The following is a 461373-nucleotide window of genomic DNA, read 5'->3' on the forward strand; positions in this document are numbered from 1 at the left end:
CACTGACCATCAACGGTATTGAGCGTAGCGAGCTTGATTTAGCAAGCTGGCGCAAACAGATCAGTTGGGTTGGACAAAACCCGCTGCTGCTGCACGGCTCGATTCGCGACAACATCACGCTCGGCAAAGAGCGAGTAAGCGAAACCGAGCTGCGCTGCGCGCTGGAACAATCGTTCTCAGCCGAGTTTGTTGATCAGCACGGGTTGGATTACCTCATCACCGACCGCTCCGGTGGTCTTTCTGTCGGGCAAGCACAACGATTGGCACTGGCTCGAGCGATGGTGCAAAACGGCACTTTCTGGCTTTTAGACGAACCAACAGCCAGCTTAGATGCACGCAGTGAACGGCTAGTGATGCAAGGTCTTGCCAGCCAAACTCAAGGAAAAACCACCTTGATGGTGACACACCAGTTGACGCCGTTACAGCACGTCGAGCAGATCTTGGTGATGCAAAACGGCCAACTGGTTCAATCCGGTGGTTATCAGGAGCTCGCAGAGCAAGCGGGCTTGTTCCAACAGATGCTTAACGCCAATCAAGCACTTCATCAAACCAACAAGGGGAATCTTGATGCGTGATTTAGTTCCCTACCTAAAACTGTATAAAAAACATTGGTTCGGTCTCTCACTCGGGATGTTGCTGGCCTTTTTGACCCTGTGCGCTTCCATCGGCCTGTTAACGCTCTCTGGTTGGTTTCTCTCCGCCGCAGGCATTGCTGGGCTGACCATCGCACGGGAAACCTTCAACTACATGTTGCCCGGTGCGTTTGTACGCGGCTTTGCCATGGGTCGCACCGCTGGGCGCTGGGGCGAGCGCGTTGTTAGCCACAATGCTACCTTTAAGCTTTTGACTGACTTGAGAATTTTCTTTTTCTCCAAGCTGGCACCGCTTATCCCCGGCCGCGTATCTAACCTGCGTGATGCTGATCTGCTCAACCGCTTGGTGGCCGATATCGATTCGATGGATCACGTCTATCTGCGCCTTATCAGCCCTATGGTGGTTGGTACGCTGGGCATTGCTGGTCTCACTGCAGTGCTGTGCTGGTTTGACATGACACTCGGCCTCACGCTAGGGGCCATTTTGCTGGCGCTACTGCTTTGCTGGCCAGTGCTGTTTTACAAGCTGGGCAAACGCAACGGCGCAGAACTTACCCAACATCGTGCGCAATTGCGCATCGCCGCGCTCGACTGGTTACAAGGTTACAGCGAACTGACGCTGTTTGGCGCAGAGGCACGTTATCGCACCGCCATTGGCGAGGCGCAGCAACGCTTGATGCGCAATCAGTACTTCAACGCCCATTTTTCAGGCTTAGCTCAAGCGCTTTTGATGCTGGCCAATGGCTGGACGCTGGTTCTGATGCTTTGGTTAGCCGCCGATGGCGTTGGTGGCAATCCACCCGATCCAATGATCGCTCTCGTGGCGTTTGCCACCATGGCAAGCGTGGAGCTGTTAATGCCGATTGCGGGCGCGTTTCAACACCTTGGTCAGACGCTTTCATCCGCGCGCAGACTCAACGAAGTGATCTTGTTGGAACCGGAAGTGCGCTTCCCTACCGAACCAGTAGCGCACAGCGGCGAGTTCTCGATTGCCTACAACAATGTCTCATTCCGCTATCCAGACAGTGAAAAAATGGCGCTGCAAAACGTCAATCTGTCTATCCCAGCAGGTTCAAGAATCGCGATTGTTGGGCAAACGGGTTCGGGCAAGTCGACGCTCCTTCAGCTTCTCAATCGCTATTGGGATGTGCAGAGCGGTTCGATTGAAATCGCCGGTCAACCGTTAACGCAATGGAATGAAAGCCAGCTTCGTCAAACCTTGAGCGTGGTGAGTCAGCGGGTTGACATTTTAAATGGCAGCTTGCGTGATAACCTTTTGATGGCCTCTCCGCAGGCCAGTGACGAAACCATCAGCCAAGTACTAAACGAAGTGGGACTTGGTAACCTCCTCGACCACGACGGCTTAAATGCGTGGCTCGGTGATGGTGGCCGCCAGCTTTCCGGTGGCGAGAAGCGCCGTATTGGCATCGCTCGCGCCTTGCTGCACGATGCGCCGATCTTACTGCTCGACGAACCAACAGAAGGCTTGGATAAGCAAACCGAACAGCAGATCATGCAGTTGTTCGCCAGCCACTTTGCTGGCAAGACCGTCGTTTTCATTACGCACCGTTTGGTCAACTTAGACCAGATGGACAGCATCTGTTTGATTGAACAGGGTGAAGTGGTCGAACACGGCAGCCATAGTGAGTTGCTGGCCAAGCAAGGCCGCTACTATCAACTGGCACAATCTCTTTAAAGCTCAACAAATAACCCGGGCGAGCCCGGGTTATTTTTATACGCAATTCTCTATCTCTATTAGCGCAGACGATTAATGCTCATTAGCAACAAGAAATAACTGCCACCCAAAATCGCGACTAACGTGCCTGCGGCAATCTGGTTGGGATAGAGCGCGATCTGCCCCAGCCAGTCTGCCCAAATCATCAACGCCGCGCCAATCACACCGCCCAGCACCATTTGCTGCTTGCTCCCTCTCGCCCCCAGCATCATTGCCATATGCGGCGCAATCAAACCGACAAACGCCACCGGCCCCATGGTTGCCGTGCTGAGCGCACACAATAGCGCCACTAAGCTGAGTAAGATAACCTGCGCGTGCATCGGTTTCAGGCCGCGCGCTGCTGCGAAATCTCGGCCAATCGACATTAAGGTGAGCCAGCGAGAAAGGGCTAAGGCCAGTGACGACAACAGCGCCACACCCAAGATTAATGCGCTTGCCTGCGCCGCACTGACGCGATAGGTCGACCCAGCAAGCCACAATAAAATCTTGTAGCTGTCACCACTGCCCTTTGCCAGCGCAAATTGCACCAGCGCTTGCAAAAGTGCCGTCAAAGCGATGCCAATCAAAATGATGCTTGGGGGTGAGAACTGGTGGCGTTTACCGAGTAGCAACAAAATAAGCAGCACAGCTGCGCTGCCAGCAAACGCGACTTGCCAATCGGCGATGAGCAGCGTCGAGCCAAAAAACAGCGATAACACCACCAGCGCAAAAGTTGCCCCGGCGGAAACCCCTAAAATATCCGGACTAGCGAGCGGGTTATGAATCACTCGTTGCAGTAACGTCCCTGCTATCGCCAGAGCGACGCCGACACACAGCGCCGTCGCCATTCTTGGCCAGCGCAGTTGCCACTGATACTCCCCAGGTAATCCCCAACTTAGCGAACCTTGTTGATATGAGAGCAAGCTGTAAACCGCAATCCCCAATAGCAAGATTACGGCACTGAGCAGCTTAGTCGCGGGAGTGAGCCGGCGGCGTTGACTGGTAAAAGAGAGCGGCATTTGATCTTGCGCGCTCAATTTTCGGCGGCTAAACCACAACAGAGCCGGCGCACCGATCGCCGCGGCGGTCACCCCGCTTGGAATCACTTGCTCGCTCCACACCGCCAGCAACATCGACAGTGAGTCGGTCAAAAGAAGCAGTATTGCTCCAAGCAGTAGGCTGCAATAAAGCTCTTGCTTCGCGGTGCGTGCTCCGAGGTAACGGGCAATGTTGGGCGTAAGCAAACCAATAAAACTGATCATCCCGACAGCAGTGATCGACGCTGACACCAGCCAGATCCCGACAACAAGCAGCAAGAAGAAACTCGGTAGCACAGATAAACCTCGCGCGGCTGCGCCTTCATGGCCAAGTCGCATCAGAGTCAGTATCCGCGGTGCCAACAACAGTAGCAACAGCGCGGGTAGCAATCTCGGCCACAGCCATTGCACCCAATCCCAACCATATTGCGCTAAATCACCCGCGCCCCACATAAACACATTTTGCGCAAACTGGGCGTTAAGAATAATCAACGCGGTCGCTAGCGAACCAAGCAATATGTTGATCACCATGCCAGAGATGACCAACGGCAATCCGGTTAAGTTACGCATTCCAGCAATGATGATAATCAAGGCGAAAGCGACCAGAGCACCGACCATAGCGGCTAAAGCGCTGTAATCCGCCACCCAATCGACAAACCAAATGTTGATCACCACCAGCGCCAGCCATGCGCCGGATGAAGTGCCCATGGTCAGCGGTGACGTCAGAGGATTTTGCGTGAGTTGCTGCATTAAGCTGCCTACCAACCCAAGTGTGGCCCCCACCAATAAGCTCATCACCAAGCGGGGCAATTGTGCGTAAACAAAAAACACATCGGCAAAGGCGTGCGCCTTTTGTGGTTGCCACAAGAGTTGCCATTGGCTGCTGAGCGAAAGCGACGTATCGATTTGCACACTCCTTAGGGCGCTTAACAGCAGCAAAAAGCAAAGTAGCGACCATGCGGGTATTTTGCTCATTTGGGTTCCTTCGCTAGCTCAAGAAGACTCTCAGTGATCGCCTCGGCGGTCGATTGCAGCGACAGTACGCCGCCATAACTCCACACCGAGCGCACCCCGTTGACTCGCCCCTGCTGAGCCGCTGGTAAGGCATTCCACAGAACAGCATCCCGCAGGTTTTTCTCTTGCGGAAATGGGCGTATGTAAAGCACGTAAGCCGAAGTGAGCTGTTGTAAAACATTGATACGCTTTTGGCTCACTCCCCAAGGCTGCGCGGGGAGCGCGAGCGGGTTAATCAGCCCCAATCGCCGCAACACGTATTGATTGATCGAGTTTTCGCTTGAAAGCAGTAGCGTATTGAGGTTGGAAAAGCGCATCACCACAACTTCTGGGGGCTCAGCAAACGCATTGCGCAGTTGCGCGGAGAGCTGCGCAAACCGCACGTCTAACGCGTCGAGTCTCTGCTGCGCCCGCTCACTTTTACCGAACAATGCTCCTAAGATTTTTAACTGTTCGATGACGACCTCAGCGGCACTGTCCTGTTTGGCGAAATTGGGCAGATAGACTACAGGCGCGATGGAGGCCAACACGGGCAAGAGATCGCGCTGCTGCGCACTGGCAAGGATCACATCCGGTTTAAGCGCCGCGATTGTTTCCAGATTTGGCTCGGCGCGCGTACCGAGATCTTGCATCGAGTCTGGTGCTGGCGGGTTCGCGACCCACTGCTGATAGCCGGCAATATTTGGCGCGGCCAGTGGCAGCACGTCGAGTGCCAACACTTGTTCCAGCAGATCCCAATCCAGTACCACCACTCGCTCTGGCACCCGGGCAAACTTTTTGTCTCCTTGCCCATCACGAATTTGTATTGCCGCTTGGCTCGTGGTTGAAAAAAGCAGCCATGCCAACAGCGCTATCGAAACAAAATAAGCAGAGCGGGGGTTCAAGCGCATACCACCGCCACCTTACGCGCAGAGCCCGTTTGCGTCTCATCAGGATGGTCGATCAAACGAATACGAGTTTGATATAAATCGGACAATCGCTGCTCGTCGAGCAACAAATTTGCGGGGCCTTCAAAGGCAATCTGTCCTTTTTTCAGCGCCACAATGTGAGTGGCATAGCGCAAGGCGAGGTTGAGATCGTGCAAGATGACAATCACGCCCACACCCTGAGTGTGATTTAACTCAGCCAGCAGAGACATCAGTTGGTATTGATGATGGATATCCAGCGCCGAGGTCGGTTCATCGAGGATCAGCAGTGGCGATTGCTGAGCCAGCAACATCGCCACCCAAGCACGTTGACGCTCGCCGCCCGAGAGATCGTCTGCCAACGTATCAGCGAACGGTATCACCCCGGTTTTTTCCATCGCTTGGTTAACCACCATTTCGTCTTGCGCTTGCCAACGGCCAAGCGCGCCACGCCATGGAAATCGCCCTAACTTGACCAGCTCTTTCACCGTCAAGCCAGCCGAGACGGGCAACTTTTGTGGCAAAAACGCTACCTGTTTGGCAAAGTCCTTCGCACTAAAACGGCTCACTTCTTGTTGGTGCAATTGCACCGAGCCTGTGTCCGGTTTTTGTTGGCCAGCCAGCAGGCTCACTAAGGTGGACTTACCTGAGCCGTTATGCCCCAACACCACGGTCAAAGCTTGGCTGGGAATATTTAAGGAATCTAAAGCAAGAATGGTTCGCCCACCGCGAACCATAGAGATATCTGAAAGAGCGTACATACAAACTCATCTTTGTTAATAACTCACCCTCCATGCAGAGGGTGAGCTAGACATTACCAGCGGTAGTTGGCGCTGAGAACCACAGAGCGTGACTGGCCAAAGTAGCAGTAGTAGTCACAACCTGAGATGTACTCTTTATCCAGCAAGTTGTTGATATTCAATTGCGCTTGCCAATTGGCCGAGAGATCGTAGCTAGCCGCCAAGTCTATCAAGGTCGCACTCGGCACGGTTAAGTTACTACTAACAGGGTTATCTTTACTTTCACCGATATAGCGAACGCCGCTACCGATGTTCAGTCCATTAATACCGACAAAAGCCGCGTTGTAATCCACCCACAGCGATGCCGAATGTTTAGGGATGAGCGCCACTTGCTGGTGTCCTTTGCCGCCAGTTTCGTCTGTCTTCGCTTCGGTATAGGTATACGCTGCTGAGACTTTAGTGCTGCCACTTACCTGCGCCACCAGCTCAACTTCAACCCCTTCAGAGGTAATTTTCCCGGTTTGGGTTTTCCCCGAAGCGGCTGGATTGGTCACGAGCGCGTTTTTCTGCTCAATATCAAACCACGCCACATTGAGATAACCATCAACAAAGCTTGGTGTGTACTTTACCCCCAACTCGACTTGCTCGCCTTCCAAAGGTTTGTAAAGCTGTAAGGTCGCTTTATCAATGGTGCTGAGCACTTCAAACGATTGCGAGTAGCTGGCATAAGGCGACAAACCCAAATCCGACAGGTACATTACTCCGGCATTAAGCGACAATTGACTGTCGTTACGAGCATCCTCTTCCTTGCCTTTTTTGCTTTGGTTCTCAGTCGAAACCCAATCCTGACGAGCACCAAGCAAGCCTATCCAACGCTGCTCCCATTTCATCTGATACTGGGAGTAGAGGCTTAGCTGTGATTTCTCGATGCGACGGTCAATATTCTTGGTCGCGTCCAGTGGCGTGTAATTGCCGTAGACTGGGTTCCATGGATTGATGCTACTAAAGCTGTAGTTCTCTTGCTCTTCACCTCTGTTTTTGTGGTATTGCAATTCAACACCAGCGAGTAAGGTTTGCTCGCTACGTGCACCAAACCAATTGGCCAGCGCTTTGTTGTCGAGAGAGAAGCTTTGGTTGTCGCCATCGCGAAACACCACACCACGACCAAGCTCGGTTGCACTCGGATCGGCATTGGGGAATGCATAGGTGCTACGCAAAAACAGTTCGTTGTAGCCGTAGTTAAAGTTCTGCGACAACGTCCAGAGATCATTCAGCTCATGCTCAAGCAAATAACCAACGGAAATTTGCGTGCGTTGGTATTGATCGTAATCAGGCTCGCCAAGATTGGTTGATGGATCAATGCTACCCAGATCGGCGTTTTTTAACGTTCCTGCAACGGGAAAGAAACCATTGGTTGGCACACCGTCGTCATGCAGATAGGTCGCCATTAGAGTCAGCATAGTGCTGTCAGAAAGATCAATTTCCAAGCTCGGCGCCAAATAGAAACGCTCATTCTCACTGCCGTTCAGTTCACCATCGCTGTTTTTGAACAAGCCGACCAAACGGTAACGCATGTTGCCTTGTTGATTGGCGACATCGGAAAGATCAAAAGCAATCGAATGATGGCTGTTGTTCCCCACTTCTAGACGCACTTCACCTTGAGGCGAGTAAGTTGGCTTCTTCTGTATCGCGTTAACCACGCCGCCTGGAGGCGCGTCACCAAACAAGATGGCCGAAGGCCCTTTCACCACTTCCACTTGTTGCAAGCCGTATGGTTCAAGCAACCAAGTGTAGTAACCATCGCGAAACAGTCGGCTACCATCGAGGTAGCTCGCGGCATCAAAACCACGCACTTTAAACCAGTCGGTATCATTGTCAGAGCCGTACGGCTGCGCGGTGACACCCGCGGTGTAGCGCAAGGCTTCATCCAGCTTTTGCGGCGCGCGGGCTTTCAGCGTGTCTTCGTCGATGATCGAAACCGCTTTAGGCGTCTCTTGTGCTGGCGTTTCTATCTTGAGCGCCTGAGCGGTGACCACGATGGTCTCCATCTGCTGTACATCTTGGGCAACCGCACTACAGGTAAACAGTGCAGGGATGGTCGCATAAGACAAGGCGCGACCAATAACTCGGGCAAGCGGGGTTAAGCAATTTTTTTCCATGGGAAAACCTTAACAGAATAACAATTGAGAAGTATTAGCATTAGCTTTATTATGCTTTCGCATTCTAATGATAATTTTCATAATTAATAGTGCAAATGCGACTTTTTCTCATTTTAATTTGTCTTAGGTCAAGTAATTCATGTTTCGCTGGTTTGAAAAACTCACTACTCCGTTCCCCATGCAGGAACCCACCCAACCGCCCAAAAGTTTGTTCGCTTTTTGCCGCCACTACACCAAAGGATTTGAAAAACCTTTAGTTATTATGTCGTTACTTAGCGCTTGCGTGGCCATCGCCGAAGTCACTTTGATCCGCTACATGGGGCAGTTGGTCGATATTCTCGGCAGTCAGTCCAGAGAAACCTTCTGGACAGATCAAACTGAAACGCTGTGGACCATGGCGTTACTGGTTTGTGTGGTGATGCCTTGCCTCGCCTTTTTTCATTCGATGATCATGCACCAGACGCTACTGGGGAACTATCCGATGTCCATTCGCTGGCTGGTTCACCGCTACTTACTCAAGCAGAGCGTGGCCTTTTTTCAGCGTGATTTCGCTGGCCGCGTTGCGACCAAAGTGATGCAAAGCTCTCTGGCGGTGCGAGAAACCGTGATGAAGTTAGTGGACGTAATGGTTTACATCAGCGTCTATTTTGTCTCCATGGTCTGGATGATGGGCGAGTCCGATCAGGTTCTAATGCTACCCATCCTGATTTGGCTTTTGGTCTACATTGCGATTCAGTTCTATTACATTCCGCGCATGAAACAAGTGGCGACCGATCAAGCCGATGCCCGTTCGCAAATGACGGGACGTATTGTCGACAGCTACACCAACATCACCACCGTCAAACTGTTCTCCCACTCCGAGCGTGAGCTTGCGTATGCAGAAAACAGCATGCAGCAGTTTTTGCAAACCGTGTATCGTCAAATGCGAATGGTGACTTGCCTGCTGTTTAGCGTCGATGCGATCAACTACTTGCTGCTGTTTTCGATTGCCGCTCTATCGATTAACCTCTGGCTTGAAGAGGCGGTCACGGTCGGGGTGATTGCGATAGCAATCAGCATCGCGCTGCGTATTCAGGGAATGTCGAAATGGATCATGTGGGAACTCAGTGCCTTGTTTGAAAACATAGGTACGGTGGTCGACGGCATGAATACCATCTCAAACGAAGTGGAAATTAAAGACACTCCTCGCGCCACGCCACTGCAGGTGAGTCGCGGTGCCATCGCGTTTAACGCCGTCGACTTTCGCTATAGCGACGAAGTTCGCGTATTTAATCAGCTCAACTTGCAACTTAAGCCCGGAGAAAAGGTCGGCATCGTGGGTCGTTCTGGCGCAGGGAAATCGAGCTTGGTCAATTTGCTGCTGCGTTTTTACGATGTCAATGCAGGGAACATCACCATCGACGATCAAGATATCGCCTTGGTTACCCAAGAGTCATTGCGCCATCAAATCGGCATGATCACACAAGACACCTCCTTGCTGCATCGCACCATCCGAGAAAACGTCTTGTACGGCGCACCCGATTCCAGCGAAGAAGCGATGATTGAAGCGGCAAAACAAGCGCACGCTCATGACTTCATTGTAAGCTTGCGAGATGAGCAAGGCCGAGCAGGTTACGATGTGGAAGTGGGTGAACGCGGGGTGAAATTGTCTGGTGGCCAACGTCAGCGCATCGCCATTGCGCGTGTGCTGCTGAAAAATGCCCCGATCCTGATCATGGATGAAGCGACCTCGGCATTGGACTCAGAGGTGGAATCTGCTATTCAGGAAAACTTAGAAGTGCTGATGCAAGGCAAAACCGTGATTGCGATTGCCCATCGACTGTCGACGATTGCCGCCATGGACCGCCTAATTGTGATGGACAAAGGCGAGATAGTCGAACAAGGCTCCCATCACGAGCTGCTCGCCAAACAAGGCATTTATGCTCAGCTCTGGGCGCACCAAACGGGTGGGTTCCTCGGCGAGAAATAGCGTCTATGCCGTTTTTAAACCACGCGTCGTGTTTTAAATACCGAGCATAAAAAAGCGCCTTTCGGCGCTTTTTCTTTCAAATCAAGCAATAGAGAAAACAGGTTAAGCGTTTTCTTGTTCGAATTTGCGCATAAAATCCACCAGCGCTTGCACGCCTTCAAGTGGCATAGCATTGTAAATAGAAGCGCGCATACCACCCGCAACACGGTGACCTTTAAGCGATTTAAGGCCAACGGCATCGGCTTGCTTGAGGAACAAGGCGTCTAGCTCTGGCTTCACCATCTGGAACGGCACGTTCATCAACGAGCGGTTTTGCGGATGAATGTTGTTGATGTAGAAGTCCGATTGATCGATGTAGTTATACAGCAGTGCCGCTTTTTCACGGTTGATCTGCTCAATCGCTTTCACGCCACCTTGCGCTTTAAGCCACTTAAACACCAAACCAGACAAGTACCATGCAAAGGTCGGCGGTGTATTGAACATCGAATCCTGCTCTGCCAGCGTTTTGTAATCCAAAATGCTTGGCAAGACCTGTTTCGCCAGACCGAGTAGATCATCACGGACGATAGCAATCGCGATACCAGATGGGCCGATATTTTTCTGCGCACCAGCGTAGATCACCCCATATTGGGAAACATCAATTTCACGAGACAAAATGGTGGAAGACATGTCCGCCACAATCGGCTTATCGGTAACAGGCAGATCATTGATTTCGATGCCATCGATGGTTTCATTCGGGCAAAAATGCACATAAGCAGCATCTGGATGAATTTTCCACTGCGAAGCCGGCAATACCGCGACTTTGCCATCGATGCTGGTTTTAGCATCGAACACATCCGGCTCACAATATTTCTTCGCTTCTTCTACGGCACTCTGTGCCCAGTAGCCAGCGTCGATATAAGTGGCGGTTTGCGCGTCACCCAGCAAATTGAGTGGTACCGCGGCAAATTGTGCTCGCGCGCCACCCTGACAGAAAAGCACTTTGTAGTTATCTGGGATGTTGAGCAAATCGCGAAGATCTCGCTCGGACTGTTCCGCCACCGCGACAAATTCTTTACTGCGATGACTGATTTCCATCACCGACGTGCCTAGCCCTTGCCAATCAAGTAGTTCCTGTTGCGCTTGCTGCATAACTGGTTTTGGTAGTGCTGCGGGACCAGCACTAAAATTAAATACGATGTCCGTATTTTGTTCCATGACGCTCTTTGCTCCTGCTCGATGATATAAAGAAAAACTGCTCAAGTAATAGCATGTTTTTCTTTGACGAAAAACAACAAAAGAGGTCTTACGACCTCTTTTTTTCTTTAACGCAGATTAATTGACAATTACTGCATCATCGCGGGCATCAACAAAGAGAACAACGGGAACGCCTGACCATTTTCAAACACCAGTTTGCCCTCTTTAATATCGGCCTTTAATTGGTAACCACCTTCAGTTTGTTCAAGAAGCTCCATCACCAATAATTCGTCGACACCCTCTTGGATGAATGGGTATTGCGTAACAAGTTCATTGGAGAAATAGGTGTGCACATCCCCTTGCATCGCTGTGATAATCTTCATCGGATCTTGCGTTACTTTATCGGTACCCTGAGGAATTTGCAGATGCCACTGATTCTCAAACTTGCCCTCTCCCAATGTCATGGCGAGGTTATCGATCGCAATCGCAAAGCCTTTGTCAAACAAGGTATCGATGTGCGGCAAGATTTTGCCAAGATCTTCTTCTGTGAGTACTGGAGAATTTTGATAAATCGCCATCACTTGATCAAAAGCTTGACGATCAAGGTTTTTCAATGAGAAATCAAGATTCAGATTTTGCGCTTCATTCCCGTCAGACATCAGCAATTTGTTGGTTTTGAAGCTGAGCTGACTTTCTAATCGCTCACCTTTGGCATCTAACTGAGTGTTGCCAAGGTAGCGACTTTGATACAAGCCAAATATCGGTTGTGCATCCACATCACTGAGTTGCAGCTCACCCATTTGGATGTCCTGTTTACCCAACCAGTAGCCGTTCTGTTGCTTTCCTTGCCCTGTTCCTTTGAGATGAGATAAATGCAACTCTTCACCTGATTCAAAATCCACCTGAATCGACGGCACATCAAACTCGAAATTGAGATCGCCAAGTACTGTTGCTCTGCCATTGACACGCATCGGCGCGGTGGAAATGGAAACGCCCTCAACCTCGCTTTGCAGGTTCCAACTGTCCATCGCGATGGTAAAATCGGTATTGCCGTTAAGCTGAGTCGTAGAAGAGATTGTCAACGGAAGCGTTTCTACACCCAATAACGCAGATTGTGCATCCAGCGAGGTCAAGCCATGGGTAAGGTCAGAGCGCATCTCAAACTCTACCGGTAAACCGTCGGCTTCAAACTGCTCCGCAATCACCGGATCGATAATGGTATAGCGAGTAGTGACCACGGATGAGAGATAACCGCGTTCATAGCTGATAATTTCCGCTTTCAGCGATTGACTGTCGAGCTTGGCAATGCCGTCTTCAATGATCGATTGTCCAATTTGACCAACCGCTAGCGGCCAGCACACCGCCAGAGAGACGGCGCCACCAATAGCAGCCCATTTTTTTAACGTGTTCATAAAGTCACTTTGAGTGAGAAATTTGCCACAGTCTAACCTATCTGAGTATGGGATAAAACATTGAGATATATCAGGCTATTGCCACTTACCAGCTTAAGTCTGATAAAACTCAAACTCAGCTCTCAAACCGCTTGTTCACTTCCTGTTAACGTAACGTGGTGTGATTTGTGCCAATCAACGAGGTCAAGGTGAACCGTTACGCCATACTCTGTTTAGATAATAATCCGATCAGTACCGAGCAGTTTCGTCAGGAATTGGCGACGTTTTCTCATAAGTTTGACGTATTCACTACCGATTCGCTCGAAGAAGCTCACCATGCCATTGAATATTTGGAACAAAGCCAGCAGGAAATGGCGCTGGTCATCGCCAGCCACCACGCGGAACTCAATGGCGTCGATTTCTTGATTGGTCTCGATAAGAATCCGCGCACCGAAAGCGCACGCAAAATCTTGATCAGTGGTTCAAGCGATATCGGGGCGATTTTGACCGCCGTTAACGAAGGTAGGCTAGACCATTGCCTCACCAAACCGCTCCCTGACAACGTCTTGCAGAACACCGTTCAAAAGGAACTGACGCAATTTATTCTAAAATTTGATAAAGAAGAGTTACTCAGTTATAGCAGCGTTTTGGATCAAAATCGCTTGCTGCGTGCGCACATTGATAATCAGATGCGCAGCTATCAGGCCGGATTTATTCATGATTACCACACCCTCTCTGACGTTGAACTCACTGAACGTTTTATTGGCGCGCTGCAAGCCTTCTTCCGCGAAAAGGACGAGACTCGCGCTTGCCGCACTTATTCGGCGGAGCATCTGCTGACCATTGAAGGCGAAGCTAACAAGTTCCTCTGGTTTATTACTTCAGGCGAGGTAGCGCTCTATAAACGTGACGATATGGGCATGCAGCGGGAAGTAGTCCGTCACGGCAAAGGAAATCTGGTCGGCGGCATGTCCTTCGTGACCGGAGAGAAATCCTTCTCAACCGCACTAACCTTGTGCAAAACCGAAGTGATCAAGCTGGACCGTAGTGTGTTCTCGCAAGTGATGCAATCCGATTCCAACCTGCTGCCACTATTTACTAATCTGTTACTACGTCATTTCAACCGCCGCTTACAGCGCAGCATCAACACTAAGCTGCAACTACAAAAAACGCTAGAGTCATTGGAGTCTGCCCATCAGCAACTGATCGAAAAAGAGAAAATGGCGATGTTGGGTCAACTTGTGGCCGGGGTGGCTCACGAGTTGAATAATCCCATCGCTGCGATTTTGCGTGGCATCGAAAACCTTACTCAGAGCCTGGGATCGGTGCTGCAAAGCCGCCATTGCGAGGCACTGCAATCGAAAGGGATCAAAGTACTCGATAACGCCAAGCTGAGTAAACCGCTCTCCACCGCGACCTTAAGAGAAAAAGCCAATCAGCTTAATTTAGACAACCGTAATCTCGCGCGCAAAATTGTCACTCTTGGCCTAGAGCAAGACAGCGAGTTGATAGGCCGAGTAAAACGCTCAGAAACCGGAGTCAAAGAGGTGGAGGTGTTAGAGAACTATTTCCAAGTTGGTAACGCGCTGCGTTCTATTGATGTCTGCGCAGCACGCATTGCCGATATGGTGAAAAGCCTCAAAGGCTACGCCCGCACCGACGATGAAAGAGTGCATAAAGTCGACATCCACGAAGGGATTGAAGATACCTTAGTGATCTTTGAAAACCGCTTAAAACGACATAAAGTCATCACAGATTATTGCCAGTTGGAACCGATCTACTGCCAACCGATCGCTTTGCAACAGGTTTGGACCAATATGATCTCTAACGCGTTGGACGCGATGCCAGATCAAGGTGCGTTAACCATTACCACCGAGTTGAAAACACGCGACGGGAAAAATTATGTCACGGTCGCCTTTTTAGATAATGGCTGTGGTATTCCCACCCAGCAAAAAGAGGCCATTTTTGAACTGAACTATACGACGAAAAAGGAAGGCAATTTTGGACTCGGCATTGGTTTGTCGATCTGTTTACAAATCATTCACGCGCACGGAGGATGGATAGACGTAGACTCCGTCGTGGATCAATACACCTGCATGACCATCTGGTTACCGCTCGAAGCAGAAGGAACACACCATGAATAAATATCTGATCTTATGCGTTGATGATGAACGAGAAGTGTTGGATAGCGTGCTGCAAGATCTTGCCCCTTTTGAAGATCATTTTGTCCTCGAAGGTGCTGAATCTGTCTCCGAAGCGCGCGCTGTGATTGAAGAGTACCAAGATGACGATATCGCTCTGGCTTTGATTCTGTGTGACCACATCATGCCCGAACAAACCGGCATCAGTTTTTTGATCGAATTGAGCGACGATGAGCACACCCGCAAAGCCAGAAAAGTGCTTCTCACCGGTCAAGCAGGATTGGAAGATACCGTCGAGGCGGTGAATCATGCCAGCTTAGATTTTTACATTTCAAAACCTTGGTATGGTGAGGAGCTTCGAGCCGCCATCAAGAAACAGTTAACTCAATTTGTCATTAAACACGACGATAATCTGCTTAATTGGGTTTCTATCTTGGATGCCGAAGCGATTCTTAACGCGATGGCGGAAAGACGAAGCAGCTTCGGAGAATAAATTCTCTTCTTTCGCTCGTTCGTCCCGGCCTGAATGTAAGGCAGCTGTTAAAAATGGTACTGTTTTTGCTTAAATATTGGCTACACGACAAAACTATGGCATTTTTTTATTGGTCACTTGCATGCAAGTTGATTAAGATGTCGCGAATCGATTATTGGTGAAACTCGTTCGAGTTCCATCAGGAAACAATTCATTTAAAAAGGTTTACCGAAATATGCGTAAAACAATTCTAGCCGCAGCTCTGCTGATTGCATCTGGTCAGGTTTTGGCAAAGGAAGATTCTAATCGTCCAGAAACCATGAGCAATTTTAGCTACGACTATTTCGAAGCTCGTATTGGCGCTAGCCCAATGACCTTCGGTGCTGGTTTCAGCAAATCTGTTCATCCAAACGCTCATTTACTCGCTCGCGTTGATTCGGAATTTGAAGGGGATTTCGATGCCGCCGCTGGCTTTGGCTTCCATGCTCCAATCAATAACTGGGCAGACATGACGGGCGCTATGCTGCTACGTGTGGTTGAACCAGAAGATGCCAGCAGTGCCGACATGGGTATGGAGCTAAACCTTGGTATTCGCCAATGGCTTGGCCCACAACTGGAAGTTGGCGGTAAAGTGGGTTATGTGTCGATTGATGATAACGATGACTGGATTGGTTCAGCTTACGCACGCTTCCACTCCACTGAGCTTTTCTCTCTTGGTCTTGAAGCACGCATCAACGATTTCTACGATGATCAGTTGATGTTCTCGGCTCGCTTTAAGTTCTAAGCCGAAGATAAAAAAAACCGAGACATTGTTGTCTCGGTTTTTTATTTCAAGCTAGATGAATTACTGACAAGCAGAGAGCAGTTGGCGGCGACGAGGCTCTTGCAGCAGTTTCCAATGGATGCCCTCTACCGCACCGGCAAATTTCCACAGCAGTTTGACATCAACATCATTGCCGTACGCTTGCCGTACTCGATTAAATACTTCCACGGCACCAAGTTCGATAAACGTCTCGACATCGTCTATACCCGCTTTCTTCACCATCCGCTCCAATGTTAACTGCATATTCGGCAAATCTCTGAGCCGGCGGCTGGCGGATGATTTTTGGAAACTACGATGATGAACGGAACACTCAATTGACTTTCTGACCAGACTATCCAGATCTGCATGCTGTGTTTCTAACAACGCACTAATGTCGTAATAGTTCACCGTTGCAGTCGTCTGCTTTTTTATATGACGATACTTTTCGCACCCTAGTTCTGTCAGTTGTTCATCCAAGCCGTTACTCCCACGAAGGTAGCAGCAATCGCTGCTGATCAAAGCGAACATCGCATCATCAGCAAATAAACCGATACCACCAAACATGGAACGTTTTTGGAAATCACCAAACTGACTAACATAGTTAAAAAAAGTTTGCTCTGTCATATCCATTGACTCCTAATTCAAAGATTAACCCCGATTAGTTATGTCACCAGATAGCAGCATTGTATTTTTAGCGAATAAAATTTATAAATTGGCTTAATTAGATTGTAGTAACGAAGCGCCAATGCCCTAAATCATACTTAACGATAAAAAATAAGTCGGGATTCGTGTCACAAATAAAGTTTCACGTCTCACAACTGCGTGACTAAATTCACATCTTAGAAATGTTTCGTGCTGTTTTTTTGACGTCAAGTTTTTGTAAGGTCGAAAAAACATCAAACAAACTGCAGCGTTAGGTGCATTTGATTGCGCTTTCTGCACTGGTAGGAGTACACTGTATGAAAGCTCACGTGTTCAGATTACCTATGGAACATCTATCATTTTTTTGGCTGCCCAACAATAAGGATATGCTGGTGCAGGCACTGGAGTCAGAGTTTGCTCAACTTGTAGAGCAATCACTCTCCACGGGCAAAATTGCCCTGCCGCCTATCCCTGATGTTGTCCTTAAAATTCAACAACTGTGTACACAAGAATCGACAGGTATTGTCGACGTTGCGGATTGCTTGCTCGAAGACCCTGGCTTAGCGGCTATTGTCATACGCGTAGCAAACTCGGTCATTTTCAATCGACGTAACATCACCTGTACTGATTTGACCACAGCGGTTTCACGTCTAGGGATACTGCGTGTCAGAGACATAGTTACCGCTCAAGCCATCGAACAGCTTAAACATTCGGTCAACCTCAACAAAGAGTGTAATGCGGTGTTAATCAACAGCGCTGCGGTTTCACGCGAGTTGGGCGCGACCATGGTTCTGGTGGTGAATGCTTTTAGAAAGCTTGGGGCAGATAAATATGCTCACCTCGAGGCGGAAAAAGCGCTTTTGGTGGGTTTACTGGCGGATATTGGTCTCTTTTGCCTAGTCAATGAGTACCACCTGTATCTTGATAAAGGTAACTATCTTGATCACCAGATCGCACTACAAATCTTCCAGACACGATGCTCCGCGACCAGTAAACTGGTATTAGAAAACTGGGGATTTGACCGCGATTTTATTGAAGTGGCATCCAACCACTCTTTTTCTCAAACTCGCCCTGAGGTCAGCTACCTAGATATCGCCAGAATCGCGAATCACTTGCTCATGTTCCGTAGCCAAGATGAGCGCATTGAAGATCATGAAGTGGAGTTCAACTTAACAGGTGCTGAAGTGCTGTTTGAGCTAAGCAACCTCAACGACAATGAGTTCCAATCGAAGATTAACGACGTGCTAAACGCTAGTGGTTTATAAAATTATCGCCCCTTCGCTCAAGCCCATAAATTCCGAGCCACAAATGAGTAACTGACTGTGATAAACCACCAGTTTCTGGTGGTTTATCACGGGTTTGTTCTGTATTCTATGCAAACGTTCACCTAGCGATGTAGGTTGAGCGTTTGCAAACACATGCTCTACTCATTAACGTGCGTCCTCAGACAAATCGTATACTGCACACGCTTTGTTAATCGCCATTGTTCCAATGGTTTCGAACACAGACACTGTTTGTCAGACTAATTACGTTGCGTGAAAAAGCTAATTTAGACCAACGCTCTACATCGAAAAGCTATCGAAGGAATCAGGAGTTTTCATGTTGTCAGGGATGCTATTTATTTTTGCTCCGCTTGTTTTCGGCTATTTCATTTCCATTTCGCGTGAAGCAACCTTAGTGACAATTAACAAGGTCACTTCTCAGCTTATTTACGTGATCCTTTCTCTCATGGGACTTAGCCTAGCCGCTTTGGATAACCTAAGCAGTAACTTACAAACGATTCTCCTCTATACCGCCACATTTTTCTTTTGCTTGGGCATCTGCAATTTGGCGGGCTTACCCTTGATAGACCGACTCCTGCCCGTTGTTACAGACAAGACACAAAAAAAGCTGCCACTTTCCGCCATGGCGTTGGAATCGGCCAAACTGATCCTAGTGGTCGGTGGAGGACTTCTTGTTGGTTTGTTGCTGCCCTTTGAGTTGCATTGGGTAGATACCGCTAGCGAGTGGATATTGTTTATCTTGCTGTTTTTTATTGGTATTCAACTACGTAACAGTGGCCTGACGCTCAAACAAATACTACTCAATAAACATGGCATGTTGATAGCATTGGTCATTATCGTCACATCAATGCTTGGCGGTCTACTCGCCGGACACCTTTTAGGCTTGCCCATCTATCAAGCCTTAGCGATGGCTTCTGGATTTGGTTGGTACTCGCTAGCAGGCATACTCATGGGGGACGCTTTTGGTCCCGTCTTTGGCGGAACGTCATTTATGATCGAGTTGCTGCGAGAATTAGTGGCACTAGTGGTTATCCCGCTATTAATTAGGAGCTACCCTTGTACCTCAATCGGTTATGCCGGCGCGACGGCCATGGATTTCACCCTTCCTGTGATTCAGACAACCGGCGGAGTGCGCTGCGTACCCATAGCGATTGTCAGCGGCTTTATACTCAGCCTACTTGTTCCTGTATTAATGTTATTCTTTGTGTCACTTGCTAGCTAGATCGCAGGATGATACGCCCACATTCGTTACAATACGCGCTAAAAATTAAAACATGTATCAAAAGGAAGAACTATGAAACGTTTCGTTGTCGCTCTTATGCTAGCTTCAACTTCATCTGTTGCACTGGCTGCCGACAGCCAATGTTTAGCCCAAAAATACGACGCTTACATCGATGCTTCTCTAAATTGGTACTCAGATCTTGCTCAACTGACCACGCAACAATACCCAGATTTGCAAGATGTGAGTGGCTGGTTTCTTGAAGGCCGTCAGCACCATTTCGAGCTCAATCGGGCTGCCGTGCATTACTACCTCAAACATGATGCGAGCCGAGTCGCTACCGACAAATCGATTGAAAATTGGTTGCAACTGGAGCAAAGCGACATTAAACAGCTCGCGAGTCGCAGTGATGAATTGGGTGAAATCGCTAAACGAACCTTTGAAGATCGCCAAGCGGCAAACCATGAGAAAAATTACGAGCTACGCTCCGCGTTTGCCGATCTCCTCAGCCATCCGAAAAAGATCGACGCTGCGCTGAATCGTTACAACGATGCCATCGCTGGTGTCAGCCAGGTTAAGTGTAACTAATTCGCAAACCGAACCATTTTATTCCTAGGGCGTGTTTCTTTTCTGCCATTCAATCAGTGGCAAAAGAGAAACACGCCTCAGTGATCGTTGAATAAAAACGGGACTTTGCCGCCATTTTGGTTTAGATTGTCCCGCTCGAACTACTAGTATAATTAAGTCGATTTGTTTATATGGCAATGGAACAAAAAATCGCTGACGTCAGCTTCGAAAGTCTATTAAAAATCTTTACCATCCCGGAAGGTCCAGATTCCACTTTGACGCAAATCGAAGCAAAGCTCTCACAAAACCTCAATAAATTCCTCGGTGAACACATCGTGGCAGAAGAAAAGCCTTTACGTGAAATCGAGAAAGACTTTTCTTCTGCTAGGATTCCGGAGCAACCCGAATTTGTCTCTGACCATACAGAACATTTGTTGGACACTCTGGTTTCTCATTCGGTGCATACTTCGTCACCCAGTTTTATCGGTCACATGACTTCGGCATTGCCCTATTTTCTGATGCCATTGTCGAAGATCATGATCGCTCTGAATCAAAACTTAGTGAAGATAGAGACATCAAAAGCCTTTACGCCTTTAGAACGTCAAGTACTCGGTATGCTGCATCGTTTGATCTACGGACAAGACGACGCTTTCTATTCGCAGTGGATGCATAGCGCTGAGCACTCACTGGGGGCTTTCTGCTCCGGCGGCACCATCGCCAACATCACCGCCTTGTGGGTAGCAAGAAATAATGCTCTACGAGCCGAAGGAGCTTTTCAAGGCGTTGAAAAAGAAGGCTTATTCAAAGCGATGAAACACTACGGATATGAAGGTCTTGCCGTACTTGTTTCAGAGCGAGGACACTATTCGCTGAAAAAAGCTGCCGATGTACTTGGTATCGGCCAAGCTGGCCTTGTCGCTATCAAGACCGATGAAAACAACCGCATCTGCCCACAGGCGCTAGAAGCGAAAATTCAAGAGCTCAAATCGCAGCGTATTAAACCGTTCGCGGTCATCGGCGTCGCGGGCACCACAGAAACGGGCAGCGTCGATCCACTGCGCGCAATCGCTGAAGTGTGTCAACGACATGCTTGCCATTTTCATGTTGATGCCGCCTGGGGCGGTGCCACTTTGATGTCCAACAAATATCGTCATCTGCTTGATGGCGTAGAGCTTGCCGATTCGGTCACCATTGATGCCCACAAGCAGCTTTATGTGCCCATGGGCGCGGGCATGGTTCTCTTTAAAGATCCCAATGCGATGAGTTCGATTGAACACCATGCACAGTACATCCTGCGTAAGGGCTCGAAGGATCTTGGTAGTCATACGCTCGAAGGGTCACGCTCTGGTATGGCGATGTTAGTTTACGCCAGCATGCACATTATTAGCCGTCCAGGCTATGAACTGCTGATCAATCAAAGTATTGAAAAAGCAAAATATTTTGCTACGTTGATTAAACAGCAAGAAGACTTTGAGTTGATCTCAGAGCCAGAACTTTGCCTGCTTACCTACCGCTACATTCCTGCTAAAGTGAAACAGGCTTTGGCGCTGGCCAATGATAAAGAACGTGTTGAGCTTAACGAGTTACTCAACGAACTCACCAAATTTGTACAAAAGCGCCAGCGCGAAACGGGTAAGTCCTTCGTGTCGAGAACCCGATTAAACCCGGCTCAGTGGTCACGAATGGACACGATCGTCTTTCGAGTGGTACTTGCAAACCCACTAACTAGCAACGATATCCTCGCTTGTGTTTTGCAACAACAGCGGCAAATTGTTCAGCAACAAGCCCCCAATTTGATGGCAGAAATTGGACGGTTAAGCGAACAGATACTGAGCAAGTCTCACTGACACTTCTCCTAGCGAGTTACAGCAAAATGAAATTTTCTTTCTCTTTTGCTGTAACTCCAAAGTCAATATTCCGTAGAAATTGCCGAAATGGCGTGCGACAACATTCAGTTTTGTAGTTTTAACAAACTTTTGTTTGAGGCCTGTCAAATTCTCACTAAATAGTACGGCTATTTGTTTTAGTCGTATCGCGTATTAGGTTTATACTCTCGCTATGGCGCTGATTGCAGGTTGCCGTCCTAAATATACGTTTTTCCCAAGAATAGTATCATTTGGACTGGCATTGTCGGCGAGTTGTTCTCTATACCCTCGTGAACACTATGAATACATTAGAAAAAATTCAAAAAAACCTTGAGAACTTTAGCAAATCGGAACGCAAAGTCGCTGAAGTGATTATGGCGTCACCGCAAACGGCTATCCACTCAAGTATCGCAACACTGGCAAAAATGGCAGACGTCAGTGAGCCAACGGTCAACCGCTTCTGTCGCAGATTGGATACGAAAGGCTTCCCCGACTTCAAACTCCATTTAGCGCAAAGTTTGGCGAACGGAACGCCTTATGTTAACCGTAATGTCGAGGAAGATGACGGCCCAGATGCCTACACGCACAAGATTTTCGAATCCACCATGGCGTGTCTTGATGTGGCCAAAAACAGTTTGGATGCGATGCAAGTCAACCGCGCAGTGGACCTGCTCACTCAAGCCAAGCGTATCTCCTTCTTTGGCTTAGGCGCATCATCTGCGGTAGCAAAAGACGCGCAAAACAAGTTCATTCGTTTCAATATCCCCATTACTTGTTTTGAAGATGTGGTGATGCAACGCATGAGCTGCATCAATTGCAGCGATAACGATGTGTTTGTGCTGATCTCCCACACAGGGCGCACTAAGAGTTTGGTAGAGATTGCCAACCTTGCACGTGAAAATGGCGCAACCGTCATCGCTATCACGGCAAAAGACTCGCCGTTGGAAAAAGCGGCCTCGCTGGCAATTTCTTTGGACGTTCCAGAAGATACTGACGTTTACATGCCGATGGCGAGCCGTGTGGTGCAGATGACCGTGATCGATGTTTTAGCCACTGGTTTCACACTCCGTCGCGGCTCGGGCTTTCGTGAAAACCTCAAGCGCGTAAAAGAAGCGCTTAAAGACAGCCGATACGACAAGCTGTCTCACTTCTAAACATTCTTTTTCAACGGAGCCTTCTGGCTCCGTTTTGATTAGTTTTCTACATTATCACGACTTGGTAAGCTTCGCTGGTTTCCTCCCAGCACCTCTATCGCGGCAGCACTGATTGGCTGCGCATCTTGTTCTTCACCCAAGCGGCAACTGCACACCTGATTAAGAATGTAGATGAGACGATCTTTGGTTAACGGTAACGGGTTTCCCTTTATCGCAACGGACTTCAAGGCATCTTCCGCGACCTGAGTAAAAGAAGTGGCACAGACGCCAAACTGGCTGAGCTGTGGCAACGACAGCTTATCTAAAAGTTCCGTCACCCACTCAATACCCTCTTCTTCAATCGCCTCTGATCTTCCCGTTACGATACGTGCGATAGAACGGTAGCGATACAGCAAGTCACTGCGACCCGCGGTACGTGCGGCCATAATATTTTCCCGCATCACATGAGGAGCTAAGCGTCCTGTAATTACACTGTGTGGCGCATCCAGCTTACCACCTAATGCCGAAGCTAATCCATGCGCAGCGCCCAACTTAGCATTGGTGATCGCCATACCACCGAGTAAAGCGGCAAAGGCAATGTCAGAGCGCGCTTTGTGATCATCTTGTAAACAAGCGGGTAAAATGGAATTCGTCAATCGCCGCAACCCTTCTTCACATATCATGTCCGTTAGGGGGTTCGGTTCTCCACAAACATATGCTTCCATTAAGTGAGTAAAAGCATCCATGGCTCCACGCCCCGAAGTATAAGGATCGGTTCCGTAAGTCAGTGTTGGATCAATAATCGCGACGTCCGCCAACATGTCTGGGCTGCGCAAGCTCACCTTGACCCTATCTTGGCCTGATTTTAATACCGCGTTGCGGGTCACTTCAGAGCCTGTACTTGCTGTTGTCGGTATCGCGATAAAGTGCAATGGATGCGTCTTGAGAGGGACGTTTCGCCCTACCACTTCAACGTAGTCATAGACATTGCCTTGATTGGGAATGATGGCCGCAAGCGCTTTACCCATATCAATCACACTACCGCCACCAACAGCAACTACCATATCGGGTTTGAATTTTCGCCCAAGAATGGCCGTCTCTTCCACCATCGCGATGTAAGGTTCACCAGAGATAGCAACATGTTGGTAGCGCATATTTTGTGACTTCAGGTAACCAATAACCGGCTGAGCGCGAGAGAGATCCTGCCCTGTCACTAACAGCACGCTGTAACCAAACTGATTAAGCACAGACAATGAGGCTTGCAGGGCTCCCTCGCCAAAGATGATCCTTGTGGCCGTCATAAACTGAAACATAGCGTACATCCTCTTCCGGTTATCACTGTTTACAGCGCAAGTTAATGTTGCTCACTGTGCCTTGGTTTTTCACCACAATGTTTGATCAAGTGCAACTCACGCCAATTAACCTTGTATTTTGTAAGACTTTTTGCGGTACCTCACATCGCCTGATACGTAAACTGTCCAGCAAGTGTTCAATGTGTTTCGTCTATCAGAGCAAGAGGCATTTGCCACTTTATTTCCGCTATCGGATCGGGCATAGTTGCAGCTACCAAAATAAAGGAGAGAGTATATGTTCGTAGTTATCTTTGGTCGTCCGGCTTGTCCTTACTGTGTGCGTGCAAAAGAGCACGCGGAAACCCTGAAAGCCAAACGTGACGATTTCAACTATCGTTATGTAGATATTCAAGCAGAAGGTATTTCAAAGGCAGACCTAGAGAAAACTGTTGGTAAGCCGGTTGAAACCGTGCCACAAATTTTCATCGACCAGCAACATATCGGCGGTTGTGATGACTTCGAAGCTTATGCAAAAGAGCACCTAGGTCTATTTGACTAATTTCCGCTCCTTTTTCTTTAAACCCGCTATACAGCGGGTTTTTTTATAACGGTTTTTGTTGAAACAGCCAATACAAGTCAACTCTTGGCAAAACTGAAAAATTTCTCTTATCTTTTAGCTATATTTGGTTACAATTCCCATTCTAACCCTGTTCCCTGACCTAACTTTTTAGAGCGACAACGTGAATATAGACGTCGTACTTCTTCTTGAGCAAAATCCAGTTCTGCTCATCTTCGTGGTGTTGGCCATCGGCCTCTCTTTTGGCAAAATCCGCTTCGGCAATATGCAGCTTGGCAACTCAATTGGTGTTCTGATCACTTCCTTGATTATGGGCCACCTCGGTTTCTCGTTTAACGCTGAGGCACTCACCATTGGGTTTATGCTGTTTATTTATTGCGTTGGTATCGAAGCCGGACCCAACTTTTTCGGTATTTTCTTTCGAGATGGCAAACACTATTTGACACTGAGCCTAGTGGTGTTAGTCACGGCGTTAGCTATTGCCTACTTTGCCAGCCATTACATGGGACTGGATTTTGGTTTGGCCGCTGGCATGATGGCGGGGGCACTCACTGCGACGCCAGTATTGGTAGGGGCACAGGACGCACTCAATTCGGGACTAGCGTCCATTCCAAGAAACATGGACTTTTCATTGGTGCTGGAAAACCTTTCAGTCGGTTACGCCATGGCCTATCTCGTCGGTTTGGTTAGCATGATCATGTTTGCCAAGTTGCTGCCTAAGTTGCAAAAGCAAAATCTGTCTGACTCAGCGCAGCAAATTGCGCAAGAGCGCGGTTTGGGCGGTTCAGGGCGTAAAGTCTATTTGCCGATCATTCGCGCCTATCGAGTCGGCGCGGAACTTATTGACTGGACGGACGGTAAAAACCTGCGTGAACTGGGTATCTACCGCCAGACGGGCTGCTACATCGAACGTATTCGCCGCAACGGTATCCTCGCCCATCCCGATGGTGATGCGATTTTGCAAGAGGGTGATGAGATTGCCTTGGTCGGTTTCCCCGACAGCCACGCGCGCCTTGACCCGAGCTTTCGCAACGGCAAAGAGGTTTTCGACCGAAACCTGCTCGATTTGCGTATTGTAGAAGAAGAGATCGTGGTAAAAAGCGATGCGATTGCCGGCAAACGTCTTTCCGATCTTAATCTTTCGGAATATGGTTGTTTCCTGAACCGCGTAGTCCGCGCACAGATCGAAATGCCCATGGATCTCGATATCGTGCTAGCCAAAGGCGACGTATTACAAGTCAGTGGTGAAAAGAGCCGTGTTCATGGCCTAGCTGAGCGCATCGGTTTCATCTCGATCCACAGTCAAATGGCTGACCTGCTCGCTTTCTGCAGTTTCTTCATTCTCGGCATTATGTTCGGCTTAGTCACCATGACGTTCGGCCAAGTCTCTTTCAGTTTGGGCAACGCAGTAGGCTTATTACTCTCTGGGATCACGCTGGGCTTTTTACGAGCAAACCACCCTACTTTTGGCTACGTACCACAGGGGGCGCTGAACATGGTCAAAGACTTAGGGCTGATGATTTTTATGGTAGGGATCGGCCTTAGTGCAGGTGGCAAAATGTTCGACCATTTGACCCTAGTCGGACCGAAAATTATCGGCATCGCCTTCTTGGTGAGTGTCGTGCCCGTCGTTTTTGCCTACCTTGTTGGTGCTTACATCCTTAAGATGAACCGCGCTTTACTATTTGGTGCCATCATTGGTGCTCGTACCTGTGCGCCCGCGATGGACATAGTGAATGACTATGCCAAGTCAACCATTCCTGCCCTTGGTTATGCTGGCACATACGCTATCGCCAATATTTTGATGACGTTGGCGGGAACGATATTGATTATTCTTAGCTAGCACCAGCTACCACAAGTAAACAAAAGGCGCTCAATTGAGCGCCTTGTCTATGTGTTGTCTAGTAGCAGATTAGATAGTGATAAAATCCGTCGCGACTTGTGGATTCACTTCTGCATCGTAATCGACACCATCAATACCAAAGCCAAACAGCTTCAAGAACTCTTCTTTGTACTGCACATAGTCTGTCAATTCTTTCAGGTTCTCAGTGGTAATTTGAGGCCATAGATCACGGCAGTATTGCTGAATGTCGTCACGCAGTTCCCAATCATCCAGACGCAGACGATTCTTATCGTCCACTTCTGCCGCGCTGCCATCTTCTTTATAAAGACGTTGGCTAAACATGCGATAGATCTGCTCCATACACCCTTCGTGTACACCTTCTTGGCGCATTTTCTTAAACACCATCGCAATGTACAACGGCATTACTGGAATCGCAGAGCTCGCCTGAGTGACCACTGACTTCAACACTGCGACGTTCGCGCTACCACCAGTTGTGGCTAGCTTGTCGTTCAGCGCCGCGGCAGCGCGATCTAGATCCATCTTCGCTTTGCCTAGTGCACCATCCCAGTAGATTGGCCACGTCAGTTCAGTACCGATGTAGCTATAAGCGACCGTTTTACAACCGTCAGCCAATACGCCCGCTTCGGCCAACGCATTGATCCACAGCTCCCAATCTTCGCCACCCATAACCGTAATAGTATCTTGGATTTCTTGCTCAGTTGCAGGCTCTACGCTTGCTTCGATGATCACATCTTTGTTGGTATCAACCGCCGTAGACGTGTAAGTTTGACCGATTGGCTTGAGCGCAGAACGGATCAGTTCGCCCGTACTTGGAAGCTTACGGACTGGCGATGCCAAAGAGTAAACCACCATATCCACCTGGCCCAGATCGGCTTTGATGAGTTCGATGGCTTTCTCTTTCGCTTCATTGGAGAAAGCGTCGCCGTTGAGACTTTTCGCGTACAAACCTTCTTCACGCGCTAGCTTCTCAAATGCGGCCGCATTGTAAAAACCTGCTGTGCCTGGTTTCTTCTCTGTGCCTTCTTTTTCGAAGAAAACACCAATGGTTGCTGCGCCGCCACCGAATGCCGCTGCAATACGAGAAGATAACCCGTAGCCACTTGACGAACCAACAACAAGAACGCGTTTTGGTGCGTTTTTGATCGGGCCTTGCGCCTTAGTGTAAGCAATTTGTTCTTTTACGTTCGCTTCACAACCCACTGGATGCGTTGTGGTACAGATAAAACCACGAATTTTAGGTTTGATGATCATATTCAACTTCCTTTAAAAAACGCTGCTAGGATAAAAGTTTCGACCACAGTTCGCATCTAATTTCTGTAAAAATGCGGCGAAAATGCAAGTGGTTGGAGCACTCTGATAGATTTTTCTCCGTCAAAAATAGAAAAAGCACCTTAAATTAGGTGCTTTTTCGCTAATGCGCTGCGAACTAAGCAGCGCTAGTCAGCTTTGCTTTAATGGGAGCATCCGTCAAAGTTTCGGAAAAATCGAAGCTGAAATGGTCAACCTGAATCGCTTTATAGCGCAGTTTGTCCGCCGCGAGGATCTTATCGATCTCTTGCTCGCTTAAAACATCGGCCTCAAACGCTTGCTGTAAGCGGTCGTGCAATAGGCCTTTACGTGCCACTTTGCCCTCTTTGACCGCTTTCATCAGCTTGCGCTCTAGGGGTTTGATGTCATACATGGCTAAGAATGCCTGCTCCATCAAACCAACACTATCATCCGCTGATTTGCCGATGTAGCAGAGGCTCGTCATGCGATCGCGCTGTACGCCCGGAGTCATCATCGCTTCAGCAAGGCTAATGCAAAGATCATCACTCGGTTTTTTGAAATGATTGCCCAGTGGGAAAAGCAATGCTTTCAGTACACCGCCTACGTATTTCACTGGGAAATTGGCGTAAGCTTCGTTGAGTGATTTGGCCGCATGGTGCAAACAGTGCTGAACCGCATAGTGGACAAAGTTGAGATCGCCCTGCTGGCGTCCTTCATCTTCGTACTTCTTCAACGCTGCTGAGGCCATGTACAGATAGCTAAGTCCGTCGCCAAGACGCGCCGAGATCATCTCTTTGCGCTTAAGCTCACCACCGAGCGTTAACATCGCAAAATCGGCACTCACGGCGAGCGCTCGGCTCAAACGTGTCATATCTTTGTAGTAGCGCTGAGTCGGACCGCTCATGTGTGCTTTGACAAAGCGTGAACCTGTCAGTGCCGCCGCTAATGCGCCGAAGGTATTACCAGTGGCATGTTTGATGTGTTTAAACAACAGGTCATCAAATTGCTTGGCTCCCTCTTTCTCATCCGGGTTTGCCGCCGCTTCCATCTCTCTAAGCACGTAAGGGTGACAACGTGTTGCACCTTGACCAAAGATCATCAAGTTACGTGTCAGGATATTCGCACCTTCCACCGTAATCGCCACCGGAATGCCGAGGTAATGCGTCGCCAGATAGTTCATTGGCCCATCTTGAATCGCACGGCCTGAATGGATGTCCATGGAATCATTAAGAATGGTGCGCGCCATTTCGGTCATATGGTACTTGGCAATCGCCGTCACAATCCCTGGTTTTTCTTTCAGATCCAACGATGTAGTGGTCAACGTCCGTGTCGCTTCGAGCAGATAAGTTAAACCGCCAATGCGACCCATCGCCTCCGCAACACCTTCAAATTTACCAATCGACATACCAAACTGTTTACGCACGTAGGCATAAGCGCCGGTTGTACGTGTCGTCAGGTGACCAATCGCGGTGCCCAGTGCAGGCAGCGAAATACCGCGTCCGGCAGAGAGGCACTCAACCAGCATGCGCCAGCCTTTGCCCGCATAATCCGCGCCACCAATCAGCCAGTCCATCGGAATGAAAACATTCTGTCCACGAGTTGGCCCGTTCATAAAAGCCAAACCCAGCGGGTCGTGGCGTTCACCAATCTCTACCCCTTCGTGATCGGCTGGGATCAGAGCGCAGGTAATACCGATGTCTGTTTTATCGCCAAGCAGGTGATCAGGATCGCTCAGTTTGAACGCCAGTCCTAGTACGGTTGCGACCGGTGCTAGGGTGATATAGCGTTTATTCCAGCTCACACGGATGCCGAGGACTTCTTTGCCTTCGTGCATACCGTAGCAAACCACACCTTGGTCTGGAATGCCACCAGCATCCGAGCCAGCTTCAGGGCCAGTCAAGGCAAAACAAGGGATGTCGGTACCATCCGCTAAACGAGGTAGCCAGTAGTCTTTTTGCGCTTGAGTACCATAGTGCGATAAAAGTTCACCCGGGCCGAGTGAGTTTGGCACCATGACAGTCACAGCAGTACTGATGCTGCGTGTGGCAATTTTCGAAACGATGGTTGAATTCGCTAGCGCCGAGAACTGGCGACCGCCGTACTCTTTAGAAATGATCAACGAAAAGAAACGCTCTTTACGCAGATACTCCCAAACTTTCGCAGGCAGATCGCGATCTTCCTTAACCATTTTATGGTCATCAAGCATTTCAAGCAGCGTTTCCAGCTCGTTGTCCATGAAAGATTGTTCTTCTGCGGTAAGAACAGGTTTTGGATAGTGATGCAGTTTTTGAAAATCAGGCTTACCTGAAAACAGTTCTGCATCCCACCAGACGCTGCCGGCTTCCATTGCTTCCTTCTCTGTAATAGACAGAGGAGGCAACACCTTTTTGAATACTTTAAACGCCGGGTCGCTAACCCACTTCCTTCTTAGAGAGCTCATAGTTCAGATCCTTTTGTTCACTGGTGGAACCCGATCAGGTCCTGGTTATCTGTTATTTTAGTTACTCTGCTGACATTCCTGCCGCCATATAGGGGATCAAGAGGTCAACGACTGATTTTACATCGGTTGTTTTGCTGAAATTGCTTTCAGCTATTTCAGAAAGCGCCTGACTGGATGCCATCGTAAACACACAGGTTCCCAGTGTGAAATGCAAGCGCCAAAAAAGCGTTTCTTCGGTTAAGGTCGGATTGGCTTTCAGCACGGATTCAGTAAATAGCTTCAATACATCGTTATAACGTGTAGTGATAAACCATCTTAAATGCCCTTGTACGTCGGTATATCCGCGGCCAATCAACAACATGAACAGACTTGTGCCATTCGGGCGCACTTCGTTGAGCTCTTTAAGCGGTACGCGAAGCGATTCAAACACTTCGGCCATGGTGTACGACTCTTTGCTGTTCAGTTGTACTAACGAAATTTTCATTGCTGGCATTAACGCTTCGAGATAACGATCCAACACCGCTCGAACTAAGGTTTTCTTGTCACCAAAGTGATAGTTGACCGAAGCCAAGTTCACACCGGCTTTGCCAGTAATGGTACGAAGTGAAGTGTCATTGAACCCGTACTCGGCGAACAACCCTTCGGCGATGTCGAGAATTTTTTCTTTTGTACTGCTTCTTGGTGCCATTTCAATCACTCGTATCAAACAACTGTTTGAAATATACTTTTGACACCAATAATTAACAAGCAATTAACATCACATTTTTTAATATTGGTCGGACCAGAATGGAATTTCGCCCTTTCGCCAAGGGGTTAGCGAGAGAAAATTTTTTGAGATATTTTCGTTGATTTAGGGAACTGCCGCCGAATCCCTTGGTCTGAATAGGAGTAACAACAAGCGCATTGTTAAGTTTCACTGGCCGTCAAACTTGTTTCAGACTTTTGTTACGTTGCTGCTTTTTCATTATTAACTCCTGTGTTTGTATCTGCCCGAATCCACTTGGTTTGGGCTTTTTTTTTATCCTCCCCACCTTCTCTTGCCCTTTTTAAAGCAATAAAAAAACCTCCGAAATTCGGAGGTTTTTAGTTGAGCCTAAGTGAGTCTAGCGGCTAACGCTGGCACTCTTTGGCAAAGAAAGGTGCAGTAAGCAGTAACCTATCACAGCCGCTGTGGTTGACCCCATCAGGATCCCCAGTCGTGCATAGGTATCATATTCTGGACTTACCCCACCAAATGCCAGTGAAGAGATAAATATCGACATAGTAAAGCCGATGCCACACAGTACTGACACTGCAAAAATGTGACGGAAGGTGATACCCTCTGGCAATCTCGCAACGCCTGTTTTGACCGCCACCCAACTGAAGGTAAATATACCCAGAGGCTTACCAATCAACAAACCCAAAGCGATACCCAATGGAAGCATTGATGTTAAACCAGACATCGAAACGCCTTCCAGAGATATACCCGCATTCGCGAACGCAAATAGAGGCAAAATTGCAAACGCAACATAAGGATGCAGTGCATGTTCCATATGCTTCAGAGGAGAATGCTCACCCTTTTTACCATTGAGAGGGATAGCAAAACCAATAACCACGCCAGCTAACGTTGCATGTACGCCTGATTTCAGTACCGCAGCCCACAGGATAATGCCCACTACGATGTACCACGTCAGTTTTGTCACTTTTTTCGCATTCAGTAAGAACAGCACACCCGTCATGATGAAGCCGATTGTCAGCGCCAATGTGGACAAATCGCCGCTATAGAACAAAGCGATGATAACAACCACACCTAAGTCATCAATAATCGCCAGAGCAAGCAAGAATACTTTCAAACTCACTGGAACTCGCTTACCAAGTAAGGCCATGATTCCCAATGCGAATGCGATATCGGTGGCGGCAGGGATAGCCCAACCTTGCACCGCTTGCGGATCGCCACTGTTAAAAAGCACGTAAACCAGTGCAGGAGCCAACATACCACCAACGGCCGCAATCGCAGGAAAAATCGCCGTCTCTTTTGATTTCAACGCACCTTCCAATAATTCGCGTTTCACTTCCAAACCGATCAGCAGGAAGAAGATGGCCATTAAACCATCGTTAATCCAGTGCGATACCGACATGCCAAATAGATAGCTATGCAATACCGACTGATATGTATCGTTTAGCGAAGTGTTGGCAATCACCATAGCAATGGCTGCAGCAATCACCAGCAGGATGCCGCCTGCGGATTCCATTTTGAAAAAGTCACGGATAGCATCGTTCATGATTTCGCCCTTGTATTTATAATCGTGATAAATGAACAACTAACAATGTGTAGCAGTGTATAGTGAAGAATAATGTAGGAATAATCGCTTGTTTAGATGTTAAACATCGGTTTTTCCTACATTGAGATAAGTAATATTCCTTCAAAAGTACTCGTCGTCGTCCGGTAACTGACTGATAAGATTATAGTCAATGAGTGACATACTAGTGAACATAAGCATGACAACTACGCAACAAATTGTAAATACGTAGAAAAAAGTAAGGGCCCCATCGTCGGGACCCTTTTTACTTTCGAATGCGCTTTAATTGCTTCTTCCGTAGCCAGTTAACTGCATAAAACCCCAACCTTGATGGCTGCCCGCTACCTGTATAGGTCCTTCCCAGTAAGGCAGCAAAAAGGGTAACCACATTTCCTGATCCACTGCCGTGGCGGTAAGGCGGATTTGATACTTTGGCACTTCCACAGACCATCGCAGAGGTAAACGCGTACCATCGGCCAGCTCACTTTCCTCTAAGGGGGTGATCTTGATATCTTGCTCTTTGAGGGGGAAAACTTTACCCGACGGGGTAGAGAGTGTGCCAAACACATAAGGCAATCGGCTTTTATGTCGGTACTGATTGACGCTCAACGCCATACCGTTGTCGAGATTAAACACCAGCCAGTCCCAGCCCTGTTGATCTTGTCCTACCAGATCTGAGCCCCACTCTTTTTGCAGCCACGCAGAGCCACTCACTTTGATATTTTTGCCATCAAGATGCAAAACACCATCCGTTTGCAGAAACGGTGCGCTGACACTAAACGACGCTACGGACTCCAAATCATGCTTGAGCTGATAACCACTTTCGCCATTCAGGACAAAAGGGCCTAGGGTTTGCGTGACCAACTCTAGAGAAAATTCATCACTGGCCGCGATCAGATTCCCCGGAAAAGGCGTCACCCCTAAGGCTCGCCAAGTCCAATTGTCTATCCACATGCGAAACGGCTTATCGCTCGAGCCCGCCTGACCAATCCCTCCACGGGCAATGCGTTGGTCTTTCCACACTTTACCTTTAGCACTCACAACCACATTAGCAAGGTAAATCTGTGGGTTTTGCCAGCCATTGACGTCTCTTTCATCACCAGCCAGACGAAAAAAGCTCCACTGCACTGAGTATGGGGTACCCTGAGCATCTTGCAAGCTCGCAAAGTAGTGCCACCACTCATGTTGGTACTGGGAGTGAAAACGGAAATCGTTCGGCAAGCGGACTTTTTGCCCAGGTAGCACAGGCTCAAACACGGTCTGCGGTGATGCGGTAAACACACTGTTAAATTGATACTGTTGACGCGTTGTCGCGTTTTTGCCGTAAAAAAGCAGGTACCACGTGGCCAAGAAACTCACAACGACAATGGTAGAAACAAGCAGTGATATTAGGATAAATCGACCACGTATTCGCTTCATTACAAGGCATCCCTTAATGACTTAATCGGCGTATTTCTTACCATTCTGAGCACAGGCAACGCCCCCGCCAGCATAATCGCCAGCATTGCCCAAGCAAGAGTTTCACCGTATTCGGCGGGATTAATTTGCAGCTCCAGCGACCAGCCAAAAGATTGCTTAATTACGATGTCAACAATCAAGGTGGCCAGTGCCATACCAAGCGGCACAGCGATAATGGCGGAAATAAGGCCAAAAACAAACAGTTGCAACCCACCTAGCGCGATCAATTCTTTGCCCGACACGCCGAGACAGCGCAAAATCGATACGTGACGCTGACGCGAAACCTCTCCGGCTAAGGTCGCGAAGAACAGGCCAAACACCGCGATAACGAGGGTGATATTGCCTAAGGTATCGGCAATGGCAAAAGTATGGTCGAACACTCGCATTGCCTGCTTGTAAATATTGTTATTGTCGAGCACACGCTCTGGCGTCATGCGGAAAATCTTTTCTAAACGCCCTTTCAGCCCCTCAATATTCACCCCTTCGTGCGTGACCGCACCCAACGCGACATTCCCGTTACCGGCAAAGGCATACAGCCAGTTACGATGGGATAAAAGTACCTGATTATACGGATTACCGTAGTCGTAATAGACACCAACCACCAACCACTTGTCGCCTAAAGGCGCCGTCAGATTGATAAAATCTCCCGGACGAATACCCATTTTCAACGCCATCGATTCGCTGACCATCACGCTGCGGGTACTGTTGAGATAGTACCAATAATTGGGCACACCGAGCTTGACCGTCAATGCATCAAGTTCCCCTTCCGAAGCACCGGTACTGACCACTTGCAACTGCCCTGCGTCGGTTTGAATCTCTTTTTCCCAGCGCCACCAAACTTGGTCCACTTCAGGCTGTGCCATCAACCAACTGCTGATCCTAGCTGCCGAATTATTGGTTGGGTAGATATAAAGATCTGCGGCGAGACGCTGGGTTAACCATTTATCGGTCGTGTCTCTAAAACTGCCCACCATAGTCTCGACACCAATGTTCGCCGCCAACGCTAACATGAATGCCATCATCGCCACACCGCGATAACTCATGCTGGCCGCAGTGTCCGCAAAGAACCAACGCAATCTTACCCAGCGTAGCGTATAGGAAAAACTATTAAATACCGCCCACATCAAAAAGGGAGTAAACAAGGCAACGCTGATCAACATCAGAGCAATAATCGCAAAACCCGATTCCTGAGTTTTTGGGGCTTGGTAAACGGCAATGGCCGCTACACAGAATGCACACGCTGCGAGTGCCTGCCACGCAAATTCGCGTCCAGCAAAACGCACCAATGAGAGCTTGGCAGATAGACGGATCGGTTGAGATTTCAGCAAGCGAATCAAAGGCCAGAGACAGGAAATCAGGGCGCCGAGCGCCGCCATCAGCAAGCTGTACAAGCTCGATTGCCAACTCCAGCCAATCGAGAGCCCAACGTTGGCATCATATAGATCGCTCAAACTGGCAGAGACGGCCGGGATCAGCTCATTGGCTAGTAGCAACCCAAGCAGATTGCCACATAACCAAGCTACGACCACCAAAATGGTTAACTCAAGAATCAATGCTTTCGCCAGTAGCATGCCTGTGACACCCGTCTGACGCAAAATACCCACTAAAGGCTGGCGCTGGATAAATGAGAGCGACATCGCTTGATAGAAGATAAACAGACCGACCAAAAACGACAGCATACCCATAGCGGTAAGATTCAGGTGAAAGGCTTTGGTTAACGCATTGAGTTCATCTCGGCTATTACGCACCAAAGACAAACCATTGGGTAATGCTTGCTTTAACCCTTCCAGCTTTTCTGACGGCATTTCACCACAGGCAATCACCGAAAGACCCGAACTGCGCTTAAGCATACGTAATGTGGCAATATCAGCCACAATCCGCGTACCGTTAAGACGCTCTTCTCTATCGATTTTCAGCGGGCCAAGCAGACTCCCATCATCGAGCGGAATAGAATCGCCATCTCGCCAATCCATATGCTTGGCAAGCGCGTTGCTGACTAAAATCGGGTATGGCGGGTTCATCAACGCCAGTAGAGAGAGAGAGCCCATCGCATTAGGCTGCTCCAACGAGAGCATCGCAACAGGATCGATACCCACTAAGGTCAACCCAATCCCGTTGGCGGTGTCGATATGGTGCATGTCCATCGGAACACATTGCTGATAACCCGCTCGGCGCAGCTGAATGTAAAACCCTTGGGGGATCTTGTTTGCGTTGTGCTTTGGTCGAATGCGATAAGGAAGCGGATTGGAAAAGAGCCTTTCGCCATTTTGATAGCTCTGTTTCGCATGATGGTTGATCGCGGTAACGCCGACGAGCAGGGAAACACCGAGCGTTAGGCCAAGCCAGACCAAAATGATTTGCAGCGGATAGCGCCGATAATGACCGAGTAGTGCTTTAACTACGGGCCATAACATGCAGCTGTCCTCCTTGAAGTCGAATCCTTCCTTCCATATGCTGGGCGACCTTGTCACTATGCGTGACTAAAAGCAAGGTACAATCGAGTTGGCGAGTGAGTGAAGTCAGTAAGCGCATCACCGCTTCGGCGTTACGCTCGTCTAAACTGCCGGTCGGCTCGTCTGCAAGCAACAACTTGGGCTCCATATACAAAGCACGTGCAATTGCAGCACGTTGCTGCTGTCCGCCGGAAGCCTCTTCGGGATAGCGGCCCAGTAGCGGCATGAGATCGAGCGCAGAAAGGATTTGGCGCAACAGTCCTTTGTCTTCCGGTAAGCCTTTGAGTTGACGGCAGAAACGAATGTTATCGGCGATGTTAAGCGTAGGAAGCAAATTAAACTGCTGGAAAATATGTCCAATATTGTTACGGCGATAAGTTGTGCGCTGATATTCAGGAGCATCATGCATCGCGAAACCAGGGAAATTGATCGCACCCGAATCGGCCGTGTCTAGCCCTGCGATTAAATTGAGCAGCGTACTTTTGCCTGAGCCACTCTCACCCATTAGGGCTATTTGTTCGCCACGTTGCAACGTCAGTTCAGCCCCTTGCAATACCGGATGAAATTCTCCACCATCCACATAGCCTTTACATAGGTCTGACAGTTGTAACATTAACTTTGCCGCTTCGCTTTCAGAAATTGGAACCAGAATCTACACTAAAAAGCTGATTATCGAAAGTATTTTGATTGCTGGATCACATTAAACGAATGCAAACCAGCGCATATCTAATCTTCGATGAGATTTCGCATCCATTTGCGGCTGACGATGCGATATAAAACACCGACCCACTTAACCATTTCTTCCACCAAAAACAGCAGATATACCCACACAGGCGACACTTCAAGGTAGATAGCTGCAAACGCAGCCAATGGAATACCAATAACCCACTGAGCGAGTAGATCCTGATAGAGGCAGAATTTCACATCGCCGCCCGCACGCAACACACCAACAATCGCCATCATCGGCAGCGATCTCAGTACAACGGCGACGCAAAGCACCATCATGAACTGCTCTGCCAGTTGTCGAGTTTCTGGGGTTAAGGCGCTAAATGCGTTTAGAATCGACTGGTGAAATAGATACAGCAGCGCTGCGACCACAACCCCAATGATGACGTTCATCAGCACCGTCGCCCATGCTTGATAATAAACGGGCTCAAAATTTTTCGCCCCCAGTTGATTACCCACCAACACAGCGGCCGCATTGGACAGACCAATCATCATCGCCAGCGAAATTGACTCCACTGGCGTCATCACCGACAAAGCAGCAAGCCCTTGCACTCCCGCTTGCCCCATAATGGCATGATAGGCAAAGAGTCCACCTGCCCAAGCCAAGAAGTTAAAGGTTGTGGGTAATGAGAGTTTGAGAAAACGAACAATTTTTTTCCAAACAAGGATCGCGCGAACATCCGTACGGCCAAAAGCCAGTAAGTGTTGTTTCGCGTAAAGGTAACCATATAACGTTGCCACTTCGATCGCCCCGCTGAGCAAGGTCGCGATTGCTGCACCTTGAATCCCCATTGCTGGCAATCCCCAATGGCCAAAAATCAATAGCCAATTCAAAAATACGTTGGAGAGAATACCGATACCACTAAAGAAAGTGCTGATACCCGGTTTGTGCATCGCCCTGAGCCCAACCGCCATACTCGCCACACAAGCGACACTGAGCATGGTCAACGAGGTGATAACCAAGTATTCGCTGCCGAGTTGATTCACTTGTGACGAATCGGTGGTTAGCGCCATGATCTGCTGAGGAAAAAGCAGAAAAAGCAGCGCGGTTAGCAAGGCAAACGCCATCGACACCAACCAAGTCAACGCCGTACTTTGTCTAACGCCGTCTTTATCTCCAGCTCCCCAATATTGCGCGGTCAGCAGAGCGCCACCGGTGGTGACACCGACCAGCATAATGGTAGTCACAAAGGTCGCTCTGGCCGCAACGCCAACCGCGGCGATCTCCGCCTCGCCGAGCTGTCCTAGCATCAATACGTCCACCAAACCACGACTGGAAAACATCATACTTTGCAGCGCGATTGGCAATGCGATCAGCAGCAGACGACGCAAAAACGCCGCATCGGCATGCTTTGCCACCTGAGCAAGAAAGGACATAGGCACCTCAGATACAACTTATTGAAGAAGCGGAGAAAATAGCCGATGATTATAACCAATTGGGTGAATAAACCACCAGCTATTTATCCGTTAGTTAAGGGAGAGCGCAGTGCAAAAAGTATTAGTGTTGGGCGCATCAGGTTACGTTGGGTCGCAATTAGTACCACTTCTTTTGGCACAAGGTTATCAAGTGACGGCCGCCGCGAGACAAATCGACTATCTTAAAGCGCGGGTTAAACCTCATCCGCATCTCAACTTTGCTTACCTTGATCTTGCAGATCAAAGCGCGGCTCAAGCGCTCATCCCACACTTTGACCTGATCTATTTTCTGGTTCATGGCATGGCCCAAGGGCACGATTTTATTGATTATGAACTCTCCCTTGCTGACCATTTTTATCAAGCCCTGCTGGGAAGCCGCGTCAAACAGGTGATTTATCTAAGCGCACTTCAGCCGCAAAGTGGCAGCTCAGCCCATATTCAAGCGCGAAGAATGACCGGCGATGTGCTGCGCAAAGCAGGGATTCCGATTATTGAACTGCGTGCTGGGGTGATTATCGGTCCGGGATCCGCCGCCTTTGAAATCATGCGTGATTTTGTCTATCACTTGCCTCTATTGATCACCCCAAAATGGGTTGAATCGAAAGCTAATCCGATCGCACTGGAAAACCTTAACTACTATCTGGTGCGATTAGCCGAAGAAACCCACGCCACTCATGCAATCTACGAAGCGGGTGGACCAGATACACTGAGCTACCGCGAGCAATTTCGCCTCATTTGCCAAGCGACAAAGCGCCCTTTTCGCCTTTTTCCGACGGCGCTCCTGACTCCAAAGATGGCCTCATACTGGCTTGGGCTAATTACTTCGGTCCCTTCGAGCATTGGTAGCGCCCTTTTAGCTGGGCTAGAACATGACTATGTAGCAAACAGCGCAGAGTTGCGACAAAAGTACCCACAAGCCTTGCTCTCATACCAGCAGGCGGTTGAACAAGCAATTGAGCAAGAAGGCACCTTTGTTAGAAGTAATGTCTGGGGTTTTGAACCCGAGGCATTACAACGCTGGCAGCCGGGTTACGGCTATTACGCGAAAAAAGGAGGTGCCAGCATTCAAACCCAAGCCTCTGCCGAGGCACTTTGGCAATGGGTGGAAAAAATAGGCAGTCGGGAGCAAGGCTACTATTTTGCTACGTCACTGTGGCGAACACGTGAGTGGCTTGATGTGCTATTCGGCGGTAAAAGACCGATTCGCCGCGCCCCATCTGGACCGGAGCTTAAAGTCGGTGATTACATCGACTCTTGGAAAGTGATCCGCTGCGAGAAACCGAACTTTCTCTCACTGTTTTTTGGTATGAAAGGCCCCGGGCTCGGACGGCTGGAGTTCACTATCGACGATCACGGACACTACCGCCAACTCACGGTCACCGCTTGGTGGCATCCGCAAGGTTTTCGCGGACTGCTCTATTGGTTTGCCATGATGCCCGCCCACTTGTTTGTTTTTAATGGCATGGTCAAAGCCATCGCCAGAAAAGCACTCTCGTTTAACCGCGACAAAAAAGGCGCTTAATCACAGCGCCTTAAAAATAACAGTTAACATTGAAAACTAAGCGGAATTTCTGCCAGCTGATTGCCTAAATTGGCCGGAAAAATCAGGTACTCGCCATGGTATTTCACGTTCGACTTGTAATCCGTCACCTTGTGTACCATAAATCCCGCCTCAGTGGCTTTTGCGACAAACTCGGCGTGATTGCCCCGTACAAACCAACTCATCGGTTTCACTAAGGTGTCGCCATCGAAGCAGCTTTCACACTGCTGGGCGCAAAGCGCCAATGAGTGTTGACCTTCGGTAAAAATCTGCACTTTGCCACAGCCCACTAACGGCTCGGCGGTGGAAACTTCCCAGTCAGCTTGCTCCATCTGATCTAAAAACGCTTCTATCTGCTTATCGGTAATCACCGCAGGCTCTTTGTCTGCCGAGAAAAAAGAGGCATAAAACGCAGCAATACGCTTAAAGGTCGGCAAAAGTGCGGCATCGTTGCCTTTCGAGCGACCAGCTTTCTGCCAGCGAGTAAGATCATCGACGACGCAGCGGTGAAAACGCTGTGCTTTTAACGCCTTGGTCACCCAGCGCACGAGAAAGTGGTTGTTCGCGACTGGCGCGTCAGCCAGTTTACCTGCGCGATGCTCCGCTTCTAGCTCTTGCAGCGCGGTATTCACCAGTCGTTGAATTTCCGTTGTGTAGTTCGACATTATGCTTTTCTTCCGAATATCCAGTAAAAGAGGGCTGACAGCAACGAACAGGCTGACATCACCAAAATCATCGGCCACGCAACGGCGGATGGCAACGCAGCCACCAGCGCACCAACCAGCGAACCTGTGCCAAAACGCAGAGTGCCAGCCAGAGAAGAAGCCGTTCCGGCCATCTGCGGATACCCAGAAAGCAGCAGTGCCATGGAGTTACTGCCGATGGTGGAGAGTGTACCGATGTAAAGAACCACGAATGGTACCGTGCCCCACAAACCGAGGTCTAGTAGCCAGCTAACAAATAAACCTAATCCGGCGACTAATTGTACGCTAAGCCCCAAACGCAGCATAAAATGTGACCCGACTTTCTTTACCATGCGACCATTTAAACTGGTCATGATGATCATCGCGACAATATTAAGCCCAAACAGATAGCCAAATTGGTCTGGCGATACGCCATAAATATCGATGTAAACAAACGAACCTGCGGTCAAAAAGGCGAACATACCAGAAAAAGAAAAAGCCCCAGCCAGCATCAAACCTAATGCAGTGCTGTTGCTGCACAACTTGGCATAGTTACGTAAGGTGGTTTTAAAGCGCAGGGGTTGACGGTTCTCCGCTTTCAGCGTTTCAGGAATTTGCCACCACACCAGCGCAATCACCAAAACAGCAAACCCCGCCAGAACCCAGAAAATAGAGCGCCAGCCAAACCAAACCGCAAGGTGTCCGCCGATCATAGGTGCGACCAAAGGCGCAATGGTGATAACCAAGGTGACAAACGACATCGCCCGAGCGAAGTCTTCTCTGTCAAACATGTCGCGCACCACGGCCTGAATGATCACCGCTGCCGCTGCTCCGGCAAAACCTTGCGCGGCACGCACGTAGGTCAGCGAATCAATGCCGTTAGTGGTTGCACTGACAATCGCCGCTAGGCCGAAAAACAGCACGCCAAGGATCAGTACCGGGCGACGACCGAAGCTATCCGAGAGTGGGCCGTGAATCAACTGCCCCAATGCAAAGCCTGCGGTATAAGCCGTCAGAGTCAACTGCACCGCACCAGCATCCACACCAAGATCTTTGGCAATTGTCGGCATGGATGGCAAATACATATCAATCGCCAATGGCGTAAGCGCACCAATCGCGCCCAGAACGACAAAAAGGAAAAAACTGATGTGTGATTGTGCAGTCGGTTGTGATTTATCCGTCATTTATTCTCCCGAAAAATGGGTTAGGAATAAGCTTGACGCTGCAACGCCACCGATAAGGTTGACTCTCTATCGTCGTCAGAGCAGAGCTGAGCTGACACAGATTGGTAATCGAGGAACGCTAGGAATGTCGCATTGCAGCCAGAAAAGACTTGATTCTGAAAACTCCGCGCCATGAAAGAGCGGAAAAACTGCCCATATTGTGATACAGATCAAGCCTAAAAACTAGTTCCATTTAGGAACTAAATCATTTCCAAACCGAGTCTATTTCTTCCTGAGTCAGATAACGGTACTCGCCCGGTTCGAGATTTTCATCCAGCACGATCTCCCCCACTCGCTCACGGTGCAGCTGCTCGACTTTGTTACCCAGCGCGGCAAACATGCGTTTTACTTGATGATACTTGCCCTCGTGAATCGTCAGCAGTAGCTCATTCTCTGCTTGATTCACGACCGTCATCTGCGCAGGTAAGGTGAGCTCCTTTTCATTGCGCAGTTGAATACCTGCCGCCAGCTTTTCCTGATAGTCGCTGCCAATCGGGTCGGCGAGCCAAACGCGATACGTTTTGTCGCACTTATGCTTTGGAGACGTGATGCGATGAGACCACTTGCCATCATCGGTGATTAACACCAACCCTGTGGTATCCACGTCCAAGCGGCCAGCAAAGTGAAGCTCGTCCATTTTGATTTCGTCCAGCAGAACAAAAGCCGTATGGTTGAAACCATCTTCGTGAGAACACACAAACCCTTCCGGTTTATACAGCATGATGTAACGCGGCCCCTGCACGGCCAGCTCGCGACCTTGCCATTCAACCACACTTTGCTCAGAGACTTTGAACGCACCGCTTTTTTGTACCTGTTCATCGACAGTGACTTCACCGCTTTTCAGGATTTTTGTCGCCTCTTTTCGTGTCGCGCCCAGCGCATCACAAAGAAATTTATCTAAACGCATGAATACCTCAACTGGTTAAGGTCGGGTATTATAGCGACCCTGCAAAGAATAGTTGAGTGATTTCACCGTTTTCATGTACACCCTCAGACCCTATCAAGCCGACTCGGTCAAAGCCGTTATCCACTACTTTCGTCAGCACTCCACGCCAGCGGTGATCGTGCTGCCAACAGGGGCAGGCAAAAGTTTGGTGATTGCCGAACTGGCAAGGCTAGCGCGCGGCCGAGTTTTGGTGCTGGCACATGTCAAAGAGCTGGTGGAACAAAACCACGCCAAGTACGAAGGATACGGGCTCAAGGGCTCGGTATTCTCCGCTGGGCTAGGCCGCAAAGAGACGCAGCATCAAGTGGTTTTTGCCTCGGTGCAGTCGGTGGTACGCAACTTGGAATCTTTTCGCAACCAATTCTCTCTGCTGGTGATCGATGAGTGCCATCGTGTTCCGGAAGACAAAGAGAGCAGTTATCAGAAAGTGATCTCGCACCTAAAAGAGCTTAATCCGGGGATGAAAATACTCGGTCTGACCGCCACGCCTTATCGCCTCGGCGTCGGTTGGATTTATCAGTACCACACCCGCGGACAAGTGCGTAGCGAAGAGCCACGCTTTTTCCGCGATTGCATATTCGAATTGCCGATACGTTATTTGCTCGACGAAGGTTTTCTCACTCCAGCGCGAATGATGGATGCGCCTGTGCTCTCGTATGATTTCTCCCAGCTAAAACCCGCCAATACCGGGCGCTATAAAGAAGCTGAACTGGATATGGTGATCGATAACGCCAAACGCGCCACGCCGCAAATTGTTCAGCAAATCCTCCAACTTGCCCAGCAGCGGCAAGGGGTGATGATCTTCGCAGCCACCGTCAGACACGCGCAAGAAATTCATCACTTGTTGCCAGAAAATGACACCGCGCTTGTGATTGGCGATACACCAACACCAGAGCGAGACGCGATTATTCGCCAATTTAAAGCGCGTGAAATAAAGTTTCTCGTCAATGTTTCGGTACTGACCACCGGCTTTGACGCGCCGCACGTCGATCTCATCGCTATTTTGCGCCCAACCGAATCGATTAGTCTTTATCAACAAATTGTCGGTCGCGGTCTGCGGTTGGCCCCGGGCAAAGAAGAGTGCTTGGTACTTGACTACGCAGGCAATAATTACGATCTGTATCAGCCCGAGGTGGGTGACCCGAAACCCGACTCTGACAGCGAAATCATTACCATTCCCTGCCCCGCCTGCGGCTTTAACAATAATTTTTGGGGCAAGTTAGACAGCAACGGTTTTTTACTTGAGCACTTTGGCCGTCGCTGCCAAGGCTATTTCACCGACGAAGAGAACGGCGAACGCGAACATTGCGGCTACCGTTTTCGCGCTAAGTATTGCAACGAATGTGGTGCTGATAACGACATCGCAGCGCGAATATGTCACGAGTGCGATGCGACCTTGGTGGACCCTGACAAAAAGCTCAAAGAAGCCCTCAATCTAAAAGACGCTTTGGTGTTTGAATGCCTTGAGATGGTGCTCAGCGTTCATAAAACGGCGCAAGGAAAATCCCAGTTAAAGGTCAGCTATTTGGGCGAAAACCAAGCTCAGGTGCATGAATTTTGGTCCCTCACCACCCACAAGCAGAAGGCCATGTTCAAGAGTCAGTTTGTTCGTCCACACTTAGCGGACAAACATCGGCCCTTTGACGATGCCACGCCAAGCAAAGTGGTCGCTAATCAACACCGTTTTCGGCCACCACAGTTTGTGATCGCCCGTAAAAGCGGCCGTTTTTGGAAAATGCGCGACAAGATTTTTGAAGATGAACTACAAAACCGCCCGTAAACCCCATCCCGTGGGCAAGTTCACTTTCTATTCATCTAGCCAGTTTTATACTCGGGCAACTTTGTAATGTAGGGGCCGGATATGCGAAACCGAACACTGGCGCTTGCGCTGATACTCCCTTGTATGCTGACCATGCCAGCATTCGCCAGCAACGACACACAAAATGGGCACGAACTCATCCAAGATGCTTATAAAGAAGGCGCGCGCATCGAATTTGATGAGGATCAGGATGAAGTGTACGACGCGGTAAAAAAAGGGTTGATCAAACCTTTCTCTGAACTCTATACCACTGTGGACAAGCAGCTCAATGGACGTTTAATTAAAGTGGAGCTTGAAGAAGACGACAATGAGTGGGTGTATGAGCTTAAATTAGTGCATGAGAACAATGTCATTAAAGTCGAGTACAACGCGACCACTTTAGAATTGATGTCAATCAAAGGTCGCAATTTGCAAGATGTGATCAAAAAATAGAGTGTCTTATCGATGAAAATTTTAGTTGTTGAAGACGAGCCGCGTTTGGGTGAGCAAATTATTCAATCCCTTGAGCAAACAGGATGGGTACCAGAGTTATCGCAAGATGGCATTGACGCCCTCTACCGGGCCACGTCCGAAGAGTGGGATGCGATCGTGCTTGATTTGGGGCTGCCCAAATTAGATGGGCTTACTGTTCTTAAGGGCATACGTGACGAAAACATTAACACACCCGTCGTTATTTTAAGCGCACGTGACACCTTAACCCAGCGCGTCGAAGGGTTGAACGCGGGTGCCGACGATTATCTCACCAAGCCGTTTGAGATGCTCGAGCTGATCGCCCGTATTCGAGCGCAACTTCGCCGAGCCTCTGGTAACGCTTCACCTGTGATGCAAGTGGGCGATTTGAGCCTCGACACCCGCTCTTCCAAGGTGATGTGGCAAGGCCAGCCTGTCAGCTTAACCGCGCTTGAGTATAAGGTGGTCGCTTATTTTGTACACAACGCTGACAAAGTGATCTCCCGCACTGAATTAGTTGAGCACATTTATAAACAAGACTTTGACCGCGACTCCAATACAATCGAGGTGTTTATCGGTCGTATCCGCAAAAAAATCGCGCCAAACATTATCAAAACCGTACGCGGCTTAGGATACCAACTTGATGCCAGCTAAACTGGACTTACTAAAAAGCCTTAGCCTTAAGCGGCGCCTCTTTTTCGCTTCATTTCTCTGGGTTAGCTCAATGCTTCTTGCCGCAGGTGTGGGTATTCCCACGCTCGTCAAAGAGTATTTAGTCAATGATATTAAAGGCCAATTGCAGCTTGCCTTGGACGAAATCGCCGCTAACTTAGAAGCGAATGCTCAAGGCAATTTAGTGCTCCCTGTGCGTCTTTCTGATCCTCGTTTCAGCCAACCCTACAGTGGACTCTATTGGAACGCGATATCCGGTGAGCAAACTCTGCGCTCCCGCTCACTGTGGGACAGAAATATCCAAACCAAAGCAACACCGCTTGGTCAGCGGCTCACTGGTGCCAAAGGGGAAAACTTGATAGCGATAGAACAACGTATGTACCTACCTGAGTTTTCGACCCCAATTACCATTGTCATTGGCATGGATGAGACGCCCGTCAAAGAGACCCTACGCCAACTTACGAAACAGTTATGGATGATCCTTGGGCTGCTGCTCTTTGGTGTCATGAGCGTGATTGGTATACAGATTGCTTGGTCATTTCGCCCACTCAATAAACTGCAACAAGAACTCAAAGCATTAAAATCAGGCCAGCAAGATCAGTTGCAAGAGAGCTACCCCGCGGAAGTCTCACCGCTGATTAAAGATCTCAACGCCCTCTTGTTTCACTATCAGGAACTGTTGCAGCGCGCACGTCACCATGCCGGTAACCTGTCCCATTCCCTAAAAACGCCGCTTTCGGTGCTGAAAAATGAAATATCGCAACTCAACGAACAAGAACGACATCAACTCTCACTGCCGTTGCAACAGATCCAAAACCACATCGATTATCACTTGAGTCGGGCAAGAATGGCGGGAGCCATGAACATCCTCTCTGTCAAATCCAACCCAAGCCAACGTGTCGACGCCATCGCTATGGCGTTTGATAAAGTCTACGCCAAGCGAGAAATTGTACTGGTCAATGAACTGGATGATGAACTCGACGTTGCGGTTGAGCAAAGTGATTTGGACGAGATGATAGGTAACTTGCTGGAAAACAGTTACAAGTGGGCTAATAGTTTCATTCGCATCCAGGCAATCCGCCAACACAGCACCATCAACATTGTAATTGAAGACGATGGGCCAGGCATCGAAGCAAAGCACCTTGAACGGGTGATCCATCGCGGTGTCAGACTGGATGAGACCACCGCAGGTACAGGGCTTGGACTGAACATCGTCTCCGAAATGGCGCACAGTTATCGAGGTCAGCTAACACTAGAGAAAAGCCAGTTTGGCGGCTTAAAAGCCATTTTGTCCCTCAAATCGGCATAAACCTGCCGTTTCTGACAGAAAAAGCTGAAGCATGGGGGTATTCACAGCAATTTCAGTTGCTCATAGCGCAATTGAGTGCTAGTATCCGCGCTCGCTTTAATAGGAATCATGATTCCGCTTAAAGTTTTCCCATATATCTGTAAGGTCGCATTACAGAGTATGAAGTTAAAAATGTTTACTAATTTGAGAGTAAAACTATGAAATTTGAAGCAGTCGTACGTACTGAACTAGGTAAAGGTGCGAGCCGCCGCCTACGTAACACTGGTAATTTTCCTGCTGTTGTATACGGCGGAGAAGCAGCACCAGTTGCAATCGCTCTGAACCACGATGACGTTGTGAACCAAATGGACAAACCAGCATTCTACGAAGCAATCACTCTAGTGATCGCTGGTGAAGAAGTTCAGGTTAAGCCACAAGATGTTCAACGTCACGCGTTCAAGCCAAAAGTTGAGCACATGGACTTCATCCGTATCTAATTCCCTACCAAGGAATTAAATGGATAACTTCCAACCTTTTGCATAAATAAGATCTACGGCCTTACCAACCGGACAATCTAAAAATTCGAGACCCCAGAGACTTACCACCTCTGGGGTTTCACTTTTTATCAACATCAATTTTCTTTTCGGTTTTATCTTGATATTTTCCGAGTATATTGTTTGTCCACTGATCTATTTTGAAATAAACAAAGATCATCGAGAACAAGACGATTAATTAGCAACCACTAAATAACTTATGACAAAAATAATCGCGTACTGTGACGTTAAACAGAGGTACCTTTATCATCCCCATTCTGCTTTGACAAATTGAATCTTAATTAAATATTTCTTACTCGGTCACTGATTTCTACAGCGCGTCAAAAACCAGCTAATCTTGTTTACCAATTGTACAAACCTTGTTTTTTCTTACCTTTCTCCGCTCAATTTCAACGACCCAAATCACAAATTTATTTCAAATTAATAAAACACTAAAACCAAAACACTAAATTTGTGTATTTTTCGATAAAGGTTACAAGCTTATAAATTTCCGTTGCTAACAAAAGCACTAATAAGATTAGGATCACTAAAATTTAATATTAATTACGTATATTGCACGCCGTAACGATATAAAAATCACAAAGAAAGGATCCCTTATGAAGTTCTCCAAATCCCTGTTGGTGTTGTCCGTCGGTATTGCTCTGACGGGATGTGGCTCAGACAAAGACAAAGACGTCACCTGTGCCACCGCAACTTCTTGCACCAAATTTACGGTGCTGCACACCAATGACCATCACGGCCGTTTCTGGGAAAACAGCAACGGTGAATATGGTATGGCAGCGCGTAAGACCCTGATTGATTCGATCCGCGCAGAAGTATCGAGCAATGGTGGTACCTCAATTTTGCTCTCTGGTGGTGACATTAACACGGGTGTTCCAGAGTCCGACATGCAAGACGCAGAACCTGATTTTATCGGCATGAATCTACTCGGCTATGATGCCATGGCGGTCGGCAACCACGAGTTTGATAACGAACTTAGCGTGTTGGATAAGCAAGCAAAACTGGCTGACTTCCCAATGTTGGCGGCCAACATCTACAAAAAAGACGCCGATGGTAAAGTCACGAATGAGCGTTACTTCCAGCCGTATAAAGTATTTGATCTCAATGGCGTAAAAGTTGCAGTGGTTGGCCTAACCACGAAAGATACCGCGAAGCTGGTCAACCCAGACAACGTGGCGAGCATCCACTTTGCCGATCCGCAAACGGAAATCAAGAAAGTTCTCGCGGAAATCGAAGCTAACGAGAAAGTGGATCTTGTCTTTGCTACAACGCACATGGGCCACTATGCCAACGGAACACATGGTACTGAAGCACCTGGCGACGTAATGCTCGCGCGCTCGTTGGAATCCGGTCAACTGGATGCAATTATTGGTGGCCACTCACAAAACCCTGTCTGTATGGAACCGGGCACCAATCAATACGCCGACTTTAAGCCAGGCGATGCCTGTGCTCCAGATCAACAGAACGGCACTTACATCATGCAAGCACATGAGTGGGGCAAATACGTTGGTCGTGCTGACTTTGAATACTACGATGGCAAACTGCATTTAGCCAACTACGCCTTGATCCCGGTGAACCTGAAGAAGAAAGACACAGACGGCAATTATCAGTTTATTGCCGACGAAATCAAAGCTGACCCAACAGTAAAATCGCTCCTTTACCCTTATCAGAAACAAGGCCAAGCGCTACTGGATGAGAAAGTTTCAGAGACCGATGGCAAACTGATTGGTGATCGCGCTCTCGTCCGTTCACAGCAAACCAACTTAGGTCACTTGCTGGGTGAAGCTTATCGTACCTACAACTTAGTCGACGCGGATTTTGGTGTGATGAACTCTGGTGGTGTGCGCGCCTCTATCGAAGCGGGTGATATTACCTACCGCGACGTGCTGACGGTTCAGCCTTTTGGCAACTTTGTCACCAAAGCAACCATGACCGGACAAGAGGTCAAAGATTACTTGAATGTGGTGGCTACTCTAACCGCGGGTTCTGGTGGCTACGCGCAGCTCGACAACATCACCATGTCGGTAGATTGTGATGCCAAAGAAGTCACCATCACAGACATCAACAACAAGGGCTTTGATCTCAACGCGAGTTATAGCTTCTCTATCATCAGCTTCAGTGCCGCTGGCGGAGACAACTACCCTGTCATCAATGTTCAATCAACTCAAATGACCGATGCGTCGGTGCTACGTGAGTTTTTCGTTAAAAACCCATCGATCTCTGCATCTGACTATGAGAAAAATTTGAACAACGTTCAGTACTTCAGCAACGGCCAAGCGGTGAAAGGCTGTCCTGCACCAGCTAAACCGAGCGCATAAGCTTTCTACCTTTATCTCAAACCGGAGCACTGCGCTCCGGTTTTTTTTCTGCGGGTAATCTTATGAATTTGTTGTGTCTTTTCGTTAGCTGATAAAAAACCGTTTAAAGTACGATTGACGGCCGTTTCAGCGACTTCTATGTTTGATATTGTCTTTCAGTCAGCTGAATTGATTGACTCTGCGCCGTTCTATTCTTGCGCCAGAGCATGATAATTTCTGTAGAAAGAAGAGTTTGGCGTTAAAAATACTGCTCTCATACAATTTGTGTCTGTTTCAAGACCCCGAACCATGGGGACACCGCGATGTGTGCCTCGGTGAGCAGTGCGTAACGTCAGTGTGTTTGGACTGCTGCATCGAGTTCGGGAGGTCAAAAATGAAACGAATCAGCAATAGCTACAGACTACAACTTATTAAAGAAGTGGTCACTCGCAGAGAACAGCAAGCGTGTAGTGACCCTATGGCCAATTACATTCACCAACTATTAACGGAAAATCCCACCAACAAATCGGATGCCGAGACGAACCATCGTTTTTCTGGTTGCCATTTCGACGAAAATGCAGGCGGTTGGATAAGTGATCGTTGGGCAATGAAATAACCGTGGATGACAGGGAGCAATCGTGACAAATTCCCGGCTTACCAGAGAGCTTTGTCAATCTAGGCCGGGAATATAGCGTTGATGTGCTAAGTTGCGGTTAAAACAAAGGGGAGATTAAAACAGTTCTTGTTGCGGTGAAAAATCGAGATCGTCCAGCTGGGATGGTTTGACATTACCCGCCAAGCGTTTTCGCTGATAACGCTGACGACAAAGCTTGATGATATGCAGTTTCTGCGCCGAGGTGAACTTGAGCCAGTTAAAGCGCTCATCGCGATTACGCATACATCCTTTGCAATAGCCTTTATCATCCACAGTACACACGCCCACGCAGGGACTGGGTACATTGAAAAATTCGAGCTGTTCCATATACGTCCTATCTTTTGAGTTGCTTGTTCTACTCTAATCTCGACCTTCAACACCGAAGAAGTCCATTTTCCTCAAAATTTGACCTTCGCATGAACGTGCTCAAAAAAGTCGCTAGAATGATGACGTTAAACTGACAAATACACCGTGCGCTTAACTATACTTGCCCTGTTTTGCTTAGTAGGAATCACTATTATGAAGCTTAGTTCAAAAACCTTGCTCCCAGCAATCTCTCTCCCTTTGTTGCTGAGCGCTTGTGTTAGCCAAGGAAACTCCATGACCTCAATAAGCGCACAAGACCTGCAGCACCATCACTGGCAGTTAAGCCATATTGATGGAAAAGCGCTGGAGGAAAATGAAGCAACGCTCATTCCTCGCTTAGAAATTGGCGAAAATCTTACCGCCAACGGTTTTGCGGGTTGTAACCAATTTTTCGGCCAAGCCGAGCTAAAAGGAACGCAATTGCGTATCGAGAAAATGGGTATGACGATGAAAATGTGCCATGAAGAACAGATGCACATTGAACAGGTGGTATCCGGCACTCTCACTCATTGGAGTGAGGTCACTTTGACAAACAAAACCTTGACCTTAAAAAGTGCCCAGCATGAGCTAGTCTTTACTCAGCGTGACTGGGTAAACTAGCGTTCCGACTTCCTCAACAACGTCTTTTGTAAAGCAGCGTCGCGCTGCTTTTTTTGCGTTCGCTACTTTACACAAACCACTGACGCCAAACGAGGCCAAGTGTTGGCCGACGTATTAGAGGACGTAGGGCTGTCCCTAATTGTCGCCTGTCGAAATGGTCTCTGCGGATCGTGTAAATGTTAAGTTAGCCAAGGTTCGGTCATCTCCAGCAGTCAGAATTCTTAAGTGCACAAGAGATAGAGCCAGGCTTTGTATTAGCGTGTTCGTCACAAATAGAATCGGATCTTGAAGTGACACTGGGGGGACGTTAAACTTCCGCGGTTAAATATTGAGCAGCATGGTAAGGCGTTATAATTTATTTCACCAAAAATAAACGGTAACTCCATACCATGCCGAGGCTAATGCTAACGGATAAGCGGTGGCAAAAGCGACTTCAAGTAAGAGGGACAGACCTCAGTGTGGACCGCGGAGTAGTCACCTCAGTAGAAACTTTACAAATCTTCACCGTTACTGCTGATAACATTTTGATACCAGAAGAAACTCTTCTTACGGCTGCGCTTCATGGTGCCGGAACCATCATCGTGGCGATCAACATAGATGAAACCATAACGTTTACGATATTCACCTGTTCCGTACGACACACAGTCAATACAACCCCATGGTGTATAGCCCATCAAATCAACGCCATCGTGAGCAACTGCTTTCTTCATTTCCTCAATATGAGCTTTAAGATAATCAATGCGGTAGTCATCGTTGATATCACCGTTTTCTTCAACAACATCGATAGCCCCAAAACCGTTCTCTACAATAAACAAAGGCTTACTGTAACGTTCGTAAAGTTCGCACAGTGAGTAACGCAGGCCAACAGGATCAACTTGCCATCCCCAATCGGATGCTTTGACGTACGGGTTTTTCACACTACCTGTAAAGCCACTCATTGAACCTTCCGTCGACTCCTGAACATCGGCTTTTACTGCCACAGACATGTAGTAACTGAAACCGACGTAATCACAAACACCTTCTTTGAGAACCTCAAGATCACCCGGTTCCATCTTGATCTTATAGCCTTTACGCTCCCACTCTTTTAGTGTGTATCCTGGATATTCACCACGCATATGTACATCACTGAAGAAGAAACGGTTACGCATTGCTTCTTGTGCAAGCATTACGTCATCAGGGTTACATGAGTATGGATAGATTGGCACCCATGCAACCATACAACCGATTTGAAAATCAGGGTTGATTTCATGCCCCAACTTCACCACTTTGGCACTTGCCACGAACTCATGATGAACCACCTGGTACATGCACTCTTCAGGGTTCTCCTCAACGGTGTAATCTACGCCAGAGTTAGAATAGCCCCACAATGGTAAGTGAAGATCGCGCTGGTTATTGATTTCGTTAAACGTCATCCAATATTTCACTTTGTTCTTATAACGACGCATGACGGTTTCTGCGTAGTGAACAAAGAAATCAACCACTCTACGATCTTTAAAACCACCGTATTCTTTTGACAAGTGTAGCGGCATTTCAAAGTGAGACAGAGTAATCACTGGTTCAATACCGTACTTTAGAAGCTCATCAAACAGATCATCATAGTACTTCAGACCAGCTTCATTTGGCTCAACTTCATCACCCTTAGGGAAGATGCGAGGCCAATATATTGATGTACGGAAACACTTGAATCCCATCTCAGCCAATAACGCAGCATCACCCTTATAATGGTCATAAAACGCTGTCGCTTCGTGATTTGGATAATGGTATCCCTCTAGTACACCATCGGTAATTTTGCGCTGCGTGTTGACATCACCACCCGATAATACGTCAACAATACTAGGGCCTTTACCATCACGGTCCCATCCACCCTCAACTTGGTGTGCTGCTACAGCACCACCCCACAAAAAGTTTTCAGGAAAAACACTACTCATCTTACTTACCCTTAAGCCATTTGAATGACAGGCTGTCCAATTTCAATTTCTTGGTTATTGTGTTCTTGTTCAATCAGATTGAACTCATATTCATCACTGTTCATTACAATAAACGGTGTTGTTGTGTCGTAACCAGCGGCAGCGATACTTTCGAGGTCAAACTTGATTAACGGGTCACCCGTTTTTACTTGTTGGTCAACTTCAACCAGACACTCAAAAAATTTACCTTTGAGCTCAACCGTGTCTAAACCAACGTGAATCAATAGTTCTGCACCGTTTTTAGACGTCATACCCACAGCGTGTTTACTTGCGATAACCGATGAAATTACCGCATCACAAGGAGCACGGACAATACCCTCTGTTGGTTTAATCGCTACGCCATCACCCAGTAGTTTTTGAGAGAAACTTTCATCATTAACCGATTCCAGAGCGACAACCTTACCTTTCAACGGGCTAACTAATGTTGCTGCTTTTTTCATTACCGGAGAAAAATCTGCTTCAGATTGTGTGTCTGCTTTTGGTGCTTTGTCTTGTTCATTGATAGGGTCTTCAAAACCAATCACGTAAACCAATACTGTTGTCGCAACAATCGCAACACCCACACCAGCAAGCTCACCAACAAATGAAGATGGATTCGCAGGGCTGATTGCATTAACCACAGTTAACAGGCCTGGCAGACCAGCAAATGCGTAGTAGTAAGTACCAAACAGACTTGCAACAACCGCACCTAACGCGCCACCGATACAACCGCAAATGAATGGTTTTTTCAGACGTAGAGTAACACCGTATAGCGCAGGTTCTGTGATACCGAAGATAGCTGTAATACCTGCTGAGAAGCCCGTTGTTTTCATTAGGCGGTTACGAGATTTAAATGCAACAGCAAACGCAGCTGCCATTTGAGCGATTACAGCGATAGCCTGGAACGCTTGGAATGAATCGTAACCGTAATTCTCGTAGTTAGCGAACACCACAGGAGTGATGCCCCAGTGAACACCGAAAATTACGATAACCTGCCAGATACCACCGATCAATGCTGCAGCAAGCATAGGGGCTGTATCGTAAAGTGCGTTATAACCACCAGCGATAGAGCTCGCAACCAAGCTAGTTGCAGGACCAATAAGTACTAGTGTTGTTGGTACCATAATCAGCATACATGCTAATGGAGTAAACAGTTCACTAACCACAGCAGGGATAATGCGTTTTACAAATTTCTCCACATAGCTCAAAGCCCATACCATAAAGATAGGAGGTAGTACTGAAGAGGTGTATACCGTCTTAGCTAATGGAAGAGAAAGGAACGTCACCATTTCGCCGTCAGCAATTCTTGCAGCAATTGCACCCCATGATGGGTTGATCAGCGCACAGGCACATAGAACAGCGATGAACGGATTGCATTGAAAATGTTTAGAAGCTGTAATAGCGATGAACACTGGCAAGAAAGCAAATGGAGTCCATGACATAAAGTTCAGTACTTCAAATGTACCGGTACTTGAAACAGACGGGAAAAGGTAGTTTGCAAAAATAAGCGCCCCTTGCAAGATACCTGCAGCTGCAAGGATAAATACGATTGGGGCGAAAATCGCAGACATCGCAGCAATAATTGCATCTAACGTACGTACTTTTTGTTTGCCTTCTGAAAGCAAACTAGCATCAACTAGTGAAGACATTGCTTCATGTACATCGGATACGTGCGTGCCGATAACAACCTGAAATTGTCCACCACTTAATACAACTGTAATAACGCCCGGCATCTGTTTAACTTTGTCAGCAGCACCTTCCGGAGTCTCTTTTAAAACAAGGCGCAAACGCGTTGCACAACGTGAAAACTGATTGATGTTTTCCTGCCCACCAACTTCAGCAAGTATATCTTTTGCTAGTTGAGCATAATCTCTGACCGCAGCCATAAGCTTACCCTTCCATTTCCAATTAATTAATTTCACAGAAACTGAAACCGGTTTCTGTAACCGGTTTCAAAATATAGTTACCCAATAGCTTGATCAATAGATTTTCTGAATAATAGCGATTACTCTCACAAAAAGGAGGTGATATTTAACTCAAAACTGGTCATGGATCTCGTCTTAACTTCTGCTGCGGATGGTTTATTTTTGAAATCCTAGGGGTGAATAACACCCATAGAAAAATAAATTAATGTAACCGGTTACATTTTGACTAATTTCGTGTATGGTTTAAAAAGGCGTGTTGTTGATATGTTCTTTCATCATTTAAAGTTATATATATCAATGCATTAAACCATTTCAGAATAAGAAGGTGACTATGACTAACGCAGTTTTTCCAAAAGGCTTTTTGTGGGGAGGTGCAACGGCAGCAAACCAGCTTGAAGGTGCATGGAACGTAAATGGGAAAGGACCCAGTACCAGCGATATGCTTAGCGGCGGGACTCATGAAGTCGCACGCCGAATTACGCGCTCTATTGAAGAAGGTATCCACTATCCGTCTCATGAAGCGATCGATTTCTATCACCGCTTCAAAGAAGATATCGCACTGTTTGCTGAGATGGGTTTTAAAACCTTTCGCTTTTCAATTAACTGGACCCGTATTTTTCCGACAGGCATGGAATTGGAACCCAATGAAGCGGGCCTGAAATTCTATGAAAGCATCATCGATGAACTGAAGAAGTACGACATTGAACCATTAGTGACGATCTCTCACTATGAACTGCCTTTTGGTTTGACCCAAGAATACAACGGCTGGGCAGGACGTGAAGTTGTTGACTGTTACACACGCTATGCAGAAACCTTGTTCAAACGTTTTAACGGAAAAGTAAAATACTGGCTGACGTTTAATGAGATCAATATCGGTACTATGCCTATCGGTAACTTCCTTGGCCTTGGCATTCTGAATGAAGGAACGACAGATTTCGTTAACCAAGTAGATATTCCACAACTGCGCTTTCAGGCGCTACACCACCAATTTGTTGCGAGTGCAAAAACCGTCAAACTCGGCCATGAGATTAACCCAGATTTTCAAATTGGCTGCATGATTTGCTTCCTGACAACATATCCGTTTACCTGCCACCCAGCGGATGTGCAATTGGCACAAAAACACATGCAAATGCACAACTACTTCTGTGGTGATATTCAGGTTCGAGGTCAATACCCGTACTACGCGAAGCGCTACTTTGAAGAGAACGGCATCACGGTTCACATGGAAGACGACGATTTGGACATTCTGGCTCAAGGTACCGTCGACTACTACACGCTGAGTTACTATATGTCGAACTGTGTTTCTGCAAACCCTGATCAGGAAACCACTTCGGGTAACCTGATGGGTGGCATCAAAAATCCGTATGTAGAGGCGTCTGATTGGGGATGGCAAATTGACCCGGTTGGTCTGCGTTACACACTGAATGAAATCTATGCTCGCTATGAAATCCCATTAATGGTGGTTGAAAACGGCTTAGGTGCATTCGATAAAGTTGAGGAAAATGGTTCAATCAACGACACCTACCGCATTGATTACTTACGCTCTCACATTGAGCAGATGGGTGAAGCGGTTAAAGATGGAGTGGAACTATGGGGTTACACACCTTGGGGCTGTATCGACCTTGTTAGTGCTTCAACCGGTGAAATGGAAAAGCGTTATGGATTTATTTATGTCGACAAAGACAACAAGGGGCAAGGCACACTGGATCGCAAGAAAAAAGCATCGTTCGACTGGTATAAAAAAGTGATCACTTCGAATGGAGAAGAGCTGTAATACCATGAATCCAGCTACGGTTAATTAACCGTGGCCGATTAAGCAAAGTAAAACTTCAGAATGGAAAAAGCCCATCGAATCAATCCGATGGGCATTTCATTTTATCTAAAACGATTGTCGGCCAAGCACATCTTTTACTTGTGCAGAACCCACAAACTCTTCTAAAGAAGCCAGTTTGATATCAGCAATACCAAAGCGAGGATTATTTTCCTGTCCAGGCTCAGGAACACAAACCGCGGTCATTCTTGCCGCTTTCGCCGCAATCAAGCCATTAACGGAGTCTTCAATAGCCAGACAATGGTGCGGTTCTGTTGCCAATTTTTCCGCAGCGTCCAGATACACTTGTGGATGCGGCTTACCGTGGGTTAAATGCTCTGCTGATACATAAATGTCAAAGAACTTTTCTATATCAAATGCCTTAAGAACCGCTTCAATCAATCTTTGAGGTGATGAAGAAGCAAGACCAATTTTCAGGTCCGTCGTAGAAAGCCATTGTAATGAATCCAGAACGCCCGGAAGCAGTTCACCCTTAGAATTAATTTGCTCTATAACTTCATCCAAAATTGCATTTTGTAGATCAACACTACAGCTTTCATCTAAGCCACAGTAGCGAATCCAATAATTTGCAATTTCATCAATACGTAACCCCGTGCTCTGGTAGGCAAGCTGCTCCGTAATGGTCCCGCCAAATTTTGCCACGGCATTAACCTTCGCTCGGCGCCACAGCGGCTCCGAGTCAACAAGAACACCATCCATATCAAAAATGACTGTTTCAATCAAAATTTAATCCTTATACCTAAATCTAAAATTGTGAAGAGTATTGTAGGCTAGGTCATTGTCATCATTAAATAATTTCCTATCGCTCTCACTAAATACACCGAATTGTCTATTAAAACGCCTTAGACTCAACAGATGATGTTAATGATATATTCGCCCTCTTTTCGTAGCCGAATAGTAGCGTCAATACCAAAGCCATAGAGAAACTCACACTGATACCAGTCAAATACCATAAAGCAGAATTAAACACGGGAATGGTGAAGATATTCTGGAATACAAATGCCGTCATTTTTACCTGAAAATAGCCATTAATTGCACCACCGACCATACCGGCGAGTATCACAATAGGTATAGTCCGGCGGTAACGCATAATGAGTCCGTATATAATTGGTTCAGTAACACCGGCCAATAAACCGGTTAATGCAGCAGGGCCTGCAATCACTTTGTCTTCGGTTCTGCGAGCGGAAAAATAGATAGCGAACGCAATTCCCATCTGAGCAAATGTACTCGGAGCCCACATAGGAACGATAGAATCACCGGAAGCGGTTGCTGCGCTGGCAATCGCGACAGGAACAATCCCCCAGTGTAAGCCGACAACAACACACAACATCATTCCACCGCCAATAACAGCGCCGGTCAATACCGAGCTGAAAGCTTGCAAATTATCAATTGTCGCTGCAAGTAGGTGGCCTAAATACACACCTATCGGGCCGAATACCATAACAGTCAGCGGGACAATAACCATCAGACAGCTCATAGGAACCATGAATAATCGAATATTTTCAGGACATCGGTCACGAATTTGCTTTTCGAGCACGGAAAGTACGGAAACAGCAATGAAGACTGGAAAAACAGTGCATGAATAGTCAATAGCGGTAAATGGTAAACCTAAGAAATGTGAACCTTCAGCACCGATTAAACCAATAAAGCTCGGCTCAAGAAGCGTTGCCCCCACGGTTGCGCCTAGGTAACTATTTGATCCAAGACGGTGTGCTAAAGAACTTCCCAGCAATACAGGAAGAAAATAGAACACCGCATTGGAAGCTGCATATAAGGTGACATAAGTGCTGCTTTCTGTTGTCTGCCAATCCAATAAGATAAGTATGGCTAACAATGCCTTTAGCATGCCCGAACCAGCCATTACACCGATAAAGGGGACAAAGCTATCTGAAACAACATCAACCACTTTCGCCCCAACTGATAAACTCATTTTCTTTAATGTCAATTTCACCACCATTAAGCTTACGACTTATCCCGGTGTTCTGTTGTTAGCGAAATGGAATCAACAACCAGACTTTTGTAACCGGTATCATACTGAGTGATAATATATTGTAACCGGTTACATTTGATGTTATATCCATTGAACTTGTGATTGACTTAACAAATATACTTCATCAACTGGGTTAAGGCAGTTGCTAACTTCGAGCGAAAGTATCTTCCAATATATTGAACCCACCGTTTATATGTTGCTCAGTGGACCTAGCTGAAAATATGCTTTCAGTCATTGAGGTGGACGATGTAATGCTGAATAAAATGCGTGCAGCAAAGTCAATACGCCCTAAGCTAAAAAGACAAAAAGCGCCGAGGTGGCGCTTGTTGTTTTTGCGATGTGGCAGTTTTGGCGATGTGACGTTAGCTAAAGCGCAGCACTTTCAGCGCCGCTTCGCTGTCGATGTCCATGAACTCCGGCGGATTGAGCAAACGTTCGCGAAAAGTCAGTGATGGCGCTTCCTCTTGCATACCTTCAATCAAAAAATCGCTGCTCACGGAAGGCGAGTTAACACAAGCCAGCACTTCTCCCCCCTCGGCGAGTAAATCGGGTAAGCGGCGCAAGATCTTCTTGTAATCGGATGTCAGCGCAAAGCTGCCCTTTTGGAACGAAGGTGGGTCAATAATGATCAAATCGTATTGGCCTGCCTTTTTGATTTTGCCCCAAGATTTAAAAATATCATGGCCAAGGAAGAACACCTGATTGAGGTTGTGTCCATTGAGTTTATGGTTTTCACGCCCTTTGGAAAGGGAGGCTTTCGCCATATCAACGTTGACCACTTTGTCCGCCCCTCCGGCAATCGCCGCCAGCGAAAAGCCACAGGTATAGGCGAACAGGTTGAGCACATTCTTATGTTTTGCGTGCTCACGTACCCAATCACGACCAAAGCGCATGTCCAGAAACAGGCCAAAGTTTTGATTGCGTCCAATATCCAATTGATATTTCAGGCCACTTTCAACTACCACAGGACGCACATCCAGAACACCCAGCAGCACTTCTGACGGCGCGCCGTCTGCGTAACGATGTTGGATCAGCATGCATCGGCCTTGCTTCTCTCGCCAAAGGTCCGACTGTGCAAAGCGCAATAAACCCGCCCTTAGCTCAGTCAAAAAGTCTTGGTCAACTTGATGAAACAGATTGACGATCATCTGCCCTTGTAGCCAGTCACAAGTGATTTGTTCTAAGCCAACAAAACGGCGACCACGGCCGTGAAACAGACGCCGTATTTCATCAGGTACACTCGCCAATTGCGCTTCGATATGTTGAAAAAACTGCGTCAGTTGGGAAACTTGCATTGAATTCTCTTTTTTGATGGGTTGCTTGATTATTTGATGGTCGGCCACGACAACGCCCAAGGCGTCAGCCAGCTTTCAATGCCTTGTGAAACCACATCGCTATTCCATTTTTCACCTAACACAGGTTGGTGTCGCGGGTCGCAGACAAAGTGGAACGCTTCATCTTGGTAGGAAAAGCAGAGGCAAAATGCGTGTAAATAGCCTCTATCCGCCTCACTGCCTGCATTGTAAATAGCATCACCGACAATCGCGGAACCAACCGATTTGAGCGCAACGCGGATCTGGTGGGTTTTCCCCGTGTGTGGCTTACATAAAAACAGTCTTTCTCCCGGCTCTGCCGCCAGAGAGAAAAATTGAGTAATCGCAGGATTATGCTTGCTGCTGAGTAACTTCCACGCGGCGCGGCGCGACCGTTCCATATCGCCAATCACCAGCCCTTGCTTTTTCTTCGGTTTTTTAGCTCCAAGCGCTAGGTAAAATTTAGCCACATTCCGCTCAGCAAAAGCGCGTGAAAGCGCACTGGCCGCCTCTGCGTGTCGACCAAGCAATAAAATACCTGAGGTCATTTTATCGAGACGGTGGATAAGATAGAGCTGTGTGTCGCCACTTCGCTTCGCCACTTCATGCAATAACATGGTCTCACCATCATCTTTGTGTACGGAGACATTAGGATGCTTATTGATAATGAGAAAATCAGGGTGAGTAAACAGAATATCAAACATGGTAGTCAAGCAGCTTTCGGGTGGCAGCCATCATCATGGCTGGTTTCATTATGAGGGGCGAAGTATACCTTTTCTCACTCTGAATACCAGTAAGACGAGCCGCAAGAAGTAAAGCCCCTTACGGGGCTTAAAAGGTTATAAAATCGAGAAGAGGAACACAGCCATGATCGCTACCGGGCAGACGATGCGCACATACCAAGGCCAGATTTTCCAGAACAGGCCCTGAGCGATGTCTGGGTTGCCTTCTTTCAGCTCGTTGAGCAGGTTGTTGCGATTCCAGATCCAACCCACCACGATAGCCCATACCACACCGAGCAATGGCTGCATGTAAACGGTTGAAATATCAGCAACCAGACCAAACAGAGCGCCAAAGTTCAGTGAAATGACCATACTGACAATGAGGATCGCGCCACCAATGAGCCACGTCGCGGTGTTGCGCTCCATTTTCAGCTCATCTTGCGCGCAGGAGACAGGCACCTCCAGCAAAGAGATCGATGACGTTAACGCTGCAATCACCATCAGCACAAAGAAACCGATACCCAGAATTACGCCGATCCCGCCCATGGTATCAAACATTGCAGGCAGCACCGCGAACACCAAGTCACCAGAGCTCATCAACTGGCCTGCATCATTAAAAATTTGCACACCGTTGTTTTTGGCAACAAACATCGCCGGAAGAATCAGTAAGCCCGCCGCAAATGCCACGCCAGTATCAATTGCCGCGACTTGACCTGCAGTTTTGGGAATATTGACCTCTTTTTGCAGGTAAGAGCCGTACACCATCATCGAGCCCACGCCCAACGAGAGGGAGAAGAAGGCTTGCCCCATCGCATCGACCATCAAGCTTGGCGTGATATGGGAAATGTCTGGGATCAGATACATTTTTAGGCCTTCCATCGCTCCATCTTGAGTAAAGATGTACGCGATCATCACCGCGAAAAGGACGAACAGCATAGGCATTAAGCGAGTTGACCACTTTTCGATGCCATCGGCGACGCCTTTTTGCACCACAAGAATGGTTAACAGCGAGAATAGAACGGCTAAGACGACGTTACGCGCACCACCGAAGTTGACCAGCCAGTCGGCTGCGCTTTGTAAACCGACCACTTCCAATGCAGGCGCTGCGGCAAAACCCATCAACCAACCTGCCAAAATTGAGTAAAAACTGAGGATCATGGAAGCGGCGATCATGGCGATCAAACCAAACAAGCCTGCGGCTGCGCGATTTTTCGTCCAAATCGTCCGCAGTGAAGCAATCGGGTTTGATTGACCATGACGACCAATCGTCAATTCAGCCACCAGCATAGGAAATGCCAGTAGGAAAACCATCGCCAAATAGATCACTAAAAATGCTGCGCCGCCGTTGCTCGCCGCTTTGGTTGGGAACCCCCAAACATTACCCAGACCGACAGCTGAACCTGCCGCCGCCATAATAAAGCCAAGTCTCGATGAGAAATGGCCTCGATTGTTACTTGCCATAATTGTTACCGCTGTTGTGTTTGCTTTTTATCTTGTTTCGGCGTCAAACGTTGAGGTGTAATAATTTTTGTACACTCATCGAAAATATCGGCCACGTGATGAATGTGGCAAGTAAATCAGTTTGAGCATAAAATTGGAAGCCCGGCTGACATAATTTCCTACCACAACTGTAATAATCATCATTAATCGCTGATTATTTACCCACAATGCAACATTTACGACCTGCTGTTAACAATTTTTAAACATATTCATTCTGTTTGCGTGACACTGGTATCATTTGCTAGCTATTCCTAATTGGTGCGTTTGCGCTTACTATCGAAAACGAGAAAAAATGTTTAGAGATCATGATGGATAAGTTCTACCACTTTCTTACTCTGGCTAGCATCGGTTTATACTGGGTACTGGTTGCCGGGGTCACTTTGCGAGTTGTGTTGAAGCGACGAGCTGTGAGCGTCTCGCTGGCATGGCTGATGATAATCTACATCTTGCCTGTGTTGGGCATTGCCTGCTATTTCCTGTTTGGTGAGTTGAACTTAGGTCGTAAACGCGCCGAGCGAGCCAAAGAGATGTTTACTCCCTACGCCAAATGGTTCGCGCAGTTGAACGATTGCCAAGCGCACACACCAGAGGCGATGGGGCACCATATCTATCGGATAGATGAGCTGTGCAACAATCGACTTGGTTTGCCCGCTTTAGGTGGAAACTCGCTTTCGCTACAACGATCACCAGACGAGATCCTGCATTCTATTATTCGTGATATCGAAGCGGCACAAAACAGTATTCGTATGGTGTTTTACATCTGGCATCCCGGAGGTCTCGCGGATTCGGTCGCCTCTGCACTGATTCAAGCAGCCAAAAGAGGAGTGGATGTGAAACTGCTGCTCGATTCCGCAGGCAGCCCGCGCTTTTTCCGTAGCCCTTGGTACTCGATGATGAAAACCGCTGGTATTAACGTGGTTCAGGCATTGGAAGTGAGCCCTTGGCGGATATTCCTACGCCGACTCGATTTGCGCCAACATCGCAAGATCATCGTTATAGATGATGAGATTGCTTACACTGGTTCAATGAATCTGGTTGACCCTGCATTTTTCAAACAGAGCAGCGGTGTCGGACAGTGGATCGACATCATGGTGCGTATCACCGGACCAACGGTGAATGTGCTCTCAGCCATACATTGCTGGGACTGGGAGGTGGAAACTGGCTCTCGATTCCTGCCAAGCTTGCCTGAATGCCCGTTGGATGCAGAACTGCACAAGCACCCCATTCAAGTGGTTCCCTCTGGCCCGGGAATGCCTGAGTATCTTATCTATCAAGCGCTGACGCTGGCGATCAACCAAGCTAACCACTCAGTGACGATCACAACCCCTTATTTTGTACCGAGTGCCGATTTGCTCGAAACACTGAAAATGACCGCGCAAAGAGGGATTCGGGTTGAATTGATCATTCCGCACAAGAACGATTCAATGATGGTGCAATGGGCCTCGCGCGGTTTTTATACCGAGTTGATGGAAGCGGGTGTGAAAATCTATGAATTTTACGGCGGCTTACTACACACTAAATCGGTCGTCATCGATGAGCAATTCTGTCTGGTCGGTACGGTCAACCTTGATATGCGTAGTTTGTGGCTGAACTTCGAAGTCACTCTCGCGATTGAAGATCTGCAATTTACCTTGGAGATGCACCAGCTTCAGCAAGAATATAAAGCGCAGTCACACAAATTGCGACTACAGCAATGGAATGAACGCAGCCTCTATTCTCGCTTCCTTGAAAGGCTGTTCTATCTGTTTAATCCTTTGTTGTGAACGTTAGGCCAAACGCTTTTAAGAAATGCTTTTTTGTTTGGCTTGTCCCCCTTGCCAATCCCCTGCTGTCCATGTTTTAAATAGAGGATTCTTTTTTGGGACAGGGAACTGATATGTCGGAAGGCAAACAAACAAAATTCGTGACGGCGGGACGCAATAAAAAATGGACCAACGGAGTGGTAAACCCTCCAGTACAACGCGCTTCGACGGTCGTTTTTGAGAGTGTGGCGGAAAAGCATCATGCGATGGTCAATCGCGCCAACAAAACCTTGTTCTACGGACGTCGCGGTACGACAACGCACTTTGCCTTTCAAGAAGCGATGGTGGAAATTGAAGGTGGCGCGGGCTGTGCGCTTTACCCCTGTGGCACCGCAGCCATCAGTAACGCGATTCTTTCGTTCGTCGAGTCCGGCGACCATCTGTTGATGGTGGATACCTGCTATGAACCTACCCGCGACTTCTGTGACAAAATCCTTAAAAAATTCGGCGTTGAGACCACTTATTACGATCCGATGATCGGTGAAGAGATCCGTTCACTGATCAAACCGAACACCAAAGTGCTGTTTACCGAATCTCCGGGTTCTATCACCATGGAAGTACAGGACATTCCGACACTCGCGCGCATCGCTCACGAACACGGCATCATTGTCATGCTGGATAACACTTGGGCGGCAGGCGTGAATTTCTCGCCCTTTGAACATGGTGTCGATATTTCCATTCAAGCAGCAACTAAGTACATCGTTGGTCATTCTGATGTGATGTTAGGCACCGCGGTTGCCAGCGAGCAATACTGGGATCAACTGCGCGAGCAAAGCTACTTAATGGGCCAGTGCGTTTCGCCAGATGATGCTTACCTTGGCTTACGCGGGATTCGCACTTTGGATGTGCGTCTGCGCCAGCATGCGGAAAACAGCTTAAAAGTGGCCGAATGGCTAACAACGCGCCCAGAAGTCGACCATGTTCGCCACCCTGCTCTACCGAGCTGTCCGGGGCACGAATTTTTCAAGCGCGATTTCACTGGTGGTAACGGACTGTTTTCATTCGTGCTAAAAAGCAGTTGTCCAAAAGCGACCACCGCACTGTTGGATGGAATGCAACACTTTAGCATGGGCTACTCTTGGGGCGGGTTTGAAAGCTTGATCTTAGCCAATGAACCCAAGAGCTTTAACAGTCTACGCACCATCGCCAATCCCAATTTTACAGGCACGCTTATTCGCCTACATATTGGTCTGGAAGATATCAACGACCTGATTGCCGATCTACAAGCAGGGCTTGAACGCTACAACGCTGTGCTGTTAGAAAAAGAAGTTTCACTCAGTCAGTAGTCTAAAGGTAACTCGCCCTCCATTGTGGAGGGCGAGTTGTGTTAAAGGGTTTGTCTTACTCATACCGGAGTTAGTGTTGCGCTTTACAAGGACAGCCAACCACGTGATCATCGACCATGCCAACCGCCTGCATGAAGGCGTAACAAATCGTCTCTCCAACAAACTTAAAGCCACGTTTTTTCAGAAACTTGCTCATCGCTTTTGATTGTTCTGTGGAGGCAGGTACTTGCTGCATCGACGTCCACGGATTCACCACAGGTTTATGCTCGACAAACTGCCACAACGCGTTACTGAGTGAGCCAAACTCTTGTTGCAGCGCAATCGCCGCTTTTGCATTACTGAACACCGAAGCAATTTTTCCTTTGTGTCTCACCACATCAAACTGTTCAATAATTTCAGCGACACGCTCCTCGCCATACGTAGAGAGAAGCGATAAATCATAATCCTCAAATGCTTGACGATAACCTTCGCGCTTTTTTAGCACCGTAATCCAGCTCAACCCAGCTTGAGCCCCTTCTAAGGTAATAAATTCAAATAATTTTTTGTCATCATAGACAGGCTTGCCCCATTCAGCGTCATGATATTCACGCTCCAAGGGGTGGTTCATCGCCCATGCACAGGTATTCTGTTCCGTCATTCAATCATCCCTAAACAATGCGCTTTACGGTGACGATAATCTCCCCCAACAAAGCGCATCAAATCAATACTCTCCCATGCCTTATTTCGGCACGGCCACTTTATGGAACAGACGATACAACACAGGTACGACAATCAATGTCAGTACCGTCGCAAATCCAAGACCAAACATAATGGTCACTGCCATCGGTTTGAAGAAAATATCAGGCAGTAACGGCACCATGCCTAAAATGGTGGTTATTGCCGCCATACACACCGGACGCACACGACTGAGCGAGGCATCAACCACCGCAATATAAGGGTCTTTACCCGATTTCATTTCTATTTCGATCTGATCCAGTAGCACAATACCATTTTTCAGCAACATACCCGAGAGGCTTAAGAAACCAAGTAGCGCCATAAAGCCAAATGGGGTGCTGAGTGCGAGTAAACCCGTCGTCACACCAATCACCGCCAGTGGTACCGTTAACCAGACGATGAGAGGTTCCTTAACTGAATTGAACAGGAACACAGTGATAAGGAACATAAATAGGTACCCCATCGGCATGGTCTGAAACAGCGAGGCTTGCGCATCTCTTGATGACTCATATTCGCCGCCCCACTCTAACGAATAGCCAGGGGGCATCGGAATCGCTTCAATTGCTGGCATCAGTCGGGTTTGCAGCGTCGCAGCGGTCTCTTCACCTAAAATGTCTGGGTCGGCCATCACAGTGAGAATGCGCTTGCGGTTTTTCCGCACTATGATCGGATCTTCCCACTTGAGTTCATACCCCAAAGTGACCTGCTGCAAGGGAATGTACTCACCCAAAGCCGGGCTCCAGATCTTCATCCCCTCGATATTGCGAATGTCAACACGCTCAGCTTCGGGCAAACGCGCCACAATCGGCATCAAGGTTGTCCCATCACGATAGACCCCGATCGCTTTTCCCGAGAATGACATCGCGAGGAATTCATCCACATCCGATTTAGTGATGCCATAGCGGCGTGCTTGGCTTTCATTAAATTGCGGCTCAAGTACTTTAGTCCGTTCTCGCCAATTGTGACGGACATTTGTCGCGCCTGGATCTGCATACATCACATCCATCACCTGTGATGCGATGGAGCGCAGTACGGTCGGATCCGATCCCACAATACGCGTCTCGATTTTCGCGCCACCACCGGGGCCTAATTCAATCTGTTTTAACTTGTAGTTAATTTCCGGGAAGTGATTGCCGATATATTGGCGAAACTTCGCCATCAGCGGTGCCAGTGCTTCATAGTTCGTCACGCGGGTGGTGATTTCGCCATAGGCTGCGTAGCTTTTCTGCGGTGCGTAAGTGAGCATAAAACGCTGTAAACCTTTGCCTGCCGTTGTCGTGACGTGCTCCACACCATCTTGTTCAGCCAGCCAGTTTTGCAACACTTTGAGCTTGGTGTTGGTCGCGCGAATATCAGTGCCTTCAGGCAACCAGATGTCTGCTTGGAATATCGGTGTGGTAGACGATGGGAAAAACGCCTGTTTAACTAAAGTAAAGCCATACAAGCTGACGAACAAGCCGACTAATAGTACCCCCATTGTCAGCCACGCGCGCCGCATACAGAACTCGAGAAAGTTTTTATATATAACAAAAATCATCCCTTGATACGGGTCAACCTCATCTCCACTCTGCTGCGTATTCACCTTGTGACCTTTAAAAAAGAGATCGGCAAAAAATGGAGTTAAAGAGATAGCAGTGAACCAACTCAACATCAGGGAAATCAACAGAACAGTAAAGAGCGTGCCACAGTATTCACCCGTTGCATCTTGTGACAAACCAATCGGTGCGAAGGCCGTTACAGCGATCACCGTAGCACCGAGCAAAGGCCATTTGGTTTGCGTGACAATATCCGTCGCGGCTTGAAGACGTGTTCGTCCTTTTTGTGTGCCAATTAAGATACCTTCGACCACCACAATGGCGTTATCAACCAACATTCCCAGCGCAATAACCAAAGCCCCTAGGGAAATACGTTGCAGATCGATCTTAAAATACTGCATGAAGATGAAGGTACCGAGCACGGTAAGTAACAAGATCAAACCGATCAACAAGCCTGAACGCAACCCCATAAAAAAGAGTAGCACTATGATGACGATCGCTACCGCCTGCCCCAGACTTACGACAAACCCACTCACCGATTTATCCACTTCTTTCGGCTGACTGTAAATTTCTGCGATATCAATCCCAACGGGTTGTTGATATTTGAGTTCGGCCAAACGTCGGTCAAACAGCTTACCAACTTCTACCACGTTGACACCTTGAGCAAAGGAAACACCAATATTCAACGCCAATTTGCCGTTAAAGTTAATGATATTGCTCGGAACCTCAACATATCCGCGTTTGATCTCTGCTACATCACGCAGATAAATCAGCCCCTGCGCACCATTCTCTGTGATGATCAAATCGCCCAGTTGATCCACATTCTGGAACTCGCCAGTAGGATGTATACGAATGTACTCATCGCCAATGCGAATCGCTCCGGCATCCGATACCGCATTCTGGGTTGAAAGTAAGTTGAACACTGTGTTGGGAGAAAGACCAAGGCTACTCAAACGCTTCATCGAAACTTCAATAAACACTTGTTCTTGTTGCTGCCCAGACACCGATACCTTACTGACTCCGTCCACCAGCTCCAGCTCTCGACGTAAGTAATCAACGTAGTCCAGCAACTCTTTGTAACTGTAACCTTCCCCAGTTATCGCCAATAAAATGCCGTACACGTCACCAAAATCATCAATCACTTGCGGAGCATTAACACCCGGCGGTAACTGGCCTTTCAAGTCATTGACTTTGCGACGCAGCTCGTCCCAAATCTGCGGTAAGTCATTTGGCCCGTAGTTCTTTTTCATTGAGACGGTGATTTGTGACAAGCCACGGCTCGACAAGGAGTTCACTTCATCTACATACGGAAGCTGTTGAATGGCTTTCTCTAACGGGTAGGTCACTTCTTCTTCGACTTGCTGCGGTGTTGCTCCGGGATAGGAGGTCACCACCATGGCGTCTTTAATAGTAAAAGCAGGGTCTTCCAAACGTCCTAGACCAAAAAAAGCCGCCGTGCCGCCAATCAAGAAAATCAGCGAAATCATCCAACTGATTACACGATTACGAATAAAATAGGCCGCAATTCCCGCTATTTCTTGGTCGCCTTGAGGCGAGCGTTGTGTGTTGTCATTCATTGCCAGCCTCCTGAGCAATCACGTTTACCGCCATGCCATCCCGCAGTCTGGCAACTCCCGCGACCACGACTTGATCATCCTTGTTTAAGCCTTGATAGATCTGCACGCTCTCTTTCGAGGCTTTACCGACCACAACTTTGCGCTTACTTACCGTACTATCGGCATTCACGATCCAGACAAATTTATTGTCAGTATTGAGTGAGTCGCCATCAGCATTGAACAGCGCTTCGATTGGTACTCGGATCCCTCGATTGAGATCCAATCCCATTTGCTCGCCTCTCGCCGTCACTTCCACCGCCATGCCATCGAGAATAAACTCGTTTTTCGGCATAGGCATCGACAGGGTGACGGTAAATGTGCCCGTTGCGGGGTCGGGTTCTGTGGTGAACTCTTGAATGCTTGCCACATATTCATTGCCGCTGGGAACACGGACACTCGTTTGAATTTGCGATAATTTTTCTTGGGATGGCTGATTGGTATAGAGTTGATCTGGCAATTGAATTAGCACTTCTACCGCATCCAAGCTGTGAATATTGACCACTTGCTGGCCAACTTGTACGTTCTCAAACTTCTCAACATTAACGCGAGAGATAATGCCATCCATCGGCGCTTTCAGTTGAGTAAATGAGAGGCGTAATTTAGCCAGTTCTAATTCGGCTAGGGCAATTTCTCTTTGCGCCGCAATTTCGTCAAATTGCGATTTTGCCAATAGCCCTTTTTCAACCAAAGGCTTGGAGCGATTGAACTGGCTGTCCACCACGGAAAAGCGCGCTTGGGCATTTTCAACCTCTAATCGATAGTCGGTTGGGTCGAGTTCTGCGATCACTGCGCCTTTGAGGATCCTATCCCCTTCACGGACATGCAGATTAGTGACTTCACCAGCGACGCGAAAGCTCAATTGAGATCTCTGTGCGGCATGAGCCACCGCAGGAAAATAGAGACTGTCTGGTATTGCGTTGTCCACCTGATTGGCCACTTTCACGTTTGGTATCAGCGGCTTTTTTGTTTGCTGCGGCTCGCTACAACCACTCAACCCTACACTGGCCAAGATACAAAAATAGGTCCATTGCTTCACGTTACAGCCCTCGCTCTTTGATCCATTCACGCACTTTTATTCCTGCTTCTATACCACTGACACCAGAAATAATGATCCTGTCACCATCCTGAAGGCCGCTCAAGACTTCACGCTTAGGATTGAGTTCAATCGGTGCCGCCTCAACGACACCCTCTTTATCTACGCGCCAAACGTACTGCCGCTGATCGCGCATAAAAATCGCACTCTGTGGAATTTGTGTTGTCATGTTGGAAGAGGCCACAACCTGTACATTCCCAGCCATGCCCGGCAGCACTCCCAACTCCTGTGGGCGCTCCATGATCATAGTAACTTTGTAACTGCCTGTTTTAGCATCTGCTTCCGTATCAATTTCTTGAAAACGCAAAGGGAATTGATGAGACGGAAAAGCATCAAACTTCATGCTCGCCATCGGTTCTTTTTCTGAAGAAAAGCGGCCAAGCAGGTGGCCTGGCAGTTGAAAAATCACTTTTAACAATTGATTACTTTGAATGTTCATCACCGCCTGCTTCGCCCCGATATACTGATGTTTCTCCGCCACCACCAGTGACACGGTGCCATCATAAGGCGCAACCAGTTTGGTGTACCGCAAGTTAGCTTCCGCTTGCTCTAAAGTGGCACGCGCCGAATTATGATTAGCCTGAGCTTGGTCGAAGTCTTGTTCTGAAACCACTTTGTCGGTACGTAGTTTTCTAAAGCGTTCATACTGCACGTCAGCCAAGGTAAAATTCGCTTTGGCTTGTTTGCTAAGTAAGGCGTACTCATCGGGGTTTAACGAGGCCAGTATTTGCCCTTTGCTCACACGTTGCCCTGCGGTTACTTCGATGGTTTGCAACTGTCCGGGAACCCGAAAAGTCAACACGGCTTTGTCTCCAGCCTCCGAAATAGCGGGAAATGAGCGTTCAAACTGGGTATTGCCAACGGAAACAGTGAACAACTTAGCGGGCCTGGATTCTGGTTCAGGAATAGGCGGGAGTTCACGGCCACAGCCACTGACTGTCGCCGCAACCGCCAGAAAAACAAACGCTTTTCGCATGGTAATCATCCGGTTAGATTGAAGTAACTAAACCTTAGGCAGCGTACGCTTTTTGTTCCAGTGTAAAGCTTGAATTAAGTTGGAATCAGACAAAAAAAAGAGCAAGCTCAAAGCTTGCTCTCAGTTTTTCTTTTGATTTGAGTGGCACTTGGCTCGATTAAAGCTTGCTAAACTCGCGGTTTACTTTGAATGTATCCGACGTCACATACGCTTCCATATCACGAACCTTACCTTCAATTTGACTAAAATCTTTTTCTAACACAGACAGTAGCTCTTCCGCACTTTGCCCTGCCTGCCAAGGCTTTGCTTTAAGCTTATGCTCCTGTTTTGCCTTAAGATTTTCTTCATATCTCATCGGCTGCTTTTCCAGCATCAACGTCATCGCGACATAGGCCAAAATCACCAGAAAGCTGCCGCCGAGCAGCGCCGCTGAAATAACTAAGATACGAATCAGCCACACTTCCGCACCGAAAAAATTGGCAATACCCGCACACACGCCAGAAAGTTTGCCATTCACCGGGTCACGGTACAGTTCTCTATCACTCATATCTGCGCCTCCAATCGGGTGTTTCTGCATCGAGAATGCGTTCCAGAGTCTCGAGTCGGTTTTGTAACGATTCCGCTCGCTCCGATAGAGACTCTAGCCTTTGCAGATCGACATTCGATAGCCCGCTGCTGGCTTTGCGCTTACTACGGTAATGAAGGAACAGCCAAAGTGGTGCGACAAAAATCAGAAAGACAATTAATGGTCCAGCGATCACAAATGTCGTCATAGTGGCTCCTTGGATTATTTTTCTTGTGAGTTAACTTGCTCTTTTAGCTTTGCCAGCTCTTGTTCAATTTCGTCTTGCGCCTGAAGTTCGGCAAACTCTTGTTCAAGTGATTTGGACGCGCCGCTGTTGGCGTAGAGATCCGCTTCCGCTTCAAGCTCATCGACTTTACGCGCGTACTGTTCAAACTTTGCCATCGCTTCATGGGTGCGGCCAGAACTGAGATGACGTTGTACATCGCGACGATTTGACGCGGCTTGATTGCGAATGGTCAACGCTTGCTGCTTGGCTCGTGTTTCGGCAATTTTGGTTTCCAGTTTGCCGATCTCACCTGTCAACTTTTCGATGGTTTCTTCAACTAAGGTTTGCTCAGTATGCAGCCCTTTAATGATATCTTGCAATTTTTGTCTTTCAATTAGCGCGGCACGCGCCAGATCTTCACGCTGTTTACTCAACGCTAAGGTCGCTTTTTGTTGCCAATCGGCGATCTGTGCTTCCATCGCTTCAACTTTACGCGCCAGCTCTTTTTTATCTGCCAACGCTTTCGCCGAGTTGGTGCGCACCTCAACGAGTGTGTCTTCCATTTCCTGAATAATGAGACGAATCATTTTTTCCGGGTCTTCAGCCTTGTCGAGCAAGGCGCTGATGTTGGAATTGATAATGTCTGCAAAGCGAGAAAAAATGCCCATAATGAAACTCCTCTGTCACTCTCTGGACTCGTGCGCTGCGTTAGGGTGCACGACATAAAATACTTGGTTGCTAAAGATATAACAATAAGTGTGCCAACTTAAAATTTCTTTTTTTTCATGTAGATAGCAATTTCATTGTCTGAACGCCACACTATGCTATGATGATTATCACCAATTTTTGGCAAATTTTACCACCTCGCCTCTGCTGACCATGAGAAGGATGTTATGAAGCAAAACCTTATCGGTGAATCGCCGGCTTTTCTTGCTGTGCTAGACAAAGTATCGCAATTGGCGCCTATTGAACGCCCGGTTTTGATCATTGGCGAACGTGGCACAGGAAAAGAGTTGATAGCCCAGCGGCTTCACTATCTCTCAAAGCGTTGGGATAAACCACTACTGTCACTTAATTGCGCAACACTCAGCGAAGGTCTGATTGATTCCGAACTGTTTGGTCACGAATCTGGCTCGTTTACGGGGTCAAAAGGAAAGCACAAAGGTCGCTTCGAACGGGCTGAAGGTGGGACTTTATTTCTCGATGAACTGGCGACAGCACCACTTATGGTTCAGGAAAAGCTGCTGCGGGTGATTGAATATGGAGAATACGAGCGAGTTGGTGGCCAACAATCACTGACTGCCGATGTGCGGCTGGTTTGCGCGACTAACGCTGATCTACCACAAATGGCAGAAAGCGGGGTTTTTCGCGCCGACTTGTTAGACAGGCTGGCATTTGACGTCATTATGTTGCCGCCACTTCGAGAGCGTCGCGAAGATATCTTATTGTTGGCCGAACACTATGCAATCAAGATGTGTCGCGAGCTAAAACTCGATTACTTCGTCGGTTTTACGCAAAACGCCCAAAACCAGTTGAACGAATACCCATGGCCAGGCAATGTGCGTGAATTAAAAAACGTGGTCGAACGAGCTATCTACCGCCACGGGCTCGATCCTGAACCTATCGATGAACTGAGTTTTAACCCGTTTACTACCAATTGGGAGCAAAAAAACACCGTAGCAAGTCCGGTCGCTTCACCCGCTAAACCGCAAGCGAGCAACCTTACAGAAACGGCAGAGCATCCCATCACCCAGTTTAAGTTCCCATTGGATTATAAGCAGTGGCAAGAGAACCAAGATATTTTGCTGCTCACTCAAGTATTAGAAGAGAGTAAATACAACCAACGCCAAGCCGCTGACTTGCTCGGTTTGAGTTATCATCAGTTTCGCGGCATGGTGAGAAAATACGCATTAGTTGGGCAAAACTAGCACGAAAAAGCAGCGTGACAATGTTACACTTAACACAATCACGAGAGTCCGTTTGCTCGGGTTGACATGCTTCGGCTGATGAGAAAAATAGCCGTGATAACGCCTTGCTGAAAAACGAATTTGTGTTTGGAGCCCAGTGATAAAAATGGTAGATTAGTGCGCTATTTTGGCGCTGATTCTCAGCTCATCCATACGAAACGTTTCATTTTATGAAAACATTGATACAGCTTGCATTCGGATTGATTGGCATCGGCCTACTTACGGGATGTGGTAATGAAGTTGACCACACGGAAATCCGTAAGAGCGGTTTTGTATTCTGCGGCCAGAGTAATCTGAAAACTTTTAACCCGCAGCTCATTGATAGCGGCATTACCGCTGATGCATTGAGTCCGCAAATTTACGATACCCTGCTCACGTTAGATCCCACCACTCATCAACCGATCGCGAGTATTGCCCAAGATTGGCAGGTGAATAAATCGGGCACCGAATACATTTTAAATCTGCGAACTGATGTCGCGTTTCAAAACACAGCTTGGTTTACCCCAACTCGCAACCTTAACGCGCAAGATGTAGTGTTCAGTTTTCGTCGTATCATTGACCCAACACACCCTTACCATCTGGTCGGCGGTGGCAGTTATCCTTGGTTTACGGGAATCGATCTGGCGAACTTATTAACCGATGTGGTTGCCTTTTCCAATCATCAGGTAAAATTCATTCTCAGCCGTCCTAACTTTGCTTTTTTATCGAATCTCGCCACCAGCCACGCGGTGATCCTTTCCGCCGAATATGGCCATCAGTTGGCACAACAAGACAGCAAAGAGCGAATGGATCTCTATCCTGTGGGTAGTGGCCCTTTTGCACTCGATGAGTTTCAAATCAACGATCTGGTTCGTTTGCGCCGCCATGAGCACTACTGGCGAGGCCCCGTTAAGATGGAACAAGTCGTATTCGATATTTCTCAGCGTGGAACGGGAACGTTGGCTAAATTGCTACGTAACGAATGTGATGTGCTTAGTTCGCCGATCTCAAGCCAGATCCCCGTCATTGAAAAGCATCCCAACATGGTTCTAACGGCAACACCAGCGATGAACGTCGCATTTATTGCCATTAATACCAGCCACTTAGCCCTGCAAGATGTCCGCGTTAGACAGGCGCTCAACTTAGCCATAAATCGACAAAACATCCTCGATTCGGTCTACTATGGTACGGGGACACTCGCTTACACCTTGCTACCACCAAGTTCTTGGGCTTACCAAAAAGACAGCGTCAAAATCCGTTTTGACCGTAACTACGCCTTAGCACTGCTGCGTGAGGCTGGCTATGAGAGCGGATTAACACTATCTATGTGGGTTCCTTCTGAGCCGAGTGCTTACAATCCGAGCCCACGTAAAACCGCAGAACTGATTCAAGCTAATCTGGCGGATATTGGGATTCAACTCAATCTGCTTTATGAAGAGCGTTTCGAGCGAGTATTACCCGACGAAACACTCGCCGACCTGATTCTCACTGGCTGGGTCGCTGACACAGGTGATCCGGATAACTTTCTGCGCCCACTGCTGTCGTGTAATTCAGAGCTTGCTGGCATTAACGTGGCGATGTGGTGCAACAGTGATTTCGATTTTCTGCTCGATCTGGCGCTTGAAACCGAAAAAAATCGTTATCGTTTAAACTTATATCGCCAAGCACAGAACATCCTCAATGAAGAGTTTCCTGTCATTCCATTGGCACACGGCGTGCAATTTCGCGCCCATGACAAATCTCTGGTTGGTTTTAAATCCAGCCCGTTTAACTCACAACCTTTCGACAGTGTGGAGAGAACCTATTAATGTTTTGGTACACGGTTCGACGACTGAATCTGTTTGTCATTACGCTGACGATTCTGACCATCGCTGGCTTTTCCATTCTGCGCCTAGAGCCTGATTCCGTCTGGGCAAGAGCGGATTTTTGGCAAGGTTGGCAGCTTTATCTCAGCGAACTCACTCAGCTTAATTTTGGCGTGAGCAAGAATGGCAACCAAATCTTTGATGAGCTGGCAGTGGTGTTTCCCGCGACACTGGAGTTGTGTATTCTGGCCTTTCTACTGGCGCTATTTATCGGTATTCCGTTTGGCACGATTGCAGGTATGAAGCAAGGAAAATGGGTGGATACCACCATCTCATTTATCTCTATGTCGGGATACTCTGCGCCGCTTTTCTGGGTCGCACTTCTGATGTTGATGGTTTTTTCGTTGCACTTTGAACTCTTCCCCGTGTCGGGCCGCTATGACTTGCTCTACGAAATCCCACATGTCACCGGTTTCGCTATTGTTGATGCGTTTTTGGCTCAAGGACCTTACAAAGCGCACGCACTGCAAAGCGTCATCGAACATCTGGTGCTTCCTTGTCTAGTGCTGGCGCTCGCGCCAACGACGCAAGTGATTGGCTTGATGCGCGCTTCTGTGGCCGATGTCATGAGCCAAAACTACATTCGTGCTGCGCGAATCAAAGGTTTAACGACCCGGCAAATTGTCACTCAACACGTAATGCGCAATGCCATACCGCCGATTATTCCCAAAGTGGGCGTACAACTTTCAAGTATGCTGACGCTGGTGATCATCACCGAATCAATTTTTAACTGGCCCGGAGTGGGACGGTGGCTGCTGGATGCCCTCTCCAACCGAGATTATGTTTCGATTCAGGCAGGCGTTATGGTTGTGGCGACGCTGGTTTTGACAGCAAATATTCTGTCAGACTTGATTGGCGCGATGATAAACCCTCTGGTAAGGAAGGAATGGTATGCTAACCGATAGCGTCTACCAGGAAGAGCATATTCCAACACAGTTCGAGCGTTTCTGGCGGAGTTTCCGCAGTAACAACCTCGCGATGTTTGGTTTATGGTGTTTGGCGTTAATAACGCTCGTCACGCTGTTTGCGCCGCTGCTCGCGCCTTACGATCCACAAGCGCAAACCAGCCAGCTTTTGCATCCGCCGTCATGGAACCCGGCAGGCACAGTGGATTATTTTCTCGGTACCGATGACCTTGGCCGCGACATTCTGTCGCGTTTGATCATGGGCACTCAACCGACCTTCGGCGCTGCCGTCATCGTCACTGCCATCGCGGCGTTTTTGGGTTGCGTTATCGGTATTTTAGCTGGTATGACCAAGGGACTACTATCGAGTACTTTGAACCACTTACTCGACACCATTATGTCCATTCCTTCACTCCTTTTGGCGATCATCTTTGTGGCGTTTTTCGGCGTTGGCGAGATGACGGTATTGCTCGCAGTGTGTTTAGCACTTATCCCACGTTTTATTCGCTCGGTTTATATTGCAGTGCACACGGAAGTAGAGAAAGACTACATTCTGGCCGCGCGACTGGATGGAGCAAATGACTTCTACTTGCTGTGGAACTCAATTTTGCCGAATGTGTTGACGGTTGTCGCTGCCGAGTTGACTTTGGCGCTCTCGGTGGCAATTCTCGATATCACTGCACTCGGCTTCCTGGGCCTTGGCGCACAAGCGCCTAGCACCGAATGGGGCGCAATCATAGGTGATTCGGTTGAACTGATTTATTTAGCACCTTGGACGGTCACCCTGCCGGGTTTATCGATCATGTTTACCGTGGTGGTAATCAACTTAGTCGGCGAAGGTGTGCGCCGCGCGCTCAATGCGGGGATTGAATAATGCCGCTGTTAGACATTCGTCATTTGACGATAGAAATCGAAACGCCACAAGGCTTGGTCAAAGCGGTTGACCGAATGAGTTTAACCTTAAATGAAGGGGAAATTCGTGGCTTAGTGGGCGAATCAGGCTCGGGTAAAAGCTTAGTCGCGAAAGCGATTGTCGGGGTTTGCAAAGACAACTGGAAAATAACCGCAGACCGTATGCGACTCGGCAACATCGACTTGCTCCAGCTCACACCGAGCGAGCGGCGGCGTGTTATTGCTCGCGATATCGCGATGATCTTTCAAGAACCTTCGACCTGTTTGGATCCTTCTGAAGAGGTTGGCCATCAGCTGATTGAATCGATTCCATCGCGCACTTTCGATGGAAAATGGTGGGAGCGCTTTAAATGGCGCAAAAAACGCGCGATAGCCTTACTGCACAAAGTGGGGATCAAAGATCACGAACGCTTGATGAAAAGCTACCCCTATGAGCTAACTGATGGGGAATGTCAGAAAGTGATGATTGCGATGGCCATCGCCACCGCGCCAAAACTGCTTATCGCTGACGAACCGACTAATGACTTAGATCCCATCACACAAAATCAGATCTTGCGTCTGCTCAGTCGCATGAACCAGCTCAACAACACCACTATTTTGTTGATCGGCCACGATTTAACCAACATTACTCAGTGGGCTAGCCGCATCACTGTGATGTATTGTGGCCAATCGGTCGAATCGGCAGATACCGATAAAATATTGGAAGGACCTAAGCATCCATACACAGACGCACTGCTTAAGGCTATGCCCGATTTTAACCACTGGATCCCGCACAAGCAGAAATTGCAATCCTTGCCCGGATCGATTCCACCTTTGCAACATTTGCCTATAGGCTGTCGACTGGGCCCTCGTTGTCCATACGCACAGCGCCAATGTGTGGAAATCCCTTACGCAAGACGAATTAAAAATCACAAGTTCAGTTGTCATTTCCCTCTTAATACGGAGAAAGATTCATGAGTGCTCTGCTGGAAGTGGACAATCTGTGCAAAGATTTTGTCACTCGTTCAGGCTTGTTTAGACGCAAAGTTCAACATGCGGTCAAACCAGTGAGTTTTACCCTAGAAGCAGGGCAAACCATCGGTTTTATCGGTCAAAACGGCTCAGGAAAATCGACTCTGGCTCGCATGCTGGCAGGCATGGTTGAACCCACGTCAGGCGAGATCCGCGTCAATGGTGAAAGGCTGGAACATAAAGATTACGCCACGCGCTGTAAGCTTATCCGGATGATATTCCAAGACCCTAACACCTCGCTCAACCCGCGCATTCAGATTGGGCGAATTTTGGAAGGGCCGCTGAAGCGAAATACCAACATGCCACCAGAAGCGCGTCTCAAACGTGTCAAAGACACTTTACTGCGTGTTGGCTTGCTACCTGAACACGCCTACTTTTACCCACAGATGCTGGCTACCGGGCAAAAGCAGCGTGTTTGTTTGGCCAGAGCGCTGATTCTGCAACCCTCGATTATTGTCGCCGATGAAGCCCTTAACGGTTTGGATATGGCCATGCGTTCGCAGATCATCAACCTGTTTCTTGAACTTCAAGAGGAAATGGGCGTGTCGTTTGTCTATGTATCGCAACACATCGGTATCATCAAACACATTACGGACAAAGTGATGGTGATGCATGATGGCGATGTAGTCGAGTCTGGTGAGACACAACTGGTCCTTGGCGATCCTCAACACCCGATCACACAACGCTTGGTTGAAAACCATTTCTATAAAGCGCCCGTTCATTATTGAGCTTGGCAGCAAAGGCATTGCCCAATTGAGAAGATCAGGCATTGGAGTTACGAATGAAGATCACGGTTAAGTCTCTGTGGAAAGGTTTTCTTGTGCTGCTTTGCTCTCCCGCCCTGCACTCCGCTCCAAATATCGAAACCTGGCGTGACCCCACGTTTGTCGAAAATGCCTTTATTCAAGTGGCGTTGCGTGACGAATACAGCCCGGGGGAAAAGCCCATTCGCAAGTGGCAAGAGCCCATCTCTATTTTTGTTGAACATCAGGTTGGTGACCAAGCGCTGCACAATCAACTGCTACAAATGCACATCGCCCATTTAGCACAACTCACGGGATTGACGATTGAAGTCACCAGTAGCCGAAAAAAAGCCAACGTGGTTTGGGTGTTCACTCAAGAAGCAAACTATCAACAAGTGGTGAGTCAATGGATAGGCAAAGCGTCTGACGAAGAGCTCGCCAGTGCCATTTGTAAAGCAGGATTCAAGCAAAAAAATGGCGCGATCTATTCTGGCGCTGTGGTTATCCCGGTCGACAAGGCGCGAGAATACGGCAAACTGGTTGCCTGCGTGGTGGAAGAGATTACCCAAGTGCTTGGCTTACCGAATGATTCTGATGAGGCCTATCCTTCGATATTTAATGACCACTCACCGGAAGAGCTGCTGTCACCGTTGGATGTAGTATTGATTGCCCTGCTCTATCATCCAGAAATTAAAGCAGGCATGTCAGAAAGCGAAGTCAAGCCCGTCATTGAGCGGGTTTTACGCCAGTTCGAGCAAGATGGCACCTTGAAGAACGCGGTTAAAACGGCCAAGAGTGCGGAACTTTTTGCGCTAGTAGGTTACTGATTGGGCGACAAATATTACTTGAAATAAAAACGGCGCTCACCTGCGCCGTTTCTATACTTGTCACATTTCTGTCAGCCAACTTATTTGCGAGCGGCCTGCTTTTTCAGCTCAAAATCGAACTCGTCAGGGAACAGAATCACCCCTTCTTCGTTGATACTTGGAAAAACTGCGACCGACAGTTGGTCTTCTTCTAAACCTTGCGTCCAGCGGCTATGCCATTTATTGAGCGAAATAGACTCCGCCTGACACTCTTGCCAATCGCCCGTCGCCCACTCTTCGGCAAATTCTTTGTTTGGCCAGACTGGCACGCACTCGTCTTCGTCACTGTTGAGCATCACACAACCATGCTCATCGGTGAGGATCCACACTTGGCGCTGGGCAACAATCTCTTTAATGCAGTAACGCAGGCGCTGCTCTTGGTCGTAGCTGTTGATGGTTCGGATTTGATCTTGAGATAAAGGGGTCGTCATGGCGAATCTCCGCTCGTGCCGTTATGGGCCAAAATTGACCAGTAAAAACGCCCACCTGCGGTCGCAAATGGGCGTTTCCATTATGGGGTAATCCCCATGGTTCTACCAGCGCGAGTGCAAACACTCGGCGCTCATCTGCCGCTTAAGCCAACTCAACTTGCAGCCAAGGCCAGCCTTGCTTTTTACGGCTTAGGGTGTTTTCCATCATCAGCAAACCGTCTTTTTGGTGTTTTGCCAATTTCTCAGCCCATTCACCTTTGTAAATCAGACGTGTCTGCGCAGTTGTGATGTCGGTGAGCATCACGGCAGCAAACGCCAGCGCTTGCTCGTCACAACGACGTTGCAGATCCGCTTCAAGCGCATCAATCATGCCATCAACCTGCTCAAGCGTCGCCAATTCAACCTGACCAACCACCACATCACGGCCATTAAATGGGTAAGCTTTAAGATCTTTTTCCACCAACTGCGCCGCAGACAAGCCTTCAATGTCTGTTTTAGCAATCAGTAGATCTTTGATGAACTTATCAAGATCCGCAACGCCAGCCAATTCTGCCAACTCCATCACTGCCGCTTTGTCTTTTTCCGTGCAAGTTGGAGATGCGAAACCAACGGTATCGGAAAGAATGGCAGACATCATCAGTGTCGCCAGCTCACGTGTAATTGGCGCATTTTCCATTTTGAACAGGTTGAACAAAATGGTACAGGTACAGCCCACAGGCCAGATCCATGCTTCAAGTGGATTGACAGTCATCACGTCACCTAAACGGTGGTGGTCAACAATACCCAAGATTTCTGCTTCGTTGATGTCATCTGGCGCTTGAGCCAAGTCCGTGTAGTCAACCAGCCACACTTTCTCGCCTGCGACACTGGTGCGCAGTTCTGGCTGGTCAACGCCAGCGGTTTCAAGAATGTGTTGAGTTTCGCGGTTGATTTCGCCTTGGCGAATCGCTTTCGCTTCAAGGCCGCGAGCTTTCAAAAGCTCAGTTGCCACCAAAGCGCCACAAATGCTGTCACTGTCCGGGTTTTTATGACCTACAACTAGAATCATTGTCTTTCCTATCTCAATATTGTTATTCCCGCCACGCTGCCGCTCAGCGGGTATGCTCACAAAGCCGCATACTTTACCTGATTTTTTTAGAATGTCATTGGCCGAAAACAAGAAAAGCGCTGTTTCAAACAAAGGGCATGAAATCATTTGAGAATAATTGTCATTTACATATAATGAGAATAATTCCTATTTGTATGTTGTGAGGTGCCTATGGAGATGACGAAATCTGTACAACAATGGACAAATCCATTTTATCTCTCACAGTTTCACTTTGCGTACAAACGTCTGGTGTTACCTGTATTCCTGGTCGCTTTACTGGTGACGCCAAGCACTCAAGCCCTGACTGTTACCGCCTTGTCTGACTCATTTTGGGCTGTCTCTTGTTATGTGGCGCTCACCTTAGTGATTTATCATTACTTGGCGCGTGTGTTGAAAAAAGATAATGCCCTAACCCGTTTGTACCATTATTCTCGGAACTATCAGGTATTGTTTGCCGCCCTGTTAGGCGCGCTACCCGGCTGTGGCGGTGCGATTGTCGTCACCACTCAGTTTGTGAGCGGGCGAATTGGCTTTGGCGCTATTGTTGCCGTATTGACCGCCACTATGGGCGATGCGGCGTTTCTTTTGCTGGCCAGCGAGCCCATCACTGGGTTGGGTGTGGTTGCTCTTGAGGTGGTAGTAGGTACGCTTTCGGGCCTGACGGTGAACTACTTTCATGCCGATGATTTTCTGCGTCCAAACCAACCTGAAAAAGCGGTGTGTGATATCTCGTGCCAAAAAACGTCTGAAGATCTTACTCAGGTGCAGCAGCATGCGATTAATCTGCAAGGCACGTTCTGGCAATGGATGATTATACCAGGTGCTATCGTTGCCCTGCTTGGCTCATTTCAAGTCGATATCAATCAGTGGTTGGGTCTTGGTGAAGAGCGCATTGAATGGCTGGGTGCTCTGTTAGCCATAGTTTGTATGTTGCTTTGGGCGCTCACCAAAGAGTTACAGGATTACCAGTCGACGGTGGCTGAAGATGAAAAAAAGGCGGGCTCACACCCAATGCAAAAAGCAGCACAAGACACCAATTTCGTCAGCGCTTGGGTGATCATGGCTTTTCTCGCCTTTGAGCTGTTCAACCATTTTTCCGGCATCAACCTCACCGAATCGCTGGCAGGTTGGGGACTATGGATGCCGCTGGTTGGCTTAGCGGTTGGTATGCTGCCCGGATGCGGCCCGCAGATTTTAGTCACGGGCTTATACCTCTCTGGGGCGGTTCCTTTGTCTGCACAATTGGCAAATGCCATCTCTAATGACGGTGATGCGCTCTTCCCTGCGATAGCGATGGCGCCCAAAGCGGCCTTGATTGCGACGATTTACTCGTCTATCCCGGCGTTTTTGGTCGGTTATGGCTATCTGCTCTTATTTGAGTAAACCACTTTATCGGCCGTGCCCCCCTTTTCGCAAGGAGGGCTATCCGCTATTTTCCGCGCGTGAAAATCGCTTTGGCGTTTAGCCCTTTGCCCAGCGACAAAATAAACATCTGGCAGGGTTCTTCGCTTAACCGCTCTTGTGTCCAATAGTCATACCAATACACGGGAGTGTCGGCGATCAAGGTGATGGTTTTTTCCTCTTGCCCATGATAATTGAACAAGCAGTGCAGATCGTTGTGCTCTGTGAGTTTCAAAAAAGCGTGATTGAGACTGAGCGCGGTGAACTTCGCCGCTTCCTGATTGTGTTTCTGCCGCACCATCAATTTGCTCAGGCTGGACTTGGCAAAAGCGGAGAGCTCCGGCAGTGGATCGCCACTCAGTAGCAAACCACCACTGGCAAGTAGCACGGTGCGATGAAACTCATAGTCTGCGCGACTTGCGCCCTGATTGGCGAGCGAAGTAAACGTGGCGCAATCTGGATCGATTTGCCACAACTTACGATGCTGCCAACTGCGATAGAATGTCTCTTTGGCGATTTGCTCAAAACGTGCCGCATGCCGTTCAACATCATCGGACACACGCATCGCATCCACCAGACCAAGCGACGGCCACATTGGCGCATTGCAGCCTAGCAGCCACGCCTCTCCCGCACCTTTGGCGATGGCCTGCATACCAAGTCGATACGCTTCGACCGAGGTTATCCCTTGAATATAGCGATGACCTTTGAGCGCTCCCCAATAATTTGCATCCAGCTTAAACAGCTCCACACCCCACTCTTCGCGCATGGTTTTCACCACTTGGGTTAGGTGGTCTTGCACCTCAGGATGTGAGGTATCGAGCAGATACCATGGCGTACAGCGCCAGCCACCATAGGTGATCTCTTCCGCCTTAAGAAGATGCCCATCGGCATGACGTACAAACCAGTCGGGATGCTGACGAAACAGCTGCGATTCGGGCTGCGCAATAAAAGGGGCAAGCCAGATGGCGGGCTTTTTACCTGTGGCTCGGATATCGGTAATCACTTGTTTGATGCCTGAGGGGAATTTTTCCGAAGGCGTCAGCCAGTCGCCCATAAACGCCTGATAACCATCATCCAGCAGCACCCACTCGAGATCCGGCAAATAGTCCTCCATCTGCTGCAAATTAGCGTGAATGTCGTGCTCCGTCACGTCAGCATAATAGGCGTACCACGAACACCAGCCGATGGGCGCGGTTTGTGTCACTCCACGGCGCGCTGGGTGATGTTTACCAATCATCGCCGCGTATTCGGCATAGAGAGACGACAGTGACTCACCAGTGAGAATGGTCAGCGACTCAAGCACGTTACTGGTCCAATCGGTGACTTGAGTCTCTTCTCCGTCAAGACACGCCAACAACTGCCACGCGTGGTCGTTTTCGACCAATTCAAAATAGCCCGCAAAACGGTGACAAGAGGTAAAGCCAAACAAGGTGTAACCGTTCGGCTCTTCGACCACGAGAGTATTGTAGTAACGTTTGTTTGCGTGGGCGGGATAGAGGCGATACTGCTCGCTGTTGTCGGCACAGCGACCGATCTCAACAATATGCTGCCGTGTGCCACCCGTTTGCGCCAACATTTGAAACCCATCGCCATGCAATTGTGCATCAGCCGAAAAGTTAAACGGCGTTTGTAACAGCACCAAACGCGAATCTACCCTGCGGGCGTGAATGCCTTGATAGCGAAAATGGGCTTGGTTTTGCTCGATACAAACGGCGAGGTCGTCGTCGATAAGTTCGAACTCAATATGGTTGGCGAATAGGTGCGTCATAACTTTCTTCTTATTTTTCTTCTTAGGTTGATAGTTTTATTATCAAACAACACGCCTGCCACACTGTGTTAGCTGTCTCACGCTTTGTACTGACTGGACATATTTCAACCATGAGAAACCGCTAAAAAATACCAGCCCGAAGGCTGGTAGATAAGACGTCAATGGTTAAGCCACTTCTATTGGCCCACCAAATGAGGTCACAGGAGGGACTTTACCCGTGAATTTCTCGAAATCAACAATACAGGTGTTGGCCGAGGTCGCCTGAGCGAGCTCAGACGAGCCAATGTCTTGAGTGAGCGTATTTGGGTCGCCATAGGTATCCATCGCCCCCAATTTTTCACTCAGCGGACCGTACCATGCCCCTTCTTCAATACGAATCACACCGCGCGGATAACTGTCGCTCAAAACAGCCCCAGCCAGCAGTTGACCACGATCGTTAAACACGCGCACTAAATCGCCCTGTTTAATGCCTTTGGCTTTGGCATCCAACGGGTTGATGTAGACAGGCTCTCGACCTTGCACAGCATAAGTGGCACGAAACGCCTCGGATTCACACAGTTGCGAGTGCAGACGCTTGTCTGGGTGGCACGACTGCAACCAGAACGGATGTTTGTCCGAGCCCGGGCCACCGTGCGAGCGCTCCGATTTTTCAAACCACATTGGGTGCTCTTGGCAATGATCATAGCCGTAACGACCAATCTTACGCGAGGTGATTTCGATAAAGCCTGATGGTGTGCCAAGCGGGTTAATTTCCGGATCTTGACGGAAGTCGGCATGACGCACCCAAGGTTGGCCTTGACCAAAGTCCAGCACACTTTTTTCCCAGAATTCATCGAACTCTGGCATCTCAAACTTGCCTTGATTGGCTTTCTTACAGTCGTTGTAGAGGCTGCGAATCCAATCCATCTCACTCATACCGCGTGAATACTCTTCACTGCGACCAAAACGTTCCGTCAGCTCCTTCATGATTTGGAAGTCGGGCTTAGATTGGAACAGAGGATCAACCAAACGGTGCATCGCAATCAAGCCGCGGCTTGAGTAAGAGCCGTATACGTCGATGTCGTTGCGCTCCCACTGGGTACACGCGGGCAACACGATGTCGGAGAAGCGACACGTTGCCGTCCAAGCAAAGTCAATCGTCACGACGGTTTGTAGCTTCTGGAACGCTTGCTTCATACGGTTGCGATCTTGGTGGTGGTGCCATGGGTTGCAGCCGGAAATCACCATCATCTTGAAGTCTGGCAGCTTGACTTTACCACCGTTGTAGTTGATCTCTTTACCTGGCTCTAGCAGACAGTCGATCCAACGCGCAACAGGGATAGTACGGCTATAACCATTGAAGTCATTGTTGTCCCATTTTGGCTTCATGCCAGTATCGAGGTTACGCGGGAAACCGCCGGGGCCGGCAAAACCCGTCGACGGCACACCGATGCTTGAATAGTGGTGACCATAAGAGATGCCCCCGCCCGGCAGACCAATTTGACCAATCATCGCCGCCAAAACGGCTGCCGCCCAATAGGGCTGCTCACCGTGTTCCTGACGCTGGATACACCAGCCCATCAGGATCTGCGTACGCCCGCCAACCAACATGCGCGCGAACTCGCGGATTTTGTCTGCTTGCACGCCACAGATCGCTTCAGCCCATTCCGGTGTTTTCGCTACTTTGTCTTTGGTTTTACCCTGAACGTAATCGATAAACTCAGCAAAACCGAGACAGTAGGTTTCGATGAATTTCTTGTCATACAGATTCTCGTTGTACAACACGTGCGCAATCGCCAACATGAATGGGACGTCGGTCATCGGGTTCACGTACAAATGTTCGTTTTGCAGATAACGCTGGGTCTTGTTCTTCACCGGATCAACCGAGATCACCTTGATCTCACCTTTGGCTACTTTTTCTCTTAGCTGCTCAAGGTAGGCGAACGACTCATGAGTTTCACAGTTCCAACCCACTTGCAGGTTTTTCACCGGATCGTTCGCCCACAAAATGATGTTGTCGGCATTTTCTAGAATCTCAGACCAAGAGGTGCCTTGCGCGTACACTTCGGTGGAACCGAGTACATATGGCAAAATCGTTTGACCCGCACCGGTTGAGTAGTCGCCCACTTTGGTAATGTAGTTACCGTGCATGCCCACAGCGCGCTGCATGTGCGCCGTACAGTTGTTGAATGACCCCGTTTGGTTCCAACCTGTTTGGCCTGCGTGTAGCGCCCAAGGGCCGTACTCTTTTTGCACCCGCTCTAGCTCACGGTAGAACAGATCTAACGCTTCATCCCAAGTCACACGTACAAAACGGTTGTTGCCGCGGGTATCCGCACTGTACTTATGTTTTTTCAGCCAATCTAAGCGCACCATCGGATAGCGAACGCGCGATGGACTGTAGATAATGCCTTTAATACCGTTGAGCATTTCGGTCGGATTTTTGTCCAGCTCAAGCGGTTTGATCTCTTGCACTTTACCCGCATAGATGTGGGCGCGAAATGCGCCCCAGTGAGAGCCAGAGACCTTCCAAGTTCCAGTGGTTTCTACCGCGTGTGCCGAAGCCGATGCTAATAAGCTAGGACCAATAACTGAGGCTGCGCTTGTCGTTGCAACCCCTTTAAGGAAACTTCTTCGCGTAATCGCCATGTAAATTACTCCATCCAAGGCTTATTAGTGGTGACCTTCAGCATAATCTGAAGAGTGCTTCTGTAGATATTTGAGGATCAACGCTTCGCTGTCGGTATCGAGGTTGACAAACGCCAACATCCCATCGAACATGCCAGGCCAAGTGTTGGCATCAAAATGCGCTTCATCCGGCTGGGTATGACAGACCGAGCAGTTGGTTTTGTACGCTTCACTCGATTTTTCCCACACAGGGTTGATGTCATTGAGCATTGACTCTTTTTTGAGCCACACTTTCGCCGCCACTTTTTCCCATGGCAGACCAGTGAGCTCATCAACTTTTTCTTCGCCCGTGGTCACCACTTTGTCGTCCAGCGCCGCTTCTTTTAATAGCGAGGCCACTGCGATGTTTTTGCCGAAATCCTCTTGGACAACACGGCCAAAGCCTTTAGCTTTACGCCAGCCATCGATCTCAACCTCGACATAGTCGCCTTTCGCTTGCAAAACTTTAACCGTAGAGGCGGGGTTCAGCAGGCCCGCCTCGTTGGTACCCTGCGCATCAAAATAGATTGGCAGATGGCGCACGCTCACCAGCGCTTTTCCGACCGAGTAATCTGTATTGGAGGCCATCTGTTCTAAGTCGCCAACGATCCCGCCAATGCTGTCCATACCCGCAGGTAGCTTGTGCGCAATGCCTTTGTGACAATCGACGCAGCTCTGATCTTTCTCTGCCGCTTGCTTCATTTGAATGCGAGCAGTCGGCGACATCAGCGAGAAATCCATCGAGTCATAATCGTGACAATTTTTGCACTCAAGCGATTTGTTGGCCGAGAAGCGCTCCCACTCATGCTTAGCCAGTTCGATACGGCGCGCTTCAAATACACCGGGTTCATCGTAGTTACCAAAAACCTGTGCAAACACCTCTTTGGAGGCTTGCATTTTGCGTGCAATTTTATCCGTCCAGTTGTGCGGAACATGGCAATCTGGGCAAGTGGCACGAACGCCTGAGTGATTTTTCCAGTGCACCGTCTCTTGCAGTTCTTGATAAACGTTGTCGCGCATCGTATGGCAACTGATGCAAAACTCTTCTGTGTTGGTGGCTTCCAAGGCCGTGTTAAAACCACCCCAGAAGATTACCCCAGCGAGAAAGCCGCCCATGGTCAACACACCCAAGCTGATATGCATCGCCGGGCGCGACATAGTACGCCAAATTTTAATGATCATTGATTTCATGGTTTGTTCTCTAAAAACGTGTCGAAGATATGGACTGAGGTGAAGGATTAGCCGTGACCGCCAGGAGGACCGAAAAAGAACACTTGCAACATCCAGACAATAAATCCATACCCGCCGACAAAAGCGATACTTAACGCAGGAAAGAGAACGACCGTAATGAAGAGAAAGGATTGCCACTCTAAAGAGCGCTTTTCACCACTCTCAATTTTGTTAACATCACTCATACATTTGCCTACTTTGTATTGGTTTGTTTTGCTTACCTCAATCGAATGCGACGAGGTATTTAGCTTCATCTTTAGTAAAATGTTAGACCATACCATTTGTAGGGTTCAATCAAATCTCGGCTTGCAGCGCCTGTTATTCAACACTTTTTTGAGCTCATCCAGAGATGTGTCTGATTGATATTTCATGTATAAACTTATGAAAAAATGTGACAATTTACTGAGTTTACAAATCCGTTAAACCTAAAACATGTGCGCAACATTAACATGCAGAACGGAAGAGAATTTCATGGAAAAAGTAGGAAAATTTACCGTTAAGCAAAGTGAGAATGTAAAAAATTTGTAGTGTGAATGCTAAATTTCCATGCCTCCAAAAAGCGCTCTCGCTGCGAAATATACGTCGGGAATAGACCTGTTTTGCACCACAGATGTTTATTCTATCTCTGCTGATAAGTCCCCCCGTCAACGATTATTTACTTCAATCACTGTATCTTCAATAAGAGAACTGAAATGACGGATTTCAAGCCTTTCTACAAGATAAACGCGTCAGTGAAATTCCAAAGTACACTAAAAATAACTCTTTAATTTTAGATAGCTTAGCGAGGGAAAAGATACACACGCCCTTTACGATGAGTTATCCACAGAAAATGTGGATAACCTGAACTATTTGTCCAACGTAGCGGCGCTGAAAGAGGCTCGTTGCCGATTTACGTATCACACGTTTGCAATATCCAATCACTATAGTGTCACCAATGGCTTAGATAGGGACCGTTGGCAATGGAAAATTTTGGCTTGGCAAGCTTGCACAGACACGAAAATGAGTTAGAAGAAGGGGTTTTAGACTGGCTCAAACATGAACCCGAAGAGCTCGTGGAGTTCAAAGAATGGATTGAATTTCACCAATAGTCGATGAATGAATTAAGCGACACATAAAAGAAGGGCAGACTCGCGTCTGCCCTATTGTTTGTCAGTCTCTTAGGTAGATTAACCAATACCACATGCCGACAAACACACCGCCACCAATGATGTTCCCCAACGTCACTGGTAGTAAGTTATTGAGTAAGAAATTACTCATGGTCAAATCGGCGTAATCAGCGATATTGACACCCGTTACTTGCCAGAATTCTGCAGGCGCAAACAGTTTGATGCCAACCGCCATCGGAACCTGAAACATATTCGCAATACAGTGCTCAAAACCCGCCGAAACAAACATCGCTACTGGCAGAATCATCACCGTGATTTTATCCGTTAGCGTACGACCACTAAAGGTCATCCAAACGGCGATACAAACCAGCACATTACACATGATGCCAAGCGCAACAGCCTGAAAGAAACCGTGATGCAACTTGTGTTGGGAAATTGCCATGGCATTTAGACCGACTTGTCCGTGGTCAAACATGTACTGTTTGGTGGTCAGCATACAGGCCACCAGCAAAATGGCCCCAACCAAGTTGCCCACGTACACAACCATCCAGTTCTTAAACAGCACTCGCCATGAAATCTTTCCACTTGCTCTTGCAACCAAAGTGAGTACCGAGCTAGTAAAGAGTTCCCCGCCCGTCACCACAACTAAAATCAGGCCTAAACTAAAAGCCAAGCCCCCGACCAAACGCGTCATCCCCCAAGGAAGATCGCCAGCGCCGGTTGTGACTGTGGTATAGAAAACAAACGCGATGCCAATGTGAATCCCCGCAGAAATAGCGAGTAAAAAAGATTTCACTGGGTCTTTAGTTGCTTTGCCTTCACCGATCTCTGCCGCTCTTTCAGCAGCCTGGGGTGGCAGTAGCGAGTCAAACTGATTGAAGTTCATTGGTGGTTACAATTAGAAACAATTCCGAATGGCGCGGATAATCTCTCCTTTTCCAGACTTTTTCAAGGGGCATTTGGAATGTTTACAAAATTTGTTGCTTTCGTGACGATAAAAACCATCGTCCATCACACTCTGTCGATCCCTTTTGTTGTTAAAAAACAAGCTTCAGGAATACCAAATACAAAAACGCCCTGATATTGTTGCCAATATCAGGGCGAAAAACAGGGGTCAGTATTACTCAGTAGCGGTAGCAGGCGCCACTTCGGTTTCCACGACTTCCGCTTCGACTGTAGGTACTGATTCAACTGGTGCAGCATCTACCGCTTCGCTTTCCACCGGAGTGTCTGAAACTGCGCTTTCGTCTTTTACCGGTTGAGGTGCGATAGGCTGGCTGAGCACCAACTGCTGTTTCAGATTCGCAATCAGCTCTTCAAGGCTCTTGATGTGCGATGCTTCGCGATCAATTTGCGCTTGCAGGGAAGCTTCACGCTTGCTGGCTTTCTCTGCCGCTTTTTGTTGCTCGCTGTTTTTCGCATTCAGCTCAGACACTTTGCGTTTTAGCGCGGTCACTTCATCCGCCAAATCAGAGGTTTTATCTGCTGCGTGCATCTTTTCTACGCTTGCTAAGATTTTCTCTGTCTGTTCACGCAGCATGACGTTGCGATAATCAGAGCCATCAACGGCTTTTGAAATGGCCAGCAGTTTGTTTTCGATCTCTAGAACCGAGTTTTCAAACTTCTCATCTTCCACTGAAGCCAGTAGCTTCACTTGGTGAGTCACTTGCTTAACGTGCTCGATTTCAAACTTCGCATTGAACACCGCTTGTTCGATCGCCGTTTTGTCACGTGGGTTGGTCTGCGCAATATTGGCCGCAATATTCACCACGTTTTCCGCTGTCGCAAAACTCACTGGCGCAACTTCGTTAAAATCCTCTTTCTTCAACGTTTTCAGTTCTTGCTGTAGCGGAAGAATGTAGATTTTCTTAACGACTTTGATTTCAAGCTGTTTAGCGTTGTTGAGGAACTCCACTTGCTTCGCTTGAGCGTCTTCGAGCTCATCGACCACCACATAAGTGAAGAGTTTTTTGTACTGAACCACCAAGCGATCATAATCCGCTTTGTAGTAGCTCACCGCGTCGATCTCATCGAGATATTCCATCTGAGCAATCGAATCGGCCAGAATAACGTCTGCTTTTTGTTTTAAGGTTTCTAGAGCACGATAGTTTTGCTCAACAAGCTTAATCTGTTCATCGTACGCTTGCGCATAAGTGTCGCTCGAAAAGAGCGAGTAGCTTTTACCCGCAAGTGACGGCTCTTTCTCTATTTCCGCATAGATCTTGCCAGCTTCTTTCCAAGCATTGAGCAGATCACGGTAGTTTTCTGGCGCATAAACGTTAAGAGCACTCACCTCTGCCAAAGTCTCAACCCAGTACTTGTGAGACTTTTGCACACCCTTAAATGGCGCACTGGTATCTTGGCTTGCTTGGTTGGTTTCACTCGCCGTTGCGTTCTCTTCTGGGGTGGATTGGCAGCCAACAATCGTCAACAGCATCGACACTGCCAATGCCAACTTCATCTTTTTCATTGCTTTTTCCTTTTCTACGGCTCATCGGCTGCTTTTTTGTCTTCTGGCGAAAAAGAGTTACCACAAAAATGGGGTCTACAACCAAGACAAATACGCGTTGACGTTGCAACCAACACACCGCTCATTTCATAAACTTTCCTAAATATAATACAACTGATGGGCAAATAATACGTTGCATTGATTGGGCGAATAATAAAACAGCGTTTCTTGTGCAAAGGCTTTTTCAGTGCACAAAATGAAGCACAATCTTTCAGACACTTAACATTTATTGACCTTATTCATTGTCAGACGCGCTCAGTCGTACTAAGTTGAAACCACAATGATAATCGGAGTATGTCCATGAAATTTACCGAAGAGCACATCGCAGAACTGAACCTATTGCTTCAGTTCGATTTAAGTAGCGCAGCCACAGGTATTAAAGTTCACAAAGATGCCGCTCAATCGACGCAAAAAGCGGTAAAACGTCTTTTTGACAAAGGGTTATGCACACAAATTGATGGCGGCTATTTGACCGACGAAGGAATTGAAGTTGCCGAACATGCGGAGCGTACGCTCAGAGTACTCAGTTCTTAGTCGTATTGAATAGACGCTTAACGCGCTCAATAATGGCCTGCCTATCAACTTGAGCCAATCCTTGATTAAAAGTATCACGCCACTGAATTCCCAGTGGCGTGATACTTTTAAAGGCAATATGCAGCTGTTTTTCGACCAATAGCTTCTCATTCATTTTCACTCGCTGACGGAGAAAATCCGCTTGCAAGCGTTAACGTAATTCGGCTGGCATTTTTAGCAGAACACTGGTTAGATGCGCTTAATATTGCAATGAGTACTGTTTTGAGAAATTGATTTAAGGTTTAGTGATGAAAAACATTCTTATCATTGGAGCGGGTTGGCTCGGTTTTCCTCTAGCACAAACACTCACAACGCTTGGCCATACGGTGTTTATTACCCGTCGCTCACAAGAAACGCTTGAAAGCCTCGATTTTCCCCCCAGCAGAAAATGGCCGCTGGATCTCAATCATTCTGATGCAAACCAACAGCTCAGCCACTATCTCAATACAAGAAAATTTGACGTAGTCATTGGCTGTTTTCCTCCCGGCTTTCGTAAAGGCCAAGGTGATGAATATGCCCAACACTGGCAACTGATTGTCGATGCGCTTCGCAGCTCACCTGCAACTAAGATGATCATGATAAGCTCAACCACGGTTTACCCAAATCGAGCTGAGAAAATGGTCGAGAATGCCGCCAGTTTGGTGATAGCGCAAAATAATCACCAGTTTAGCGACAAAGCGCGCATCATGCTGCAAGCAGAGGACGCACTGATCCAATCTGGCCACCCTTTCACCATTTTGCGCTTGAGTGGCTTGATGGGGCCACAACGTCATCCGGCACGATTTGTCGCACACTTAAAACAAGTGAGCCGCCTTGCTCCTGCCAATATGTTACATCAGCAAGACGCAGTGAGCGCTGCGGTTTTTGCCGTCACTCATGCTGATAATCAGATCCTCAACGTGACAACGCCGCACACCATCGATAAGGCAACGTTTTATCAAAGCGCTTTAGAAGCGGCTGGGATGCCCGGGGGGTTACCTGAGATAGTCGATGTGGCAGATAAAGAGATCAGCGCCGAAAAGCTGCTCTCACTGGGGTTTGAGTTTCACTATCAATCCACTCTGGATGCCTTGTCACTGCCTAGCGAGGCAAAGGGGCAGTAAAAAGGTGAGACAACGGGCTGTCATAAAAAGCTAAGGCAGCCCTAAAATACGTTACTTACCAAGCGCTTCTTTGTAGTGCTGACGACAAACCGACACATAGCGATCATTGCCACCAATAGCGACCTGATCCCCTTCTGCAATAGCATTCCCATGCTCATCGGTACGAATGACCATGTTGGCTTTACGGCCACAGTGACAAATGGTTTTTAGCTCGACTAATTTATCGGCCCAAGAAAGCAGATACTTGCTACCTTCAAACAACTCACCGAGAAAATCCGTGCGCAGGCCATAACACAGCACTGGGATACCAAGCTTATCGACTACTTCAGTCAACTGATAGACCTGTTCTTTCGACAAAAACTGGCTTTCATCCACCAGTACACAGTGCCGTTTTTCTGCTTGGTCTAATCTGGCAATCTCATGATAAAGATCGCTTTCGCCAGTGAACAAATGCGCTTCTGCTTGCAAACCGATGCGAGAGCTCACCTTGCCGACACCATAACGATCGTCCAAGGCGGCGGTAAAAATAACCGGCGTCATGCCCCGCTCTTGATAGTTAAATGCCGATTGAAGAAGCGTTGTTGATTTACCCGCATTCATTGCTGAGTAGTAAAAATACATCTGAGCCACAGATTGCTACCTAAATGAAAAAGTGAAAGATTCAAAGAAAAGGGCTGAATAATCAGCCCTTTTTAAAAAGATATAATTATTTGCGACGCCAGCTCGTCCCTTCCGGACCATCTTCCAGAACAATGCCCATCTCGTTGAGTCTGTCGCGGGCCAAATCAGCGTTAGCCCAATCTTTCGCTGCGCGCGAGTCATTACGCAGCTTGATCAGTGCTTCGATTTCAGCCACTTCATCGTCATTACCGGCATCGCCTTTAAGAAACGCTTCTGGATCTTGATGCAAAATACCAATCACATCCGCCAGTTCACGCATCAGCGCACCGAGCGCGCTCGCTTTCTCAAGGCTTTCGGTTTTTAAGCGGTTAACTTCGCGAGCCATATCAAACAGCACTGAATACGCTTCTGGGGTATTGAAATCGTCGTTCATTGCGGTAGTAAAGCGCGTTACATACTCTTCACCACCGGCTGGCGCGGCGCTGAGATCCAAACCACGAAGGGCAGTGTACAAGCGCTCAAGCGATGCACGTGCTTGGTTTAAGTTCTCTTCGCTGTAGTTTAGTTGGCTGCGGTAATGACCTGACATTAAGAAGTAGCGAACCGTTTCTGCATCGTAGTGAGACAACACGTCACGAATAGTGAAGAAGTTACCGAGTGATTTCGACATTTTCTCTTTGTCGACCATCACCATGCCGCTGTGCATCCAAGTGTTAACGTACTTGGTGTCATGCGCGCAGCAAGATTGCGCGATTTCGTTTTCGTGGTGCGGGAATTGCAAGTCCGAGCCGCCGCCGTGAATATCAAAGTGGTTGCCAAGAATTGACGAGTTCATCGCAGAACATTCGATGTGCCAACCCGGACGACCCGGGCCCCATGGCGATTCCCACGTTGGTTCACCCGGTTTAGACATTTTCCACAGAACAAAATCCAGTGGGCAGCGTTTGGCCGTTTCCACATCAACTCGCGCACCCGCTTGCAGCTGATCCAGATCTTGCTTCGACAGCTTGCCATATTCGTCAAATTTATTGACTTCAAACATCACGTCGCCATTGTCGGCCACATAGGCAAAACCGCGCTCAATCAACTTCTCGACCAGCTCAATAATCTCTTGGATGTATTGAGTGGCACGCGGCTCCACATCTGGGCGCTTCATATTCAAAGCATCAAAATCGGCGTGCATTTCACCAATCAGACGCTCGGTCAGTGAGTCGCACGATTCACCATTTTCGGCTGCACGTTTAATAATCTTGTCGTCGATATCCGTGATGTTACGCACAAATGTCAGGTCATAGCCTAAGTAGCGCAGGTAACGAGAAACCACATCAAACGACACAAACGTGCGGCCATGCCCGATGTGACAAAGATCATAGATGGTCACCCCACAGACATACATGCCAACTTTACCGGCCGTAATTGGTTTGAATTCCTCTTTCTGTCTGGTGAGTGTGTTATATATCTTCAACATGATCTCTATCTAAGCTTGTGAATGAATTACAGGAGGGCGAGTATATCAACTCAATCTCTAATAGGTAATAGCAATTAACCGATAAAACGATAAACGGCTAAACTTCAGACACAAAACCTCGAAATGTTCGCACTGCGTTTGCATGCGACTGAACTTAGGCTAGAATTCTCATTTTGACAAAAACAGTAAAGGAACAGCGCATGATCACCCTGCACACAAATTTTGGTGACATTAAGATTCAATTGAACGAAGAAAAAGCACCGGAAACCAGTGCGAACTTCCTACAGTACTGCCGTGACGGTTTCTACGACAACACTCTGTTCCACCGTGTTATCGATGGTTTTATGATCCAAGGCGGTGGCATGGAATCAGGCCTGCGTGAAAAACAAACCCGTTCACCGATCAAAAATGAAGCAAATAACGGTTTGAGCAACAAAGTCGGTACTATCGCAATGGCGCGTACCATGGAGCCGCACTCAGCTAGCTCACAGTTCTTCATCAACGTAAACAACAATACCTTCCTGGATTTCCGCGCTGAAAGCCTAGATGGTTGGGGCTACTGCGTGTTTGGTGAAGTGGTTGAAGGCATGGATGTGGTGAACAAAATTAAAGGTGTGAGTACGGGTTCTCGTGGCATGCATCAAGATGTACCACTAGAAGAAGTGGTTATCACTGGTACCACTATTCACGCGTAATCGCTCGCGGTATTTTCAACACGAAGAGTTGATGGGGAGGCAATGCCTCCCCTTATTTCTATGACGACACTATTTATTTCAGACCTGCACCTTAGCCCCGCACGCAGCGACATTACCGAGTGTTTTGTCCGTTTTATGCGTGATGAAGCGCCTCACGCGGATGCCCTTTATGTCTTGGGCGACCTGTTTGAATTTTGGATTGGCGATGATGACCAAACGCCGTTTGCCAATCAAATTCGCATGGAGTTCAAAAAGTTAACCGACAGCGGCGTTGCGGTTTATTTCGTACAAGGGAACCGTGACTTTCTATTGGGTAAGCGCTTTTGCAAACAAACGGGCATAACGCTGCTGGCAGACGTCACTACCATAGAGCTATATGGACGAAAGGCGGTGATTTTACACGGTGATACTCTTTGCACCGATGATGTCAGCTATCAAAAATTTCGCCGTACCGTGCATCAACCTTGGTTGCAATGGCTGTTTAAACGCATTCCTTGGATGATCAAAAAGCGTATTGTTGCCCAAGTCCAGTCTGGTGTTCGCGACGACAAGAGCCATAAGTCACTTGAGATTATGGACGTCAATCAGGAAGAAGTCGAAAAGGTGATGGCGCAATATCAGGTGACACTGATGATTCATGGCCATACCCACAGACCTAACGTCCATCACTTCGAAAATGCACAAGGTCAGATGACACGTATTGTGCTTGGCGACTGGTATCAGCAAGGCTCGGTTTTACGTGTCACGGCAGAACAGTGTGAGCTGCAAACTCGACCATTTGCCTCTTAATAGACAACCAAAAGCAAAGAGATGACCGGGTTGGCAAACTGTTATATTGGACATAGATATTTTGTTAAAAGTCGCTATCATCAAGACAAACTCACATGCGTTGATCAGATTAAGTAAACCACTTGAAGTATTCATACGTTGCACGACAGCCCATTCTAAATCGGAATAAAAAGACGATTGGCTACGAGCTTCTGTTCAGAGATGGGCCGAAAAATACCTTTCCTGAAGTTGAGCCGGAGCTAGCAACCAGTCGTCTGCTGTCCGATCATTTTTTGTCTACCCATTACAGCACTCTTGGCGACAAACTGGGTTTTGTTAATTTTCCCTATCAAAGCTTGCTCAATCTCGTTCCCACCCTATTCCCCAAAGAAAGCTTAGTGGTGGAGATTTTAGAAGATTGCCCGCCGACGGATGAACTACTTGAGGCGATTAAAACGCTGCACCGCGCAGGCTATCGTATCGCTTTGGACGACTTTGTACCGAACCGTGCCTGGAAGCGTTTTCTGCCTTTTATCCACATAATTAAATTTGATATTCGTATCGTCCCGATCGACAAAGCAGCGGTCTACATCGGCTCACTCACTCGATTAAATATTGAATTCTTGGCAGAGAAGGTCGAAACCTATCAAGAGTACCAACAAGCGATCGAGGCAGGTTTTCATTATTTCCAAGGCTACTTTTTCAGTAAGCCAGAAATGATTCAGAAAAAGAAACTCAATCCTTCGTTTCTCACCGTGGTGCAACTTTGTAAAGAGATCGCCGACGAGCCGATAGATTTTAATGAAGTTGAGCGGCTGTTTTCCATCGACGTCACGCTCTCTTACAAGCTGATGACTTATGTCAACTCAGGTTACACCTTAGCAGCGAAAATTAAGTCGTTTCGTCAGGCTCTGATTTACCTTGGCGAAGATAGATTACGACGTTTTATCTCTTTGGTTGCAGTGGCATCGGTACAGGAAGATAAGCCGGATTCGCTCTACGCACTCGCAGTTCAGCGCGCTCGTGCTTGCGAGCTATTGCTTGAATACACCAAAGCACAATATGACCCCGGGCAAGCATTTCTCACTGGTCTATTCTCACTTTTAGATTCCCTGCTTGACCAACCGCTCAACGATATCATTAACGACATTCCGGTCGACGAAGAAGTCAAAGCAGCTCTTATCGAACGAGAAGGATTGCTTGGTTATTTGCTCTCGATGATCATCGCTTACGAACAAGCGGACTGGGAGTTGGCCAGTAAATATCAACAACAGCTAAATATCAGTGAAAATCAGTTGTGTAAAGCTTACAGCCAAGCGACCAGTTGGACACAAGAACTGCTTTCACAAACACCGTGATCGAGTATACTGCCGCAAGCCCTGGACGTTGGGGCTTTGTGTTTCTACTTTAGCCGGATGCCGTTATGTCTTTATGCCCTTGTGGTTCTCAACTCACTTATCAACACTGCTGTGAAAAAGCGCACCTTAACCATAATCATGCCACAACGCCGGAACAGTTGATGCGCTCGCGCTACACTGCTCATGTGTTAGGTTTGGTCGATTACGTGGTTTCAACCTATCATCCTGATTGCCAAGCAGAGCAACAACGTGAGGCGATAGCTGCGTCGGTTAACAGTGACTGGTGCAAGCTTGAGGTGATATCAACTGCGGCGGGCAGTAACGGGAACGAAGGTTTTGTCGAGTTCAAGGCCTACTTTAAGGAAGACGGAGAGCAATATTGCTTAAGTGAACGCTCGCGTTTCGTTAAAGAAGGCGGGCTTTGGTATTACATTGATGGCACGTTCCCAGAAGAAGCAGAGCGAGATCCGCGTCTGAGTCAATCGATTAGCAGCTTGAAAGTCGGGCGCAATGATCCATGTATTTGTGGCAGTGGCAAAAAGTTTAAGAAGTGTTGTGGGTGAAGGATAGGTTCTAGGTTCTAGGTTCTAGGTTCTAGGTTCTAGAGCCCGAGTGTACCAACTCTCGCTAATTTGTTGAACTGAGGCATTCCCGTATTCAGCACAGTAAGCCACTGATATCCGGCAGCAATCACTCACTTGAATGAAGTGCGCATGACTCCCCGCGCACCCCACCTAGGATCTAGGTTCTGTAACCTAGGACCTTTAATTTCCCTTACTTATGACGCTCTTTGAGCTTGTTGATTACATCACTCAGCGACAGGCCTTGATCTTGCAAAAGCACCAACAAGTGATAAATCAAGTCGGCGGATTCACACACTAATTCCGCCTTATCGCCCGACGTCGCCGCAAGCGCGACTTCAACGCCTTCTTCGCCCACTTTCTGCGAAATACGCTTGGTACCGCGAGCGTATAAACTGGCGGTATAGGAAGAGTCAGGATCGGCACTCTTGCGGGCAGCCAATAGCTGCTCAAGTTGATGAAGCCACACCATTTGTGACTCCGCTTGCGCATCGCCATCCCAACAGGTTGTCGTACCAGTGTGGCACGTCGGTCCAATCGGGTTCACTTTGACCAGCAAGGTATCACTGTCACAATCCAACGCAATGTTCACCAACTGCAAAACGTTGCCTGAGGTTTCCCCTTTGGTCCAAAGACGCTCTTTGCTGCGAGAGAAAAACGTCACTTGCCCTGTTTCACCTGTTTTTTCCAATGCTTCTTGATTCATGTAACCCATCATCAGCACTTGGCTCGATTGAAAATCTTGTACGATGGCTGGCACCAAACCGTCGACTTTCTGCCAATCAATCCGTCCCTGCAGGGCGTTCACGTCTGCTGTACTAAAACTCATACTCGTACCTCAATACCCTGTTGTTTTAAATACTGTTTCAGCTCACCGATATTAATGATCTGCTTGTGAAATACCGATGCCGCCAGCGCGCCGTCCACATTAGCTTTTTGGTACGCCTGTGCGAAGTGCTCCATCGCGCCCGCACCACCAGAAGCGATCAACGGCACCTTACACACTTCACGCACCATGTTGAGTTGCTCAATATCATAGCCATTGCGCACGCCGTCTTGGTTCATCATGTTCAAGACGATTTCTCCAGCGCCACGCTTTTGCACCTCTTGCACCCAGTCACGCGTTTCCCACTGAGTCGCCTTTGTACGCGCTTCATCACCCGTAAACTGATAAACCTGATATTGGCCAGTTTCTTTGTCGAAATAAGAATCGATGCCAACCACAATGCACTGCACGCCAAATTTATCGGCAAGATCAGTAATGAGCTGTGGATTGGCCAAGGCCGGCGAGTTGATCGACACTTTGTCAGCGCCAAATTCCAAAATGCGCGCTGCGTCTTCGGCGGATTTAATTCCACCAGCAACGCAGAACGGAATGTCGATCACTTCGGCCACTCGGGCCACCCAGCTTTTATCGACAACACGGCCATCGCTGGAGGCAGTAATATCGTAAAACACCAGCTCGTCAGCGCCTTCTTCTGCGTAACGTTTTGCCAGAGGAACAATGTCACCGATGATTTCATGGTTACGGAACTGAACGCCTTTCACCACTTGCCCATCACGAACGTCTAAGCACGGAATTATTCGCTTTGCCAACATGCAAATGCCTCCTCTGCGCTGAACTTGCCATCAAGGAGTGCGCGACCCACAATCACGCCCGCCACACCACTGCCTTTCAGTGCTTCAATATCCGCCAGTGAGCCGATGCCACCAGACGATTGAAACTGCACTTGTGGGTACTGTTTGCACAAATCCACATACAGTTCAACATTAGAGCCCGCCAAGGTGCCATCGCGAGAAATATCGGTACAAAGTACGTGCTTTAAGCCGACGGTAAGGTAATCATCAATCAGCGCTTCGATGGTCACGCCCGAGTCTTCCTGCCAACCAGAAATCGCCACTTTGCGCGTGCCGTCTTGGTCGATATTGATGTCTAGCGCCAGAACGATTTTCTCCGCGCCATATTTTTCCATCCAACCTTTTACTAACTCAGGCTGTTTTACTGCGGTCGAACCTACCACAACGCGCTGTGCGCCTGCTTCCAGCAGATCCACTACGTCTTGTTCTGTACGCACACCACCGCCGATTTGAATATGCGCTGGTGTACTCGCCAGCAGTTTGGCAATCAAATCAAGTTGGCGTGCCGAGGTGTCTTTCGCCCCCGTGAGATCCACCAAGTGCAGCCAGTTGGCGCCAGCTTGGTGGTACAAGTTAAACTGCTCTGCGGGGTCGACTTTGTATTCGGTGACTTGGCCGTAATCACCCTGATAGAGGCGAACGACCTGTCCTTCAATTAAATCAAGAGCTGGAATAATCACACTAAATCCCTTTTATAATTCTAAGAAGTTTTGTATCAGCTTGGCGCCCGCTTTTGAAGAACGCTCTGGGTGGAACTGCACGCCGTAGTAGTTACCACTTTGCACTGCGGCGGTGAACGGGTTGCCGTACTCACATTCAGCAATGGTGTAGCTACCGACTGGCATCGCAAAGCTGTGAACGAAGTAAAAATACTCCCCTTCCTCGATGCCTTTAAACAGAGGATGCCCTTTTTTTGCCGATACGGTATTCCACCCCATGTGAGGTAGCGGTAAATCGCCCGTTTCAAGCAGCTTCACTTCGCCATCACAAAGTCCAAGACACTCAACTAACTCGTCAGCTTTCTGCCCTTTCTCTTGAGAAACCTTACCCAAGAGTTGCATGCCCAAGCAGATACCGAGCAGCGGTTTTTCTACCTTCTTAACAAGATCAATCAGATCGCGCTCTGCGAGGTTTTTCATCGCTTCACTCGCGGTGCCTACGCCCGGAAGGAACAACTTGTCGGCAGAGAGAACCACTTGCGGATCTCTGGAAATCACCACATCGTAGCCGAGACGTTCAATGGCAAATTTTACCGAAGAGACGTTGGCACAGCCTGTATCAATAATGACCACTTTCTGTTGTGTCACGGTTTTCTCTCCTTTAAAGCACGCCTTTGCTGCTTGGCAATTCGGTTCCTTCCACTTTAATCGCTTGGCGTAAAGTGCGACCAAACGCTTTAAATAAACTTTCGATGATGTGGTGATCATTGTCACCCGAAGAAGAAAGATGCAGTGTGCAAGCTAAGGTATCAGTGAGCGAACGGAAGAAATGCACCACCATCTCGGTGGAGAGATCGCCGACCTGCTCGCGGCTAAATTTCGCGTCAAATTTCAGGTATGGTCGGCCAGAGAGATCCAAGGCGCACTGCGCCAAACATTCGTCCATTGGCAAGCTGAAACCAAAACGGCCAATACCACGCTTATCACCTAGCGCTTCTTTCAGTGCCTGACCAAGCGCCAGTGCGGTATCTTCGATAGTGTGATGATCATCGATATGCAGATCGCCCTGCACTTGACACACCATTTTGAATCCGCCGTGCGTGGCAATTTGATCGAGCATATGGTCGAAAAAACCAAGACCAGTAGAGATCTCATTACCACCTTGCTCATCAAGATTAACCACCACTTTGATGTCAGTTTCTTTGGTGGTGCGAACTACCTCAGCAACACGCGCTTTCAAGGTGAGATCTTTTAGGATCTGTTTCCAGCCCATGTTTTCTGGGTGGTATTGAATACCGCGAATGGCCATGTTCTCCGCCAGTTGGAGATCCGTTTGACGATCGCCAATCACGTAAGAATTCTGGAAATCCACTTTTCCGGCCTGTAAGTACGCTTTGACTAAACCAAGCTTAGGTTTACGACACGAACAGTTCTCACGCTCAAAATGGGGGCAGATCAATACATCGTCGAATTTCACACCCTGTGATTCGAAAATCTCCATCATCATATTGTGCGGTGCGTCGAAATCTTCCTGCGGATAACTGTCGGTCCCCAAACCGTCTTGGTTGGTCACCATCACCAAGCGGTAACCTGCCGCTTGCAGCGATAACAGACTTGGAATAACAAATGGCTCCAGTTTCAGCTTATCTAGACGGTCTACCTGAAAATCCACCGGTGGCTCGACAATCAAGGTGCCATCTCGGTCGATGAAAAGAATTTTTTGTTGCTTGCTCACACTCACTTCCTTATTTTTTACCCTACGTCAATGCTGGCTCAGGGCGCTGTATTCTGCTTTACGAGTAGTAATTGCGCATAAAACCGAGTGTCTTCTCACACTCTTCACGATTACCGACACTGATGCGCACACAATCCTCAATCGGTGAATTGCGCAGAATAATTCCCGTCTCCCAAGCGGCTTTAAATAGCGCATCGCCATCAGGGAATTTCACTAACAAGTAGTTACCCCAGCCTTCAAAGACCTGCAATCCTGGGATCATAGAAAGACCGACTTGTAAGTAGGCACGGTTGGCGTTCAAATCGAGGACTTGATATTTCGCGCGCGCTAAGCCCGCCTCAGATAGCGCTTGCATGGCAATTTCTGCCACTGGCACGGGCACCGGATACGGTGCAATCACTTTGAGCAATACGTTGATTAGCTCTTCGTTGGCCAAGGTAAACCCGCAGCGTAATCCTGCCAAGGCAAAGGCTTTGGAAAGGGTGCGCAAAATTGCTAAGTTCGAATATTCATTTAGCAAACTCACCGTTGAAGCTTCTGGACAAAAATCGATGTAGGCTTCGTCCATCACCACAATCGCACGATCTTTGGTCATCTCAAGCAGGGTAATAATGTCTTCGCGTTTGACGAGATTGCCAGTCGGGTTATTTGGACTACAGACAAACACCAGTTTGACCTTATCCAAATTAGCTTCAATCTCGTTGAGATTGAGTTGCCAATCTGCCGTCAGCGGCACCGTTTTGCGCTCTACACCAATCGTTTCTGCGCTGACCGAGTACATGCCGTAAGTCGGCGGACAATAGAGAATCGCATCTTGTCCCGGCTCGCAGAAGGCCCTGATAAGCAATTCGATGCCTTCATCAGCGCCGCGAGAAGTCAAGGTTTGCTCTGGCGCTACCCCAGCATACGCCGCATAAGCGGCAATTAGCCCTTTCGGCTGGCACTCACTATAACGATTCAAGCGGGTGAAATCGGTACGATATTCATTGTCAAAGGGCGATTCATTGGCGTTAAGCCACACGTCACCGCAGCCACCGATGCGACGCGCTGAGAGATAAGGGGTCAGTTGTTGCACACTTTTACGCGCTAATTTTTCCATTTTTTCTTCCTTATCAACGCGACTGTAATTTTTCAACACGGATGGTCACGGCACGTTTGTGCGCATCCAGCCCTTCGGCTTCGGCCATAGTGATGACGGTCGGCGCTAAGTTTTTCAGCCCCTCCGCAGAGAGCTCCTGAACCGTCATGCGTTTGGAGAAATCGGCCAACCCTAAGCTTGAGTAGGTTCGAGTGTAACCATAGGTTGGCAGCACATGGTTAGTGCCAGATGCGTAATCACCAGCCGATTCTGGCGACCAATCGCCAAGGAAGATGGAACCCGCATTGTCCAGTAGTGGCAAAAGTTCACGTGGCGCTTTGGTCTGCACAATCAGGTGCTCTGGCCCGTAATAGTTGGAGATAGAGACCGCTTGAGTGAGCGAATCAGCAATGATGATGAGGCTCGATGCCAACGCTTTTTGCGCAATCTCGGCTCGGCTGAGCTGTTTGAGCTGACGCTGAACCGCATCGGTCACTTTATCAGCAATCACCACCGAAGGAGTCACGAGCACCACCTGAGAATCAGGACCATGCTCTGCTTGGCTAAGCAAGTCGGCCGCAATAAACTCCGCATCTGCGGTATCGTCTGCAATCACCAACACTTCTGATGGGCCTGCTGGCATATCAATCGCAGCACCGCGAAAATCTTTGCTGACCTGACGTTTCGCTTCAGTGACGTAAGCATTACCGGGACCAAATATTTTATCGACTTTGCTAACCGTTTCCGTTCCGTAAGCCATCGCTGCGATCGCTTGTCCACCACCGAGGTTATAAACCTCGTCGATATTACACAGTTTGGCGACATAGAGTATTTCGTCAGCAATTGGCGGCGGAGAACAGAGCACCACTTTGCGACAACCGGCTATTTGCGCCGGCACACCCAGCATCAAAACGGTGGAAGGCAGTGGTGCGCTGCCGCCAGGAATGTACAAGCCCACTTTTTGAATAGGACGAGTCACTTGCTCGCACACCACACCAGGCTGAGTTTCTACTTTAATCGGTGTGGGTTTCTGTGCTTTGTGGAACTTAGAAATATTGTCATACGCTTGCTGCAGCGCTTGCTTCATCTTTTCCGAAAGGCGCTCTGCTGCTGCATCAATCTCAGCGGTACTGACACGAATCGATGCAGGTTTGACTCGGTCAAATTTTTCGGTCAGTTCCAACAGGGCCGCATCACCTTCTTGGCGCACTTTCTCAATCACCGCAGTTACTGCAGCGGTGATGTTCGCGCCTTCTGCCATTGCTGGTCTTTCGAGCAGTGAATCTTGCTGCGCTTCACTGAGTGACTGCCATACAACCGTTCTCATGCTGCTTACTCCATCATCTTCTCAATTGGCAGTACTAGGATAGAACTCGCACCGAGTTCTTTCAGCTGTTCCATCGTTTCCCAGAATAGGTTTTCTGTACTCACCAGATGTACCGCCACTCTTTGCTTTTCCGCAGACAGCGGCAGTACCGTTGGATCTTCCGCACCAGGAAGAAGTGCTTTTACCTGTTCCAGCTTATCCACAGGTGCGTGTAACATGATGTATTTAGACTCTTTTGCTTGCTGAACTCCTTGCATACGAGTCAGCAGTTTTTCAATCAGATTTTGTTTGTCTGCGTCAAACTGCCCTGCACGTTGGATCAGCGTCGCTTTCGATTGGAAGATGACCTCAACCTCTTTCAAACCGTTCGCCTCTAAAGTGGCTCCAGTGGAGACCAAATCGGCAATCGCGTCCGCCAAGCCGGCACGCGGAGCTACTTCAACCGAGCCAGTCAGCATACAGGTCGAAAATGGCACACCCTGCTCATCCATGTAAGCTTTTAGTAGCTGCGGATAGGTGGTCGCTATGCGTTTACCAGCTAAATCTTTAGGCCCGTTGTACACCGCGTCTTTATCTAAGGCAATCGATAGACGACAGCCGCCGAAATCTAAACGTCTTAGTGTTTCGAACTGACACGCAGTCCCGGTCGCTTTGCGCTCCAAGCGCACCTCTTCCAAGACGTTTTCACCGATAAAACCGAGATCCACCACGCCATCCATGATTAAACCTGGGATGTCGTCATCACGGACTAAGAGTAAATCGATAGGCATATTTTCAGAGTGAACCACGAGGCGCTCACCCATGATGTTGAACTTAACACCGCATTTTTTCAGCAGCAGTTGGCATTCTTGGCTCAAACGGCCTTTTTTCTGAATAGCGATTCTTAAACGTTGTGTTGGCATGACATAATCCCTGTGCTTCAATTTGAAATAGTTAAACCGTTGAAATTAAAAAACCCTCGGAAGATGTTGGTCTCCCGAGGGTTTAAAATCTGAATTCGACGATTTTCACCTCCGGAAGATTCCTGTCTCCCGGGTATGCGCTCATCTCCCGAAAGACTAGGCTGGGTGATGATGGTGATGAATGTTCATTACAAAACTGCGCATACTTATTTGCTCTTTACGTCGTTGACTTTGTTGCTAACCACACTAACCAAGCTGTGGAATTTTTGCAATAGTTTATTTTCAAAAATGACCAAATTGTATATGACAAATAAAATGGGAGGTCGACGCCTCCCATTTTACTTTTTATAAATCATTGAGTTAAGCTTTCTGCAAAGTCACTCTTTTGGATTTAGACATCCAAGAAAATACCGCGCACACGACGATGAAAGCGGCAGTCGCAGCGGCCAGAGAGAGCGTTACTGACGCCGTCATGCCAAGAGCCACAAAGCCGATACAAGAGACAAGTGCAACAGCAAGTGCATAAGGCAACTGAGTCGCCACATGGTCAATGTGATTACAACGCGCCCCGGTCGATGACAAAATCGTGGTATCTGAAATCGGCGAGCAGTGATCACCAAAGACCGAACCAGCCAAGACTGAACTCAACATTGGCAACATCAACGCGATGTCGGTCGCACCAGCCATATCACCTGCGATTGGCAACATAATGCCAAACGTGCCCCAAGAGGTGCCCGTTGAAAACGCCATCAAACCGGATAGTAGGAACAGAATCACAGGTAACCAATGGGAATCAATATTGCCTTGTGCCATCGTCGACAAGTACGATCCTGTCTTCATGTCGCCAATCACGGAACCGATCGTCCAGGCAAATACAAGAATCAAAATCGCGCCAAACATTGATTTCGCACCAATCCACAAGGTGCGAGCAATTTCGACCAATGCAAGGCCCTGTTTTAGCACGGTGAACAGCGCAACGGCTAGACCGACTAAACCACCGTAAATCAGCGAAGTGCCAACATTCGTATTTTCAAATGCTCCCAGAAGATTAAACACTTTTCCATCGGCAGCCAGCGCTTGTGCTCCGGTGTAAAGCATCGAAGCAACAGTGGCAATAATCAGAGCAACGATTGGCAAAACGAGATCGGATACTTTTCCTTTTTCGCTTTCTCGGATATCCAGCTCTTCGTCGATTTCATGGGCTTCTTTAAGATCGGTTTCCGAGTCATTGTCGAATCCACGTCCTTGCGAAGCGGCAATTTCATGCTCGCGCATTTTGCCAATATCAAGGCCAAACCAAGCCACAGCAAATACCATCAGCAGGGCAAAGATTGCGTAAAAATTCATTGGAACCAAACGCAGGTATGCCCCTAACGCTGAATATTCAGTGATGCCATGTGAAACCAAAATGCCGCCGATGATGGTCATGATGTACGCACCCCAGCTTGACGCTGGCATCACAACACACATCGGCGCAGCAGTAGAGTCGAGAATGTAAGCCAGCTTGGCGCGAGAAACGTAGAATCGATCGGTAACAGGGCGAGAAATTGCACCTACAGCTAGGCTGTTAAAATAGTCATCAACAAAAATGAATACGCCTAAAAATGCCGCAAGCAGTTTAGAACCGCGCTTACTTTTTACTCGCGATTGTGCCCATTCGGCAAACGCACGAGTACCGCCGGAAAGAGTAAGTAACGCGGTAGTCATACCGAGTAGCAAAAGAAAACCCACAATACTCATATTCCAAGTATTGAGGCCGCCATCTTCAACGAAAACAGCGGATACTTTTTCACCAACATAAGTGGCTGCGTTGATTACAGAGTAACTGTTGAGCAAAATAGCTCCGAGAATGATACCAACACCCAGAGAAACCAGCACCTTACGGGTCAATATCGCTAGAGTAAGCGCCACTATTGGCGGTAGTAGAGAAATCGGAGATGTAGAAAAATCTATTAAATTCATGATCTTCAAAAACCAGTTTTTGGTTAGAGATCTACTGCAGAACAAACCGTCAGAAATATTTCTGATGTTTTTGTTGAACTAAGCGACAGGGAAGTGAACACTTCACCCAACCCTACAGTAGCGCTCCATAGTTTATAGATAAAAGACTATGGCAGTGTTGTTCCTATTCGAATACAACACCAGCAAGCCGCTTTGATATGCAACTTACTTCGGCAACTTACACCTTTCACTATTATTCATTGGCATCACCCCAATAATAGTTACTCTTTGTCGTTGCGCCTCTACGGCGATAACTTATTTTTGACCATTTATTGTTTATAAAAACAACAAACCCACCAAGTTACCGCATCAGGTAGGCGTCATTGTACTCATCCTCATAGGCTTTGCAATACATCTGTCTAAAAACATCACCGAATAAAACAAAGAAAAATGGGCACGATATGTATCCAGTTGCGTCAGTATGTATAAACGGAGGTGTCATTTTTATCACGCTCAGATATGAATGATAGATGTGAATTACACTTAATGCATAACATTTGTCACAAAAACTTGCGCAGCTAGCAGGAGTCTATAGATAAGGCATCGAATATAAAGTTAGTAACGATTAAACAATAAAAAAAACGCTATAAATATTGCTTATATCGTGTTTAGCGTTAATATTAGCATCGTAAAGAATTTAATCTTATTCGTTTTATCTGAACCTCGATATTATTATTGCGATGTCGACTTACTTAACATAGGAAAGGTTATGTCGGAACTAACAAAGACTCTACTTAATATTCGCAGCCTACGTGCTTACGCAAGAGAACTCACTCTAGAGCAACTAGAAGAAGCATTGGACAAACTGTCAACCGTCGTTGCTGAGCGTCAAGAAGCAGAAGCGGAAGAGCGTGCGGCAAAAGCTGAACAAGAAGCAAGACTGGCTGCAATTGCAGAGCAGATTGCAAAAGACGGCATTGACGTTGATGCGCTAATCAGCGCGCTTTCTGGCGAAACCAAAAGCAAGAGCAAAGGTAAAAGTAAACGTGCTCCACGTCCTGCCAAATACAAATATGTTGATGTAAACGGCGAAGAAAAGACTTGGACAGGCCAAGGTCGTACTCCATCAGCAATTCAAGCGCAGCTAGATGCAGGTAAATCTCTAGAAGACTTCGAAATCTAGTCTTTGCATTATATAAAAAAGGCTCCTTACGGAGCCTTTTTATTTTCTATTTAACGTTCCCAATACGCCTCTTCTAAGCTATCTTCCCGTTCTGGTAAGCCACGGGACAAACGCGGTGAGTGCTGAGCAAGAACTTCGTAACTGGCGCGATTTGCATACTTACACACTTGAGAAAAAGATGAATAAGTGAGAAATTCGTGCACATGCTTGCTTGAGTTGGGCACATTCTCTTTATGATATTTATTCGCCGACATATCGTGCAACACCGCAGAAAGCGCCGCATCGCCCGCACCATTGGTATTTTTAATTTTCTCAGGGCCACCCATATATGGTGAAATATGTGAATAAACTTTAATGGGATTTTCACATGAGGCTTTTCGAGTCGGGCGACTAAATTCATAGCGATTAAATTCTGCAATGCAGCCTGGCAAAAGAGGCAATGATGTTTCACGCTTAGCGCTCTCTTCGGTGTAACCCGCCATAAATAATCCAAGTGGTCCAGCAGTACACAATACCAAGTCAGCCCAATCGAGAGTTTTATCTGAAGCAGCAAGCGGATCGCTTTCACCGGTTAATGCCTCAGCTTCATCTTCATTCATCGCAACGACCGTAACATGATCATGAATAAATGCTTGCCAAAACTGCGGATCGTCCTGAATAACAAACTTAGTACCAAGGGTTAGTACAACAGGCACATTATATTTTTTCGCGTACTCGATCGCTTTCATTGTGGCTTGCGGCATGGGATCGCCTTCTTTACAACGAATCAAATAAGCCGTCAAAACCAAAGCAGAGGCTTTTTTAAAAATCTTTTCAGGGATACTTTGCGGCTTCAATTGGTTCATTTGGCCTTCGCTGATCGCGAATGTTCGTTCACCATCTTCGGTAATTAGCGCAAAACAGCGGCCTATTGCTCCATCAACACCTTGCAAGTAATTGAGATCCATACGGCTGGATGTATTACATAAATAACGATAACCGTAGCTGCCAATTTTAATATCTTGGCTCATGACACCGAGTAGCGTTGAGCGATCATCGGCCAATACAGAGTAGTTGTGCAATGTATTTCCTATCGTCCCACCCGCATATTCGTTGGTAATCAAATTCTCTTGTTTTAATTGCTGATAAAGTGCTTCTGCTGTTTGGTCATCAATAACTAATGAGTGACCTTTACTCAGACCGTATTTCTCAATCACCTCTGACGTCACTTTCGCTTCAATATCCACCAAAGTTTGGTCAATACCGATAACATGTGTACGCGTCATTCGTTTGCTTTCCTGCGCTTGGCTCACCAGCGGATCGCGGGCATGTACAGGAAAATAATGCTTTGATTTGCGTTGTCCGGGAAATTTCATAGTGTTCGTCTGAGTAAGGGGTTAAAAAAGAGAGCGGATTCTAACCTGCTGCCTAACCAGCGGCAATAAAGGCAATTATAGCAAACGTTTGCCCCGCTCTTTTTCTTTTGCGTGCGATTATTCTCCTTCCATAAAGCCGAGGTCAGGTAGCTGATCAAGGTGCTCGGCGTAACGTTTGAGATTGAATTTTCCTTCATTTCGCATCACATCAAAAATCTCTATTGAAACAGCACATGCCATCATCGCAATGGCTTCCTCACGCGAATGACAAGTCATCATTAAACGCATCAAAGTTTCTTTCACTTTAATTGGATTGCCATCTTCAAGTTGATTTTCGATGACTTCAATCAATTCTGCTTCTTCTATAAACTGGTTTTCGTTACTCATAAACTTTGTTCCGATTTGAAATTTGGCCCACTATGCCACAGTTCGCTTTTCTCTACGCACTCTATTATCGATGGCACAACTATTTTGCGGAAAAATTCGGCAAAACGATTTGTGATTGCCGTCGCGGATCTGTTGCCGCTGTATGCTTTCTGTTAGAATCTGCGTCCAGTTAATTGAAGTGGTGTTAAGTAATGTCTGATAACAGCCAAAAGAAGGTCATCGTTGGCATGTCCGGCGGTGTAGATTCATCGGTTTCTGCCTATCTCCTCAAGCAACAAGGCTATCAAGTCGAAGGCCTGTTTATGAAGAACTGGGAAGAAGATGATAACTCTGAGTATTGTACCGCAGCCGAAGATTTAGCGGACGCTCAAGCTGTTTGCGATAAACTTGGCATTCACCTGCATACGATTAATTTTGCCGCAGAATATTGGGACAATGTGTTCGAATATTTCCTTGCCGAGTACAAAGCAGGTCGAACGCCAAACCCAGACATTCTTTGTAACAAAGAAATTAAGTTCAAAGCCTTCCTTGAGTTTGCCGATGAAGTTCTTGAGGCAGACTACATTGCGATGGGTCACTACGTTCGTCGTACCTTCCCCGCTAACGGTGAAAAGCCGCAAATGCTGCGTGGTTTGGATGGCAATAAAGACCAAAGCTACTTTCTGTATACTTTGAGCCACGACCAAGTGGCGCGTAGCCTTTTCCCTGTCGGTGAGCTGGAAAAACCCGAAGTACGCCGCATCGCTGAAGAACAAGGTTTGATCACCGCGAAGAAAAAAGACTCGACCGGTATCTGCTTTATCGGCGAACGCAAATTCACCGATTTTCTTAGCCGCTATTTGCCTGCTCAACCGGGCAACATTGAAACCCCAGAGGGTGAAATTGTTGGTCAGCACCAAGGTCTGATGTATCACACCTTAGGTCAACGTAAAGGCCTGCACATTGGTGGCCGCAAAGGCGGTGGCGGTAATGAAGAGCCTTGGTTTGTGGCCGAAAAAGATCTCAAACGCAATGTGCTCATCGCCGTACAGGGGCAAGAGCATCCGCTACTGAAATCTGAAGGCTTAGTCGCCTCTCAACTGCACTGGGTGGATCGTGAGCCAATTCGCGAAGTGATGAAATGCAGCGTAAAAACTCGTTATCGCCAGCAAGATATTGCTTGTACAATTATTCCTATTGATGACGACAACATTAAAGTGATCTTTGATGAGGCGCAAATTGCCGTCACTCCAGGGCAATCGGCGGTTTTCTATCAAGGCGACGTTTGCCTTGGTGGCGGTATCATCGAAAAACGCATTCCATACACTCAAGCTTAGGAGACGTTACGTGGCGAATACACTTTATGACCGCACTATCGCATTTGCTGGCATGTGCCAAGCTGTAGCACTGGTTCAAGAAGTGGCGAAAAACGGACATTGTGATCAAGATGCCTTTGAAACGTCGATAAAAGCCATCGTGAATACCAATCCAGCCAACACACTGGATGTATTCGGCCATGAGCAAAGCCTCAAATTGGGGTTGGAATGTCTGGTCAAAGGCATCGACAGTACCCCTTCTGGCAACGAGATTACTCGCTATCTGATCAGTCTGATGGCTTTGGAAAGAAAGCTGGTACGTCGTAACGATGCGATGGCTCAGCTCGGCGACAGAATTCAGATGTTGCAGCGTCAAACAGAGCACTATGATCTCCTTGAAGAGCAGATGATCAGCAATTTGGCGAGCGTTTATCTTGACGTAGTGAGTCCGATTGGCCCACGTATTCAGGTAAATGGCACACCTTCTGTGCTGCGTCAAACTGCCAATCAGCATAAGGTTCGGGCACTACTGCTCTCTGGTATTCGCTGCGCCGTATTGTGGCGTCAGGTTGGCGGTAAACGTCGCCACTTAATTTTCGGTCGTAAGAAGATGATCGAACAAGCCCAAATTCTCTTGGCCAGAATGTAACTGTTTAGCTCGCGATAAAACGCGAGCTAACTTTTTCGGGCTAAAATAAACTCCGCGCAAACGTTTGCGCAATATTCGTGACAATTGCCACAGTTATTGGTATAACGCTCACAAAATTTAGAAACCCAATTCAGGAGAACATCATGGAACTGTCAGCATTGACAGCTGTTTCACCAGTAGACGGCCGTTACGGAAGTAAGACGATTGCATTGCGCGAAATCTTCAGCGAATACGGTTTACTTAAGTACCGTACTATCGTTGAAATCCGTTGGTTACAAAAGCTTGCAGCAACCGATGCAATCAAAGAAGTCCCAGCGTTCAGTGCCCAAGCTAACCAATTCCTTGATGACATCGCGGCAAACTTTTCCGAGCAAGATGCGCTTCGCATTAAAGAGATCGAGCGTACCACCAACCACGACGTTAAAGCGGTTGAATATTTCTTAAAAGAAAAAGTGGCAGGCGAGCCTGAACTGCACGCAGTAAACGAATTTATCCACTTCGCTTGTACCTCAGAAGACATTAACAACACCTCTCACGCTCTGATGCTTAAAGAAGCACGTGAAAGCGTGATTCTGCCAGAAATCCGTAACCTGATTGACGCCATCAAAGCGTTGGCAGTGGAATATCGCGACATCCCTTTACTTTCTCGTACTCACGGCCAGCCAGCTTCTCCATCCACCATGGGTAAAGAGATGGCAAACGTGGCGTACCGTATGGAGCGTCAATACAAGCAGATCGAGAATGTTGAGATCCTAGCGAAAATCAACGGTGCGGTCGGTAACTACAACGCTCACCTTTCTGCTTATCCAGAGCTTGATTGGCACAAATTCTCAGAAGAGTTCATCACTGAGTCGCTTGGCGTAACTTGGAACCCATACACAACCCAGATCGAACCACACGATTACATCGCTGAGCTGTTTGATGCCGTGGCCCGTTTCAACACCATTCTGATTGACTTCGATCGTGATGTTTGGGGTTACATTGCCCTTGGCCACTTCAAACAAAAAACCATTGCTGGCGAAATCGGCTCTTCAACCATGCCGCACAAAGTGAACCCAATCGACTTTGAAAACTCGGAAGGTAACCTTGGTCTTGCCAATGCGGTGTTCGGTCACCTAGCGCAAAAGCTGCCTATCTCTCGTTGGCAACGTGACCTAACTGACTCAACGGTTCTACGTAACCTAGGCGTTGGTGTTGGTTATGCCATCATCGCCTACACATCGACGCTTAAAGGCATTAGCAAGCTGGAAGTCAACCGTGAGGCACTTTTGGCTGAACTGGACAAAAACTGGGAAGTGCTGGCTGAGCCAGTACAAACGGTGATGCGCCGTTACGGCATTGAAAAACCATACGAGAAGCTGAAAGAGCTCACTCGCGGTAAGCGCGTAGACGGTGAAGCGATGCGTCAATTCATCGACGGCCTTGCGCTTCCAGAGCACGAAAAAGCGCGTTTGAAAGAGATGACGCCAGCGAACTACATCGGTCAAGCGATTGAGCTGACTGATAAACTATAAGTCGCTCAGCGTTAAAAAAGGTTGATGTTTTTACATCAACCTTTTTTTTGTTCACCAAACTTTATTATTGCTTTTGGAAAAAGAGAGTAATCGTGCCTACCTCGATACCAAACTTCTTGATTTTGGTCAGGTTGAACACATGCTTGTCATCTTGACGATACAGCCAATCGTCAAACGTAACCGTCACCGTGCTGTCATCCATTTTCAGTTCAAAGTCGTACTGCCATTGCAGCGCATTGCCCTGCTCGGCGCCGTGAGCCACGCCAATAATATCGTCAGCCTCTCCTTGATACTGGCCATTATCTAGGCGGGTAATTGTCCAGATGCGCTGATCGACTTCGCCATCATCAAACACGAAGTCTTCCACCAGTGTAAGTTGGTTACCACTGACTTGGCCGACAATAGCGACCTCAAATCGCCGCGTCTGTAGGCCACTGTAGTCTTGCACCATACCCCATGCGTGTGTCTTTCCTGCAAAATAGCCAAAAAGGTCAAAAGTCGGCGAGGTTGCTTTGTACTGGGTGAGATCCGTTGAACACGCACTCAACAAAAAACACAAGCAGGTGATCAGCCAGCATTTGATCCCATTCACTGGGAATTTCAATGTCCATTTCATCGGCTTACCTGCCCTATCAGTTGTTGGCGAAGCTGTGGATAATTACTCTGCGGCGATAGCCAAATGGATAAAAAAGCGTCATTGAGCTCTTCATCAGCCACATAGCCAATCACTTCGTACTCACTTTGCGCCAAGCGTTTAAACATCAGTTGTCCAGTTTGGCCATCGGTTAAGTAGGTAAGGCTGTCACCCGCTTGAACATCCGGAAAAAGTTCACTGAGTACCGCTATCCAACGTTGTTGCGCCGCTTTCGCAAAGCCAAGTTTCTGCCACTGCTCCTGCGTTGCTTTGAGCAGATCTTTTTGGCTGATATCACGCAGATAATTGATCTCCAGTGCTAATGGATGAGGACTGACATCCGTCCCCTGTTCAAAACGCCCGGTTGAGGTCAAAAGGCGAGACTGGTAGATATCAAAAAACAGCCAGCTTAGCTGCGCCTCGCCAACGGTGCGCCATTGCCGCCAACTCTGGGTATCCGCACCGCTCAGTTGCGCTTTCACCGGAAACGCAGCACTCGCCACAACAAACATCGTTGCAACCAGAGTTTGCTTAACATGCGCTTTCACGAACGAAATTTTCATTGTCGTATACCTTGAGTATGCAAAACGTTATCAATATCCACTGCATCAACAAAATGAGGGTGGTCAGCCAAAAGCCGTAACCAAACTGCACCGCGCCCAACTGCTCACCCGCGATGTAACTCAACGCGCCTGCGATGCCGCCAATCGCGCAGACTTGCGCGCGGCGAAAGCGCCTGATAACAAAAATGAGCTGACTGGCATACCAAGCAAACAGCCACCACAAGCAGACCATCCACAGCGGTAACGCGTCGGAGACAAAATTGAGCAGCTCAACTTGCTGGTTTATGCTGTCCAACACTGTGCCACTGATGGCAACAATAGCGATACTTTTCAGCTGCCGAGGCTGGGCTTTCCAACTCCACAGCAAGGTGGCAATCACATAAGTGAACGCTGCCCACTGCCAAGTCTCTTTGCCCAGCACGCACAGAAACCAGCCAAGTTGGAACCAAGTCGAGACAAGCAACAATCGCATCATGCTGGCCGCTGAAAAGTCATGTGCACTGTGCTGATGGTACGTGCTAAAAAGCCCCCTTCACAGTAGCTCAGGTAGTAGCGCCACATGCGAATGAAGCGTTCGTCATAACCCAAAGCACGCACTTCAGTTTCGGCTTGGTTGAAGCGGCGGTGCCAATGAGCCAAAGTTTTGGCATAGTCGAGACCGATATCGTAAAGATCCCTCAGCAGCAAGTCGCTGTGTTGTGTGGTTGCCTGAGTCAACGAGGTCACGGAAGGCAAAAAGCCACCGGGGAAAATGTATTTCTGAATAAAATCGACGTTATCGCTATAGTACTCATAACGCTGATCGGCGATGGTAATGGCCTGAATCGCCATCAGACCACCGGGTTTCAGCAGTGATTGGCAGGTCTTGATGTAAGATGGCAAGTACTGCTTACCCACCGCTTCAATCATTTCAATCGAAACCAGCTTGTCAAATTGACCGCGCAGATCGCGATAATCTTGCTTGAGCAGGGTGATCTGCTCAGACAAGCCAAGCTTGTCGACCAACTGCTGAGTGTATTCATATTGCTCCTCAGAGATGGTGGTGGTGGTCACCTTACATCCGTAGTGTTTAGCTATGTAGACCGCCATCGCTCCCCAGCCTGTGCCGATTTCGATCACGTGGTCACTGGGCTTGAGTTTCAACTGTTGGCACAAACGATCCATCTTTTGGATTTGCGCTTGCTCTAAGCTGTCGGTCTCCTGCTGAAAAATCGCCGACGAGTAGAGCATATTTTCATCAAGAAAAGCACGATAGAGATCGTTACCAAGATCGTAGTGCGCATGAATGTTCTTTTTCGAGTTTTGCTGGGTATTGCGATTTGCCCAGTGGGCCATTTTATACACCAGCTTGCTCAGCCAGCTGCTTTGCTCTTCCAAACCGTCTAGGGCCGCTAAGTTGAGGGCCATCAACTTCATCAGAGCCGTCAGATCCGGGCTGTCCCACCAGCCGTCCATGTAGGCTTCTCCAGCAGCGATACTGCCACCGCGTAACACACGCGAGTAAAAGCCGGGATGTTTGACTTCGATCGTCGCAACGACATTTGTCCCAGAGAGATCGTTGCCCGTGGTACCAAAGCGCTCACTGCGTTCGCGACTCTCAGTATGAAAGCTTTCAATAACGGTCAGAGTGCCCGTTTCCATCTTCTGCAGACATTGGAAAATGATTCTGCGCGCCGCCTTTTGCGTGGTAGAGAGCTGACGAGGCATAACCATGGATGACGTATTTAGCATGCAGAATTCTCCTTGTGCTTTTTATTTTTTGTCTCTGTTGCTGACGTTTGCTTGTCTGGGTGCGAATCAGACTGGTATTTAGGATGGGAATAAAAGGGAGCCCCTTTTAGCCACAGCTTTAACGCATGCCAATAAATACCGAACACCACTTTTACTGTTTGGCTCGGCATTTTGATCAACTGCTTCACCAAGTTTTTGCTGTTAAATGGCAACGCTTTCATCGCCATAGTCGCATCGAAGTGTTTTTCGCCTTTGTGGCACTCAAGATGAACACTCAAGTGGTCACCAAGCGGTTTCAGTCGCCATTGATATTGTTGATCGAGCGGGTTAAACGGCGACACATGGAACGCTTTTTGTTGCGTCCAACCATATGTTTCATCGTCTTGATTGGCAGACACCGCATAGTAGTGGCGCTCATTCCACGGTGTGTTACTCACTTCCGCCAACATATAGCGCCAGTTCCCGTTCGCGTCATGCAAGTAATAAAAATTGACCGGACTGAAGTAGAGCCCGAGATAACGTAAATGACAGACTGCGATCACTTTCCCTTGGCAATCCACCCCAGTCAGTTGGCGCACTTTCTCTTGCACCGCCGTTTTCAGATCGCCGCTGCCTAGGTAGTCACTGCGTTTCCATCTCGCCCAATGCCACCAGCGCTGGCCGAAACCCCAAACGGACTGCTGCAATGTTTCCAGCTCATCGAGATCAATCGCCGGCATAAACAGTGGGTAATTCAACGCGTGTTGTACCGGCGTAAAGCGCCTATGACGCACAGTGCCGACGTACAACTGACTTTGGGCTGGGCTTGCCATATCATGCCGCTCCTTTGTGTTGCGCCTCAGATTGCGCTGCAGCAGAGATTGCTTTCACCACGTCGAGCGCACTGCGCACGCCATCTTCATGAAAACCGTTGTACCAATAGGCGCCGCAAAACCAAGCTTGATGTTGCCCTTGGATCTCTTCACGACGTGCCTGAGCGGCAATCGACTGAGTGGTAAAGACCGGATGGTGGTAGACAAAACGGCGCAGGATTTTGTCTGGTTGAATCACTTCGCTGCGATTTAGCGTGACGCAAAACGTGTGCTCTGATTGGATATGCTGCAAGATGTTCATGTTGTAAGTCAGTGAAGGCAGGCGCTGCGCTTCTTCGGCATGACCATCTAAAAAATAGTTCCATGAGGCCCAAGCGGCTTTGCGTTTGGGTAATAACGAGGTGTCAGTATGTAGAACCACCTCATTGGCTTGGTAGGCCATATGCGACAAAATCTCGGTTTCCGCTGTGCTGGCATCGTGCAACATGTGCAATGCTTGATCGCTGTGACAGGCGAAAATCACTTGATCGAACCACTCAGTTTGCCCATTGATATGCAGTACCACCTTGTCCGCTTGACGTACCACTTTACTGACCGGGCTATTTAAACGAATCTTATCGGAAAAACCTTGTGTTAGCGGAGGAATATACGCCTTGGAGCCCCCCTTAATCACGTACCACTGTGGGCGGTTGGTGATGTCCAACAAGCCGTGATTGAGGAAAAAACGCAAGAAGAAAGTCAGCGGAAATGCGCGCATGTCAGCCAAAGTCGAAGACCAGATTGCCGCGCCCATTGGCAGAATATAGTTATCACTAAAGTAGTCACTGAAGCGATGTAACAGCAAAAACTCGCCGAGTGTCTGCACTTGCGCTGCGGGATCCTTAGCCGCCTGCTTGGCCAGACGGTTGAAGCGTAAGATCTCGCCGATAAAGCGATAAAACTGTGGCTTAAACCAGTTGCGTTTTTGTGCAAACAGCGTGGTGGCGGTGTGTCCGTTGTACTCTAGACCATTGCTGTCGTTGCGCACACTGAAACTCATCTGCGTCGGCAAGCCTTGCACACCAATTTCGTCCATCATTTTCATGAAGTTGGGATAAGTGCGGTCGTTATAAACGATAAAACCAGTATCAATCGCGTAGTTCTGGCCATCTTTTTCTATCTCCACCGTGGCGGTGTGACCACCGATATAATCGTTGGCTTCGAACAAAGTGATATCGTGCTCTTTGTGCAGGTAATAACCGCAGGTAAGACCTGAAATTCCAGTGCCTATAATCGCAATCTTCATGCTTGATCCTTCTTATTAAATAGCAGTTTAGACGTTAGCCACCTTTGCCAGCGATAAGGCAAGCAAGCGATTAAACGTAGGATGGTGGTAAAGCCCGCGGGGAAATAGAGGGACTCTTTGCCCGCGCTCAGTTGCGCTCGAATGGCTTGTGAAGCTTCATCGACCGATATCATCATCGGCATAGCAAAGGTGTTTTTATCGGTCAAAGGCGTTTGTACAAAACCCGGAAAAACCACCGAGACGGTGATACCTTTAGGTTGCAAATCAAGAGCTAAACTTCTGGCAAAGTAGCTCACTGCCGCTTTCGACGCGCCATAAGCTTCCGCTCTTGGCAACGCGAGCTCTGAGGCAATGGAGCCGACAATCACTAGTCGATGCCCTGCTTGAAAGTGATGCTGGCAACCCTCAATGCAGTTCACCACGCCCATCACGTTCACATTCATCACTCGTGCCACCAGTTTGGCATCCACCACGCCATGGTCGAGGTATTCGCAGTCGCCAGCGTTGAAAATCCACATGCTTGGAGTAACAGGCAGAGCCGACAAAGCCTTTTTCGTCTGCTCATAGTCAGTGACATCAAATTGCAAGCAGGAAATACGGGGGCTGTGTGCCGCTAACTCATTCAATGCGGACTGGTTACGCCCACATGCAACCACATCAACGCCACTCGCCGCGTAATCTTGGGCAAGTTTTTTGCCAATGCCTGAGGTCGCTCCAGTGATTAAAACCGCTGTACTCATTGCCCTAGCCTCTTTTTAATCGCCTTAATCACACTACCGAGCAGCGGCAGATGTTCATAAAGCATTTCGCCAAGATCAAAGTAGTCGCGGTGATAAATCACCTTACCCTCAGAAAAACGTAGATAGGAAACGCCCTGCACTTCAATCGCACAGCCTTGTTTGAGCTTGGGGTGTTGCAGTGTCATGGTCCAAGTAATAAAACCTTTGTCTTCCACTTGGCAGCGCTCATGAATAGAGAAATCACAGCGAATCACATTGCGATACAAAGCCTGAAAGTAATCAGATAGATTAGAAAAGCCTTCGAGACGATGCGCGGCATCTTCAAACACCACGTCTTGGTGGTAGATCTGCTCAAGTAAAAACAGGTTATCCTTACTCAAGGTTTGATAACATTGCGCCACCCGTGATACATCCATTAACACCGCCTCCCAGATTAGTTGTACAACTTTTATCTACGTACAAGATAGAACAGCTCATCAAAGTTGTACAAGAATTATTTTGTATAAGTATCTTGTGCAGTTTGATACGCAAAAAAGAGAGGAAGCGATCACTGCATATGAAAAAGGCTTGGTTTTTCAACCAAGCCTTGACAGGAGGAGATGCGCTGAACTTAGAACTGTCCACCACGTAGAGCAGAGATTCGTTTATCCAGCGGCGGGTGGCTCATCAGCAGTTCAGTCAGCGACTGTTTACCATTGATACCAAACGCCATCATGGTGCCATCCAGTTTCGACTCTTGGCTGATCTTCAAGCGCTCCAGCGCCGCAATCATTTTCTCTTTACCCACTAAGCGAGCCGCGCCTGCATCAGCGTGGAACTCACGATGGCGGCTGTACCACATGGTGATAAAGCTAGCGAGGAAACCAAAGACCAACTCCAGAGCGATAGAGACACCAAAGTAGACCATCATATTGCTGCCTTCGCCCTCTTCATCGTCGTTTGAAGCCACCATGTTGGCAATAAAACGCGATAGGAAGATAACAAAGGTGTTCACCACGCCTTGCATTAACGTCATGGTCACCATATCGCCATTCGCAATATGGCTCACTTCATGGGCCAAGACCGCTTCAGCTTCATCACGGGTCATGTTGTGCAACAGACCGGTTGAAACGGCCACCAGTGAATCGTCACGTTTCGCCCCAGTGGCAAACGCGTTGATGTCTGGTGAATCGTAGATAGCCACCGTTGGCATACCAATGCCCGCTTGCTGCGCCTGACGGCTGACCGTTTGCAGCAGCCAATGCTCGGTTTCGTTACGTGGGCTTTCAATCACCATGCCGCCAACAGAGCGCAATGCCATGCTCTTTGACATCATCAGTGAGATGAACGCACCACCAAAACCAAACACCGCCGCCATAACCAGTAACCCGGATAGGCTGCCCGGTTTCATTCCGGTAACGGCGTAAACAATATTCAACACTAAGCTCAGTACCAATACGACAGCTAGGTTGGTGATTAAGAACAACATGACTCGCTTCATGACTTTTCTCCAGGGAAGCTTTTTACTTTAACGTCAGTGTGATCTGACTTCTTTGACTGATAGATATAGTCTAATTTTTTTAAAACAAGGTTAAGCGATAAATTGCAACATTTGTTTACTAATAGATGGGGCGCAATGATGTATAAAATAGGCAAAATAACGCATAGATATTTAAACAAAATCGTTAGACTTTGGTCTTATTGTGCTTCTTGTTGTTCATGATAGATTCTCTAGCAGACAAAACAACGTCGATGAATTCTCGAAGTACGGCTAGGTAGGGAATTGAGATTGACGTCATCCATCAAACTAAGGGAATGATTATGGTAGAGTCAAACAACTATCAAATGGCGATTGATCTATTGTGCTGCCATCTAGGAATCTCTGAAGAAGAGGCGAAGCAGCAACTCGGCATTTCGACAGAGCAACAGGTCGCCAAGCAAATCTCTGATACTCAGCAAGCTCTTATGGGGCTTGTTCAAGACAAGTAAATTTTGAATACGCAAGAAGGGCTGCCAATCGGCAGCCCTTCTTCATTTTATTTGGTCAATTATCTTGCTAGGTTATGCCCCAAGCAATGCTGTGACATCAATGTACTTAGCCAGATCTTTGCGCTTGGCCTTAGGAATATAAGGAATTTCTCCGAGCTTAGGCACCGCTAAACGCATTTCTAACATTTCAATGATGTCAGCATAGTGCTCAGTCCCCGGGTTCACTCGATTGGCCACCCAGCCAATCAGGTTCAAGCCATCGGATTTGATCACTTCTGCCGTTAACAGCGCGTGACTTAAGCAACCTAACTTGATACCGACCACCAAAATAACAGGGAGTTGCTCTTGTTGTACCCAAGTAGACAAACTTTCTTCATCTGAGATGGGCACACGCCAGCCGCCAGCGCCTTCGACTAACACCACATCGGCATTTTGCTTGTGCTGCGCCAATTTGTTACTTAGAACGGTGTAGTCTATTGCGACCTGTTCATGCTTCGCCGCAATGTGAGGAGACGCCGGCAGTTCGAGCGCATACGGGTTCACATCCTCGTAAGCAACGTCAACTGTTGCAGCGGCTTGCAAGTGCAGTGCATCGGAATTTCGCCAACCTTCGGCCGTTTTTTCACTGCCCGCAGCCACGGGCTTGTAACCGATTGTTTTTATCTCTCTCGCTGCCAACGCATGAAGAATGGCTTTTGAAGCCACGGTTTTGCCAACATCGGTATCCGTACCTGCAACAAAAAATGCCCTACTCATATCTCTATAACCCCTAAACAAACCTTATAACTGGCCGGTACATGCCCCAGATGGTTTTGAAATGTTTGATACTCGCGCTCAACCTGCGTCAATACTTTACGACTGGTTAAACCATGTGAACGACCACTTACGTGATTCGCCCCAATACCTTTGAGATCTCGCATCACGGCAAACGCTGATGGGTACCAAACTGTGATGTCGGTCAAGTCTAGATGATGGTTATGGCAATGAGATTGCGCTAACGCAATTTTTACCTGATTGGCGGAGATGAAATGGTTGACGTGTTGATATGCATCAATTTTTCGCCACGCGGTTTTCAGCTCCAGCAGTGAACCATCCAGCAATGTGGAGAAAAACGCCATGCCTTTTGGCTTGAGCACGCGTTTGATTTCTCTCAGCGGATAGGCCAAATCCTGACACCACTGCAAAGCCAGGCTGCTAAAAACGTAATCGAACTCAGCGGAAGGAAAAGGCAAAGCTTCGGCATCGGCAACCTGATAGGTGACGCGCCAATCGCCACAGCGTTTACGAGCCGTTGCTAACATCTGTGACGAGAGATCAGCGCACACCACCGAAGCACCCCTATCTCGCAGCAATTCTGAGAAATAGCCAGTACCGCAGCCAAGATCTAAAACACGCCGCCCTGTGAGATCTTCAGGCATTTTCTCTAGTAGCCGATGGCCAACATCACGCTGAAACGCCGCGTGTTGATCGTAAGTTTTCGCTGCTTTACCAAACGCCAAGGCAATCGCCTGTTTATCGCTACTGGCTGTGTCGGTTAATAATGCTTGCTTCACTTGCTCTTTCCCATCGCCTGCAACAAACTGCGACCCAGCACTTTAAGGTGCTCGACACTGTGGTTCGCAGTGAGGGTAATTCTCAAACGCGAAGTTCCTTGCAAAACGGTTGGCGGACGAATCGCCGTCAGCCATAAGCCTTTCTGGCGACAGTGCTCAGAGACCGCCATCGCGCGTTGTGCATCACCTATAATCCAAGGTTTTATTGGTGTCGAGGTATCAACATAACCCACCTCATTTTTCAACAATAGAGCATACGTTTGTTGCAGTTCATCTAACTTTTCTCTTCGCCAACGTTGCGTACGTATCATCTCTATCGCGTGGGTTAAAGCATACGCTTGAGCGGGTGGAATCGCCGTCGAATAGACATGATGACGGGCAAATTGGGCCAGATAGTCGCCAGTGGATTGGTCACATAAGATCGCCGCACCAGACAAGCCAAACGCTTTGCCAAAAGTGACCACCAAAATCTCTGGTTTGATCGCCGCCAGATCGCAGCTGCCCCGCCCTTCCTCACCAAGCACACCAACGCCGTGGGCATCATCGATCGCCAGCCAAGCGTTTTTTTGCTTGGCGACCTGAGTGATGTTTGCCAACGGAGCGAGATCACCATCCATACTGAACACGCCCTCAGTAACCACGAGGCTGCGCCCTTTTGCATCCAGTAAAGTATCGAGATGACGAGTGTCGTTATGCTTCCACCGTTTCATCGTCGCGGGCGAAAGGTGGCCAGCTTCCTGCAAAGAGGCATGATTGAGTTTATCTTGGTAAAGAAAATCGCCTTTTTCTAACAAACTGAACAGCATAGCTTGATTGGCCGCAAAGCCCGAGCCAAACAAGATGGCCCGTTCAAAGCTTAGCCAGTCACATAAGGCCGCTTCGAGGTTGCTGTGCGCAGGGGAAAACCCCGTCACCATCGGCGACGCACCACTGCCACAGCCGTATAAACTCAGTCCTTGTTGCCATGCGCGCACTAGAGACTGGTCGTTTGCTAAACCCAAATAATCATTGGCAGAGAAGTTGATATAACGTTTGCCATCACATTCGAGCTCGGTTTGGTTACCAGAGAAAATCACCTGAGTGCTCCGGCTCAAACCTTGCTGCGCTCTTTGCGAAAGCGCGCCTTCAATTCTGGACTTAAACGCTGGCGTCATAAAACAGGTCGTCTTTCGCCGGACGAGCAGCCACTCGTTCTACTACGCGATCAAGCAAGTCGTTTTCTTCAATTTCATCCGGTTTTTGCGACACTTGCTGGCGGTTAATCCCCAGCTTGTTAAACAGCAACATGTCTTTGTCTTCGGATGGATTGGGAGTAGTCAGAAGTTTGCAGCCGTAGAAAATAGAGTTGGCACCCGCCATAAAGCATAAGGTTTGCATCTGCTCATTCATATTTTCGCGGCCAGCAGAGAGGCGTACCGCAGATTGCGGCATCATGATGCGGGCGATGGCAATTAAGCGAATAAAGTCAAAAGGATCGACATCTTCTGCGCTTTCCAGAGGCGTCCCTTTGACTTTGACCAGCATATTGATCGGCACACTTTCCGGATGCACCGGCAAGTTGGCTAATTCCACCAGAAGTCCAGCGCGGTCATTGGCACTCTCACCCATGCCAATGATCCCGCCAGAACAGATTTTCATTCCCGCGTCACGCACGTGAGAAAGTGTATCTAGGCGATCTTGATAGGTGCGAGTGGTGATGATGTTGCCGTAAAACTCTGGCGAGGTATCAAGGTTATGGTTGTAATAATCGAGGCCCGCTTCGGCAAGCTGATTCGCTTGCTCAGGCGTGAGCATGCCCAGCGTCATACAGGTTTCTAGCCCCATCCCTTTAACGCCTTGGATCATCTCTTTGAGCAGCGGCATATCACGCTCTTTCGGATTTTTCCACGCCGCACCCATACAAAAACGCGTAGAACCTGCGTTTTTCGCTTTCTGCGCGGCGTCCAGCACCCGCTCGACTTCCATTAAGCGCTCTTTCTCAACGTCAGTTTGATAACGGGCACTCTGCGGACAATACTTGCAATCTTCAGGGCAAGCGCCAGTCTTAATCGACAGCAAAGTGCTGACTTGCACTTGGTTGGCGGGATGGTAATGACGGTGAACTTGCTGCGCTGAAAAAAGCAAATCCATAAAAGGCTTATCCATTAGCTCACGCACTTGCGCATGAGTCCAGTTGTGACGTACTTCCACGTGTATTCCTTGCGTAACTTTTTGTTAAGTCGTTTTCGTTTTGTTGACAGTCTACTGAGTCCCGATAAACTGTCAACGAAATCAAACACAACAGAGTTTACAATGGGTTATTTTTTAATCATTCAAATTATTGGAACAACACATGGATTTAGCCTTCGACCGCCGCCACATCTGGCATCCTTACACTTCAACCTTAACACCTCTGACCTGCTATCCGGTCAGTGCCGCGCAAGGTGTGACACTACAGTTGGAAGACGGTCGAACGCTGGTTGACGGTATGTCCTCATGGTGGTCAGCCATTCATGGCTATAACCATCCGCACCTTAACGCTGCGGCGCACGCTCAGATTGATCGAGTTTCCCATGTCATGTTTGGTGGCATCACACACCAACCCGCCATTAATCTGTGCAAGAAACTTCTATCACTCGCACCGAGCAACCTAGAGCACGTATTCTTAACCGATTCGGGATCGGTGGCTGTAGAAGTCAGTTTGAAAATGGCGTTGCAATATTGGCACGCCAAAGGCGAGTCTCGACCTAAATTCCTCACGTTACGCCACGGCTATCACGGTGATACGTTCGCCGCTATGTCAGTCACCGACCCTGACAACTCCATGCACTCTTTATACAAAGGCTTCTTACCGGAGCATATTTTCGCCAACTCGCCCACAGTCGGTTTTTGGGATGAGTGGAACCCAGACGATTTAGCCCATTTCGCCGAGCAAATCGACCAGCATCATACTCAGCTGGCGGCGGTGATCTTAGAGCCTATCGTCCAAGGCGCTGGCGGCATGCGCATCTATCATCCTGAGTTTTTAAAAGGTGTCCGAACGCTTTGTGACCAATATGGCCTGCTGCTGATTGCCGATGAAATCGCCACGGGTTTTGGCCGCACAGGCAAGCTCTTTGCTTGTGAACACGCTGATGTTCAACCGGATATTTTGTGCGTAGGAAAAGCGTTAACGGGCGGTTATATGACGCTGTCCGCTACCTTGACCAGCAAACAGGTCGCCGACACCGTGTGCAGCGGGGAAGCTGGCTGCTTTATGCATGGACCAACATTCATGGGCAACCCCCTCGCCTGTGCGGTTGCAACGGCGAGTTTAGAGTTAATCGAACAAGGAGATTGGCGCAAGCAAACGAGAGAGATTGAACGGCTGTTTTCTCAATTACTGCCATCACTGCAAGCCTACCCAATCGTCAAAGAGACGCGCTGGCTAGGCGCGATTGGCGTGGTTGAAACTCATCGTCCAGTCAATATGGAAGTGATCCAAGCTCTGTTTGTCGAGCTCGGCGTGTGGATTCGCCCATTTGGCAAACTGATCTATATCATGCCGCCCTTTATCAGTGAGCGAGAGCATATTGAACAACTGGTCAACGCAATTGAAACCGCGCTTCAGCGTGCAGAGTGTTTTGTTTAGCTACGAGATAACAAAAACCCAGCGCAGAGGCTGGGTTTGATATTGATTTGATGAGATTAACCGATGTGCGTTGCGCCGCCCATGTACTTCTGAAGTACGGTCGGAATGGCAATACGGCCGTCTGCTTCTTGGTTGTTTTCAAGAATGGCAACCATGGTACGGCCAACAGCCAAACCAGAACCGTTTAGAGTATGCACCAGCTCTGGTTTCTTCTCTGCTTTACGACGGAAGCGTGCTTGCATGCGACGAGCTTGGAAATCCCACATGTTTGAGCATGAAGAGATTTCACGGTAAGTATTTTGCGCCGGCACCCACACTTCTAAGTCGTAAGTCTTGTGAGAACCGAAACCCATGTCGCCAGTACAAAGTAGCACTTTACGGTAAGGTAGCTCGAGCAGTTGCAGTACTTTTTCTGCATGACCAGTCAGCTCTTCCAACGCGTTCATTGAGTCTTCAGGTTTGGTGATTTGAACCAGTTCCACTTTGTCGAATTGGTGCATACGGATCAAACCGCGCGTATCACGGCCATAAGAACCCGCTTCAGAGCGGAAACACGGCGTATGTGCCGTCATCTTGATTGGCAGATCCGCTTCATCCGTGATGGTATCACGCACTAAGTTAGTCACAGGAACTTCAGCCGTTGGAATAAGAGAAAGTTTGCGCGGCTCTTCATCACTGGCCTTTTCTGTCAACGGCTCAGTATGGAACAGATCCTTACCAAATTTAGGCAGTTGACCTGTACCGAATAGGCTGTCTGCGTTCACAAGGTAAGGCACATACATTTCTGTATAGCCGTGCTCTTCTGTGTGCAGATCCAGCATAAACTGAGCGATGGCACGGTGTAGACGAGCAAATTGACCTTTCATCACGATGAAACGTGCACCAGTGATCTTAACCGCGCTGGCGAAATCTAGACCGTCACCCATTTCGCCTAGGTCAACGTGATCTTTTAATTCGAAGTCGTAAGACTTTGGCTCACCCCAACGCGAAATCTCAAGATTATCGTTCTCGTCTTTACCATTTGGCACTTCATCCGCAGGAATGTTTGGAACAGAAAGGATGATGTCATCTAACTGCGCCATCAGTGCGTCAAGTTCGAGTTTTTTCGCATCTAAATCAGAGCCTAATGATCCGATTTGTTGCTTGATCTTTTCTGCACCTTCTTTGTCACCAGCCGACATCAGTTGACCGATTTGCTTGGAGATGGAGTTACGCGTGGATTGTAAATTTTCAACTTCTACTTGAATGGACTTACGTTGTTCTTCAAGTTTACCGATTGTCTCTACGTCTAGCTTAAAGCCACGACGTGCCAGTTTAGCAGCTGTTTCATGCAGCTCTGTACGAAGTAATTTAGAATCCAGCATTGTTAATCCTATGCTTTTTGTTGTGAAGGTACGCACCCAATCCTGTCGAGCACGTTGAAAAAATTAACCGAACAAATGTATCCAAAAACGCCTACTTTTCATAGCGCTTTTGTGGGCTATTTGCGTCTAAATTAGCCAGGTAATCTAACTTTTCCGCGATTTTGCCCTCTAAACCGCGGTTTGTTGGCTGATAGTACTTACGTGATGCCATTTCTAATGGAAGGTAGCGTTCTCCCGCAGCGTAAGCCCCGGGCTCATCGTGCGCGTAGCGATAGCCTTCACCGTAGCCGAGATCTTTCATCAGTCCGGTTGGCGCGTTGCGCAAATGGAATGGTACCTCATATTCAGGCAAATTGTGGGCATCGGCCAGCGCTTGTTTCCACGCGGTATACACGGCATTACTTTTCGGCGCGCAGGCTAAGTAGACGATCGCCTGTGCAATAGCGCGTTCACCTTCTGCCGGACCTACACGGGTGAAACAATCCCACGCGGCGAGTGCCACTTGCATCGCTCTGGGATCCGCGTTACCAACGTCTTCAGACGCGATCGCCAGCAGACGGCGGGCAATGTAGAGCGGAGCACAACCTGCGGCAATCATTCGCGCAGCCCAATACAAGGCCGCATCGGGATTCGATCCGCGAATCGACTTATGCACCGCGGAGATCAGGTCGTACCAAATATCGCCTTTGTTATCAAAGCGAGAGACTTTCTCTCCCGCCACTTCGGCCAACAGCGCCAAGGTGATCTGTTTTTCGCCTTGCGCATTCTCTTCGGCCATGTCGTAGAGCAGTTCCAGATAGTTGAGTGACATTCTCGCGTCACCATTCACCAATTCAGCAAGGCGACTTAGGACGTTGTCGGCAAAATGCGCAGAAATGTTACCCAATCCGCGCGACTTATCTTCTATGGCTTGACGCAGCGCAAGCAAGATTTCATCGCTACTAAGTGACGTGAGCTTGTACACTCGCGCTCGCGACAGTAATGCGTTGTTGAGTTCAAAAGAAGGGTTTTCCGTGGTCGCACCAATAAACGTCACCGTGCCATCTTCAATGTGGGGCAAAAAGGCATCCTGCTGAGATTTATTAAAGCGGTGCACCTCATCGACAAACAAAATGGTTCGTCGCCCAGCAAGTTTGTTTTCACGCGCTTTTTCAATCGCCGCACGGATCTCTTTGACCCCCGATGTCACCGCAGAAACACGCTCAACTTCCGCATTGGCGTAGTTTGCCGCCACTTCAGCCAAGGTGGTTTTACCCGTGCCAGGTGGTCCCCAAAGAATCATCGAGTGCAAATGGCCGGCTTCCAATGCTCGGCGCAGCGGCTTTCCCGGCCCGAGAATATGTTGCTGGCCGATATACTGCTCAACCGTTTCTGGCCTCATACGAGCAGCAAGGGGACGAAAATCCTCGTCCCCTGAAAAATCTAACGTGTAATTGGTCACGAGCGATTAATTCCTTTGATCATCCACTTCCACTCCCTCTGGAATGGCGAAGGTAAATCTGTCGGCATTCGGTTTGCCCAGCTTCACTTGGCTGAACTTGAACAGCCCTTTTTGGCCGTCTTGCTCAATCACATTAAAGCCATTGACTATGCCTTTGGCATCAATATCGATTTGAAACTGGCCTTGAGTCGAATCGACTGCTTTCGGACTTAAGGTAAAGACATTGCCTTGTTGCTCAACGCGATAATTCTGCCAATCACTGGCTCGATTGCGTGTTAGTAGTACAAAGGGGGTTTGCTCCGTCGCTTGCTCTTGCCAATAAATGCTGACCTGTTCAATAAAAGGGCTGTAGTACCAAAGCGTTTTGCCATCAGAAACTAACAGGTTTTCATCCGGAAAAGTGGTGTTCCAGCGAAACAGACTCGGACGAGCAATTTCAACGGTTCCTTCCCCTTCCATAATGGTTTCCCCTTCGGGGCTGAGGACCGTTTGGGAAAATTGGGCACTAAAGCCATCGTTGATCGCCAAGCGGTTGCTGAGCTCCTCCTGTGGGGAAGCCATTACCGACGCGCTTAGAAACATCAACGTAAACCATTTCTTCATTTTTCTACCTTTCTACAACTTGTGGCGAGAAAACTCGTGTTATTGGACGGCGATTCAATCCGTAAGTTCACTAATCTCTGGGTGGCGCGGGAGCTAGAACTTCGCGATTGCCGTTATGGCCCGGTGCGCTGACAATGCCCTGCGCTTCGAGTTGCTCTACGATCCGGGCGGCTCGGTTATAACCAATTTTAAAGCGACGCTGAACGCCAGACACAGAGCCACGGCGCGATTGAACCACATGCTCAACCACCTGATCGAACAGCGGGTCCAACTCATCATCGCTTTCCATCTGCTCTCCCGGTAACAGCGCATCAGGGCCTTGATCGCCGCTGACAATCTCTTCAATATAATTGGGTTTGCCACGCGCTTTCCAGTTATTTACCACGGCATGCACATCGTCATCGGAAGCAAACGCACCATGAACACGAATCGTGTGACTTGAACCGGGAGGCAGATAGAGCATATCGCCCATTCCCAGTAACGACTCCGCGCCACCTTGGTCCAAAATGGTTCGTGAATCCGTTTTGGTTGACACGGTAAACGCCACACGGGTTGGAATGTTGGCTTTGATTAGACCCGTGATCACATCGACCGAAGGACGCTGGGTCGCGAGGATCAAGTGGATGCCTGCCGCACGCGCTTTTTGCGCCAAGCGAGCAATCAGCTCTTCCACTTTTTTACCCACCACCATCATCAAGTCGGCAAACTCATCAACCACCACCACAATGTAAGGCAGTTTTTCCAGCAATGGCGGCTCCGTGTCCATACTATCGCCTTCTTTCCACAGCGGATCGTGTATCGGATGACCCGCTTCTGCGGCCATTTTCAGCTTTTCATTAAAGCCTTTAATGTTACGGACACCCATCACCGACATCAGTTTATAGCGACGCTCCATCTCACCCACACACCAGCGTAGCGCGTTAGAAGCATCCTTCATGTCGGTCACCACTTCGGCCAACAGATGTGGAATGCCTTCATAAATAGACAACTCAAGCATTTTCGGGTCGATCATGATAAAGCGCACCTCTTCCGGGCTAGCTTTATACAGCATGCTCAGGATCATCACGTTGACCCCAACAGATTTACCAGAACCTGTGGTACCCGCCACCAGCACATGCGGCATCTTAGACAAATCGGCAACCAGCGCTTCGCCCGCAATATCTTGCCCCAGCACCACAGTGGTCGGCGAGGTGGCTTGCTCAAACTGAGGGCTCGCAATCACATCAGAGAGATAGACGGTCTGGCGGCTCATGTTCGGCAGTTCGAGACCGACATACGGCTTGCCAGGGATCACCTCGACAACACGCACCGCCATAGCAGACAGCGAGCGCGCCAAGTCCATCGACAGACTGGAGATGCGGCTGACCTTCACCCCTGGCGCTAAATCCAACTCAAAACGCGTAATCACAGGGCCGGGAAAAATCCCCACAACGCGCGCTTTAATCTTGTAATCGGCCAGTTTTGATTCCACCAAACGCGCAATGTGCTCCAGCGCTTCTTTATCGATGAAATTTTCTCGCTTTTCTGGATGATAAAGCAGCTCTAACGTCGGCAACGGCTCTTGTGGTACAGGCAGGTTCTGCTCTTTTTTCATCAAGAACGGATTGTTTGCCCCTGCCATGTTTTGCTGAGCTTGGCTGACCATATTCTGAAAAGCGGTGACATCTTCATCAGCTTGATCAGCTTGAGGCTCTTCTTCACTCTCGTCATTTTCATAAAACGCAGATGTCTCTGTTTCTGACGAAGACCACGACTGCTGCTCAAGCGGAGTTTGCGCTTGATACTCTTCTGGCTCTTGCATCCAAGGCGGTAAATCGAGATCGTCTTCCAAGTTCGACATTACTGGTTCATGTCGATGCGGCTCAACCATTTCATCCCCGATTTTATCCAGCTCGGAGGCCGAAATGACAGGCTCAAACGATGGCTCATCTTGAGACCATGGCGGCTCTGCGTTCTCTGGCACTGATTCTACGGGTGACGCTGTCGGCTGCGAATAAACGGGCGATTCAGTTGGCATGTCATCGGCAAACATCGCCTCTTGCTCCAACTCCTCAATGGTCGCCGTCAGCTTTTGACTGCGCGTTTCTTGCGGCATTTCTGACGCAATGTCTGCGTGGTAATTGGCCTGAGAAGCCATATGAATGGGATAGTCAGTTTGCGACGCAGCGGCCACAGCGGGCTCTTCAAGATATTCTTCATCATGGTGCTGCGGCAAGTCTTGCGCCTTCTCGTTCACATTAGGCGTATCCAAAAGCTCACGTTCTAAGCGGATGTTTTGTAACTGAGGCTCCAATGTCTCACCCGCGTCACCACGCACTTTGTTGACTAGCCAAACAAACAACCCAATGGCCAGATTGCCGAGCGATTCAACAATCGCTAACCAAGAAATCCCAGTCAGCAAGGTAAAGCCCGCCCCCCATAAAAAGAGCAGCACTAACGTGGTGCCTAATAAATTGAGCACAGGCAAGGCTAAGTTAGTCAATACATCGCCAATCACGCCACCAGAAGAGAAATACCAGATATCATCGAAGTTGATGTCCGCCAAACCACAGCTGGTCAGGATCAGAATCACGAGACCAAGTAAACGCGTTCCCCACAGCATCAGGTCGATGTGTTCGTCTTCGTCTCGTTTGCGGAAAAACACCCACGCGGCGATGGTGAGTAACAAAGGAAGTGGATAGGCCAATAAGCCAAAAGCAAAAAAGAGGGTATCGGCGATCCAAGCGCCTAAAATACCGCCCGCATTGCTAATTCCCCCGCCCCAAGCCGTTTGCGACCAAGAAGGATCTGCAGGGCTGAAAGTGATGAGTGCTGCCGCCAGCAATACAGAACTGAGCACACCGAGGATCAGACCGCACTCTTTGAGACGTTGAAAACCGTTCAGACGGGAAGACTGAGGCTCTTCGCTTGTTTTTATAATCGTTTCGACTTTCTTCGCGTTCTCTTTGAACATAAATCAACTTGAATCATTATTAATCTGAAACACTCCGAGCGGCCAAAGCCGCTCGGATTAATAAGTTGATTTAACCACATCGAAAGGAAAAACCCAACGTCTCGTCTGCGAAAGCAGGCATATAACCTGCTTTCCTTACAAGAATTTAACGGGTTTTAATCACCAGTTGATTGCTTTGTTTCACTTCTTCCATAACAACGTAGGTTCGCGTGTCGTTCACACCCGGTAGGCGTAAAAGCGTGTCACCCAACAGTTTACGGTAAGCTCCCATGTCAGATACACGAGTTTTCAGCAAATAGTCGAAGTCACCAGAAACCAGATGACACTCTTGGATATCATCCAGCTTTTGCACTGCGGTGTTGAATTGCTCAAACACATCCGGTGCACCACGATTTAACGTGATCTCAACAAATACCAATAGAGAAGCGTCAAGATACTGGGGGTTTAACAACGCGGTATAACCCGTGATGTAACCTTGACGTTCGAGACGGCGCACACGCTCCAAACACGGCGTTGGTGAGAGGCCTACGCGTTTTGAGAGTTCTACGTTTGAAATTCGACCATCTTTCTGCAATTCATTCAAAATATTGCGATCGATTCGGTCTAGATCCTTGGACGGCTTTTTGTAGTTGTCTGCCATTTTTTATTCCACCTTATTACTTCCTTGCAAAAAAATATACTACAACTTTTTAATATTCAGTATCAAATTTTATTTAAACCCATCTATACTAGGCGTTAATTCGACAATACTACCCTACACATAGTCAATACAACCATAATAACTTAAGGAGTCAGGATGATTATTGGCGTTCCAAAGGAAATCAAGAACCATGAATACCGTGTTGGCATGATCCCAGCCAGCGTGAGAGAAGTGATCTCTCATGGTCACCAAGTGTTTGTTGAAACTAATGCCGGCGCAGGCATCGGTTTTTCAGACGATGACTATATTGCTGCAGGCGCATCCATTCTTCCTACTGCTGCTGACGTATTTGCGAAAGCAGAAATGATTGTAAAGGTTAAAGAACCTCAAGCTGTCGAACGTGCAATGCTTCGTGAAGGGCAAATTTTATTTACCTATTTACACTTAGCCCCAGATTTTCCACAAACTGAAGAGCTAATCAAGAGCAAAGCTGTCTGCATAGCCTATGAGACTGTAACAGATCATATGGGTCGCTTGCCACTACTCGCACCGATGTCTGAAGTTGCTGGTCGTATGTCTATCCAAGCTGGCGCCCAGACTCTTGAGAAGTCTCACGGCGGTTGTGGCCTTCTTCTGGGCGGCGTACCTGGCGTTGAACCAGCAAAAGTCGTTGTTATCGGCGGCGGCGTTGTGGGCGCGAACGCAGCGCGCATGGCAGTTGGTCTACGTGCGGATGTCACTATCCTTGACCGTAGCGTAGACACGCTTCGTAAACTGGACGAAGAATTCCAAGGCCGCGCTAAAGTGGTTTATTCTACAGAAGATGCTATAGAGAAGCACGTTCTAGAAGCGGATCTTGTTATCGGTGCCGTATTAATTCCGGGTGCAGCTGCGCCAAAATTGGTAACCAAAGAGCACATTGCGAAAATGAAACCAGGCTCGGCGGTAGTTGACGTGGCGATTGACCAAGGCGGCTGCTTTGAAACATCTCACGCGACCACTCACGCAGAACCGACTTACATCGTTGATGATGTGGTTCATTACTGCGTGGCCAACATGCCAGGTGCAGTTGCACGTACGTCCACTTTCGCATTGAACAATGCCACCCTCCCTTACATCGTGAAACTGGCTAATCTGGGTTACCAGCGCGCGCTGACCGACGACAAAGGCTTCTTAAAAGGCTTAAACGTCATTCACGGCAAAGTGACTTGCAAAGAAGTCGCAGACAACTTCAACCTTGAGTACATCGCACCAGCTGACGCTATTGCTATGTTCAACTAAGGTTGTCCTGCTCGTCGAGTACTCAGCTAGAAACACAAAAAGCTCGCTACTAACGCGAGCTTTTTTATTCTTTTAATTATATAACTTATGACAAAATAATCTATTGGGAAAATAATTTCAGCGCAATGTCACTTCACAAAAGCGACTTTCGAGCTTGGATCAGCAGATTCCTTGGTGTAACCCTGCGTTCGCAAAAGGTGAACAGATCGACACAATAGCCGTGCTGCTGCAAAAACAGCGCTCGGTCATAGACTAGCCACATTTCCAACGGACGCTGAAAAATTTGCTGCACTAGGCTCAACCGCTCCATACACCAGAAGCGCTCTTCACCCAATGTCTCAAAGCGGGCATAGTCGACCTTAGGTAAAAGTAACGACTTTTGCGTCGCGGCCCAGTGACAAAATGCTTCAAAACCGGCATTTAACTGCGATTTTTTAATACTGGGCACAGGTACATACTCTTGCAACTGCATCTGTTCTCGGCATAACAGATCAAAAGCCAGTCGATAGATCATTTCCTGCTCACGTTGACGTTTGACGCGCTCACCACCGGTAACGGTTTGTTGCAAAGGAATGCGTAGCTCTTTTTTACTCAGCTTCAGTTTGGATTGCTGCGCGGGTATCGATAACGCTTGATAAGCTTCATCCTGAATTAAATGATAACAACAGGGTGCAATGCTCATTGCGGCAACGTTAGCGCTCGTACCTTGCTGTATCAGGCGGACATGAAGATCACCACAAGCATGAAGTGCAACCGCATGTTGATTGGAATGAAAAAACCGCTTAGATTGCTCATCAAACGCGTCGCCTTGGACAAACGACATCTCTAAATTGAGCTCGTTTGCCGCTTTCTGGCCCTCTTCACACAAGGCATGCTGATATTCAAAACTGATAACAGGCTGCTGACTTTCGCCCGCCAACACGCGTCCAAGATACCCTTTCCCCGCACACCATTCTAACCATGAATCACCAGCGTGGTTGTCCAGACAAACGGCTCCCATCGCGGTAATTTGCTGCAATTTTCGACCTGGAATACCGTTGCTAATCACCGATGATAGGCTTATTTGCCTTTTGTTGAGCGAAGTAACATCCGCCATATCCTTGACAACAGATAAACTGGGGAAGAAAGGCTTTAACTGCTCCTCCAGTATTTCTGGCTGTGTTTTAAGTTGTGCGATTTGCTGATGGCTCAACAGAGACAGCCAGTTGCAGAGGTCAGGATGGGAAGCTTGCCAAGGCAGTGTGTTGGCTAAACTGCGATGAAAAGGTTCGAAGCGCCAGAAATCTTCGTTTTCCAGCAACCAGTCGTTTATGAAATGAAATTGAGCTTGCATACTTCCCCCAAAACAAGCAGATATTTTGGAGGAAGTCGATACGATTGGAAAGCGCTTAGCGTACTGGGAGGACGATATCTTTGAACATCTCTTCAATTTCCGCGTTCGATTTGAGCGAAATCGCCTGCTCAACCACTGGGCGAGTCAGGTGCGGTGCAAAACGTTCCATAAAATCGTACATATAAGAGCGCAAGAAAGTCCCACGACGAAAACCGATACTGGTGGTGCTAGCACCAAACAGATGGCTGGCATCAATCGAGACCAAATCTTTATCCTGCTCTTTATCGACTGCCATGCTGGCAATCACACCAACGCCAATGCCCATACGCACGTAGGTTTTGATCACATCGGCATCCGTCGCAGTAAAGACGACTTTCGGGGTGAGGCCGACACGATTAAACGCTGTATCTAGCTCAGAGCGCCCTGTGAACCCAAATACGTACGTCACCAATGGGTAAGTGGCTAAATCTTGAATAGTCACCTTCTCTTTACGCGCCAGCGGATGATCTTTTGGTACAACAATTGAACGATTCCAGTGGTAGCAAGGTAACATGACGGCATCTTGATAGAGGTGTAGTGCTTCAGTCGCAATGGCGAAATTAGCCGTGCCTTTGGCAATTGCCTCTGACATTTGGCTTGGCGTGCCTTGATGCATATGCAGAGAAACTTTCGGATAACGGGCAGTGAAGCCTTTAATCACATCCGGTAACGCATAACGGGCCTGAGTGTGAGTCGTTGAGATATTCAGCGTGCCCATTTCAGGATGGGTGTGCTCACCAGCCACAGCTTTGATGCTTTCTACTCGCGCGAGAATTTCTTGGGAAATCCGCACTATGTCCTCACCCGCTCGGGTTACTTGCGTAAGATGTTTTCCACTTCGCTCAAAGATTTGAATGCCCAGCTCATCTTCCAGCAATCGCACTTGCTTACTGATACCCGGCTGCGAGGTATACAGACTCTCTGCTGTCGCAGACACATTGAGATTGTGATTGACAACCTCAACGATGTATTTCAGTTGTTGCAGTTTCATAGTCGCCTCGTAGTCCGTTACTCATAACTAAACTTCATCCACATGAGTAAAAACCAAACATTTTAGGTTCTCAAATATAATAATAAGTTATAACGTGGATAACGTATAAAGAACAGCGAAATTGCAAAGTTTCTATCCCCTCACCGCTCAGGACGCGACCAGACGACTATTTTGTAATCCACGCCTCATTCTTTACTTAGATTCGTAAGTTTTGATTACTAATCCTTTTCAGAACAGCAATAATCACTAAGAATATGATTAATAGGTGCATGAACGCCTTGTGTTCGTGTATCCTTACTTGTTAGCCGTCAATAATAAAAGCAGACACACACAGATATGAATATTGGTTTAATTATCGCTTTGGTCGCCGTATTACTGGTTTTGGTTCTTGGTTACAACATCATGCTCCAGTACAAGGTCAAAGTGGAAACCGCGAAACGACAAGAATCCGCCCGCTATGTCGCTATCATTGATGCCACAGAAGAGCTGATAGGTCATGCGCACCATATTCCTTTTAGCAAGGAATTGCTTGTCTGCCTTAACAATCGCATCTTGGATGCGCTGGAAAACATGGCGGCGTTAGATCCTAAGAGCAAACAACTCGCACAGCGAGTTGAAGGCATGAAGCAGCAAATTGAACATCTGAAGAACAACTATCAAGGCGGCGAAAGCACTGCCTTTAAAGTGCCCACCAGCGACAAGCAAGCCATTGTGATGCTCAAATTGGTTAAGCGTTTGCGTGACACCATCCGAAATGAACACAACAAAGGCCGTTTTGAAACCCAAGCCTACGTAGAAGAAAACGCTCGTTTGGAAACCATGCAGATCCGCATTAACATTGAAAACGTGATTAAACGTGCCAATGACTCGATTGCTCGCGGGCAAGCTGGGACCGCGGTACAGCTGCTGCGTAAAGGCATTGACGTCCTTAGCACCAAAAACGACGCCTACTCCATCCAAGCCAAAGAGAAGCTTGATATGATGCTCAGTGAGCTCGATAAACGTCGTTCCGACAAACACGCTGAAGAGTTGCAGCAGATGGAAGATAAAGAGCGCAATAACGATATGGATGCACTCTTCGGTGACAAGAAAAAGTGGTAGAATCCGCTTACAGGTTTCCAATCAACAAGGTCGCCATTGGCGGCCTTTTTACTTTGTTAGAACAGAACTATGATCAGTCTCGATGCCTATCAGGAGCTACTCGCGCCTATCCACGCTTTTTTGCACTGTGAAACACCGGATGAATGGGTTGAGCAAGCCAAAAAGCCAGAAAATCTAGCCACTATTTTGCTCGATCACTTACTGTGTGAGTTAAAAGCAGGCCAATCTGCCATGTATCTTATCCGCAAATACGCGGTTGATAAAGAAAGCGCACACACACTGCTGGATTGGTTTAAACCCTATGAAGATTTTGCGTACCGGGGGATTGGCTCGATAGACACGCTCAAGGGAGAGAGCAATATTTCTAAAGCGATTATGGCCAAATCGAACTCACCCTACAGCCAAGATCTGATAGATAAGATGGTGTTGCTTATCAAAGAAGAGCTGCATCACTTTTATCAGGTACTGGAAATCATGCAAAGCCGTGGGATTGAATATCAAAGCATTCCGGCCAGTCGCTATGCAAAAGGTTTGCTCTCACACATGAAGACTCACGAACCTGAAACACTGATTGATAAGTTGATCATCGGTGGCTATATCGAGGCCCGCTCTTGTGAACGCTTCGCCAAACTGGCTCCGCACATGGATGATGAAATCGCGAAATTTTACATCTCTTTGCTGCGTTCAGAAGCAAGGCATTACCAAGATTATCTCTCGCTAGCCGAGCAAATCGCAGGAAAAGATATCAGCGCAAGAATCACCTATTTTGGCGAAATCGAAGCGCAGCTTATCTCCTCGCCAGACGATGACTTTAAGTTTCATAGTGGTGTGCCAGCCTTGCGTTAGTGCAACGTAGAACGGTCCTTTGTGCAAAGAAAAGGCCTGCAAATGTGCAGTAATGCCAGTCAGTTAAGCTGACTGGCATTTTTTCTATTTGTCGCGTACTTCTTGGGTTTCAACTTCACCCATCGAGGATAACTTCTATCTTCTCTTCGAGGTGGTAGGATAAACATGGATACATGCTCCAGTAATACTTCATAGTGTTTAGGGAGCTTTCCTGGGCTTGTTAAAGGCAACGCTGCAAAGTATTGCGTCACAGCCATAGCACTGCTCGTAAAGCTCAGTTGATTTGGCCAGACACTATCTAACCTACTTGCCGCTTTTGTCATAACCTGCCTGATAAGGTTATAGGCTAGTAGAATACCCCAGAGCTCCTGCTTAACCATATCTGGACGCTTGCTTCGCAATGTATACTCACTGTCAAGCAAGGTTTCCTTCATTTCCCGATAGCCTAATTCGATTTCCCAGCGATAACGATAGAGCTCTACAATTTCTTCGCCAGGAAAACGTAACCCGTCACGCATTGAGGTAAGTATCTGATACTCTTTACCGTTAATGATTTTCGAGACTAGCCTTGCTTCAACTACATCAGGAAGTTCACTAAACTTCTTTCTTGCCTGAGGAGTGGTTTTAATCGCAACGATTGCATCACTCTTGCTGTACCTATGAACGACTTCATACTGGAAGTCTTTTCTCACAGGAAGCATCCAATGCCTCTCTTGGCCGACTTTGTTCCAGCGGTTCAGCAGTCCCAGAGAGTAATATCCTTTGTCAAAAATAGTCAGAGAATGGTCTGGCGTTTGTTCTATGAGCTCTTCTGCAAGCCGCATTTCGTTGGTTCGATAGTCAGAGAATGCACTATCGATGAGCTGATGGCTTGTAAGCTCCATCAAGCAAACCATGCGTACCTTAGGGTAAATATTTTCAGATGACTGATTACGCTGTGCTTTAAACTCTTGATGATTTTCAGGTGTATCCGCTGTTCTCCAAACGACACCATCGACAGATAGGAGATTGAGTCCACACCAAGTTTCAAATTTAGAAGATTGATAACTCTGAGCCGCCATCGTCTTAAAGACTTGTTTAACACCTTCTTCGCCTAATCTCTGCCTAGCTTGGACAACAGCACTTGGCGCAACAAAACGCCGTTTGTCTGGTAGGACAATATCAAGTTGGTTAGCAATATCCCAAACAGATTGTTGCCGAAAAAGACTCATTCCAACAACGGACCAAAGTACTGCTTCCAAGGGTAAACGTCTTCTTCTAACTGTTGCTACGCCAGCTTTTTCAAAACCTTGCTGGATAAGCTCTGGACTAAGAATTTCAGAGTATTTGTCAAAGTGATGGAAGGTATTGCATGAGCGAAAAGTACTCGCAAGTTGGCTCTCTAAAGACATGAAAAATCCGATATTAGTTTCCTAATATCGGATTTTGAAGCCTTTTGAGGATCGGTCAAATGATCTCAAAAACTTTTCTTAACTGATCGGCATTACTGCAAATGTGCAGGCCTTGATTAATAATATTTACATTTAACTATTCGAAGTCGCTCGCATTTGGCAGTCTATCTAGTAGCTCATAATACTTACCAGCCACCGCACCAATATCGCCTTTTAGGTAAGCTTGGATTAAGTTTAGGTCTTTTGACCATAGATCTTTATCCGCCGATTCTGCCGCTGTATAACCTGCGTACACGTTATCGACAGCAAACATCATATCATCACCATATTCATTAAATATCAGAAGAAAAGCGTCGTAATATGCAGCGTAGACATCGTCAACACTGTGTGCTTTGCCTCCTTTATAGCTAAGTGTTGATGCGACATTATCATACACAATATCGCCAGCTGTTATATTGGCGGTAACAAAGCTATTAAATGAACTAGAAATAAGTTCTACATCTGCTGCGATATCTGCATCGATAGCAACTTTCATTGCGTTTACCATAGGTGCATCAAACAATAGAACCGCATCATGGTACGCAGGTTTAATATCCGTGCGGAATACTCCCCATGCCTTATCAATATTTGATGCAATTGTTGCTAAAACAGCAGCATCGTAACCGTCCAAGTATGTTTTCAAATCGTAACCATCTGAAGTAACGAGTTGGTTTGCATAACTGTAAGCCAGCTTATTAGATTTAGTTGCTACAAACTTCTTACCATCAATAACAAACTCAACTTTGTCACCAGCGATAATGCCATAGCGATCTTGCTGTTTAGTGAACGAATCAAACTGGGCTTTACCACGTGCTTTCACTTTAAAATCGTTCGATTGCATCTGACTTACACCCATATTGAGAATAACGTCAGCAATACGCTCTCGACTGCGATTAGATATTCCAAAGAACGTCCTAATACCGCGTGGCATTGGAGATAGTGACTCCATTTGTTCTGTCAGATGAATATTGACATTAACACCCTTCAGATTCGTATAGGCGTTACCTGCTTTATCCACAAGTTCTACTGGCTTATTCAATGACTTACCAGCCACAATATTCGCCATAATGTTTTCGTATTCCGCTTGAACACCAGGTATATCTAGCAACGAAGCGAAACTGACTTCATCGGTATAGCGATTTGAGTAGCGACGTGCCAAGAAGTAGCTTGCCAATGCTTTATCTGGCCAGTTGCCTAGCACAGAAACCGCGTTCGACCATGGATAATCTGGATCAATGGTACCAATTGACGTTAAGAAACGACCATCTTTCGTTTCTGCGACCGCTTTATATCCAGTGTCTGCATCCTCAATAAACTCCGCAGCTAACTTGTCAAAACAGTTTGCTGCCGCTAAATCGTAATCAGCAGGAATAAGATGTGAATTGTTGTCCAACAATTTGCCCAATGAAACTATTTTTTGCGTACCAGAAGCATTTTCGATCACACACTGATGCTCTGGTGTACGAAGTACATCAAGGAAGAATGCAGCCGCTTTTTGAGCACCATACGCATAATCACAGAACCAAGTATTCGTTGATCTGCCATCCACACAGTAAGTAGGATTTGAAGCTAAGCGTAGCAAGAAATCTCCTGGTTTATCAGTACTCGCGCTGTAACCTAGATTCGTGTAGATATTATCAATACGTTCTAGATCCTCCATTTTGTCTCTAATTGACGACATTTCTGAATAACGACGAACAATGTAGTTTGGATAGTCTGATGAAAATAATCCCCTCGTACTGTATACAGCCAAATTACGACGATCGTAACTATCTAAATAATTTTGCCACTCGTAAGAAACAATCTCATCTAACGTTGTTCCTTCGTCAAAGCGGTTACAATCACTGTTCAGAGAGACATTTTCGTCAGTACAGAAATCGTATTTTTTACGCTCAATCTCGTTTGCTTTATCTAAGTAATAAAGTACGCCATAGCGTGTTTTTGCGTATTCATCGACATTACCGCTCAACGCAGCAGCATCGAAGCGACTAAAGTCACAATTGTAAAGTGATTTACCGTCGTTTTCCCCAGATAGCTTTTCTACTTCTGAGCAGACCATCAGTGACTCATTTGCTGGATTGTTACCAAATTTATAAGCAAAGCTCTCTTCGTAGGCTTTCTTAGCAGCAAGGTAGGCACTATAAGCTGCTTTTTCTTCTTCAGAAGCGTTCGCACTAGGCTCGGCCAACGGTTCTGGTTTTGCAACAGAAGCAGCTTGAATAGTTTCTACTTTTCGACCATAACCAAACTTAAAGGCCGCAATGTCATATAACCCCCATGTTGGTGTCTCATCCAACATGCTTGGTGCGTAGTCCATTGTGGAACTATAGGCAGGAATATTTGTCAATCCTAACTTATGAGCTTGTTCCAAGGTATAATAGTTGGCCTTGTCATTTGACCCTTTGAAGTTATGGCGCAATCCCATATTGTGCCCAAGCTCATGAACCAAAGTATTACTGTATGTAGCGACCGTAATTGCATTCGCTACGATAGTCTGTAAATCTTTAGGTAGTGCTTTCCAACGCTTTAGTTGACGTGAAACCTCATTTCCTGAATCATCCATTTTAATGTCAAAATAGCGATCATCATCTAACTTCAAGTTATCGAGCATTGCTTTACTCGTAGAAGAGACCCACGTTGCCTCAACTGGATACACGTTATTTTCTGACCAAAAAGAGAGTCGGTTTTCTTCAGCAGCAACTACGTCTTCAAAAGCCATATCGTCGCTAAAGTTCTTAACCAGTGACGTTGGATTTTTCGTTGCTAGCCTACCCGGTAACAGTTCTTCTTTACTTATTCTAGGCACTTGACTGTTTTCATCGGCTTCAAGTTTTGCTATTGCCGCCATAGTCGCCAACGATGCCACACGAGATTCAATTTCTGTCTTGGCTTCCTTATCTTCGGTCGACAAGGGATCCAAACCGTTAGTATCCAACTGGTTGCGATTATAAAAACGAGCTAAATTGTCCCAGTTGTAAGGAACCGTCGTGCGTGAAACGCCCGCATACTGGTTGACATGAGCTTTTATGATTTCACCAGTCATCGGGTTTGATACCGAAGGGCCATATCCAAGAAGACCATTTGCTAGCGGTTCATCAACCAAATTGATCACGTTGTAACGTAAGTCACCAGGATGCACACCTGCGGGTTGAGACTTGTTGACAATCTCAATTTCCGGTTTCCCTGCATCTGAGCCAAACACGTTCAGAGCTTGGTTCATTTTTTCAATAGATTGCAGCGTCGCATCTAAGAAGATTTTGTTTTTCTCTTCAAAGAAATTGTCTGTCAGATAGTATTTGATTGATTCTTGGTTTGGATTGAAGCGATTAAGATAAACAACATCGCGATCATACTTGTTAGTAATAGGATTGAGTGCTTTGGTTGCGGTTGCAAAAAAACCGATATCATTTTCATCCCCTACTGGGTACAGAATGGGTTGATAACCTTCGGTAGCAATTGCACTCTCATGCACTAATGAATAGTAGAAACGCGATTTGAACGCGCCATCAACTAACGCATCTTCTGTACCAGCTTTGGTAGCAAAATCGATATAGTCGGTAAGTTTGTCCATATCGACACGGAACGTACGCTCCAATTCAAAGTTGAGAACACCTTTCTTTGGATCGAATTCCCAAGAAATAAGCCTTGGTGTGCCTTGCTCAGAAACACCATCTGTAAGGCCATAAAGATCTTCCATGTTAAACTCGGAGACTTCTAGATCCTCGGGTATAGGCGTAAAGTGTGTTTTCTTTCTATAACTTAAGCTTGCATCATCGTTGACTTCTTCTTCATTAGTACAGTCACCGTAGGAATCTTCTTGGCAACGATATGCAGCGAAATCACCTGGGATAGTCAAAACTTGAGCAAAGTTAACCGTGTCATCATCGGCTACAAACTTGTCATCACCACAATAATTATTTTCATCTTTTGGTAAATGCGCATTTGGATAGTTCTTATCATAGCTGCGTACTTCCAAGCCTTCCTTAGTAAAGCAAAGCTCTACGTAGCGAGGATCGCCTTGTAAGAAAGGGAACTGGTTTAAAGCGAAGCGAGGTGCTGCTCCGGTGGTTGGAACATAAAACCAACGACCATCTTTAAGATCTTTTACCGCGATTTCTTTCGCATCTCTTTCAACATGGTCATAGGCCTGATCATCTGCTCCACAGCCTGCTAATAATGCTGTAATTGCAGATGCAAGAGCTAATCTTTTAAACATCATTTAGAAATCCTTGTTATTTATTTTATTCCTAGAAGGAGAACGTTACTGTTGCTGTATATGAGGCATTCTCTTGATCGAGCAGATCTATATTTCCTATGGTGCCTCTTTCCGCATCTTGATAGAAACCAGAAGATGATGCGGTCAATGTCATCGACCAACTATCACTGAAGCTATAATCTGCATACAGTGAACCTTCGTAGTTCCAACTACTTCTCCGAGTCCCCTGATAACTAACTGTATTCCCTCCAAGTGCAGTTATACCGATAGAAAGAGAATCCCACGATTTTACAGCCGAAGTAGACAACGAATATGTCCACTCGGTAAGTGACTTACCGCCAGCTGTTTTATATTTATGAAAATTCTTTCTCAAACGAGGAGAAATACTAAAGTCAATGTCCCACGCTGTTAGCGTGACAGGAACCGAAAGACGAAACGCTGTTTGCAATTCGTCTTTTTCAGAGGATTCGGAGGTCGGAATAGTGAATTGTCCACTTGCGCCAACTTTTCCAGTCTCACCAAAATTGTAGAGATTCGAATAACTCAGACCTAGAACAGAATCCGTCGCGTAAGTGCCGGTTTCGTCCTCAAAGGCTCGATATCCACCAGTCGAAAAGTAAACTTTGGTGTTGCTAGATAGCTTATAGCTTAGATCACCACTCCAAGAGAGATTGCGAACAGAACGATGATCATCTTTGTTGTAAATGTTTGTATCGTAAGATAGAGAGACGGCTCCACTCACATTACAAACAAAACAAGATGCGCTCTCTTCAGTTTGGGTCGATTCTGCCCCGCTGTTGTCAACCGTATTATCCTCATCGGCCAAGGCTGAGGTTGAGAATAATGCGGCTAATATCACAGCAAGTGGCGTCACCTTCCACTTTGTTGTGTGCTGCATACTTTTTAACTTCCATGAAAATTAAGTTTATTAGAATAAACTTAAAGTTAAACAGTTTATCAATTTTAAAATGCACGTGTCCTTCGTGGCATAATAACCTCGATAAACCTCTTAACCGCAAAGCGTATCTTTGCGATTAAATCCTTATTCATTTTTTACTAATGTAACTAATGCTAAATCAATTGAAATAAATCTGTATTTTAAAAAAGTGCTTTGGCTTATATAGCTTCGCTAGGAAATTTTCCGAGGGAGTTCTCGCTTTTTCTTTCTATACTTTGGATGAGTAATTGGTATAGCAGAAAGCAATTTCTTTGTATATTCATTTTGTGGATTATCATACAGTTCAATCGATTTTCCGTATTCCACTATTTTTCCAAAGTACATGACGGCAACATTATCGGATACTTGTCTCACTACAGATAAATCATGAGAGATAAATATCATGGCCAGATTCATTTCTTGCTGTAGTCTTAAGAGTAAATTAATAATTTGTGCCTGTACGGAAACATCCAACGCCGATACAGATTCATCACAAATAAGTAATTTAGGTTTAAGCGCAATGGCTCGGGCAATACCAATACGTTGACGCTGCCCACCAGAAAACTCATGCGGATAACGGCTGACCGCATTCGCTGGTAGACCGACTTTTTCAAGTAGTTCAACTACCCACTGTTTACGCTCCGCCGCCGTGCCCACTTTATGGATAATAAACGGCTCTTCCAAAATCATGCCTATGGTATGGCGTTGATTGAGCGACTCGAGCGGATCTTGAAAAACAATCTGCATCTCTTTACGCAAAGGACGCATCTCTTTCGGGCTGAGTTGGGTAATATCCCGCCCTTCAAAATAGATTTTGCCTTCAGTGGGCTCGAACAGTTTTAAAATGGTTCGGCCCAAAGTGCTTTTACCACACCCTGATTCGCCCACGAGACCAAGCGTTTCACCACGTTTAACCGAAAGAGATACACCATCAACGGCTTTGACTGTGTACCCTTTGGCAAACAATTTTTTACCCGAAACAAAGTGTTGCTTGAGATTGTCGATTCTCAATATCTCTTCCATGATCACCCTCTGAATTCCGGAAATTTGCTGATATCGATGGGTTTAATCTCAATCAACTGTTTAGGGGCATGCTCTAGGCTCGGCATGAGTCCCATTAAGCGCTCTGTGTACGGGTGCTTGGGTGCATCAAACAGCTCAAAGACGTCCGCATACTCGACGATTTTTCCTGCATACATGACTGCAACATCGTCACAAATCTCCGCTACCACCCCGAGATCGTGAGTGATAAAAACGACGGCCATACCCGTTTCCTGTTGCAACTCATTGATCAGATCAAGAATTGATGCCTGTACAGTCACATCCAGCGCTGTAGTCGGCTCATCACAGATCAATATTTCAGGCTTGCAAGCCAACGCCATAGCGATCATGACACGTTGTCTCATGCCGCCAGAAAGGTTATGGGGATACTCATCCAAACGCTTCTCCGGCATCGGGATATGCACTTTTTTCAGCATCTCCAATGCATGACTGCGGCGCTCACTGCGGCTCAATTCTGGGCGGTGCAGTTTAAGCACTTCCATCAATTGTTTGCCGACCGTGTGCACTGGGTTCAGCGCCGTCATAGGGTCTTGGAAGATGATAGAAATGCGATCACCACGCATGGCGTACATTTCTTGTGCCGGTAGCGCAGCCAAGTTTTTCCCACGGTAAAGGATCTCGCCGCCGATGATCCGCCCATAAGGTTTCGGTAATAACCCCATGATGGACATCGAGGTGACACTTTTACCGCATCCTGACTCCCCCACTAGGCCCAGTGTGCGGCCTTTTTTGACATCAAAACTGACGCCATGCAGCACTTGCACAGGCCCGCTGTCTGTTAGAAATTCAGTCTCTAAGTTTCTGACACTTAGTACAGCTTCACTGTCCATCTTCCTGACCCTATATCCTTTAGTTACAGCTTAAATCTGTCGTCAACAACCGTGACTTCAGGGAACGTCTTGCCAGCTTTCATCGCTTTTTCTGTCTCTTTTTTCACCTCTTGATCGATCCAGAAGTTGCTGATTTCCATAGGATGGAAGAAATCTTCGGTTTTCTTCGTCATTGGATTTGCTGGCATTTTCAGCCAACGCCAGTGAATTGCTCGGGTATAGGGCACCATATATCCAGGAACAATAATGGCTGCGTCACTAACGTAGTCCTGAATTTGATGAGAGAGCTGGTAGCGTTTTTGCTCGTCAAACTCCGCATCATAAGCTTCGATCAGCTTATCCAATTCAGGACTGCTGAAGTTCGTGTGGGCGTTGGTTTGCGGTTTATTCGCGTTGTCCGAATGGAGGTATTCCCAATAAGCCGGAATTTCACCCGACCCCATATTGAGGAAAGCCAGTTGATGCTTTTTCTCCAAAATGTATTTAAATGCCGAAGAGCCATCGACCAGATTTAAGGTAAACTCCAAGCCTGCGAGTTTGGCTTGCTCTTTAAGATAAGCAATACGCGGCGTCCAGCTTTGGTAACCGTAGGTGATGGCAAAAGACAAGCGCTGACCTTTGTCATTCATGCGAATGCCATCAGGGCCAATCACGTTAAACCCCGCTTTTTCAAAATGTGCTATCGCTTTCTCAGCACTAAATTCTGGCGCTTTATTGTCTGCTTTGTCGTATTCACCATGTCCAAATCCTAGGCCGTGAGGTTTACGCGAATAATCACCACGCATGATGTTTTCGATCATGCCATCGTAGTCAGTGGCAAACATCAATCCTTTACGCACTTCTAAGTTATCAAGCAGCGGCATGGCGGTGTTGATCCACAAACCACCCGCGCCTTGGGAAGCTTGGTTGAATCCCCAGAATTTATGAATGTAACCGTTTTTAAAACCTTCAGAATCGGCTTTGCTGTGCCAATATTCAGGTAGCACCATATCGAAATAGTCTAGGTTGCCTTTCTCGAAATGTTTCAACGCGATGTCTTGGTCACGAATGATGCTGATACGCACCTTGTCAACATTGTAGCGATTTTGGTAGTAACGATTGTGGTAACCCCACCAGTTCTTTACATGCTTGAAAGTGACACGCTTACCTTTGTCTACATCATCCATGTAGTATGGCGCTGTGGTTGGCTCAGCTTTGAAGTTGTAAGCTCGTACGAAATCGTCTGGCATACCGTCGTTATTTTCGTCTTTAGCACCTTTGAAAAAGTGCTGTGGACGGGGCTGTAAGCCGTTACTTGGCATATTGATCAACACCATCAAAGCATCGGCGCTTTGTGCCGTTGACGTTTTGATCGCGATAGTGTGATCGTCAAACTTCACCACTTCTTTGATGCTGTTAGTGAAGAAGTCGTTGTACCAAGGATCAATAATGTCTTTTGATTGGTAGTATTTCATCATAAAGACATAGTCGTCGGCGGTTACTTTCTCACCGTCAGACCACTTAGCGTTTTTGTCCAGTTTGAAGTAAACCGTTTTATTGTCGGCATCAAACGCCCACGCTTCTGCTAATTGTGGTATCCACTTACCTGTGTTTGGATGACGCTGAGCCAATTTGGGCGCACCATCCATAAAGTAGTGACGCAGACCGGAGTTAGCATCCGGGCCAACGCTACGCAATGTTTGCGGAAAACTGGTCAAGTATGTACGCAGTGTCCCACCTTGTTTCGCTTCCGGTGAGGCGAATAGCGGTTCCTCGTTATTGCTGATCCAATTGATATCAGCAGGCAAGCTCTGTGCGTGAAGATTAAAACTGACTGCCGCTAACGCAGCAAAAACGGACAGCGCCACTCTATTATTTTTCATTTCTGTTTCTTCCTTGTTTTGGCGTTTCTATACGTATCTGGTGAATTTCTTAGGATCAAATGCCGCGCGGATCGCTTCGCCTATAAACGTCACCATGACGAGAATGGCAACGATGGAAGTGACCACGGACGAGACTATCCAAGGTGAATCCAGATTCGACTTTCCTTGTTGTAACAACTCACCCCAACTTGGCGTTGGTGGCATCAGACCTAACCCCAAATAATCCAGCGCAGTCAGCGCCGTGATATTCCCGGCAATGGTAAATGGAGCGAGCGTGACAATCATCACCATGGTATTTGGCAAGATGTGGTGCATTAAAATACGCCAAGTAGACGCCCCCAACGCTTTCGCAGCCAGAACATATTCTCGAGCCGACTCTTTATAGGTCATGGTACGCATGTACCACGTCATCCCCATCCAACCAAATAGTACGTTTATCGCCACAAAGAGGGCAAAAGTGGGTTGTGTAATGGAGACCAAAATCATGATGACATAGAGAAAAGGCACCATAGACCAAACTTCGATAAGCCGCTGAACAAAAAGGTCGAACTTACCCCCAAAGAAACCCATCGCGCAGCCGACAACGGTGCCTATGGCATAGGAGACCGCCATCGTCACCAGAGCGAACCCCATCGCAGTTCGAAAGCCATACACCAATCTGGCTAGAATATCGCGGCCAATTACGTCGGTGCCGAGGTAGTGTTTGGCTTGGGCATCTGGTGCAACAGGCGGGAAATCACCGCTAAAATCTTGCTCGTAAGGGTTCCATGGCACCAGTGGCATCAGCACGAAATTGGAGCCACCTTCTTGTGCAAATTGCTTTTTCAAGCTGCGGTAGTCCGTTTCGCTTGAATAGTCCAAGCCAAAATCGCTACCTGGGCGAACATCACTCACCACAGGGAAAAACCAATCGCCGTTATATTTCACCACCAGCGCTTTGCTGTTGACGAGAAATTCAGCAAACAGCGAAAGCACCAGCAAAGTGACCAAGATGATGAATGACCAGTAACCACGCTTAATCTCTTTAAATGCACGAATTTTCTTCTGTGTTAAAGGGCTTACATTGATCATCATGCGCCGAACCTCACTCGTGGATCCGTTAGCGCTACGCAGAGATCCGATAAAATATTTCCAACCATCAACATGACTGCATTAATTGCCACAATTCCCATCACAACGGGATAATCCCGTTCAATGATCGACTCATAACCGAGTAAACCAATTCCGTCGATATTAAAAATAACTTCAATTAAGAAGGAGCCCGTCATGAAGAACAACAATGAATTACCAAAGTGGCTGGCAATAGGAATTAAACTATTTTGCAGAGCATGCTTACGTACCGCTTTTTGAAATGGTAGGCCTTTAGCAATCGCGGTACGAATATAATCGGAAGACAGGTTCTCCATTAGGCTATTTTTCATCGTCATGGTTAAGGTGGCAAAATCACCAATTAAATAGCAGATGAGCGGCAATATTGCGTGCCACATAATATCTTTCACTTGTTCTAAAAATGTTTCGTAATCGGAAAAATCATCCCCGACAAATCCGCCCATTGGAAACCATTCAAGGTGGTATGCAAAGACAGTAATAAGAAAAACGCCCACTACATAGCCAGGCAAAGCATAACCCACGAAGATAAGAATGGAAGAGGTTGAATCAAATACAGAGCCGTGCTTGATCGCTTTAAAATAACCCAGAGGGATGGAGATGAAATAGCTGATAAAAAAGGTCATACCACCGTAAAATAGCGAAACAGGCAGACGTTCAGCGATCATGGTACCAACGGGTTCGTAATAGCGTGTCGATTCGCCGAAATCCAAAACCAATAATCGGCTAAGCCACTCTGCGTATGCTTCAAAGACGGGTTTATCTAAGCCGTAAAAGGCATTGAGTTCGGCCATTTGCTCTTCAGAAAGTGCCGAGTTATTTCCTGCAACATTGACTGTCGCGGTGTCATTGCCAGAATGCATGCTTGCTAACATACGCTCCACTGGCCCGCCAGGGACAAATCGCGTAATCGCAAAAATGAGAATAGTGATGCCGAGAAACGTAGGGACAATTAAGGCCATACGTCGGAGGATATACGATAACACCTACAACGAGCTCCATGCTGTGACAAATCAGTTCCAAAAGTTGCAACAATCCCGTTACAACAAAATCATGACCAAGCAGAAGGTACTCGATCACCTCAGCCGCCATGATTTGACAGCTAAGCATGCATTTAAAACAAAATACTGAACTGATATCAAATTCGAAACTGCTAATATGCCTGTCACATTAGCTTCACATCTTGAATAGATAATCACGGATCTTTGCTATCTTTCTCTTCTGTACTATTGAACTAGTCAATAGTTTCCCTTTTCATCAAGGTTTACCGAGCTATCTCCTCCTGAAAAAACAAAAAAAGCACAAATAAAATTCATTATTTGTGCTTTTTTATGCATTAAAAACTTTTTATAAATATACGCAAATAATGCGATCTATTTCACACTACACTCTCATAAGTATCACATGGCGAACCCATGAAACTAGAGAAGACTTGTATTTATAGACTCTAGTACATCTGCTGGGCTTGCTGCTTGAGTGATTGGTCTGCCAATCACTAAGTAATCGGATCCTGCGGCGATTGCTTCAACCGGAGTCATAATACGCCGTTGATCCCCTTGCTCTGAACCCTGAGGACGGATACCTGGAGTGACTAATTTAAACTCTTGTCCTAAGTTTTGTTTCAATAGCGTTGCTTCTTGTGCCGAGCAGACTACACCATCCAAACCTGCATTTTTTGTCAAAGAAGCCAAACGCATCACTTGCTGCTGAGGCTCAATATCTAAGCCAACACCTGCCAGATCGCTCTGTTCCATGCTGGTCAGCACAGTAACCCCAATTAAAAGCGGCCTTTCTTTTCCGTACGGCAGTAGAATCTCTCGAGCAGCACTCATCATACGTTCACCGCCACTGGCGTGAACGTTTACCATCCATACCCCTAACTCCGCGGCCGCCCTCACTGCTTTGGCACAGGTATTTGGGATATCGTGAAATTTCAAATCCAAAAAGACAGAGAAACCACGCTTGTGTAATTCACGAACGAAATCCGGACCAAATAGTGTAAACATCTCCTTGCCGACTTTCAGGCGACATGACATGGGATCAATTCTGTCCACAAAGGCTAACGCGTCAGCTTGATTGTCATAGTCTAAAGCCACGATAACTTTTTGGTCGATCATTTCATCTCCTAATATACTCATTGCTAAAAAAATGCAGCTGGTACTTTGATACCAACTGCATTAAAACTATTCACCGTCCAATCCTCGGATTGGCTTAATCGTCCCCCACCCCTTACAAGAGGGGCAATGCCAATACAGTGAGTGGGTGGAAAAGCCACATTTTCGACATCGATAGTGAGGTTTGACTTTCAGTTGTTCACCCACCATGGCTTGCAAGGTGGTCAAGCTCTCTTTTGCTCGTCCTTCTTCCGCTTCCGTGAGGTGGTAATCCATCAAACGGTAGAAGCCTTTCATAGTTGGGTTTTTAATCAGTTGTCTGGTGAGCAACTCTTGAGCCGCAGCAACGCTTTCGTGATGTGCGACAAGCTGAGCTAGCATCAATTCTGCCGATACGCCCGCTTTCTTATTGATACATTCACGAAGAAATTCCACCAGCTCATCTTCTTGCCCTAAGTGATGGTAGCATTCAGCCAATATAGGCAATGCTTCACTGACAAAGTCGGGATCTTGCTCAAGCACAGCGGTCAGGTGCTGGATGGTTTTGCGATACTCTTCAGTATCGAGATAGATACGTCCAAGTGAGATCGAAGCACGAACACATTTCGGATCTTCTGCTAAGGCTTTCTTAAAATGGCTAATCGCTTTGGTGCGATTGCCATCTGCCTGTTCCAACATCGCCAGCTCACACCAGTAATGCGCAATACTTTTACGTATCGACGTTTTGCCTGTTTTGAGTAACAAATGAGCATAGTGAATGGCTTTCTCCCACTCACGAGTCTGTTGATAGATGCTCACCAGCTGCTGCAAAGCCGCATCACGATGATCCGGTTCTTCGACAAGTTGCTCAAAAATCTTTTCAGCTCGATCTAAAAAACCCGAAGCCATGTAATCTTTCGCTAACTGTTGCAGAGCTAGGTTTTTTTGATCCAATGTCAGGCCGGAGCGAGAGATAAGGTTTTGGTGAATACGAATCGCACGATCAACCTCACCTCGAGAGCGAAACAGATTGCCCAAAGCTAGATGTGTATCAATCGTTTCATTATCGACCTGCAGTAGCTCAATGAAGTGATCCACCGCTTTATCTGATTGATCAGATAAGAGTAGATTAAGACCCGTCATGTATTGCTGGGAGATCTGATGAGAGTGTTTCCGCTTGTCATCCTGTGCGCTACGATGGCCCATATACCATCCGTAAGCTGCCGCTATCGGGAGTAACAAGAAGAGTAATTCAAGCATTCAGCTAACTTGTCCTTAGGCTTGCTTTTCCATTTGGGTATTCTGTTTTTTCAACTGCTTGTTCAATTTGCGTAACTTCAGTTGCATCTTAAATTGGATACTCGCAAAGATGGCCCAAGAGAGCGCAAATCCTGCAACAAAAACCACACCAAGCAACGTTGATAAATGGAAATCACCTTTTGCCAAAAGATAGTTAAATGTAACAACTTGCTGATTTTGCGAGCCTAAAGCCAGAGCTATAAGAAAGAGAGCTATAACAGCAATGATTTTTATAATTTTCATGTTTCATCACCCTTCGAGTGTTAGCCGATAGATTATGCAGGAAAACGATTCTCCAGACCACGGATAATAGCAATTATCTAATCATAAAAAAGCGGCATACGCTAAGTATGCCGCTTTTCGTCAATATTCTGTTCACTTAGCCAAGATTTACGCGCTCACGTAACTCTTTGCCCGGTTTAAAGTGTGGAACGTGCTTACCTTCCAATTCCACTTTGTCACCTGTTTTAGGATTTCGGCCAACTCTTGGCTCACGGTAATGAAGTGAGAAACTACCAAAACCACGAATCTCAATACGATCGCCACTTTCTAAAGTCGAAGCCATGTGCTCCAGAATATCTTTGACAGCATCTTCAATCTCTTTTGCTGACAGATGCGTCTGCTCAGCACAGAGTCTTTCAATCAACTCAGACTTAGTCATAGTTTCCCCTTCGAGTCATTTTACCACTCATTATAGTAAGTAATATCAATTCCAACAAACACTTGCTACAAAATGTAGTGAAAAATCCACCACCCAACTACCTCTTTTAAAGATAAGTGTAGATTTATCAGCAAAACTATCAAGACTCTGTGTAAATATCTTCTGAAATCAATACTATGATTTTGAATTTGTGTGACGCGCAGACAAAAAAAAGGAGCCTTGCGGCCCCTTTTCTAAGACGTAAATTATTCGCCTTTAGCTGCTTTGAAAGCGTCAGCCATTGCATTACCAAACGCAGCGTCGTCCGCTTTGTTGATAGTTGCCATTGCTTCTTGCTCTTCAGCTTCGTCTTTCGCTTTGATAGACAGGTTGATTACGCGGTTCTTACGGTCAACGCCAGTAAATTTCGCTTCAACTTTGTCACCAACGCTCAGGATCAGTGATGCATCTTCGATACGGTCACGTGATACTTCAGAAGCGCGGATGTAACCTTCAACGCCATCTTCTAGCTCGATGGTTGCGCCTTTAGCGTCAACTGCAGTTACAGTACCGTTTACTAGAACGCCTTTCTTGTTGTCAGCTACATAAGCATTGAATGGGTCATTTTCCATTTGCTTAACGCCTAGAGAAATACGCTCACGCTCAGCGTCTACAGCTAGAACTACTGCAGAGATTTCATCGCCTTTCTTGAATTCACGAACTGCTTCTTCTCCTGGTACGTTCCAAGAGATATCAGACAGGTGAACTAGACCGTCGATGCCGCCATCTAGACCGATGAAGATACCGAAGTCAGTGATAGACTTGATCTTACCAGTAACTTTGTCGCCTTTAGCTTGAGCTTCAGCGAATGACTGCCATGGGTTAGCTTTACACTGTTTCAGACCTAGAGAGATACGACGACGTTCTTCGTCGATTTCCAGAACCATAACCTCAACTTCGTCGCCAACATTAACAACTTTAGATGGGTGGATGTTCTTGTTAGTCCAATCCATTTCAGAAACGTGTACTAGACCTTCAACGCCTTCTTCGATTTCAACGAAACAGCCGTAGTCAGTTAGGTTAGTAACGCGACCAGACAGTTTGTGACCTTCTGGGTAACGCTTAGCGATTGCTACCCATAGATCTTCGCCTAGTTGCTTCAGACCTAGTGATACGCGAGTGCGATCACGATCGAACTTAAGAACTTTAACTAGGATCTCGTCACCAACGTTAACGATTTCAGATGGGTGCTTAACACGCTTCCACGCCATGTCAGTGATGTGTAGCAGGCCGTCAACGCCACCTAGATCTACGAACGCACCGTAGTCAGTTAGGTTCTTAACGATACCTTTAACTTCGCTGCCTTCTTGTAGAGTTTCTAGAAGTTCGTCACGCTCTACGCTGCTTTCAGATTCGATAACAGCACGACGAGAAACAACTACGTTGTTACGCTTTTGATCAAGTTTGATAACTTTGAACTCTAGCTCTTTGTTTTCTAGGTGAGCAGTGTCACGGATAGGACGTACGTCTACTAGAGAACCAGGAAGGAAAGCACGGATACCGTTTAGTTCAACAGTGAAACCGCCTTTAACTTTACCGTTGATGATACCAACAACAGTTTCAGCTTCTTCGTAAGCTTTCTCAAGAACGATCCAAGCTTCGTGACGCTTCGCTTTCTCACGAGAAAGTTGAGTTTCACCGAAACCGTCTTCTACAGCGTCCAGAGCAACGTCTACTTCAGAACCAACTTCAACTTCAAGTTCGCCAGCAGCGTTCTTGAACTGTTCAGCAGGGATTGCAGACTCAGACTTAAGACCAGCGTCAACAAGAACGTAGCCGTTTTCGATAGCAACTACAGTACCTTTAACGATAGTACCTTGTTGGAATTGGGTCTCGTTTAGAAACTCTTCAAAGAGTTGAGCAAAAGATTCAGTCATTTATTTAATCTTCAAAAAATTAAACTTCCATGGGTATCCTACCGCATGGGGTTATTAAATTCGCCAATCATCATCCTTGCGATCGACGCTCTTACCTGACTGAGCAGAATTACTCAGCCAGCTTCGATTCGATATATTGTAGTGCTTTTTCGACCACTTCGTCGATATTCATCGACGTAGAGTCGAGCACAAGCGCATCCTCTGCAGGGCGTAATGGCGCCACTGGGCGGTTACGATCGCGATCGTCACGCTCTTGGATCTCGCTCAAAAGGTCGTCAAATCTAACATCTAACCCTTTATCTTGCAACTGTTTAAGGCGTCGATGCGCACGCTCTTGCGCGCTGGCATCAAGGAAAATTTTCGCCTGTGCTTGTGGGAAAACAACGGTACCCATGTCACGGCCATCCGCCACCAAACCCGGAGCCGTTTCAAAGGCGCGCTGACGGCGTAATAGCGCTTCACGCACTCGTGGTAATGCTGCCACTTTTGACGCCGCCATGCCGGTTTCTTCTTTACGCAGCTCTTTAGAAACGTCTTCACCCTCAAGAATAACTTTGACCAAGTCGCCTTCAGCAATAAATTGTACGTCAAGATGTGTAGCTAGCGGGACAAGCGCATCTTCCGACTCGGTATCCACACCATGATGAATCGCGGCCAATGCTAAGACACGGTAAATTGCGCCAGAATCTAACAGTTGAAAGCCGAGCTTTTTCGACAGCAACATACAAAGAGTGCCTTTACCTGCACCACTTGGTCCATCTACGGTGATCACCGGAGTCTGAGAGGACATGTTCTTCTCCACTTTGTTTTCTTTCTTCGGGCGTATGCCCCATATCAGCGGCGCATATTATAGAGCGAAACCGCTTCTCGGGCGAGGACAAAAGCCGTGTAAAGCATTGCACATGGAAATACTTTCTCAACGCAGTGGCAAAAAAAGAAAAGCGGTGAAAGCTTTTACTCTCACCGCTAGAGTTGTTATAGGCTGATTTGCTCAAAGCTGTCGCTTTAACATGACTCTTTTACAAGATGGGTTTTTGCCCTCTTTCAACCAATTTCAGCAGTACGCCATCGGCCACTTTGCCAGCCACACCCGCTAATTTATCGGCTAGCTTTTTCTTTTGCGTATAGTGAATTGAAAGCACCGTTTTCTCTTTACAAGCGGCCACAATCAGATCATCTGAGGTAGCAATCTCATCGACTAAACCAAGCGTTTGTGCCTGAGTACCAAACCAATGTTCGCCAGTGGCTACTTTATCTAAATCTAATTCAGGGCGATGCTGACGAATGAAATCTTTAAAGAGTCCATGTGTTTCTTCCAGCTCTTGCTTGAATTTGTCTCTGGCTTTGTCGCTGTTCTCACCAAACATAGTGAGGGTGCGTTTGTATTCGCCAGCCGTTAGCTGCTCGAACTCGATATCGTGTTTTTTCAATAATTTATTGAAATTAGGCAACTGCGCAATCACACCGATCGAGCCGACGATCGCAAATGGCGCAGAGACAATCTTATCGGCGATACAAGCCATCATATAGCCGCCGCTGGCTGCCACTTTGTCAACCGAGATGGTCAAAGGCAACCCAGCCGCTTTAATGCGATCCAACTGCGAAGAGGCCAACCCATAGCCATGAACCATACCGCCACCGCTTTCCAAGCGGAGTAACACTTCATCTCCAGGTTTTGCGACCGCTAAAATCGCAGTCACTTCTTCTCTCAGCGAAGCCACTTCTTTGGCATCAATACTGCCATGAAAATCGATCACAAACAGATGCGACTCACGTTTGCTCTCTAGATGCCCCTCTTTGGCCGCTTTTTTGATCTCTTTATCGCGCGCTTTGTCTTTCTCTTTCTCTTCTTTTTTAGTCAATTTGTCGCGAGCTTTAAGAAAAGCCTCATCGTGCAGGTAATGTTCTAAATGCTCAACCGTATGCTTGTACTGCTCAGATAGATCCGTCACTTCCAGTTGGCCTTTTCTCGAAGATGATTTGCTACTGACTGATTTAACCAGCACCAGCAGCACTACCACCGCCACAATAAAGGTGACAACTTTGGCCAAAAACAGGCCATAGTCCAATAAAAATTCCAATGTGATACCCCCTAAAGTGTGAATTAGTGTATTGTAACCATCTTGTCACGATTACCAAGACTTTCCGTTGCATATCTGTTTGATTTTGCAACATAGGAACCATACAAAAAATCAAGAAGGATTGAGCACGGTGGACTATTCAACCTCTGCAGATGCCCTGAACAATAAAGTGATTCTGGTAACAGGTGCTGGTGCTGGCATTGGTCGCCAAGCAGCCCTAACCTACGCAAAACACGGCGCGACCGTTATCTTATTAGGCCGCAACGTCAAAAACCTTGAAAGTATTTACGATGAAATTGAAGCGGCGGGTTACCCTCAAGCGGCGATTATTCCGCTCGATCTCAAGGGTGCAAGCAAGCAAAATTATATCGATATGGCGGAGACCATTGAAGGCCAGTTTGGTCGCTTAGACGGCCTACTACATAATGCTGGTGTGCTCGCCACTTTAAGCCCGTTTGATCAGATCAGCGAAGAAGACTTTGACGATACGATGCAAATCAACGTCAAGGCGGAGTTTCTGATGACACAAGCGCTGCTGCCCTTATTGCGTAAAGCTGAAGCAGGGCGAATTATTTTTACTTCATCAACGGTGGGCCATGTGGGCCGCTCTTTCTGGGGCTCGTACTCTATTTCTAAGTTTGCCGTTGAAGGTATGATGCAGATCCTGGCCGACGAAATGAGCAATACGCCGATACGTGTGAACGCGATTAATCCGGGTGCTACCCGTACCCGCATGCGCGAGAAAGCTTACCCTGGCGAAGACGCAAATAGTTTGAAAACACCGGCAGACTTAATGCCGCTTTATCTACACTTGATGGATCCAGCCACAAAGGTCAATGGTCAGTGCATTGATGCTCAACCAAAGCGTTAATAATCGCCTCTCACCGTTTGAGTAATTCTTTACCTTTGGGCCGCAGTACTTTCGTATTGTGGCCCTTTTCATTTTTGTCGCTAAATTTTCTTGCCAGTTTCTCTCGCATCAATATACTGTATATATATACAGGTGTTATTCTATGCAAGATATCATTCAAACTTTAAAAAATCAGCACTTAATCTGGCAAGCCGATCAAACCTCGACTGAGCAGAGTGACATTGTCATAAGCTCAGGCTATACCGAGCTAGATCATCTACTTGGTGGCGGTTTTCCTTCTCACGGCGTGGTGGAGATAGAGTCTCAGTTGGCGATTGGCGAGCTGCGTTTGCTGACATCCTTGTTGCAACAACGCTTCCAAGAAGGCATGGTCGTTTTGCTGCAACCGCCAGCTCAGGTTAATGCCGCCTTTTTCGCTTACTTAGGCTATCCGTTAGCAGAAACGCTCGTTCTCCTGCCTGACTCAGCCAAAAAAGCATTGTGGGCGGCAGAACAATGTTTAAAAAGTGGCGCTTGTCGCTGCGTTTTGCTGTGGCAAAACGAGCTTGAAATCCATCAGGTGAAACGGCTCCAAGTTGCCAGTGAACAAGGCGCCAGTCTGATTTTCGTTTTTCGTTTACCGCAACCCATGCGTCTTTCATTACCTGTATCACTCAGCCTTACTCTACAGCCAAGACCATTTGGCCTCTGTGTGCAGGTGATAAAGCGCAAAGGCGGTTGGTCACGAGGTACCACTGAGATCGACTTTCGGCCACTCTTTACGTCGTTAACCTTACCGAGCGCGACGTTACCCGATAGCGTGCTTTCTTTTCCTGTGGTTCGAGAGGGCTAGTACGATGAATCTATGGCTCTATCTCCATTTTCCCGCTTTGCAATTAGACAGTCTTACTGAGGCAGAGAAGGACGTTGCAATTGCCATCGTCAATAAGCACTCTCACCAGGTCATGCAATGCAATGCGGCCGCTAAAGCAGCCGGAGTTCAGCCTAATATGGGCCTTGCAAGCGCTGCTGCGCTTTGTGCCCATTTGCAAGTCGTGCCTTATGATGCAGACATTGAGAACAATAGGCTTAAAGAGATCGCCCAATGGCTCTATCTGGTGACCGCCGATCTGGTGCTGATGCCTCCGCAAGGACTGTTGATCCGCGCTAGCCATATGTTGCAGTTGTACTCTGGCCTCGCAGGTTACTGGCAAGTTTTATCGGCTCATTTAAAACCGCTTTCACTGCGCTTCCATTATGCTTGTGCTTACTCTCCCCTTGCCGCCATGCTGCTTGCCAAAGCAGGCAATGATTTACTAAGTGATGATCGCGATGCCATTGCCCTGCGCTTAGGGCAGCACGATTTGCAATGCACTGAACTGTCCGTTGCAACGGTCGAGAAACTGCGCCGCGTCGGGATTAACACCTTAGCGGATTTATTGGCTTTGCCTCTTGCAGAGGTTGCACGGCGTTTTGATATCGATCTGGTCAACTATCTCGGTAGGCTGACCGGGCAATTTAAACATCCCGTCGATTTTTATCACCCGCCCGCCCATTTTCGCCAAGAACTTGAGCTACTGTATGAGATTGAAAATGTGCAGTGGTTAGAAAAGCCATTGAGCAAGTTATTAAAGCAGCTTGAAAACCACCTCCGATTACAAGATCAGGTTGCCTATGAATTAGCACTGACATTGCAACAACGCGAAGGACAGCGCAAGCGCGTTATTTTTACTTCAGCACAAGGAGATTACCTCTGGCACAAGTGGCAAACGCTTGCTTGCCTAACACTGGAATCTTTAACCTTAGACGCCCCCGTAACGCGTTTAACGCTTGAAGTGCAAAGGCAAGGTGAGCATGGGCTCAATAAAGCGGAGCTGTTTTCAAAATTGACTGGCGTTCTATCCGCTGCTGAGCTTTGCTCGCTGTTGCAGGCTAAACTGGGTAACGAGGCCGTTGTACAACCTTCCCTTAAGCAAGATCCACGGCCAGAAAAAGCCACCGACTATCGGCCCGTTTTGCAGTCGTCCCCACATCGCCTTCCTGATTGCCATGCATTGCGACCTAGCTTTCTTCTAACTACTCCTGAGGTTTTGCGCCAACAAGTCGATTTAATTCACGGGCCAGAAAGAGTGGTCAGCGGTTGGTGGGATGGCGATGATGTAATGCGCGACTACTTCATCGCCCGAACTCATGATGGTCAGTGGCTATGGATCTTTCGCGATCCACAGCAACGCTGGTTTGTTCACGGACTTTTCTGTTGATTGACGATGCTTTACGCCGAACTTTTTTGCCAAAGTAACTTTTCTTTCCTCACTGGCGCTTCGCATCCAGAAGAACTGGTTTTACAAGCGGATTTTCTCCGTTATCACGCCATTGCCATCACCGATGAGTGCTCACTAGCTGGGGTTGTGCGAGCTCATACCGCGATCAAAGAGCATCAACTCAACATCCGTCAGATCGTTGGCAGCATGTTATGGTTAAGCGGTGAGTGCCAATGCCTGTTGTTGTGTCCAGACCGCCTTGCGTATGCTGAGTTATGCCGGATTATTACTAACGCCAGAAGACGCTGCACTAAAGGAGAATACCAGTTATCGGAGTGGGACTTGATGTCTGCCAAGCACTGTTTGATCCTTTGGTTGCCTTGTGGGAAAAGCCGCGATCTGCATTGGGGAAGATGGTTGCAACGCCACCATACTTCCCGGCTCTGGATCGGGTTGCAAAGACATCTGCACCATGACGACCAAACGTACCGCGAGCATTGTCTATCTCTCGCCAAAGAGCTCAATCTACCCATCACGGCTTGTGGCGGCGTACTCATGCATCACAGCGAACGTTTGCCCTTGCAACATACCTTAACGGCCATTCGCCAAGGCTGTACTGTCGAAGAGCTGGGGACAGATAGATTAACCAATGCCGAGCGCAGTTTGCGCGATGCCGGGAAACTGCAAAAACTCTTCAAAGCCGAATGGCTAGCCGAAAGTGTGCAGATTGCTAAACGCTGTACCTTCAGCCTTGATGAGCTGAGATATCAATATCCAAGTGAACTGATCCCTGATGGCTTTACCCCCGACGGCTATTTACAACACCTCGTCCATGCGGGCAAATACCGCCGTTTTCCCCACGGTGTACCCGCTCATATCGAGGAGATCATTAGCAAAGAATTAGCATTAATCAAAGAACTTCAATACGCCTTTTTCTTCCTCACCATTCACGACATCGTGATGTTTGCCAAACGGCAGAACATTCTTTATCAAGGCCGGGGCTCAGCCGCGAATTCTGTCGTGTGCTATTGCTTGGAAATCACCTCGGTCGATCCTCGTCAAATCTCGGTTTTGTTCGAACGTTTTATTAGCAAAGAACGTAATGAACCGCCTGATATTGACGTGGATTTTGAACATGAACGCCGCGAAGAAGTTATCCAATACGTTTACCGCAAATACGGTCGAGAGCGAGCGGCGATAGCTGCAACCGTGATCACCTACCGCTTCAAAAGCGCACTGCGAGAAGTGGGTAAAGCGCTTGGGCTGGAAGAGACTCAGCTAGAGTTTTTTATTAAAAACATTAATCGCCGCGATCGCTCGCTCGGCTGGCAGGCACAAATTGTTGAGCTTGGACTCAAGCCTGATTCACTCAAAGGGCAGCATTTTATTCACTTGGTTAACGAGATTATTGGCTTTCCCAGACATCTCTCTCAGCATGTGGGCGGCTTTGTCATCTCCGCAGGCCCACTGTATGAGCTGGTACCGGTGGAAAACGCGGCTATGCCGGAAAGAACGATCATTCAATGGGATAAAGACGATCTTGAAAGCCTGCGGCTACTGAAGGTCGACATACTGGCACTAGGCACGCTAACGGCGATCCGACGCTGCTTTCAATCGATTCAACATCACCACCACCGTACGCTTTCCCTCGCCGAGATCACACGCTTGCAAGACGACCAACAGGTATACAAGATGATCCAACGTGCCGATACGATTGGTGTCTTCCAGATTGAATCACGTGCTCAAATGAGCATGCTGCCACGCTTAAAACCAGCCAATTATTATGACTTGGTGATCCAAATTGCGATTGTTCGCCCAGGACCAATCCAAGGGGATATGGTCCACCCATTTTTAAAACGGCGGCGCAAAGAAGAAGCCGTGACTTACCCATCCAAAGAGGTACAAGCGGTATTAGAACGCACTTTAGGTGTACCAATATTTCAAGAGCAAGTGATCAAACTGGCGATGGTCGCCGCAGGCTTTAGCGGCGGTGAAGCAGACCAGTTACGTCGTGCGATGGCCGCTTGGAAGAAAAATGGTAGCGTATTCAAATTTAAATCGAAGCTTATCAATGGCATGCAGGAGCGCGGCTATGAAGCGCAATTTGCCGAACGAATTTTTGAACAAATTTGCGGCTTTGGTGAGTATGGTTTTCCTGAAAGTCATTCTGCCTCTTTTGCGGTACTCGCCTACTGCTCCGCCTGGCTCAAACATTACTACCCTGCTGAATTTTATGCAGCTTTACTCAACAGCTTACCGATGGGTTTTTACAGTGCATCACAACTTATTCAAGATGCGCAGCGACATGGTATCGAGGTATTGCCTGTGTGCGTTAATGGCTCTGAAAAGCAGCACACTCTCGTACGTGTTGGGCAAAAGCCGCTTGCGATTCGCTTAGGGCTGAGTCTAGTCAAAGGGCTGAGCGAAGAAGGAATCCATCGGCTGATCCAGCACCGCCCGGCACAAGGTTACCAGACGATCAATGCGGTCAAGCAGACACTTAATCACCAGCGAGATATGGAAAGTTTAGCTTCAGCCAACGCACTGCACAGCATTTCTGGAAATCGTTATCAAACTCGCTGGCAAGTGATGGACTCACTGAGCGACTTACCCCTATTTTCCAGCATAGTAAATAGTGACCACTCGCTTCACTCCACGCCGAGTGACTACCAGAATTTGATTGAAGATTTTGCATCCACGGGCGTTTCTCTTGGCCAGCATCCCATCACTATGTTGTCACGGGCCGGAATGTTGCCCAAATTCGTACGTTGTCAGGAGCTAAGCCAGCTTTCCCACCGCTCTGCCGTAACCGTTGCAGGTTTGGTAACGGGTCGCCAAGCACCGGGAACCGCGACGGGCGTTACTTTTGTCACCCTAGAAGATGATACTGGCAATATTAACGTGGTCGTTTGGCAAGCCACCGCAAGAGCGCAAAAGCACGCTTATCTTTCTGCAAAGGCACTGATGGTGAAGGGCATTTTAGAAAGAGAGGGCGAGGTCGTTCATGTGATTGCAGGCAAGCTCATCGACCTGACACCATATCTGACAGAACTGAGTACTCACTCGCGTGACTTTCACTAATCCATATGCGCGGCGAAGACACTCTTTGTACCTAAAAAACATGCATCAAAAAAGGAAGCGCTCGCTTCCCTTTCTGGTGATGTGCAACAAATCTGAGCCACTTATAGAATTTCTCTTAAGCGGTCTTGCGCGACTTCCACCAGCAAATCTGGCTGGAACTTGGAGATGAAGCGGTCACAACCCACTTTCTTCACCATGGCTTCATTAAAACTGCCACTGAGTGATGTGTTTAAGGTGATGAAGAGTTTGGCCATTCTTGGATCGCTTCGCACTTCGTGTGTCAGCTTATAGCCATCCATTTCCGGCATTTCGGCGTCGGTAATCATCAACAATAGCTCTTTGGTCAAATCCTTGCCTTCATCACACCAAGATTTCAATAATCTCAGCGCTTCTAGGCCATCACGGCACTCAATAATATTTAGCCCGAGCTGCGAGAGTGTATCGCGGATCTGATTACGCGCGGTTGAAGAGTCATCCACAACCAACACATTGCGCCCGACCATGTTTTTGACCAGTTTCTCATCAAGAACTTCCTCGGAGATGGACACATCGTAGTCGACAATTTCCGCTAACACTTTTTCCACGTCGATGATTTCGACAATCTGCGTTTTATCACCTTCTTTCACTTGCGTAATGGCGGTGAGGTAATTGCTGCGTCCGGACGTTTTTGGTGGCGGCTGAATTTCGGTCCACGCGGTGTTAATAATGTTACGTACCTGTCCAACCAAGAAGCCTTGTACCGTACGGTTGTACTCCGTAATGATCAGGTTTTCTTCTTGACCAGCCATTTGCGAAGGTGGAAAACCGATAGAGCGCCTAAGATCAATCACTGGCACAGGCTCGCCACGCAGCGATGCGACACCGCGAATGTTGTAATGCGCGCCAGGCAGCTTGGTGAGAGGAGGCACTTTCATCACCTCTTTCACTTTAAACACGTTAATTGCAAATAACTGACGGCTATTCAAACTGAACAGCAAAAGCTCCAGACGGTTTTCGCCGACCAGATTGGTTCGCTGGTCTACAGTATTTAAAACTCCAGACATACAACATCCTAAATGGGTTAAAACTCTATTAAAAATAGCCTAAAAAATGCAAGCCATAGCAAAAGTACATGAATGAAAAATGGATAGCAATCAACTTACCTGATTTGGGATAAGCAGCTCACTAAACCTAGCGCAAGAACAATAGTGAGATACGAGAAAATAGAAATTTTATAGTAGAACCATTGGCCTGATGCTTGTTCAGGCCAGAATGGCACATTAACCTTCGACGACCTTCATTAACAGTAAACCATCGTATAACGCTTGTTTAATTAACGCCGCACCAGGCATAGTCGCTTGCTTATAGAAGCGTGATTCGACTAACTCAAGATCTTGGTGATAAACGGGCAGACTTTGCTCTTCAATACATTGGCGAATCGAGGGATACAGAACGTCTTTGGCTTGGTTAATGACTCCGCCAATAAGAATTTTTTCTGGGTTAAATAAGTTAATGACGATAGCAATCGCTGAGCCCAAATAGCGGCCGAGCTTTTCAATCACAGCCACACACAGCGGGTCGCCATTCGCCGCCGCTTCACAAACGCTCTCAATGGTAATCTCTTCCATTCCAGACAAAATGGACTCTTCTCCCTGAGCGATACGCTCAAACACCTCTTGGCGTATGGCTTGTGAACTGGCCACCGTCTCTAAACAGCCTCGGTTGCCACAATGGCATTGACGGCCGTTGGGGTCTATCTGAATATGACCCAACTCACCAATGTTGCCGTGTCGCCCTTGCAACACTCGACCGTCTAAGATGATCCCAGCGCCAAGACCGTGGTGAATCGAAATCAATACGGAGTTCTCATTTTCTTGCGAGTGACCAAACAACTTTTCGGCCAGAGCCCAAGCACGGGTGTCATTCGCAATAAAAACAGGTAATCCGGTGGCTTTATAGATTTCAGGGCCCAATGCGAGATTTTCAACATTGTAATGGGGCATTTGCAGCACAATACCTTGCTCAGAATTGACCAAGCCAGGTAGCGTAATCGCGATACTGGTAACGCGATCGAGCTGCTCTGCATACGTTTGAAAGAATTCTTCGATTTCGTGTAGAAGGCGGGCTAAAACATCCTCTTGATCGCGTTCATGAATATCGATTTTGGTATCAATAAGTACTTCGCCGCCCAACTCGTGGAGTGCAATTGTCAGATAGCCGCGGCCCAACCGCATCGAGAGAAACTGCCAACCGACGTTATTTACTTGAAGCCCTACCGCCGGACGTCCACGACTGGTCGCTTCCTGCACTGTTGTTTCATGCACAAGATGCGCTTCGATCAACTCGCGGGTGATTTTTGTGATGCTCGCTGGCGCCAATTGACTTTCTTTGGATAGGTCTATCCGGGAAATTGGCCCTTTGAGATCAATCAGTTTATATACACGACCAGCATTGATCTGTTTGATATGATCAATATGGCCCGGTTGAGCCATGTACATCTTGCACTCCAACATTCTATAACTGAGTAATTTTTTTACTTTGCGAAGTAATTGTGAAGTGAATTGATAGAACCCCGTGACAAGCGTCACGTATAAACATGAATCTTTGTGTATTCAATCAAATATCCACAAATTAATCGCTGATAGATTTATTCTCAGATAACTTATTTTTAAATGAAAAATTTCCTATAACGCTGGAAAGTCAGCCATAAACCGACCACGCTTCTCAATAGAAAGTGTCACACACATTCCTGGAGTCTCTATGACCAGCAAGCTTAGAAGAACAAAAATTGTCACTACATTAGGCCCTTCAACTGACAAAGGTAATAATTTGGAAGAGATAATTCGTGCAGGAGCCAACGTAGTGCGGATGAATTTCTCACACGGCAGTACAGAAGATCACAAACAACGTGCGGAAAAAGTGCGCACCATTGCGGCCAAATTAGGCAAGCAGGTAGCCATTTTGGGTGATTTGCAAGGCCCAAAAATTCGGGTATCGACGTTTAAAGAAGGCAAAATAAACCTCAATGTCGGCGACCGATTTACGTTAGACAGCGACCTACCCAAAGGTGAAGGGGATCAATACTCCGTCGGCCTCGATTATAAAGCCTTACCAAGAGATGTTGGGCCAAATGATATTCTGCTACTGGATGATGGCAGAGTGCAATTGCAAGTATTGAACGTCGAGGGCAATCGGGTTCATACCGAAGTGATTGTCGGCGGGCCGCTCTCCAACAACAAAGGCATCAACAAAAAAGGCGGCGGTTTATCGGCTGACGCACTCACCGAAAAAGATAAGCAAGACATCCTAACGGCCGCTGAAATCCAAGTGGATTACTTAGCCATCTCGTTTCCTCGCAATGGTGAAGACATGAATTACGCCAGACGCCTCGCTCGGGATGCCGGATTAGAGGCCAAGCTGGTGGCTAAAGTGGAACGGGCTGAAACGGTTAAGAATGACGAAAATATTGATGACATCATCATGGCTTCTGATGTGATCATGGTGGCTCGCGGCGATTTGGGGGTTGAAATTGGCGACCCCGAGCTGATCGGTGTGCAGAAAAAGCTGATCCGCCGTGCCAAAGAGCTCAATCGCGTGGTGATTACCGCGACACAAATGATGGAGTCCATGATCGAAAACCCTATGCCGACACGCGCAGAAGTCATGGACGTTGCTAACGCGGTTCTCGATGGAACCGATGCGGTGATGCTCTCTGGCGAAACCGCCGCGGGGAAATACCCGGTTGAGACCGTTCGTTCCATGGCGGAAGTGTGCATCGGCGCAGAGAAGATGATTGAAGCAGGTACGCAAAACTACCGAATTGACAAATCGTTCGCCACCGCTGAAGAAACCATTGCCATGTCGACCATTTATGCGGCCAACCATATGGAGGGAGTCAAAGCGATGGTCACTTTAACGGAATCTGGCCGCACCGCGTTGATGACATCTAGATTAAACTCTCTACTGCCCATATTTGCCCTATCGCCCAACGAACGGACTCTCAATCGCTGTTCGCTCTATCGCGGCGTCACCCCCGTGTTCTTTGATACCAAAGTGGAGACAGGCTTCGACGTTGCGCTTGCGGCACTCAATACGCTAAGAAAGAAAAAATTGTTGGAATTTGGCGACCTAGTGATTATCACCCAAGGTGACATTATGGATGTAGAAGGCTCGACCAACTGTATGCGCATCTTACCTGTGTTTGAGTAAGCTTTACTTAAGGGATGGGAAAGCCAGTGATTACTGGCTTTCATCTAAACGAAGCAAAGTTTCTTTCACTCGGGTCTGGCGCAGTGACTCATACTGAGCAATAAACCGATTTCCTGCTTGTACGCCTAGTTCATAATCCGCTAGTAGATCTTTTTTATCGCTAAGCAACGACGAAGAACGTAGCGGTCCATCCGGCGTTATTTGAATTACAAAGGTATCATCTGGCGGTTTGGCAAGAAAATCTCGCGTTAAGGTGTAAGTCTGATAGTGCACCATCAGCATATCCGCCAATCCTGAATCAAAGTTATCGCCAATAAGATGGCTAAGACGATAAATGTTATCGGCCCCAAACAACCAACGCCCACCGTTTAGCAAGCGAATTGGTTCACCTTTCTCACTTTGGGATGCTGCAATTTGCTGCTGGAAGAAGTGACTCCAATCGTCTTTCCATCGATTGAGCCGGCTCTGCCACTTACCTTGCACGCTGCCAAAAGAGCGGCGAAACCATTCCATTTCCTCTCTCTGCGCTGCGGCTGATTGCTTGACATCCACTTTTTCTGGCAACGTAAACGGCTCTGTTCGAATCACAATAATGGCTCTGGCGTTACGGCGCCAAGCTTCCTGAACAGGAATGGAGGCTGAGACACCGCCATCCACATACTCACGCCCACCAATCGTCACTGGCTTGGAATAGAGTTTAGGAATCGCACAAGTTGCCAGCATAGTTGGATACCAATTTCGCCCAAAGATCGGCAAATATTTATCAGTGAGCGTACTGGTGTCGGTTACAGAAGCAAAAGCTTGACGGCAGGCCAAGCTCGCTTCTCCTAGATCTAAGTCAAGCTTGTAGGGATAAGCACAGATCTTATCCAAGGCCCAATCCAACCCCAAGTACTGCTTGTTCCTGATATAGCTGAAAAGATTGAAAAATTCTTGAGACGTCGTCAACTCGGTAATGAATGCTTTACCGAGCCCATGCTGTCGACATAAATAAGAGCAAAGATTTAACGCCCCCGCAGACGTCCCAAAAAACTCATCAAATGGGTCGAAATTGGCAAGGATAAAAGCGTCCAACACACCCGCAGTGAAAATTCCTCTTTGCCCGCCACCTTGGGCGACCAATGCGGTTTTCCCATGCTGGTACTTAGCAAAACGCTCTGTATCTAGGTTGATGTAACCGTTCGTGACAATACCGCTGTTTATTGCCATCGCTGTTACCTAATTTTAAGCGGCAGCGATCGCAATAAAACCAAATGACAGTAGAACCGCAAACACAGTTGCTGTGATGATTAGGGCTGTTTTTAGATCGTGTTCCATAGGCACCTCCATGCTGTAACAAAGTAATAACAGCTGTAAGAATTATGTTCAAGAACTGTCTAATATGCCAGCGCGAATTTGAAGCTAGTATCACAATTAAACAATTGGAGACAAAGGGATTTAGTATGTTACATAGAAGTCTCGTTTTGGCCGTTATCAGCTTGCTGATCACCACGCAAGTTCAGGCACAAACATTGAATGTGATGATTACGCCGTTTCTCGGTTTCGTCGGAGGTGGTGCGGTAGAAGATGCCACGGGTAAAAGCTATGATCTCACCCCCTCAACAAGCTATGCCATTGCCTTAGAAACGCCACTTGAGAAAGGGCGTGTCGGCTTTTTCTATTCCTACCAAAGCTCCGATTTGCAAGGTGTCGAAAATCAATACGGCTTTCACTACTTACATTTCCAAAGCAGTATTTACTATCCATCCCAATCTGGGTTTACTGGTTATCTTGGACTCGGGCTAGGTAGTTCCTATGCCGATGTGGATTGGGCGGACAAAAAATTTGGCTTCTCAGCCAGCATATTCGGCGGTATCGAGTATAAAGTGAGTGACAATCTCGCACTCACAGCACAACTGCGCTGGTTAGGTACTGTGGTCGATAATGACACATCGGGCGTTTGTACTTCATCAGAGGCAGGACAGAACTGCGTTATTCGTTTCGAAACCGACTGGATGAATCAGTTGCAATCCAACTTGGGATTGACCTTCAAGTTTTAACAACAACACAACAATATCTGCTGCGAGGGTGTATGAAAACTAGCCATACACCCTAGTGGGCAAAAACAGTTTATCTTCCAAGACACTTGGTCAATTACAGAATAATAGTCTGTCACACCGCCAATGTTCAGCCACGATCGATCTGCTTTCTTCCATTGTTACAAGATATAAACCAGACAAACCGCCAAAATTAACAAATGTCATCTATTGCGCCACACCGGATAAATCGCTAGTCTTCTACTCAAGCGACAGCTGAATATTTCAGATTTCGCAAACACACATCCAGCAATTAAACATTTTATTCTAGATTTTTCTGCCGATAACGACATATACACTAAGAATTACGTTATCAATAGGTTAACTACTAAGTTGATTGTGAATTACCGTTATTCCTATCTCTAGTCAAAAACTTGAGCAGAAAAGCTTCATTCCTCAGGGAGTCGTATAGGAGTCTTATATGAAGCGAGAACAATGGGGATCCCGTGCGGGGTTCATCTTAGCCGCTGTAGGTTCAGCGATAGGTTTGGGAAACATCTGGCGTTTTCCGTATATGGCCTATGAAAATGGTGGTGGCGCATTTTTTATTCCTTACCTTTTTGCCATGATCACCGCGGGCATTCCATTCATGATCCTTGAGTTCAGTATGGGTCAAAAATACCGTGGCTCGGCGCCAAAAACACTCGCTAAAATCCATGCCAAATTTGAGTGGCTGGGTTGGTTCCAAGTCGGTGTTGCCGCCGTGATTGCGGTTTATTATGTGGCTGTAATTGGTTGGGCAATTTCTTACTTTGGTATGTCTTTCACCCAAAGTTGGGGAACAGATACGAACGCTTTCTTCTTCAGTGAGTATCTTGGTTTAGGTGATAACTCACCCACTAACTTAGGTAGTATTCAGTGGAAGATTGCGATTGCGATGTTGATTGCTTGGGCGATCACTTATGCAGCGATTGTGGGCGGGGTAAAATCCGGCATTGAACGAGCCTCCAAGATCATGATGCCTATTTTGTTCATCATGGTGCTGATTCTGATTGGACGCATGGTTTTCCTACCTGGTGCTTTAGATGGCGTGAACTATATGTTTGCTCCTGACTTTAGCAAAATTTGGGATGTCAAAGTTTGGGCAGCCGCTTACGGACAGATCTTCTTTACCCTAAGTATCGGCTTTGCCATTATGTTGGCTTACTCAAGTTATTTGCCAGAGAAATCAGACATCACAAATAACGCCTTTATGACGGTGTTAATTAACTGTGGTTTCTCTATCCTAGCAGGCATCATGATTTTCTCAGTGCTTGGTTACATGGCGCAAGAACAAGGCAAACCACTTACTGAAGTCGTCTCTGCGGGTGTGGGGCTGGCCTTTGTGACGCTTCCAGCGGCGATCAATCTACTGCCTGCACCTTATATCTTGGGCCCGCTGTTCTTCTTCGCTCTTGTCGTGGCTGGATTAAGCTCACACATCTCGATTATGGAAGCAGTTACGTCCGCTATCATCGACAAACTTAACTGGAGTCGTAAAAAAGCGGCAACCATCGTGGTGGGTGTGGGTGTGGTGGTTTCAATGGCCTTTGCAACCAATGGTGGCTTATTACTACTTGATTTGGTTGATCACTTTGCTAATAACGTCGGCATCATGTTCGGTGGTCTGGTGGAGATTGTGTTGATGGCATGGCTACTAAACAAAGTGGCAGACGTCCGTGGCTATGTAAATAATATCTCGGATTTCACCATTGGTACTTGGTTCGATGTTTGCTTGAAATTCATCACACCAGCGGTATTGGCGGTGATTCTGGCAACCAAGCTGCAGGCTCTGCTTACGGAAGGGTATGGTGGTTACGATCTGACACTGGGTTGGGCCGTTATCGGTGCCTTGTTTATCTTTGGCTTTGCCATCAACTTAACCAATCGGAAGGAGGCATAATTATGACCACGGGTGCGATCATCATGATGATTATTGGCCTAGGAATTACCTGGGGCGGCGCGGCAATTTGCATTAAGCGCGCAATGGATAAGTAAACGCTATCCTATCTATTTTCCAGCCGGCTCTTTTGAGCCGGCTTTTTTGCACCTACTATTTGATTGAGTTGAGTACTAGGGTCTGTTGACCTTTGGCGGTTAAATTTTGTTCGAGATAAAAGCGTTTTAATCGCGACGAGAGGTTTGTAGCCTAGTCATTCTAAGCAAAACACCTCTCAACAAAGAGTAAAACGCTTTTTGCGGGGGCGCCTAGCTCGAACCCTTCGGGCAGCGTTTGTGGCTCCTTTTTGCTGCGTTATCGGCTTATCATGTAGGCCCCTACAATTCAAAGCCTCTGCCTTGCACAAAGAACCCACAAACTGCTGCAAAAATCATCTCAAAAGGTCAACAGACCCTAATCACACTAACCTTTTATTTATCGCCTTCCGCGTTCCAAACATCGTGATAATCATCCTAATTTCAATCACCACCATTGCTCCTGTTTACAGTGCGACTCCATCAGTTCGAGACCTTCGACGACGCTTAAAGCAACAGAAACGAACGCAACAACTCGCTTTCAAACGGTCATTCTCGATAGTCTGGGAGCCAGCACAGATAGCATGTCATTAACGTCTGGATGATCAGATTCGACCTTGCAGCGAATCAATTGAGAGGAGATCTTTCTAGAAGGCCGAAAGCTTAGTCAGAGGAGGTTAGATATTTGAGAAAAGACGAATCCGTTTGCGACTATTGAAACTGTGCGCCTGATTTCTAGAAACCGGCATTCACTCAAGAGCTTTAGCCGAATGAATGTTGGAGAATAGCGCTGAATGCCACTTCACCCTAAACCGCTGGATAACTCTACTTCTCAGGTTACGCGAATAACTCAATTAAGAAGATCTGGGATGCAAAACTAATCTGATAGCGACAAAAGCCGCTCGCGTGAGCAGGTAAATAAACGCTGGGAGAGACAAACAAAAAGGAGGCCGAAGCCTCCTTTTCACATGAAGATGGAAGATTAACCGTGGTTACGGATCCACTCATCCATTTCAGTTTTCAGGTTGTCAGACTTAGTACCGAAGATAGCTTGTACGCCACCTGATACCACAACTACGCCTGCCGCACCTAGCTTTTTCAGTTTGTTTTGGTCAACGATTTCAGTATCAGCAACAGAAACACGTAGACGAGTGATACATGCATCTAGGTTAGTGATGTTCGATTTACCACCGAAGGCTGCAACCAGTTCACCTGCTAATTCAGTACCTGAAGTTGCAGTTGCGTCCGCAGTTTCATCTTCACGGCCTGGTGTTTTCAGATCCATTGCACGGATAACGAAAGTAAACACAACGTAGTACAGCACTGCGTAAGCAACACCCAAACCAACAAGCAGCAACATGTTTTCCGCACGTGGAGATTGAACTACGAAGTCGATGAAGCCGTTAGAGAAGGTGTGACCGTGTACAACACCCAGTGAGTTAGTTAGTACATAAGCCAGACCAGCAAGTACTGCGTGAATTGCGTACAATACTGGAGCGATGAACAAGAATGAGAACTCGATTGGCTCAGTAATACCGGTTAGGAATGAAGTCAGAGCTGCTGACGCCATGATACCCATTACTTTCGCACGGTTTTCTGGTTTCGCACAGTGAGCGATAGCAAATGCCGCAGCTGGCAAACCAAACATCTTGAACAGGTAGCCACCAGCTAGCTGACCGAAACCATTACCCGCTGCACGAGTTGCGTCATCTGCAGTTAGGAAACAAGTCATGATGCCGTGTACTGTTTCACCTGAACCGTTCACACAAGTACCCGCTTCGTAGAAGAATGGTACGTTCCAGATGTGGTGTAGACCGAATGGGATCAAAGAACGTTCAATAACACCGTAGATACCAAATGCGGTTACTGGGTTCTGATGCGCTGCCCAATCAGAGAATGTCGCAATTGCAGCACCCACTGGTGGCCAAATGAATGACAAAATCACACCAAGAATAATAGATAGGAAACCCGTAATAATCGGCACAGCACGCTTACCAGCGAAGAAACCTAGGTATTCTGGAAGTTGAATTTTGTAGAAACGGTTGAATGCCCAAGCAGCCACACCACCAGCAAGGATACCACCTAGGACACCCGTGTCGATTTTGTCTGCACCCATAACGGTTGCCATCACTTTTAGCGTTGCAACCATGATTCCGTAACCAACGATAGCCGATAGACCTGAAACGCCATCGTTATTGGTAAAGCCAAGTGCCACACCTACCGCAAATAGAAGTGCCATTTGACCAAATACTGAACCACCAGCTTGCTCCATTAGGTGAGAAACCACCTCTGGTAGCCAGCTGAAGTTGGCAGCACCTACGCCAAGCAAAATACCCGCAACTGGTAAAACTGATACTGGTAGCATCAGAGCTTTACCAACTTTTTGCAGGTTAGCAAAAAGGTTTTTAAACATGTTTATGCTCCTGATTAAGTTATTAGTATTTTGGGTTCTAACGGCACACCCCCGTAGCCTAAATGTTAGCACCCAATGAAAATGTAACCACATTTGTCATTATATTTTCCGCCTCTAAATATATCTTGATGCCACTCAAACTTTCTACAAAGTTACGAAATTTAGTTTCAAAACAAGCCTTAGATCACATACACCCACGTCTGTCAATAGGGAAAAATAACAGAATAACCCATTGTTTTTAAATGATTTATCAATTAACAAAATTAATTTTATAGCGTAAATAAAATTGACTGCAATGTTATTTTTAGTAACAAAATTACATTTAGGTGAATAGTCGCAAAATCAATCAACATATTTAGTTAACAAGCATCGTTGGATTATTTCGACACACATAACGAAAAAAAAGAGAGCAAATGCTCTCTTTTTGAACGTTTTTTATATTTTTATCGCAAAAAAAGATCCCGATAGTTTTGGCTCGTTTTTTGCGCAACCTCAGCTAATGAAGTGCCTTTGAGCTGGGCAATATATGCGGCAACCTCGACAACAAACGCAGGTTGGTTTTCCTTGCCTCGATGAGGAACTGGAGCCAAATAAGGGGAATCGGTCTCAATCAGCAAGCGGTCTAATGGTAGATTTTTGACCACGTCCTTCAATTCGGTTGCTTGTCGAAACGTAACGATCCCTGAAATCGAAATGTAAAAACCCAACTCCATCGCAGCTTGAGCAAAAGGCATATCCTCGGTGAAACAGTGAATAACGCCCCCACACCGCTCAGCACAACCACTTTTCAAAATCGAGAGCGTATCTTCTCTCGCCTGTCTCGTGTGGATGATCAGCGGCTTGTTAAGTTCTACAGCAAGCCCTACGTGCTGTTCAAAGCGAGTGCGCTGCAGCGCAGCTGTTTCAGGCTGGTAATGATAGTCAAGCCCCGTTTCCCCTACGGCAACAACCTTAGGATGACTGGCATACTCTTTTAATGTAGCCAAACAAAAATCGCTTTCGACATCCAACGGGTGGACACCACACGAGGCGCGAACATTATCAAAAGGCTCAATCATCTCAAGCATTTTAGGAAATGAATCCAAAGTCACACCAACAGAGAGAAGTTGGTCGACGTTGGCTTGCCTTGCTTTATTAATCACATCTGCAATGTCCAGATGCAGGTCGTCATAGTTCAGCTTGTCTAAATGACAATGAGAGTCTACAAACATAATGCCTCTCGGATTTCTATAATCCAGTTGGTAATAAGAAGTTCTTCATTCAAGCCAGGAAACGTACGCAATTGTTGCATTAGTTGCGTGAGCGATTCCATAGCTGAATGCAAACAGACAAGTGGACAGTGAGTCAATGTTTGACTGCCAGACAAGAGATCTTGACTGTCTAAACGAAATGCCGCTTTTTGCGCATCAGATAATAGATACCACAACCACGTCAGATTTCTTTGCGAAGACGTTTGTATAAACGAAGCCAATTCAGTGATGTCACTCAAAGGTTGGGTCAGCACACTGAGAAAAAGCGCCTCTAATTTTTGATACTCCGCAAGCCCTCCGGCTTGCGCCATCGCTTTTGCTTGCAATGGTGAATAATGGCTGAGTTTAAGTAAGTCTTTTGCAACGTCCTTCACGCCCTGCTGACGCAGCCATTCTACCGCGGTATTGAGATCTGGCGTCGTTACCGTCCATTGCTGACAGCGGCTGATAATCGTTGGCAACAAGCGCTTTTTATCCCGATTGACCAACAGAAAAAGGCACTGTTCACCTGACTCTTCCAGGGTTTTCAACAGTGCGTTGGAGGCGGACTCATTCATTACTTCGGCAGGTTCAATGATAAAAAGTCGGTAACCTCCCAACTGGGACGATTCCTGTGCTAAACGGTTACAATGACGGATCTGTTCGACGCCAATTGCTTTTCCTTCCTTTTCGGGGAGAATGCGATGGAGATCGGGATGATTGTTGGACTTCACCAAATCACAGCTATGGCAAAACCCGCAGGCTTGATCAGGGTAGGTTTTGCACAGCAAAGCGGCAGAAAACGCATCCACTAAACTTTCGACGCCTAAATCGGCATCACTTTGCAACAAAACCGCACCAGGTAAACGCTGCGCTGCCATTGACGCTTGCAACCCGCGCCACACATCTTCTAGCCATGGATACTCGTGTACCATCCTCAATCCTGTGTTTCCACTAACCATTTTTGCAGTACGGCGCGAATGTCCTGCGCAACCGCCTCGATCGCTTGTTCTGCATTGATAATCACAACCGATGGATCCGCTTGGGCAATCTGCAAGTAGCGTTGACGTGTGCGTTCGAAAAAGCTGATATCCATTTTCTCAATCCGATCAAGCTCTCCGCGCCCTCGAGCACGTTCCAGACCCACTTTCGGGTCGATATCCATGTAAATGGTAAAATCTGGTTTGAATTCACCAAGCGCGGTATCACGCAGATTTTTCATCAATAGCGGAGAGATCTGCCGCCCACCGCCTTGATACGCTTGTGAGGACATATCATGTCTATCCCCCACCACCCATTTCCCTTGAGCGAGAGCAGGTTTGATCACGTTTTCCACCAGTTGCACACGCGCAGCGTACAACAACAACAACTCGGTCATATCGTGTAGGTGTTCACCTGAATGCTCCTCTTTAACCAAAGCTCGCAGCTTTTCTGCTAACGGTGTCCCACCGGGTTCTCTAGTCTGCACGACATCTTGAATACCAGCCAGACTAAGCACATCCAGAACAGTACTGATCGCGGTACTTTTCCCCGCGCCTTCTAATCCTTCTACGACGATAAATTTTGTCTTGTTCATTATTTTTTTCTTAATTCTCGCAAATACGCACGTACTGCGCTGTTGTGTTCAGCCAAAGTTTTCGAGAAGACGTGTCCTCCTTTCCCACTGGCAACAAAGTATAAGTAGTGGCTATTTTTTTCTGGGTTTAATGCCGCTTGAATGGACGCCTCACCAGCCATCGCAATCGGCGTTGGTGGTAAACCATTGATAACATATGTATTGTATGGTGTCGGTGTTCGCAAATCTTTTTTGCGGATATTTCCGTCGTAGCGTTCCCCTAGCCCATAAATCACTGTCGGATCGGTTTGTAAACGCATACCTTTATTCAAACGATTGATAAATACGGAGGCAATTCGCTCGCGTTCATCGTCGATCGCCGTCTCTTTTTCAATGATAGAAGCCAAAATAAGCGCTTCATAAGCGGATTGCAGTGGCAACTTCTCCTGACGACTCTGCCAATGCTTGTCGAGTATTTTATTCAGTTTACTATGCGCTCGTTTTAACAGATCAATATCCGATGTTCCCATGGTGTAGTGGTAGGTTTCGGCTAAAAACAGTCCTTCTAGCTTGCTATAAGGCACATCTAACTGCTTGGCGATTGCCTCTTCACTTAATCCCTCAAGCTTGTGGATCAAGTACGGCTCATTGGCGATCTGTTCAATCCACTCTTTAAACTGGCTTCCTTCCACAAAAGTGATACTAAACTGATGCTCCTTGCCTTCGTTAAAGAGCACCAACACATCATAGAGCGACATCTCTGGTTGTATTTGATAGGTACCCGCTTTAATCTGCGTTAACTCAGGATAGAGTTTCGGTAACAGACGGGCAAAGGGTGTGTCACCTATCCATTGCTTCTCTTGAAGCAAGATCAGCGCACGGCTAAATCCACTGCCTGCTGGGACTGTGATAATTTGAGCTTGTTCGATGTTCACCGGCAGTTCAACATACTGCTTGATCTGCGATAAAACATACTGGCTACCCACCGCGATGACGATGGCAGCAACAATAATTACGGCTAATAACTTCTTAATCACGAACAGAAAATTCCTTGAAAGTATCGTGTCATCTCACCAATCGGCATATTGCGATCTTGTATGCGAGTCACCGGCGCTACACCGAGCAACGAGTTACAAACAAACACTTCATCTGCATCAAGTAACTGTGCTATCTGCGCATCAATCACATTGACTGGCATGCCGTCATGCTGTGCTTGAGAAAGGATCAAACGACGCATAATGCCTGCCACACCACTTTGCGACACATCACTGGTATACAAAACCGACTCTTTGAGCCAAAAAAGATTGGCCATTGTAGTTTCAATAACGTGATTTTGCACATTTAAGGTGACGCCATCTTGATAGCCTTGCTTTTCCATCTCCGCTTTACACAAAATCTGCTCCAAACGGTTGTTATGTTTGTGCCCTGCAAGTAATGGATTAATACCTAAACGGGTTTGACACACGCCCAGTTGCAAGCCTGTTTGTTGTAAAGTGGCATAATGCGGAGGATAGGAAGCACTTGAGATCGTCACGAGTGGCTGCGTTACCTCGGAAAAGCTGTACCCTCGCCCACCAAGCCCCCGACTAATATGCAGTTTAAGCACCGCTTTTTCATCGGCAAGTACCGCTAAGTCTAACCACTGTTTCACTTGTAACCAGTCGGGAATGGGAATATGCAATGTGCTTAAACACGCCTGCATACGTTCAATATGTAGAGGCCAGTGCTCAATGTGACCATGTCGACTCAACATAGTGGTGAAGCATCCGTCGCCATATTGAAATGAACGGTCGGTAAGCGAAACCATCTCACTTGGTACACCATTTACCCAAAACATTTCAGCATCCCTAAAAAACAAAAACGGCTCAATGCTAAGCATCAAGCCGTTTAAATACAAGTTTCTAAACTCTAAAGCACTTAGATTTTCTTAAAGATCAGAGAACCGTTAGTACCACCGAAGCCGAAAGAGTTACAGATGGCGTACTCCATCTCCACTTTTTGTGCAACATGCGGCACAAGGTCAATGTCTAATCCGTCTTCCGGGTTATCCAGGTTGATGGTTGGTGGAACAATCTGATCAACCAATGACATCACCGTGATGATAGCCTCAACAGACCCTGCAGCGCCTAAAAGGTGCCCGGTCATTGACTTAGTTGAAGAAACTTTAACTTGTTTCGCGCCTTCTTCACCAAGAGCACGCTTGACGCCCTTGATTTCCGCCACATCACCGGCCGGTGTTGATGTGCCGTGAGCATTCACGTAGCCAACTTGTGTGCCGACAATTCCAGCATCACGCATCGCCGCTTCCATCGCCAGTGCGCCGCCCGAACCATCTTCACTCGGAGAGGTCATGTGGTAAGCATCACCAGACATACCAAAGCCAACTAGCTCAGCGTAAATCTTCGCACCACGCGCTTTAGCGTGTTCATACTCTTCCAATACCATGATGCCGGCACCGTCACCCAGTACAAAACCGTCACGGTCTTTGTCCCAAGGGCGAGACGCTTTTTGTGGCTCATCATTGCGGGTCGATAACGCTTTCGCCGCGCCAAAACCTGCCATGCCAAGCGGTGTTGATGCTTTTTCGGCACCACCAGCAACCATAGCGTCGGCGTCACCGTAAGCGATCATGCGCGCAGCGTGACCAATATTGTGCAGGCCAGTTGTACACGCGGTAGAAATAGCGATATTCGGGCCACGCAAGCCTCGCATAATAGACAAGTTACCCGCAACCATGTTGACGATGGTTGAAGGAACAAAGAATGGACTCACTTTACGTGGGCCTTTCTCGACTAGAGCGGTATGGCCAGTTTCAATTAAATCAAGGCCACCGATGCCAGAACCAATTGCCACACCAACACGATGTGCATTCTGCTCGTTAACATCCAGACCTGAGTCATCTAGAGCTTGAATACCTGCTGCAATGCCGTACTGGATAAATAAATCCATTTTACGAGCATCTTTTTTAGACATGTACTCTTCGCAATTGAAGTCTTTCACCAGACCTGCAAAACGGGTAGAAAAGTTAGTTGTATCGAAATGTTCGATATTGACGATACCACTTTTGCCTTCCAGCAGGGCTTTCCATGAATCTGCTACAGTGTTGCCGACCGGTGACAACATACCCATGCCAGTGACAACTACACGACGCTTGGACACGATATAATTCTCCGGGAATTGAATTTCTATGGGAGGATAGAAGAAGTTGGAAAAAACACAGGCGGTCTAGGTGACCGCCTGGGAGAGACTATTACTCTGCGTTAGCAGTCACGTAGTCGATAGCAGCTTGAACAGTTGTGATCTTTTCAGCTTCTTCGTCTGGAATCTCAGTGTCGAATTCTTCTTCTAGTGCCATTACTAGCTCAACGGTGTCTAGAGAATCCGCGCCCAGGTCATCTACGAAAGAAGCTTCGTTTTTCACTTCAGCTTCATCAACACCTAGTTGTTCAACAATGATTTTCTTTACGCGTTCTTCGAGGTTGCTCATTTTTCTTTTCCTTTACAGAGTTCGCTTTATGCGATGTTTTCCGTAGTTTATTCAATCTATTAAAAGTTGCAAGGCTAACTTTTCTGGTCAAACCACAATTTACGCGATTTTAACCGATTTTCATTACATATTTGACCTAAATCATGCACAGATACTGCACAAGATCTAAACCATATACATGCCACCATTCACATGAAGTGTTTCGCCAGTGATGTAAGCCGCCGCTGGCGAAGCCAAAAATACCACAGCTTCAGCGATTTCACGAGGATCACCAAGACGACCTGCTGGTACATTCGCCAAAGTGACGGCACGTTGTTCATCATTGAGCGCACGAGTCATGTCGGTTTCGATAAAACCAGGGGCAACCGTGTTCACTGTCACACCACGCGATGCTACTTCACGTGCAAGAGACTTGGTAAAGCCGATCACACCTGCTTTAGCGGCTGCGTAGTTTGCCTGCCCTGCATTACCCATAGTGCCAACAACAGAGCCGACGTTGATAATGCGACCATCACGCTTTTTCATCATGCCACGCATAACCGCTTTTGACAGACGGAAGATAGACGTTAGGTTGGTGTCCATAATGTCACTCCATTCGTCATCTTTCATGCGCATTAACAGATTATCACGCGTGATGCCTGCATTATTGATCAAAATATCAATCGCGCCGAACTCATCGTTGATGGCCTTTAGTGTAGCCTCAATTGATTCAGCTTGGGTGACATTTAACGCAAAACCTTTGCCATTTTCGCCTAAATATTCAGAAATGGCGGCTGCGCCACTTTCTGATGTTGCAGTACCGATGACGGTTGCACCACGCTCAACTAAGGTTTCCGCAATCGCGCGGCCAATACCACGGCTTGCGCCTGTCACTAGGGCAACTTTGCCACTTAAACTCAATAAGTCTGTCATTGGTTTTCCTTATTATTTTACAGCGTCCAGCGAAGCCATATCGTTCACCGCTGCTGCTTCTAGAGACTTAACAATGCGTTTGGTCAAACCGGTTAATACTTTACCGGGACCCATTTCAAGTAATTTCTCCACACCCTGATTACTCATTAGTTCTACGCTCTCGGTCCAACGAACTGGGCTGTAAAGCTGACGAACAAGGGCATCCTTGATCTTCACAGGGTCGGTTTCTGCAACCACATCAACGTTATTAATAACAGGAAGTTGCGGAGCATTAAATTCGATAGATTCTAGAGCAATCGCCAGTTTGTCTGCCGCTGGCTTCATCAATGCACAGTGTGATGGTACTGAAACTGGCAGTGGAAGTGCACGTTTAGCACCGGCTTCTTTACACAGCACGCCCGCACGCTCTACGGCATCTTTGCTGCCAGCAATCACCACTTGACCCGGCGAGTTAAAGTTCACCGGAGAAACCACTTCGCCTTGCGCGGCGTCTTCACAGGCTTTTGCAATCGCTTCGTCATCGAGACCAATAATCGCATACATCGCGCCCGTCCCCGCAGGAACCGCTTCTTGCATCAATTGCCCACGCAGTTCAACCAGCTTGATCGCTTGTTTAAAGTCGATAACACCTGCACAAACCAACGCCGAATACTCACCTAAGCTGTGACCTGCCAAGTTTGCAGGTTGCGCAAGACCTAGTTGCTGCCATACGCGCCAGATCGCGACAGATGAGGCCAGTAAAGCAGGCTGAGTACGAAAAGTTTGATTGAGGTCTTCCACAGGGCCATTTTGCACTAAAGACCAAAGGTCGTAGCCAAGCGCTTCTGAGGCTTGTGCAAAAGTCTCTTTAACAATGTCATATTGTTCGCCAAGTTCAGCAAGCATACCTACAGCTTGTGAGCCCTGACCTGGGAATACAATAGCAAACTTGCTCATAGTAATTTTCCTTAACCAAAGCAAAATAAGGGAAAGTCGTTACAAATTAACGACTTTAATATGAAATTCTTAATTAAAAGCGTACTAGGGCCGAACCCCAAGTAAAACCACCACCAAAAGCCTCGAGCAATAAGGTCTGACCACGCTTAATGCGGCCATCACGCACCGCTTCGTCCAATGTCGTTGGAACCGTGGCGGCTGAGGTGTTGCCATGACGATCGAGGGTGATCACTACTTGATCGAGCGACATAGACAATTTTTTCGCCGTCGCTGAGATGATTCGGTAGTTCGCCTGATGCGGCACTAACCAATCCAACTCAGATTTATGCATGCCGTTCGCTTCTAGAGTATCTTTCACCAGTTTCGATAACTGTGTCACCGCTACTTTGAATACTTCATTACCCGCCATGTGTAACCATTTGTCGGCATCTTTGCCGCGCTCAGGTACTTCTAAGCTAAGAAGATCACCAAACTCACCATCCGCGTAGATGTGAGTAGATAGAATACCCGGCTCTTCGCTTGCACCAATGACAACCGCACCAGCGCCATCACCGAACAAGATAATCGTCGAACGATCGGTCGGGTCACACGTTTTCGACAGGGCATCTGAGCCAATCACTAGCACATTTTTACACATGCCTGATTTGATATGCTGATCCGCAATGGAAAGCGCATAAACAAAACCTGAACATGCCGCTGCCAAATCAAATGCAGGGCAACCTTTAATTGCAAGTTTTGCTTGAACTTGACAGGCTGATGATGGAAAAGTGTGACTGCCACTGGTTGTCGCAACGATGATCATATCGATATCGTTCTTATCAATGCCCGCCATCTCAATGGCGTTTTGAGCGGCGTAGAAACCCATATCTGCAACGGTCTCATTTTCTGCCGCAATACGACGTTCTTTTATACCAGTTCGGGCAACAATCCACTCATCACTTGTCTCTACCATTTTCTCGAGATCGGCATTGGTGCGGATCTGAGATGGCAAGTAGCTGCCAGTACCTAAAATTTTGCTATACATGAAGACTAATAATGCCTCTCGAGTAAAACCGCTTCCAAACGATCGCTTATCCGGCTTGGTACTTGTCGTTTGACCTCGTGTACTGCTTCGCCTATGGCGTTAACAACCGCAGATACATCAGCACTTCCATGACTTTTAATGACAATGCCGCGCAATCCTAGCAAACTTGCGCCGTTATACTGGTCGGGGTTCAGTGTTTTTAATTCATAAAATAGCCCAGAAAGCAGTTTTTTAGCTATCCAACCCTTTATAGACGAAGTCGCCATGCTATTTTTTATTTTTTCGATAAAGAGCTGAGCAGTCCCTTCACTCGCCTTAAGACAGACGTTACCGACAAAACCATCACAGACAATCACGTCGGCCACATTCTGTAGAATCTGGTTGCCCTCAATGAAGCCGACAAAATTAACCGCGTCGGTTTGGTTAAGTAATTCGGCACAACGTTTGACCACATCGTTACCTTTAATCTCCTCAACACCCACATTTAGTACCGCCACTTTGGGGACACGATTAAGGTGCTCTTCGGCCAGCGCAGCCCCCATCACCGCAAATTGAAATAAACTGTCAGCGTCACAAGAGACGTTCGCCCCTAAATCCAGCATCCAACTGCGGCCAGCGGACACGGTGGGTAACGCAGAGACCAATGCAGGTCTGTCTATGCCAGGCAGTAGTTTGAGAATAAAACGAGATAAGGCCATTAAAGCGCCAGTATTGCCACCACTGACACAGGCATCCGCTTTGCCATCAGAAACCAGTTCAATCGCCAAACGCATCGAACTGTCTTGGCTGTTGCGCAGTGCCAGAGAAGGTTTTTCCGAATTAGAGATTACACGACTGCAATGCTGGATAGTCAAGCGAGAGTCAGGTTTATAACCTAATCGGGAAAGTTGAGTTGTGATCAAGGGTTGATCACCTGTGAGAATCACTTTTAGCTCTGGGAAATGAGACAGTGCCTGCACGGCGGCAGGCACTGTGACGCGAGGACCAAAATCCCCGCCCATTGCATCAAGTGCAACGGTAATACTTTGCAAAGGTCAACCTTACTTGTTGATAACCTTTTTGCCACGGTAGTAACCTTCAGCGGTTACGTTGTGGCGTAGGTGCGTTTCACCAGAAGTCGCGTCTACAGATAGAGCTGCTGTAGTTAGCGCATCGTGTGAACGACGCATACCACGTCTTGAACGTGTTTTACGGTTTTGTTGTACGGCCATTGACCCTACTCCTATGTTATGGGTTCAGCGTAAAGCTTATTGCTTTAAGCTTTTTAAAACATCGAACGGATTTGGTTTACTTTCCTCAATTTCTTCAGGAATATCGCCAAATACCATGTTATTTGAATCAACGCTGCAATCCGCTTCATCGTGCATGGCAATTTGAGGTAATTCTAGAATGAACTCGTCTTCAACCAATTGAATGAGATCGACTTCTCCGTACTCGTTAAGATCTACCAAATCGTAACATTCTGGGGCATCTTGCTCACTTTTCTCGCTGTAATAGGGAGTGTAAGTGAACTCTACTTCACAGCGATGTGTGAATGACTCATTACAACGTTGACACTCTAAATCGACTTCGATGTTAGCTTTACCAGAGATAACAACCAGTCGCTGTTCATCTATCTCAAATGACAAATAGACTTCTGCGTCGCGTTTTACGCCTTCGGTCATTTCAGCAAGACGCTTAAACAGACTGGCTTGGATGATACCATCGTAATCCAATCTTTTTTGAGCAGCCTTCGCCGGATCCACCGTTCGCGGTATTTTTACCTTTTGCATAGGGCGCGAATATTATCTTCCAAATAGAAATTAGTCAAAGAAAAAGGCAAAAAAGTTGTACTTTTTTGCGCTTGCTATACAGAGCATTAGCAAGGGTCGCTTTTGATCCGTTATGCTAGGAAAAATGCTCTGCCAAATTGTAAATTAAAATGGAAAATTACCAACTAGTTTTAGCGTCTACCTCGCCATTTCGCCAGCAACTGCTTGAAAAACTCTCACTACCCTTTACGACCCAATCACCAATTTGTGATGAGACGCCTTTGCCAAGCGAATCTCCGCAAGACTTGGTTTTACGATTGGCACAAATCAAAGCGGAATCTTGTTCAGTGACCCAACCAAGCTTAGTCATTGGCAGCGATCAGGTCTGCGTGATTGGTGGAGAAATTGTTGGCAAGCCACTCTCTAGAGAGCAGGCTATACAGCAACTACTCTCACAAAGTGGTAAAAGCATTGATTTCTATACCGGTTTAGCCGTATTTAACAGCCAAACTGGACAAACGCTGAGCAAGCTAGATACCTTTCGTGTCCACTTTCGCCAACTTTCTCAAGCACAAATTGAATACTACGTCGATGTAGAACAACCTTTTTACTGCGCTGGCAGTTTCAAAAGTGAAGGATTAGGCATTGCGCTATTTGAACGATTAGAGGGCAAAGATCCCAACACTTTGATCGGGCTGCCTCTCATTGATCTGGTCGACATACTGGAAAAACACGGATGTAAAGTCCTGGGATAATCAGAATAAAGGGATGACCATCATCCCTTTTTCTCACTTCGAAGAGAGGCTAGCACCGCCTCTAGCTGTTCGCCCATTGGTGCGTTGATCTCCATAAACGCGTCGGTAGCTGGGTGAACAAAACGTATGTTGGCCGCATGCAAAAACAGACGATCTAAGCCATGTTGACCTGTGTAAGCGTCGAATCGACGATCACCATATCGATCGTCCCACGCAATAGGGTGACCGCTGTACTGTGTATGGACACGAATTTGATGCGTTCTACCGGTAATCGGACTCGCTTGCACTAACGTCGCTTGGGTAAACTTTTCCAGCACACTAAAGCGCGTTTCAGAAGGTTTGCCATTCGGATTAACGCGAACAATACTATTCACTTCGTTCTTCAACAGTGGAGCGTTAACCACTTTACAGCTGTTTTTCCACTCCCCCATCACCAGTGCGAAATAATACTTCCTAACCGTTTTTTCGCGAAACTGCGCTTGCAAATGACGCAATGCAGAGCGCTTTTTAGCCACGAGCAAGATTCCGGAGGTGTCACGGTCAATACGATGCACCAGCTCCAAAAAGCGCGCATCCGGCCTTAACGCTCGTAGCGCTTCAATCGCACCAAATTTTAAACCACTACCACCGTGCACCGCCGTGCCAGAAGGTTTATTAAGAATCAGCAGGTGATCGTCTTCGAAGATAATCTGCTGCTCAAGTTCCGCCACTCGGTTCAGTTTAGTGCTAGGTGCGACTTCTGGTGTTTTTTCTTCCACCGTTACAGGAGGAATACGTACCACATCGCCAGCTTGCAGCTTGTACTCAGCTTTAATACGCTTTTTGTTGACTCGCACTTCTCCCTTACGCACGATTCGATAAATCATGCTTTTAGGAACATCTTTTAATTGGTTACGCAAGAAATTATCAATGCGTTGACCAGCCATATCCTCATCGATTTCGACGGATTGGACTTTCGTTCTGATTTCGTTCATAACGCTATTGTAAACGTAAAAGAGCTTAAGTTCACAGAGTCTTTCTTTTCCCTTAACGACAAAATTTACCTATTCGCATCCTAATGTTCATTATCGCTTTGTTCTTCCACCAACAAAGTTACCCACAGGTTACTAATCAGTCATCTATTGTTTATAAAGCCAACAACGACAACAGGTAAAATTGAACTCAAGCTAAAAACTTGCAACGTTTGCGTCAAAGGCGATTGCTGATACTCCGCAGCACTGCTATAGTTCACGACTGCGAAGGTAGGTCCGGTTGATTACTTGTATATAACCGACCGTTTGTCCACAAGCACACCGAGTAGTTTGTTGACGTTTGAATGCTGCAACTGGCGTAAGACATCTCAACATCAACATAACTGTCACACTACTCATCGCACACTCATGTTGAGTAATTACCGATATTGATACGGCTCACAGGCAACGTATGTTGTTTGTGATGACTGACGTGCCCTAGAGCATCCCCCTCCAGCCGGGAGGCTGCAATCTGTAAACCACGGGATCAGGCACCATGAGATAGCGAACTTTGTGACAGAGACAAAAGACAACAAAAGATAAAGACAACGAGAAATTTTCAATGAAAAGAATGTTAATTAACGCAACTCAAAAAGAAGAGTTGCGTGTCGCTTTGGTTGATGGCCAAAGACTTTACGATTTGGATATCGAGAGTCCTGGACATGAATCGAAGAAAGCAAATATCTACAAAGGGCGTATCACACGCGTTGAACCAAGCTTGGAAGCTGCATTCGTCGATTACGGTGCCGAGCGACATGGTTTCCTTCCTCTCAAAGAAATCGCCAAAGAATACTTCCCTGATGGTTATACCTACCAAGGCCGCCCAAGCATTAAAGAAGTGCTAAAAGAAGGCCAGGAAGTGATCGTACAAATCGAAAAAGAAGAACGTGGTAGCAAAGGTGCAGCTTTAACCACGTTTATCTCATTGGCGGGCAGCTACTTAGTGCTTATGCCAAACAACCCTCGTGCAGGTGGTATTTCTCGCCGTATCGAAGGTGACGAGAGAACCGATCTCAAAACGGCCTTAAGCACACTCGAGCTACCACAAGGGATGGGCTTGATTGTCCGCACCGCAGGGGTAGGTAAAAGTGCAGAAGAGCTAGAGTGGGATTTAAATGTACTGCTCAATCATTGGGCGGCAATCAAAGACGCTTCTGAATCAAATCCAGCACCGTTTTTGATCCATCAAGAGAGTAACGTCATTGTTCGCGCAATTCGCGATTATCTACGTCGTGACATCGGTGAGATCTTAATCGATAGCAATACCATTTTTGAGCGCGCCAAAGAGCACATCCAGTTGGTTCGACCGGACTTTATCAGCCGAGTGAAGAAATACGATGGTGAAGTGCCACTTTTCAGTCACTATCAGATTGAGAGCCAGATCGAATCCGCTTTCCAGCGTGAAGTGCGCCTACCTTCTGGTGGCTCTATCGTTATTGATCCAACAGAAGCACTGACTTCAATTGATATCAACTCTGCCCGTGCAACCAAAGGCGGCGACATTGAAGAAACCGCTCTAAACACTAACTTAGAAGCAGCCGACGAAATTGCACGTCAGTTGCGCCTACGTGATTTAGGCGGCTTAGTTGTTATCGACTTTATCGATATGACGCCTGTACGCCACCAACGCGAAGTGGAAAACCGTTTGCGAGAAGCAGTACGTCTCGATCGCGCACGCGTACAAATCGGCCGTATTTCACGCTTTGGTCTGCTCGAAATGTCGCGTCAGCGCTTGAGCCCTTCTTTAGCAGAAGCAAGCCATCATATCTGTCCTCGTTGTAGCGGGACTGGTGTGGTTCGCGATAACGAATCTCTAGCGCTTTCTGTTTTACGTTTAATCGAAGAAGAAGCGTTGAAGGACAATACAGCGCAAGTGTTGGCTGTGGTACCAGTACCAATTGCCTCTTACCTGTTGAACGAAAAACGTCGCTCAGTAAACCACATTGAACGCATTCAAGAAGTGAAGATCACTGTGGTACCAAATTCAGACATGGAAACACCACATTTTGAGGTGATCCGTGTACGTGAAGGCGAAGAGGTGGATCTGCTTTCTTACTTGCTACCGCAGAAACTCGAAGCAATGAAAGAAGCGGAAGGTAAAGAAACTTCTGAAACAGAATTCAAGCCAAAACGCATTGAAGAGCCAGTACTGAAAGGTTTTGCTTCTCCAACGCAATCGGCGCCTGCACCAAAGCCAGCTCCACAAGTGAAAGAAGTGGAAGCTCAACCTCAGCCGCAACAACCCGGATTATTTAGCCGCTTCTTTAGCGCGCTGGGTAGCTTCCTCTTTGGCTCTGCGCAAGACAAATCTGAAGCAGAGAAGAAAGAGACTCCGAGCGAAGCTGAGAGAGACGACAAACGTCCAAGACGTGAGCGCAATGATCGTAACGATCGTCGTCGTAACAGTCGTGAGCCTCGTGATAACCGTGACCCTCGAGACAACAAACGCCGCCGTAAGCCACGCGACGAGAGTGCCACTGTAGATTCCGCTCAAGATGAAAACGCGAAACCGCGTCAACAGCAAAAGCGTAAACCGAAAGCGGCTCCTGTCAAAACAGAAGCTCCTGTAGAAAACAAAGCGAATCCTAAAGTCGCGGAAAAAGGTCTGCAGCTCGCTTCAGAAGCACAAGGAGCGCAGAAGCAGGATTCTGTTAAAGCTAATGTGAAGGCAGAGAAAGTTAAGGAACGTCGTCAGCGCCGTAAACTGAACAAATCTGTACGCGTAAAAGACCAAGTTCAAGACGAAACGGTGGAAGAAAACGTGCTGGCTGCGACGCCTGTGCTAGAGCAAAACGAAAGTTTCGTTGCTACGCCAGTTGAAACAGCGGTCCAACCCGTTGCAACCATTGAGACAGACAGCGTCGATGAACAAGACGAAGACAAAGAGGCGAAACCACGCCGCAATCGTCGTTCGCCACGTCATCTTCGTGCTAGCGGGCAACGTCGTCGTCGTGGTCGTGACCGTCGTCCAAACCCTTTCCGCCTACGTAAAGGTGGTGTTGCGTCACCAGAAATGGCAATGGGTAAGGTGATGCCGCGCTACATTCCAAAACCAGTTGCGAAGAAAGATCAAATCGCGAAAGAGCCTGTGACAGAAACCGTTGTCGAATCAGCAGTGGTTTTACAAGGTGGTGTTGCTTGCCCTGAGCTCGCTATGGGTAAAGTCATTGTTCGACGTGACAGCGATGAGCAGCACACGTCTGACACTGTCCAGAAGAACGATGCGGCGGTTGAAGTCATTGAGCAAGTGACAGTACCTGTCGATGTAAAAGAGACGGTCATTGAGGCAGAAGAAATTTTCGTCGCAGCAAATGAACCTGCATCACAAGAAGACGTGGAAGTCGTAAGCGAATCAGCTCAAGAAACGGCTGAACAGGTTTCGGTTGCCGTTGAAGAAACGGTTGATGAAACTAATGCTGAAGTGACGACTCAGGAAACGACTTCTTCTCAGGTAGAAAGCAAAGAGGACTCGGCGGAGAATCTGGTCAAAGTCGAAGCACTGGTACAGGCAACTCAACCCAAGCTGGAAAAGCGAGCGGTGAGTGCGCTATCTAAGCCACATGCCTTTGCGCCGATGACTAAAGCGCCTGGTCCACAGGAGTTGCGTGAGATTACCGTCGTGGCAGCCGCATTCCGCTCTGAACGTTACGTTCAACGCGGTGCTGGCAGTCAGGTGGCAACCAGCCAAGCTTCTGCTGAAATGGCAAAGCCGCAGTTGACAAACTAATCCAACCTCTCTAACTCAAAGGGCTACAGTTTAGTAGCCCTTTTGCTATTTGAGCTTCTAGTTCTTGCACTTTTCCAAGATGGCATCTGCCGCCTGTTCAATCAGATCCAGCACCTGCTCAAACCCTGCATCACCACCATAGTAGGGATCAGGGATCTCATCATGCTCGCAAGAGCAATGGCTCAAAAAGAGCGAAATCTTATGCTGGTACTGCGCAGGACAAATAGCCAAAAGATCGTTGAGATTTGCCTTATCTGCCGCAAAGACCAGATCAAAGTACGCAAAATCCTCTCCTCTCACTTGCCGCGCTCGAATTCCTTGAAACGAGTAGCCTCTTTTCTCTCCAGCGCGTCGAGAACGATGGTCTGGCTGCGATCCACTGTGATAGTCAATCGTCCCCGCTGAATCAATTTCTACCTCCATGCCCAGACGCATTGCTTTGGCGCGCAGTACCGCTTCAGCCGTCGGAGAGCGACAAATGTTTCCCATACACACAATCAATAGTTTTTTCATCGCTTAACCTTTATTTATCAACTTGTTTTCACACAACGACTCTAACAAGCAACCACATTTTTCTAAAGAGAATGCTTTTTAGTATTCGCCACTTCTCTTTAACCCTAATGATTACAAGTACTTTGTAGTTAGGTTTTCCGTTACTATGACGAGAAAGCAAATATTATTGGAGTTGATATGCACTCGGAAGAGAACAAAGAGAGTCGCCATAAAGAACGGCAACAGAAAATCAAACAGCAAGTCGATGCCAAAATCGCCGCCGCACAGGAAGAAAAAGGTTTATTGCTTGTGATCACAGGCAATGGCAAAGGCAAGTCCACGTCCGGCTTTGGCACCATTGCTCGTGCCGTCGGCCACGGCAAAAAATGCGCAGTGGCGCAATTTATTAAAGGGACCTGGGACAATGGCGAACGCAATTTACTGGAAAAACTAGGCGTTGAGTTTCAAGTCATGGCGACCGGTTTCACTTGGGAAACCCAGAACAAAGAGACGGACACCCAAGCCGCACAGCAAGTTTGGCAAGAGTGCAAGCGCATGCTCAAAGATGAATCACTAGATGTGCTTCTTTTTGACGAACTCACCTACATGGTCAGCTATGGTTATATTGATTTAGATGACGTGGTGGATGCGCTAGCGCAGCGTCCTCACATGCAATCGGTGGTGATCACCGGGCGCGGTGCACATCGCACTTTGATCGAAATGGCGGACACGGTTTCTGAAGTGAGAAACGTGAAACACGCTTTCGAATCCGGTATCAAAGCATTGAAAGGGGTCGATTGGTAACCTTTCCCTCGACACACATCGCTTGCAATAAGGGCGACCATCAAGCCGCCCTTATTGCATTTAGTTTACTTATTGCGTTTAGTTGAACAGTCCTTTTAACAATCCATCCACCGCTTGCTTGGTTTTTTCATCTTTGATTTTATCGGTCAACTTCTCGACTCCGCGGTCGATCTCTTTCTGCGCTTTCTGCTTGAGCACATTGTCAAACACTAGCTTGAATTTAGGGTCGGCCCATTTACCGGAAATATTGATGGGGATTGTGACATCGCGCAGCTCGTCGATATCCTTACCCCCCTGACCTTCTAAAGTACCAACGATTGAGGTGCTAACTGTGAAATCAACCGTCTGCTGCAAATAGTTCGCTACACCGTTGCCACGAATACGCAATAACGGCGACTGCATATGCAAATTGTCGGTCGACACATTGCCTTTATTGAGTTTTAACGTAGCGCTCATCGAACTGAAATCCGTTTTTTGCACCTCATCAGTAGCGTCTAACTTTTTACCTTTAATCTTGGCGTAGTTTTCACGAATCATTTGCGCGACGTTAATGCCGTTGACGGCACCATCAGCAAAATTGATTTCAACCGTACCGACAAGGTTTTTCTGAATACCGCTTGGCGTTAAGCTTGCTCCCTTCACATCAACATCGATATTGCCAGTACCTTCCAGCTTGTCATTTTGAGCCACGTCCACCAACAGCGGTTGCACCTGAACACCTTTGATGCGCTTTTTCACACTATAGGTGGCGGGTGATCGACGTGCATCCAATTTCGCGCTGGCATTGATAGAACCTTGATACAGATTGGCATCAAAGCGATCTAAGGTCGCGATACCACGGTTCACCGTGAACTTGGTGATGACATTTTGCAGCTTGGCATTATTGGCTTTGAACTTATCAATACTCACTTGGCCAATCACATCCAACGTTTTTAACGCGCTCAGATCAGGCTCAACTTCGTTGTTTGCCTCTGGAGTCGCGTTTTTGTCATTGCTGCTGTTTGTGCTTGCCGTATCTTGCGATGGCTTGGTTAGGCCGAGAAATTCATCGAGATCAATCTCTGGGCTGTGCAGTGAAAAACGCACTTTCGGAATCTCAGCTAACGTCACATCGACTTTACCGTCTAAAGCAATGGCGTTGGCGGTCAGTTTATTCAGCACAAGCGATAGATGGCTGCGCGGCACATCAAAGGTCACCTCTGAGCTCATTGCCACCTTCATTGGCGATTGAGGCAGTGATTCCCCATTTAGTTGCGACTCCAACTGGAATGCCTTTACCATCACGGTGCTGATTGCCGCATCTACATGCAACTGCGCCGAGCCATTAGCCGAAAGATCCATACCGGATGCTTGGCCTTTGATTACAAAGGTCAGTGCGTTGTCTTTATCAAACTCGAATGTGTCCAGCACCAGCTTGATGCTATCCATCTTCATGGCTGGATCGCTAAACTGGCTGTTCAGATCGATATTGCGCAAAGCATAAGAAGAGAAGTCTTGCGCCAACTGAAACTCAAGCTTACCGTTTGCGCTGAACTGTTGCTGGTTGTTTTTTCCTTTGGCTGAAAACTCCGCTTTGGTCCATTGCTCAAAGGCAAACTCTGAAAGTGAGAAATTCACATCATAGAGTTCAAGTGACGTACCCGCTTGTCTATCTTGATTAACGAGTTTGGCATTGCTCACCGTGATCCCTGCCAGCTCAATACGCCACTCTGCCGCCGCGCTAGCTTGCTGTGGCGCATCCGTGGCAGGCTCCGAGATCACCTCTTGCTGAGCCGTCTCTTGCTGCGTTTTCTGTTGCTGAGTCAACGCATCAATATTCTTTTGCCCATCTTTACGCGTCTCTAAATGAATTGCCGCACCATCAAGGCGAACATCACCAATCTGCAAGACTTTATCGAGCAGAGGCATCACCGAGATATCGATCCCAACCTTCTCAACTTTAAATAAGTTTTCTTGAGAAAAGCCCTGAGGATTCTTTAACTCCGTTTTGCCTAGAGAAAAACCAATCGAAGGAAAAAATTGCCATTCAATGTCGCCTTCAATCATCAACTCTAAGCCCGTTTGTTTGGCCACTTGTTCGGTGATCAACGGTTTAAATTGATTAGGGTTCACTAAGGTCACTAGCGCTATCACGGCGATCACGACAACCGCGATAGACGCAGCCAGAATAAGGAACAGTTTTTTCATATGCGTATTCCTTTGCATGCAAGAGTTGAGACAAGAACAGAGAAAACAGCTATTTTGCGCGGTTCTTGCTCCCAAAAAGAAAGTGGCACTTAAAGTGCCACTTTCTTAAATAAAAATAAAGCTCGCTGACAAGACAATGACTTAAGCTTTCAATAGTTTTGCAATATGCGCTTTCAGTACATCAATCGCAATGCGGTTTTTACCACCACGAGGAACAATAATGTCGGCGTACTGTTTTGAAGGCTCGATAAACTGCATAAACATTGGACGAACGGTTTTTTGATACTGTTTCAGAACCGACTCCATGGTGCGACCACGCTCTTCCACATCACGCTTCACACGGCGCAGCAGACAGATATCGAGTGGCGTATCCATAAAGACAGTTGCGTGCATTAAGTCACGTAAACGCGGATCGGTCAAAAGCAAGATGCCTTCTAGGATGATCACTTTTTTCGGCGTCATAGTAGTGGTATTGGCCGTGCGAGTATGGTCAGTATAGCTGTATTCAGGGACTTCAACCGCTTCACCTCGGGTGAGCTTTTCTAAGTGCTCACAAAGCAGGTCGTGGTCGAGCGCGCTCGGGTGGTCGTAGTTGGTTTTAACGCGTTCTTCCATGCTCAAATGGCTTTGGTCATTGTAGTAGCAATCTTCCGTAATCACACCGATTTGATGGTCGCCGACTTTGGCACGAAGTTCATTATAGATCGTGCTGGCAATCAGACTCTTTCCAGAAGCTGACGCACCCGCAATACCGACGATGACGCATTGATTATTCTCAGACATTAGTTGCACCCGATGATGATTTTGTAGCAGTAGGAATAGATAAACCGCCTGATTATAGGGAGTTCATCCTTTAGATACTAGTCGCTTTTCCTGCTTTAACGCCCTTTTCTCTAGCCGCAGAGAACAAAAGACCAAGCAAACGATTACTCGGTCTTTATCATCCTAAAAAAGTTTTTTTTTAATCAAGTCGAGTGTAGAGAATCGTCTCTGGTTTCACCTTCCCTTGCCAGTACAACGCACTGCATATACGTTCGGCTAACTGATAATAGCGCTGCGCGTGTTCACTCTCTGGTCGCCGGAAAACCGTCGGTACGCCAGCGTCAATGTCTTCGCGCATGTCAATATGCAGTGGGATCTGACTTAGCAGAGCAAGTCCATATTCTCTCGCCATGTCTTCACCACCACCATGGCCGAAAATCGCCTCTTGGGCACCGCAGTGGCGACAAATATGGTAGCTCATGTTCTCAACCACACCGAGCACCGGAACGCCTACTTTACGAAACATTGCCGCCCCTTTGCGCGCATCCGCTAACGCCAGATCTTGCGGCGTGGTGACGATCACGCTACCCGTCACGGGAACTTGCTGTGATAAGGTCAATTGAATGTCACCAGTACCGGGAGGCATGTCGATGACTAAATAGTCAAGATCCGGCCACTGAGTTTCATTAAGCAATTGCACCAGCGCTTTGGAAGCCATCGGCCCACGCCAAATAGCGGCTTCTGTTTGATCCACTAAGTAACCGATTGAGTTAGTGTAGATACCATGTGCCAGCACAGGTTGCATCCATTTTCCCTGTTCGACGTCTGGCTTTTTATCAAGTGTACCGAACATGAGTGGCAAAGACGGGCCATAAATATCGGCATCAAGCAATCCGACCTTTGCACCACTGGCCGCTATCGCCAGTGCCAAATTAACCGCCGTAGTAGATTTACCTACACCACCTTTGGCGGAGGTAACCGCGATGATGTTTTTTACTCCACTCACAGCGTGAGCAACTGGCGTTTCCATCGCTTTGACTCGCTGCTCAATGGTGAAAGCCAACTTAGCTGCCTCGCCGCTCGCTTGCTGCAGCTCTAGCCAACTCGCCAACGCTTCGATCAACGATTTGGCTGCAAAAGGCAGCGTGATGTGCAGCCCACCATCGCCTTTTACATTCACCACACCGTGCATATCGGCCCACTGCGGTATCAATGCCCAATGTTCGAACTGATTAAGCCAATTAGAGAAATCTTGTTTTGAAGTGAATTGACGCATATCGCCTCCTCTGTTGACTGCATCCTATCACCGAGTAAAGCACGACTGAACCCCAAAAAAACCAGGTGATTATCCTCTGTCACACCTTGGACTTACCGATTTACTGAGTTAGTATTATCAATCAAATTTTTATACCTATCGAGAAAAGCGAATATTAAGTATGGCAAACGATCCAAGAAACTTTCCCTCAAGGAAATTGCTGGTAACTTGTGCCCTTCCGTACGCTAACGGTTCGATCCACCTTGGTCATATGCTTGAGCATATCCAAGCGGACATTTGGGTTCGTTACCAACGCCTACGCGGCAACATTGTAAATTTCATCTGTGCTGACGATGCTCACGGCACGCCAATCATGCTTAAAGCTCAACAGATGGGTATGTCGCCAGAAGAGATGATCGCTGCGGTCAACGTGGAGCACCAGAAGGACTTTGCAGGCTTTGATATCAGCTTTGATAACTACCACAGCACGCATTCAGACGAGAACCGCGAGCTGGCTTCGCACATCTATCTACAACTGAAGAAAAATGGCTTTATCTCTAGCCGTACTATTTCTCAGTTGTTCGACCCTGAAAAAGAGATGTTCCTACCGGATCGTTTCGTTAAAGGGACGTGCCCGAAATGTAAATCAGAAGACCAATACGGCGACAACTGTGACGCTTGTGGCGAAACCTACAGCCCAACTGAACTGATCAATCCAAAATCAGCGGTATCAGGCGCGACGCCAGTAATGAAAGATTCAGAACACTTCTTCTTTGACCTGCCTCAGTTTGAAAGCATGCTCAAAGAGTGGACTCGCTCTGGTTCTCTACAAACTGAAACCGCCAACAAAATGCAGGAATGGTTTGAGTCGGGCCTGCAGCAGTGGGATATCTCCCGTGATGCGCCTTACTTCGGTTTTGAAATCCCGGGCGAAAAAGACAAATTCTTCTATGTTTGGCTAGATGCGCCGATCGGTTACATGGGTTCATTCAAAAACCTGTGTGATAAGCGTGACGATCTTGATTTCGATGAATACTGGAACAAAGACAGCAAAACAGAACTGTACCATTTCATCGGTAAAGACATCGTTTACTTCCACAGCCTATTTTGGCCAGCGATGCTAGACGGTTCTGGTTTCCGTAAGCCAAACAACGTTTTTGTTCACGGCTACGTAACCGTAAACGGTGCCAAGATGTCTAAATCTAAAGGGACATTCGTGAAAGCGAGTACTTACCTTGAGCATCTTGATCCTGAGTGCCTACGTTACTACTACGCAGCGAAGCTAAACAGCCGCATTGACGACCTAGACCTTAACCTTGAAGACTTTACTCAGCGCGTAAACGCTGACGTGGTGAACAAGATTGTCAACCTAGCATCGCGTAATGCGGGCTTCATTGCCAAGCGCTTTGAAGGCATGCTCGCTGAAAACTTCGTCGAGCCAGAGCTTTACAATGAATTTGTTGCTGCTGCAGAGCGTATCGCGGAACTTTACGAAACACGTGAGTTTGGTCGTGCAATCCGTGAAATCACCGCATTGGCGGACAAAGCCAACCAATACGTTGATGAAAAAGCGCCTTGGGTTGTGGCAAAACAAGAAGGCAAAGAACAGGAACTGCAGGAAATCTGTTCTGTTGGTATTAACCTGTTCCGCGTTCTAATGACTTACTTGAAGCCAGTGATGCCAGCGCTTGCTGCTCGTACTGAAGCCTTCTTGAATCAAGAGCTGACGTGGGAAGGGATTGCTCAGCCATTAACGGCACACGAAATTACCGCGTTTAAAGCGCTGTTCAATCGTATCGATCCGAAAAACATCGAAGCCATGATTGAAGCATCAAAAGATGATGCAGCGGCTGAAATGGCCGCAAAAGAGAAAGCTGAAGCCGCAAAAAATGGGCAAGAGAGTGAGTTGAGCAAAGATCCAATTGCCGATGAAATTGAGTTTGATGACTTCGCAAAAGTTGACCTTCGTATTGCCAAAATCGTGTCTTGTGAATCGGTGCCAAAAGCGGACAAGCTTTTGAAATTCCAATTGGATATCGGCGGCGAAATGCGTCAAGTTTTCTCTGGTATTAAAGCCGCTTACAACCCCGAGGATCTGGTTGGCAAATACACCGTTGTGGTTGCTAACCTCAAACCACGTAAGATGAAGTTTGGCATGTCGGAAGGCATGATCCTAGCGGCAGGCCCTGGTGGCAAAGAGCTCTGGATCCTTGAGCCGCATGAAGGCGCGCAGCCTGGCATGCGTGTGATGTAATCCGCCGCCAACCTTTTACTTCTCTCCAAGCCTCGCGATAAAAATGCGAGGCTTTTTTTGTGTTCTATTTCACACTTTTGGTGACATCTGCACCAAATTGGCACAGAGATTTTCACTAAAGAAATATAACCGTTTGAATTTAAACAATTAATATTCTGGCATTAAACCTGCTCACCTCCTTTGTGGCTAGGAACGCATACAAGGAGTAAGTTATGTTTGTTTTACTGTCATCGTTATTGTCTATCGCCGTTTTAGGTTCACTCTTCTACCTTTCACAAAAGCGTGAAAACCGTTACATGCAGAAGTATCAAATCCTTAGCACATTGAGAGAAGTGGTGCACTTAACACGACAACACCGCTCTGCGGCGCATTTGAGCTTGCTCTACAAACAGCCTCACAGTAGTGAGATTAAGCACATTCAGGAAGAAGTGTTGTTGCGTTGTCAGATGTTGATCGACCTCACTGCGATAGACAGCAAGCCGTTGTATCGCATCCTATTGAATCAATACACGTTTCTTTTTAACAATTGGCAGGAAAACAGCGTGGCAAAAAGTCAATTTCACCATGGTAAGTTGATCCGTCATACACTCTACCTAATCGATGAAGTGACTGTCAGTTGGTTGGCCGAGTCAGAACGTGATGAACTGAGTGATGAATACCACGGTCATTGGCAGATTGTGATTGAAAGTCTTGAAGCATTGACACAGCTGCGCATCTCAATCCAAGACATTCAAGATGAGCAAGGGCTAACGCGATTTCGTCATAATGCAGAGAGGATGGTCAGAAGACTGAATCAATTAGCGCTGATAAGTCCTTTGAGTATCGCCTCTCCGGCAGGGATGGAAATCACTCGTGCATTAGAGGCATACGCAGAATCGACAGAAAGGCACCCGATAAAGAGCGAGCTTTATGAGTTAACCAGTCAAATTTCGGCGGCCATTTTTACTAGCTATGACGCCATGTTAGATGAGATCATTGAGAGTGTTTACCTACCACTCCCTAGACTTTCCCTCGCCTAAAAGAAAACCGCCGATTGGCGGTTTTCTCTATTCGCTTCTAAGCATCGTCTTCCGTAAAATTGGTCGGCAACTGCTGTTTCATCTCGTTCCAAATCATCGCACTTTCAATGCCATATTGACGAATGAGCGCAGGCAACTGCTCACGCTGACCTGATTCGCAAATCTGTAGCAACTGGCGATAAAACTTCAGAGCAAGTGCTCGTGAAGTTGGGTTAGAAAAATAGAAGCTTCCAACACGATCATAGAGCTTTCTTAGACCATTAAAGATCAGGCCGTAAATTTGATTTCCGGAGTGGAAAGCCAAACGTTGGAACAACATGTAGTCGTAAAAATTGAATGTCTTCGCCACCAAAATTTCTTGGCGCTTAACTTCATCTTTCTCATTATCTTCTTTTACATTTTGCTGAATTTTTCCAGCATAAGGAGACGACGACAAAAATGCATCCCAAGATGGCGCTTCAAGCAACTGCTCACAGGAATCAATTACATTTCGGATGGTTCGCTCTGAGCTCTCTTTATTCACTTTGAATGCATAACGCATAAAAATAGGGCTGATGTTGGTACGCGCTGCCAGAAGATCTTCCACGATATTGGTTGCGTTATCGACATCAAGCGTCATCAAGGTGTCTAGAATATGCAGACCAGATGTTTCCATAAACTGGTTTACTTTGGTTGGTTTACCGTGCTGAATGGTCAACCAGCCATCGCGTGCCAAACGCTGCAATACTTCACGCAGTGTTGTTCTGGTTACTCCAATCAATTCAGAGAGCTCACGCTCGGCAGGTAAAATAGAACCGGGTGGAAAGCGACCATTCCAGATGCTTTCAATAATATATTTCTCTGCAAAGCCCGCAGGGCTCTTTGCCTTAATAACCATTATATTTTGTTATCCAGTTTTTGTTTTGGCGTCTTCAATGGCACTCATCATACCACTACTTATTCAATAGCGAAAATTTCCTAACGATAAATGAAATCAAACTGAAATATTGAATATTTACTCTAAATCAGAATGAGTACCAAAAGGCTAGGAAATGGATGAAGATTGGCAAAAATGACAATTTCTAACCATCGAGTCACGCACAAACCCAGAAGAAATAAAGGGTTATTCGTCACATTTTTAAGTTGAAAAACTGAAAATTAAATTTGAGAGAATCAGCCAAAGTGCCACCTTAATTTATCTTTTTTCTCCTTTGAACGTAAATTATGATGATAAGAGAACTTTTGCATATTTTTCGTGGTACACTTGTGCTACTTCGATCGCGTTTTATGAAACAAAGTCGCTATTTGTCAATCTGAAGGGGATTTCTTGTTGACTAAGTGTTACTTAATAGTAGAGTTGCGGGCGAAAAAGGAGCGGTGCTTAAGTTCAAGGGAAGTAACTTGGCAAAACTACATAAAAACAAGGATTTGTTGTTTTTCTAAGTTATTGTTTTTAAGATAGATATTTCGTCTTTGACACATAGGCTTAAGCACTATGTTGTAGTGTCTATTCATAACTCAGTTAAATAAGAGAATTATCATGCCGATATCGCTCGGAAACGCTTTTATCAAGAATTTTCTTGGTAAGGCACCTGATTGGTATAAACTTGCCATCATTTCTTTTCTAATCATTAACCCTATCGTTTTTTTCCTCGTCAATCCTTTCGTAGCGGGCTGGCTACTGGTGGTAGAGTTCATCTTTACGTTGGCGATGGCACTAAAATGTTACCCACTTCAACCCGGCGGTCTATTAGCGATTGAGGCAATTGCTATCGGGATGACCAGCCCAGAACAAGTCAAACATGAACTGGTTGCGAATATCGAAGTGCTATTGCTTCTGGTATTCATGGTAGCTGGCATCTACTTCATGAAGCACCTGCTTCTGTTTATCTTCACCAAGATTTTGCTCGGTATCCGCTCTAAAGCGATGCTTTCTTTAGCATTCTGCTTTGCAGCCGCATTTCTTTCGGCTTTTTTGGATGCCTTAACAGTAATTGCTGTGGTTATCAGCGTTGCTGTTGGTTTCTACTCCATCTACCACAAAGTCGCCTCTGGTAGCGGGGTGAGCTCAGACCACGATCATACCCAAGATGATCACCTTACTGAGCTAACTCGAGATGACCTTGAGAATTACCGCGCATTCCTACGTTCACTATTGATGCACGCCGGTGTGGGTACGGCATTAGGTGGCGTAACCACCATGGTTGGCGAACCGCAAAACCTGATCATTGCCGATCAAGCGGGCTGGCTGTTCGGTGAATTTTTGATTCGTATGGCTCCGATCACACTGCCTGTTTTTATCTGCGGTTTACTTACCTGTGTTGCGGTCGAGAAGTTTAAAGTCTTTGGCTATGGCGCTGAGTTACCAGACAACGTTCGTCATATTCTGGTCGATTTCGACAATGAAGAACGCAAAAATCGCACCAATCAAGACGTCGCAAAGCTATGGATTCAGGGCATGATTGCCGTGTGGCTTATTGTTGGTCTCGCACTGCATTTGGCAGCGGTCGGTTTGATTGGTCTGTCGGTCATCATTCTCGCTACTGCGTTCACTGGTGTAATTGAAGAGCATTCTCTGGGTAAAGCGTTTGAAGAAGCGCTGCCATTCACTGCACTACTCGCGGTGTTCTTCTCAATCGTCGCGGTGATCATCGACCAAGAACTGTTTAAACCCGTGATTGATGCGGTATTGGCGGTAGAGGATAAAGGCACTCAGCTCGCCATGTTCTATGTTGCAAATGGTTTACTGTCGATGGTTTCAGACAACGTCTTTGTCGGAACTGTCTACATCAACGAAGTGAAAACTGCCTTGCATGAAGGTTTAATTAACCGTGATCAGTTTGACTTGCTCGCAGTGGCTATCAACACCGGTACCAACTTACCTTCGGTCGCAACACCAAACGGGCAGGCGGCATTTTTGTTCCTATTAACTTCTGCCTTAGCACCTTTGATTCGCCTCTCTTATGGACGTATGGTGCTGATGGCACTGCCGTATACGGTCGTACTCGCCTTGGTGGGTCTATTTGGTATCGTGTTCTTACTCGATCCAATGACCGCTTGGTTTTATGACGCAGGCTGGATTTCTCATCATGTTGGTAGTGCAGCTCAAGCAGTTTCTGCTGGTCACTAAATATTTCCGTTGATTAAGAAACTTATCCGAGATAAAAAGCTCTGAGTATTCAGGGCTTTTTTATTTTCTTTACAAAAGGATTGCTTAAAGTGACTCTTTTTTCATCACTTAATCGGTTTTCTCGTAGTCGTGCCTCATGGCTACTTTTGTTGATTTTTGTTCTTTTCTTTGAAGGGGCTGCCCTCTTTTTCCAACATGTCATGCTACTTTCGCCCTGCGTGATGTGCATTTATGAGCGTGTGGCTATGTTTGGGATTGGTGGCGCGGCACTCGTAGGGCTGATAGCACCGAGCAACCCATTGATTCGTTGGCTTGGTTTTGCGGCTTGGGGAGCCAGTTCATACAAAGGCTTAACGCTGGCAATGCAACATGTGGACTACCAGTTTAATCCATCTCCTTTTGCAACCTGCGATCTGTTTGTCACTTTCCCTAACTGGGCACCACTAAACCAGTGGGCGCCTTGGCTGTTTGAGGCCTATGGAGATTGCAGCAAAATCGTTTGGCAGTTTTTAACTTTGTCCATGCCGCAGTGGCTCGTGGTGATTTTTGCTGCCAACCTCGTGGTCCTCGCGTTTGTGGTGATTTCCCAGTTCTTCGCCATCAAGAAAAGAAATCCCATTCGCTAACTGCTGGGCAAAGATGCAAAAAGCCGGGTTGATTTCCCGGCTTTTTGCATTCTCTGCGTTGTAGACCGATGTTACTGGCCGCAACACTGTTTGAATTTCTTACCGCTACCACAAGGGCATGTATCGTTGCGGCCGATGCCTTTGTAAGGATTAAGACTTTGCGATTTATTGCCAACCATCAGTTCATCGGCGGCTTGTGCTACTTCGTTGAGCATCAGATCGAGCTGAGGCAGAAAATCGTCCAGCTGCGGTGGCATCTCGATTCCTGCCACCTTCATTTGCGCTTGAGTTTGTTCTTGGTCGATAGCCAGCATCAAGCATGTTAACCATGCGCTGAGCATACGCTGCGTACCGTCATTGATTTGCACCTCTTGCCACTGCTCTTCCACCATCGGCCACAGCGACATAAACCCTTCGGCAAAGTCCGCTAATGCCTCTTGATTTTGATCGAGTAGCGTCTGCAGCGAGTACTCATTGCGCAGAATGCGATTATGTTGCTTGTGGATCTGCTCTGTCACCGCCTGACGAAGATCGACAGAGACTTCGCCCACCAAGCTGCTCAGCCATTGTTCTGGATCAGTCGGTTTGACGGTCAAATTGGCTGCAAAAACAGCCCCTTCAATATACCAGGCTGATTCTGGGCATGTGGAAGTCGTGAGATCGATAAGTTGGTATTGCATTGTCGTTAACTTTTTTCGGTAATTTTTTAGTAAATAGCGGCGATTATATACCTAAGCTTAGCCACGTGGTGGATAAATTCGTTGTGGCTTTTGGAAGCCCTCTTATCGTGACAAGCGAGTCGCTTATCGCTACAATCGCGCCTCGTTTTGACAGAGGCAAAAATTAGCGATGCGTGTAATATTGGGACCGATGGAAGGGGTATTGGATCATCTGATGCGTGAGATGCTCACAGAGATCAATGATTACGATTTCTGCGTGACCGAATTTGTTCGCGTGGTCAGCCAGCCACTTCCCGATCATGTCTTCTATCGCTTGTGCCCGGAACTGCTGCAAGGCTCAAAGACACGTGCTGGTGTGCCAATCAAATTACAACTTCTTGGTCAAGATCCACATTGGATGGCAGAAAACGCGGTACGAGCAGCCGAACTTGGTGCTTATGGCATCGATCTAAATTTTGGTTGTCCTGCAAAAATGGTTAACCAAAGTAAAGGCGGCGCGGCGCTGTTGCAGCATCCGGAGCTTATCTATCAAGTTGTCAAAGCATGTCGAGAAGCTGTTCCAGCGCATATTCCTGTTTCTGCCAAAATCCGTCTAGGTTGGGAAAATCCAGAAGATTGCTTTGAGATCGTCGATGCAGTCGAGCAAGGCAAAGCGGATGAACTGACCGTGCACGCCCGAACCAAAACGGGCGGCTATAAAGCCAGTGAAATCAAGTGGCACTATATCGACCAGATCCGCCAGCGTTGCAACATTCCTCTGATCGCCAATGGCGAAATCTGGAATTATGCCGATGGACAAGCTTGTATAGCAACAACAGGGGTCGACTCTTTGATGGTTTGTCGCGGCGCGCTAAATGTGCCCAACTTAGGCAATGTGGTGAAACATGATCACAAGGCGATGCCGTGGGAGCAAGTGGTGGATTTGTTGCTGCAATACAGTGAGTACGAGGTACGCGGCGATAAAAGTAAGTATTACCCGAATCGCATTAAACAGTGGTTTGCTTACTTACGCCAAGCTTACCCTCAAGCCGCCCCTCTCTTTAGTGACATTCGTACTCTGACCCAAGTTGAGCCGATTGTGACTCATCTGCAGCATTATCGCGCGCAGCTCCACGCAGAAAGCATTCCTGCATAAAATGAAAACGTATCGACCGCTGGTGCTCAGCGGCCGATAGCCTCACTTCGCATCCACCATCCATACAGAAATGGACTCTGGCGCAATCTCCATGCACATCTCTTCACTAATGGCTAAAGGTGCGCGTTGCTCCATCATCGGCGCCAATTGACCCGCTGATATTCCCGTTTGCCAAAATGGTAATGAGATCGGCTGTGTGTGATTGGCTAAATTGACAACCACCAGCGCGCATTCTTCTCCCAGTTGGCGAGTAAAGGCAAAGTGGTCCTTCTCTATCGCCAGAAACAGTATTGCGCCTTGCTGTAAACAAGGATGGGTTGTTCTTAATTGGATCAAGCGTTGCACATAACCAAACCAAGGGGACGTGTCGACCTGTTCCCAAGGAAAGCAGCGTCGATTATCGGGATCTTGTCCGCCTGCTAAGCCCACTTCTGTCCCATAGTAAAGACACGGCGTGCCAACATACGTAAACAACAGCCCGAGTGCGATTTCCATGTAACCTTGGTGCTGATTGAGCAAAGTAATAAAACGTGCGGTATCATGGCTATCGAGTTGATTGAGCTGGCTTAATTGGTTGAGCCAAGGAACTTTCGCACGCGCTTCGTTGAGCCATTCGACAAACTCACAGCCATCAATGGTAATCGGATCGTAAGCAATATCTTGTTGTGCCAGTAGAGCTCGAACTGGGTGGGCAAAGCCGTAGTAGTTCATTGAGCCATCTTCTTGTTCTCCTTGCAGCCACTTGGTGGCCTCGAAAAAATGTTCTCCGAGCACGTACGCCTGTGGGTTTTCCGCTTTGGTCGCCTGACGAAACGCCTGCACGTAATGGGCATTGTTGTAAGCCCCTTCCCCTTCACCGAGCATATGGATCACATCAAACCTCCAGCCATCAATTTGATAAGGCGCTTTGAGCCAATGGCGTATCACCGCATCTTCACCTTGGTAGATGTAATCTCTTACCGCTTGATGGGCGAAATTGAGTACAGGCAAGTTCTCAATCCCTTTCCAACCGATGTAATTCTTCGTATCCCCATCAAAGAAATAGTAGTCACGGTAAGGCGAATCACTGTGATGGTAGGCTCCATTGTCTCCTTTCCCGCCGCGATCGAGCCAAGGATGTTCGCAAGAGGTGTGGTTAAACACCGCATCGAGTATCACTTTCATGTCGCGCTGGTGTAATGCTTGCGTGAGCTCGGCAAACTCCTGATTAGTGCCAAGATGCGGATCGACCGTCAGATAATCGGTCGTATCGTACTTATGATTACTCGGTGCGGTAAAAATAGGGTTGAGATAAAGCGCGCTCACGCCCAAGGTTTGTAGATAATCCAGCTTGCTTGCAATACCAGCCAGATCGCCACCATAAAACTCACAGCCACCGTAGCCAGATCCCGTATCAACTGCCTCTCCCCAAGCTTTAGCCACCACCGGGCGCGTACCATTTTTTACTGTGTACTCACCATCTTTCACGCTGATATCAGGATTGCCGTTGCAAAAGCGATCTGGGAAGATTTGGTAGAAAACCTGCTCTTTCACCCACGCTGGCGGCTGATGCTTAGCATTGTATTTAAAGTGATACTCGCTGCCCGGCATGCGCTTTTGTACTCCGCGAGCATCTAGCCAATACTGTCCATCTTCCGTCAGTACTTTGAAGACATATTGAGTGACATCGCGGTCACTGTTGAGCGCGAAACTTGCTCGCCATTGCTTTAACGCTCCGACAGATTCAATCGATTGCATCTCGACTAAGTACTCTTCATTATCGGGTTCATGTCTGAGATAGACCTTTTCAATGCCTTGCGATTGAGTGCGAAGTGTCACCTGCGCTAAGCCTTGGCTTAAGCAAAATCCATCTTGAGTCTGCGAGTGAAAAAGAAAGGGATGCGTCATTTGAGGTACTCTGGTTGTTGCTTTGCTTTATTGTAGAAGCACAAACAACCGAGAAACTCCCCCCTTAAAAAATAAATAATCCTTTATTTTTCAAGGGGAGATCACACTTGGTAGGCGTATTGCTAGGGGCGTAGAGATGTAACGTGGCTATTGTTAGTTGAGCAGCAAGCTGTCGTCCGCTAGCTCTTCGCCACGCACTTTCGAGAACATTTCGAGCAGATGAGTCACCGTCATTCCTGCCCGTTGCTCTCCGGCGACATCCAAAACAATTTCGCCTTGGTGCAGCATCACGGTGCGATCGCCACACGCCAGCGCATCTTTCATTGAGTGAGTCACCATCATCACCGTCAGGTTAAACTCTTTGACGATGCGTTTGGTCAGATCGATGATAAACGCCGCCATACGAGGATCTAAGGCTGCAGTATGTTCATCCAGCAAGAGCAGCTTACTGTCAGACAAGGTTGCCATCACCAAACTCACGGCTTGGCGCTGCCCGCCTGATAGCAGGCCAATACTGTCGCTCAGCCTATCCTCTAAACCTAAACCCAGAATACTGATGCGCTCTTGAAAGAGCTTTCTGCGCCGGGAAGAGAGTGCTAAGTTCCAACCACGAGATTTCCCGCGCATGTAAGCCAAAGCCATGTTCTCTTCGATGGTCAGCGCGCCGCAAGTCCCCGCTAATGGGTCCTGAAATACACGTGCGCAAAGCTTAGCCCGCTGGTCAACGGTTTGATAAGTCACGTCGGTGTCATCAATCAATACTTTGCCACCGACCATCGGTGTTTCACCTGTTACTGCGCCCAAAAGTGTTGATTTACCTGCACCATTTGAGCCAATAACCGTGAGAAACTGGTGCTCTGGCACTTCTAAACAGACACCACGCAAAGCGCGATTTTCAAGAATAGTGCCGCGATTAAACGTCACCTGAATATCTTCAAGCCTAATCATGCCGTACCTCCTGATCGACTTTTTCCACCCGCCGCTTTGGCAGGGCTAACGGACTTTTTTATACTGAGGTTTCCTTTCAGTTTCGGCACGATCAAGGCAATCGCAACGAGAATGGCGGTCACTAAGTTGAGATCCGATGCTTGTAAACCGAACATGCCCGAGCTCAAGGCAAACGCAACGGCTAAACGATAAAGAACCGAGCCAACAATTACCGCCACGACGGCGACCCAAATTTTACGACCTGAGATCAGCGTTTGACCTAAAATGACCGCAGCCAGACCAACCACTATGGTGCCAACCCCGGAGGTGACATCGGCAAAACTATTGGTTTGCGCAAACAATGCTCCCGCAAAACCGACAAAACCGTTCGAGAGTGCAAGGCCAAAATAGGTGTAAAAAGAAGTGCTTCCACCCTGTGCGCGCACCATTCGAGCGTTAACCCCCGTGGCGCGTAAACCCAGGCCAAAATCGCTGCTCAGCAGACGAACCACTAACCAAGCTGAGATTAACACCAAGATGCCAACCACCAATGGTCGAACTAGCATAGGATCGCCCAAAGACTCAAACGGCGTAAGAATGGTTTCTTCCCCAAGTAAAGCCATATTGGGCCGACCCATAATACGAATATTGATAGAAAACGCGGCAATCATGGTGAGAATGGATGCTAAAAGGTGCAATATTCCGCAGCGCACCGCTAAAAATGCCGTTACCCAGCCGGTCATTGCGCCAGCAAGAATCGCCATTCCAGTGGCAAGCCAAGGGTTAACGCCCGCCACGATTGCCGTTGCAGCAACCGCCGCGCCCATCGGAAAACTACCGTCGACACTGAGATCAGGAAAATCCAACACCCGAAAGGTGAGAAAAACGCCCAATGCGACCAAACCGTACAACAGGCCAAGCTCTAAAGCTCCGAAAAATGCAAAAGCAGACATAGTCACTCCTTTATTCTGCTCAAGAATGTGGCCAGCTTCCCGCTGGCCGATGAGGAGAGTTACTGAACGTCTGTCGCACGCTCAAGTACAGAAGCAGGAATCGTCACACCGAGCTTGGTAGCAACCCGCTGGTTCACCACTAAATCAGAACCTGTGGCGACTTTTACATCCAACTTGCCCGGTTCTTGGCCATCTAAAATGGCCGCGACGTACTCTGCCGTTTGTACACCGACTTGATAGTAATCAAAACCTAAGCTCGCAATCGCCCCTTTTTCAACATAAGAGGTCGCCCCTCCAAACACCGGGGTTTTCGCTTGGTTTGCAGCACCAATCATCCCTTCGATCGCACTGGCAACGGTGTTGTCCGTCGGTGCATACAGCACGTCGGACTTAGCCGCAATCGCTTGAGTCGCTGACTGCACATCAGCACTTTTCAGCGCAGTGGCTTCCACCACCTGTAAACCCTTCTCTGCTGCACTCTTTTTCAGCAGCTCGACTAACGTCACCGCGTTGGCTTCGCCTGGGTTATACACCACACCAATCGACTTGGCATTCGGTAGAATTTCTTTGATAAGGTCAACATGCTGAGAGACAGGCGAAAGGTCAGACAGCCCCGTCACATTCTTGCCCGGCTGCTGCATAGTTTTCACCAGCTTCGCCCCAACAGGATCAGTTACCGCGGTAAACACCACCGGAATAGAACGAGTCGCCGAAACCAAAGCCTGCGCAGTTGGCGTAGCAATGCCCACTAATACATCTGGATTTTCTCCGACAAACTGACGGGCAATTTGCACCGCAATCGCTGGGTTGCCTTGCGCTGTTTTGTAATCAAATTCGAGATTTTCCCCTTCAACATAGCCTTTGGCTTTCAGGCCATCGAGCAATCCTTGACGCGTTGCATCTAAGGCGGGATGTTCAACGATTTGCGATACCGCAACTTTAGCAGTTTTCGCTAATACCGATTGAGATGAGAGTAATGCAGCACTGGCAAGAACGGCCGTCGCGATCAGTTTTCCTGCTTTCATCTTGACTCCTTGATTTCAGCATAATTTAGATGGGTGATGTTGTGTGTTTGTTTATTGTGTTCGATCTTTATTGTGTGCACTTTTCGTGCATCTGAATGACATTATTACCAGTAACTTAGCGTGATGGAAAGCGGGATTTAACAGAAAACAAACAAAAGGAGAGATAAGACAAAGTGTCTAGCGGAAAATAACGCAAAACAAAAGGCAGCACGAAGGCTGCCCGGAAGAACTCACTTAAGCACGCAGAAATTGCGCTAAAACCAACGTTCTAACGCATTTTTGTCCAGTTGGCGAAAAGCACGATTGAGGATCTGTGCTAACTCTTTGTAGCGCGGACGGGATTTGAGTGGCTCCAAAGCAAACCCTGTTTCTACAATCTTCTGATGCAACTCACGATACCAACTTGCCAGCGCAGGAGGCAATTGCGTGTTAGAGCGATTACCAAGCCACCACATTCCTTGCAACGGCATACTGAGAGCAAACAGTGCCACCACAATGGCTTGAGGAAGAGCTTGGTAATTATCGAAAGCCATTTGGGTAAGCAGACTAATAGCCGCAATCGCTGGCATCACTTTCACACCGAAGCGCGTCGCCTTAATGATTCTCTGGTCAGGAAATATGGCGTTCAACTCTTTGCGCATCGGCCAGATATCCATGTACTTTTGCCCATCTCGCAGGCTGTGAGTTAATCCGACTTTATTGCTCATAACGCCCCTCACTAAAATTTAGTTGAAGATTTAAACTGAAAACGCAAAAAATTGATGAAAGTTAATATCCTTTCAAATTTTTTTTGTTATCATTGCCTATTATCGTTATCCTTTGACGATCCTCAATGTCATTGTTGCTGTATTTTACAATTTAAGCAACTCTGAGGACCTATCTGCAAAGGATGGCAAAGGTGGTGATTGGGATCGCCACCTTTCTTTATTACGGAAAGCGAAAGTTTTTTGACCAAGATTAGTACGCAGCTGTAACGGCATCGTCTATTCTTGTGAATGATTTTTCATCCTTACTGATCTTTATCAGACGAATAACAGGTAGTCACAAATGTCTAAGCTAGTTTTAGTTTTAAACTGCGGTAGTTCTTCTCTCAAATTTGCTGTTGTTGATGCCGAAAATGGCGACGAGCATCTATCAGGTCTTGCTGAGTGTCTTCACCTTCCTGAAGCACGTATCAAATGGAAACTAGATGGCAAACACGAAGCTCAACTGGGTAACGGTGCAGCACACGAAGAAGCCCTAGCGTTTATGGTAGAAACTATTCTTGCTTCTAAGCCAGAGCTTTCTGAAAACCTAGCAGCAATCGGTCACCGTGTTGTACACGGCGGCGAGAAGTTCACTCAGTCTGCCCTTATCACCGACGATGTACTAAAAGGCATCGAGGATTGTGCAACTCTGGCTCCGCTTCACAACCCAGCACACATCATCGGCATCAAAGCAGCACAAAAATCGTTTCCTGCACTGAAAAACGTGGCTGTATTTGATACTGCTTTCCACCAAACGATGCCTGAAGAATCTTACCTATACGCTTTGCCATACAGCCTGTACAAAGAGCACGGTATCCGTCGTTACGGTATGCACGGTACGTCTCACCTGTTCATCACTCGTGAAGTAGCAAGCCTACTCAACAAGCCAGTTGAAGAAGTGAACATCATCAACTGTCACCTAGGTAACGGCGCTTCTGTTTGTGCAGTGAAAAACGGCCAATCAGTGGATACTTCAATGGGCCTAACACCACTAGAAGGTCTAGTAATGGGTACTCGTTGTGGCGATATCGACCCTGCGATCATCTTCCACCTGCACGATGCGCTTGGCTACTCGGTTGAAAAAATCAACACTATGCTGACCAAAGAGTCTGGCCTAGCGGGTCTGACTGAAGTGACGTCTGACTGCCGTTTCGTTGAAGACAACTACGGCCAGAAAGAAGAAGCCACTCGCGCGATGGACGTATTCTGTCACCGCCTAGCGAAATACGTTGCTGGTTACACCGCAACTCTAGATGGTCGTCTAGACGCCATCACTTTCACTGGCGGCATCGGTGAAAACTCTGCACCAATCCGTGAAATGGTGCTAAACCGCCTTGGCATCTTCGGTATCGAAGTAGACAGCGAAGCAAACCTAAAAGCACGTTTCGGCGGCGAAGGCGTTATCACAACAGCAAACAGCCGCATCCCAGCGATGGTTATTTCAACCAACGAAGAGTTGGTGATTGCAGAAGATACTGCGCGTCTAGCAGGTCTGTAATTGACTTCACTGGCTAGCCTCACCGCTAGCCAGATTTCTTTTTGACAAAAGAATAAGGGGCTTCACTGCTATTGTTTGGCTCGGCCAAGCCATACGCAGTTAAGCTTTTATCCCCCAATAGTTAAAGGTACTTTGTCTGATGTCCCGTACTATTATGCTTATCCCTGCCAGTGCCGGTGTTGGTTTAACCAGCGTTAGCATGGGTGTCCTACGCGCTATGGAGCGCAAAGGCGTTAAAGTTTCTTTTTACAAACCTATCGCTCAGCCACGCAGTGGCGGTGATCAGCCCGATCTAACCAGCACCATCGTTGCAGTCAACAGTGACATGAAAATTGGCGAGCCAATGCAAATGTCAGTGGCTGAAAACCTGATCGGCAACGATAACATGGACGAGCTGCTTGAGACCGTTGTAGAGCGTTACAACCAGATCAATAAAGATGCAGACGTTACCCTGATCGAAGGTTTGGTTCCAACACGTAAGCATCCATTCGCCAACCAAGTGAACGCAGAAATCGCTGCCACACTGGGCGCGGAAATTGTGTTGGTTGCCACCCCAGGCACAGACAACCCATCGCAGCTCAAAGAGCGCATTGAAGTGGCTTGTTCAAACTTCGGCGGCACAAAAAACAAGAACATTTCTGGCGTGATCATCAACAAGCTAAACGCCCCTGTTGACGAAGCGGGCCGTACTCGCCCTGACTTGTCGGAAATCTTTGACGACGCCGACAGCGCAAAACAGAACCAACTTGAAGTGATGCAGATCTTCAACTCAAGCCCAATCCGCGTTCTGGGTTGTGTGCCTTGGAGCATCAATCTGATTGCTACTCGCGCCATCGACATGGCTAAGCACCTTAAGGCCGAGGTCATCAATCAAGGTGACATCAAGACTCGCCGTATCAAAAGCATCACCTTCTGTGCACGCTCCCTGCCGCACATGATTGAGCACTTTAAACCAGGTTCGCTGTTGGTGACTTCAGCGGACCGTCCAGACGTTATCGTTGCCGCATCGCTTGCCGCAATGAACGGTGTGGAAATTGGCGCTGTGCTTCTGACTGGTGGTTACGATATTCCGGCTGAAATCGAAGGTTTGTGTAAGCCAGCGTTTGAAACCGGCCTACCTATCTTCAAAGCACAAGGCAACACTTGGCAGACCTCTTTGAACCTGCAAAGCTTTAGCTTAGAAGTACCAGCAGACGACAAAGAGCGTATTGAGTTTATCAACGATCACGTTGCTAGCCACATTGACGGCAACTGGATCGAATCCATGACCGAAGGCACGCAGAAATCACGCCGTCTGAGCCCACCAGCGTTCCGTTATCAGTTGACTGAACTGGCACGTAAAGCGGGTAAACGTATCGTGCTTCCAGAAGGTGATGAGCCACGTACCGTCAAAGCAGCGGCTATCTGTGCTGAGCGCGGTATCGCAGAATGTGTCCTGCTTGGTAACCCTGAAGAGATCAAACGTGTTGCCGCTCAGCAAGGCGTTGAACTTGGTGCTGGCGTGCAAATCATCGACGCAGATGCGATTCGTGAAAACTACGTTGCTCGCCTAGTTGAGCTGCGTGGCGCGAAAGGCATGACCGAAGTAGTTGCGCGCGAAAAACTGCAAGACTCTGTGTTCCTTGGCACCATGATGCTTGAAGCCGATGAAGTTGACGGTCTGGTTTCGGGTGCGGTTCACACAACAGCGAACACCATCGTTCCTCCGTTCCAGATCATCAAGACAGCACCAAATGCGTCGATCGTCTCATCAGTATTCTTCATGCTTCTGCCTGATCAGGTTCTGGTTTACGGTGACTGTGCAATCAACCCAGATCCAACCGCAGAGCAGTTGGCAGAGATTGCTATCCAGTCAGCAGATTCTGCCGCAGCGTTCGGCATTGACCCTCGCGTAGCGATGATCTCTTACTCAACCGGTGAATCAGGCAAAGGCGCTGACGTTGACAAAGTGCGCGAAGCAACACGCATTGCACAAGAGAAACGCCCTGATCTGATCATCGACGGTCCACTGCAATATGACGCAGCGATTATGGAAAACGTGGCTGCTTCTAAAGCACCAAACTCTCCAGTCGCGGGTAAAGCAACCGTATTCGTCTTCCCTGATCTAAACACAGGTAACACGACTTACAAAGCGGTACAACGCAGTGCAGACCTAGTTTCTATCGGTCCAATGCTGCAAGGTATGCGCAAGCCAGTCAATGACTTGTCTCGTGGTGCGCTTGTCGACGATATCGTCTACACCATCGCTCTAACGGCCATTCAGTCAAGCCAAGAGCAGAAATAATTGTCACTGTAAAGTCCAAGCCCTCGCTAAGTCGAGGGCTTTTTATTTTCAAGCCAACGACCCGCTATGCAGCAAGAAAAACACCACCCCGCCGACTGCAACGCTAGCAAGCATCACGGGAACCACTCGCTTCCACAAGTGTTTGTCACCTATCGCCAACACCATGCCCATTTTAACTAAGGTATTTACCGAAGCGGCGATAAAAATACCCAACGCCGCTGTAGTCACATTTAGCCCCGATACACTCTGCCGGCCGAGCGCGAGCGAAATCGCATCGACATCAGTAAGACCAGAAAGCGCGGCTAAAATCAGTGTCCCAGCATTGCCAAACCAGTCTGCGAGTGCATGGGAAAGCAGCATGATAATGGCCAAGATCACGCCAAAAAACAGTGCTGATTGTAGTGCCAACGGGTTCTTCTGCTTGCCGGGCTGCTCTGAAAACTCTGTATCGCTAAAACGCCAAATCCACCAAGCGGGAAGATAGAGCATGAGCATCATCGCCAAGGCAACTGGCCACAAGTGAACCACCAGTTGAGGATTAAGCACCGAAAGCACCACCAAAAGCCGAGGAAACATGGTGCCACAACTGAGTAAGATCCCGGTGGCAAGTAATGGACTAATCACAGGCTGTTCGCGGGAAAGATGAGAAAATTGCAGTGTTAAAGCGGTTGACGAACTCAACCCCGCAAAAACTGAAGTGAATAGGATCCCACGCTTGGCCCCCCCGATTTTGATGGCAAAATAGCCGACAAATGAGATGCTGGCAATCAACACTACCATCCACCAAATCTCATAGGGATTGAGCGCATTCCAAGGCCCATAAGGTTGATTGGGCAGTAACGGCAGCAATACCACTGAGATCATCATCAACCGCAGCGCGGCATCAAGCTCATACTCTTGCAAGCGCTGCAAAGCTTGATGAAGCTCACGTTTGTTATCGAGCACCACCGCGGTAATCACCGCCGATGCGGCCGCCGCCACAGGTTGTCCGCTGACGGCCAAGCTACCAATGACAAAGGTCACCAACAGGGCGACAACGCCAGTGATGCTAATATCCTGACTGCTTTTCTGCTGCATGACAAAAGCGATGCAAGAGAGTACCACTAAAGCAATTAATGCAAAGCCAAGAATGATCGGCGAAGTATGAGCGGCAAGTAAGGCGGTTAAGCCGCCAAATAGACCAACCAGAGAGAAAGTACGAATGCCTGCAACTCGGCTCCCTTCGGCACTGTTGCGCATCACCCAGCCACGCTGAGTGCCAATGATTGCGCCGAGTAACAGCGCAATTAATAGATGCCAAACGCCTTGTTCATTAACCAATTCACTGACGTCCATTCCACCTCCTTTAAAGGAAAAATCCCCTTTAAATTCAGTTTAGTTGATTCACCAATATGGACTGTGAAATGACAAAGGTTGTGACACAAAAGACGACTCATTTTTCATTACAGGTGCTCACGTCCATGAGGCGAGTTCAGATCCAAATCTGGACCAACAGGCACCACTTGGCTTGGATTAATGGTCGTATGGCTGAAATAGTAATGGCGTTTGATATGGTAAAAATCCGTCGTTTCAGCAATGCCATCCATCTGATAGAGCTCTTTTAGGTAACCATTCAAATTGGGGTAATCGGCAATGCGCTTTTTATTGCACTTAAAATGGCCAACATACACCGCATCGAAACGAATCAACGTGGTAAACAGACGCCAGTCAGCCTCAGTTAAGTGACGACCGGCTAAATAACGATGAGTCGCCAAGTGTGCTTCCACTTTGTCTAAAGCGGCAAAGAGCACTTCATACGCCTCTTCATAGGCTTCTTGTGTGGTGGCGAATCCGCAACGATAGACACCATTGTTGATATTTGGGTAGATAAACGCATTCCACTCATCAATCACATCACGAAGCGCAAGCGGATAGTAATCGTTCGTATTGCCTGTCAGTTGGTTGAATTCTGAGTTGAACATACGAATGATTTCAGACGATTCGTTACTGACGATAGTGAGGGTCTTTTTGTCCCACAAAACTGGCACAGTGACTCTTCCGGTGTAATCTTTCTGCGCCTGAGTATAAATTTGGTGCAAACGCGTATGACCAAATAGCGGCTCAGGCAGCCCCATTTTCCAGCCTTCACTGAGCATATCAGGGCAGACAATAGTGACATCAATATGGCTTTCTAACCCCTTAAGATGACGAAAAATCAAGGTACGATGCGCCCAAGGGCACGCCAGAGACACGTAAAGATGATAACGCCCAGATTCAGGTTGAAATGTTGCTGCTTCGCGATTTTCTATCCAATGGCGAAATCCGGCCTCTTCACGGACAAATTTGCCCTGATTTTGCTGCGTTTCGTACCAAACATCGTGCCATTCACCGTTGATTAACTTGCCCATGTTCGTGCCTCCTCGTGTTTTTTCTCAGTATAAACAGGCTGGCATTTTTCTTAACAAGTGGTGATTGCTAGTGATATTCAGAAATTTCGAACAAGTACAGAAGTGTAATTTGAAGCGCCACAGAGAGGCAAAATAGAGACAAAAAAAGCGCGGATCATTACGATACCGCGCTTAAGCCCGTCACAGGCTGAATGGCTTAGATTTCAACGTGCAGGCACGAAACCGCGTGAGTGTCTGTACCTTGAATAGTTGGTCTGGTTTTAGCACACGCTTCCGTTGCCTGTGGGCAACGCGTGCGGAAGACACAGCCTGATGGTGGATTGATTGGCGAAGGCAAATCTCCTTCCAACATCTGGATGGTTTTACTGCGTTCAATCTTTGGATCAGGGATCGGCACCGCTGACATCAGCGCTCGTGTGTATGGGTGTTTCGGGTCAGCAAACAAGGCTTCTGATTTACCTAGCTCAACAGCATTACCGAGGTACATCACCAATACGCGATCAGAAATGTGTTTCACCACCGACAAATCGTGCGCAATAAACACCAAGGAAAGACCAAGCTCTTTTTGCAATTCTTTCAATAGGTTGACAACCTGAGCTTGGATCGACACATCCAGTGCAGAAACAGGTTCATCACAGATGATCATTTTCGGATTCAAGATCAGCGCGCGAGCAATACCAATACGCTGGCACTGACCGCCAGAAAACTCGTGCGGATAACGGTTGATTACGTTAGGCAATAGGCCCACTTTCGCCATCATCTCTTTCACACGATCTTTCACATCTTGCTTAGAAAGCTGCGGGTAGAAGGTTTCTAAAGGCTCAGCGATGATGTCACCAACCGTCATGCGTGGGTTAAGCGATGCCAATGGATCTTGGAAAATCATCTGCATGTCTTTCCGCGTTTCGCGGCGCTGAACCTCTTTCATCTTGGTCACATCTTGTCCAAGCCAAACGACTTCACCTTCGGTCGCTTGGACAAGGCCGATAATGGCACGGGCAAAAGTCGACTTACCACAGCCAGACTCGCCTACTACGCCAAGCGTTTCCCCTTCGTAAAGACGGATGTTAACGCCATCTACTGCTTTCAGATTTGCGGGCTTACTCCAAGGCCAAGCCGATTTTGACGCGATGCTGAAATGAACCTTCAGATTTTTAACGTCTAACAGTATCTTTTTCTCTTGTGCACTCATTTTGTCCAAGCCTCCCAATCAGAAAAACAGGCGCGCTGACGACCTTCACCGAATGGCGTCAGAATTGGCGCTTCACGTTTACAGTGATCCATCACGCGATGACAGCGTTCTTGATATGGACAACCTGGAGGCAAACGTAACAAGTTGGGCGGATTGCCCGGAATAGTTGGTAAAATCTCGCCTTCGGTATCGAGACGAGGAATCGCTTTCAAAAGACCTTCGGCGTACGGATGGGTCGGTTGATAGAAGATATCGTCAACTGTGCCGTACTCCATGGTGCGTCCCGCATACATCACTAACACTTTGTCACAAGAGCCAGCAACGACACCCAAATCATGAGTAATCATGATAATTGCTGTGTTGAACTCACGCTTAAGCTCATTGAGCAGATCCATGATCTGCGCCTGAACGGTCACGTCCAACGCGGTCGTTGGTTCGTCGGCGATCAGCAATTTCGGACGACACAGCAGTGCCATCGCGATCATTACACGCTGACGCATACCGCCTGAGAACTCATGCGGGTACATGGTGATACGCTTACGCGCTTCGGGAATTTTTACCGCTTCCAACATACGCACAGATTCTTCGAACGCTTGCGCTTTGCCCATGCCTTTGTGCAGCATAAGCACTTCCATTAACTGATCGCTCACCTTCATGTACGGGTTAAGCGACGTCATGGGATCTTGGAAGATCATTGCGATCTGTTCTGCTCGCACTTTGTTCAGTTTCTTTTCAGGCAAGTTGAGGATCTCTTTGCCCTCAAACTTAGCACTACCTGAAATTTTTCCGTTTTTCGCCAACAAGCCCATAATGGCAAATACCGTCTGGGATTTACCCGAACCAGATTCACCCACGATACCTAGGGTTTCACCTTGGTTTAGCGAGAAATTTAAATCGTTTACTGCGGTGACGATACCATCTTGCGTGGTAAATTCGACGCGCAGATCTTTGACATCTAATAAGTTCATCATTGCTTCCTTAATCTTTTATTCTACTTATCTGTCTTTTGGATCCAGCGCGTCGCGCAGACCGTCACCGACGTAGTTGAAACAGAACAGGGTTACAACCATGAACAACGCAGGGAAAGCTAATTGCCAGATTGCGACTTCCATTGTCTGTGAGCCTTCTTGTAGAAGAGCGCCCCAACTCGTCATCGGCTCTTGAACACCAAGACCAAGGAATGAAAGGAAGGATTCTGTCAGAATCATGCTTGGGATTAGCAAAGTTGAGTAAACCGCTACGATGCCGAGTACGTTTGGTACGATGTGGCGTGTGATGATTTTCCACTTGCTAACACCACATACGTGTGCCGCTTCTATAAACTCTTTGCTACGTAAGCTCAGTGTCTGACCACGTACAATACGCGCCATATCAAGCCAAGCAATCGCACCTATCGCCACAAAGATAAGGATAATGTTGCGGCCAAAGAAGGTCACCAATACGATAACAAGAAACATGAATGGCACAGCGTAAAGGATTTCCAGAATACACATCATGATACGGTCGGTACGCCCGCCAATAAAACCCGATGCCGCGCCATAAAGTGTGCCGATCAGTACAGCCACCAGCGCGCCTAGCACACCAACCATCAGTGAGATACGCCCGCCGATCAAAGTACGGACGTAAAGATCACGACCAAGGCTATCTGTACCAAACCAGTGCTCTGCGTTTGGACCAACGTGCATTGCATACCAGTCGGTATCGTCAAATGTAAATGGCGCAAGCATTGGCAGGACGATCACTGCCATTGTCATCACCACAAGGATAAACAGGCTCACCATCGCCGCTTTATTACGCATAAAGCGGATACGGGCGTCTTGCCACAAGCTGCGACCTTCGATTTCCAAATTCTCAGAAAACTTCTCGATCGCTTCAAGATGCTCTTTTTTCGTCAACATAACTTCAAACTTCCCTGTTAGTAGCGAATTTTCGGGTCAATCATCGCCAGTAGAATATCCACAATGGCGTTGAACAGAATAAACAAGAAACCAATCAGAATCGTCACGCCCATAACCAATGAATAATCGCGGTTAAACGCAGCGTTAACGAATAGCTTACCGATACCGGGCAAACCAAAAATGGTTTCAATGACCACAGAGCCAGTGATGATACCAACGAATGCCGGCCCCATGTAGGAGACCACAGGCAGCATGGCTGGTTTTAAAGCATGTTTGATAATGATGTAACGATAACTTAGACCTTTCGCACGAGCGGTACGGATGAAGTTACTGTTTAGCGTTTCGATCATAGAGCCGCGCGTAATACGCGCAAATGTCGCCACGTACAATAACGACATGCCGATCACTGGCAATACGATGTACATCAGTCCACCATCGTGCCAACCACCGGCAGGGAAAATATCCCAATGCAGCGAAAACAAGTAGATAAGTGCGGGGGCCAAAACAAACGAAGGCATAACGACACCAATCATCGCTGTAGACATGATGGTATAGTCGACCCAAGTGTTATGTTTAAGTGCCGCAATTGTACCTATTGTCACCCCAACAATGACGGTAAAGATAAATGCAATAAAGCCCACTTTGGCTGAAACTGGCAGAGCAACCGAGATCAGCTCGTTTACCGAGTAATCTAGGTATTTGAATGAAGGACCAAAATCCCCCTGCACTACGTTGAACAGATAAGTGGTGTATTGTTCAAATACTGGCTTATCTAGGCCATATTTTGCTTCAATGTTCGCCATAACTTCCGGTGGAAGTGGTTTCTCGCTTGAAAACGGGTTACCGGGTGCGAAACGCATGAGAAAGAAAGATACGGTGATCAAAACCAACATAGTTGGGATCGCCTCAAATATCCTTTTAATGATGAATTTAAGCATAAACTCACTCTTTCAGTCTGTGACAGTTTAAATGTAAATAGACCCTGCATGTGGTGCAACCACATGCAGTGTCTGGATTTTTTATAGTTATCAGCTTAGTTAATTACTTCGCGATGATGTAAAGATCTTTAGAGTAGATCTTCTCTTCTGCGTTGTTTGATGGGAAGCCACCAACACGTGGGTTCAGTAGACGTGAACGAACATATTGATAGATTGGAGCAATTGGCATTTCCTTCGCCATCAGATTTTCCGCTTCTAGGTACAAGCTTGAACGCTCAGCTTCAGAAGTAGACTTGAGTGCTTTGTCAATCAGAGCATCGTACTCTTTGTTACCCCAGTGCTGACCGCCAGTCGTGTTCGCGCTCACCATTAGAGTCAAGAATGAAGAGGCTTCATTGTAGTCACCACACCAACCAGCACGTGCAACTTCAAAATCACCCTGATCTTTTGTTGATAGATAAGTTTTCCACTCTTGGTTCTCTAGGTTAACATCCAAACCCAGTGTTTTCTTCCACATAGAGCCCAGTGCTACTGCAATCTTCTTGTGGTTCTCGTTGGTGTTGTACAGCAACGTAAACTTCAATGGATTCCCTTTACCGTAACCCGCTTCTTCAAGAAGTCGTGCCGCTTCTGCGTTACGCTCTTTCTGAGTCATCTTGCCATATGCTGGTAGCTCAGGGTCGAAGTTTGCGGTAATTTCTGGCGTCAAGAAGTAGGCTGGTTTTTGACCTTGACCAAGGATAGCGTTTGATACGATGTCACGATCGATCGCGTAAGAGATCGCTTTACGTACACGAACATCATCAAATGGCGCTTTTTTAGTGTTAAACGAGTAGTAATAAGTACACAGGCTGCCTTCAACAGACACAGACTCTGGGTACTCTTTCTGCAAACGCTTAAAGTGTTCAGTCGGTAGTGTCGACGTGAAATCAATTTCGCCAGACAAGAAACGGTTCATTTCCGCTACCGCATTTTCGATCGGTAAGAACGTGACTTTGTTGATCACCGTTTTCGCGTTGTCCCAGTAGTATTGGTTACGAACCATTTCTAAACGCTCGTTCACTACCCACTTATCAACGACATACGCGCCGTTACCAACGAAATGTTCTGGTTTCGTCCATTGATCACCGAATTTTTCTACTGTCGCTTTATGAACTGGTTTCATTGTCGTGTGGCCAGTCATCATCACGAAGTAAGGTACGGCTGTTTCCAGCTCAATCACTAACGTGTGATCATCAAGTGCTTTTACGCCCAATGTTGATTTGTCTTTTTTACCCGCAACGATATCTTTTGCGTTAACCATCTTGGTGTATTCCATGTACCAAGAGTATGGAGACGCGGTTGCTGGGTCGACGGCACGCTGCCAGCTGTAAACAAAATCTTGCGCCGTGACTGGATCACCGTTAGACCATTTTGCATCTTTGCGTAGGTGGAAAGTAAACGTTTTGTTGTCCGTCGTTTCCCAGCTTGTTGCTACACCAGGGATTGTTTTGCCGTCTGCGTCTTGGTTAACCAAGCCTTCTAATAGATCACGGATAACGTGAGACTCAGGCACACCTTGCGATTTGTGCGGATCGATGGTGGCAACTTCGGTACCGTTACCACGAACCAGTTCCTGTTTTGCTGATAGTTTAGTGCCTGCTGGAACGTCAGCAGCGAAAGAAAGAGTAGAAGTGGCAGCCACTGCCAAACCAGCGCCTAGAAGAAGGGCTTGAGTGATTTTGTTCTTATACATGCATAAACTCCAAGTTTTTTATTTGCATCCATGACTTCTTTGCAAAACACCAGAACGGTCGGTGATTTAGAAATTTCCAGCTTGTTTTTTAAGCAAAAATAGCTAAATACTCGCAAAGATTGCGGCACACATTAGCAATCATTGAAGTAATTTGCCATAAAAATGTAGCAAAAAACGTAATAATCCTTAGGAAACCGCGCAATATTAGCACCTTATACTAGAGCTTTAGTTTTCAGCAGAAGTTTATTAAACAGCAAACTAAAACTCGCAGATATAAGTGTCGATAAATCTAAAAATCCACCCCACATCAGCATCTTGTGCTAGATATGTTGCTAAAAATTAACATTTATGACATATGGCGTCTAACGAATTGTGGCGATTATTTTGTCAGAAAAGATGGTATTGTGAACAATGTCACCCATTCAACATGACAACAAAAATCAACTTAAGACCATGTTATTACTGACAGTGATCGTGATACAAAAAAGCGATGGCAGAGACCATCGCTTTTTCATTACCTGGCAATTATTGTGGTAAGTGCCAACGCTGCGCGGCTTTGTTGTCCGACTCTCGAGATTCTACCCAGCGCGTTTGTTCGGAGGTTCTCTCTTTCTTCCAAAAAGGCGCTTTGGTCTTAAGAAAGTCCATAATAAATTCACACGCTTCAAAAGCCGCGCCACGGTGGGCACTGGACACACCCACGAATACAATTTGATCACCAAGTTTTAGATCACCCACACGATGAATCACGCGAACGCTTAATAGCGGCCAACGTGTTTGCGCTTGATCGCAAATCTCACTCAGTGACTTCTCCGTCATGCCGGGATAATGTTCGAGTGATAAGCCAATCACTTTGTCGCCGAGATTCATATCACGTACTTTACCAACAAAAGTGACCACCGCCCCAGCGGCGCTCCCTTGCGCTAACTGGGCATATTCTGTAGCGAGCTCGAAGTCTTCTAACTGAACAGAAACACGCGAATCCAAGGCTAACCTCCTGTCACTGGTGGAAAAAATGCCACCTCATCACCGTCTTTGACCTCGGTATCTAATGGCACAATAGTTTGATTGACGGCCGCCAGCAGCTTATCGCTTTCCAATGCAAGCGCCCACTTTCCGGCCTGTGAGGCGAGATGAGCGCGAATCGCTTCGACATTCGCAAACGGCTCTTGCAGCTCAACTGAATCCGTACCTACCAACTCTCGGGTTTGCGCAAAAAAGAGAACTGTGATCATACACCCGCCTTAAAGTGTCCTGACTTACCGCCAGTTTTTTCCAACAACCGAATATGGCCAATGACAATATCTTTCTGTACCGCTTTACACATATCGTAGATGGTGAGCGCAGCAACAGAAGCTGCCGTCAGAGCTTCCATTTCCACACCTGTCTTGCCCGCCAACTTACACACCGACTCAATACGAACTTTACTTTCCGTTTCAATGGCTTCGATCTGTACTTCGACTTTCGTCAATAACAAAGGGTGGCAAAGGGGAATTAAATCCCAAGTTTTTTTTGCCGCTTGGATACCGGCAATGCGCGCCGTCGCGAAAACATCACCTTTATGATGTTGGCCGGAAAGAATAAGTTGCAGCGTTTCTGGCGCCATGTGAACCCAGGCTTCTGCCCTAGCCTCACGCACCGTTTCAGCTTTAGCCGACACATCCACCATGTTGGCTTCGCCCGAGGCATTGATATGGGTTAATTGGCTCATACTCTCTCCTTTATACACTCAGGTGAGGCATAAAGTTGCACGGACGATGGCTGGCATCCAATTGTTGCTTGATAATTTTGCTCCAGCCCGTACGACACGCACCCGTTGAACCCGGCATAGCGAAAATTACTGTATGGTTGGCAAAACCCGCAATCGCGCGAGATTGAATCGTCGAGGTACCGATCTCTTCATACGATACTTGACGGAATAGCTCACCAAAGCCTTCTACTTCTTTATCAAACAATGGCTTGAGCGCCTCAGGCGTGCTGTCGCGCGAAGTAAAGCCCGTTCCGCCAGTAATAAGCACGGCCTGTACGCTCTCATCGGCAATCCACTGAGATACGATGGCGCGGATCTTATACATATCGTCAATGACGATTTTCTTATCGACTATATGATGTCCGGCTTCTTTGGCGCTCTCAACGAGATACGCACCGGAAGTGTCGTTTTCTTCGCTACGAGTATCTGACACTGTCAGTACCGCGATGTTTGCTGGTTGAAACTTGCTTTCAGCGTGACCCATTTGTCCACCTTGTCATGTCATTCAATGAGTGAGCAGCTCGACCATTGAGGCGGCGAGCTCGATAAGTTTGGTGTTATCCACCGATAGACGCCAAATGCGGCGTTGCACCGGTGTTTCCTTGTTGGAGAAAGTGGCTGACGGCTTTATTTTTTAATCCACCCGAGATGCGAGCGATCAGTTCGTCACGTTGCGCATCATTGCTCAACAAATCGCGCAGATCGACCCCCTGTTCACCAAACAAACACAGATGCAATTTGCCTTTTGCCGATACTCTCAAACGATTGCAACTGGTGCAGAAATCTTTCTCGTAAGGCATGATCAGACCAATTTCACCGCGATAATCCGGATGAACAAAAACCTGTGCAGGGCCATCATTAGCGGCTTTCACTTTCGGCAGCCAGCCTTCGTTGAGTAGTTGAGTGCGGATCACAGCACCAGAAATATGATGCTGGTTGAAGAGTTGGTCCATCTCACCGGTTTGCATTAATTCGATCAAACGTAACTGAATGGGGCGATCTTTTATCCAGCGCAGAAAAGCCGGAAACTCGCGTAAATTCAGCCCTTTCATCAACACCACGTTGACTTTGACTTGCTCATAACCGACATCAAATGCACGGTCGATGCCTGACATCACTTGCGTAAATTTATTCTCACCCGTTATTTGCTGAAACATCCGCGCATCAAGACTATCGACGCTGACATTGATGTGAGTCAACCCTGCAGCTTGCCACTGCGCGACCTGCTTCTCAAGCCGGTAGCCATTTGTGGTCATCGCCACTTTTTCGATACCCGGAGTTGAAGCAATGCTCTCAATAATGGGTAAAAAATCTTTACGCAAGCTAGGCTCGCCACCGGTAATGCGCACTTTGTTTGTGCCGCAAGAGGCAAACGCAACCACCAGCCGACGGATCTCTGGAACAGATAAAAAAGATGATGGTGCTTGCCCTTGCGGCTGATAGCCGTTAGGTAAGCAGTATGTGCATTTAAAATTACAGACGTCAGTCACCGACAAACGCAGGTAATAGAACTTGCGATGAAATGTATCTTCAAATTGTTGCGCCACGGAACACCTTTCCAAATACGGGAGGCGAGATCATTTCCAATGTCGCCCTTGTGGCCTTTTGCCACTGGCTTAAGCTGCTTATCGTAAAACACGACTTAGCAAGTTAAGCTCGGAGTTATGGCACCCTTGATCTAGCAAGATAAGGGTAGCTTTGCCAGATAAAATACTTAATATTTATGGTGGAATCTAGCTCTAGCCAAGAAAAACATCACTAAATACACAATTTACTACTTAGTGAGTATCTGATATGAATCGAATACTCTAAATTGTAGTTGGTTATGACAAAAAATAAGAAGAATTGAATGAACGTACACACTTCCAAAAAGGTCGTCGCAGTGGGTGGCGGCCATGGCTTAGGAAGAGTTTTGGCAGCTCTTAAAGACTTTGGTGGGAACGCGACAGGTATTGTCGCGACTACAGATAACGGCGGCTCAACCGGGCGTATTCGACACTGCCAAGGCGGCATCGCTTGGGGCGATACCCGCAACTGTATTAACCAGCTCATCACCGAACCATCGATCAGTTCCATGATGTTTGAATACCGTTTTAAAGGCAGTGGTGAACTTGACGGGCACAACTTAGGGAATCTGATGCTCACGGCATTGGACAACTTATCTGTTCGGCCTTTAGACGCCATCAATCTTGTACGTGACATGCTCAAAGTGGCGGTCAATATTCTTCCCATGTCTGAGCACCCGTCCGATCTCACCGCCCTGTCGGTGGAGGGAAAATGGGTCACAGGAGAAACCAACGTGGATGAAATGGACACCGATTTAAAACGTTTGGATCTTTCCCCCAAAGTGCCCGCGACGAAGGAAGCCGTCATTGCCCTTGAACAAGCGGATGCGATTATTCTCGGCCCGGGCAGCTTTTTGACCAGTATTATGCCACCTTTACTTTTGCCTGAGCTGGGTAAAGCGATCGCACGTAACAGCAAGGCGAAGCTGATTTTTGTAGCTAACCTAAGCCCAGAATATGGCCCAGCAGGAAGAATGGATCTCAAACAGAAGTTGGAATGGTGTGAGCGTGCTTGTCAAGGACGGAAAATTGATGTCATTCTTGGCGATACTGAACATCCTGATTTAAAACAACATTGGCATTTCGCGACCCAATCTCTTGCCTCTGCCAACCACGATTGGCGACATGATCGCAACAAACTGCGTTTAGCCATAGAACAGCAACTGATCCAAACTTAATCTGTGATACACAAACGGCCCATCTAGGGCCGTTTTCGATTCTTATACTAGGCGCTTAGAACGCCTCGATTTGCCATCGCTGATACGCGTGCTGAGTTTGATGTAACACATCAATCATTGCCAACACATCGTTCACTTCGTCAAACGCGTCGTTTTGTTTCGCTCGTCCGTCCAAATTGAGGGCAAAGTCGCATAGAACATCAGCACCAAAGCTGGCGGCGCTGCTTTTTAATGCATGACTGATCTCTTTGAGGTAAGTGATTTTGTCATTGTAAGTGGCATCCGACAGTACCCCGAGGTAGGTCTCAAGTTCGTTGAGAAAAATACCTAGCAATACAGGCACATTCTCCGGACCAATCTCTTCACCGAGCGAAGCGATTTTCTGTTTATTCAGTAATTCCATCACGGGCCCTGATCTCTTCTTTACTGTTCCAAGTTTGGAGTTTGCGATAGATAGTCGATGGACTAACGTCCAAGTAACCTGCAGCACGTGGAATATTGCCATCACACGCTTTGATCGCCTGCTCAATCGCCATTTTTTCTGTCATCCATAACGGGTAGATATCTGTTACAGAAACCGGCTCTAACTCTTTGAATAGGCGATTTTCACTACGAGCCAATGGTTGGTTTAACGGCGGTGGCAACATCTCCAAGGTAATTTCCTTACCATTGTTTAGTACTACTATGTTGCGCAGCACGTTTTGGAGCTGTCGCACATTGCCGGGCCATTCGTACTCATTGAATCGCTCAAGTACCTGTGGAGAGAAACGTACAAAGTTTTTGCCCTCTTCATGAGACATGTAACCCAGTAAAGAGTAGGCGATTTCTATCACATCCTCTCCCCGCTCTCGCAGCGGAGGAAGATGCAGTGGGATCACATACAAGCGGTAGTACAAGTCCTCACGAAAACGCCCTTCTTGCACTTCTTTCCAAGGATCGCGGTTGGTGGCACAAACAAAACGCACATCGACACTTTTCATTTTTGACGAGCCGACTTTCTGGAACGTGCCTGTTTGGATAAAGCGCAACAACTTGGTTTGCAAATCCAAATCCATTTCGCACAGCTCATCAAGAAACAAAGTACCGCCATCGGCTAATTCTGCCGCCCCTTGCCGATCCGTCGCCGCGCCGGTAAAGGCACCTTTTACGTGGCCAAATAGCTCACTTTCAATCAAATCTTTGGGAATCGCCGCACAGTTAATCGCGATGAAAGGCTTGTCGCCGCGACGACTTGCAGCGTGAATGGCCTCAGCACAGACTTCTTTCCCCGTACCACTTTCTCCGGTAATGAAAATACTCGCTTTGCTGCTTGCCGCTGAGTCGATGGTGCGATACACCTGCTGCATTTTCTGGCTACTACCAATGAAACCCTGATAGTTCTGATTCGCCGGACTGTCGGCTTCATTTTTCAGTTTGCTGGCTTTACGAATGGCGTTATTGACCGTGACCCGCAAGCGATCTGCTTCACAAGGTTTAATCAAAAAGTCTTGTGAACCATGCCGCATCGCCTCGACTGCCGTATCAATCGAACCGTGCGCGGTCATAAAGATAATCGGCACATCAGGATGACTGGCTTTCACTGCGTGCAGTACATCCATCCCGGTCATGTCAGGCAACCTTAAATCAAGCAGGATCAGATCCGGGATTCGGTGTTTGAGACTTTCAATCGCATCGCGTCCAGTACCGACAATGTTAATGTCGATACCCAATGGCGTTAGATAGGATCGGTATAAAGCCGCAACAGACGCAGTATCTTCCACCATGAGAAGATAACGTGAGCGCGGCGCATCAGTAGTGTGTTGCATACTCTAGCCAATTTTTATTTGTGTTTCGAACAATAATCGCATTGCGCGATGCATTTTGCAAATTACAAAAGGTTTTTTTCGAAAATATGTTCAAATTTCAAGCAGTGAGGGCCGTAAAGATTGGCATAAAGGATGCAGTGGCTAACTGACCTTTTAGGTCACCTAGCCAACTGACGTTGTTAGTGAACTTCGTGTTCGCAACCGTAGCCAATAGTGAAAACGCTGTTGGCTTTTTTTTGCGTCTGATCTTGCAAGTTGCTTCTAGCTATTGGCGATGAATTGCTGGCGCAACTTTTCAATTTGGTCGCGCTTCTCTGCGGCCAATTCGAACTCCAAGTCACGGGCATGCTTGTACATCTGAGCTTCCAATTTGCTGATCTCTTTCTCAAGTTGCTGCGGAGTTAAAATGCCGTAGGTTTGAGAAGGCTCAGCCACTTTAGACAGAGGTACCATTTTGCTGCTCTTCTGCTTGCGGCTCTTGGCAATATCGCCCAGCTCCATAATATCTTTGATATTGCGTTTTAGCGCTTGCGGCTGGATGCCCATTTTCTCGTTGTAAGCCTGCTGCTTCTCTCGACGGCGATTGGTTTCGTCCATCGCCTTTTGCATTGATTTGGTGATGTTGTCTGCGTATAGGATGGCTTTCCCATTTAAGTTGCGCGCTGCGCGGCCAATGGTTTGAATCAGAGAGCGTTCAGAACGTAAGAAACCTTCTTTATCGGCATCCAGAATCGCCACCAGCGACACCTCAGGCATATCGAGACCTTCGCGCAATAAGTTGATCCCTACAAGCACGTCAAACTCACCTAAACGTAAGTCACGGATAATCTCAACCCGCTCGACCGTATCGATGTCTGAGTGCAGATAGCGTACTTTGACATCGTGTTCATGCAGATACTCGGTCAAATCCTCCGCCATGCGTTTGGTTAGCGTGGTCACCAGCACCCGTTCGTCTTTCACGGCACGCAGACGAATCTCAGAAAGCAGGTCATCGACTTGAGTCGCCACTGGACGCACTTCCAAAACTGGATCTAGTAATCCTGTCGGCCGCACCACCTGATCCGCGATTTCACCCGCGGATTTTTCCAGCTCGTAGTTGCCGGGGGTCGCCGACACAAAAATAGTTTGTGGCGCCAATGCTTCAAATTCATCAAACTTGAGCGGACGATTATCCAACGCGGAAGGCAGACGAAAACCATATTCCACCAAGGTTTCTTTACGCGAGCGGTCACCTTTGTACATCGCACCGATTTGTGGAACGGTCACGTGCGATTCGTCGATGATCAGCAAGCCATCGTGCGGGAGGTAATCAAATAAGGTTGGTGGTGGCTCGCCTTCTGAACGTCCACTGAGATAACGCGAGTAGTTTTCGATACCCGAGCAGAAGCCCAGTTCGAGCATCATCTCAATATCAAATTGAGTGCGTTGGGTAATACGCTGATCTTCGAGCAGTTTATTGTTTTCTCGCAAATAGGTTTGACGCTGAAGTAACTCTTGCTTGATATTCTCAATCGCTTCGAGAATACGATCACGCGGTGTCACGTAGTGCGTTTTGGGGTAAACCGTAAAGCGAGGGATGTCACGTTGCTTAATCACGCCCGTCAAGGGATCAAAAATACTGATGCAATCAATTTCATCGTCAAACATTTCCACTCGTACCGCATCTTGATCAGACTCGGCGGGAAAGATATCAATCACTTCACCGCGGACTCTAAACTGCCCTCGCTCGAAGGCAATGTCATTGCGGCTGTATTGTAGCTCTGCCAATCGGCGTAAAATATCGCGCTGATCCATCACGTCGCCACGGCGAATATGCAGCATCATCTGTAAATACGCTTCAGGATCGCCCAAACCATAAATCGCGGAAACCGAAGCAACGATAATCGCGTCTTTTCGCTCCAGAAGGGCTTTGGTTGCCGATAAGCGCATCTGCTCAATATGCGCATTGATAGATGCATCCTTCTCGATAAAAGTGTCGGTGGTGGGCACGTACGCTTCAGGTTGATAGTAATCGTAGTAAGAGACGAAAAACTCAACGGCGTTGTTGGGGAAAAAGGCTTTCATTTCGCCGTACAACTGAGCCGCTAAGGTCTTGTTGGGGGCCAACAGGATCGCGGGTCGCTGTGCTTGCGCAATGACATTCGCGAGAGTAAAGGTTTTGCCTGATCCGGTCACACCCAACAAAGTTTGGTGAGCCAAGCCGGAGTCTAATCCTTCAATCAATTGCTTAATCGCGCTTGGCTGATCACCGGATGGCGCATATTCCGACACTAAATCAAATACTTTGCTCATATCTTCCCCGCTTCTGATGGCTACGACTCAAAGCTGTATAAATATACACATCATCGCCAAAGAATGACAGCGCAACAAGCGCTTGTCGATTTTGCCTTAGATGCGTTTAGGCAAAATCGCTCAGAGTTTTTTCTGGATTTCCTGACAATGACTTGATATTATCCTCGCCCATTTTGCGGCTTAACTGGCTTTAACAGCAAAATATTCTTCCACAAGTTTTCCCCAGAATAGTGCGTCTTTGCCTATTTTCTTACTTTTCCGCGACCTGCAAACCATTTTGATTACATCTTGGATCCGTGTCATATTTTTGAGTTATTCGATAGAAATCATTAAATTAGCATTAGTAATTCGTCATTAATTTCTAGAGTTTAATACCTAAATTATCCACTCAAACTATTTGCTCAAGTTTAACTCACACACTTATCCACAATTTTGGTGGATAAGTAAACTCAGCCTTTGAGCCGCAAGGCATACAGAAAAGTAAAGTTTTTTTTAAAGCAAAAATGTGTATCTCAGACATGGTTAGCTATTGACAGGCAATTACCTGATCGGTATCATTCGCCCCGCTTTTTAGCACGACCTTTCCTCCTTAGCTCAGTCGGTAGAGCGACGGACTGTTAATCCGCAGGTCGCTGGTTCGAGCCCAGCAGGAGGAGCCAAATTCATAAAAAAGCCACTTCGCAAGAGGTGGCTTTTTTGTCTAATCTTGTATGGTCAATATTGACTACACACATTACTTTTCGTCTTGTCAAACCTTTAGCAAACTGAAGTATTTTTCTGTCCATCCAAACTTGCTGGCAAAATAGTCAGTATACGCGCGCTCGATAAGCCTGAAAATCGACTATTCAGAAGCCGCTGGCATGTTTGGGTCATTTTGTCCAACAAGATGCAAATGTACATCTTGTTGCGGAAATGGAATGGAAATGCCTTCCCTGTCAAAACGCAGTTTTACTTCTTTGGTGACATCCCAATACACATCCCAGTAGTCATCTGTTTTGACCCAAGGACGGACGATGAAATCAACAGAAGAGGTATTAAGCATATGAACTTTGATATTGGGTTCAGGGGAGCGCAATACCGCAGGGTGAGATTTTACGATATCGGTCAGCACCGCTTCTGCTTTGAGTAGGTTATCCGTGTAACCTATACCAAACACCATATCGACACGGCGAATTTTTTCATGAGTGACATTTTTAATCACCTCCCCCCAGATTTTACTGTTTGGCACAATAATGATTTGGTTATCAAAAGTACGGATAGTGGTATTGACTAAACTCATATGGCTGACTTTACCGTCTACACCACCGGCATGGACAAAATCACCGACATCAAACGGTCGATAAATCAGTAACATCATACCGGCAGCAAAGTTAGATAAGGTATCTTGCAAAGCAAAACCGATGATCACCCCTGCAATACCAAAGCCCGTTAACACTGGCGCTAAATTGAAACCAAACTGTGAAAGGCCGATCAAGATACCAATAATCCATACTACTTTTCCGGAAATGGAAACGAAGAAGTCCTGCATTAAGTGAGACATGTTGATATTCTTCGAGCTAACTGCAGAGCGCACTAAACTTCTCGTTACTTTTGCTCCACCTTTCGCAGTCATCAAGATCAACAGAAAAATAAACAACTGAAACAAGTGTTGAACCGCATTGCTGGTAAGCCAGTTAATAAATGAGTTCGACCAATGATGTAGGATTGAAAATGCAACTTGAGTATTAAGCAACTCTTGAGTAATGCTACCCGTTGCTTGAAAAATTTGTCGTTTATAATCCGCAGTTTCCATCGCAAGACTATCAGCAATGCCAACCACCACACGCAAACTTTTTGTGACAATATCGAGCCTCTGCTGAGTGAAAATCAGTGACAATTGTAAGCTCGCTTTCTCAGATTCAGGGCTAGAGCTGATCTGGCCATTGATGATACTGCTTTGCTGCTTTAAATATTCCAGCGAAGCCGATAAAAGTCGAAGGCGTTGATTGACGCGATCCTTTAGCGTGGCTTGTGGTTGGGTCACATCAATATCTAGCCGATTCAACCATTGGATATTTTCTAAACCAGATTGGTAAGTCGCATCAAGATAATACTGCAGCTCTCTATAAGTGGAAATGTAAGACAGTTTATCCTCATGAGATGCCTGTGCAAGATTACTATCAATAGAATTAAGCCTTTCCGTAATATAGCGGTTCGCTTCCTCAGTATAAGCATGTTGGGTTTTTACCCAATCAATTAGCTTGTCTTTGGCAATAACATTATCTTCTACGGCCTTGGCAAGACTCTTCCTTAGTTCCGCGTTTTTCTGAAATAATTGCAGTTGTAAAGCATCACGCACATCACCCGTCGCTTGATCTAATGTCACTGATAACTCGCTGATGTATTGCTTAGCTTGTTCAATCTCATTTTCGAGCTCTGAAGATGGGGTTTCAATGATAGCCACGGAATCGCCTTCTGTCCGTGTCTCACTCTGTGGTTGTTCATTTGCCCATACACCGCTTGCCAATAGCAACAACATCATTGCCAAGCTCCAGGCTAGACACTGCTTGATGGTGTAATTATTGCCATGTTTTGCCATCATCATTCACCTTCTCACTCCTTAGCCAACATACCGTTCATCGAATAATCAAAGTGTTCTATCATCAACTTTGGCAGTAGAGTGCCCACTCACAAACCTAACTGAAATCTGCTGAAGTTAATCGACTACTCTATCTCTTTGTTATTAATAGTATAGAATTGTTTCAAGATATGTTAGCGGCGAATAAAGTGTATAACCATGGATAGGGTCGACAAACGTTTAATTAGCTGTGATGAATGTGGACTCATCGCCACAGTGCCAGCGTTAAGCCAAGCACAAACCGCACACTGCCCCCGTTGCGGTCATACGCTTACCCAAACCCAAAAGCACCCCTATCAAACCGCTATCGCCCTGGCGATAAGTTGTTTGATGTTATTGGTGCTTAGCCTTGCGTTCCCGTTCATGTCGTTTAGTGTGCAAGGATTGACTCAGGAAATTACGCTCCTGAATGCGGCAAAAATGTTGGGGGAATTCCAAAATGTCTTATTAGCCATTTTACTTTTCGCCACCGTTATTCTCTTTCCCGCGCTTTATATTTCCCTCCTGCTGTTTTTGTATTATAAAGCGGCGCAAAGCAAACAACGGGCGCTTTCGAAACGTGAAATCCAGTTAGCAACACTGTTGTGCAAAGCATTGTTTAAAGTCCAGCCGTGGATGATGGTGGATGTCTTTTTAATTGGCGTATTAGTCAGCCTCATCAAAATTGCCTCACTGGCCGAAGTGGCGATGGGGTATTCCTTTTGGGCGTTCTGCCTTTTTTCGGTCTTGGTGGTGAAAACGGTCTCGTTGGTGGATCGTTATTGGTTGTGGCAGCATTTTATTCCAGCGCTGATTCCACAAGGAGTCACCTCTGGGCAAACCCACTGCACTCACAACCACGTCAGTTGCCATACTTGTCAGCAAATCAATCTGCTTACGCCTGAGCATAAAAAGCCTTCTTGTATACGCTGTGGTAGCCGCCTGCATGCCTATCACCCACAACTCAATTTACAGCGTGCTTGGGCATTACTGTTTGCTGCGGTGATTTTTTATATTCCGGCCAATCTTTACCCGATGATGTACACCGTCAGTCTCGGCCAATCGGAAGGTTCAACCATTATGCAGGGCGTGATTCTCTTATGGCATCTTGGCTCCTACCCGATTGCGATGGTGATTTTCTTAGCCAGTATTTTCATTCCGATGGCGAAGATGTTTGCGCTCGGCTGGCTTTATTGGCAAGCCGGAAAACTGAACGTTTTTCCTGAAAAGCAGAATCTAAAACGCCTCAAAGTCTATCGAATCACCGAGCTTATCGGGCGTTGGTCAATGATCGATATTTTTGTGGTGGCGATCTTGGTGGCCTTGGTGCAACTGAATAACCTGATGGCCATCTATCCGGGTCCTGCGGCGCTCTCTTTTGCAGCGGTAGTGATCTTAACCATGTTATCGGCAATGGTTTTTGACCCCAAAACATTGTGGCAAGAATCGCCTAAAACCTCCCAAACAAAATTCAATGGAAAAGGCTTTCTATGAGTGACGAAATCCAAGCTAACGCTGAGGTGACTTCGCAAAAGCAGCTATCTGCGATTTGGATTATTCCAATTCTCGCCCTCGCAATGGGACTATGGATGTTGTTTCAGTACGTTAATAGCACTGGCCCCAAAATCACCTTAATCCTGCCAACGGCAGATGGGTTGGAAGTGGGTAAAACCCAGATCAAAGCCTTGAATGTCAATGTCGGGGTCATCACCGACATTACCCTGAGCGAAAATTACGATCACATCGTGGCAACCGCACAAATGAGTAAAGATGCCGAACGCATGTTGCGAGAGGATACGCTCTTTTGGGTGGTTAAACCCCGCATTGGCAGAGAAGGCATTTCTGGGCTTGATACCTTACTTTCTGGAGCCTACATTCAGCTCCAGCCGGGCAAGGTATCAACCTCTAAGGCTTATTTCAACGTAATGGACTTGCCCCCTATAGCACCACCGGATACAAAAGGCTTACGTTTATTACTGACCAGTAAAGAAGCGGGAAAACTCAGTGTGGGCGACCCCGTGATGTATGAAGGTTTTACCGTGGGACGCGTCGAAACAACTCAGTTTGATGTTGAAAGTAAAAAAGCCCATTACCAACTCTTCGTATTCGCACCCTACGATAAATTAGTGACTAGTCGCACTTTTTTCTGGCTTAACTCCGGCGTCAGCCTTCAACTCAATGCCGAAGGACTTGAGTTTAGTTTAGGTTCCGTCGAAAGCCTACTCAAAGGCGGCGTCACCTTTGGCCTGCTGCAAGAAGAGGATTCGGGTCAACTGATTACTCAGCAAATGACCGAGTTTCGCTTATTTGATGATGTAAAACAGATCCGCGAAGGCATGTACGACGACTATATCGAGTTTGTGATGATGTTTGATGAGTCAGTACGTGGGCTCAATCCTTCGGCTCCCGTCGAATATCGTGGCTTACGCATTGGTACCGTGACCAAAGTTCCATTGAGAACACGCACCTCAAACATTGACATCAATACCAAACGTATCCCAGTTTTAGTTCGTATTGAACTTGGCCGACTATACGATAATTTCACTGCTGCTGAACTCCCTGCTTTGCAACAACGTATGCAAGATGAGTTCGCAAAAGGTCTAAGAGCCTCATTAAAGAGTGGGAATCTTGTAACTGGCGCATTGTACATAGACATGGACTATTTTTCTGACGAAGCAACAGAGCAGATCGCTCGCTTTGACGGCTACCCTGTCTTTCCAACCAAGCAAGGCGGTTTCGCTGAGGTTCAGAAACAAGTAACTGACTTGCTGAGGAAAGTGAATCAATTACCCATGGATAAGACCTTATTGTCATTAGAACGTACTTTGCAGGCATCAGAAAGATTGCTAATTTCAGCCGAGCGCATTCTTAATAAACAAGAGATGCAAAATCTGCCCGTGGATATTCAAGCGAGCTTAAAACAACTGGAACAGACAATCTCAGGTCTGAGTCCTGAATCGACGGTATATCATGAGTTGGAAATGACGCTTGTCGATCTCAAGCAAATCATGTCACAGCTCAAGCCTGTAGTTGAGCAGATTAACAGCAAGCCCAACTCTCTCGTTTTTGGTCAAGATAAGATTACCGACCCTATACCAGCAAAAGGAAAAAAATGATGATTAGATGGCTTACGGTTTTACTCTCGGTCGTCATGTTCGGTTGCAGCAGCAATACGCAGGAGCATCCAATCAACTACTTTTTACTCGACAATACTTTCAATACGTCGGCACTAGAGAGCCATGAAAAACAAACACTGCTGGTCGTGTACCCGGTCACTCTCAGTTCGCATCTTGATACACCGAGCATCATTTACCAAACGACAGATACTCAAGTGGTTAAAGCGCAGAGAAACCAATGGGCAGACTCTCTATCTAACCAAATAACCAAGAAACTCGTTCAGAGTTTACGTCACTCGCAAGAGCGTTACTGGCCAATCGAGTTAAACGCCCTGGTAACACAAAAGAAAAACAAGCTACAAATATCATTAACCAAGTTTAATGGCACCTTTTCGGGCGATGCAGAGATCCAAGGTGAGTGGACACTATTCGACACACAAAACCGTTTGGTTATCAATCGTAGTTTTTTGATTACCGTCCCACTACAAGAAGAAGGCTATCGTGCACTCGTTAAGGCACTATCTACAGGCGTTGACTTGATCGGGGATGAAATTAGCACTCAACTTACCACCACAAAAGCAAAATCGGAAACACAAACCAAGGGGTAAACTCCAAAGTTTACTTTAAGGTATTATTCAATGTATGATGAGCAAAACGCACGTCGTTTATGGTCAATAAGCGTCACAAGGCTCTGGAGTATTCACAAAGAATCCCCCTTTCCCGTGATGAAATTTAGGAGCAAAACACAATGAATCCTTCTTTTACTCGTTCCGCCGCAGCGAGACGAACGTTTATCAGTACGGTTATTATGTCGGCTTTCCTGCTAGCCGGTTGTGGCGAAGCACCACAAGTCAGCACGCCAGCCCCGATCATCAAGCCAGCACTGACTGAAATTGTCGCTAGCCAACAAGCTTCCGATCTGACCTTTAACGGAGTCGTCAGGGCCGCGCAACGTGCTGATCTCGCCTTCCGCATCAGTGGCCGTCTTACGGATATCGCCGTCAAAGAAGGCGACCAAGTAAAAAAGGGTCAATTGCTTGCTACCCTCGATTCTAGAGATGCCAAAACGGCGTTGGAATCCGCTCAACTTGAGCTGAAAAACACCGAGCAAGAATACCGCCGCGCGAAAGCGGTGTTCGAGAAGACCCAAGCCATTTCTAAAGCTGAGTTAGATAAAGTCACTAACCGCTATGATCTGGCGAAGAACCGTGTGGAAGAAGCAAAACGCAAACTGGAGTACACCCAAATCACCGCTCCGTTTGACGGCATCATCAGTGAAAAGGTGGTGGAAAACTTTGCTCAAATACAAGCCAATCAAGTGATCATGACGCTGCAAGACCTGAATGATTTGGAAGTAGCGATTGAAATTCCGCACCGCGTGATGATTGCTGGTGTTCGCAATACCCGTGCCATTGCCGAACTTAGCGCCATTCCTAATCAGCAGTTTGATTTACAACTGCGTACCTACTCCACTCAAGCCAGCTCTGATTCGCAAACCTATTCTGTGGTACTGGGCTTTGAAGATTTGAAAGGCTTCCGCGTCATGCCCGGCATGTCTGCCAAAGTTATCCCTGTGCAAAAAAATTCTGAGGGAGAGCGTCGCTTGATCACTCTGCCCATTACGGCACTCGTACCAGATAACCAAGGCAAACAGTATGTTTGGGTGGTAAATACACAAAACCAAGCAGAAAAACGCTACGTTGAAATCGGTCCTACTTATAAAGACCGCGTCGTTATTCAGCAGAATCTCACCCCCGGTGAACAAGTCATCATCGCTGGTGTTTCTAGCGTTCGAGAAGGCATGCAAGTGCGTCCGTATACTGAGAAAGACGGAGCCCAATAATGGATATTGCACGTTATACCTTGGCTAAACGCACCAGCGTTTGGGTGCTGATTGCCCTTACTTTGATTGGCGGTTACATCAGCTATTTGAAACTGGGCCGTTTTGAAGATCCTGAGTTTGTGATTCGCCAAGCGGTGATCATTACTCCGTATCCGGGCGCAACGGCGCAGGAAGTTTCCGATGAAGTCACTGATGTGATTGAAGGCGCGGTACAAGCACTGCAAGAGCTCAAAGAAGTGAAATCGGTTTCGATGCAGGGACGCTCTGAGGTCACCGTCGAAATCAAACTCGAATTTGCTAAATCTTCGGCACAGTTGCAGCAAGTCTGGGATAAGCTACGTCGCAAAGTCGCGGATGCCCAACGTCAGCTCCCTCCTGGGGCGGGGGCGCCAATTGTGAATGATGATTTTGCCGATGTGTATGCACTGTTTTATGCTGTCACCGGTGAAGGCTTTAGCGATAAGCAGTTGCAAGACTACGTTGATACTTTGCGCCGTGAACTGGTGCTCGTACCGGGCGTCGCCAAAGCCGCTACGTTAGCTGAGCAACAAGAGGCCATTTTCATCGAAATGTCCAGCGACCGAATGGCGGAATATGGCTTATCCGTCGAGCGCGTGCTGCAAGTGTTGCAAAAACAAAGTTTAGTGACGGTAGCCGGCACGGTAGACGCTAACGCGATGCGCATTCCGGTGATCCCAACCTCTAACATCAGCTCGTTTGCCGACCTTAATAATTTACAAGTTGCGGTGGGCAGCAATAACGCCATTGTCCGTTTAGGAGATATCGCCAATATCAGTCGTGGCTACACTGAACCTGCGTCGATGCTCATGCGTTACAACGGCCAACGTGCGATTGGCTTTGGTATTTCCAACATGACTGGCGGTAACGTGGTTGAGATGGGGGATGCTGTGAAAGCGCGTCTGGCCCAACTGGAAGATCAACGCCCACTGGGTATGGAACTGCATGTTATCTCAATGCAGTCTGACTCGGTTCGTGCTTCGGTCGCTAATTTTATCGATAACCTCATCGCAGCTGTCGCGATCGTGTTTGTGGTGTTACTTCTGTTTATGGGGGTACGCTCTGGCGTGATCATCGGCTTTGTTCTGCTGCTTACCGTGGCCGGTACCTTGTGTGTGATGTTAATCGATGACATCGCCATGCAACGTATTTCTTTAGGTGCGCTCATCATTGCCCTCGGCATGTTGGTAGACAACGCGATTGTGGTCACAGATGGCGTACTAGTGCGATTTCAGCAAGAACCGAACGCAGATAAGCAACAAGTGGTATCCGAAGTGGTGAATGCCACAAAATGGCCACTGCTTGGGGGTACGGTGGTGGGTATTTTTGCCTTCAGCGCGATTGGCCTTTCACCTTCTGATATGGGTGAATACGCGGGCTCTCTGTTCTGGGTGATCCTCTACTCGATGTTTTTGAGTTGGGTATTTGCGGTCACGGTAACACCGATGCTGTGTCACGACTTTTTACGGGTCAAAGCACAAACGCAACAAACCAAGCCCTCTAAAATGGTGACGGGTTATAAAGCAGTGTTGCAGTGGGTTCTGAGCCATCGTGTCGTGAGCTGTTTCATGCTGCTTGGCACTCTGATTGCCGCAATTTTGGGCGCTCAATTTATTCCACCGGGCTTTATGCCCGAATCGCAACGCCCGCAATTCGTGGTCGATGTCTCTTTGCCTCAAGGCTCAGACATTCGTCGTACCGAACAAGTGGTGGCAAGCATTGAGAAAGACGTGGCACAGAAAGCAGGCATCACCAATATCACTAGCTTTATCGGTGGCGGTGGCCTGCGATTTATGCTCACGTATGCTCCTGAGGCACGTAACCCAAGTTACGGACAACTGCTGATCGATATTGATGACTACACCAAAATTGCGCCACTGGTGGGTGAACTACAAAGCGAGTTAGATGCGAAATACCCAGATGCTTCGATCAAAGTGTGGAAGTTTATGCTCGGTCGTGGCGGCGGTAAGAAAATTGAAGCCGGTTTCAAAGGGCCAGACAGCCATGTGCTGCGCCAATTGGCTGAGCAAGCCAAAGCCATTATGCATAACGACCCGAACCTGATCGCGGTGCAAGATGACTGGCGTCAGCAAGTGCCGGTATTGCAGCCGGTGTATTCAGCGCAAGAAGCTCAACGCCTTGGTTTGACCACACAAGAAATCAGCGCGGCGATCGCGCAAACGTTGAGTGGACGTAATGTTGGTGTGTATCGTGAAGGCAATGATTTGATCCCGCTGATTGTCCGTGCACCAGAGAGTGAACGTAACCACGAACGTGCAATTGAGAACAGTGAAGTCTTTAGTGCGCAAACGGGCCGCTACGTTCCAGTTAGCCAGTTGGTGGACTCGGTAAACACGGTCTATCAAGATGCTTTGCTGCGCCGCATCAACCGCATGCCGACCATTTTAGTACAAGCCGATCCCGCCCCAGGAGTGATGACTGCGGACGCTTTCAACCATGTACGTGAAAAAATCGAGCAGATTGAATTGCCCGCTGGCTATGAGCTGATTTGGTACGGCGAATATAAGGCATCAAACGACGCCAATGAAGGCCTAGCAATTTCAGCACCTTACGGCTTTGCAGCGATGATTCTCGCGGTGGTATTTATGTTTAACGCACTGCGTCAGCCACTCGTGATCTGGATGACGGCGCCTTTTGCCGTCGTGGGTGTCACCATTGGCCTCATCGCCTTTCAAACCCCATTCGAGTTTATGGCGATCCTCGGCTTTTTAAGCTTGATTGGTATGATGGTGAAAAACGCAATTGTGTTAGTTGACCAAGCCGATGCTGAAATCAAAGCAGGGAAAGAAGCTTACTTCGCAATTATTGATGCTGCGGTGAGCCGCGCACGGCCAGTATTGCTCGGCGCTTTCACCACCATTTTAGGTGTAGCACCTCTGCTGGTGGACCCTTTCTTTAAAAGTATGGCGGTGACCATCATGTTTGGTTTGTTGTTTGCTACCATCCTCACCTTAGTGGTGATACCACTGTTTTATTCGATATTTTTTCGAGTAAAAAAAACAATGTGATAAAACATGACTAAACGAAAAAGCCACTTCGCAAGAGGTGGCTTTTTTTGCTTGTGAAAACGACGAATCGAATCAGTGTACCGACGAAGTATCGACGCCTCGTTTGGGCTTAGGCGCTAGCCATATCATGCAAGCCGCCAGCGCAAAGATACACGCAATCACCATAAAAAGTTGGTTAGTCGCGATCATGACACTTTGCCCTTGCAGCATCCAATCCATGCTAGAGCGTGCTTGCTCAGCACTCATTCCACCATTTTGCATTGCTGCTAGCGCCACACCACTGCGATCGGTTAAGCCTGCTAACTCCGCATGCACATACCGCGTTTCATGCTCCCACGAGGTATTGATCATCGATGTGGCAAACGCACCGGACAAGGTTCGAATAAAATTCATTAGCCCTGCCGCAGATTCCATTTCATGCGGTTTGACACTTCCCAAGGCAATCGCTGTCAGCGGCACAAAAAACAGCGGCATGCCGATACCTTGGAAAAACAGCGGCCAACTGATCTGGGCGAAAGTCATCTCGACCGATCCAAAACTGCGATATAAGGTCCACAACCCAAGCCACATTACCCCGGTAAAGACGAACGGCCGAGGATCATGTTTTGACGCCAAGTTAGCAACAATCGGCGCTAAAAACACCGCTAAAATGCCCATTTTCGCCGTCGCAAAACCGGAGATGGTGGCGGTATAGCCCATGTAGATTTGTAGCCAAAGCGGCGTCAACACAGAGATGCTAAAGAAAGCACCAAATGCCAAGGAGAGCGTCACCATACTCATGCTGTAGCCTCGATGGCGAAAGACTTTGAGATCCACCACGGGACTCTTTTCGGTCAGTTCCCATATTAGAAACGCGATAAAACCAATCACCGCCACAACCGCCAAAAAGACAATTCGCGACGATTCAAACCAGTCGTGATCTTTACCTTCATCCAGCATCAATTGCAGGGCGGCCACCCAAACGACCAGAAGCAGTAGACCCACTTTGTCGATTTTTGCTTTCGCCGTCTTGGTTTCAAATCTCTGCAGCAGTTTCCAGCATAGCAAGCCCGCAATGATAGCAAACGGCATTTTCACCATGAAGATGTAAGGCCAGCTGTATTGATCGCACAAGTAGCCCCCCAGTATTGGCCCCATGATCGGCGCGATCAAGGTGGTCATACTCCAAATGCCTATCGCCGCGTGGCTCTTATGTTTGGGAAAGATGCGAATCATCAAGGTTTGCGATAGAGGCATCAGAGGGCCACCCGCGAAGCCAAGAAAAACACGAAACATCACCAATGTGCTCATGCTGTCCGCCATACCGCAAAGCAGCGAAAAGACACCAAACAAGATAAAGCAAGTGACAAACACGCGAATTGATCCGAAACGCGACGCAAGCCAGCCAGTTAATGGAACGGAAATCGCTTCAGCCACCGCATATGAGGTAATCACGTAAGTACCCTGACTGGTCGACGTACCGAGGCTACCTGCGATATTGGAAACCGAAACGTTCGCGATGGTGGTATCGAGAATGGCGAGAAAATTGGCCATTGCCAAACAGAGCGCGCCGATAAAAAGTGCCCCTCCCGATAGGGGCTGGATCGCTTGGTCGGAGGAATGACTCATGTCGCCTCCTTAACCTTGGTTGGCCAGTTTAATTGCGCGATAGTTGACTAAGGTTTGTCCATGAGTATTGGTGGTGGTATCGACCGTCACTTCCATCGATAAACCGACTTGCAATGGATGTGCTTGCAAATCTTTAGGATCGAGTTCGATGCGCACAGGCAAGCGTTGCACCACTTTAATCCAGTTACCAGTCGCATTTTGTGCCGGGATCATGGAGAACGCAGCGCCTGTACCGCCAGAAAATCCCGCAATAACACCGTGATAAAGCACCTCATCGCCGTACAGATCGGCTTTTAGAGTGACTTCTTGGCCCACTTTGACATCACGCAGCTCCACCTCTTTAAAATTGGCATCGACATAAATGTTATGCAGGGGAACCACACTCATCAGCGGCACGCCAACTTGCACACGGCGACCAATCTGCACCTGACGTTTGGCAATGACACCACTGATTGGCGCACGGATCACGGTACGCTCCAAGTCGATTTTCGCTTGCTCATAGCGCGCTTTGGCCAGCAACACTTCCGGGTTATTTTCCAGCGTAGTGTTGTCTGTCAATGCTGCATTGGCTTTCTGCGAGCCGATGCTGGATAACTTATTCGCTTGCGCTTGTGCCATGGCGGCTTTGGCTGCATTGAGATTGGCCTTAGCTTGAGCAAATTGTGTTTTCGCGTTGGTCAACTCCTCTTTCGATACCGAACCAGAGCGCAGCAGATCTTCTCTGCGGCTCAAATCAATTTGGGCACGCTCAAAATCGGCTTTAGCAGCATTGAGCTGTGCCTGAGCTCGTTGCTCATTCGCTTCTTGCGCTTCGACTAACGCGGTCAGCCCTTCATCATTTGCCAGATAGCTACGCACACGACGGATGGCTAAAGCCAGATCCGCCTCCGCTTGGCGCAGTGCTAAACGGGCATCGGTATCATCAATTTGCACCAAGACATCCCCCTGATTGACATATTGGGTATCCACGACGTTTACGTTAGCGACAATGCCGCCGACTGCAGGCGTCACTTCTGCCACTTCAGCGGCGGTGTATGCGTTGTCCGTAGTTACAAAATGAGATCCGACAAAGTGCCAATAGGCTGTATAGCCGCCCGCCGCAATGACCACAGCGGCAGCTAAAGCGAGGAATCCTTTTTTGCGCGATTGAGCAGCGCGTGCGGCATCAAAATCTTGGCCTGTCTCTTCTTTGGTTGGAGATGTCATGTAGTAAACCTTCGTCAAAAATGCACGATGGAGCCTTTGAGCATTGGCTTCATCTGGAAATCAAGGGGAAATGAGAACGGCGCACAGCAGTTGCGCCGTTTTCGTTAGGCAGCAGTCAAATTGAACGTCTTGAGCAAATAACTAAACCGTACTGTACAGTTATACTCTTGACATCAGGAAACCGTCAAGAGAAACTTAACCCCATTTTTTCGGTTGGAATTGGTAAGAAAGATGCGAGTTAAAAGCGATGAAAAGCGCCAAGCCATTTTGGATATAGCCAAAGAATCCTTTACCAAACAAGGATTTGAACAGACTTCCATGTCACATATATCGAAGCAACTGGGCGGCTCAAAAGCGACGCTTTACAACTATTTCTGCTCAAAAGAAGAGATCTTTTCTGCCGTTATGGAGCAATGTGCTGCATCACAAATTTCCAACTCATTCCTCGCACTTGAGCAAAATAGCGACATCCGCAGCGCACTATTAGAATTTGGTTACAATTTTCTGAAATCGGTTCTGCGTCCTGAAGTCATCTCGATTTATCGCATGGCAATTCATGATGCGGAGCGCTCAGACATTGGTAAACATTTCTATGAAAATGGTCCAAAACGAGGCTGGACCCGGATGAAAAATTATCTTTCATTACAAACTGAACGTGGGGTATTGGTGCCTTGTGATCCTTGGGTAGCCGCCATGCAGTTTAAAGCGCTGCTCTACTCGGAATATCATGAACCTTACGTGTTAGGCGCGATCGAACAACCGTCATCAGAACAGCTTCGTCTTTCCACGGAGCGCGCAGTGACAGCCTTTTTGTGTTTGTACCAAAAAGCAGCATAAGTGCATTTCGCCTCGAGATTGGGCTAACGGGCCAGATGAATGATCAAGTGCCAAAAACAGATCACGTTAGCCAATTTCATTCAAAACACACGACCGACTTCCTTTCACTATTTGATAGCGGTGCCAACGGCTTTCCTTGCCATCCACGGTAACGCTTCTCAGCTCCGATTGCCCGAGCGGTTACATAACGGATAAATTTCAGCCAGCTATACAAAAACCTTAGCTTTCATTGGTTGTTATTGACGTAACAAAGCACGATAATACCGGGATCGGAATTGAAGAACGTTATAACTATGACCGAATATCTGTTGTTGTTGATTGGCACTGTGTTGGTAAACAACTTTGTACTGGTGAAGTTTTTGGGCCTGTGTCCATTTATGGGGGTGTCGAAAAAGCTGGAAACAGCCATCGGCATGGGGCTTGCAACTACGTTTGTCCTCACTCTGGCTTCTGTCTGTGCCTATTTGGTGGAAAGCTACATTCTCCGCCCGCTTGCGATTGAATACCTCAGAACCATGAGTTTTATTCTCGTGATTGCGGTGGTGGTACAGTTCACCGAAATGGTGGTACATAAAACCAGTCCAACCCTCTATCGTCTGTTGGGCATCTTCTTGCCATTGATTACCACCAACTGTGCTGTACTTGGCGTTGCGCTGCTCAATATCAATGAAAACCACACTTTCATCCAATCGATCATTTACGGTTTTGGTGCAGCCGTGGGCTTTTCGCTGGTGTTGATCCTCTTTGCTGCTATGCGTGAGCGCATTAATGCTGCCGACGTGCCTGTTCCTTTCAAAGGCGCTTCGATTGCCATGATCACCGCAGGTTTGATGTCTCTGGCATTTCTCGGTTTCACCGGGTTGGTAAAATAGCATGAGTACCATTTTAATCGCGGTCATCGCGATCGCCATTTTGGCGGCGCTGTTTGGCGCCATTCTTGGTTTCGCTTCGATCCGTTTTAAAGTCGAAGCCGACCCCATTGTCGATCAAATCGATGCCATTTTGCCACAAACTCAATGTGGTCAATGTGGCTACCCTGGTTGCCGACCATACGCAGAAGCGATCGCCAATGGCGACAGCATCAATAAATGCCCTCCCGGTGGACAAGCAACCATAGAAAAGCTGGCCGATCTGATGGGCGTTGAGGCGCAAGAATCGGCTCATGATTTAGAGGGCAAAATCAAAACCGTGGCCTTCATTCATGAAGACATGTGCATCGGCTGTACTAAGTGTATTCAAGCATGCCCAGTGGATGCGATCGTCGGCGGCACCAAGGCCCTGCATACGGTGATCAAGGATGAATGTACTGGCTGTGATTTATGTGTTGCGCCATGTCCAACGGATTGTATTGAGATGATCCCGCTTACCACCACTCCAGAGAGCTGGAAATGGCAGCTAAATACTATCCCTGTGGTCAACATTACCGAGGCAGACACACACCGCGCTTCGGGCAGCAACAATAACAATTAAGGGGCAGCATCTTGTCTTTGATTGAACAAATTCGTACTGGCGCCCTGTGGGACTTCCCCGGAGGGATTCATCCGGCCGAAAACAAAACCCAATCTAACCAGCAAGAGCTGGTTTTTGCTTCCATCCCGCAAGAAATCGTTCTGCCGCTTAAACAGCACATTGGCAAAGCGGGTAACCTGTTGGTCAACATCGGCGATCGCGTCCTCAAAGGGCAAGCACTCACTCAGTCAACCACAGGTTTTACTCTGCCAGTTCATGCGTCTACCTCTGGTATTGTCACAGCGATTGAGCCCAGAACCACTGCGCACCCTTCCGGCTTAAGTGAGTTGTGTGTTGTTATTCGCCCAGACGGCCAAGATACATGGGCACCGAAGCAGCCTGTGAGCGATTACACTCAGTGCGATGTGGAAACATTGGTCGATCTCATCCGCATGGCGGGTATTTCCGGTATGGGCGGCGCTGGCTTTCCGACCGCCAAAAAACTGCAATCTGGGCTGAGTCGTACTGACATTCTGATTGTCAACGCCGCCGAGTGCGAACCTTACATCACCGCAGACGACAAACTGCTGCAAGAGCACGCCGACGAAGTTATCCAAGGCATTGAAATTGTAGAGCATATTTTAAAGCCTCAGCTCACCATCATCGGCATTGAGGACAACAAACCCCTTGCCATCGCGGCGTTAGAAAAAGCCGCCATCAACAAAGATATCGTGATTCGCGTTATCCCGACCAAATACCCTTCTGGCGGCGAGAAACAACTGATCAAAGTGTTGACCAACAAAGAAGTGCCTGCCGGTGGCATTCCTGCCGATATCGGTATTTTGGTACAGAACGTCGGATCACTCTACGCGGTCAAACGAGCGATTGTCGATGGCGAGCCGATGGTCAACCGCATTGTGACTCTCACGGGTAACACCTTCAAACAGCCACGCAATGTTTGGGCGTTACTTGGCACACCAGTGCAAGCACTGCTGGACGAGTTTGGCTATCAAGCCGATAACAAACTGCCGCGTCTGATTATGGGCGGTCCGATGATGGGCTTTAGCCTGCCGCACGCGCATGTGCCAATCACCAAAACCTCGAACTGCATTCTCGCGCCAACCCGTCGGGAAATTGAACCATCTCGTTATGAGATGGACTGTATTCGCTGTGGCGCGTGTGCTGAAGCCTGCCCTGCATCGCTTTTGCCTCAGCAGTTGCAATGGCACGCCAAAGCGCAAGAGTACGAAAAGTGCACCGAGCTCAACCTGAAAGATTGTATCGAGTGCGGCGCTTGTGCTTACGTCTGCCCGAGTGAAATCCCACTGGTCAACTACTATCGCCAAGCAAAAGCCGAAATCCGCACTCGCGCTCAAGAAGCCGAAGCGGCCGAGCGCGCTAAACTGCGTTTTGAAGAGAAAAAAGCACGCCTTGAGCGAGAAAAAGAGGAACGGGAAAACCGCTTTAAGAAAGCAGCAGATGATCGCCGGAAAGAGATGAAATCAACTGGCGGCGATGATGCGATTGCCGCGGCGATTGCGCGAGTTAAAGCTCAGAAAGCGCAAGAAAACAGCTCGCAAGCCGAAGTCAAACCAGCCGTTGCCGCCGCGATTGCCAAAGCGAAAGCAAAGCAAGCGCAGGCTTTACAAGCAGGGGAAACCGAGCCTGATAATGCCGAAATGGCCAAACTACGTGAAGAGCGTAAGCGCCTCGCTCGCGAGCGTAAAGCGGCCAAAGAAACGCCACCAAGCGTTGACGAAGAAACCAAGATTTCCGACTCGAAAGCCGCCGTCGCAGCCGCCATTGCCCGCGCTAAAGCACGCAAAGCACAAAGTGAAGAGGCAGTTGCAGCGCCAGCAGAAGCAGCCGAAACGCAAGACGATCCGAAAAAAGCCGCCGTCGCAGCCGCGATTGCCCGCGCTAAAGCGCGTAAAGCACAAAGTGAAGAGGCAGTTGCAGCGCCAGCAGAAGCAGCCGAAGTGCAAGACGACCCGAAAAAAGCCGCCGTCGCAGCCGCGATTGCCCGTGCTAAAGCGCGCAAAGCGCAAAGTGAAGAGGCAGTTGCAGCGCCAGCAGAAGCAGCCGAAACGCAAGACGATCCGAAAAAAGCCGCCGTCGCAGCCGCGATTGCCCGTGCTAAAGCGCGCAAAGCGCAAAGTGAAGAGGCAGTTGCAGCGCCTACAGAAGCAGCCGAAGTGCAAGACGATCCGAAAAAAGCCGCCGTCGCAGCCGCGATTGCCCGCGCCAAAGCACGTAAAGCGCAAAGTGAAGAGGCAGTTGCAGCGCCTACAGAAGCAGCCGAAGTGCAAGACGATCCGAAAAAAGCCGCCGTCGCAGCCGCCGTGGCCCGCGCTAAAGCACGCAAAGCACAACAACAAGCAGAAAAGAATCAGTCTGAGGAGAACGAGTAATGTCGTTTTTTATTGCCAGTTCACCACACGCCCATAATCGACGCAGCACGCCTGACCTGATGAAATGGGTCGCGTTGTGTGCCTTGCCTGGCTTGATTACACAAAGCTACTTTTTCGGCTGGGGCACCTTGATTCAACTCATCATGGCCATCACCCTTGCGCTGAGTTTAGAAGCCTTGGTCATGCTGTTGAGAAAGCGTTCACCTGCGCGCGCTTTACGCGATAACAGCGCCCTGGTCACGGCATGGTTACTCGCTGTCTCGATCCCGCCTTTGGCGCCTTGGTGGATTATCGCCATTGGTCTGGTGTTTGCCATCGTGATTGCCAAGCACCTTTATGGTGGCTTGGGACAAAACCCATTCAATCCGGCCATGGTCGCTTACGTGGTTATGCTTATCTCATTTCCGGTGCAAATGACCAGTTGGAATGAGCCAAGCATGCTGCAAGAGATTGGGCAAACCGTTGGCCGCGAAGCCACCACTTTTGGCGATACACTTTCCCTGATTTTTAGTGGTTTGACGCTTGATGGCTCTTCACTCCAGCAAGTGCGTGCAGGCATCGATGGCATCACCACAGCAACGCCACTGGATGCGTTTAAAACTGGGCTACGTGCGGGCGAGACACCCACTGAAATTCTCAAACAGCCAATTTTTGAAGGCTTGGCTGGGCTGGGCTGGCAGTGGGTGAACCTCGCCTATCTGCTCGGCGGTTTGGTGCTTATCAAACAAAGAATCATCCAATGGCACATTCCAGCAGGATTTCTTGGCGCATTAACGTTACTCAGCAGTCTATTTGCGCTGTTTGCACCTGGCGAAACTGCTTCTCCAGTCCTTCATCTACTCTCGGGCGCAACCATGCTCGGCGCGTTTTTTATCGCCACCGACCCGGTGTCTGCATCCACCACGGTGAAAGGTCGATTGATCTTTGGTGCTATCATCGGCACCTTGGTTTTCGTGATTCGCAGTTGGGGCGGATACCCTGATGGGGTCGCCTTTGCCGTTCTGTTAGCCAATATGTGTGTACCGTTGATCGACTACTACACCAAACCCCGAACTTACGGCCACTAAACAGGAAACGTGCATGATTAACGCCATTCGTCACAACGGATTAACGCTCGCTATTTTCGCCTGTGTCACCACAGGTTTGGTGGCCGTTACCCAATATTTCACCAAAGATCAGATCAAGCGCCAAGAGCAAGCGCAGCTCTCTTCAGTGCTCAACCAAGTGATCCCCAAACAGATGCACGACAATCTGCTGTTTGAATCCTGTATTTTGCTCACCAATCCGGCTCTTGGCACCGATAAAGCCATGCCCGCTTACATCGCGACCTTGAACGGTGAACCAACCGCGATCGCGATTGAATCCATCGCTCCAGATGGCTATAACGGTGCGATTAAAATCATCACAGGCATTGATAACACAGGCACGGTTTTGGCAACTCGCGTGCTCAGCCATCAAGAAACCCCCGGATTGGGTGATAAGATTGACTTACGTGTGAGCGACTGGATCAGCAGTTTTTCCGGTAAGCAGCTCAATGAAAGCAACTATGACCGTTGGAAGGTGCGCAAAGATGGCGGCGATTTCGACCAATTTACTGGCGCGACCATCACACCCCGTGCCGTTGTAAAAGCGGTGCGTAATACGGTAGAGTTTGTCAACGCTAATCGCCAGCAACTTCTGACTCAGCCATTAAACTGTGGAGAGAACAGCCATGAGTGAACATAAAACTTTGCTGAAAAACGGCATGTGGAGCAATAACCCCGCTCTGGTTCAACTGCTCGGGTTATGCCCACTGCTTGCCGTCTCCTCAACCGTCACCAATGCGCTTGGCCTCGGTATTGCTACCTTACTGGTGTTGGTTGGCTCAAACGTCAGTGTCTCTTTGATCCGCAATCATGTCCCGAAAGAGATCCGCATCCCCGTGTTCGTCATGATCATCGCGTCCTTGGTGAGCTGCGTACAGTTGCTGATGAATGCCTATGCTTACGGACTCTATCTCTCTCTCGGTATTTTCATTCCTTTGATCGTCACCAACTGCATCATCATCGGCCGCGCAGAAGCGTATGCCTCTAAAAATGAGGTGTTGCCCGCAGCGTTAGACGGCTTTTGGATGGGGATGGGCATGACCAGCGTTTTGGTCGTACTCGGCGCGATGCGTGAAGTTCTCGGCAACGGGACACTCTTTGATGGCGCAGATTTATTACTGGGAGATTGGGCTGCTGCACTGCGTATAGAGATATTCCATTTTGATACCAGCTTTTTATTAGCCTTGTTGCCACCGGGTGCATTTATTGGCGTCGGCTTTTTGATTGCCCTGAAAAACGTGATTGATGCCAATCTCAAAGCACGTCAGCCTCAACAGGAAAAACCGGCAATCGAGCGCGCACGCGTCACTAACGCCTAATCGGTTTTATCGGCTTAGCCGCCATTATAATTCTCCTAGCGCTAAGCCTTTCCCTTGGAAGTCAACCATGAACAAAGAAAAACGGATTCAAATCTTGCAGCGTTTGCGTGAGAACAATCCCAACCCACAAACGGAGCTCAATTGGAAATCACCGTTTGAACTGCTTATCGCGGTGCTGCTCTCAGCCCAAGCGACGGATGTGAGCGTCAACAAAGCCACGGACAAACTTTTCCCAGTGGCGAATACCCCGCAAAGCATCTTAGATTTAGGGGTCGACGGCTTAAAAGAGTACATCAAAACCATCGGCCTGTTTAACTCGAAAGCAGAAAACACCATTAAAACCTGCCAGATTCTGCTGGAAAAACACGGCGGTGAAGTGCCGGAAGACCGAGCAGCACTCGAAGCTTTACCGGGCGTTGGGCGCAAAACGGCTAATGTGGTGCTCAATACTGCGTTTGGCTGGCCAACGATTGCCGTTGATACACACATTTTCCGTGTATCTAACCGCACCAAGTTTGCCATCGGTAAAAATGTGGATGAAGTGGAGCAAAAGCTACTGAAAGTGGTTCCCAAGGAATTTAAACTTGATGTCCATCACTGGTTGATTCTCCACGGCCGATATACCTGTATCGCCAGAAAACCACGCTGTGGGAGTTGTATTATAGAAGACCTTTGTGAGTTCAAAGAGAAGGTCTACCCAGATAACTAAGTTCGATTGATTAGGAGCAAACAATGTCAAATGGTCGCATTTTACACACCATGCTACGCGTGGGAGATTTAGACAAATCTATTCAGTTTTATACCGAAGTCATGGGTATGCAACTGCTGCGCAAGAACGAAAACAAGGAATACGAGTACACCTTGGCTTTCCTTGGCTACGGGGACGAATCACAAGGTGCTGTGATCGAACTGACCTATAACTGGGGTAAGTCTGAGTACGATCTCGGCACCGCGTTCGGCCATATTGCGATTGGCGTTGATGATATTTACACCACTTGTGATGCCATCAAAGCGGCAGGCGGTAACGTCACGCGCGAAGCGGGCCCAGTAAAAGGCGGCACAACGCACATCGCGTTTGTCAAAGATCCCGATGGCTACATGATTGAGCTGATTCAGAACAAACAAGCATCTGCAGGATTGGAAGGCTAAGCCGGACATTCTGAGGGGTGATAAACGCTGTTTGACACACTGAGTTATGTGAGAGAGGAAGCTAGGCGCTTCCTCTTTTTTGTTTCATTGACGCCGCTTTACATGAGAATTATTTTCATTTAGATTAGTGAGAGTTTGGCTAAGTGGACAAAAAGCATGATAAACGAGTGGGAAAAACACACCTTATTGGCAGACACGGCACTGCAACTCGACGATCCAATTCGCAGTATTCTGCACTACCAACAAGCTTTGGCACTCAGTGACGAGATAGCCAATAGCGTAGAGATTGAAGCCGATGATAAGATCTTAATTTCGGTTATCTCTTGCCATAATCTAGCGCAATTCTGGCGTTGGGCTGGTGACACCGAGTATGAACTCAAGTACTTGCAGCTCGCTTCAGAAAAAGTGCTAACCTTGATCCCGCAGTGCCCACAGCATCAATGCGAGAACTTTATTGATTCCATAGGCTGTTGTAAAAAAGCGCTGTTTGATTTCCTAAAACGTCACCCAAACCCCAAAATTGCGCAGTTGGTGGAGAAGATCGATACCGCAACCCAGTGCGAAATTATCGCCAAATTTAGGCTCAACTGAACTTATACTTCGGTCCTGCCTAGCGAAATAACGACGCGGCGGTTCTTATCTTTGCCGATGGGCGTCGCGTTGTCAGCAATTGGGCGACGCTTGCCAAAGCCTTGTACTTGAATGCGATCTTCTGTCAGCCCCAGCGCTTTGAAGTAATCACGCAGCGATTCCGCTCTGCGCTCAGAAAGGTTCTGACTCAGGCTAGTACCATCTGTCGAATCGGTGTAAGTGGAGACTAACACCAGATCAATATCGGTGTTGTAGCGCACATACTCGGCGATTTGCGAAAGGCGTTTTTGCGACGCTTTGGTCAGTTTGTCGCCGTTACGCTCGTAATGCAGAATGGTGAAGGAGATATCTTCAAAACTGTATGGTAGTAAGTTAGCGATGCAGTCACTAAACGCATTGTATTTTTGCTGAAACAGCACAGATGAAAGCACCACTTCAATACGCTGATTGCGGCTTTGCCAATCTTGATAACTGAACGTCGGATAACGCCCTTTCTCCAGCTCGGTCAAAATGCCCCAAGCGGTCTGACCGCCCACATAGCCATCAAACTGCTTAAAGAATTTGAGCGTAGTTAGGCGATCGGCGCGCTCTCCGGGCCGCCAAGGTGGCGGCATCGAAATCAAGCTGACATTACGCGTTTCGCCCATCGGGCGGCGCATTTTCAGCTCAAAATCGAGCACGATTTTTTTGCTGGCACGCGAAGAAAACTCCGCGTCGCCAAAGTTCGGAATGGGATGCACCAAGCGACACTCCAGCGGCGAGTTGACCACCATCTCCCACTGAGACTGTTGCGGCGTGGCCACATAACGTTTGTCCATCGCCATCGCGGAGACAGAGGCAAAAGTGGTTAGCACTAAACTACTGGTTACAAGCCACATTTTCATTATCGGCAACATCTCTTCAATCATCTGCACGCTCTGGCAAGTTTGCCGACGTACATTACCCAACTTCATTTCGAAATTTACATGCAAAAACCTAGCCATCAAACCCGTAAACTTTTGCCGTTTTCTCTTTCTGTAGCGTTTTTTTCGCCGTCATAATCTGTAATAATGCCGTCTTTGTCACACAAATAAATAGAAACATGACTGTAGAAAACACAGCACAGACCCTAAAAAAACGTTTTCGCGGCTATTTTCCTGTCGTCGTAGACGTTGAAACTGCCGGGTTCAATGCAAAAACTGATGCACTTTTGGAAATTTGCGCCATCACGTTGAAAATGGATGAACATGGCGATCTTCACCCCGCATCAACCATTCACTTTCATGTCGAACCATTCGAAGGGGCCAATATAGAAAAGGAAGCCTTAGAGTTTAATGGCATCCGCGACCCTTTTAGCCCGCTACGCGGTGCTGTGACTGAACAGGAAGCGCTCAAAGAGATCTACAAACTGATCCGCAAAGAGCAAAAAGCGGCAGGCTGTGGCCGCGCCATCATGGTGGCACACAATGCCGCATTTGACCTCAGCTTTGTCAACGCAGCTAACGAGCGCTGCAAGCTAAAACGTATCCCTTTCCATCCCTTTGCCACCTTTGATACCGCCACTTTAAGTGGTTTGGCTTATGGCCAAACGGTGTTAGCTAAAGCGTGTAAAACTGCCGGGATGGAATTTGATAATCGTGAGGCGCATTCAGCCCTATACGATACCGAGAAAACCGCAGAGCTATTTTGCGGCATTGTCAATAAGTGGAAAGCGTTAGGTGGCTGGCCGCTTGTCGATGATGAAGACAATAATAAGTAAACACAACTTCCTGAGAAAACTATGAATCCTGTTGTTATTTCTGTTTGCGTCATGCTGGTTTTGGCATTGATGCGAGTGAACGTGGTGGTCGCCCTCACGTTTAGTGCCATCGTAGGTGGCCTGGTGGCTGGCATGGATCTCGGCGATACCATTGCTGCGTTTGAGAGCGGCCTTGGTGGCGGCGCGACCATTGCTTTAAGTTATGCCATGCTAGGGACTTTTGCGGTGGCGATTTCCAAATCAGGCATCACCGATCTTTTGGCGCAAAGCGTTATCAAACGCCTGAACGGTAAAGACAGCGCTGCTTCAACCACTGGCCTCAAATATGCTGTGCTCGTGGCGCTAGTGCTGGTGACTATGTCATCACAAAACGTTATCCCTGTGCATATCGCCTTTATCCCCATTTTGATTCCACCTCTACTGGGCGTTTTTGCCAAACTGAAACTAGATCGTCGTTTGATCGCATGCGTGCTAACGTTTGGTCTCATCACGCCATACATGGTTTTGCCTGTTGGCTTTGGCGGCATTTTTCTCAACAACATTCTGCTGAAAAATCTGCACGACAACGGCCTAGATAATGTTGTCGCCAGCCAAGTCCCTACCGCGATGCTCTTGCCTGGAGCAGGAATGGTTTGCGGCTTATTGATTGCGGTTTTCTTTAGCTACCGTAAGCCTCGTGAATACGCAGAGACTGAACTCACTGTCGTGCACGATGAAACGCAAGGGCTGAACAAGCAACATATTCTGGTTGCCGCCGTTGGTATCATCGCCGCGCTGAGCGTTCAGCTTTACACCGGTTCAATGATCATCGGCGCGCTCGCTGGCTTCATGGTGTTTACCTTTGGTGGCGTGATTGCGTGGAAAGAAACACACGATGTGTTTACCAAAGGTGTGCACATGATGGCGATGATCGGTTTCATTATGATCGCAGCAGCAGGTTTTGCTGCGGTAATGAAGCAGACTGGCGGCGTAGAAACTTTGGTAGAGTCACTCTCAACGAGCATTGGCGACAACAAAGCGCTGGCCGCACTGCTGATGCTGGTTGTAGGCTTGCTGGTCACGATGGGCATTGGCTCTTCGTTCTCGACTATCCCAATTCTAGCCACCATTTACGTGCCACTGGCGATCGCTTTTGGCTTCTCACCAATGGCAACCATCGCTTTAGTGGGCACTGCAGCAGCACTTGGTGACGCAGGTTCACCGGCTTCGGACTCTACTTTAGGCCCAACGTCTGGCCTCAATGCCGACGGTCAACATGAACACATCTGGGAAACCGTTGTCCCTACATTTATCCACTACAACGTTCCACTGATCATTTTTGGCTGGATCGCCGCAATGATTCTGTAGTGTAAACACTTCCATCAAAAACAAAGCCGCTCAATGAGCGGCTTTGCGTTAACTGGCATCCTGATCCCTACGACTGCGCAGGCATCGTTTGTAAAATGCGTTCGCGGATCTGCTTCAGTGTCGATTCTGATGAAAGGTAATCCACCTCGATCGGAAAATAGGCATCGTTGATTTGCAGTACTAAACTCGGATAGGAGTTCACGCCCAAACTGCTCGCGAAACTCAATTGGTCCTGAAAAACGCCTTCAAGAAACGCCCCATTCACATCATGCTCAAACTGTGACACATTCAGCCCAAGCTCCTGTGCCAATTGGCGGTGCGTCGCCTCCTCATGCGGTGGCATAGCGCGCAGATAATACGCTTGTTGGATGGCATCAAGCATTGCTTCGTAGCTGTCTTGAAATCCTGCTGCGATTAGCGCTCGGCACGCTTGATAGGTGCTGCGCACGGGTGTGCACTTGGTCCAAAAATCATAGTTAAAACGGGTACCGAGCTGACGCTCAATTTGATGCCAGATCCCCTCTATCTTTTGCTGCATTTCTGGTGCCATCGGCAGTGTCGAATCAGGAGCAAGCCCCCCGACCACATATTCAAACTGAATTACCCCCGGCAACTGCTGTTTTAGCTTATCCAAAGTGGGTTTGTAACCCCAACACCAACTGCACATAGGATCATGGACGTAATATAGTTTGATTTTCATTCTACCCACTCAAAAAAGAAAAAGGAGCCAAATAGCAGCTCCTTTGTATTCTATACGTGATTACTCATCACCACTACTCTGACATAACGCCATTTGTGGGAGAGTAAAGCAAAGCGAGATTACTCCGCTTCGTTACTCGCAGCGCGTGCCGCGGCTTCCTTGATTAATGGCTGAAGTTCGCCTTTTTGGAACATCTCAATCACGATATCACAACCGCCGATCAACTCACCTTCAACCCAAAGCTGTGGGAACGTTGGCCATTGTGCGTAGCTTGGTAGCTCGGCGCGGATGTCCGGGTTTTGCAGAATGTCCACATAAGCAAACTTTTCACCACAAGCCATCAGAGCTTGAGCTGCTTGAGAGGAGAAACCACAGCTTGGTAGCTTTGGAGAACCTTTCATGTAAAGAAGGATTGGGTTTTCTGCGATTTGCTGTTTGATTTTATCGATAGTTTCCATTGCTTCCTCTAGATGGAGTTACTGCAAATAATCGCGACATTTTACCTTATTGTTCAAGAATAAAAAGCATATAAAAATTAGGGCTATAATCAGGGGCGCGATGACAAAGAAATTTCATATAGAAATTGTCACTTAGCCCTTTTAATAAAGTAAAAACTTGCTAAACTATAGCGCAAGTCAGTCATAAAGACATTCAACCATGCCAAAGCAGGTTGAAAATCGGATAAATAACACTGGAAGCAATCGAAGGTTACCCCTTCAAATAGATGGAGAATCGAGCAATGGCATTTGAACTACCCGCTCTTCCTTACGCAAAAGACGCTCTTGAGCCACACATCTCTGCAGAAACTCTTGAGTTCCACCACGGTAAACACCACAACACTTACGTTGTAAAACTGAATGGCCTTATCCCAGGTACTGAGTTTGAAGGCAAATCTCTAGAAGAGATCATCAAAACTTCAACTGGCGGTATCTTCAACAACGCAGCGCAAGTTTGGAACCATACTTTCTACTGGCACTGCCTTGCGCCAAATGCAGGTGGCGAGCCAACAGGTGCCGTTGCTGATGCAATCAACGCAGCATTTGGTTCTTTCGAAGAGTTCAAAGCAAAATTCACTGACTCAGCTATCAACAACTTCGGTTCTTCTTGGACTTGGTTGGTGAAAAAGGCTGACGGTTCTCTAGCCATCGTTAACACTTCAAACGCAGCAACACCTATCACTGAAGAAGGTGTGACACCACTGCTAACCGTTGACCTGTGGGAACACGCTTACTACATCGACTACCGCAACCTACGTCCAGATTACATGAACGGCTTCTGGGCTCTGGTTAACTGGGAGTTCGTTGCAGCGAACCTAGCGAAATAATTCGCAACACCTTAAGTTCAATTTAGTCACTAATTCAAACCCGCTCATCATAGCGGGTTTTTCTTTTATTTTACCTAAAGTTACCTATGTTGCTGCCGCTATAAAAACATCAGGCGGAGGGCATAATGCAAATACATACTTTAGACAAAGCAGGCATCATCAACGAGCTTCAGTTTGGCACAGGAATGAACCATGCCATTCATGATGGTCGTCGTGCCGATTTTGCTTTGCTGCTATCGATGTTTTCCAATGATGCACGCCACATAACGCCTGTAGAAGAAACGGACTCGCAACCCGTCACGGAGCAAATTCTGCGTCAACAATTTGCTTTATGCGAACCGCAAAAACTGAGAAGCGATCAATCCAGCTACACTATTTCAGCGGAGCAAGCAAAGCAGTTTCACCGCGCGGGGCTCGCCGCAAGCAAACTCAGCCACTACCTTATCGCCGACGCGCTCGCCTATATGCCAGAGGAGACCTTCGATCTCCCGGAAGAGGTGTATCAAAACCTTTCCGGCCATGAAAGACGTCAGTTAGCGCAGCCAAACACTCCACTCCTACCTGAAGCCGGTCTGTATAATCAGTTGTCAACCGCTTGGGCCAAAGCCCGATTGGGCACATCAGTCTAGACTTTAACTTGTTGAATATTAATGCGTTACAATACAAGAGCAGACTAAAATGTGACTTTTTACATACTTTGGCACTCTGCTTAACTCAGATAGTCATTAGTTTGACGTCATTCACACTGAAAAGCCCCATTTTCTCCCAAGATGAAAGTACCGCTAACACATGGAGTCGGGGAAATGGAAATTAAGCACGCGCTAATCTTGGTAACGAATGCAGGCTCTCTGCTCGGCCGAACCATCGCCCTACACTTTGCCAAGCTCGGCGCGACCATCATTCTGAGCGATCAAAGTAAAGCTCAACTAGCTGAAACGCAGACAATGCTAGCGACGATTACCGACAAAGCCTATTCTATTGCCATCAGTGATGACCAAACCGAAACCATTCAGCGCCTTTTTGCCGAGATAGAACAACAGTTTACGCAAGTTCCCGATGTGCTCGTCAACTGTTGGACTTCGCTCCCTCTGCCATCTTTAACCGGGCATGCAGCCAATGATGGTTTCGTCGAACAACTCTCCTCCACTGCGGGTGCACTGTACCGTTTTGGACAGGTTTGCGCCGAACGTATGCGACACACCGAAACGAAAGGCGTGATCGTCAATGTCATCACCCACGCCGATTATCAAAACTTTTCTGGCGTTGAAAGCGTCACCTCACTCGTTTCAGGCTTTACCCACAGTTGGGCCAAAGAACTCACCCCGTTTAATATTCGTGTCGGTGGTGTAATCCCGGCTCTCTCGCACACACAGAATCACGTTGATGAATCACATTGGGCGCAAGTGCAAGACGAACTCATCCGTAATACAGAGTACATAGTCGCCAACGAGTACTTTAGTGGACGGGTAGTCAGCGCCGAGGTTTAACCACCTTCCTCACTTTTACCGCCAACCTTATGTACAATCCCGACACTTTTCATGTTGATGCATAGCGAAAAAAAGCCCCTATCTCTCGATAGGGGCTTTGCTCTTTTCCCGATTTTTTAGGTTTCGTGCTAGCGAAAACCTATCTCAAAACGTCCGTCTTACTTAGGCGTCCGCTTTTTATTTCTTCGCTTTAACTGCTTCAGCTTTAGAAGCTTCTTGGTCTGCTTTTTTCTTGATCACTGTAGTACCTTCGAAAGTTTCACCTTCAACGAAAGCTTTACCGTAGTAAGCAGCAAGTAGCACCTCTTTTAGCTCAGAGATGAGTGGGTAGCGTGGGTTCGCACCAGTACATTGGTCATCGAACGCTTCTACTGCTAGTTCATCAACTTTCGCAAGGAAGTCAGCTTCAGCAACTCCAGCAGCTTGGATAGACATTGGAATGTCTAGGTCACCTTTCAGCTCATCCAACCATGCAAGTAGACGCTCAATCTTCTGCGCAGTGCGGTCACCAGCTTGGCTTAGGCCTAGGTGGTCAGCAACTTCTGCGTAACGACGACGTGCTTGTGGGCGGTCGTATTGAGAGAACGCAGTTTGCTTAGTTGGGTTATCGTTCGCGTTGTAACGTACCACGTTAGAGATAAGTAGAGCGTTCGCCAAACCGTGTGGTAGGTGGAACTCTGCACCGATCTTGTGCGCCATAGAGTGACATACACCTAGGAACGCGTTCGCGAATGCGATACCAGCGATGGTCGCTGCGTTGTGTACTTTCTCACGAGCGATTGGGTCTTTTGCACCGTTCGCGTAGCTTGAAGGTAGGTACTCTTTTAGCATCTTAAGTGCTTGTAGAGCCTGACCGTCTGAGTACTCGTTCGCTAGAACTGATACGTAAGCTTCTAGAGCGTGAGTCACAGCATCGTAGCCACCGAATGCGGTTAGAGACTTAGGCATGTTCATCACTAGGTTCGCATCTACGATTGCCATTTGAGGAGTCAATTCGTAGTCTGCTAGTGGGTACTTAGCACCAGTCTTATCGTCAGTAACAACCGCGAATGGTGTCACTTCTGAACCTGTGCCTGAAGTGGTAGTGATACAGACAAGCTCAGCTTTTTTACCCATTTTAGGGAACTTGTAGATACGTTTACGGATATCCATAAAGCGCATTGCCAGTTCTTCGAAGTGAGTTTCTGGGTGCTCGTACATTACCCACATGATCTTCGCAGCATCCATTGGTGAACCACCACCTAGCGCTAGAATCACATCAGGTTGGAAGCTTTGCATTGCTGCTGCGCCTTTCTCTACCACAGATAGCGTTGGGTCAGCTTCAACATCAAAGAACGTTTGAACTTCCATGCCTTGTGCTTTAAGCAGTTGTACTACGTCATCTGCGTAACCGTTGTTGAATAGGAAACGGTCAGTTACTAGGAATGCGCGTTTCTTACCTTCTAGATCGCTTAGTGCGATTGGAAGGCTACCACGACGGAAGTAGATTGACTTAGGTAGTTTGTGCCACAACATGTTTTCAGCTCGCTTCGCAACAGTTTTCTTGTTGATTAGGTGCTTAGGACCTACGTTCTCAGAGATAGAGTTACCACCCCATGAACCACAACCAAGAGTTAGAGATGGTGCTACGTTAAAGTTGTAAAGGTCACCGATACCACCGTGAGTAGTTGGGATGTTTACAAGGATACGCGCAGTCTTCAGTTTGTCACCGAAGTAACGAATACGGTCTGCGTTTACGTCTTGGTTTGTGTATAGACCAGAGGTATGACCGATACCGCCGATCTCAACCATAGTTACCGCTTGAGCCACTGCGTCTTCGAAGTTGTCAGCACGGAATAGACCTAGAGTTGGAGACAGTTTCTCATGAGCGAATTCGTCGTCGTAAGAGACTTTACCAAGACCTTCACCAACGAGAACTTTAGTGTCAGCAGGAACTTTAACACCCGCCATTTCAGCGATAGCAGCAGCTGGTTGACCTACGATCTTCGCGTTTAGTGCGCCATCGATTAGCAGTACTTTACGTACTTTCTCTGCTTCCGCTTTGCTTAGAACGTATGCTTTATGAGACGCAAAACGCGCTTTCACTTCGTCATATACTTCGTCAACAACGATTGCTGCTTGCTCAGAAGCACACACTACGCCGTTATCGAACGTTTTAGACATCAGGATAGAAGCCACTGCACGTTTGATGTCAGCAGTCTCATCGATAACAACTGGAACGTTACCTGCACCTACACCGATTGCTGGTTTACCAGAAGAGTAAGCCGCTTTAACCATGCCTGGACCACCAGTTGCAAGGATAAGTGCAATACCGTCGTGCTTCATCAGTGCGTTTGAAAGCTCAACTGAAGGTTGGTCGATCCAACCGATGATGTCTTTTGGAGCACCAGCGGCAACAGCAGCATCTAAAACCAGTTTCGCAGCTGCGTTAGTTGAATTTTTTGCACGTGGGTGTGGCGAGAAGATGATACCGTTACGAGTCTTCAGAGAAATCAGAGATTTGAAGATCGCTGTTGAAGTCGGGTTAGTCGTTGGAACGATACCGCAGATGATACCTACAGGCTCAGCGATAGTCATTGTACCTAGGTTGTCATCTTCTTCGAGGATGCCACAGGTTTTCTCATCCTTGTATTTGTTGTAGATGAACTCAGACGCAAAGTGGTTCTTGATTACTTTATCTTCAACAATACCCATACCAGATTCTTCAACCGCCATTTGTGCTAGCGGGATACGCGCTTGGTTTGCCGCTAGAGAAGCTGCACGGAAGATTTTGTCTACTTGCTCTTGAGAGTAAGTAGCAAACTCTTCTTGTGCTTTCTTAACGCGTGCAATCATCGCATCTAGTTCAGCCATATTAGTTACAGGCATAGGGATTCTCCTAAATTAACAAATATTAAAAACTTTTTAGTAAGGCGACTTGTTGGTTGTTTTGATTGTCTCTCAGTAACTTACTTAACAACCGTCTTAGTAAATTGCTTTCAGGACTGAGTATAATATTTCAGAGTGTGAAAATAATTGACTTGGATCAGTTCTCACTCGCGAAATCCCTCAAAAGTAGTATCTCATCGCCAAAATCAAAAATAACCAATTGATTTTAAAACAAATAACACCAACCAAAACACTGAACAAAAAAGAAGCAATCGAACAAAGCAACTAAAAAAGCCACAATAATTTGTAAAAAAGTTTCATCTTTAGTCCACAAAATTACATGTAGACCCCAAATCTTGTGCTACTGAGAGTATATCTAAGCCCAATTATCTCTCCACATCGTGACGTTTTTTTTATCTGTTTTGTGTGGATGTTAACGTTTATGCGCATGCCACCAACTTGGAATCACACAAAATGATACATTTCAACACCTGACTTTACATATGTGCACAGTTACTCTCCTTCCGTTAACCCTGTTAACTGGTCAACTGGATGAGCTCGGATAAGATTAGTCTAACCGCACGCAAAAGGCGTTTTTTCTCTCGTCAATTCTTAGCATCTTTTCTAGAATATAGGCTCCTGTCCCTCTGTATGAATTCGTCATGTCAAACTTCGAAATCGCTATTTTTCTGCAATTTTTCCTAGGCTTAGTTGCTGCAGTCAATCCGGTGGGCATCATGCCTGTTTTTGTCTCTCTAACAGGACACATGACGCCGGAAGAAAAACACAAAACGGCACTGACTGCGAACATCGCAGTGGCAGTGATCTTGGTCGTGTCGCTGCTTGCAGGTCAAATGCTGCTGGATATGTTTAGCATCTCTCTCGATTCATTTCGTGTCGCGGGGGGATTGTTGCTGCTCAGTATTGCCTTCTCAATGATGAGCGGTAAGCTCGGTGAAGATAAGCAGAACAAGCAAGAACAATCCGAATACGTCAGCCGCGAGCAGATCGGGGTTGTGCCACTTGCCATGCCTTTAATGGCGGGGCCGGGTGCAATAAGCTCAACGATTGTCTATGGCGCTCGTTACCCCAGCATGTTCGACACTGTGGGTATCGTCGTCACCGTCGCCATATTCAGTTTTTGCTCTTGGCTGCTGTTCCGCTCTGCACCACTTATCGTGCGCTTCCTTGGCCAAACGGGCATTAACGTCATCACGCGGATTATGGGCCTGATCCTTGGCGCACTCGGCATTGAATTTATTGCCAATGGCTTGCGAAATCTCTTCCCCGGATTAGCCTGATTTTCGCTTTAAGGTTATGATGTGGCTACGATACTCTTTAATAGCCACATCATTTTCAGCCGCATCATGTCTCAAGAAACGTTAAAAAACCGTCTGTACGTTATCATCTTTGGCACTCACACCCCTTCGGGCAAAGCTTTTGATATCGCTCTCATTATTGCCATTCTCAGTTCACTGTCAGTGCTGGTTTTAGAGTCCATTCCTACCGTTCGCGCTTCTTGGTCAACAGAGCTACGTTATTTCGAATACGGCTTTACCGCGCTTTTTACCATTGAGTACATGCTGCGTCTCTACTGCTCACCCAAACCCGTCGCCTATGCGAAAAGCTTTTACGGTGTGGTCGATCTGCTGGCCATTTTGCCAACCTACCTTGTTCTGCTGTTCCCTTCCGCAACATTTATGGGCGTGATTAGGCTGCTGCGAGTCATGCGTATTTTCCGCATCCTTAAATTGGTACGCTATTTACAAGAGTCCAACGTTCTTCTGCGTTCGCTTTTGATGGCACGACGAAAAATCCTGATTTTTTTCAGCACGGTAGCAATATTGGTGACTATTTTTGGCGCACTGATTTACGTCATTGAAGGACCAGAACACGGGTTTACCAGCATTCCTAAAAGTATCTATTGGGCGATAGTGACCATTACCACCGTCGGGTACGGTGACTTAGTGCCGCAAACTGATTTTGGCAAAGCGATCGCCTCACTGACCATGCTAATGGGCTATTCGATTCTCGCTGTACCAACCGGGATCATTACGGCTGAACTGAGCCAAGAAATGAACTCACACCGTCAACTGGTAAAATGCCCAAATTGTTCGCGCTCAGGGCATGAGTCCGATGCACTCTATTGCAAACATTGCGGTAGCGAACTGGCCGATCCTGACAAACGTGTCGTCGCAAGTGACATAAAAAAAGCGCCGTGAACACGGCGCTTAGAATGTGGAATTAACCGAGCAGCTTACTGTTTTTCTGCCAAAATAATACGCAAGGTGCGGCGTAGAGGTTCCGCAGCGCCCCAAAGCAGTTGGTCACCAACAGTAAACGCGTTGAGGAAATCGTCGCCCATTGACATCTTACGCAGACGACCGACCGGTACAGATAAGGTGCCAGTGACTTTCGCCGGTGTCAGTTCTTGAGCGGTAATATCGCGCTCATTTGGAATGACTTTAACCCAATCGTTGTGCGTTGCGATCATCTCTTCAATCTCATCCAACGGGATGTTCTGCTTAAGCTTGATGGTCAGAGCTTGAGAGTGACAACGCATTGCGCCGATACGCACACACGTACCATCTATAGGGATTGGCGAGTCTTGCAAGCCCAGAATTTTGTTTGCTTCAACGCCCGCTTTCCACTCTTCTTTGCTTTGACCATTGTCGCGTTTCACATCGATCCATGGGATCAACGAACCCGCCAACGGCGCGCCAAAATTGTCGGTTGGGAAAGAGGCGCTGCGCATCGTTTCAGCAACTTTTCTATCAATATCTAAAATAGAACTGGCCGGGTTAGCAAGCTCTGAACTGACGGCATCGTTAATAACGCCCATTTGTGAAATGAGCTCACGCATGTTTTGTGCACCTGCGCCAGAAGCCGCTTGATAGGTCATCGCACTCATCCATTCCACTAGGCCTTTCTCGTAAAGGCCGCCGAGTGCCATCAGCATCAATGACACGGTACAGTTGCCGCCAACAAAGGTATTGGTCCCCTTGTGAATGCCTTGCTGAATTTGCGCCAAGTTTACGGGATCTAAGGTAATGATAGAGTCTGATGCCATACGCAGTGTTGAAGCGGCATCAATCCAGTAACCTTTCCAGCCTGCTTGGCGCAGTGCCGGATACACTTTCTCTGTGTAGCTACCACCTTGACAGGTAATCACCGCATCCAACTGTTTTAAGGCTTCGAGGTCAAAAGCATCATGCAATACACCTGCGTCTTCACCAACCTTACTGTTTGCAAATAGGGGCGCTGGAATACCAACCTGAGAGGTACTAAAAAATACCGGTTCAATCAGGTCAAAGTCTTTTTCTTCAACCATACGTTGCATAAGGACTGAACCAACCATGCCGCGCCAACCAACTAAACCAACTCTCATAACATTAACTCTCCGTGTAATCTCGAACCAAAATGTGAATTTGAACTCAATAGTTCAATTTTCCCAGCAAAATCTCAAGTGTTAATTCAGTGAAACGGTCTTTTTTCATCATACTCACTATGCATAGCAAGCGTCGCCCAACTCTGGTCAGACCTTCGATTGGTGAATATACCAGCTCCCCACGGACAAATTAACATTTGAAGCACATTTATTTCACATCAAACAACATTTAATCTCACTAAACATCATATTTAGTAGATGAAAACTTCATCAAATGCCAACTAGACCGATCAACATCAAAACATACAACCAAAAAGTTCGAATTATCTACCATGTTAATGTAAGGTACAGATCCTAACTATCCGGGGGCGTAATCCCTCTAACGCTCCGACATTCTTCAGAGGAATATATGAAGCAGGAAAACACTCGCTTACCGAGCCTACTACAAGTCATTATATCGCTCGGTTTGTTTTTACTCTTGGCGTTTTCGTTTACGGCGAAACTAGACCTCCCTATTCAATTAGCCCTATATATCGGTTGGTTTATCATCATGGTGTTGGGCATTCGCTTAGGTCATTCGTACAAATCGTTGGAAACCGCGGCGTTAAACGGTATTTCGAATGGTTTAGGTGCTGTTCTTATTCTATTAGCTGTTGGTGCACTGGTTGGTACTTGGATCTCCGGCGGTATCGTACCCACTATTATTTACTATGGTCTGAAGGCAATTCATCCTTCTATCTTCCTTTTAGCCACTATGATCATTTGCTCCCTAACAGCACTTGCAACAGGCACCTCTTGGGGCGCCGCAGGCACCGCAGGTATCGCGATGATGGGGATTGGTCAAGGCCTCGGAGTGCCTGCACCTATTACGGCTGGTGCAGTATTATCCGGCTGTTACTTTGGCGACAAAATGTCTCCGCTTTCAGATTCTGTGATCCTTGCTTCTTCAATGTCGAACGTGGAAGTCATGGAGCATATTAAAGGCATGCTGCCAATTGCACTGATAAGCTATGTGATTACTGGTGTGATGTTTACTGCGTTTGGCTTCCACTATGCTGGGAATGTCGACATGAGCCAAGTCGATTCAGTGATTAAGGCCATGGAACAGCAGTTCTACATCACGCCTTACTCGTTTGTTCCTGTGATTATCGTATTGGCGCTACTTGCGATGCGTATGCCGTCTTTTCCCGTCATCAGCTTCGGATCTCTGCTGGGCATTATCTGGGCGGTAATGATTCAGGATGTCGATTTCCTTACCGCGTTTAACACCGCTTGGGCACCGTTTGCCATCTCATCTGGCGTTGATTTTATCGATTCGATCCTCAATCGTGGCGGTATGTCATCCATGCTAGGCTCGGTAGCGGTGATCGTCTTTGGCCTTGGTTTTGGTGGCTTGCTGGATAAAGTCGGCGTGCTAGAAACCATCGCGAAACTGTTTGAACGTCGCGTGCAAAATGCCGGTTCTCTCGCAACCAGCACGATTGGTACAGCGTTTATGGGTAACGTGTTCGGTTCAGCGATGTACGTTTCTCTTATCCTAACGCCAAAGATTTGTGCGAAAAACTACGATCGCCTAGGTTACAAACGTAAGAATCTGTCACGAAATGCCGAGTTTGGCGGCACGCTCACCTCAGGTATGGTGCCTTGGAGTGATAATGGTATCTACATGGCGAGTATTCTTGGTGTGGCGACACTCTCTTATGCGCCTTTCATGTGGCTCAGCTTCGTCTGTATCGCGGTGACCATTTTCACCTCTTACATGGGCTGGTTTGTCGATAAATGCGAGCCTACCGTGCAAATCGACGATGTGGACGAACCCACATTAGCAAAAACACAAACGGTTTAATCGCACGACAACCATAAACAACCAATCCAAGCGTAGCCTAAACCGCTACGCTTTTTTGATGTCAATCATTCCCCCATGTCTCATCCAGTAACTGTTTGGCAAAATCGATGGTTTCACGCAGCGCCTCTTCCAACTTAGCTAACTGCTGCTCAGACACGTTATGACCATTTTTCATCGTCATCTCAATATCAAACGCCACATCTTTTAACCGAAGCGCACCAAGGTTCGCGGCCACGCCTTTCAAACTATGTACGATACGCTGCGCTTTGACTTTGTCATGCACCAATACATCGGTGAACCGCTGATAGTCATTGCGATGATCCTGAATGAAGACTTGCAATAGTAAACGTACCGATGCCTCATCGCCTGAGAGTGAGTCCAGCATGGCTTTGGTATCTATCACCCTCCCTTCTTCCAACGACTCTTGGGAGTAACTCATCACTTTTTCGCTATTAGAGCGTATGAGCGCATCCAAACTGGCCTCTTGATCGTGAGCCTGTTTGCTCTGTTTTGCATTCTCCAGCGCCTGAGTCTCTTCTCCCCAATCTTGCAAATAGAGCAAGAAGAGCATACCCAACACAGACAAAGCACTAGTGGCAATCAATACCATCATATATTGCAAAATCATACGGTTAACATACTCTTCTAGTTTTGATTGCTGAGTATAAATGGCATGGTTGTTAACTTGTTGAACTAAGTGGTCAATTTGTAAATTCTCCGCCAAGACATCACCACTTGCAGCGATAAGCTGTCTTAAAGGCAAACCGTACTCATCAGGAAGGGTTTCTGAAGCTAGCAATAAGTCGTCAATGTCCTTAAAAATCAGGTCCAATTGTGGTGATGTGGAAAAGGCCGCTTCAGAGACATAGCTACCTAAAAGGGCATACTGTGTGATCGCGAAAGAAGATTGATCGCTGATTTTTAAGCGCTTTTCTCGAATTTCATCGACGAGGCTAGAAAGTTGATTGTCTATTGAAAGTAGGCTCCTGATACTTTGCAGGTAGTGATCGGTCGAGTAGATAAATTGCGACACATCTGGAGCAAAATAGGACTCTGCATAATTGGCTTCAAGTTGAATACGTAGCGCATAAATAATCTGCAGATTGAGTGAAATATCATCAGTCAATCCTATTCTTTGCGAGCGTTCATGGGCAAAAGTGTTGTGCGTTTGTTCGACTTTATTGCCTAACTCTTCAACAACTTGTACAACCGCAGTCATATTATAAGTCTGAATCATAATAAACAGTGATAGTGACGCCCACAGAGCCAACAAACCAACTGAGCATCGCGTTTTCATTTTTTTTGCTGTGAGTGACATGTGCAATCCCTGAGAAACACCTGTTACAAGCATATACCATCTTCTAACATCATGTCAGACAACAAAAAAGAGAGCCCATTGCTCTCTTTCTTATTTGTTTACTTGATTATTGATTGCGCGTGAGTTGATCGCGCAAATTGGGCGGCGTGCCTTTAATCGTTAGCGTATCTGTCTCTGGATCGTAAAAAATGCGCTCTCCGAGCAACAAACTGTCGAAGCTAAGGTTCAGACCGCCACCAGCACCAACATACTTGGTTAACTTGCGTACCAGCCCACGGTCCGCTGGAAAACTCTCTTCCAACTGATAACCTTGCGCCTGAGTGAAATCGAGAAAGCTGGTGCCTGAAGGCCCTGAAGGAAGCTCATCTGACAATTCACGAATCGTCACTTCTTCACCAGATTTCATTTGCCCACTACAGTAATCATAAACTTGCTTTCGGTACTCGTTCACTTCCTGTTTTTCTAGCTTGGCATCGGTACAAAAATCATCCAGTGCCTGAATCAAAACCTGGCTTTGCTGTTTGCCATCGAGCCCAACTTCCGCTTGCATAAAATCGAGGAAAAAATCGGCGACTTTTCGTCCCACACGCCCTTTAATATAAGAGAGGTAACGGTTCGACTCACTATCCACTTCGTAAACGGAGAGATCAATACGCGCGGCAATATCCATTTTGCTGATGTCAAGATAATCGGTAGCGCTGATGTCCAAGCCTTCCGTAACCTTCAAGCTTTGATTGAGCGGCAAAATGCCGACAAACAAATAGTGCGTTGCGAGACTCTGGTACTCAGCAAACACTAAAATGCCTTCATCTGCAAAAGGATACTTACTCAGTTCATCTTTCAGACGTGAGGCGCTTTTCTGTGAAAAATCGTAAAAACTGAGCTCATTTTTACGCATCGCTTGCAGCCAAATCTGAAATTCGCTGTCTGATTTGAAGCTGCCGAATCCTTTTCCAGCTTTTGCGTGGAACACTCGATGCAGCTCAGCCACAAGATTTTCGGTGGATGAATCGTTGCTCAGAGACTCAGAACGGTAGTGGACCGTGAGTTCATCCTGATCATTTTTACTAAGCTGATGCAAAATAACGTTGGAAAGATGCAGGCTCATAATCTTTTATCTAGCTTCAAGGTTTTAGTTGTGAGGCATTGTAGGTTATCATAAGCCGCTTTTACTATCATTATTAGAGTTGTTATGCCGATTACATCTAAATACACAGACCAACAAGTTGAAACGATTCTTGCTGAAATAGGCGCAGTGCTAGACAAACACGGAGCGACCCCAGAGCTTTCATTGATGATTGCGGGCAATATCGCTACCAATGTCTTAAATCAACAAGTTGCTGCTTCACAACGTAAAGTTATTGCAGAAAAATTTGCTCAGGCACTGATCTCTTCTCTGAAAGAACAAAAAACTCATTAATCACGGATAACAGAATCATACATGGTAGACAGCGGAAACTCATACGGCGAACGTGTATCCAAACTGGTTAGTTGGGGGCACTGGTTCGCATTCTTCAACATCATTGCTGCGATGTTGATCGGTACGCGTTATATTGCCCAGTCACCTTGGCCGGAAACCTTCCTAGGTCAGCTTTATCTGGTTGTTTCCTGGGTCGGACATTTTGGCTTTCTGGTCTTCGCGCTGTACCTGTTGATTCTGTTTCCACTCACTTTTCTTCTGCCCTCCCAACGGTTGTTCAGATTCTTTGCCGTCACCTTTGCCACCGTTGGCTTGACTGTTTTGCTCGTCGATACTCAAGCCTATCAGTCGATCAATCTGCACTTAACCCCGGTCGTTTGGGAGTTGCTGTTCAGCGATGAAAAATCGGCAATCAGCACTGATTTGCAGCATCTTTTTGTTGTTTTACCGTTGATTTTTTTCCTCCAGCTTGGCCTTGCTGAGTGGGTGTGGAAAAAACAACGTAAGCTGGCTCATAAGCACATTGGTCGCCCTCTGGCCGGTGTTTTCTTTATCTGTTTTATTACCAGCCACCTGATTTACATGTGGGCGGATGCCTATTTTTATAATCCGGTCACCAGCCAACGCGCTAACTTCCCGCTCTCCTACCCTATGACAGCGAAAAGCTTTATGGAGAAACATGGTTTACTCGATAGAGAAGAGTACCTAAAGCGATTGGAGGCAAACGAAAATAACGTCGAGTTGGTGCGCTATCCGTTGGAGCAATTGGAGTTTAATCGTCGCGGTAATCACCTGAATATACTGATGATCAATGTCAACAACTGGCGTGCAGACCATTTGAGCGAAACGCAAATGCCAACAGCCTACCAGTTTGCAATCAACAATCAGTGGTTCACCAATCATTACAGCTCAAGCAACGATTCTTTTGGCGTGTTTGGCTTGTTTTATGGCCTGCCAACCAGTTATGCCAGCAGCATCAAAGCGCAAGGCACAGCGCCCATTTTCCTTAACGTATTGCAAGAGCAAGGCTATGATTTTGCTTTGTTCAGCGGTAACGGCTTTAGTGACCCGCTTTATCGTGAGGTAATATTCCGCGGACAACATCTTGCTGCCCAGCTTGAGGAACAAAATCAGACCGAGTTTAACGACGAAAAAGCCGTCGAAGCTTGGCAAAACTGGTTGGCCGGACAAACTAAATCGCCTTGGTTTAGCTTTATCGAACTGACTTCCGTGGACGACATTGACGCTTCGGCTATGCCAAAAGGCGCGAATGCCAGCGAAAAATTCAAACAGACGTACAATCAAGCTGTAGGAATGGCCGATAATATGCTGCAGCGTATTTTGGTTACTTTAGAAGAGCAGCAACTGAGTGCCAACACAGTGGTGGTTCTAACTTCAAATCACGGCAGTGAGTTTAACGAAACACAAACCAATAGCTGGGGCGCAAATTCTAACTACAGCCGCTATCAGCTTCAGGTTCCTATGGTGATTCATTGGCCGGGTAAATTGCCTGCGAAGTTTGATCAAAGCACCAGCCACCTAGACCTGTCAGTAACCTTATTGCAGGATTTGCTCGGCGTTGCTTCTAACCCAGTTGACTTTAGTTCAGGGCGAAATTTGTTTGATGAGAGCAGACGCCGTTGGATTTTAGCGGGCGACACGCGTGAAATTGCCTTGATCACACCAACCCAAACGACGGTGATTGATAAGTTTGGCAACTTCAAGTTATACGACGAGAACTACAAGCGGGTAAGAGACGACAGCCCGAAACTGCCCGTATTGATGCAAGGATTGACTGAATTACAACGCTTTTACAGTAAAAGCCAACAATAAATGGTTTACCGAGGAAGGGACGTGGAAATCACGTCCCTTCCTGTTTTTATTGAGTATGAAGTGCTCTTTCATTTTCTCTCCAACTAAAAAGCCTAAATACTCACCATAGACAAGGTTTCTATCTTCTTTTTTAAACTTTCCAATGAATTAATGGTAATCGAGCCGTACCCGACGGCAATAATCCCTTCTTCGACAAAAGGAACGATATATTTATTCAGCGCTTGTCGAGTGATCCCAACCACCATTGCTAATTCCGTTCTGGTCATCTTTATTTTAATCGTCTGTTTTCCAGGCTCTTGATTACCGAGTATTTCAATATGAGACAGGATGGTGCGAGCTATTTTCAGAGGGATATTGGTCGTCATATTGTTCAACGCAAAATGACCGATAGAAGCACCACGACGTGCCAATGCGCTAAATGTGTTTCTCATTAGCGTTGAGTCAATCTGACAAAGTTCAATAAAGTGACTAATCGGCAGTTTTACAATGATTGTATCCTCTAACGCTTTGAGTGATACCACGCGATTAAAGCCTGGAATAAAGGATGCTTCGCCAAACCAGCCACCCGTTGTCACTTTGGCAACGAGCAAATTATTTCCTTGCTCGTTTCTTCGGTATACTCCAACTTGCCCTGAGGCGAGAATTAATAACTCCTCAGCAGGTGCATCTTGTTTCGCAATCAATTCATTGCGTTTAAAACTTTCGTAACCACTATATTCATACAGCGTTGACAAGGTGGTTGAACTGCAACCTTTAATTAATTCACAATTATGTATTGCATTTAATATTAGATAGTTAGACATAATCACAGCTTACTCGCATCGAAAATAGACGATGCCAATATAAAGTCCATTTAAAAGAGCCCCGACCTCACGGCCGGGGAAAGTCAAGTTAAGCACATTAGGAAAGGGATAGTAACAGTATTCAAAGCAGATTATTGACTGTTTTACCGTTGGGCTTTAAACACGAAATTCGAGTAATTTACGTTGTTGTTCCTCGGCCAGTCGCGCTAATTCCTCCGTCGCTGTCGCGCTCTGCGAAATGCCCGCCACGTTCTGATTCACCATATTGGAAACCACTTCAATGCTGCGGGAAATATCAGAGCTCACCGCAGATTGTTCTTCAGAGGCGGTCGCGACCATGCTATTGACATCACTGATTGAAACGACCGCCTGATTGATGGCAGTGAAACTGCCAGCAACCGAAGAAACGACCTCTTGCGAACGTTGCACCATAGTGAGGTTACCGTTCATCTCTCCGCTGGTTTGATCCACTTTGCTTTGTAAACGTTCGATCAAATCACGAATGCTCTCGGTCGATTTTTGCGTTTTGCCCGCTAAGCTGCGGACTTCATCTGCAACGACCGCAAAACCACGCCCTTGCTCGCCCGCTCGAGCCGCTTCAATGGCCGCATTAAGTGCCAGCAGATTGGTCTGTTCAGAAACATCGCCGATAACCTCTACCACTGAGTTGATTTCAAGCGAGTATGATTTCAGCTCGTCCAGCGTTTTTGCCGTCGACTCAACTGAGTTGGTTATTTGTGTCGATACATTTTGCAACTCGCTGACTGCTTTATGACCGGCTGAGACGGACTCCATCGCCGCGCCCGCCCCTTGTTCCGCTTTGCTCGCGTTGCTGCTCACCTCTTTGGCAGTTGCCGACATTTGGTTAATCGCAGTGGCAATTTGCGTAATTTGATGACTTTCTTCTTTCGAGTTAGCATCCGCTTGAACCATCACAGCACTGAGCTCTGACGATGCCGATGCCACACTCGACGCAATCGTTGAGAGATCTTTCACCACTTCTCTGAAATTCGCCACCGTCTGGTTGAAATACCCCGCCAGCACAATCATTTCATTGTTTCCATCTTGCTTGGGTAGCGTCACAGTTAAGTCACCTTTAGCCATTTTTTCTAACGCAGAACAAATGTTCTGACTCTGTTTCGACATCGCGTTTGCCAACCAAAAACTCACCACAAACCCGGCTAACATCGTAGCGCAAAAAAACATCACCACCAGCCACAGCGACTGCTCTGTACTGCTTTCGCTGTCCGCGACACGTTTTATCGTGCTTGTGGCCAAAGTATTGAGATAATTATTCAGCGAGTTGTTGTAGGTTTGCGCCAACTGACTGCCTTGCTGCATAAAGCGCAGAAACTCGTCCTCACTGACCGATCCATTGTCATATCGATCAAAAAACTCAGGGCCTTTGACGTGGTGAGCGTAGTATTTTTCAACCATTTCAATCGCCTTCTTCGCTGAGTCCGTCATTCCACCCGCACGGATCGCAGCAACGGTAGCACTCTTCCACTCGTTTAAACGCTGTGCATACTGCTGACGAACACTTTGCATGTACACCGCCTGATTAAAAGTCATTCGAATGACAGAAAAAGGGACCAATTGGTTATCAATCACACCTTTGTTGCGAGTGACCAGTTCTTCCACTTGCTCATTTGTTTCACGATTGGTATCGCCAACTTTTAACAGACTCAGCGCTAGCACCGCAACGAGCGTGAGCAATAATGTCGCTATTAACCCTAACAACTGTTGTTTGATGGTTAATTTGTTAATAATAAAAGACATAAGTATCCCTTTGATCATTCACTTTTCAGAGAAAGTGAGCCAACGTTTGCCGCTTAAATTACGTTCGCAATGAAGTAAAACACACGTCAAGAAGCGTATGTCACTGCAGCTCATGTCGCAAAGTTAACCAATTATAAATAATAATTATGTAAATAATATTCTTACCTCTGCGCGCCGTTAAAAATGTTGGGGCAATGTAAACAACATTACATTTAGGTGCGATTTTTGCGCGCAGACTTTAGTGATAAATCTATAATTTAATCAGTGTACATGCTGAACATTCGCATCTGCAGCAAATAACCTGTTCCTATCTGGCTTAACATTTTGCAGCCAGAAAACCTAATCATTATGGTAACTTTATGAATATAAGGGATTTATTTCGAGTATTTTTCGGTGCGATCATACTCGTTTCAGGGATAACTCTGTTTCTGGCCTTACAACTCAAACAGAACGTAGAAGCCAGTTATGCCGCCGCAGACTATCGCTATAACGTTAGCCACTTGGCGAAACTCTCTACCTCAAACTCAACGCTGCTCACTCTCAATGCACGACAGTTCGTTGCAACGCTTGATCCAAAATATCGCGACAAATACAACCGCATTGTCGATCAGATTACTGGCAAAGCACCGATGTACGACGGCCGCTCACTCGAATACCAACAACGTTTAAAAGAGCTTGGTGTACCCAGTAACCTGATGACGTATTTGGCCGAATCCAACAACCTCTCAGTGGCACTAGTGAATACCGAAGTGAAAGCATTTGGTTTGGTTGAACCCTTTGTCGGTAAACGTATCGAAGACCTCAATAAAGAGGAGTTTGCCGCATGGAAGCAAGCCATGGATCTGCTGCATGATGAAAATTACATGCGCGAAGTGGCTAAGATCGTTGCCCCCGTCAGCAAATTTATTGAACTCGCCAACCAAAATGCAGCCAACGATGTGAAGCTAGCGAAACTGGAAATTGCCACCAGCACGCTGCTGAGCATCTCGTTCTTGGTTTGCGTGATTGCCTTGATTGTCATCTGCTATTTCATTTTGCAGCGCAAAGTGATCTCACGCATTCAAGTGCTTCGAGGCGAGGCGAATCGCGTTGCGGAAGGCGATTTTACTCAACTGCTTGCGATTTCTGGCAAAGATGAAATTACCGAACTCTCCACGGCGTTCAATCATATGATTGGCAACATTTCTACTTTGATCCGCGATATTCGCCAACAAGCGCTGCGCGCAGAAAGCGAGTCAAACACCTTGCGCGATATTACCGAACGGACACAAAATCTCAGCTCAGAACAAAGCCAATCGATCGAGGTGATCGCCAGTTCTGTCTACGAAAACCTCGCGGCGGTGAAAGAAGTGACCAATAGCTGTACTGAAACCTCGGTGCAAGCGGCCTCCGCCAACCAACAATCGCTTGAAAGCCAAGCAACTGTGAAAGAAAACATCGGCTCGGTACAGTTGGTTGCAACGCGTTTACAAAGCGCCAACGATCGCATTGCGCAACTGGCAAGCGCAGTGTCAGATGTGGGGGAAATTTTAAACGTGATAGAAGCGATAGCCGAGCAGACCAACCTTCTCGCCCTCAACGCTGCGATTGAAGCTGCGCGTGCCGGAGAACAAGGACGTGGCTTTGCCGTAGTCGCAGACGAAGTTCGCTCACTGGCCAAACGCACTCAAGATTCGACCGATGAGATCCAACGTAAGCTCTCAACACTTTCGGAATATTCACGTGCCGTTTCTGAAGAGACTAAACTTTGCACACAAGATACCGAAATGGCCGTGCGCAAGTCTGCCGATGTCGGCGATGTGCTAAATGAAATAAGCACACTGATCACCCTGATTTCCGACCAAACATCATCAATCGCCGCCGCCGCAGAAGAGCAGGAAAAAGTCTCGGAAGATATCTCCAATCGCATTCATAAAATCCGCGATGTGGCTGAAGAATCCGCGACACTCAGCGGCAACGTTTCCGATGCTTCATCGCGCTTGAAAGACATTTCCAACGCCCTCACGCAGGGGTTGAATAAGTTTAAGCTCAGCAAAGGATAAAACAAACGCCGCACGAGACGACGCGAATTACTTGAGGCTCATAGCTGCGTGGATAAGTTGCATGTGAATAGGCACCAAGTCTTGATGATTGGCGCGATAACCACCACCCACCACCGCCGCCAGCGGGATAGACAGCTCGTTGGCAAGTGTGAGCAAAAATGTGTCGCGTTGATAAATTGCTTCACTCGACACATTAAGGTAACCCAGCTCATCTTGCTGATGGATATCGACTCCAGCATCATAGAGGATCAAATCCGGACGATGCAGATGGATGGCCATTGGCACTACCTCGCAAAACGCGGCTAAAAAGGCGTCGTCATCACACTGGCGTGGCAAGGGTACATCGAAATCGGAATCGGGCTTACGTGCTGGAAAGTTTTTCTCGCAATGAAAAGAGAGTGTGATGAACTCATCACGCTGTTGACATAAGGTCGCCGTGCCATCGCCATGGTGCACATCGCTATCAATGATCAGTACCTTATCCACGCCCTCTTGGCGCAAAGCGTCATGCGCTGCCAGCACCAAGTCATTGAACAGGCAAAATCCGCTGCCAAAGTCGTGGTGGGCATGATGGTAGCCGCCACTAAGATGAATGGCTAAGCCATGTTGCAGCGCCTTTTGCGCCGTCAGCACCGTTCCTCCCGCGGAGGTTAAGGTGCGCTCAATCAAACGTTCACTCCAAGGAAAGCCAATACGGCGCATTTTCGCCGCAGGAAGCTGACCAGACGCCAGTAGATCGACGTAGTGAGCACAATGGATCTGTTTCACGTCCTCTAGAGCAAGCGCTTGTGGCTGATAAAAATGGATGTTGCTTTGCCACTGCGAACAGCCAGCCATCTGCCGGTTGATCTCTGCAAACAGATGGCGATATTTATTGATCGGGTAGCGATGTTCTGGCGGTAAAGGCAGATCCGAATAAATCGGATGATAGATAAGTGGCAACATCAGGATTGAACTCGACTATTCACTGTTATTAACACGGCGTGGTTTACGACTCGCGGCAGTTTTACTGGAAGTGGTGCGGGAAGCCGAAGTTCGGCCGCTGCTTTTACGCCGCTTAAACGCAGGTCGCTCCACTTTTGGCAAATGTTGTAAGGATTGCGGCACAGGCGCGCTTTTCACTTGTGCCATTAAATCCGAGATGCGTGCTTCAAGCGCTTGCATGAAAGGCTGGTACGCTTGATTGCGCTCCGCCATGCCTTGCAACTGATGCTCCCAATGAGCCGTCATGTCTGGATAGGTCGATTCGCTCGGCAGCGCATGAACCAGACCTCGTCCCGCCGCGGTACTTAAAATGGCTTTGCCTTGACGTGACAACAATTGGCGCTTGAACAAGGTATCTAAAATACCCGCACGGGTCGCTTCGGTGCCTAGTCCATCGGTTTCCCGAAGGATCTGCTTCAGCTCTTTATCCGCGACATAACGTGCAATACCCGTCATCGCTTGTAATAAGGCCGCTTCGGTAAAATGCTTCGGCGGCTCGGTTTTACGATCCTTGATTTCCCCTTCCCGGCACATCAACACCGCACCTTTTTCTAACGGCGGCACAGTGTCAGTGCCATCATCTTCTTTCTCCGTCACGCCCGTTAAGCTCTTCCAGCCTGGGAAAAGCAGTTGACGCCCTTTGGCGATAAAAGTGCCCCCAGCAATGTCAAACACCAACTTGGCTTCGGCATACACCGCCGCAGGATAAAACTGCATCAGATACTGCCTAGCGATGAGCTGGTAAATCTTCATCTCCTGCCCCGAAAGTGCGTTGACGCTCGCCTGCTTTGGCGTAGGAATGATCGCATGATGCGCATCCACTTTACTGTCATTCCACGCTTTTGATTTGAGCGAGAGATCCGCCCCATCAACGGCGGCAGCGAGTTCACGCGCATTATTGCTGATGGCTTGCACGACGGTCTTAGCCTGCGAAAGATGCTCTAGTGGCAAATAGCGACAATCAGAGCGCGGATAGGTGATCAATTTGTGCTTTTCATACAGAGCCTGACAAGTATCCAGCACTTGTTGCGCGCTCATAGAAAAGCGCTTCGCTGCATCAATCTGCAATGCAGACAACGAATACGGTAACGGCGCGGCTTGTTTGGTCTGTTTGTGCTCAGACTCTGTGACCGTCGCTGGCTGACCAGCAATACGCTGCGCAACATTCTCCACCAATTTACGATTAAGAATGCGCCCTTCTTCATCTTGCCAAGGTTTACACGCCTCACTTGGTTTCCAACGCGCGCGAATATCAAAAGCGACAGCGTTGTGCTGATAGGGGATCAGCGCATGCAACGTAAAATAGTCGCGCGAGATAAAATTTTCGATCTCTTCATCACGGCGAACCACCAAACCCAATACTGGTGTTTGCACTCGCCCCACCGACAAAACGCCTTGATAGCCCGCTTTTTGCCCAAGTAAGGTATACGCGCGTGACATATTCATGCCGTATAACCAGTCAGCGCGTGAACGAGCCAGCGCCGAGACCGATAGCGGGATAAAGTCGCGGTTGCTGCGCATTGAGGAAATGGCTCTTTTGACCGCAGGTAAGTTAAGGTCACTGATCAAAAGTCGCTGCGCCGCTTCTTTCTTCGTTTTACTCACTTTGCAGTAGTCGAGCACTTCATCCACCAGCAATTGCCCTTCGCGATCGGGGTCCCCCGCATGCACCACTTGAGTCGCCTGTTTGAGCAATTTTTTGATCACTGCAAGCTGTTTTGCCGATGTTTTTCGCGGGCGCAACTGCCACTGCTGCGGCACAATGGGCAAATCGGCCATGTTCCACTTTTTATAGCGCTCGTCGTAAGCATCCGGCTCTACTTGTTCAAGCAAATGGCCAATGCACCAAGTCACCACATCTCCATTACCACAGACAATAAAGCCTTGATCTTTTTTCTGCGGATTGGGGAGAGCGGCAGCAATTGCGCGGCCAAGGCTGGGCTTTTCAGCGATAAAAAGTCGGCTCATAGCGATATATAAGAAGAGAAACAATAAAGGGCCACCTTAGCGGATGTGCCCCTGAAAAATCAAGAAAAACTGTATAAATAAACAGTTACAAATATTCGACAAATTTAGACAGATCGCGCTCAGGCACTTTCATCGCGCTGCACCCGGCCGTTCCAAGATAGAGGAAGCCAACAATCGCATCGTCACCTTGTAGGCCAAACGCTTGAGTGACTTGAGGATGAAACATCCACTCGCCGGATCGCCAAATGCCTTGAAACCCTTGTGCCACCGCTGCCATTTGCATCGCTTGCACAGCACATCCCGCGGAAAGATGTTGCTCAAAAGCGGGAACTTTGTCGTGTTCCGTCACTTTGGCCACCACAGTGATCACCATCGGCGCACGAAACGGCGCATTTTTTAGCTTTTCCAGCACAGCTTCATCGCACTGATTGGCGCGTCCGGCTTGTAGTAAAATATCCGCCAGTTTTTTCAAACCTTCTCCTTGCGCTATCACAAAACGCCAAGGCGTCAGACCGCCATGATCCGGCGCGCGTAAACCAGCGCGAATGATGTTTTCCAGCGCTTTGCCTTCCGGCGCAGGCGCACTCAACTTAGCGATAGAACGGCGATTTAATAGCAGTTCGAGAGCGTCCATGGATCTGTCCTTTTCAAAAGTGTGAATCAGTGAGTTGTTATTCTTGGTGGGGGAACCCGATTGCGCCTTACTTTAGCATAATTCAATCGTGCCAATAACACCCTGTTTTCTGTGGAAATAACGCCCATAAAAAAGCCGTGCATAGCACGGCTCTGAGTTGATTCACTTGGCGCAGTTACAGCTTAATCGCCAGTTTAACCCCTTGTTTGATGGCGCGCACCGCGTCAAGTTCGCCAGCGTAATCAGCACCACCGATGACGTGCAGTTTATCACCCAGTTCTGACCACTGACTTTCAAACGGACGAACGGACTCCTGCCCTGCACAGACGATGATGCTATCCGCATCGAGGATCTGTTCCTTGCCATCTAAACGAATGTGCAAGCCCTCAGGAGTAATTTTCTCATAGCTCACTCCACCGAGCAGATTCACGCCGCGTTTCTCCAAGGTGCGCTTGTGTATCCAACCTGTGGTTTTCCCCGGACCTCGGCCCACACGCCCTTTGCGACGCTGCAATAGCCACACGGTTTTATCGCTGACGGCGTCAGGGAACGGGTAGAGACCGCCCGGATGCGCCATCTCTTTATCAATGCCCCATTCATGAAGCCAATCGTCGAGCGTATGCTGCGCAGGCTCCGTCACCATGCTGGCCACATCAACGCCAATGCCACCGGCACCAATGATCGCCACTTTCTCGCCCACAGGCGTTTTGTCACGAATCAGCGTTTGGTAATCTATCACTTTATCGCTGCCTTCAAGCCCCTGAATGCTCACTTTGCGCGGTTCAACGCCAGTGGCCAAGACCACTTCGTCGTACTCTTTGAGCAGCTCTAAGCTCGCTTCGGTATCGAGGCGCAGGTTTACACCTGTTTCGTCAATCATGTTGGCAAAGTAGCGAATGGTTTCACGAAACTCCTCTTTGCCAGGAATTTGCATGGCTAAGCGGAACTGGCCGCCAATGCGGTCATTTTTCTCAATCAAATCAACACTGTGACCACGTTTGGCCAAGGTTGTCGCACAAGAGAGCCCTGCGGGCCCTGCGCCCACCACCGCGATGCGTTTTTTCTCCAGCGCAGGCTCAACCACGATCTCCGTCTCATAACACGCCAGTGGGTTGACCAAGCAACTGGCCCGTTTAGCCTGAAATACATTATCAAGACAAGCTTGGTTACAACCAATACAGGTGTTGATGAGGTGCGCTTTCTGCTGCTCCGCTTTAGCAATAAAATGCGGATCAGCCAAAAACGGGCGCGCCATGGAAACCATATCGGCTTGGCCTGAGGCCAAAATACGCTCGGCTTCTTCTGGCGTATTGATGCGATTACAAGTCACTATCGGTACTGAGACATGCGGTTTAACTTTCTCGGTAACCCAAGTAAATGCACCGCGCGGTACTTGGGTAGCGATGGTCGGAATGCGCGCTTCGTGCCAGCCAATGCCAGTATTGATAATGGTCACGCCCGCATCTTCAAGCGCTTTGGCGAGTAGGATAACGTCTTCAAACGTGCTGCCCTGCTCGACCAAATCAAGCATCGAGAGGCGGAAAATAATGATAAATTCCTGCCCAACGGCTTTGCGTACCGCTTTGACCACTTCGACCGCAAAGCGCATGCGTTTACGGTAACTGCCACCCCAATCGTCGTAGCGCATGTTGGTGCGTTTACAGAGGAACTGGTTAATCAGGTAGCCTTCTGATCCCATGATTTCGACACCATCGTAACCAGCCAATTGGGCCAACTCTGCGCTATTGGCAAAAGCGTCGATGGTTTTGCGGATCTGTCTTGGGCTCATTTCGCTCGGAGCGAATTTGGCGATCGGCGCTTTGATGCCCGAAGCACTCTGCGCGAAAGGGTGCATCGCGTAACGACCCGCATGTAAGATCTGCAAGGCGATTTTACCGCCATGTTTGTGTACGGCTTCGGTCACCACTTGGTGCGCGCGAGCGTGTTTGGGTTTGCTAAATTCGGCGCTGAGCGGATGTAAACGGCCACGTAAATTGGGGGAGAATCCGCCGGTCACAATCAGACCAACGCCACCTTTGGCACGTTCTTCGTAAAAGGCCGCCAGCTTTTGCAATCCTTCCTTATGCTCTTCCAGGCCTGTATGCATCGACCCCATCAAAACTCGATTGCGTAGTTGGGTAAAACCGAGATCCAATGGTTGTAATAAGTGTGGGTACATGGCAGACATGACAAACTTCCATTTTTATTTATTGTGGTCTGACCACGTTATGCCGAACAAAGCAAAAAATCAAACAGGTGTTTACATATTTGTAACACCGATCAATCTTGTTTCGTATATGCCATTTCATGAAGTTGCATGTTAAGCTTTGAAAAAATTATCTTTTGCCTTCTCAGAACGATTTTATTCTTCCCACAGGGAACTTATTTCACTGTCAAACCACAGAATACAAAAGATAAGAACTGGTTTTCGCCGAGCGGAAACCCAACGCATCTCGTTACGGAGACACAATGAAAAAAATATTCAAGCTCATTGGTTTGATTTTTAAAGGGATCTGGAAAGCGATCAGCTTTGTGCGTCTAGCCCTAACAAACCTGATTTTCCTGCTATCCATCGCGTTAATCTATTTTGTTTATCTTCATGGCGCAGAAACACAGCCTCAAGTGGAAAAAGCCTCAGCACTGGTACTTAACCTGTCAGGCCCTATCGTTGAACAAAGCCAATATGTTCACCCGATGGACTCCATCACCGGCTCTTTGTTTGGTAACGAAATGCCGAAAGAAAACGTACTGTTTGACGTGGTGAAAACCATTCGCTACGCCAAAGACGACGACAAGATCACCGGTATCGTATTGGCGCTGCGCGATTTGCCGGAAACCAACCTCACCAAACTGCGTTATATCGCCAAAGCGCTGAATGAATTTAAAGCCAGCGGCAAACCGATTTACGCCATCGGTGCATTTTATAACCAGAGTCAGTACTACCTCGCCAGTTACGCGGATAAAGTTTACTTAGCGCCAGACGGTGGCGTAATGCTCAAGGGCTACAGCGCCTTCAACCTCTACTATAAAACCTTGCTCGAAAAACTGGAGGTCACCACTCACATCTTCCGTGTTGGTACCTATAAGTCGGCGATTGAACCTTTCATTCGTGATGATATGTCACCGGCGGCTAAAGAGTCAGCCACTCGCTGGTTAAGCCAGATGTGGGGCGCTTACGTCGATGATGTCGCAACCAACCGTAACATTGATGCGAAAACACTGAATCCTTCGATGGAGGAGTTCTTAACTCAGCTCAAATCGGTCGACGGCGATCTTGCTGCTCTGGCTCTCAAACTGGGCTTAGTCGACGAGTTAGCCACAAGGCAACAACTGCGCGCCAGCTTTGCTGAGCAATTTGGCAGTAACGGCCAAGACAGTTACAACGCGATTGGCTATTACGACTACCAAGCAACCATGCTTGATAGCTTCAACCACACAGCCGACGATGTGGCGGTGGTGGTTGCCAGTGGTACCATCATGGATGGGCAACAGCCACGAGGCACTGTGGGTGGTGATACCGTTGCTGGTCTGCTGCGTCAAGCGCGCAACGACGACAAAGTGAAAGCGGTTGTGCTCCGTGTGGACAGCCCAGGGGGCAGCGCCTTCGCTTCGGAAGTGATTCGCAATGAAGTACAAGCCTTAAAAGAGGCAGGCAAACCGGTGGTGGTGTCGATGTCTAGCCTAGCGGCTTCCGGCGGTTACTGGATTTCGATGAGCGCTGATAAGATCATCGCCCAGCCTACCACGCTGACCGGTTCAATCGGGATTTTCAGCGTGATTACTACGTTTGAGAAAGGCTTCAACAAACTCGGCATCTATACCGATGGTGTCGGTACCTCACCCTTCTCAAAAGAAGGCATCAGTACTGGCATTTCAGAAGGCGCCGCGCAAGCGTTCCAGATGGGTATTGAACACGGATACCATCGTTTTATCAGCTTGGTGGGCGATAACCGCGAAATGTCGTTGGAAGCGGTCGACAAGGTCGCTCAAGGTCGAGTGTGGACAGGTTTTGACGCACTCAATCATGGCCTGATTGACCAAATTGGTGATTTTGACGACGCGGTCGCTGAAGCAGCAAAAATGGCCAATCTCGAGAGCTATAACCTTTATTGGGTTGAAGAGCCTTTATCACCGACTGAACAGTTCATCCAAGAGTTCATGAAGCAAGTCTCTATCTCTCTGGGTTTTGACGTGCAATCACTCATCCCACAAAGCTTACTGCCTGTTGCCAAACAGATGGAACAACAGGCGTCGCTGCTGCAAAATTTCAATGATCCCAAAGGCTATTATGCTTTCTGCCTGAATTGTCAGGTAGAGTAATCCGACCAACTGGGGCATCACACGATGCCCCTTTTTATTGCAGCATATTCCGCTATAATTCCCGCTCTGTTCCCCCTACATCAGAGCGATAACGCACTATGACAAGAAAACACATCTACATTGCCTACACGGGCGGCACCATCGGTATGCAGAAGTCTGACCACGGTTACGTCCCCGTCGCTGGCTTTATGGAAAAGCAACTTGCCAGCATGCCTGAGTTCCACCGACCAGAGATGCCGCAATACACCATCCATGAGTACGAACCGCTGATCGATTCGTCAGACATGACACCAGCCGATTGGCAGCAGATCGCCGATGATATTCGTGACAACTACGACAAGTATGATGGGTTTGTGATTCTGCACGGCACGGATACCATGGCGTACACCGCTTCCGCGCTCTCTTTTATGCTAGAAAATCTCGGTAAGCCAGTGATTGTTACCGGTTCACAAATTCCGCTGGCGCAACTTCGCTCTGATGGGCAGGCTAACCTGCTCAACGCTCTGCACATTGCCGCTAACTACCCGATTAACGAAGTCACACTGTTCTTCAACAACCAGTTGATGCGTGGCAATCGCAGTGTGAAATCGCACGCGGATGGTTTTAACGCCTTTACTTCACCGAATTTACCGCCATTGCTCGAAGCGGGTATCAACATCCAAGTGAGCAGCAACGTCAGTGTCGGCGCAAAACCGCAAGGCGAATTTAAGGTACACCATATCACCCCCCAACCGATTGGCGTCATCACCATGTATCCGGGCATTTCCCATGAAGTTATCCGTAATACGCTGCGCCAGCCTGTGAATGCAATGATCCTATTGACCTTCGGGGTAGGTAACGCACCACAAAACCCAGAGCTGCTCGGTCATCTGAAAGAGGCATCTGAGCGGGGCGTGATTGTCGTGAACCTGACGCAATGTTTGGCAGGTAAAGTCAACATGGGCGGCTACGCGACAGGGTGCGCTCTTGCGGAAGCCGGCGTGATCAGTGGCTACGATATGACACCGGAGGCCGCTCTTGCCAAATTGCATTACCTGTTAAGCCAGAATCTGACTTACGAAGAAGTGAAGCAGCAGATGCAACAAGTACTGCGCGGCGAAATGAGCTTATAAAGGAAAACCTAGAACCTAGGTTCTAGGTTCTAGGTTCTAGGTTCTAGGTTCTTTAGCGATTAATCTCGGTTAGGATTGACTCGAACAATATCTTCTTGTCCTGCTTGAAACTGCTTTTTCAGCTCTGCTTTAGACTTAAAGCAAATCTCGCCACCAGCCGCAACCGACATATGTTGTGCGTCCGTATTGTGCTTAGATTGATATAACATCACAGCTTGCATACAGGAATCTCGCTGTGCCTTCGAAAGTATTGTACCCTCAGGCCAGCGCCCAGTTTCTACCGCATAAGCCAAACGCTGATACACTTCTGGCGTCATTGCGTTTAATAGCTGTTCTGTGTCCATAAACTACCTTCTTACTGACATTTTGTTCACAGAAAATATCCGGATACTAAACTGAGTCAAGAAAGAGTAAATGAATTGTTGTAATGGATCACAAGCAAACGACTATGAAAGTAAAAAAATGGTTAATCCCATTAAGCCTTCCCTTATTTCTTAGTGGCTGTTTTGAAGGTAACAAAACCACCGAACAGTTATGCCAGGCTTATCCCAATTTACGCTGCAATAAACTCAATATGGATGATGGCCAGTGCCGTGTTGCGCGCACCGATCTCATTTGGCATCGCTTTGAAGTACTCAAAGATCCGTCTGATAAAAATAAAATTCGTGAATATCAATTGGTCGCCGAGTACCGAAAATGCTTGGAGCTCGCTTCGCAGATCACCCCCATCGATCAAACCGAGCTTAAACAGAATCGGTTCAACGCCTTGGTCCACAGTATTGCTGAACTAGAGCGCATCGTTAAGGAACTGAGCCAGTCTTCAAAACCAGAGAGTCTCTATTTTCTTTGGAGTCAAACCGGCAGCCATGAAGCACGACGTCAGTTTCTGCAAATGGAAGGATCGCCGCAGTTAGAGACGGCAGAAATGCAGTATGCACTTGCAACGTTCTATACCACGCGAGATGCCAAGAAAACGCTCGCCTTACTTCACCACTCACTTGAGCTCACCAAAGATGGCAAAGTGAATGTCGATGCGCTCAAATCACTCGCCAGCACCAATCAAGGCTTAAAGCGAATGAAACACGCCTATCTATGGGCCATGGTGGCAAAAGAGTTTGGCGTCCCTCTCGCCACCCAGCGCGAACTCAATATTATGTTCGGCTTTACTGAGCAAGAATATGAACAACTCAACGAACTGGCAGACGAAGTGGTGTCAGCACTGAAAAATGGCCAGTATCGTGCGAGTTTAGTACCCAAAACACTCTAACCTCTTGGGATACATGTAGGAAAATGCCAAATAAAAAACCTTCTATTCAGAAGGTTTTTTACGCTCACTTGTCTGCCTATCAAAAGGGCAACAAAGCCAAGATCTGATGAAATCAGCTAACATATACTGCTGAATTATTCGCCATTGGTTGTCATTTTGTTGAAAATTAACGACACAGAATTGACACAAAAACGCTCGCCAGTGGTTACCGGACCATCGGGAAAAACGTGCCCCAGATGACTATCACAGGTGGCACAACGTATTTCAATTCGCCTCATTCCGTGACTTAAGTCTTCTAAATAACGAATGGCTTGATCATTGATCGGTGCATCAAAACTTGGCCAACCACAACCAGAGTCATACTTGTTGAGAGATGAGAATAGCGGCACTTTACAGCATGTACACGCATATTCTCCCGTCTCTTTGTTGTGCAGTAGTTTGCCGCTAAAAGGTGGCTCCGTTCCCTGTTGCCGACAGACATAATACTCTTCCTCAGAAAGCAGCTCGCGCCACTGCTGGTCTGACTTCACCACGTTTTTTTCGTCTGAAACCACGTTGTCGTTTTCCTTATTTTTCCGTTGTGCTGTAGAGTTTTTTCGCAAAAAACTTGCGGAACATTAAAGTTGTAGCACATACTTTTTCACCATAGTGTCCCGAGTTTCAAAATGGGTCAGGAGTCCCTGACTCCTGAGTTATTTTACGTCAACTGGCGAGTAGAATAATCAGTTCGAAGTTTAAAAAACGAGCATTTGCGATGAATTGTTAAAAAAAGCGACGCTTTTTTTTGACTTTAAACAAGTTAAGTCCGATTATCACTTGCAGATGTTTACTGGATTCTGTAATTTTACTACCAGTTATCTTTAATCAGAAATTAAGTTGTGGAGCAACTATAATGACTATCAAAGTAGGTATTAACGGTTTTGGCCGTATCGGTCGTTTCGTTTTCCGTGCAGCGCAAGAGCGTGCTGACATCGAAGTTGTAGGTATCAATGACCTTATCGACGTAGATTACATGGCATACATGCTGAAGTATGACTCAACTCACGGCCGTTTCAACGGTACTGTTGAAGTTGAAGGTGGTAACCTAATCGTTAACGGTAAAACTGTACGTGTAACTGCTGAGCGTAACCCAGAAGATCTAAAATGGGATGCAATCGGTGTTGACGTAGTCGCTGAAGCAACTGGTCTATTCCTAGACGACGCAACAGCTCGTAAACACATCACCGCTGGTGCTAAGAAAGTTGTTCTAACTGGTCCTTCAAAAGACAAGACTCCAATGTTCGTAATGGGTGTTAACCACACTTCTTACGCGGGTCAAGACATCGTTTCTAACGCTTCTTGTACTACTAACTGTCTAGCTCCTATCGCTAAAGTTCTTAACGACAAGTTCGGTATCGAATCTGGTCTTATGACTACAGTTCACGCTACTACAGCAACTCAAAAAACTGTAGACGGTCCTTCTGCTAAAGACTGGCGCGGTGGTCGTGGTGCTTCTCAGAACATCATCCCATCTTCAACTGGCGCAGCTAAAGCAGTAGGCGTTGTTCTTCCAGAACTAAACGGCAAACTAACTGGTATGGCTTTCCGCGTACCAACTGCTAACGTTTCTGTTGTTGACCTAACTGTTAACCTTAAAAACGGTGCATCTTACGAAGCTATCTGTGCAGCAATGAAAGAAGCTTCTGAAGGCGAACTAAAAGGCGTTCTAGGTTACACTGAAGACGCAGTTGTTTCTCAAGACTTCATCGGTGAAGTTCAAACTTCTGTATTCGATGCTAAAGCGGGTATCGCTCTAACTGATAACTTCGTTAAAGTTGTATCTTGGTACGACAACGAAATCGGTTACTCAAACAAAGTTCTAGACCTAATTGCTCATATCTCTAAGTAATTCTTAGATTTAAAAGTGATTAACGAAAACTTTCGTTAGACAAAAAGGCGGCCTTAGGTCGCCTTTTTAGTATCAGAGATTTGCGAATGCCAATTTCAGTTAGGCTATTGCTGACGATTCAACACAGCAACTCGACATTTGGTTTTGGCAAATCTTATCTTTAGACGCTGTTTTTAAGGATATACAGATGGAACTCAAAAACCTTCCTGCCCTTTCGGTGCTGTCTGATTGCGTGACCATTGTAGAAATCGATCAAGTGAAAATTGTCCGTGTCATGCACGAAAAAGCGAGCGCAGGCATCGCTTTACATGGTGGTCACGTGGTCTCTTTTGCACCTCGAGGCCAAAAAGATTTGATTTGGATGAGCGACAAAGCGAACTTTGACGGCAAAGCGGCGCTACGCGGTGGGATCCCTGTGTGTTGGCCTTGGTTTGGCCGCATTGCCGCGCCAGCTCACGGTTTTGCCCGCTCAACTGAGTGGCAGTTGCTGGAACATCGCGAAAACGAAAGCGGTGTGATTGTCGAATTAGGTCTATTTGCCAGCGAAGAGACCCACCAGATTTGGCCCTATCTGTTTGATGCTCGTTTGATCGTAGAGGTGGGCGACCAGCTTAACGTGACGCTGAAAGTGTCTAACATTGATGACAAAGCTTGGACGTTTTCTGGCGCACTTCATACCTATCTAAACGTAGGTGACATTGGTCAAACGGAAACATCTGGCATGGGCGCAGAGTACATCGACAGCTTATTGCAAGGCCAGGTTTGCCAAGGTGAGAAAGTTCTGAAACTGAGCGACACTATTGATCGCGTTTACACTCAGCCCGAAGCGAAAATCCTCGTCAAAGATCCTCTCTTTGAGCGTACCTTGTGTGTTGAGAACCAAGGCCACAACTCAGCCGTACTGTGGAACCCGTGGGCGGAAGGAGCCAAAGGCATGGCCGATATGTCAGATAACGGCTATCAAACCATGTTGTGTGTCGAATCGACGCTGCATGCAGCGAGTATCGATCAAGGCAAAACGCTGCAACCGGGTGAAACTCACCAACTCAGCACAACGATTTCCACTCTGTAAGTTCAGCAGCCGGCCTTAGCCCGGCTGTTTTTTTATCCCGCTGTTCCACTCATTTCCCAACACTGACCAATTTTAATCAATCGATTTATTAATAAGAATCAAAGTATATTGGCGCGCAAACGAATAAATTCACCCTTCTTAATAAAAAAATCATTAAACATATAACGACATTTGAAGAGTCTAATAATCACAGCGGGAACTTACCACAATGATAAATAATTTTAGAAATCAGAGCGTTGGATTTCAGCTCAGGCTGATTATCGCGCTATGTCTACTGCTGGCATTCACCAGTATCGCGACGCTGGTCTACCGCAACGCAGCGCAACTTTTGTTAGACAACACCTTACGTGAACACCAAACACGAGTGGAATCGATGGCAAAAGCCATTTCTGGGCAGTTCGATGCTTATCTGCACACCGCAAAGGTGCTGGAATCTACCTTTCGCAATGGCTATCTCGCCGATGCCGCAAGCGACGGCAGCCAGATTCAATTTCAAGGCCACACCATTGCCGATATTCGTTTGGCTGGTGAAAGCCTGATAGGCAGTACTCAATTGGTGGATAACTTCACCCGTGATACTGGCGCCGTAGCGACCATTTTTGCTCCGCTCAACGACGATTTCATTCGCGTCTCCACATCACTGAAAAACCCGTCAGGTCAACGCATGGTTGGCACTCAACTAGGACAGATCCACCCCGGTTATCAAAAACTGCGCAGCGGCCAGCCATACTATGCTCAGGTCAAGCTATTCGGCGAAACCTACATCACCTATTACGCACCGATAAAAGACAGTTTGGGGCACATCAAAGGGATTTCCTTTATCGGCTTACCGGTGGAAAAAGTAGCGCAAGATCTGTTTAACTCACTAAGTAACATCAAATGGGGAGACAGCGGCTACACCGTCGTGGTCGACAATGACCAACAAAATCAAGGGAAATACTTACTGCATCCGAGTAAAAACAGTGACGACCCATCGATTACAGAAATGGTCGACGCGCAAGGCAAGCAACCTTTCAAACAAATTTTCACCACACAAAGTGGCTTGATCACCTACCCGTACGAGTATGAAGGTACAACGGGAGATAAGTATCTAGTCTTTACTGAGGTCCCCGGATGGAACTGGAAATTGCTTGGCGGCACCTTTGTTGCCGAAGTGACCAAAGGCAGCAAAGCCTTGCTGATGCTGATTGCTCTGACCGCATCTGCCGTTGCGGTGGCCACCTTTGTGATGGTAACGATTTCCCTCAATCGTAATCTTAAACCGCTCGTTATCCTCAGTGGTTACATGACGCGTTTAAGCCAAGGCGAAGTGAGCCTTGATATTCCCGCCACCGAGAAAAACTCAAACAACGAAATCACCAAGCTCAACAACGGAGCATCTGCCATGGCTTCGCAGTTGAACAGTTTGGTCAGTCAAATCCGTGCTACCGCCGATACGGTGCACAGCGCCTCAAGCAGCGTGGCCAAAGATGCGCAGCAAAATCTGGCACAATCTGAAAACCAGCAACAGCAAGTAGAGCAAGTGGTAACCGCAATCGAGGAGATGGCAAGCTCGGCGCAGAGCGTCGCCCAGCAAGTTGAGAGCATTGCAGAAAACGTGCGCCTAGCGAATGATGACAGTCAATCCGGTTTAAACATGGTGGAAGGTGTTTGTATTGATGTCGCCGAGCTCAACGACCAATTAGACCGCTCAGCCGCGGCCATTGAGCAGGTCAATATCGATAGCGAGAGCATCCAAACCGTGACACGCATGATCGATGAAATTGCCGAGCAAACGAACTTGTTAGCACTCAATGCGGCCATCGAAGCAGCGCGAGCGGGTGAACAAGGGCGCGGTTTCGCGGTCGTCGCCGATGAGGTTCGCACCTTGGCGCACCGCACGCAAATGTCCGTCAAAGAGGTCGTGACCATTATTGCCAAGCTCAAAGCCTCAACCGTCAACGCAGTAAATTTGATGACCCAAAGTCAAAGCAACGCCAATCAAGTCTTGGATAAAGCGCAAGAGGCCGGTTCAGCGCTAGAAGCGATTGCTGAGCAAATTCATGCGATTGCAGCGCAGGCCGATACGATTGCTGCCACCGCTGAAGAGCAGGCACAAGTATCCCAAGAGATAGCCGCCAGTGCTCATACGATTAGCGAACTCAACCTCGAGAGCAAAGCGACCAGCGCGCAAACGGCGCAAAGTGCCAACGAGTTGCAAAAGCAAGCCGACTCACTCAAGCAGCAAGTGAGCTTTTTCCACTAACTCTTTCTCCAACAAGGGCAGTTCTCCTGCCCTTTACTTGGTAAGCTCGCACGTCAGTACGCTCGCTTTTCAACACTATCAAAACTCGAACGCAGTCAATGAGATGTTGCTTTCAAGTGGAACGGTGGACTTTTCTCGACTATTGGTTATTATTCGAGGCACGTTTTTGCACCGCTCGCGGGCGAAATGACAATTGGCTTCGTATAACCCCACTAATACGGTGTGGGGGTCTCTACCAGGATCCGTAAAGTTCTGATTACGAAAAGTAAAGTGATTATTCGCTTTTCTCTTTGTAGGATTTTCTGTTCAAGGTGAATGGCGCTTAATCGTAACTTTTTGATTAAGAGTGATATATGAAACAATTTATTGAGCAACTGCCGAAAGTCGAACTGCATCTGCACATTGAAGGTACCCTCGAGCCCGAACTGATGTTTGAGCTGGCTACGCGTAACCAGATTGCCATTCCCTATGCATCGCCAAATGAAGTGCGCGAGGCGTACCAGTTTTCTAACTTGCAGTCTTTTCTCGATATCTATTATCAAGGCGCCAATGTTCTGATTCACGAACAAGATTTCTTCGATTTAACTTGGGCTTATCTGCTGCGTTGCCAGCAAGATAATGTCCTACATAGCGAAATCTTCTTCGACCCGCAGACCCACACCGCGCGCGGTATTGCCTTTGAAACGGTGGTCAATGGCATTCATCGCGCCCTTACTCAAGCCAAGCGCGAGTTAGGCATTTCCAGCCAATTGATTATGTGTTTTCTGCGCCATTTGAGCGAAGAGGACGCCCTAGCGACGTTAGAACAGGCTCTGCCCTTCAAAGATAAAATTGTCGCGGTCGGTTTAGACTCTTCAGAGCAAGGCAATCCGCCCGAAAAGTTTGTGCGGGTATTTGCCAAAGCCCATGAAGCCGGTTTTCTCGCTGTTGCTCATGCTGGTGAGGAAGGCCCGGCACTGAATGTGAAAGACGCGATGGAATTGCTTAAAGTACAGCGGGTTGACCACGGCGTGCGCTGTGTTGAGGATCCTACGTTAGTGGCAAGGCTCATCCAAAGTCGAATGCCGCTCACCGTTTGTCCGCTATCGAATCTGAAATTGAAAGTGGTAGAGAGCATGGAGCAGCACAATGTGGTCGATTTACTGCGCCAAGGTTTGTGCGTTACCCTCAACTCGGATGATCCTGCCTATTTCGGCGGCTACATGAGCGATAATTTTCTGGCCGTCGCCAACGCCCATCCCTTGACTAAACAAGAGCTGGCTCAGTTTAGCCTCAATGCGATTGAAGCCAGCTTTATCAGCCCTGAAGAGAAACAGCGGCTCACCGAGCGAGTGACCCAATTTATCCGTCAGGCGTAAGTCGCGCCTAAGCACGACGCCATCTCAACCATAACAAAAAACCCTAAGCGGTTACGCCTAGGGTTTTAACCACGAACAAAGCAAACTTACTTGCTAGAGCACTTACCCTTAATTGCCATGTCGGTTTTCAGTACTTCTTGTTTGCCTAATGATTCATCGACCACAACAACGTCCGCACCACCAACAAATGCCCCCATCTTGATGTACTGCTGAACAAAGTAAAGACGACCTTGCTCCGTATACAGAGAAAGCTCATTCGGTGAGAACTCGGATTCCGTGCTCACGATGTGATCTTTATTACCGTCTACTTCATGATAGAAGAATACGCCCGCAGCGGTTTCACCAATACACTCGCCATCAATACGCACATCTTTTTTCAGTGCCGCACCAATCGGTGTGTCGATGCGGTAAACATACACGCCCGCTTTGCCTTCTGTTGGAGCAGCAAATTGCTTCGCTTGATTACTTGCTTCCTTATCGGCAGTTGGAACCGAGGCACAACCAGAGAGTACTGCTAGTACAGCCGAACATAGAATTAGTTTACTTTTCATAATGTTAACCTAGCCAAAGAAAGATTGGATGCTAATCCAAGAAAAGTTATTTATAAATTCATTTACATAACAAATGTGACGCACCGCAATATTTCCAGAATAAATACTCTATGTAAATCGCAAAATTTATCATCCCCCCACCAATTTATTGTATAAATTTCAATCTAATAGATACCTTACGAACTCTCTTATAGGCAGAAAAACTGTCAATCTAACCTTGCCCATCGCCCCCGCTGTCATTTTTCTCTCATCCAGTTAGATTAGCGTATTTGCTTTCAGCATCCTGCGTCTTAACGTGCTCAATTTCTGTTGGAAGTGATGCCGATTTGGCACTAATCACATATTTACTGCAATTAATGTAATTTAGTGAGTATTTGTGTGAACCGAATCTCTTACTCAAGTTATTGATCAATATAGTATTCGCCTCAATTATTACCAACGAGATTCCATGGTTATGAAAACTCTACTTACCCCCCTTGCCCTGTTCATCGGTACCGCGTTACTGACTGGTTGTGATGAAGAAACAAAATACGTTGACGTACACCCGACCACGGTCAAAATTGCTACGTACAATCTCTCCTTTGATCGAGCCACCTTTGCCGATCTGGTCAATGAGATGCAAATTTCACCAAGCAAACAAACCCAATTAGTCACAGCGTATCTCGACGGCAGTATTGCTGACAACGAGAAAACCACCGCAGAAAAAGTCATCCAGATCCGTAACGTGGCGGCAATCATTCAGAAAAATCGCCCCGATGTGCTGATGATGGCAGAGTACAATAACGACGGAACTGGCGAAGATAAATCGGCGCTGATCGGATTTCAAAACAACTACTTGTCGGTAGCGCAGAGTTTGCAAGGTGCTGGTGGCAGTGCAGAGCTGGAACCTATTGAGTATCCTTTTGCACAGTCTTACGCCACGAATACTGGTCTGCTGAGCGAATTTGACTTGGATAACAACGGCACTGCGGGTCAAATGCCGGGCGATGCGTGGGGCTTTGGTTTGTATCACGGCCAATACGCGTTTGCTTTGATGTCTAAATTTGAAATAGATAATGCCAATACACGTACCTTCCAAACCTTTAAATGGAAAGACATGCAAGGCGCGCAAATTCCTACCATCACTATATGCGACGGCTCTCAAACTATCCCTGCGGGTATGAAGTGCGGTGATAACTGGTACAGCGATGATGAGTGGCAACAAGTGCGGTTGTCGTCGAAAAACCACGTCGACGCACCAATCATTATTCCAACAGCCCACGGCAATCAAGTCGTGCACCTGCTGCTCTCTCACCCAACCCCTCCGGTGTTTGACCCGGGCAAGAACAAAGCGCAGAACGCGGCTGAGGTCGCATTTTGGCATGACTATGTGCAAGATAAAGCCTACTTCTACGACGATGCTGGTAAGAATGGCGGCCTGAAAACTGGCTCACATTTTGTCATCATGGGCGATCTCAACCTCGATCCAGTCTCGGGTGACGGCATCAGTCAGGTGATGAAAGATCTGCACGCTGACCCATTGCTGAACCAAAAAGTAATGAATGGTGAGTTGTACCCAACCAGCTTCGGTGCCGCAGAGCATGCGGTCGATAAAGCGGTAAACCACCCGTACCCGAATCGTATTTCGTCAACCTTTGGCCTTGGCGTCGATTACGCTATGCCGTCGGCAACCTTGAACATTGTTGATTCTGGTATCTACTGGCCAGCTTCCTATGAAGCGGGTCGCGCCTTATTTAATGACGCTCGTATCGGCAAGTACGGTAACGGAAAAGACGTCTCTTCTGACCATCGGATGATCTGGATTCAGGCGCAGTTCTAACCATTTTCTCTCTCGCTACTTTGTGCATCGAGCCTCAAGATGCTTAATGTGGCGAGAGAGAATTTTTGGCTTGCTTACGTTCGACTCGCCAAAACCACTCATCTCTCCCAAGCAGCTTTTCTCATAAAAAAAGGCCAGCGGAAGCTGACCTTTGTAAGTGCGAAATCCTGAGATTTAAGCGTTTAGCGCTTGTTCTAAATCGGCCAGAATGTCGTCAATATGTTCAATGCCCACCGACAAACGGATCATCTCCGGCGCGACACCCGCTTGTTTTTGCTCAGCTTCACTTAGCTGGCGATGCGTGGTCGAGGCAGGATGGCAAGCCAGTGATTTCGCATCACCAATATTTACTAAGCGCTTGAAAATCTTCAGTGCATCATAAAAACGCACCCCAGCCTCGTAACCGTCTTTAAGTCCGAAAGAGAGAATCGCTGACGGTTTGCCTTTCATGTATTTCTCCGCCAATGGGTAGTGTTTGGAGCTTGGCAACCCCGCGTAGCTAACCCAACTCACTTTGTCGTGCTCACTTAAAAACTGTGCGACTTTCATTGCATTCTCGGTATGGCGCTCCATGCGCAGGGAGAGCGTTTCCAGTCCTTGTAGCAACATAAACGCGTTCATTGGCGATAGCGCCGAGCCCGTATTACGAAGTGGCACAGTGCGAGCGCGGCCAATAAACGCTGCCGGGCCAAAGGCTTCGGTATAAACCACGCCGTGGTAAGAAGGCTCTGGTTGATTAAACACCGGAAAACGATCTTTATGCTGTGCCCAAGGGAATTTACCGGAATCAATGATAATGCCACCAAGCGTCGTACCATGACCACCGACGTATTTGGTCAGCGAGTGCACCACGATGTCAGCACCAAACTCTATCGGTTTGCAGATCGCTGGCGTTGCGACTGTGTTGTCGACAATCACTGGCACCCCTTGTGCGTGAGCCAGTTGCGCCACTTTTTCCAGATCAATAATGTTGCCAGCCGGGTTACCAATACTTTCACAGTAGACGGCTTTGGTTTTGTCATCGATAAGCGCTGCCAAGCTTTCTGGTTGGTCGTCTTTGGCAAAGCGCACTTCAATGCCCATGTTCGGCAGCATGTGTGCGAACAAGGTGTAGGTACCACCATAGAGCTGCGGCGTGGAGACAATATTGTCCCCCGCTTGCGCCAAAGTCAGAATGGCATAGTGAATCGCTGCACTGCCAGCACTCACCACTAAACCGGCGATCCCACCTTCCAATGCGGCCATGCGTTTTTCCAACACATCATTGGTGGGGTTCATAATACGAGTGTAAATGTTGCCGGGTACAGCAAGGTTAAACAGATCTGCGCCGTGCTGAGCGTTGTCAAACTCATACGCGACGGTTTGATAGATCGGCGTCGCGACGGATTTGGTGGTTGGATCGGTCTCATAGCCAAAATGAATCGAAAGGGTTTCGTCTTTCATGTCTCTTCCCTGAACAGTTGAGGTGAATGGTTATTGCGATATCATGCCGATCTTTTCAGCAAACTGCACGGTTTTCAGTCACAGTGCAGAAACATCACGCCAGCTTAGTGGCGTGAGTCTCAGATGAAATCGCTACACCTCGGCAACCTGCCAGCTCGCCAAAGAGACAGAAGGTTCAAGGCTGAGCCGGCCAATCACCCGTTCAATCTGCGAATCGCTTCGTTGGCTGGCAATAACCGAAGAGATGACGCGTGAGTAAGTTACGCTCTCATTGGGTTGGTTCTCGCTCTCCAATTTTTGTAGCTGAAGCGCACCCGAGGAAATCCCCTGCAGCAGTAGCGCCCGTACGTAGGCTTCGTCCTCATCGCGGCAGACCACTTCCAATCGATACTGCCACCAGCATTCCACTTGCTGCACTTGCGCTAAAGGTCGCTGATTTATTACCCGGACCACAGGGCGTAGCGCCATGTTAGTGAGTAAAATCATCAGTGCAACCGCCACGGCCCCGCTCCACAGTCCTGTGCCACACATGACGCCTACGGCTGCCGAGCACCATAAGGTTGCCGCGGTATTGAGGCCGCGAATGTTCGCGCCCTCTTTCATGATAACCCCTGCTCCTAAGAAACCGATGCCAGACACTACCTGCGCGGCAACACGTGACGGACTCGCATCGCCCTCCATCATGCTCGACATCAGGGTGAAGCTGGCCGCGCCTAAGGAGACTAATGCATTGGTCCGCAGCCCAGCCATACGTTGGTGCCACTGCCGCTCCAAACCGACCAGAGCCCCCAGCGCCGCCGCGAGCAGCAAGGGCAGAATAAAGACTTGGATATTCCACATGCTGTCTCTCCTGTGTTCGGACTTTTAAACCATTGGCGGAAAATCCAAGATCATGGTCGCCACCGAAAAATAGATGATGACACCGATGGCATCGGCGATGGTGGTGATCAACGGCGCACTGGCGGACGCTGGGTCAAAACGCAATTTGTTGAGAATAAATGGCAGAGACATACCAACCACCGATCCGACAATCACCACAATCTGCATGGTGATCGCCACTACTAGCGCAATTTCCGCACCGCCGCGCCAAAAGCCGAGCAGCGAGACCGCCACTGCCATCGTCACTCCGAGTAGCGCTGAGATGAATAATTCTTTACTGAGCATTTTGGCCCAGTCTTTTGCCACGATTTCTCCGGTGGCTAAGGCGCGCACCATCAAGGTAGCCGATTGAGAACCCGCATTACCGCCGCTATCGATTAACAAAGGTAGAAAGAACACCAGCGCCACATAGGTTTGAATCGTCTCTTCAAAGTAGGCAATTCCGGCACCGGAGAAAATGTTACCAAACACCAAAAGGACCAGCCAAAACACCCGCTTGCGATACATCAAACCAATAGTGGCGTCTTTCAAATTGCCACTAAAATCCACCGCTCCCGCTTTATGAACGTGGCGATCGGCTTCATCTTCTGCCACATCCATAGCGTCATCATAGGTGACGATACCGACCAAACGATTCTGTAAGTCAAGCACTGGAATAGCCAGCAAGTCGTACTTGCTGATCGCTTGTGCCGCCACACTTTGAAGTTCATCCACCCAAACGAAAATCAAGGCTTGCGTCATAATGTCAGCGATACGTTGGTTTGGCTCCGCGACCAGCATATCGCGTAGCGAAACGGTCCCTTTCAGTTTTTGCTGCTCATCTACCACGTACGCTTGGTAGATGGTTTCGCGCTCCGCCGCAATGCTGCGTAAGTGGTGCATCGCTTCTTCTATGGTTAACGCCCCATCTAAGACAGCAAAGTCGGTCGTCATCACCGCGCCAATCGAGTCCGATGGATAAGAAGCGAGACGTTCGATATCCTGACGTTCACGGCTATCCATCTGCTGCAGCACTTGCTGTTTGAGCGTAGGTTCAAGCAGCGCAAGCAGATCCGCCCGCTCATCATGTGCCATACGCTCACTCAAATGGGCCAGTTCATCAGCAGCCAACTGCTCGGCGATGGCCTGCTGCCAGGGCAGAGAAAAATAACCAAACAAAGCCGCCTGTTGGTCTAGCGGTAGCAAACGCAGTAGATCGCGAACATCCTGGCTGTGCAGTTGCTGCTCATCCAGCAAGATAGAGATCGCTTCAGCGCAATCCGCCAATGGATGCTGGGCAACAAAACGCTGCATTGCCGCTTGATGCTGGCTGATGTTCAGAGCCAGCAGCTCTTGAGTCATGATAGAAATAGACATGATAATTCCCCTAATTTACTTCCAGAAGCGGATAAGACGTTGCCAACCTTTCGCTGGTTTGGCTGAAGATGACAGTTGTGCCCCATCAAGACGCAAAATGGCTCGGGCGTGAGACAGTTCAAGTACACCCATCACGCGATGGCAGCTATCTAGAACCGGAAGAACTGGCCAGACGCTCTGGCAGAGATGCCGCGCCGCAGAGTGCGCATCGCCTAATGCGCTGGCGCAATGCGTCTCCCCCTGACAAAGTTCTGCGACAGGCTGTGAAGTGCACGCGGTAATTAGCTGCGCCATGGTCACCAGCCCTTGGTATTCACCCTTGTCGTTGATAAGCACCACCATGTGCAACGCCGTGGGTAAACCCGGATTGGCGCGCAGCATGGTGATCACCTCACCAACAGTGAGATGCATGCTGACGCTGAAAAATTCACGTTTAATGTGGCTTTGTAGCGCTTGAGCTGCGGGTAAGCGCGCGCTTTTTACATCGGTGATGCGATGATGACGAAATGTAGTCATGGTTATCTCTCCTGAGTTAGCTCAGGACAAAGAAACCCCACGCTGCGCGCGTTTTAGCCCGGACATTAGCCCGACAAAAAGCGATAAGCAGCGCACGACCTGTCGGCTCACTGCGGTGAGCATCAGTCAATCGTTACGCACGACAAAACCTTGCCGTTTGCATAAAACAAAGTCGGTATGGAATTTACGAAATAAAAGGAAGAGTTCGCTGACACCATGGGCATTTACTACCCGGCAACAGCTAAAAAAGCAGGCAGGCTAGCAAGAAACCATTGGCATTTTCGAACGTTCGAAAAAACCATACTGTGATATTCGACTACTCGACGAGTCCATAGGTTTCTGTTGTACCTCTAGTGAATGAAACAATATCGATGGCATGTTCGCCATCGGGTAACTTAGCGGGCGGAATGCTATTTTCCTTGGTAAACAAAGTCAATTGAGCAGCGTTCGATTTGACACTATGGTGACATTACTGACAAAAGCAAGACAAAGGGAATTAAGGCAGAAAACAGGCTTCCATTTGGATGACAACACTCGCCTTAAGTGGAAACTGCAATGAAATCACCCCACTTGAAAGCACAGCTTGCTGGTTTTTGTAACCAGTTATGTCACTGTTTTAAACTGCTTCTCCGAAGCAAACGCCCTAGATGTAGATCTGCCTTCCAAATAAATACCTTATTCATAATATGGCCTCCAATAAGGCGCACTCAATCATAACCATTCACCATTAATTACATAAATACGCCCAAACCATTCACTGTAGCAATTTGTTAATAAACCAGTGTCATATTAAACTTAAAGGGACTTATACGCTTGCAACAAAACAACGAGGCTAACAAAAATGGATAAACTACTAACTTCTGCACTGCAAATCAGGCAACGAACCAAAGTAACGAGCTTGTTTGCCGACAACGGCTATAAAATCGCCATGACCGACTTCGACGATGTGGTTTTTGAGAAGGCCGGCGTTCGCATCAACGTCAAGTTTGATCATCACTCCAACGCAAAAGCCGTTTCAGTTCAGGGCCCGCATTGTAAATAACCTGTCGCTAAACAATACAATAGCTAAAGCTGGCAATGCAGAATCCATTGCCAGCCCATGTCATATTCAGCACAACAGATTGACTTCTCTTCTTCCTAACTCACTGGAACTCGCTGCCATGATTTTCTAGGCTTTGCTGGCCGCATTGTGTGCAGACCACATATCGATCAATCAGATCCAGCGACGCCCCGGCAGGGCTGGCAACACCAGAGAAGAAACCTTCCAGAAATGCTTTAAATTATTCTTTTCGACTTTTGCCATACTTTGATGGCTTCTGCTTGATGATCTCTTTATGTTCTGTTTGCTTGGCACATTTCTCACAAAACCTCATGCTCATTTTAACCTCAGCATCAATTTATAAATTAAGCAGAGATAATCATAATGTTGAGTATAAAGATGATACGAAAATCAAAATTTACTTAAATAGTTTAATGAGTTAGAAAAAATATGAGGTGAAAATAAGTAGCAAAATGGTATGAGAGGCGAATAGAAGAAAGCGCTATCAAACAGCTAAGTGAGTCAACTGAACTGACGAGTAGTCTGGCTACCCATTCGAAAACGAAAAAGAGCGTAGCAAGTACTAACCTGCTACGCCCCGAAATAAATGGCACGCCCTGTAGGATTCGAACCTACGACCACATCCTTAGAAGGGACGTGCTCTATCCAGCTGAGCTAAGGGCGCGCTACAGGGAGAGGATTATACGAGTTCATTTCGGTAAATCAACGGATTTTCTAGACATTCTGTTCTAAGTGGCGAAAAAAAGTCCGTCAATCAAGGCGCCTGCTTAAAAACGCCACAAGGCAAACGTTTGCGTATAGATATTTATTTCACAATTTGCGACAATGCGCAGCGAATTTTTGCCATTTGATTTCTTAAGGAAAGTCATGACTGCTCAAAATATTGATGGAACTCTCATATCTCAAACTGTTCGATCGGAAGTGGCCGCGCGGGTGAAAGCGCGGGTTGAGGCAGGTTTACGCGCTCCCGGGTTGGCTGTGGTTCTGGTTGGTGAAGATCCGGCCTCCCAAGTTTATGTCGGTAGCAAACGCCGTGCGTGTGAAGAAGTCGGTTTTGTTTCAAAGTCTTTTGACCTTCCGGCGTCAACTTCTGAAAAAGCATTGTTGGAACTGATTGACGAACTCAATAACGATGCGCAGATTGATGGCATTCTGGTTCAGTTGCCTTTGCCTGCTGGCATTGACACGACGCAGGTTTTAGAGCGCATCCTCCCAGAAAAAGATGTCGATGGTTTCCACCCTTATAATGTTGGTCGCTTGGCGCAGCGCATTCCAAAACTTCGCTCTTGTACGCCCAAAGGCATCATGACCTTGATTGAACGCTACAACATTCCCACTCATGGCAAACATGCCGTGATCGTCGGCGCGTCGAACATCGTTGGCCGTCCAATGACCCTTGAGCTGCTACTGGCTGGCTGCACCACCACCACATGTCACCGCTTTACGAAAGATCTGGAAGGCCATGTACGCCAAGCCGATCTGCTGGTGGTTGCGGTCGGTAAACCCAACTTCATCCCTGGCGAATGGATCAAAGAAGGTGCTGTGGTCATTGATGTCGGTATTAACCGCCTAGAATCAGGCAAGTTGGTTGGCGATATCGATTACAACAAGGCGCGCGAAAAAGCCAGTTTCATCACCCCAGTGCCGGGTGGCGTTGGCCCAATGACGGTAGCAAGCCTGATTGAGAACACCATGCTGGCTTGCGAGCAGTACCACACCAAGTAATCCTCCCTTGGCCTACTTGAATTGGTGGGCGACTTGACCTTGAAACTGGTGTAAACAGGTGGCTTTTGATAGACTCAGCCGCCTGTTTTTGTCTCACCTTTGAGGTCTTCATGACTTATCAGTGTCCTTTGTGCCACCTTGCTCTGCAACAAACGGATCGCACATTTCATTGCGCTAACCGCCACCATTTTGACTTGGCGAAAGAAGGCTATGTCAATTTGATGCCCGCGCACCATAAGCGCTCAAAAGATCCCGGTGATAACAAAGAGATGATGCAGGCGCGTCGCCGTTTTCTGGAAGGTGGGCATTATGACCTAATGCGGCAAAAAGTGGCCCAGCTGTGCCAAACATTCTTGCAAGGCAGTGCCCATCGTCTGCTCGATATTGGCTGCGGTGAAGGCTATTACACTGACCAAGTGGCACGCAGTTTAAGCGCGCAATGCGCCGAAGCCACAACACATGGTTTAGATATTTCGAAAGTAGCGATTCGCTTTGCGGCCAAGCGCTACCCGTCCAGCCATTTCTGTGTCGCATCCAGCCACCGTCTCCCCTTTGCTGACCACGCTTTCGATGGCATTCTACGCATCTATGCTCCATGCAAAGCGGAAGAACTGGCTCGCTGTGTGGCAGACAATGGCGTGGTGATCACTGTGACTCCAGCAGCGCGCCATTTGGTGCAATTCAAAGAAAAAATCTACTCCGACGTTAAACTGCACGATGAAGAGCCAGAGCAGATAGAAGGCTTTGCTTTGCAACAGCAAGAAAAGCTTAACTACATGATGACGCTTTCCGGCGCAGAGGCATTTGACCTGTTACAAATGACTCCATTCGCATGGCGTGCCAGCGACGAGTTCCGCGAAGCGCTCAAATCGGCTCATCATTTTGATTGCGAAGCCGATTTTATGCTGCGGGTTTATCGCAAACTCAGCCAGTAGCGAATCAATAGAGAATCATTCTCATTATTATTGAATCTTCATGCCGCCTCCATTAGACTCAGCAACGATGTAAATGGAGGCAGTATAATGCGAACGTCTTTTTCTCTTCTTCTCGCCGCAATGATGTTAGGTGGATGTGCCACGTCCCCTTCTACCAGCAACTTGAATCACTTTTACGACTATCAGCTCAACTCCCCGCAAGGGCAAGCGCTGTCACTGCAAAATCTGCCGAGCGAATTATTAACCGCCGACGTCATTTTGATTGGCGAGTGGCACACTCATCCCGGTATTCACCGCTTCCAAACCGACCTTCTTCACACCCTGAGTACACAGCACAGCGTGGCACTTTCCATGGAGCAATTCACGCGCGACAAACAACCTGTGCTCAATCAGTATCTGGCAGGTGAAATCGGCGAGCAGCCGCTCATCAGCGAAGGCAATGCGTGGCCAAACTACGAAAGCGATTATCGACCACTGGTTGAATTAGCGAAGCGCCAAGGGTTGGACGTGATTGCCGCGAATGCGCCGAAGGCTATCGTGCGCTGCATCGGCCGTCAGGGAATCGGCTACCTAGACAAGCTCGATGAGACAGAGCGCCACTATTTGGCGGCAGAGATCAACACTGCCGATAGCTCTTATAAAGACAAATTTATGGCTTCAATGCACCACGGTCAGCCAGAACAAACCGAGAGACAATACGCCGCTCAAATCACTTGGGATGAAACCATGGCCGAATCGATTGTCAACTATCGCAAGGCTCATCCGCAAACACAAATCGTCCATGTCGCGGGTAAATTCCACACTGAAGGGGGCCTTGGCACGGCAAACTCTATCCTTCGCCGCGCACCTGAGCTTAAGGTCGTGGTGATTACACCTGTCGCTTCACTCAGTGAAAATAGCAGCGATTATCAGCTTCAAGTGCTTGAGCCCCCCGTACGCTACGTGCAACAAAGCAATCGCATGAAAGCGTATCAAGCGTTGAAAAAACGCAACGATGAGTTGGTGTGTAAGTAACCCTTTCGCGCTTTTCCAAAAAAATGGGCCTGTTTCTTGCTGTACTTTTTTACTTAAGTTTTTGCTTAAAGTTTTGCATAACATTGTGCTTAAGCAACGAGCGGCAACGGGCTTTTTTTTACACAAGTTTTTCCACTTGCCGCCGATAGACTATTAAGGGTTCAGATAGGAGAGCGTTATGAATCCAGTCGGTTCCAACCCAATTTCGGCCTACTCGGCCACCCAGCGGCAAGCAGCAACGCCCAGCGCAATCTCAGATGCTGCCCCTGCCCCATTGCAGCTGGAGCAAAATAAGGTGACACTTTCCTCTGAAGGAAAAGCCCTGCTATCGGCTTTGCAGCAGATAGATAAAGAGAGCAAAAAAGTAGCCGCAGAAAACAAAACCGTCGGAGATAAAGTAGAAGCGTTCACTTACGGCGCGCTGGGAATGAATCATCCCGACGAGATCCAGAAAGAAGCCGATAGCTCCTACTCAGCCGGCCAGTATCTTTCAGCCGCCGCCACCGTCGGCGGGATGTTACTGATTCTGGTTTGATCAGCTTCTGACCTGCATAGAGTTAAGCAGCCAGCGCTCTCTAAGCTGGCTCGTTCATTTTTATCGCATTCAATCTTCTAACATACCGTTTTCCCTTAAATTTTCACTTTTGTGAAGTTTTTATTTATGCAACAAAAGCGTCATAAACACATGTTGTAATTGCGCCGCTTTTATAAATAAGGGATAGACAATGAAGCACCTGATTAAACCTGTTGTTGCCGTAGTCGCAACTTCGACGCTCTCTTTTAATGTACTTTCGGCAGAAATTAAAAACGTCATTCTGATGATTGGTGACGGTATGGGCCCACAGCAAGTTGGCCTACTGGAAACTTACGCGAACAACGCGCCGCACTCGATCTACAAAGGCAAAACAACCGCACTCTACCAACTAGCAAAAGAGGGTGTTATCGGTTCTTCACTGACTCATCCAGAAGACGCTATTGTGGTGGATTCTGCCTGTTCAGCGACCATGCTGGCAACGGGTATCATGACGGGATCTGAAGTGATCGGCATCGACTCACAGGGCAACACAGTGGAAACCGTGGTGGAAAAAGCCAAGCGCCTTGGCAAAGCCACGGGCATCATCTCCGATACGCGCTTAACTCACGCAACGCCAGCCGCGTTTGCTGCTCACCAACCGCATCGCTCACTTGAAAATGAAATCGCCTCGGATATGCTCTCGGCCAATGTCGATGTGATGCTTTCAGGCGGTCTGCGTCACTGGATCCCAAAATCAGCCAACGATAAAGGTGAAACCTACCAACAGCTACAAACGCTGACACACGGTGATGTCCCTCTAAAATCAAAGCGTAAAGACGACCGTAACCTGCTCACAGAAGCGCAGCAAGCGGGCTACTCACTGGCGTTTAACAAAACCATGCTGGAAAAAGCGCAAGGCGATAAACTGCTCGGCCTTTTCGCCAACTCAGGCATGTATGACGGCATTACCTATAGCCAAACGAAGAATGACCCAGATCGTAAAGAGCCCACCCTCAAAGAGATGACCGATAAAGCGTTAGAGATCCTGTCAAAAGACAAAGACGGCTTCTTCTTGATGGTAGAAGGCGGCCAGATCGACTGGGCGGGTCACAGTAATGATGCAGGCTCAATGCTGCATGAAATGATTAAATTCGACGAAACCGTTAACGCAGTTTATCAGTGGGCCAAAGATCGTGATGACACGCTGATCATCGTTACTGCCGACCACGAAACAGGCTCATTTGGCTTTAGTTACTCAGGTTACAACTTGCCGAAACCGGAAAAACGTCCAGGAAAAGCGTTTGAAAAACGCGAATACGCGCCCAATTTCAACTTCGGTGCGTATGAGATCCTAGATGGTTTGTACAACCAAAAAACCAGCTACTACGGCATGCTGAGCGAGTTTGAAAAACTGGACAAAAACCAGCAAACGGCGGCGAAACTGGCGGAAATCGTAAACAAAAATAGCGATTTCTCCATCACGGCAGGCCAAGCTGAAACGGTATTGACGAACAAACCTAACCCATACCGCTTGGCTAATCACAGCTACTTAGCGGAAGAGAGCATCCCAGCGATTAATGACTTTGACGCCTTCTACCCTTACAACGACCGTACCAACGTATTGGCACGAGCGCAGGCGACCAAACAGAATATCGTTTGGGGTACGGGCACGCACACTCATACGCCAGTCAACGTGTTTGCTTGGGGCCCTGCAGAAACCATTCTGCCCGTTTCTCGCATAATGCATCACTCCGAGCTGGGTGAGTTCATCAAGCAACAGGTCAAGTAATGCCCTGCCGATGACCGTTCACTCGTCAGCGAACATGCGGCAAAAAGTAATAAAGCGCCATCACGGCGCTTTATTGTTTATCGGCTTTCCCCAGAAAGACTAGAACGTGCCATCGTCAACAATATGGTCTTCCCAATCTTTCACTTCGATTTCGTACACCACTTTATTGCGGATGCTCTGCCCAGCGGCATGCATTGCCGCTTTTGATCCGGTGATCAGCGGGTGCCAACTTGGCAGAGGTTTGTTCTCCGCCAACAGTCGATAGGCACAAGTGCTCGGCAGCCAGTGAAACTCCGCGATTTTATCTTGAGTAAGCTTGAGGCAGTTTTCACCTGAAGAAAAACGGTTCGGGTAATCTTTGCAAGCGCAAGTTTGGCTGTTGAGCCAGCTGCATGCCACATTGGTATAAAAGACTTCATCGGTCTCGTCATCCATCAACTTGTGCAAACAGCATTTTCCGCAACCATCACACAGCGATTCCCACTCTTGCTCGTTCATCTGCTGCAACGTTTTACTTTGCCAAAATGGTAGGCTCATTGATTCATTACTCACTGTGACTGCGGGAGCCGTTTTATACCTTCGCCACTGGCAAAGTGCAAGCGCAAAAATTGCTCGTTTAGCTCTGCGTTAAAGTCTGCTACTATCGCGCACTTTGATTTTTCTGTGCAAAAAGGTGATCTCTGATGGATTGCAGACTTGGCTGCGGCGCATGCTGTATCGCCCCTAGTATTTCTTCGCCGATCCCAGGAATGCCCAATGGTAAACCTGCTGGAGTGCGCTGCATTCAGCTCAATGAGCAAAACCTGTGTAAGCTGTTTGGTAAACCAGAACGACCAAAGGTATGCCATGAGTTTAAACCTTGCCCTGTGGTGTGCGGCGCAACCAATCAACAAGCGCTGGACAATATTACCGAGTTAGAACGACTGACGTAATAAACGAAGTCAGTCATCGCCCGTTTTTTCTATCGCATCACAACTTTGCGCTTGTGTCACAATTCGTCACATAATCCACAGACACAATCCGCTATATTGCCTTCATTGCCAAATGGATATGGAACACAATGAACGAGACCTCTTCGACTCCCTGTCGGATCGTACTGGTGGAAGACGATCTTGAACTGGCAGAATTGATCCAAGACTTTCTCAGCCACTACGAATTTTCCGTCACCACCGTTGCCGACGGCATTACGGCGGTGGACGTGATTTTAAGTCAACAACCTGATTTGGTGATCCTCGACATCATGCTGCCAGGGCAAAGCGGTATGGACGTTTGCCGCGCGGTGCGTGATAAGTACCACGGCATGATTTTGATGCAAACGGCCCTCGACGATGATATTGACCAAGTCATGGGGCTAGAACTCGGCGCTGATGACTACGTGGTTAAACAAGTGAAGCCGCGTTTATTGCTCTCACGCATCCGCGCCCTTTTGCGTAGACAAGAACGCAATGCCTCTGCCGACAAGCATGAACTGCACATCGGCCCCTTGTGCATGAATCTCCAATACCGTACCGTTTCGCTTGCGCAAAAACCAATCAAACTGACCACCAGCGAGTTTGAACTGCTCTATCTTTTGGCGCAGCGAGTCGGCACTATAGTTACCCGTGACGATATCGCTCAGCAGATCCGCGGCTTTGAATATGATGGGTTGGATCGCTCGATCGACCGACGCATTTCCCGTTTGCGCCGCACCCTGCACGATGACCCGAATGAGCCCAAATTGATCAAAACCATCCGTGGCAAAGGGTACCAGTTGTGCGCACCCGGCGAAGGAGATATGGGATGATCCGCGCTTTCTTTATTCTTTGGCTTGCGGTGTTCTTACCAATAGTACTGCTGATCATTCCGACCGACTTTAACCCAGTACAACAGCTCAGTCGCAATGTATCGGAAGATTTTTACAAACCCGTGTATGGCACCAATTTTGAGCTCTTGTCCAAACGCTTGCACCAAGCGCCCGAGGAGCAATGGCCTGCCATCATCGATAACTACGCTCGCCATTTCAGTTACCCACTACGTTTGGATGATTTGCAACGTTACCGCGAGACACCCTCCATTTACCGCTCCTTGCAACAAGGTAAGCTGACGTTTCAGTACGGCGATCCCATGGCGTTAATTCAACGGGTCAGTGGCAGTGACAAAGTGATCTACTTTGCCATCAATGAACCGAGCGAAATGAGTATTCTCAATCAAGCCAAAGGCACTTTGTATCTGGCCGGAGAAGATTTGCAGCGCTATCCACGCAGTGAATGGAAAGCCAGTTTAGAGCAACAAAATCGCCAGATTCCACTTGAGCTGAGTTTGCTTACCGACGACGAACTGCCACAAGCGGCGAGAGAAAAACTGCGCAAAACCCCCGGGGAAATCATCAGTTACGTGAGTCAAGATGGCCATATTGCCTTGCTATCCCCCGTTGTGCCTGGGGTTTGGCTACACGTTGAAGATAACATTACCGCGCAAACTCAAATGAAGCTGACCACCGCCATTGGTGGCTTTTTCTTTTTGTGCATTTCTGCTGCGTTGGTGATGTGGGTCTACCCGCTGTGGCGCGACCTCAAACGTTTAGTAAAGACCGCCAACGAATTTGGTCAAGGAGTGCTTTCCAAGCGCGCCACCACATCTAAACTCTCCGTGGTCTCACAGTTGGGGGATTCGTTTAATAAGATGGCCGACAACGTAGAAAAGCTGATCGCCGGACAAAGAGCGTTAACCAACGCGGTGGCTCATGACCTTCGCACCCCTTTGTATCGTCTGCGTTTCGCCTTTGAAATGCTGGAAGACGACGAGATAGCCGAGAGCCAAAAAGAGAAATATCGCAAAGTGATCCACTCCAGCATCGAAGACCTCGATCACCTGATTAACCAGACGTTGCTGCTCTCACGCTATAACCGCATGGCTGATATCAGCCACTTTACCCACTGTCAATTTGCTCAAGATTTAACTGAAGAAGTGGAGCATTTCCGCTTGGAATATCCTCATTTGCAAGTTCAAATCGATATCGCCGCATCATTGATGCAGCACGCCTTTTTCATCGACAAAAAGGCACTGCTGCGCGCGGTAAAGAATCTACTGAGCAATGCGGCCAGATTCGCGCAAAATGATATTCATATCTCCCTCAAAGACAACCTGCAATCCTACCAACTTGTGGTGGAAGATAATGGCCAAGGCATTGCGCCCGAGCAAGCCGAGCGCGTGTTTGAACCGTTTACTCAAATCGACAATCAGGAGCGCAGCAGCGAGAAAGGGCATGGTCTCGGGCTTGCGATTGTGCGACAAATTATCTGTTTTCATCAAGGCAGTGCCCGTGTGGTGACTTCTCCTTTGGGCGGCGCACGCTTTGAGTTGCAGTGGCCAAAAAATCTTTCCGCACTGAATGTGACCAAAATGGACACACTTAGTCCATAAACTGCTGAGGAATCATTCACCCAGAGAATGCTAACTTGAGTTGACAGACCAATCTGACACTCAGCAAGGAGTTAGCATGAACATCAAAGGGCTGGCATTGTGTTTAAGCAGTGCCCTTCTTATCCCAAATTTACAGGCCAAGCCGATAGACTTTACCCCCGGGCTTAGCGGTGGCATTAGCCTGAATGCGGGTATCAACCAAACCAACTCCCAGTTCAACACCAACGACGACAACGCCATAACGCAAGATTTGAATCGTCAGGGAAAACAAACCGAAACGGCGGCACCGTTTATTCTCGGCCGTTTGCAATACACCTTTGGTAATCAAGCGATTTTCGTTGGGAACAGCGAAGATCAAATTAGTGAAGCGCAATTTCAAGCTGAAGTTGGCTACATTCAGATGCTAGCAAAAGGGACCTACCTCACCGCCGCGCTGTTTGGCAATATGCCGGGCATGGATGAAACGTGGCAAGATCCGTATCTGACTAACCAAGAGCGTCAAACAACCGAGCAGAACATCATGGGCGGCCGATTGGCCTTCAGTACACAGATCCCATTCCCAGTGACGCTCAAGTATGCCTTTGCGCAGAGTGAAATTGATGATGATACGATTGGCATTTCTCAATCGTTAAGCAGTGCTCAACAGAAATCGCTGCGACGCGACAGCACCTATCAACGTGTCGGGGTTGAACTTTCCTTTCCTTTGTCACAAACCTTCATTCTCTCACCTGCTTTTTACTACACCGACAAAAATGCCGATGGCAGTGCGCAGAGCTCAGCAGAAATCGCCACTCAGTTATCGGTGGTAGCCATGCAAAATCGTCATGAGCTGATTGCGACGGTGCGAAATAGCGAAGCGGAATACGATGCCGAAAATCCGGTATTTAATCTCCGTCAGGATTACAAAGCGTTCAGTGTGTTTGCCGTGTACAACTACCACAATCCGTTTGCGCTACAGAACACGCAACTGAACGTGATGGCCGGATATCAGCAGCACGAGTCGGACATCGATTTCTACGACAGTGAGAATACTTTTATCTCAACAGGTATCAGTTACACCTTCTAGCACCTAAGGAAAACAAACATGTTTAAGTCAGCGAAAATTATCCTCATGTTTGGCGTAATGGCACTTGTCTCGGGATGTGATGTCGATGATGTTACCGATGCCGATAAACTGAGCAAACCGACCGTCAATGCCGGATCAGATCAGCTGTTAAAATTGCCCCTCAACAGCATCACCCTTTCAGGCTCAGCCAAATCGTTTCTCTCGGTTTATAAAATCAAGACCACCAGTTGGAGCCAAGTTGCCGGACCACAGCAACTGGCGCTGCTCAACGCAGACAAGCTAACCGCCACTGCGCTCTACCCAGCTACCGCTGGCACATATATTTTTCAGCTTTACGCCAAAGACACAGGCGGACGGAGCAATACCGACCAAGTAAAACTCATTATTGAGCCCGCCACTCAAGCCAGTGCGATTCGTCGTATGCAAAGCAACACGGTATCAAATGAAATCGCCGCCGTTTCATGGCAGTACGGCGCCCAGAACCAAGGCGTGCTGGTATTCGGGTCGCTCGGAAACATTGATCTAAGCAAGCTCAAACAACAGCTCAATCTTGCCATCGAGGAACTCAACAGTGCAGCCGAGCTTTCACTCGATTTCTCGCAAAGCACTGGCGGGGATGTGCAAACTGCGCTGCAAATCATCGAAACGCTGTCACAGCAAGACTTGCCCGTTTGTCTACAGGATAGGTGCTCTCCGTTGTATGCGGGGTACTTGAGCGAGCGAGCTTTCTCTCTTGATGCTCACTGCAACAGCGTCCCAATGTGCGTTGATGGGCTACTGCAAGAGCGCAGAGATTAAAGTGGTAAAAACGCTTGTTATAAAAAACCGCGCCTTGGCGCGGTTTTTTATAACAGAACTCGGCTAAAAAAGCTTATGCCGCCCGAGGAGCGAATGAGACAAGGTTGTGCCATCCACCAGCTCAAGCTCGCCGCCAACAGGCACCCCGTGGGCAATACGGCTAGCAGTCACTTGATGCTCACGGCATAACTCTGCGATGTAATGCGCGGTCGCTTCGCCTTCAACCGTTGGGTTGGTCGCCAGAATCACTTCCGTGATGTCGCCACGACGCAGACGATAATCCAGCACATCCAAGCCAATATCACTCGGGCCAATACCATCTAAAGGCGATAGATGCCCCATCAGCACAAAGTAGCGGCCAGAAAACTGCCCGGTAGCTTCCACGGCGGCGATATCTGCCGGGCTTTCCACCACGCACAACAAGCCATTTTCCTGACGTTTTGGATTGGTGCAGATGCTACACACTTCCTCTTCAGTAAAGGTTCGGCATTCGTTGCAGTGGCCGATTTCGGTCATCGCATGATTTAGGGCGTCTGCAAGCTGCAATCCGCCTTTTCTGTCTCTCTGTAACAAATGAAAGGCCATACGCTGCGCCGACTTGGGGCCAACCCCAGGTAGACAACGTAAGGCCTCCATCAATTGTTCCAGCATATGACTGGTACGCATTGGCTAACCTTGTCGATTAGAAAGGCATTTTCATGCCTGGTGGTAGTTGCATACCGCCAGTGATGCTTGCCATCTTCTCTTTTTGCGTTTCTTCAACACGGCGCGCCGCATCATTGAACGCTGCGGCAATCAAATCCTCCAGCATCTCTTTGTCGTCTTCCATCAAGCTTTCGTCGATGTCAACACGGCGCACGCTGTGGCTACCAGTGATGGTGATTTTAACCAGACCCGCGCCTGATTCACCCACCACTTCCATATTTGCGATTTCTTCTTGAAGCTTTTGCATGCGATCTTGCATTTGCTGGGCCTGCTTCATTAGGTTGCCCATACCGCCTTTACCAAACATGTTTATCTCTCTGGTTGAATGAGGTGTTCACAATGGATGGGGTCGAGAAAGCGATATTTCAACCCCGGGAATATTTTAGACAGGTCGAACACTGTCTCTGTCCAGTTCCGCGCTAAATCGGCGCAAAATAAACTGCACGTTGGGATCTTCTTCTAGGCTGGTAAAAGCCTGCTGTAATTTCTGCTGATAGAGACGCTCACGCAGCTCCAAAGGTGTTTCACCTTGTTCGCCAATCTCGACCGAAAGATGACACTCTTCTCCCAGCACTCGATTGAGTGCGTGCAGCAGTTCGTTTTGCGCCTTGTCGGTGTTCAAGTGTTGCTGATGCGGCCGTAGCGTCAAGGCGATGGTCGAGCCCTCTTTTTGGTAAACAGAATTGAGAGCAAGCTGCTCGACCAGTTTTGCCGTCTCCAATCGAGTAATAAGGCGCGCCCATTCACTTTGTTCAAGGGATTGTGCAATCAGCTTTTCCGCCATCTCTGGCGTTTTTTCATGCTCAAGAGCACGTTTGATTTCACTTGGCGTCAGCTCTTTCTGTTTTGGTTGCTGCGGTGTGAGGGTTGGACGCCACTGATAAGGCTCGTTATCCGCCTCCACCACCGTTTCTATGGCCGCAGCTTTGCTTGGCGACATCGACATCGTGCCGGCGTTTTTCTGCGCGACACGATCTAACACCGACTCTTTACTCGCCGATGCCGCGTTAGGCTTTTTTGCCCCACCACTTTGTTGTAAGCCTTTGCGCTGCGATCTCAACTGATGGCGCAGCCCTGTAGCAGGAGTTGGTGCTGGAGATTCAGCAGCAGGCGTTGGCATTTCGCGCATGTCGGGGTGGTAAGGCGCCTCGTAGTGCTCTGGCGGCCTATCATCCGTTGGAACGTCATCCATATAGTGCGCGGGCACATCATACTGCGCTGGCGGCTGTTGCATCGGCGGTGCAGACGCTAAAGGGCGTGATGGCTCTGGCTGTACATTGGCCCGACCCGTTACCTGTGCATGTTGACTGACTGGTGCGCCAGTCGATGCGGGTGCTTGAGTTTGCTCTACAGGCGCAGGAGCGGGCGAAGAAACCGGTGTGCTCTCACTTGAAACCAAATTTATCTGCGCCGCTGTTGCCGGGCGAAATGCCATCATACGCAACACGATCATTTCCATACAGATGCGGCCGTTTGGCGCAAGCGGCAAGTCTTGCCGCCCTTTCAAGCTAATCTGATAAAAAAGCTGCACGTCTTGCGGCGACAAACTGCGGCTCAACAGCTCGATTTTTTCCGCATCGGGCTGGCTTTTATCGAGCGTAGACGGTAATAGCTGATACATACCGACACGGTGTAACTGCGTCGCTAACTGCTGAAGTAGGCCGTCCCACTCAACGCCGTTTTGCGCCAGATACGCCACTTTTTCCATCGCGACTTGCGGCTGCTTGCTGCTGATGGCTTCCAGCAGATGAATGGCTTGGTCAGTATCGATGGTGCCGAGCATATGGCTGACAACGTCAGTGAGGATGTTGCCATTACCGAGCGCAATCGCTTGATCAGTTAAGCTCAGCGCATCACGCATACTGCCATCGGCAGCATGGGAAATCATGCCAAGTGCACGCGCTTCTGCCGTCACTTGCTCTTTGGCGAGGATCACATCCAACTGTTGGTGAATTGCATCAACGCTGATCGGTTTGAGGTGAAACTGCAAACAACGTGACAAAATTGTCACTGGCAGTTTTTGTGGATCGGTGGTCGCGAGTAAGAACTTCACATACTCCGGCGGCTCTTCCAGCGTTTTTAACAGCGCATTGAAAGAGTGACGCGAGAGCATGTGAACTTCGTCGATAAGATAGACTTTGAATCGACCACGTGCTGGTTTGTATTGCACGTTATCCAGCAGTTCACGAGTATCTTCCACCTTAGTGCGAGAAGCGGCATCAATCTCCAGCAGATCGACAAAACGGCCTTGGTCAATCTCCTGACAAGTCGCACACTGGCCGCAAGGCTGTGAGGTAATCCCCGTTTCGCAGTTCAATCCTTTGGCAAACAGTCGACCAATCGTGGTTTTACCTACCCCGCGAGTCCCGCTAAAAAGGTAAGCGTGATGCAGACGATTGTGGGCAAGTGCATTTTCCAATGCGGTCAAAACATGACTCTGCCCAACCACTTCCTTGAACTGACGCGGACGCCACTTTCGCGCTAAAGCTAAATAACTCATTGACTTAATTAGTGTCCTTCGAATTCGCAGATGCTGTAAACGTTAAGACCTAGACCTTCTAGACGTTTATCACCACCAATCTCTGGCAAGTTGATCACAAAAGCAGCGTGTTCGACCACACCACCTAGTTGGCGGATAAGTTTCGTCGTTGCTTCAATGGTACCGCCAGTGGCCAGAAGGTCATCAACCACCAAAACTTTATCGCCCGCGCTGATCGCATCAACGTGAATTTCCAGCGTATCAACGCCATACTCGAGCTCATAGGATTGAGCCAGTGTCGCGCGCGGCAGTTTACCCGGCTTACGCACAGGGACAAAACCGACGCCCAGTTGCAACGCAAGTGGCGCACCAAACAGGAAACCACGTGCTTCTGTGCCAACCACTTTGGTAAAGCCCATCTCTTTGTATTTGTCGACCAGCAGTTGAATGGTCGCTTGGTAGGCCGCGGCGTCTTCCAGCAGACTGGTCACGTCGCGAAAGAGAATCCCCGGCTTTGGGTAATCCTGAATGCTTTTTATACTGGCTTTGATCTGTGAAATTGTGTTGGTAGTCATAATATCGATTTACTTAGATTGGCTCACCGCCCTCTATTGTTATCACGCTATTATGAGGGCAAGGAACGGGTGGTTCTTGTCGTTATAGGGCTGACATCGAAAGTCCATAACGCTAAAAAAACAAACGCCCACTCGAAGAGCGGGCACACTTTTCTTCCCAATTCTAGTCACTTTCCCTGCACTCATCAACCGAACCAATCACAGGGAGACGTACAAAAATGCTAAGCAAAACGATTAACCCGCACATCAGCGCAATTTTCAGCCAGAGAAACGGGGCGAACCAAATGGAAAAGGCAAAACTGATAAGGATAAATAGCGCACCACGTTTTTTCACCTGTGGAGTCACGGCTCGGTGTTGCTGCCAGTTGGTCAATATCGGGCCAAACGTTTTGTGGCTATGTAACCAATGATGGAATCGTGGACTAGAACGCAGAAAACAAGCGCTGGCTAACAAGATGAACGGAGTAGTAGGTAAAAGCGGTAAGACAAGGCCTGCAATGCCTAGGCATAAACTGAGCCCACCAACGATATTAAGCAGAAAGCGGCGAATACGAATGATGGACTCCAGTATTTAAAAACCAGCGTAACCGTTAAAAACACGTAGCCAGGTTAGGGTTGCAGGTAGGGTTGGAATTAAAAGCACCGCGATAAAACCAAGGAAATAAAAAAGGTTGTACGGCTCTTTGAAGTCTTCGTTTGCCATGATGTCACACTCTTCACTAGATAACTTTACTTACGCGCATTTTAGTTAACCAAAGGTTACCAAAGTGGCTTATTATTGTTGCGCGGCAACTATACAGCAAAGGCAGCCGACCAAACACAGACAAAAAGTAAGGTTAAACGACAAACGTGACAGACACCATCACGTTTGTCATTCTGATAAAGAGTTAGTTTTTGCGCATCATCGTCAGACTGAAACTGGATGTTCCCAAACAGCCCAGCGTTAATTGCCCAGCACCATGAATCGCCAAGTCCCGAGTGATAAAGTTCGCTAAGCAGCCATGACCCAGCTTCTTGCCTGCCGAAATATGCTGTTTGCTGTATCCGTTTGACCATACGCTATCTAGCCCTGCGGGGAGCAGAGAAACGGTGCCATCAGTCAGGTCAGCGATACCAAACAGAGCATTGATGGGTTCGGCGCACTCAGAATAGCGGATGCCTTTTTCAAGAACATCAGCAATGTCTTTCAGATCAGCGTTAAAGCTTTTTAGATGGCGCAGGTAGTCATCAAACAGAGCACGTATTAGCAAGGTACTGGCAGCACCGCCCTGCTCTACCGATGAGGAATCGACCAAGTAAAATGCAAACTGCCCACTCATCAGCCAACGATAATCAAAAATGAGCGGCATCATATCGGCAGATTGCAACAGCTTATAAGAACATTTCCAATCACCCAGCGAGGTGTCTCTCTCCGGCAACAAAGCATGAAGCAAGTCTTTTGCCGCGCTGGGATTGTCTTGCAAATAACTCAGATGCCAATGCAGCTCTTGTTCATCCGGCAGTTGCCCACCGTCATCAACACGAAACCACTGACTGGAAAAATCTCGTTGATCGGCAATATGATGAAAAGAATCTTCCAAGGTATTTTCAATGGCTTGGGCCAGATGGCTATAATTACCAATCGGTTTGGGCAGAAAATCTTTGATGCCATAGCGAAGCGCTTTGGCCACATCCGACATTTCTTCGGTCGCAGACACGACAATAAGAGGCAGTGATGGGTATTCCAAACTCACTTCCTCTACAAATTCAATGCCATCTAACACTGGCATGGACAGGTCACAAAGGATCACGTCCGGATCGTGCTCACGCAGCAGTTGCAGCGCTTGCAATCCATTTTCCGACTCAACAACCTTGTACCCTAACCCAGCCAAATACGCACTGGTGATACGACGGAAGATGGGATCATCGTCAACAAGCATGATCTGTGTTGACGTTGCTGCTTCCCTTGCCGAGGCCGTTGCCGTTTGACTGTGAGTCTTGTACATATGCTTCACCTCACGCACTCAGTCAAAGTAGTTAACGATTTTTTATTATTGTTTTAGGTCAGTAAGCAATGCGATTTCGCTCCCTGCGAACATCCCAATTGCGTTGTTTAAAAGTTAGCTGTTAAAGGTGATTTATACAAATGTTCCACACTATATCAGCACTTCCTACTAGATGTATGGCTAAACCTAAACAGTGCGACATGTTGACATGAAGCAAGCTTTGATTGCAAAGTTAGCGCTAAATTAGGCCTCTTTGGTAAATCGATGTGTCAGGAAATATGAAACTAGATGATCTAAACCTATTTCGATTAGTAGTCGAAAATGGGAGCTATACCGCAACTTCGCGCAAGACCATGATTCCCGTGGCGACCATTACCCGACGCATTCAAGCCCTGGAAGACTCCGTAAATTTACGCTTGCTCAATCGACATGCGCGTAAACTGTCTCTCACTGAAGCAGGGGAGCGATTCTTCCATGAATGCTCACCGCTACTGCAACGGCTCACGAGCGCAGCGGAAGAGATCACCGATGAATGCCGCGGAGCATCAGGGAAGATCAAAATCTCAACCCCATACAATCTGACTAAACGCATGATGATGCCGATGCTAAACGGCTTCATGCACAAATATCCCGACATCAATATTGAACTGACGACCGAAAGTAATGCCGACCAGCTTGACCCAACCGAGTGGGATGTCATTTTTCGCGTCGGGCCACAACGTGACTCCAGTTTGATTGCGCGCAAAATCGGCGAAGTCAAAGACATTTTAGTCGCCAGCCCAGCGTATCTGAGTAACCATCCAGCTCCGACTCATGCTGAAGATCTACACTACCACTCGCTGTTAAAAGGCCACCCTTTAATGAAATGGTCGCTAAGCAATAGTAAAGGCGAAACGGTGATTAACGTCGACAGAGGACGTTTCCAAGCCAATGCGCTCAATGTGGTGCGCAGCGCTTGTTCTGAAGGTCTGGGTATTACGTTGATGCCGGATGTAATGATCCGTGAATATATCGCCAATGGCAGCTTGGTGCGCATCCTGCCCGATTGGAGCGCAAACCCACGCGACATTTACATGCTATACAATCACAAAGATCATCTGCCAGAAAAAGTGCGTCTTTTTATTGATTACGTAATCGCCTACGACCTGCACGAATACCAACACTAAAAACAAAAACCAGAGCTGCGGCTCTGGTTTTTCATTGTGTACGACGTTGAACGTTACGCTTCTTCGTTGTGCAGCTCTAGGTTTGCTAGGTCCTGCTGAATCTCTCGTTCCAATTTTGCATCATCGTTGCGCAGTGAGTCGAGAAAATCCAGATACTGTTGATCGATGTCCCCCGTCACATATTCACCATTAAATACGGACGTATCGAATTGGCTAATGTCTGGGTTGCCCATACCAACGGCGTCCACCAAATCTTCCAATTTCTGGAAAATCAACGCATCGGCACCAATCAACTTACAGATGGTTTCATTATCACGTCCGTGCGCAATCAATTCGTTCGCACTCGGCATATCGATGCCATAGACGTTCGGGAAACGCACTTCTGGCGCAGCGGATACGATATATACTTTCTTTGCGCCGGAATCACGCGCCATTTCGATAATCTGCTCAGAGGTGGTGCCACGCACGATAGAGTCATCAACCAGCAACACGTTTTTATCTTTAAACTCAGAACGAATGGCATTGAGTTTACGGCGTACCGATTTCTTGCGCAGTTGCTGACCAGGCATGATGAAAGTACGGCCAACGTAGCGATTCTTCACAAAACCTTGGCGGTACGGAATATCAATCGCTTGGGCAATTTGCAGAGCGATGTCGCAGGACGTCTCTGGAATAGGGATCACCACATCAATATCGAGATCGGCATACTCTTCTTTGATGCGTTCGCCAAGTTTTTTACCCATCTCAACGCGCGCACTGTAAACCGAAATCTTATCGATAAAAGAGTCCGGACGGGCAAAGTAAACAAATTCGAAAATACATGGATTGAGTTTCGGGTTATCGGCGCACTGTTTCGAGAACAGTTGTCCATCAAAGGTGACATAAATAGCTTCACCGGGAGCCACATCACGCAGGAAGTCAAATCCGACCGCATCAAGCGCAACCGATTCAGAAGCCACCATGTATTCCGTCTGGCCATTTTCTTCACGCTTACCCAAGCAAAGTGGTCGAATGCCATGCGGGTCACGAAAAGCCACCATTCCGTGGCCAATAATCATCGCCGTCACCGCATAAGCACCGCGGATAGTACGATGAACATTAGTGATGGCGCGGAAAACATCCTCTGCCGTTACATTGCCTTTGACGGTATCAATTTCGTGTGCAAGCACATTGAGCAGAACTTCGGAATCCGAGGTGGTGTTGATGTGGCGACGGTCTTTTTCAAACAGTTTTTGACGAACTTCATGGGCATTAGTCAAATTGCCATTGTGCGCCAAACAAATACCAAAAGGAGAGTTTACGTAAAATGGCTGAGCTTCCGAGGCACTAGAACTGCCTGCTGTCGGATAGCGTACATGGCCGATACCAACGTTTCCTTGTAGACGCTGCATGTGTTTCGCTTCAAAAACATCTTTCACCAGGCCGTTTGCTTTACGCAGACGAAAACGATTGCTTTCTATGGTACAAATACCCGCGGCATCTTGGCCACGATGCTGTAACACTGTTAACGCGTCATAAATTGACTGGTTTACAGGGGTTGTGCCCACGATTCCAACAATACCACACATGTCCTAATCCTCGATTTGCGACAGTTGCTGGCACTATTTGAGAGTGCCAGACAAAAAACTTGATGTTGCTTGTAAATGCTCGAAGAAGGGAGCGATGATGCGGCTGAATTCGGGAACCAACTGCGAACTCTTCCACCACTCCGAGCTTGGGAATGCAGTAAACGCATCCATAAAAAACAGCACCGCAGAGACGATCAATACTCCACGTAAACCACCAAAAACCACACCGAGAATCCGGTCGGTACCTGACAGCCCTGTTTTTTGTACCAGTTGAGCAATCACATAATTGACGACTGCACCAACGACTAAGGTTGCGACAAACAGTGCCGCTATCGCAGCTCCGTTGCGAAACATGTCGTCTTCGATGTTGGTAAAATACACCGCAAGTTTGGCGTAGTAGTTACTGGAGATAAAAAAGGCTCCAAACCAAATCACCAACGACAATGCCTCTTTGGCAAAACCGCGAACTAAACTGATCAGAGCTGAGAATCCGATCACCCCTAAAATGACAAAATCTAACCAATTCATTTTTTCTTCATCTTAAGTTGGCGCGCATTTTAACAGAAAAAATGCCGACGCAAACGTTTTCTTATGGGTTTAGTGGTCTAAATTTGAGCAACTGACCTTTCGAACCGGTAATTTTTTCCAATTCTAGGATCTGTCGCTCCAGTTTACTTTTTGAAACGTCTGGACCGATGACAACGCGGGTAAAACCGTTTTCTTGGATGGTGTGTGCTTGATAACCACGCTTTTGCAGATCCTTCACCATGTTCTGAGCATTTTCGGCATTACGCAGCGCCATCAATTGAATAATCCAGCCGGAGTCCTGATAGCTATTTTTCTCATCAACCGATTGAACTGCAACGGTGACCTCCTCTTTGCTCGGCTTATCTTTAGCCGCGCCATCCTTTGACGTCACTGTGGTCACAACAGGTGACTCCGGCAACGCCATGGTGTCTTCGACTGGTTCAAGGATCTCAAAGTTTTCCACTTCGCTGTCGAGCTCTGGCTTAATCGGGATCGTGGCAAACTCTTCTCGGTAGTGCAGTTTTTCTCCATCCAACACATCCGGTAGGATAATCACCCCAACCGCCACCAAAATAATGGTTCCAACCAGCCGACTTTGAAACTTACTTGCCATTTAATTACCTTTTTGTTGCCAATACTCCAGCACTTCACCAACGGTATGAAACGACCCCACCACCAACACCATCTCTTCGCTGCTGACGTCATTCATTGCTTGCTCAAACGCTGCGACAGGCGTCTCGTACCCCACTGTTTCAGGCGGCAAATAGCCGAGCAGCTCGCGAGCATTAGCCGCTCTTGGTCCGGTCAATGACGCGGGATACCAATGCGTAGCGACGGGAGAAAGCGCAGCTAGCGTTGCGCGGATGTCTTTGTCATGCAGCATCGCAACCACCACACGGATGGTTTTATCAGGATAGTTCAACTGTAACTGGCGAGTTAGGTATTGTGCTGAGTGTGGATTATGCGCCACATCCATGAGCACCAACGGCGCTTGCTGCAACACTTGCATTCGTCCAGCTAAACGCGCATTTTTCAGGCCGTTGACAATATTGACATCACTGAGCTCTAAATTAGAGACTCCAAGTGCCATCAAGGCCGTTGCGGCATTGGGCAAAGGCAACCCAGGGACAGGGAGATCATCTAACGCAAACGCGCCATGTTGCCAGTTCCAACGTTCACCGTGCTGCTGATAATCAAATTGGATGCCAACCTGATAGAGCTCTGCGCCAATGTCGTCAGCGTGAGCTGCGACGGTGGCTGGCGGAGTCAGTTGACCGCAGATCGCAGGTTTGCCGCTACGAAAAATACCCGCTTTTTCATAGCCGATCACCGCAATGTCATCGCCTAACCAATCAACGTGATCCAAAGCCAAGCTAGTGATCACACATACATCGTGGTCCACCACATTGGTGGCATCGAGGCGGCCACCGAGGCCCACTTCGAGGAGAACCACATCCACTTGCTCGGTTTGAAATAGTCTCAGCGCCGCTAAGGTGCCGAATTCGAAAAAACTCAGGCTTATCTCACCACGCTGTTTTTCAATAAAGTCAAACGCTGCGCAGTGTTTATCATCTGCGAGATCCACGCCATTAATACGCACGCGCTCGTTGTAGCGAATCAGGTGGGGTGAGCTATACACGCCTACGGAGTACCCAGCATCTAACAGGATCGCTTCCATTAATGCACAGGTTGAACCCTTGCCGTTGGTTCCCGCAACAGTGATCACCGTTGAGGCTGGTTTGGTGAGTTGGGCCTTAGCAGCAACCGCTTGAACGCGATCGAGACCAAGGTCAATTGCTGAAGTATGAATATTTGCTAAATAATCAAGCCACACCGCCATTGGGGATGTGGCTTGAGGAATTGGGTTTTGCTTCATCTAACGTTAACCATCAAAGACTTGGTTGTTTGTTAGCAGCTACTTTACCCTTTTTCGTCCGCTTCTGGTACAGAATATGCGGCTTCATTTGGTGCATCGTGCACAGAAACCACCAGCGGCGACTTATGATTGGTCATTTTCGCAATCAAACCACCAACGCGCTGACGCATTTCACGGCGGTCAACAATCATATCGATCGCGCCATGCTCAAGCAGGAACTCGCTGCGTTGGAAACCTTCTGGCAAGTCTTCGCGCACGGTTTGTTCGATCACACGACGACCAGCAAAGCCGATCAGCGCTTTAGGTTCACCGATGTTAATGTCGCCCAACATGGCCAAACTTGCCGAAACTCCGCCCATGGTTGGATCCGTCATGACCGAAATAAACGGCAACCCTTTGGCCGATAGGCGTTCAAGTGCTGCACTGGTTTTTGCCATCTGCATCAGAGACATCAACGCCTCTTGCATACGCGCACCGCCACTGGCCGAGAAACAGACCAGAGCACAATTGTTTTCCATCGCTGCTTCAACTGCACGTACAAAACGCGCACCAACAACAGAGCCCATTGAACCGCCCATAAAGGAGAACTCAAACGCACAAGCGACCACTGGGATACCCAATAACTCGCCTTTCATCGCCACCAATGCATCTTTCTCGCCGCTGCTCTTCTGAGCCGCCGCAATACGCTCTTTGTAACGCTTAGAATCTTTAAACTTCAGTTTATCTTGTGGCTCTAGCTCTGTGCCTAGCTCCACTCGTTCACCCTCATCCAAAAACGTTTCTAGACGACGACGTGCTTTCATACGCATGTGATGATTACACTTGGGGCAAACTTCAAGATTACGTTCTAGCTCTGCATGGTACAGAACTTGTTCACATGACGTACATTTGGTCCAAACACCTTCTGGAATCGATGCTTTACGTGAACTTACAATGTTGCTTTTCTCTAAAATCTTTTCAAGCCAACTCATGGAAGACCTTTTCTATCAACGCTCCCGCTCCATAGCGAAAGACAAAAATTCGGAATTACGCGTGGGGATTAAACCACATATAAAGACAACTGTAGATAAAAAACTGGTTGTACCTATTTTTCTACAACATGTTACCTGCTAAACGACGCATTTTTTTGAATGCGAGTCTCACTATAAGTTCAAATTATCTGGCAAAAATAGCGGACCGATCGGCTCACGAGGCAATTCAAATGCCTGTGGATAATCAACATCCACCAGATATAAGCCTTCAGCCTTGGCTGTGGGTCCAGCTAGTTTGCGATCTTTGGCTTCGAGCAGCCATTGAATCCACTCGGGCGATTGTTCGCCACGCCCAACCATAATTAGGCTTCCGGTAATGTTGCGCACCATATGGTGGACAAATGCATTCGCTTTGATATCAATCACGATATAGTGCCCATGGCGCGTAACATTTAAGTGCATTAAGTTACGAAACGGACTATGCGATTGGCAATGCACTGCTCGAAACGAGGTAAAGTCGTTCTCACCGAGCAGATATTGTCCAGCCAAATGCATTTTTTTCTCATCAAGTTCACCATGATAGTGGCTGACACCACGCCCAAGAATAGCGGGTCGCAATGCATGGTTATAAATGATGTAGCGATAGCGACGCGCAGTGGCAGAAAAACGGGCATGGAATTCATCTGGTACTTCTTTCGCCCAGCGCACCGCAATATCTCCCGGCAGATTCGCATTGGTTCCCATCATCCAAGCAACCATCTTGCGGCTTACATCGGTATCAAAGTGCACAACTTGCCCAGTACCGTGGACACCTGCATCGGTGCGCCCAGCACATTGAACTTCAACAGGATGGTTCGCGACCTTGGAAAGCGCACTTTCGAGCTTTTCCTGTACGCTCTTTACTTCACGCTGTCTCTGCCAGCCAAAGTAGTCACTGCCGTTGTATTCGATGCCTAATGCAATTCTCATGTTAACCTTCGATTTGATTCTGGGGCGGGAAGTATAAACGCTTGGAAAAAGAATTTCTAACCACGAAAGGCAAGGGCAGCCTGCGCTGCCCTTGTTTCAACCGGTTAACGGCCGTTAATTTTGTCGATGAGCTGTTTCGCTTCACGACGTACCGCATCATCGCCGTACACTATCGCTTCTTCGAGTAACTTAACCGCACCACTCTCATCGTTCATTTCGATGTAGATCTTGGCCAAATCGAGTTTACCCGCCGCTTCCGCATTCTCATCCACATCAATGTCGCTAATATCGCCAATCACATCTGGAAACTCATCCAATCCTACATCCAGCTTGAGATCCGGGTCGTCTAACTCAACCCCATCGCCATCCACTTGTGCCATTAACTCATCAATGGTCATAAACTGATGGTTTTTGGGATCAAAATCGTCCTGCTCGGCCCAGTTTTCGTCGTCAATCGTCGGCTGTTGCAGTGCCTCTTCAGAGCTCCAGATTTCTCGTTCATCTTCTGGCATCTCTTCCGTAGCGCCAAGCGTCGGCTCCTCTGGCAGCTTAAAGCCATCCCAGTCTTCACCAACGGCCAGCATTGCTTCAAGATCCATTCCCGCACTGGCAACCGTATCGCCATCGAGCTCACCTGCGAAGAAGTCATCCTCAAACGGCTCTTCAGAAAGCAAGTTAGCCATAGCGGCTTCATCAAATTGTTGCAGTACTTCATCTTCGGCGAGATTAAAATCCGCCTCCTGAGCAAATACATCATATAACGCATTTTGCTCTTCGTAAGAGGAAGCGCTGCCGTGGGCTGACTGACCAAGCGGCATGTCACCCTCGCTTGCAAACGAAGGCAGTTCGAGATCATTAAACGGGAAATCTTGTTCATCCTGCTCAGACGGCTCCAGCTCTTCACCGAGTTCACTCGCAACCGAGCTAATCGCGTCTTCTTCGCCAAACTCCGGCAAATCGAGATCATCAATGACGAAATCATCATCTTCTGGCTCAGGTAAATCGTCGAGCTCAAAGGACGGTTCATCGGCGACCGCCTCAAGCGCTTCTTCTTCACCAAACTGTGGCAGTTCGATCTCTTCTGCATCTTCGCTTGGCAAATTCTCGGGGTCTAACGACGGCTCTGTTTCGATCTGGGCTAGGATGTCTTCTTCGCCGAGCTCTGGCAAATCAAGATCATCGAGCTCCAGTGCCTCTTCTTCACCAAACTCGGGCAGGTCTAAATCGTCCAGCTCCAGCGCTTGGTCTTCGATAACATCAGACTGTGCCTCTGGCTCTTCGGCCATCGCCGCCAGCGCGTCTTCTTCACCAAACTCGGGCAGATCTAAATCGTCCAGCTCCAGCGCTTGGTCTTCGATGAGCTCAGACTGCGCCTCTGGCTCTTCGGCCATCGCCGCCAGGGCCTCTTCTTCACCAAACTCAGGCAGGTCTAGATCGTCCAGATCCAGCGCTTGGTCTTCGATGAGATCAGACTGCGCCTCTGGCTCTTCGGCCATCTCCGCCAGCGCGTCTTCTTCACCAAACTCAGGCAGGTCTAGATCGTCTAGCTCCAGCGCTTGGTCTTCGATAACATCAGACTCCGCCTCTGGCTCTTCAGCCATCGCCGCCAGTGCGTCTTCTTCGCCGAACTCGGGCAGCTCTAAATCGTCTAGCTCCAGCGCTTGGTCTTCGATGACATCAGACTGCGCCTCTGGCTCTTCGGCCATCGCCGCCAGCGTGTCTTCTTCACCAAACTCGGGCAGATCTAAATCGTCCAGCTCCAGCGCTTGCTCTTCGATGAGATCAGACTGCGCCTCTGGCTCTTCGGCCATCGCCGCCAGCGCGTCTTCTTCACCAAACTCGGGCAGCTCTAAATCGTCCAGCTCCAGCGCTTCATCTTCAATGAGATCAGACTGCGCCTCTGGCTCTTCGGCCATCGCCGCCAGCGCCTCTTCTTCACCAAACTCAGGCAGGTCTAGATCGTCCAGATCCAGCGCTTGGTCTTCGATGAGATCAGACTGCGCCTCTGGCTCTTCGGCCATCTCCGCCAGCGCGTCTTCTTCGCCAAACTCGGGCAGCTCTAAATCGTCCAGCTCCAGCGCTTGGTCTTCAATGACATCAGACTCCGTCTCTGGCTCTTCAGCCATCGCCGCCAGTGCGTCTTCTTCGCCAAACTCAGGCAGGTCTAAATCGTCTAGCTCCAGCGCTTGGTCTTCGGTGAGCTCAGACTGCGACTCTGGCTCTTCGGCCTCACCAAACTCATTTAACTCAAGCTCGTTCAGCCCAATCGCATCAGCGCCTAATGAAGCTTCTGACTCTTGCTCAGCTTCGTTCTCACTGGCTGTCCGTGCATCTTCTTCATCAAATTCTGGTAAATCGGCATCATCCAGCACTTCATCATCATGCGAGGCGGGAGCAAGGGCTTCCTCGTCTTGAAGCGCTGCATTCTCTTCATTCGCAAAAGCGTCTTCATCAGCGAAAGCGGCTAGCGATTCCTCTTGCTGCCTTGGCATCTCAGGCTCAATTTGCCCAAAGCTGTCTAACTCGCTTTCAGCGTCGGCCCAATCTTCTTCCTGCGGCGTACCAAACTCATTGGCAACCGTATTGGGTGTTGGCGTAAATTGAGGGGCTTCATCCGCAGCAGGTTGCTCTTCCTGTACCTTGCTATCTGACGCTGTCTGCTCAGGATCGCTTTCGTCACTCGATGGCTCAGCCTGCAAAACCTCATCTAATGTATTATCGACTGGAACGTTTTCGTCCGCTTGAGTGAGTTCTTCGTCAGTATCCGCGCTCAACTCTTCATCAATCTGAGTATCTTGTGCTTCTTCATCACTCGGTTGCGCGTCAAAAGCAGGCTCTTCATCCGCTTTTGCTGGCGACTCAGGTTGCTCAACGTCGTCAATCGCCGCTTGTAGCCAATCTTCGTCGAGCTCGTCATCAAGCAGTTCAGACTCTTGCTGCGAGGCCGCTTCCGTCAACTCATCAGAGGTATCAGATGCTGGCAGTTCTTCTACTGGCTCCTCAGATGCAACGCGTGGCTGCTCGACTTCATCGATTGCCGCTTGTAACCAGTCGTCATCGTCGTCAGACTCTTGATCTTCTTGCCATTTGTCATCTTCTGCCAGTACTTGTTGTTCAAGTTCTGGCTCTAATGAGGGCTGATCGAAAAGCACCTCTTGTTCAAATTCATCCGCAAGGTCTTGTTCGGGCTCATGTTGATCGCTGTGCGGCGTTTCGTCGCGACTTGGGCTTTCTTCAACTTCGCCACTCTCCCAAGCCTGATCATCAGCATCCGTCACTTCATCAAATGACACCTCATCAGGCAGCACATCCAAAAGCGGGTCCATCAGTGGAGCAACATCCGCCAAGTCGTCAATAAAATCTTGGCTATTGAACTCTTTGTCTAACGACGCAATATCATCGGTATTCGTTTCATCTGGCGAGGTTTGCTCCAATGGTTCATCGGACAAATCCGTCTCTGGGATATTTTGTGGCTCTTGTTGCGACTCTTGCGTCAAGGCTTGCTGGCGTTCTTCTTCGACAGCGTCTTGCTTGTCGGCGCTCAGTTCAACCACCTCATCCGACGCGTCCAAAGCCGATTCAAGCTCTTGGGCAAAATCGAACTCACTTACGTCCGACTCAGACAATAGGTCATTGTCAGGCTGCGTTTCATCCAAGCCGATCAGCTCATCAAAAAGCGCTTCATCGGAATCCTCTACACTCTCTTCAGGTGATGAAGACTGTGCTTCATCATCAAGCAGAGATGTATCACTTGTCTCATCCAGCTCCGCGTCAAGTAGCTCATCGAGCAAATCGATACTGTCTTCATCCAGCTCAGGAACCGGATCAACTTCACCAAAAGAAGCCAATTCATCAAGTTCACTCAGCGGGTCAAACTCTTCCTCTTCACTCTCTTCTGCAAGATCGAGCATTTCATCCAACAGCTCGGTGCCATCTGGCTCAAAGCTCGTTTGTGTCTCGTCAAGGCCAGCAAGCTGCTCTAGCTCATCCAACGCATCGAAACTGCTGTTATCTTCTTCCAGCATTTCATCTAGCAGTGCGGTAGAGGCGTCATCGTCATCGCTTTCACTGAGGCCAGACAACGCCTCTAGTTCGTCAAAAACATCGTCCGCCGATGCTGTTTCTTTCTTTTCCTCAAACTGAGCAAAGAGATTTTCCACATCTTCATCTGATGCCATTCCAGCAGCAAAGGCATCCTCCGGCAGCTTGGTGGCACTCGGTTCATCATCTTCCAGCTGATCAAGATCAAGATCGAGATCGAACTCATCGCTATCATCTTCCTCATCCATGCTGGCAAACAAATCATCCAGCATGGATTGATCGAGGGCAGCATCGCCGAGCTCTTCACTTGGCTCGTCCGCCGCCAGCAACTCAGCAAAGTCATCTTCCGACATGGCCAAATTATCATCGGAGAGATCGAAACTATCACTTTCTTCGTCGTCGCTGATTTCGAGATCGGGCAAAGCGTCATCCAAGGCGCGTTCCATCTCTTGTAAGCCCAGTGCTTTATCTGAACCTTTGACACTGATGCCATTGGCTGAAGGTTCAAACTCGTCAAAATCGGTATCGAGGTCACCATCATCTCCAATGCTGGCAAACGGATCCTCGCCGTCTTCCCCTTCCAGATTGAAGTCGAGCTCGTCGTCATCCAGGTTGCCAAAAACATCGTCTTCGTTATCTGTGGCATCATCAAACAGTTTATCGGCATCCTCTTCAGTTTCACTGAAGAGATCATCATCCAGCCCCAGCTCATCAGAAAGCTCGTCTAGCTCATCATCAGCAACGGGCGGTGGCGTCAGTGGCGCTTGTTTACTTTCGACTTCCGGTTCTGGTGCTGACTCTTTACGACGACCAAGCAGCATGACGATCAGTAAGCCGATGAGCGCTCCCGGAATCAAGGCTGCCGCCGCAACCAACCAACCGTTTGATAAGAAGTTATCCAGCGCAGAAGGCTGTTTCTTTTGCTGCTCTGCCAGTTTTTCACGCTCTTCCGCTAGCAGTTTTTCCACTTCTGAACGGATGCGGTTTTCGTCACCAAGTTCCGACTTAAGACCATCCACTTCCGATTGCACTTGGGCTAGCATCAAGCGTAAGTTGTGATTTTTCTCTTCTAACGCGGTCAACTCGCTTTCTGAGCTTTCTAGCTGTTTTTCCAGTGTTTTGACTTGCGGCGGCTCGGTCTGTGTGACGACCGCTGTTTGCGGCTGGATAGCTTCTGGCGAGGCAGGTGTCACTGGTACGCTTTGCGGCGCAACCGTTGGGCGAACAGGCGCTGGCTGCACTGCCACAGGCGCGCGTAGTTTGTCCTGATGCGCCTTCATGATGGTAACGGCTTGTTCTGTGGTCGCACTTCGTACTTGTTCTAAAGACGGGATACGCAGATTACTGCCAGGAATCAAACTGTGGATATTTTGGTTTTCAAACGCCTGCGGATTTAAACGGTAGATGGCTAAAAGGGTTTGCTGTACCGAGACGTTGTTGGCTGGTCTTAGTCTGCTGGCCACAGACCAGAGCGTTTCGTTCTCTGTCGTTGGACCGTAAAATGTCGAAGGTTGGTTGCTGCTTGGCAGGGGGGCATTAGCGCGCTCAACCTGCTCGGAAAAACTGGGCGATGATTGCACTTCCCCAGTCGGACCTACCAGTCGAATGCCGTCCGCTTGGGATACTGATGTCGGTAGCGCGGTCATTAGCAGCAAAGGGGCTAACAGGCGCTGGAAAATTTGACGCATAGAAGGCTCAGCTATGTGCTTTGGAATTATTTAAAATCATGATCTGTTAAATATATCGGATAACCATGGCAAAACTATAGGGAATAAGCCAAAAAATGTGGGGCTCACATGATATTCGTACTAATCTCACACAATTTTTTTTAAATCGAACAAAAAAGCCTCGCGCAAGACGAGGCTTTATCATTATTGGGACAACGATTAGTAGTAATCGCGAATCAGCAGTTCTGCAATTTGCACGGCGTTGGTCGCCGCCCCTTTGCGTACGTTATCTGCCACGATCCACAAGTTAACACCACTGTGATGGCTGATGTCGTTGCGAATGCGACCGACCATCACATGATCTTTACCACCAGCATCACGCACTTGGGTAGGGAACTCTTCTCCGTGGAACACTTCTACCCCATCGGTTTGTTCGAGCAATTGAACCACTTCCTCGGCAGCAATTGGTGAACGCGTTTCAATATGCACGGCTTCAGCATGGCCGTAGAACACCGGTACCCGCACGCAAGTTGGATTCACCGTAATCGATGCATCATTAAAGATTTTTTGCGTTTCCCACACCATTTTCATCTCTTCTTTGGTGTAGCCGTTATCCATAAATTGGTCGATTTGTGGAATACAGTTAAAGGCAATTTGCTGGGAGAACTGTTTGTTTTCCGCCGGAATGCCGTTGAGCAACTTCGCCGTTTGGCCAGCTAACTCATCAATTCCTGCTTTTCCTGCGCCAGAGACAGATTGGTAAGTGCAGACGTTAATACGTTCAATGCCGACCGCATCGTAAATCGGCTTTAACGCCACCAGCATCTGGATGGTCGAACAGTTTGGGTTAGCAATGATGTTGCGGTTACGAAACTCGCTAATCGCTTCTGGGTTAACTTCTGGCACAACCAGCGGAATGTCGTATTCGTAACGGAAGTGCGAGGTGTTATCAATCACCACCACACCGGCTTCTGCGGCAATTGGTGCCCACTTGGCCGACAAATCGCCACCGGCAGAGAACAAGCCAATGTGGGCTTGTGACCAGTCAAACTCTTCGACATTTTGTACGTAAATTGTTTTACCGTTGAAACGGTAAGTCTTACCTTCACTGCGTTCGCTGGCGAGCAAGTAAAGCTCTCCAACAGGGAATTTACGCTCTTGCAGCACTTCCAGAATGGTTTCACCGACCGCGCCGGTCGCCCCTAAAATGGCAACATTGTATTGTTGGCTCATTGACTTACCTCAACTTGAAAACCTAATTTTGCCAGTGGTTTTAGGCGGCATTGCGCACTACCCACCAGCGTGATGGCGCTGTATTCCCGACGATCCCAATACTCTTTACGCATCAGATCAAACGCACCCGGTGCGGCGATTTCACGTCGGAACAGCGCGTCATCTTTGCGCACATCGTAGACCAGTTGCGTGAGAGTATGCAGCGTTGCTTCATCCCATTTCCGATCCAGTACCACTTTTGGCACTGGCGCTTTTGGCAACAAATCCGTCGCGTGTGCGCGCAATTCTTGACCGAGGAACTCACAATAGCTGTTGAAGATCATCGTCGTTCCACGTGCTTTCCCCTCTAAACCGTATCCGGCAACATGAGGGGTGGCGAATGCTAACAGAGGCAGCAGTTCCATATCAACCTCTGGCTCATACTCGAACACATCCAGCGCCGCGGTAAAACCGTCTTGTTGTTGCAAACGGCGCTTAAGCGCTTGATTATCGACCACAGGACCACGTGCGGCGTTAATCAAAATTTGATCCGCACGCAATGAGTTTAGAATTTCTTCGTTGATCAGGTGATGGGTTGGATATTTACCGTCGCGTGTAATTGGCGTGTGTAAGGTGATGACATCGGCTTCTTGCAACAAACGGTCAAGCGAAGTGAACTCCCGTTCATCTCCCGCTTCTTGCTTATAGGGATCGTTAATTAAGACTTTAATACCAATACCAGTCAGGCATTGCTGTAAGTAGCTACCCACTTGCCCGGCACCAATAATGCCCACAGTCTGCTCAAAGACAGAAAAGCCTTGCTGCTGCGCAAGCACCATCATCACACTAAAGACGTATTCAGCGACACCAACCTTGTTACACCCTGGGGCGGCAGTAAAAAAAATGCCCTTTTCTTGCAACAGCGTTTGGTCTACGTGATCCATCCCCGCGGTTGCAGTACCGACAAATTTGAGTTTGTTCGCTTTGCTGATTAGTTCAGCATTCACTTTCGTCACTGAACGAATCATCAGTGCATCAATATCCACCAAGTCATCGGCAGTCAAACTGCGGCCCGGTTTCAAAATCACTTCACCAAGCTGGCTAAATAGCGCTTTGGCATAAGGCATGTTTTCATCAACAAGAATTTTCATGGTGGCAAATCCCAGATCCATATTGGAAAGTTGCTGTGATTGTGCCCTTTTTGCTAAAAATCTCAACACATTCACAAGCAAACAAAAAGAAAAAACCCGGCAGTTAGCCGGGTAAAATTCCAGAACAAAAGGATCCCGTCCCGCTCTCCATGGGACAGAGTCTGCGTCTGTTCGATCAGTGGTACTGATCAAGCTCTGGAAACTGGTAACCGTGCTGCGATGCAACACGGCTGAGCTTTGCCATTAACCTTGGTATTTTTTAATCACCAAAGTCGCATTGGTACCACCGAAACCAAAGCTGTTCGACATCACTGTATTCAATTCTGCTTCACGCATTTCAGTCACAATATCAAGGCCTTCAGCCGCAGCGTCTAGGTTTTCGATATTGATGCTTGGTGCGATAAAGTTGTGGTGCAACATCAAGGTTGAATAGATCGCTTCATGCACACCTGCTGCGCCAAGTGCATGGCCGGTCATGGCTTTAGTCGCTGAAATCGCCGGGCTGTTGGCCGAGAAAATCTCTTGAATCGCACCAAGCTCTTTGACATCGCCCACTGGCGTTGAAGTGCCGTGGGTATTGATGTAATCGATGCGATCCACATCTTGCATCGCCATCTTCATACAACGCACTGCGCCTTCACCGGATGGGGCCACCATGTCGTAACCATCAGAAGTCGCGCCGTAACCGACGATCTCGCCGTAAATTTTCGCGCCACGTGCTAGGGCGTGTTCCAGCTCTTCGACAACCAACATGCCGCCACCACCAGAGATAACGAAGCCATCGCGGTCCGCATCGTAAGTACGAGACGCTTTATCTGGCGTTTCGTTGTACTTGGTCGAAAGTGCGCCCATCGCATCGAACATCATGGTTAATGTCCAATCAAGCTCTTCACCACCACCTGCAAACACGATATCTTGTTTGCCAAGTTGGATAAGCTCTGCAGCGTGGCCAATACAGTGTGCTGAAGTCGCACAGGCTGAACTCATGGTGTAGTTCACACCGCGAATCTTAAATGGGGTCGCCAAACACGCTGAAACCGTGGAAGACATAGTACGTGGCACCATGTAAGGACCAATACGCTTCACGCCTTTTTCGCGCAGAGTGTCAACCGCGATCGCTTGGTTAAGTGACGATGCACCACCAGAACCAGCAACGATACCTGTACGGTCGTTAGAAACTTGCTCTTCTGTCAGGCCTGCATCCGCAATCGCCTGCTCCATAGAAAGATAAGCATAAGCTGCCGCGTCACCCATAAAGCGCATCTGTTTGCGATCAATATGGTCAGCAGGGTTAATTTTCAGATCACCCCAAACTTGGGAACGCAAGCCTTTCTCTTTAAACTGCTCAGACGCAGTGATACCAGATTGACCTGCCTTTAACGACGCCAAAACTTCTTCGACGTTGTTACCGATACTTGAAACAATACCCATACCGGTGATTACGACTCGTTTCATGTGACATTCCTATAATTCAAAATCCGCTAGATAATAACCAAGAAGCTTAACAAAAGTGGTCAGCTTTCCCAGAAATTCGTACAATCCCTGCATCCTAACCGCGCCAAATCACACAATGACAGTAAATTTATGACCATCATTACCAATGCCCAACTGGGATGGAACGAAGTTGGTACGCCAGTTTCCGACCAATTCGACGATGTCTACTTCTCCAACGTCAATGGCCTTGAAGAAACGCGCTATGTGTTTCTCCAGCAAAACCTTATCCCACAAAGATGGCAGGAATTTGACCAAAGACGTTTCGTGATTGGAGAAACCGGTTTTGGTACTGGGCTCAATTTTCTCGCAGTTTGGCAGTATTTTAGCCAGTTTCGCCAAGCCAATCCTGACGCGGCCCTCAAAGAGCTGCACTTTATCAGCTTTGAGAAATACCCACTGAGCAAAGCCGATTTAATCAAAGCCCATCAAGCATGGCCTGAACTGGCGGAGTTTGCCGAAAAACTACATCGCCACTACCCGATTGCGGTGCCGGAATGTCATCGCATCATTTTAGACGACGGTGCGGTGACACTGGATCTGTGGCTTGGCGACATTAAAGAGTGCATGCCGCTGGTACCGCACGCAGAAAGCGGCCTGATTGACACATGGTTTCTCGATGGGTTTGCCCCGAGCAAAAACCCAGAAATGTGGAATCAAACCTTGTTTAACAACATGGCGAAACTCGCCAAGCAAGATTGCCGCGTGGCGACGTTTACCTCAGCTGGCTTTGTACGTCGTGGCCTTATCGAAGCTGGCTTCGCGATGAAAAAGGTCAAAGGTTTTGGCACCAAACGCGAAATGATTGCGGGCGCCTTGGAAGCAAAAAAACCACACACCAGCCATTTGCCTTGGTTTGAGCGCGTTGGCGCAAGTCAAACGGGCGACATTGCCATCATCGGCGGCGGTATCGCCAGCGCCACACTGGCCAAAGCACTGGTTCAGCGCGGGCAAAAGGTGACTTTATATTGCCAAGAGGCGCAAGCAGCCGAAGGCGCTTCGGGCAATCGTCAAGGTGCCGTCTATCCGCTACTTAACGGCTCACACACTGGCGTGTCACGCGTGTTTGCCCCCGCGTTTCTTTTCGCTCGTCAGTTTATTGAACAAGCCGCAGAGCAAATCTGTTTTGACCACGATTGGTGTGGCGTTACTCAACTGATGTGGGATGACAAGAGCAAAAAGAAACTGGCTAACATGCTGGAGGGAAATTTTGACCCGCAGTTGGTAAGCACACTTTCGCCCGAGCAAACCGCACAGACTATCGGTTTGCCAATCGACATGGCGTCAGTGCACTATCCACTTGGCGGTTGGTTATGCCCAGCGCAGCTGACCCAAGGTTTGATTGCACAGTTGCAACAAAACTCGCTCTTCACTGCCCATTTCAACCAACATATTGAGTCGCTAAGCTGGCTTGAGAGCCGTCAGGTTTGGCAACTTGGCAGCCATGCTGAACAATTTGAGCACGCGGTCGTGGTCGTTGCCAATGGTCACCAATTCCAAACCTTTACTCAAACAGCGGATCTGCCGCTTGGCCAAGTAAAAGGTCAGGTGAGCCACGTCCCGACAACTGACGATCTGCGCCAACTCCATTCGGTGCTGTGTTATGACGGCTATTTAACCCCGCACAACCCCACTAACCAAGAACACTGTATTGGCGCAAGCTACGATCGGTTACAGCTCGATACTCAATTTGACCCAATCGCGCAAAAAGAGAATGGCGAAAGGCTGGTCAAGTGTGTTCCCAACCAAGCTTGGCCGCAACAAGTGGATACCTCGGGCAACTCATCACGCCAAGGCATTCGCTGCGTGAGCCGGGATCATCTGCCTTTTGTCGGCAATGTCGGCGATTTACAAGAGATCAAAGCGCAATATCAGGATCTGCAAGGAAAAGAGGATGCGGAGGTCACGCCAATCCACCATTACCCGAATCTCTTTTGTCTGCTCGGGCTTGGTTCACGCGGCCTAAGCTCTGCGCCACTGATGGCTGAGGTGCTGGCATCACAAATCTGCGGCGACCCTATCCCGTTGCCAACGGATGTACTTGAAAGTCTGCACCCAAGCCGCATGTGGGTGCGCAAGCTTCGCAAAGGCAAAGCTATCACTGAGCTTTAATTAATTAGCTTTAAATACTTAGCTTTAAATACAAAAAATGCCTCGTATGAAACGAGGCACTTTTTTAGGCTATTAGATTTCTAGGCGATCAGCGCAGCGCTTGTACCGCTTGCTTGACTTTCTCTGCCCACTCCGCGTTTTTGAACTCGCCGGTGCTGACATCAAAGTTGTCGTAAAAATTGGGCACGGAAAGCGAGGCTTTAACCTGCGCGCCAAAATACGGCGCCGAACCAATGGCCGCAGCCAGTACGCTTTGCGCACCGCCCGCACCGGGCGAAGTCGCTAAGTAAACGACAGGCTTGTTCTGAAATACTGAACGATCGATACGTGTTGCCCAATCAAACAAATTCTTATAAGCCGCAGGGTAGTAACCATTGTGCTCTGCATACGAGACAACGATAGCGTCTGCTTGCGACAAATCACGCAGAAAAGCCTGCGCCCCTTCTGCTTGGCCAATCTCTTTCTCTTTGTCTTCACTAAACATGGGCACGTTGTAGTTGTTGATGTCGAGTACAGTAATCTCTGCACCTTCCACTTGCTGCGCGGCGTAGGTGGCGAGTTGTTTGTTGATTGAGGTCGAGCTGGTTGAAGCGGCAAAAGCGACAATTTTCATGGTTGTAATCCTTGTTCCCGTTATGTGTGAAACATCATATAAGTGGGACAATGTGGCTACAACCACAAAAATTTTACGGAAAGGTTCGAATGATTCGAATAAAAGTTGAGCGCTAGATGTTCGCTTGCAGCGCTTGCCACAAGTCACTTACGATCACACGATCCGCTGGTGTCAATTCGCTGCGTGCGTCATCCAAACTCTGTTGAATGCGCTTTTTTAGTTCAGCAAGGTCGTCAATACCCTCATCTTCGCAAGAAGCGGCTGAAAGGGAGATGTGACCACGGAGATAACCACCAGCAAACAGTTCGTCGTCTGACGCGCTTTCAATACGCGCATCAATCAGTTCCAGTAGCTTTTCTTCAAATTCAATAATCATGGCAATCTCTTGGGTTATTTAACGATAAAATCGGTCGCTTCCAGCGGCTTGATGGCATAAAACGCGCGTAGAGCGTCAGAAAGCATCTTAACGCGCACAGGCAATCCTGCTTGCAAAATGGCCATCACCTGCGCGTGCACTTTGTGCATAAAACCAAGCCTGTCTGGCTCGAAATCGCCGTGTAGATTGTCACAACTGACATTAAAAGGGAAGCCAGCACTGAGCGCCAGAATCCACTCGTAGGCTTGCGGGCGCACTTCCACTTGCTCAAATGCCGCCTGCACTTCGGCGGTCCGTCCATCCGGTTCATACCAGTAGCCAAAGTCTTCCAACAAACGACGTTCTGGCCCGGCGACGCACCAATGCGCGATCTCATGCAAAGCAGAAGCATAAAAGCCACGGGCGAAAATGATGCGGTGGTAGGGAATTTGGCTATCAGCGGGTAAATAGATTGGCTCATCGCCGCCCAGCTCCAGCTTAGTATTGTAGTCAGCAAAAAAAGTCTGGTTAAAAATCTCAATCAGATCTTGATAGTTGTGAGTCATACTCTGCTCTCATCCCCCGGTTTATAAGCGCGGCATTGTCGCTTTTTTTACTCAGCAGGTAAACCGTTGGCGTTATTAGTTGTGCTTATTTGAAGCGTCGCTTTCCCTTACAATTTCTCATTCGTCACTGACACTCTTTCCCTCTACACTCTCGCCTTATTTTTATATTCCCTCCGTTGTATAAACAAAATGCCACGGGTTTTACGAGTGTTCCACCATGTTATTGAGTGTTTTATATGTCATCGGCATCACGGCAGAAGCGATGACAGGTGCTTTGAGCGCCGGACGCAGAAAAATGGATTGGTTTGGGGTGATGTTGGTTGCAAGTGCAACAGCAATTGGCGGGGGCACAGTGCGGGACATTCTGCTCGGCCACTACCCACTCGGCTGGGTAAAGAACCCGGAATTTCTTGCCATTACTTGCGTGGCGGGGATCTTAACCACTGGGCTGGCAAAGTGGGTCATTAAACTCAAGGGGCTATTTATCCGCTTAGATGCGCTTGGGCTGATCGTTTTTAGCATCATCGGTACTAAAGTTGCCATAGGGATGGGCCTGCACCCCGGAATTTGTATGGTCTCGGCGTTAGTGACTGGCGTTTTTGGTGGCCTGCTGCGCGATTTGATCTGTCGTCAAACACCCTTGGTGCTGCATGAAGAGCTCTATGCCTCTGTTGCGTTAATCGCCTCTGGCCTCTATCTGCTGTTACTGGAGTTCAACATCCCCGATGTCACCGCAACCATAATTACCTTGATTACTGGCTATCTGCTGCGCATGGCGGCAGTGCGTTTTAAATGGCGTCTGCCTTCGTTTCACCTTGATGCCGAATCTTCCGTGCATTAGTCGCAAAAGAAACCCACCTGCTGGTGGGTTTCTCTTTCGCTTAAAGATTCATTCCTGCATCAATCAACAACTTAGCATGCCGCATCCCGACGGAACCGTCACCTAGTAGAAAACAGATCGACGGCACAATATCCTCCGGCACTAAAATGCGCCCAAGCGGAGTGGATGACATCCATTGATGTAATTCATTAATCTGCGCCTCGTCCATCCCCGATTTTCCTTGAATTTCTGTAGCAGTCACCCCAGGTTGAATCGAGTTGATGCGAATATTTCTATCCGCCAGATCCAGACTTAATCCAGCAATCAGCCCTTCTAATGCAGATTTACTGGCCATGTAAAAGCTCGATTTGGCAAACGCTTTCTCCACCACCAAACTGGAAATCACCACCAAGCTTGATCCTTTTTTCAGCACAGGGAGCAGTGACTGAATGGTAAAGAAAGTCCCTTTAACATTGATATCAAAGGTGTAGTCAAACGCTTCTTCGGTCGACTCGCCTACCACATTTGGCTGGTACACTCCAGCGTTCAAGACCACGCCATCCAAGTGCCAGTTTTCCTGTTGCAGCATGCTGCCCAGCGCCTGAAGATCAGACAGTTTTCCGCTGTCAGCCACCAGCCAGTGCAGATCGCCGGAGAGCGATTGCGCCACACTGGCCAGCTTCTCTTTGTTTCTTCCAGTAATAATGACACGGTTACCTTGCGCTAATAGCGTCTTAGTCGTTGCAAGACCGATCCCCGCACTACCGCCCGTGACCAAATACGTTTTTTGTTTCATAACAACTCCTTGTGTAGACAAAGAGAAGAATATGCGTTTTTATAGATGCCAATAAGGCACCAATAAGCCACAACAGTGTTTCCAGGATAGAAATTATGTCCATCAACCAACGTATATTGAGCTTACTCCCTTTGTTGCATCAAGTGATTGAGCAAGGCAGTTTTCAACAAGCCGCTAAGCAGCTCCATCTCCCTCGCTCCTCCGTTAGTAAAAAAATCATGCAACTGGAAGCGCTTTTGGGGCAACCCGTTTTGCATCGCACAACACGACAGCTAAGGCTCACTGAGCTAGGCGAGGAGCTGCTCAGTCTCAGTCACGGCTTACCGACTTTACTGACAGAGATAGATTCGCTGCTCGACAGTGCTCAAACGACACCATCGGGAACGGTTAGAATCAGCAGTGCAACCTTGTTCGGCCAGCAAGCGCTGATACCTGAGATCAAAGCACTGCGCGCGTTATATCCCAACATCACCATACAACTGAGTTTCGATGACAGCTTTACCGACCTCATCGCTCAAAATATTGATATTGCTATTCGCGTCGGGCACCTGCCAGATTCTCAACAAGTGGCGAAAATTATTGGTCACAAGCAGCGCTGTTTCGCTGCAAGTCCTCACTATTTGAGCCTTTGGGGACGGCCAACACACCCTAAACAACTGGCGCAGCATCAGTGCATTATTTTTAAAACGTCCAGCAGCACGCACGATCACTGGGCTTTTCAGGAAAAAGATCAAAATACGGTTACTTCGGTTGAGGTGTCATCCACTCTGACGACTGACGACGTACGAAGTATGGTGGATTTAGCACGACTAGATCACGGCATTATTTATGCCGATCTCACCTTATTGCAGCCTTGGTTACAGAATGGGGAATTAATTGAGGTGTTGAATGACTATGTTCCGGCTAAGCAAGAACCCATTCAGCTATTATGCATTGGGCGCTCTAGCCGCAGCCGAGCTGCGACCGTCATCTGGGAGGAGCTAGCGAAACGACTTCCTCCCAGACTGACCGGTGAAAACTAAATCTTTGGTGTCGCCGTGGTCACACCGTGATTCTGACCGCGGTGACGCAGCAGATGATCCATCACCACTATCGCTAGCATCGCTTCGGCGATTGGCACGGCGCGTATTCCCACACAAGGATCGTGGCGACCTTTAGTGATCAACTGGGTCGGCTCGCCCTGCACGTTGATGGTATCGCCCGGCACGGTAATGCTTGAGGTTGGTTTGAGTGCAATATTGGCCACAATCGCTTGCCCAGTCGAAATACCACCAAGAATGCCGCCCGCATGGTTGCTGCCAAAGCCTTGTGGCGACAACGTATCGCGATGTTGGCTACCTTTTTGGCTCACCACGGCAAAACCATCGCCAATCTCAACCCCCTTCACCGCGTTAATGCTCATCAACGCGTGGGCAATATCGGCATCGAGGCGATCAAACACTGGTTCACCTAAACCGACAGGGACATTGGTTGCTACCACTTGGATCTTGGCACCAATCGAGTCACCCTCTTTTTTCAAGTCGCGGATCAGTTGGTCATAAGCTTCAACTTTGTCGACATCAGGGCAGAAAAAGGGGTTGTTTTCGATTTCGTTCCAATCCACTTTCTCGATCTCGATATCACCCATTTGCGACAGATAAGCACGAATCTCTACGCCAAACTCCTGTTTAAGGTACTTTTTGGCAATGGCGCCTGCCGCAACTCGCATTGCAGTTTCACGCGCAGACGAACGGCCGCCACCGCGATAATCACGAATGCCGTATTTCTGATGGTAGGTATAATCCGCATGCCCGGGACGAAACTTGTTCTGAATGTCTGAGTAATCTTTCGAACGCTGATCGGTGTTCTCAATCAGAAGACCAATGGAAGTGCCCGTCGTTTTGCCTTCAAACACACCAGAGAGAATTTTCACTTCGTCCGGTTCACGTCGTTGGGTGGTATAGCGTGATGTGCCAGGACGGCGACGATCCAAATCGATTTGGATATCTGCTTCGCTAATTTCTAATCCTGGGGGACATCCGTCAACGATACATCCCAGTGCGATACCGTGACTTTCTCCGAACGTGGTCACTCGGAAATGTTGTCCGATACTGTTTCCTGCCATTACTTCCTCAAATTTTGCTAGCGCTGTAAACCAGGCTATACATTACAATTCTTCGTGAATTCATAGTGGCGCTATTGCGATTTGAAGTAAACCCCTAAAAGAGATCAATTTTGCCATTTTGTCGCAATAAAAACGCCAGCTTTAAAAGCTGGCGCAAACAGTCTGACGGCATGATGTGGGATCAGTCTTTGTACAGACGGAAATCTTCCGCGTGCTCAACCAACTGATCACGGGTCAGCATAAAGACACCGTGGCCGCCATTTTCAAATTCAATCCACGTAAATGGAATGTGTTGGTACTGCTCCATCATGTGCACCATGGAGTTGCCCACTTCACAAATCAGAATACCTTGCTCGGTGAGATAATCTGGCGCATTGGCTAAAATGCGGCGTACCAGTTTCAGGCCGTCCGTTCCTGCCGCCAATCCCAGTTCCGGCTCGTGGGTAAATTCACGCGGTAGGCTGTTCATGTCTTCTTGATCAACATACGGTGGATTGGTCACGATCAGGTCGTATTTCTCTTTTGGCAGATCACGGAACAGATCCGAACGGATTGGGAACACTTGCTGCTCCATGCCGTGGTCTTGGATGTTCTGCTCGGCAACCGCAAGTGCGTCAACGGAGATATCAATAGCATCCACTTCGGCATCTGGGAAGGCGTGGGCGCAAGCAATCGCAATGCAGCCACTACCCGTGCAAAGGTCCATAATGCGCGTAGGTTCTTCAATCAACCAAGGCTGGAACTGCGCTTGGATAAGCTCGCCGATTGGCGAACGAGGCACCAGAACGCGCTCATCAACAAAAAACTCTAGGCCACAGAACCACGCTTTGTTGGTGAGATAAGCCGTCGGTGTGCGTTCGTTAATGCGTTTGATAACGCGCTCAACAATACGCAGGCGCTCGCTGCTGGTTAGGCGTGAATTAAGCACATGCGGAGGCACATCAATCGGTAAATAAAGGGTTGGTAGAATCAGCTGAACGGCTTCATCCCACGCATTGTCTGTGCCGTGGCCATAAAACAGGTTGGCTGCATTGAAGCGGCTGACTGTCCAACGAATCATATCTTGAAGGGTATGAAGCTCAGAAACCGCTTCTTCTACAAAAATCTTATCCAAAATTGCCTCCGAAAAGCGCTACAATACTGCCAATGATGTACGAATTCAGTGTTAACCCCATGAGTAACAAAGACAACGACCTTGATGACGATCTCTCGATATTCCGGGAAGCAGTACAGGGCGTAAAAAAGTTGCGTCAGGATACCATAATCCAGCAACCAAACAGAAACACTAAACAAAAAGAAATCAAGCGTGTGAGCCGGGAAGCCAGCGACGCAGAGTTCTATTTTTCTGACGAGTTTGTCCCGCTTCTCAGTGAAGAGGGCCCAACGCGTTATGCTCGCGATGGCATCTCAACTTACGAGGTAAAACGGCTAAGGCGCGGCGTATACGTCCCCGATGTCTTTTTGGATATGCATGGCATGACCCAACAAGAAGCCAAGCGCGAACTGGGGGCGATGATCGCCTATTGTGTGAAAAACGAAGTGCACTGTGCGTGTGTGCAACACGGCATTGGTAAACACATCCTTAAACAGAAAACCCCTCTTTGGCTTGCGCAGCATCCAGATGTGCTGGCATTTCACCAAGCGCCCTTGGAATTTGGCGGTGATGGCGCATTGCTGGTACTGCTCTCGATTCCTGAAAAATAATCACCAATCAGTGCAGCGCTTACAGCAGGCTTTCGCCTGCTGATGAGTTTACGCTTTGAGGTTAAAACAGATTTCGCCACGAGCGGTTTGCGGATCGAAATCGATACACACCATGCCAGAGGTCGGGAACATGGGCGCTGGCATATCTTTAACAAACTCGGCGGTCAAATACCCCACCAAAGGCAGATGCGAAACCAGCAGAACATGTTGTGGTTTTTCGACTTCAATCAACGCACACAAGTAATCAAACACCTGATCAGCGTGACCGTATGGCGTGATGTCCTCGCAGGTTTGTACAGTTTTGGCGTCAAAATGGTGACTAATCGCTTGCCAAGTTTGCTGAGCACGTAAGTAAGGACTAACCAACACTTTGTCGAAGTGGGTGAAACCTTGCTCAGCGCATGCCATAGCCACCACATCCGACTCCAAACGCCCACGACTGGTTAATGCACGCTGCGCATCACTTTCCGCGAAATGTTCCGCTTCACCATGACGCATAATAAATACTTTCATGTAATATCCTTGGACTGAATACAGGATAAGAGTTATCGCCCAGTAACCTTGATGACAAGGCCCGTATTAGGCTCATCACTCAATAAGGAAACTCGGCAAGAATACTGCATTTTTCGATCCGCTTTTTAATATTGCTTAATCAACTTTTTCGTCGCAACGGCGAATTCTTAGCTCGGTAGACTCGATAATCAGCCTATTAATTATATCAATTAGCTTGCCAAAGACTCCGACTTTCTTAACAATCTATTAAAAACATTAATGCAAAGCGTTATCGGCATCGATATTTAGCATCCAAAATGTCATGCAGAATTTGCACCCACTTGTTTGAGGTTCATACTTACCATAATGACCATTTCGGAGACGCACCGTGCATCTAAGCCCAAATGATACTCATCACTACCGCTACTTGACTCTCGAAAATCAGTTGCGAGTTTTGCTGATCCACTCCGAAGATGCCCAAAAATCGGCGGCTGCGCTGGCGGTCAATGTGGGCCATTTTGATGATCCACTGGAACGCGAGGGCCTTGCGCACTACTTGGAACATATGCTGTTTCTTGGTACCCAAAAGTATCCCAAGGTCGGGGAATTTCAGAATTATATCACTCAACATGGTGGGAGCAATAACGCCTGGACGGGCACAGAACACACCTGTTTTTTCTTTGATGTCAGCCCGTCTGCTTTCGAAAAATCGCTCGATCGTTTCAGCCAATTTTTTATCGCGCCGCTGTTTAATGAAGAGTCCTTGGACAAAGAGCGCCAAGCGGTTGAATCTGAGTATCGTCTGAAGCTCAACGACGATTCGCGCCGCCTCTACCAAGTCAGCAAAGAGGTGGTCAACCCGCGACATCCGTTCGCTAAGTTTTCGGTTGGCAATCTGCAAACACTGGGCGATCGCGATGGCGTCTCAATCCGCCAAGAGATTGTGGATTTCTATCAGTCCACCTATTCGGCCGACCTAATGACATTGACGCTCTACGGTCCTCAAAGCTTGGATGAGCAACAAGCTTGGGTGGAAGAGATGTTCTGTGCGATTGTTAATCGACATCTGCACGGAAAATCGATTGATGAACCCATCTGCGACGAAAACAGCACTGCGATTACCGTGCGGGTCGAACCCATCAAAGAGATCCGTAAACTGGTGCTCACCTTTCCTCTGCCCGGCATGGATCAGTACTACTCCATTAAACCGCTTTCCTACTTCGCGCACTTATTGGGCTACGAGGGTGAAGGCAGCCTAATGCTGCAACTGAAAAACAGAAACTGGATCACGTCGCTGTCAGCGGGCGGCGGTGCCAGTGGCAGCAACTATCGCGATTTCACCATCAGTTGCACGCTGACTAAAGAAGGAATGCAGCACTACGAAGATATCGTACAAGCTGTTTTCCAATATATTTCAATGATTAAGCTCGAAGGCTTACAAGAGTGGCGCTATAAAGAGAAGCAAGCGGTGTTAGAATCGGCCTTCCGCTTTCAAGAACCCTCTCGCCCGCTGGATATGGTCAGCCATCTGGTGATCAACATGCAGCACTATCTGCCGCAGGATACCATTTATGGCGACTATAAAATGGCCGGTTACGATGAGGCGTTGCAACGCTCTTTATTGCAATATTTCACCGTCGATAACCTGCGTATTACTCTGATTAGCAAAGGCTTTGAGGCGCAGAAGTATGCGTCTTGGTACCACACGCCTTACTCGGTTACTCCCTTTAGTGGTGAGCAAAAACAGCGATTTACCGAGATTGAACCGGGATGGGGCTTCGCCCTACCTGAGCCCAACCCGTTCATCTGTTACAATTTAGATCCTCGCCCGTTAGAGGCAAATGGAACGCTGCCGGAACTGATCGAAGATTTAGACGGCTTTCGTCTATGGCATTTGCAAGACAGCGAATTTCTTGTGCCAAAAGGTGTGGTGTATGTGGCTATTGACAGCCCTCATTCTGTTTCGTCTGCACGCAATATCGTCAAAACACGTTTATGCGTTGAAATGTTTCTCGATTCTCTTGCACAAGAGACCTACCAAGCGGAAATCGCGGGAATGGGCTACAACATGTATGCCCACCAAGGTGGCGTTACGCTTACTCTGTCCGGTTTCTCCGAAAAACTGCCACAACTGCTGGAGATGATCCTAATTCGCTTTGCAGAACGCAATTTTAACCCAATGCGTTTTAGCAATATCAAAAAACAGTTGCTACGTAGCTGGCGTAATTCTGCCCAAGATAGGCCCATTTCGCAGTTGTTTAATGCGATGACTGGCATCTTGCAGCCCAACAATCCACCTTATGCCGCACTGGTTGAAGCGCTGGAGGAGATCGAGGTCGATGAACTGGCGAGTTTTGTCGATGCAATTCTCGCAGAGCTCTATGTTGAGATGTTTGTTTATGGGGATTGGCAACGCCAGCAGGCTCATGACATGGCCACGACATTGAAAAATGCCCTGCGCGTTAAAGAACAACGATACGAAGAGTCCCTTCGTCCTTTGGTGATGCTGGGCTCAAACGGCAGTTTCCAACGTGAAGTGCCCTGCAATCAGCAAGATTCTGCGGTGGTTATCTACCATCAGTGCGAAGACACTTCACCACGCAGCATTGCACTCTATTCACTGGCTAACCATTTGATGTCAGCGGCGTTCTTCCACGAAATTCGCACCAAACAGCAGCTCGGTTACATGGTCGGCACAGGGAATATGCCGCTGAATAAACATCCCGGAATTGTGCTCTACGTCCAGTCACCAAACGCTGCGCCAGCCGAGTTGGTACGTTCAATTGATGAATTTCTCAACGCATTTTATATGGTGCTGCTTGAGCTGAACGAGTACCAATGGCACAGCAGCAAGCGGGGGCTTTGGAATCAAATTTCGACACCAGACAACACCTTGCGCAACCGTGCACAACGCTTTTGGGTCGCGATAGGCAACAAAGACACCGACTTTAATCAAAGGGAGAAGGTGTTGGAAGAGCTGAAAGTGCTGACTCGCGCCGACATGATCCGCTTTGTAGTCAATGAATTAAAACCACGTACAGCCAATCGTTTAGTGATGCACACGCAAGGAATAGCTCATGCCGACGAGCCGAAAATCCACTTGGGCCAAGAGATAGGTTCGATTGAAGAGTTTCAGCTTCGGCCAAAAGATTGTGGGCTTGGCTAGTGAGAGCGTCTACCGCCCAAACTGCCTAGAGGTAAAATCACTTACAATGAAGAAGGCTGACCAAGGTCAGCCTTCTTTTTTAGTCTTAAATACGCCCGATTTAGTTGTCGTAAAAACGACGCCCTTCCCCCGCTCGCGTCAACAAGCCGTCGCAAGGCGCGAAACGGTCACCATATTTTTCCGCAAACTGATTCATCTTCTCAACCAGCTCTTTCAGACCAAACTGATCCATATAGCGGAAAGGACCACCAAGGAATGGAGGGAAACCGATACCAAAAATCGCACCGATATCACCGTCGCGTGGTGAGCGAATAATGCCATCATCAAGACAGCGCACCGCTTCATTGAGCATTGGTAACACGCAGCGCAATGCAATGTCATTCTCACTCAATTTCGGTTCTGGCTTGAGTTTCAGCAGTTTGTAAACCGACTTATCAACTTCTTTCTTCTTCCCTTTGTAAGTGTAGAAGCCTTTGCCACTCTTACGCCCTTTACGGCCATCATTGAGCAGCGTATCAAAGACATCCGGGCCACGGAAACGCTCACCGAGCTCATTGACCAAAATTGGTATGATCTTCGCGCCGATATCCACGCCCACTTCATCCAACAAAGTAATCGGACCCACAGGGAAACCAAAATCGAGCAGCGCGCTATCGACGGTATCAATCGGTTCATTGGCCAGTAGAATGTGTGCCGCCTCATTCATGTAAGGCGCCAAAATCCGGTTAACATAGAAACCCGCTTTGTCTTTTACCACAATGGGGGTTTTGCCTTGCTTTTTCGCTAAAGCAACCACAGTAGCAATCGTCTCTTGTGACGTGGTTTCGTGCGGGATCACTTCCACCAGCGGCATTTTTTCTACCGGACTGAAATAGTGCAAGCCGACGATGTTTTCTGGACGTGCCGCTTTTTCGGCGATTTTGTGGATTGGCAGAGAAGAGGTATTGGTTGCAAAAATCGTTTCCGCTTTCGCATTCGCTTCAATGTCCGCCACCATTTGTTGCTTCAGAGCCAGATCTTCAAAAACGGCTTCGATCACGACATCAAGATGATTGAAACTAGTGAAATCAGTGCCGCCACTAAGTTGCAGCATTTTCGCTTGCAACTGAGCTTTAGAGAGAATGCGACGTTTGCGCTGTTTGTCGAACAACTTGTAGTTGTACTTCAGTGCATTCAGCACACCGTCGTTGCTGACATCTTTGATTCGCACTGGCACTTTCGCTTTCGCCACGCTGACATGGCTAATGCCAGCCCCCATCAAACCGCCGCCAAGCACGCCGACCATGGAGACTTTGCCAGGTTTCGCATCGCTACCATGCTCTTTTTTCATTTCCGTCGTCGCGAAGAAAATAGAACGCAGTGCTTTTGACTCCGGGCTCATCACCAGCTCGCCAAAGCGTTTCGCTTCAAGTTCCAACCCTTGCTTCATGCCTTTCTCTAGACCGTGTTGGATCACGTCCAAAATAGCGACCGTTGCCGGGTAGTTGCCGCGTGTTTTTTCGTTGGTCTTTTTCGCTGCTTGTTCAAAAACAAACTTACGGCCAAGACTGCTACCAGAGAGAATCTTCTCTTTGGTGGTCACTTTCTGCTTCGTGCTGCGCTTGCCTTTGTCGATGAACTGTTTCGCTACATTAAGTAAAATGGTAGCTGGTACACACGCATCAACAACGCCTAACTTTTTCGCTTTTTGCGCGCGCAACTGCTTGCCTGTCAGAATCAGATCGAGTGAAGGCAAAAGGCCAATCAGGCGTGGCAAACGCTGCGTACCACCAGAGCCCGGCAACAAACCAAGCTGAACTTCAGGCAAACCAAGGCGAGTGGCATCAGCGTCGGTACAAACGCGATAATCACAAGCCAGCGCTAACTCGAGTCCACCGCCCAAGCATGGGCCATGAATCGCGGCCACCACAGGATAAGGAAGTTCGGATAGCTGCTGGAACAAAGTTTGCCCTTGACTGGCTAAAGACTCAGCCTCCGCTGCACTTTTACACGCTTCCAACATACGAACATCGGCACCAGCAACAAAGTTATCTGGCTTGAGCGAATGAACAATCAGCCCTTTCACCCCACTGCTGTCTTTGAGCTGAGCGAAAATTTCCGTCATCTCATCGGCAAACGCCGCTTGCAGGGTGTTCATTTTTTCATTAGGGACATCAATCGCTAACCACGCGATGTTCTGTTCATCAATCTTTAGACTAAACGCTTTTTGCTCGCTCATTATTCAACCTCCAGAATCATCGCTGCACCTAAACCACCGGCCGCACAAGCGGTATTAAGGGCCAAACCGCCACCGCGACGTTTTAACTCGCGCAAGGTTTGCGTCATCATACGTGCCCCGGTTGCCGCAAATGGGTGTCCGTAAGCAAGAGAGCCACCGAGGACGTTGAATTTATCCATATCGATCTCACCAATCGCTTTGCTGCGACCGAGGTTTTCTTGAGCAAACTTATCTGAAGCAAACATCTTCACGTTGGCCAGCGCTTGCGCAGCAAACGCTTCGTGCATATCAATCAAAGTGAGATCCGACAGTTCCAGCCCGGTGTTGGCGAGTACTTTAGCGGTGGCGTATGTTGGCCCCATCAACATGTCGGTTTCCACGCCGATAGCAGAGAAAGCATAACCACGCAGATACCCGAGAATTTCCATTCCCAGCTCTTTGGCTTTACCTTCACGCATCAGCAGCACTGCGGCTGCACCATCGGTTAACGGCGTACTGTTGGCTGCGGTGACGCTGCCATACTGGCGATCAAAAGCCGGACGCAGCTTCGCGTAGCTTTCTAAGGTAGAGTCGTGGCGGATATTATTGTCTTCGGCAATCCACTTCTTGTAAGGCTCTGGAAACGCAGCCATCACCTCACCTTGAATTTTCCCCTCTTTCCACGCTTTTGCCGCGAGGGTGTGAGAGCGATGGGCCAGCGCATCTTGCTCAGCACGCGAAATACCGTGAGTCTTCGCCATTTGCTCCGCAGTTTGCCCCATAGAGAGACCTGTAGAGTACTCGGCGACCGCTGGCGGTACAGGCATCAAATCTTTCAGACTGAGCGTTTTGAGAATACTCAGCTTTTGTCCCAGCGTTTTGGTTTTGCTTAAAGCAAGCAAATTGGCTGCAAGCTTTTTCGACACCCCAATTGGCAACACAGACGATGAATCTGCCCCGCCGGCAATACCAATATCAATACTGCCAGCCATAATACTTTCCGCCACGTTTACTGCAGCTTGGAAGCTGGTTGCGCACGCACGTGTCACGCTATAAGCATCGGTATTTACGTGCATACCTGTACCTAACACGATCTCACGCGCGATGTTTGGCGCTTCCGGCATCTGTACCACTTGACCAAACACCACTTGTTCAATCAGTTTTGCATCGATGTCGGTGCGAGCAAGCATTTCGCTTACCACCATTTTGCCCAGATCAACAGCCGGGACCTGACTAAACTCTGTGCTTTGACGAGCGAACGGGGTTCTTAACCCTGCGACGATAGCAACACGCTCGCCTTGGCGTGTTTTCACTTCCTGCTTGCTCATTATTTCTCCTTAAAAACAAGAGGTCTGACCTGATGCATTGTAATCAGTTTGTTAAATTTATCAAACATGCGTTTAAATAAACGTGAGGTTTGTAGATCTATTGCAGGTGTCATTTCTAAGAAATGGCTAAATTTCATTACGTTAGCAGAAACAAAAGAGAGATAGGTTAACCGCAGGCAAAAAAAAACCACACAGATTTGTGTGGTTGGAATTGGTATAAAACAATTAACTTACGCCAATTGAAATAATCAGTTTCCTGATTAGGAGAAAGTAAAGTCAGCCTTCAAAAGGAAGTGTCATCTTGCTCAACACGTTAACCCAGAGGATTAACTAGATGACAGGGTTTACTATAGCCAGTTTGCTGCAATGAAATTTGAATTAGATCAATTTTATCTCGATTTTCACACTGTTAAGCGCATTTGAAACCACGATTATCGGCTTTCTCTGATCTTCATCATCTAAATGCCTTTTTCTAGCAAATCATGCAACAACTGGTTTGTTTGAATAAATCTGACAAACCCGCTATGCCTTTAGTATCCAAAAGGTCAGTAATTGCGTTACACTCCGGTCGCACTTGCTAGATTTATAAAATTGATAAGACTCATTTTTTATATCAATGCGCTTATCCCACTCCGAGCAAGAATGGAGGCTCTTGTGGCAATTTTTCATTTTTTCGGAAAGAAAAAGTCGGATGTCCCGGTCAATCCTGACATGGACAAACAAAGAAAATATGAAGCTCTAGTTCGAGCTTATCACCGAGATTTATACCGCTACGCTTACTGGTTGTGCAAAGACCAAACCATCGCAGAAGACCTAGTACAGGAAACCTGCTTACGAGCGTGGAAATCTCTTGATAGCCTACTGGATGAAAAGGCAGCGAAATCCTGGTTAATTACCATTTTGAGAAGGGAGAACGCGCGCCGCTTCGAACGTAAACAATTTGAGTTAGTAGACATCGAAGATTACAGTAGCGAGGCTCGTGTTAACGACGATGCCCACCACCAAAACGAATGGCTACAAGCGCAAATTATGAAATTGGACGTTGAATATCGTGAACCTCTTTTTCTCCAAGTCGTTGGAGGATTTAGCGGCGACGAGATCGGCGAGATCTTAGATTTAAACAACAACACGGTCATGACTCGTCTATTCCGTGCCCGAAATCAACTCAAAGAACTGTTAGATTCGGACAAAACTCAAAGGGGGCAAAAAAATGGATGATTTAGAATTCCGTCGCCGTATTTTGTCGGATCCTAAACAGCTTGATGAAGAGATGCGTAGCGCCCTGACAAGCAGTGAAAACAACAGCAAATTTCTGGATGATGTACTTGATCTTGATAGTCAGATTAAGCAATCTATGAACGTCTCAGTTCCCGATGATTTGGTCGATAAAATCTTGTTTGCTCAATCTTCGCTGGCTTCGCAAGAAAATGTTGTTCGCCCTACCTTTGGTAAAAAAGCAATGGCAATGGCCGCTTCTTTTGCCTTTACTGCGGGCTTACTATTTGGCCAACTTAACTGGGGTAACTTACTGGTTCCTTCAGCACAGGCGAGCCTTGCAGAGACCGCCGTTCAGCATGTAATTGCCGAAAGTGCCTTTGTTAATCAATTAGATGAACAAGTCTCTTCGGAGCAGATTAATGCCAAATTGTCACCTTTTTCTTATCAGTTTGATGAACGCTTTCCATACCATGTTTACTACTTGAACCATTGCGGCTTTGGCCAATCCAATGCTCTGCATATGGTCTTTCAAGGGAAACAGGGGAAAGTGACACTTTTTCTTACGAATATCCCGCCACAAGCGACTGGCGATTTTTCCGCGTCCGGTCTGTCCGGTATGGTGAAAGCCGTCGGAAATAGCAGTCTGATTTTGGTCGGCGAGCAAGGAGAAGATGTCACTCAGTTGGCAAACAAACTGGCACCAATGATTAAGCCTATGCCTTAGTCGCGCTTTGTGATGAGAAAAGCCGCCAACTTCGTCGAAGTAGCGGCTTTTATTTATATCAAAGCAACTTAAAATTCACACCACCAATTGATAAATAGAGTTATAACTCTATTTCCCACCACTTACCATCCAAATCCTGTCAGATAGACTCCATTTATTAAATTTTCGCGCCTTTTTAGCCAATGGTCGGATTTGTATTCGCTATGCTTCAGCATAGGATCTCGGCGTACTGAGCAAAAGCTCAAACACAACGCCCATTAGAGGCGCTTATTCAAAGGAAAATACAATGACTAACAACACGCGTCTGTTTAAAAAGTCTCTCCTCGCAGTGACAGTCGCCCTTGCTTCAGGCCAAACCTTAGCAGCAGGTTTCCAACTTAACGCCCAATCAGCCACAGGCATCGGCCGTGCTTTTGCGGGTGATGCAGTTATCGCCGATAATGCAGCCGTGATGGCACGTAACCCTGCGGCTATGGCGCTGTTTGATGAAAAAGCGCTATCGCTTGGTTTTGAAAGCATTACAACAATGATTGAAGTTAAAGATGCTAAATATTTGGGCGGTGCAATTCCTGTGTCGGATACAGATGACATCGGTGACACTTCAATTGCTCCGAATATCCATTTTATTTATCCGATTAACGAGAAATTCGCTGTAGGTATTAATGCATACTCTAATTTTGGTACTAAAACCGAATTTTCAGACAATTATCCAGCGGCGGAATACGGTGGATTAACAGACGTTAAAAGCGCAAATTTCGGTTTTGCCGCGTCATATCGCATTAACAACCAATGGAGCCTTGGGGCTGGCCTGGATATTATTTACGGTCAAGGGACAATGAAACGTTATTCAGGTAAAGGTATGACCGTTGGGGGAGTGCCTCTGAATACCGCCCTGTTAAACGTAGATAAAGCCGAGGGATGGGCGGTCGGTTTTAACCTAGGCACCGTTTATGAGCTGGACGAAAATAATCGTTTTGGTTTCTCTTACCGCTATAGCCCTGAAATGGAAGCGGAAGATGATAAAGGCCAGAAAATCACATTGCCACTTCCTGATATGGCAGAGTTCTCCGGCTACCACAAAATTGAAGACACTCAATTTGCCGTTCACTACTCGATTCAGTACATCGGTTGGGGCGACTTCGATAAGATAGAGTTCCGCAATCTCAAAAACTCGATCTTAGGTTCTAGCTATGATAAAGCTTACAACTGGCAAGATGGCTGGCACTACTCTATTGGCGGCACCTACTACTTAAACAACGAGTGGACTTTGCGTGCAGGCTACATGTACGACACCAGTGCACAGGATTCTTTAACATCAATCTCGGTACCTGATTCAGATCGTCAATGGCTATCTACAGGCTTTACCTACAATATCGATGCTAAATCAAATATTGATCTTGGCTTCACTTATTTAATTGGTGATGATGTGAAAGTGACAGAAAGTTCTGCAGGAACCCCACTAACAGCAACCACCCGTGCGGACGCCATTCTCTTTGGCTTACAGTACAGCCGCACTTTCTAAGCAAAGTACCACTTTGTCATGAACTATAAAGAGCTGGTTTTCCAGCTCTTTTTGCTTTTCTATCGCAAAAAATACACCAATTTGAGTGCACAACTGTGTGCTGTAACCGCGATTTTATAACACGGGTGTTCGCTGAAATCAAAAGACACCACAATATTAAACAGTTTATCAGGCTAATAATTTCAATTTTATAGATAAAAACTCCAAATACTGCGTTATTGCAGAATCTCATTTCTAAAGCAATTACTCTATCTTTAAAATTCTTGCCTACCTATTCACAAATTCAGCGAACAATAATGAAAACCAACAAGACTCTCCTCTCCACGGCGGTCGCTTTTAGCCTGCTCACTTCTATCCATCAAGCTCACGCGGCAGGCTTCCAATTGGCCGAGTACTCCGCAACTGGCTTAGGGCGTGCGTATGCTGGCGAAGCTGCGATGGCCGACAACGCAGGCGCGCAGTGGCGCAATCCTGCTATGTTGACTTACCTCAAGGGTACACAGATCTCTGTCGGTGCGATTTATGTGAATCCGAATATTGATGTAAAAGGTTCCACGTCTCTATCAAACCCTCAGAGTGGTAATGTCATCTACACTACTGAATCGAAATCAGATGACTTTGCACACGATGCCATCATTCCAAACTTATACATTTCTCATCGCTATAACGACCAGCTAGCTATTGGTTTTGCTCTGGGTACCAACTATGGCATGGAAACCGATTTGGGGAACAACTTCTCTGCTTCTCACTTTGGGAACGAAGCAAGCGTGATCACCAAAGAGGCAAACTTAAATCTAGCCTTGCGTCTAAATGAAGAAATCAGCGTAGGCGGAGGCATTCGCTACATCGTAGGCGAAGGTAGCTTTGGTGCTAAAACACCCGCAGTTAATATCCTGCAGCAGCCTCAAGGTAAAACCATAAAATATATGGAGGGTGATGATACTGAGTGGGGATGGCAGCTAGGCTCAACTTGGCAAGTGAATAAAGATCACCGGGTAGGTTTTGCTTACAAGTCAGAAGTAAAACTTAAATTAACTGGCCATGCAGAAGGTTTTGGTTTCAATAAAATCCCTGGTGATACCCGCGATTTTTATATGAAAGGAAGCATGAACTTATCTCTTCCTGCGACTGCAGAACTCTCCAGTGTTCATCAGCTTGATGAAAAACTAGCTGTGCATACCAGCATCAACTGGACCGATTGGAGTTCATTTGAGAAGCTCCAAGCTGATTTAGTTGACGGCTCTTCAAGTACTGTCAAAGTCGAAAACTGGGAAGACAACTATCGCTTCGCGCTGGGTGCGACTTACCAGTGGGACACCAAACTTGCACTGCGCACGGGTGTGGCTTACGACACCTCTGCGGTGAGCGATAAAAACCGCACCATTACCATCCCAGAAACGGATCGTACTTGGCTGAGCATCGGTGCAAGCTATCTACTCACCGACGACTTAACCCTAGACGCGGGCTTTACTTATATCTTCGCCAAAGATGCCAAGATCAAAGAGTCACGCGGCTATGAATCGGACGACAAAGCACAGTTAGTCGGCGGCGCTTTCGAAGGCGAAGTTTCTGGCAATGTTTGGCTCGTTGGTGTTCAGGCAAGTTACCGCTTCTAAGCGGCAGTTCCTTGAACAGAGTCAGATAAACAAAGGGCCTTGGTATCAACAAGGCCATTTTTCCGTTTAGAAATCTTCGGCGAGATATTCATCGAGCAGATCTTCTTCTTGCTCGTCAATCTCATCATCCACCGAGATTTCCGCTTTAAACGCTTGGCGTTGTAAGTAGACTTCTCGCGTCAGAGCATACGGATCGGGCGACGTATCCAGCTGAGCTTCTTGAGAAACGAGCAGCGCGCGCGTTTCCATCCCTTCAAAAGCCCATTTACCTAAACTCGCCCAAAAGTTGAGATAAACGAGTGGCACATAGAGACCATCCACCGTATCAGTGACTTCCCTCACGGTATAAGGACCATAACCCGGGATCATCAAATAGGGGCCATTGCCAACACCATAGTGCCCTGCTGCATCACTAAAAGACTTATTGTCGTTTTTATTGATCCCCGCAGCTGAAGCAATGTCGATTAAGCCAAGCAGGCCAAAGGTCGAGTTTATCCAAAAACGGTTAAAGTGATTGACCGCTTTCTCGCCGTTGCCCATTAAAAGGTTATTCACCACACTGGATGGCTCATCCAGGTTGGAAAAAAAGTTGGCAATGCCTGAGCGAACGGGGGTGGGCGTATATTCCACATACGCTAATGAAACGGGTCTCACTAAATAGGGATCGAGATATTCGTAGTTCAGTGTCCACATTGAGCGATTGAACGACTCAAACGGATCGCCATTGTAGCTTGTTTGGTCCGAAGTGGTTTCAGACGTTTCCCCTGCACTCTCTGGCACAGAGGAACAGCCAGCGAGGCCCATCAACAGTGCCAGCAAAACGAGCACAGATTTCCCTTGTTTTAACATGGTCATTTCCATCGTGACGACGAATCAATATAAAGGCCAGCAATCGCTGGCCCATAGATTTTACGCAATAGTAAACGAGATTAATATTGTTTATTAATGATTACTGTAACTGGCTGATTGATTGCAACTGGCTCACTTTCGCCATACCAATCATGATCGCGGGTGGTAACATTACCATCCGAGTCAAGCCGAGCCTTGACTATCACTTCGCTTAAGCTCGACAAATTTTGCCCCTGCATCATGCTGTTACTATCATCCAGCATCACTGTGCGCGGAAATGACCCGAATGGATAACGTGCCGCTGCAACGGGCATCGGTGACCCATCGGCACGATGCACCGAGACAATCAACACCGCATTCGGATCCGCTTGTACATTTGCTGCCAGTTCAATGGTAACAGCAACGCCGTTGGCGGAGGCGGCTCCCTCTCCCAAACGCTGTTTGGCACTTTCAATACTGCGAGTCAGCATCTCATAGCGGCTGTCTTCAGGGCCAATCATCTGCTGCATAATGCTCCAGTACTTCACTGCGGCGGCAAAATCTTGACGCTCAAAAGCATCAAACGCCAGTAAAGAGAAGACTCGCAAATCAACATAATCTTGCTGTACCAGTTCACCTAAAATAGACCGTGCATTGGCTTGATCCATTTCATCTTGTGACAACATCAGTGCTTGTGCATAACCCAGCTTGACGTCTGCGTCTTTGGGTTGAATATCGTACGCTTTTCGCATTGCATCAATTGCGGTGCTAATATCGCGGTTGGCCAGCGCAATACGCCCCAACAACAACCAGCCTGTGGAATCTTGCGGCTGGTAGTGCAAACGGGTACGCAGTGCCAGAGTCAGGTCCTGCATCTCTTCATCGCTGAGTGGCTCTGCAGTGGAAGACATCAGCTTTTTCGATAGCTCTGGCAAGTTGGCACTCACTTGATACCACGCCTCTACCTCTTGGTACGCGCCAAATTTGAGGTACAAGCCATAGCTGAGCACAATAGTAAGCAGTACAGAAGGAATAATCACCGCCGTGGAAGAAATTCGCGACTGCATCTTATCCATCTGCGATGGAATGTCGTCAAGGAGTGACTGCTTAAGATCGGCAATCAGTTCTTGTTGATCGACCACCAAACCTTCCGATGTTTCCTCTTGTAGCTCAGATAAACGGTCTTTGTAGAACGCCTTGTTCAGTTCGTCACGTAAGATGTCGTCATTGTTCTCTTTGCGCTTGATGAGCGGCAAAGCGATCATCACGCACGCTAGGACACTCAGGGCAACGGTGGATAACCAAAATAGTGTCATTACTGCTTGTCTCCGTTGTTTTCATCCTGAAGTAATGCTTTTAAACGCGCTTCTTTCTCTGCGTCCCATTTTTCTTGTTCAGTAGCACTGACCACCTTGCGTTTTCGGCTGCGCAAGATTATCAAAGAAAATCCGATGAGTAAGACCGACAGCGGCCCAAGCCAAAGGATGGACGTCGCGGCAGTAAGCGGCGGATTGTAAGTCACAAAATTGCCATAGCGCGCCACCATATAATCGATGATTTCTTGCTTAGACTTACCTTCTTTAGTCATCTCATACACTTTGTGGCGCAAATCTTGCGCTAACGCGGCGTTCGAATCCGCGATAGTGTTGTTCTGACATTTAGGACAGCGCAAAGTGTTGCCAAGCTCTTTAAACTGCTGTTCTTGCTGCAGACTGTCGAACTCGTACACTTCAATCGCCGCGTAGGTAGACAAAGAGAAAGTCATGGCGGTGAATAACGCCCAAATCCACTTTTTCATTGCTTCGCCTCCTGAACTAACTGCTTGTAGAGCGGCTCAAGGGTTTCAGCCCAGTTGCGCGGGTTAACATCCCCTACATGGCGATAGCGAATCACCCCTGCGGCGTCAATGACAAAGGTTTCGGGAGCCCCATACACACCGAGATCCAAGCCAAGCATACCGTTGCCATCAAACAAGCTAATCAGATAAGGATTGCCGAGATCGTTCAGCCATCCCACCGCTTTATTGCGATCATCTTTGTAATTCATTCCGATGATTTTCACCCCTTGCGAGGCGAGTTGATTGAGATACTGGTGCTCTGCATAGCAGGTGGGACACCAAGTCGCCCAAACATTGAGCAGTAGCGGCTCACCTTTGAAGATCGCTTGATCATAAAGCTTGCCCGGCGCCACCAGATCTTCCAAACGGAATTCAGGCACAGGCTTGCCGATAAGTACCGACTCCAATTTAGTGGGATCATCACCGTGTTGGTTTTTGACCAACTGAGTGGCAAAGGTCGCCGCGAGAATCAGAAAAATCGCCAGCGGAATAAAGAGTACTTTTTTATTCATTTACGCCTCCTGCTCTTGGTTTGTCATCGGCTCTTGGGCTCCTTTCTTCTTGCGAAAACGGTAGCGCCTGTCAGAAATCGCCAAAATACCGCCGAGTGACATGATGATAGAGCCAGCCCAGATCCAACGAACAAAAGGTTTGTAGTAGATACGTACTGCCCATGAGCGGTTGTCTTCCAAACGCTCACCCATTGCAATGTATAAATCACGCGTAATACCACGGTCGATCGCCGCCTCAGTCATCATCGATTTCGCTGTGCGGTAGAAACGCTTTTCCGCATGCAAGGTATTGATGTAATTACCATTATGACTAATTTCAAAGTCAGCGATATAGCCGTCGTAGTTCGGGCCGTCTTTATCTCTCAGGCCGGAGAAATAGAAGTCGTAGCCTTGGATTTGGAAATGCTCTCCCGGTGCCAGACGCACATCTCGCTCAATGCTGAAATTTTGCACCATGGCAATGCCGATGACCGTTACCGCCAAACCGACGTGGCCTAACATCATTGCCCAGTGGCTACGCTGCAGTTTACCTACGCCTTCAATGAATGAGTGGCGATGAGTCGCACGTTGATACAGTTCAAAAGCGTGCATTGTGATGATCCATATCGCCATCACCCAACCAATGTACGCCATGGCATCGAAGAAGTCGGCGAGCAAATAGACGCACAATGCGCCGAGAGCAAGTGAAATAGCCGCTGAGATCAGCATCGGCTTGTACAAAGATGAGAGCTGGTCACGCTTCCAGCGGATCAATGGACCAATACCCAGCAGGAAAGCAAACGGCATCATCAACCATGCGAACAGCATATTGAAGAATGGCGCACCAATCGAGACCGACCCCAAACCCAACTGCTTATGCACTAGCGGCAGCAAGGTGCCAACCAGCACCACCACCAGAGCGGCGATGAGCATGACGTTGTTGGCCAGCAAGGCATTTTCTCGGGAAATGAGATCAAAGTTGCCGCGAACTCGCACCGATGCACCTTTAACAGCAAACAGCAGCAGTGAACCGCCGATGACAAACACCAAGAAGCCAAGAATAAACATACCGCGCGCAGGATCAGAGGCAAAAGCATGCACCGAGACCAGAATACCCGAACGGACCAAGAAGGTGCCAAGCAGGCTGAGCGAAAACGCCGAAATCGCGAGTAGTACCGTCCAAGCTTTAAAAGTGCCGCGTTTTTCCGTGACCGCTAACGAGTGCATGAGCGCCGTGCCTGCCAACCAAGGCATGAACGAGGCGTTTTCTACTGGATCCCAGAACCACCAGCCGCCCCAGCCAAGCTCGTAATATGCCCACCAAGAACCCAGAGCAATGCCTAAGGTCAAAAAGACCCAAGCCGCCGTTGTCCACGGACGAGACCAACGCGCCCAAGCGGTATCCAATCGCCCAGTCATTAGCGATGCAATCGCAAACGAGAAAGCAACCGAAAAGCCGACGTAACCCATATAGAGCATTGGCGGATGAACGATAAGACCCGGGTCTTGCAGCAATGGGTTAAGATCGCGTCCATCCACAGGGAAGAAAGGTAGAGTGCGTAAGAATGGGTTCGATGTGACTATGATGAACAGCAAAAAGCCAACAGAGATCATCCCCATGACGGCCAACACTCGCGCAACCGATTCTTGCGGCATACCGCGGCTAAAAGTGGCAACGGCAACGGTCCAAGCAGCTTGGATCAAGACCCACAGCAGTAAAGAGCCCTCGTGAGCCCCCCAAACCGCGGTGAGACGATAATACCAAGGTAACTGGCTATTTGAGTTACTCGCGACATATTGCAAAGTAAAATCGTTGGCATAAAAGCCATACGCAAGCGCGGCAAAGGAGAAGAGCAACATCAAGAACATCGCCCAAGAGAGAGGGCGCGCACTGTTCATCAACATGGTGTTGTTGTTGGAAGCTCCCCACAAAGGCAATATGCTCAACAAAACAGCCATTGACAGAGAGAGGATCAGGGCAAAATGCCCAATTTCAGCAATCATTGACCACTCCCCTGTTTTTGCTCAGTGGTGTACTGCAACGGCGCATGATTTTTTTCCATCGCTTCAGCAATTTCTGGCGGCATGTACTCTTCATCGTGTTTTGCCAGCACTTCGAAAGCTTCTACTGTGGTTGCATTTTTGAGCACGCCTTGAGCCACAATGCCCTGCCCTTCACGGAACAGATCTGGGAGTATGCCCTCATATTCGATGGTTACTTTGGGCCCTACATCAGCAAGTTCGAAACTCACTTTTAATGATTCAGGATCGCGACGAACCGACCCCTTCACCACCATGCCGCCAATTCGAAGCCGCTGCCCCACTTCGGGTTTAGTACCATCATCTTTGCCTTGAACGAGCTCAGTTGGCGTGTAAAACAGGTCCATATTTTGGCTTAGCGCGTACAACATCAGACCAATGGTCGCCCCAATGCCGACAAAGATGGCTAAGATAATACTCAGTCTCTTTTTACGTCTTGGATTCATAGGGTGTTCTCCATATTCTTGGCGGCATCAATACGAGCTTGTCGATCAACTTTTGCTTTCACTTCCTCAAGCAAAGCACCTGTGCGGCGAGCACTGCTTACGTATAAAGCCAGCATGGCAAAAAAAGTAATAGCAAATGAGCCCCACACATACGCTGCGTAGCCACCCATTGCAAAAAAATCACTCAGAGATTCAAAATACATGGCTCAATACCTCACTGAGTTTTAGCCAAAGCGAGCTCTTTCACCCAAGGGCGATGACTCTCTTTACTTAAAATTTCATTACGAAAACGCACCATGGCAACCGCACCAAAGAAAAACGCAAAACCAAAAATGTTCAGAAGTAACGGCCAAAGCATTGAAGCTGATATGGACGGTTTGGCAAATTTAGTAATCGTGGCACCTTGATGAAGCGTATTCCACCACTCAACTGAAAAGTGGATAATCGGCAGGTTGACTACACCAACAATCGCCAATATGCCTGCGGCTTTCGCAGCGGTTTTTTGATCATCAAAAGCGTGATACAGAGCAATCACACCTAAATAGAGAAACAACAGGATCAACTCTGAAGTTAGGCGTGCATCCCAAACCCACCAAGTTCCCCACATGGGTTTACCCCAAACAGCCCCCGTCACTAACGCAATAAAGGTATACACAGCGCCAATTGGAGCCATCGCCAACGCAGCCATGTCGGCGAGACGTAATTGCCATACGATACCAATAAACGCGGCTATCGCCATCGACATGTACACACCCATAGACCAAATGGCCGATGGGACATGGATATAAATGATACGGAAACTATCGCCCTGTTGGTAATCTGATGGGGCAAACGCTAGCCCCCAAATACTGCCAACGAGCAACAAAATTAGGGCCAGCACAGAAAACCAAGGCAACAATTTACCACTGAGTTGGTAAGCTGCCTCCGGCTTTGCATAGGGATGGAGCCATTTCCACATGTCTATTTCTCACTCTACTTCACAGGACACAAACAGCGTGTGACACACTCGCTGTGCGATCGTTATTTTTATTTGTGTAATCTTGTTGCAAAGGTGATTTGGCACACCTAGTTAACGCTGACCCTCAGAGCTGCGCTTATTGCAAATGGAGTTAAGGTTGTTGCTCCCACGAGCATCGCACCCAAAATGGCCAGTTGGCCGCTGTAACCCATTCCTAATGCCGCGGCATCAATCGCCGAGGTAGCAAAAATCAAAATAGGGATGTACAGAGGTAGGATCAATAAGCTCAATAGCACACCACCTTTTTGTAACCCGACAGTTAACCCGACACCGATAGCACCGATAAAACTGAGCGTCGGTGTGCCCACAAGCAGTGTCAACACCACCGCTAACCAAGTACTAAAGTCGAGCGATAAAATAATCGCCAATACTGGACTAATCAAAATCAGCGGCAAGCCTGTCAATACCCAATGGGATATGACCTTGGAGATCACCACAAGTTGTAATGGGATTGGCATCAGCATCATTTGCTCAAGCGAGCCATCTTGAAAATCGTCACGAAATAATCGCTCAAGCGATAATAAAGCTGAAAGCAGCGCAGCAACCCACACAATGCCTGCAGCGATTCGTGCTAATAGATTGGGCTCTGGACCAATGCTGAGTGGAAATAAGGTAATCACGATGATGAAAAACCACAGTGGATTTAATACGTCAGCTTGACGTCGAAACGCTATCAGCAATTCACGGCGGATAATGGTCGTCATGGCCGAAATCATATTAGTCACCCAACTTAATTTTTCTGAGTTTCGGACTATCAGCAAACATGTCCTGATGTGTCGTCAAAATCACAATGCCGTCATTCTCAGCGTGATGAGCAAAAAGCGCCTCTAGAACTTTTACCCCTTGCTTATCTATCGCAGTGAGCGGTTCATCCAAAATCCAGAGAACTTGTTTGCTCAGCCACAACCGCGCCAGTGCAACTCTTCGCTGCTGACCCGCAGACAGTTGGCCGACCGGTACATCTTCTCGACCGACAAGTCCGACTTTAGCCAAGGCTTGAAAAATCGCCTCCTGGGAAGAAGAGTGCTGGTGAACAGATTGATAAAAACTGAGATTTTCAAATGCTGTCAGCTCTCTTTTTACTCCGGTCTGGTGACCGAGAAATAAGAGATCTTGATGAAACTCATCTCTGCTTTTGTCAATTCGCTCCCCTTTCCACAGGATCTCTCCCTCTTCTTTGTCGCCTAACCCTGTGATAATGCGCAGCAAAGTGGTTTTGCCAGTGCCGTTACGCCCCTCGATCTGCACCAGTTCTCCGGGTTGGATAGAAAATGTCAAGTTCTCGAAAAGAACGCGTTCGTCACGAATCGCAGTTAGATTTGATACTTCCAGCATAAGCTTCATGGCTACATAAAATGAGCGGGTATATTAGCACATCTGTTCCGAGACAAGACAGGATATCAGGGTGTTCAACTTTGTAACTTCGTGAGAAATTGTTAACTGCTATCACAATTATTTAAATCTACGTCTAAAGGGGGATAGAGAATGGTTGAACCTTGTTCCAAGTGTTTCATGCAAAAGCAAAAAAGAAGCCGAAGCTTCTTTTTATTTAACTGATTTCACGTTTATCGGCGTCCTTTGGGACGTTGAGCGCGCGGAGGCTCAAATTCATTGGGATGACCACTCAACGGCGGAATTTTCTCTTTACCCGCAATTTTCTTTTGCAGTGACAGCATCAGCTCCGCTTCAGCCTTAGGTAGCTCACACTCTTCAATCAGCTCGTTAATATCCGCACCGAGCTGAACCATCTTACTTGCTCTAGTGTAGAGTCGGCCATCTGTATCCGCCTGCTCTAACTCCACAATACGCTCGTTGAGATGTTGAATAATATCTTGCTGTTCAGTCACTCTCTGCCCCAGCCCGACAACAACGGAGCGCACTTCAAGTAACTGTTTATTCGCCTTTTGTAGCTCTTTTTCAACGCTGCGCTGTTGCAGACGCTGTTGATCTTGCTGCTTCTGCAAGACATTCTTCGTACGCCACTGCACTAATAACAGCAGCAACACCACCAATACAGCCCCACTGATCCACACTGCGGGGCTTTGGAAAAACGCGTCAGCCATTACAGATGAGCCATCTCATCCCATTCTTCGTCAGTCAGGAGTTTGTTCAAGTCAACCAAGATCAGCAGCTTACCGTCACGGTTGCTGACACCTTGAATGAACTTAGCACTCTCATCGGTACCCACTGAAGGTGTTGAATCGATTTCAGAAGAACGTAGATAAACGACTTCAGCTACACTGTCTACCAAGATACCAATCACTTGATGTTCAGACTCAATCACAATAATACGTGTGTTATCCGTCACTTCACCTTCCATCAAACCAAAACGGGCACGCGTGTCGATAACGGTTACGACATTGCCACGTAGGTTGATAATGCCTAGCACATAATCAGGGGCGCCAGGAACTGGAGCGATTTCCGTGTAGCGAAGAACTTCGCGCACCTGCATTACGTTGATGCCGTAAGTTTCTTCTTCCAGCTGGAACGTCACCCACTGAAGTACTTCATCACTTGTTTTATCTTTTTTCACTTCTACTTCGTTAGAATGAGACATAGGTAATCCTCGTTAATGTCGTTCCCGACTTCTCAAATGCTTAATTTAGTGATTTTACATCTAGTCCGGCATTTAGCATGGAAATTAATGCTTCTACATGAATTAAAGCACACATTTTTTCTTTCACCATCCCAGCAAGCCACGGACGTTTACCCGATTGCTCGCGCCAACGCACCTTCTGCGGATAAAGTAACTCGGTCCCTAAAAGCTTACTGCTGGCAAGCCCCCACATGCTAGACCCCAACATAACGATGTACTGATAGTGGGCTTTGTACTCGTCATCTTTCAGTTTGTCCGGCATCACCCACTTGGCCGTATCGACCACATCTAGCTGCTGATCGCGATTTGTCTGTAGACCAAGATACCATCCGGGGCGACCAATCAAGTGGTTTAGTGTGGTCATCTGGTGAATGCCGCCAAGCTCATCCAGCGGCACAGCAAATGTGACGCTATTGACTTCAAAATAGAGTACCTGAAACGCTTCTGAGCGTTGAGTTGAGGTCCACTCACGTTTCCCTGCACCAGAAGTTTGCGTCTCAGGTTTCGGTTCTACTTTTACATGCTCTTCTATTTTTGCTTCAAGCTCGACCTGCTCTTGTACTGTCCTCTCTGGTTCTATCTCATCAATAGTAGGTTGGGCGATTGACAATTCCGAAAGGGTCCAATCTTGGATCTCTTCAACCTCATCAGCAATATCCCACTCTTGAATTTCTTCAACCAAGTCGACTTGCGAAACAAAAACCTCTTGCTCTACAGGTTTAAGCGTCTCTTCTTTCAAACTGGCTATTTGCGCAGTATTTTGCTCAAGTAGCTCATCAATACCCAGCTCATCAACCACGTTGGTTGATTCCAATTGACTTAGAAGACGCTGAACATCCTCAAGATTGGGCGCTTCAAGTTCTTTAACCTCTATTTCCGCGTAACTGTATGATTCCGGTTCTGAATACTGTAGCTTCAACTCGGGCTCATGCTCTGACGTCTGCCACATAGCCTCGGAACTCGGCTCGGTGATAATCAGCTCAAGCTCCTGCTCTTCGGATAGTAAAGCACTGAAATAATCGTCTAAAGCTTGTTCGCTCGATAACACCGCTTCTTTGCTACTCATCAATCGCCAACCTCTCGAGGTAAATCAGCAACTGCTTGTAAGCAAATACACCGCGGCTGCCATCCGCAAAGTGCGAAGCTGGGAGGCGTTTTAAACTTGCATCTCTAAATTTAGTGTCAATTGGCACCGCCGATGTCCAAACTTTATCAGGATAATCTTTTTTCAACTGGGTTAATGTTTGCAAAGATGCCTTAGTTCGTTTGTCATACATGGTCGGAACTATCGTCACTTTAAACGGATCACGACGAGACTTTTGCATAATGGTCAGCGTTCGGATCATGCGTTCTAACCCCTTCATGGCAAGAAATTCCGTCTGAACGGGGATCAAAATACGATCACTCGCTGCCAACGCATTGACCATCATCACACCCAGAATCGGCGGGCAGTCAATCAGTACGTAGTCGTACTCTTTCGACAACGCCATCAAAGCACGCTTGAGAATCAACCCCATCCCACTGCGGTTACCCATAACACGATCTAGAGTCGCCAAAGACATGTGCGCCGGAATTATGTCGATGCCTTCGATATCGGTTTTCATCACCAGAGGTTTTACGCTCTCACGACTAAACTCTCTAAGCTGGAATAAATCAAAAAGACTACTAGACACTCCGTCGGGGTCAAACCCAAGATAAGTAGTCAAAGAAGCATGGGGGTCAGTGTCAACTAACAACACGCTATGCCCTTTCTTACTCAGCAAGCCAGCTAAAGTCACTGTGGTGGTCGTTTTTCCGACGCCGCCTTTTTGGTTCGCTACACTCCAGACAATCATACCTTTCCTTAGGCCAGCCCAACTTCAACCAGCATACGCTCAGCAATACGATCTAAAGGCAGGTCTTCACTGGAAATTCCTGCTTTTGCCACCGCCTGAGGCATACCGTAGACAACGCAGCTCTCTTCGTCTTGAGCCCAAATCGTTGAGCCTGCGGATTTAAGCATGCGTGCACCTTCTCGCCCGTCAGCTCCCATACCAGTCAGTACCATAGAAAGGACTTTGTCCGCATAAATTTTTGCCGCTGAGCCGAAGGTCACGTCCACACAAGGTTTATAGTTCATTCGCTCGCCGCCATCGATAATTCTCAATCGCGCAGCACCAGGCCGACCATCAATCATCATCTGCTTACCACCAGGTGCCAAGTAAGCAACGCCAGCTTGTAACACATCACCATCTTCCGCTTCTTTCACTTGGATTTTACACAGTGAATTTAAACGGCTTGCAAAGGCAGCAGTGAACGTTGCTGGCATGTGTTGAATTAAAACAATAGGATGCGGGTAATTAGCAGGCAATTTAGTGAGAATTTTTTGAAGTGCGACGGGGCCACCAGTAGAAGTGCCAATCGCAGTAAGCTGATATTTTTTCCCGGAAGAGCGAAATTTTGTTGCCACTGGCGCTCGAGTAGGCGCTGGTGCAGCTACATCACGGCGCAACCCAAAATTGCCACGCATGCTGCCTGAAGGCGAAGCTGGTGCTGTTCTCTCAACAGGTTGAGCAACAGGGCGACGCATAAAAGCACGTTTTGCCGCAATCTGCAGAACACGCTGCTGCAACAAAGACACTGCTTCATCACGGTTGCGTGCGATGTCTTCAAATTTTTTCGGTAGAAAATCCAAAGCCCCAGCGTCAAGTGCATCGAGCGTGGCTTTGGCACCATCATGAGTCAAAGAAGAAAACATTAGAATCGGCGTCGGGACCGACGCCATAATTTCACGAACAGCCGAAATGCCATCCATAACCGGCATTTCGATGTCCATTGTAATGACGTCTGGCTTGAGGCGCTGAGCTTTCTCAACCGCCTCTTTCCCGTTGACTGCAACGTCAATCACCTCTAGGCGCGATTCGGCATTGATGATTTCACTGACGCGTCGTCTGAAAAAGCTTGAATCATCAACTACTAATACTTTAATCGCCATTTGAATCCTTATAAAAATCGTGGCTCAAATTATATCCGCGAAGCGGCTGCATATTGTTTGAGCAGATCCGGCACATCCAGAATCAAAGCAATGTGGCCATCACTGGTAATGGTTGCACCCGCCATTCCCGGCGTACCTTGCAGCAAGTTATCCAGTGGTTTAATAACAACCTCTTCTTGGCCAATCAAGGTATCGACAACAAAACCGACACGCTGACTACCAATCTGTACGATAACCACGTGACCGTGCCCTTTACGCAGTTGAACTTTACCCGCTTTAGGCGCAAGCCAGTTTTGCAAGTAGAACAGCGGAATAGACTTGTCGCGCACAATAATGGTTAATTGCCCGTCAACAATATTTGTTCGGCTGAGGTCAAGATGGAAGATCTCGTTTACAGAAGCCAGCGGCAATGCAAATGGATGCCCCGCGACTCCAACCATTAAGGTCGGAAGAATGGCCAGAGTCAAAGGAACTTTGATAGTGATCTTGGTCCCTTTGCCCATTTCAGAATCAATATCAATCGAGCCGTTTAACGTGTTGATTGCTGTCTTAACCACATCCATCCCAACACCACGCCCAGAGATGTCTGATATCTTCTCTTTACTAGAGAAACCTGGCGCAAAAATGAGATTAAAACACTCTTTGTTTGACAAACGAGCGGCAGCATCTTCGTCCATCATACCCCGTTTGACCGCAATACCGCGCAGCTTATCGGGATCCATACCTCCGCCGTCATCGACAATCGCTAGTTCAATGTGATCCCCTTCCTGGGATGCAGAGAGAATGACTTTACCCGTACGAGTTTTCCCCACTTTGACTCGATCTTCAGGCATTTCGATGCCATGGTCTACAGAGTTACGTACTAAGTGAATCAATGGATCAGCCAGGGCTTCAACCAAGTTTTTATCCAGATCTGTTTCTTCGCCGCGCATTTCCAGCACGATGTCTTTTTGCAGACTACGCGCAAGATCTCGAACCACGCGAGGGAAGCGACCAAATACTTTCTTAATTGGCTGCATGCGCGTTTTCATGACAGCGCCTTGCAGATCGGCAGTTACAACGTCTAAGTTAGCAACCGCTTTGGCCATCTCTTCGTCGTTGCTATTCAAACCAAGGCTGAGTAACCGGTTACGCACCAACACTAGCTCACCGACCATGTTCATAATGGTATCGAGAGTCGAGGTATCAACACGAACTGTCGCCTCTGCTTGTGGCTTTTTCGCCGCAGCGACAGCGGGTGCTTTTGCTTCTTGCGTTGCTGGTGGAGCAGGAGGCGCAGCTTTAGCGACAGCAGGCGATGCTTGCGGTGCTGGTTTTACAGCTGGTTTCTCTGCAGGTTTAGGCGTTTCTTTAACGTTTGCTGAAGCAGGCTTAGTTGCCATTTCCAGTTCTTCAATCGAAGGTCCTTTACCAGTACCGTGCAGCTCGTCGAGCAGTTTTTCAAACTCTTCATCGGTCATCAGATCACTGTCTGCAGCAGCAACTGACTTGGCTGGTGGGGTTGCCGGCGCTGCAGGTGACACAGATGTAAAGTCTGATGAGGAAGGGCTCTTACCAGCCCCATGTAATTCGTCTAAAAGTTTTTCAAACTCATCATCGGTAATATCACCATTGTCAACGGCTGGAGCTGCAGCTGCGGCTGGTTTAACTACTGGTGCAGCGACGTCGTTAGGCTTGCCGGGAGCTGAGCCTTTACCATGCAATTCATCAAGCAGTTTTTCAAATTCATCTTGGGTGATTTCATCGACAGAAGAAGCACTGACCGCCGTTGGTGCCGTTTCTTCTGGAACAGGCTCTTCGATGATGGGTTCCGGTTCAAGCTCTGCTTCTGCGATGTCTATTGTTTCTTCAGCAACTTCATCTTCAGACTCTGGTCGACAAAGACGATGAAGTTCGTCCAACAAAGCCGGGTCTGCGGCCTGTAAAGGCTCATGATCCTGAACTGCTTTAAACTGGGTATTCACCGTATCCAGAGCACGTAACATGGTATCCATCAGTGAAGGCGTAACGGAACGCTGCCCATTACGCAACACATCAAACACGTTCTCTGCACCGTGACAGGTATCAACGAGTTCAGCGAGTGATAGAAAACCAGCACCACCTTTAACAGTATGGAATCCACGGAAAATAGCGTTTAGAAGATCCCTGTCTTCTGGATTATTTTCCAATTCTACTAACTGCTCAGAAAGCAGTTCCAGAATTTCCCCGGCTTCAATTAAGAAGTCTTGTAGGATATCTTCGTCTAAATCGTAGCTCATACGTTACCTTTAAAATCCGAGACTGGATAACAAATCATCGACTTCATCTTGCGACGCAACTGCATCCTCACGAAGTTCTGGGTGCAAAATCGGCCCTTCGGGCGCGCTTCCACTTTTTTCTTTGTTGGCACTTGGGGTGGTGTCTAAAACATTTTCTTTTAATGGTTTGTTTGCAGCAAAGACGGTTAGTATTTCGACTAGTCGCCCTTCCACTTCATTGACCAAATTTATGACTCTACGGATTATCTGTCCTGTAAGATCCTGAAAATCCTGAGCCATTAATATTTCTGTTAATTGATTTCTCAGCTCAGTGCTGTCCCCTTCAACCTGAACCAATAACTCGTCAATACGATGACAAAGGGCCTTGAACTCACTCAGTTCGATGCGGCCACGCATTAACTCGTTCCACTGCGGCCTAACCTGCAACAAGCAATGGTGCAAGTTATCCGCCATCGGTAGACAATGCTCGACAGCATCCATGGTTTTATTGGCGGCAACTTCGGTTTTATCAATGACGTATTGAAGGCGATCCCTCGCATCCGGGATTTCATCTTGAGCGATTTCCGTCATTCGCTGATCAAACGCGAAGTGTTTCAGTGAATCGTGGAGATCTCTGGTCAAAACACCAATTTCCTGCAGCATAAGGTTTCCCTTATCCTCGTAAATTGAAGCGACCAAAGCATCTGCCTGTGCCTGTTCACCACTTTCCAGCAATTCAACTAGAGACTTTGCTTGCTCTAATGAGATCATTCTGAATAGACCCTTTTCGTTTTATGCTTCGTAAGCATGCTGCGCTGAGAGCCGCTAAGATCGAATTTTGAGTTTTTCTTAGGTTATAGCAGCTCTGACGAAGTTATTTTCCAACGAGTCTTATAAACGTTCGAAAATTTTATCTAATTTCTCTTTCAGGGTTGCAGCAGTGAACGGCTTAACGATATAACCATTTACCCCAGCTTGAGCCGCTTCAATAATCTGCTCACGTTTCGCTTCTGCGGTAATCATTAACACTGGCAAGTGTTTAAGCTCCTCATCGGCACGAATATTTTTCAGTAGATCGATACCCTGCATGCCAGGCATGTTCCAATCCGTCACGACGAAATCGAAATCACCTTTTTTCAGCATAGGTAACGCTGTCAAACCATCGTCCGCCTCTTGGGTGTTGTTAAAGCCCAGATCACGAAGCAGGTTCTTTACAATACGGCGCATTGTTGAGAAATCATCAACAATAAGGATCTTCATGTTTTTATTCAAAATTGCCTCCACTGAATTTCACAATCAGTGTCTTTAGTCATGTTGTGTCCAAGCACTAAGTTTAGTACGAAGACGTTGCATGGATTGGCTCAATATCTGACTGACACGTGACTCGCTAACACTCAGAATTTCCCCAATTTCTTTTAAGTTTAGCTCTTCATCATAATAGAGCGAAAGTACCAAAGCTTCACGCTCTGGAAGCTGTTTTATTGATTCAACCAATGCTTTTCTGAAATATTCGTCAGCAACACCTTTAAATGGGGTGTTATCTTCAGAATCTTCGACTGAGGTGATGACGTCATCTGAAACGCCTAGATCCTCAATACCAATCAGACGAGAGCAATTTATATCAGTCAACGCAGCGTGGTATTGCTCCATGGTTAACCCCATGTGAGCAGCCACTTCAGCGTCATTGGGATCACGATTGAGAATGCCTTCCAATTCTGCAATCGCGTGACTAATTTCTCGGTTGTTTTTATGGACCGAACGCGGAACCCAGTCACCACGCCTGATATCATCCAGCATGGCACCACGAATACGGATTCCTGCGTAAGTTTCAAAACTAGCGCCTTTTGAAGCATCGTAATTTTGCTGCGCTTCAATCAACCCTATCATACCCGCTTGGATGAGGTCTTCCACTTGTACACTGGGTGGTAGCCGCCCCAACAGATGATGCGCAATGCGTTTGACCAACACAGAATACCTCTCGATAAACAGCTTTTGGCTGTTTACATTGGCGTGTTGATCATAGGTTAGCGCTTTATTCACCAAACGGTTCCTCTAAAAATTCATTGCGGCTTAGTAATCGCTCGACAAAAAACTCAAGATGTCCGCTTGGGGTCTTCGGAATCGGCCAGGTCAAAGCTTTGCTTGCCAATGAACTGATCGCCAGCGCTGCCGGAGAACGCGGGAAGGCGTCAACGACTATCTTTTGTTTTTTAACCGCTTGTCGAACTTTATCATCTAATGGGATACATGCTACGAGTTCGAGGCTCACATTCAAGAATCGCTCTGTGACCAAAGTCAATTTTGCAAACAATTCTCGCCCTTCACGGTAGCTTCTGACCATATTTGCAACAATCTTGAAGCGTTGCACCTGATGCTCTTTGCTTAACAACTTAATTAAAGCATAAGCATCGGTAATTGACGTAGGTTCATCACAAACTACAACCAAAACATCCTGTGCGGCACGCGAAAAGCTGATCACCATGTCTGAAATGCCCGCTGCGGTGTCAATCAACAGCACGTCCATTTCATCTTCTAAACTCCCAAAGGCACGGATTAAGCCAACGTGCTGTGCGTGTGAAAGCTCAGTCATGCTTTGTGTTCCGGAAGTCGCGGGTATTATTCTAATACCATATGGTCCTTCAACAATAGCATCTTTTAATTCACACTCACCAGCTAAGACATGCCCTAAGTTGCGTTTTGAACGAATTCCGAGCATAACGTCGACATTTGCTAGGCCAAGGTCGGCATCAAGTACCATAACTTTTTTGCCTTGACGTGCCATGGCTATCGCTAATCCTAGGGTAACATTCGATTTACCCACACCACCTTTGCCACCTGTCACTGCGATAACTTTAGTGAGCGAAGGTTTTGTTAAGCGACGGAGGCCGCTTGCTTGATCATGTATCATATTCTCAGTCATAATTGTCCGCCGCCTAGAATCCTTCGTTGTCACTGTTCCAGTAGTGAGGTTCATTCTCTGTCGACTTCTCAAGCAGTTCATTCGCTTTCGCGATCATGTATTTCGGTTGTGCAATCACGATGTCTTCAGGAACTCTTTGTCCATTGGCGATATAAGCCACAGGTAAAGCGTTTTGAATTACAACGCTGATAAACTCCCCCAAGCTCAACGATTCGTCGAGTTTAGTCAGGATGCAGCCTGATAGAGGAATTCGTCGGAAATGTTCGATAGTTTCCTGAAGGACTCTGCGTTGCGCCGTTGCGGGAAGAACAAGATAGCTATGGATAACTTCGCCACTTTCTTGCATTAACGTGTCTAACTGTTCGGACAAACGAACATCACGCTGCCCCATGCCTGCAGTATCAACCAAAACGAGTTTTCTATTTCTCAACTGGTAGATTACATCGGCTAACTCTTTAGAATCTTTAGCAACTTTTACCGGGCAGCCCATAATTCTGCCGTAAATAGAGAGTTGCTCATGTGCTCCGATTCGATAGGTATCGGTGGTGACCAGGGCAACGTTATTCGCCCCGTATTCCATTGCCGCACGAGCCGCGAGTTTAGCGATCGTGGTGGTTTTCCCTACTCCTGTAGGGCCAAGCAGGGCAACAACGCCACCTCGTTTCAAGATATCTTGCTTAGTGATCGTAATCTGATCTGAAACGAGAGCCAGTAGTGCTTTCCAAGCCCGTGCGGGTTTGGTGTCTTCAGGAATGTAGCAAGCCATTTGGTCAGCCAGCTCTGGTGACACTCCCATGCGTTCAAGGCGTTTGATCAGCATAGCGCGCAGTGGTTCTCGACGCTCCACTTCTTGCCAAAGAAGGCCAGAGACTTGATGTTCAAGCAGACGACGAATTGAGGTCATCTCTTCACGCATGTTCTCCAACTCGTTGGCTGATTCATCGCTCTCCTGAGGAAGCTGACGGCGATCATAACGGGTTGGATCAAGACGGGGTTGCGGCTTATCAATTCGTCGGTCTTCGGCGATCAGCTTAGCGAGCGGTGAGTTTTCACGCACCCGAACAGAGCTATTTTGATCGTCACGGTGTTTGGATTGGCGTTGCAACAGGGCCGATAATGAATCTTCGTTTTCGCTTCTGCGTTGTGGTTCATCACTCTGCTGGTTGTACTGTTTCAGCATATTGGCAAAGCGCTTGGTCATTGAGCCGTTGTCGCTTTTTGCGCTGCTTTCGCTACGCAAACTGACGCGATCATCTTCAACCGCGCGAGAGACCTGACGCCCAGCGGAGCTACTTGAAAACTGCCCGGGTTCTTGTAGCGCGTTTGCTGCCTGTCTGCGGCTTGATGTAGCAGCAAAAGTCGAAGACGCGCTGTCCCCGTCAATGGCAGCAACGATCTCCACTCCTCCAGCCACTTTTTTATTGGACATGATCACCGCGTCCGCTCCCAGTTCTTCTTTCACTTGGAGGAGCGCCGTTCTCATGTCTTTGGCAAAAAATCGTTTTATTTTCAAACCATTCGTCCATTTAACAGGGTTTAACTATTAGTTACCCACTGCCTGTACAATGCGGATCTGTTTCTCGTCAGGGATCTCCTGATACGAAAGTACTCTGAGATTTGGTATTGTGTTTTTCACAAACTTCGCCAGAGTTGAACGCAACATGCCGGAGGTCAATAGCACCGCAGGTTCGCCTTTCAGCTCTTGCTCTTGAGTTGCCATACTCAGAGAGGCTTGCAGACGCTCTGCGAGACCAGGTTCAATTCCCGCAGACTCCCCACCTGACGCTTGCATGGTCTGATGCAATATTTGTTCCAGCTCTGGAATCAAGGTTATTACAGGCAACTCAGGTTCTATTCCATTGATTTCTTGGACAATTAGACGTTTCAGTGAGATACGAACTGCTGCTGTGAGAATGTCGGGTTCTTGACTCTTCGAAGAGTACTCAGCCATGGTCTGCACTATGGTGCGAATATCGCGAATTGGGATCGCTTCATTCAGTAGATTTTGTAATACCTTCACCACCACACCAAGCGGCAGTTGGTCAGGGACAAAATTCTCCACCAATTTCGGTGCGCTACGACCCAGCATCTCCAACAGGTTCTGCACTTCTTCGTGACCAAGCAACTGTGAGGCATTATTAGTTAAAAGCTGGCTCATGTGCGTTGCTAACACCGTCGAGGAATCCACTACAGTGTAGCCTAGCGCCTGCGCATGCTCACGCTGCTCTGGACGGATCCAAACCGCTTCGAGGCCAAATGCAGGATCGATAGTCGGTTCGCCATCAATCATGCCATACACTTGACCGGGGTTGATCGCCAGCTCTTGGTCTGGGCGAATTTCCGCTTCCCCGACAGCAACGCCCATTAAAGTAATGCGATAACTGTTGGGCGTAAGCTCAAGGTTGTCACGAATATGCACCGGGGGAATGAGGAAACCAAAGTCTTGCGACAGTTTTTTTCTCACCCCTTTGACCCGCTCTAATAGTTCACCACCTTGGTCCCTATCCACCAAGGGGATCAGCCGATAGCCCACCTCCAAGCCAATGATGTCCACTGGCTGTACATCATCCCAAGAAAGCTCACGTACTGATGGCGCGTTGCTGGTATCAATAACGGCTGGGGTTTTGGGCTGCTTGGCTTTTTGCTTCTGCTTTTTATCGATAAAGTACGCTCCCACAGCCGCAGCAAGCGCTAGTAGCAAAAAGGAGAAATGGGGCATGCCTGGGACAATACCCATCACGCCTAAGATGGCGGCGGTGATCATCAGTGCTTTCGGGTTATCGAACATCTGAAATATCAGTTGCTCACCCATGTCTTCATCGGTGTTTTGCCGTGTCACCATCATGGCTGCTGCAATCGACAAGAGCAGTGATGGGATCTGCGCAACCAGACCATCACCGATGGTCAAAAGGGTATAAATCTGTATCGCTTCAGAAAAACCCAGACCATGCTGCGCCATGCCGATAGACAGGCCACCAATGATGTTGATGAACAGGATCAAGATACCCGCGATGGCATCCCCTTTGACAAATTTGGAGGCACCGTCCATCGAACCGTAGAAGTCCGCTTCTTTGGTTACTTCAAAGCGGCGCAAACGGGCTTGTTCTTGATCAATCAAGCCTGCGTTAAGGTCGGCGTCAATCGCCATTTGCTTACCTGGCAAAGCATCCAAGGTAAAGCGTGCACTCACTTCAGAGATACGTCCCGCACCTTTGGTCACGACCATAAAGTTGATGATCATCAGGATGAGGAACACCACTAAACCAACAGCGTAGTTCCCGCCGATAACCACGTTCCCGAAGGCTTCAATTACGTTACCGGCTGCATCGCCCCCTTCATGACCTTTCAGCAAAACCACTCGCGTCGAAGCAACGTTCAGAGCCAAACGTAACAGCGTTGCAATCAACAACACGGTCGGAAACGCCGCAAAATCGAGTGGACGGCGCGTATAAACGGTCACCAACAACACCACCATCGACAGGGCGATGTTGAAGGTAAAAAACATGTCCAACAGGAACGCGGGGATAGGCAATACCACCATCGCCAGCGTCGCCAGCACCATCACTGGTGCGCCGATTGCAGGCATGGAGCGTTGGGGAATTTTAGGCAACTTATCTGCAAACGGCAGAGTAAATTTTTTAGCCATTACTTCGTCTCGGTTGGGTGGAACTTAACTCGCTTGTCACCTGAAAATGCGGGCACTTAACTATCGGTGAGCAACTTTCAAAGAGCGGAACAAGCAATCTCTGTACCAGAGTTGCGCCAAACAATTGACTGCACAAATCGCTTAAAATTGAATGCTTAATGGCGCATATCTGGCGGAATGGGTAGATCGTAATCCTGTAGTTTTGGCCTGTGTCCACCACGTCTGCGATACTGTTTGAGCTGAAATACGTAGGCTAGGATCTGCGCCACTGCAGTAAATAGCCCTTCAGGAATTTCTTGTTCAAGCTCTGTGGTGTAATAGAGAGCACGCGCTAACGGCGGTGCTGGCACAATGTAAATATCATGCTCACGAGCCACCTCTCGGATCTTCATCGCCATGTGATCAGAACCTTTGGCAACCACCACTGGCGCGCGATCAGTGCCTTGCTTGTAGCGCAGCGCAACCGAAAAGTGCTCCGGGTTGGTAACAATAACATCGGCCGTAGGTACATCCGCCATCATGCGGCGCTGCGCCGCTTCTCGTTGCAACATCCGAATACGGCCTTTGACTTCCGGTTTACCTTCGGTGTCTTTGTACTCGTCTTTCACTTCCTGTTTGGTCATTTTTAACTGATCCGCGTGTTGCCAGATCTGAAACGGAATGTCGATGGCCACGACGATCAGCAAGGAGCAACTGATCAGCAAAATAAAATTGAGCAAAATATCGAGCGAGTGAAAAATATTCTGTGGATAAACATCCATGCTCAGTTGAATCAAATCGGCTTGCGAAGCTTGGATGAGATAGATGGCCACGCCAGTTACCAGGCCGACTTTGAGAATCGATTTGATCAGCTCCACCCAACTCTGCAATCCAACCATGCGCTTTAAGCCACTCAGCGGATTCATTTTAGACAGCTTAGGCATCGCGGCTTCAGCAGAAAAACTGATCCCCCCCACCCCAGCAGCCCCTATGACAGCAGCAATAAAAAGCGTAATGAGGATCAACAGCAACGGCACAAGCAAAGCCGCTATTGCTCCCCCTGCAATATCCAACAGTTTTGCAGTATCGAAAATTTCTTCTCGGGTGAGATCAAATAGCCGCCCCATGATCTTAAATAGAGCGCGAGCTAAAGGCTCACCAAACCACATCAGTGCCACCGCGCCGACGATAAGCACAGAAGCCGAGGCAAGCTCTTTCGAGCGCGCAACTTGGCCTTTTTCTCTTGCTTGTTGTAATCGTCGGGGGGTGGCATCTTCGGTACGTTCTTGACCGTCTGACTCTGCCAAATCAGCCTCCTAGCAGTTTAGCCGAATAAAGCGGCAAATCTGTTCTTCACCTTCTATCCAGTACAGTTCATAGTGGCTGTAAAGGCCAGCAAGAATATACCAACAGAGTAATAAACCCACGAGCAACGCGAAAGCAAAGCCGAGCGAGAAAATGTTTAACTGCGGCGCAGCACGAGTCATCACCCCAAACGAGAGGTTAATCGTCAGCAAGGCAATAATGCCAGAGAGCGACATACTGAGCGCGACTTTAAACATGATGCCAAGCCAGAGCGCGAGTTCACGAAAGTCGACGGCATTGAGCGAGCCGAGACCCACCGGCAAGGTTTTAAAACTGAACACCACCAATTGCAGCATTTTCAAGTGCCCGTCGGTGGCGAGGAAAAACATGGTCGCCAAAAACATAAACAGTTGACCAAGCAAAGGGGTGTTTTGCCCGTTGGCCGGGTCAACCATTGAAGCAAAACCAAGGCTTGATTGCATACCCAAAATTTGGCCAAGCATAACAAAGGTTTGAATCAAAAACTGCGTCACCATTCCCATCGCCACGCCAATCACGATTTGTTCAAACACCGTCAGATAGCCTTGAAAAGAGAGCAGTTCGATCTCTTGGGGTACGGTTGGGAGCGCTGGCATTACCGCAAACGTCACCGCCAGACTGAGGTAAAGGCGGATACGTGGCGAAACAAAACGCGCCCCAGTGACGGTCATCACCATCAACATGGAGGAAATTCGAGCAAAAGGCCAGAAGTAGTTGGCTATCCAGTCAAGGATGATAGTGGTTGGGTACTCCATCTCATCAACCCGTCAATACAGAACCTGAGGCAGGCGTTCAATCAACGAGAAAAAGAACTCCATCATCATCTGTGTCATCCAGTGAGCAAACAGCATCAAAGCCAGTAGCGTGATGATAAGACGCGGCAAAAAGCTCAACGTCTGTTCGTTGATCGAGGTCGCCGCTTGAAAAATCGCCACAATCAAACCGACCAATAAGCTGGGAATAATGATGGCACAGACCATGATCAATACCATCCATAGTGCATCCTGGAATAGCTCAACAAATATTTCAGGTGTCATGCTCTCTCCCTGCTATAAGGCGAAACTGCCAGCCAGCGTCGTCAGAATCAGATTCCACCCGTCAACCAGCACAAACAGCATCAATTTAAACGGCAGCGAAACAATCATTGGCGAGAGCATCATCATACCCATCGCCATCAGCACCGATGCAACCACCAAGTCGATGATCAAAAAGGGCAGGAAGAGCATAAATCCGATTTGGAATGCCGTTTTCAGCTCCGAAGTAATAAAAGCAGGAATCAAGACCGCCATTGATACGTCTTCTGGGTTGGCCACCTGCTCCCCCGACATATTGACGAAGGTTTCCAGATCTTTGACACGGGTTTGCTTGAGCATAAACGCTTTGATTGGTCCCTGAGCGATATCAAACGCTTGTCTCGCGGTCAGTTGCTCGTTTAAGTAGGGCTGCACCGCCTGTTCATTCACTTCATTGATCACCGGCGACATGATAAAGAAAGTCAAAAACAGCGCGATACCAATAATCACTTGGTTTGATGGCGTCTGTTGTAAGCCCATTGCTTGGCGCAATATCGACATCACCACCACAATCCGGGTAAAAGAGGTCATCAATATCACCATGGCAGGCAAGAAGCCCAGCATGGTCATAAGCGCAAGAATTTGCAGCGTGACCGAGTAGTCCTCGCTGCCATCTGGATTGGTGGTCATGGTGAACGCCGGAATGCCGCCGCCTTGTCCTACGCTCATACTGCGGCTTTGCGCAGAGCCATTTTTCATTTCGGAGAGGGTAACGCTGCTACCCGCCGCCAGATTATCCGGCAGAGACGTTTCCTCCGCCTGAGCCAGCGCAAGAGGAGAGAGCAGTGACAACATCAGCAGCCATAAGGTCAGCCACAAAGAAGGGAAAAAGTGTTTACTGTTCATGCTTTTTTAGTAACTGGCTAAATTGCGACGCAAAGGCACTCTTAGCCAGTTCCTCCTGTTTTAACGGCTGTTCTAAACGAGCAATCAGTTGAATGGACTGCGCGGTAATCCCAACGAGAAATTGCTCCTCACCCGCCTGCACCACCGCAATCCGTTCTTTCGTACCAACTGCGATCTGGCTGACGATTTTTAGCCCATGTTGCTGACCAAAGGTCGGAGCTTGCAGACGTTTCATTAGCCAAGCCAGCAATAAGATAAAGGCGATCACCAGCAACAACGAACCGAAGGTGGTCGCTAGACTAAGCTCTGGCGCGCTTGGCGCGGCCCAAACACGAGGAGCACTGAACAACCCGCCCAGTGCTCCTAATCCGGTTATCAGCCGTACTTTGTTTGTCATCGGACTCATCATATCAGCGCAGTTTCTTGATGCGTTCCGTCTGACTAATCACGTCCGTAAGACGAATACCAAACTTGTCGTTTACCACCACCACTTCACCATGTGCGATCAATGTGCCGTTGACCAACACATCTAAAGATTCACCCGCCAAACGGTCGAGCTCAACCACCGAGCCCTGGTTAAGTTGCAGCAAGTTACGGATACTAATTTGTGAACGTCCAACTTCCATTGAGATGGTCACGGGAATGTCCATGATGGTGTCGAGTTTACGTCGCTCATCGGCCGTAATAGGCTTCGACGTATCTTTCAACTCTTCCAGCGGCGCGGCCATCACTTCATCGATGTCAACATCAGGCGCGGAAGGGTCTTCTCCCAGAGCCGCCGCCCACTCTGCTGCCAGCTTCTCATCTTCACTTGATGCCATAGTCATATCCTGTTTTCATTTTCGTTATCAATCTTCATTATCATCGTCACTTTCCAGTTCAGACATGATGTCCTTGCCAAGGAAAGTCAAATCGGTTTTCACCACATGAGGACGTTCAATTTCTTGTGAAATTTGCACGGCTAACTTGTCGTTAGACTGACCCATTTTGACGCGATAGGTTGGCAATTCTTCAACAAACATTACCGCATGTTTGGGCATTTCTATCGGGATCACGTCCCCTGGGCGAAGCTCCATCAGATCACGCAGAGAAATGGTTCTCTCCAGCAAATTGACGCGAAAGTTTACCGGACAGTCCATGATCTCTTCGCGTAAAGCAGAACTCCAACGTACGTCGGTTTCCATCTTATCCGATTGCACACCTGCATCCAGCAGTTCGCGGATCGGTTCCACCATCGAATAAGGCATGACAACGTGAAAATCGCCGCCGCCGCCGTCGACTTCAATATGGAACGAGCTCACCACAATCACTTCCGTCGGACTGACGATGTTGGCCATACTGGGGTTCACTTCAGAGTCGAGGTACTCAAACTCTACCCCCATCACAGGCGACCACGCTTCTTTGTAGTCTTCAAAAACGATTTTTAATAGCAGTTGAATGATGCGTCGTTCGGTTGGCGTGAACTCGCGCCCTTCAATTTTAGCGTGGAAACGGCCATCACCACCGAAGAAGTTCTCCACCAGAATAAACACCAGACGCGCTTCCATGGTAATCAGCGCCGTACCTTTCAAGGGGCGAAAACGCACCATGTTCAAACTGGTTGGTACGTACAAGGTGTTCTGATATTCACCGAACTTCATCATCTGTACGCCGTTGATCGACACTTCCGCCGTTTTTCTCAACATGTTGAACAGGCTGATGCGCATATGACGGGCAAAACGTTCGTTGATAAGCTCCAAAGTCGGCATGCGACCACGGACGATGCGATCTTGCGAGGAGAAGTCGAAGTTAACCGCACCGTCTCGTTCGTTATCTATCGGCTCATCTACCTCATCGACATCATCTACCCCGTGGAGCAGCGCATCAATTTCGTCTTGGCTTAATAAATCGGTCACACGATACCTACTGAATTACAAAATCGGTAAACAGAACTTTCTCAATCACTGGCTGGCCGACCGACTTGGTCAGCGCGGCCTTAATGTCTTCTGTCGCTTTATCACGCAGTTCAACACGCCCGGTTGGTGAACGAAGTTGATCCACCGTCGCCGAGGCAAAAGTAGATAGTAACGAGCTTTCAATCAGTGGCGAATGGTAACGTGCGAGGTTTTCGTTTTCTGAACCGCGCACCATCAATTGGACTTTGATTTGCACCATACGATCCCGGCTATCACCCGTGACATTAAAGACAAATGGCTGAGCAATATTGACGTAAGCGACCGGGTTTTCAATCGGTTTTGCTTCCACTTGCTCTTTGGTCGCCGCCTCTTCTGCTGAGTCGGAGCCCATTAAAAAGAATGCAGCTCCACCGCCACCCAATAACAACACCACCGCAGCGACGATGATAATGAGAAGTTTGCCTTTGCCTTTCGGTGCTTCCTCACCCGTTTGTAGTTCTTCTGCCATGATCTGTTTTATCCCGTAAACTTAACAACTTGTATTTTATGCGTAAAAACTGATTCCATCACGCTTTGATGCCACATTTACATCAAGTTTCATCTCAGGCTCAAGATTTTCATCATTACCAGAGGCAAATCGGCTGGTTTGTTGACCATCGCCTTGTCCACCAGCAGAGTACTGTCGCTGCTGCTGACCAGATGCCTGCTGCTGCACCGAAGAATCCGCCAATTGCATGCCTTGCTGCGCCAGCATTTCTCGCAGGCGAGGCAGGGTTTGTTCAATCATCTCACGAGCTTGTGGGTTACTCACAGTGAAATGTACATGGGCCAAATCGTTATTCATGGTCATGCGGATCTGCATTCGCCCAAGTTCGGGCGGATCAAGACGAATATCCAAATTCTTCAGGTTTTTGGACATCATCATCTGCACTTTTTCTGCAACCTGATCACTGGCCATTTCACGCGTGAGTTGCATTGGCACTTGTGAAGCAGCTTCAGCGCGTACTTGCCCGTTGGTGGTTGGCGCGCCTTGCGCGCTGTAGAGACTGCTGTGAGTTGTGTTGGCGGCACGTTCACTACTCGGCTCGCTCGCTGATTTTCCTTTCAGCGCGGTTAAGCCACTGGCCGCCAACGCCGCTTGTAGCCCTTTTGTTGGCGTCACATTGGGCTGCGCAGTACTCTGCAGCGCGGCCATCGCATTTGGCGCTAAGCCATCAGGTAACCCAGTTGTGGGAGCTTTATCGCCGGTGGGCTGCGCCGTCACTAACGCTTGGGCTGTAGGTTGGCTGTTTTGCAAAGCGCTATGCACCGCCTGAGAGAGCGCCGTGGTGGTTGCGGCCAGTTTTGCGCCGCTCTCCTTGGCACTGTGCGCATTATCTATCGGCGCAGCTTGGTTCCAGTCAATTGCAGCTCGAGGCGCGTTGGCGACCCCGTCACTTCGCAGCGTATTTAATTCCGCATTGCTCGCCGCCACCAGCACAGTGCTTAATGCGGGAAAGGCTGCCAGCACTGCAGGATCTTCGACTTGCAGCTGGCCATCAAGTAGCCCTTGCAGGATCTGCTGATCTTCCCCATTGAGCGCTTGCTCTGTCGCTAACTTTTGTTCAATTTCGGCTAAACGCGGCGCAGGAACTAGCATCACTGGCAGCTCAGAGGAAACTTGCTGCTGAAGGTTTAGAGGAATCTCATCTTGTGCTTGCATCTGCAACCCGGCAGTTGCGTGCCACTCAATTTGCCCATTGGTCATTTGAGCGGCCGTAGCAGGATCAGCAGCAAGAGTTTCCAGCGGCAAAGCTCCTGCGGCAACGCGAGACGCTGACAGCGCCTGAGGCGGTAACTGAGCCGATGTGGATTGAAGTGAACTTGCTGCAGAAGACGGCAAAGAGTCTGCGCTTTGGCGACTGACGCCAACTTGCGCCGAGCCAGGCAAAGAAGTGGCCTGTTCTGCGGTGAGTGGATTTGCGTTAAGCGCCATCGCATCTCCTTCCTCTAACTGAAGACTTGGCAATCCATCCGCTGAATTGTGAGGCGATACGGCCTCAGCGACTGCTTTTGTCGGCAATGCTTTGCCACCGTTTTTAGGCTGCAAAGTGGCATTAGCTTGCTCCAACTGGCCAAGAATTTTTGAGCCTTCATGCATGACGCTCTCTTGCACCGCTTGTTCTTCGCTGCCAGCTTTTGTCGAGGAATTGCTCTTTGCTACGCCTACATCAGCCGCAACATCATTGGTTGTTTGAGCGTTTGTGGAGGATGTTGCCGCTACAGTCTCGCTCTGCCCTGCAGAAGATACCTGTACCTCAGACTGAGCAGAACCCTCTGTTTGCGTCTTTCCCACCTGTAACAATTCATCGCTGCTTTCCGCGTCTTCAAGCGAAGCGCCATCGACAGCTTCGCCTCCACTGTTTTGTGTGGCTTCAGATTCAGCGGTGAGATGTTCTGCTTTAAGAGGCGCCCCATCTTTAACGCTGCTGTCGGTTTTCTCAGCTTTCTTGTCGTCCGTTTGCCCAGAAAAGACTTTGGCGAGAGTTTGAAGAAAACCGCCTGATTCGGCCACCTCACCAGTGACTTCTTTGCTTGAAGCTTCAGCTGTCGTTCCTGCTGTTTTACCTGTTATAGATACCGATTGCAGATTTACATTCATAGTCACAGTCTCTTCGCAGCACTTATTGGATAAGCGTCAGTGGGGATTTTAGGCAGTTAACTTGCAAGAAACACGCCATTTTGAGAGCTGATTAATAATGCGGTTTGCGCCTAGCGTAACTAAGGGTCGAAAACTCGTCCATTTGCTTCTGCTCTCGTTTAGCTTCGGCTTTCTGTTTCTCTTGTTGCTTTCTTTCGATCATCCATTCATAGGATTTGCGCTGCTTGCGTACCTCTAACCAATAGTGCTCACTATTTTCCACTTGCTGTTTGAAGTGCGCTTCTGCTCCGCGCTGTTTTGCCAACGTTTCGTCAAGCTGGTTGAGAAAGCGGTTGAGATGGACAAACTGACTGGCACTCAAACCGCTTTTTCCGCGCTCGACCAGTTGCTGGCAGTAGTCGAGGCGATATTTTTCGATCTGCTCCACCTGCTGGTAGTAACTTTCTAATTCGGCTTTCGCTTTGTTTAAGGTCAGAACCGCTTGGTTCTCCCTCTCTTTGGCCTGCTCAAGCAGAAAGTCCATCGCGTTTTCCATCCGTGATTACACTCCCAACACGTTTTTTAGCATGTTGACACACATGGCGTACGGCACCGTCTCTTTCATTTGCTGCTGCAAATAGGCATCCAATTTTGGCTTGAGGGTAAAGGCGCTATCGATGGCTTGATCCGTTCCCGGCTTATAGGCACCGATTGACACCAGATCTTGATTTTTCCGACAAATAGATAAAATCTGCCGTACGGCTTTAGACATCAACACATGCTCGTCGGTGGTGATCTGCGGCATCACACGACTGACCGATTTTTCAACGTCGATGGCTGGGTAATGGCCCGCATCGGCCATTTCACGTGACAATACGATGTGACCATCGAGAATCGCTCTCGACGCATCGGCAATCGGATCTTGTAAGTCGTCACCCTCGGTAAGCACAGTGAAGAAGGCAGTAATCGAGCCTTGTTGTGGGCCACCATTGCCCGCACGTTCAACCAGCGCAGGTAACTTGGCGAAAACCGACGGTGGATAACCTTTCGTCGCTGGCGGCTCTCCCACAGAGAGCGCGATTTCACGCTGCGCCTGTGCAAAACGCGTCAGAGAGTCCATCAGCAGCAATACATCCAGCCCTTGATCACGAAAGTATTCCGCAATCGTCAAGGCTGTTTGACACCCTTTGAGGCGCATCAGTGGCGAAGCATCCGCAGGCGCGGCAACCACTACCGAACGTTTACGACCATCTTCTCCGAGGATCTCCTCAATGAACTCTTTAACTTCGCGTCCCCGCTCACCAATCAGCCCAACCACTACAACTTGTGCCGTGGTGCCGCGCGTCATCATTCCAAGCGTGACCGATTTACCCACACCAGAACCGGCGAATAGCCCGATACGCTGCCCCTTACCGACGGTCAGCAAACCATTAATCGCTTTTAATCCGACATCCAGCGGTTCAGTGATCGGTTTGCGCGCCAAAGGATTCATCGGTTGGGCATTGAAAGAAGCACGGTGCTCAGTATAAATCGGCCCCAATCCATCAAGCGGATTGCCCACGCCATCAATCACTCGGCCAAGCAATTCCATGCCCACAGGCAAACCGCTTTCACCCGTTAATGGCGTCACTTTAGCACCAGGCAAAATTCCCGTGATCTGTTCGCTGGGCATCAAAAACAGGTTATCACCGGAGAAACCAACCACTTCGGCCTCCATTTGCCCGGTCATCGTTTCAACCAAACAGAGGCTACCGATAGGCGCGCGACAACCGGTCGCTTCTAATGTCAAACCAATCACGCGCACCAATTTACCAGCGGCAACTGGGCGTGTGGTCAACCCTTGTACTTTGTAACTTTTCAGTCGCTCCGCCAGCGAGATCATTATTCGCCTCCGTGGTGACGATTAGTGCCACAGAAATTTTGTATCACGTGTTTGATGCGCTCTTCCATGCGATAGCTGACGCTCGACTCGCCAGCTTCAATCTGCACATCGCCACGATTAAGTGATGGCTCAGAGACCAGTGTCCAGTTGCGAAACGCCAGATCGTCTTCACCATACGAGGAACGAACAATCTCGGCATCTTCAGGATTCAGATGCAAAGTGATGGGATGACCAGCGATAGGCAAGCTCTCTACCGAGGCTTTAATGGTATCAAGAATGATCTGCGGGTTGGTCTGCACCTCAACGTGAACCACCTCTTTCACCAAGCAAAGCACCATGTCCACCAGTTGCTTTTCAACTTGGTTGCTCATCAGCTCCAGTGGCTGAGCAAATTGATTGGCGAGGCTAACAAAGGTTTCAACTTGTTGTTTAACATGCTCTTCACCGGCGGCGATGCCTTCCGCTTTACCTTGTTCTAGCCCTTCTGCTTGACCGACCGCAAAGCCCTCTTCCTTACCTTTTTCAAAACCTTGCTTGAAGCCAGCCTCTTGACCTTGAAATAGCCCTTCCTGATAAGCCCCTTGCTTGATGAGTTCGATTTGTTCTTCGGTTAACTCAAGAACTGGCTCTTCTTCTGCTTTCTCAAAGTCGGGCATCCAGCCGGGGTCATAGTTAAAAGCGGTCTCTTTCGCTTGTTTGTTTACCTCAGCACCGTAATCCGGCAGGCCCCAGCGTTTTGGCTGTGGGACTGCGTCATCTTCGCCGGGACGAATAAAACCACGTTTTCTTTCCGCCATGCACTTACACCTTTGTACAGAAAACAACGCCCCGAAACGGGGCGAGGAAATAATCGATTAGAGGAACTCGTCTGCGCCACCGGAGAGCATAATTTCGCCACTGTCGGCCAGTCGCCTTGCGATAGCGAGGATCTCTTTTTGCGCAGCTTCCACGTCGGCTACCCGCACTGGCGGCATCGCTTCGATATCGTCGCGCATCATCTCAGCAGCACGTTTCGACATGTTCTTGAAGATCTTGTCGCGCAAACCATCGTCGGCGCCTTTGAGTGCTTTTTGCAGCACGTCCTGAGGAACATCACGCAGCAACTTCTGAATACCTTGGTCGTCCACTTCGATAAGGTTTTCGAATACGAACATCAGATCTTGGATCTGCGTTGCCAAATCTTCGTCCTGATCGCGGATCTGCTCCATCAACAAGCCTTCGACGTTGTTGTCGAGGTAGTTCATGATTTCGGCCGCTGCTTTCAGGCCGCCAATTTTCGCCGCCTGCGCACCCGCTTGACCAGCAAACTGCTTCTCCATGATTTCGTTCAGCTCTGCCAGTGCAGACGGTTGAACTTCTTCTAAGTTAGCGATACGCATCATCAAATCCAAGCGTACCCGCTCTGGGAACTGGGAGATGATTTCCGCTGATTGATCCGCTTCCAGATAGGACAATACTATCGTTTGAATTTGTGGGTGCTCGTTAACAATGATGCTCGCCACTTGTCTTGGGTCCATCCACTTCAAGGAATCCAGACCTTTAGAGCCTGTACCGAGAAGGATTTGATCGACCAAGTTATTGGCTTTGTCTTCACCCAGTGCCGCGATCAGCGCATTACGCATAAAGTCTTCGCTGCCCATACCAATATTGGTGTACTTCTGGATATCTTCCAGAAACGCTCGGTGCACCGCCGATACTTTGTCTTGGCTGAGATCTTTGGCTTTCGCCATGGCACTCCCCACCCGTTGAACCTGCTTTGGCTCTAAGTGACGGATAATTCCAGCCGCATCTTGCTCATTGAGACTCAGCAGCAAAATCGCTGCTTTTTCTTCACCAGTGATGGTCGAAATATCGACTCCTGTTGAATCCATCTCGCCGCTTGCTTCCTGATTTGCAATTTCGTTAGCCATTCGTCATCCAATTCTTCACAACTTGAGCCGCCAGCTCAGGTTCGTTTGCAACCAATGCACGCACTGCTTTCAACACATCTTCATCTTTGTGCAGATTTGGCAGGTCGATGCTTGACCCAAATTCAAACAACTCACTACTTTCGATGTCACTGCCAATCAAGCTGGTTTCACCGTCGGCGCCAATCGGCAGGCCATCAGGCCCGTACATTTCGTTTTCATCGTCACTCGCAGGGTTGAGCAGTTTCTTCATCGCTGGACGAATCAACACCAACACCACCACAATGATCACCAAGGCACTTGCGAACCAGCGCACCCAGTCGTTGAAGTTTGGATGTTCCCAAATCGGTACGTCAGCCAGCTTTTCCGGTTCCTGTTCAGCAAACTGCATACTTAATACATTGAGTAAGTCGCCGCGGTTTTCATTAAAACCGACCGTACCAATCAGCACTTGGCGGATAGCATTAATTTCCGCTTCACTACGAGGAGTATAGGTGACACTGCCGTTATCCGGATTGACCGCTGCGCGATCTTTGATCGCCACTGACACCGTCTGACGTGTCACGATACCAGTCTGCTTGCGTTCATGACTGATGGTGGTATCGAGCTCAAAGTTACGCGTCGACTCTTTGCGCACCGAACCTTGCCCCGTCACCGAACCGTCTTTCATTTGAGCGACATCTTGCGGAATAGAGGCATCTGCCGGCGGCTGGTTACTGAGCGCACCCGGCACACCCGCCACCATGTTGGCGTTGTTGTAATCTTCTAACGCATACTCACTGCGCGTGGCTGGGGTATTGGGGTCAAACGCCTTTCGTGTTTGCTCGACCGCACTAAAGTCCATTTCAATATCAACTTGCGCGGTGTAATTGCCAAAACCCAAAATAGGAATAAGCACAGAGTCAATTTTTTCTCGCAGCATCTGCTCTTGGCTGCGCTCTAACTCTTGCTCTTTGCGCCGAGCTGCGGAGACTGGATCTTGTGAACCCGAGTTTAGTAATCGACCATGTTGATCCGTAACGGTGACACGAGAGGTTTTCATGCCCGGTACGGCGCTCGCCACCATGTCGACAATCGAATCCACCTCTTGCTGTTTGAGGTTGGCACCGGTACCTAAGGTCAAAAATACCGAAGCGGAAGCCTCTTGATTGTGGCGCACAAACACGCTTTGCTTCGGCAAGGCAAGCAGCACACGCGCTTTACGCACTTGCTTCATCTCTTCGATGGCTTTGCCTAGCTGCCGTTCACGGCTGAGTTTCAAACGCTCTTGTTCTAGACGTTGCGAAACGCCAAAGCCCATGTCTTGCAGCAGAATATCGTCACCGGCTTGGGTACTTTGATTCAGGCCAGAGCGAACCATATCCAATTTAATCGAATTAAACTCGCTGCTTTCCACCAAAATGGTGTTGCCATCCAGTTTGTAATTGATTTTTTGTTGATCGAGATGATCGAGAACCGGGATCAGTTCTTCGGTTTCGAAAATGCCCAACGGACGCATTTCGGGCTCTTTTACCCAGAAAAACAGCATGACGATCAACGCCACACAGATGGAAATGGAAACCACAAGAACAATCTGACGCAACAGATCAAGATCACCAACGGCCATATCAAATTTGGACGAACTGCGCTCATCCAAATCGGGGTTTTGTCCGTCGAGATCCATGTCTGATTGAGCAACCATAGCGTTGTTGGATGCTCCATCAGTAACAGTCAGATCCGTTGATTTATTCTCTTCAGCCACAATGTACTACCTAAATTCAGACTGGCATATTCATGAGGTCTTTGTATGCCTCAATCAGTTTGTTTCTTACCTGCAAGGTGGCCTCAAACGCCACACTGGATTTGTTTCTAGCAATCATCACATCAGAGAGCGATACATCGGCGTCGCCACGATCAAAACGGGTTTGCAAATCACTGGATGATTTTTGTAACGCGTTCACATTATTGATGGCCTGATTCAGTATATTGCCAAAATCAGCGCTGACTTTCGCCCCTGTTGCTGGTGTAGATGCGTTGGTCGCTTCCAGCATCATGGCGCGCATTTCGCCTTGTAATCCGTCAATTCTCATCTTCACCTCAACGCCAAAAGTTTGACCAGACATTTCGCTGTAATATTGACAACGCAATTAGCATGCCATACCAAAGACACAGTTTACCCTTTCTTGACTAAACTGACCAACAGCGAACACTCATCCCGGGATATCGATACCAGCATCACGCATCTTGGCCAATTTGTAGCGCAAAGTTCTCGGGCTGATACCCAGTTTTTCCGCCATCTCTTTACGGCGACCTTGGCATTCAATCAAAGTCTCTAAAATGATGGCATACTCTTGATCTCGTAATTCGCTACCTAAGCTATCTCCGCCAACGATACTACGGCTAAACGCATCAGGCTGCGCGACCGGTTTGACGTCCGGCACTACGGCATCGCTGGTTTGCTGCACCACATTTTGCAAACTGTTGGCGTCTTGCCAATCTACCCCTTCTAACAGGATATGATCCTGCTCGATATCGCTGTTTTCACTTAAGATGAGGGCGCGCTGCACCACGTTGTCTAGCTCGCGCACGTTACCCGGCCAAGGATAATGCGTAAGTTTGTCCAGCGCTTGAGGTGAAAAACGAGGTACCGCAATCCCCTGTTTCATGCAGTGACGCTCTGCCAGATGTTTGGCGAGCGGTACGATATCCCCTTGGCGCTCACGTAACGCAGGCCAAGTCAATGGGAAAACATTCAGACGGTAATACAAATCCTCTCGGAAATTCCCTTCGGAAACATACTGCTTTAAGTCACGGTTACTGGTGGCTAGGACGCGCACATCCAACTTGATGCTCTTGCGACTACCCAGGCGCTCCACTTCTCGCTCCTGCAGTACGCGCAGCAGTTTGGCTTGCAGGTTGAGATCCATTTCACTGATCTCATCGAGTAGAATCGTACCACCTTGCGCCTGTTCAAATTTGCCCGGGCAAGCTTGCACTGCGCCAGTGAACGCCCCTTTTTCGTAGCCAAACAAGGTGGCTTCTAGCATGTTATCCGGGATCGCGGCGCAGTTAATCGCAACAAATGGCCCGTCTTTACGCAGCGACGCATTGTGAATGTAGCGCGATAACACTTCTTTGCCCGAACCACTTGGGCCAAGCACCATCACGTTGGCGTCGGTGCGCGCGACTTTGTCGGCCAGCGCAAGCAGTCGTAAGCTCTTTTCATCCGCCACTACCGCGTCACCATTGTCGTCCGATTTGACAGGAGCGTAACGGCTGACCATATTGAGCAACACTTCTGGCGCGAAAGGCTTGGCCATGTAGTCAATCGCCCCTTCTTTCATCGCTGACACGGCGTCTTCAATGTTGGCATACGCCGTCATCAGCAACACCGGCAAATTTGGCCAGTTTTGCTTGATGCTACGCAATAGTGCGAGCCCACCCATGCCGGCCATTTGTACGTCAGAGACCACAATATCCACCGAATGGGCTTTGAGTTTGAGTAGTGCATCTTCGGCGCAATCTGCTTCGAGCCATTCATACCCCGCTAATGCCAATGTATCGACCAGCGCTTCGCGCAGACCTTCGTCGTCTTCTACGATTAACACCTTGCTTTGAGCCATTTCAGATCTCCAATGTGGTTAATTCTCTGCTTCCGTCGAAGCAAGCTGATTGCGCTCAAGAGGCAGGCACATGGTAAAACACGCGCCATCGCCCTCTTCAGAAAGTAGTTCTAGCCGTCCATCATGGGCACGACACACCATTTGCACCACGGCTAACCCAAGGCCTGTGCCTTGTGAACGAGTAGTGAAAAAGGGTTCCATAATCTTATTTTGTAATTCTTTCGGTACGCCCGGACCGCTGTCTTGCACAGAAATGCGTAGCTCACCATTGACTGGGCGGAAATAGACATCGATCTGGGCTTCTTTTCCGGCGATCTGGATAGCATTCATCACCAGATTACTCAACGCAGAAGCGATAGCATTCACATTGCCGAGTATTTGCGTCTGCTCACCTTCCACTTCTTGGCAGTAGTCAATCTGGTTGCTACGCAGCGCGGTTTCGACCATGGGTTGATATTCACTCACCAGTTGCTCGATAGTAAACGGCTTGATGACTTTATTGTCTCCCCCCTTGGCAAACAACAGCATATCATTGACCTGCTTTTCCAAATCTTGCAAGCGATCCATCAACTTGGATTGAAAACGCTCCCGCGTAGCACTGGGCAAATTTGGCGCTCCCAAGTTCGATGCATAAAGCATAGCACTGGAGAGCGGGGTTCTGACTTGATGGGCCAGCGACGCAACCATTCTGCCAAGCGATGACAAGCGTTGCAAATCACTCACTCGCGACTGTAACAGGCGAGTTTCGGTGAGGTCGGTAATTAGAATCAATTGGCCCGTTGCCGACGCCGAGATAGCCAAGCGCACTTTGCGTCCATTACGCAGCGACACTTCGTGTCCATCATCGTCACGCGGGGCAAACGCGGCTTGAATAATAGAAAACCACTTTTCGTTCACCAGTGGCACTTGCAGGATACGATGCGCCTCGGGATTAGCTTCTCTGACCACCCCTTGAGTATCGAGCAAAATAACACCCGCGGGCATCACATCCAAAACCTGTTTGTAACGTTCTACCTGACTTTCTACCGAATCTAAGTGAGACTGATTGATGAGGTTATCCATGGAGTGTCGAATTCTCGCCTATAAAACTACAATAGCCTGTCACGCAAAATGCATGCCAGGCTATTGTTTATATTTTTCAATACGTTAACAGAGAGACAAGAAGTTGACGCCTCATAAGAGGTTAACGCTGCATGTTGTACTTACGCATTTTCTCAACTAATGTCGTCCGACGCATCCCAAGCATGTCCGCCGCACGCGCAACCACTCCACCTTGCGCTTCTAGCGCTTGGTTAATCATGTTCACTTCCAACTCCGCCAACAACTCTTTCAGGTTCACCCCTTCCGGCGGAAGAGACTGCGGTGCGTTGAGATTGCTGTCAAAATCACTTTTCTCAGAAAAATCAAAATGCTCAGAAAAAATATCCTCCAACACATCTCGCTCCTGCTCTTCAACAGAAGCAAACGAAGAGAGCTCTGGCTGAAACTCCGGAATATCGCTGTAGCGATACTTGGTTGGCAAGTGATTGACATCCACCAAACTGTTGGGATAGAGGATTACCATCCGCTCGACCAGATTGGCGAGCTCACGCACATTACCGGGCCAATCATGCTCCATTAAGGAATTGATCGCTCTAGGAGTGAAACAGATGGGCTGTCCACCCTCGGCTTGCAAACGGCTCATCAACTCTTGCAACAACAGCGGGATATCTTCTTTGCGCTCTTTCAACGCTGGCATTTCAATTGGGAAAACATTTAAACGGTAGTAGAGATCTTCACGGAATTTCTCGTCGTCAATCATGCTTTCCAGATTGCGATGTGTCGCGGCGATAACACGCACATTCGCTTTTAACGTCGCATTGCCTCCGACGCGTTCAAAACAACGCTCTTGCAATACGCGTAAGAGTTTTACTTGCATCGCCATTGGCATGTCGCCAATTTCATCTAAGAAAATGGTGCCACCATCGGCTAGCTCAAAGCGCCCTTTGCGTGTGGTTAGCGCGCCAGTAAATGAGCCTTTTTCATGTCCAAAAAGCTCGCTTTCCAACAAATCAGGTGGAATCGCACCGCAGTTGATCGGCACAAAAGGGCCATTACGACGTGTAGAATGGTAGTGAATATTACGTGCAACCACTTCTTTGCCCGTGCCTGATTCTCCTAGAATCAGTACGTTGGCTTCCGTATCCGCCACCTGTTCGATCAGATGACGTACCTCTTGGATGCCCATACTTTGACCAACCAAACTACGGAAAAGGGTATTTTTACGCGCAGAAGCAACAACATTAACCCCTTTTCTGCCAAGGAATTCTTTGCAGTGCCTGAGTGCTTCACTGAGTTGCGGATAATTTAGCGGGAATTCCAGTTCACCAATCAAGTTTGGCATGTCGTCAACCGGATGCGCGAAATCGCCCATAACCAGTAAAGGGATATGATGTGCCGCGTGGAGTTTAGCCATCACCGCTGCCAGTGAACGATCATGCACATAGCCAACGATCACACCCGACCATACCGTTGACCAATCAACACTTTCTATCTGAGCAGAAGGGAGTGCTTCGCAATTTTCCCCAACAAATTCCAATATATTGCTTAAATTAAGACGATTTTTCTCATCATCTTCGATTACAAGCAGCTTTGCCAAACCTTGCATAAGTACGAATAATTGCCTTTGTTTATGGTATGTTGCGGCCAGATCTTGAGGTACGGTAATAAGTGAGCCTTCTATCAGCTTCACTCAACTAACGATAGACAAAACAGAAAATTCAGCAACAAAAAAAGCCATTAGGGCTAGTAATGGCTTCTATTTTATTTGAATAAAAAAATAAGGCAACCAAGCAATTACGTGGTGTGAGCTCGGTTAAAAGTTTGATATCCCATTAGATCCCAACGGCTGCGGCGGTTAAATTGTGATATTCGTTCGGAATCTGATCCCAAGCTGACTTAATCTCACGAATAATGTCGATAACATCGTCAATGGGTTGAGGATCGTTTTTGTGGTTCGCATTGGAGATTTGCGTGATCATAAACTCGTACAATTGATCAAGATTGCGTGCAATGTCACCACCATCGTCCATCGACAAACAGCTACGTAGCGCAATGATGATGTCTAGAGCTTTACCCAAACGCTCACCTTTGACCGGAATATTACCCGCCTGCATGGCCGCTTTGCCTTGGATCAGACGCTCAATTGCACCCGCCATCAGCATTTGAATGACTTTATGCGGAGACGCAGCACTGAGTTGGCTATCCACTGACACTTTTTTGTAAGCCTGTAATGAACCGCGCATAGTATTCCTCTTTTATGTAAACTTTTTGTACTGTTGAAGGGAACGCTGACCTCGTCTGAACTTTTGCAATTGTAAACCCGTTTTATTGGTCTCTTCCTGCATACGTTCCAGCAACCTTTTTGTTCGAGTGATCATCAATCGCCACTCTTCGTCACTCTTCAACTGTGGGTTTTGCACCACCTGTTGAAGAAGGCTCTGCAATAACTGTTCCCTGTTATCGACTAGCTGTAGCAAATCTTCAGTACTAATTTCGTCTTTTTCCAGTTCGAGAGAAATTAATTGATCCAAATCACACAATTGTGCCAGCAAGGTCATTCGAGGTTATCCTAATGCATTCATCAGAGCACCTAGTTGCCCTTGCATTTTACTCGTTGCGTCCTGCATTGCAGTAAATTTCGCGTGAGTACGTTCCTGAAGGCTGTTGATCCGGCGATCCAATGCCGCTTGTTCATCGGATAAACGGTAAGTTTGTTCCGACAGGCTCTTCTCACGGGTTCGAATCGAGCCGGTCACTCCAGTGATTCCATGAATGGCATCTTCAACACGTTTAGCAAATCCGGTGTTGCCACCAAAGAAATCTTCCAACTTGTTGAAGTTGTTATTAAGCTGGCGATCCAACATGTCGTAGTTGATCTCCAGCGTTCCCTGACGTGTGGTTGTGATACCAAACTCGGTCAGTGATTTGAGATTTTCTGGCGCTTTATCAATCCGGGATGAAAAAACGCTTTTAAGTCGTGAATCAGCATTACGCACAGTGCTGTCCCCTGCCAGAGGGCCTTTTTGCCCAGTTGCCGGATCAACACCCGATAAAGATTTGGCGGTTTGGTAAAACTGATTGTACGCGTTGACAAAGGTCTCAATATCCTCGCGCACACTATTTCTATCATACTCAACGCCAATTTCTGCTGGCGCTTTGTTGCGTGGTGTTGTGCCTTTTAAGGCCAAATCGACACCTTCAATCGCATCTTCGATGATGTTGTTGTTGCTCGACAACTGAGCAACCCCATCTAGAACGACCATGGCATCCTGACCTTTTTGTACCTCATTCATACCATTGTAGGTATCAAAGGACTCTTGAGCTTGCTGCAATACCTCTTGCGCCTGATCGATGCGTTCAAGGCGTTCACGCTCTTGCGGATCCAGCTTAGCGCGTTGAATTTGCTTGGCTTGCTCTTCCGTCAGTTCCCCTTTAGCGACTTTTTCATCTAACTGGGCTTTTTCTTGCGCCAGTTGTTCCTCAATGCGCGCTTTCTCTTGCGCCAGCTCTTGTTGGACTTTCTCTTGTTCGGCCTCTAATTTGGCTTGTGCCTCTTTAGGTGTCACGTAAGAGTCGGTCAACGTTCCAGAAGCAGTATTGGTCCAGCCAGGAACATCAGGGGCTTTCTCTATCGCCTTTTCGTCTAATTCAAGCTCGGGCGTATAGTAAGAGTCGAGTAAGGTGCCGGAGGCGGTTTCGGTCCAGCCAGGAATGTTGTCTTGTGGGAGTAACGAAGCAGCGGCTTGGGCAGCATCGAGCGCTTCTTGACCCGCTTTCGCGGCATCGGCACCAAAGCTGGAGATAGGCTCGTTGCTCTGCGTATCAGAAGACATGTTATCGCCTTTAGCAGCGATATCAGTGTCTGTTTTCAGTTCGGTGTCACTGTCTGCATCCGTTGCGCCCTCAGCAATGGGAATAGGGTTGCCCTGCTCGTCGAACTGAGGTTCTGCGCCTTGTTCCACACCGTCGGCAGAGGCTGTTGCCGAGTCAGGTTTTACCTCTTGCATCACCTCTTCGGCGGCAATACGCGCTTTTTCCAGCGCTTTGACACGCTCTTCGAGGGTTTTATACTCGAGTTTTTTCAGCGGATCGCCTCGCTCGGCGTCCACGTGAATACGAATTTGGTTATCCTTACCTGAGACTGTCGAGGCAAGGATCAGGCGGGGGCCTTCCACATCGTTGATGACCGATGCGCGAACGCCCGTGTTTTTACCAGAAGTGTTGATACCTCTAACCACGTCAATCAGTTTCGAATCGGCACTGACATTCACGTCAAAGGTTTTTTCTCCAAGCGAAATCTGCAGCTTCCCAGGGCCAAATTTTGCGTCTTCGGCCAGAACGTCCGAAGCCACCTTATGGCTCTGAGCAAGCTGCAACACATCGATGGCATATTTACCGGCAATCGCATCGGTAGTTGCAGTGGCTGAGACGATACTATCGTCAGTCGTGTCGACTTTGCGCACAGCAAAAGCCTTCTCCTGACGAAAGTTCGCCATCATATTTTTCATCGTATCCAACGATTCTCTGAGCCGCCCATAGGCGCTGATGCTGGTATCAATTTGGGCCCGCTCGTTGTCGATACGTAGCTGCTTTGGCACACGCTCTGCATCGACAACTTTGCTGACCATGGAATTGATATCCATGCCACCAGACATCCCCAAAGGGCCTAAACTCATTGAATCACCTCAACAACGACTTACACTTTATCTACCAACAAACCAGATCGGGTAGCTTGTGAGACTAAGCGTCTGAATATCTCTAGCATCTCTTCATCAGGTATCTGACGAATTATGTTTCCCGTACGGGCTTCATAAATCGTCACAACATCTTTGCCTGATTCTTCGTCCACTTTAAAAGAGACCCCTTTATTAATGGAAGAGATAAATTCATTCATTTTCTCCACCATTTTGACCCTTTCTTCCCGATTGAGCTGCTGTCGCTCTTGCGACATTTTTACCGCAGCTTCAATTGAAAAGTTAGCATCATCATTTTTCACCGTCTCCGGCGAAGAGTTCTCTTTCGGACCAGACATGCTAGGCACAGCACCACTTTTGTCATAAGCAACATTTGTGCCATTTTGCAAGCCGTAAGGCTGGATGTTCGATGTGTAGGATGATATTTCCATAACAATCTCCCTTCCACCTTTATGAGCTACTACTCATCAAAGCTGAGCTAAACCTGAATTTAGCTCGCTCTGATTAGCCCAACAAGCTAAGAGCCGAAGATGGTGACTGTTTCGCCTGCGCCAGAATCGAAGTACTCGCTTGTTGCAGAATCTGAGTCTTGGTCATCTGAGTTGTTTCTTTCGCGTAGTCAGTATCTCGGATACGGCTATTCGATGCGTTTACGTTCTCGTTGATGTTACTCAAGTTACTGATCGCATGGTTGAAACGGTTTTGGAACGCACCCAGAGAGGCACGTTGGCTATCAACCGCTTTCAGTGCACCATCAATGATAGACACTGCTTCTTGCGAGCCTGCAACGCTTGTTACGTCGATCTTCTGTACGTTGGTTTTCTCACCGTCACCAATCGTCAACTCAGACGCCAAACCACCACCGAATTCAACTTGACCATCTTGCACACGTTGAGAAGAAGCGAACAATTGCAGTTTACCACCTTCGCCCACCGCCGCTTTCACGTCTTCGTTTTGGCCGTTGATGTACGTTGCCACTTCTTCTAGATCGTCACCCGCTTTCGCGTTGATGGTGATCTCTTTCTCTTCACCTTCCTTATTAGTATAAGTCATGGTGAGGTCGGTATTGTTGGTGACTTTCCAGTCTGCAGCTACGCCGTCTTCTGACTTGTAGCTCATACCGCCCATTGCATCAGTGTCGGTACGTAAGCTATCCATGGAAAGCATAACCGCTTCACCGGAGTCAGCACCGATTTGGAAAGATTGCGAACCATACGTGCCGTTTAGCAGCTTATTACCACCAAATGAGGTGGTTTCAGCGATACGGTTCAGTTCTTTGTTCAGCGCGGTCACTTCTTCCTGAATCGCCACACGTTCTGCTTTCGAGTTAGAACCGTTAGACGATTGCAGCGCAAGGTCACGCATACGTTGTAGGATGTTGGTACTTTCCGTCATCGCACCTTCAGCGGTCTGAGCAATTGAAATGCCATCGTTTGCATTTTTCACTGCCATATCCAGACCACGACTTTGCGCGTTCAAACGGTTAGAAATTTGTAGGCCAGCGGCATCGTCTTTCGCACTATTGATTTTATAGCCCGAGGACAAGCGCTCCATTGATTTTTGTTGACCTTCAGCAGCCTGATTTAGGTAACGCTGTGCGGTCATCGCTGACACGTTGGTGTTTACGTTCATAGCCATAATTGATCTCCTTAGGCTTTTGTTGATGTACCATCGTGTCTCTCACCTCACTCTGGCACATCTCATTTCTCTCAGTCCTGTAACGGCGGCGCTAAGAATACCTTTAGGAGAATTTTAGTTTTTTTCGCTATTTTTTCATCCAACGGAAGAAAGTGTGATCTCAAATCAATTTATGGGAGGCTGTCAATTCATCCGTGTCTCTGACTTTAGCTAAGGCGCAATAAAAAGCCTGACCGAAGTCAGGCTTTACTCGCTCATCTCTCACCACGAGCCAATGAGTTTTCTGTAGGGCTAAACTTAACCCAGTAGGCTGAGCGCTGAGTTTGGCGCTTGTTTCGCCTGAGCAAGAATCGAACTGGATGCTTGCGACAGAATTTGTGTTTTGGTCAATTGAGTCGTCTCTTTCGCGAAGTCGGTATCTTTGATACGGCTCTTCGACGCGTTCACGTTCTCATTGATGTTGTCCAAGTTGCTGATTGCGTGGTTGAAACGGTTCTGGAACGCACCCAGCTCTGCGCGGTGACTATCCACGTATTTCAGCGCAGCATCGAGAATCGCTACCGACTCTTGCGCACCTTGCACGCTGGTCACGTCAATGGTGTCTACCGTCACTTTTTTGCCTTCACCGATACCTAGCTCTCCCGCTAGACCACCGGAGAAAGAGATCTCGCCATCAACTTTGTTGGTGCCTGCGAAGATTTGCAGTTTGCCGCCTTCACCGACTGAGGCTTTCAGCAGATCGGTTTGACCATTGATGTAGGTGGCCAGCTCTTCGATATCATCACCCGCTTTGGCGTTGATGTTGATCTCTTGCTCGTTGCCAAACGTGTCGGTCAGAGAGATGGTCAAGTCGTTGTCACCCGCAGAAACGGTCCAGTTTTTGTCTTTCCCTTCTTCTGCTTGGTAACTAACACCACCCATCATCTGGTTGTCTGAACGCATATCTTTTAGAGACAGCATGACCGCTTCACCGTTGTCCGCACCAATCTGCATTGATTTGGTACCGTAGGTGCCGTTAAGCAGTTTGTTACCACCGAATGATGTGGTTTCTGCGATACGGTTCAGTTCGTCGTTAAGCGCCGTCACTTCTTCTTGAATCGCCACGCGCTCTGCTTTGGAGTTTGAGCCGTTAGCCGATTGCAAAGACAAGTCACGCATACGTTGCAGGATATTGGTGGTTTCGTTCATCGCACCTTCGGCGGTTTGCGCGATGGAGATACCATCGTTGGCGTTACGTACCGCCACATCCAAACCACGGCTTTGTACGTTCAAACGGTTCGAGATTTGCAGACCCGCTGCGTCATCTTTCGCGCTGTTGATTTTAAAACCTGAAGACAGACGTTCCATTGACGTTTGTTGCGCGCTGTTTGCGCCGTTTAGGTAACGTTGTGCTGTCATTGCTGCTACGTTGGTATTTACATTCACTGCCATGATGAATTCTCCAATTGATTTTCCGATGTTACGGTTTCCGACGTCTCGGAAAACCAAGTAGTTCTCTCAAAGTTACTTTTATTAACGGCTCAATTGGAAAATCCTTTAGCAAAAAAAGACAATTTTTTTGAAAAAAGATTCTTTAGCGAGGAATACGTGATGAAAAGGGTAAAAGTGATAAAAAAGTTCAAAAAAGGGCTAAAGGTTTATTTTTTTTCGTCGATAAAAGCGGTTATTTTTTCTTTAGCCATGCTCTTACAGGGTTATCCCAGCAAGGTGAGCGCTAAGTTGGGGCCGTTTTTAGCCTGTGCCAAAATAGAAGCGCTCACTTGCTGCAAGATCTGCTGCTTGACCATTTGTGTGGTCTCTTTGGCATAATCCGTATCTTTGATTCGGCTATTGGATGCAGCCAAGTTCTCATTGATGTTGTCGAGATTGTTGATCGCGTGGCCAAAGCGGTTTTGGTAAGCACCAAGCTGGGCACGGCTACTGTCCACGTATTTCAGTGCCGTATCGAGTGCCGCGACTGCGCTTTGCGCCCCGCCCACGGTAGTGATGTCCAACTCGTCAACCATTTGACTCCCGCCAGCGACCATTTGCAGGCTATCCGCCAGCCCTCCGGAAAATATCGGCTGACCAAGAATGGGGTCAATCTGCGAGTAAGCCATGTAAAGCTGCAGTTGACCATGTTCATTGACCGAGGCAGAAACATGGTCAGTTTGGCCATTGATGTACGTAGCGATCTCTTCGATGTTATCGCCCACTTTGGCCTCAATATCGATACTTTCCGTTTCCCCATAAGCGTTCACGTAGCTGATATTGAGATCGTTTTGCCCTGGAGCCACTGTCCAGTCCCCACCCGCGGCTAAGTTGGCGACATATTTAAATCCGCCCATCTGCGCCACATCGCTACGCATGTTGTTCAGTTGAACCTGAACCGCCTCACCCGAATCTGCGCCAATCTGAAAGGATGAAGAACCAAAAGTACCATTAAGCAGCTTTCGTCCACCAAAAGAGGTGGTTTCGGCAATACGATTGAGCTCATCATTCAGAGCCGACATCTCTTCTTGTAAAGCAATGCGCTCAGCATGACTGTTGGAACCGTTAGAGGATTGCAGTGAGAGATCACGCATTCGCTGCAAAATATTGGTGGTCTCATTCATCGCACCTTCGGCAGTCTGCATGATTGAGATGCCATCGTTGGCATTACGCACCGCCATATCCAAGCCATTCATTTGCGCGCGCAAACGATTAGAGATTTGTAAACCAGCGGCATCATCTTTGGCACTATTGATGCGAGAGCCTGACGACAATCGCTCCAAAGATTGATTGAGCATTTCGCTTGCGCTACTCAGGTGCCTTTGTGCTACCAAAGCAGAGACGTTGGTATTGACAGTAATAGCCATGAGATCTCACAGACGGATTGAGGGATTAGCTTCCTATCGACCAATCCATCCACATCTTGAGCAAAAAATGGATAAAAAATGGGGAGCCGATGCTCCCCGCGATGCAGTTTGAGGTTTGCACTTATTTTACTGACAGTTCACTTAGCATCGTAAGCGAAGGGGCAAAGAAGTAAGCACCAGTGACCGCTTTGGTAAAGCGCAGCAACTGGTCGGTTTTTCCATCGGTCACACCGTACATGCTCTCTAGCATCACTTTAAAGTTATATAGTGTGTGGCAGTAAGCAATAAACAGCAGGCCATGAGCGCCAGTCACACTGCCGTAAGGCAAGCTATGACGCACAATCTTCAAGCCTTTGCCTTCTTCTTTGATGTCCACTCGGCCAACATGAGAAGCGGCCGGGACATTATCCAGCTCTATCGAATCGGGCTTCGTTCGACCAATCACTTTCTCCTGCGCCGCAATATTGAGACGATCCCAAGCGGGCAGATTGTGTTCAAAACGTTGCACCATCACATAACTACCACCAGCGAATTCGCCGTCAGACACAAGCGCAACTTGCGCACGTTGTTCATCTTTCGGATTCTCGGTACCATCAATAAACATGGTCATATCACGCGCGTCGAGGTAGCGATAAGCGTATGTTTCATCAACGACCGTCACGTCGTCGGCCATTTCTGTCAGCAATGTTCTGAGTAAGTAGAAGTGCAAGTCATGACGCTGTGAATGAAAATGCAGCAACACATCAACCTCGGTTGACGGTGCTATGACTTCACCTTCACCAAGCTGAGGAAAATCGATAAGCTCTTCCGGCATCGAGACGTCTAGCTGCTGCCAAAACGCTTTACTGAAGGCGATCGATACGGTGAGATTGGCGCCGGGTTGCGATTGATTGAGCGTTTCCACCTTTTGCGGTAAAGATTGCAGTTCAGCCAACACCTTAGCGGCATTGCGATTCACTTTAAGTAAGGTGTACAGGGCAAAAGGCCCAGCTTCTGGCAAGATCGCGGATTGCGCAAGTGACATGATAAACTCCTCTTTTTTGCCCCAGTGTAGAGCGAAATAGCGATAAATATTTTGATGATTATCAGTGATTTTCACCCTGATTTGGCATTTTGGGCACATTAAAACAATCTTTGACCCATTGGCTGTTCAAAAGATAAATGCCAAACCACAGCAGTAGCAGCAAAGTTAATGCGTTGGCCCAGTTAAACTGGCCATGCTCTAAATAGACGTGATAGAGCGTTTGCAGCAGTTGCACGGCGATAAGTGCCAGCGTCGCCACTCGTCCCTTCTGAGTAATTTTGTCCACCCAGTGGCGATCCGATTTCCTCAACCCCATCACCCACATCAAACCGACACTGGGAATGCCGATCAGCAGCCCAAGGTAAAGGGTGTGGTTGTCTGGATACACCCATTGCAAAATGCGTGTTCCGCTTTCTCGGCTCACGCCTGCCACCGCAAACACGACCCATGCACGGGCTAAAAAAAACCAGCCTAACCAGAGCATCAGTGGCGCTTTCAGGTATCCGTGGCTGTCGTAATGGTCGAATGAGTATCGCAAAGCAAAGTACTAAATCAATGAAACAGCCGACACTTTAACGCAAAAGATTCAATTAGTAACCCGACAAGGTTAGACTGCCTTAAGGAATTGACATGATTTAGACAAAGATGAAAAGAAATACCCTAACACCTTCACCCGAGTCGCAACAAGAAGCGCTCAAGATAGCCCGAGCCACGCAAAAGCCGGGGCAGACCAAAGAGCAAACCAAACTCATCGCCCAAGGTATCGAAAAAGGAATCGCTCTATACAAAAAGCAGCAGAAAGAGCGCCATCGCCAAGCAGACAAAGCGAGAAAAAAGCAGCTCAGGCTCAAAAGTGAGGATCACACCAATTCAGCGCCAGAAGACAGTGTTGAGATGCTCGATACTCCTAAGCCAACAACGCAAAAGCTGCCTTGGGTACTGCTCGCTCTCAGTTGGCTTGGCTTTGCCGTTTATCTCTGGATAGGAAATTAAGATGTTAAAACGTTCAGTAGTCGCCTTCGTCAGTTTAGGCCTATTAAGCGCATGTAGTACACCACTCAATAAAACAACGACTGAGTCTCAAAGCATAGAAATCCGCCTTGATGGACAGTTCAATCCCGATAGCTGTCACTATCTTGGCACCGTGACTGGCAGTGAGGGGCATTGGTACAACTATCTGTTTTTTGGTAATGACGTTTTGATCCAAGGCGCCGTCAATCAACTAAAAAATAATGCTCATCAGCTCGGTGCCAACACCATTTATGCTATCACCACGCAAAATTTCACGACTTCCGTGAGCCTGCTCGGCACAGCTTATTACTGCGAAACGCTAAAGCGCGGCCAAAGGTTAAATTGAGACGAATAAATAAGAAAAGCCAGCAAACGCTGGCTTAAGCACGAAATCCAAGGCTAGTGGCGATGTCTTTCTCACGCTCCATCACCCACTGACTATCAAACGGCCCCCAATCTGAGAGTTGATAATAGCCATCATTGTGACGTCGCCCATCTTGAACAAACATCAGCTCAATGCCGATCCCCGGCAGTGCCTTCAGTACATCTTGAATCGTACGACGAGGCCAACCCGTTTGCTCGATCAACTTAGGCACATTTGGCCTTTCTAGGTTCTCCACCAACAAGGCGAGATATAATCGCCTTGCAAAAACAGGACTCAATTCCATTGACACCTCCTAAATTTGTGCTGATTCATTATTTCTTTTTTCCTCGGCCTTTTGTTGAGGCGGATCAATAACCTTCCATTCACACTCAAGAAAGTACGATTTTTTTTCAGCAACAAAATATTCTTGCGCAAGTTTTGAGTGTTCTACGGCTTCTTGGTAGGATGCAGAGTCAAAATAATAATTCAGCTCGAAGGAAGAACTCATGACCATCACCATGTATGGCATCCCCAATTGTGACACGATAAAAAAAGCGAAAAAGTGGCTGGACGAGGCAAACCTTAGCTATGAATTTCACGATTTTCGCAAGCAGGGCATCAGCTCAGAGATGGTCGCAGAATTTTGTCAGCAGCTCGGTTGGGAACAAGTACTGAACAAACGCGGCACCACCTTCCGTCAACTCACCGCTGAGCAAAAAGAGAGCCTCACGGAAGCAAGTGCAATTGCCCTGCTCGTCGAACAGCCAGCGATGATCAAACGTCCTATTCTGCGTGTTGACAACCAATTACATATCGGCTTTAAAGCCGAACAATATCAGCAAATTTTTCACTGATTAAGGATTATCAAGGATGACAGACAGTCCCGTACTGGCTTTAACCAAAGACCTCATTAGCCGTCAATCCGTTACACCTGAAGATGCAGGTTGCCAAGACGTGATGATCGAGCGATTGCAAGCACTTGGCTTTGAAATCGAAAGAATGGTGTTTGAAGACACCACCAATTTCTGGGCACGTCGTGGCAGTGAAGCGCCGCTGTTTGCTTTTGCCGGCCACACCGACGTGGTTCCGGCGGGCAAGTTGGATCAATGGCATACTCCTCCGTTTGAACCAACAGAAAAAGACGGCTACTTATACGGCCGTGGCGCGGCCGATATGAAAGGATCTCTGGCCGCCATGGTGGTTGCGACCGAACGTTTTATTGCGCAGCACCCAGACCACAAAGGTTCGATCGGTTTTCTCATCACCTCTGATGAAGAAGGGCCGTTTATCAACGGTACGGTGCGCGTGGTGGAAACCTTGATGGCACGCGATGAAAACATTGATATGTGTATTGTCGGTGAACCCTCAAGCACCGCCATCGTCGGTGATGTAGTGAAAAACGGCCGTCGTGGTTCCATTACTGGCGATCTTACCGTCAAAGGCACGCAAGGTCATGTCGCTTACCCGCACCTTGCTGACAACCCAGTCCACAAATCATTGCTGGCGATTCACGAGTTGGCCACCACCGAGTGGGACCAAGGAAACGAGTTCTTCCCGCCGACCAGCTTCCAGATCCCTAACGTCCAAGCAGGCACCGGCGCATCTAACGTGATTCCAGGGGAATTTCATGTCCAGTTTAACCTGCGTTTTAGCACCGAGCTGAATAATGACGCCATCGTCGAGCGTGTCACCTCGACCCTCAACCGCTACGATCTGAACTATGACCTGAAATGGACATTCAATGGCGACCCGTTTTTAACCGACACTGGCGCGTTGCTAGACGCCGTGGTTGCCGCTGTGGATGAGGTTAATCAAACCAAGCCTGCACTATTGACCACAGGTGGCACCTCAGACGGACGCTTTATCGCCCGCATGGGTGGACAAGTGGTAGAGCTTGGCCCAGTGAATGCGACCATTCATAAAGTCAATGAGTGCGTCAAGATCGATGATCTGGAAAAGCTGACCGACATGTACCAGAAAACGCTGGAGCATCTATTGGCATGATGACACCTGAGCAGCTCACCGGTTATGTAGACACTCACTTGATCGACGCACGAGTGGGCACCCAATCCATTTTGCTTCATCCTCAAGTCGAGCGCGATCTGCAAACTTTGGTGCAAGCGGCTCAGTGTGCGGGTTTTCAGATGGAAATTGCCAGTGGTTTTCGTGATTTTTCTCGGCAGAAATCCATTTGGAACGGTAAGTTTTCCGGTCCAAAGACTATCTTAGACCAAAATTCGCAGCCTCTGGACAAAGCGTCTTTGAGTGAGCAGGAGAAAATGCTGGCCATTTTACGCTGGTCTGCTCTGCCTGGCGCCAGCCGTCATCACTGGGGCTGCGATTTTGATGTCTATGCCCGTGATCGGCTGCCAGACGGCGTTTCATTACAGCTTGAACCTTGGGAGTATACTCGTGGCCACCAACGAGAGTTTTCGCACTGGCTCAGCCACAACGCCTCTCACTATGGCTTTTTCCTGCCCTACCGGCGAGATCGCGGCGGCGTGGCCAGCGAGCCTTGGCACATCAGCCATATTGAAACGGCCACAAGCTGCTTAGCCCAGTTCTCCATCAACGATTTGCAGCGGCAATTAAACGCGCATCCAATTGATGGAGTGGCGTGCATACTGGAAAACCTCACGCTCATCTACAATCAATTTATCGCCAATATTTGTCCGCCGGAGGCGACATGAAAGAGATTTTAACCAATCCTTGGGTCATCAGTTTTATTGTGCTAAGCGTTATCGTCGGCAATATTGCGGCGCTCAAGTACACGGCCAAAATGAAAATAGGTCAGATCGACAAACAGCGCGATAAAAGTGACTTAGACAAACTCAACGAGCTGGACAAAAAAGCTCACCAGCTTGATGACGAGAAACGCAACCACTGACCTTAGCCGCTAAGGCCAGTGGCTGTGCTTTCACTAGGGCGAAGCGTTAGTCTGCGCTGACTGAGAGTTCTACCGCACTCTCTTCGCTGCGCAGTTGCGTTTTACTGTCGAGCAGAAAAACCCTTTCTGGTGCCAATTGAGCCTCATCCACCAAAAACGCTTTGACGGCTTTAGCGCGTGCTTCAGCCAGATTGCTCAATTGATTTTTGCTGATCTCTATGGAGTTTAGCAGTTGATTATAAAGACCGATCATGAGAGTGGTTTCCACTTGTTCCGCTAACACCGCCTCCTCACCCGCTTTTTCAGCCAACTGCGCGGCGACTTTGCTGCGTTCTTGATCGATATCCAAGGATAACTGAGTCTCAGCCAGAACGATTGCCGCTTGAGACAGGGGCTTAGATTCAGAGAGTCGACTGGCACTAAAATCGCTCGGCAGCGTCTCTAAGTTACTTTTTTGCAATAACATCTGCTGTAACTGCTGCTCGGCTAGCGCTTTACTGTCTTGCGCGAGTGCCACTGAAGCGGCCACGCTAATTTTTAGTTTGGGACGCGATGACAAGGCTTGGGCGAGCGTACTGAGGCGCTCTTGCTCCTTCGCGTTTAACGTCGATGAGCCAAAGTCAAAGGCAATGAGATTGAGCTCCTCATCGGCGCCAACCAAGTCCGCTAGCAGTGAAAACGGCGCACTGACCGCTTTGACAATCACATTGCTGATCGCTTGCAAAATAATACCGCCCACACTGAAGTCTGGGTCGTTGACATCGCCAGACACTTGCAAGCCCAGATCGATGACTCCGTCTTTGTCTTGCAACAAGGCAATCGCCAAACTGATCGGCAGACTGGTCGCAAGATCCGACTCGCTGGGTTTACCCAGTTGCAGTTGATCAATCACCAAATGATTGTTCCCGAGCAATTGGTCCTCTTGCAATTGGTAATTGAGTGCCAGCGTCAGTTGTCCCTTGTCGATGTAATAGCCCGCATAAGTGCCCGAGTAGGGATTCACCGAGGTTAATTCAACACTTTTGAACAGTAAATCAAGATCCAAGTAAGGCTTTTCAATCAAAGGGTTGATTTCCCCCTTGAGTGTCACTGGCGCATACCTATCAATTTTTCCGCTAATATCGACCTGCGCTTTAGTGCCGGGCGTTGAAGAGAGATGGCGCACATTTCCTTGTAAAGCTTCAATGCCAGATGCAAAATTTGGCGTCAGCGACTCATCAGCAAAATAGGCGGCCCCATTGGTAATGGTGATGGCTTGAATGTCGATCGCCAGCGGCTTGGACGCAGCAGAGGCTTCATCGCTCTGCACACTAATGGCCGTTCCTTCTTGCGTCTCGCTCTGCTGGACAAGCAAATGACCAATGTTGGTCTGCTTATCTTGCGCAATCATCACTTTGGCGTAAGGCGCGTTAAAATGGATGGTCTGAATGTCCAACGCATGCTGTTGCGCATCGAAATGGAGCGAATCTATCGCCATCTTCTGCCATTTCACCAACGGCTGATGGTGCATGCCATCTTTAAGCAGCAGTTGATCGATCGCCAATGTGCCTTGATAACTTGCTTTTCCGTTGGCATCTGCCTGATAACGGCCTTGGCTGGACAATTTTCCTTGCGAGAAATCGATATTCACATATGGCGTCAGATACGGTTGCAATTGAGTGAGGTCGAGCCCTTCAATTGCCATCTCCCCTTGTACGCTCAGCGCTTTCGCATCAAAACTGCCTCGGGTGGTCACCTCGCCGCGCGCCGTTTGTGGCAACGCCGCCATGCTAGAACTCAGCCCTAGTGACAACTCGTAATCAACCGCAGCATTGAGGTCGCTGCTTATCGGCCCAGCAACAAGCGACAGTGGATAAACACGCCAGAATACTCCTGAGCTTTGCGCTTGTTCCTTGAGATTGAGGTCTGTTTCACTTAATGAGAATTGAGCAAGACGAAGCAACCAGGCACTATCAACGTCGCTGTTGTCCTCGACAGCGACGGCCTCTTCCTTGGCGGCGGGCTGATTCTTTAAGCGAAACAAACGTTGCAGATCGAGCCCTTGCTCGGAGAACTCGGCGTCAAGCCAAAGCCCTTGCAGATCAATCGCAGCAATATCAATATCCTTCGTTTGGCTGCTGAGCCGGATATCCTGCACGGCCAAACGAGGCAACTTGATTTTAGCCTGCTGCGCGGAGCTGACCGTCAGGTCGCTCAACTGAAGTTGCCCATCACTGACTGCAAACTGAAAATCTCCCCCTGCTTGCTGTGCCAGATAGTGGGCAGAAAAGTTAACCACGCCATCGGTGACCGCCGCATCCATCTGATCTTTGGCAAATGGCCAAAACGGTGGCAACGTTAACCCTTGCAGCTTAACCGTCCCATCGACCAACAAAGGTTGCAATTGAAACTGGCCACTGAGTTGCAACTCACTCTTATCTGCTCCCTGAATAGCAAAAGCGTACTGATTGACCTGTGTTTGGTTGGTCGGCTTCGACGACTTTTCCGCCGGTACAAGATGCATCGATTGAGTGTCGAACTGCTGCAAATGCAAGTTGAGCCCTTGATAGTTCAATTGCGCCCCGGTTAACTGGTCTTGAAAATGGAACTGCCCACTGGCGATTTCTATTTTTTCGATACGTAACGCGGGAAGGGAGGATTCTGTACTTTGCGGCGATGGTGGTTGAGCTTGCTGCGTTTGCTGAGCCAAACTGTCCAAGATGTCACTGAAGTTAAAGCGCACTTGGTTATCTTGTTGCAGACGCTGTATGCGCACTTGAGGCCCAGAGAGCGTGATGTATTCTAGCGTCGGCGTCAGAGTGAATAGGCTGCGCCAAAAACTCAATTGCAGCTCTAAGCGTTCAAACTGACTGAACGCTTGCACGCCATCGGCTTCTTGCAAGGCAAAACCGTCAACACGCACCCGCAACAAAAATGGGTTGATAGCGACTTGGTTGAGTTTCACTTCACGACCTAGCTGCTGAGCCAGCATCGGCGGCACTTTACTCTCTATCACCGTTGGTAGGATGACACCCAAACTCAGCGCATACAAAGCATAAGCGAAGAGCAGATAAATGGTATAACGGATAGGTTTGGCAACGCGGGTGAAGCGCTGAAGTAACTGCATGAGTTTGCTAGGCATGGCGAAGTCGGTGCTCTTGTGGCAATTCGGTCTGAGTTTTAATTCTACACAAAATTGCCATTATGAGCGGAATTGCAAACTAGGTTACATCACACTTTTGTCTTTCATCACCGTATCGTTCCTATTGCCAACAGACTGTGACAGCCATTTGTCAGCAATCGCAAAGCTAAAAAAGCCGAATGTATGTCTACACTCGGCTTTTCAATCTTCACGTCAACAAAAGGTCTCGTTCGCTGACGGCTACTCTTGCTTAGCCACGGCGGCCAATACTGGAGCGAGGGATTTTAGTAGTTCCTCTTCCACGGGCTTACCCGAAGAGTTAGTCACGTTAATGGAGGTTCGGTTACCCAAATCCCCAAACAAAAACGTGTAGGTTCCTGACTTGAGCTCCATCGGTTTCACACCAATCTCATTCCAAAACTCATCATCAGGTGATGCATACTTGGCTTTTAGCGTCCCTTGAGACTGGTTGCGCTCCTCGATACTAAAACCGATACGCGGCAAAATCGTCGGCAAACGCTGCCACAACACATTGTATGGCGTGCGTGCAATAATGACTGGGAATCCGCTGCGATCGCTGCCCATGGTAATGGGGATCTGTTTGACCAACTCTTGCGCTTTACGCTGTGCTTCGTCCCGCTTGTTTTGATCATATTGCGAGGTGACGAGATTGGTCATAAAGACGTTGTAGCGCTCTTTATTGGTTAAGGTGACCGGTTTTACTTGCGTACCTTCTCGCCAATCAATCAAGCTGATGCGAAAGCCGTAGCGATTGTTGGCTTCAAAACGGTCAACTGAGTAACGGCTGCCGATATCGGTCTCTTCATCTTCCGCTTTCCAGACCAGCCAGCCGGTCTCAATATGCGTCTCAGAGCTAGTTTGAATTGGGATTTGACGCTCAGCCAACATATTTCGAACTGTCTGCCAAACCTCTTCCGCTTCTTCTTGCTTGATCAGCCATAGCGTGATCTCACCTTGGTTGCGTTCATAACGCGCGCCTGGGATCAATTCCAAAATCTGCTGTGGTGGACGAATGTCGACCTCTTGACCTATCCCACCGGAAAAATTCCCCTGCGGAATGTCGAAATTGGGGTAGAACTGCGCCGTCGCGCCGTCGGGGAGATTCCACGTTTGTAAATCAGCGGTTTCCAGATAGGTAAAATCGTCTTTCGCTTGACGACGTTGAGTTGGGCTATTTGAACAAGCAGTGAGCACTAAAACAGCCAGCGAGCTAAGCACTAACTGACGAGAAAACTTCATTGAAACTCCTAAAGCGCCGGAGAATGCTCCGGCGTTACTACATCTATCTTAGAAAATACCAGCGTCGGTCATTGCTTTGGCTACAATTGGCTGCGCTTTTTCTGACAACTCAGTCAGCGGTAAACGAAGGTGACCACACTCAATTAAGCCTAGCTGTTGCGCTGCCCATTTGACTGGAATTGGGCTTGACTCAACAAACAGGTTCTTATGCAGTGGCATTAAACGTTGGTTGATAATTTCCGCTTCTTCAAAACGACCTTCTCTTGCTAAACGGAACATGTCTGCCATGTCTTTCGCCGCAATATTATTGGTTACAGAAATCACACCTTGACCGCCGAGCTTAACAAAATCCAGCCCAGTCGCGTCGTCACCACTGAGTAAGATAAAATCTTCGCCACAAAGTTCACGGTGGAGGGCAACTCGTTTTAAATCACCAGTCGCATCTTTAAGCGCGATGATGTTATCGATCTCAGCCAAACGCGCCACCGTTTCTGGCAGCAGGTCAACCGCCGTGCGGCCCGGTACATTATACAGAATTTGTGGTACCGTGCTGACTTCTGCAATGGCTTTATAGTGCAGATACAAACCTTCTTGAGTTGGTTTGTTGTAATAAGGAGTGACACTTAGGCAGGCATCGATACCTGAATCGTTCAACAAACGACTGAACGTGACCGATTCATGGGTGGCATTGGCCCCCGTACCAGCAATGACAGGGATTCGACCATTGACGAATTCGACCGTTTTGTTAACTACTTTAACGTGCTCTTCCACAGTCAAGGTAGAAGACTCGCCTGTGGTCCCAACAGCCACAATACCGTTTGTGCCAGCCGCAATATGATATTCAACTAACTTTTGTAGACTATCGAAATCTACTTCGCCATCTGGCTTGAACGGCGTGAGTAACGCAACGATACTTCCTGATAACATGTCTTTCTCCCTCATTTGATTCTTCATGCATGGTACTGTAAGGCGATTGAAAAAAACAAGAGCACAAACTCGCTTCCTGAGTACAAGTGAATGAATATTTGAATTGATATGGCTTTCTGTGACTTTCCCTTGAGGAAAAGGGCTCTCGAGCTCGACTATAGTTACTTAAGATGGCCCTCTTGTCAGCGCTTGGTGAAGAGTGGTCGATGTTTCTGCTTTGCATAAAAAAACGAACTTACTCGACATTTTGTGCAAACGGATATGCTACCATCCTGCGAAAAATGAAAATGAACAATAAGAGCAACGCTATGACTCAACATCTGGTAATTACTGCTATGGGTACCGACAGACCGGGGATTTGCAACCAAGTCGTGCATCTGGTCACTCAGGCAGGGTGCAATATCATTGACAGCCGCATTGCCATGTTTGGCAATGAGTTCACCTTGATCATGCTGCTCTCCGGCAGTAGTAATGGCATTGCCAGAGTTGAAACCACCCTGCCATTACTCGGTCAGGATCAAGACCTGATTACCATTATGAAACGCACCTCTCCGCATAACCCTTTGAGTAATTGCTACACGCTGGAGGTGTTTATCGAATCAGATGATCGCGTCGGCCTCACCGAACAGTTCACCCAGTTTTTTGCTGACAAACAAATTGGGCTGTCGATGCTCAGTGCTCAAACCATTGACAAATCTCTGGTGCAGTTGGAGAAAGATCAGTTCCACATTGCGATCACTGCGTCGGTCAACAGCGAATGCAACTTAATGCAACTACAAGAAGACTTTAATGATCTTTGTACCAAGCTCAGCGTACAAGGCTCACTCAACTTCATTAAAAACACACTATAAAAAGGAAGCCCGATCATGAATACGCTGACAGCAGGCATGCCAGCTCCCGCCTTCTCTTTGCTCGATCAAAACGAAAATACCGTCTCTTTGGCCGATTTCAAAGGCAAGAAAATCCTGTTTTACTTTTACCCCAAGGCCATGACACCAGGCTGCACCGTACAGGCCCAGGGACTGAGAGATGTAAAGGCCGAACTTGACGCGCACAACGTGGTGGTATTAGGTGTCAGCACCGATCCGGTGAAGCGTCTCGGTAAATTTATTGAGCGCGACAACCTCAACTTTACGCTCTTATCGGACGAAGACCATCAGGTCGCTGAACAGTTTGGCGTGTGGGGACTGAAGAAATTCATGGGAAAAACCTACGACGGTTTGCACCGCATCAGTTTCTTGATCAACGAGCAAGGGATTATCGAGCAGGTGTTCGACAAGTTCAAAACCAAGGATCACCACGAAGTGGTTCTCAACTACCTTAACGCGCAAGGCTAGCATCAAGGTATTGCAAACTAGAATGAATAAGCCCGGACATTAACCGGGCTTACTTTTATTCTATCGCTTCTTGCCCTTCTTGGCTTGGCAACGCTTTCCACACCGCTTTGACTAATGTCGCCAGCGGAATAGCAAAGAAGACACCCCAAAATCCCCAAAGCCCACCAAATACCAACACGGCAACAATAATCGCCACCGGATGCAGGTTCACCGCTTCAGAAAATAGTACAGGCACCAATACGTTACCATCCAGTGCTTGAATAATGCCGTAGGCAATCAGCAAAGTGTAAAATTCACTAGAGATCCCCCACTGAAAGAGTGCCACAATCGCAACAGGCACAGTGACAGCCGCAGCGCCGATATACGGGATGAGTACCGACAGGCCGACCGCGACAGCAAGCAGCGCCGAGTATCTCAGATTAAGTACTGCAAAAGTGACGTAACTGACACCACCAACAATCAAAATCTCCAGAACTTTGCCACGAATGTAGTTGGAGATCTGCTCGTTCATCTCATGCCACACTTTGTTGGCCAAACGGCGGTTCTTCGGCAGCAACCCGCTGGCCATGCTCATCATTTCATCTTTATCTTTGAGCAGGAAGAAAACCAATAGCGGCACCAAGATTAGATACACCGCAAGCGTCGCGATGCTGATCAAAGAAGCGAGCGAGCCTTTGACCACGCTTTCTCCCATACCCAACACTTTGTTTTTCGCGTTGGTAGCAATCGACTCCACAATCTGTAAATTGGCCAACTCCGGGTAACGCTCTGGCAAGGTAGCGATAAACTTTTGCAAGCCGGTGTACATGCTAGGAATGTCATTAATCAAGTTGCCGACCTGAGTCCAGATAGTTGGAATGAGGCCAAACAACGCCACCAGCATGATACCGACAAACAGCAAGATCACTGTCACGACCGCGATGGTACGAGGCACACCGAGACGACGCATTTGTGCCACTGGCCATTCAAGCAAATACGCAAGCACGATGGCGACCAACAGCGGAGCAATGAGATGCCCAAAAAAGTAGATGGTGATGAAACCGAACAGCAAAATGGCGACTAAGCTGGCAGCATGAGGATCTGAAAAACGTCGCTTATACCAGCGGCTTATCATTTCAAACATCTGACGACACATCCTTTTTGAAAATACGTAGGAGATAAAAGTCGGACTTTACCTGAGTTTCAACCTCAAAGCGCTGGGCTTGCAAATATCTGACAATATCTTGCAGGGAACTTTGATCTGATATCAGAATAACTGATTGACTTCCTTTAACTAACTCTGCACTGTGGCGCTTAGCCAACAACAAGGCCATTGGGCAACGATGCGCTCGGAGATCCAATTGTGTGGGTTCCATTATTTTGTCCGTTGCTTATCATAGGCGTGTTATTGTAAAGCGTTTTTTTGCCGGTGCCAGCTTTTCTCCAAGTTTACTCCGGCGTTTTGTCACTTCGTGTGTGCTTTCTTTACTGATTATTTACGAAACCAATTTTATGCCCACGGGTCTTAATGTTGCAGCCATATGGAGACTCAATGATTACTATGTTAAAACGCGCTCGCAGCTTGCTAAGCCTCTCTATCGCCATGAGTCTGGTGACCCCGGCACCGCTTTTTGCCAACACGTTAGATCTACCAGACATCGGCACTGCTGCCGGTGCCACTTTGTCGATTGACCAAGAGCTCATTTATGGCGACGCTTACATGCGCATGCTGCGCAGCAGTCAGCCGATCATCAATGATCCTGTCCTCAATCAATATATCGACACACTCGGCCATCGCTTGGTTGCCAATGCCAATGACGTCAAAACCCCTTTCCGCTTTTTTATGATTCGCGATCGCAATATCAACGCATTCGCTTTCTTCGGCGGCTATGTGGCACTGCATTCTGGGCTGTTTTTGCATGCTCGTACCGAAAGCGAACTGGCCTCCGTGATTGCCCATGAAATTGCCCACGTCACTCAGCGACATCTTGCACGCAGTATGGAGGAACAAGCGCGACGTTCCCCCGCGACGTTAGCGGCCTTGGCTGGAGCTTTATTATTGGCGATCGCCGCACCAGAAGCGGGAATCGCAGCCATCACCGCCACCACAGCAGGATCGATGCAAAGCCAAATCAACTACACCCGCAGCAATGAGAAAGAGGCGGATCGGTTTGGCATCAACACCCTAGCCAAAGCGGGTTATGATGCCCAAGCGATGCCACGATTTTTCTCTCGCCTTGCCGATGAGTATCGCTACGCCAGCACGCCGCCACCCATGCTTCTGACGCACCCCTTACCAGAAGATCGCATCACCGACAGCCGAGCCAGAGCGCAAAGCTATCCTCCGCTGCGCGAGATGCCCTCGTTGGACTACCATTTGGCTCGGGCGCGCATCGTCGCGCGCTACGCAGGCATCGATTCTGATGCCGCAATGGACTGGTTTGCTCGTACACAAAAGAAGGCCGATCCTGCGCTCAAAGCCGCATTTGAATATGGAAGAGCTTTGGTCCATCTCGACAAAAAAGAGCTTACCGAAGCGCAAGAGATTTTACTCAAGTTAAGCGCAGCCGATCCCAACAACGTCTTTTATTTGGACGCGCTTGCAGACCTCTACATCGAGCAGAAACAAGCGCCGAAAGCGGCAACTATGCTTAAAAGTGCGCTCGAACGCATTCCCAACAACCCGGTGCTGACGATAAACTACGCCAACGCATTGCTTGAAGCGGAAAAAACCGCCGAAGCCGTTCGTCTACTTCAGCGCTACACCCATGATAATCCTGAAGATACCAATGGATGGCATTTGCTTTCGCGCGCCAACATCAGCCAAGGTAACAGCGGTGAAGATTTGGCGGCGCGAGCAGAGATCTTGGCGCTGCAAGCCAACTGGAACAAAGCAATTCAGTACTACACCCAAGCCAGTCAACTGGCCACTTTGGGTAGCTTAGAACAAGCGAGGTATGATGCGCGCATTGATCAACTGATGGTGCAGCGCGATCGCTTCCTCGCCTTACAATAATGAAATGGAGAATGTCATGTCAGTCGTTATCTACCATAATCCTCGCTGCTCAAAGAGCCGCCAAACGCTAGAACTGCTTGAGCAAAATGGGGTAACTCCCGAAGTGGTGAAATATCTGCAAACGCCTTTGGACATCGAGCAGTTACAAACCCTTTTCGCACAACTTGGCCTGGCGTCCGTACGAGATATGATGCGCACCAAAGACGATCTCTACAAAGAGCTGCAATTGGCCGAAGCCAGTGATGAACAACTGTTCGCCGCCATGGCGAAGCATCCTGCGCTCTTCGAACGCCCAGTGGTGGTTGCAAATGGCCAAGCGCGCATCGGTCGCCCGCCTGAAGCGGTTTTGGAGATTCTATAACTGCCAATGAGTACACATATTCTCATTCTCTATTACAGCCGCCACGGTAAAACCAAACTGTTGGCGCGACAAATCGCCCGTGGCGCCGCCTCCGTAAACGGATGTGAAGTGACTTTGCGCACCGTAGCAGAACTGACTGCGAGCTCACAGCAAGCGAGCGATCCTGTGGTTACTCTGGACGAGTTGAAGCAGTGTGACGGGCTGGCGATGGGCAGCCCGGTGTGGTTTGGCAACATGGCGGCACCACTGAAACATTTTTGGGACCAAACCAGCCACTTATGGCTCAATGGCGATCTGATTGACAAGCCTGCCTGCGTGTTTACCTCTTCCTCCACCATGCACGGTGGGCAAGAAACTACGTTACAGAGTATGATGACCCCCCTTCTGCATCACGGCATGTTGATCTTGGGTATTCCCTACTCTGAACCACTGTTGCATCAAACCCGCTCTGGCGGAACACCTTACGGTGCGAGCAGTGTCGGCCACGAAGCCACCTTGACCACAGAAGAGAGCCAACTGGCACAGCAATTAGGAAAACGTCTGGCACAGATCGCCAGGAAACAAAAGGAGTCGTAAATGTCCTCACTCTCTATGGGCGCCAAGACGCGCCGCTTTCGCTATTTGGCGCTGTTTGGCAATTTAGCGCTACTGGCGTGGGTCGCCCTGTGGCAACTGGCTCTTTCTCCGCATCCACATTTGAGCAGCACGGCGTTAGCGATCGCTTGGTGTATTCCTTTACTGCTGCCGCTTCCCGGCATTATTGCGGGAAAACCTTACACGCACGCTTGGGCTAACTTTGTGTTAATGCTCTATTTCCTGCATGCGTTAACCATCTTGTATGTGGATGGCGGTGAAAGGTGGCTGGCTTTGGTTGAACTGCTGCTCACCGCACTTGGCTTTGCTGGCAATATCCTGTATGCCCGCACGCGCGGCCAAGAGCTAGGGTTGAAACTGCAAAAACTGTCGCAGATCGAAAAAGAAGAGAAAGCCAAGTTTGGCAACGAGAAAATGGGTAAGCAGTAGTTGTTCTTACTGCTTAGCTTAAATGCAAAAACGCCAACTAAGTTGGCGTTTTTTAAATCCAAAATATCTTAATGGGATTCTAAGAGCGACCTTGCCACTCGTACACCAAGGGATCGCCATTGGGTAGAGGCTCAGCAACGGTTTCGGTAACGCTGATATCTTGTGCTGGCAGGGTAATTTGCGTTGACGGAGCCGCGCCCTCTTCAGGAGAAAGGGCTGCCGGATCTGAGTCCAATGTCTCTTCCTCTACCGGGCTCGATAGCGGGTCGTCAAACTTCACCACACGTGGCAACTGTTCCGCTTCTTTTTCAAATGCCGCTTGCGAGGCGAGCAAGTGAACACGCAGAGTCAGCTCATTACCTTTTATTTTAAGAATGTCGAGGCTTGCCACAGAATTGAGCGCAGTTAACGCTTTCTCTAAACTAAAGAAGTCGATGGCATTATTGATATTGAGAAATTTCACCACAACTGATTGCGAGGATTCACCAGATACCAGTACAGCACTACGCTTGGCATAAAAGTCCGCAATGGTATTGATTAGAGTTGCACTCGCATCCTCACCGTTTGCCGAACCTGTCATCGGCACTTGGTTTGCCGTCTCCATCACTTCTGGCGGTTGATCGTATAAGCTCCAGCGTAACTGATTGCCTTGCGCGCGAATCACCAACACGCCATCAACCGGATAGCGTTGACTGGCACGACTGATAGGTTGCACAAAGCCGCCCCACAGATCGGAAATGGCAATGCCCGTAATATCATCAAAATCACCGATCGGCATAGTGAGTGGCAAACCGCGCTCGCGAGCCGCAGATTTTAGCCCATCAACGACACTGCCGCCGGAGTGCTCCCAGACGATCGCGCGGTCATAATTTTGCTCTTCCACCAACCAAACCAACAAGTTATTGCGATTTTCCGACCAAAAAGGCAATTGCGCCTGAGTCAGTAAGGCACGGATCTGCGCGCTATTAAAGAGCAGCTTCACTGACGTCTGCTCACCAAGCTTACCGTAGCTAAGCTGGGAAATATAACGTGCGCTTGCTTGCAGCGCTTTACTCACCACCGGGTTGTTCACCGAATCGACCGAGCCCGACGCCCTAACAATCACTTGCTGCATCGCTTGCTGACGAGCCAGCTCTTCACCATTGCTTTTTTCAGCATCAATAGCCACTTCAGCACGATAAATATCAACCTGGGTCAACGCGTAGACCGGCAAAGCCAACCAGCCGATCATCAATAAAGCTAAATAGCGCATACTTTTCCTAACTTACTGCGTGGGAAGTAAGATGATAAGCAACTATCAAACCATGAGCAAGAAAACCGCAGAGATTGGCTCTATTTCTTTGTTTAATGAAAAATCGCCACACGGTTGCATAAGATCTCAGCAAACAGCACCATTATTGGAAAAAATTGATCAAAACTAGTTAGCAATCGTTTGCAAAGTGATAGAATCCCGCGAATTTATCTGCATATTTGTTAATAGGGAACCTTTATGAAAAACGCGATACAGGGCGCGCAAATGTTGTTTGTCGCCTTTGGTGCCTTGGTGCTTGTGCCTTTGCTGACCGGACTTGACCCGAACGTCGCTCTGTTTGGTGCAGGTGTCGGCACATTACTATTCCAACTGATCACCCGCCAAAGCGTGCCTATTTTCCTTGCCTCTTCTTTCGCTTTTATCGCTCCCATCATGTTCGGTATCCAAACTTGGGGGATCGGGGCAACCATGGGTGGCCTGATGGCGGCGGGATTTGTTTACATCATTCTTGGCGCTTTTATCAAGATCCGTGGCGTGGAGTTCATTCACAAACTGCTGCCACCTGTGGTGGTAGGTCCGGTGATCATTGTTATCGGTCTCGGCCTGGCCCCAGTTGCCGTTAATATGGCTCTCGGTAAAACCGGCGATGGCGCAGTACAACTGGTCGATGGCAATGCCGCGCTGTGGATCTCTTCCATTTCTCTGCTGGTGACCATCGCCATGAGCGTGTTTGCCAAAGGTTTCCTGAAACTTCTGCCTATCTGTGGTGGCATCGCCGCAGGCTACGCGGTCAGCTTAGGTTTTGGCGTGGTTGATTTCACGCCCGTCGCTCAAGCGGCTTGGCTCGCTATACCAAACTTCACCGCGCCAGAGTTCAATATCAACGCGATTCTGTTCATGATCCCAGTGGCTATCGCGCCCGCCGTAGAACACGTCGGTGATATGCTGGCGATCTCCAACGTGACGGGCAAAAATTACCTGAAAAAACCCGGTCTACACCGCACGATTGCGGGTGACGGAATTGCAACCATCGCCGCTTCTATGGTCGGTGCACCGCCAAATACCACCTACAGTGAAGTGACAGGCGCGGTTATGCTGACCAAAGCGTTTAATCCGGTCATCATGACTTGGGCTGCAATCACCGCCATCGTTCTCGCTTTGGTCGGTAAACTCGGTGCTCTCCTACTCACCATTCCAGTGCCAGTGATGGGCGGCATCATGATTTTGCTGTTTGGCTCAATTGCGACTGTCGGTCTCAATACGCTGATCAAAAACCACGTTGACCTGCACAAATCACGCAACCTAGTGATTGTTGCCGTCACATTGGTGTTCGGTATTGGTGGCATGGCCTTTGGTATTGGTGAGTTCAGCCTACAAGGCGTTAGCCTCTGCGGTATCGTTGCCATCGCACTCAACCTGATCCTGCCACAAGACCTAGGCGAGAATCACGTGGTGGATAATGCGCAAATGGAAGAGGAAGCCGACGCGAAAAGCTAAGCTCCTCTTGTATTTCAGAGAAACAAAACGCCTGACATTGCTGCCAGGCGTTTTTCTTTGCAATCGAGTTTTACTTTGGCTTACTTGGTACCAAAGATTTTGTCACCCGCATCACCCAGACCAGGGACAATGTAGCCTTTGTCATTCAATTTTTCGTCGATTGCCGCACAATACAGTTCAACATCTGGATGTGATTTTTCCAGTGCAGCTATACCTTCAGGAGCCGCGACAAGAACCAGCACTTTAATCTGCTGACACCCTTTTTCTTTCAAAAGGTCGATGGTTGCGATCATCGAGCCGCCAGTCGCCAACATAGGATCGACCACCAAAGCGATGCGCTCTTCCATATTAGAAGCAAGCTTGTTGAAATATGGAATTGGTTCAAGTGTCTCTTCATCGCGGTAGATACCCACAACACTGATACGTGCGCTTGGCATGTGCTCCAAAACGCCATCCATCATTCCCAAACCCGCACGTAAAATTGGCACAACCGTGACTTTTTTACCCTTGATTTGATCGACAGCAACTGGGCCATTCCAACCTTCAATAGTCACTTTTTCCGTTTCAAAATCGGAAGTGGCTTCGTAGGTTAAAAGACTGCCAACTTCCGTTGCCAATTCGCGAAAACGCTTAGTGCTGATATCACCTTCTCTCATCAAACCAATCTTATGTTTTACAAGAGGATGTTTTACTTCAACAACTTTCATGTCTATCTCCGGCAATATAGATAAATTTTAAACAAACTGACCGATTATAAACGATTTCGTCACGAATTTCTCGTCACAAAGCGCAAGAAAAAAACTCGCGCAAACGTTTGCTCTTTATATTCGAGCACTGGTAGAATAGCGCCGTTTTCATATCCAACTTAAAACGAGGACTTCCCCGTGAGTGGTAATAACTCTTCTCTGAGCTATAAAGATGCTGGTGTAGACATCGATGCAGGCAATGCCCTAGTCGAACGTATTAAAGGTGCGGTTAAACGCACACGTCGTCCTGAAGTCATGGGCGGCCTTGGCGGATTCGGCGCACTGTGCGAACTGCCAACTAAATACAAGCAGCCAGTTCTGGTGTCGGGCACCGACGGTGTAGGAACCAAACTGCGTCTCGCTCTGGATATGAACAAACACGACACCATCGGTATCGACTTAGTGGCGATGTGCGTCAACGATCTGATTGTGCAAGGAGCTGAACCTCTGTTTTTCCTTGATTACTACGCGACAGGCAAGCTGGACGTAGATACCGCTGCGGCCGTGGTCTCTGGCATTGCGGATGGTTGCGTACAGGCTGGCTGCGCTCTGATCGGTGGTGAAACCGCGGAAATGCCAGGAATGTATGAAGGCGAAGACTATGATGTCGCCGGTTTCTGCGTTGGCGTGGTCGAAAAAGAAGAGATCATTGATGGCAGCAAAGTCGCAGCAGGCGATTCGTTGATCGCTGTTGGTTCAAGCGGGCCACATTCAAATGGCTATTCACTTATCCGTAAAATTCTTGAAGTGTCTGGCGCAGACAAGAACGAAGAACTGGCAGGACGTACCATTGGTGAACACCTGCTGGAACCCACCAAGATCTATATTAAGTCAGGTCTAAAACTGATTGCTGAACACGACATTCATGCAATTTCGCACATCACTGGTGGTGGTTTCTGGGAAAACATTCCGCGCGTGCTGCCTGAAGGTACCAAAGCGGTGATTGATGGCAAGAGCTGGCAATGGCCAGTCATCTTCCAATGGCTACAAGAGAAAGGCAATGTAGACACACATGAAATGTACCGCACATTCAACTGTGGTGTTGGCCTGATTATCGCTCTCCCGCAAGCGCAAGCACAAGCCGCAGTGAAACTGCTGCAAGAGGAAGGTGAAAACGCTTGGGTTATCGGCGCGATCGCGAAAGCGGAAAGCGGCGAAGAGCAGGTTGAGATTCACTGATCCTTCAGCCGACGGCAAACAAACAGAATGAGGACTTATGTCCTCATTCTGCTATTTACGCCACTAAAAACCCTGAAAGAGTTAGGTATTCTGCCACTCTTTAGCGCAATAAACAGACTCACCAGGACATTGACACCCAGATGAAAAATATCGTGGTACTTATCTCCGGTAGCGGTAGCAACCTTCAGGCGATCCTTGAAGCCTGCCAATCTTCCATCACTAACGCCCAAGTTCGCGCGGTGTTTTCTAACAAAGCAGAGGCTTACGGCCTTGAACGCGCGCGGCAATTTGATGTGGCGACCCATTTTGTTGATCCGAAACCTTTTGCTAATCGAGCGGATTTCGACCAAGTGTTGATGGATAAAATCGACACTTATCAGCCAGATATCATCGTCCTCGCCGGCTACATGCGTATTCTTAGTGGCGAGTTTGTGCGCCACTATGTAGGCAAAATGATCAATATTCATCCGTCGTTATTGCCGAAATACCCCGGATTACACACTCACCAACGCGCCATTGACGCAGGGGATAGTGAACACGGAGCCAGCGTGCACTTTGTGACAGAAGAACTCGATGGCGGCCCTGTCATTTTACAAGCCAAAGTGCCGGTGTTTACGGATGACGATGCCGCGACGCTCGCCGCACGCGTGCAAACTCAGGAACACAATATTTACCCTTTGGTAGTCAAATGGCTGGCTGACGAACGCTTGGTAATGAAAAATGGAGCGGCCTATCTCGATGGCTTGCAGCTTGGCGCATCGGGCTACGCAGCGGACGAATAGTGCAAGTGATTCATTGAAAAGAAAAAAGGTTGCGTTGTGCATAATGCCGATCAGTTAAGAAAAGTTTTTGAGATCATTTGACCGATCCTCAAAAGGCTTCAAAATCCGATATTAGGAAACTAATATCGGATTTTTCATGTCTTTAGAGAGCCAACTTGCGAGTACTTTTCGCTCATGCAATACCTTCCATCACTTTGACAAATACTCTGAAATTCTTAGTCCAGAGCTTATCCAGCAAGGTTTTGAAAAAGCTGGCGTAGCAACAGTTAGAAGAAGACGTTTACCCTTGGAAGCAGTACTTTGGTCCGTTGTTGGAATGAGTCTTTTTCGGCAACAATCTGTTTGGGATATTGCTAACCAACTTGATATTGTCCTACCAGACAAACGGCGCTTTGTTGCGCCAAGTGCTGTTGTCCAAGCTAGGCAGAGATTAGGCGAAGAAGGTGTTAAACAAGTCTTTAAGACGATGGCGGCTCAGAGTTATCAATCTTCTAAATTTGAAACTTGGTGTGGACTCAATCTCCTATCTGTCGATGGTGTCGTTTGGAGAACAGCGGATACACCTGAAAATCATCAAGAGTTTAAAGCACAGCGTAATCAGTCATCTGAAAATATTTACCCTAAGGTACGCATGGTTTGCTTGATGGAGCTTACAAGCCATCAGCTCATCGATAGTGCATTCTCTGACTATCGAACCAACGAAATGCGGCTTGCAGAAGAGCTCATAGAACAAACGCCAGACCATTCTCTGACTATTTTTGACAAAGGATATTACTCTCTGGGACTGCTGAACCGCTGGAACAAAGTCGGCCAAGAGAGGCATTGGATGCTTCCTGTGAGAAAAGACTTCCAGTATGAAGTCGTTCATAGGTACAGCAAGAGTGATGCAATCGTTGCGATTAAAACCACTCCTCAGGCAAGAAAGAAGTTTAGTGAACTTCCTGATGTAGTTGAAGCAAGGCTAGTCTCGAAAATCATTAACGGTAAAGAGTATCAGATACTTACCTCAATGCGTGACGGGTTACGTTTTCCTGGCGAAGAAATTGTAGAGCTCTATCGTTATCGCTGGGAAATCGAATTAGGCTATCGGGAAATGAAGGAAACCTTGCTTGACAGAGAGTATACATTGCGAAGCAAGCGTCCAGATATGGTTAAGCAGGAGCTCTGGGGTATTCTACTAGCCTATAACCTTATCAGGCAGGTTATGACAAAAGCGGCAAGTAGGTTAGATAGTGTCTGGCCAAATCAACTGAGCTTTACGAGCAGTGCTATGGCTGTGACGCAATACTTTGCAGCGTTGCCTTTAACAAGCCCAGGAAAGCTCCCTAAACACTATGAAGTATTACTGGAGCATGTATCCATGTTTATCCTACCACCTCGAAGAGAAGATAGAAGTTATCCTCGATGGGTGAAGTTGAAACCCAAGAAGTACGCGACAAATAGAAAAAATGCCAGTCAGCTTAACTGACTGGCATTATGCGTTGTGCAACCTTTTTATTGTGATTATTCCAGTGGTTCTGTCGGCGCTTGGCAACTGGGCTTTGGCGCAGCAAACGGCACATCCTTAAGTTGTGGCGCATTGGTGATAATCCGTTCACCAAAGTGAAACAGACCATATTCACCGGGCTTCATTCGTTGCCATGCTTCATTGCCCGTCAAAGGCTGAGTAGCAATCACTGAAACCACATCGTTAGGGGTGGTCTCTTCTTGGAAGTTGATCTCCACGTCTTCATCCAGTAAAGCGGCTTTGCCAAACGGGGCGCGACGTGTGATCCAGTACAGATGATTAGTGCAATAGGTCATCACATATTCCCCATCACTCATCAGCATGTTAAACACCCCTTTTTCCTTCAGCACTTCGCAGCATGAAGCCAAATAGGTGAAAACACTTTCCATATCTTGTGGAGTTTCAGGATAGCGTCGCTCTAACTGGTTGAGCAGCCAACAAAATGCTTTTTCACTGTCGGTTTGTCCAACAGGGCGATGTCGACCAGAATCAAGCGTGTGGTAATCGCTCAGTTGACCGTTGTGGGCAAATGTCCAGTAACGTCCCCACAGTTCACGGGTAAATGGGTGGGTATTTTCCAGCGAAACACCACCACGGTTAGCTTGACGAATATGGCTGATCACCGAACAGCTTTTGATCGGATAACTTTGCACCAGTTCAGCGATTTTTGACTCACAGCTCGGTTTGGGATCTTTAAAGGTGCGAAAGCCCTTTCCTTCATAAAAGGTAATCCCCCAACCATCGCGATGTGGCCCAGTTTTCCCGCCACGTTGCATCAATCCCGTAAAACTGAAACAGATGTCAGTGGGGACATTCGCGCTCATACCGAGCAATTCGCACATGCTAAAACAACTCCCTGCAAAGAAGAGGCAAAGCCTCTGTTATTCCATCTCTTTTTCGATCAATTGAATGATGATATGGATGATCTTGATATGCACTTCCTGAATGCGATCGGCGTAACCAAAGTGTGGGACACGGATCTCAACGTCTGCCAGACCTGCCATTTTGCCGCCATCTTTACCGGTTAACGCAATGGTTTTCATCCCTTTCGCTTTAGCCGCTTCAATCGCTTTAAGAATGTTGCCAGAGTTGCCTGAAGTAGACAGACCAAACAACACATCACCTTGTCGGCCGACCGCTTCAACGTAACGTGAGAAGACGTATTCGTAACCAAAATCGTTGCTGACACAAGACAAGTGGCTCGGATCAGAGATAGCAATGCCAGCGTAACCCGGGCGGTTTTCACGGTAACGACCGGTTAACTCTTCGGCGAAGTGCATTGCATCACAATGGGAACCACCATTACCACAAGAGAGGACTTTGCCATCTTGTTTGAATGAATCAGCAATCATTTTTGCTGCCGCTTCAATTTGGGCAAGATTGTGCTCGTCGCTGAGGAACTTGTTCAGAACTTCAGCCGCTTCCGTCAACTCATTTCTAATCAGATCTTGGTACATAAGATGTTCTCTTTTTTTGTTGTCATGTCACGCAATGCGCTCACGTTGGCAGGGCCGCGTTGCTCCCCTGCTCGTAGATAGGCTGAGTTTACCCACAAACAGGAAATTGTGTCGACACCAGAGGGCGAGATTTCGGCGATTTGTAAAGCGCTTTGAGGCGATCTGATGTCGAAATCACCATTGGAATCTCAAATTTAGAATTTTAGCTCTACCAAGATCACTTTTTGCTCAGAATTTGGTTTTACATTTCTTTAATAATTTGATTACACTTAAGCCAACTGGTTCGACCTCTTACCAACCCACAGACGTACCATAAATCAAACAGTCTGATAAGGAACACACATATGGACATCTTGCTCTCTATACTGGCGATGACCGCGGTGCTTGGCTTTACGCTCTATCACCGTCTGTCTCTAACCAAATCCGTTACTCTGCTGACCTTAACTATGCTGGCGCTCACCGTTGCTGACTACGCCAGTTCGGTTGGTTGGCTGTGCTATTTTCTGCTTTTGGCTGCACTTGCTGTACCCTCACTGCGTCAATCGCTCATCAGTGCTAAGGCGCTGAAGCTGTTCAAGCAGGTATTGCCTGCGATGTCGCAAACCGAAAAAGAAGCGCTCGATGCTGGTACAGTTTGGTGGGAAGCGGAGCTGTTCAAAGGCAAGCCAGAATGGGAAAAATTACACGCAATTCCTGCGCCGAAACTGTCGGCTGAAGAACAAGCGTTTCTTGACGGGCCAGTCAACGAAGTGTGTGCGATGGTTAGCGATTACCAAGTGACCCACGAGCTGGCAGATTTACCACCGGAGGTATGGCAATACCTGAAAGATCACAAATTCTTCGCCATGATCATCAAGAAGAAATACGGTGGTCTGGAGTTTTCTGCTTACGCGCAGTCATTGGTGTTGCAAAAACTGACCGGCGTTTCCGGCGTTCTTTCTTCTACCGTTGGCGTACCAAACTCACTTGGCCCGGGTGAACTGCTGCAACATTACGGGACAGAAGAGCAGAAGAACTACTACCTGCCGCGCTTGGCGGAAGGTAAAGAGATCCCCTGTTTTGCTCTGACAAGTCCAGAAGCGGGCTCAGACGCGGGTTCAATCCCAGATTATGGCGTAGTTTGCAAAGGCAAATGGGAAGGCAAAGAAGTCCTTGGTATGCGCCTGACTTGGAACAAACGCTACATTACCCTCGCGCCAGTGGCGACAGTACTCGGTCTGGCATTTAAGCTGCGCGATCCAGAGGGCCTGCTAGGCGATAAAGAAGATCTCGGTATTACCTGTGCCTTGATCCCAACGCACATCAAAGGCGTGGAAATTGGCAATCGTCACTTCCCATTGAACGTACCATTCCAAAATGGCCCTACCCGCGGTAAAGACATTTTTGTGCCAATTGATTTCATCATTGGCGGACAAAAAATGGCTGGCCAAGGCTGGCGTATGCTGGTTGAGTGTCTGTCGGTTGGCCGTGGCATCACCTTGCCATCGAACTCAACAGGCGGCATCAAATCCGCGGCGTTGGCGACGGGGGCCTACTCTCGCATTCGCCGTCAGTTCAAACAACCGATCGGCCAATTAGAAGGGGTTGAGGAAGCACTAGCACGTCTTGGCGGTAACGCCTACGTGATGGATGCGGCGAGCAACTTAACCGTGGCAGGTATTGATCTGGGAGAGAAACCGTCGGTGATCTCGGCCATCGTCAAGTACCACTGTACCCATCGTGGTCAGCGCAGCATTATTGATGCGATGGACATCGTCGGTGGTAAAGGCATCTGCTTAGGCCCATCCAACTTCTTGGCTCGTGGCTACCAAGGCGCACCGATTGCCGTGACCGTGGAAGGGGCGAACATCCTGACTCGTTCGATGATCATTTATGGTCAAGGGGCGATTCGCTGCCATCCTTATGTTCTGCAAGAAATGGAAGCCGCCTATTCGGAGAAATCGGATGCGGTTGAGCAATTTGACGCGGCGCTGGCTGGTCACGTGAGCTTTACCATGAGTAACTTGGTGCGCAGTATTTGGTTTGGTTTAACCGACGGCTACGGCTCTAGCGCGCCAACCAAAGATGCGACCAAGCGTTACTACCAGCAACTGAACCGTTACAGTGCCAACATGGCACTGCTCTCAGACATCTCGATGGCGGTTTTAGGCGGCTCACTGAAACGTCGTGAGCGTTTGTCTGCGCGTTTGGGCGATATCCTAAGCCAGCTTTACTTAAGCTCAGCAACGCTAAAACGCTTTGAGCAAGATGGTCGCCCAGCCGAAGATCTGGCACTGGTTCATTGGGGTCTGCAAGACAGCTTGAAACAGGCCGAAGTGGCCATAGATGAGTTCTTGGCGAACTTCCCGAACAAGGTGATTGGCAAAGCATTACGTGTGTTGATCATGCCATTTGGCCGTGTGCGTAAAGCGCCAAGCGACAAAATTGACAGCCAAGTGGCGCGCATTCTGCAAACACCATGTGCAACGCGCAGCCGTATTGGTCGCAATCAATACCTGCAACCGACTGAGCACAACGCAGCTGGTAAGATTGAGCTGGCACTCTCTGTGATTTTGCAAGCGGAGCCGGTATTTGACAAAGTGTGCAAAGAGATTGGTGAGCGTCGTCCGTTCATGCGTTTGGATGAAGTGGCACAAATTGGTCTGGAACGTAAGATCATCAGTGTCGAAGATGCCGAGCTACTTAAAGAAGCCGAGCAACATCGCCTCTACACCATCAACGTGGATGACTTTGCTCCCGAGCATCTTGCCGCGAGCCAAGCAAGTAAAGTGATGGATAACGTCGCTTAATCTTCACTGCATAAAAAAACCAAGCGGGAGCCATCGGCTCCCGCTTTTTTTGTTAGATCGTATGCTCAGTCCCTTCTCTGACAAGATGGTTTAAAGCCTTTGTCGCAAGTTTCCAACCACTGTTTCTTTGTTTCAAGCCCACTATTTCTTCGGTACTTCCAACTGCATTTCTGGAATCGCTTGGCGCTTCGCGCGGATCTTGCTCCAGACAAACCAACCGATCAGACCAAGAATAATCACCACCAAGTTACCCACCGCGATCACAATTAAACCTTGTTTACGATCTTCTGCGCGTTGCGCCAACATGCGTTGCTCTTCTTCAATACGGCGCTGCTCGGCGAGTTCCGCCTCTTTGGCTTTACGCGCCGCTTCAATATCGACTTCCTTAACCACGCTGAAGGTTTGCTCTGCAATAGGAAAGACAAGCGGACGCTGAGTCGCCGCATCGGTGGCGTACACGTCACCTTTCCAAGAATAAATGCCGATTTGATGGGTGCTGTCTAAGCTCATCTCCGCTTTCAGCGCCTCTTTCTCCGCCTGACCTTGTACATAATTAACAAAAGAATCCGGCGCAGTTTGCTCAATATGCACCGCAAGAGATCCCGGCGCGACCATTCCCTGCTCACCCGAGACAACAAAGCGGTGCGGCTGCCCTTCACGGCGAGATTGAATAAAAGTCGTCGACACCGGGCTCGGATAAACCAGCACATTTTGCTCTTTGGCGCGCAAAAACACCCCATTACCCGAGGTGATTCGTGCGCGGTACTTACCCGGTTCCACTTCAATTGGCAATCGCACAGTAAACACACCATCACCGGGCCTTTCATCCAAACCCTGCCCATCATCGCTAAAATCACCGAGTACCACAGGCACAGGGCGCGCTTCTTTCACCAACTCCTGTTCATTTTCAACGTACTTGGTCAAGGTGACACGCAAGTTCACCCGGTCGAGAAAATCACGCAGCACCAAAGGCTGCCCATCTGATGCTAAACGGGCGGTAAATTTAATCACTTCACCACGATAGAGCCGATTAGGGAACGGATCCGTGCTTAAAGTGAGATGGGAAATTAAACGGATATTATTCTTCGGTGTCACTTTGCCGACCGCCTGCCACGGCCCAGGCATCGGCTTCTCAATCGAAACAATATCCATCGCTGGCTCTTGATACCAACGCACGTTGTCGTAGGTTTTCCACGCATAATATTTATGTCCGTCCGGGCGAACCAACACCACAGGTTGAGACGGGTTTTCACGATAGATAAGAAAAGTGATCTGGTCGATGGTCGGATCAACACGAAAACGGTTATCCAATAAGGACATGGTTGATTCTGTCGCCGCCTGACTCACGCAACTGACCAATAACATGACAACGACTGATAATGTCCTCAACATAGATTCTCCTATTGACGCCAGAGGCAAGTTCCGCTTTTTTCTACGATATCTAATCGGCTTTGATGCGCATCTAGTTCATCGGCCGTTGCGCGTAAAACCTTAAGGGATTTTCGCCCTTCAATACGGCGAATCCCTTCAACGCCACCTTCTTGTTTATTGGCGTTAAATTCCAGGCTGGTTTGCCCACCCGTCATCAATAGATAGACGTCAGCGAGGATCTCCGCATCGAGCAAAGCGCCGTGCAATGTACGGTGCGAGTTATCGATACCATAGCGCTCACAAAGCACGTCGAGGTTGTTGCGCTTACCGGGGAAGATCTTCTTCGCCATCGCCAGTGTATCGGTCACTTGGCAGAAATCGGTAGTTTTACCTATCGCCGCATTCAACAGGCCAAATTCATAATCCATGAAGCCAACGTCGAAGGGGGCGTTGTGGGCAACGAGCTCTGCGCCTTGAATAAACTGCAAAAACTCCTCGTGCACCTGACGATATTCCGGTTTGTCGAGCAAAAACTCATCGGTAATACCATGCACTTCAATCGCTTCTGGCTGAATTTCTCGGTCCGGTTTTAGGTAGACATGGAAGTGCTTACCGGTCAGTTTGCGATCAATAATTTCAACCGCACCGATCTCAATAATCCGGTGTCCGAGATAGTGCGGGCCACCTTCTCGGTTCATACCTGTGGTTTCCGTATCGAGCACAACGATACGGTGGTGATCAGAATTGTTACTGGTATTCATAATGATATGTGTGTCAGACTATGCAGAATTCTGCTTTAAAAAATGCTTTCGCTAATAGTATCAAAACATGACTAAACAAGTTGAGATTTTCACAGATGGCTCGTGTCTCGGCAACCCGGGCCCAGGCGGTTATGGTGTGGTTTTACGCTACAAACAGACGGAAAAAACCTTAGCAAAGGGTTTTCACCTCACCACCAACAACCGCATGGAGATGATGGCATCGATTGTCGCTCTGCAAGCACTGAAAGAGCCATGCCATGTGATTCTCACTACAGACAGCCAATATGTTCGCCAAGGCATTACCCAATGGATCCACAACTGGAAAAAGCGCGGCTGGAAAACCGCTGACAAAAAGCCAGTCAAAAACGCCGATCTTTGGCAAGCGCTCGATAAAGAGACCCAGCGCCACCAAGTAGAGTGGCATTGGGTGAAAGGTCACGCGGGCCATAGAGAAAATGAGATGTGTGACGAGCTTGCCCGCAGCGCTGCCGAAAATCCTACCGAAGACGATACTGGCTATCAACCTTAAGACGAACTTGCCGGCGGATGACGTTCTCGTAAGGCGTCCTGTTCACGATTCATTACCCCAAGCGGCGACAAACGACGTTTCAACTGCCAATGGGGTTTAATTGGCTTGAGCGGATAGGTGCGTTTTCTTGCCACAATAAAGTAGAGGCTGCCTGCCGGGTTGGCCCAATCACCTAAACCGTTTTCCAGCCAGGTCCACATCGTTTGGTATTTTTTCATCGGAAACAGTGCATAACGATCACAATGGACCACTTGGTAGTTGAGCACGCCGAGCCAGTCTTTAATCCGGTTGGGGGTGAACATGCGTCCGCTCCAGGGCAGAGTGCGGCGGCGCCATGGCATTAAACTAGCGATGCCAGTCAAGCTGAGCGGGTTAAAGCCGCTGATAATCAGATAGCCATCATCCATCATCACGCGGTCAACTTCTCGCAACAAACGGTGCGGATCATTGGCGTAATCGAGTTGATGAGCCAAGATAACCACATCGAAGCTTTTCTCTAAAAAGGGCAATTCGTAACCATCTGCAATCACATTATGCAATGGGTTCTGGATATCGAGATTAACTTGGTGTTGAATGTTACATACTGCGCTGGTTAATTCGCAGCTCAAGCCGCCCAATTTCAGCAGATGGTAGCCGAACAGCTTCGGACACCACTCATCAAGCCGGGTCTGAATCGACTCACGGACCCATTGTCCGTTGTTCATTCCGTCCCAAGTATATGGATGCGGGAGTTTTTTACTGCTTAATGCTGGCTTCATTAACCACCTGACCTATATTAGAGCGAGCGGAGAATCAATCATGTTAGAGATCAAAAGCATACCCGCATTTAACGACAATTACATCTGGCTGATTCACAATAGTGAACTTGGGTGTGCTGTGGTCGATCCGGGCGACGCCACTCCGGTGCTTCACTACCTCAAGCAACACGGCTTCACGTTAGAGGCCATCCTTATTACCCACCATCACAATGATCACATTGGCGGCGTGCCCGACCTCGTCAGAGCCTATCCCAACGTGAATGTCGTCGGGCCGCAGCATGAGCCGATCCCAACCCTGACTCACCCCGTGGATGAGGGAGATCAGATCGAATTGTTTGGTGAGCGCTTCCACGTCATCACCTTGCCCGGTCATACCCTCGGCCACATTGGTTATGTCGGCGATGGCAAACTGTTTTGCGGTGACGTGCTGTTCTCGGCTGGCTGCGGGCGCATTTTTGAAGGTACACCACAGCAAATGTTTGACTCTCTTAGCAAGCTGCAAGCTCTGCCTGATGAGACGAAAATCTATTGTGCGCATGAATATACCGCCAGCAATCTGGCCTTTGCCCTAGCCGTGGAGCCAGATAATCTTGAGTTACAGCAGTATCGTGATGAGGTCAATCGTCTGCGCGCACAAAACGCGCCCACCCTGCCAACAACGCTAAAACGCGAAAAAATGGTCAACCCATTTTTGCGCTATCAGCAGCCCAGCGTGATCAATTCCGTCGCGAGCCGGGCACAAAATAGCGATCCAGTTTCGATTTTTACTGCTTTGCGTGAGTGGAAGAACGAATTTTAACCTTTTGCTGCTTGTCTCCTGACTAAGGAGGCAAGTATTATCAGCAGCCCAAAAGTTAACAGGCTGGACCCATGCGTTTAAAGTACAGTTGGGTGTTGGCACTCTTATTGGCGGGCTGTCAGATCACGCAGCCAGATAGCAATATCAGTTCAACACCTGAAACCAATAGCCCGGATACAGAGCAACCCACTTCCGTGGCAACGGACAATCCTCCCGGCCAAAGCGGCAAGGTGAAAAATGACACTCAGGTCGAGCAACCGGTTGTCACACCGCAAACTCAAGCAGATATCTGGCAGCGCATCGCCATGCAACTGACGCTGGAAGTACCGCAGCATAAAAAAGTCGATTACTATCGAACTTGGTATCTCAATCATCCAAATCATCTGAAAACTGTCTCAGAGCGTGCCAAACCGTTCCTTTACCTCATCACTGAGAAAATTGAGCAGCGTGGACTGCCGCTAGAGCTGGCCCTTCTACCGGTGGTAGAAAGCTCGTTTGATGCTTTCGCCTACTCGCATGGCAGTGCGGCTGGCTTGTGGCAGTTTGTGCCCGGCACCGCAGAGATGTATGGCCTTGAGCAAAACTTCTGGTATGACGGCCGACGTGATGTCGCGGCGGCGACCGATGCCGCATTGGACTACCTCACCTACCTCAACAATCGTTTTGATGGCAACTGGAATCATGCGATCGCGGCTTACAACAGCGGTGGCGGTCGAGTCTCCAGTGCGATTCGTAAAAATCTTAAGCTGGGTAAGCCAACCGATTTTTTCTCGCTCGATCTGCCTAAAGAGACCAGTGGCTATGTGCCGAAATTACTCGCATTGGCTGACATTGTCGCCAATCAAGAGAAGTATGGCATAGAAATTCCGCCCATCGCTAATCAGCCAGTGCTGCAATTGGTCGATCCGGGGGAACAGCTCGATCTGGCGATTGCCGCGCAATACGCGGGCATGCCAGTCAAAGAGTTACAGAGTTACAACCCAGCCTACAATCAGTGGTCAACCGCCCCTGATGGTCCGTTTCAACTGCTGATTCCCATCGACAAAAGTGAGCACTTTCTCGCCAAGGTGGAAGAAAATCGCGGTAAAGGATTGAAATTGGTGCGTTATAAAGTGCGCTCAGGCGATACTCTGAGCGAGCTGGCAAGTAAATACAACACCACCAGCGACGTGATTCGCACCGCGAATACGTTAACTGGCAATACCATTCGCGTCGGTCAGTATTTAATGATCCCAACGTCAACCAAAGACGTCAGCGCTTACACTCTCTCAGCACAAAACCGCTTAGCGAAAACCCAAGCCACAGCGCGTGGCAAGTACAAGCTGACTCATGTGGTGCAAAATGGGGACAGTTTGTGGAGCATTGCCAAAGCAAACAAAGTCTCCCATCAAGCCTTGGCGAAATGGAATGGGATGGGGCCAAGAGACACACTGCGCGTTGGGCAAGAGCTGGTGATCTGGAAAGACAGCAGTGAAGGCGCGGTGATCCGCACGGTTTTTTATCAAGTGCGGGCTGGTGACACCATCAGCGCGATCGCCAGCCGATTCAAAGTAAAGAGCACCGATATTGTTAAATGGAATGCTCTGCAAAATCAAAAATACCTGAAACCAGGTCAAAAACTTAAACTTTATGTTGATGTTACTAAGGTAAGTGTATGAATCCATCCAGTAACCCTTTTGTCATGCTCTTTGACATCTTCCGCTCGCCGACAGCGTGTTTTTTAGCGCTCTATCAACGAGGCGCTTGGGGATGGCTGCCCTATGTTCTGCTGATTCTTAGCCCTTTTCTATTTTGGGGGGCTTATTTCTCTAACGTCGATTTTCAATGGTTGACTTCGGTACTCTCGCCACAATTTGAGCAGATCAATCCAGAACAGATAAAATTCCTCGACGATCCCAACACGTTGATGGCCAGCGAGATCATCAGTGACATTCTTAGTCGAACGCTGACGATTTTGTTCTTGGCTTTTTGGTTCACTTTAGCCACCAAACCGAGTCAACATCAGCATGGTTTTTGGAAATGGTTTGCCGCCGCCTCTGTCATTACCTTTCCGGCCTTGATTGGCGATCTCGCCAGCTACGCCAGTTTGCTACTCAAACATGGCCAAGTAGTCAGCTACGCGGCTGACTTAAACAGCTTAAATGGTTTGATCAAACTACCGCTGACCAACGAATGGTCATCGTTTGCAGGCGGATTGCCTTTGCTTCTGCCTTGGTACATTGTGCTGGGTTATGCGGCCGTGCTGACTTGGACCGAGTTTGAACGCGGGCAAGCTCTAGTGATCTCTGCCCTACCTTGGCTGGGTTATTACCTTATTTGGGCACTGTCTGTGCTGATATTTTAAAGCTCACCAATAAAGGATTATGATCGGAAGCGTCCGTTGTGGGCGCTTTCGCTTTCTCTAGCGTCAGTCCTCGATAGAACACATGGTCCAACACTCGACCTGTGATAAAACGGGTGCGTAAATCAGGCTGAAAGACCACTTCTTGCAGCGCTAATTTCTCAACGATATCCCGCAATGTGCTCCAGCGCGCCTCATTCCAGCTATTAAAATCGCCCGCCAGAATCACCGGGCCTTGATGCTTGGTTAACGCGTTAACTAAGACATCAATTTGCTGCTGGTAGGCTTGCACGCCCAAGGTAAAATTCACTGCGTGAATATTGGCCACCGCTAGTGTGCTGCCGTTCGAGAGTGGGTATTCGGAATAGAGTGCCGATTTGGGAAGACGTAACCAAGGTTCTAACTGGCTGTAACCGCACGCTAAAACCGGCTTGTGCTTGGCCAAGGTCAAAACCCCTGCACTTTTGTTAAACGCCTTAAACGCATTCACTTGCTGTGCATGCCAACCTTCAGAAGCTATCCAACGTTTGAGGGGATCATCTAAGCTCGCTTCTTGCAGCAGCACCAGCTGCGTCCCATCCGCGTACTCGCTCAATGCGGTGTTCCAATTGCGGCGGTTTTGTTTGTAAATATTCCACACCAACAGTGTCAGTTCCCCCTGCTGGTCAATACTCTGCCTGCTGTGGCTATGCAGACAATCTAATTGCAAATTAATTGCCCCATCAGCGATAGTGACCATCTCTGGCTGTTCGGGAATGGTGAAGATAGTGTGGAAGGCAAAATAGCCCGCAACAACCAAAAAAGTAGGATACAGGAGCAGGGAACGTTTTTTCATTGCAATCACGCGGCTTAGTGTTGGGCAAAAAGAAAAGGAGCCAGACGGCTCCTTATGTTACTTTGAATCAGATTGCGTCTTCGTCTTCTTCGCCAGTACGGATACGTACTACCCGCTCGACGTTAGTGACGAAAATCTTACCATCGCCGATCTTACCCGTTTGCGCGGTTTCAATAATGGTTTCGACGCACTTATCCGCCACATCTTCATTCACCACGATTTCCAACTTCACCTTCGGCAAAAAGTCCACCATGTACTCTGCACCGCGATAAAGCTCAGTGTGGCCTTTCTGACGACCAAAACCTTTGACTTCAGACACCGTCATACCGGTAATGCCGACTTCCGCCAGCGCTTCACGGACATCATCGAGCTTAAATGGCTTGATAATCGCTTCAATCTTTTTCATGTTCATCCCTTAAACTTTCATTGATTTGCTTATTATTCATGAGCAATCAGCAACATTCAATCAGAAAACCACGTTTCCTTTGGCTTCATAACAAAAGCCAGAGCATAGGCTCTGGCGATGGGTATTGGTTTGCGCGAGCACTACTTCAAGCTGGCGTAGTAAGCGGCAACGTTAGCGATGTCGGCATCACTGAGCATGGATGCCTGCGCTTGCATGACCACGGCCAAACCACCGGTACGCTCTTTATTTTTGTAAGCTTTAATCGACGAGACCAGATACTGCTCATTCTGGCCTTTTAGGTTTGGATAACCAGGGATCACCGCTATCCCATCCGCGCCATGACACGCTGCGCAAATGGCCGATTTAGCTTGCCCTGCCGCAATATCACCTGCCATTACACTTCCACTGATTAGGCCCAATCCAAGAGCCAGACCGATTGCGACTTTCTTCATTGCTTTTCCTTTTTATCTGTATTGTTTTCGTTTACGGCCATGTCACCCACAAGCTAAGAAAGCGACACCCAAAATTGATATCCATACAATTTTTACATGAATTGAGATGACTTGCGCCAAAAGAGCTCACAATCCTGACCAATAAATTCACGGTCAACAAACAGCCCGGCAACCGCAACAACCCTATCTGCACACATAAGTATCGGCGTGCGGCGTCGTAGCCAGCTCGGCACTTGGTATTCTTGAAACAGTTTCTTCATTTTGCGCCGATGTCCACGCTCTGCTGGATGGGCGCTTAATCCCTCCGGATCAAAAGTCACATAGAATGTTCCGCCAGCAGGTGGAAGTGCCAAATTCCCGCGGCCGGGAGTATGCTCTAAGGTTAAAACACCAAGATGATCTGGCAAAGCCAAAGGTTGGCTAAGTTTAATCTCAGCGCGCCACTGGCTGATATCGCGACTCTGCGCCACAAAATAGAGACGCTGATTGAATCGGCGCACCTGTCCTTGCCCGAGCTGCAAGATCGGATTGGCATCGGCCTTGGCAAGCGCAACTTGTTGCCAAAGAGTCTGCAAGTTCTGACGACTCGGCATCGGTTGACCGAGCGCAGCCAACCACATACGCAGCAAGCGAAGTCGCGCTTGCTCGCTTTGTTGGTAAAGCACCGCTAACGCTAAGCTGTGATCCGCCTGTAAAGCGTTCTCCAAAACGGGCGATAAAAGCTCGTCTAACAAACTTTCTTGCTCAGCACACAACTGTGCGCTGCGCTGTACTGCGCTGGCAAAACCGGGCCAACGTTGGCTGATTTGCGGCAGTACCTCTTGACGCAGAAAATTGCGATCGTAGCGCGTATCTAGGTTACTTTCGTCTTCGACCCATTCTAAACTCAACTGCCTAGCGGCAAGCTCAATCTCCGAGCGTGCGACCGACAGCAAAGGCCGGAGCAAAAATCCTTGCGCAAACGGCATACATTGCCCCATCGCTGACAACCCTTTCGGACCACTGCCGCGTTTTAAAGCGAGGAGAAAGGTTTCGACTTGATCATCGGCATGCTGCCCCGTAAGAAGCAGATCCCCCAGCTCAAGATGCTTAGCAAGCGCCTGATAACGCGCCTGTCTGGCCCGCTCTTCTACGCTGTCGCCTGCCATCAGATCGAGCTGCACTTTCTCCACAGCGCAAGAGAGCTGTTTCCCCTGACACCATTCGATGCAACGCTGGCTCCATAAGTCGGCATTGTCGCTTAAACCATGATGGACATGCACCACAACACATTGCCTTTGCTGCTCGAAAGCCAAACGTGCAGCGCACTCAAGTAAGATCCTTGAATCAACACCACCACTAAAAGCGACAACCAAGCGCGAAGAGGGCAGCAAATGCTCTTCAATCACTTTTGTGAAACGGTGATAGATAGACTCCATGCGTTCCTCTAACTAACAGAAATAAAAAGGGCTGAACGAGAATGTTCAGCCCTTGATTGTATAAGATGTGCAATTAAATTAGCAGTAACCGTAGTTCATTAAACGTGTATAACGGCGCTCTAGTAGTACTTCTTTATCAAACTGTTCCAGTTCAGCCAGTTGGCGAAGTAAAGTGGCTTTCATATTGGCAGCCATCTGCACGTGATCGCGATGCGCACCGCCCAGTGGTTCCTCGATAACTTCGTCAATCAGTTCAAGTTCTTTCAAACGTGGCGCAGTGAGGCCCATCGCTTCAGCGGCTTGTGGCGCTTTATCGGAATCGCGCCACAGAATCGACGCACAACCTTCGGGTGAAATCACCGAATAAGTTGAGTATTGCAGCATGTTGACATAGTCACCGACACCAATCGCCAGCGCGCCGCCAGAACCACCTTCACCCACCACGTTACAAATAACCGGAACCGTTAGACCTGCCATCTCTTTAAGGTTGGTGGCAATCGCTTCTGATTGACCGCGCTCTTCAGCACCAACACCTGGGTAAGCCCCTGCGGTATCGATAAAGGTGATGATTGGCATATTGAAGCGTTCTGCCATTTTCATTAAACGCAGCGCTTTACGATAGCCTTCTGGTTTTGGCATACCAAAGTTACGTTTCACTTTCTCTTTGGTTTCACGACCTTTTTGATGACCGATGATCATCACCGGGCGACCTTCTAGGCGTGCCATACCCGCCACAATAGCTTTGTCGTCAGCGTAAGCACGGTCGCCCGCCAACTCGTCAAACTCTTCAAAAACGTGCTTAACGTAATCCAACGTGTAAGGACGCAGTGGATGACGTGCCAGTTGTGCTGTTTCCCAAGCCCCTAAATCGGAAAAAGTTTTCTTTTTCAGCTCTAAGCTTTTCTTCTCAAGCTGCTCGATCTCTTTACCAAGGTCAATGGCTGAGTCGCCTCCGTGACGTGAAACATCGCGCAGGGCTTGGATTTTTGCTTCTAGTTCAGCAATCGGCTTTTCAAATTCTAGAAAGTTCAGGCTCATCTATGAATCCTTGTTGATTCGGCACATTACGCCAAATTTAGTTAAATTCGAGTTCTACCTGGTCTTTACCAAGTAACATCTTTAAGTCATCAAGTAATGTATCACTAGGCGTTACTCGCCATTCCGTGCCCAATGTTAACCGCGCTCTGGCGTCGGCACGCTGGTAGTATACATTGACAGGAACCGTCCCGGCTTTATGTGGCTCTAAGATCCGACTAAAGCGCGCAAAAAACTGGTCATCAATCTGTGATGCTGTGACAGAAACGGACACGCCTCGAGCGTATTTTTCCCGCGCCGAACCGAGGTCCATGACTTCGCGAGCCGTCATTTTAAGGCCACCATTGAAGTCATCAAAGCTGACCTGTCCGGAAACCACCAGAATTCTATCTTTTTCCAGCAGTTCTGCATACCGTTCAAGTGCATCTGAGAACAACATCACTTCCATACGCCCACTGCGATCATCTAAGGTCATGATCCCGATGCGCGTACCGCGCTTGGTGGTCATCACTCGCGCGGCGATCACCAGCCCAGCTAAAGTCAACGATTGATCGCGCCGAGTCGGCGTCGCGTCTTTTAATCGACAACTGGTGTACTTATTAAGTTCCGACAGATAAGCATTGACCGGATGCCCGGTCAGATAAAGGCCTAACGTTTCACGTTCACCTTCCAGCCACACTTTTTCCGGCCAAGGTTCAACCTGAATGTACTTGTGCTCGACCTCTTCCGGCGCATCCGTTAACACGCCAAACATGTCCGCCTGACCAAACGCTTCCGCTTGGTGGTACTGGCTCGCCGCTTTGACCGCGTCATCCAGCGAGGCCATCATCGCCGCGCGATGTGGGCCTAGTCTGTCTAGTGCGCCAGCGTAAATCAGCTTTTCAATCACCCGCTTGTTAACTTTTTTAAGGTCAATGCGCGCACAGAAATCAAATAGATCTTTAAAGTGACCACCTTTATTGCGCGCGGCTAAGATAGCGTCGATCGGTCCTTCACCCACCCCTTTGATGGCTCCGATGCCGTAAACAATCGCACCGTTTTCATCCACGTTGAAACGGTATAAACCGGAGTTGATGTCTGGCGGCAACACGGTCAGTTTCATGCGGAAACATTCATCGACCAGACCTACTACTTTTTCGGTGTTATCCATATCGGCGGTCATTACCGCCGCCATGAATTCGGCAGGATAGTGGGTTTTAAGCCAAAGGGTTTGGTATGACACCAAGGCGTAGGCAGCAGAGTGCGATTTGTTAAATCCATACCCGGCGAACTTTTCCACCAAGTCGAAGATTTTCATCGCCAACTCGCCATCAACACCATTCTTCACCGCGCCTTCTTCGAAGGTTGCACGCTGCTTGGCCATCTCTTCCGGCTTTTTCTTACCCATCGCCCGGCGCAGCATGTCCGCACCACCAAGGGTATAGCCCGACAAAACCTGCGCAATCTGCATGACCTGTTCTTGATAGAGGATAATGCCGTAGGTCGGGTCGAGAATTTCTTTTAGCGATTCGTGCTGCCACTTTTCATCGGGGTAAGAGATCGCTTCACGGCCATGTTTACGGTCGATAAAGTTATCTACCATGCCCGATTGCAACGGCCCCGGACGGAACAAGGCCACCAATGCGATAATGTCTTCAAAACAGTCTGGCTGAAGTCGTTTGATCAGCTCTTTCATTCCGCGCGATTCGAGCTGGAATACCGCGGTGGTCTCTGAGTTTTGCAATAAGCGAAACGACGCCGGATCTTCCAGAGGGATGGATTCAATACGGACTGGCGGTTTGCCTTCTTTCTCCAAGCGCGGGTTAATCAACCCTAACGCCCAGTCAATAATGGTGAGAGTTCGCAGCCCCAAGAAGTCAAACTTAACCAGCCCCGCTGTTTCTACGTCGTTCTTATCAAACTGCGTGACGGGGAAGTGCCCTTCCGCATCCGCATAAATCGGCGCAAAATCAGTAATTGTGGTCGGTGAAATAACCACACCACCGGCGTGTTTACCGGCGTTACGCGTACAACCTTCCAAAATGCGACACATGTCGATGAGTTCTTTCACTTCCTCATCGGCTTCATACAGTTCAGGCAGCGCGGGTTCGGCTTTAAACGCTTTTTCTAACGTCATACCCGGATCAGGCGGCACCAATTTTGAAATACGGTCGACGAAACCAAATGGATGACCAAGAACACGACCAACGTCACGGATTACCGCTTTCGCCGCCATAGTACCGAAGGTGATGATCTGCGACACCGCATCACGGCCGTACATTTCGGCAACGTGATCAATGACTTGGTCTCGCTTGTCCATACAAAAGTCGACGTCGAAATCGGGCATGGATACCCGTTCAGGGTTGAGGAAACGTTCAAACAGCAGATCGTATTCAAGCGGATCCAGATCGGTAATTTTCAGCGCGTAAGCGACCAAAGAGCCAGCACCCGAACCACGACCAGGACCGACGGGAATCGCATTGTCTTTTGACCACTGGATGAACTCCATCACGATCAAGAAGTAGCCGGGAAAGCCCATTTGGTTGATCACGTCCAGCTCGACTTGCAAGCGTTCGTCATACTCAGGTCGGCGCTGGGCGCGCACTTCTGGATCGGGGAAAAGGAACTCTAAACGCTCTTCCAATCCTTCGCGGGACTTCATCACTAAGTAGTCGGTTTCCGCCATGCCATCGGTTGGGAAAGCGGGTAGGAAATATTCACCGAGGCGAACGGTCACGTTGCAGCGTTTCGCGATTTCGACGCTGTTCTCCAACGCTTCTGGGATATCCGCAAACAGCTCACACATCTCTTCTTCGCTGCGCAAGTATTGCTGAGGACTGTAATTTTTCGGACGACGCGGGTCCTCTAACGTGTAGCCATCGTGAATGGCCACACGAATTTCGTGTGCATCAAACAGATCTTCGCTGATAAACACCACTTCGTTGGTGGCAACCACGGGCAGATTGGTTTGTTCTGCCAGTTCAACCGCAAAATGTAGATACGTTTCTTCGTCGCTACGTCCGGTGCGCACTAGCTCTAGATAAAAGCGATCCGGAAAATGCTGCTGATAAAACGCCACGCAACTGTCGACTAAGGCACTGTTGCCTTTCAGCAGCGCTTTACCAATTTCGCCATTACGCGCGCCAGACAGCACAATCAATCCAGTCGAAAGCTCCGCTAGCCAAGCTTTGTCAATCACGGGTTGATGCTGCACGTGGCCGCGTAAATAGGCCTTTGAGATCAATAAGGTAAGATTGTTGTAGCCTATGTTATCGGCCGCTAACACAGTGAGACTGGTCAACTCTTCGCCAAATTCGTCGGACTGCATTTTAAAATCTGCGCCGACGATCGGTTTGACGCCATTACCATGCGCCGTTCCATAGAATTTCACCAAACCGCAGAGGTTGGTGAAATCGGTGAGCGCCATGGCTGGCATGCCAAGTTCCGCTACTTTCTTCACCAAAGGCGGCACTTTGTTAATACCGTCCACCATCGAAAAGTCACTGTGAATGCGAAGATGGATAAATTTGGGATCTGACATCAATCGATACCGTTTGTACTAATTTTCGGGTTAATTCTACTATCGGAGCGCGAGTTTACCATCCACCAACGCTCTTCACTGCTTCTTTTCGAGCGCTTTTCTAACGGGGGCAAAACTTTTTCGATGCTGCGCAATCACACCGTGCTGCTCGATGGCCGCAAAATGGGCAGCGGTTGGATAGCCCTTGTGCTGGGCGAAACCAAATTCAGGATGCAACTTGTCGAGCGCTTCCATTTCTTGGTCGCGCACCACTTTAGCGATGATCGATGCAGCACTGATTTCAGCCACTCGTAAATCGCCTTTCACCACAGCTTGAGAATCCATCGGTAGCTCAGGGCAACGATTACCATCGATCAGCACTAAATCTGGCTGTACCTTCAATCCCGCAACCGCTCGCTGCATCGCCGCCATGGTGGCTTGCAAGATATTGAGCTGGTCAATTTCTTCCGGCGTACAACGGCCCACCGCCCAAGCGAGCGCTTTCTCTTTGATCTCAGGAAACAAGGCTAAGCGTTTTTTTTCACTCAGTTTTTTCGAATCGTTGAGCCCAGCAATCGGATTATTCGGGTCTAGGATGACCGCCGCGGTAACCACATCCCCCACTAATGGGCCACGGCCCACTTCGTCAACGCCCGCCACAAACTGGTAACCTGCTGGGTATTCGAACGGTGGAAATTCTACTTTCGCCTTGGTTGTTTTCGCTTTAACCGCCATGTTTAATCTCTACTCTCAATCAAGTTCAACACCGCACTGGCGGCTTGCTGATCCGCGTCTTTGCGAATCCAATGGTGCATCTCGGTAAACTTGTTGAGCATCGATTGATTGTTGCCTTCAAGTAAGCGCGAGACTTCCGCAAACAGATTTTGCGGCGTACAGTCATCTTGCAAATATTCTTTGACTAGCTCTTCACCCGCTAAAATATTCGGCAGTGAGACATATTCCGTTTTCAGTAGACGTTTGGCTAAAAAGGCCGTCAATGCGTTCACGCGGTAACCCACCACCATTGGCCGTTTGAGTAACATGCATTCGAGTGCAACGGTCCCCGAAGCCAACATCACGGCATCCGCGGCGGTAATCACATTGCGCGCGGTGTCATCGACTAACTTGAACTCCAGCTCCGGCGCATATTGCTGCCATGCTTGCTCAAACTGCTGGCGGCGTTTTTGATTGACGAGCGCCACCACAAAACCGAGATCAGGATTTTGCTGATGCAGCAATTTACAGGTTTCGATAAAGGTCGGTGCCAACATTTTCAGCTCGCTGCCACGGCTACCGGGAAGCACCGCCAGCCACTTTTTATCTTGTTCAAGGCCAAGCAATGCTCTGGCTGCCGCTGGCTCAGATTGCAAAGGAATGGCATCCGCCAAGGTGTGACCAATAAACTCACAAGGCACATCAAATTTATCGTAAAACGCCTTTTCAAACGGTAAAAAAGCAAGAACTAGGTTGGTCGCAGCCTCTATTTTGAAGATACGTTTTTGACGCCATGCCCAGACGGATGGGCTGACATAGTGCACGGTTTTGATGCCTGCATTTTTGAGATCAAGCTCCAAGCGCAGGTTAAAATCAGGCGCGTCAATGCCAACAAACACATCTGGCGGATTTTGCGTGAAGTAGCGAACCAGCTCAGCTTTCACTTTGAGTAGGCGCGGTAATCGGCCAAGAACCTCCACCAAGCCCATAACCGCCAACTCTTCCATGTCGAACAGCGACTGACAGCCTTGCGCGATCATTTTCGGTCCGCCGATACCGACAAACTCAGCATCCGGGTAGCGCGCTTTCACTGCTTGAATAAAGCCTTCACCCAAGGTATCTCCTGACAGTTCTCCCGCAACGATACCAATTCGTAGTGGCTTGTTTAGCATGTTTGCTCACCTTCTTTTTATCGAACGCTAAAAACGCAAAAAGACCGCCATCTCAGACGGCGATCTTTTAATCATTATTGCAGCAAAGCGTGATTAGCGAATAATGCCACGCTGCGACTTTTCCAAGAAATCAAGGAACAGAGCCACCGCTGGGAATTCATCTACATCTTTGGCGATCTCTTCTTTAGCCGCTTCGAGCGTTAAACCACTGCGGTAAAGCGCCTTGTATGCACGGCGAATCGCCAAGATCTCTTTCTTCTCGAAACCACGACGCTTAAGCCCTTCAACATTAATGCCAAAAGGTGCACAGTGGTTGCCTTGCGCCATCACATAAGGTGGCACATCTTGTACAACAATAGAACCACCGCCCAGCATACAGTGATCGCCGATATGGCAGAACTGGTGAATTGCTGACATACCGCCGATGATGGCTTGATTGCCGATTTTAACGTGACCGGCCAGCGTCGCGTTGTTGGCGAAGATACAACGGTCGCCAATCACACAATCGTGCGCCACGTGGGCGTTAATCATAAACAGGTTATCACTGCCGACAACAGTGATACCTTTGTCCTGTACCGTTCCACGATGCATGGTGACGCTTTCACGAATAGTGTTGCGATCACCGATAATCAGTTGGGTATCTTCACCAGCATATTTCAGATCTTGGCAAGCTTCACCAATCGAAGCAAACTGAAAAATGCGGTTGTCTTTGCCAATTTTGGTTGGGCCTTTCACGACCACATGAGAAAGCAGTTCAGTGCCCTCTCCAATTTCCACTTTGCTGTCTACGTAACAAAATGGGCCAATTTTCACATTCGCGCCAATCACAGCGCCAGCTTCAATCACTGCGGTTGGGTGGATTTGTGCCGTTGCATCAATCATATTAAAACTCTCTGCGCGCGCACTTCAGTTCTGCGGAGCAAACCACATCGCCGTCGACTTTCGCCACTCCGGTAAAAGCCGCAATACCACGACGCTCTTTTAAGAACTCCACTTCAATGATCAGTTGATCACCTGGCAGAACAGGCTTGCGGAACTTGGCGCCATCTACACTAGCAAAGTAGTAAAGCTCATTTTCAGCCGGAGCGCCAAATGATTTAAAGGCCAGCAGGCCAGTTGCCTGTGCCATGGCTTCCAGAATCAACACGCCTGGAAAAACCGGAAGTTGAGGAAAATGACCTGTAAACTGAGGTTCGTTTACCGAAACGTTCTTGATAGCGTGAAGATATTTTTCTTCTTGGAAGTCGATAACACGGTCAATCATCAAGAATGGGTAGCGATGAGGTAAAAGCTCCTGAATTTCAGTGATATTCATCGTTCTCTTTTCAGTAGTCAAAGTCTTATTCCTATATCAATACTGTATATATAGCGCGCCATTATAGAAGAAAAAGACTCGCAGTTCGCGAGTCTTTACAGAGAAATCACTTAATTATTCTGCTTTCTCTTGCTCGCCAAGGCACTTTTCAACCGCTTTCAAACGTTTGTTCATCTCATCAATGCGATGTACTCGAGCGGCGGTTTTACGCCACTCTTTGTTGGTTTGAAGCGGGATGCCAGACGAGTACATGCCTTTTTCATCAATACTGCGCATCACCATGCCCATGCCAGTAATAGTGACACCGTCGGCGATGGAAATATGCCCATTGATCACGGAAGCGCCACCAATAGCGCAGTACTTACCAATCTTAGTACTGCCGGCGACGATTGTACCACCCGGCATTACGGTACCATATCCGATGTGCACGTTGTGTGCGATTTGCAACTGGTTGTCTAAAATGACGTTATCTTCAATCACAGTATCATCGAGCGCGCCGCGATCTATGGTGGTACAAGCGCCGATCTCCACCCGGTTACCAATGCGAACAGTGCCAAGCTGAGGAATTTTGATCCACTCCCCCTTGTCATTGGCGTAGCCAAAACCATCCGAGCCAATCACCGCTCCCGATTGAATCAGGCAGTCTGTACCGATTTGTACTTGATGATAAATAGTGACATTAGCCCAAAGCTTCGTGTTGTTGCCTAACTTGGCGTTCTTGCCGACAAAACAGCCTGCACCAATAATGACGTTGTCGCCAAGCTCAACCCCGCTTTCAATCACGGCGTTAGCTCCCACGGCAACGTTTTGCCCGAGTTTAGCATCCGCCGCAATCACCGCAGACGGCGCGATGCCCTCTGCGGGTTTAGGTGTGGAGTCTAATGCTTGTGCTACTTTAGCAAAAGCGACATAAGGGTCATTTACCACCAGCGCATTGCCAGTGCAATGCATGAGCTGATCGGCTTTAACCATCACTACCGTGGCACGGCAGTCAGCTAAGTGTTTGGCATATTTGGGATTCGACAGAAAGGTCACGTCCCCTTCTTGCGCCTTATCCATTGGAGCTACCTGCGATACGGTTGCCGTTGCATCGCCGTGTAACTCTCCCCCGGTTATTGTTGCTAATTCAGCTAATGTCAGTGTCATCATAAGGATTATTATTTGATTGCTTTAATCACTTTCTCTGAGATGTTGTACTCAGGATTACCATATTGAAGTGCGGTGGTATCTACCACTAAATCATAGCCTTCTTTTTCAGCGACCGCTTTCACCGCATCCTGAATCACTTTAAATAGCTTTTGCTTCTCTTCCGCTTCACGGCGAGCGCTTGCTTGCTCTAAAGCCTGTGCTTTGATTTTGTATTTGCTGTCGAGCTGGCCAATTTCAATACGCAGTTTTTCTACTTCCTCTTGACCAAGCAGCTCACCGTCACGCTTCAATTTTTCAATCTTAATCTTTGCTTCCGCTTGGATCGCTTGCAGTTCTGCGCCTTTATCTTTGAACTCTTCCTGCAACTTCTGTAGCACCACTTCACGCTGCGGCAAAGCTTGGAATACCTGAGCGGTATTGATGTAAGCAACCTTTTGTGCCGCTTCTGCCGCATTGGCAAACATAGAAGAACTCAGAAGTAGAAGGCTAACTCCAGCCGCTTTGATCATGTTTTTCAAAATTATATCCTCTGTTTAGAAGGTTCTGCCGATTGTGAAAGTGAAGAATTCTTCGTCGTCACCTTCGTAAATTTTAACGGGTTTAGCCAAGGAGAAGACCAGTGGTCCCATCGGTGACATCCATTGCAACGCCACACCATAGGACGAGCGGTACTGAGTGGGATCTGAGTAGTCGTAGTAATATTGGTTACCGTAATCCGCGCCAGCGCTACGGTAGTCAAACTCGGTATCCCACACACTGGCCATATCAAAGAACAAACTCGTACGTACTTGATTACGTGCTTCGTCTGAAGCAAATGGCGTAGGGACAATCAGCTCTAGGCTTGCCAATGCGATAGCGTTCCCACCAACCGAATCATTGGTTGCGGTATCGGTACCATTGTTTGAGCCACTGTAATCACGATAGACCGCCTTTGGACCTGCCGAGTTTGAGCCAAAACCACGCAAGGTGGTAAAACCGCCAGCGTAGTAGTTCTCGTAAAATGGGAACAGGTTGTCGTTACCATCAGTTTTCCCATAGCCGTTACCATAACCTAAACGTCCGCGCAGCAGCAGGCTGAACTCGTGTTTTTTAGTCAGTGGAATGTACTGTCTCACGTCGTACTGAACTTTAAAGTACTGAACATCAGAGCCCGGCACGGTCATTTTATAAAACGCCCGTTGGTGATTACCAGCAGTAGGGAAATAAGTACGGTTGAGGTTATTGCGCGTCCACGATAACGTCACGTCAAAATCGTTGGTATTCAACGCGCCATTTGAATCGAGGTTTGCGTTCTGTGCTTGCAGAAACTGCTCAACTTGCAGATAAGGCGACAAGTTACCAATCTTGTTATGGGTATAGCCCACACCAAGTTCGAAACGGTTGAGTTCATCAAACGGGAAACCCCAAGTTAAATTGGCTCCGTAACTTTGGTTGGTATAGTCAACGATGCCGGCTTCAGACGCTTCAAATTCGTTGTAGAAAACCTTCCCGCCCAAGCTGACACCATCTAGGTTCCAGTACGGGTCGCGATAATCCAAACTAATGTTCTTTTGGTACTTGTTGGTCATCGCGCTGATGCCAACACGGTTGCCGGAACCGAGGAAGTTATCTTGCTGTAGACCTATCTGAAAACTAACTCCAGATTCAGTACCAAAGCCCACCCCAAAGTTAACGCTTCCTGAGTTGGCTTCTTTGACGTTATAAACCAGATCAACCTGATCATCACTACCGGGAACACGCACAGTTTGTACGTCCACCGTTTCAAAATAACCGAGACGATTTAAGCGACTTTTCCCCAATTCAATCGCTTTGGAGTTGAGCCAACTGCCTTCCATCTGGCGCATTTCGCGCCGTAACACTTCATCGCGCGTTGCGTTGTTGCCTGTAAAACGAATATCACGCACATAAATGCGATTGCCCGCTTCAACATGGATGACCAGCGAAACTTGCTTATTTTCATCGTCAAACTCAGGAATGGTGCTGACTTTAGGATAAGCGTAGCCTGCTTCACCTAAAACGCGTTTGATGTTCTCTTCCAGCGTGGTAACCATAGAACCGTTGTAGGTTTCACCTGACTCAAACGGTACTAACGCTTTGAACTCCTCTTCTTTACCGATCAGTTCACCACGAAAGTTCACCTCTTTCACTGAGTAAGGTTCACCTTCTTTTAGTCCCAGCGTAATGTACACGCCTTTTTTATCGGGAGAGATGGAGACTTGGGTAGAATCCACGGCAAACTTGAGATAACCGCGATCCAAATAATACGTTCTCAGCGCTTCAATATCGCCGGCAAGCACCTGCTTTTGGTACTTCTCGTCCGCGAGGAAATTCCACCAAGGCACATCCACGTTCAAGTTGAAACGCGACAACAGGGTTTCATCAGAGAACACTTCGTTGCCGATAAAATTAATCTGCTGAATTTTGGCAGACACACCTTCACTGAAGACAAACTTCAAATCTGCACGATTGCGCGGCAAGGGCGTGACGACGGCTTTTACCGACGCGTTGTATTTACCTACGCTGTAGTAAAAATCTTCTAGTCCCTTTTCGATGTTACTTAACGTGGTGCGATCAAGCGCTTCACCAGCACGAATACCGGATGCGTCAAGGTTTTGCTTAAGTTGCTCCTCTTTGATCGCTTTGTTGCCAGAAAAAGAGATGCTGGCAATAGTTGGGCGCTCTTTCACTTGCACAACCAGTACATTGCCATCACGCAGCACTTTTACATCCTCAAAGTTACCGGAAGTGTAAAGTGCTCGGATAATGCCAGCAACGTCTTGCTGTTCAAGTGTATCCCCCACACGGACTGGCATTTTCAGTAGTGCTGCACCCAGTGCAACACGTTGTAAACCTTCAATTTTAATGTCTTGTACAACAAAGTTTTGGGCGCCGTTCGCGGATACGCTGGTGGCCAATAATGTTGCGAACAGAATTTGCTTGATCGCCATAATTGTTCTAATTGTTCCTTGCTACTGCTCTTTGTCTCTGAACCATCACAGACGCGTAAAATCGTTAAATAAGGCTAATGCCATAAGTGAAAAAATCACCGCAGCACCAATGCGGTAACCCATTTCCTGCACTTTTTCAGGAACAGGACGACGGATGACGGCTTCAATGGCGAAAAACAACAGGTGCCCCCCATCCAACATCGGCAATGGCACTAAGTTAATAATGCCCAAGTTGACACTGATCAACGCCAAAAAGCCGAGAAAATAGACTAAACCATAATCGGCGGTCGCCCCAGCGCCTTTAGCAATGGAAATCGGCCCACTCAGGTTGTTAAGTCCTACATCACCCGTGATCAGTTTTTTCAGCATACTGACTGTGAGATCAATTACCTGCCCCGTTTTCTCTACGGCTTTGCCGACAGATTCGATTACACCAAATTGCAAATCGAAGCGATAACTTTCTGGCCATTGTGCGACTTCTGGCGCAATCCCCGCAAAGCCGATCGCGCCACCACTTTGGGCCTCCCGGCTATCGGGTATCATGCTAAAACGTTGCGTGCTGCCACTACGCTCCACTTCAACGTCAAGAGTTTGGCCCGGATTGTTGCGCACCCAGTTTACCACTTGCTCCCAAGCCGTGATCGCTTGGCCATTTATCGAGATAAGCTTATCACCGATTTGTAGCCCTGCTCGCTCACCCGCACCGCCTTGAGATACATTCGCCAAACGGGTCATTATCTCTGGCGTGTATGGCCTAAAGCCAAGAGATTGCATCGCCGACTCGTTCTCTGGATCAAATTCCCAGTCTCTGATGTCAACGGCTAAAGTACGCTCAAATCCAACTTCATCGGCTGGCGATACCGTCAATGTCATACTGGCATCGCCAATATGAGAGATTAACTGCATGTTAACTGATTCCCAATCGGGAGTTTTGATACCGGAAACCGCTTTAAGTTCCATGCCTGGCTCAATTCCTGCCTGAGCGACAATGGAATTGACGGTTACCTGACCAACTACGGGCTTAACGGCAGGGACGCCAATCAAGAAAACCAGCCAATAGGCAAAAATAGCGAATAGGAAATTAAAGATTGGACCAGCAGAGACAATCGCTGCACGTTTCCACAACGGCTTACGGTCAAACGCAAACTGTTTCTCTGCGTCCGTAATCTCATCAACTCGGCCATCAAGCATTTTGACATAACCACCGAGTGGAATAATAGCAATGCTATACTCCGTCCCATCTTGGCCCGTTTTACTCCAAATTGACTTGCCAAAGCCAATGGAGAATTTCTCTACTTTTACGCCACAGCGACGCGCCACCCAAAAATGACCAAATTCATGCACTGCCACCAAAATGCCCAAGGCAACAATAAAAGAGGCTAAATTCCATACAATATCCGTCATCGTACACACTCTCTAATGGCTTCAACGGCAAAAGTTCTGGCTATTTTATCCAGCTCAAGCAAGCTTTCCAAGTTATCCACATGATGAGCCGAACTCTGTTGGCAAATACGGTTGAGTACTCGCTCGTTAATACGAGCAATGTCTGTAAACTTAAGCTGATGCTCTAAGAAGGCGTGCACAGTGATTTCGTTGGCGGCATTGAGCGCTGTGGTCGCCTGTTGGCCGAGATAGCAGGCATCAATCGCCAGTTCAAGACAAGGATAACGCGCGAAGTCGGGCTGAATGAACGTTAGCTCACCGACTTGGCTGAAGTCCAATGGTTTCACGTTGGTAGGGATGCGCTCAGGGTAAGATAACGTCAACGCGATTGGGGTCACCATGTCAGGTTCTCCCATCTGCGCCAATACCGAACCATCGATGTACTGCACCATGGAATGAATCACTGACTGAGGGTGAATGATCACTTTAAGCTGCTCTTTGCTGGCATTAAACAGCCATTTGGCTTCTATGTACTCCAAGCCTTTGTTCATCATGGTGGCGGAATCGACCGAAATTTTTCGTCCCATAGACCAATTAGGGTGAGCAATCGCTTGTTCTGGGGTCACGCTTTCTAACGCTGCGATATCGGTATAACGAAATGGACCGCCGGAGCCCGTGAGTAGAATGTTGCGAATGCCGTGCATAGCGAGATCGCATCGCCCCAAACTGGTTTGCACTGCCTGTGGTAAACATTGGAAAATCGCATTATGTTCACTGTCTACTGGTAGCAATTGTGCGCCTGATTTAGCGACTTCATCGATAAAAAGTTGCCCAGACATCACCAGCGCTTCTTTGTTTGCCAGCAGAATGCGCTTACCCGCCTGAACGGCAGCCATCGTTGGCAACAAACCAGCCGCCCCGACAATCGCTGCCATCACGCAGTCGACTTCATCGAGCGATACCACATAGCACATCGCTTCTTCCCCGGCTAAAACCTGAGTGTTTGACGCTGAACTCACCAGTAAACGTTGTAAACGCAGTGCCGCTTCATCCGTGGCCATCACCGCATACTGCGGTTGCCATTTTTCGCAAAGCTGCTGCATTTTTTCTACATTAGAACCCGCGGCTAGAGCAACCACAGTAAAGTGTTCTGGGTTTTGTTCCACCGCTTTCAGTGTGCTGTCTCCAATTGAGCCCGTAGCACCAAGAATCGTTAGCTTTTGCATAACTGAATGACCAAATAAAGAGGTAATAAAAGGGGAAAATTCCCCTTATAAGTCAGAACAATAGATAGAGAAGAGCAAAGATTGGGAACGCCGCGGTTAAGCTGTCAATACGATCCAGAATGCCACCATGCCCCGGAATCATATTGCTGCTGTCTTTGATGCCTGACTCGCGCTTGAACATGCTCTCCACCAAGTCGCCCAATACAGAAATGACCACCGTAGCGAACGTAATCAGAATCATGTGTATAGGGCTAGTAAAATGGATGTCAAACAGCTTGGAAAACACCCAACCAACCAAGATCGCAGTGATGATGCCGCCGATTAAACCTTCAACCGTTTTGTTTGGGCTAACATGCGGTGCCATTTTACGCTTACCCATACTTTTACCCGCGAAATAGGCACCACTGTCTGCGGCCCAGACCAATAAGCAGACAAACATCACTAATTTAGCGCCATGGTATGGTGAGGTATCAATTTCACTTGCGCGCAAAATGATCACGCTCCACAGAAAAGGGATCAGCGTCAGAAAACCAAATAAGTGGCGCAGTGGCTTACTGCCTTGCCATGTTTGCGTCGATTTGGGGTAAGTAACTGCAAGCACGCTGGCATAGAGCCACCATGTTGTGCCCGCACTGAGCATCAACAAGTGCGGCCAACCAATGTGGTTCAGGCTTACTGCCTCGGGAGAGATGAGAAAAAAACTGGCTACAGTAGCAATCACGGCAGGGACCATCGCTTTCACACGAGAACTGGTGCCGATAAATTGTGTCCACTCCCAAAAACCTGCGAGTAGCACTAAGGTTAACGCGACGATAAATAGCGGGAGGGACAACTGAAAAATCCCTAAGATGACTAAAGGTGCAAGAATGAGTGCGGTTATTATTCTTTGTTTCAAACTGAATGATCCTTATTGTGTACTCATCAGAGCTTTGATTTGTTCGCCCGTACAACCGAAACGTCGTTCACGATTAACAAACCAAGTGATCGCCTCCACGAGGCTATCTTCGCCGAAGTCTGGCCAATAGACCGGAGTAAAGTACATTTCTGCATAAGCCATTTGCCAGAGCATAAAATTACTGATGCGGCATTCTCCGCTCGTGCGAATCAGAAGATCGACGTCCGGCAAATCGGCCATCGTCAGAAATTGAGCAATTTTATCTTCATCAATATCGCTGGCAGCCAGCTTTCCCTGCTCTACCTGTTGCGCAAGTTTTTGCACCGCCTGAACGATATCCCACTTTCCACCATAATTCGCGGCAACATTAATTATCATTCCGGTGTTACTTGCGGTAAGTGCTTCTGCTTCGGCAATTTTCTTTTGTAGTCGTTCACTAAAGCGACGGGTGTCGCCGATGATGCGTAAACGTAAGTTATTCTTGTGTAACTTTTTGACTTCACTGGAGAGCACTGTGATAAAAAGCTCCATCAGTAAACCAACTTCGTCTTCAGGACGACGCCAGTTCTCACTGCTGAAAGCAAAAAGTGTGATGGCTTGAATATTGAGTTTAGAGGCGGCTGCAATGGTTTTACGTACTGCACTGACACCTTTTTTATGACCAAAAACGCGTGGTTGACCTTTGGACTTGGCCCAGCGACCATTACCGTCCATGATGATGGCAATATGCTTTGGAAGAGATTCCACGAAGAGTTGAGAATTTTGCATAGAGAATTAGTCGAGTTCCATCAGTTGGACAGGGTAACACAAAAAAACGCTGTGCTGCGAGCACAGCGTTTTCCAACAGTGATGTAAACAGAAGTATTAGACTTCCATTAACTCTTTTTCTTTGGCAGCAAGAACATCATCGATCTTCTTCACTGCCGCATCGGTTAGCTTTTGAATCTCGTCTTGTGCTTTACGATCTTCATCTTCAGAGATTTCTTTATCTTTTAGTAACGCTTTAAGATCGCCATTGGCATCACGACGGATATTACGTACCGCAACACGACCACCTTCAGCTTCACCGCGAACGATTTTCACTAGATCACGACGGCGCTCTTCCGTTAGTGGTGGCAGTGGAACACGGATAATGGTGCCCGCTGACATTGGGTTTAGACCCAGATCAGACATCATGATTGCTTTTTCGACTTTCTGCGTTAGCTCTCTATCAAAAACCGTGATCGCCAAGGTACGAGCGTCTTCAGCAACTACGTTAGCCACTTGGTTTAGTGGTGTCGGAGCACCGTAATAATCGACAGAAATGCCAGAAAGTAGGCTTGGATGCGCACGCCCCGTACGAACTTTAGACAGAGTATTTTTCAGCGCTTCAACACTTTTTTCCATGCGCTCTTGCGCGTCTTTTTTGATTTCGTTAATCACGGTTTCACCTTAAAAAAATGTCATCTTTCCTGAAGAAAGCTTACAAGGGTTCAGTAAAGCGAAACGCCATCCGACACACGAATGACGCTAAGTCAGGCTTACTAGCTAATCAGCGTACCTTCTGCTTCACCCATCACCACGCGACGTAGAGCGCCTGGCTTATTCATATTAAATACACGGATAGGCATTTTGTGATCGCGAGCCAAAGTAAATGCGGCTAAATCCATCACTTTTAGTTCTTTATCAAGAACATCGGCGTAAGCGAGTTTATCATACAGCTCTGCATCTGGATTGGCTACCGGGTCAGCACTGAATACTCCATCTACTTTAGTGGCTTTAAGTACCACGTCCGCTTCAATCTCGATACCACGCAAACACGCGGCAGAATCGGTAGTGAAGAATGGGTTACCCGTTCCTGCAGAGAAAATTACCACGCGGCCTTGACGCAATTCGCGAATTGCATCAGCCCAATTGTAGTCGTCACACACCCCTTTCAGTGGGATGGCAGACATCACTCGTGCATTTACGTACGCACGGTGCAGCGCATCACGCATCGCGAGGCCATTCATTACCGTTGCCAGCATGCCCATGTGGTCACCTACAACGCGGTTCATGCCTGCTTCAGCAAGGCCAGCACCACGGAACAGGTTGCCGCCACCGATCACCACGCCGACTTGCACACCCAGTTCAACCAGTTCTTTCACTTCCTGCGCCATACGATCCAAAACTGCAGGATCAATACCGAAACCTTCAGAGCCTTGGAGAGCTTCACCACTCAGTTTTAACAGAATACGCTGATACGCTGGTTTTGGGTTCGTAGTCATGGAGTTTACCTTCCAAAAGAGAGTTGTCGATTAACAGTCATGGATAGAGAAAAGGCCTAGTTATTAGATCCT

General features: G+C 48.0%; 410 protein-coding genes, 2 tRNA genes, 2 pseudogenes, 3 riboswitches and 1 other annotated feature (1 of these 418 only partly in view). Of the genes and pseudogenes, 145 read left to right on the plus strand and 269 right to left on the minus strand.

Going from position 1 to position 461373, the window contains the following annotated elements; translation table 11 throughout:
* On the plus strand, window positions 1-575 hold the final stretch of the coding sequence (gene cydD, locus EWA64_RS02860; RefSeq protein ID WP_061895614.1) for a heme ABC transporter permease/ATP-binding protein CydD. The gene continues 1213 nt to the left of window position 1, outside the view; only the last 575 of its 1788 coding nucleotides appear in the window; its start codon lies beyond the left edge, outside the window; the stop codon is at window positions 573-575.
* A complete protein-coding gene (cydC, locus tag EWA64_RS02865) occupies window positions 568-2289 on the plus strand; it encodes a heme ABC transporter ATP-binding protein/permease CydC (protein ID WP_061895613.1) in 1722 nt (573 codons plus the stop codon). The genes cydD and cydC overlap by 8 nt, the downstream gene beginning before the upstream one ends.
* A 59-nt stretch (window positions 2290-2348) precedes the next feature.
* On the opposite strand, the gene fhuB is transcribed toward cydC, so the two are convergent.
* Genes fhuB through EWA64_RS02885 form a run of 4 tightly spaced genes read right to left on the minus strand, consistent with a single transcriptional unit; the run spans window position 2349 to window position 8162 of the window.
* Window positions 2349-4319 (minus strand): Fe(3+)-hydroxamate ABC transporter permease FhuB, encoded by a 1971-nt coding sequence (fhuB, locus tag EWA64_RS02870; protein WP_369435813.1) that lies wholly within the window; start codon window positions 4317-4319, stop codon window positions 2349-2351.
* Entirely contained in the window at window positions 4316-5248 is a 933-nt protein-coding gene (locus EWA64_RS02875; RefSeq protein WP_061895611.1) for an iron-siderophore ABC transporter substrate-binding protein, read from the minus strand. Before EWA64_RS02875 ends, fhuB begins: the two co-directional genes overlap by 4 nt.
* Entirely contained in the window at window positions 5239-6024 is a 786-nt protein-coding gene (locus EWA64_RS02880) for an ABC transporter ATP-binding protein (protein ID WP_061895610.1), read from the minus strand. The genes EWA64_RS02875 and EWA64_RS02880 overlap by 10 nt, the downstream gene beginning before the upstream one ends.
* A gap of 53 nt (window positions 6025-6077) precedes the next feature.
* Window positions 6078-8162, minus strand: a complete 2085-nt coding sequence (locus tag EWA64_RS02885; protein WP_061895609.1) for a TonB-dependent siderophore receptor — start codon at window positions 8160-8162, stop codon at window positions 6078-6080.
* Window positions 8163-8301: 139 nt separating this feature from the next.
* On the opposite strand from EWA64_RS02885, the gene EWA64_RS02890 reads away from it, so the two are divergent.
* Window positions 8302-10131: an ABC transporter ATP-binding protein gene (locus EWA64_RS02890; protein WP_061895608.1), complete on the plus strand. Its 1830-nt coding sequence runs from the start codon at window positions 8302-8304 to the stop codon at window positions 10129-10131.
* A gap of 102 nt (window positions 10132-10233) precedes the next feature.
* Here the strand turns inward: EWA64_RS02890 and serC are convergent, their stop codons facing one another.
* Together serC and EWA64_RS02900 are read right to left on the minus strand one after the other, a co-directional pair.
* Complete coding sequence (gene serC, locus EWA64_RS02895; protein ID WP_039435435.1) at window positions 10234-11328, minus strand: 3-phosphoserine/phosphohydroxythreonine transaminase; 1095 nt, start codon at window positions 11326-11328, stop codon at window positions 10234-10236.
* 128 nt (window positions 11329-11456) lie between these two features.
* Complete coding sequence (locus EWA64_RS02900) at window positions 11457-12719, minus strand: DUF945 family protein (RefSeq protein ID WP_061895607.1); 1263 nt, start codon at window positions 12717-12719, stop codon at window positions 11457-11459.
* A 188-nt stretch (window positions 12720-12907) separates the two neighbouring features.
* Between EWA64_RS02900 and EWA64_RS02905 the strand changes: the two genes are divergently transcribed.
* From EWA64_RS02905 to EWA64_RS02915, 3 genes are all read left to right on the plus strand, one after another.
* On the plus strand, window positions 12908-14842 hold the full coding sequence (locus EWA64_RS02905) for an ATP-binding protein (RefSeq protein ID WP_061895606.1): 1935 nt from the start codon (window positions 12908-12910) through the stop codon (window positions 14840-14842).
* Complete coding sequence (locus tag EWA64_RS02910; RefSeq protein WP_061895605.1) at window positions 14835-15332, plus strand: response regulator; 498 nt, start codon at window positions 14835-14837, stop codon at window positions 15330-15332. Before EWA64_RS02905 ends, EWA64_RS02910 begins: the two co-directional genes overlap by 8 nt.
* Before the next feature lie 214 nt (window positions 15333-15546).
* Window positions 15547-16095, plus strand: coding sequence for a hypothetical protein (locus EWA64_RS02915; protein ID WP_061895604.1), 549 nt, complete (start codon window positions 15547-15549; stop codon window positions 16093-16095).
* Window positions 16096-16155: 60 nt separating this feature from the next.
* Here EWA64_RS02915 and EWA64_RS02920 read toward each other — a convergent pair whose 3' ends face one another.
* Window positions 16156-16743: a TfoX/Sxy family DNA transformation protein gene (locus tag EWA64_RS02920; protein ID WP_061895603.1), complete on the minus strand. Its 588-nt coding sequence runs from the start codon at window positions 16741-16743 to the stop codon at window positions 16156-16158.
* Between the two features lie 356 nt (window positions 16744-17099).
* Here EWA64_RS02920 and EWA64_RS02925 point away from each other — a divergent pair, with 356 nt between their 5' ends.
* The 5 genes from EWA64_RS02925 to EWA64_RS02945 all read left to right on the plus strand — a co-directional run bounded on the left by EWA64_RS02925 (window position 17100) and on the right by EWA64_RS02945 (window position 22843).
* A complete protein-coding gene (locus EWA64_RS02925; RefSeq protein WP_061895669.1) occupies window positions 17100-18020 on the plus strand; it encodes an HDOD domain-containing protein in 921 nt (306 codons plus the stop codon).
* A 334-nt stretch (window positions 18021-18354) separates the two neighbouring features.
* Window positions 18355-19260, plus strand: a complete 906-nt coding sequence (locus EWA64_RS02930) for a LysO family transporter (RefSeq protein ID WP_061895602.1) — start codon at window positions 18355-18357, stop codon at window positions 19258-19260.
* 72 nt (window positions 19261-19332) lie between these two features.
* On the plus strand, window positions 19333-19845 hold the full coding sequence (locus EWA64_RS02935; protein ID WP_061895601.1) for a hypothetical protein: 513 nt from the start codon (window positions 19333-19335) through the stop codon (window positions 19843-19845).
* 170 nt (window positions 19846-20015) lie between these two features.
* Entirely contained in the window at window positions 20016-21671 is a 1656-nt protein-coding gene (panP, locus tag EWA64_RS02940; RefSeq protein WP_061895600.1) for a pyridoxal-dependent aspartate 1-decarboxylase PanP, read from the plus strand.
* Between the two features lie 317 nt (window positions 21672-21988).
* Window positions 21989-22843, plus strand: coding sequence for a MurR/RpiR family transcriptional regulator (locus EWA64_RS02945; RefSeq protein WP_061895599.1), 855 nt, complete (start codon window positions 21989-21991; stop codon window positions 22841-22843).
* A gap of 38 nt (window positions 22844-22881) precedes the next feature.
* Here the strand turns inward: EWA64_RS02945 and EWA64_RS02950 are convergent, their stop codons facing one another.
* Complete coding sequence (locus tag EWA64_RS02950) at window positions 22882-24135, minus strand: iron-containing alcohol dehydrogenase (protein ID WP_061895598.1); 1254 nt, start codon at window positions 24133-24135, stop codon at window positions 22882-22884.
* A 274-nt stretch (window positions 24136-24409) separates the two neighbouring features.
* Here EWA64_RS02950 and EWA64_RS02955 point away from each other — a divergent pair, with 274 nt between their 5' ends.
* Both EWA64_RS02955 and EWA64_RS02960 read left to right on the plus strand, forming a co-directional pair.
* Entirely contained in the window at window positions 24410-24673 is a 264-nt protein-coding gene (locus tag EWA64_RS02955) for a GrxA family glutaredoxin (RefSeq protein WP_011080656.1), read from the plus strand.
* A 181-nt stretch (window positions 24674-24854) separates the two neighbouring features.
* Window positions 24855-26534: an aspartate:alanine antiporter gene (locus EWA64_RS02960; protein ID WP_061895597.1), complete on the plus strand. Its 1680-nt coding sequence runs from the start codon at window positions 24855-24857 to the stop codon at window positions 26532-26534.
* 69 nt (window positions 26535-26603) lie between these two features.
* Here EWA64_RS02960 and fabV read toward each other — a convergent pair whose 3' ends face one another.
* The 8 genes from fabV to EWA64_RS03000 form a co-directional block, all read right to left on the minus strand.
* Entirely contained in the window at window positions 26604-27806 is a 1203-nt protein-coding gene (gene fabV / locus EWA64_RS02965) for an enoyl-ACP reductase FabV (protein WP_061895596.1), read from the minus strand.
* A 175-nt stretch (window positions 27807-27981) separates the two neighbouring features.
* Window positions 27982-30264: an acyl-CoA dehydrogenase gene (locus tag EWA64_RS02970; RefSeq protein WP_061895595.1), complete on the minus strand. Its 2283-nt coding sequence runs from the start codon at window positions 30262-30264 to the stop codon at window positions 27982-27984.
* Window positions 30265-30325: 61 nt separating this feature from the next.
* On the minus strand, window positions 30326-30952 hold the full coding sequence (psrA, locus tag EWA64_RS02975) for a TetR family transcriptional repressor PsrA (protein ID WP_061895594.1): 627 nt from the start codon (window positions 30950-30952) through the stop codon (window positions 30326-30328).
* A 415-nt stretch (window positions 30953-31367) separates the two neighbouring features.
* Window positions 31368-32525, minus strand: a complete 1158-nt coding sequence (nhaA, locus tag EWA64_RS02980; RefSeq protein ID WP_061895593.1) for a Na+/H+ antiporter NhaA — start codon at window positions 32523-32525, stop codon at window positions 31368-31370.
* A 300-nt stretch (window positions 32526-32825) separates the two neighbouring features.
* Window positions 32826-33962, minus strand: coding sequence for a lipocalin-like domain-containing protein (locus EWA64_RS02985; RefSeq protein ID WP_061895592.1), 1137 nt, complete (start codon window positions 33960-33962; stop codon window positions 32826-32828).
* On the minus strand, window positions 33962-36415 hold the full coding sequence (locus tag EWA64_RS02990; RefSeq protein ID WP_061895591.1) for an ABC transporter permease: 2454 nt from the start codon (window positions 36413-36415) through the stop codon (window positions 33962-33964). The genes EWA64_RS02985 and EWA64_RS02990 overlap by 1 nt, the downstream gene beginning before the upstream one ends.
* Window positions 36396-37067 carry an ABC transporter ATP-binding protein gene (locus EWA64_RS02995; RefSeq protein WP_061895590.1) on the minus strand — a complete coding sequence of 224 codons (672 nt, stop codon included), beginning with the start codon at window positions 37065-37067 and terminating at the stop codon, window positions 36396-36398. The genes EWA64_RS02990 and EWA64_RS02995 overlap by 20 nt, the downstream gene beginning before the upstream one ends.
* A 113-nt stretch (window positions 37068-37180) precedes the next feature.
* Window positions 37181-38557: an MATE family efflux transporter gene (locus EWA64_RS03000; RefSeq protein ID WP_061895589.1), complete on the minus strand. Its 1377-nt coding sequence runs from the start codon at window positions 38555-38557 to the stop codon at window positions 37181-37183.
* Window positions 38558-38666: 109 nt separating this feature from the next.
* Between EWA64_RS03000 and EWA64_RS03005 the strand changes: the two genes are divergently transcribed.
* Window positions 38667-40118, plus strand: coding sequence for a DUF2867 domain-containing protein (locus EWA64_RS03005; protein ID WP_061895588.1), 1452 nt, complete (start codon window positions 38667-38669; stop codon window positions 40116-40118).
* Window positions 40119-40141: 23 nt separating this feature from the next.
* Here the strand turns inward: EWA64_RS03005 and EWA64_RS03010 are convergent, their stop codons facing one another.
* The 3 genes from EWA64_RS03010 to rsuA form a co-directional block, all read right to left on the minus strand.
* Window positions 40142-40801, minus strand: coding sequence for a DUF2913 family protein (locus EWA64_RS03010; protein ID WP_061895587.1), 660 nt, complete (start codon window positions 40799-40801; stop codon window positions 40142-40144).
* Complete coding sequence (locus tag EWA64_RS03015; RefSeq protein ID WP_061895586.1) at window positions 40801-42003, minus strand: Bcr/CflA family multidrug efflux MFS transporter; 1203 nt, start codon at window positions 42001-42003, stop codon at window positions 40801-40803. The genes EWA64_RS03010 and EWA64_RS03015 overlap by 1 nt, the downstream gene beginning before the upstream one ends.
* Window positions 42004-42247: 244 nt before the next feature.
* Window positions 42248-42949 carry a 16S rRNA pseudouridine(516) synthase RsuA gene (rsuA, locus tag EWA64_RS03020; RefSeq protein WP_061895585.1) on the minus strand — a complete coding sequence of 234 codons (702 nt, stop codon included), beginning with the start codon at window positions 42947-42949 and terminating at the stop codon, window positions 42248-42250.
* Between the two features lie 73 nt (window positions 42950-43022).
* Between rsuA and radD the strand changes: the two genes are divergently transcribed.
* The 7 genes from radD (at window position 43023) to EWA64_RS03055 (ending at window position 50684) form a co-directional block, all read left to right on the plus strand.
* A complete protein-coding gene (gene radD, locus EWA64_RS03025; protein ID WP_061895584.1) occupies window positions 43023-44768 on the plus strand; it encodes a DNA repair helicase RadD in 1746 nt (581 codons plus the stop codon).
* Window positions 44769-44849: 81 nt separating this feature from the next.
* The gene (locus tag EWA64_RS03030) at window positions 44850-45239 is read left to right on the plus strand and encodes a PepSY domain-containing protein (RefSeq protein ID WP_061895583.1); all 390 of its coding nucleotides are present in this window, start codon (window positions 44850-44852) and stop codon (window positions 45237-45239) included.
* Between the two features lie 12 nt (window positions 45240-45251).
* Entirely contained in the window at window positions 45252-45911 is a 660-nt protein-coding gene (locus tag EWA64_RS03035; protein ID WP_061895582.1) for a response regulator transcription factor, read from the plus strand.
* Window positions 45901-47238 (plus strand): ATP-binding protein, encoded by a 1338-nt coding sequence (locus tag EWA64_RS03040; RefSeq protein WP_061895581.1) that lies wholly within the window; start codon window positions 45901-45903, stop codon window positions 47236-47238. The genes EWA64_RS03035 and EWA64_RS03040 overlap by 11 nt, the downstream gene beginning before the upstream one ends.
* 197 nt (window positions 47239-47435) lie before the next feature.
* The gene (gene rplY / locus EWA64_RS03045; protein WP_061895580.1) at window positions 47436-47714 is read left to right on the plus strand and encodes a 50S ribosomal protein L25; all 279 of its coding nucleotides are present in this window, start codon (window positions 47436-47438) and stop codon (window positions 47712-47714) included.
* Between the two features lie 653 nt (window positions 47715-48367).
* A complete protein-coding gene (gene ushA / locus EWA64_RS03050) occupies window positions 48368-50089 on the plus strand; it encodes a bifunctional UDP-sugar hydrolase/5'-nucleotidase UshA (RefSeq protein ID WP_061895579.1) in 1722 nt (573 codons plus the stop codon).
* Window positions 50090-50462: 373 nt separating this feature from the next.
* Complete coding sequence (locus tag EWA64_RS03055; protein ID WP_061895578.1) at window positions 50463-50684, plus strand: hypothetical protein; 222 nt, start codon at window positions 50463-50465, stop codon at window positions 50682-50684.
* 114 nt (window positions 50685-50798) lie between these two features.
* On the opposite strand, the gene EWA64_RS03060 is transcribed toward EWA64_RS03055, so the two are convergent.
* Window positions 50799-51050, minus strand: coding sequence for a DUF1289 domain-containing protein (locus EWA64_RS03060; RefSeq protein ID WP_061895577.1), 252 nt, complete (start codon window positions 51048-51050; stop codon window positions 50799-50801).
* Window positions 51051-51242: 192 nt separating this feature from the next.
* Here EWA64_RS03060 and EWA64_RS03065 point away from each other — a divergent pair, with 192 nt between their 5' ends.
* Complete coding sequence (locus EWA64_RS03065; RefSeq protein ID WP_061895576.1) at window positions 51243-51689, plus strand: META domain-containing protein; 447 nt, start codon at window positions 51243-51245, stop codon at window positions 51687-51689.
* Window positions 51690-51755: 66 nt separating this feature from the next.
* Window positions 51756-52000 (plus strand): annotated as a pseudogene (locus tag EWA64_RS03070) (2Fe-2S iron-sulfur cluster-binding protein); the annotation flags it as partial.
* A 180-nt stretch (window positions 52001-52180) separates the two neighbouring features.
* On the opposite strand, the gene EWA64_RS03075 reads toward EWA64_RS03070, so the two are convergent.
* Together EWA64_RS03075 and EWA64_RS03080 are read right to left on the minus strand one after the other, a co-directional pair.
* On the minus strand, window positions 52181-53617 hold the full coding sequence (locus tag EWA64_RS03075; RefSeq protein ID WP_061895575.1) for a 6-phospho-beta-glucosidase: 1437 nt from the start codon (window positions 53615-53617) through the stop codon (window positions 52181-52183).
* An 11-nt stretch (window positions 53618-53628) separates the two neighbouring features.
* On the minus strand, window positions 53629-55557 hold the full coding sequence (locus EWA64_RS03080) for a beta-glucoside-specific PTS transporter subunit IIABC (RefSeq protein ID WP_369435814.1): 1929 nt from the start codon (window positions 55555-55557) through the stop codon (window positions 53629-53631).
* Between the two features lie 334 nt (window positions 55558-55891).
* Here EWA64_RS03080 and EWA64_RS03085 point away from each other — a divergent pair, with 334 nt between their 5' ends.
* Window positions 55892-57334, plus strand: a complete 1443-nt coding sequence (locus EWA64_RS03085; RefSeq protein ID WP_061895574.1) for a glycoside hydrolase family 1 protein — start codon at window positions 55892-55894, stop codon at window positions 57332-57334.
* Between the two features lie 105 nt (window positions 57335-57439).
* On the opposite strand, the gene hxpB is transcribed toward EWA64_RS03085, so the two are convergent.
* The 5 genes from hxpB to EWA64_RS03110 form a co-directional block, all read right to left on the minus strand.
* Complete coding sequence (gene hxpB, locus EWA64_RS03090; protein ID WP_065860343.1) at window positions 57440-58114, minus strand: hexitol phosphatase HxpB; 675 nt, start codon at window positions 58112-58114, stop codon at window positions 57440-57442.
* A gap of 109 nt (window positions 58115-58223) precedes the next feature.
* Window positions 58224-59336 carry a PTS transporter subunit EIIC gene (locus EWA64_RS03095; RefSeq protein WP_170320359.1) on the minus strand — a complete coding sequence of 371 codons (1113 nt, stop codon included), beginning with the start codon at window positions 59334-59336 and terminating at the stop codon, window positions 58224-58226.
* Window positions 59337-59743: 407 nt separating this feature from the next.
* Window positions 59744-60676: a class I SAM-dependent methyltransferase gene (locus EWA64_RS03100; RefSeq protein WP_061895572.1), complete on the minus strand. Its 933-nt coding sequence runs from the start codon at window positions 60674-60676 to the stop codon at window positions 59744-59746.
* A gap of 29 nt (window positions 60677-60705) precedes the next feature.
* Entirely contained in the window at window positions 60706-61398 is a 693-nt protein-coding gene (locus EWA64_RS03105) for a TIGR01621 family pseudouridine synthase (protein WP_061895571.1), read from the minus strand.
* Window positions 61399-61533: 135 nt separating this feature from the next.
* Entirely contained in the window at window positions 61534-62877 is a 1344-nt protein-coding gene (locus EWA64_RS03110) for a sodium-dependent transporter (protein ID WP_061895570.1), read from the minus strand.
* Window positions 62878-63224: 347 nt separating this feature from the next.
* On the opposite strand from EWA64_RS03110, the gene cls reads away from it, so the two are divergent.
* The gene (gene cls / locus EWA64_RS03115) at window positions 63225-64679 is read left to right on the plus strand and encodes a cardiolipin synthase (RefSeq protein WP_061895569.1); all 1455 of its coding nucleotides are present in this window, start codon (window positions 63225-63227) and stop codon (window positions 64677-64679) included.
* Window positions 64680-64792: 113 nt separating this feature from the next.
* On the plus strand, window positions 64793-66004 hold the full coding sequence (locus EWA64_RS03120) for a cystathionine beta-lyase (RefSeq protein WP_061895568.1): 1212 nt from the start codon (window positions 64793-64795) through the stop codon (window positions 66002-66004).
* Between the two features lie 70 nt (window positions 66005-66074).
* Here EWA64_RS03120 and EWA64_RS03125 read toward each other — a convergent pair whose 3' ends face one another.
* The 7 genes from EWA64_RS03125 to pspA all read right to left on the minus strand — a co-directional run bounded on the left by EWA64_RS03125 (window position 66075) and on the right by pspA (window position 73397).
* Window positions 66075-66641 (minus strand): DNA-3-methyladenine glycosylase I, encoded by a 567-nt coding sequence (locus EWA64_RS03125; protein WP_061895567.1) that lies wholly within the window; start codon window positions 66639-66641, stop codon window positions 66075-66077.
* A gap of 81 nt (window positions 66642-66722) precedes the next feature.
* Entirely contained in the window at window positions 66723-69830 is a 3108-nt protein-coding gene (locus tag EWA64_RS03130; RefSeq protein WP_061895566.1) for an efflux RND transporter permease subunit, read from the minus strand.
* On the minus strand, window positions 69823-70905 hold the full coding sequence (locus tag EWA64_RS03135; protein ID WP_061895565.1) for an efflux RND transporter periplasmic adaptor subunit: 1083 nt from the start codon (window positions 70903-70905) through the stop codon (window positions 69823-69825). The genes EWA64_RS03130 and EWA64_RS03135 overlap by 8 nt, the downstream gene beginning before the upstream one ends.
* A 1-nt stretch (window position 70906) precedes the next feature.
* Window positions 70907-71938, minus strand: coding sequence for an efflux RND transporter periplasmic adaptor subunit (locus EWA64_RS03140; protein ID WP_061895667.1), 1032 nt, complete (start codon window positions 71936-71938; stop codon window positions 70907-70909).
* Between the two features lie 157 nt (window positions 71939-72095).
* On the minus strand, window positions 72096-72485 hold the full coding sequence (gene pspC, locus EWA64_RS03145) for an envelope stress response membrane protein PspC (RefSeq protein WP_061895564.1): 390 nt from the start codon (window positions 72483-72485) through the stop codon (window positions 72096-72098).
* On the minus strand, window positions 72478-72711 hold the full coding sequence (gene pspB, locus EWA64_RS03150; RefSeq protein WP_039429614.1) for an envelope stress response membrane protein PspB: 234 nt from the start codon (window positions 72709-72711) through the stop codon (window positions 72478-72480). Before pspB ends, pspC begins: the two co-directional genes overlap by 8 nt.
* Before the next feature lie 14 nt (window positions 72712-72725).
* Complete coding sequence (gene pspA, locus EWA64_RS03155; RefSeq protein ID WP_061895563.1) at window positions 72726-73397, minus strand: phage shock protein PspA; 672 nt, start codon at window positions 73395-73397, stop codon at window positions 72726-72728.
* A gap of 225 nt (window positions 73398-73622) precedes the next feature.
* Here pspA and pspF point away from each other — a divergent pair, with 225 nt between their 5' ends.
* The 7 genes from pspF (at window position 73623) to EWA64_RS03190 (ending at window position 80938) form a co-directional block, all read left to right on the plus strand.
* Window positions 73623-74657: a phage shock protein operon transcriptional activator gene (pspF, locus tag EWA64_RS03160; protein WP_061895562.1), complete on the plus strand. Its 1035-nt coding sequence runs from the start codon at window positions 73623-73625 to the stop codon at window positions 74655-74657.
* A gap of 209 nt (window positions 74658-74866) precedes the next feature.
* The gene (gene sapA, locus EWA64_RS03165; protein WP_061895561.1) at window positions 74867-76483 is read left to right on the plus strand and encodes an ABC transporter substrate-binding protein SapA; all 1617 of its coding nucleotides are present in this window, start codon (window positions 74867-74869) and stop codon (window positions 76481-76483) included.
* Window positions 76483-77445 carry an ABC transporter permease gene (locus tag EWA64_RS03170; RefSeq protein WP_061895560.1) on the plus strand — a complete coding sequence of 321 codons (963 nt, stop codon included), beginning with the start codon at window positions 76483-76485 and terminating at the stop codon, window positions 77443-77445. Before sapA ends, EWA64_RS03170 begins: the two co-directional genes overlap by 1 nt.
* Window positions 77432-78319, plus strand: coding sequence for a putrescine export ABC transporter permease SapC (gene sapC / locus EWA64_RS03175; protein ID WP_061895559.1), 888 nt, complete (start codon window positions 77432-77434; stop codon window positions 78317-78319). Before EWA64_RS03170 ends, sapC begins: the two co-directional genes overlap by 14 nt.
* Entirely contained in the window at window positions 78319-79314 is a 996-nt protein-coding gene (locus EWA64_RS03180; RefSeq protein WP_039429627.1) for a peptide ABC transporter ATP-binding protein, read from the plus strand. The genes sapC and EWA64_RS03180 overlap by 1 nt, the downstream gene beginning before the upstream one ends.
* Complete coding sequence (locus EWA64_RS03185) at window positions 79311-80096, plus strand: peptide ABC transporter ATP-binding protein (RefSeq protein ID WP_061895558.1); 786 nt, start codon at window positions 79311-79313, stop codon at window positions 80094-80096. Before EWA64_RS03180 ends, EWA64_RS03185 begins: the two co-directional genes overlap by 4 nt.
* A gap of 53 nt (window positions 80097-80149) precedes the next feature.
* A complete protein-coding gene (locus tag EWA64_RS03190; protein ID WP_082796717.1) occupies window positions 80150-80938 on the plus strand; it encodes a DUF2927 domain-containing protein in 789 nt (262 codons plus the stop codon).
* 80 nt (window positions 80939-81018) lie between these two features.
* On the opposite strand, the gene EWA64_RS03195 is transcribed toward EWA64_RS03190, so the two are convergent.
* Window positions 81019-81408, minus strand: coding sequence for a DUF2750 domain-containing protein (locus EWA64_RS03195; RefSeq protein ID WP_039429631.1), 390 nt, complete (start codon window positions 81406-81408; stop codon window positions 81019-81021).
* Window positions 81409-81550: 142 nt separating this feature from the next.
* Window positions 81551-82456: a manganese-dependent inorganic pyrophosphatase gene (locus EWA64_RS03200; RefSeq protein ID WP_039437646.1), complete on the minus strand. Its 906-nt coding sequence runs from the start codon at window positions 82454-82456 to the stop codon at window positions 81551-81553.
* A gap of 210 nt (window positions 82457-82666) precedes the next feature.
* Between EWA64_RS03200 and EWA64_RS03205 the strand changes: the two genes are divergently transcribed.
* Window positions 82667-83878 (plus strand): putative manganese transporter, encoded by a 1212-nt coding sequence (locus tag EWA64_RS03205; protein WP_061895557.1) that lies wholly within the window; start codon window positions 82667-82669, stop codon window positions 83876-83878.
* Window positions 83879-83924: 46 nt separating this feature from the next.
* On the opposite strand, the gene EWA64_RS03210 is transcribed toward EWA64_RS03205, so the two are convergent.
* From EWA64_RS03210 to EWA64_RS03235, 6 genes are all read right to left on the minus strand, one after another.
* The gene (locus tag EWA64_RS03210) at window positions 83925-85664 is read right to left on the minus strand and encodes a glycoside hydrolase family 36 protein (protein ID WP_061895556.1); all 1740 of its coding nucleotides are present in this window, start codon (window positions 85662-85664) and stop codon (window positions 83925-83927) included.
* Window positions 85665-85829: 165 nt separating this feature from the next.
* Window positions 85830-88292 carry a trimethylamine-N-oxide reductase TorA gene (gene torA / locus EWA64_RS03215; protein ID WP_061895555.1) on the minus strand — a complete coding sequence of 821 codons (2463 nt, stop codon included), beginning with the start codon at window positions 88290-88292 and terminating at the stop codon, window positions 85830-85832.
* Between the two features lie 24 nt (window positions 88293-88316).
* Window positions 88317-89501 (minus strand): pentaheme c-type cytochrome TorC, encoded by a 1185-nt coding sequence (torC, locus tag EWA64_RS03220; protein ID WP_061895554.1) that lies wholly within the window; start codon window positions 89499-89501, stop codon window positions 88317-88319.
* A gap of 47 nt (window positions 89502-89548) precedes the next feature.
* Window positions 89549-89725: a trimethylamine N-oxide reductase system protein TorE gene (gene torE / locus EWA64_RS03225; protein WP_039431579.1), complete on the minus strand. Its 177-nt coding sequence runs from the start codon at window positions 89723-89725 to the stop codon at window positions 89549-89551.
* Between the two features lie 964 nt (window positions 89726-90689).
* Window positions 90690-91532, minus strand: coding sequence for a formate transporter FocA (gene focA / locus EWA64_RS03230; RefSeq protein ID WP_061895553.1), 843 nt, complete (start codon window positions 91530-91532; stop codon window positions 90690-90692).
* A gap of 234 nt (window positions 91533-91766) precedes the next feature.
* The gene (locus EWA64_RS03235; protein WP_061895552.1) at window positions 91767-93116 is read right to left on the minus strand and encodes a hypothetical protein; all 1350 of its coding nucleotides are present in this window, start codon (window positions 93114-93116) and stop codon (window positions 91767-91769) included.
* Between the two features lie 339 nt (window positions 93117-93455).
* Here EWA64_RS03235 and EWA64_RS03240 point away from each other — a divergent pair, with 339 nt between their 5' ends.
* Complete coding sequence (locus EWA64_RS03240; RefSeq protein WP_061895551.1) at window positions 93456-93689, plus strand: TIGR02647 family protein; 234 nt, start codon at window positions 93456-93458, stop codon at window positions 93687-93689.
* On the opposite strand, the gene EWA64_RS03245 is transcribed toward EWA64_RS03240, so the two are convergent.
* Window positions 93679-93843 (minus strand): hypothetical protein, encoded by a 165-nt coding sequence (locus EWA64_RS03245; RefSeq protein WP_170320358.1) that lies wholly within the window; start codon window positions 93841-93843, stop codon window positions 93679-93681. The genes EWA64_RS03240 and EWA64_RS03245 overlap by 11 nt on opposite strands.
* Before the next feature lie 133 nt (window positions 93844-93976).
* On the opposite strand from EWA64_RS03245, the gene EWA64_RS03250 reads away from it, so the two are divergent.
* On the plus strand, window positions 93977-94831 hold the full coding sequence (locus tag EWA64_RS03250; protein WP_061895550.1) for an NAD-dependent epimerase/dehydratase family protein: 855 nt from the start codon (window positions 93977-93979) through the stop codon (window positions 94829-94831).
* Between the two features lie 51 nt (window positions 94832-94882).
* Here EWA64_RS03250 and EWA64_RS03255 read toward each other — a convergent pair whose 3' ends face one another.
* Together EWA64_RS03255 and cysS are read right to left on the minus strand one after the other, a co-directional pair.
* Window positions 94883-95461, minus strand: coding sequence for a thymidine kinase (locus EWA64_RS03255; protein WP_061895549.1), 579 nt, complete (start codon window positions 95459-95461; stop codon window positions 94883-94885).
* Window positions 95462-95537: 76 nt separating this feature from the next.
* The gene (gene cysS / locus EWA64_RS03260; protein ID WP_039429650.1) at window positions 95538-96920 is read right to left on the minus strand and encodes a cysteine--tRNA ligase; all 1383 of its coding nucleotides are present in this window, start codon (window positions 96918-96920) and stop codon (window positions 95538-95540) included.
* A gap of 200 nt (window positions 96921-97120) precedes the next feature.
* Here cysS and EWA64_RS03265 point away from each other — a divergent pair, with 200 nt between their 5' ends.
* The 4 genes from EWA64_RS03265 to EWA64_RS03280 all read left to right on the plus strand — a co-directional run bounded on the left by EWA64_RS03265 (window position 97121) and on the right by EWA64_RS03280 (window position 100304).
* Window positions 97121-97615: a peptidylprolyl isomerase gene (locus tag EWA64_RS03265; RefSeq protein ID WP_061895548.1), complete on the plus strand. Its 495-nt coding sequence runs from the start codon at window positions 97121-97123 to the stop codon at window positions 97613-97615.
* Window positions 97616-97675: 60 nt separating this feature from the next.
* Window positions 97676-98404, plus strand: coding sequence for a UDP-2,3-diacylglucosamine diphosphatase (lpxH, locus tag EWA64_RS03270; protein WP_061895547.1), 729 nt, complete (start codon window positions 97676-97678; stop codon window positions 98402-98404).
* A 122-nt stretch (window positions 98405-98526) separates the two neighbouring features.
* A complete protein-coding gene (locus EWA64_RS03275) occupies window positions 98527-99741 on the plus strand; it encodes an EAL and HDOD domain-containing protein (protein ID WP_061895546.1) in 1215 nt (404 codons plus the stop codon).
* Window positions 99742-99806: 65 nt separating this feature from the next.
* A complete protein-coding gene (locus EWA64_RS03280) occupies window positions 99807-100304 on the plus strand; it encodes a YchJ family protein (RefSeq protein WP_061895545.1) in 498 nt (165 codons plus the stop codon).
* 211 nt (window positions 100305-100515) lie between these two features.
* On the opposite strand, the gene hisIE is transcribed toward EWA64_RS03280, so the two are convergent.
* From hisIE to EWA64_RS03325, 9 genes are all read right to left on the minus strand, one after another.
* Window positions 100516-101151 (minus strand): bifunctional phosphoribosyl-AMP cyclohydrolase/phosphoribosyl-ATP diphosphatase HisIE, encoded by a 636-nt coding sequence (hisIE, locus tag EWA64_RS03285; protein ID WP_061895544.1) that lies wholly within the window; start codon window positions 101149-101151, stop codon window positions 100516-100518.
* Entirely contained in the window at window positions 101148-101921 is a 774-nt protein-coding gene (gene hisF / locus EWA64_RS03290; RefSeq protein ID WP_061895543.1) for an imidazole glycerol phosphate synthase subunit HisF, read from the minus strand. The genes hisIE and hisF overlap by 4 nt, the downstream gene beginning before the upstream one ends.
* Window positions 101903-102640, minus strand: coding sequence for a 1-(5-phosphoribosyl)-5-[(5-phosphoribosylamino)methylideneamino]imidazole-4-carboxamide isomerase (gene hisA / locus EWA64_RS03295; RefSeq protein ID WP_061895542.1), 738 nt, complete (start codon window positions 102638-102640; stop codon window positions 101903-101905). Before hisA ends, hisF begins: the two co-directional genes overlap by 19 nt.
* A gap of 12 nt (window positions 102641-102652) precedes the next feature.
* Window positions 102653-103267 (minus strand): imidazole glycerol phosphate synthase subunit HisH, encoded by a 615-nt coding sequence (hisH, locus tag EWA64_RS03300; protein WP_061895541.1) that lies wholly within the window; start codon window positions 103265-103267, stop codon window positions 102653-102655.
* A gap of 13 nt (window positions 103268-103280) precedes the next feature.
* Window positions 103281-104354: a bifunctional histidinol-phosphatase/imidazoleglycerol-phosphate dehydratase HisB gene (hisB, locus tag EWA64_RS03305; protein WP_061895540.1), complete on the minus strand. Its 1074-nt coding sequence runs from the start codon at window positions 104352-104354 to the stop codon at window positions 103281-103283.
* Window positions 104355-104412: 58 nt separating this feature from the next.
* The gene (hisC, locus tag EWA64_RS03310) at window positions 104413-105453 is read right to left on the minus strand and encodes a histidinol-phosphate transaminase (protein WP_061895539.1); all 1041 of its coding nucleotides are present in this window, start codon (window positions 105451-105453) and stop codon (window positions 104413-104415) included.
* A gap of 13 nt (window positions 105454-105466) precedes the next feature.
* The gene (gene hisD, locus EWA64_RS03315) at window positions 105467-106759 is read right to left on the minus strand and encodes a histidinol dehydrogenase (protein WP_061895538.1); all 1293 of its coding nucleotides are present in this window, start codon (window positions 106757-106759) and stop codon (window positions 105467-105469) included.
* A gap of 5 nt (window positions 106760-106764) precedes the next feature.
* Window positions 106765-107661, minus strand: a complete 897-nt coding sequence (hisG, locus tag EWA64_RS03320) for an ATP phosphoribosyltransferase (RefSeq protein ID WP_061895537.1) — start codon at window positions 107659-107661, stop codon at window positions 106765-106767.
* A gap of 44 nt (window positions 107662-107705) precedes the next feature.
* Window positions 107706-107842, minus strand: a sequence feature (His leader region).
* Window positions 107843-108021: 179 nt separating this feature from the next.
* Window positions 108022-109623, minus strand: a complete 1602-nt coding sequence (locus EWA64_RS03325) for a Na+/H+ antiporter NhaC family protein (protein ID WP_061895536.1) — start codon at window positions 109621-109623, stop codon at window positions 108022-108024.
* 110 nt (window positions 109624-109733) lie between these two features.
* Window positions 109734-109915, minus strand: a riboswitch (Lysine riboswitch).
* Between the two features lie 456 nt (window positions 109916-110371).
* Here EWA64_RS03325 and EWA64_RS03330 point away from each other — a divergent pair.
* Window positions 110372-110785, plus strand: a complete 414-nt coding sequence (locus EWA64_RS03330; protein WP_061895535.1) for an H-NS histone family protein — start codon at window positions 110372-110374, stop codon at window positions 110783-110785.
* Between the two features lie 50 nt (window positions 110786-110835).
* Here EWA64_RS03330 and EWA64_RS03335 read toward each other — a convergent pair whose 3' ends face one another.
* Complete coding sequence (locus tag EWA64_RS03335; RefSeq protein ID WP_061895534.1) at window positions 110836-112140, minus strand: inosine/guanosine kinase; 1305 nt, start codon at window positions 112138-112140, stop codon at window positions 110836-110838.
* 117 nt (window positions 112141-112257) lie between these two features.
* On the minus strand, window positions 112258-112527 hold the full coding sequence (locus tag EWA64_RS03340) for a hypothetical protein (RefSeq protein ID WP_061895533.1): 270 nt from the start codon (window positions 112525-112527) through the stop codon (window positions 112258-112260).
* 191 nt (window positions 112528-112718) lie between these two features.
* On the opposite strand from EWA64_RS03340, the gene mnmA reads away from it, so the two are divergent.
* The 3 genes from mnmA (at window position 112719) to purB (ending at window position 115985) form a co-directional block, all read left to right on the plus strand.
* Window positions 112719-113843, plus strand: coding sequence for a tRNA 2-thiouridine(34) synthase MnmA (gene mnmA / locus EWA64_RS03345; RefSeq protein WP_039432436.1), 1125 nt, complete (start codon window positions 112719-112721; stop codon window positions 113841-113843).
* A 10-nt stretch (window positions 113844-113853) separates the two neighbouring features.
* Window positions 113854-114471, plus strand: a complete 618-nt coding sequence (gene hflD, locus EWA64_RS03350) for a high frequency lysogenization protein HflD (RefSeq protein WP_061895532.1) — start codon at window positions 113854-113856, stop codon at window positions 114469-114471.
* 143 nt (window positions 114472-114614) lie between these two features.
* Window positions 114615-115985, plus strand: a complete 1371-nt coding sequence (gene purB, locus EWA64_RS03355; RefSeq protein WP_061895531.1) for an adenylosuccinate lyase — start codon at window positions 114615-114617, stop codon at window positions 115983-115985.
* Between the two features lie 64 nt (window positions 115986-116049).
* On the opposite strand, the gene EWA64_RS03360 is transcribed toward purB, so the two are convergent.
* The 9 genes from EWA64_RS03360 to htpX form a co-directional block, all read right to left on the minus strand.
* Complete coding sequence (locus tag EWA64_RS03360) at window positions 116050-116601, minus strand: DUF3833 domain-containing protein (protein WP_082796716.1); 552 nt, start codon at window positions 116599-116601, stop codon at window positions 116050-116052.
* On the minus strand, window positions 116598-117182 hold the full coding sequence (locus tag EWA64_RS03365; protein ID WP_061895530.1) for a chalcone isomerase family protein: 585 nt from the start codon (window positions 117180-117182) through the stop codon (window positions 116598-116600). Before EWA64_RS03365 ends, EWA64_RS03360 begins: the two co-directional genes overlap by 4 nt.
* Window positions 117151-117657: a DUF2878 domain-containing protein gene (locus EWA64_RS03370; RefSeq protein WP_061895529.1), complete on the minus strand. Its 507-nt coding sequence runs from the start codon at window positions 117655-117657 to the stop codon at window positions 117151-117153. The genes EWA64_RS03365 and EWA64_RS03370 overlap by 32 nt, the downstream gene beginning before the upstream one ends.
* Window positions 117654-118913, minus strand: a complete 1260-nt coding sequence (locus tag EWA64_RS03375) for an SAM-dependent methyltransferase (protein ID WP_061895528.1) — start codon at window positions 118911-118913, stop codon at window positions 117654-117656. Before EWA64_RS03375 ends, EWA64_RS03370 begins: the two co-directional genes overlap by 4 nt.
* Window positions 118907-119725, minus strand: coding sequence for a DUF1365 domain-containing protein (locus tag EWA64_RS03380; RefSeq protein ID WP_061895527.1), 819 nt, complete (start codon window positions 119723-119725; stop codon window positions 118907-118909). The genes EWA64_RS03375 and EWA64_RS03380 overlap by 7 nt, the downstream gene beginning before the upstream one ends.
* Before the next feature lies 1 nt (window position 119726).
* Window positions 119727-121010, minus strand: coding sequence for an NAD(P)/FAD-dependent oxidoreductase (locus EWA64_RS03385; protein ID WP_061895526.1), 1284 nt, complete (start codon window positions 121008-121010; stop codon window positions 119727-119729).
* Window positions 121007-121750, minus strand: coding sequence for an SDR family oxidoreductase (locus tag EWA64_RS03390; RefSeq protein WP_061895525.1), 744 nt, complete (start codon window positions 121748-121750; stop codon window positions 121007-121009). The genes EWA64_RS03385 and EWA64_RS03390 overlap by 4 nt, the downstream gene beginning before the upstream one ends.
* Window positions 121747-122166 carry a nuclear transport factor 2 family protein gene (locus tag EWA64_RS03395; protein WP_061895524.1) on the minus strand — a complete coding sequence of 140 codons (420 nt, stop codon included), beginning with the start codon at window positions 122164-122166 and terminating at the stop codon, window positions 121747-121749. The genes EWA64_RS03390 and EWA64_RS03395 overlap by 4 nt, the downstream gene beginning before the upstream one ends.
* A gap of 194 nt (window positions 122167-122360) precedes the next feature.
* The gene (htpX, locus tag EWA64_RS03400) at window positions 122361-123230 is read right to left on the minus strand and encodes a protease HtpX (RefSeq protein ID WP_039429709.1); all 870 of its coding nucleotides are present in this window, start codon (window positions 123228-123230) and stop codon (window positions 122361-122363) included.
* A gap of 320 nt (window positions 123231-123550) precedes the next feature.
* On the opposite strand from htpX, the gene EWA64_RS03405 reads away from it, so the two are divergent.
* Window positions 123551-123718 carry a hypothetical protein gene (locus tag EWA64_RS03405; RefSeq protein ID WP_167520851.1) on the plus strand — a complete coding sequence of 56 codons (168 nt, stop codon included), beginning with the start codon at window positions 123551-123553 and terminating at the stop codon, window positions 123716-123718.
* Between the two features lie 72 nt (window positions 123719-123790).
* Here the strand turns inward: EWA64_RS03405 and bioD are convergent, their stop codons facing one another.
* The 4 genes from bioD to bioB are packed head-to-tail and all read right to left on the minus strand — an operon-like array spanning window position 123791 to window position 127461.
* On the minus strand, window positions 123791-124474 hold the full coding sequence (gene bioD, locus EWA64_RS03410; RefSeq protein ID WP_061895523.1) for a dethiobiotin synthase: 684 nt from the start codon (window positions 124472-124474) through the stop codon (window positions 123791-123793).
* A complete protein-coding gene (bioC, locus tag EWA64_RS03415) occupies window positions 124471-125271 on the minus strand; it encodes a malonyl-ACP O-methyltransferase BioC (RefSeq protein WP_061895522.1) in 801 nt (266 codons plus the stop codon). Before bioC ends, bioD begins: the two co-directional genes overlap by 4 nt.
* Complete coding sequence (bioF, locus tag EWA64_RS03420) at window positions 125268-126425, minus strand: 8-amino-7-oxononanoate synthase (RefSeq protein ID WP_061895521.1); 1158 nt, start codon at window positions 126423-126425, stop codon at window positions 125268-125270. The genes bioC and bioF overlap by 4 nt, the downstream gene beginning before the upstream one ends.
* Window positions 126409-127461, minus strand: a complete 1053-nt coding sequence (gene bioB, locus EWA64_RS03425; RefSeq protein WP_061895520.1) for a biotin synthase BioB — start codon at window positions 127459-127461, stop codon at window positions 126409-126411. Before bioB ends, bioF begins: the two co-directional genes overlap by 17 nt.
* A 142-nt stretch (window positions 127462-127603) precedes the next feature.
* Between bioB and bioA the strand changes: the two genes are divergently transcribed.
* Window positions 127604-128881, plus strand: a complete 1278-nt coding sequence (bioA, locus tag EWA64_RS03430) for an adenosylmethionine--8-amino-7-oxononanoate transaminase (RefSeq protein ID WP_061895519.1) — start codon at window positions 127604-127606, stop codon at window positions 128879-128881.
* Window positions 128882-128937: 56 nt separating this feature from the next.
* Here the strand turns inward: bioA and serS are convergent, their stop codons facing one another.
* From serS to lrp, 5 genes are all read right to left on the minus strand, one after another.
* The gene (gene serS / locus EWA64_RS03435) at window positions 128938-130245 is read right to left on the minus strand and encodes a serine--tRNA ligase (protein WP_061895518.1); all 1308 of its coding nucleotides are present in this window, start codon (window positions 130243-130245) and stop codon (window positions 128938-128940) included.
* 91 nt (window positions 130246-130336) lie between these two features.
* Window positions 130337-131686 (minus strand): replication-associated recombination protein A, encoded by a 1350-nt coding sequence (locus EWA64_RS03440; protein ID WP_061895517.1) that lies wholly within the window; start codon window positions 131684-131686, stop codon window positions 130337-130339.
* A gap of 6 nt (window positions 131687-131692) precedes the next feature.
* A complete protein-coding gene (gene lolA, locus EWA64_RS03445; protein WP_061895516.1) occupies window positions 131693-132289 on the minus strand; it encodes an outer membrane lipoprotein periplasmic chaperone LolA in 597 nt (198 codons plus the stop codon).
* Window positions 132290-132359: 70 nt separating this feature from the next.
* On the minus strand, window positions 132360-135242 hold the full coding sequence (locus EWA64_RS03450) for a DNA translocase FtsK (RefSeq protein WP_061895515.1): 2883 nt from the start codon (window positions 135240-135242) through the stop codon (window positions 132360-132362).
* Between the two features lie 145 nt (window positions 135243-135387).
* Complete coding sequence (gene lrp / locus EWA64_RS03455; RefSeq protein ID WP_039429735.1) at window positions 135388-135882, minus strand: leucine-responsive transcriptional regulator Lrp; 495 nt, start codon at window positions 135880-135882, stop codon at window positions 135388-135390.
* 156 nt (window positions 135883-136038) lie between these two features.
* Here lrp and ald point away from each other — a divergent pair, with 156 nt between their 5' ends.
* Entirely contained in the window at window positions 136039-137163 is a 1125-nt protein-coding gene (gene ald, locus EWA64_RS03460) for an alanine dehydrogenase (protein ID WP_061895514.1), read from the plus strand.
* A gap of 133 nt (window positions 137164-137296) precedes the next feature.
* On the opposite strand, the gene EWA64_RS03465 is transcribed toward ald, so the two are convergent.
* The gene (locus EWA64_RS03465; RefSeq protein ID WP_061895513.1) at window positions 137297-138496 is read right to left on the minus strand and encodes a methyltransferase; all 1200 of its coding nucleotides are present in this window, start codon (window positions 138494-138496) and stop codon (window positions 137297-137299) included.
* A gap of 55 nt (window positions 138497-138551) precedes the next feature.
* Window positions 138552-139526: an HTH-type transcriptional regulator CysB gene (gene cysB / locus EWA64_RS03470; protein WP_045572017.1), complete on the minus strand. Its 975-nt coding sequence runs from the start codon at window positions 139524-139526 to the stop codon at window positions 138552-138554.
* A gap of 336 nt (window positions 139527-139862) precedes the next feature.
* Here cysB and EWA64_RS03475 point away from each other — a divergent pair, with 336 nt between their 5' ends.
* Together EWA64_RS03475 and miaE are read left to right on the plus strand one after the other, a co-directional pair.
* The gene (locus EWA64_RS03475) at window positions 139863-140627 is read left to right on the plus strand and encodes a hypothetical protein (RefSeq protein WP_061895512.1); all 765 of its coding nucleotides are present in this window, start codon (window positions 139863-139865) and stop codon (window positions 140625-140627) included.
* A 69-nt stretch (window positions 140628-140696) separates the two neighbouring features.
* A complete protein-coding gene (miaE, locus tag EWA64_RS03480; protein WP_061895511.1) occupies window positions 140697-141473 on the plus strand; it encodes a tRNA isopentenyl-2-thiomethyl-A-37 hydroxylase MiaE in 777 nt (258 codons plus the stop codon).
* Between the two features lie 59 nt (window positions 141474-141532).
* Here miaE and EWA64_RS03485 read toward each other — a convergent pair whose 3' ends face one another.
* From EWA64_RS03485 to sohB, 15 genes are all read right to left on the minus strand, one after another.
* Window positions 141533-142864, minus strand: a complete 1332-nt coding sequence (locus tag EWA64_RS03485) for an IS4 family transposase (protein ID WP_065819977.1) — start codon at window positions 142862-142864, stop codon at window positions 141533-141535.
* 136 nt (window positions 142865-143000) lie between these two features.
* Entirely contained in the window at window positions 143001-147119 is a 4119-nt protein-coding gene (locus tag EWA64_RS03490) for a zinc-dependent metalloprotease (protein WP_061893530.1), read from the minus strand.
* Between the two features lie 31 nt (window positions 147120-147150).
* Window positions 147151-148017, minus strand: a complete 867-nt coding sequence (locus EWA64_RS03495; RefSeq protein WP_061893464.1) for a hypothetical protein — start codon at window positions 148015-148017, stop codon at window positions 147151-147153.
* Window positions 148018-148248: 231 nt separating this feature from the next.
* Complete coding sequence (locus tag EWA64_RS03500; RefSeq protein WP_039432666.1) at window positions 148249-149079, minus strand: ABC transporter ATP-binding protein; 831 nt, start codon at window positions 149077-149079, stop codon at window positions 148249-148251.
* 2 nt (window positions 149080-149081) lie between these two features.
* Window positions 149082-149948 (minus strand): ABC transporter ATP-binding protein, encoded by an 867-nt coding sequence (locus EWA64_RS03505; RefSeq protein WP_061893465.1) that lies wholly within the window; start codon window positions 149946-149948, stop codon window positions 149082-149084.
* A gap of 23 nt (window positions 149949-149971) precedes the next feature.
* The gene (locus EWA64_RS03510; RefSeq protein WP_061893466.1) at window positions 149972-151810 is read right to left on the minus strand and encodes an extracellular solute-binding protein; all 1839 of its coding nucleotides are present in this window, start codon (window positions 151808-151810) and stop codon (window positions 149972-149974) included.
* 27 nt (window positions 151811-151837) lie between these two features.
* Window positions 151838-152881, minus strand: a complete 1044-nt coding sequence (locus EWA64_RS03515; RefSeq protein WP_061893531.1) for an ABC transporter permease — start codon at window positions 152879-152881, stop codon at window positions 151838-151840.
* Window positions 152881-153903, minus strand: a complete 1023-nt coding sequence (locus EWA64_RS03520) for an ABC transporter permease subunit (RefSeq protein ID WP_065861075.1) — start codon at window positions 153901-153903, stop codon at window positions 152881-152883. Before EWA64_RS03520 ends, EWA64_RS03515 begins: the two co-directional genes overlap by 1 nt.
* A 435-nt stretch (window positions 153904-154338) precedes the next feature.
* Complete coding sequence (gene pyrF / locus EWA64_RS03525) at window positions 154339-155034, minus strand: orotidine-5'-phosphate decarboxylase (RefSeq protein ID WP_039443351.1); 696 nt, start codon at window positions 155032-155034, stop codon at window positions 154339-154341.
* A 66-nt stretch (window positions 155035-155100) separates the two neighbouring features.
* Window positions 155101-156270 carry a lipopolysaccharide assembly protein LapB gene (lapB, locus tag EWA64_RS03530; protein ID WP_061893468.1) on the minus strand — a complete coding sequence of 390 codons (1170 nt, stop codon included), beginning with the start codon at window positions 156268-156270 and terminating at the stop codon, window positions 155101-155103.
* Between the two features lie 15 nt (window positions 156271-156285).
* Window positions 156286-156552: a LapA family protein gene (locus EWA64_RS03535; RefSeq protein ID WP_039429761.1), complete on the minus strand. Its 267-nt coding sequence runs from the start codon at window positions 156550-156552 to the stop codon at window positions 156286-156288.
* A 136-nt stretch (window positions 156553-156688) separates the two neighbouring features.
* A complete protein-coding gene (gene ihfB, locus EWA64_RS03540) occupies window positions 156689-156970 on the minus strand; it encodes an integration host factor subunit beta (protein WP_039429764.1) in 282 nt (93 codons plus the stop codon).
* Window positions 156971-157215: 245 nt separating this feature from the next.
* Window positions 157216-158886 carry a 30S ribosomal protein S1 gene (rpsA, locus tag EWA64_RS03545; RefSeq protein ID WP_369435815.1) on the minus strand — a complete coding sequence of 557 codons (1671 nt, stop codon included), beginning with the start codon at window positions 158884-158886 and terminating at the stop codon, window positions 157216-157218.
* A 109-nt stretch (window positions 158887-158995) separates the two neighbouring features.
* A complete protein-coding gene (gene cmk, locus EWA64_RS03550) occupies window positions 158996-159676 on the minus strand; it encodes a (d)CMP kinase (protein WP_039443355.1) in 681 nt (226 codons plus the stop codon).
* A gap of 229 nt (window positions 159677-159905) precedes the next feature.
* The gene (gene sohB / locus EWA64_RS03555; RefSeq protein ID WP_061893471.1) at window positions 159906-160967 is read right to left on the minus strand and encodes a protease SohB; all 1062 of its coding nucleotides are present in this window, start codon (window positions 160965-160967) and stop codon (window positions 159906-159908) included.
* A 130-nt stretch (window positions 160968-161097) separates the two neighbouring features.
* Here sohB and EWA64_RS03560 point away from each other — a divergent pair, with 130 nt between their 5' ends.
* The 4 genes from EWA64_RS03560 to EWA64_RS03575 all read left to right on the plus strand — a co-directional run bounded on the left by EWA64_RS03560 (window position 161098) and on the right by EWA64_RS03575 (window position 167159).
* Window positions 161098-161838 (plus strand): YciK family oxidoreductase, encoded by a 741-nt coding sequence (locus EWA64_RS03560; protein WP_039443360.1) that lies wholly within the window; start codon window positions 161098-161100, stop codon window positions 161836-161838.
* Window positions 161839-161980: 142 nt separating this feature from the next.
* Complete coding sequence (imuA, locus tag EWA64_RS03565) at window positions 161981-162670, plus strand: translesion DNA synthesis-associated protein ImuA (RefSeq protein ID WP_061893472.1); 690 nt, start codon at window positions 161981-161983, stop codon at window positions 162668-162670.
* 4 nt (window positions 162671-162674) lie between these two features.
* Window positions 162675-164078, plus strand: coding sequence for a Y-family DNA polymerase (locus EWA64_RS03570; RefSeq protein WP_061893473.1), 1404 nt, complete (start codon window positions 162675-162677; stop codon window positions 164076-164078).
* A gap of 6 nt (window positions 164079-164084) precedes the next feature.
* Window positions 164085-167159, plus strand: coding sequence for an error-prone DNA polymerase (locus EWA64_RS03575; protein ID WP_061893474.1), 3075 nt, complete (start codon window positions 164085-164087; stop codon window positions 167157-167159).
* Between the two features lie 101 nt (window positions 167160-167260).
* Here EWA64_RS03575 and EWA64_RS03580 read toward each other — a convergent pair whose 3' ends face one another.
* Window positions 167261-168202, minus strand: coding sequence for a chemotaxis protein CheV (locus tag EWA64_RS03580; protein ID WP_039429780.1), 942 nt, complete (start codon window positions 168200-168202; stop codon window positions 167261-167263).
* A gap of 216 nt (window positions 168203-168418) precedes the next feature.
* Window positions 168419-169636 carry a sugar metabolism global transcriptional regulator Mlc gene (gene mlc / locus EWA64_RS03585; RefSeq protein ID WP_061893475.1) on the minus strand — a complete coding sequence of 406 codons (1218 nt, stop codon included), beginning with the start codon at window positions 169634-169636 and terminating at the stop codon, window positions 168419-168421.
* Between the two features lie 262 nt (window positions 169637-169898).
* On the opposite strand from mlc, the gene pyk reads away from it, so the two are divergent.
* A complete protein-coding gene (pyk, locus tag EWA64_RS03590) occupies window positions 169899-171347 on the plus strand; it encodes a pyruvate kinase (protein ID WP_061893476.1) in 1449 nt (482 codons plus the stop codon).
* Between the two features lie 30 nt (window positions 171348-171377).
* On the opposite strand, the gene EWA64_RS03595 is transcribed toward pyk, so the two are convergent.
* Window positions 171378-172556 carry a patatin-like phospholipase family protein gene (locus EWA64_RS03595; protein WP_061893477.1) on the minus strand — a complete coding sequence of 393 codons (1179 nt, stop codon included), beginning with the start codon at window positions 172554-172556 and terminating at the stop codon, window positions 171378-171380.
* Between the two features lie 15 nt (window positions 172557-172571).
* A complete protein-coding gene (gene cydH, locus EWA64_RS03600; protein WP_139045625.1) occupies window positions 172572-172664 on the minus strand; it encodes a cytochrome bd-I oxidase subunit CydH in 93 nt (30 codons plus the stop codon).
* 125 nt (window positions 172665-172789) lie between these two features.
* Between cydH and EWA64_RS03605 the strand changes: the two genes are divergently transcribed.
* The 3 genes from EWA64_RS03605 (at window position 172790) to EWA64_RS03615 (ending at window position 175399) form a co-directional block, all read left to right on the plus strand.
* Complete coding sequence (locus EWA64_RS03605) at window positions 172790-173386, plus strand: hypothetical protein (protein ID WP_061893478.1); 597 nt, start codon at window positions 172790-172792, stop codon at window positions 173384-173386.
* Between the two features lie 457 nt (window positions 173387-173843).
* Window positions 173844-175304, plus strand: coding sequence for a sodium-dependent transporter (locus EWA64_RS03610; RefSeq protein WP_061897118.1), 1461 nt, complete (start codon window positions 173844-173846; stop codon window positions 175302-175304).
* Window positions 175305-175306: 2 nt separating this feature from the next.
* Complete coding sequence (locus tag EWA64_RS03615; protein ID WP_139045626.1) at window positions 175307-175399, plus strand: MetS family NSS transporter small subunit; 93 nt, start codon at window positions 175307-175309, stop codon at window positions 175397-175399.
* Window positions 175400-176357: 958 nt separating this feature from the next.
* On the opposite strand, the gene ptsG is transcribed toward EWA64_RS03615, so the two are convergent.
* The 14 genes from ptsG to yceD all read right to left on the minus strand — a co-directional run bounded on the left by ptsG (window position 176358) and on the right by yceD (window position 188703).
* Window positions 176358-177788, minus strand: a complete 1431-nt coding sequence (ptsG, locus tag EWA64_RS03620; protein WP_061893480.1) for a PTS glucose transporter subunit IIBC — start codon at window positions 177786-177788, stop codon at window positions 176358-176360.
* Between the two features lie 443 nt (window positions 177789-178231).
* Window positions 178232-178999, minus strand: coding sequence for a TatD family hydrolase (locus tag EWA64_RS03625; RefSeq protein WP_061893481.1), 768 nt, complete (start codon window positions 178997-178999; stop codon window positions 178232-178234).
* Window positions 178990-179952, minus strand: coding sequence for a DNA polymerase III subunit delta' (locus tag EWA64_RS03630; protein WP_061893482.1), 963 nt, complete (start codon window positions 179950-179952; stop codon window positions 178990-178992). Before EWA64_RS03630 ends, EWA64_RS03625 begins: the two co-directional genes overlap by 10 nt.
* A gap of 2 nt (window positions 179953-179954) precedes the next feature.
* On the minus strand, window positions 179955-180593 hold the full coding sequence (gene tmk, locus EWA64_RS03635; protein WP_061893483.1) for a dTMP kinase: 639 nt from the start codon (window positions 180591-180593) through the stop codon (window positions 179955-179957).
* On the minus strand, window positions 180593-181609 hold the full coding sequence (gene mltG / locus EWA64_RS03640; protein WP_061893484.1) for an endolytic transglycosylase MltG: 1017 nt from the start codon (window positions 181607-181609) through the stop codon (window positions 180593-180595). Before mltG ends, tmk begins: the two co-directional genes overlap by 1 nt.
* Window positions 181606-182409 carry an aminodeoxychorismate lyase gene (pabC, locus tag EWA64_RS03645; protein WP_061893485.1) on the minus strand — a complete coding sequence of 268 codons (804 nt, stop codon included), beginning with the start codon at window positions 182407-182409 and terminating at the stop codon, window positions 181606-181608. The genes mltG and pabC overlap by 4 nt, the downstream gene beginning before the upstream one ends.
* Before the next feature lie 80 nt (window positions 182410-182489).
* A complete protein-coding gene (fabF, locus tag EWA64_RS03650; RefSeq protein WP_061893486.1) occupies window positions 182490-183731 on the minus strand; it encodes a beta-ketoacyl-ACP synthase II in 1242 nt (413 codons plus the stop codon).
* A gap of 91 nt (window positions 183732-183822) precedes the next feature.
* Window positions 183823-184059, minus strand: a complete 237-nt coding sequence (acpP, locus tag EWA64_RS03655; RefSeq protein ID WP_039443400.1) for an acyl carrier protein — start codon at window positions 184057-184059, stop codon at window positions 183823-183825.
* 165 nt (window positions 184060-184224) lie between these two features.
* Window positions 184225-184959 carry a 3-oxoacyl-ACP reductase FabG gene (gene fabG / locus EWA64_RS03660; protein WP_039465572.1) on the minus strand — a complete coding sequence of 245 codons (735 nt, stop codon included), beginning with the start codon at window positions 184957-184959 and terminating at the stop codon, window positions 184225-184227.
* Between the two features lie 24 nt (window positions 184960-184983).
* Window positions 184984-185907: an ACP S-malonyltransferase gene (gene fabD / locus EWA64_RS03665; RefSeq protein ID WP_061893487.1), complete on the minus strand. Its 924-nt coding sequence runs from the start codon at window positions 185905-185907 to the stop codon at window positions 184984-184986.
* 73 nt (window positions 185908-185980) lie between these two features.
* Window positions 185981-186931, minus strand: a complete 951-nt coding sequence (locus EWA64_RS03670; RefSeq protein ID WP_061893488.1) for a beta-ketoacyl-ACP synthase III — start codon at window positions 186929-186931, stop codon at window positions 185981-185983.
* A 5-nt stretch (window positions 186932-186936) separates the two neighbouring features.
* Window positions 186937-187962, minus strand: a complete 1026-nt coding sequence (gene plsX / locus EWA64_RS03675) for a phosphate acyltransferase PlsX (protein ID WP_061893489.1) — start codon at window positions 187960-187962, stop codon at window positions 186937-186939.
* 9 nt (window positions 187963-187971) lie between these two features.
* Window positions 187972-188142: a 50S ribosomal protein L32 gene (rpmF, locus tag EWA64_RS03680; RefSeq protein WP_039429829.1), complete on the minus strand. Its 171-nt coding sequence runs from the start codon at window positions 188140-188142 to the stop codon at window positions 187972-187974.
* A 36-nt stretch (window positions 188143-188178) separates the two neighbouring features.
* Window positions 188179-188703, minus strand: a complete 525-nt coding sequence (gene yceD / locus EWA64_RS03685) for a 23S rRNA accumulation protein YceD (RefSeq protein ID WP_039429832.1) — start codon at window positions 188701-188703, stop codon at window positions 188179-188181.
* A gap of 149 nt (window positions 188704-188852) precedes the next feature.
* Between yceD and EWA64_RS03690 the strand changes: the two genes are divergently transcribed.
* Window positions 188853-189437, plus strand: a complete 585-nt coding sequence (locus EWA64_RS03690) for a Maf family protein (protein ID WP_061893490.1) — start codon at window positions 188853-188855, stop codon at window positions 189435-189437.
* A 20-nt stretch (window positions 189438-189457) separates the two neighbouring features.
* On the opposite strand, the gene rluC is transcribed toward EWA64_RS03690, so the two are convergent.
* Complete coding sequence (gene rluC, locus EWA64_RS03695) at window positions 189458-190411, minus strand: 23S rRNA pseudouridine(955/2504/2580) synthase RluC (RefSeq protein ID WP_061893491.1); 954 nt, start codon at window positions 190409-190411, stop codon at window positions 189458-189460.
* 598 nt (window positions 190412-191009) lie between these two features.
* Here rluC and rne point away from each other — a divergent pair.
* Window positions 191010-194174 carry a ribonuclease E gene (rne, locus tag EWA64_RS03700; protein WP_061893492.1) on the plus strand — a complete coding sequence of 1055 codons (3165 nt, stop codon included), beginning with the start codon at window positions 191010-191012 and terminating at the stop codon, window positions 194172-194174.
* 57 nt (window positions 194175-194231) lie between these two features.
* Here the strand turns inward: rne and EWA64_RS03705 are convergent, their stop codons facing one another.
* Window positions 194232-194687, minus strand: coding sequence for a low molecular weight protein-tyrosine-phosphatase (locus EWA64_RS03705; RefSeq protein WP_061893493.1), 456 nt, complete (start codon window positions 194685-194687; stop codon window positions 194232-194234).
* A gap of 177 nt (window positions 194688-194864) precedes the next feature.
* On the opposite strand from EWA64_RS03705, the gene cobO reads away from it, so the two are divergent.
* On the plus strand, window positions 194865-195470 hold the full coding sequence (cobO, locus tag EWA64_RS03710; RefSeq protein ID WP_039429844.1) for a cob(I)yrinic acid a,c-diamide adenosyltransferase: 606 nt from the start codon (window positions 194865-194867) through the stop codon (window positions 195468-195470).
* A 78-nt stretch (window positions 195471-195548) separates the two neighbouring features.
* Here cobO and EWA64_RS03715 read toward each other — a convergent pair whose 3' ends face one another.
* From EWA64_RS03715 to apbC, 3 genes are all read right to left on the minus strand, one after another.
* Window positions 195549-197657 carry an AsmA family protein gene (locus tag EWA64_RS03715; RefSeq protein WP_061893494.1) on the minus strand — a complete coding sequence of 703 codons (2109 nt, stop codon included), beginning with the start codon at window positions 197655-197657 and terminating at the stop codon, window positions 195549-195551.
* Window positions 197658-197798: 141 nt separating this feature from the next.
* Window positions 197799-198440 carry a uridine kinase gene (gene udk, locus EWA64_RS03720; RefSeq protein WP_061893495.1) on the minus strand — a complete coding sequence of 214 codons (642 nt, stop codon included), beginning with the start codon at window positions 198438-198440 and terminating at the stop codon, window positions 197799-197801.
* 178 nt (window positions 198441-198618) lie between these two features.
* The gene (apbC, locus tag EWA64_RS03725) at window positions 198619-199695 is read right to left on the minus strand and encodes an iron-sulfur cluster carrier protein ApbC (RefSeq protein ID WP_061893496.1); all 1077 of its coding nucleotides are present in this window, start codon (window positions 199693-199695) and stop codon (window positions 198619-198621) included.
* Window positions 199696-199855: 160 nt separating this feature from the next.
* Here apbC and metG point away from each other — a divergent pair, with 160 nt between their 5' ends.
* Complete coding sequence (gene metG / locus EWA64_RS03730) at window positions 199856-201928, plus strand: methionine--tRNA ligase (protein WP_061893497.1); 2073 nt, start codon at window positions 199856-199858, stop codon at window positions 201926-201928.
* Window positions 201929-202140: 212 nt separating this feature from the next.
* Entirely contained in the window at window positions 202141-202947 is an 807-nt protein-coding gene (locus EWA64_RS03735) for a hypothetical protein (RefSeq protein ID WP_061893498.1), read from the plus strand.
* A gap of 37 nt (window positions 202948-202984) precedes the next feature.
* On the opposite strand, the gene fadR is transcribed toward EWA64_RS03735, so the two are convergent.
* The gene (fadR, locus tag EWA64_RS03740) at window positions 202985-203824 is read right to left on the minus strand and encodes a fatty acid metabolism transcriptional regulator FadR (protein WP_061893499.1); all 840 of its coding nucleotides are present in this window, start codon (window positions 203822-203824) and stop codon (window positions 202985-202987) included.
* 642 nt (window positions 203825-204466) lie between these two features.
* On the opposite strand from fadR, the gene nhaB reads away from it, so the two are divergent.
* Window positions 204467-206056 (plus strand): Na(+)/H(+) antiporter NhaB, encoded by a 1590-nt coding sequence (gene nhaB, locus EWA64_RS03745; RefSeq protein WP_061893500.1) that lies wholly within the window; start codon window positions 204467-204469, stop codon window positions 206054-206056.
* 89 nt (window positions 206057-206145) lie between these two features.
* Entirely contained in the window at window positions 206146-206682 is a 537-nt protein-coding gene (gene dsbB, locus EWA64_RS03750; RefSeq protein WP_061893501.1) for a disulfide bond formation protein DsbB, read from the plus strand.
* 71 nt (window positions 206683-206753) lie between these two features.
* Here the strand turns inward: dsbB and EWA64_RS03755 are convergent, their stop codons facing one another.
* Window positions 206754-207362 (minus strand): SEC-C metal-binding domain-containing protein, encoded by a 609-nt coding sequence (locus EWA64_RS03755; protein ID WP_061893502.1) that lies wholly within the window; start codon window positions 207360-207362, stop codon window positions 206754-206756.
* A gap of 169 nt (window positions 207363-207531) precedes the next feature.
* Between EWA64_RS03755 and dusC the strand changes: the two genes are divergently transcribed.
* The gene (dusC, locus tag EWA64_RS03760) at window positions 207532-208497 is read left to right on the plus strand and encodes a tRNA dihydrouridine(16) synthase DusC (protein WP_061893503.1); all 966 of its coding nucleotides are present in this window, start codon (window positions 207532-207534) and stop codon (window positions 208495-208497) included.
* Window positions 208498-208539: 42 nt separating this feature from the next.
* Here dusC and malZ read toward each other — a convergent pair whose 3' ends face one another.
* The 5 genes from malZ to yfbV all read right to left on the minus strand — a co-directional run bounded on the left by malZ (window position 208540) and on the right by yfbV (window position 213996).
* Entirely contained in the window at window positions 208540-210384 is a 1845-nt protein-coding gene (gene malZ / locus EWA64_RS03765) for a maltodextrin glucosidase (RefSeq protein ID WP_061893504.1), read from the minus strand.
* A 153-nt stretch (window positions 210385-210537) separates the two neighbouring features.
* Entirely contained in the window at window positions 210538-211332 is a 795-nt protein-coding gene (locus tag EWA64_RS03770; RefSeq protein WP_061893505.1) for an ABC transporter ATP-binding protein, read from the minus strand.
* The gene (locus EWA64_RS03775; RefSeq protein WP_061893506.1) at window positions 211329-212264 is read right to left on the minus strand and encodes an ABC transporter permease; all 936 of its coding nucleotides are present in this window, start codon (window positions 212262-212264) and stop codon (window positions 211329-211331) included. The genes EWA64_RS03770 and EWA64_RS03775 overlap by 4 nt, the downstream gene beginning before the upstream one ends.
* 59 nt (window positions 212265-212323) lie before the next feature.
* Entirely contained in the window at window positions 212324-213289 is a 966-nt protein-coding gene (locus tag EWA64_RS03780) for an ABC transporter substrate-binding protein (protein ID WP_039429874.1), read from the minus strand.
* 254 nt (window positions 213290-213543) lie between these two features.
* Window positions 213544-213996 (minus strand): terminus macrodomain insulation protein YfbV, encoded by a 453-nt coding sequence (gene yfbV / locus EWA64_RS03785; RefSeq protein ID WP_061893507.1) that lies wholly within the window; start codon window positions 213994-213996, stop codon window positions 213544-213546.
* 340 nt (window positions 213997-214336) lie between these two features.
* Here yfbV and EWA64_RS03790 point away from each other — a divergent pair, with 340 nt between their 5' ends.
* Window positions 214337-215533 carry an acetate kinase gene (locus EWA64_RS03790; RefSeq protein WP_045570797.1) on the plus strand — a complete coding sequence of 399 codons (1197 nt, stop codon included), beginning with the start codon at window positions 214337-214339 and terminating at the stop codon, window positions 215531-215533.
* Between the two features lie 139 nt (window positions 215534-215672).
* The gene (gene pta / locus EWA64_RS03795) at window positions 215673-217817 is read left to right on the plus strand and encodes a phosphate acetyltransferase (RefSeq protein WP_061893508.1); all 2145 of its coding nucleotides are present in this window, start codon (window positions 215673-215675) and stop codon (window positions 217815-217817) included.
* 48 nt (window positions 217818-217865) lie between these two features.
* Here the strand turns inward: pta and EWA64_RS03800 are convergent, their stop codons facing one another.
* From EWA64_RS03800 to moaA, 12 genes are all read right to left on the minus strand, one after another.
* Window positions 217866-219152, minus strand: a complete 1287-nt coding sequence (locus tag EWA64_RS03800; RefSeq protein WP_061893509.1) for an MgtC/SapB family protein — start codon at window positions 219150-219152, stop codon at window positions 217866-217868.
* Window positions 219153-219259: 107 nt separating this feature from the next.
* A complete protein-coding gene (locus tag EWA64_RS03805) occupies window positions 219260-220204 on the minus strand; it encodes a glutathione S-transferase family protein (protein WP_061893510.1) in 945 nt (314 codons plus the stop codon).
* A 196-nt stretch (window positions 220205-220400) separates the two neighbouring features.
* Window positions 220401-221396: a murein tripeptide/oligopeptide ABC transporter ATP binding protein OppF gene (oppF, locus tag EWA64_RS03810; RefSeq protein WP_039429885.1), complete on the minus strand. Its 996-nt coding sequence runs from the start codon at window positions 221394-221396 to the stop codon at window positions 220401-220403.
* On the minus strand, window positions 221393-222364 hold the full coding sequence (locus EWA64_RS03815; RefSeq protein WP_061893511.1) for an ABC transporter ATP-binding protein: 972 nt from the start codon (window positions 222362-222364) through the stop codon (window positions 221393-221395). The genes oppF and EWA64_RS03815 overlap by 4 nt, the downstream gene beginning before the upstream one ends.
* A 27-nt stretch (window positions 222365-222391) precedes the next feature.
* Window positions 222392-223294: an oligopeptide ABC transporter permease OppC gene (gene oppC / locus EWA64_RS03820; protein ID WP_061893512.1), complete on the minus strand. Its 903-nt coding sequence runs from the start codon at window positions 223292-223294 to the stop codon at window positions 222392-222394.
* 17 nt (window positions 223295-223311) lie between these two features.
* Window positions 223312-224232: an oligopeptide ABC transporter permease OppB gene (gene oppB, locus EWA64_RS03825; RefSeq protein ID WP_061893513.1), complete on the minus strand. Its 921-nt coding sequence runs from the start codon at window positions 224230-224232 to the stop codon at window positions 223312-223314.
* A gap of 103 nt (window positions 224233-224335) precedes the next feature.
* Window positions 224336-225967, minus strand: coding sequence for an ABC transporter substrate-binding protein (locus EWA64_RS03830; RefSeq protein ID WP_061893514.1), 1632 nt, complete (start codon window positions 225965-225967; stop codon window positions 224336-224338).
* 525 nt (window positions 225968-226492) lie between these two features.
* Window positions 226493-226954, minus strand: a complete 462-nt coding sequence (gene moaE, locus EWA64_RS03835) for a molybdopterin synthase catalytic subunit MoaE (RefSeq protein ID WP_061893515.1) — start codon at window positions 226952-226954, stop codon at window positions 226493-226495.
* Between the two features lie 2 nt (window positions 226955-226956).
* Complete coding sequence (gene moaD, locus EWA64_RS03840; RefSeq protein WP_061893516.1) at window positions 226957-227202, minus strand: molybdopterin synthase sulfur carrier subunit; 246 nt, start codon at window positions 227200-227202, stop codon at window positions 226957-226959.
* Complete coding sequence (gene moaC / locus EWA64_RS03845) at window positions 227199-227678, minus strand: cyclic pyranopterin monophosphate synthase MoaC (protein ID WP_061893517.1); 480 nt, start codon at window positions 227676-227678, stop codon at window positions 227199-227201. Before moaC ends, moaD begins: the two co-directional genes overlap by 4 nt.
* A 10-nt stretch (window positions 227679-227688) precedes the next feature.
* Window positions 227689-228201, minus strand: coding sequence for a molybdenum cofactor biosynthesis protein B (moaB, locus tag EWA64_RS03850; protein WP_039429902.1), 513 nt, complete (start codon window positions 228199-228201; stop codon window positions 227689-227691).
* A 73-nt stretch (window positions 228202-228274) separates the two neighbouring features.
* Window positions 228275-229264, minus strand: a complete 990-nt coding sequence (gene moaA / locus EWA64_RS03855) for a GTP 3',8-cyclase MoaA (RefSeq protein WP_061893532.1) — start codon at window positions 229262-229264, stop codon at window positions 228275-228277.
* Window positions 229253-229391, minus strand: a riboswitch (molybdenum cofactor riboswitch). It overlaps the preceding gene by 12 nt.
* A gap of 175 nt (window positions 229392-229566) precedes the next feature.
* On the opposite strand from moaA, the gene EWA64_RS03860 reads away from it, so the two are divergent.
* Window positions 229567-230460, plus strand: coding sequence for a YvcK family protein (locus tag EWA64_RS03860; RefSeq protein ID WP_061893518.1), 894 nt, complete (start codon window positions 229567-229569; stop codon window positions 230458-230460).
* Between the two features lie 55 nt (window positions 230461-230515).
* Here EWA64_RS03860 and luxU read toward each other — a convergent pair whose 3' ends face one another.
* The 3 genes from luxU to uvrB all read right to left on the minus strand — a co-directional run bounded on the left by luxU (window position 230516) and on the right by uvrB (window position 234557).
* Window positions 230516-230863, minus strand: a complete 348-nt coding sequence (luxU, locus tag EWA64_RS03865; RefSeq protein ID WP_061893519.1) for a quorum-sensing phosphorelay protein LuxU — start codon at window positions 230861-230863, stop codon at window positions 230516-230518.
* Entirely contained in the window at window positions 230847-232265 is a 1419-nt protein-coding gene (luxO, locus tag EWA64_RS03870; RefSeq protein ID WP_039429913.1) for a quorum-sensing sigma-54 dependent transcriptional regulator LuxO, read from the minus strand. The genes luxU and luxO overlap by 17 nt, the downstream gene beginning before the upstream one ends.
* Before the next feature lie 261 nt (window positions 232266-232526).
* The gene (gene uvrB, locus EWA64_RS03875; RefSeq protein WP_061893520.1) at window positions 232527-234557 is read right to left on the minus strand and encodes an excinuclease ABC subunit UvrB; all 2031 of its coding nucleotides are present in this window, start codon (window positions 234555-234557) and stop codon (window positions 232527-232529) included.
* Between the two features lie 583 nt (window positions 234558-235140).
* On the opposite strand from uvrB, the gene EWA64_RS03880 reads away from it, so the two are divergent.
* A tRNA-Asn gene (locus EWA64_RS03880) sits at window positions 235141-235216 on the plus strand.
* Between the two features lie 182 nt (window positions 235217-235398).
* On the opposite strand, the gene EWA64_RS03885 is transcribed toward EWA64_RS03880, so the two are convergent.
* Window positions 235399-237075 (minus strand): mechanosensitive ion channel family protein, encoded by a 1677-nt coding sequence (locus EWA64_RS03885; protein ID WP_425315129.1) that lies wholly within the window; start codon window positions 237073-237075, stop codon window positions 235399-235401.
* Between the two features lie 258 nt (window positions 237076-237333).
* Here EWA64_RS03885 and EWA64_RS03890 point away from each other — a divergent pair, with 258 nt between their 5' ends.
* The 5 genes from EWA64_RS03890 (at window position 237334) to vexD (ending at window position 245159) form a co-directional block, all read left to right on the plus strand.
* A complete protein-coding gene (locus EWA64_RS03890) occupies window positions 237334-238647 on the plus strand; it encodes a paraquat-inducible protein A (RefSeq protein WP_061893521.1) in 1314 nt (437 codons plus the stop codon).
* On the plus strand, window positions 238644-240269 hold the full coding sequence (pqiB, locus tag EWA64_RS03895; protein ID WP_061893522.1) for an intermembrane transport protein PqiB: 1626 nt from the start codon (window positions 238644-238646) through the stop codon (window positions 240267-240269). The genes EWA64_RS03890 and pqiB overlap by 4 nt, the downstream gene beginning before the upstream one ends.
* Complete coding sequence (locus EWA64_RS03900; protein ID WP_061893523.1) at window positions 240269-240877, plus strand: PqiC family protein; 609 nt, start codon at window positions 240269-240271, stop codon at window positions 240875-240877. Before pqiB ends, EWA64_RS03900 begins: the two co-directional genes overlap by 1 nt.
* Window positions 240878-241017: 140 nt before the next feature.
* Window positions 241018-242112: an efflux RND transporter periplasmic adaptor subunit gene (locus EWA64_RS03905; RefSeq protein WP_061893524.1), complete on the plus strand. Its 1095-nt coding sequence runs from the start codon at window positions 241018-241020 to the stop codon at window positions 242110-242112.
* On the plus strand, window positions 242112-245159 hold the full coding sequence (gene vexD / locus EWA64_RS03910) for an efflux RND transporter permease subunit VexD (RefSeq protein WP_061893525.1): 3048 nt from the start codon (window positions 242112-242114) through the stop codon (window positions 245157-245159). The genes EWA64_RS03905 and vexD overlap by 1 nt, the downstream gene beginning before the upstream one ends.
* A 72-nt stretch (window positions 245160-245231) precedes the next feature.
* Here the strand turns inward: vexD and vceB are convergent, their stop codons facing one another.
* Together vceB and EWA64_RS03920 are read right to left on the minus strand one after the other, a co-directional pair.
* Window positions 245232-246767, minus strand: a complete 1536-nt coding sequence (vceB, locus tag EWA64_RS03915) for a multidrug efflux MFS transporter permease subunit VceB (protein WP_061893526.1) — start codon at window positions 246765-246767, stop codon at window positions 245232-245234.
* A gap of 9 nt (window positions 246768-246776) precedes the next feature.
* Window positions 246777-247973: an HlyD family secretion protein gene (locus EWA64_RS03920; protein WP_061893527.1), complete on the minus strand. Its 1197-nt coding sequence runs from the start codon at window positions 247971-247973 to the stop codon at window positions 246777-246779.
* Between the two features lie 231 nt (window positions 247974-248204).
* Here EWA64_RS03920 and EWA64_RS03925 point away from each other — a divergent pair, with 231 nt between their 5' ends.
* The 10 genes from EWA64_RS03925 (at window position 248205) to EWA64_RS03970 (ending at window position 256814) form a co-directional block, all read left to right on the plus strand.
* Window positions 248205-248810, plus strand: a complete 606-nt coding sequence (locus tag EWA64_RS03925) for a TetR/AcrR family transcriptional regulator (protein ID WP_039432587.1) — start codon at window positions 248205-248207, stop codon at window positions 248808-248810.
* Between the two features lie 293 nt (window positions 248811-249103).
* On the plus strand, window positions 249104-249682 hold the full coding sequence (gene rsxA / locus EWA64_RS03930) for an electron transport complex subunit RsxA (protein WP_061893528.1): 579 nt from the start codon (window positions 249104-249106) through the stop codon (window positions 249680-249682).
* Between the two features lies 1 nt (window position 249683).
* A complete protein-coding gene (gene rsxB / locus EWA64_RS03935) occupies window positions 249684-250280 on the plus strand; it encodes an electron transport complex subunit RsxB (RefSeq protein WP_061893529.1) in 597 nt (198 codons plus the stop codon).
* 8 nt (window positions 250281-250288) lie between these two features.
* Window positions 250289-252670 (plus strand): electron transport complex subunit RsxC, encoded by a 2382-nt coding sequence (rsxC, locus tag EWA64_RS03940; RefSeq protein ID WP_369435824.1) that lies wholly within the window; start codon window positions 250289-250291, stop codon window positions 252668-252670.
* Complete coding sequence (gene rsxD / locus EWA64_RS03945; protein WP_061893318.1) at window positions 252670-253737, plus strand: electron transport complex subunit RsxD; 1068 nt, start codon at window positions 252670-252672, stop codon at window positions 253735-253737. The genes rsxC and rsxD overlap by 1 nt, the downstream gene beginning before the upstream one ends.
* Window positions 253738-253750: 13 nt before the next feature.
* A complete protein-coding gene (rsxG, locus tag EWA64_RS03950) occupies window positions 253751-254389 on the plus strand; it encodes an electron transport complex subunit RsxG (protein WP_039432594.1) in 639 nt (212 codons plus the stop codon).
* Complete coding sequence (locus EWA64_RS03955) at window positions 254382-255074, plus strand: electron transport complex subunit E (RefSeq protein ID WP_039429940.1); 693 nt, start codon at window positions 254382-254384, stop codon at window positions 255072-255074. Before rsxG ends, EWA64_RS03955 begins: the two co-directional genes overlap by 8 nt.
* A gap of 67 nt (window positions 255075-255141) precedes the next feature.
* Window positions 255142-255783 (plus strand): endonuclease III, encoded by a 642-nt coding sequence (nth, locus tag EWA64_RS03960; protein ID WP_061893319.1) that lies wholly within the window; start codon window positions 255142-255144, stop codon window positions 255781-255783.
* Between the two features lie 23 nt (window positions 255784-255806).
* On the plus strand, window positions 255807-256223 hold the full coding sequence (gloA, locus tag EWA64_RS03965) for a lactoylglutathione lyase (protein ID WP_045570823.1): 417 nt from the start codon (window positions 255807-255809) through the stop codon (window positions 256221-256223).
* Between the two features lie 156 nt (window positions 256224-256379).
* Window positions 256380-256814, plus strand: a complete 435-nt coding sequence (locus EWA64_RS03970; protein WP_039429949.1) for a DUF2753 domain-containing protein — start codon at window positions 256380-256382, stop codon at window positions 256812-256814.
* Between the two features lie 2 nt (window positions 256815-256816).
* Here EWA64_RS03970 and motY read toward each other — a convergent pair whose 3' ends face one another.
* Window positions 256817-257698: a flagellar protein MotY gene (gene motY / locus EWA64_RS03975; RefSeq protein WP_061893427.1), complete on the minus strand. Its 882-nt coding sequence runs from the start codon at window positions 257696-257698 to the stop codon at window positions 256817-256819.
* Window positions 257699-257895: 197 nt separating this feature from the next.
* On the opposite strand from motY, the gene rnt reads away from it, so the two are divergent.
* Complete coding sequence (gene rnt, locus EWA64_RS03980; protein ID WP_061893320.1) at window positions 257896-258552, plus strand: ribonuclease T; 657 nt, start codon at window positions 257896-257898, stop codon at window positions 258550-258552.
* 21 nt (window positions 258553-258573) lie between these two features.
* Window positions 258574-259899: a Na+/H+ antiporter family protein gene (locus EWA64_RS03985; protein ID WP_061893321.1), complete on the plus strand. Its 1326-nt coding sequence runs from the start codon at window positions 258574-258576 to the stop codon at window positions 259897-259899.
* 67 nt (window positions 259900-259966) lie between these two features.
* Here the strand turns inward: EWA64_RS03985 and EWA64_RS03990 are convergent, their stop codons facing one another.
* Together EWA64_RS03990 and EWA64_RS03995 are read right to left on the minus strand one after the other, a co-directional pair.
* Window positions 259967-260599 carry a DsbA family protein gene (locus EWA64_RS03990; protein WP_061893322.1) on the minus strand — a complete coding sequence of 211 codons (633 nt, stop codon included), beginning with the start codon at window positions 260597-260599 and terminating at the stop codon, window positions 259967-259969.
* A gap of 119 nt (window positions 260600-260718) precedes the next feature.
* Window positions 260719-261057 (minus strand): Grx4 family monothiol glutaredoxin, encoded by a 339-nt coding sequence (locus tag EWA64_RS03995; RefSeq protein WP_039429958.1) that lies wholly within the window; start codon window positions 261055-261057, stop codon window positions 260719-260721.
* A 281-nt stretch (window positions 261058-261338) separates the two neighbouring features.
* Here EWA64_RS03995 and sodB point away from each other — a divergent pair, with 281 nt between their 5' ends.
* The 3 genes from sodB to EWA64_RS04010 all read left to right on the plus strand — a co-directional run bounded on the left by sodB (window position 261339) and on the right by EWA64_RS04010 (window position 263410).
* Entirely contained in the window at window positions 261339-261923 is a 585-nt protein-coding gene (gene sodB, locus EWA64_RS04000) for a superoxide dismutase [Fe] (RefSeq protein WP_039429962.1), read from the plus strand.
* A 125-nt stretch (window positions 261924-262048) separates the two neighbouring features.
* Window positions 262049-262552, plus strand: coding sequence for a VC2046/SO_2500 family protein (locus EWA64_RS04005; RefSeq protein WP_061893323.1), 504 nt, complete (start codon window positions 262049-262051; stop codon window positions 262550-262552).
* A gap of 174 nt (window positions 262553-262726) precedes the next feature.
* A complete protein-coding gene (locus EWA64_RS04010; protein WP_061893324.1) occupies window positions 262727-263410 on the plus strand; it encodes an SDR family oxidoreductase in 684 nt (227 codons plus the stop codon).
* Between the two features lie 177 nt (window positions 263411-263587).
* Here the strand turns inward: EWA64_RS04010 and adhE are convergent, their stop codons facing one another.
* Complete coding sequence (gene adhE, locus EWA64_RS04015; protein ID WP_061893325.1) at window positions 263588-266278, minus strand: bifunctional acetaldehyde-CoA/alcohol dehydrogenase; 2691 nt, start codon at window positions 266276-266278, stop codon at window positions 263588-263590.
* 662 nt (window positions 266279-266940) lie between these two features.
* On the opposite strand from adhE, the gene EWA64_RS04020 reads away from it, so the two are divergent.
* Window positions 266941-267579, plus strand: a complete 639-nt coding sequence (locus EWA64_RS04020) for a YchE family NAAT transporter (protein WP_061893326.1) — start codon at window positions 266941-266943, stop codon at window positions 267577-267579.
* 66 nt (window positions 267580-267645) lie between these two features.
* Window positions 267646-268500: an ion transporter gene (locus EWA64_RS04025; RefSeq protein ID WP_061893428.1), complete on the plus strand. Its 855-nt coding sequence runs from the start codon at window positions 267646-267648 to the stop codon at window positions 268498-268500.
* A 35-nt stretch (window positions 268501-268535) separates the two neighbouring features.
* On the opposite strand, the gene asd is transcribed toward EWA64_RS04025, so the two are convergent.
* Entirely contained in the window at window positions 268536-269666 is a 1131-nt protein-coding gene (asd, locus tag EWA64_RS04030; RefSeq protein WP_061893327.1) for an aspartate-semialdehyde dehydrogenase, read from the minus strand.
* Window positions 269667-270075: 409 nt separating this feature from the next.
* Between asd and nhaC the strand changes: the two genes are divergently transcribed.
* A complete protein-coding gene (gene nhaC / locus EWA64_RS04035; protein ID WP_061893328.1) occupies window positions 270076-271512 on the plus strand; it encodes a Na+/H+ antiporter NhaC in 1437 nt (478 codons plus the stop codon).
* A gap of 61 nt (window positions 271513-271573) precedes the next feature.
* Here nhaC and EWA64_RS04040 read toward each other — a convergent pair whose 3' ends face one another.
* Together EWA64_RS04040 and yejK are read right to left on the minus strand one after the other, a co-directional pair.
* Window positions 271574-272731, minus strand: coding sequence for an Hpt domain-containing protein (locus tag EWA64_RS04040; RefSeq protein WP_170320318.1), 1158 nt, complete (start codon window positions 272729-272731; stop codon window positions 271574-271576).
* A gap of 205 nt (window positions 272732-272936) precedes the next feature.
* Entirely contained in the window at window positions 272937-273938 is a 1002-nt protein-coding gene (gene yejK, locus EWA64_RS04045; RefSeq protein ID WP_061893330.1) for a nucleoid-associated protein YejK, read from the minus strand.
* Between the two features lie 84 nt (window positions 273939-274022).
* On the opposite strand from yejK, the gene EWA64_RS04050 reads away from it, so the two are divergent.
* Both EWA64_RS04050 and EWA64_RS04055 read left to right on the plus strand, forming a co-directional pair.
* Window positions 274023-274250, plus strand: coding sequence for a YejL family protein (locus EWA64_RS04050; protein ID WP_039429982.1), 228 nt, complete (start codon window positions 274023-274025; stop codon window positions 274248-274250).
* 21 nt (window positions 274251-274271) lie between these two features.
* Window positions 274272-276083: a DUF3413 domain-containing protein gene (locus EWA64_RS04055; RefSeq protein WP_061893331.1), complete on the plus strand. Its 1812-nt coding sequence runs from the start codon at window positions 274272-274274 to the stop codon at window positions 276081-276083.
* 92 nt (window positions 276084-276175) lie between these two features.
* On the opposite strand, the gene EWA64_RS04060 is transcribed toward EWA64_RS04055, so the two are convergent.
* Window positions 276176-276886 carry a Crp/Fnr family transcriptional regulator gene (locus EWA64_RS04060; RefSeq protein WP_082796605.1) on the minus strand — a complete coding sequence of 237 codons (711 nt, stop codon included), beginning with the start codon at window positions 276884-276886 and terminating at the stop codon, window positions 276176-276178.
* A 156-nt stretch (window positions 276887-277042) separates the two neighbouring features.
* On the minus strand, window positions 277043-278665 hold the full coding sequence (locus EWA64_RS04065) for a methyl-accepting chemotaxis protein (protein WP_061893333.1): 1623 nt from the start codon (window positions 278663-278665) through the stop codon (window positions 277043-277045).
* 359 nt (window positions 278666-279024) lie between these two features.
* Here EWA64_RS04065 and EWA64_RS04070 point away from each other — a divergent pair, with 359 nt between their 5' ends.
* On the plus strand, window positions 279025-280707 hold the full coding sequence (locus tag EWA64_RS04070; protein ID WP_061893334.1) for a methyl-accepting chemotaxis protein: 1683 nt from the start codon (window positions 279025-279027) through the stop codon (window positions 280705-280707).
* Window positions 280708-280734: 27 nt separating this feature from the next.
* On the opposite strand, the gene EWA64_RS04075 is transcribed toward EWA64_RS04070, so the two are convergent.
* From EWA64_RS04075 to EWA64_RS04090, 4 genes are all read right to left on the minus strand, one after another.
* Window positions 280735-281652, minus strand: a complete 918-nt coding sequence (locus tag EWA64_RS04075) for a histone deacetylase family protein (RefSeq protein ID WP_061893335.1) — start codon at window positions 281650-281652, stop codon at window positions 280735-280737.
* Between the two features lie 15 nt (window positions 281653-281667).
* Window positions 281668-283659, minus strand: coding sequence for a DNA topoisomerase III (locus EWA64_RS04080; RefSeq protein ID WP_061893336.1), 1992 nt, complete (start codon window positions 283657-283659; stop codon window positions 281668-281670).
* A gap of 85 nt (window positions 283660-283744) precedes the next feature.
* Entirely contained in the window at window positions 283745-284293 is a 549-nt protein-coding gene (locus EWA64_RS04085; RefSeq protein ID WP_061893337.1) for an NAD(P)H nitroreductase, read from the minus strand.
* A gap of 175 nt (window positions 284294-284468) precedes the next feature.
* On the minus strand, window positions 284469-286481 hold the full coding sequence (locus EWA64_RS04090) for an NADPH-dependent 2,4-dienoyl-CoA reductase (protein WP_170320319.1): 2013 nt from the start codon (window positions 286479-286481) through the stop codon (window positions 284469-284471).
* Between the two features lie 281 nt (window positions 286482-286762).
* On the opposite strand from EWA64_RS04090, the gene sppA reads away from it, so the two are divergent.
* Entirely contained in the window at window positions 286763-288613 is a 1851-nt protein-coding gene (gene sppA / locus EWA64_RS04095) for a signal peptide peptidase SppA (RefSeq protein ID WP_061893338.1), read from the plus strand.
* Window positions 288614-288711: 98 nt separating this feature from the next.
* The gene (ansA, locus tag EWA64_RS04100; RefSeq protein WP_039430003.1) at window positions 288712-289725 is read left to right on the plus strand and encodes an asparaginase; all 1014 of its coding nucleotides are present in this window, start codon (window positions 288712-288714) and stop codon (window positions 289723-289725) included.
* A gap of 59 nt (window positions 289726-289784) precedes the next feature.
* Here the strand turns inward: ansA and EWA64_RS04105 are convergent, their stop codons facing one another.
* Window positions 289785-290069 (minus strand): YeaC family protein, encoded by a 285-nt coding sequence (locus EWA64_RS04105; protein ID WP_039430005.1) that lies wholly within the window; start codon window positions 290067-290069, stop codon window positions 289785-289787.
* A 104-nt stretch (window positions 290070-290173) separates the two neighbouring features.
* Here EWA64_RS04105 and EWA64_RS04110 point away from each other — a divergent pair, with 104 nt between their 5' ends.
* Window positions 290174-290992, plus strand: a complete 819-nt coding sequence (locus EWA64_RS04110) for a DUF2989 domain-containing protein (RefSeq protein WP_395198563.1) — start codon at window positions 290174-290176, stop codon at window positions 290990-290992.
* Between the two features lie 134 nt (window positions 290993-291126).
* On the opposite strand, the gene msrB is transcribed toward EWA64_RS04110, so the two are convergent.
* A complete protein-coding gene (gene msrB, locus EWA64_RS04115) occupies window positions 291127-291546 on the minus strand; it encodes a peptide-methionine (R)-S-oxide reductase MsrB (RefSeq protein ID WP_139045610.1) in 420 nt (139 codons plus the stop codon).
* A 338-nt stretch (window positions 291547-291884) separates the two neighbouring features.
* Between msrB and gap the strand changes: the two genes are divergently transcribed.
* The 4 genes from gap to EWA64_RS04135 all read left to right on the plus strand — a co-directional run bounded on the left by gap (window position 291885) and on the right by EWA64_RS04135 (window position 297555).
* Window positions 291885-292880 (plus strand): type I glyceraldehyde-3-phosphate dehydrogenase, encoded by a 996-nt coding sequence (gap, locus tag EWA64_RS04120; RefSeq protein ID WP_045569558.1) that lies wholly within the window; start codon window positions 291885-291887, stop codon window positions 292878-292880.
* 187 nt (window positions 292881-293067) lie between these two features.
* Window positions 293068-293952: a D-hexose-6-phosphate mutarotase gene (locus tag EWA64_RS04125; RefSeq protein WP_061893341.1), complete on the plus strand. Its 885-nt coding sequence runs from the start codon at window positions 293068-293070 to the stop codon at window positions 293950-293952.
* A 208-nt stretch (window positions 293953-294160) separates the two neighbouring features.
* Entirely contained in the window at window positions 294161-296197 is a 2037-nt protein-coding gene (locus EWA64_RS04130; RefSeq protein WP_061893342.1) for a methyl-accepting chemotaxis protein, read from the plus strand.
* A 179-nt stretch (window positions 296198-296376) separates the two neighbouring features.
* A riboswitch (purine riboswitch) is annotated at window positions 296377-296476 on the plus strand.
* Between the two features lie 74 nt (window positions 296477-296550).
* On the plus strand, window positions 296551-297555 hold the full coding sequence (locus tag EWA64_RS04135; protein ID WP_061893343.1) for an adenosine deaminase: 1005 nt from the start codon (window positions 296551-296553) through the stop codon (window positions 297553-297555).
* An 86-nt stretch (window positions 297556-297641) separates the two neighbouring features.
* Here the strand turns inward: EWA64_RS04135 and EWA64_RS04140 are convergent, their stop codons facing one another.
* The gene (locus tag EWA64_RS04140) at window positions 297642-298106 is read right to left on the minus strand and encodes a DUF2846 domain-containing protein (protein WP_061893344.1); all 465 of its coding nucleotides are present in this window, start codon (window positions 298104-298106) and stop codon (window positions 297642-297644) included.
* A gap of 454 nt (window positions 298107-298560) precedes the next feature.
* Between EWA64_RS04140 and EWA64_RS04145 the strand changes: the two genes are divergently transcribed.
* The gene (locus EWA64_RS04145; RefSeq protein WP_061893429.1) at window positions 298561-299925 is read left to right on the plus strand and encodes an endonuclease/exonuclease/phosphatase family protein; all 1365 of its coding nucleotides are present in this window, start codon (window positions 298561-298563) and stop codon (window positions 299923-299925) included.
* A gap of 174 nt (window positions 299926-300099) precedes the next feature.
* Here the strand turns inward: EWA64_RS04145 and EWA64_RS04150 are convergent, their stop codons facing one another.
* From EWA64_RS04150 to EWA64_RS04165, 4 genes are all read right to left on the minus strand, one after another.
* On the minus strand, window positions 300100-301368 hold the full coding sequence (locus tag EWA64_RS04150; protein ID WP_039430023.1) for an O-acetylhomoserine aminocarboxypropyltransferase/cysteine synthase family protein: 1269 nt from the start codon (window positions 301366-301368) through the stop codon (window positions 300100-300102).
* Between the two features lie 132 nt (window positions 301369-301500).
* On the minus strand, window positions 301501-302208 hold the full coding sequence (locus EWA64_RS04155; RefSeq protein ID WP_061893345.1) for an MgtC/SapB family protein: 708 nt from the start codon (window positions 302206-302208) through the stop codon (window positions 301501-301503).
* A gap of 24 nt (window positions 302209-302232) precedes the next feature.
* Window positions 302233-303603: a magnesium transporter gene (gene mgtE, locus EWA64_RS04160; protein ID WP_061893346.1), complete on the minus strand. Its 1371-nt coding sequence runs from the start codon at window positions 303601-303603 to the stop codon at window positions 302233-302235.
* Window positions 303604-303618: 15 nt separating this feature from the next.
* Entirely contained in the window at window positions 303619-304119 is a 501-nt protein-coding gene (locus EWA64_RS04165) for a CBS domain-containing protein (RefSeq protein WP_061893347.1), read from the minus strand.
* A gap of 841 nt (window positions 304120-304960) precedes the next feature.
* Here EWA64_RS04165 and EWA64_RS04170 point away from each other — a divergent pair.
* Complete coding sequence (locus EWA64_RS04170; RefSeq protein WP_061893348.1) at window positions 304961-305161, plus strand: hypothetical protein; 201 nt, start codon at window positions 304961-304963, stop codon at window positions 305159-305161.
* A 100-nt stretch (window positions 305162-305261) separates the two neighbouring features.
* Here EWA64_RS04170 and EWA64_RS04175 read toward each other — a convergent pair.
* Both EWA64_RS04175 and EWA64_RS04180 read right to left on the minus strand, forming a co-directional pair.
* Window positions 305262-305498: pseudogene (locus tag EWA64_RS04175) on the minus strand (hypothetical protein).
* Window positions 305499-305766: 268 nt separating this feature from the next.
* Window positions 305767-305843: transfer RNA gene (locus EWA64_RS04180), tRNA-Arg, on the minus strand.
* A 203-nt stretch (window positions 305844-306046) separates the two neighbouring features.
* Between EWA64_RS04180 and folD the strand changes: the two genes are divergently transcribed.
* The 5 genes from folD (at window position 306047) to EWA64_RS04205 (ending at window position 311156) form a co-directional block, all read left to right on the plus strand.
* On the plus strand, window positions 306047-306904 hold the full coding sequence (gene folD / locus EWA64_RS04185; protein ID WP_039430037.1) for a bifunctional methylenetetrahydrofolate dehydrogenase/methenyltetrahydrofolate cyclohydrolase FolD: 858 nt from the start codon (window positions 306047-306049) through the stop codon (window positions 306902-306904).
* A 110-nt stretch (window positions 306905-307014) separates the two neighbouring features.
* Window positions 307015-307839 (plus strand): 23S rRNA (guanine(745)-N(1))-methyltransferase, encoded by an 825-nt coding sequence (rlmA, locus tag EWA64_RS04190; RefSeq protein ID WP_061893349.1) that lies wholly within the window; start codon window positions 307015-307017, stop codon window positions 307837-307839.
* Between the two features lie 87 nt (window positions 307840-307926).
* Window positions 307927-308853 carry a ChaN family lipoprotein gene (locus tag EWA64_RS04195; protein ID WP_061893350.1) on the plus strand — a complete coding sequence of 309 codons (927 nt, stop codon included), beginning with the start codon at window positions 307927-307929 and terminating at the stop codon, window positions 308851-308853.
* 178 nt (window positions 308854-309031) lie between these two features.
* On the plus strand, window positions 309032-309388 hold the full coding sequence (locus EWA64_RS04200) for a hypothetical protein (RefSeq protein WP_061893351.1): 357 nt from the start codon (window positions 309032-309034) through the stop codon (window positions 309386-309388).
* Window positions 309389-309578: 190 nt separating this feature from the next.
* The gene (locus EWA64_RS04205; RefSeq protein ID WP_061893352.1) at window positions 309579-311156 is read left to right on the plus strand and encodes an alkaline phosphatase; all 1578 of its coding nucleotides are present in this window, start codon (window positions 309579-309581) and stop codon (window positions 311154-311156) included.
* Between the two features lie 99 nt (window positions 311157-311255).
* Here the strand turns inward: EWA64_RS04205 and EWA64_RS04210 are convergent, their stop codons facing one another.
* Complete coding sequence (locus EWA64_RS04210) at window positions 311256-311693, minus strand: YcgN family cysteine cluster protein (RefSeq protein ID WP_039440089.1); 438 nt, start codon at window positions 311691-311693, stop codon at window positions 311256-311258.
* 146 nt (window positions 311694-311839) lie between these two features.
* Between EWA64_RS04210 and EWA64_RS04215 the strand changes: the two genes are divergently transcribed.
* The 5 genes from EWA64_RS04215 (at window position 311840) to EWA64_RS04235 (ending at window position 316422) form a co-directional block, all read left to right on the plus strand.
* Window positions 311840-312088, plus strand: coding sequence for a YkgJ family cysteine cluster protein (locus EWA64_RS04215; RefSeq protein WP_061897186.1), 249 nt, complete (start codon window positions 311840-311842; stop codon window positions 312086-312088).
* Window positions 312089-312216: 128 nt separating this feature from the next.
* Window positions 312217-312939: a winged helix-turn-helix domain-containing protein gene (locus tag EWA64_RS04220; protein ID WP_061893354.1), complete on the plus strand. Its 723-nt coding sequence runs from the start codon at window positions 312217-312219 to the stop codon at window positions 312937-312939.
* Entirely contained in the window at window positions 312936-314558 is a 1623-nt protein-coding gene (locus EWA64_RS04225; protein ID WP_061893355.1) for an ATP-binding protein, read from the plus strand. The genes EWA64_RS04220 and EWA64_RS04225 overlap by 4 nt, the downstream gene beginning before the upstream one ends.
* Before the next feature lie 76 nt (window positions 314559-314634).
* Window positions 314635-315624: a DUF2860 family protein gene (locus EWA64_RS04230; RefSeq protein ID WP_061893356.1), complete on the plus strand. Its 990-nt coding sequence runs from the start codon at window positions 314635-314637 to the stop codon at window positions 315622-315624.
* An 18-nt stretch (window positions 315625-315642) separates the two neighbouring features.
* Window positions 315643-316422 (plus strand): PKD domain-containing protein, encoded by a 780-nt coding sequence (locus EWA64_RS04235; RefSeq protein WP_061893357.1) that lies wholly within the window; start codon window positions 315643-315645, stop codon window positions 316420-316422.
* A gap of 63 nt (window positions 316423-316485) precedes the next feature.
* Here EWA64_RS04235 and recR read toward each other — a convergent pair whose 3' ends face one another.
* The 6 genes from recR to EWA64_RS04265 form a co-directional block, all read right to left on the minus strand.
* A complete protein-coding gene (gene recR / locus EWA64_RS04240; protein ID WP_039440073.1) occupies window positions 316486-317088 on the minus strand; it encodes a recombination mediator RecR in 603 nt (200 codons plus the stop codon).
* 16 nt (window positions 317089-317104) lie between these two features.
* Entirely contained in the window at window positions 317105-317434 is a 330-nt protein-coding gene (locus tag EWA64_RS04245) for a YbaB/EbfC family nucleoid-associated protein (protein ID WP_061893358.1), read from the minus strand.
* 75 nt (window positions 317435-317509) lie between these two features.
* The gene (gene dnaX, locus EWA64_RS04250; RefSeq protein WP_061893359.1) at window positions 317510-319627 is read right to left on the minus strand and encodes a DNA polymerase III subunit gamma/tau; all 2118 of its coding nucleotides are present in this window, start codon (window positions 319625-319627) and stop codon (window positions 317510-317512) included.
* Window positions 319628-319635: 8 nt separating this feature from the next.
* Entirely contained in the window at window positions 319636-320181 is a 546-nt protein-coding gene (apt, locus tag EWA64_RS04255) for an adenine phosphoribosyltransferase (protein ID WP_039430066.1), read from the minus strand.
* Window positions 320182-320344: 163 nt separating this feature from the next.
* Window positions 320345-320752, minus strand: coding sequence for a YbaN family protein (locus EWA64_RS04260; protein WP_061893360.1), 408 nt, complete (start codon window positions 320750-320752; stop codon window positions 320345-320347).
* 316 nt (window positions 320753-321068) lie between these two features.
* Window positions 321069-322166 carry a response regulator gene (locus EWA64_RS04265; protein WP_039465445.1) on the minus strand — a complete coding sequence of 366 codons (1098 nt, stop codon included), beginning with the start codon at window positions 322164-322166 and terminating at the stop codon, window positions 321069-321071.
* A gap of 278 nt (window positions 322167-322444) precedes the next feature.
* Between EWA64_RS04265 and EWA64_RS04270 the strand changes: the two genes are divergently transcribed.
* Window positions 322445-323332 (plus strand): LysR family transcriptional regulator, encoded by an 888-nt coding sequence (locus EWA64_RS04270; protein ID WP_061893361.1) that lies wholly within the window; start codon window positions 322445-322447, stop codon window positions 323330-323332.
* Between the two features lie 53 nt (window positions 323333-323385).
* Here the strand turns inward: EWA64_RS04270 and purF are convergent, their stop codons facing one another.
* The 10 genes from purF to fabB form a co-directional block, all read right to left on the minus strand.
* Window positions 323386-324900: an amidophosphoribosyltransferase gene (purF, locus tag EWA64_RS04275; RefSeq protein WP_061893362.1), complete on the minus strand. Its 1515-nt coding sequence runs from the start codon at window positions 324898-324900 to the stop codon at window positions 323386-323388.
* 33 nt (window positions 324901-324933) lie between these two features.
* On the minus strand, window positions 324934-325428 hold the full coding sequence (locus tag EWA64_RS04280) for a CvpA family protein (protein WP_061893363.1): 495 nt from the start codon (window positions 325426-325428) through the stop codon (window positions 324934-324936).
* 61 nt (window positions 325429-325489) lie between these two features.
* Window positions 325490-326041, minus strand: a complete 552-nt coding sequence (locus EWA64_RS04285) for an SPOR domain-containing protein (RefSeq protein ID WP_061893364.1) — start codon at window positions 326039-326041, stop codon at window positions 325490-325492.
* Window positions 326042-327304 (minus strand): bifunctional tetrahydrofolate synthase/dihydrofolate synthase, encoded by a 1263-nt coding sequence (gene folC / locus EWA64_RS04290; RefSeq protein ID WP_061893365.1) that lies wholly within the window; start codon window positions 327302-327304, stop codon window positions 326042-326044.
* 44 nt (window positions 327305-327348) lie between these two features.
* On the minus strand, window positions 327349-328275 hold the full coding sequence (gene accD / locus EWA64_RS04295; RefSeq protein ID WP_061893366.1) for an acetyl-CoA carboxylase, carboxyltransferase subunit beta: 927 nt from the start codon (window positions 328273-328275) through the stop codon (window positions 327349-327351).
* Between the two features lie 171 nt (window positions 328276-328446).
* A complete protein-coding gene (gene truA, locus EWA64_RS04300; protein ID WP_039430081.1) occupies window positions 328447-329244 on the minus strand; it encodes a tRNA pseudouridine(38-40) synthase TruA in 798 nt (265 codons plus the stop codon).
* A gap of 104 nt (window positions 329245-329348) precedes the next feature.
* Window positions 329349-334973 carry a FimV/HubP family polar landmark protein gene (locus tag EWA64_RS04305; protein ID WP_369435816.1) on the minus strand — a complete coding sequence of 1875 codons (5625 nt, stop codon included), beginning with the start codon at window positions 334971-334973 and terminating at the stop codon, window positions 329349-329351.
* 198 nt (window positions 334974-335171) lie between these two features.
* Window positions 335172-336185 (minus strand): aspartate-semialdehyde dehydrogenase, encoded by a 1014-nt coding sequence (locus tag EWA64_RS04310; protein WP_061893368.1) that lies wholly within the window; start codon window positions 336183-336185, stop codon window positions 335172-335174.
* A complete protein-coding gene (locus EWA64_RS04315; RefSeq protein WP_061893430.1) occupies window positions 336182-337315 on the minus strand; it encodes a 4-phosphoerythronate dehydrogenase in 1134 nt (377 codons plus the stop codon). The genes EWA64_RS04310 and EWA64_RS04315 overlap by 4 nt, the downstream gene beginning before the upstream one ends.
* A 243-nt stretch (window positions 337316-337558) precedes the next feature.
* Window positions 337559-338770: a beta-ketoacyl-ACP synthase I gene (fabB, locus tag EWA64_RS04320; RefSeq protein ID WP_061893369.1), complete on the minus strand. Its 1212-nt coding sequence runs from the start codon at window positions 338768-338770 to the stop codon at window positions 337559-337561.
* Between the two features lie 129 nt (window positions 338771-338899).
* Here fabB and mnmC point away from each other — a divergent pair, with 129 nt between their 5' ends.
* A complete protein-coding gene (gene mnmC / locus EWA64_RS04325; RefSeq protein WP_061893370.1) occupies window positions 338900-340918 on the plus strand; it encodes a bifunctional tRNA (5-methylaminomethyl-2-thiouridine)(34)-methyltransferase MnmC2/FAD-dependent 5-carboxymethylaminomethyl-2-thiouridine(34) oxidoreductase MnmC1 in 2019 nt (672 codons plus the stop codon).
* Window positions 340919-341006: 88 nt separating this feature from the next.
* Here mnmC and EWA64_RS04330 read toward each other — a convergent pair whose 3' ends face one another.
* The 3 genes from EWA64_RS04330 to EWA64_RS04340 all read right to left on the minus strand — a co-directional run bounded on the left by EWA64_RS04330 (window position 341007) and on the right by EWA64_RS04340 (window position 342452).
* Complete coding sequence (locus tag EWA64_RS04330) at window positions 341007-341531, minus strand: NADPH-dependent FMN reductase (protein WP_061893371.1); 525 nt, start codon at window positions 341529-341531, stop codon at window positions 341007-341009.
* Between the two features lie 112 nt (window positions 341532-341643).
* On the minus strand, window positions 341644-341907 hold the full coding sequence (locus EWA64_RS04335) for a YfcL family protein (RefSeq protein WP_039430093.1): 264 nt from the start codon (window positions 341905-341907) through the stop codon (window positions 341644-341646).
* A gap of 14 nt (window positions 341908-341921) precedes the next feature.
* The gene (locus tag EWA64_RS04340) at window positions 341922-342452 is read right to left on the minus strand and encodes an elongation factor P hydroxylase (RefSeq protein ID WP_061893372.1); all 531 of its coding nucleotides are present in this window, start codon (window positions 342450-342452) and stop codon (window positions 341922-341924) included.
* A gap of 217 nt (window positions 342453-342669) precedes the next feature.
* On the opposite strand from EWA64_RS04340, the gene EWA64_RS04345 reads away from it, so the two are divergent.
* Window positions 342670-343293 (plus strand): trimeric intracellular cation channel family protein, encoded by a 624-nt coding sequence (locus tag EWA64_RS04345; RefSeq protein ID WP_061893373.1) that lies wholly within the window; start codon window positions 342670-342672, stop codon window positions 343291-343293.
* 40 nt (window positions 343294-343333) lie between these two features.
* Here EWA64_RS04345 and EWA64_RS04350 read toward each other — a convergent pair whose 3' ends face one another.
* Window positions 343334-344068, minus strand: a complete 735-nt coding sequence (locus EWA64_RS04350; protein ID WP_061893374.1) for an SDR family NAD(P)-dependent oxidoreductase — start codon at window positions 344066-344068, stop codon at window positions 343334-343336.
* A gap of 95 nt (window positions 344069-344163) precedes the next feature.
* On the opposite strand from EWA64_RS04350, the gene EWA64_RS04355 reads away from it, so the two are divergent.
* Entirely contained in the window at window positions 344164-345090 is a 927-nt protein-coding gene (locus tag EWA64_RS04355) for a LysR family transcriptional regulator (protein WP_061893375.1), read from the plus strand.
* Here the strand turns inward: EWA64_RS04355 and aroC are convergent.
* Window positions 345087-346172 (minus strand): chorismate synthase, encoded by a 1086-nt coding sequence (gene aroC, locus EWA64_RS04360; protein ID WP_061893376.1) that lies wholly within the window; start codon window positions 346170-346172, stop codon window positions 345087-345089. The two genes, EWA64_RS04355 and aroC, sit on opposite strands and share 4 nt — an antisense overlap.
* Window positions 346173-346353: 181 nt before the next feature.
* Window positions 346354-347286: a 50S ribosomal protein L3 N(5)-glutamine methyltransferase gene (gene prmB, locus EWA64_RS04365; RefSeq protein WP_039440026.1), complete on the minus strand. Its 933-nt coding sequence runs from the start codon at window positions 347284-347286 to the stop codon at window positions 346354-346356.
* 59 nt (window positions 347287-347345) lie between these two features.
* On the opposite strand from prmB, the gene smrB reads away from it, so the two are divergent.
* Window positions 347346-347876, plus strand: coding sequence for an endonuclease SmrB (gene smrB / locus EWA64_RS04370; protein WP_039430105.1), 531 nt, complete (start codon window positions 347346-347348; stop codon window positions 347874-347876).
* 48 nt (window positions 347877-347924) lie between these two features.
* Here the strand turns inward: smrB and sixA are convergent, their stop codons facing one another.
* Complete coding sequence (gene sixA / locus EWA64_RS04375; RefSeq protein ID WP_039437728.1) at window positions 347925-348389, minus strand: phosphohistidine phosphatase SixA; 465 nt, start codon at window positions 348387-348389, stop codon at window positions 347925-347927.
* A 367-nt stretch (window positions 348390-348756) separates the two neighbouring features.
* On the opposite strand from sixA, the gene EWA64_RS04380 reads away from it, so the two are divergent.
* Window positions 348757-351534: an insulinase family protein gene (locus EWA64_RS04380; protein ID WP_061893377.1), complete on the plus strand. Its 2778-nt coding sequence runs from the start codon at window positions 348757-348759 to the stop codon at window positions 351532-351534.
* Window positions 351535-351634: 100 nt separating this feature from the next.
* Here EWA64_RS04380 and fadJ read toward each other — a convergent pair whose 3' ends face one another.
* Both fadJ and fadI read right to left on the minus strand, forming a co-directional pair.
* Window positions 351635-353752 (minus strand): fatty acid oxidation complex subunit alpha FadJ, encoded by a 2118-nt coding sequence (gene fadJ / locus EWA64_RS04385; RefSeq protein ID WP_039465428.1) that lies wholly within the window; start codon window positions 353750-353752, stop codon window positions 351635-351637.
* Entirely contained in the window at window positions 353752-355059 is a 1308-nt protein-coding gene (gene fadI / locus EWA64_RS04390; protein WP_039465427.1) for an acetyl-CoA C-acyltransferase FadI, read from the minus strand. The genes fadJ and fadI overlap by 1 nt, the downstream gene beginning before the upstream one ends.
* 642 nt (window positions 355060-355701) lie before the next feature.
* Between fadI and EWA64_RS04395 the strand changes: the two genes are divergently transcribed.
* From EWA64_RS04395 to EWA64_RS04410, 4 genes are all read left to right on the plus strand, one after another.
* Window positions 355702-356277, plus strand: a complete 576-nt coding sequence (locus EWA64_RS04395; RefSeq protein ID WP_039465425.1) for a sigma-70 family RNA polymerase sigma factor — start codon at window positions 355702-355704, stop codon at window positions 356275-356277.
* Window positions 356270-357001 (plus strand): DUF3379 family protein, encoded by a 732-nt coding sequence (locus EWA64_RS04400; RefSeq protein ID WP_039465423.1) that lies wholly within the window; start codon window positions 356270-356272, stop codon window positions 356999-357001. The genes EWA64_RS04395 and EWA64_RS04400 overlap by 8 nt, the downstream gene beginning before the upstream one ends.
* Window positions 357002-357287: 286 nt before the next feature.
* A complete protein-coding gene (locus tag EWA64_RS04405; RefSeq protein WP_061893378.1) occupies window positions 357288-358523 on the plus strand; it encodes an outer membrane protein transport protein in 1236 nt (411 codons plus the stop codon).
* 296 nt (window positions 358524-358819) lie between these two features.
* Window positions 358820-360139 carry an outer membrane protein transport protein gene (locus EWA64_RS04410; RefSeq protein ID WP_061893379.1) on the plus strand — a complete coding sequence of 440 codons (1320 nt, stop codon included), beginning with the start codon at window positions 358820-358822 and terminating at the stop codon, window positions 360137-360139.
* Between the two features lie 66 nt (window positions 360140-360205).
* Here EWA64_RS04410 and EWA64_RS04415 read toward each other — a convergent pair whose 3' ends face one another.
* From EWA64_RS04415 to EWA64_RS04655, 49 genes are all read right to left on the minus strand, one after another.
* Complete coding sequence (locus EWA64_RS04415) at window positions 360206-360988, minus strand: MlaA family lipoprotein (protein WP_139045611.1); 783 nt, start codon at window positions 360986-360988, stop codon at window positions 360206-360208.
* Between the two features lie 80 nt (window positions 360989-361068).
* Window positions 361069-362283, minus strand: a complete 1215-nt coding sequence (ccmI, locus tag EWA64_RS04420; protein WP_061893381.1) for a c-type cytochrome biogenesis protein CcmI — start codon at window positions 362281-362283, stop codon at window positions 361069-361071.
* Window positions 362283-362765 carry a cytochrome c-type biogenesis protein gene (locus tag EWA64_RS04425; RefSeq protein ID WP_061893382.1) on the minus strand — a complete coding sequence of 161 codons (483 nt, stop codon included), beginning with the start codon at window positions 362763-362765 and terminating at the stop codon, window positions 362283-362285. Before EWA64_RS04425 ends, ccmI begins: the two co-directional genes overlap by 1 nt.
* Window positions 362762-363316: a DsbE family thiol:disulfide interchange protein gene (locus EWA64_RS04430; protein WP_061893383.1), complete on the minus strand. Its 555-nt coding sequence runs from the start codon at window positions 363314-363316 to the stop codon at window positions 362762-362764. Before EWA64_RS04430 ends, EWA64_RS04425 begins: the two co-directional genes overlap by 4 nt.
* Complete coding sequence (locus EWA64_RS04435; RefSeq protein WP_061893384.1) at window positions 363317-365299, minus strand: heme lyase CcmF/NrfE family subunit; 1983 nt, start codon at window positions 365297-365299, stop codon at window positions 363317-363319. It abuts the gene before it with no gap.
* A complete protein-coding gene (gene ccmE / locus EWA64_RS04440) occupies window positions 365296-365781 on the minus strand; it encodes a cytochrome c maturation protein CcmE (RefSeq protein WP_039465407.1) in 486 nt (161 codons plus the stop codon). Before ccmE ends, EWA64_RS04435 begins: the two co-directional genes overlap by 4 nt.
* Complete coding sequence (gene ccmD / locus EWA64_RS04445; RefSeq protein WP_039465405.1) at window positions 365778-365984, minus strand: heme exporter protein CcmD; 207 nt, start codon at window positions 365982-365984, stop codon at window positions 365778-365780. The genes ccmE and ccmD overlap by 4 nt, the downstream gene beginning before the upstream one ends.
* 11 nt (window positions 365985-365995) lie before the next feature.
* Entirely contained in the window at window positions 365996-366739 is a 744-nt protein-coding gene (locus EWA64_RS04450; protein ID WP_039465403.1) for a heme ABC transporter permease, read from the minus strand.
* Between the two features lie 107 nt (window positions 366740-366846).
* Entirely contained in the window at window positions 366847-367515 is a 669-nt protein-coding gene (ccmB, locus tag EWA64_RS04455) for a heme exporter protein CcmB (RefSeq protein WP_061893385.1), read from the minus strand.
* 1 nt (window position 367516) lies between these two features.
* The gene (gene ccmA, locus EWA64_RS04460; protein WP_039465399.1) at window positions 367517-368134 is read right to left on the minus strand and encodes a cytochrome c biogenesis heme-transporting ATPase CcmA; all 618 of its coding nucleotides are present in this window, start codon (window positions 368132-368134) and stop codon (window positions 367517-367519) included.
* Window positions 368135-368364: 230 nt separating this feature from the next.
* The gene (locus EWA64_RS04465) at window positions 368365-368862 is read right to left on the minus strand and encodes a DUF2802 domain-containing protein (protein ID WP_061893386.1); all 498 of its coding nucleotides are present in this window, start codon (window positions 368860-368862) and stop codon (window positions 368365-368367) included.
* Entirely contained in the window at window positions 368862-369356 is a 495-nt protein-coding gene (locus EWA64_RS04470) for a chemotaxis protein CheW (protein ID WP_039430144.1), read from the minus strand. Before EWA64_RS04470 ends, EWA64_RS04465 begins: the two co-directional genes overlap by 1 nt.
* A gap of 40 nt (window positions 369357-369396) precedes the next feature.
* Window positions 369397-370461, minus strand: coding sequence for a chemotaxis protein CheW (locus EWA64_RS04475; protein WP_039465393.1), 1065 nt, complete (start codon window positions 370459-370461; stop codon window positions 369397-369399).
* Window positions 370454-371230, minus strand: coding sequence for a ParA family protein (locus EWA64_RS04480; RefSeq protein WP_039439988.1), 777 nt, complete (start codon window positions 371228-371230; stop codon window positions 370454-370456). The genes EWA64_RS04475 and EWA64_RS04480 overlap by 8 nt, the downstream gene beginning before the upstream one ends.
* An 8-nt stretch (window positions 371231-371238) precedes the next feature.
* Window positions 371239-372369, minus strand: a complete 1131-nt coding sequence (locus EWA64_RS04485; RefSeq protein WP_061893387.1) for a protein-glutamate methylesterase/protein-glutamine glutaminase — start codon at window positions 372367-372369, stop codon at window positions 371239-371241.
* Between the two features lie 29 nt (window positions 372370-372398).
* Entirely contained in the window at window positions 372399-374627 is a 2229-nt protein-coding gene (locus tag EWA64_RS04490; protein ID WP_061893388.1) for a chemotaxis protein CheA, read from the minus strand.
* A gap of 9 nt (window positions 374628-374636) precedes the next feature.
* Window positions 374637-375377 carry a protein phosphatase CheZ gene (locus tag EWA64_RS04495; RefSeq protein WP_061893389.1) on the minus strand — a complete coding sequence of 247 codons (741 nt, stop codon included), beginning with the start codon at window positions 375375-375377 and terminating at the stop codon, window positions 374637-374639.
* 120 nt (window positions 375378-375497) lie between these two features.
* Window positions 375498-375866 (minus strand): chemotaxis response regulator CheY, encoded by a 369-nt coding sequence (cheY, locus tag EWA64_RS04500; protein WP_000697869.1) that lies wholly within the window; start codon window positions 375864-375866, stop codon window positions 375498-375500.
* A 45-nt stretch (window positions 375867-375911) separates the two neighbouring features.
* On the minus strand, window positions 375912-376646 hold the full coding sequence (locus tag EWA64_RS04505; RefSeq protein WP_061893390.1) for an RNA polymerase sigma factor FliA: 735 nt from the start codon (window positions 376644-376646) through the stop codon (window positions 375912-375914).
* Window positions 376639-377526 carry a MinD/ParA family protein gene (locus tag EWA64_RS04510; protein WP_061893391.1) on the minus strand — a complete coding sequence of 296 codons (888 nt, stop codon included), beginning with the start codon at window positions 377524-377526 and terminating at the stop codon, window positions 376639-376641. The genes EWA64_RS04505 and EWA64_RS04510 overlap by 8 nt, the downstream gene beginning before the upstream one ends.
* 13 nt (window positions 377527-377539) lie before the next feature.
* Window positions 377540-379039 (minus strand): flagellar biosynthesis GTPase FlhF, encoded by a 1500-nt coding sequence (flhF, locus tag EWA64_RS04515; RefSeq protein ID WP_061893392.1) that lies wholly within the window; start codon window positions 379037-379039, stop codon window positions 377540-377542.
* Window positions 379040-379069: 30 nt separating this feature from the next.
* Window positions 379070-381172, minus strand: a complete 2103-nt coding sequence (flhA, locus tag EWA64_RS04520) for a flagellar biosynthesis protein FlhA (RefSeq protein ID WP_061893393.1) — start codon at window positions 381170-381172, stop codon at window positions 379070-379072.
* A gap of 155 nt (window positions 381173-381327) precedes the next feature.
* Entirely contained in the window at window positions 381328-382458 is a 1131-nt protein-coding gene (gene flhB, locus EWA64_RS04525; RefSeq protein ID WP_061893394.1) for a flagellar biosynthesis protein FlhB, read from the minus strand.
* Window positions 382459-382467: 9 nt separating this feature from the next.
* Window positions 382468-383250 carry a flagellar biosynthetic protein FliR gene (gene fliR, locus EWA64_RS04530; protein ID WP_061893395.1) on the minus strand — a complete coding sequence of 261 codons (783 nt, stop codon included), beginning with the start codon at window positions 383248-383250 and terminating at the stop codon, window positions 382468-382470.
* A gap of 12 nt (window positions 383251-383262) precedes the next feature.
* Window positions 383263-383532 carry a flagellar biosynthesis protein FliQ gene (gene fliQ, locus EWA64_RS04535; RefSeq protein WP_061893396.1) on the minus strand — a complete coding sequence of 90 codons (270 nt, stop codon included), beginning with the start codon at window positions 383530-383532 and terminating at the stop codon, window positions 383263-383265.
* Between the two features lie 12 nt (window positions 383533-383544).
* Complete coding sequence (gene fliP / locus EWA64_RS04540; protein ID WP_061893397.1) at window positions 383545-384414, minus strand: flagellar type III secretion system pore protein FliP; 870 nt, start codon at window positions 384412-384414, stop codon at window positions 383545-383547.
* Window positions 384404-384823 carry a flagellar biosynthetic protein FliO gene (gene fliO, locus EWA64_RS04545; RefSeq protein WP_061893398.1) on the minus strand — a complete coding sequence of 140 codons (420 nt, stop codon included), beginning with the start codon at window positions 384821-384823 and terminating at the stop codon, window positions 384404-384406. The genes fliP and fliO overlap by 11 nt, the downstream gene beginning before the upstream one ends.
* 1 nt (window position 384824) lies before the next feature.
* The gene (gene fliN / locus EWA64_RS04550; RefSeq protein ID WP_039430179.1) at window positions 384825-385235 is read right to left on the minus strand and encodes a flagellar motor switch protein FliN; all 411 of its coding nucleotides are present in this window, start codon (window positions 385233-385235) and stop codon (window positions 384825-384827) included.
* A gap of 27 nt (window positions 385236-385262) precedes the next feature.
* A complete protein-coding gene (gene fliM / locus EWA64_RS04555) occupies window positions 385263-386309 on the minus strand; it encodes a flagellar motor switch protein FliM (RefSeq protein WP_061893399.1) in 1047 nt (348 codons plus the stop codon).
* A 7-nt stretch (window positions 386310-386316) separates the two neighbouring features.
* Window positions 386317-386817, minus strand: coding sequence for a flagellar basal body-associated protein FliL (gene fliL, locus EWA64_RS04560; protein WP_039439954.1), 501 nt, complete (start codon window positions 386815-386817; stop codon window positions 386317-386319).
* 36 nt (window positions 386818-386853) lie between these two features.
* Window positions 386854-388950 carry a flagellar hook-length control protein FliK gene (locus tag EWA64_RS04565; RefSeq protein WP_061893400.1) on the minus strand — a complete coding sequence of 699 codons (2097 nt, stop codon included), beginning with the start codon at window positions 388948-388950 and terminating at the stop codon, window positions 386854-386856.
* Between the two features lie 91 nt (window positions 388951-389041).
* Window positions 389042-389485: a flagellar export protein FliJ gene (gene fliJ / locus EWA64_RS04570; RefSeq protein WP_061893401.1), complete on the minus strand. Its 444-nt coding sequence runs from the start codon at window positions 389483-389485 to the stop codon at window positions 389042-389044.
* A 6-nt stretch (window positions 389486-389491) separates the two neighbouring features.
* Window positions 389492-390811, minus strand: a complete 1320-nt coding sequence (gene fliI, locus EWA64_RS04575) for a flagellar protein export ATPase FliI (protein WP_039430190.1) — start codon at window positions 390809-390811, stop codon at window positions 389492-389494.
* Entirely contained in the window at window positions 390811-391608 is a 798-nt protein-coding gene (gene fliH / locus EWA64_RS04580; RefSeq protein ID WP_039430193.1) for a flagellar assembly protein FliH, read from the minus strand. The genes fliI and fliH overlap by 1 nt, the downstream gene beginning before the upstream one ends.
* A gap of 57 nt (window positions 391609-391665) precedes the next feature.
* Window positions 391666-392721 (minus strand): flagellar motor switch protein FliG, encoded by a 1056-nt coding sequence (gene fliG, locus EWA64_RS04585; RefSeq protein ID WP_061893402.1) that lies wholly within the window; start codon window positions 392719-392721, stop codon window positions 391666-391668.
* The gene (fliF, locus tag EWA64_RS04590; protein ID WP_139045614.1) at window positions 392714-394399 is read right to left on the minus strand and encodes a flagellar basal-body MS-ring/collar protein FliF; all 1686 of its coding nucleotides are present in this window, start codon (window positions 394397-394399) and stop codon (window positions 392714-392716) included. Before fliF ends, fliG begins: the two co-directional genes overlap by 8 nt.
* A gap of 76 nt (window positions 394400-394475) precedes the next feature.
* Window positions 394476-394787, minus strand: a complete 312-nt coding sequence (fliE, locus tag EWA64_RS04595; protein WP_061893431.1) for a flagellar hook-basal body complex protein FliE — start codon at window positions 394785-394787, stop codon at window positions 394476-394478.
* 120 nt (window positions 394788-394907) lie between these two features.
* Window positions 394908-396320, minus strand: a complete 1413-nt coding sequence (locus EWA64_RS04600) for a sigma-54-dependent transcriptional regulator (RefSeq protein WP_061893404.1) — start codon at window positions 396318-396320, stop codon at window positions 394908-394910.
* An 18-nt stretch (window positions 396321-396338) separates the two neighbouring features.
* Complete coding sequence (locus EWA64_RS04605; RefSeq protein WP_039430201.1) at window positions 396339-397382, minus strand: sensor histidine kinase; 1044 nt, start codon at window positions 397380-397382, stop codon at window positions 396339-396341.
* 121 nt (window positions 397383-397503) lie between these two features.
* Window positions 397504-398967, minus strand: a complete 1464-nt coding sequence (locus EWA64_RS04610) for a sigma-54 dependent transcriptional regulator (RefSeq protein ID WP_061893405.1) — start codon at window positions 398965-398967, stop codon at window positions 397504-397506.
* Window positions 398968-399193: 226 nt separating this feature from the next.
* Complete coding sequence (fliS, locus tag EWA64_RS04615) at window positions 399194-399604, minus strand: flagellar export chaperone FliS (RefSeq protein ID WP_039437165.1); 411 nt, start codon at window positions 399602-399604, stop codon at window positions 399194-399196.
* Window positions 399605-399616: 12 nt separating this feature from the next.
* Window positions 399617-399919, minus strand: coding sequence for a flagellar rod protein FlaI (locus tag EWA64_RS04620; protein WP_061893406.1), 303 nt, complete (start codon window positions 399917-399919; stop codon window positions 399617-399619).
* A gap of 6 nt (window positions 399920-399925) precedes the next feature.
* The gene (fliD, locus tag EWA64_RS04625; RefSeq protein WP_061893407.1) at window positions 399926-402037 is read right to left on the minus strand and encodes a flagellar filament capping protein FliD; all 2112 of its coding nucleotides are present in this window, start codon (window positions 402035-402037) and stop codon (window positions 399926-399928) included.
* Between the two features lie 20 nt (window positions 402038-402057).
* Window positions 402058-402486 (minus strand): flagellar protein FlaG, encoded by a 429-nt coding sequence (gene flaG, locus EWA64_RS04630; protein ID WP_061893408.1) that lies wholly within the window; start codon window positions 402484-402486, stop codon window positions 402058-402060.
* A 73-nt stretch (window positions 402487-402559) separates the two neighbouring features.
* Window positions 402560-403693 (minus strand): flagellin, encoded by a 1134-nt coding sequence (locus tag EWA64_RS04635; protein ID WP_061893409.1) that lies wholly within the window; start codon window positions 403691-403693, stop codon window positions 402560-402562.
* Window positions 403694-403990: 297 nt separating this feature from the next.
* Window positions 403991-405124 (minus strand): flagellin, encoded by a 1134-nt coding sequence (locus EWA64_RS04640; RefSeq protein WP_061898397.1) that lies wholly within the window; start codon window positions 405122-405124, stop codon window positions 403991-403993.
* A 263-nt stretch (window positions 405125-405387) separates the two neighbouring features.
* Window positions 405388-406530: a flagellin gene (locus EWA64_RS04645; protein WP_061893411.1), complete on the minus strand. Its 1143-nt coding sequence runs from the start codon at window positions 406528-406530 to the stop codon at window positions 405388-405390.
* 121 nt (window positions 406531-406651) lie between these two features.
* The gene (locus EWA64_RS04650; protein ID WP_061893432.1) at window positions 406652-407554 is read right to left on the minus strand and encodes a Dyp-type peroxidase; all 903 of its coding nucleotides are present in this window, start codon (window positions 407552-407554) and stop codon (window positions 406652-406654) included.
* Between the two features lie 61 nt (window positions 407555-407615).
* On the minus strand, window positions 407616-408092 hold the full coding sequence (locus tag EWA64_RS04655; protein ID WP_061893412.1) for a DUF2919 domain-containing protein: 477 nt from the start codon (window positions 408090-408092) through the stop codon (window positions 407616-407618).
* 107 nt (window positions 408093-408199) lie between these two features.
* Between EWA64_RS04655 and EWA64_RS04660 the strand changes: the two genes are divergently transcribed.
* Window positions 408200-408547 carry a DUF2956 domain-containing protein gene (locus EWA64_RS04660; protein ID WP_061893413.1) on the plus strand — a complete coding sequence of 116 codons (348 nt, stop codon included), beginning with the start codon at window positions 408200-408202 and terminating at the stop codon, window positions 408545-408547.
* A 1-nt stretch (window position 408548) separates the two neighbouring features.
* The gene (locus EWA64_RS04665) at window positions 408549-408911 is read left to right on the plus strand and encodes a DUF4156 domain-containing protein (protein ID WP_061893414.1); all 363 of its coding nucleotides are present in this window, start codon (window positions 408549-408551) and stop codon (window positions 408909-408911) included.
* 34 nt (window positions 408912-408945) lie between these two features.
* Here EWA64_RS04665 and EWA64_RS04670 read toward each other — a convergent pair whose 3' ends face one another.
* Window positions 408946-409233 (minus strand): winged helix-turn-helix domain-containing protein, encoded by a 288-nt coding sequence (locus EWA64_RS04670; protein ID WP_039430217.1) that lies wholly within the window; start codon window positions 409231-409233, stop codon window positions 408946-408948.
* Between the two features lie 9 nt (window positions 409234-409242).
* The gene (locus EWA64_RS04675) at window positions 409243-409437 is read right to left on the minus strand and encodes a hypothetical protein (RefSeq protein WP_039430219.1); all 195 of its coding nucleotides are present in this window, start codon (window positions 409435-409437) and stop codon (window positions 409243-409245) included.
* Between EWA64_RS04675 and EWA64_RS04680 the strand changes: the two genes are divergently transcribed.
* The 4 genes from EWA64_RS04680 to EWA64_RS04695 are packed head-to-tail and all read left to right on the plus strand — an operon-like array spanning window position 409436 to window position 411816.
* Window positions 409436-409783 (plus strand): ArsC family reductase, encoded by a 348-nt coding sequence (locus tag EWA64_RS04680; protein ID WP_039439900.1) that lies wholly within the window; start codon window positions 409436-409438, stop codon window positions 409781-409783. The genes EWA64_RS04675 and EWA64_RS04680 overlap by 2 nt on opposite strands.
* Window positions 409784-409799: 16 nt before the next feature.
* Window positions 409800-410933 carry a succinyl-diaminopimelate desuccinylase gene (gene dapE / locus EWA64_RS04685; protein ID WP_061893415.1) on the plus strand — a complete coding sequence of 378 codons (1134 nt, stop codon included), beginning with the start codon at window positions 409800-409802 and terminating at the stop codon, window positions 410931-410933.
* Window positions 410933-411619: a M15 family metallopeptidase gene (locus tag EWA64_RS04690; RefSeq protein WP_061893433.1), complete on the plus strand. Its 687-nt coding sequence runs from the start codon at window positions 410933-410935 to the stop codon at window positions 411617-411619. Before dapE ends, EWA64_RS04690 begins: the two co-directional genes overlap by 1 nt.
* Window positions 411616-411816 carry a DUF2897 family protein gene (locus tag EWA64_RS04695; protein ID WP_039439894.1) on the plus strand — a complete coding sequence of 67 codons (201 nt, stop codon included), beginning with the start codon at window positions 411616-411618 and terminating at the stop codon, window positions 411814-411816. The genes EWA64_RS04690 and EWA64_RS04695 overlap by 4 nt, the downstream gene beginning before the upstream one ends.
* Window positions 411817-411862: 46 nt before the next feature.
* Here EWA64_RS04695 and EWA64_RS04700 read toward each other — a convergent pair whose 3' ends face one another.
* The 3 genes from EWA64_RS04700 to dapA form a co-directional block, all read right to left on the minus strand.
* Complete coding sequence (locus EWA64_RS04700; protein WP_061893416.1) at window positions 411863-414937, minus strand: DUF748 domain-containing protein; 3075 nt, start codon at window positions 414935-414937, stop codon at window positions 411863-411865.
* A 240-nt stretch (window positions 414938-415177) separates the two neighbouring features.
* Entirely contained in the window at window positions 415178-416197 is a 1020-nt protein-coding gene (gene bamC, locus EWA64_RS04705) for an outer membrane protein assembly factor BamC (protein ID WP_061893417.1), read from the minus strand.
* Between the two features lie 48 nt (window positions 416198-416245).
* Window positions 416246-417124, minus strand: a complete 879-nt coding sequence (gene dapA / locus EWA64_RS04710; RefSeq protein ID WP_061893418.1) for a 4-hydroxy-tetrahydrodipicolinate synthase — start codon at window positions 417122-417124, stop codon at window positions 416246-416248.
* Between the two features lie 308 nt (window positions 417125-417432).
* On the opposite strand from dapA, the gene EWA64_RS04715 reads away from it, so the two are divergent.
* Together EWA64_RS04715 and bcp are read left to right on the plus strand one after the other, a co-directional pair.
* Window positions 417433-417975: a glycine cleavage system transcriptional repressor gene (locus EWA64_RS04715; protein WP_061893434.1), complete on the plus strand. Its 543-nt coding sequence runs from the start codon at window positions 417433-417435 to the stop codon at window positions 417973-417975.
* A 15-nt stretch (window positions 417976-417990) separates the two neighbouring features.
* Complete coding sequence (bcp, locus tag EWA64_RS04720) at window positions 417991-418461, plus strand: thioredoxin-dependent thiol peroxidase (protein ID WP_061893419.1); 471 nt, start codon at window positions 417991-417993, stop codon at window positions 418459-418461.
* Between the two features lie 55 nt (window positions 418462-418516).
* Here the strand turns inward: bcp and EWA64_RS04725 are convergent, their stop codons facing one another.
* Window positions 418517-419584 (minus strand): AI-2E family transporter, encoded by a 1068-nt coding sequence (locus EWA64_RS04725; protein ID WP_061893420.1) that lies wholly within the window; start codon window positions 419582-419584, stop codon window positions 418517-418519.
* Window positions 419577-419816, minus strand: a complete 240-nt coding sequence (locus EWA64_RS04730; RefSeq protein ID WP_039439883.1) for a sulfurtransferase TusA family protein — start codon at window positions 419814-419816, stop codon at window positions 419577-419579. Before EWA64_RS04730 ends, EWA64_RS04725 begins: the two co-directional genes overlap by 8 nt.
* 185 nt (window positions 419817-420001) lie before the next feature.
* Between EWA64_RS04730 and bepA the strand changes: the two genes are divergently transcribed.
* From bepA to EWA64_RS04750, 4 genes are read left to right on the plus strand one after another with little or no spacing between them, the layout of a single operon-like run.
* The gene (gene bepA, locus EWA64_RS04735; RefSeq protein ID WP_061893435.1) at window positions 420002-421456 is read left to right on the plus strand and encodes a beta-barrel assembly-enhancing protease; all 1455 of its coding nucleotides are present in this window, start codon (window positions 420002-420004) and stop codon (window positions 421454-421456) included.
* 16 nt (window positions 421457-421472) lie between these two features.
* Window positions 421473-421817 (plus strand): arsenate reductase (glutaredoxin), encoded by a 345-nt coding sequence (gene arsC, locus EWA64_RS04740; protein WP_061893421.1) that lies wholly within the window; start codon window positions 421473-421475, stop codon window positions 421815-421817.
* A gap of 6 nt (window positions 421818-421823) precedes the next feature.
* Window positions 421824-422393, plus strand: a complete 570-nt coding sequence (gene wrbA, locus EWA64_RS04745) for an NAD(P)H:quinone oxidoreductase (protein ID WP_061893422.1) — start codon at window positions 421824-421826, stop codon at window positions 422391-422393.
* A complete protein-coding gene (locus EWA64_RS04750; protein WP_039439877.1) occupies window positions 422394-422840 on the plus strand; it encodes a DUF2069 domain-containing protein in 447 nt (148 codons plus the stop codon).
* Between the two features lie 79 nt (window positions 422841-422919).
* Here EWA64_RS04750 and EWA64_RS04755 read toward each other — a convergent pair whose 3' ends face one another.
* Complete coding sequence (locus tag EWA64_RS04755) at window positions 422920-424092, minus strand: DUF2066 domain-containing protein (RefSeq protein WP_061893423.1); 1173 nt, start codon at window positions 424090-424092, stop codon at window positions 422920-422922.
* A 237-nt stretch (window positions 424093-424329) separates the two neighbouring features.
* Between EWA64_RS04755 and EWA64_RS04760 the strand changes: the two genes are divergently transcribed.
* Window positions 424330-425589 carry a uracil-xanthine permease family protein gene (locus tag EWA64_RS04760; RefSeq protein WP_061893424.1) on the plus strand — a complete coding sequence of 420 codons (1260 nt, stop codon included), beginning with the start codon at window positions 424330-424332 and terminating at the stop codon, window positions 425587-425589.
* Between the two features lie 80 nt (window positions 425590-425669).
* Here EWA64_RS04760 and upp read toward each other — a convergent pair whose 3' ends face one another.
* The gene (gene upp, locus EWA64_RS04765) at window positions 425670-426296 is read right to left on the minus strand and encodes a uracil phosphoribosyltransferase (protein ID WP_039430243.1); all 627 of its coding nucleotides are present in this window, start codon (window positions 426294-426296) and stop codon (window positions 425670-425672) included.
* Between the two features lie 177 nt (window positions 426297-426473).
* Between upp and purM the strand changes: the two genes are divergently transcribed.
* From purM to EWA64_RS04780, 3 genes are all read left to right on the plus strand, one after another.
* Window positions 426474-427514, plus strand: a complete 1041-nt coding sequence (gene purM / locus EWA64_RS04770) for a phosphoribosylformylglycinamidine cyclo-ligase (RefSeq protein ID WP_061893425.1) — start codon at window positions 426474-426476, stop codon at window positions 427512-427514.
* A gap of 140 nt (window positions 427515-427654) precedes the next feature.
* Complete coding sequence (gene purN, locus EWA64_RS04775; RefSeq protein ID WP_061893426.1) at window positions 427655-428296, plus strand: phosphoribosylglycinamide formyltransferase; 642 nt, start codon at window positions 427655-427657, stop codon at window positions 428294-428296.
* Window positions 428297-428432: 136 nt separating this feature from the next.
* On the plus strand, window positions 428433-429764 hold the full coding sequence (locus EWA64_RS04780; RefSeq protein WP_061893439.1) for an IS4 family transposase: 1332 nt from the start codon (window positions 428433-428435) through the stop codon (window positions 429762-429764).
* Window positions 429765-429799: 35 nt separating this feature from the next.
* On the opposite strand, the gene EWA64_RS04785 is transcribed toward EWA64_RS04780, so the two are convergent.
* Window positions 429800-430645, minus strand: coding sequence for a class II glutamine amidotransferase (locus tag EWA64_RS04785; protein ID WP_039439865.1), 846 nt, complete (start codon window positions 430643-430645; stop codon window positions 429800-429802).
* A 39-nt stretch (window positions 430646-430684) separates the two neighbouring features.
* On the minus strand, window positions 430685-431260 hold the full coding sequence (gene lpcA, locus EWA64_RS04790) for a D-sedoheptulose 7-phosphate isomerase (protein WP_039433482.1): 576 nt from the start codon (window positions 431258-431260) through the stop codon (window positions 430685-430687).
* Window positions 431261-431604: 344 nt separating this feature from the next.
* On the opposite strand from lpcA, the gene fadE reads away from it, so the two are divergent.
* Window positions 431605-434049: an acyl-CoA dehydrogenase FadE gene (fadE, locus tag EWA64_RS04795; protein ID WP_061894912.1), complete on the plus strand. Its 2445-nt coding sequence runs from the start codon at window positions 431605-431607 to the stop codon at window positions 434047-434049.
* A 141-nt stretch (window positions 434050-434190) separates the two neighbouring features.
* Here the strand turns inward: fadE and EWA64_RS04800 are convergent, their stop codons facing one another.
* Together EWA64_RS04800 and dnaQ are read right to left on the minus strand one after the other, a co-directional pair.
* Complete coding sequence (locus EWA64_RS04800; RefSeq protein ID WP_061894913.1) at window positions 434191-435441, minus strand: TIGR03503 family protein; 1251 nt, start codon at window positions 435439-435441, stop codon at window positions 434191-434193.
* Between the two features lie 8 nt (window positions 435442-435449).
* On the minus strand, window positions 435450-436181 hold the full coding sequence (dnaQ, locus tag EWA64_RS04805) for a DNA polymerase III subunit epsilon (protein ID WP_061894914.1): 732 nt from the start codon (window positions 436179-436181) through the stop codon (window positions 435450-435452).
* A gap of 67 nt (window positions 436182-436248) precedes the next feature.
* On the opposite strand from dnaQ, the gene rnhA reads away from it, so the two are divergent.
* Complete coding sequence (gene rnhA, locus EWA64_RS04810) at window positions 436249-436710, plus strand: ribonuclease HI (RefSeq protein ID WP_039430257.1); 462 nt, start codon at window positions 436249-436251, stop codon at window positions 436708-436710.
* Here rnhA and EWA64_RS04815 read toward each other — a convergent pair.
* On the minus strand, window positions 436707-437468 hold the full coding sequence (locus EWA64_RS04815; RefSeq protein WP_061894915.1) for a class I SAM-dependent methyltransferase: 762 nt from the start codon (window positions 437466-437468) through the stop codon (window positions 436707-436709). The genes rnhA and EWA64_RS04815 overlap by 4 nt on opposite strands.
* Before the next feature lie 40 nt (window positions 437469-437508).
* On the opposite strand from EWA64_RS04815, the gene gloB reads away from it, so the two are divergent.
* The 3 genes from gloB (at window position 437509) to EWA64_RS04830 (ending at window position 440611) form a co-directional block, all read left to right on the plus strand.
* Complete coding sequence (gloB, locus tag EWA64_RS04820) at window positions 437509-438267, plus strand: hydroxyacylglutathione hydrolase (protein WP_039430261.1); 759 nt, start codon at window positions 437509-437511, stop codon at window positions 438265-438267.
* 71 nt (window positions 438268-438338) lie between these two features.
* On the plus strand, window positions 438339-439925 hold the full coding sequence (locus tag EWA64_RS04825; RefSeq protein WP_061894916.1) for a LysM peptidoglycan-binding domain-containing protein: 1587 nt from the start codon (window positions 438339-438341) through the stop codon (window positions 439923-439925).
* Entirely contained in the window at window positions 439922-440611 is a 690-nt protein-coding gene (locus EWA64_RS04830) for a YIP1 family protein (protein WP_039465340.1), read from the plus strand. The genes EWA64_RS04825 and EWA64_RS04830 overlap by 4 nt, the downstream gene beginning before the upstream one ends.
* Here EWA64_RS04830 and EWA64_RS04835 read toward each other — a convergent pair.
* The 19 genes from EWA64_RS04835 to pyrH form a co-directional block, all read right to left on the minus strand.
* Window positions 440580-441443, minus strand: a complete 864-nt coding sequence (locus tag EWA64_RS04835) for an endonuclease/exonuclease/phosphatase family protein (protein ID WP_061894917.1) — start codon at window positions 441441-441443, stop codon at window positions 440580-440582. The genes EWA64_RS04830 and EWA64_RS04835 overlap by 32 nt on opposite strands.
* Before the next feature lie 67 nt (window positions 441444-441510).
* Window positions 441511-441849, minus strand: coding sequence for a nitrogen regulatory protein P-II (gene glnB, locus EWA64_RS04840; RefSeq protein WP_039431618.1), 339 nt, complete (start codon window positions 441847-441849; stop codon window positions 441511-441513).
* A gap of 140 nt (window positions 441850-441989) precedes the next feature.
* Complete coding sequence (locus EWA64_RS04845) at window positions 441990-442301, minus strand: c-type cytochrome (protein WP_061894918.1); 312 nt, start codon at window positions 442299-442301, stop codon at window positions 441990-441992.
* Window positions 442302-442393: 92 nt separating this feature from the next.
* Window positions 442394-443719, minus strand: coding sequence for a tRNA lysidine(34) synthetase TilS (tilS, locus tag EWA64_RS04850; RefSeq protein WP_061894919.1), 1326 nt, complete (start codon window positions 443717-443719; stop codon window positions 442394-442396).
* Window positions 443720-443797: 78 nt separating this feature from the next.
* Complete coding sequence (gene accA / locus EWA64_RS04855; protein WP_061894920.1) at window positions 443798-444757, minus strand: acetyl-CoA carboxylase carboxyl transferase subunit alpha; 960 nt, start codon at window positions 444755-444757, stop codon at window positions 443798-443800.
* Between the two features lie 37 nt (window positions 444758-444794).
* Complete coding sequence (dnaE, locus tag EWA64_RS04860) at window positions 444795-448274, minus strand: DNA polymerase III subunit alpha (protein ID WP_061894921.1); 3480 nt, start codon at window positions 448272-448274, stop codon at window positions 444795-444797.
* Between the two features lie 75 nt (window positions 448275-448349).
* Window positions 448350-448988 (minus strand): ribonuclease HII, encoded by a 639-nt coding sequence (rnhB, locus tag EWA64_RS04865; RefSeq protein WP_061894922.1) that lies wholly within the window; start codon window positions 448986-448988, stop codon window positions 448350-448352.
* A gap of 2 nt (window positions 448989-448990) precedes the next feature.
* Window positions 448991-450139, minus strand: a complete 1149-nt coding sequence (lpxB, locus tag EWA64_RS04870) for a lipid-A-disaccharide synthase (protein WP_061894923.1) — start codon at window positions 450137-450139, stop codon at window positions 448991-448993.
* A gap of 93 nt (window positions 450140-450232) precedes the next feature.
* Complete coding sequence (lpxA, locus tag EWA64_RS04875; protein WP_061894924.1) at window positions 450233-451021, minus strand: acyl-ACP--UDP-N-acetylglucosamine O-acyltransferase; 789 nt, start codon at window positions 451019-451021, stop codon at window positions 450233-450235.
* A gap of 1 nt (window position 451022) precedes the next feature.
* Window positions 451023-451475 carry a 3-hydroxyacyl-ACP dehydratase FabZ gene (gene fabZ, locus EWA64_RS04880; protein WP_039430280.1) on the minus strand — a complete coding sequence of 151 codons (453 nt, stop codon included), beginning with the start codon at window positions 451473-451475 and terminating at the stop codon, window positions 451023-451025.
* Window positions 451476-451568: 93 nt separating this feature from the next.
* Complete coding sequence (gene lpxD, locus EWA64_RS04885) at window positions 451569-452603, minus strand: UDP-3-O-(3-hydroxymyristoyl)glucosamine N-acyltransferase (protein ID WP_061894925.1); 1035 nt, start codon at window positions 452601-452603, stop codon at window positions 451569-451571.
* A gap of 8 nt (window positions 452604-452611) precedes the next feature.
* Window positions 452612-453121: an OmpH family outer membrane protein gene (locus EWA64_RS04890; RefSeq protein WP_039465309.1), complete on the minus strand. Its 510-nt coding sequence runs from the start codon at window positions 453119-453121 to the stop codon at window positions 452612-452614.
* Between the two features lie 15 nt (window positions 453122-453136).
* A complete protein-coding gene (gene bamA, locus EWA64_RS04895; RefSeq protein WP_061894926.1) occupies window positions 453137-455551 on the minus strand; it encodes an outer membrane protein assembly factor BamA in 2415 nt (804 codons plus the stop codon).
* Between the two features lie 45 nt (window positions 455552-455596).
* A complete protein-coding gene (gene rseP / locus EWA64_RS04900) occupies window positions 455597-456955 on the minus strand; it encodes a sigma E protease regulator RseP (RefSeq protein ID WP_061894927.1) in 1359 nt (452 codons plus the stop codon).
* Window positions 456952-458160 carry a 1-deoxy-D-xylulose-5-phosphate reductoisomerase gene (ispC, locus tag EWA64_RS04905; protein ID WP_061894928.1) on the minus strand — a complete coding sequence of 403 codons (1209 nt, stop codon included), beginning with the start codon at window positions 458158-458160 and terminating at the stop codon, window positions 456952-456954. Before ispC ends, rseP begins: the two co-directional genes overlap by 4 nt.
* Before the next feature lie 52 nt (window positions 458161-458212).
* Complete coding sequence (locus tag EWA64_RS04910; RefSeq protein ID WP_061894929.1) at window positions 458213-459055, minus strand: phosphatidate cytidylyltransferase; 843 nt, start codon at window positions 459053-459055, stop codon at window positions 458213-458215.
* Between the two features lie 12 nt (window positions 459056-459067).
* Window positions 459068-459823 (minus strand): undecaprenyl pyrophosphate synthase, encoded by a 756-nt coding sequence (gene uppS / locus EWA64_RS04915; protein WP_061894930.1) that lies wholly within the window; start codon window positions 459821-459823, stop codon window positions 459068-459070.
* A gap of 96 nt (window positions 459824-459919) precedes the next feature.
* Window positions 459920-460477 (minus strand): ribosome recycling factor, encoded by a 558-nt coding sequence (gene frr, locus EWA64_RS04920; RefSeq protein ID WP_061894931.1) that lies wholly within the window; start codon window positions 460475-460477, stop codon window positions 459920-459922.
* Between the two features lie 101 nt (window positions 460478-460578).
* Entirely contained in the window at window positions 460579-461301 is a 723-nt protein-coding gene (gene pyrH / locus EWA64_RS04925; protein ID WP_039430292.1) for a UMP kinase, read from the minus strand.
* Window positions 461302-461373 lie beyond the last annotated feature (72 nt).

This window comes from Vibrio cidicii, from assembly GCF_009665415.1.
GTDB classification, from domain to species: domain Bacteria; phylum Pseudomonadota; class Gammaproteobacteria; order Enterobacterales; family Vibrionaceae; genus Vibrio; species Vibrio cidicii.

Coding starts and splice junctions, on each gene's coding strand:
- cydC (WP_061895613.1), top strand. CDS start 568: ATGCGTGATTTAGTTCCCTACCTAAAACTGTATAAAAAACATTGGTTC.
- fhuB (WP_369435813.1), bottom strand. CDS start 4,319: ATGAGCAAAATACCCGCATGGTCGCTACTTTGCTTTTTGCTGCTGTTA.
- EWA64_RS02875 (WP_061895611.1), bottom strand. CDS start 5,248: ATGCGCTTGAACCCCCGCTCTGCTTATTTTGTTTCGATAGCGCTGTTG.
- EWA64_RS02880 (WP_061895610.1), bottom strand. CDS start 6,024: ATGTACGCTCTTTCAGATATCTCTATGGTTCGCGGTGGGCGAACCATT.
- EWA64_RS02885 (WP_061895609.1), bottom strand. CDS start 8,162: ATGGAAAAAAATTGCTTAACCCCGCTTGCCCGAGTTATTGGTCGCGCC.
- EWA64_RS02890 (WP_061895608.1), top strand. CDS start 8,302: ATGTTTCGCTGGTTTGAAAAACTCACTACTCCGTTCCCCATGCAGGAA.
- serC (WP_039435435.1), bottom strand. CDS start 11,328: ATGGAACAAAATACGGACATCGTATTTAATTTTAGTGCTGGTCCCGCA.
- EWA64_RS02900 (WP_061895607.1), bottom strand. CDS start 12,719: ATGAACACGTTAAAAAAATGGGCTGCTATTGGTGGCGCCGTCTCTCTG.
- EWA64_RS02910 (WP_061895605.1), top strand. CDS start 14,835: ATGAATAAATATCTGATCTTATGCGTTGATGATGAACGAGAAGTGTTG.
- EWA64_RS02915 (WP_061895604.1), top strand. CDS start 15,547: ATGCGTAAAACAATTCTAGCCGCAGCTCTGCTGATTGCATCTGGTCAG.
- EWA64_RS02920 (WP_061895603.1), bottom strand. CDS start 16,743: ATGGATATGACAGAGCAAACTTTTTTTAACTATGTTAGTCAGTTTGGT.
- EWA64_RS02925 (WP_061895669.1), top strand. CDS start 17,100: ATGGAACATCTATCATTTTTTTGGCTGCCCAACAATAAGGATATGCTG.
- EWA64_RS02930 (WP_061895602.1), top strand. CDS start 18,355: ATGTTGTCAGGGATGCTATTTATTTTTGCTCCGCTTGTTTTCGGCTAT.
- EWA64_RS02935 (WP_061895601.1), top strand. CDS start 19,333: ATGAAACGTTTCGTTGTCGCTCTTATGCTAGCTTCAACTTCATCTGTT.
- panP (WP_061895600.1), top strand. CDS start 20,016: ATGGCAATGGAACAAAAAATCGCTGACGTCAGCTTCGAAAGTCTATTA.
- EWA64_RS02945 (WP_061895599.1), top strand. CDS start 21,989: ATGAATACATTAGAAAAAATTCAAAAAAACCTTGAGAACTTTAGCAAA.
- EWA64_RS02950 (WP_061895598.1), bottom strand. CDS start 24,135: ATGTTTCAGTTTATGACGGCCACAAGGATCATCTTTGGCGAGGGAGCC.
- EWA64_RS02955 (WP_011080656.1), top strand. CDS start 24,410: ATGTTCGTAGTTATCTTTGGTCGTCCGGCTTGTCCTTACTGTGTGCGT.
- fabV (WP_061895596.1), bottom strand. CDS start 27,806: ATGATCATCAAACCTAAAATTCGTGGTTTTATCTGTACCACAACGCAT.
- EWA64_RS02970 (WP_061895595.1), bottom strand. CDS start 30,264: ATGAGCTCTCTAAGAAGGAAGTGGGTTAGCGACCCGGCGTTTAAAGTA.
- psrA (WP_061895594.1), bottom strand. CDS start 30,952: ATGGCACCAAGAAGCAGTACAAAAGAAAAAATTCTCGACATCGCCGAA.
- nhaA (WP_061895593.1), bottom strand. CDS start 32,525: ATGAACGATGCTATCCGTGACTTTTTCAAAATGGAATCCGCAGGCGGC.
- EWA64_RS02985 (WP_061895592.1), bottom strand. CDS start 33,962: ATGAAGCGAATACGTGGTCGATTTATCCTAATATCACTGCTTGTTTCT.
- EWA64_RS02990 (WP_061895591.1), bottom strand. CDS start 36,415: ATGTTATGGCCCGTAGTTAAAGCACTACTCGGTCATTATCGGCGCTAT.
- EWA64_RS02995 (WP_061895590.1), bottom strand. CDS start 37,067: ATGTTACAACTGTCAGACCTATGTAAAGGCTATGTGGATGGTGGAGAA.
- EWA64_RS03000 (WP_061895589.1), bottom strand. CDS start 38,557: ATGTCCTTTCTTGCTCAGGTGGCAAAGCATGCCGATGCGGCGTTTTTG.
- EWA64_RS03010 (WP_061895587.1), bottom strand. CDS start 40,801: ATGTCGAACTACACAACGGAAATTCAACGACTGGTGAATACCGCGCTG.
- EWA64_RS03015 (WP_061895586.1), bottom strand. CDS start 42,003: ATGACGGATAAATCACAACCGACTGCACAATCACACATCAGTTTTTTC.
- rsuA (WP_061895585.1), bottom strand. CDS start 42,949: ATGCGTTTAGATAAATTTCTTTGTGATGCGCTGGGCGCGACACGAAAA.
- radD (WP_061895584.1), top strand. CDS start 43,023: ATGTACACCCTCAGACCCTATCAAGCCGACTCGGTCAAAGCCGTTATC.
- EWA64_RS03030 (WP_061895583.1), top strand. CDS start 44,850: ATGCGAAACCGAACACTGGCGCTTGCGCTGATACTCCCTTGTATGCTG.
- EWA64_RS03035 (WP_061895582.1), top strand. CDS start 45,252: ATGAAAATTTTAGTTGTTGAAGACGAGCCGCGTTTGGGTGAGCAAATT.
- EWA64_RS03040 (WP_061895581.1), top strand. CDS start 45,901: ATGCCAGCTAAACTGGACTTACTAAAAAGCCTTAGCCTTAAGCGGCGC.
- rplY (WP_061895580.1), top strand. CDS start 47,436: ATGAAATTTGAAGCAGTCGTACGTACTGAACTAGGTAAAGGTGCGAGC.
- ushA (WP_061895579.1), top strand. CDS start 48,368: ATGAAGTTCTCCAAATCCCTGTTGGTGTTGTCCGTCGGTATTGCTCTG.
- EWA64_RS03055 (WP_061895578.1), top strand. CDS start 50,463: ATGAAACGAATCAGCAATAGCTACAGACTACAACTTATTAAAGAAGTG.
- EWA64_RS03060 (WP_061895577.1), bottom strand. CDS start 51,050: ATGGAACAGCTCGAATTTTTCAATGTACCCAGTCCCTGCGTGGGCGTG.
- EWA64_RS03065 (WP_061895576.1), top strand. CDS start 51,243: ATGAAGCTTAGTTCAAAAACCTTGCTCCCAGCAATCTCTCTCCCTTTG.
- EWA64_RS03075 (WP_061895575.1), bottom strand. CDS start 53,617: ATGAGTAGTGTTTTTCCTGAAAACTTTTTGTGGGGTGGTGCTGTAGCA.
- EWA64_RS03085 (WP_061895574.1), top strand. CDS start 55,892: ATGACTAACGCAGTTTTTCCAAAAGGCTTTTTGTGGGGAGGTGCAACG.
- EWA64_RS03100 (WP_061895572.1), bottom strand. CDS start 60,676: ATGCAAGTTTCCCAACTGACGCAGTTTTTTCAACATATCGAAGCGCAA.
- EWA64_RS03105 (WP_061895571.1), bottom strand. CDS start 61,398: ATGTTTGATATTCTGTTTACTCACCCTGATTTTCTCATTATCAATAAG.
- EWA64_RS03110 (WP_061895570.1), bottom strand. CDS start 62,877: ATGGCAAGTAACAATCGAGGCCATTTCTCATCGAGACTTGGCTTTATT.
- cls (WP_061895569.1), top strand. CDS start 63,225: ATGGATAAGTTCTACCACTTTCTTACTCTGGCTAGCATCGGTTTATAC.
- EWA64_RS03120 (WP_061895568.1), top strand. CDS start 64,793: ATGTCGGAAGGCAAACAAACAAAATTCGTGACGGCGGGACGCAATAAA.
- EWA64_RS03125 (WP_061895567.1), bottom strand. CDS start 66,641: ATGACGGAACAGAATACCTGTGCATGGGCGATGAACCACCCCTTGGAG.
- EWA64_RS03130 (WP_061895566.1), bottom strand. CDS start 69,830: ATGAATGACAACACACAACGCTCGCCTCAAGGCGACCAAGAAATAGCG.
- EWA64_RS03140 (WP_061895667.1), bottom strand. CDS start 71,938: ATGCGAAAAGCGTTTGTTTTTCTGGCGGTTGCGGCGACAGTCAGTGGC.
- pspC (WP_061895564.1), bottom strand. CDS start 72,485: ATGAGTGATAGAGAACTGTACCGTGACCCGGTGAATGGCAAACTTTCT.
- pspB (WP_039429614.1), bottom strand. CDS start 72,711: ATGACGACATTTGTGATCGCTGGACCATTAATTGTCTTTCTGATTTTT.
- pspA (WP_061895563.1), bottom strand. CDS start 73,397: ATGGGCATTTTTTCTCGCTTTGCAGACATTATCAATTCCAACATCAGC.
- pspF (WP_061895562.1), top strand. CDS start 73,623: ATGAAGCAAAACCTTATCGGTGAATCGCCGGCTTTTCTTGCTGTGCTA.
- sapA (WP_061895561.1), top strand. CDS start 74,867: ATGAAAACATTGATACAGCTTGCATTCGGATTGATTGGCATCGGCCTA.
- EWA64_RS03170 (WP_061895560.1), top strand. CDS start 76,483: ATGTTTTGGTACACGGTTCGACGACTGAATCTGTTTGTCATTACGCTG.
- sapC (WP_061895559.1), top strand. CDS start 77,432: ATGCTAACCGATAGCGTCTACCAGGAAGAGCATATTCCAACACAGTTC.
- EWA64_RS03180 (WP_039429627.1), top strand. CDS start 78,319: ATGCCGCTGTTAGACATTCGTCATTTGACGATAGAAATCGAAACGCCA.
- EWA64_RS03185 (WP_061895558.1), top strand. CDS start 79,311: ATGAGTGCTCTGCTGGAAGTGGACAATCTGTGCAAAGATTTTGTCACT.
- EWA64_RS03190 (WP_082796717.1), top strand. CDS start 80,150: ATGAAGATCACGGTTAAGTCTCTGTGGAAAGGTTTTCTTGTGCTGCTT.
- EWA64_RS03195 (WP_039429631.1), bottom strand. CDS start 81,408: ATGACGACCCCTTTATCTCAAGATCAAATCCGAACCATCAACAGCTAC.
- EWA64_RS03200 (WP_039437646.1), bottom strand. CDS start 82,456: ATGATTCTAGTTGTAGGTCATAAAAACCCGGACAGTGACAGCATTTGT.
- EWA64_RS03205 (WP_061895557.1), top strand. CDS start 82,667: ATGGAGATGACGAAATCTGTACAACAATGGACAAATCCATTTTATCTC.
- EWA64_RS03210 (WP_061895556.1), bottom strand. CDS start 85,664: ATGACGCACCTATTCGCCAACCATATTGAGTTCGAACTTATCGACGAC.
- torA (WP_061895555.1), bottom strand. CDS start 88,292: ATGGCGATTACGCGAAGAAGTTTCCTTAAAGGGGTTGCAACGACAAGC.
- torC (WP_061895554.1), bottom strand. CDS start 89,501: ATGAAATCAATGATCATTAAAATTTGGCGTACTATGTCGCGCCCGGCG.
- torE (WP_039431579.1), bottom strand. CDS start 89,725: ATGAGTGATGTTAACAAAATTGAGAGTGGTGAAAAGCGCTCTTTAGAG.
- focA (WP_061895553.1), bottom strand. CDS start 91,532: ATGAACTTCAATCAGTTTGACTCGCTACTGCCACCCCAGGCTGCTGAA.
- EWA64_RS03235 (WP_061895552.1), bottom strand. CDS start 93,116: ATGAAAAAGATGAAGTTGGCATTGGCAGTGTCGATGCTGTTGACGATT.
- EWA64_RS03240 (WP_061895551.1), top strand. CDS start 93,456: ATGAAATTTACCGAAGAGCACATCGCAGAACTGAACCTATTGCTTCAG.
- EWA64_RS03245 (WP_170320358.1), bottom strand. CDS start 93,843: ATGAATGAGAAGCTATTGGTCGAAAAACAGCTGCATATTGCCTTTAAA.
- EWA64_RS03250 (WP_061895550.1), top strand. CDS start 93,977: ATGAAAAACATTCTTATCATTGGAGCGGGTTGGCTCGGTTTTCCTCTA.
- cysS (WP_039429650.1), bottom strand. CDS start 96,920: ATGTTGAAGATATATAACACACTCACCAGACAGAAAGAGGAATTCAAA.
- EWA64_RS03265 (WP_061895548.1), top strand. CDS start 97,121: ATGATCACCCTGCACACAAATTTTGGTGACATTAAGATTCAATTGAAC.
- lpxH (WP_061895547.1), top strand. CDS start 97,676: ATGACGACACTATTTATTTCAGACCTGCACCTTAGCCCCGCACGCAGC.
- EWA64_RS03280 (WP_061895545.1), top strand. CDS start 99,807: ATGTCTTTATGCCCTTGTGGTTCTCAACTCACTTATCAACACTGCTGT.
- hisIE (WP_061895544.1), bottom strand. CDS start 101,151: ATGAGTTTTAGTACAGCAGACGTGAACGCCCTGCAGGGACGGATTGAT.
- hisF (WP_061895543.1), bottom strand. CDS start 101,921: ATGTTGGCAAAGCGAATAATTCCGTGCTTAGACGTTCGTGATGGGCAA.
- hisC (WP_061895539.1), bottom strand. CDS start 105,453: ATGGAAAAATTAGCGCGTAAAAGTGTGCAACAACTGACCCCTTATCTC.
- hisD (WP_061895538.1), bottom strand. CDS start 106,759: ATGAGAACGGTTGTATGGCAGTCACTCAGTGAAGCGCAGCAAGATTCA.
- hisG (WP_061895537.1), bottom strand. CDS start 107,661: ATGCCAACACAACGTTTAAGAATCGCTATTCAGAAAAAAGGCCGTTTG.
- EWA64_RS03325 (WP_061895536.1), bottom strand. CDS start 109,623: ATGAATTTAATAGATTTTTCTACATCTCCGATTTCTCTACTACCGCCA.
- EWA64_RS03330 (WP_061895535.1), top strand. CDS start 110,372: ATGTCGGAACTAACAAAGACTCTACTTAATATTCGCAGCCTACGTGCT.
- EWA64_RS03335 (WP_061895534.1), bottom strand. CDS start 112,140: ATGAAATTTCCCGGACAACGCAAATCAAAGCATTATTTTCCTGTACAT.
- EWA64_RS03340 (WP_061895533.1), bottom strand. CDS start 112,527: ATGAGTAACGAAAACCAGTTTATAGAAGAAGCAGAATTGATTGAAGTC.
- mnmA (WP_039432436.1), top strand. CDS start 112,719: ATGTCTGATAACAGCCAAAAGAAGGTCATCGTTGGCATGTCCGGCGGT.
- purB (WP_061895531.1), top strand. CDS start 114,615: ATGGAACTGTCAGCATTGACAGCTGTTTCACCAGTAGACGGCCGTTAC.
- EWA64_RS03360 (WP_082796716.1), bottom strand. CDS start 116,601: ATGAAATGGACATTGAAATTCCCAGTGAATGGGATCAAATGCTGGCTG.
- EWA64_RS03365 (WP_061895530.1), bottom strand. CDS start 117,182: ATGAAAATTTCGTTCGTGAAAGCGCATGTTAAGCAAACTCTGGTTGCA.
- EWA64_RS03370 (WP_061895529.1), bottom strand. CDS start 117,657: ATGATGCGATTGTTGCTTGTCTCGACTTGGTTCCAACTTGGCTGGTTT.
- EWA64_RS03375 (WP_061895528.1), bottom strand. CDS start 118,913: ATGCTAAATACGTCATCCATGGTTATGCCTCGTCAGCTCTCTACCACG.
- EWA64_RS03380 (WP_061895527.1), bottom strand. CDS start 119,725: ATGGCAAGCCCAGCCCAAAGTCAGTTGTACGTCGGCACTGTGCGTCAT.
- EWA64_RS03385 (WP_061895526.1), bottom strand. CDS start 121,010: ATGAAGATTGCGATTATAGGCACTGGAATTTCAGGTCTTACCTGCGGT.
- EWA64_RS03390 (WP_061895525.1), bottom strand. CDS start 121,750: ATGAGTACAGCGGTTTTAATCACTGGAGCGACCTCAGGCATTGGCAAA.
- EWA64_RS03395 (WP_061895524.1), bottom strand. CDS start 122,166: ATGGATGTATCACGGGTGGCGCAATGTTATCAAACCTTGAGTAAGGAT.
- htpX (WP_039429709.1), bottom strand. CDS start 123,230: ATGAAGCGAGTCATGTTGTTCTTAATCACCAACCTAGCTGTCGTATTG.
- EWA64_RS03405 (WP_167520851.1), top strand. CDS start 123,551: ATGGTAGAGTCAAACAACTATCAAATGGCGATTGATCTATTGTGCTGC.
- bioD (WP_061895523.1), bottom strand. CDS start 124,474: ATGAGTAGGGCATTTTTTGTTGCAGGTACGGATACCGATGTTGGCAAA.
- bioF (WP_061895521.1), bottom strand. CDS start 126,425: ATGACGCCAGCGTTTAAGTCCAGAATTGAAGGCGCGCTTTCGCAAAGA.
- bioA (WP_061895519.1), top strand. CDS start 127,604: ATGGATTTAGCCTTCGACCGCCGCCACATCTGGCATCCTTACACTTCA.
- serS (WP_061895518.1), bottom strand. CDS start 130,245: ATGCTGGATTCTAAATTACTTCGTACAGAGCTGCATGAAACAGCTGCT.
- lolA (WP_061895516.1), bottom strand. CDS start 132,289: ATGAAGAAATGGTTTACGTTGATGTTTCTAAGCGCGTCGGTAATGGCT.
- EWA64_RS03450 (WP_061895515.1), bottom strand. CDS start 135,242: ATGTTCAAAGAGAACGCGAAGAAAGTCGAAACGATTATAAAAACAAGC.
- lrp (WP_039429735.1), bottom strand. CDS start 135,882: ATGGCAGACAACTACAAAAAGCCGTCCAAGGATCTAGACCGAATCGAT.
- ald (WP_061895514.1), top strand. CDS start 136,039: ATGATTATTGGCGTTCCAAAGGAAATCAAGAACCATGAATACCGTGTT.
- EWA64_RS03465 (WP_061895513.1), bottom strand. CDS start 138,496: ATGCAAGCTCAATTTCATTTCATAAACGACTGGTTGCTGGAAAACGAA.
- cysB (WP_045572017.1), bottom strand. CDS start 139,526: ATGAAACTGCAACAACTGAAATACATCGTTGAGGTTGTCAATCACAAT.
- EWA64_RS03475 (WP_061895512.1), top strand. CDS start 139,863: ATGAATATTGGTTTAATTATCGCTTTGGTCGCCGTATTACTGGTTTTG.
- miaE (WP_061895511.1), top strand. CDS start 140,697: ATGATCAGTCTCGATGCCTATCAGGAGCTACTCGCGCCTATCCACGCT.
- EWA64_RS03485 (WP_065819977.1), bottom strand. CDS start 142,864: ATGTCTTTAGAGAGCCAACTTGCGAGTACTTTTCGCTCATGCAATACC.
- EWA64_RS03490 (WP_061893530.1), bottom strand. CDS start 147,119: ATGTTTAAAAGATTAGCTCTTGCATCTGCAATTACAGCATTATTAGCA.
- EWA64_RS03495 (WP_061893464.1), bottom strand. CDS start 148,017: ATGCAGCACACAACAAAGTGGAAGGTGACGCCACTTGCTGTGATATTA.
- EWA64_RS03500 (WP_039432666.1), bottom strand. CDS start 149,079: ATGGAAGAGATATTGAGAATCGACAATCTCAAGCAACACTTTGTTTCG.
- EWA64_RS03505 (WP_061893465.1), bottom strand. CDS start 149,948: ATGGACAGTGAAGCTGTACTAAGTGTCAGAAACTTAGAGACTGAATTT.
- EWA64_RS03510 (WP_061893466.1), bottom strand. CDS start 151,810: ATGAAAAATAATAGAGTGGCGCTGTCCGTTTTTGCTGCGTTAGCGGCA.
- EWA64_RS03515 (WP_061893531.1), bottom strand. CDS start 152,881: ATGATCAATGTAAGCCCTTTAACACAGAAGAAAATTCGTGCATTTAAA.
- pyrF (WP_039443351.1), bottom strand. CDS start 155,034: ATGATCGACCAAAAAGTTATCGTGGCTTTAGACTATGACAATCAAGCT.
- lapB (WP_061893468.1), bottom strand. CDS start 156,270: ATGCTTGAATTACTCTTCTTGTTACTCCCGATAGCGGCAGCTTACGGA.
- EWA64_RS03535 (WP_039429761.1), bottom strand. CDS start 156,552: ATGAAAATTATAAAAATCATTGCTGTTATAGCTCTCTTTCTTATAGCT.
- ihfB (WP_039429764.1), bottom strand. CDS start 156,970: ATGACTAAGTCTGAGTTGATTGAAAGACTCTGTGCTGAGCAGACGCAT.
- rpsA (WP_369435815.1), bottom strand. CDS start 158,886: ATGACTGAATCTTTTGCTCAACTCTTTGAAGAGTTTCTAAACGAGACC.
- cmk (WP_039443355.1), bottom strand. CDS start 159,676: ATGTCCTCTCAGACTCCGGTGATCACCGTAGATGGACCAAGTGGTGCA.
- imuA (WP_061893472.1), top strand. CDS start 161,981: ATGCAAGATATCATTCAAACTTTAAAAAATCAGCACTTAATCTGGCAA.
- EWA64_RS03570 (WP_061893473.1), top strand. CDS start 162,675: ATGAATCTATGGCTCTATCTCCATTTTCCCGCTTTGCAATTAGACAGT.
- EWA64_RS03575 (WP_061893474.1), top strand. CDS start 164,085: ATGCTTTACGCCGAACTTTTTTGCCAAAGTAACTTTTCTTTCCTCACT.
- EWA64_RS03580 (WP_039429780.1), bottom strand. CDS start 168,202: ATGTCTGGAGTTTTAAATACTGTAGACCAGCGAACCAATCTGGTCGGC.
- mlc (WP_061893475.1), bottom strand. CDS start 169,636: ATGTACATGGCTCAACCGGGCCATATTGATCATATCAAACAGATCAAT.
- pyk (WP_061893476.1), top strand. CDS start 169,899: ATGACCAGCAAGCTTAGAAGAACAAAAATTGTCACTACATTAGGCCCT.
- EWA64_RS03595 (WP_061893477.1), bottom strand. CDS start 172,556: ATGGCAATAAACAGCGGTATTGTCACGAACGGTTACATCAACCTAGAT.
- cydH (WP_139045625.1), bottom strand. CDS start 172,664: ATGGAACACGATCTAAAAACAGCCCTAATCATCACAGCAACTGTGTTT.
- EWA64_RS03605 (WP_061893478.1), top strand. CDS start 172,790: ATGTTACATAGAAGTCTCGTTTTGGCCGTTATCAGCTTGCTGATCACC.
- EWA64_RS03610 (WP_061897118.1), top strand. CDS start 173,844: ATGAAGCGAGAACAATGGGGATCCCGTGCGGGGTTCATCTTAGCCGCT.
- EWA64_RS03615 (WP_139045626.1), top strand. CDS start 175,307: ATGACCACGGGTGCGATCATCATGATGATTATTGGCCTAGGAATTACC.
- ptsG (WP_061893480.1), bottom strand. CDS start 177,788: ATGTTTAAAAACCTTTTTGCTAACCTGCAAAAAGTTGGTAAAGCTCTG.
- EWA64_RS03625 (WP_061893481.1), bottom strand. CDS start 178,999: ATGTTTGTAGACTCTCATTGTCATTTAGACAAGCTGAACTATGACGAC.
- EWA64_RS03630 (WP_061893482.1), bottom strand. CDS start 179,952: ATGGTACACGAGTATCCATGGCTAGAAGATGTGTGGCGCGGGTTGCAA.
- tmk (WP_061893483.1), bottom strand. CDS start 180,593: ATGAACAAGACAAAATTTATCGTCGTAGAAGGATTAGAAGGCGCGGGG.
- pabC (WP_061893485.1), bottom strand. CDS start 182,409: ATGTTTTGGGTAAATGGTGTACCAAGTGAGATGGTTTCGCTTACCGAC.
- acpP (WP_039443400.1), bottom strand. CDS start 184,059: ATGAGCAACCTCGAAGAACGCGTAAAGAAAATCATTGTTGAACAACTA.
- fabD (WP_061893487.1), bottom strand. CDS start 185,907: ATGAGCAAGTTTGCTATTGTATTCCCAGGTCAGGGCTCACAAGCTGTA.
- EWA64_RS03670 (WP_061893488.1), bottom strand. CDS start 186,931: ATGTATAGCAAAATTTTAGGTACTGGCAGCTACTTGCCATCTCAGATC.
- rpmF (WP_039429829.1), bottom strand. CDS start 188,142: ATGGCCGTACAACAAAACCGTAAAACACGTTCAAGACGTGGTATGCGT.
- yceD (WP_039429832.1), bottom strand. CDS start 188,703: ATGCAAAAGGTAAAAATACCGCGAACGGTGGATCCGGCGAAGGCTGCT.
- EWA64_RS03690 (WP_061893490.1), top strand. CDS start 188,853: ATGGAAAATTACCAACTAGTTTTAGCGTCTACCTCGCCATTTCGCCAG.
- rluC (WP_061893491.1), bottom strand. CDS start 190,411: ATGAACGAAATCAGAACGAAAGTCCAATCCGTCGAAATCGATGAGGAT.
- rne (WP_061893492.1), top strand. CDS start 191,010: ATGAAAAGAATGTTAATTAACGCAACTCAAAAAGAAGAGTTGCGTGTC.
- EWA64_RS03705 (WP_061893493.1), bottom strand. CDS start 194,687: ATGAAAAAACTATTGATTGTGTGTATGGGAAACATTTGTCGCTCTCCG.
- cobO (WP_039429844.1), top strand. CDS start 194,865: ATGCACTCGGAAGAGAACAAAGAGAGTCGCCATAAAGAACGGCAACAG.
- EWA64_RS03715 (WP_061893494.1), bottom strand. CDS start 197,657: ATGAAAAAACTGTTCCTTATTCTGGCTGCGTCTATCGCGGTTGTCGTG.
- udk (WP_061893495.1), bottom strand. CDS start 198,440: ATGTCTGAGAATAATCAATGCGTCATCGTCGGTATTGCGGGTGCGTCA.
- apbC (WP_061893496.1), bottom strand. CDS start 199,695: ATGCGTCAATTCACTTCAAAACAAGATTTCTCTAATTGGCTTAATCAG.
- metG (WP_061893497.1), top strand. CDS start 199,856: ATGGCAAACGATCCAAGAAACTTTCCCTCAAGGAAATTGCTGGTAACT.
- EWA64_RS03735 (WP_061893498.1), top strand. CDS start 202,141: ATGTTTGTTTTACTGTCATCGTTATTGTCTATCGCCGTTTTAGGTTCA.
- fadR (WP_061893499.1), bottom strand. CDS start 203,824: ATGGTTATTAAGGCAAAGAGCCCTGCGGGCTTTGCAGAGAAATATATT.
- nhaB (WP_061893500.1), top strand. CDS start 204,467: ATGCCGATATCGCTCGGAAACGCTTTTATCAAGAATTTTCTTGGTAAG.
- EWA64_RS03755 (WP_061893502.1), bottom strand. CDS start 207,362: ATGCAATACCAACTTATCGATCTCACGACTTCCACATGCCCAGAATCA.
- dusC (WP_061893503.1), top strand. CDS start 207,532: ATGCGTGTAATATTGGGACCGATGGAAGGGGTATTGGATCATCTGATG.
- malZ (WP_061893504.1), bottom strand. CDS start 210,384: ATGACGCATCCCTTTCTTTTTCACTCGCAGACTCAAGATGGATTTTGC.
- EWA64_RS03770 (WP_061893505.1), bottom strand. CDS start 211,332: ATGATTAGGCTTGAAGATATTCAGGTGACGTTTAATCGCGGCACTATT.
- EWA64_RS03775 (WP_061893506.1), bottom strand. CDS start 212,264: ATGTCTGCTTTTGCATTTTTCGGAGCTTTAGAGCTTGGCCTGTTGTAC.
- EWA64_RS03780 (WP_039429874.1), bottom strand. CDS start 213,289: ATGAAAGCAGGAAAACTGATCGCGACGGCCGTTCTTGCCAGTGCTGCA.
- yfbV (WP_061893507.1), bottom strand. CDS start 213,996: ATGAGCAATAAAGTCGGATTAACTCACAGCCTGCGAGATGGGCAAAAG.
- EWA64_RS03790 (WP_045570797.1), top strand. CDS start 214,337: ATGTCTAAGCTAGTTTTAGTTTTAAACTGCGGTAGTTCTTCTCTCAAA.
- pta (WP_061893508.1), top strand. CDS start 215,673: ATGTCCCGTACTATTATGCTTATCCCTGCCAGTGCCGGTGTTGGTTTA.
- EWA64_RS03800 (WP_061893509.1), bottom strand. CDS start 219,152: ATGGACGTCAGTGAATTGGTTAATGAACAAGGCGTTTGGCATCTATTA.
- EWA64_RS03805 (WP_061893510.1), bottom strand. CDS start 220,204: ATGGGCAAGTTAATCAACGGTGAATGGCACGATGTTTGGTACGAAACG.
- oppF (WP_039429885.1), bottom strand. CDS start 221,396: ATGAGTGCACAAGAGAAAAAGATACTGTTAGACGTTAAAAATCTGAAG.
- EWA64_RS03815 (WP_061893511.1), bottom strand. CDS start 222,364: ATGAACTTATTAGATGTCAAAGATCTGCGCGTCGAATTTACCACGCAA.
- oppC (WP_061893512.1), bottom strand. CDS start 223,294: ATGTTGACGAAAAAAGAGCATCTTGAAGCGATCGAGAAGTTTTCTGAG.
- oppB (WP_061893513.1), bottom strand. CDS start 224,232: ATGCTTAAATTCATCATTAAAAGGATATTTGAGGCGATCCCAACTATG.
- EWA64_RS03830 (WP_061893514.1), bottom strand. CDS start 225,967: ATGTATAAGAACAAAATCACTCAAGCCCTTCTTCTAGGCGCTGGTTTG.
- moaD (WP_061893516.1), bottom strand. CDS start 227,202: ATGATCACAGTTCTCTTTTTTGCGCAAACCCGAGAGTTGGTAGGTACG.
- moaC (WP_061893517.1), bottom strand. CDS start 227,678: ATGAGCCAATTAACCCATATCAATGCCTCGGGCGAAGCCAACATGGTG.
- moaB (WP_039429902.1), bottom strand. CDS start 228,201: ATGGGTCACGCTGAAAGCAAGTTTCAACCAGCAAACATCGCGGTACTG.
- EWA64_RS03860 (WP_061893518.1), top strand. CDS start 229,567: ATGAACGTACACACTTCCAAAAAGGTCGTCGCAGTGGGTGGCGGCCAT.
- luxU (WP_061893519.1), bottom strand. CDS start 230,863: ATGGAATTACTGAATAAACAGAAAATCGCTTCGCTCGGTGAAGAGATT.
- luxO (WP_039429913.1), bottom strand. CDS start 232,265: ATGCAACACACTACTGATGCGCCGCGCTCACGTTATCTTCTCATGGTG.
- uvrB (WP_061893520.1), bottom strand. CDS start 234,557: ATGAGCAAAGTATTTGATTTAGTGTCGGAATATGCGCCATCCGGTGAT.
- EWA64_RS03885 (WP_425315129.1), bottom strand. CDS start 237,075: ATGTTGTTGCTATTGGCAAGCGGTGTATGGGCAAATGAACAACCACAG.
- EWA64_RS03890 (WP_061893521.1), top strand. CDS start 237,334: ATGGATAGGGTCGACAAACGTTTAATTAGCTGTGATGAATGTGGACTC.
- pqiB (WP_061893522.1), top strand. CDS start 238,644: ATGAGTGACGAAATCCAAGCTAACGCTGAGGTGACTTCGCAAAAGCAG.
- EWA64_RS03900 (WP_061893523.1), top strand. CDS start 240,269: ATGATTAGATGGCTTACGGTTTTACTCTCGGTCGTCATGTTCGGTTGC.
- EWA64_RS03905 (WP_061893524.1), top strand. CDS start 241,018: ATGAATCCTTCTTTTACTCGTTCCGCCGCAGCGAGACGAACGTTTATC.
- vexD (WP_061893525.1), top strand. CDS start 242,112: ATGGATATTGCACGTTATACCTTGGCTAAACGCACCAGCGTTTGGGTG.
- vceB (WP_061893526.1), bottom strand. CDS start 246,767: ATGAGTCATTCCTCCGACCAAGCGATCCAGCCCCTATCGGGAGGGGCA.
- EWA64_RS03920 (WP_061893527.1), bottom strand. CDS start 247,973: ATGACATCTCCAACCAAAGAAGAGACAGGCCAAGATTTTGATGCCGCA.
- EWA64_RS03925 (WP_039432587.1), top strand. CDS start 248,205: ATGCGAGTTAAAAGCGATGAAAAGCGCCAAGCCATTTTGGATATAGCC.
- rsxA (WP_061893528.1), top strand. CDS start 249,104: ATGACCGAATATCTGTTGTTGTTGATTGGCACTGTGTTGGTAAACAAC.
- rsxB (WP_061893529.1), top strand. CDS start 249,684: ATGAGTACCATTTTAATCGCGGTCATCGCGATCGCCATTTTGGCGGCG.
- rsxD (WP_061893318.1), top strand. CDS start 252,670: ATGTCGTTTTTTATTGCCAGTTCACCACACGCCCATAATCGACGCAGC.
- rsxG (WP_039432594.1), top strand. CDS start 253,751: ATGATTAACGCCATTCGTCACAACGGATTAACGCTCGCTATTTTCGCC.
- EWA64_RS03955 (WP_039429940.1), top strand. CDS start 254,382: ATGAGTGAACATAAAACTTTGCTGAAAAACGGCATGTGGAGCAATAAC.
- nth (WP_061893319.1), top strand. CDS start 255,142: ATGAACAAAGAAAAACGGATTCAAATCTTGCAGCGTTTGCGTGAGAAC.
- gloA (WP_045570823.1), top strand. CDS start 255,807: ATGTCAAATGGTCGCATTTTACACACCATGCTACGCGTGGGAGATTTA.
- EWA64_RS03970 (WP_039429949.1), top strand. CDS start 256,380: ATGATAAACGAGTGGGAAAAACACACCTTATTGGCAGACACGGCACTG.
- motY (WP_061893427.1), bottom strand. CDS start 257,698: ATGAAAATGTGGCTTGTAACCAGTAGTTTAGTGCTAACCACTTTTGCC.
- rnt (WP_061893320.1), top strand. CDS start 257,896: ATGACTGTAGAAAACACAGCACAGACCCTAAAAAAACGTTTTCGCGGC.
- EWA64_RS03985 (WP_061893321.1), top strand. CDS start 258,574: ATGAATCCTGTTGTTATTTCTGTTTGCGTCATGCTGGTTTTGGCATTG.
- EWA64_RS03990 (WP_061893322.1), bottom strand. CDS start 260,599: ATGAAAATCAAACTATATTACGTCCATGATCCTATGTGCAGTTGGTGT.
- EWA64_RS03995 (WP_039429958.1), bottom strand. CDS start 261,057: ATGGAAACTATCGATAAAATCAAACAGCAAATCGCAGAAAACCCAATC.
- sodB (WP_039429962.1), top strand. CDS start 261,339: ATGGCATTTGAACTACCCGCTCTTCCTTACGCAAAAGACGCTCTTGAG.
- EWA64_RS04005 (WP_061893323.1), top strand. CDS start 262,049: ATGCAAATACATACTTTAGACAAAGCAGGCATCATCAACGAGCTTCAG.
- EWA64_RS04010 (WP_061893324.1), top strand. CDS start 262,727: ATGGAAATTAAGCACGCGCTAATCTTGGTAACGAATGCAGGCTCTCTG.
- adhE (WP_061893325.1), bottom strand. CDS start 266,278: ATGCCTGTAACTAATATGGCTGAACTAGATGCGATGATTGCACGCGTT.
- EWA64_RS04020 (WP_061893326.1), top strand. CDS start 266,941: ATGTCAAACTTCGAAATCGCTATTTTTCTGCAATTTTTCCTAGGCTTA.
- EWA64_RS04025 (WP_061893428.1), top strand. CDS start 267,646: ATGTCTCAAGAAACGTTAAAAAACCGTCTGTACGTTATCATCTTTGGC.
- asd (WP_061893327.1), bottom strand. CDS start 269,666: ATGAGAGTTGGTTTAGTTGGTTGGCGCGGCATGGTTGGTTCAGTCCTT.
- nhaC (WP_061893328.1), top strand. CDS start 270,076: ATGAAGCAGGAAAACACTCGCTTACCGAGCCTACTACAAGTCATTATA.
- EWA64_RS04040 (WP_170320318.1), bottom strand. CDS start 272,731: ATGACTGCGGTTGTACAAGTTGTTGAAGAGTTAGGCAATAAAGTCGAA.
- yejK (WP_061893330.1), bottom strand. CDS start 273,938: ATGAGCCTGCATCTTTCCAACGTTATTTTGCATCAGCTTAGTAAAAAT.
- EWA64_RS04050 (WP_039429982.1), top strand. CDS start 274,023: ATGCCGATTACATCTAAATACACAGACCAACAAGTTGAAACGATTCTT.
- EWA64_RS04055 (WP_061893331.1), top strand. CDS start 274,272: ATGGTAGACAGCGGAAACTCATACGGCGAACGTGTATCCAAACTGGTT.
- EWA64_RS04060 (WP_082796605.1), bottom strand. CDS start 276,886: ATGTCTAACTATCTAATATTAAATGCAATACATAATTGTGAATTAATT.
- EWA64_RS04065 (WP_061893333.1), bottom strand. CDS start 278,665: ATGTCTTTTATTATTAACAAATTAACCATCAAACAACAGTTGTTAGGG.
- EWA64_RS04070 (WP_061893334.1), top strand. CDS start 279,025: ATGAATATAAGGGATTTATTTCGAGTATTTTTCGGTGCGATCATACTC.
- EWA64_RS04075 (WP_061893335.1), bottom strand. CDS start 281,652: ATGTTGCCACTTATCTATCATCCGATTTATTCGGATCTGCCTTTACCG.
- EWA64_RS04080 (WP_061893336.1), bottom strand. CDS start 283,659: ATGAGCCGACTTTTTATCGCTGAAAAGCCCAGCCTTGGCCGCGCAATT.
- EWA64_RS04085 (WP_061893337.1), bottom strand. CDS start 284,293: ATGGACGCTCTCGAACTGCTATTAAATCGCCGTTCTATCGCTAAGTTG.
- EWA64_RS04090 (WP_170320319.1), bottom strand. CDS start 286,481: ATGTCTGCCATGTACCCACACTTATTACAACCATTGGATCTCGGTTTT.
- sppA (WP_061893338.1), top strand. CDS start 286,763: ATGAAAAAAATATTCAAGCTCATTGGTTTGATTTTTAAAGGGATCTGG.
- ansA (WP_039430003.1), top strand. CDS start 288,712: ATGACAAGAAAACACATCTACATTGCCTACACGGGCGGCACCATCGGT.
- EWA64_RS04105 (WP_039430005.1), bottom strand. CDS start 290,069: ATGGACACAGAACAGCTATTAAACGCAATGACGCCAGAAGTGTATCAG.
- EWA64_RS04110 (WP_395198563.1), top strand. CDS start 290,174: ATGAAAGTAAAAAAATGGTTAATCCCATTAAGCCTTCCCTTATTTCTT.
- gap (WP_045569558.1), top strand. CDS start 291,885: ATGACTATCAAAGTAGGTATTAACGGTTTTGGCCGTATCGGTCGTTTC.
- EWA64_RS04125 (WP_061893341.1), top strand. CDS start 293,068: ATGGAACTCAAAAACCTTCCTGCCCTTTCGGTGCTGTCTGATTGCGTG.
- EWA64_RS04130 (WP_061893342.1), top strand. CDS start 294,161: ATGATAAATAATTTTAGAAATCAGAGCGTTGGATTTCAGCTCAGGCTG.
- EWA64_RS04135 (WP_061893343.1), top strand. CDS start 296,551: ATGAAACAATTTATTGAGCAACTGCCGAAAGTCGAACTGCATCTGCAC.
- EWA64_RS04140 (WP_061893344.1), bottom strand. CDS start 298,106: ATGAAAAGTAAACTAATTCTATGTTCGGCTGTACTAGCAGTACTCTCT.
- EWA64_RS04145 (WP_061893429.1), top strand. CDS start 298,561: ATGAAAACTCTACTTACCCCCCTTGCCCTGTTCATCGGTACCGCGTTA.
- EWA64_RS04150 (WP_039430023.1), bottom strand. CDS start 301,368: ATGAAAGACGAAACCCTTTCGATTCATTTTGGCTATGAGACCGATCCA.
- EWA64_RS04155 (WP_061893345.1), bottom strand. CDS start 302,208: ATGTGGAATATCCAAGTCTTTATTCTGCCCTTGCTGCTCGCGGCGGCG.
- mgtE (WP_061893346.1), bottom strand. CDS start 303,603: ATGTCTATTTCTATCATGACTCAAGAGCTGCTGGCTCTGAACATCAGC.
- EWA64_RS04165 (WP_061893347.1), bottom strand. CDS start 304,119: ATGACTACATTTCGTCATCATCGCATCACCGATGTAAAAAGCGCGCGC.
- EWA64_RS04170 (WP_061893348.1), top strand. CDS start 304,961: ATGGATAAACTACTAACTTCTGCACTGCAAATCAGGCAACGAACCAAA.
- folD (WP_039430037.1), top strand. CDS start 306,047: ATGACTGCTCAAAATATTGATGGAACTCTCATATCTCAAACTGTTCGA.
- rlmA (WP_061893349.1), top strand. CDS start 307,015: ATGACTTATCAGTGTCCTTTGTGCCACCTTGCTCTGCAACAAACGGAT.
- EWA64_RS04195 (WP_061893350.1), top strand. CDS start 307,927: ATGCGAACGTCTTTTTCTCTTCTTCTCGCCGCAATGATGTTAGGTGGA.
- EWA64_RS04200 (WP_061893351.1), top strand. CDS start 309,032: ATGAATCCAGTCGGTTCCAACCCAATTTCGGCCTACTCGGCCACCCAG.
- EWA64_RS04205 (WP_061893352.1), top strand. CDS start 309,579: ATGAAGCACCTGATTAAACCTGTTGTTGCCGTAGTCGCAACTTCGACG.
- EWA64_RS04210 (WP_039440089.1), bottom strand. CDS start 311,693: ATGAGCCTACCATTTTGGCAAAGTAAAACGTTGCAGCAGATGAACGAG.
- EWA64_RS04215 (WP_061897186.1), top strand. CDS start 311,840: ATGGATTGCAGACTTGGCTGCGGCGCATGCTGTATCGCCCCTAGTATT.
- EWA64_RS04220 (WP_061893354.1), top strand. CDS start 312,217: ATGAACGAGACCTCTTCGACTCCCTGTCGGATCGTACTGGTGGAAGAC.
- EWA64_RS04225 (WP_061893355.1), top strand. CDS start 312,936: ATGATCCGCGCTTTCTTTATTCTTTGGCTTGCGGTGTTCTTACCAATA.
- EWA64_RS04230 (WP_061893356.1), top strand. CDS start 314,635: ATGAACATCAAAGGGCTGGCATTGTGTTTAAGCAGTGCCCTTCTTATC.
- EWA64_RS04235 (WP_061893357.1), top strand. CDS start 315,643: ATGTTTAAGTCAGCGAAAATTATCCTCATGTTTGGCGTAATGGCACTT.
- recR (WP_039440073.1), bottom strand. CDS start 317,088: ATGCGTACCAGTCATATGCTGGAACAATTGATGGAGGCCTTACGTTGT.
- EWA64_RS04245 (WP_061893358.1), bottom strand. CDS start 317,434: ATGTTTGGTAAAGGCGGTATGGGCAACCTAATGAAGCAGGCCCAGCAA.
- dnaX (WP_061893359.1), bottom strand. CDS start 319,627: ATGAGTTATTTAGCTTTAGCGCGAAAGTGGCGTCCGCGTCAGTTCAAG.
- apt (WP_039430066.1), bottom strand. CDS start 320,181: ATGACTACCAACACAATTTCACAGATCAAAGCCAGTATAAAAAGCATT.
- EWA64_RS04265 (WP_039465445.1), bottom strand. CDS start 322,166: ATGTACAAGACTCACAGTCAAACGGCAACGGCCTCGGCAAGGGAAGCA.
- EWA64_RS04270 (WP_061893361.1), top strand. CDS start 322,445: ATGAAACTAGATGATCTAAACCTATTTCGATTAGTAGTCGAAAATGGG.
- purF (WP_061893362.1), bottom strand. CDS start 324,900: ATGTGTGGTATTGTTGGAATCGTGGGCACAACCCCTGTAAACCAGTCA.
- EWA64_RS04280 (WP_061893363.1), bottom strand. CDS start 325,428: ATGAATTGGTTAGATTTTGTCATTTTAGGGGTGATCGGATTCTCAGCT.
- EWA64_RS04285 (WP_061893364.1), bottom strand. CDS start 326,041: ATGGCAAGTAAGTTTCAAAGTCGGCTGGTTGGAACCATTATTTTGGTG.
- folC (WP_061893365.1), bottom strand. CDS start 327,304: ATGAAGCAAAACCCAATTCCTCAAGCCACATCCCCAATGGCGGTGTGG.
- accD (WP_061893366.1), bottom strand. CDS start 328,275: ATGAGTTGGCTTGAAAAGATTTTAGAGAAAAGCAACATTGTAAGTTCA.
- truA (WP_039430081.1), bottom strand. CDS start 329,244: ATGAGAATTGCATTAGGCATCGAATACAACGGCAGTGACTACTTTGGC.
- EWA64_RS04305 (WP_369435816.1), bottom strand. CDS start 334,973: ATGCGTCAAATTTTCCAGCGCCTGTTAGCCCCTTTGCTGCTAATGACC.
- EWA64_RS04310 (WP_061893368.1), bottom strand. CDS start 336,185: ATGAGCCAACAATACAATGTTGCCATTTTAGGGGCGACCGGCGCGGTC.
- EWA64_RS04315 (WP_061893430.1), bottom strand. CDS start 337,315: ATGAAAATTCTTGTTGATGAAAACATGCCTTATGCCAAAGCGCTATTT.
- fabB (WP_061893369.1), bottom strand. CDS start 338,770: ATGAAACGAGTCGTAATCACCGGTATGGGTATTGTTTCAAGTATCGGT.
- mnmC (WP_061893370.1), top strand. CDS start 338,900: ATGACCATCATTACCAATGCCCAACTGGGATGGAACGAAGTTGGTACG.
- EWA64_RS04330 (WP_061893371.1), bottom strand. CDS start 341,531: ATGAAAATTGTCGCTTTTGCCGCTTCAACCAGCTCGACCTCAATCAAC.
- EWA64_RS04335 (WP_039430093.1), bottom strand. CDS start 341,907: ATGATTATTGAATTTGAAGAAAAGCTACTGGAACTGATTGATGCGCGT.
- EWA64_RS04340 (WP_061893372.1), bottom strand. CDS start 342,452: ATGACTCACAACTATCAAGATCTGATTGAGATTTTTAACCAGACTTTT.
- EWA64_RS04345 (WP_061893373.1), top strand. CDS start 342,670: ATGTTATTGAGTGTTTTATATGTCATCGGCATCACGGCAGAAGCGATG.
- EWA64_RS04350 (WP_061893374.1), bottom strand. CDS start 344,068: ATGAAACAAAAAACGTATTTGGTCACGGGCGGTAGTGCGGGGATCGGT.
- EWA64_RS04355 (WP_061893375.1), top strand. CDS start 344,164: ATGTCCATCAACCAACGTATATTGAGCTTACTCCCTTTGTTGCATCAA.
- aroC (WP_061893376.1), bottom strand. CDS start 346,172: ATGGCAGGAAACAGTATCGGACAACATTTCCGAGTGACCACGTTCGGA.
- smrB (WP_039430105.1), top strand. CDS start 347,346: ATGAGTAACAAAGACAACGACCTTGATGACGATCTCTCGATATTCCGG.
- sixA (WP_039437728.1), bottom strand. CDS start 348,389: ATGAAAGTATTTATTATGCGTCATGGTGAAGCGGAACATTTCGCGGAA.
- fadJ (WP_039465428.1), bottom strand. CDS start 353,752: ATGAGCGAGCAAAAAGCGTTTAGTCTAAAGATTGATGAACAGAACATC.
- fadI (WP_039465427.1), bottom strand. CDS start 355,059: ATGAGCAAGCAGGAAGTGAAAACACGCCAAGGCGAGCGTGTTGCTATC.
- EWA64_RS04395 (WP_039465425.1), top strand. CDS start 355,702: ATGGAGGCTCTTGTGGCAATTTTTCATTTTTTCGGAAAGAAAAAGTCG.
- EWA64_RS04400 (WP_039465423.1), top strand. CDS start 356,270: ATGGATGATTTAGAATTCCGTCGCCGTATTTTGTCGGATCCTAAACAG.
- EWA64_RS04405 (WP_061893378.1), top strand. CDS start 357,288: ATGACTAACAACACGCGTCTGTTTAAAAAGTCTCTCCTCGCAGTGACA.
- EWA64_RS04410 (WP_061893379.1), top strand. CDS start 358,820: ATGAAAACCAACAAGACTCTCCTCTCCACGGCGGTCGCTTTTAGCCTG.
- EWA64_RS04415 (WP_139045611.1), bottom strand. CDS start 360,988: ATGTTAAAACAAGGGAAATCTGTGCTCGTTTTGCTGGCACTGTTGATG.
- ccmI (WP_061893381.1), bottom strand. CDS start 362,283: ATGACACTATTTTGGTTATCCACCGTTGCCCTGAGTGTCCTAGCGTGC.
- EWA64_RS04425 (WP_061893382.1), bottom strand. CDS start 362,765: ATGAAAAAGTGGATTTGGGCGTTATTCACCGCCATGACTTTCTCTTTG.
- EWA64_RS04430 (WP_061893383.1), bottom strand. CDS start 363,316: ATGAATAAAAAAGTACTCTTTATTCCGCTGGCGATTTTTCTGATTCTC.
- EWA64_RS04435 (WP_061893384.1), bottom strand. CDS start 365,299: ATGATTGCTGAAATTGGGCATTTTGCCCTGATCCTCTCTCTGTCAATG.
- ccmE (WP_039465407.1), bottom strand. CDS start 365,781: ATGAATCCAAGACGTAAAAAGAGACTGAGTATTATCTTAGCCATCTTT.
- ccmD (WP_039465405.1), bottom strand. CDS start 365,984: ATGTATTTTGAATCTCTGAGTGATTTTTTTGCAATGGGTGGCTACGCA.
- EWA64_RS04450 (WP_039465403.1), bottom strand. CDS start 366,739: ATGTGGAAATGGCTCCATCCCTATGCAAAGCCGGAGGCAGCTTACCAA.
- ccmB (WP_061893385.1), bottom strand. CDS start 367,515: ATGATTTCGGCCATGACGACCATTATCCGCCGTGAATTGCTGATAGCG.
- ccmA (WP_039465399.1), bottom strand. CDS start 368,134: ATGCTGGAAGTATCAAATCTAACTGCGATTCGTGACGAACGCGTTCTT.
- EWA64_RS04465 (WP_061893386.1), bottom strand. CDS start 368,862: ATGGCTGACGCGTTTTTCCAAAGCCCCGCAGTGTGGATCAGTGGGGCT.
- EWA64_RS04470 (WP_039430144.1), bottom strand. CDS start 369,356: ATGTCTCATTCTAACGAAGTAGAAGTGAAAAAAGATAAAACAAGTGAT.
- EWA64_RS04475 (WP_039465393.1), bottom strand. CDS start 370,461: ATGAGTAGCAAAGAAGCGGTGTTATCGAGCGAACAAGCTTTAGACGAT.
- EWA64_RS04480 (WP_039439988.1), bottom strand. CDS start 371,230: ATGATTGTCTGGAGTGTAGCGAACCAAAAAGGCGGCGTCGGAAAAACG.
- EWA64_RS04485 (WP_061893387.1), bottom strand. CDS start 372,369: ATGGCGATTAAAGTATTAGTAGTTGATGATTCAAGCTTTTTCAGACGA.
- EWA64_RS04490 (WP_061893388.1), bottom strand. CDS start 374,627: ATGAGCTACGATTTAGACGAAGATATCCTACAAGACTTCTTAATTGAA.
- EWA64_RS04495 (WP_061893389.1), bottom strand. CDS start 375,377: ATGATCTCATTAGAGCAAGCAAAGTCTCTAGTTGAATTGCTGGAAAGT.
- cheY (WP_000697869.1), bottom strand. CDS start 375,866: ATGAAGATCCTTATTGTTGATGATTTCTCAACAATGCGCCGTATTGTA.
- EWA64_RS04510 (WP_061893391.1), bottom strand. CDS start 377,526: ATGACTGAGAATATGATACATGATCAAGCAAGCGGCCTCCGTCGCTTA.
- flhA (WP_061893393.1), bottom strand. CDS start 381,172: ATGGCTAAAAAATTTACTCTGCCGTTTGCAGATAAGTTGCCTAAAATT.
- fliR (WP_061893395.1), bottom strand. CDS start 383,250: ATGGAGTACCCAACCACTATCATCCTTGACTGGATAGCCAACTACTTC.
- fliQ (WP_061893396.1), bottom strand. CDS start 383,532: ATGACACCTGAAATATTTGTTGAGCTATTCCAGGATGCACTATGGATG.
- fliP (WP_061893397.1), bottom strand. CDS start 384,414: ATGAACAGTAAACACTTTTTCCCTTCTTTGTGGCTGACCTTATGGCTG.
- fliO (WP_061893398.1), bottom strand. CDS start 384,823: ATGATGAGTCCGATGACAAACAAAGTACGGCTGATAACCGGATTAGGA.
- fliN (WP_039430179.1), bottom strand. CDS start 385,235: ATGGCATCAAGTGAAGATGAGAAGCTGGCAGCAGAGTGGGCGGCGGCT.
- fliL (WP_039439954.1), bottom strand. CDS start 386,817: ATGGCAGAAGAACTACAAACGGGTGAGGAAGCACCGAAAGGCAAAGGC.
- EWA64_RS04565 (WP_061893400.1), bottom strand. CDS start 388,950: ATGAATGTAAATCTGCAATCGGTATCTATAACAGGTAAAACAGCAGGA.
- fliJ (WP_061893401.1), bottom strand. CDS start 389,485: ATGGAAAACGCGATGGACTTTCTGCTTGAGCAGGCCAAAGAGAGGGAG.
- fliI (WP_039430190.1), bottom strand. CDS start 390,811: ATGATCTCGCTGGCGGAGCGACTGAAAAGTTACAAAGTACAAGGGTTG.
- fliH (WP_039430193.1), bottom strand. CDS start 391,608: ATGGCGGAAAGAAAACGTGGTTTTATTCGTCCCGGCGAAGATGACGCA.
- fliG (WP_061893402.1), bottom strand. CDS start 392,721: ATGGCTAACGAAATTGCAAATCAGGAAGCAAGCGGCGAGATGGATTCA.
- fliF (WP_139045614.1), bottom strand. CDS start 394,399: ATGGTTGCTCAATCAGACATGGATCTCGACGGACAAAACCCCGATTTG.
- fliE (WP_061893431.1), bottom strand. CDS start 394,787: ATGAGAATTGACGGATTACAAGGCGAAATGCGCGCCATGATGCTGGAA.
- EWA64_RS04600 (WP_061893404.1), bottom strand. CDS start 396,320: ATGGCTCAAAGCAAGGTGTTAATCGTAGAAGACGACGAAGGTCTGCGC.
- EWA64_RS04605 (WP_039430201.1), bottom strand. CDS start 397,382: ATGGATAACCTCATCAATCAGTCTCACTTAGATTCGGTAGAAAGTCAG.
- EWA64_RS04610 (WP_061893405.1), bottom strand. CDS start 398,967: ATGCAAGGTTTGGCAAAGCTGCTTGTAATCGAAGATGATGAGAAAAAT.
- fliS (WP_039437165.1), bottom strand. CDS start 399,604: ATGCGCGGTTCATTACAGGCTTACAAAAAAGTGTCAGTGGATAGCCAA.
- EWA64_RS04620 (WP_061893406.1), bottom strand. CDS start 399,919: ATGACCTTGCTGGCACAATTGTGTGATTTGGATCAATTAATTTCTCTC.
- fliD (WP_061893407.1), bottom strand. CDS start 402,037: ATGAGTTTAGGCCCTTTGGGGATGTCTGGTGGCATGGATATCAATTCC.
- flaG (WP_061893408.1), bottom strand. CDS start 402,486: ATGGAAATATCATCCTACACATCGAACATCCAGCCTTACGGCTTGCAA.
- EWA64_RS04635 (WP_061893409.1), bottom strand. CDS start 403,693: ATGGCTATGAACGTAAACACCAACGTGTCAGCGATGACCGCACAGCGT.
- EWA64_RS04640 (WP_061898397.1), bottom strand. CDS start 405,124: ATGGCAGTGAATGTAAATACCAACGTAGCAGCAATGACAGCACAACGT.
- EWA64_RS04645 (WP_061893411.1), bottom strand. CDS start 406,530: ATGGCTATTACTGTCAATACCAACGTCTCTGCTTTGGTAGCACAAAGG.
- EWA64_RS04650 (WP_061893432.1), bottom strand. CDS start 407,554: ATGTCACTTGCGCAATCCGCGATCTTGCCAGAAGCTGGGCCTTTTGCC.
- EWA64_RS04660 (WP_061893413.1), top strand. CDS start 408,200: ATGAAAAGAAATACCCTAACACCTTCACCCGAGTCGCAACAAGAAGCG.
- EWA64_RS04665 (WP_061893414.1), top strand. CDS start 408,549: ATGTTAAAACGTTCAGTAGTCGCCTTCGTCAGTTTAGGCCTATTAAGC.
- EWA64_RS04670 (WP_039430217.1), bottom strand. CDS start 409,233: ATGGAATTGAGTCCTGTTTTTGCAAGGCGATTATATCTCGCCTTGTTG.
- EWA64_RS04680 (WP_039439900.1), top strand. CDS start 409,436: ATGACCATCACCATGTATGGCATCCCCAATTGTGACACGATAAAAAAA.
- EWA64_RS04675 (WP_039430219.1), bottom strand. CDS start 409,437: ATGAGTTCTTCCTTCGAGCTGAATTATTATTTTGACTCTGCATCCTAC.
- dapE (WP_061893415.1), top strand. CDS start 409,800: ATGACAGACAGTCCCGTACTGGCTTTAACCAAAGACCTCATTAGCCGT.
- EWA64_RS04690 (WP_061893433.1), top strand. CDS start 410,933: ATGACACCTGAGCAGCTCACCGGTTATGTAGACACTCACTTGATCGAC.
- EWA64_RS04695 (WP_039439894.1), top strand. CDS start 411,616: ATGAAAGAGATTTTAACCAATCCTTGGGTCATCAGTTTTATTGTGCTA.
- EWA64_RS04700 (WP_061893416.1), bottom strand. CDS start 414,937: ATGCCTAGCAAACTCATGCAGTTACTTCAGCGCTTCACCCGCGTTGCC.
- bamC (WP_061893417.1), bottom strand. CDS start 416,197: ATGAAGTTTTCTCGTCAGTTAGTGCTTAGCTCGCTGGCTGTTTTAGTG.
- dapA (WP_061893418.1), bottom strand. CDS start 417,124: ATGTTATCAGGAAGTATCGTTGCGTTACTCACGCCGTTCAAGCCAGAT.
- EWA64_RS04715 (WP_061893434.1), top strand. CDS start 417,433: ATGACTCAACATCTGGTAATTACTGCTATGGGTACCGACAGACCGGGG.
- bcp (WP_061893419.1), top strand. CDS start 417,991: ATGAATACGCTGACAGCAGGCATGCCAGCTCCCGCCTTCTCTTTGCTC.
- EWA64_RS04725 (WP_061893420.1), bottom strand. CDS start 419,584: ATGTTTGAAATGATAAGCCGCTGGTATAAGCGACGTTTTTCAGATCCT.
- EWA64_RS04730 (WP_039439883.1), bottom strand. CDS start 419,816: ATGGAACCCACACAATTGGATCTCCGAGCGCATCGTTGCCCAATGGCC.
- bepA (WP_061893435.1), top strand. CDS start 420,002: ATGTTAAAACGCGCTCGCAGCTTGCTAAGCCTCTCTATCGCCATGAGT.
- arsC (WP_061893421.1), top strand. CDS start 421,473: ATGTCAGTCGTTATCTACCATAATCCTCGCTGCTCAAAGAGCCGCCAA.
- wrbA (WP_061893422.1), top strand. CDS start 421,824: ATGAGTACACATATTCTCATTCTCTATTACAGCCGCCACGGTAAAACC.
- EWA64_RS04750 (WP_039439877.1), top strand. CDS start 422,394: ATGTCCTCACTCTCTATGGGCGCCAAGACGCGCCGCTTTCGCTATTTG.
- EWA64_RS04755 (WP_061893423.1), bottom strand. CDS start 424,092: ATGCGCTATTTAGCTTTATTGATGATCGGCTGGTTGGCTTTGCCGGTC.
- EWA64_RS04760 (WP_061893424.1), top strand. CDS start 424,330: ATGAAAAACGCGATACAGGGCGCGCAAATGTTGTTTGTCGCCTTTGGT.
- upp (WP_039430243.1), bottom strand. CDS start 426,296: ATGAAAGTTGTTGAAGTAAAACATCCTCTTGTAAAACATAAGATTGGT.
- purN (WP_061893426.1), top strand. CDS start 427,655: ATGAAAAATATCGTGGTACTTATCTCCGGTAGCGGTAGCAACCTTCAG.
- EWA64_RS04780 (WP_061893439.1), top strand. CDS start 428,433: ATGTCTTTAGAGAGCCAACTTGCGAGTACTTTTCGCTCATGCAATACC.
- EWA64_RS04785 (WP_039439865.1), bottom strand. CDS start 430,645: ATGTGCGAATTGCTCGGTATGAGCGCGAATGTCCCCACTGACATCTGT.
- lpcA (WP_039433482.1), bottom strand. CDS start 431,260: ATGTACCAAGATCTGATTAGAAATGAGTTGACGGAAGCGGCTGAAGTT.
- fadE (WP_061894912.1), top strand. CDS start 431,605: ATGGACATCTTGCTCTCTATACTGGCGATGACCGCGGTGCTTGGCTTT.
- EWA64_RS04800 (WP_061894913.1), bottom strand. CDS start 435,441: ATGTTGAGGACATTATCAGTCGTTGTCATGTTATTGGTCAGTTGCGTG.
- dnaQ (WP_061894914.1), bottom strand. CDS start 436,181: ATGAATACCAGTAACAATTCTGATCACCACCGTATCGTTGTGCTCGAT.
- rnhA (WP_039430257.1), top strand. CDS start 436,249: ATGACTAAACAAGTTGAGATTTTCACAGATGGCTCGTGTCTCGGCAAC.
- EWA64_RS04815 (WP_061894915.1), bottom strand. CDS start 437,468: ATGAAGCCAGCATTAAGCAGTAAAAAACTCCCGCATCCATATACTTGG.
- gloB (WP_039430261.1), top strand. CDS start 437,509: ATGTTAGAGATCAAAAGCATACCCGCATTTAACGACAATTACATCTGG.
- EWA64_RS04825 (WP_061894916.1), top strand. CDS start 438,339: ATGCGTTTAAAGTACAGTTGGGTGTTGGCACTCTTATTGGCGGGCTGT.
- EWA64_RS04830 (WP_039465340.1), top strand. CDS start 439,922: ATGAATCCATCCAGTAACCCTTTTGTCATGCTCTTTGACATCTTCCGC.
- EWA64_RS04835 (WP_061894917.1), bottom strand. CDS start 441,443: ATGAAAAAACGTTCCCTGCTCCTGTATCCTACTTTTTTGGTTGTTGCG.
- glnB (WP_039431618.1), bottom strand. CDS start 441,849: ATGAAAAAGATTGAAGCGATTATCAAGCCATTTAAGCTCGATGATGTC.
- EWA64_RS04845 (WP_061894918.1), bottom strand. CDS start 442,301: ATGAAGAAAGTCGCAATCGGTCTGGCTCTTGGATTGGGCCTAATCAGT.
- tilS (WP_061894919.1), bottom strand. CDS start 443,719: ATGGAGTCTATCTATCACCGTTTCACAAAAGTGATTGAAGAGCATTTG.
- accA (WP_061894920.1), bottom strand. CDS start 444,757: ATGAGCCTGAACTTTCTAGAATTTGAAAAGCCGATTGCTGAACTAGAA.
- dnaE (WP_061894921.1), bottom strand. CDS start 448,274: ATGTCAGATCCCAAATTTATCCATCTTCGCATTCACAGTGACTTTTCG.
- rnhB (WP_061894922.1), bottom strand. CDS start 448,988: ATGGCGGTTAAAGCGAAAACAACCAAGGCGAAAGTAGAATTTCCACCG.
- lpxB (WP_061894923.1), bottom strand. CDS start 450,139: ATGCTAAACAAGCCACTACGAATTGGTATCGTTGCGGGAGAACTGTCA.
- lpxA (WP_061894924.1), bottom strand. CDS start 451,021: ATGATTGATGCAACGGCACAAATCCACCCAACCGCAGTGATTGAAGCT.
- lpxD (WP_061894925.1), bottom strand. CDS start 452,603: ATGATGACACTGACATTAGCTGAATTAGCAACAATAACCGGGGGAGAG.
- bamA (WP_061894926.1), bottom strand. CDS start 455,551: ATGGCGATCAAGCAAATTCTGTTCGCAACATTATTGGCCACCAGCGTA.
- rseP (WP_061894927.1), bottom strand. CDS start 456,955: ATGACGGATATTGTATGGAATTTAGCCTCTTTTATTGTTGCCTTGGGC.
- ispC (WP_061894928.1), bottom strand. CDS start 458,160: ATGCAAAAGCTAACGATTCTTGGTGCTACGGGCTCAATTGGAGACAGC.
- uppS (WP_061894930.1), bottom strand. CDS start 459,823: ATGCAAAATTCTCAACTCTTCGTGGAATCTCTTCCAAAGCATATTGCC.
- pyrH (WP_039430292.1), bottom strand. CDS start 461,301: ATGACTACGAACCCAAAACCAGCGTATCAGCGTATTCTGTTAAAACTG.